The sequence below is a fragment of the Paenibacillus sp. RS8 genome, assembly GCF_041956825.1.
Classification (GTDB): Bacteria; Bacillota; Bacilli; order Paenibacillales; family Paenibacillaceae; genus Paenibacillus_AQ.
Genome location: NZ_CP168131.1, coordinates 1,550,205 through 2,011,577, shown reverse-complemented (window position 1 = coordinate 2,011,577; position 461,373 = coordinate 1,550,205). Strand labels below are relative to the sequence as shown.

Genomic DNA, 461,373 nt, shown 5'->3' with positions numbered 1-461,373 from the left:
CCAAGCTTTACAGCTTGAGAGTAAGGTCCAATTGCGCCTGGTGCATCCGTTGTTATTACAGTTTCTTTATGCATATTTGTCATTTTAAAAGACTCCTTTATCCAGCTTGTTCATTAGTGTTGCCGTCATATTCCTTTAGCATTTCTGCCTGTTGCTCTGGCGTTAACTTCGCGATACCGAATCCCGTGAAGCCCCATATCGTCGCAAAGATTATTCCTGTCCAACAGAGAACAGCCCAAGGTAAATAATCTAGCGTTGCAACACCCAGCGTACCCGCCATATAAGCACCTGCAGCTGTCCAAGGCAGAATAGGCTCGGTAATCGCCGCTGAATCCTCGATGGTACGTCCCAAGTTCTTCGGATGTAAGCCCCGACGGATATATGCTTCACGTAGCATTTCACCTGGCATTAAGATGGACACCTGACCATTACTTGTAACTCCGATCATCGTAAGACCTGTAACAATTGTTGCTACGATCATTGAACCTGTGGAATGGACGAACTTCAAAAGCTTATTAACAATCAATTCCAAGGACTTGGTCAGAGATATGGTTCCAGCGAACGTGATTGCACAGAAGCAAATGAGAAGTGTCCCCATCATGGAGTTCATTCCGCCACGATTTAGAAGACGGGGTACATCTTCAATAACGTTGGCAGAATCAAACCCAGCAACTTGAACCATAGAAATATTAAATCCATTAACAACAGAAGATACGACATCATTCAAAGTAAACCCCTGGAATACAAGTGCGTTAGCCATAGCGAACATAGAAGAGATCAGCATGACCGGTATTGTCGGTTTCTTCGTAATTGAACCATACAAGATGATTAATACGGGTACTATAAGCAGCAGATTAAAGTCATAAATTGTATTCAACGATCCCATGATTGTTCCAACCTTCTCCGGAACAATAGCGCCTGCGGCATCTGTGTTTAGGCCTGTAATAATAAAAACAACGCTTGCGACAATAAAGGAAGGAATTGTGGTATACAATAAATGTCCAATATGCTCATATAGATTGACACCTGTTGCTAACGCCGCAATATTAGTCGTGTCTGAAAGCGGTGACAATTTATCACCAAAATAAGCACCTGCAACTACTGCACCAGCCACTGCTGCTAGGTTTGCATCCATACCCGCGCCAACGCCCATAAAAGCAACCCCGATCGTTCCCGCTGACCCCCAAGATGTGCCCGTACAAAGCGAAACGGCAGCTGTCGCAATAAATGCGGTAATAAGCAGAAATTGTGGACTAATAATTTTCAATCCATAGTAAATCATCATTGGAATCGTTCCACCAACCATCCATGCCCCAATCATAAAACCAACCATGATCAGAATAAGAATGGCGGGCATCGTTTTCGCGATCTTACCAGCGATAGATTCTAGTATGTCGTTATAGCTATAACCAAGAATAATCGCGATAATACCAGCAACAACCGCTGAGGTAATAATAAGTGGTTCTGGTGGTAATTCAAACAACACATACCCTAAACTAAGTAGCACAATCATCGTAATAATCGGCAATAGCGCTAAGAACATCGTCGGCTGTTTCTTGACTCTTGGTGTTTCTGATTTGGACATGATTATTATCCCCCTTGATACGGATCTGAAAAAGGCTACTAACGAGGTCTTTCAAGGTCATTGATAAAGATTTTTTTATTATGAATTTTTTAATGGATAGGCCCGGTACAGCCGATGAAAAGCTTCTTGTAACATGGGCAGTGGCGTTGCAATATTTAAGCGAATAAAGCCTTCTCCTGATGCCCCAAAACCTGTTCCAAAGCTCACACTAACCTTCGCATCGGACTCAATCCACTGCTTTAGCTCTGCTTCGTTGGTGCTAATTGCCCTACAATCCACCCATAATAGATAGGTTCCTTCTGATTCGATCACGCGAAGCTCAGGCATATATTCAGCTATATAAACTTTCACCCAATCGATATTGGCCGTGATATAACCTCGTAATTCTTCCAGCCATTCATCGCATTCCGTATAAGCCACTTCTAATGCAGGTACTGCAAAAAAGGTTGGGTTATGACAGCCTGCTTGCTGTAAGCAATGTCTAAATCTCTCACGCAGCTGATCATTCGGAATCACGATGTTAGCAATTTCAAGGCTTGCAAGATTGAAGGTCTTCCCTGGGGAAGTACAGGTAAAGGATCGCTGCTCTGCCTCAGTCGATATCTTCCCGATTATCGTATGCTCATGGCCAGCATGGATAAAGTCGGCATGAATATCATCCGATACAATATAAGCATCATATTTTGTACACAAGCTAACGATTCGTTCTAGTTCGGCTCGTGTCCATACTCGTCCAACCGGATTATGCGGTGAGATGAGCAGTACAATTTTAACCCCTTCTTGCATTCGCAACTCCATATCAGCAAAATCTATCTCATAACGCCCGTTCACTTCACGAAGTGGACTTTCCACTAATACGCGGTTATTTAGTTCTACCGATTTAGCAACCGGCTGATAGGCTGGCGTATGGATTAACACTTGATCACCTGGTTGAGTGAAGTTCTGAATGATCAGAGAAACCGCTTGCACAATACGAGGGCAAAACACGATCCATTCTTGCGGAACCTCCCAATCGTAAGCTTTTTTAATCCATCCCTGAACTGCCTCATAATAAGGTGGAAAAGGATCGGTATATCCATATATGCCATGCTTCGCCATCTCCGTTACTCGCTCTATCACCTGTGGAGGGGCTTGAAGATCCATATCCGCGACGGAAAGCGCTATCATTTCTCTGCCCAAAACTTGCGCCATACCATCCCACTTAGCGCAATTGGTCCCATATCGGCTAACAACCTTATCAAAGTCTATTGTCATCTAGCCCACTTCCTCTCTCGAGAGTTCTGTTTATTCTCACTTAATTTTTTGCAAATAACGATAAACTGTTGGCTCAGATATCATCAAGGTCTTAGCGACTTGAGAAACTCCACCTTTAAGTAGAAACACGCCCTGCTCGTTAAGTACTTTCACAAGTTCAATCTTCTCTTTCGAGGACAATCGCTCTGCCGGGACATTAATTTTACCAAGCACCGAATCAATCATGTGCTGGAGTAGGTCATCTACGTTTCCTTGTAAATACTCTTCCGTCTGCTTCTCTACAACCTCTTGTTGTTGTGGTATTAACGGTACTGGTGGAAGTGTTGATCCTCCTTGCAAAATGTTTTGTATCCACTCAGCTGCAACCTCCATATGCGTGACATCAATGTTAATACACATCATACCGACCAATTCGCTGCTGCTGTTTTTAATATAATAAGTAGCGGAGCGAAATACCTGACCTTGCGAACCACGCGCTTTATAGTTAGCAATAAACGGTTGCTCACGGTAGGACTCATCTTTCAACAGCTTAAGCACGAGATCTGTTGAACTATCGCCTACTTTACGCCCACTAATGTATCCGTTCTCAATAAAAATAATTGAACGCTCTGGATTGCTTATATCATGAATAACAACCTCACATTTTGAACCTATAATTGAAGCAATAAAAGAAGCAATTGGAAAATAGGACTCCAGGCAGCTGCGATCTTCTAACATGTGAGCATCTCACTCCTTTCGTTTTACGTCTTTTCTATTTTGATAATAATTTATTATCTTGATAAGATTTTATTACAACATTCTTAAAAAAGCAATCAGTAATATATTGGAATTGTTCCAGCCAATATTCTCTCTTAAATACTTAGGGCATGTTTCCTGTAAAGCGATAACAAAAAAAAGTCTTTCACTATTTCTACAAATTGCAGAAATAGTGAAAGACTATATTTACTGCTGTACCTTATTTCCTAATCATAGCTCGATACACGAATTTAGGAAGAACTGCTTGCCTGCGCCAGCGCGACTTTTGTCCTTTGGCCACAGGTGCGAATAAGAGTCGATGCAGCCACTCCAAATTGAGTTTCTTCCATATCGCAGGGGCTGGAGTCACTTTTCCCGCTATAACATCCAAGCTTCCCCCCACGCCAAACACAACCTTAACCTGAGAAAGCGCCTGTTTATGCTTATAAACCCACTTGTCAGAGTATGGAGCCCCCATCGCGACAATCAGCAAATCTGGCTGTGCGTGCTGAATCTCTGCCACAATGGCCGGTTCCTCTTCTTTAGCAAGAAAACCATTATGTCTTCCGGCAATTTTAACATTCGGATAAAGCTCTGTAATCTTTTCAACCGCTTTACAGCTGGTATGCTCATCCGTGCCTAAGAAATAAAAGCTCCAACCCAGCTTATTCCCTTGTGCGAGCAGCTCAAGAAGTAGTTCATACCCCGTAACTCGTTCAGCTATAGGGTCACCTTTTCTTCTCGATGCCAGCACAATGCCAATCCCATCAGGAGTAATCAAATCTGCCTCATGGAGTATGGTTCGAAGCAGCTCGTCCGATTGGCTTGTTATCGTAATTTCCGGGTTCGCCGTAATCAAATGAAATAGCTTCGGTTCTCCGGATTGAATATGTTCTGTTAGATGAAGCGTTGTCTCATCAAGTGTTAGCTTTGAAAATGGAACGCCTAATATGGAGACTGTCCCAGCCATTTAATCACCTCTTACTGAAAAGTTCATTCCAGTATACCTTACCTTATTCTATAAGGATAGTCAGTGTCATCTTGCAACGATATATGTAGTACCCTTTTGCCCTTGCCCAAATATAATGAAGCATCTAGTCATTTGAAGAGGGGGTTATATCATGGCGTTACCCACCATCATAACCACAGTTCCCACATCCGTACCCGTCGGAGATATTGAGGTAAATCCCATAACCAATCGGGTATACTTCGTAAATCCTAATACTACAGCCGGAACTGTCGGTGTTTTGAGCACCCTAACCAATCGGATCATTGCAACCATCCCGGTAGGTAGATTTCCACTTAAGCTTGCAATAAACCCAAGAACAAACCGTGTGTATGTCACCAACTTCCGCGATGGGACAATATCTGTAATTAACGGACGGACAAACCGTGTAATTAAGACCCTCCAAGTAGGCAGCAACCCTGATAGTGTTAACGTTAATGTTCGAACGAACCTGATTTATGTGTCGAGTGCCTCTGGCATCGTAACCGTCATCGATGGCAGATCGAACAGCATTCGGACTACTATCCAGATCGGCGGTCGCCCTTCCGCGATCGTCATTAATAAACGTACCAATCGCATTTATGTAACAAATACGATAAACAACTCCGTATCTGTCATCAACGGCTGTACTCAAACTGTGATCGCAACTATAAAAGTCGGCAACAATCCAGTGATCACACCAGCGCTAAATCCGGTAACAAACCGTATTTATGTAGCGAACAACTTAAGCCGCTTTCTTTCCGTGATCAATGGCCGCACCAACAAGCTCCTCAAGAATGTACAGCTTGGACGGCTACAAAGCGAGGTCATCCTTAATCCGCTTACGAACCGTGTTTACGTCTCCAGCGCTCAACAGGTTAAACAAGGGAAGCTTTTTGTGCTTAATGGAAATACCAATAAGGTGATCGCAACTAGAGTGTTATCTTCCTCCTCCAGCACATTCATCAACCCGATTACAAATCATTTATTTGTCAGTAATTTCAATAAGAACAGAATGTCCGTATATAACGCCAGTACGTTTAAAAGAATTGCGGTATTCCCCTCCGTAACAGGCGTAAATATTGCACTTAATCCACTATCGAACAGGTTATATGTCGCGAACGACAAATCTATCACAGTTATTCAGGATGGTCCGAGATTAACACATCGTTTTAAGTAATCTTCATAAATTAACATTAGCAAAAAAAGGCGCATCACCTATAAGGTGAGCGCCTTTTTGAATATAGACTAATGCGTTGTAACCTGCTTAGCAGCTACTTTCTTTGCAGTCACTTTCTCTTCTGCCGTTTCCTTTGGCTGTACGCCTCTTTTAATAAAGAAGGCTAGAATAAATGCAATAATCGCTACGCCTACAGATACTAAGAATGCATCGTTAATTCCTTCAATAGTGGCTTTCGCAATGACTTGATTTTGTATACCAAACAATTGGTCTGCCGAAGGTTTAGTCGTTAATTTACTTACAGCATCAGCGACCATATCCTTCACATGTGAAGTGGTACTGTTAGACATAATGGTTACGAGCAGTGCTCCGCCAATCGCCCCTGATACTTGCTGAATCGTACTGTTCATGGCAGTACCATGCGGAGTATATTTGGCTGGGATCGAGTTCAGACCATTGGTCATAACTGGCATCATCACCATAGAGATCCCGAACATTCTCACAGAATACAGAATCATGAGTGTCGAATACTTAGTCGTTTCAGTCAAATCACTAAAGAAATACGTACTGATCACTACAATCGCTAAGCCGATTAGCGCTAACACCTTACCGCCGAATTTATCGAACAATTTACCTGTAATTGGTGACATTACACCCATAATTAGCGCACCAGGCAACATTAGAAGTCCCGAATCCAGCGGTGAAATTCCTCTAATATTTTGCAGGTAGATCGGCATTAGCATCATCGCAGAGAACATTGCCATATTCAGTGTAATCGAAATCGCTGAAGATAAAGCGAACATCGGATATTTGTACACTCTGAAGTTAAGCATAGGCTCCTTCATCTTCATTTGGCGCATAATGAAGATCACTAATCCAATCGCTCCGATAATAAGTGCAGAGTAGACCATTGGATCATCCCATCCTTTGTTCCCAGCGGAACTGAAGCCGTATAGAAGACCCCCGAACCCAATCGCTGATAGAACTACGGATAAGAAATCGATCTTAATCGCCACATCTTTTTTAGGATCATGCAATTTAAAAAAGGCCAGAATAAACACCAATACGGCGATTGGAGCAATCATAAAGAATAGAACAGGCCATTCATAGTGCTGAATAATCCAGCCGGATAATGTAGGTCCGATCGCTGGTGCAAAAATCATAACCAACCCGAACATCCCCATAGCTGAACCACGTTTCTCAGGAGGAAAGGTTGTGAACAATACGTTCATTAATAATGGCATCATGATCGCTGCCCCTGAAGCCTGAACCATTCTGGCGATCAACAACACAGGGAAACTTGAAGCAAAGCCTCCGATAAAGGTTCCTATCGCAAATAATCCAATGGCGATTAAGAATAACCGTCTCGCAGTATACTTTTGAATCAAAAAGGCTGTTGAAGGAATCATGATCCCGTTCACTAGCATATAACCTGTTGATAGCCACTGTACCGTTGAGGCACTGACATCAAAATCCTTCATAATCGATGGTAAAGCTATATTGAGTAGAGTATTACTCAGTAAAGCAACAAAAGCACCAATCATGAGGATTGCCAAAATCCCGTAAGACGCTTTACTTTCTTTTGCTTTCATTTTGGAATCCTCCATTCTATAATCATACTAACGGTTCAAATTTGAACTCTAGTTACAAACCAGTGTACAATATAATACTCTCTTATTTCCTGCTTGGCAAGACAAAATTCATTTAAAATTGAAATTGTATTAAGTGGAAATATAAGCTAGTCTATATTGAAACAAAGAGTCCAGCTTAAAGGGGCACCTCAGATGATAAATAAACGCAAAGAGCAAGTGATTCATAAAGCACATGAACTATTTATTGAAAAAGGCTACCACGCCACATCCATTCAGGATATTTTGAATCATAGTCGGATCTCCAAAGGATCTTTTTATAACTATTTTCCTTCCAAGGGGGATCTTTTTAAGGCTGTATTCACTTCTATTCACATTCAGCTGGAAGAAGGGCGAAATTCACTGCTCATTGGTCAAGATCCCTCTGACATTAAGATATTTGCCGAGCAGATTCAGTTGGTCATGAAAATTAATAAAAAAAATAAGTTGTTACAGCTTGTTGAGGATGCTCTGGTCTCCAATGATCCAGACTTAATAACGTTTATCAAAAAAACGAAGTTCAGCCTGCTAACCTGGGTATATGAACGTTTCCTTCATATCTTCCCTGAAGATAAGAAACCCTATTTACTGGATGGAGCCATCATTTTTAACGGGATTCTGCAAAATATGCTGCAAATCAACAGTGCTATGAATGAAGTCATCACTTCTGAGCAAATCATTAATTATTGCACTACTCTTATCCAAACTATTGTTGAAGAAGTAAGTCAAAGAGGCATTCAGCTCATCTCCCCGGATCACGTGGACAAGTTATTGCCCGCTTCGGAATACTCTGACTTTTTCAATAATGATTTATCCTTTGCCACCATAAGCTTGAAGAAAATTATAGAGAGATCCTTTGCGCCCGGTGATGCGAACCTCACTAATTATCTAAAGCTGTTATACTTTATCCAGGAAGAAATCATGAACAATAAGGAACCAAGACAGTTCTTAATCGAAAGCGCTCTGCTATCCTTAAGGACATGCCCTAATCTAAATGAAACCAAAGAGTTTAAGCATTATCAGGATGTATTATCTAAAATGCTGTAAACACTAACTAACAAAAAGTGTGGTGAAGCATTTGTTCAAGCTATTATTAATCGAAGACGACACGACACTGTTTAATGAGATTAAAGAGCGACTTACGCAGTGGTCTTATGATGTGTACGGCATTCAAGATTTCAGCAATGTCACGCAGGAATTTATAGAGATCAAACCTGATTTAGTTATCATCGACATCCAATTACCTAAATTCGATGGATTTCATTGGTGCCGAATGATTCGCTCCCACTCCAACCTTCCGATTATCTTCTTATCTTCCCGTGATCATCCTACGGATATGGTGATGTCGATGCAGCTTGGAGCCGATGACTATATACAAAAGCCCTTCCATTTCGATGTACTCATTGCCAAAGTACAAGCGATTCTTCGGCGTGTCTACAATTACAACACAGATAACATCGAACTCAAGACATGGTGTGGAGCAACCGTGGATTATGAGAGAAATCTATTGACCCATAACCTGGGATCGATTGAGCTTACGAAAAATGAGATTTTTATATTAAAATTGCTTATTGAGAAAAAGAATAAAATCGTCACCCGCGAGGAATTAATCAATAGCCTTTGGGATGATAAACGTTTTATTAGTGACAACACCCTTACCGTCAACGTAAATCGGCTTCGAAAGAAGCTGGATGAGCTTGGATTAGGTGTTTTCATTGAGACGAAGGTGGGACAAGGGTATATGGCCATCGAAGAGGAAGCACTATGATTAAAAAGTATCTCTTGGAAAGAATCAGCTGGATTATACTAGTTCTCTTTACCAATCTATTTATACTCTTTGTTACCTATATGGATCCATCCATCCCACTCTCTTCGGTTCTCTATGTGATCTCTTTATCGATGTTTTTTTTCCTGATGTTCTTAATCCTTCGCTATCCCAGAGAAACCAGGTTTTATAAAAGCTTAGCTGAGCGGGATGATGATCTGGATGTAACAAGTATCGCTACCCCCGAAAGCCCGTTTGAGAAAATTATTGAAGAGAGCATCACCAATCAAGCTAAATGTTTAAAACAAGCAGCTTCGAATAATCAGATAACGTTAGAGCAGGAAAAGGATGAACTGTTGTCTTGGATTCACGAGGTGAAAACCCCTCTGACAGCGATGCATCTAATGATTGAGCGTATGGAAGATGAAGGAATGAAGAAAAATCTGACCTATGAATGGCTGCGTATTCACCTTCTGCTGGACCAACAGCTTCATCAAAGGCGAATTCCTTTTATCGAGAATGATTTATATATAGAACATATCGATTTAGAAACGCTAATTTTCGGGGAGATCAAGACGCTGCAATCCTGGTGTATTCAGAAGGGCATTGGCTTTGAACTGAACTTGGAGGTAGCTGAAGTGCTTAGTGATGCCAAATGGCTAGCTTTTATCCTCCGACAACTCCTAACCAACGCTGTAAAATATAGCGAAGCATCAGATATTACAGTGAACAGCTATCAGCAAGATGAGCATATCGTTCTTGAGGTGAAGGATGGTGGGCGCGGAATAGATCCCAAAGATCTGCCTCGCATATTTGATAGAGGATTTACTTCCACAACGGTACATCGTGACAATGCCGCCACAGGCATGGGATTATATTTAGCTAAAAAAGCAGCCCAATCCTTGTTGATCGTTATCGGAGTTGAGTCGAGGCTCGGATTAGGAACGACATTCACTTTAACCTTCCCGCTCAAAAATGAATTCGTGAAGCTCTCAAGCGTGTGACAACAATGTCACATGCTTTTTTATTTTGTTCGGGCAATCGAAGGATAAGAACGGTAAAGCCTTTTATAATAAAGCTTATAGAAAAGGGGAGTGAATCATTATGGCAATTCTAGAAGCCACTAAAATTCATAAAAGCTACGGTAACAAATTAAACAAACAATCCGTGCTGAGCGGCTTAGATATTTCAATAGAGGAAGGCGAGTTTGTCGGTATTATGGGCTCTTCCGGTTCAGGAAAGACCACACTGCTTAACGTTCTTTCGTCAATTGACCAGATCAGCAACGGATCGATTACCATCGAGGGTAATGAAATTTCTAATATGAAAGAAAAGCAATTAGCTGAATTTCGGAAGAATCATTTAGGCTTTATTTTTCAAGAGTACAATCTCTTGGACACGCTGACGGTGAAGGAGAACATCCTCTTACCGCTATCCATTACCAAAACACCCAAGAAAATCGCCAATGAGAAATTTGAAAACGTCGCGCGGGAACTGGGGATTTTAGAGTTAAAGAATAAGTACCCGAATGAAATTTCCGGGGGTCAAAAACAACGTACCTCTGCAGCTCGGGCCTTCATTCATGATCCAAGCATTATTTTTGCTGACGAGCCTACGGGAGCTTTGGATTCTAAATCTGCTTCTGATTTGTTAAACAAGCTGAGTGAACTCAATCAAAGACGGAAAGCAACAATCGTTATGGTTACACATGATCCGGTGGCAGCGAGTTATTGCAGCAGAGTTATTTTTATAAAGGACGGTACGATCTATACGCAGTTGAATAAAGGGGAACAATCAAGACAAGTGTTCTTCAACGATATCATAAAAACACAAGGTGTATTAGGCGGTGTGCAGAATGAGCATTAATGTACTGATGCTTCGAAATCTGCGAAAAAACATCAGAAATTACTACCTGTATGTGTTTGCTCTCGTTTTTAGCGTGGCCTTATATTTCGCCTTTGTTACGTTGCAATACGATCCTTCAATGGATGCGGTAGAAGGCTCGGTCAAGGGTGGCGCAGCAATTAAGGCTGCCTCGGTCTTACTGGTCGCAATTGTATCCATTTTCCTGTTATATGCTAACACCATCTTCATCAAACGCCGGGGGAAAGAAATTGGCCTGTTCCAATTAATCGGGATGACCAAGGGTAAAATATTTCGAATTCTTTCGGCAGAGAACTTCATTCTATATTTCGGATCTTTAGTTCTAGGGATCGCCGTAGGCTTTTCTGTTTCAAAGTTAATTCTCATGATTCTTTTTAAAACGATAGGGGTCGATGCGATAGCCTCCCTTCGTTTTTCTGCTCCAGCCCTGATTCAAACGCTGATTGTATTCTTTGTAATCTATCTCTTAATCATGCTGATGAATTATAGCTTTATTAAAAGACAGAGCATTTTATCCTTATTCCGGGTGACCTCAACCACAGAAGGCAATGTGAAAAAGCTGTCTATCTTTGAAATGATTATAGGGATCGCTGGGATTGGATTGATTCTGCTTGGCTATTCGATTTCATCTCGATTGTTTAGCGGAGACTTAACATCAATGACTGAGCTATCTATAGCCATGATCACTATTCTGGCTTCAGTTATCATTGGGACTTATCTTTTTTATAAAGGCTCTGTAAGCTTTATCTTTCATCTCATTCGCAAAAAGAAAAACGGGTATCTGAATATTAAAGAGGTGTTGTCACTCTCCTCCATTATGTTCCGAATGAAATCAAATGCCGTATTACTGACCGTCATTACAACGGTATCAGCACTGGCGCTAGGTTTATTATCCTTGAGCTACATTTCGTTCTACTCTGCTGAGAAAAGTGCGAAGCTCTATGTTCCGTCAGATTTTATTCTTACGGATATCCAGGAGGCTGAACAATTTAAAGAGGCATTAACGGCTGAAAATTTGATGTTTACAGAAAAAATAACCGAAGTCATTCAGGTAGATGTAAATGTGGAGAAACTACTAGGTAACAATCCCCAGGCAATCGGTATGATGTCGAAGAATATGACTCTCCCTGTCATTAGTGAAAATTCTCTTGAGGGCATTGATCTATCCCCGGATGAGGCCTATTTTACGAAGACAAGTAGTGCAATGGAGAATCTAATTAGTATGAAAGACAAAGGTGATATTGAACTCAAGGGACAACATGAAGTCATTCCGCAGTTTTATAAAAGAATTGATATCGAAGCCCCCGTTTTATTCTATTTCACGGGTGGCGGCTTACCCCTTGCTATTGTAGACGACACGACCTTTGAACGCTTAAAGAAGGATCTAGATCCAGCCCTTCAAAAAAAGTCCTCTCTTAATATCAGCATCGATATGAAGGACCGGTCAAGCGTTGAACATGCTAATGAGCTTTTTCAGAACATGAAATTTAAAAAAGACAGCAAATACGACTCTCAACTGGAGACGAAAAACAATCAAAAGCAAAATATGGGACTTATCATGTTTATCGTTGCCTTTCTGGGGCTAACCTTCCTGATTACCTCCGGATGTATACTTTACTTTAAACAAATGGATGAAAGTGAGAATGAAAAGTCCAATTACACGATCCTGAGAAAGCTTGGTTTTACGCAGGGTGATCTGCTTAAAGGCATTCAGGCGAAACAATTATTTAATTTTGGGATTCCATTAGTTATTGGATTGCTTCACAGCTACTTCGCCGTAAAATCAGGATGGTTCTTCTTCGGTACAGAGCTTATGACGCCGATGATTCTGGTGATGCTGCTATACACCGCCTTATATTCGATTTTTGCAGTGCTATCCGTGTTCTATTATAAAAAAGTGATTAAAGAGTCGCTTTAAAACAAAGAGGGTATTCCAAAAGCCATTATGGCTTAGGAGCACCCTTTTTGTTTTATTTTAAGATGATTTCCTATCTTCATATTCCATTCTAGTTAACCCGTAGAAGACTAGATCCTCGAATTTATCCCATTTTAAAATATGCCGTTTAAATTCCCCTTCAAATCTCATTCCAGATTTTTTCATAACATTGGAGGACGCAGGATTTCTAGTCATTGCCGCTGCCCATATTTTATTTAATAGCAGGTCTTCAAATCCGAAATCAATCAGTTTCTTAGCTGCTTCAGTCGCATAACCATTTCCCCAAAAAGGTTCTCCTACCCAATAAGCAAGCTCACCTCTTTTATGCGATTTGTCTATATTTAGACTCATACAACCTATTAGGGTGTTGCTCTCTTTACCAATTAAAGCAAAAGGAAATCCATCCCCCTCGTCTGCTCTCTTCTTACAGGCACTAATCCAAGATTCAGCCGCTCCATCTGGATATGGATGGGGAATGGACAATGTTGTTCTAGCTACTTCCATATTCCCAGCAAGCTCTTGAACGTCACTTGCATCTGTGGATTGAAACGGTCTTAGCATTAACCTTTGTGTTTCAAATGTAGGTTGCATAGAAGGTACCTCTCACTATTGGATTTTCAATAGATTATATTACAATTACTGGATTTTGCAATGCATAACTCAGCTATTTACAATCCCTAATACGAATCCATCATACCCTTTACTTCCCACCGTCTGAATGGCAGTAGCCGATATCCTAGGTTCTTCTGCTAACAGATCATAAAATTGCCGTACACCTACTACACGAGGATCTTTGCTATTCTTGTTAATGACCTCGCCTTCACGTATTACATTATCCCCTATAATCACCGTTCCAGGGTGGGAGAAGTGAAGCGCCCATTGTAAATAGTTAGGATTATTCGGCTTATCTGCATCAATGAATATAAAGTCAAAGGGTTCCACACCCTCTTGTTTCATCTGAGACAATTGCCCCAAAGCATCACCTATACGAAGTTCTATCAGTTCATCTACTTGAGCAAGCTCGAAATTGGTCCCAGCCACCTGAGCATGCGATGGATCTAGCTCCAAAGTAACGATATGTCCGTCAGACGGGAGGGCTCTTGCCATCCAAATCGTGCTATACCCACCTAAGGTGCCAATCTCTAGAATCCGGCGCGCACCTTTCATTTGAACCAATAGGTTAAGAAATTTGCCCTGACTAGGTGAAACATCAAAAGGTGGTAGGCCTGCCTGCTGATTGGCGAACAATACTTCCTCCAGCACGGAGTCCTGTGGAATTAGACGCTCTGTAATATATTGATCAACTTTATCCCATGTAGTCGTTTGATTCATATTTATCACTTCTCCTTTGAATTAAAATTTTCATTTCCACAATTAGGGTTCGATCGTAACTACGAGGAGTGTTTGGACTTCCGGTCGCTGTTGTCTCCAGATTTCCTTTATATAACCAATACTAGAGGTTGAAATCCGGAGACAAAGGCGAACGCTACGCTCCTACAGTTCCAAACCCCCTCTTCGTTACTCCTTTCCCTAACTAATAATTCACATTCAACTTCAACTTCAACTTTATACCTGTATTGTAAATCAGTTATAATCATAAATATAATATATCTTTAAACCTAAATCATATTTTATATATATGAATTGAATGATGGAGGCTTAACCATGAATCTACACGCTTTGCGCTTATTCCATGTGATCGCATCAATGGGCAGTGTGACACGCGCCTCAGAAACTTTAAATATCAGTCAGCCTGCGATTACGGCTCAGATCAAAAAATTCGAAAAGGAACTATCCTTCGCCCTATTTAAGCCTCAAGGCAGAGGAATTGCTTTAACAGATGCGGGTGAAGAGCTTGCCCTACTCGCGAAAAGACTGTTCGCCGTTGAACAGCAGATCGAACAATTTGCTCAAGATTACGTAAACGGCACGAATGGAAGTATTCGTCTAGCCGCGACGTATTTGCCCGCTCACTTCCTTATCCCTACCTGGATTGCAAAGTTCAAACAACAATATGAGCAAGTGGAAATGGTGATTACTACCACCAATTCAAGCGATGCTCTGAAGCAGTTGTTAAATGTAGACGTGGATATGGCGATTTACGGGGGAATTGCTGAGGCCTATCCAGATACGATCCAGACTGAGGAGTTATTTCAGGATGAGCTATGGTTTGTAGTTGCGCCAGATCACCCTTATGCGAATCAGCAAATTTCTTTATCCGAAATGATGAAGGAGTCTTTTGTCATGCGTGAGGAAGGGAGTTCGACACGAGAGCGACTCTTATCCTTATGCCGTACATACAATACGCCCGCGCCCACAATCTCTTTACAATTTAATGGACTTCATGAAGCGATCAAAGCGGTTATTGCCGGATATGGCGCCAACTTCGTCTCTTCGCTCGTTGTACGCGAATATGTAGAACGTGGAGAATTATGCCGAGTTTATGTCGAAGGAATACATCTGAAGAATAGTATTGCGATCTGTACGCGGAAAAATGAACCCTTATCCGCTTCTGCGGACAATCTTATTCAGATGATCCGCCAAAATCCTTATACGATGTAGCAGTTTTTTTAAAAAAACTGCTCTCTAGGCTGAATATATTCAGCCCGGAAAGCAGTCTCTTTAATTCAGCCTTATGCTTGTTTCTTCTCTGTCAAATAGTACAGGAAGGCCAAGATCGGCAGCGCCAGACCGATCAAGCTGGTCAGACTCCAACCTCCGTACGCATATGCCCAGCCGCCCAGCGAGGAGCCGATGGCTCCGCCTACGAAAAATATCGCCATAAACAATCCGTTCAAACGCCCTCTCGCCTCATTGCCAAGAGAATAAATCGCCCTTTGTCCAAGCACTAGATTACCCGATACCCCCATATCCAGCATAATAGCTGCGGCAACCAGCAGTCCGAGCGTCACTCTTGAATCATTCTGAAACAGATAAGCCAGTAAAAAAGCCGCAGCCGCCAACACAAATGCAAGACCGGTCAACGGCCGGGTCCAGCCACGGTCAGCTAACCTCCCGGCGATAGGAGAGGCAATTGCTCCAGCCACTCCGGCCAGTGCAAACAAGGCGATGCCTTGCTGACTTAAATGATACGTATCGGCCAGATGCAAAGAGACCGTCGTCCAGAATAGGCTGAAGGCTCCGAACAGGCTAGCCTGATAAATCGCCCGACGACGCAGCACCGGTGTATTCTTCAGCAAAGTTCCCAGAGAACGTACCAGTTCACCATAATTCATTGTAGGCTCAGGTTGGCGCTGCGGCAGTACACGGGACAACAGAAGTGTCAACAAGGCGATCACTACCGCCGATATGGCATAAATCGCATGCCAGCCCCACAATCCAGAGACAAAGCTGGCCAGCGGCCGGGCGAACATAATACCGAGCAGCAAACCACTCATAACATTACCGACTACCCGGCCGCGCTGCTCTTCAGCAGCCAAAAAAGACGCATACGGCACAAGAATCTGCGCGGCTACAGAACCGAGTCCAATGAACAGGGACGCTCCCAGAAAGATCGCTGCATTAGGAGCTATCGTAGCCGCTATCAGCGACACCACCACCACAGCCAGAGACGCCACTGTCAGGCGGCGGTTTTCAATAATATCGCTAAGCGGTACTACGAACAAGAGACCAATTACATAACCTACCTGGGTCAAAGTCACAATCAGACCTGCTGCACCGGATGAAAGATGCGTAGCTTGGGCAATCTGTCCGATCAGGGTTTGGGCGTAATACAGATTGGCTACAATAAGTCCGCAGGAGGCCGCCAATAAAAATGTAATCCATCCAGGGATTGTCTTTCTTTCCGAATGTTCCTTTGCCGGTTTTACCGAATTTACTGAACCTACCGAACTTACCCGATTCATACTACTGCCTTGATGCATAAGATCTCCACCCTTCGATTTTAAATACTGAACGTACCGTTCATTAATTGATTTAAATATATACTGAACGTTCAGTTTTGTAAATAGGCGATTGGCTACTTCGTTTAACCTTTTGTATAATGAACGTATAGTTTCTTTTCAGATCGCAACTTAAATAAAGGATAGATTAATCGGGAGGGATCTCTGATGGATAAAAAAAGAGGACGGCCGCGCAATAGCGAAGCCGAGGCTTCTATTCTGGCAGCATCGTATGATCTACTACTAGAGACTGGATTTGGTGCGGTGACCGTAGAGAAAATCGCGGAACGGGCCAAGGTAAGTAAAGCGACCATTTATAAATGGTGGCCTAACAAAGCAGCTGTGGTCATGGACGGCTACCTCTCTGCAGCATCCGCAAGATTGCCAGTGCCAGACACCGGTTCGGTCATGGACGATATTATGATACATGCCACAAACCTGGCTAATTTTCTTCGCAGCCGAGAAGGAAAGATCATTACCGAGTTGATCGGCGAAGGTCAATTTGATGCCGGCCTTGCTGAGGCCTATCGTGCGAGGTTTTTCGCTCCCCGTCGCCAAGAGGCACGACAGTTGTTGGAGCGTGGGGTGACCCGGGGCCAATTAAAAGTGGGTCTGGATATTGGGATCACGATTGATCTGCTCTATGGACCGATATTTTATCGGCTTTTGATCACAGGGGATGAGCTGAACGAAGCTTTTGTGAAATATTTGATCACCTCTGCCTTTGAGGGCATCAAAGCATAACAAGCATAAACGTCTTTGGCGAAACTTATACTTTCTTATATTTTAAAAAGCCATCCTTTGCAGGATGGCTTATCACTTTTATTTTACACCGTTCGATCTAAATTAACTTCAAACATGTCTCCAGTTACATAATCCATATACCTCGTATTCCCATCGTAATCCAAATAAGCTTGATAGCGGGTACGAATAGCGGGTTGTGTAATCCAATCCAGCACTTTCTCTTTTGCCACCCACATTACTTCAGAGGTTTCCTCCGAGGTACATAATTCCCCACCCACGGGCTTGCAGATAAAATCAAACATGACCTTAGTAGGAACATCCGTCACACCGTCATACCATTTATGGATACCTGTATTCGAATACACACCAACCAATTGAGAAACCGTGACATCTATTCCACTTTCCTCTTTAATCTCTCGAACTAATGCATCGATTAGGTTCTCTCTGACCTCTACTTGTCCACCAGGAAATACCCAGCCACCATCATGAGTCTTTACTAAAAGGATATCTCCTTGCTCATTTTCTGCGAATCCACCTACCGCTACAATATGTGTTGGCCATGCCATAGATCGCACCTCTTTTTTTAGAAGATGTTAACAATTTAATCAGCATCTGTAAACGATATTTTTCTACTCCATAACGCTTTAAAAGCTTCACAATGCTCTATCAAATCATCAAACTTCCCTTCACCCACAACCGAACCGTGATCCACTACCAGTATCTTATCAACGTCTTTTATGAAATTTAATCGGTGGGCAACAATGATGATGGTTTTGTCCTTAAATTCCTCCAAAATCGTCTCCATGAGACTTTGCTCCGTGATATTATCAAGTGCCGACACCGGCTCATCCAGAATTAGAACATTTCTTTTTTGGGCGATGATTCTGGCAAAAGCTAATCGCTGTCTTTCCCCTCCTGATAATTTAACCCCTTTTTCACCTACCAAAGTATCTAAACGATCCGGCAATTGGCTTATTTTTTCCTGCAGATGAACTTTTCCCAAAATCTCATAGAGTTCTTCATCGGATAAGGTATGCTCATCAAATACAATATTGTCCCTGATTGTGGCATCAAAAATCGGTGTGTCCTGTGATAAGTAAGAGATATGATCATAGTAGCTATCCAGATGGATCTCATCGATATCCTTACCGTCCAATAAGAGTTCACCTTTGTCCTTTTTTAATAATCCTACGATCAATTTTATCAGGGTAGATTTCCCGCCCCCGCTTAACCCGACAATCGCAACAGACATTCCTCGCTCAATCGAAAAGGTTAGTTTATTTAAGATTTTCACTTGCCCATAATCAAAAGATACGTCCCTAAATTCAATATTACCGTGGATCTCTGTGACGACTTCTCCGGACTCCAAGTTTCTATCTTCTGGGGCCTCAATAAATTCCTCAAATCTTCTGTAGGTCACTCTGTTCAGTCTGAAATCTACAAATAGAACATTAAAGATGGCAATCGGCGAGTAAATCTTATCAATAAACATAAACAATGCGACCACAACACCAAGTGAGGTATCACCTGCAACAACGCTTTTTACACCGTAAATCAAGACGACGACCTTAATTACCGTAACAAACAGCTCGAATATCGCGAAAAAAGCTTCGTGGATCATTTGTAGCTGAGCATTCTTATGAATGATAGTGCGTGCGGTCTGGCTTAATTTATCAATCTCTTTCTCATATCGTTTATTCGTTCGGAAGACAACCAATTCCATGAATCCACGGATAGAGAATCTGGACATCTTTTCTTGTTCCTGGAGAATGGTAGCTTTCATCGCATACAGAAATTTCAACAGCAGATTCGTTATTAGAAAGACGACCACGTAGCCGGCTGCAATGACTAACATGATCCTTAAATCATAGAAGCTAATAAAGATTAAACTGAACAGAAGCGTGGGCAATAACTCATGTAATGTTTTAAGGAAAAAAGAATAGATCATGCTGTTTCCAGCCGCTGCCCCGTTCTCGATCACTTTAATCATCTGCCCTGTGCCGATATCCTGATAGGCTTGATAGTCGATTTTGGATATTTTGGATAGTGCAAGTATCTTTAATCTCTCCGTTATACTGTTCGATAAATAAACACTAGGATATTCGTCCACATAATTTAGGATCACGACGCCAGCCAGTAAAACTCCATACACCATGATTAAACTAGATATCTCACTGAAGCTGCTCATCACCGCGGCCTTGTCTAATATTTTTTGAAACACTACAATCCCTAAACTACTCAGCAGCTGAATAGTAAAACCCAATAAAATATAAGCGCATATCCACCACTTTAGGTTAGATAGACTCTTTTTCAACATATCGTTAATCCCCTATCTTTTAATTGAATGCAAAAAAGCCAGGCAAACCCCACCCTCCAACTGTTAAAAACCACCCATAAATAAACGGTTCTCTAAGTTAAATAGGTTAAGTGCCTGACTTTACAAAATGGCTGCCTGGGCACCGTTCAAAGCTCTAGTTCATGTAATCAAAAGGATAGACTACCCCCATGATAGCTGGTACGCGTTTGACCCAGCCCGATAACTAGTTACTTCGAACGATACGGAAAGACATCCATTTCACCTCAATTAAAAGAATTGCCCCTATTATAATTCTATAATCCATATTTTTCAAGAATTACGTTTAACGATACGTAGGCCTGCCACTTGTCCAACCTTATGTCCTTCATGCGAAGCGAACTTGATCGTAATGGCTGATTTGCCACTTGTGATCGACTGCGGAAGCTCGTAACGAATCGTTTCCAGCTTATTCATCTCTTCAGACTCCAGAACACCTAATCCAAGCTGTTTACCATCTGCCGTAATATCGAAGGCCACCGAAGTATCATTCGATTTCAAATAGGTTACTACCAGATCGACTTGTTCTTCTGGCAAGACCTCCATCGTGAAGGAGAACCAGCCATTGATCCAACTGTCGCGATACTTGCGATTGTAAATTTTGCCTAAGCCTACAAATTCGCCTGTGAAGTTATGGTCGCGTTCAGGCTGCATTTCAGCAGGTTGTAACGAATCGACGGTTAGCTGCTCAAGCAGCAGGTTATTCTCCACGGCTTCACGGTATTCAGCTTCTGCCAGCTTCCATTCCTCCGGCGTGAACAAATCCCAATAAACGGAATAACGATGATCATGCATAGGGTAGAATGGACGAAGCTCATGATCCGCCGTATATCCTAAACCCTTCATCCGGAACACATTTTCACTCACATTAGACTGAATGAGGTTGTCCGTTAGCGTCTCGCGATCACCGATTAATACGGAAGCTAGGGCGCGATCGCTGCCTAGCTCTGCATTTATAGCTCCAAAATCACCTGCGAGCACAAGCGGTCCGTAGAGGAAAGCAATTCGGTTCGGATTATCCGGCATAGATTCGATTCTTACCGACATTGGAATATCGTATTCGACAACGTCCCCATCCTGCCATACTCTATCCAGCGTAAGGTAGCTAGATTTGCCTGCCTTCACTTGAATGTCTTCACCGTTTACCCTAACGTTCATGCCTTGCTCAGCCCAGTAAGGGTATCTTAGCTTCAATGTGAATTTAGTCGGTTTCTCTGTGCTGATACGCAGGGTGCCTTGTCCCTCTTCAGGGAACTTGGTCTCTTGCTTCAAACGAATGCCTTGCTCTTTCCAAGTCACTGTTGAAGGTACGTATTGATTCACATACAGCTCATCTGCGCTATGGAAGTAAATCGCCGACCCATACATAGAATGGCTTTCCATGCCTGAACCCACACAGCATGTAAAGCTCTCAAACTGGGAGTTGAACGACTTATGTCCACCCATTTCGAGGGATACAAAATAACACACACGTCCATCTACCGGTTCCTGTGAAGCTAGGATATGGTTATACATTGCACGTTCGTAGTAATCCGCATATGCGGCATAAGCATCCCACTGGAACATATGCTTGGTCAGCTTCAGCATGTTGTAAGTGTTGCACGTCTCACAGGAGCCTTCGCCTAATCGATCATTTAGCTTATCCGGTTCACCGAAATGCTCATTGTAGCTGTTGCCGCCAATCACATAGGAATGATGATTCACAACCCGATCCCAGAAGAAGCGTGAGATACCTGCATAATGCTCCTGTCCTGTTACTTCATATTGTCTTGCTGCTCCAATAATCTTCGGAATCTGAGTATTGGCGTGTCTTCCGGCTAGGGTATCTTTTTCTACGGCTAGATCATTAAGGACTTCACCATGGTAAAAGCTTTCCGCTAAGGCAAGAAAACGATCATCACCGGAATCCTCTGCCAAATCCGTGAGTGCTTCATTCATACCGCCGAATTCACAGCGCAGTACCTCTTGGATCTGATCTTTACTCAGCTCTGCAAAAATATCTTCAAGCCACAGTCCCAGCTTCGTTTCAAGTACTAGCGCCTTCTGATTGTCAGCCAAACGATAAGCATCGCGGAGACCCGCAAATAGCTTATGCATCGTGTACAGCGGTACCCAGCCACCGTTGAGGTCAAAGCCTTGCGAGCGAATGTCGCCTGCCTTCACTTCCTCAAACAGTTCTTTGCTGCGGGGAATCCCGGAGATAAAACCATTGCCATGTGCATTCTGACACTGCTCTAATTCATCTACTACATAATTCACGCGTTGAAGCAGCTCTTCATTCCCTGTAGAAGCATACATCAACGCACATCCAGATAGATAATGTCCTAATGTATGACCGCTAATGCCCTGAGCTTCCCATCCCTCATAATGGGAAGCTTTGGGCGCTAAGCCAGCATACTCGCGAAAACGTGACAATAACCGGTCAGCCTCCAGCTTTAGTAAATAATCCGTATTTAACTCCATCGCATGGAGAAGTGGACCTGACTCTATGCGTACGTCCTTTAGATCAAAAGCTTGCGTCTTCAAAGAAATCTCTCCCTCGCAATCTTGTCAGCGTTATCCGACAAGTGTATATTTGTATCCATAAGATAACATCGGAACGTTGATTTGTCGGTAGATCAGCCATACAAATAGTGGACAAATCCGACTTATTGATTGCTGGGAGGCCCGCATGACCTATTTGAAAATAAATGCAGATGTACCTGTTCATTTTACAGCAGCAGGGGAATTCATCTCAGAAACGCCATGGAAACATGTAGAACGTGCAATGGGCAATTATGAGCTAATCATAGGCGTGAGTGAAACGGTTTATTTAAGTGAGGAGACCAAAAGCTTCGAAGTAGGCCTTGATGAAGCTCTTTTGCTTATGCCTAATCGCACGCATGTCGGCTATAGAGAATCACGACCCGGGGTTAAGTTTTATTGGTTTCATTTCGAGCTGAAAAGCGAGGGGGTATTGCTGAGTGAGGCGGAAATGAAACCGGAGGCAGAAGAAATCTTTTCGCGTACACAGCGCTTATGGTCCGTACATGATCTATATCTACCACAGTTCATAAAGATCGAGCACAGTGACCGGATTCATATCCTGGCGAATCAAATCCTCCATGTGGCCAACTCAGGGTATTTGACCTATTCCAGTGTTAATTATTTGTTGACTTCTCTCTTAATTGAGCTGTCTGAGCATGCGCTTCAGCCGTTCGCCAGTAAGCTAATCCGTGCGCAGCAAGATGTCACCTTTGTCAAAATAGCCGAGTGGACAAGAATACACGCAAGAGAACCTCTTACGGTGACAATCATTGCGGAGAAATTCAATTACAACAAGGATTATTTAGCTCGGCTATTTAAACAACATACCTCGATGGGGCCTTTGGAGTATATTCATTCAATACGTGTGACTAAAGCGAAGGAGCTGCTAACCAGAACCGCCCTCAGCGTGAGGGAAATCGCGACAGAGACGGGGTTCACCGACGATAAATATTTCATGCGCCTCTTCCGAAAATACGAAAACATGACACCGACCCAATATCGTAACGCCTATCATAAGACGTTTATGAATAATGATTGAAGTAAAAAACTGCGGCAGGTTTCACGTTTTGAAAAGAGTTTGTAACAACACTCCGTCAGCGGATCCCCCTCGCCATGGGTTGAAGAAGGGGAAAGCCGATCCTCCGATAGATAATCAGGGAATTCCTCCCTAAAATTCGACCGATTTGTTGAAAAGTATAGATATTACTCCGATTTTAGGGATAAATTCCCTAATTTCATTCTTTTGAAGCAAAAATCAGTATTTTTCAGGGATTTTTTCCGTAATTACTCTCAAGAAAAGAAGCTGAATCTAAGCAACATTAACTACTTTTGAGACAGCCCCTTCTCTAACTTACATTCTCTATATTATTGAATCGTTTGCGAAGACGAATTCCATCTCCAGCGCGGAGTTACGCCTTGCAGATGCACCCCGCCGTACCACTCATCAATCCCTTTCTTCTCGGCCCAATCCTCTTTACCAGACATTACGTTCTCTCCGAACGCTGTTAATACAACTTCACAATTTTGAAATGGCATCCCTGACTCGTTATAACCGGGAAATTCCTTCAAACCACGCATTTGCAGTAACGGGTATGGGTCTTGTGCCATCTGTCTTAGAATATGCCAATATTGCAAATCGCCCATGCCTAGTATATGAAGCTTATCTCCCACATTTTTGAACAACTCGTAAGGGGAGTTAATTCCAGCAAGAATCAGCTCCAAAGTCATCTGTTCCACAATCCCAAGTCCATTATAGGCCGAAGGGAATCGTGATAAATGCGCCACGAAGGCGTCATGTGCAAATGACAGTGCGGACGTATCTTTAGCTAGCAGTTGTTGCAATGATTCTGGATCCGGTGATACAAAAGCTTCCCAGAACGCTCGGCCTACCTCTAGCTCCTTCTCTCCAATTAACTTCCATGTTCCTGATAAAGTCTCCATTTGCTCTACAGATAGTTGTCCAAGTCCTCGAAACAGCTCAATGCCAGGATACTCTCCAATGCACAATAAGCTCAGCTTCGTGGATCCCTGTTTCTGCTTCGAGAACCAATGGAGCAAATAGCACAGCATCGTCTGGTCGAATAGATCATGCTCGAACCATAGCACCACTTCCTCATATTTATGAAAATCAGCTAATATTTTTTCCTGACTCTCACTGCCCTGTATAAATTCCGTCTGCGGAATCCCCATCGTTTGTTCCAAATATTCAGCCCGTATGAAGCGGTTATCCTGTTCCGCAGGCTCTAAAAATACCGGTCCATGAGAATAGACCTCTCTCCAAACTAATACATCACCCTTCACAATTCCCTGACGCAGCTTATCTCCCACTACATCTCCGTTTACAATATGAAGCAAACCTTTTCCTCCTTCGTACAAATGATTAAACACGGAGAGGACATCCGCAACAGGTAGCGCCCCCTTAAGCTTGCGGCGAGCATCAAAGAGTCGTTTCTTCAATACCGGGACAGAAATCCCCAGAAAGTCAGCAATTTCTTGAAGAGAGTATCCCTGAAAATAATATAATTGAACGGCGATCCGCATATTGGATGTCAATGCAGCTATAGACTCGTGAAGCAGTCGCCGTGCTTCTTTTTTCTCAATAATGTCTATCACATTAAATGAAGACTCTCTCGATTCCACTGCTTCATCGTAGGGTAGTGCAGGATGCTGCTTTCTTCGTAGGATACGATAGCATTGCCTTGCCACAATCGCTTTAAACCAGCCTGGAAATGCCTCTACTGCTCGTAATTTATTCAAATTCAGGAAGGCTTCTGTGAAGGCTTCTTGCACAGCATCCTCCGCTAATTGATAATCGTGGAGCTTTTCATATGCAACCGCATTCGCCATTGGTGTAAAATGCCTAACGATCTGTTCAAAAGCTTGACGATCTCCTCGTCTCGCTTCTTCTATATACTGAAGCATACCTTCCCTCGCTCCCTTCTTCCGTATTATATACAAGTGCCAATGAAGTTCCCAAAGGTTACGGATGAGATTAAAAAAGTCAGACGTTATTTATTTTTTCCTATTACATCCTTTGCAACCTCTAAAGCTGAAGAGGTTCGCGGCCAGCCTACATAATAAGCAAGGTGGGTAATGGCCTCCACGATTTCTTCAAGTTGTAATCCGTTCTCTAAAGCCAAGCGCAAATGATAGGGCAGTTGTTCCGTCATGCCCCCCATCACCAAAGCAGAAATCGTAATCATGCTACGATCCCGAAGTGATAATTGCTCCCGTCTCCATAAGTCCCCAAATAACACATTTTCCGAGTAGTCGACGAATGCTGGAGCGAACTCCCCTAACGATTCCCGTACATTTGTGACAATTCTCCGATGCGCCATATTACACCTCCCTAACCGGAGGTTGTAGCATTTGAGCAACACCGTTACCAAACGACCAATCTTCGAATTCCGTGTCGACGAGCACAATGAATATATCTTCTTTTCTGATGTTTAGCGTCATCGATAATTCCTCGGCTAGCCTTGCGTAAAAGCTTTTCTTCTGTTCTGTTGATCTTCCGGATTTTAGCGTAACTTGGATATATATCAGTCCGTCGCTTCGTTCAATATTTAAATAATCTTTACTGTAAAAAAATCCCCCCGCTTTATGCGCATGAAAAACCTGAAACAGATCATCCTCCGGTACATGGAAATGCTGAATTAACGCGCTCATAATCGCTCTACATATTCCTTCTAGCTGATGAATGTCGTATTGTTGCTCCAGATAACTGACTGTAATGAATGGCATTTTAATTCACTCCTTCTTTAGAATTCTTTTATTGTACTCTCAGTATTTTAATTTATATAATTGAATAAGATAATAATCTTAATCAATTATACCGATAGAGGTGACAATCGATGGATCTAAAAGAACTGATGGCTTTTAAGACCATCCTTCAAGAAGGCACTTTCTCACGCGCTGCCGAGAAGTTGAATTATGCGCAGTCTACCATTACCAACCAAATTCAACGACTTGAAAAAGAACTGGGCATACAACTCTTTCACAGAGGCTGGGAAGTAGAACTGACAAGTGCTGGGCAAGTTTTTGCAGCGGAAATCGATAACCTTATTCAACATTGGAACTATGTATCAGAACTCACCAAGGCTTTACAGCATGACGAAATTGGCACACTTCATATCGGAGGCATTGAATCCATGATGGAATCCGTCCTACCGAACGCCTTGCGAAAATTTCATGAGCAAAAACCAAAGATGGCATGTAACTTCATTCAGGGTAACACTGATTCCCTCTCACAACTTGTTCTACAAAGTGAACTGGATTTCGCCATCTGCGGTGAGCCGTCCGACCTGTCTTTCTTTTATTTCGAACCGCTCTATCACGAGAAAATCGCTTTTATAGCAGATGAAAATCATCCTTTAAGCGGACGAGACGATATTTCATTTCGAGAAATTCTTGAATATCCAATTATAGCTGGAGGACGCACTTGCTTATATTACCTTCGGTTAGCTAAGCAATTTTCGAGATTCGAATCAAAGCCCACTTTATCCACCATAAGCCAAATTTCTGCTATTCCTCATTTTGTAAGAAAGAACCCTGGGGTAGGGGTAGTGCTTGATTCGACAGCTTTAATGACAGATATCGTAAAAATAGATGTTGAACTAAGCGAACCGTTCATTCAAGTGGGTATATTGCAGCGGCGCAACCGAGAATATCTAGCAACATCATCTAAAAAACTAATCCTACAGATCATAAAAGAAGAAATTGAGAGGATCAGTAACGCTAATCCTACTCTCCACATTTGAACCACAAGCAACTTCCATATATGATAGCTATATCATTGTTCTCAGGGAGGATTCATAGAAGTGGCAGTATTAATCAACGAACAAATAAGAGCATCCGAAGTAGTCCTTACAGGACTTAGAGGCGAAAAGCTGGGCATCGTCTCCAGAGAAGAGGCGCTGGCCATGGCCAGATCGGCAGGTGCAGATCTGGTATGCACCTCACTGATGAGCAGCCCGCCACCTTGCAGCCTGACCGCAAAGGGCAAAGCAAAAGCTGCCGCGCAGAAGGAAGCCGCTGCAACACGCAAGTCGAATGGTAGTGCAGCATCTAAAGGGGGCAGCAAGGAAAAGGTCAAAGAGCTGCGCTTCACTGCTCATATTGAAGAGCATGATTATGATACGAAGCTTCGCCAAGCGGACAAGCATCTACGCTCCGGTAAGCCAGTGCAATTAGTCGTGAAGGCATCCGGCGCCAAAGAAGCCGCCGCTTCCAAGGCCGTATTGGAGCGACTAGTGACTGACTTGAAGGAAGTTGGAACGAAGGACACTGGTATCCAGACAGGTGGTAAAGGGTCGCAGGTGAAATTAAATCCACGTTGAAGATTGGCCTATACGCTCCAATCATATAGAGCTAGTAAAAAGGCCATCCTCTATGGGATGGCCTTTCACTTCATAGGCAATGTTCTTAATCTTTCAACTTAAACATGATTGCCCATTAATCCCCTCGGGCGATAGTTCATGCCGCCAGCATAAAGGTGTGAGACATCTCCTAGTCCAATACACCTAGGAACTGCAAAGTGCTCGCTGCGCTCTTCGAACAAAATTGTCGTTACCGAGCTTGGCGCTAACCAAAATACGGACCAAGCCAAGGCTAAAGGAATTTGTAATAAATGAGCTAGCCATGCGAGACCAAAGCCACCATGGCATACTACTCCAATCTTTTTGGTAGAAGGCTCAAGGATCCGATACAGGCCATCTTCTCTTTTATAGTGATGTCGCAGCAAGAATTGATCTGAAGCCGCTTGTAATTCGCTGAACCGTAATCTGTATTCCTCTTGCTTCAACCAATGATCTGTTTCATCAGACCATACTCTCTTTCCACTAGATAATTCGCTAATATGTTCTCCGGGACTATCCCATATAGACGCCATTTGTCCATCCAACATAATCTCTGTCCAATCCAGCTCACTAGTCCAAGGTTCTGTCTGAATAACAAGTCCCGTCTCTTTGGCCACATAACTGGCTGTTGTCTGTGCTCTACCCAGTGGTGAAGCATATAATTCATCCAGACCTATAGATGCCATGCGCTTTCCTAGTGCCGCTGCTTCCTGATGCCCAAATTCTGTTAGGCCATCTATGGAATAGTCCGGATCACCATGACGAATAAGAAATATTTGCATAATAATGCCCTGCTCCCCTCAAATCCAGCCTTTTTCCTCTGCTAGTCGTACCGCCTCAATTCGGCTTTTCACTTCCAGCTTATTGAGTATTTCAGAAATATAATTGCGAACTGTGCCATAAGAAAGATGTAGCGAAAAAGCGATCTCTGCCGCCGTTTGCCCTTCACCAGCCAGCTTTAAGATCTCTCGCTCACGTGCTGTAAGTGGATTCTCCTCCCGCAGGCTACCGAAGACTAACTCTGGAGAGACCTCTCGATGTCCAGCCATGACACGACGAATTGATTCGGCTAATTTATCTACTGGCTCGTCCTTTAACAAATACCCTTGTATCCCAGCCTTCACTCCACGCTCGAAATAGCCCGGTCGGGCAAAGGTTGTCAAGATGATAATCTTAGTCGGACAACCCTTCCCCCGCAATATTTCTGCAACCTCCAGCCCGCTCTTGAACGGCATTTCAATGTCCATGAGACATACATCCGGCTGAAGCCTGTCGATTAAAGCTAACGCCTCAGCTCCATCACAAGCCTCTCCGACGACTTCGATATCATCCTCAAGATCCAACAGGGAAGCCATCGCTCCCCGAAGCAGACGTTGATCCTCCGCTATAACGATAGTTATCATGCACTCTCACCTCCTGTTGCTTCCTTAACGATTAGAGGGATCATTACGATCAGCGTAGTTCCCTGACCTTCTTCTGAGCTTAGCGACAGAGAGCCATCAATCAGAGATAGACGCTCTGCCATCCCCTTCATACCATTTCCATCGCTAAGCTCACCACTACATCTCTCACCGTTCTGGAGGCCAATTCCATTGTCCTTAACAGTAATTCGAACTTCTCCGGTGGTCTTCGCCACCCCGATGAAGCATTTATCCGCTCTACTATGCTTCACAATGTTAGTCACCGCTTCTTTGATACAGAGACTGAGAATATTTTGCGTCAGGTCGGATACTCCCTCTAGCGAGATATCCCCTTCCACTTCCAAGGCAATCTCCGCCGTGCGCAGCATTTCCCCGGCTTCTGCCAGTTCTTCTGCTACTGAGATCGCCCGCATTTCCGACACTAGCTCACGCACCTGACGGAGCGCAGCCCGCGAAGTACGCTGAATTTCCCGCGCCTCCTCTTGGGCTCGCTCCGTATTTTTGGTCACCAGCTTCTCTACGAGTTGGCTTTTTAATGTAATCAAGGACAACGTATGCCCGAGCGTATCATGTAAATCACGAGCAATTCGCATCCGTTCCTCACGCTTCACCAGCTCTTTAATCACCTCATTGGCTTGATCCAGCTCTTTCTCCAGCTTCTGATTCCGATTCATGGATCTCACGCCGAACGGACTAATCAACATAATAATGATAAATGGAGCTAAAAATATCATGCTTTCCCACTCCATCTCACGACCCACTAAGACAAGCACAGAAAGTACCATGACTACAAAAGAAGTAAATGCAATTTTGAACCCTTTATTCTCCGTATAGTAAGCTATAAAATTCGCGGTGAAAAAGCCCATGTACAGATTAAAGGGCGTATAAAACAAACTAAGCACCACGATGATCACCATTTGAATCGTTAACCAAACATTAAATACTCCACCCCGAACCCAATACAGCTGGCGATAGCTGATGGCGAACACCGCTATCATCAACCCGCCTAAAATGAGCTTCAATCCAGTCTCCCCACGCAAATTCAGGATGGGCAAAACCAGATAAACAGCCCATACATAAGGGAAAAACCCTTGTTTTTGTGGAAATAACCGAAACTGCGCACGCTCAGCCATTCATTCACACCGCTTCCTGTTTTTTTCGAATATAAACCGATAGTAACATAAAAACTACCAAATATCCGAGCAAAATCAAGACATTACTCCACTGCGGGGCTGAGCCACGTACAATCTCCCACGCCCCATTTCCATAGTTATAAGAAGGTAACCAATGACCAATCTTCTGCATTAATCGTGGCAAAATCTCAATCGGCATCCACATGCCCCCCGCTACAGCAAGCGCCATATAAATCACGTTACTGACTCCACTAGCCGTATCCACCCGTTTCATAGCACCCACAAGCGTACCAATCGCCAAAAACGGAAGGGAACCAATCAGAATCCATAGCCCGCTAAGCACCCATTGACCCGCTGATAAGGAGACACCATTGATTAAATAGCCTGCGGCAAAAATACAAATGACCGAGAACAGGTGCATCATCGTTTGTCCGAACATTTTTCCGAAAAAATAAATTGAACCCGGTAGCGGGGTAATCCGAATAAAGGTGGTCCAGCCTTGTGTTCGCTCTTGCACCAAACGAATGCCAAGCGTCATAATCGCTGAGCCCATTACACTAAAGGTTGCCATCGACATCAAGTAGTGAGCGCGCCACGTCGGGTCATCGTTACCTGTATTGACCACTCGGGTGAAGATGAAGTAGAACATGATGGGCATGAGCAAAGACCAGAACACATAATAGGGATTACGGATGATCCGCAGCATCTCGGCTTTACATTGTACAGTAATTAGTCTCATCTTTAGATAGCCTCCTCTTGGTGCATGGTCAATTGTTCAAAAGCGTCATCCAAACGTCCCTGATCGATTCGGACATCCTTCACAGGAAGTCCAGTCACAAAAATCGCTCGCAGCGCTTCATCCGTATCGTCTGTCGTTACGTGAATTCGACCTTCTTTTTCATAACAATCTTCTATAGCGCTTAGGTCTAGCAAGTTTCTGCGCAATTGGGAGCGATCACCAACTGGCAGGAAAGACAACGAGCGCTTCACAATCCGCGATTTAATCTCATCTGGACTTCCGTCCGCAACTAAATGACCTTTGCTGAACAACAGAATACGATCGGCGATATCTTCGGCTTCCTGCAAATAATGCGTCGTGAACACAATTGTCTTGCCCTGCTCCGCAAGTCCGCGAACCGTATCCCAGAAACGCCGCCGGGAAGTAATATCAAGTCCAACCGTAGGTTCATCGAAAAAGATCAGCTCCGGATCACCCGCCAAGGCCAGCGCGAAGCCTAGACTACGCTTTTGACCGCCTGAAAGCTTCTCGGCATATCTATTCAGATCCGCTGGCGCAAGCCCTGTGGCTTTAATTAGAAATTCCATATCCATCGGCTGTGGATAATAGCTACGGATCAGAGCAATGATCTCCCGAACCTTCAGTCGATCCATTACACTTACCTCCTGCAGCATCGCGCCGGTCTTTTCACGTACCGCTTTATCTTTCGGATGTTGTCCGAAAATTTTCACTGTGCCTTCAGTGGGCTCTAATAGCCCTAATAACATTCCTAATGCCGTTGTTTTGCCTGCTCCGTTCGGTCCAAGAATAGCTGTAATCGAACCCTTGGCAATGTTGAAGCTAATGTGATCTACTGCTTTCTTATCCTTATATAATTTGCTGACGCCATTCATCTCTATAACACTGTCCATTACGTAACCCCTCCGATTCCGAATGCGTTTGATCTATTTCAATCATATGGAAAAAGGGGACCTGACATTAGTATGGACTGTCATTTCTTTAAGATGACAACTGTCACCTTCACAAAAAAAGAAGCTGCCCTATCCATAGTTTTAACTACGAATAGGGCAACCTCTTAAGGAAAAATGCTAATTTACCGCTTAAAGAATCCTTTTTCGATCAGGAATTCCTTCATATGCATTCGTGCTGGCTGTGCCAAGCGTTCTGCCATAATTACTGACCAAGGTGTATCCTTGGCACCATGGGTCCGCTCACGCATATAGTCTGAAGAGACTTGATCGTAAGTCTTGACCTGCTCCACCGTGGTTTCGGCATTGTAGCGATTGCGATGCAGAACAGCCTCTAACGGAAGACGCGGACGCAGGCTTGAGGCTCCATCAGGATATCCCACACACATTCCAAATATCGGGTAAACCAGTTCGGGCAGTCCCAGCAACTCAGAAACCTCCGCGATCCGGTTACGAATTCCACCGATATAAACAATCCCAAGTCCGAGTGATTCCGCAGCTACCGCAGCATTCTGAGCAGCAAGTGCAACATCAACGGTAGCTACAATAAGATTCTCCGCAGAATCTTCATAAGAAGTCTCTCCTTGTAAATGAGGTTTTGTCACCTCACGCAGCCGATACAGATCCGCACACCAGACCAAGAAGACTGGGCACTGTTCTATATAAGCCTGATTACCCGCTAATCCGGCAAACTCTGCTTTTAGAGCCGGGTCAGTCACTGCAATAACACTATAGGCTTGTACACTGCTGGAAGTCGAAGCCATTTGGCCTGCTTCAATAATCGCTGCAAGCTGCTCTTCACTTACTGGCTTATCCTGATACTTGCGGACAGATGCATGATTCATTAATAGAGATATTGTCTCGTTGTTTTCTTGCACAGCGGCCACTCCTTACATAGTTAGGTTTCTCTTACAGCTTTACCCGCTGCAAACGAAGTGCATTTAAGACGACGGACACAGAACTGAATGCCATCGCAGCTCCAGCTAGCCATGGAGCTAGAAATCCGAGTGCAGCAATCGGTATACCTATTGTATTGTATGCGAGTGCCCAGAACAAATTCTGCTTAATATTGCTCATTGTTTTACGGCTCATCATTATAGCATCGGGTATACTCTTCAGATCTCCCCGCATCAGCGTAATATCTGCTGCCTCCATAGCTACATCCGTACCTGTACCGATCGCCATGCCCGTGTCTGCAGTAGCGAGTGCAGGGGCATCATTAATCCCATCTCCAACCATGGCTACCTTCGTCCCATTTCGCTGCAGCTTACGAACTTCCTCCGCTTTACCCTCCGGTAGAACCTCTGCTAACACTTTTCGAATGCCCGCTTGTTTCGCAATAGCTTCGGCTGTGATTTTGTTGTCCCCTGTAATCATTACGACCTCTATACCCATCTCATGAAGCGCTGCTACAGCTGCTTTTGAGGTTGGCTTAATCGTATCCGCCACAGCGACAATCCCGGCAATCTCATCGTCCACTGCTACAAGCATAGCTGTCTTTCCTGCCTCTTCCAGTCTCTTCATGACTGGGGTCCACTCTGTGATTTCCATTTGATGATCTTCCATCATCCGCCGTGTGCCTACCATAACCTTCTGGTCTGAGACCACAGCCATAATTCCGCGTCCAGGGACATTATCAAACTGCGCAGCAGTTGGCAAGGTCAAGCCTCTTTCGGTAGCTCCTGCTACGATAGCTTCCGCAAGCGGATGCTCTGATAATTTCTCAGCTGCAGCAGTTAAAGCTAGTAGACGATTCTCGGCATTTTCTTTACCATAAGCAGCAATTCCAGTTGTAGTCACGATATCGGTCAGCACGGGTTTACCGTTTGTAACCGTACCTGTCTTATCCAAAACAACGATCTTAATCCCTTGTGCACCTTCTAAATGCTCACCGCCTTTGAACAGGATGCCAAGCTCCGCAGCGCGACCCGATCCCGCCATAATGGAGGTCGGGGTTGCTAGACCTAGTGCACATGGACAAGCGATTACGAGCACTGCAATGGCTTTTTCTAGAGCATCGGCGAACTGACCAGGTGCTGTCCAGAAATACCAGACCAAGAAAGTGATTACCGCAATCCCTACAACAATCGGTACAAAGATCCCTGAGATGACGTCCGCGATCCGCTGAATTGGCGCTTTGGAGCCTTGTGCCTCCTCCACCACTCTAATAATTTGAGCGAGTGCAGTGTCTCTTCCTACTTTGTTGGCTTTGATTCTTAAGATCCCATTCTTATTTAAAGTAGCACCGATAACAGTATCTCCAGGTTTTTTCTCTACAGGAATACTTTCTCCAGTCAGCATAGACTCGTCCACAGAAGAAGAGCCCTCTACTACCTCGCCATCCACCGGCACCTTTGTTCCGGGCTTCACCAATACAATATCGCCGGGAATCACTTCATCTGTCGGGATATTCATTTCTTTGCCATCACGGATCACGAGAGCCGTCTTGGCCTGAAGCCCCATTAAGCTCTTAATGGCGTCAGAGGAACGTCCTTTCGCTAGCGCTTCGAACCATTTACCGACGAGGATGAGCGTGATGAGTACAGCACTCGTCTCATAATACATTTCTACGGTATGATTCATTCCCTTCATACTTAATGAATCAATCGTCAGATAAAGACTGTAGAAATACGCTGCGGATGTTCCCAGTACGACCAGCACATCCATATTAGCACTCCCGTTACGAAGTGCTTTATACGCGCCTACGTAGAACTGCCAACCAATGATAAACTGTACGGGAGTCGCCAGAACAAGCTGAAACCAAGGATTCATAAATATCTCCGGTGTTGGAATCCAGCTTGTGAATGAGAAATGACCTGCCATCGCCCATAACAATGGGAAAGAAAGAATAGCAGAAATGACCCACTTCCACTTCTTATGCTGAATTTCCTGTATACGACGATCCACATGATCCTTGCGGTCTTCTTTAAGGGTAGCTTTATATCCGATATTGCTTACCTTCTCCATGATCTCTCTTGGACTAATATTACCGGGAGTATATTCTACATGTGCCGTTTCCAGCGCTAAATTTACGTTCACTGCTGCGATACCCGGCGTACGGCTCAACACTTTTTCGATCCGTGCCGAGCATGCGGCACAGGTCATGCCTGATATATCAAAATCCGCGGTCTCTTTGACGGTATCATAACCAAGAGCGCGGATTTTATCTTCGATTTGTGGTAACCCTGATACAGAAGGGTCGAATCCGACAGTGGCTTGTTCCAAGGCTAAATTTACATTTGCGCGAGAAACACCCTCCATCCGTGACAAACCTTTCTCAATTCGAGCTGCACAAGCAGAACAGGTCATACCTGTAATCTGTACGGTCGCTTGCTGTTCATTGGGTGATGCTGTTGTTTTTAACTTATCCATGATTCCAAAGCCTCCTCATACCCCTATAGAGTATGATAATTTCTATAAAAAGAAAAGGCATTGGAGCTTATGGCATCCCCATACAGCTCCAAGCCTTATTACTCTGCTTCAAATTAAACTACATCATACCCTTGATCTTCAATAGCTTCTTTAATAGCTCCAAGGCTTACCTTATTCTCGTCATACTCAACGGAAACTTTTTTAGCAGCAAGATCAACTTTTGCAGTAGCTCCAAGATTACCTACAGCCTTCTCTACAGAGCTGACACAGTGACCACACGACATTCCTTCAACGTTTAATGTAGCGTTCGACATTAATATTACCTCCAGTAAATGTTATGAAGCCATGCTCAAGGAGCAGTAGCTTATTATTTCATTAATTTGTTAACCGTAATTAGCAGCTCATCGATAACCTCATGTTCACCGGCTTCGATTCGTTCAATAATACAACTCTTCATGTGCCCTTCCAGCAGCATCTTACCAACACCGTTTAGTGCCGCTTGAACCGCTGCGAGCTGATTGAGCACATCATCACAATAAGTATCCCGCTCTATCATACCCTTTATCCCGCGGATCTGGCCTTCAATCCGGTTGAGGCGAGTATTCAAACCATTCTTGAAATCTGCTGAATGATGACTCATTCGTTCTCCAGATGCTGAAGAATGACAGCCAGCCTCACAGGATTTCTCAGTTTGTTCTTGCTTACTAGTAGACATAAGAATCAGCCTCCTTGCCATTAATATAATATACCCCCGTAGGGTATGTCAAGAGACATTCTTCATTGCCTGGCACTCCAATTCCCTTTTCTGAAAAAAACTATTGCTACCCTATTCAAATTTGAATATAATAAGTTTTGCTTCTAAAGTATGAACATTATTTGAACGGAATATCACTATTTAGAAAAAGGAGCCTGCGAAGCATGCATACTAAAGAAAGTAATCTTAAACTAGTAGTTGTCGGCCTGCTGCTCGGTATTCTGATGTCCGCGATGGACAATACCATTGTAGCTTCAGCTATGGGAACCATAGTCTCTGACCTTGGCGGTCTGGATAAAATCGTATGGGTCACCTCGGCCTATATGGTCATGGTAATGGCTGGAACCCCTATCTTCGGCAAGCTCTCAGATATGTACGGACGTAAACGTTTCTTCATGTTCGGTCTGATTGTATTCCTGGTTGGCTCAGCGCTGTGTGGTACTGCAACCAGTATTACGCAGCTCAGTATTTATCGGGCTGTTCAAGGGATCGGCGGCGGTGCACTAATGCCTATCGCCTTCACCATCGTCTTCGACATTTACCCTCCTGAAAAAAGAGGAAAGCTGACCGGCCTATTCGGTGCCGTCTTCGGAATCTCCAGTGTACTAGGACCGTTACTGGGTGCATATATCACCGACTATGTAGGCTGGCAGTGGGTATTCTACATTAACCTGCCGCTCGGAATTATTGCACTGTTTCTGATCGCAACTTCTTACAAAGAGTCGATCTCTCATGCAAAACAGCGCATCGACTGGGGCGGAGCCTTCACTCTCGTCGGCGCCATTATCTGCTTAATGTTCGCACTAGAGCTGGGAGGCAATCAATACGCTTGGGATTCTAGTGTTATCCTCGGCTTGTTCGCCGGTTTTGCTGTACTGTTGCTGGCATTCATCCTCATTGAGAGAGTGGCGGCTGAACCTGTTATCTCGTTCGCGATGTTCAGTAAACGGTTGTTTGCAACAAGTAGTGTGACAGCCTTGTTCTATGGCTCTGCCTTTATCGTAGCTACAATTTATATTCCTATCTTCGTACAGGGTGTATTTGGCGGCTCCGCAACGAACTCAGGATTGATCCTCATGCCGATGATGATCGGAACGGTCGTGGGCAGTCAGTCCGGGGGGCTGCTTACAACCAAAACCAGCTTCCGCAACATTATGATCCTGTCCGCAGTCTGCTTTGTCGCAGGTGTCTATAGTCTAAGTACTCTGTCACCAGATACCTCCCGTCTCATGCTGAATATATTTATGGCCTTGACCGGGTTCGGCGTAGGCTTCTCCTTCTCCGTACTAAGCATGGCGGCGATCCATAATTTCGACATGCGCCAACGCGGTTCGGCAACTTCAACAAGTACCTTTATGCGCTCTCTTGGAATGACGTTGGGAATTACAATCTTCGGGATTATTCAGCGTAATAGCTTCACGAGCAGCATTAGCGACGCTTTTGGCGGAAGTGAGCAATCAGCAGCCTTCGGCGATCCGCGGGCGGCCCTGACACCTGAAGCAAGAGCCAAGATTCCACCTGAAATTTTAGAGAAAATATCCAGCGCACTGTCCTCTTCTATCGCACATACCTTTATGTGGGCCTTGATTCCTGCGGTCCTTGGTTTAGTCTTTGTGCTGCTTATGCCAAAAGACCGCCTCACCATTCCTAGTAAAGCTGCTCAGGCGTCCGAGGGTAAAAGGTAACGATTATGTCGATGAAATTGGCCATTCTCGGTCTACTGCTGGAACGGAATATGCATCCCTATGAAATTACAATAGTTATGAAAGAACGCTCCATGGACCGGATTACAAAATTGCAGCTCGGGTCTCTTTATTACGCTGTCGATAAACTTGCACAAGATGGCTATATCGAAGCTTTAGAGGTGATTAGCAGCAGTGATCGCCCAGATAAAACCATTTACGGTATTACTGAGCAAGGCAAAAATTTATTCGAACAGTTAATTCTACAGCAAATTAAAAAGAACGAGCCTTTCTATCATCCGATGTATATGGCGCTAGCCATGTCGCGTCATGTCGATCAAAGCAAAGTGGAGAAACTGCTCGAAGAACGTATTCGGGAAACTGAACATCAGGTAAATCTGGCTTATCAGGTATATGAAGAACATATTCCCATTGTTCCTCGTTCCGCTCTTCATCTCATGTACGGCACCTATGAACATAACCTGACGGAGCTAAAATGGCTGAAACGCCTCTATAATGACGTTGTAGCACGTAAGTTAAATGATGTCGGAACACCACTCAATCTAGAGTAGAGGCCTAAAGGCCTCTTCTTTTTTTTGCTGCGCAGTTGCAATAAATACCATACAGGATTCTAAAAGTGTACAATATGTACGTGTACGCAATCATATTTTCCTAGGAGGAATCACATTGTTGAGAACGCTGCCTTTAAACAAGCGCGGTATACCAGCCAGCCGTATTGCTCTAGGTTGTATGGGATTTGGTGGGGGCTGGGATCATGAACCTATTACCGCCGAGAATGTTAAGCAAGGACATGAAGCCGTCGACGCTGCACTGTCTATTGGTATCAATATGTTTGATCATGCAGATATTTATACCCGTGGTAAAGCCGAGAAGGTGTTCGGTCAGATCTTCAAAGAACGCCCAGGACTCCGCGAACAAATCATTATTCAATCGAAATGCGGTATTAAGCTGATGGAGCCTGGAGACAGCTCTAATGTGTTCGATTTCTCAAGCCAGCATATTCTAAGCAGTGTAGATGGAATATTGCAGAGACTAGGAACTGAATATATAGATATTCTGCTGCTTCATCGGCCTGATCCACTAATGGATCCGGAGGAAGTAGCCTCTGCATTGCATCAATTAAAAGCAGCAGGCAAGGTTCGCCATTTCGGTGTATCCAATATGAGCGCAGCGCAAATCAAAATGCTCCAAGCCTCTTGCGATGAGCCTTTTATCGTAAACCAGCTACATATGAGCCTAGCCAAGCTGAGCTGGGTCGATGCTGGAATCAGTGTAAACCGTGAACCTTGGAAGGATATTACCTTTCCTGAGGGAACCCTTGAGCATTGTCGAATGGAGAATATTCAGCTTCAAGCTTGGGGCCCACTCGCACAAGGCTTATTTAGCGGACGTTCATTAGAGGATCAACCAGAGAATATCGTCCAGACCGCTGCCATGGTTAAACAACTTGCAGATGAAAAAGGAACAACACCCGAAGCCATAGTGCTATCCTGGCTAATGACACATCCGGCAGCTATTCAGCCTGTGATTGGGACTGTGAATCCGCAGCGCATTGCTGCCTGCGCCGATGCGGACAAGTTGGAGCTTACTCGTAAAGAGTGGTATGACTTATACGTTAGTTCGCGTGGTACTCGTCTTCCCTAACCCGCTCCACAAATTCAACTCCAAAACATTCTTAATAGCCTAATCGTGCCTCTCGCATGATTAGGCTATTTTTAATGCCTCCCCCTTTCTCACGTATCGTTCTTTATTGCGAATAAAAATAGATATCGAGCGAAAAAACGAGGTAAATAGAGATAAATTAACATTTTCGTTCTTTATAGAGCACAAACGAGGCTTATTGGCAGTTTTCTTTTCAATTTATTCCATGTATTATTCATTACAGAAGTTGTTCTTTATTGAGAACGACAATAACGAACCAAAGAAATTCAAGACATTGAGGGGAGGTATTCCTCTGAGACCCAGATCAGCAAAAAGAAGACCTAAAAGAAAGAGGCAAATCGGACTACGTGTTCTGCAATCAGGAATGGCTGTCTCCGTCTTGTTTCTGTATACCTCGCAGCAAGTGGGTAATACCTACGGTGGTTTTGGAGCTACTACGCAAGCGACCAGCACAATTAGCTTTTGCGAAGTCTTTCCAAACTCGATCAAAGGGCTTCTAACAGAACTCAAAGATCATATCGAAAAAGCTACTGCTTTAAAAGGATCGCTACAAAGCTATGCCCCTTCAGGCAGTCTCTCAGATGTTTCGGGAATAGAAGGCATGTCGCTGGATGAGCTTGATGTCGCAGCGCAAGAGATTTCCTCGCAAATCTCCGCGCTTCAATCTCAAATTGATGGCGTTAATGAGCAATTGGCCACCAACAGCCAAATTTGGAACGAAATCAATAGTGAGCTGAACGCAGCAGCAGCCGTATTATTCCAGATTGGAGGATATATGACCTCTCTAGATTCAAACTGTTTAGAAATCAAGGATGAACAATTCTTCAGTGAGCTGCAAAATAGCCTGAATCAAAGTGGTGTAATCTCTGAATCCCTGAATGCTTCCTTAAATGGAGTCATCCAATACCTAAATTCTATTCACGACATCGGTCTTCCGTTTGCTTCGGTAGTGACCAGTGATGTATATGGACAACCAGAGTTACGCAATGAGGCGTTTCAGCAGCCGTTCCCCTACCTGATTGCTTTTAGTCAACCGGCTGGCAATATCTCTAGCGAGCTTACCTCCACTTATGAAAATCTCAATACTGAAATGAATGATCTTAAAGAATCAGCTACTTCAGGCATCAGCACTCTTCAGAGTCAGCTCCAATTGATCAGTCAAACCCGCGAACAACAATTGGAAGCCCTTGAGAAAGCCCGATTAGAGGCGCTGGAACAAGCGAAGAAAGAAGAACGTTTGGCCCTGGAGAAAAAAGAAAAGCAAGAAGCAGAGGACAAAGCGAAAGCTGAAGCTGAAGAGAAAGCAAAAACGGAAGCGACTCCACCGACAGGTGAAGCTGCTCCAGAGAACATAAATAAAGAGCAACCTGAAGCCCCAGCTACTAACCCGGTCGATACGGAAGTTGGTGAAGAGCCAACGATTCCACAAGATATACCACAGCAAAAGGTTCCTCAGGAGACGCCAAAGGCGGAAGCTACAACCTCTTCCCCGCCGGCAGCAACACCAGCTCCTTCGGCCCCTCAACAAGACAAAGGTGGAGAATAATATGCGGATTAAAAAAATGATCAACAATACATTATCGAGCATCATGCTTGTGATCTTTATTCTGCTGGTGATAGCCGTAGTGTTATCCAAGGCCTCCGGCGGTGAACCTGCCTTCTTCGGATACCAGATCAAATCGGTACTCTCAGGTTCGATGGAGCCAGGGATTCAAACCGGATCGATTGTCGCTTTAAAACCCGGAGGAGATATGAATCGCTTCAAAAAAGGCGATGTTATCACCTTTAGAAATGAAGAAAACCTGCTCATTACTCACCGTGTTGTAGAAGCAACAATGAACAATGCTACTGGTGAAGCCATGTATCGCACGAAAGGCGATAACAATGATGCGCCTGATATGAACCCTACCAGTTCCACGAATGTTGTAGCTGAGTATGCAGGGGTCACCGTACCTTATGTAGGTTACGCTATGAATTTCGCAGTTTCCAAAGCTGGAAGTGTTGTGCTCATGATCGTACCAGGCTTGATGCTCCTGCTCTATGCCCTGTATTCATCATGGAAGGCTGTAGCTGCACTCGAAAAGAAAAATGCGGCTATACTGCCCACCTCTCCACCTCCAACTGAAATACAGTAATTCGTTGATTGTCCGCTTCCGCTTACGAACCGGAAGTTACAATATATAACTTTTATAAAAAAACCACAAAAACCGAGGAGGAATTTTAATTATGGGTATCAAAAAAACATTGGGTCTTGGCGTAGCATCTGCAGCACTGGGTTTATCATTGATTGGTGGAGGAACTTTCGCTTACTTTAGCGACACTGCACAAAGCACCGCTACATTCGCAGCAGGTACACTGGATTTGAACTCTGATCCTTCTGTTATCGTTGATTTGAAGGATCTGAAGCCAGGCGATACGATCAAAAGAGACTTCAAACTAAAAAATGACGGTACACTTGATATCGGTTCGATCCTCCTCAAAACAGCTACCTCTATTAATGATGTAGGTGGTAACAACGGCGCTAACGATTTGGCAAAATTCATCAAAGTTAAATTCCTGGTGAATAAAGATAAAAGCGGCATCTTACCTGGTAGTGAAGAGAAAGTAGTTTGGGAAACTACCCTGGCCGATTTGAAGACTCAGACACCGGATCTCGTAAAAAACACTGGACTTGATGCAATCTGGGGTACTAGCGAAGCATCTGGAATTAAGGCCGGCACAAATGATAGCTTTACCGTTCAATTCGAATTTGTTGATAACGGCCAAGAGCAAAACTACTTCCAAAAAGATTCATTAACTCTGACTTGGGATTTCGTAGGTAAGCAAACTGCTGGATCCGCTAAATAATCTAATAAGTCTTCCATTCGAAGAGCAGCAGATTCTTATTCCGGAAAGCGGATAAGTAGATGCTGCTTTTTTCTTTACAATAATCTTTGTCGAATTTATTGATATTTGCTATACTAATAACAAAAATTACGGAGGGGCGTCAGCATAGTGCCACAAAATATGGGCCAACGTATCCAGCATCTCCGCCTAGAAAAGGGATTGTCCCTATCTGAGCTTGCGGACAGAGCGGATGTTGCTAAGTCGTATCTTAGCAATGTGGAGAGAAACATCCAATCCAATCCTTCAATCCAATTTATCGAAAAGATCGCCGACGCGCTTCAGGTATCCATCCACGCTTTGCTCTATGGAGAACCTAATGATGCTGAGGAATCACCTTTAGATTCGGAATGGTTCCGATTGGTGCAGGAAGCTATGGCCTCAGGCATAAGCAAACGCGAATTCAAGGAGTTTCTGGACTACCAGAAATGGCGCCTGGATCAGAAGGATTAATCCTTCCATCTGATCTGATAAGATCCTCTTCTACTCATACTATCAAGCATAAGCGCCTTCGTTCTCCTATATGGACTGCGAAGGCGTTTTATATTCTACTAGAATATAAGGACAGTGTTCATCTGAAACTTATAACTTCTTATATAAAGAAAAAAAGCACAGCGAGTTATCGCTGTGCTCATTTGATATGTAATGCTCTGAATGTATTACTGCACGGCTTGCACAGTCTTCTCATGAAAGAAGCGACGAATTTCATCTGCCTTTATGCCAGCCTTCTTAGCTGCTAATAATAAATGGACCCACTCTACGTCTAGATCAATGACCTGCTGTTCTCTGTTGCTTCCCTGGTTGGACTTGTCCAAAAAATCTCCTCCTAAGATTTTACGTCCCCAGGCAATCCGGCTGTCATAGTATTTCTACCTTAGACCCGCGACTTTGTGCCCCTGCCTTTCGGCAAGTTTACCTTTTACTGGACCCTTTACGTGAAAGGATCTACTTTGAAATATATGAAAAACGCTAACTGCAATAACATTATACTATACTAAAGTGAAAAAGTGTGTCGATTTCTGATTAGTTTTTCCATTAAAAAACAAAAAATAGAAGTTCTTTTATAGAATTTCCTGTCCTATTATCGCGATACTCGTCTTATTCATAAAATTATATAAGCCAATATAACAATGTCCAATTCCCTATTTAGTTAAAATTAAGGATAATAGAATCATTTTAGTAGGCCTTTAGAATGGGTAATAAAAAAGAACAACTCTTTATTTAGTAGAACAAGCTAACCCATACCATTTTGCGAACGTATTAGACGAAAGAATGAATTGATTACATGTGTGGAAAGTAGCACAATAAGATGAGGAATGAAACCGCAATCATCACAGCTCCTACAAGCATTGACACAAAATGTCACGTATGGAGTTCATCCGTTGAGGAGGATGTATTCATGGCAGCCAAAGAGCCCTATAACGAATCCATTTGGAGTAAGTATTATGGACCCAATTTAGGCTACATTCAAGAAAGATACGAGCAATTTGTGAAAGACCCAACCACCGTAGAGAATAATTATCGCGAACTTTTTACAAATTCGGGTCCCCCACCATTAACACCGGATAGCGAACCGGCTCCACAGCCTCGCATTTCAGGAGACACCGAATGGCTTAGAAAAGCAGTAAGAGCTTCCAAGTTAATCGCTAATATTCGTATATATGGCCATATGGCCGCTGAAATTGATCCGCTTGAGCGGGACCACAATCCCATGGCTAAATATCTCGAACTTGAAACTTATGGGCTGACCCGTGAGGATCTGATCGCATTACCTGCCACACTCATTTGGGAGAATGCACCGAATGACGTGCATACCGGATGGGATGCTGTTCAGCGTATGCGTCAGGCATATACCAAAACTATCGCCTATGAATTCGGGCATGTGCATGAGGAAAAAGAATTGCAATGGCTGAATAGACAGGCAGAATCCACTAGCTCACCGGCACCTTTAAATAATTCAGAACGCAAAGAACTACTGAACCGCCTGATTCAAGTAGAGCAATTCGAAACCTTCCTCCACAAGACCTTTGTGGGTCAGAAACGTTTCAGCTTGGAAGGCAACGACGCTCTTGTGCCGATGCTCGATGAAATCGTACGCGCTGCTGCGCATGACGGCGCAGAGCATATTCTGATGGGTATGGCGCACCGCGGCCGTCTCAACGTTCTCGCACATATTTTAGGCAAACCTTATGATATTATATTTTCAGAGTTTCATCATTCTCCAAACAAGGAGCTCTTCCCTTCCGAAGGCTCTACAGGAATTAACTATGGCTGGACGGGTGATGTGAAATACCATCTCGGTGCAGACCGCGCTGTCCGTGAAGGAGAAACCGTACGCACAAGAATAACACTAGCGAACAATCCAAGTCACTTGGAATTCGTCAATCCTGTCGTGGAAGGTTTCACTCGTGCCGCTCAAGAGGATCGGAGCACTGCCGGGCTGCCTAAGATTGATACCAGTAAAGCTATAGCAGTGCTAATGCATGGCGATGCTGCTTTTCCGGGTGAAGGGATTGTTGCAGAAACACTTAATATCGGCAAACTTCAAGGTTATCAGAATGGTGGAACGATCCATATCATTGTTAATAACCGGATCGGCTTTACGACCGAAAGTGAAGACTCCCGTTCTACGCATTATGCCAGTGATATCGCCAAAGGGTATGAAATCCCGATTGTCCATGTCAACGCTGATGATCCGGAAGCCTGTGTAGCAGCTGTCCGTTTAGCTAGCGCATATCGCCACCAATTTAAAAAGGATTTCGTGATTGATCTCATCGGCTACCGCCGTCATGGTCATAACGAAATGGATGATCCTGATACTACACAGCCTATTGTTTACAGTAAGGTGCGTAAACATCCAACCGTCTACAAGGTTTATGCTGAGCGACTACAGCGTGAAAAGATTCTTACAGCTGACGATGTTAAAGAGATGAATGCTGCTGCAGAAAGCGTTTTGCAACGTGCGTATGATAGTATGAAGGAAGGCAATCACAAGAAAAAAGAACCAAAAGCCTTCATTCCTTTAGAAGCGGAACACGCTGCGCCAGGCTCAACAGCATTATCTATCTCCAGTCTGCAGGAGATCAATCGTGAACTGCTGACTGTGCCAGAAGGATTCCAAGTCTATCCGAAGCTGGAACGAATTCTGCAACGCCGTAAGGATGCACTGAATGAAGGTGAGAAGGTCGACTGGGCACTTGCTGAGTCTCTCGCCTTCGCTACCATTCTAAAAGATGGTACGCCAATTCGCCTGAGCGGCCAGGATGCTCAGCGCGGAACCTTCGCTCATCGACATCTAGTGCTGCACGACAGTAAGACTGGGGAATTGTTCTCTCCGCTTCATCAGCTGAGTAATTCCCGCGCTTCCTTTGGGGTATACAACAGTCCGCTGTCAGAAGCATCGGTATTAGGCTTTGAATATGGTTATAACGTGTTCGCACCGGAAACCTTCGTGATCTGGGAAGCACAATATGGCGATTTCGCTAATGCAGGTCAAGTTATATTTGACCAATTCATTGCCGCTGGACGCGCCAAATGGACGCAGCGCAGCAATCTTGTCATCATGCTGCCTCATGGTTACGAAGGACAGGGACCTGAGCATTCCAGCGGTAGATTGGAACGCTTCCTGCAATTATCCGCAGAAGAAAACTGGACCGTTGCCAACTTGACGAGCGCCTCCCAGTATTTCCATCTCTTGCGGCGCCAAGCGGCGTTATGCGGACAGGAAGATGCAAGACCGCTAGTCATCATGACGCCGAAGAGTCTCATTCGTAATACACGGAGCGCTTCTGCCGGAACTGAGCTCGCCTCAGGACAATTCCAGCCTGTGTTATCAGAGCCTCTGCTAGGCAAAAAACCAGGTGAGGTTAAGCGTCTTGTAGTCTGCAGCGGTAAAGTAGCTATCGACATCCAAACAGAACTCGAAGCTGCCTCAGACAAAGATTGGTCTTGGCTACATGTACTTCGCCTAGAGCAACTCTATCCGTTCCCAGAACGTGAACTGAATGCTCACCTAAGCTCGTTTCCAGCTCTTCAGGAAATTGTCTGGGTGCAAGAAGAGCCGAAAAATATGGGTGGCTGGAGCTACACCGAACCTCGGTTACGCTCCATTGCACCGCAAAACACCAGCGTGAGATATATCGGACGTCCTGAACGTTCCAGTCCAGCCAGTGGTTATGCAGATGTTCATAGCTTTGAACAGCGTAGAATTGTTTCAGAGGCCCTAAAATCAAATTCACAAGTACAAACGGCTGTACCGTCCTCCTAAGAGGACGGTATCACAATAGCGTAAACCATTATGTTTGGGGAGGTAACGGCCTGTGTCAGAAATCTTAGTACCCGATCTGGGAGAATCTATATCCGAAGGAACCATCTACAAATGGCTGGTTAAAGAAGGCGACACGGTAGGTCAAGGCGATGTGCTTGCTGAGTTAGAGACAGATAAAGTCAATCTGGAAATTAGTGCGGAGGTGGAGGGTGTCATCTCCTCCATCCTGCGTCAAGCGGGCGAGAACGTAGCCGTTGGCGAAGCCATCGGCATCATTGGAGCCGCTAGCGGCAGTAAGCCGCAGGCCGCTGAGAGCAAAGCGCCTGAAGCGGCACCGGCAAGCGGCAGCGCAGCAGCCGCACCTGTAGCAGCGCCCGAAGTCGCTGTAGCGGGTGGCGAAAGCCCCGCTGCACTGGCATCGCCGGGCGCACGCAAGCTGGCACGGGAGCGCGGCATCGACCTCGGCGATGTTAGCGCCCGTGATCCTATCGGCCGGATTGGTCAGGCCGATGTGTCGGGTCATGGTGCAGCAGCGCCACAGGCCGCTGCACCGGTAGCTCCGGCGCCGCAAGGCAAGCCGGAGCCAGCGAAGCCGGCAGCGAGCAAAGCCGCGCCGGAGGATGGCAAGAACGTGGAGCGCAAGCGCATGTCGCGCAGACGGCTCACGATTGCCAGCCGCTTGGTAGAAGCGCAGCAAACCGCAGCTATGCTGACTACCTTCAACGAGGTGGATATGACAGCGATCCTCGACATCCGTAAACGCCGCAAGGATGCCTTTAAAGAGAAGCATGAAGTTGGACTAGGCTTCATGTCCTTCTTCACCAAAGCCGTGATCGGTGCGCTGAAGACGTATCCACTGCTGAATGCTGAAATCGATGGTGAAGATCTGGTCGTTAAGAAATTCTACGACATCGGTATTGCCGTTGCAGCTAAGGAAGGTCTGGTGGTTCCAGTTGTCCGTGACGCGGATCGCCTCAGCTTCCCGGAAATCGAACGCCAGATTGGCGAACTCGCTTCCAAGGCACGTGCGAATACGCTAAGCCTCTCCGAGCTTCAAGGCGGAACGTTCACCATCACAAACGGCGGTGTATTCGGTTCACTGTTATCCACTCCGATTCTGAATACCCCTCAAGTAGGTATTCTTGGGATGCATAAGATTCAATTGCGTCCAATCGCGCTGGACGAAGAAAGAACCGTTAACCGTCCAATGATGTATATCGCCCTCTCCTACGATCACCGGATCGTTGACGGCTCCGAAGCGGTAAGCTTCCTCGTCAAAGTGAAGGAATTGCTGGAAGATCCAGAAGCGCTGCTGCTCGAAGGCTGATCCTGATCGATCTTTCAACTTAAGAATATAAAGAAGGTATCCCTAGAGCTTCACATTAGGGATACCTTCTTTTATATCTTACTCAACCTGCTACCTTATTTGCATACGATTCAACTGTATTTTATACACTATTTATTTCTGATCTGCTCATACCCTCTTCCCTAATTGCATTCTCTACAACTACCTTAGCGCATGCAAATACAAAACTACAAAACTACAAAAACGAAAGAATCTACTTCAACAGCTCCCCAGCCAACCGTAAAAATTGCTCCTTGGTCAGAATCTTATCTCCGTAGCTGGTGAGTGTATAATAAGCATCCTGCTTCTCGTTATACCAATTCAAATAATCGTAGCTGACCTCTTTCTTTACTACTTTGTTATAAATAACCTCTGTACCTGCCACTACAATCTTATCTGCTTGATTCTCAGGTTCTTGCTCCACAAACACTTTGCCGCCATGCATGATCGTGGCAGAGATACCTATAAAGGCATTGTCCTTCGAATAAATGGCACTGATCCAGCCTGGTTCCGACCATGGTATAGCTTTCATGAATAAATTACTGCTACCCTTCTCTTGGTTTGCCTGAGCAGTAAGATCGCGCAACGTCTCTTTATAAAGAGAGCTTTTCTTATCTGCATCCGTTGTAGGATGATTAGGATTAATAACCCCATATTTAAAAGCATACCCTGATGCCAATGCAGGGAGCATCGGCGCATCTGTCCGTTTGATTTCCTTCAGAAAATCAGAATATGCACCTATCCGCTGCTCTTTATACTTAAATTGCAATTCGGTCACCAAGCCTTCTGTACCCGCCTTATTGTTCACCAAATAAGCGATCAGCTCACCCGGTTTAGCTAATGTGTCAATCTGCGCAGCATATTTATCATAGGAGGCTACTCCTGCAGAATCATTCGGCGCAACATGCTGAACCTTTACTACGCCTTCACTATTACGAATCTGGATATATTCCGATGCAGCATAAGCTGTCACTGAGATCATCAGGAACAGGGCTAACATACTTGCAATTGCCGTTGTTTTATTCATCGTCTTCAGCGAGAGCGAGAACGATCGCTTTCGATCTGATATGCCACGGATATGTCCCATAACCTTCTCTTCTACATCGATCTCACCCAGAAGTTCATTCCCAGCTGAAGCATAAATTATATCTTGGTATTCATTGCTGATTGGGGTTCGTTCCATGTGATTTCCTCCTCTAAATTCATACCTTCCTGTACCTTCTGCTTGATCCGGTTCATTCTCTTCGTCAGTGCATTGGGACTGACCCCAAGAATTTCGCTGATCTCCGCATAAGTTTTTTCCTCAAACACTCGCAGAATAAGCATATTCCGCTCTTCCAGCGACAACTGCGCTAATGCGGCTGACAATGAGGGATTAAACAACCGATCATCCAGCTCTTGTTCAGGACTTGCAGACATAAACTCAGGTTTGAAAATACTCATGACTCGCTTTTGCAGACGCCGTCTGCGCAGCAGGTTTAAGCAATGATGATACGCGATACGATAGAGCCATGCCGAGAAATGCATCTGCGACTTGTATTGAAGGATAGATTGATAGCCTTTTACCAAAATATCCTGAACCGCGTCCTCCGCGTCCTGCTTGTTTTCTAACAAACGATAGCAATAGCGGTAGATCGGTGTTTGAAAAGCTCTGACGATAAGAGCATACCGATCGGTATTTCCTTTTCGGATACTATCAATTAACTCTTCCAGCTCCTTGGGGTCTCGCGAATCCTGTGGCGACAGAAGCACCTCCTTAACCTTTATAACTTCTATAACACTTGAGCGCGGCAAAAAGTGCCTATGCAAATCGAAATAGGAACAAAATTTGACTGTGGTTCGCGCTACATAGAATATGTATTGGACCGAGGAGAACCTATTTTCGATAAATAGATAGTTTTCACGTCCAATTATACACATTTAGGGACTAATAAGAGCTATGCAGTCCGTTAACTCGTCCAAAGGTACTTTTGGTTTAACACTTTCATTTTCTTAGCCGAACGCTAACGCTAACCGCCAACAAAAAAATGACGTACAACTGTTGTCAGTTGCACGCCATTATTCGAATTATCTAGTTGTCTTTGTTCCCTTTAAGCCGTCCGCTCTGTAGCTTTGAGGCGCAAGGCTTTCTTCTCATTCTCTTTCACTTTCTCCACCGGCGGTTTCAGTGAAATTGCGATGATGCAGGCCAGCAGACACAAGAGACCAAAGATCACGAAAGTAGGTTTAAACCCGCCTAGGAAGACGGCGATGAACGAACCGGAAAGGGCACCGATACCGAAACCTTGATACACGATTCCATAGTTCTTACTGTGGTTCTTAAGTCCAAAGAAGTCACTGACAATCGCCGGAAATACTGTAATGTTACCCCCGAAGCAGAACGCAATGGCTGCTACACAAGTGAAGAACAGTCCGAAATTCAGCGTTGCATAGCTAAGGGTCAACATAGCGGCTGCCGTTACAGCAAGTGAAGCACCTACCAGCTTCAACCGGCTCATTTTGTCAGACAAGGCACCCAAGATCAAACGTCCTGCTGTATTAAAGATTGCAATCATCGCTACCGCATTAGCTGCCGTCTGCACATCAAGTCCCGCCAACTGCACGCCGATGTCTTTTACAATACCGATCAAATACAGGCCACACATACAAGCGGTAAAGAAAATAATGAACAACAGATAAGCTTCTTTCGTACGTAGCATTTCTTTTACCGTGTAGTCTTTTGGTTTAGCGATAGTCGAAGTTGATGCTGCACCCAATGATGCCGCTTGTACTGGAGCTTCTCTAACGAGCAAGGAACCGATTACAATCATGACCATAACAATCATGCCCCAATACATAAACGTATTAGATACACCCACTGAGTCGATCAAGCTGCCATTAATATATTTAAAAATCAAGCTCCCCGTTCCGTAAGCACCCACGGACACACCGGAGATTAAGCCTTTATTATTTGGAAACCATTTAATTAAGTTAGATAATGAAGTGATATAAGCTGTTCCGTCCGCAAAACCAACGATCACGCCAGCCAATACATAGAACATTAGAAGCGAATTCGCCTGAGAGCTAAGAATCAATCCTAGACCAAGCACAATCCCTGCGGTGGCAGTCAACCGGCGAAGCCCGAAACGATCCTGCAATTTCCCTGCGAACAAAGTCGCAAAAGCGAGTGCAAAGCTCGTGATCGAAAACGTAATAGAAACAGAGTTAAGCTCCCATCCGAATTTCGTTACCAGATGTGCATTGAACAAACTCCATGTATAAATGGTACCTAGACCCATCTGCATAATTACTGTTCCTAATACGATAAGCCACCGTTTGGCGTTTTTGTTGTCCATCGTCGAAGTCATGGTCTATTCCTTCTTTCTCTCTCGTTGTCTGCTACAAGAGCTTCTATTGCCTCTTTATTGTAGCTAAATCAGCTGATGCTGAGAGAAATCTGGCATGAGATGACGAAAATGAAGAATGAACTGCATTTATAGGCGCATGATCTGCCTGAATTCTTTGACCTTGCTACGACTTACCGGCACCTCAAAGTCCAAATCATGCAGGCGCAGCAAGTATGTATTGTTGAACCAAGGGATGATTTCCTTGATCTTGGACAGGTTAACGATATAGGAACGATGGCAGCGAAAAAACCGATCCTCGGGCAGTCGATTATAGAAATCGCTGATGCTGAGCGCCATACTATACTCCTCACCTTTAGTCATTACGCTCGTACTCTTCTCCTGTGCGGAAGCATAATAAATATCGTCGGCATTCACTACGATAATCTTTTCATTTTTCCACAGATTCACCTTATCACTGACAGGATTTCGTTCCTCTTCCCCATGTCTTCCGCGAGCAGCAAATGCTCCCTCTAGCTTGTGCAGCATAGCCTTAATTCGAACCTCACTGTAAGGTTTAAGAATATAATCAAACGCCTCAATCTCAAAGGCCTCAGCAGCATGCTCCTTATAAGCCGTAATAAACACTATATATGGTTTCACCGAGAACCTGCTAATATTCTGAGCCAGCAGCACCCCATCAATTGAGGGAATATTTATATCCAGAAAAATCACATCTACCATATCACTCTGCAAATATTTTAATGCGTCCAGTCCATCTTCAAACTGTGCCGCAATATCGATCCCGCTGTGAGTTTCTATTAAATAAGCTAGCTCCTGTCTTGCCAGCTCTTCATCCTCCACGATGATTGCTCTCATAGGCCCTCCTTTTTGACATCAAAATAAATGTTCGTCCCTTTTTCGAGCCTCTGAATTGTAAGTCCAGTTCCATAGATTAGCTTGACTCGTTGATGTACATTAAACAATCCGATTTTATTCTCCGGCATATCACCGGTATAAACCTTCTCTATCGTTTCTTCGCTGATGCCAGCTCCAGTATCCCGAATGCCTACTCGTACATTATCACCTTGATCTTTTACAGAAATCGTTACGGTTCCCGTTCCTCTTACCTTCAGTATGCCATGTATGATCGCATTCTCTACAAGCGGTTGGATGATCAGACTCGGAATCCGAACTTGAACCTCATCAATATCATACACAACATTAAGCCGGCTTCCGAAACGCGCTTTTTCAATCTCCACATACTGCTGAACCTGCTGCAACTCGCGCTTGATATCAATGAATTCATCGGTCAGCTCCAGATTGTATCTCATGTAACCGGACAGGTTCACAATTAACTCCCGCGCCTTATCCGGGTTAATCCGAATCGAGGACGCAATCGCGTTCAGCGCATTGAACAGAAAGTGTGGGTTAATGCTTGTCTGCAGCGCCTTTAGCTCTGCTTTGTTCGCCATTTCTTTAATGCCCTCAACCCGCGATACTTCCATTAGCGTAGAGATCATTTGCGACAAACCTACAGCCATAGCTTGTAGAGAATAAGTGATCTTGTGGGCTCTGGTGTAATAGATTTTGAGCGCTCCCGTAACTTCGCCTTTTTCCTTCAACGGAATAATAATCAGCGATTTAATCTCCGGATTCACATAATCACTATCGTCGTTACGGATCGTAATTTCACCACTGGACAACGTCACTTTAGTTTCTTCACTTATAATTTCATTGGTCGTAGTATAGTCCTCTTCCCCAACACCAACGTAAGCGAGAATGAGTCTTGTATCCGAAATAGCTACAGCGTCTGCACCGATATCTTCTTTGATAATTTGGCAGATGGTACGAAGCGACTCGGGATTAATATTGCGAAAATAGGGCAAGGTCTTATTGGCAATATCCAGTGCCAGCTTGGACTGCTTCGCCGCAATCCGTTCCTTTTCACCTTCCACACTCTGCACTAGCATGACAATCAGACCGACACTAATCTGGCTCATAATCATCGGAAAAGCAATTTTGGACACGATATCCACACCCAGCGACGACGGTTCGGCCATCACTAGAATGAGCAGCATCGTCAGGGCTTCACAGGCCATCCCGGCCAAAATGCCGGCCATCCAGCGACGTTCACCAGAAGTGCGGCGGTATATTACCCCTGACACAATCCCTGCGGTAATACTCGTAATCAGACAAGGAAGAGAGGTTACCCCTCCGATATCAATTAGAAAACGGTGAACCCCTGAGATGATGCCTGTTATGAGTCCTACCCATGGCCCGAACAAAATCCCACCAGACACGATGGCGATAATTCGCACATTCACAAGCGAGCCTTCCACATTAATCCCACTGTAGGTACCAAAGATAGCGAATAAACTGAAGATCGTCGTCGCTATGGCAAGCTCCTGCGGGGCGTAGGTTCCTTTTTGAAAAATCTCTTTAAACCGCGGCAGACGAGTCAGCACGAACAGACACATCAGCAGTAGTGCAGCTCTTTCAAATAATTGCAGTAATATCGTAAACGTATATTGCACGGTCTCCGCCTCCAAAGGACTAGATGTCGACTTATTATAAAGATAGTTCATGCCTCTGTCCATTCAGCCTATCCTTTAATACCTCTATCGAAACTCTTGTTGTATGATATGAACAGAATAAAAGCATACATATACGGAGGTGGGCGGTTTGCAAAAATTAGAACACGAGGCAGATATCATACAGCTTGTACAAAATGATCCCTGGATGATGGATATATTAGAAAATGCTAGATCGTTGCAGTTACCTGACTGGTGGGTTTGCGCTGGCTTTGTGCGTGCAAAAATTTGGGACACCCTTCATGGCTTCGAAGAACGAACACCTTTGCCAGATGTTGATGTTATATATTATGACGACAGCAATCATCAAGAGGATGTGGAAAAGCAATGGGAGGCGAGACTACGAAGCCTGAATCCTGCTGTTCCCTGGTCTGTTAAAAATGAAGCAAGGATGCATACCGTCAATCAACTCCCGCCTTATACATCAGCTGTAGATGCCATCTCCAAGTTTCCGGAAACTGCTACAGCACTCGGGTTATCCTTAGATGAGAACGGTAAGGTTATCCTAGTCGCTCCACACGGAATTTCGGACGTAATTAATGTAGTATTACGACCTACCCCGCATTTTACAGAGAACCCTAGCTTGCTTCCTATTTATGAACAACGGGTTATTAAAAAGAATTGGCAAGCAACTTGGAATCAGCTGCATATTGGCTCTAATTAAAAGCTAGTCTACATTACATTCGGAATAACAAAAGCAAGCCCCCTGTATAAAAGGGCTTGCTTTTGTCGTTTTATTACACCGCTAAATCGATACCTACTACACCAACGACATCTCCCTGACGATTCTTAATCGCTCTGGATAATGTAACACAAGAACGCTTCGTAATCGCTGATACATAAGGCTTCGAAACATATTCACCTTCATTTATGGCCCCATTCCACCAATCCCGCCGCTTGGCATTCAGGAGGCCTGCCGCCGGCTCAGAGTAGATAAAGGTCCCATCCGTCCGATTGGACCAAATGGCTTGCACATCCGGAATTTTCTTAATATAAGAGGTTAGAACACCTTGATGAACTTCAGTATCCGGCGAGAACAGCTCTTCCTTCACTGAAATATTCTCCAAGAGACTCTGCATTTCCTGAAGCCGGGCTGCATATTGGCTCATCTCGATTTCTTTTCGGCCTGCTATGCTAGTAACCGATTGCTGCAACGATTGCGACTCCGCCAACAGATTGGCGCTGACTTCGTTCAGCTGACCGATCTGGTTCCGCTGCCGTGTCACCTGTTCCAGCGTAAGATCCACATTAGCAATCGTCTCATTCACGATAGCCACCGCCCCACTCAGCTCCGTTGTCACTTCTACAATCAGCTTGCCCTGCTTCGCGGCAGCATCGATGGTTTCCGTTACGGCGCTGCCAACTTCATCTACTCTCGACGCGATATCATCGAGTCGTAGCTTCACAGTGCCGACCTCGTTCACCCCGCGTTCCACTGAAGCTTGCTCTTTCGTAACGGATTCCAGCACTTGCTGTACTCCGTTATTAATGTCGAGCAAGATGCCAGAGGAACGGTCTACCGAGCTCTTGCTTTGATCTGCTAGCTGCCGGATCCGGCTAGCCACCACTGCAAATCCGCGGCCTTGTTCACCTGCGCGTGCCGCTTCAATGGAAGCATTCAGCGCGAGTAAAGAGGTTTCATCCACAATACTGTTAATAAGCGTATTAATCTCTTCCACCATCGCGATATGGTTACTCAAGGTAGTAAACTTAGCCAACATGTCTCCGCTCTGCATCTGCAGGTCCTTCATCACAGCATCTGCAATGCTCAAGGAATCAACCATGGTTGTCATGCCCTGACGGGCGTATTTCATATTTGATCCCAGTCTCTCCGTTAACTCTTCGATATGTGAAGTAACTGATGCTACTCCGTCCATTGTCTGATAAGCCCCTTCAATATTAGCTTTAGCCTCGTTACTGCGAATCCGCAAATCCATCTCATATTCGTGTGAATAATCAGCTGTCCGCTGCAACTCTTCTGTATGACGGCTAATTTCTTCGAGTGCACCATGCAGTCGGTCCGAAGTAACTACAATCTCATTACCAAGAAGCTCCACTTTACTCTTAGATTCCTTCAGCAGCAATTCTTTACGATAACCATAGCGGGACAAATCCAGTACGACCCAGCCTAGAGAAGCCATAAGCAGAATGATTACCAGCTTATGAATCCAGAACATGTCTATCAACAAACTGTAAACACTGACAAGGAGCAACAGGACGACTACAAAAATCTGGCTTCGACGAATCTGCATCATTATTCCCACTCCACTCGATTGATGTTATGTATTCTAACATTATATCAGCAGAGTTAATTAAAGGAAATACTTTCTATAGTATTCCTTTTCGAACAATTATCCCAAGAGCACTTCATTCATTCGCCGAGAGGGAATCCGTTACTATTGTCGAATATATAAGCATATTGCCACTGGAAAAGAGGAACATATTATGCATGCTACATTTCAAACTCCTCGTCAGACCCATTGGAATCGCGTGCTTCTCAATGCATTCTGGATCATCCTGATTGTGGATCTATGTATTCATTTTTTGGTTTCTCTATGCTTATGGGGCAAACACCCGGACACCACCCTAACCATGGGCAATTTTATAATACAGTCGGTGATTCCTAACTCCATCATAGTGACTTTGATCATTATTCTGGAATGTGTCTATAGATGGAGACCCCTATGGTCTGAGCTAACGATTACAGTGGCGAGCCATATATTTGCACTTCTGATTATCATCAATCTCAGCAATGAACTATATATGATTTCATTAATTATGCTAATGCCACTGCATATATCCATGATCTATATGAAGAAAAGCTATATGATAGCCACTTCTGCCATATGTCTACTGTACACGATCGTTTTATTTATCAAGACCTCGAGTCAAGGGTACATACCGATCACACAAACTATCATTATTGCACTTATTTTTGCAGGTACTGCTCTAGCAGGCTTCGCAGTCATCGGTCGCGGGCGTGATTTGATGCGATCCCTGGAGAACTCGGTAAAGTCAGAACAGGATTTACGCATTCAGAATATAATCATGGACCGACTATCTAAGATTGATCCTCTAACTGATCTTTATAATCATAAGACGTTTCATGAATACTTGGGATGGCTGATCGATCATCAGCAGAGTAATCCATTTCCCATGCAGCTAGCTGTTATGGATATCGACAATTTCAAAAAAGTAAATGACACCTATGGACACTCCGTTGGAGATATCGTATTGCAAAAGGTCGCCGCGATCCTACTCGAACATGTCGGTCCCGATGATTTCGCCGCCCGCTACGGCGGAGAAGAATTTGTCGTCATTCTGACTGCTAAAACCATTGATCATTCTCATGAGATTATGCAGCATATTCTAACAACCATCTCTGATAACCCTTTTGCGGAAATGGACGGAAAAAGCGTAACCGTCAGTATCGGTATGCATGATTTCACAGGTACTGATTCCAAGAATTCTACGTTTCAGAAGGCAGATGATGCACTTTACGAGGCTAAGAACACAGGGAAGAATAAAATCGTAATCAGCTAAAGACTGAACACAAGCAAAAACGCCTTCGACGTCCTTAATGGACGGTAAGCGTTTATGCGAGAAATGTAAGGATAATATATAGCGTAAGACTTATAAATTATTATATTTGAACAAATAAGCCCACTGATATTTTCATGGGCTTGTTTGTGTTCATCTATAAGTGTGAATCTAACAGCTATATTCCATAGTGCCTCTGTGTTTCCAAAAGCTCTACTACTGCCTGCTTTGGTACAGGTCTGCTAATCAGGTAGCCTTGAACTTTGTCGCAGCCTATCAACTTGAGGAAATCCATCTGGCTAACCTCTTCTACCCCCTCCGCTACGACCTGTAGTCCCATATTATGCCCCAGCTGTATAATCAACTGCACAAAAGACTTGCTGTTAGCTTCTTCTTCTGAGAGCGAATCAATAAAAGTTTTATCCATCTTGAGTGTTGAAATCGGCAATTGCTGCAAATAACTAAGGGACGAATACCCCGTTCCGAAATCATCCAAGGCGATACTAATGCCCTTAGATTTTAGAAACCGCAGATTACCCAAGATACTCTCATTAAATGATTTCATAAAAATAGACTCCGTAATTTCCAACTCAAGACAGCTTGGCTTTAAACCACTTACAGCCAGACTATCCTGTACCATCTCGATAAAATCGTTCTGGAATAGCTGAATAATCGAAATGTTAACCGATATTTTATAAGGAACACCTGTACGATCTTGAATGCCTTTCATAAAGACGCAAGATTCCCGAAGCACCCATTCACCAATATCGATGATCAGTCTGGAATCCTCAGCAATTTTTATAAATGAAAGCGGAGATACAGAACCAAGCGTTGGACTATTCCAACGAATTAGGGCTTCAAAGCCTGAAATGAATCCGGACTGAATATCCATCTGTGGCTGATAGTATACTTCAAACTCATTATTGTACATAGCACTGCGCAAATGCTTCTCTATATTCATTCGTTCATTAAACGCTGTATGCATCGATTTGTCATAGACTACATAAGTTCCCTTACCATCCTCTTTGGCACGATACATCGCCACATCTGCATTGCTCAGAATTTGTTCGGCCGTCTCCCCATCCTCTGGATAAAAAGAAATTCCGACGCTTAGCGAAACGTATAGATTACTCGCTCCTATCACAAAGGACTGTCTGAACGATCTCATAATACGCTCTGCTAGGTTCAATACATCCTCACGGTCTTCTGTATCCTTAATAAAAACAACAAATTCATCTCCACCTAGCCGTGAGAGCATATCTCCTTCCTGCATCAATGACTGCAATCTCTTACTAGCCTTCTGAATGAGTACATCCCCGGATTTATGACCCAATGTATCGTTGATGTATTTAAAATTATCTGAATCTAGAAATAATAGTGCAAATTTTCCGCCCGGACGCTGTAGGTATTTCTCCATCGACTCCAGAAGGCATAAACGGTTAGGCAAATTGCTAAGCTCATCCACATAAGCCAGGCGATGTATATATTTCTGATTGTCTAGAAGCATATTATATTGCACTTGAAGCTCCTGTTGAGTGGTCGCAAGCTGCTCATAGGTCGCTTCAAGTTCTTGGTAGCTGTTGCTTAGTTTAAGCTCAGCCTGCTTCCGCTCGCTGATATCAATCAAAGAGCCCATGAATAACAGAACTTTATCCCTTGGATTAAGGGTAGCCTTGCCTCTGACTTCAAACCACACAATTTGATTATCTTTGGTAAGCATCCGAAATTCCGTTTCGAAAATAGATGTAATACCTTTCAAGTGATCTCGTTTAATTTTAAGGGTTGAAGCAAGGTCATCGGGATGAACTATACTTAACGCTCCATCTTCAAACGAATTGATTTCATCCTTCGTGTAGCCCATGAGTTCATACCATCGATCTGATAAATTAAAACGTCTCGCCTCCAAATCAAACTCCCACATATATGCACCAGAACCTTCTGAGGTAAGCCGGAAACGTCGTTCACTGATTTGGAGCTTATTAAACTGTTCCTGCAGATCGACCTCTGTCGCTGACAACTCTTCATAAGTAGCTTCTAGTTCCTCATAACTTAGCTGCAGATTTAGCTCATTCTGTTTACGTTCATCGATATCCACACCAACAAGTACAAAGATATCGCCCGCCTGCTTATCTAGCCCTTTTAATAAAGTTGTCCGGAATGAGAAATAGCGCGCTTCAGGTGATTGATCTGGAAGTTTAATTTCTACGTTGCTAACATATTCGAGCCGTATTGCCCGTTCCAGTAGCTCCCGGAAAATAGCAGCACTACCCTTCAGACCATCAATATCCTCAAGATTTACGCCCAGTACCTCTTTCTCTCTTAAACCTGTCATCCGCTCAGCGAACTTGTTAAACCGGACTACTGTTTTATCTGCCTGTACCGCCCAGACCACCATGCCGCTATGCTCTATAACATCCTCAAAAAATTGATGTTCCGAATAAACAGCACGCCGTAAACGATTTATATACAATTTAAGCAGGATTAAACTAAGAATAAGCAGACAGAATAGAACGATTATTCCGTAAGCTATTCTCTTGTGGATCATACCTTTATAATAATCAGAATGAACGTAGAAATAGTTCTGGTACAATTCTTCATAAGCACCCGAATGCTGCAATTCGTTCAATCTCTCGTTAATATAAGAAACCAACTCCGGTGTGGATTTACTGACTGCAAATGCTACATCCCTGGGGTAGAGATCGCTCAATTCCTTTATAATATCCTTCGTTTCCCCCTGTTCATCGAGCAGATAATCGACCACCCCTTGATTCTCAAATAGAAGGTCGATCTCTCCTTTTTCAAGAGCCTTTAAAGCCTCAGGAACCGTTGCATATTCTACGTAATCATTAATCCCTAATTTCCCGTTTAGTACCGTCTCCGAATACTGCCCGTTTCCTAGACCTATCTTATATCGTTCTAGTGTTTTTAAATTAATCTCACCCTCAAGCCCTCGCCTTGCGTAGATGGAAATATAGCTTTTGAAAACAGTGTCTGAAAATAGCACCTCTTGCTTTCGTTTTTCTGTAATTGCCATTAGACCCGCAGTCTCGATATCTCCCTGAACCAGCCGACTATACACATTCTCCAACTTCCCTGTACTATAGTGGACGTCGTAATCCTGCTTCTCAAAGATCAAACTACTCAATTCAATATCAAAACCGGTCATGTACCCATCTTTCTCATATTTATAAGGTGGATATCCCAACTCTACTTGATATTCTATCTCCTTTCTTTCGGCGTGAATGGCAGTAGGAGGTAAGAGCATAAATAGAATGCTAATCAGAAGCAACAGTTTACCCTGCTTCATCGCTCATCCCCCTTTTTACTGATTTTACAGTAATAACCTAAATAATATTCGACAAAATATGGCAATATCCCTGCTATTCACGTCCACGTCACACAATATACGCAAATCCTATCGATGACCCTTCCCTTTGTAATTTATATAAAATTACGGATGCTACATTTTTATATTGCTTTTTAGATGGAAAATGTGGATAATAGCAATAACGAAACAAGTTGATAATGATTATCATTATTAAAGAAGCTATTGATTTCACTTTACTATATTTAAGTTAAAAAGGAGACTGATCACCCATGAACGTTACCTCTACCCGAACAACACTACAGGTTGACGATTATCTGGATCTGCTCAATCTTGCCGTTAAAGTTGGAGATTTAAAATGGCAAAAAGAAATTAAATCCAGATTGCAATACATCCTCTGTCTGCCGACAAGATAGCCCTTCTGAATATTCGCCGCATTCCTTTTAGGGAATGCGGCTTTTTTTGCTGGTATAACTCGCGGACATGTAAGAATAGGAAGATCCCCGGGTCCCTGATGGTTAATGATATAGTATAATTATTAGCATAATATATTGAATACAAAGTCCTTCAGATTGGAGCGTGTCAGCTTGAAAAAGTATATAGCTTTATTCTTATTAATCAGCGTGTTATGGGTACCCGGTGCATATGCCGCCGTAATTCCTACTCAGCAGGGATTAGTTACTGATAGCGCTGGAATGTTTAGCTCCGCAGAAGCGAAATCCATTTCTGCTGCCGCCACTGGGGATCTCGTTACTATGCATGTACTCACCGTAGATTCCTTAAACGGCACTCCAGCCGATAAGTACGCTGATGAAACTTATGCCTCATGGGGACTGTCCACACGCGATATTCTCTTGCTAATCTCCGCTGGCGATCAGTCCATTGAACTGAATTTTAACAACCCAGGCTTTCAAAATTCGTTAAATGCCTGGTCCCAGAATCAGGGGGGGAGCTCAGGAAGTGCTGCCATCACAGCGTTACTTGATACTTATTTCATACCTTATGCCAGAGAAGGCGACTTCGCTGGAGGGACAAAGGCCTTAATTAAAGCGGTCCATTCCATCGGGGATAGCACCGGAAATGCTGGAGGAAACGCAGGAAGTGGCAGTGCAATTGGCAGTACGGACGGCGGTTTAGAGAACGGCACCTCCAGCAATTCAGGAACCTCAGTCAGTTCCGAAAGCCGCTCCAGTAGCTCCATGTTCAAGATTGCTGCCATTGTAATCGGAACCGTACTAATCCTACTTGTGCTCTTTATAGTGATCACAGGTCTACGTCGACGTAAACAGCTAAGCGAGCAACAGGAACAGTTATCCAATTTGCTTGTACAAGCGAATCGAGCATTGGAATCATTAAAGCCATTTCAGGGGATCGTTCAGGGCAAAACCGAGGTGCTGGTAGAAGGCATTTCAAAACGACTGTCTGCAAAACTCGTTGAAATCTCTTCGCTGCAAAGTGATGGGCAAGGTACACAGCCACCCTTCTATCGTCTGAATGCCCTTAAAGCTGCCGTGGAACAATTGCAGCAGATAGAGGCATCCTTCCGCACAGCGCTTGAGGAGGAAGAGAAGAACATTGCAGTTATCAGTGAAGCAGATCGCAATGTTAAACAACGCATCACAGAGCTTAAAGAGGATACGCCAGAGCTTGAAGAGCAGCTGCAAGATACGGTTAAAGAAACTGGTTATGCACTTCAAGAAATTGTTGAAGAGCTTAAGGAGCTTGCCGAGGAGACCTCAAAAGCAGATCAATTAGAGCTCTTTGACCCTATTGCTGCACAAGAAATTACCGAGGATGCGCAAGAGCGCCAAGAAAAAATTGAACAAGACCTGAAGGATGTTGATCTCTATGATGATAAGCTAAACCATTTCCCTACGGTATTAGCTGCATCGCGTGCGAAAATCACAAGCATCATCGAACAGAATTCACTCCATAACATGAAGATAAAACCGTATGACCATCTGGAGCAGGCCCGGGTAGAGTCGCTGACTCTTGAAGCACCGCTACGCGCAGGAGATATGGATGAGGTGCGCAGGATTGGCGCCAATCTTGATCTTCTCCTGGATGAGGCTGTTGCTATGACAGAACAACAAGCACTTCTTCGGCAGAATAACCGCAGAGATTTAGAGACATTCCGCACCGAATGGAGCCAATTAAAGCAGCGGCGAGACGGACTGCAGAGCCGGATTACAGAAGCACGAATATATTTTGAAGAACAACATGTAGCAACTGTGGAGAACATTTTAACAGAGTGGAGCACTCGCCTTCGGGAGGGTGCAAGTGAAGTGGCGCAGATTGAGAATTGGACCAGCGATGAACGCGGGGAATATGACAAGGCCCACAATGCGCTTGAGCAGTTGCTATCCTTACTGGATGAGGCTGCAAGACAGTTCGATGGCGTCTCGGAGAGTCTAAATGCACTCCATGAAAGACTGGATAAGGTCACTCGCCTGTTCTCTGAAGGGCAAAGCCGGGTGGAAACCACCCAGCGAATGCTGCATAGCAGAGGGTTATCATCTAAAATTCGCTTCGAGCTATCCTTATTGCCAGAATTCAGTGCACTGGAGCATCGCCTGACGTCCCGGCCTTACAATCTTGAGGAACTGGAATCCCTAAGCCGTTCTTATGATTCGCAGATCACTTCCTTTGTAAATGAAGCGAACCGACTCGTTCGCCAGAAGGAAGAGGAAGAACGGCTAGCCCAATTAGCTATGATGAGAGAACAGCAACGTCGTGCACAAGCCCGCAAACGGATGTCCTCTGGTCCTCCTTCCTCGGGCGGATTTGGTGGAGGACGTTCCTCCGGTGGTTCTTCCTGGGGCGGAGGCGGCGGTGGTGGCAAATCCTCCGGCGGCTCTTCTTGGGGTGGCGGCGGAGGAAAGTCCGGCCGAAATTCATCAGGCGGATCCAAGTGGTAGTCCATCTCCATAATAAAAGACTCTTCCAGCCTGCTTGGGCGGAAGAGTCTTTTATTATGAATTAAGGCTTGTACGACGGAGTTATAGCCAAGATAAGCCCTTTATTTTATCGGCAGATAAATCGTAACAGTTGTACCTACACCCTCTTCACTAGCTATGACCACGCGGCCTCTATGTGCAGAAACTATTTTTTTTACAATCATGATTCCAAGTCCATTACCGTCACCTCTGGTCGTGTGGAAAGGCTGACCTAATTTATCCAACACTTCCTGGTTCATACCCTCTCCGTTGTCTGTGAAGGTAATCGTCTGGTATCCATTCTCCACATCTAGAGCTACTGTAATGCTTCCACCAAAAGGCAAGGCTTCCATTGAGTTTCTTAGGATGTTTAGGAAGATTTGTTTGATCTGATTGCGGTCACACAAGATTGTGGCATCATTATGGAATTGCGTGTTTAACGATATATTATTCATCTCCACTTGAATTGCAAAGATGCTAAGCACTTCCTCCAGAATCGCACTACATTGTTCTATCCTATAATGCGCAGCCTGCGGTCTACCCAGTATAAGGAACTCACTCACAATGAGGTTCATTCTTTCCACTTCTGACATAATAAGATCATAATGGAGCAGTTTCGAATCTTTATTGGCCAGTTGAAGCATCCCTTTAACTGTGGTCAGCGGATTTCGAATCTCATGCGCAATACTCATGGCCAGTTGTCCAGCGACCACTAGCTTCTCTGTATTGCGCAGCACTTCTTCCGTTTTTTTCATCTCTGTAATATTACGAAGACTCCCAATCACACGAGCCAAGCATGCATTCGAGTCGTAAACCGGAAGCACATCCAGCATATAATGCTCAAACAAACCGTTACTTTCTTGAATCACTTCCAGCCCAGCACATGCCTCTTGCTGAAGAATGACATGCTGAAAATAAGAGCCCACATTCCGAATTTCAAAAACACTGGCACCGATAACAGATTCTTGATGTTCACCATCCAAATGAAGCATATTTAAGCAGTTCTCATTTATATTGACGATCGTTCCGAGTTCATCCGTTATAATAACGCCTAAGTAATTAGTATCCAATAGGATTCGGTTTAAAAGCTGAAGCTCAGCATTTCCTCTACGCAGCAAAATTTCGCGTTCGATGGAGTCAGCCATGGTACAGAGCAAAGGTAATAGGTGGGGATGAGCCACATCTATATCCGCCATAAATGATATCGTCCCCAAAATCTCACGCCCATCCTCTTTATAAAAAGGAGCCGTACAGCACACTAAACGATGAAGAATATGATGATAATGGTCTTGCCCCTTCAACTGAAAAGGCCGCTGATATTCGAGACACAAAGCAATCGAATTCGTACCCACTTCTTTGTTTAGCTGCACACCTTCTTTGATACCAATCTGCCCTACGAGATCAATAATCGTCGGATCTCCTTTGAACGCCAATAGATAACCTGCATCATCCGATATCGTAACAAGGATCGGATTGCCTTTTACTGAAGAAAGAAACTTATTCACAAAAAAATCGATAACTTCAATCACTTCACTATATACATGGAGTTGTGACCCCAATTCATCTGCAGCATAACATTTTGGAAAAATAGGAGGCTGCTCAGGGTCTATTCCTTGATCAATGCAATGCTGATTGGAAGCCTTAATAATAGTCTCATCCGTCAGTATCCCTGTTGTCTTTTCCAAAGCCTTACCCCATTCTGTATGAATCTTCAATTTTGTAATACTAATATGTATTCTACTTCTTTCCCTCTAATCCTTTTGAACCCTAAAAAATCAAAAAATCCCAATGGCGAATAAATTTCTTGCAGCACAAAAAAACTCCGCCCTTTTAGAGAGCGAAGTTACGCGTTAACCGAGTTTCTTAGTGCTTTGTATCGTCCAGAAAAGGTTTGTTCACATAATAATACATAACCCCCATCAGAACTCCACCACCAATTAGATTGCCGATTGTAACAGGCACAAGATTATGTACCACACCGGCCCACGAAACCGTTCCAGGATGGTCAAGGACCAATGCAATCGCAAAGGTACACATATTAGCAATACTATGCTCATAACCGGAGATAAAAAAACAGAATACGAATAAGACCATTGCGAACATCCTAGCCCCATCGCCTTTAATATTCATCGGTATGAAAAAAGCCATACACACGAGCCAGTTACAGAGGATAGCACGGAAAAAAAGCTGACCTGCCGGAGCCCCCATTTTATGCTCAACCACATATAGCAAAAATCCATTTACATCAGAACTGTAAAACAGTCCTGTTAAAAAAATCAATAATGCAAATACAGCAGCACCAAGGATATTACCGATATAACTCATAACCCACATGCGTACAACCTCGGACCATTTCATTTTACGTCTCAAAGCTGTATACGTGTAATAAAAGGTATCTCCGGTAAATAAGTCCCCTCCACCGTATGAGATAAGGATAATCGCTGCTCCAAAAGTAATTGCAGCCATCGGATACGCAAATGGGGAATGCTCCATATAGAAATAGTTACCTGTCTTGAAGGCTACAATTACACCAAACCCGATAAACATACTGGCCAGCATGGCTCTGGCAATATAACGCATTATACTTTGCCGAAAGATTTTCTGTTTCTTGAGTGCCAATTGTTCAACCTGAAGCAGCGCCTCGTTCTCCATGTGACCTCCTTAGGGATTTTGGTATTTCCAGCTAGTTAAGGGCTAATCGTACAGCCTTGAGTTATTATACCCAATAACCCGCTGGAAATTACTTGAACCAAGTTGTGGTTGAAAATCCCCGAATTTCTTAGAGGAATTGATGTTAATTCCCGCTAACTGTCGTCATTCAATTTGGCTATCGCTTCTGCTTTTTCGCTGCTGGCTACGATGATAAGCACGAGTATCAAACACCCTAAGATCATATGCCTATCCCCACTTTCTACACATGTAGTCTTGTGACAACTTATGTATGAAGATAGGGCTTTATGATTGCTGTGAGTTCTTGTTCCCTTATTAGTCTTTCAGGACCCCTGTGTAATAGCTTATTGCCTTATAATCTTTATCATAAAAAATAACGATATATTCTTCTGTCTGTCCATTTAAAGCCGGATCAGAAGAATTGAAAACGGCCATTCCTTGATAGACCTGATTCAAATTCTTGACCACATTTTCGACCGTAAAAGCTTGTTCTTTTTCCAGCATCGATCTTGATGTGACTGTGAAATATACAGCCTCCCGGTGTGCGCGTACGTAGTTTTGGACATCAATAAAGTCTACACGTCCGCCGTTGCCATAATGACGTTCCATAGTCACTCCATCCAACACTTGAACCGCAGAATTGTCCCATGCTGGAGAAAGGGCTGAAAAGTTCATCTGCTTTGTCGTATAGCGCAGTGGCTTATCTGCCTTATCGTAATAAACTATCGTTACGTTATAATCACCTATCTTATCCCGAATAGGCAGTAGTATTTTATTAATCTCCGAAAAAGCATATTTACCGTAAATACTAGGAGCCTCTAAATCGTTCCCAGTGATCGGATTTTTAGTAATATAGTAAGAAAAGCTTCCAATCTCTCTTCTTAAAGTATCCGGGAAGTCTATAGTATACGCATTAACTAACGTACCGTTGAGGTGAAATTCTCTAATACCAATATAGGAAGAGACAAGCGCGAGGTTCTGTAACGGCCCTGATTTCTTAAGTTTTTCAAGAGTTTCTTGAGCATTCATAAGTTTCACTTTACGCCGTTCACTAATCCTCCCACGGAGTGATTCATTAAGTGCCTCATAGGCTCTAGTGGCCCTATTTATAGTATCCTCTTCCTTCAACCCTAGACTGATCGGAATATCGTCAATCCTCTTCTCGGCGGCTTCAACTGCCAATTCGTCACTTAATTGAACTTTTCCTTCGTAATAAGCGATAGCCTTCAAATTGGTGTCATAGAACACAATCATATATTCTGCTTCATTGTAGGTTTTATAGTTATAATAGGATTCGTAAACAATAGGAATATACCCTGGTGATGATGCCCCGCCGGAAGAATAAGTAGTTTCAACCACTCTAATTCGATTGCTTTTGTATAAAGTACGCGAGGCAGAAATACTATCATTAAGTTGAGGGTTCTGATCCAAATCCTTGTAATACTTAGGATAAATCGTATAAGAAACCGCATTACCATTTAACTGTGCAAAAGCATTTGTAACATCAATAATATCAGAATAGTATTCCCCTGGATTTATCCAACCGTCATAGATAAATTTTTCTTGTGTAATGGTTACTCCACTTTCTAACTTCACCATGTCACTGGCTTGCTCCGTTTGCGAGAACTTCAAGTTCATCTTTTGGGTGTAGTATCCTGTAATTTCTTCTTTATGGTTTCTAACAACAACCGATACATACTTTTCTCCATCTCCACCTCCATCTATATAACTAGAAGACACCGTGATTTCGGGCATAAGTCGAGCTGTATAACCGGACATAGTTATATATGAGTTAAGATTAGTAAGGCCCCAGCGGAGATCCCTGTCATTAATCGGCTCGGATGTAATATAGTAAGTGATCTGATCATTTTGATTCACTATTGTGTCAAAAACTTTACTAAAGTCAACTTTCAGATAAACGGAATTTGTGACTGACTCATTTGGAGTAGATGTAATATGAATATCTAAGGCGGGCAATTCTTTTATAGGCATTGTAGGTTCAGGGGTTGACGTTGGTGAAGCAGTGGGTGTGGGTGTAGCGGTTGGAGTAGAAGTTGCCTCAGATTGACCACCACCAGCACCACCAGCACCACCAGCACCACCACCTCCTCCGCCACCACTGCCTCCGCCAGCGGATGCTGCAGTTGCCGTTGCCGTTGGCGCAACACTAGGCAAAGAAGTTGTAACTGGAGAAGCTGTCGGCAACACTATATGTGTAAGAGCCTCAGCGGAATCAATCAGTGTCAAGGACTCTGCACGGGTTAATGCCTGTCCAGGCGCAAAAGTCCCATTAGGGTATCCTTTCAGAACACCGGCTTTAACTGCTGAAGCAACGCTTTCTTTGCTCCATGCAGCAATTTGTCCAGCATCGCTAAACACCTTCAGCTCATCAACACTCCCCCCTTCCAGTTTCAACAGTCTGCTAATAATGACTGCTGCTTCCTGGCGGTTAATTGGAGCATTCGGACGCATCTCGTTGTTAAATCCTTGGATATATCCGGCTTCAACTGCTCTCGCTATCTCATTATATGCCCAGTTAGTAGAAGGCACATCATCGTAACTAATCTTAGCTAGCTTCGTATAATTAAACGCACGGTTGACCAATGTCATAAACTCAGCTCTTGTTATGGTTTGATTTGGCTTTACAGAGCCATCTTCAAAACCCTTCAACTTGCCGCTGTCTAACCAGCTATCAATAGCTTTTTGAGCCCAATGGCCTTCGTAATCCTTGCTATTTTGTGCTGTTACTACCCCTAAAGAACTAAAAAGCATACTTACGCCCAGTGCACCAGCTAATATTCCCCTAAACTTTCTGCCCATCCATTTACCCCTCCCAATAGGTATGCCCGTTTCTCTTGAAACAGCGCATGATAAAGCCGATCCTTTCATCTTAGGTGCACCTGAGCATCAATAAATCCATCAGATCTTTACCATAATATCTCATGATAAAATTTTAGTAAATTGGAATATATTATAACTAATGTTGAAAAAAGAACAAAGAAAAAAGCCTGCTGAAAAATTCAACAGGCTTTACATCCTATACTGTGTATTCATGCGAATTTCAGAAACAATTAGTTCAAGAAGCTGCTAAGTTGACTCTCAGCCTCTCCTTGCTTCAGCGCCTGCGGCTTGTCCGCCTCATTCAATCCTAAACGATTGCCTAGTTGAGTATTGATTGCCGTCATTTTAGACGTATAATCCTGGCAGCTTTCAATAATACGACGGTTAGACTGTTCTGAAGTGTCTAAAGCGCTAAGCAAATCGCCGATCGCTTGGTTCACAGCTTCCATGGACATAGAAGGCTTAGATAGCAACTCGGTTGTTTTCTCCGTAGTGGTACGCAGTAGACGTGCATTTTCTTTAAATTGATCTTCAATCGTCTTATTCGTCGCTTCAACAGCGTTGATGACGTTCTCCTGATCCGCTAACGACATCGCAATCATTGCCGATACTGTAATTAAATTAGATGTCTTATCAATGGCGTTATTCACAGAATCAATCAACTTATCATTATTGTCGTTGATGATATCTGTAGCAGCAATCGCTTGATTGTACAGCAGAATCATCTCTGTCATCGACTGAATACGAACCATCACTTTACGCAGACCACGCTCAAGATACGCTTTACGGAACTCATTCTCTGGCTTCGCGATCTCCACCTCGAACAGCTCTTTCAGCTTATTGCCGAAGGCAATTTTGGTCTGTAGGTTATAAATTTCTTCCATGGAGGTACGTTTTAGCTGACGCATATTCACAATGCTCTCTTCGAGGGTATCTCTACCGTCGCGAAGCCCTGTAACAATGGCATCAATGTTCGTGCGGACCGACTGATATTTGTACACATAGTTCTTCATCGGACTCTTACGCAGCATCTTGCCGAAGAAGCTCACATTCTTACTCTGCTGCAGATTCTCACATTCGTTCCGCAGTTTCATAATCATGTTAGGCACTTCAACACGTTTGCCTGACATCAGGTCATTCACTGGACGATCCAGCAGCTTCAAGGTTTGTCCTGCTTTTTCCTGCGTCTTAACTCCAAGCTTACCGATATCATCCATCAAGGAATCTAGTGTAACAGTATCCGTTTGGGATACCTTTTCAATTAATTGTGCCGCTTCCTCGACTACCTTTTGTTCATCTTCTTTTTTTAATTGGATCAACTGCGTGGACATGGGATTCCCTCCTATAGTTCGGAACTGCTGTACCGCTGATGAATCAGTTCCGCCTTCGTCTGAAGTTCCATCAGGTCTTTATGTTCGATCGTGGACGCAATATCCGATATTTTGGAATCGACATCTCTTAGACCGTTCAGCAGCATTCTCCGATTCTTCGTCTTTGCTTCACCGCCTAGGCGTAAGAACGGATTGATTACACCATTTAAATCCTTCAGAATCAATCTGCGGACCGTATGATTAATCTCGCCGTTATTCAGCTCCTGCAGCAGTGGAATTACACGTTGAAGCCTCGCGAAGAGCGCCAATGATTTCTCGACAATTTCATTGTCCAGCGTATCCTTCTGCCCTTCTGAGATAATCATATCTTCCAGAATGCTAAGATACTCCACAACCGGAGCGAACTCCGGTCCAATCTTCACAGCGTCCTCCGTTTTACCGTCATAGCCGTGAATACCTGATGTAGTATCATTTGCTGCGTTGCTTAATTGTGGAGCGCTCGCAGCGGGCGGCGGAGCAATTGGTGCCGTCACGGGACCTGCTGGCAACACCTCCGCCGGTAGATTAGTTCTTGGACTTCTCGTGACTAGAGCACCTATCCCTGCACCCGCTAAAGGCAACAGCAAAGAGATGAACTCAGGCAGAAGAGAGCTCGTTAATACAGCGACAACATAACCGATACCGGCGTAAAGTAATACTTTTGATTTAAACTGAATTGTTCTCACCTCTTGTGAGCGACTTTATGAACGCTCAATTCACGGCGTCCGAAATGACGGATTGGCCGTTTATTTTCATAATCATCGGTTGCTCCAGGTGGCTGGCCAGTACATCTCCTTCAAAATTCATAGGCTGAACCTCGCCACCGAGGGCACTTTTGACGGCTAAATAAGGAAAGTTAATCCCTGACAAACATGACATATGCAGTCCACCGGACATTCGCGGGTTAATTTCCAACAGCTTTGGAGTATCTCCATTGTATTTCATTTGAATATTGAAATTGAAGGGGATCTTGTAAACTTCTGCAACTCTAGCTGCAATCTCCTCTAGTTCAGGAATATGTTCCATCAATCGCAGACGACCGCCCACTTTTCGACGTGGCACAGCTACTAACAGCTTACCATTCTCATCTGCCAGACAATCTATACTATACTCGTATCCCTCCAGTAATTCCATCACCATCAGATCAGGGAAGGTCTCTTTGCTTGCAAGAATACGATAGGCATCATCAAACGTAATCAATGGAGTTACATACCCAAAAAGCTCTTGAAGAGGATCGCGGGTATTGTCGATAATACGGAAGCCTAACCCACCTTCTGTTTCAGTTGGCTTAAAACAAACACGATGTCCCTTGGCAACAAGGTCCTCGTAAGCATTTTTAAACTGCTCCGCTGTACTAACTACATGATAATCCGGGATACTCATGATGCCCTGCTCACTAACATTCTCGTAAAATTTACCTTTGTCCATAATGGACTCCAGCAGGTCAAGATCTCTACATACCAGAACCTTTGTACCAATCGCATCAAACATTGCCGCATGGAGAGCAATATCAAGCATATGCAAGCGTGGAATAAAAACATCGATCTCATTACGCCGACAGAAATCAACGCAAAACTGAACATATTCTATTCCCTTCAGCGCCGGCTCGGTTTCAGCAAAGTCAGCACCTTGTAGCGACATATGGCGGATATCCGGGTGTGTCGCAAAGATTTGAACCGGTATACCATCCTCGTTATTGCGGAGGAGATTCATATAATGGTAAGCCACGGAAAACCAACGATTGAAATAAATATTTACCTTTTTCATAGTGGCCCCACTCCCAATGCAGTTAGATTATTATAGATCATATTTACATACTGCAAAATCTCATCTCCAGCAAATACACCTGATTCTTTCGTAAACGGATACCTTGATTTTACAAGACCACTCTGTTGCTCTGCAAATATTTCACCATGGCAGGGGGCAATAGCATAGTCAGCACTCTCAAGGAGACTCTTATCTAGCAAGGAATCTCCAGAAGCTACCATAGGCTCAGAGCGAACGGTGCGCCGCAGATGAAGTATAGCGTCGCTTTTGTTCACGGCTGCCGGCACAGCGTACAGCTTGCGGCCTTGTAAAGAAACTCTCCAGCCGAGATTATAGAGCCGATCTGATAGATTAGTGATTTCATCTAAAGGTAACTGATCCCGATAAACCATGAAGGAGTAGAATAGATCATCACAATAATTCTCACTAATGATCCAATCCTCACGTACAACTGCCTTGATATATGATCTAACCTCTTCAGCCCCAGCAGAGTGACGAGCTACCAACCTACCGATTGATTCTCTCCATTCCTTATCGACAACTCCACCGATTAGAATATTCCCCCCATTGCTTGTAACGGCATAGTCAGGTATGACCGTTTCTTGAAACAGATTAATACGCTTGTATTGTTGTACCGTACGCGTAGTAACCGGGACAAAAATAACCCGTATGGTAAGATCGAGTAGCTGATTTAATGCTTGCTGCGAAATGTAAGATCTCGTCTTCCCCTCGATAATTTCCGCCGGAATTAGACCCGGAGTATTCTCAGGAACACCAATTGCACCTAAAGAATAGATCAAAGTACGATCTAGATCACTGGCATATATCATTCCGTCTCCCCTTTCAGCGGTTTAATTATTCCGCAACAGGAGTACGTCATTCCAGGAAAGATCTCAACAGGAACGCCCCGGTCCTTCGCTAAGAGAAGAATATGCTTTAGATTCGGATTATCCATAGTATCGACAAGAATTTTCCAAGGTACTCTGCGCAGTAATACGCGTGTTGTTTCTCCGACTCCCGGCTTTATCAGATTGATGTTATCTATGCCGAAAGTTTCCTGAATACTCTGAATATCACGAAGACCCTGCCAAGTGATTTCGGGCGGATGCTCCAGCATCTGTTCGCAGGCGCTCTTCGCTTCTGCTACTACGGAAGAGAAATACGGACAGATTGTATCAATAAATACATTGGACTCGTCCGCATTCAGCCACTCCTTATAAAACTTTGAGCCGTGAAAATCCTCAGGACCAATGAGATCAGCGTGTAACACCGTTCGGCTCATCAATCCTGAAACAGTAGAGTTTAAGCAGGCGCTAGGAATGAGATAGTCCTCTCTAGTCCCAAACATGCCTGCGCAGTTTCCAGGGTCAGCCAATACGGCAAGATCATCATTTAAGCGAATACCATACTTCTCATAGAGGCTGTTGCAAGAATCAATCAGCACCCCACGGATAGCCCCTTTTCCTGTCCATCCATCGACAAACTGCAAATCAGAATCAAGTCCATGCTTCTGCAGAATATAGAGAATCGCATTCTCATCTATCCCTTTGCCCCGAATAATAGAAATACTATAATGCGGTAGATCTACTTCGTATCTCTCTGCGATATAACGCTTAATCAATATACCAATGGGTGTTCCTGCTCTAGCCAAAGAGACCAGCACACAACCTAGCCCTCTTCTTGCGACAATCATCTCAGAGACAATGGCAACAGCCAAAGCTACCCTCTTAGCCGATTGCTGCAGCGTCTCATGAAACAAGTCAATATACTGCTCGGTAGGCTGATATTCAACAGGCAGCATCTCAGAATAATGGACACCCGATTGAATAGCTTCCTCCCTTACTTCCGTCGCCAGCTCCAGCGATACATCACTAAGATCCTTGAGCAAAAACGTAACATCTGACGGTGGATAGCTCCCTAGCGGAACCGGTTCTGCTATTTGTTTATCCATGACTTTATGTTTACTTGTTCCCTTCATCCTGGGGACCTCCACTTCTTCCTTCAGGAGTCAGTACAATAAGATGCACTTTATGGCGGGCCAGTGCCTTCAGTATATCAAGCATCGGTTTCATTCGTTCATGCGGTACATCACGCTCAATCAGCACGAATATTTCATCATACTGACCAGGGGCTACATTATAAATAAAGTTTGTAATTTCCGGATCACCAGCTGAAGGGTATGCGAAAGCACTATGTACCCCGTAATCTGCCCGATGCTCAGGATGTATTGGACTGCGTGTGGAAGACTGATAGGAAACACCTTCCCCCATCTCAGCCGCTATCCGCATAGGAAGGTACATAAATTCCCCTACACCCATCACAAGAGTCCTAGAATCCACCTCTCGTAGTTCTCTAAGCTGTGCCGCAATCCGGGTGACGCCTTCATCCATCCCATCATTATTCAGCGAATCCAGACCGAATCGGCCGCTGTATTTCACATAAGGAGATGCGTTAGTGTCGCCATATGAATCTATAGATGTCACCTGCAGACGTTCTAAACCGTCCACCACATAAGTAGTCACCACTTCGGCTTCTTCTGAAGACGGACATAAATCTTTGTCATTCCCAGCATGAAGCAAAGGCGTGCCTTTCACTTCAATACTACCTTGCAGTAAACATAAGGACTTAATCCGAATCCCTAGTTCCTGTTCTAATTCGCTATAGGTGTGAAGATTATTACCGCTCCTCCAATCCAAAATAGAAACGACTACGTATTCCTCCCGAGGGAATTTGGACTGAATATCACGGATCGTATTAATTGCTGTATTCCCCGTTGTAATCTCATCATCCACCAGTATAATCGGCTCAGTCCCTGATAATAGTTCAGCATTCAAGGCGTAACATGAATGGTCGACCGCATGTGAATGCTCCTCTTCAAAGCTAACAATCGACTCCAAATCGAGGATATGTTCACGCGTAGTATGAATATATGATGCTGCATCGGCAAACATGTTGTACACACTGTGACCGAGTGCAGTTGCAGTCTCAGCAAAGCCAATAAAAACAACAGGCTTAGGAAGAACTAACCGTGCTCCTAGCAAATGTTGATAGGCTTCCTTGGCAGACTCAGGGTGAATCAGTCCATGCACAGCTTTATTCAATAAGTCATCCATCCTACCCTTATCTGTAGAATCATCGTTCATCTCCTGATATAACAGCAGCGCTAATGCAGCACCACTTAGTAGAGGAGTGTATGGATTAACAGGGATATGTTTGCCAAGCACCTTGCTGACGAACAAAAAGGAGCGCTTCTTATTAATCCGGGCTGCCATGGAGAATAAAGTATCCGCAGGCAAATGAAAGGGATTAGATGTTTCAGTAACCGTGACCTGTAGGTTCTCGACTATGTTATACGTGTGTAAATTCGTTCTCGGGTAATAATCTGACAAAATGCTGTTGTTCATGTAACACCCCGTATATTTGTGATCGTAGTAAAATCCGTTTTGCCCAGTTCAAATGCGGCTTAATCTCGTTCATCTTATTAGAATATTGACTCTTGAAGACTCCTAGGCTACCATCGTTACTCTCTACGATACTGCAGGCATCAACATATTCCTCGTGCATTACCGTGTACATGGCCTGAACAGGTCTGAGGTGTGAGGGATGTATAATTGTCTTGCCCAAGATCCCATTTTCTTTATCTAAAATCACTTCACGAATAAGCCCATCCACGCTGCTAGAAATGTAACTGTTTCGCATGTCGCGGCCGTTTTTACCATAGGTGTCTTCAAACGGAGTCTGTCTTAGCTGTGGCCGAAGCACCCGATGTCCTTTATTCGCAAAATACTCCCAGACCGGTCCGGAAATTACATATCCCTCTTCCACTCTACCAAAGATATTAATAATATCTGATATGCAGTCTCGAATAGGGGTAAGATCATAGATACTAATATCAGGACTTCGACGCAGTCCGAATAAACTAGAAAAATCTGTTGCTCCAATTCTAACGTTCAACACATACTCACGATAGTTCCCTAGCAAATTACGAATAGATAAAAGACTGTCTACCCGGCTCTCGCGGTAAATAATAGGCGCACTTTCCAGGATTGGCATGCCGTATAGCACTGGATCTGAATAGCTGCGCGTTCTATTGTAATCGGCAATCGCCTCAAAATATTGGATTCCATTGTCGACCGAAAACTTAGGAAAAACAAAACCCGTTAACATCGTAACCAAAGATCCTAATCGAAAAATCAGCTGCCGCAGCTGCTCTGGATTACGAACTCGGATGAAAAGAAGCGGAAGACTATCACTCCCGCTTGGCTCATTCTCCTCATATGCGGCGAGAAAAATAAGATGCTGAATGAGAGACTCCTCTGCATGGTCAACCTCGTTATCTCCGATCGCATCCTCCAGATCAATAATAACGGTTACAAGTCCTGCACTTTTAAGCTTCAAAATATCTTCTGGAACACTAGCACGAGTTGCTGGCATATAAAGAGCAGCACCAACAGCATATGCCAACAAATCCTTGCTCGTAGTATTATGGTTAAATGAAATCGGCCGATTATAAAATAAGGCTGTTTCTTGTTCAATCGTCAGGTAATCGAAGTATCTCAAGATGGTTCCCCCTTATAGTTTTGCGAAGCCAAGCAAAACAAGCGTAGGCCTCTCCTATAGAGAGTGGCAGAACCAGCTATACCTTATCCGGTTCTCTCATATATAAGTGAAGGCCTACGCTATAAACATATACGATTACCTGAAAGCAGCAGTGTTCAACTACCTTTGAAATCAAGCATTTCTATGGGCTTCTTTTTTCTTACGCAGTACGCTGTAAAGAATCGTACCACCGAATACAAGAATAATGATTGAAAAGAATAATACATGTGGCATTTCGTATCCAAAAGCGCCCGCGAGCATTTTACCGGCAATAATGGCAATAAGCGCAAAAGCAGCACGCTCAAGTTCCGGGATTTTATCAATAAGCTTCAAGAATAATTGCGCTACTCCCCGCATCATCAGAACACCTATGATTCCGCCCATAAAGAGCACCCAAACCTGGTTACTAACACCAAATGCAGCAATGACACTATCAATACTAAAAGCAATATCCATTAATTCAACAAGGAGAACCGTCTTCCAAAAAGAGAACCCCTTATTCTCGATCTTCTCGTCGCCGCCGCCCTTAAACAATCCGCCATAAGCGATATAAAAGAGATAGGCTGCACCGAGAACCTTAACCAACATGAATTTGATAAGAAAGGTCCCGAGACCGATAGCCAAAAATCTGAATACATAAGCACCTATGATTCCGTAGAAGAGCGCCTTTTTCTGTTGTTCTTTAGGTAAATGCTTCACCATAACAGCAAGCACGAGCGCATTATCTGCAGAGAGCAGCCCTTCCAATAGCACTAAGCTCCCTATAATCCCCCAGCTAACCGGGTCAGAGAGCGTACCTACGACATCGCTCCATGAGAAAAAATGCCCGTAGTTCTCACTAATATTCCTGAAAAAATCAGCGAACCAATCCATTACACTTGCGCCTCCGAAAAAATCGTCTATTTACTGCCAGCAACCCAGCGCAGTCCCCAACCATAAGCCTCATCAATCTCCCGATGACCACTGTAATATTGGACCAGCCGTTCAACACTGAATGTCTCGTTATTCACATTCCGAAATAACGCGATTGCACACATACCTTTACGGTTGTTGTGCTCGTCCAAATTGACAACAATATCGGGTCCACCGCTCTGAGTAATCGTGACAACACCGTCAGCTTCTGACCAATTGGTAACACCTTTATAAATAAAAGAAAAAATTAGAATTCGTTCAATCTCGGAAATTTTGCTACCATTAATCCGCAGATTCTCACCAGTTGTCACAGAGCCTGTCCGATCATCTCCGTCAAGCATGACATATGGAGGCTGGTTTAACGAACCAAACGCATTGCCCAGCGCCTGAACAACTCCCTTACTGCCATTCTTCAGCTCATATAGACAAGCAAGATCTAAATCCACACCGTTTTTACGATTAAAAAGCCCTCCGCCCTGCTTCTGATTCCAGTTGAGGTTAATCAGCAATTCACCTAAACCACCAGCTGATTTCTTCAGGTTGATCGAATCACCTTTTTTCTTCAGTTCGATCTTCTTCAGGTTGAGATTGATCGGTGGAGGTCCTACAGGTGAAGGTGCAGCTGCAGGAGGTGGCGGAATTTGAATCTTAGGCTCCGCGATCGGCGCTGATTGACGTTTAAGCTCTGGTTGCGGAGCTGCAGGCTTAGGTACTGGTGTCGGTGTCGGTGTTGGTGTAGGTTCATCGTTCGCCTCTATCCCAAAGTTCAGACACAGCTCCTTTAAACCGCCAGCAAATCCTGCAGCAATGGCGCTGAATTTCCATTCACCGTTATATCTATATAATTCTCCTACCACAACAGCCGTTTCCACGGAGAAATGATTTTCAAGATCACATCGGAGAAGCTCCGCACCTGTTACTTGATTCAGAATCCGAAAATAGGCCTGATTTACCTGCCTAAAACTTTGACCTCGCTTCTCGCCATCATAAATGGTGAGTGTAAACGCGAGTTTCATCACATCAGAAGGAACTTTATTTAGTTCCACGTCAAATTGCTTGAGACTGTTGGATGTAGGCATTTCCTTATATCTGATATAAGGCGTAGACGGATTATTATAAAATATCAAATCCTCATCTTTGCTTACTTTACCTTGTGCACCAAGCAGAAAAGCAGAAGTATCGATCTCTAATGCAGATGGCGATTGCCATCCAATCTCTACAATAAGAGAATCAAGTCCAGGATTTCCTTTCGTTAGGTCAACCTTTTGTCCTTTGACAACTGTAATACCCATTCTTACACCACCTTTATAAATGGAGCAAGCATAAACGCCTTCGGCGTCCTCATAAAGAGGGCAAGCGTTTAAGCGAGAAATATAAGACTCAAAGTATCGTGTGAACCTTATACTTTCTTACATTTTTAAATAACCCCACAAAATGGAGTTTATACTCCGCGACCTAATCCAGGTCCTTTGTGAGGGTGAAACTTATACTTTCTTAAATTCCAAAAAAAGGGCAGGATCGGTGATGACCCCGCCCGGAAGATGCTATTGCGCGTCCAGCCCATAATTTTTACACAATGCGCTAAGGCCGCCGCCAAAACCACTACCTACTGCCTGGAACTTCCAATCCGCACCATTGCGGTAGAATTCACAGAATACAACTGCCGTCTCTGTTGAGAAATCCTCACCCAGGTCGTAACGGAGCACTTCACGATCCGTCGAAGCATCCACCACACGTACGAAAGCATTGGAGACTTGTCCAAAGTTCTGTGCACGAGCTTCGTAATCATAAATCGTTACAGTTATACCAATCCGCTGAATATGTGCAGGCACTTTGCTGAAATCAACGATAATTTGCTCGTCATCTCCGTCGCCTTCACCTGTACGGTTATCCCCCGTATAGACTACGGAACCTGCACCACCATTAGGGTTGTTATAGAATACAAAATCATCTGTACCTTTAGCTTTGCCGTCTTCATGAAGCAGAAACGCTGAAGCATCGAGGTCAAAATCTTGACCTCCACTATACTTATTAGTGTCCCAGCCCAATCCAACAACTACCTTTGTTAGACCTGGATTAGTCTTGGTAAGATCAATCCGCTGTCCTTTGGAAAGACTGATCGTCACTGACATAACCTTCTTTCATGAGTAGATTCAGTTCATTGTGTAACCACAAGATCAATACTACAAGATTTATACCACAAGATTTATTGCAAGCCGTAATCGCGAGTCAAACCGCTCAAGCCGTCTTTGTAGCCGCTACCGATTGCATTGAACTTCCACTCTGCACCGTGACGGTATAGCTCACCGACAACAACGCCAGTTTCAATAGAAAAGTCTTCACCCAAATCGAAACGAATTAGTTCTTCATTGTTCAAATCATTTACGATACGTACATAAGAACGAGAAACTTGTCCGAAGTTTTGGCTTCTAGCTTCAGCTTCATAAATAGTAATAGTGAATGCTATCTTTTCTACATCCGCTGGGATACTCAGAAGGTCTACTTGAACCTGCTCATCATCGCCATCGCCGTCTCCAGTACGGTTATCGCCTGTATGAATAACAGAACCATTTTCGTTTTGCTTATTATTGAAGTAAATAAAGTTCGTTTCTTTTTCAACTTTGCTGTTCGCATTAGTCAAGAATACGGAAACGTCCAAATCGAAATCTTTACCGCCGTCATATTTATTAGTGTCCCAACCAAGACCTACTGTGATTTTGGACAGACCTGGATTTGTTTTTGTTAAATCGATCTTTTGACCCTTGGATAGATTAATTGCCATGATAACATTCCTCTTTTCTTTTATTTGGATTATACGTAACGTTCCGCCAGTTGATTAATATGCGCCGCGTGACTGCCCTCACCAATTGCGGCGAACTTCCATTCGCCACCTTGCCGGTAAAGCTCCCCACAAATAAGCGCTGTATAACCATTGTAATTTTCAGATAGGTTGAAGCGGATCAGCTCATTGTTGCCTACAGCATTTATCACACGGATATAAGCTGATTTGATCAGTCCGAAATCCTGTTTACGGTTCGTAGCATCATAAATATTCACGACTACAAGAACCTTGTGTACATCGGAAGGAATGGCATTCAAGTTGACCATGATTTGCTCATCGTCTCCGTCTCCATCACCCGTGAGATTGTCTCCGGAATGAATGACAGAGTTACAAGGGCTTTGCTTATTGTGGAAGCAAATCAGGTTCCCCTTCTTAACTAGCTTACCGTTCTCATTAAGCATCAGTGCTGAAGCATCACAGTCCACGTTGGCCTGTTTCTTCATCCCGAAGAATCCGCGAGACGGCTCAGCTGGATCCCAGCCCAAACCTACAATTACGTTAGATAAGCCTGCATTACCTTTTGTGAGGTCAATCTTCTGACCTTTTACCAGATTAATTCCAGCCAACTTTACGTACCTCCATTCCCTAAAAAGAATCACCATTTGTTAGTCTAGCTTTTGTATGTTCTATCAGTGATACGCTAAAGAACTAAATACGTTTCATCCGAACTCATGTATATGGTATTACATCGTTTATAAACTAAATTCACTAGGGTTTAATCCCAAGACACCGCAGATATGCCGTACAACCGCTTTTTCATGGTCATCAAAATCACCATCAGCAGAGCCGATAGCTGAGCATACACCCACAATTACGCGCCCCACATCCGGTTTGCCGGTAAACTTACCGATGGCTTTGAGTGCTTCCTGCTTACCGATTTCCGGGGAAAATTCAAAGTTACTTACATAAAAGTTGAACTGGGTAATGACGTCTCTCATGTCAAATACCTTTAGCTCATTGCTCATATTCATATAGCCGGCCATTTTATTCTTTTCAGCTTCTTCTATTTTACCGTCGGCAGCAGCAACTAAGGCGCAGCCCGCAACTACCGCATTCATGAAATCTTTATTTTTAAATTTCTTCACTTGATCTGTTAGTCCGTTTTTGGTGGTATTCAACCAGCTTTTAAATGTGCTCATCGTATTCTCCTTCTATCACCGCAAGATTATGATAACAAAAGATATCCCAGAGCCTCCTCTCCACGTATCCGACAGAATTTTCATAGTAGATCTCTGAATCACGGTTTACTCTTCTAATATACCTGATAAAATAGCAATATTCTACTTTTCCAAACTCTTACAGTACTTTTGATAGAAAAGATTGTGTCCGTTCTTGCATAGGATTTCCGAACAATTGCTCCGGACTGCCTTCTTCTACGATTTCGCCCTGTTCCATGAACAGCACACGATCCCCAACCTCACGTGCAAAGCCCATTTCATGGGTTACCACAATCATCGTCATCCCCTCACGGGCCAAATCCTTCATCACTGCCAGCACTTCACCGACCATTTCCGGATCCAGCGCAGAGGTGGGTTCGTCAAAAAGCATTATTTTGGGCTCCATCGCCAGCGCCCTAGCAATCGCAACCCGCTGAGCCTGACCTCCGGACAATGAAGCTGGATACATCTCTGCTTTTTCACTTAATCCTACCTTTTGCAGCAGTTCCAACGCTTTTTGCCGAGCTTTATCTGGAGACCATTTCCGCACCCGAATCGGCGCAAGCATAATGTTCTCAATCACCTTCATATGTGGAAATAGATTAAACTGCTGAAATACCATTCCTAGCTCTGTGCGGATAGCATTAATATTAGTACTCGCGTCCATCAATGAGGTACCCTCAATCACAATTTCACCACTCTGCGGCTGCTCCAGTAAATTCAGGCATCGCAAAAAGGTAGATTTACCTGATCCAGACGGGCCGATCACCACCACAACCTCCTGACTGAAAATATCAATGCATATGTCGGTCAATACTGCATTTGTTCCGAATGATTTATGTAAATTTCGCACTGAAATCATAAGCTCACTCATATTACAGCCTCCGTTCGACGTAGTTTAGCAGCTTGCTAAGAGTATAGGTGAGAATGAAATAAATAAGTGCCGCCGTCAAATAAGGCTCCCAGATCCGCAAATATTGCCCTTTCATTGTATTGCTCCAATACATAATTTCCGGTGCGGCTACGAGCGCAAGAAGTGAAGAGTCCTTTACTAATACAATAAATTCGTTGCCAAAAGCCGGAACCATCCGTTTGATCGCCTGCGGTAAAATAATAAAACGCATCGCCTGCCAATTTGTCATCCCAAGTGAAATAGCTGCCTCCCGCTGTCCGCGGTCGATAGATTGAATACCTGCCCGAAAAATCTCAGCGGAATAAGCTGCCGAATTAAGCGACAATGCAACAAACGCAGTGATCAGCGCATTGGTTTTACCGTAAATTGGGGGAATCACTCCAAAGTGAACAATCAGGATCTGCACATACAGCGGTGTCCCTCGAAAGAAATTGATATAAGAATGAAAAGGCCAGCGCAAATACCATTTTGGTGCCATTTTTCCGAATCCAATCCCCAGACCCAAAATAGAGCCAAATAAAATAGAGACCACAGAAATACCGATCGTCAGCAGGGTCCCTTTTAATAAGACAGGCAAATACTGAATGATGATGTCCAATCTAAAATCCATAGGACTCTTCCCTTCTCTTCTCTTCTTTAGGTCACAAATGATTAAAAAAGAAGCATGCGCAATAGCAATCATTACGCACGCCTATTAGCTTCTCCTCTTATTTTGCCTTCAACAGATTATCTAAGTTAGGCTCTTCGCCGAACCATGTTTTGTAGATCTCCGCATACTTTCCATTCTCCAATACCTTTTGGATGGCAGGATCCAGTTTCGCTCTTAAATCACTGCCTTTCGGGTATAGAATACCGTAATATTCAGCTCCGAAATTCTCTGTGTCCACGATTCCCACCAAATTCTGCTTCGGATTGTTCTTCATGTACTCACGCACTATGGCAATGTCTGCCACAACCGCGTCGGCTCCACCACCATTCAGTTCCATCAACGCTACCGCATTGCTGTCAAAACGCTTCAGATTTGCGTTATCAATCCCCATAATTCCACTCATTAGCTCATCGGCGGTAGTAGCAGCCTGCACAGCAACCTTTTTATCTTTAAGATCGAGGGCATTTTTGATATCACTGCCTTCTTTGACCATAATCATGTTGGTAGATTCAAAATAAGGAATGGAATAGTCATACGTTTCTTTACGTTCGTCCGTGATGGATACTGAAGATAGTCCCGCTTGATACTCCGTCCCTTGCTTTACACTCGTAAGCATCGTGTCCCAGCCTGTATTGGTGACCTCATAGCTAAGTCCGGCTTCTTCCATAACTGCCTTAATGAAATCAATATCAAATCCTTTGATCGTATCCGTGTCCATATATTCCATTGGCGCATAACTAGCATCACTGGCAAATTTGATCTTCTCTACTCCCGCACTTTTATTGCTATTTGCATTATTCGACCCACATCCCACTAATCCCACGATCATCAATGCAACAAAAGCTGACATAATCCAACCTTTTCCCATAGCACCATCTCCATTTAACCTATTTTTTGTAAATAACTTAAAGAGATTTTAACAGAATTAAGAATTGGTGACAATTAACTTTTCTATTAAATGTAATGTTATATAACATAATTATGTTTTATTGTGACTTTTATGCGTAGTGCTACTTGAAGAACCTTCGTATTTCTCTCTGAAATATCAAAAAAGGCACTGCCAGAGATTCTATCCTCTCTAGCAATGCCTTTAGCACATTTAACTGTGCATTCTATTAAAGTATGATATCCCCATCATAAGAACCAATCATTTTGTAAAGATCTGGCCGGCGATCACGGAAAACTCCCCACTCGATCCGTCCGACTTCCAAAGCATCCAGATCAAATTCGCTCACCAGCACGGTTTGCTCATCTCGGCCTGCTTCAACAATTTTATTACCTTGCGGTCCGGCAATGAAGGAAGAGCCGTAGAAATTAATGCTAGAATCTTCATCAATTTCTTCACCGATACGGTTAGAGGCAACGACTGGAATAAGGTTAGCTGCTGCATGCCCAAGCATACAGGTCTGCCAATGATCTTTAGAATCGATCGATCCATCCTGCGGTTCCGATCCGATAGCGGTTGGATAGAACAGAATCTCTGCTCCCATCAAACTCATTACTCTAGCCGCTTCTGGGTACCATTGATCCCAGCAAATCCCTACGCCAATTTTGGCATAGCGAGTGTTCCATACTTTAAAGCCGGTATCTCCCGGATTGAAATAGAATTTCTCTTCATACCCTGGACCATCTGGAATATGGCTCTTGCGGTATTTACCTAATATCGTTCCATCGGCATCTATTACAGCCAGTGAGTTGTAACGTGCGTAATTCTTTTTCTCATAAAAACTGATCGGCAGCACCACTTGCAGCTCCTTGGCTACTGCTGTGAAATGATTAATCGCTTTGTTATGCTCTAGCTCTGTTGCATATGCGTAATAATCAGCTTTCTCTTTCTGGCAGAAATATGGAGTCTCAAACAGCTCCTGCAGCAAAATAATTTGCGCTCCCTGTGCCGCTGCTTCTCTAACCAGGGCTTCGGCTTTGCGGATATTCTCATCAATATTACTGGAACAGCTCATTTGTGTCGCAGCTACTTTTACATTTCTCAAGAATCTGTCCTCCTTGTATATAAATGTCCCTTTGGACGTTTAGTTTCCTTCAATTATTGCTGAGCAGGCATTTGCTGCGTAGTGCAGTGAACATTCCCGCCTTCAGTGATGACTGCCATACCGTTAACTGTACGAATCTTACGTTCGGGGAACAAACCAGCCAGCACTTCCTCGGCAAGTTTATCTGTCTCCACCGCTGTACCGCCAAACACAGGCAATATAATTCCACCATTTACGAAATAGAAGTTTAAATAACTGAGCGTCAGACGGCTGCCGTCATGATCCACCCGTGGTGGCTGCTGAATCTTGATAATCTCCAGCTTACGCCCTTTCGCGTCTGTCGCATTCTCCAGAATACGAAGATTCTCCTGTGTAATCTCAAAATTCTCATCCTGCGGATCCTCACAGACCTGAATAATGACTTTTCCCGGAGCAGCAAAGCAGGCGATATTATCCACATGGCCATCGGTTTCATCACCACTTAAACCACGTTTAAGCCAGATAATAGTATCTGTACCCGTATAATTCCGCACATACTCTTCAATATCCTCGCGCTTCAGTTCTGGGTTACGGTTCGTATTGAGCAGACATTCTTCTGTAGTAATCAAAGTGCCTTCTCCATCCGTATGGAGCGAGCCGCCTTCCATCACCAGCGGTGCATCAAAGCGTGTAACTTGTGAGTGTTCGAGAATCTGTGGCGCCACTTCGTCATCCAGATCCCAAGGTGAATATTTACCGCCCCAGGCATTGAACTTCCAGTTCACACCTGCTAGAACACCGTCTTTATTAACAACAAAGGTAGGTCCGTTATCACGCAGCCAAGCATCGCTATGCGCTATAGGCAGCAGCGTTACATTCGGTCCACTAACCAGACGTTCTACTCTTTCCACGTCCTCCGGGTTAACGATGACCGTGATCGGTTCAAACTCAGCAATGGCTGTGATGATCTCCGTATAACCTTGACATACAGACTCATGGTTATCCGGGAAACACATGGATTCCTGCACCGGCCAGGAGATAAAAGTACGTTCATGTTTGCCCCATTCCGGTGGCATTGTATAGTTCAATTCTTTAGGATTCATGTGTTAACTACCTCTACTATTATATTTGGAGCTAGCCCTACCCTTAAAACTCCTTCCCCATCATACAATAATATGTTCTAGCGCTCAATTCCCTGAGACACTAATAATGTTGGAAGAAATCTTTTTGTTCGCCACAACCTTTTACAGTTAAACTTTTTAGGTTTAATCCGTTTCAACAAGTCTTTATTTAATTATTTTAGTTCAAAAGAGAATATCATTTAATATTTTTACTTATTATAGTGATTCTATTTTCATTTTTATTGCCTTTTGTATAATTAACTTAAAGGAGTGAAATATAATGGACGACATCGATCTGCAAATCTTGGAGCTGTTGAAGAGCAACGGACGCATGACTAGTTCCGAAATCAGTAAAATCGTTCATTTGTCCGTGCCTTCCATCACTGAAAGAATCCGCAAGCTGGAGAATAGCGGAGTGATTGATCAATTCACGGTCAAGGTGAACCGCAAAGCAATAGGGCAAAATCTAGTAGTTTATATATTTGTACAGCTGCACGGCTCGGTTGAAACAGAGCACTTCCGCAAAACTATTATTCAATCCCCACTAGTACTTGAATGTCATCATATCTCGGGGGAATACGACTATCTCTTAAAGGTGGGGCTGATGGATTTATCCCAATTGGAGGAATTTATAACGCATACGCTCAAAGCCAATCATGACATTGTAAGATCCAATACTGTATTTACTTTGTCCACGCTAAAAGAAGAATAAATAAAAGGAGTGATTCCTTATGGCATGGGAGTGGATCGCCAAAGGAATTCTGTTGGGGCTTTCTATTGCGGCTCCGTTAGGTCCTATCAGCATATTATGCATCAAGAAAACGTTAAACTCAGGATTCAAAACCGGTCTATGCTGCGGCTTGGGAGCAGCCACAGCTGACGCAGTTTATGGCAGTATCGCCGGATTCGGCTTATCCTCCCTAACCGCTCATCTGGTTGATCACAAAACGGTGCTACAAGCCTTAGGCGGATTATTTATTTGTTATCTGGGTATAAATTCGCTATTAGTTCCTCCGAGGAAGAGAACCGTTGAATCCGATACAAAAACAAACTCAGTGAAATCATACGCAGTAACGCTGCTGCTGACGTTATCCAATCCTATGACGATTATTTTTTTCCTCGGTGTCTTCAGTGCCTCAGGTGTTCTTCTGTCTCATAGCAGCTCCAATATGCCGTTTTTAGTTGGCGGTGTATTTCTAGGTTCCACGTTTTGGTGGATTTTTTTAACAGGGAGTACCGCCTTGTTCAGGAACAACATGATATTCGGAAGCTCGAAACAGAACTTATTCAACAAACTGTCTGGACTAGTAATGTTATCTTTCGGCGTTATCGCCCTTATTCAATCTCTCGATCTCCGGAGATTCTTTTAGACAGAATATCAAACTAAACGGTAATTCTTTTTACCACATTGCCTTCAAAATCCTTAACGATGAATTCTCCAGCCTCAAGGACACCATAAGAATTCGGATTATTCTCTTTAGGCAGCGAAATGGAGCCCGGATTCAGCACGAATACGCCCTCTTTTACGTCCGCAACCGGAATATGGGTATGCCCCTGAATAAAGATATCCTTCTCGGATAGTGCCGGTAAATTCTCAATACTAAAGCCATGACCATGTGTAACATAGATTCGTCTGCCTTCATGCAGGAGCATGACATAATCGCCCATCATCGGGAATTGCAACAGCATCTGGTCCACCTCAGCATCACAGTTACCGCGTACTGCCGTTATGGGCTTCTTTTGGTTATATTCATTCAATTTATTAGCAACTCCCTGTGGGTCGTAACCCTTCGGCAGTGGATTTCTGGGACCGTGATATAAAAAGTCTCCTACGATAACAAGACTGTCTGGCTGTTCTTCCTCTACCTTTTCCAATGCCCGTTCTAACCAGAATAAAGATCCGTGAATATCGGAAATAAACATTAGTTTCATCAATGTATTCTCCTTTTCGACTTAACTTAAATAAATCTTGTGCTCAGATCATAATTTTAACCTTGAATATACCCACAACGCAAAAGCGGACGTTCCCCTAAAAGGAACGCCCTGCTCTATATGCTTCTACCCTTACGGTAAATTCGATGATCCCATCAAGAATCGATCCACTTCGCGGGCCGTCTGACGACCCTCATCAATGGCCCAGACAACAAGGCTTTGTCCGCGGCGCATATCGCCTGCTGTGAATACACCTTCTACATTGGTCGCTTGTGCACCGAACTCCGCCTTGGCATTTCCGCGCTCATCACGTTCTACCCCAAGCTCGCCTAGTACAGTCTCTTCGGGGCCTGTGAATCCCAAAGCGAGCAGTACTAGCTGCGCCTCTAGCACTTCCTCACTGCCGGGTACTTCAACCGGAACCATCCGTCCCTGTTCATTACGAGTCCACTCAATTCGTACCGTATGCAGCTCCTGCACATGTCCACCGTCATCGCCGATAAAACGTTTTGTCGAAACAAGATATCGACGTGGATCTTCTTTATATAACTGCTCCGCTTCTTTTTGTCCATAATCAACTTTAAGAACCTTTGGCCATTCCGGCCACGGGTTGCTAGGCTGACGCGTCAGTGGGGCCTGTGGCATAATCTCAAGCTGGATCACACTACGACAGCCGTGGCGGATCGACGTAGCTACACAATCCGTGCCAGTATCTCCACCACCGATTACAACTACATCCTTATCTGCCGCAGACAGATATTCACCATCAGCAAGTTCTGAATCCAGCAAGCTCTTAGTATTCAACGTTAGAAACTCCATAGCCTGATGAATGCCGCGCAGCTCTCGACCCTCTATCGGAAGATCACGTGCCTGCGTGGACCCGCCACACAAGACTACTGCGTCATGCTCCACCTTAAGCTGTGCAGCCGAGATATCTCGCCCAATCTCTGTATGAGTCACGAATGTAATCCCTTCAGCCGCAAGCAAATCCACCCGGCGCTGCACCGTCTTTTTATCCAGCTTCATGTTCGGAATACCATAGGTCAACAAACCGCCAATCCGGTCTGCCCGTTCATACACAGTCACCGTATGCCCTGCCTTGTTAAGCTGAGCAGCACAAGCAAGGCCTGCTGGACCTGAACCCACTACAGCTACTTTTTTACCTGTGCGGGAAAGCGGCGGCTCTGGCACAATCCAACCTTCTTCAAAACCTCTATCTACAATCGCTTTTTCAATCGATTTAATCGTAACGGGCTTGCCATTCATCCCCACCGTACAAGAACCTTCACAAGGCGCCGGACACACACGTCCAGTAAATTCAGGAAAGTTATTGGTCTTGTGCAGACGTTTCAGCGCAATCTCCCAGTTTCCACGATAGACCATATCATTCCATTCCGGAATCAAGTTATGCAGAGGACAGCCGGAAGCCATACCAGACAACAGACGTCCTACATGACAAAACGGTGTGCCACAGTCCATACAACGCGCACCTTGCTCACGCAGCTTCTCTTCCTCCATAGGAATCGAGAATTCATCCCAATTCTTAATCCGCTCAAGCGCCTCACACTCCGCAGGCGTCTGCCGTTCAAATTCTAAAAATCCGGTTGCTTTCCCCATCTCTGTCATCCTCTCTAAAATATCCCCACAAAGTGAAGCTTTCTTCGCTGCGTACACAGGTACTTTGCAGGGACCCCAATATATACTTTCTAAACCGTTGAAAAAGATAAATACGCTCTATGTTTGTCTGAGGTCAAGCTTATGCCACTCTAAAGCGTCAAAGTAAATGCCTTCATATTAACATCCAATATCGTCATCGAAAATGAGTAATGTCACCTTTTTATGTAAAATGAAACAATCAAATTAAGAAAATAGAAAAACAAAAAAAGCACACAGTGTACTGTACCTGATTAAAGTACGTTACTCCGCATGCTTTTCAATATTGATCTTATAAAAGACTATCTATTTCACTGTCAGTACTACTGTCCCAATCCCATTTACAGTTAACTTATTCCCTGTCAGATCCAGCGCAAGTTCATCGCCAAAGATGGTCTTCCACTCTCCAAGCTGCGGCAGAACCACAGCGGTCTGTTCAGCATTCGCATTAAAAAGAACGTAGATATGCTTCGCTGCATCTCCTCCAGCATGGCCACGCAGTGTATAAGCTACTGCACTTGCCGGTGCTTTTTCAAAAACCAAATGCTTCCGAATGTCATCTGCGGTTCGCATACGGAAGGCCGGGTGAGCTTTACGCAGTGCAATTAGCTGCTTCATATACGCCACTTCTTCCTGATGCGCAGCGCACAATTCCCAGTCCATACGATTGATCTCAACCGAGGATTTGTAGCTGTTCTCCACTCCGTTCTTGGTGCGCATAAATTCCTGACCCGCATGGATAAAAGGAATCCCCTGACTCATGAACACTATCGCAGAAGCCAGCCTATGCATGGATCGGCGCTGAGCGACCGTCTCGCCCTCAGTGGACAATACGATTTTGTCCCATAAGGTATGATTATCATGACACTCCACATAATTAACGTTTTGCTGAGGCTCTTCGGCAAATTGCTTAATTCCTGGGCTGAAGTCAATTCCTCCCGCAATCCCCGCCTTGATCGCAGGCTCCAGACCCATCATTCCACTGATGAAGCCCGGCTGATCATACAAAAAGATATTTCCTTTAATCGCATCCCTGAAGTCATCATTAAAATGTCCGATTCCCGGCATAAGGGAGGCATTCTTCTGATGAGCGAGCCGTTCCATCGGCAGCTCTGTTCCCATCATCCAGCCTTCACCAATCGTCATGATGGATGGATCTATTCCATCCAGACGCCGCCGAGTTTCCCGCATCGTATCAACATCCATCAAGCCCATCAAATCAAACCGGAAGCCGTCGATATGGTATTCTTTAGCCCAATAGACCACGGACTCCACAATGAAGCGGGACATCATCAAGCGTTCTGTAGCGACGTCATTCCCACAGCCTGAGCCATTCGACAAGCTTCCATCTGGTTTATATCGCAAATAATAGCCTGGAACCAGTTTAGTAAAATTCACGCGATATCCATCGTACACATGGTTGTAAACAACATCCATAATGACACGGAGGCCACGATCATGAAGCGCTTGAATCATTGTTTTTAGCTCTTGAATACGTAGTCCGGGCATATAGGGATCCGTAGCATAGGAGCCTTCAGGAGCATTATAATTCTTCGGATCATAACCCCAGTTAAAATGAGGTTCATCCAGCTTCGTCTCATCTACACTCTCTGTAGAATAATCATAAATAGGCAATAGCTGCACATGGGTTACACCGAGATTTGCGATATGATCAAGTCCGGTTAGAATACCCTCAGGTCCGCGGGTTCCTTCTTCCGCCAAAGCGAGATATTGTCCCTTATGAGTCATCCCGCTCGCCGGGTGAATGGATAAGTCACGCAAATGAAGTTCATAAATAATGGCGTCCACAGGATCCTCAAACGGCGGCTTATCTTCCGTCCAACGTTCAGGGTCTGTCTTGCGCAAATCTAGAATAGCGCCTCTGTCACCGTTCACGCCAACAGCCCGTGCATAAGGATCAGCTGCTTCATTCCACTGTTCACCTAAACGCACTCGGTAAGTATAGAATTTGCCATCCAGATCACCGTCAACTGTAGCTCTCCACGTTCCCCGGATATCGCGAATCATAGCATATTTGCTCTCCGCCGCTCCCTGCCATGAATCATAGATTACTAGCTCTGCCTCCTGAGCCGTAGGAGCCCACAAGCAAAATGATGAGCAGGCCGGTGAATAGGTCAGTCCCAGATCATCGCCGTCGTAGCTGAACAACTGATCAAACTCCTGAGCAAAAACAGAAATACCCCTAGTAGTCGCAGGATCACCATAATAAATGGGTTCCTTCATTTCCTTTTGTACGGACAAAGCACCTATCCCCTTTTCCAGTTATTAACTGGATTATAGTATGATCCTCGCATTTGTGCAAACGTTTGGACTCAAAATAATTAGATCATTTTTCCAGAGGAATTCCCTTAGCAGATCGCGATTAACTAGGTGTTTCTAAGATATTCAAACCTACCATCGTAATGATGTCTTTATTCGAATAATATGGAATGCGCCGTTCTTTACAAAGAGCAATTCTTCCGTCCTTATACCTCACACCATTATCCTGAATGATGAGAATTGGACGATCACCGTTATCAGGCACCTCATATCCTATACCTAATACCCAGTGGTAGTCGTAAGCAAAGCTCCCTCTCCACCGAAAATTAAACCATTTATCAAATTTAACAGCGACTGGTCGACCTGCATCAATCTCCGCTTTATACACATCGAAATCGTTAAAAGTAGAGATAGATAGCTTATACTCCCCCTCTGGCGAGATTGAAGCGTTGATATAAGCTGTGATTCCCTTTACAAAACGACGTGTACTCATGCCTAAAGGGGTTCCTCCGTGATGACTGTATATGTAATTAATATGATCTGCTTTGGAGTGAAAATGACCTGTGCCACGAATAAAGTCCATTCCTAGCTGGGTATGCCAATACTCGGTTAAAGCTGCCATTGTCGCAGGTCCACAAGCAGAAGACGGGGATGAAACCCCAGCCTCCCACTGTGTGTATGGATCCGCCGGTAGTTTGTTGCTGAGACTGGAGTTTCTATGCTTCATCAGGACATTTCTCCTTTTGAAGAAATCGGCTTAGAAGCTGAAAGGGCATTGCCCTCCGGGAGTAGAATCACATTTTCACCAGCATCCATAGGTACCTCTAAATCAAATCCTGATTCCATTTCCTGAGCGGGTTTCTGCTCTGTCTGAGCAACTATTTCTTCATCACTCTCATCTCCGCTTTCAGGATTAATCTGTAGCGTGAAATAGAAATTAGAGCCCTCTCCTTCGCTACTCTCCACCGCAATGGCTCCGCCCATCAGCTCGACGAGCTTTTTGCAAATGGCTAGTCCTAAACCCGTCCCAGCATACTTACGATTAAACGAGGAGTGCAGCTGGTAGAATGATTGAAATAACTGATGCTGCTTTTCTAAAGGAATACCTATCCCCGTGTCTCTGACATTAAACTTCAAAGGCGATTTCTTTGAAACCACGGACAAATTCCGCTCCACGTAAATACAGACATTGCCTCGGTCAGTAAATTTAATCGCATTGCTAACCAGATTAACCAATACCTGACGTAATCGTCCTGCATCTCCCATAATGAACGTAGGAACTCCTGGTGCCATGCTGTAAGACAGCTCAAGATTTTTTTCCAAAGCCTTAGCCATAAATAGATCCGTTACACTGTCCAGTACCTCTCGAAGATGCACGGGCTCATGTACGATCATCATTTTTCCGGCCTCAATTTTACTGTAATCGAGAATTTCATTCAGAATATATAGAAGAGAGCTACTGCTCTCCTTAATAATATTTGTGTACTCACGTTGTTCTTCATCTAGTTCTGTCTCGGCAAGCAGATCAGTCATCCCCACAATGCCGTTCATAGGCGTGCGTATTTCATGGCTCATAATGGCCAGAAACTCTGATTTAGCCTGGTCCGCTTTTTCCGCAGATTCCTTGGCACGAATGATCTCCTTCTCATCTGTAATATCCCTGAACACGACTACAACACCCTTAGGTTCACCTTTATCAAAAAGAGGCGTTACCTGGTACTCTGCAAGAAAGCTCGTGCCATCTTTACGCCATAAGACTGCATCCTTGCTCTGGTAAGATCCCCCTGACCTAATGGCTTTGATTAATGGCGACTCCTCTGGCCGGTAATGGATCCCATCAAGCGCTGTCTGCTGAATATGATCTAGATAGGTATGACCCATAATCTCATCATGTTCATAGCCGAGCATATGCAAACCTGCTGGGTTGATGAAGGTCACCTTCTCCTCCATATCGAGTCCAAAAATACCCTCCGAAACCGCATTTAAAATAAGGGTGTATTCATTGCTTAGCTTTTCGATTTGTTCCGTATATCTTATACGTTCCGTAATGTCACGGGAAATACCGTATACGCCTACCACTTGATCGTCTACAATGATCGGAATATTAGTGGTATTAATCTCTATAAAATGGCCTTCTTTATGAATAAGTGTCAGATCATAGCTTTGAGGATAGCCCTTAGCGGCTAAGTTAAAATGATACAGCGTCTTCTCCATGTCCTTCTCATGCACAACGGGACCAAAGTACATTCCGATCAGTTCTTCCAGCGAATACCCTGTCAGTTTCTCCAGATTCGCATTGGCTGTTAAATAATCCCCTTGCAAATTCATGGAGTACACAGCAGAAGGATTATATTCAAATAAGGATTTATAGCGCTGTTCATTCTCTTGAAGCTTGAATTCGAACTGTTTGCGCTCTTCAACTGCATGACGCGAGATTAAATCCAGCGAATTCTCGGACATCAATCTATAATTACGTTCACTTTGATAAATCTGTTCCTCTAGATCTCGTTGATCTTCCATTTGTTGGTCTGCAATCTTTCGGTCTGTAATATCTTCGGCGTACACAATAATACACGAAGGGGCTTGTCCTGTTGTTCCAAATCCTGAGAATGTCAGGGAAAGCCATACCGGGTGATCCCCTTTGTAAAAGCATTCTTCCTTCTTCCAGCTCCCTGCTGGAGAATTCTGAAGCTCGTCCATCACCAATCTATAGGAAAGCTCTTTCGAAGACGTCTGTCTATTTTCCATTTCTGCAAAAATAGCCCCAGCAAGAAACTCAGCTTCAGTAAAGCCAAGTAAATTGCAAAAAGCCGGATTGACCTTTAGCCAGTTGCCCTTACCATCGTTCAAAGACAGTACGGCTATTCCCTCTGGCGACCTCATAAATGCATGTTCCAACATTGTGCTGTATTCTACCGCGTTATCCATCTACGCCAGACCTCCTTTGTTGCGAACGTTGCATCCTTTATTCCATCCTAAGTTCAGTATACGATAAGAGAAGTGAGTATAGAAATGCCCTGCGTATCATTTTGAATAGGGAATAGTTTAATTTTAAATATTGACTGGATGGCCTGGGGCAAACTATTATTAAACATAATAATATCGTTCGTGACCTATTACGCTGGAAGCACCCGTAATAAAGGCTTTTGCCTTTGCTACGGGTGCTTTTTTTGTTGCCATTAGGTTACGACAATAGGAGGAGAACAAATGAAAACATTAAAGTCGGTGCCCTTATTACTGCTGGCGATCCTGCTACTGCTAAGCACATCATCTGGAGCTATTGCTGCATCCACAACAGAATTAACCCCCTCTGTTAAAGCGGCTTTTGATCTGACAGCCGCGACAGCCGAGGGTCCTGCTAGGGTTAAGTTGACTGCTCTGTATAATGATTTATCCACCTTAAAGCTGCAGTATGATCAGCGCGAGGAGCAGATCCGAATCCTTCACTACAACAATGAGCAGTCGATAGTCGTTGTACGTCAACAAATGAAAGAGATTGATCTTGAAGTAGTGAACCGCTTGGAAGCCTCCGTTAAGAGCTGTAAGCAACGCTACCAGCCCTTATTTGATCAGTATAGTGCGCTTAACAAACGAATTAGTATCGCCAAGACTCTTAAGGATAAGACCTTGAATACCGTACTGCGTGCCCAAGGTGACGCTATGAAAATCTTGGTTCAGTTGGCACGCCAAGAGATCAGCGATAAGCAGAATCAGCTAAACGCTGCGAAAAAAACACGTACCCAAAAAATAGCTGAAGCTCGCAAAACCTTAGCTGGCATTGAAAGTCCTCAAATCACGATCAAATCTAACAAGAGCGTGATCACCTCGTTAAACAAACGTGTCTCAGCAGATTGGACGGACTTTAAAGCAGCGATTCGTAAACAAAATCTTACGCTAACCACCCAATCCCTATCTTCACTGGTCTCTGGTTATCGTCAGATCGCAACCCACAAACAAAAAATAATTGAGCTCGAACAAAAGGTTTCCCTTGTTATAGCGAATACAAAGAAACAAATCAGCTAACGGTCTTCTTCTTCTCATTTGCTCTGCGATAAGCCATCACTTTGCGGTACATGCTTTTATTAGAAAGATGTTTGAAAATATACGGATCCGGACTAGTATTCACTTCAATAATCCAAGGCGTCATGTGGTTATCTAATCCTACATCTACACCAATCTGTTTAAACCCAGGATATTTCTTATGGTAGAAACGTCCGGTATCCTCACCTAGCTTTCTCAATATCTTAAGCATCTGAGCTTGCTGAGCATCGTTCAAATAAGGCGACAGCAGCTTCTCCATAGACATTAGCGTACCACCGTTATGATAATTGGTAACAATCTTGCCTTTCTCAGCTACTCGGCCAATCAATCCGGTAGTTTCCCATTTGCCACGCGGACTGAGCTGGACCATCACACGGATGTCAAAGCGATGCTTACCATGCTTCAGTAAAACAATGCCTCTCTGAATCAAGTAACTACGTCCGCGTGTCGCTTTCTTAAGTGATGAATAAAAGGTGTCATAGACTCCAAACGTTTTTATCTTTGTTCCACTTTGGTATTTGTATTCTGTTCCATGAGAGTCCTTACTCTGTTCAACCTTCATCACACCATTACCGTAAGTACCGTGTTCCGGCTTAACGTAAATCATCCCATATTTCAGCAGCATCGTCTTTAAGTTGGCTTTACTAAACCTTACAGTCTCTGGAATCAGCGGTGAAATCTCGGAACTTTGCATGAGCACCTTGGTTTTAATCCATTTGCTGGTCAACGCCGACTTTGACTTCGTTCCCAATTGCCCTCTCCCCTATCACTCAAATAATGATCACAGCCTTGCTTAGCCTTAGTATTTTATGCATCGGCAATATGAATGGCATGGGTTGAACGCCCTCTCCGCTTTCAGATGTATCTCCAGATACTAAAGCTGCATATGGTGGGAAGAGGATAACCATTAGCGGATCAGAGGAGGCATGAACCATGCATATTTGTATTATTGCGCCGGAACGGCTCCCGGTTCCGGGAGACGGTTCAGTAGAAATTTGCATTTGGGCCATTGCCAGACGGCTGGCTGAGAAACATAAGGTTACCATTGTGAGCCGAAGAGCGCCGGGACTGCCCGATGCCTCAATATTAGAGCAGGTCAGAATCATTCGGTTGCCTGCAAGTACTCCCGTCCATTATCGTACTTCGGTATTAGACTACATTCAGAATGAGTCATTTGATATCGTTCAGATTGATAATCGCCCCCATCTTATGTCTGCTGTAAAGAAACGGCTCCCTCATCTTCCGGTATTTCTATTTCTGCATTCTCTTACATTCACACCGGACACAAATAAGACTGCTAGGGCCCTGGCAAGAGCAGATCTGATTATTGCGAATAGCCACTCTCTACAACGAAGATTAACTCACCGATTCCCTCAATTAGACAATGAAATCCGTATTGTCCTGCTAGGAGCAGATCTTGATCGATTCACTCCCGTAGGCACACAGGAAAAATACCATCTTCGCAGACTTTACAGACTCCCGAAGGCCTTTACCGTCTTATTCGTCGGTCGAGTCATTCCCCGCAAAGGGGTGCCCATATTGATACGCGCTATGTACCATTTAAATAAACATCTTCCCGTTCATCTTGTAATTGCAGGCAAAGGGAACCCTTCGTATTTACGTCAGCTGAAGCTGCTTGCAAGGCGGCTGGGAGTACCCGTCTCTTTCCTTGGAAATGTAGCTCATGAAGATATTCATACCCTTTATCAAGCCGCCGATTGCTTTGTATGTCCTTCTCAGAGTCATGAATCCTTTGGACTTGTTAATGTAGAGGCTATGGCCTCGGGACTGCCCGTCATCGCTTCTAGCAATGGAGGTATCCGTGAGATTATCGATTCCGGCCATAACGGCTATCTGGTGGAACGATATCGCGAGGCCTTGCCCTTCGCTAGATATTTGCTGCGACTAGGCCGGAATCCGGAGTTAGCAGCAACCATCGGGAAACAAGGAAGAGCAGATGCGCTTGAGGTCTTCAATTGGCACCGTACAGCAACTGATTTGGAACGCATTTATCAAAGATACATTAGTACAACAATAGAATCCTACAAGTATAAACGGGAAATATAAGACATAAAGTATGGTGCGAAACTTATACTTTCTTATATTTCAAAAAAAAGTAGTCCGCCTCCAATCACTGGAGACGGACTACTTTGAGTTAAATAAATTGAACAACTGTAAGAACAAGCCCTACAACAAAACCGCATAAGGCACCGTTCACACGAATCCACTGAAGATCTTTACCTACTTTATCCTCCAGCATATTCACTAGACTAGCATCGTCCATGCTATCCAGATTCTCTTTCACCAAAAGACCGATTCGGTAGTGGTTAGCCTCTACAAATGCAATTAATGAAGCGCGAATCCGCTCCTCCCAGCTGCCGATCCACTCTTGTTCCTTGCTAATACGGCGCACAAGCAGAGCATATAGTGCGAATAACTTGCGTCCACCAGCTGCCCGGTCCTCTTCCAACAAGGAGAGTGCCTTGCTACGTACGTTCTCCAATTGAGTATGCAGAAAAGCGGTTGCCGCTTCTCCCTCAAGCTCATTTAGTGCCCATTCTTTTACAGAAGCCATTCTAGCCTCGTCATTAACAATCTGGAACAGTGCCACCCGAATTTCTCGAATGATCTCTTCACGATATGGACTATCCTCTTCACGAAAATCGCGAATACCCGACTGTAGCATGCCTTGCAGCATTTCACCAAGCATATCCGCATCCATAAACCCAACGAAAGCCTGAAAAGCCATCCCCTTAAGTCCACCAAGCTTCACTTCAGCCAGTTTCTCACTGGCGATCTTACCCAGCATAGCTTTCGTTTCAGGACGACCGCTCCAGTTAGACACCCCTTCCAGCGCATAATCCAGAGCCGCTACATCTTTTCCATCGTTCATTAATTTAGTGACAATTTTATCGGCCGCAACCCCAAGCTCCGCTTCACGAATATAATCGGAAGCTGCCTTTTGAAGAAAAGGTACAGCTTTCTCTACCGGAAGTCGTGACACAAATTCGCTAAGCTGCTCTAGGATCTGGGCTCTCGCCTTCTTCTTACTAAAGAACTTCGTCAGCAGTTTGGAACCCATAGACATAATACCAAACTTGCGCAGCTTGTTCTCAATACTCTCTTTGTTCAGCAGCTCAGTCTCCATAGCAGTAATTAACGACTGGATAATCTTATCGCGATTCTTGAGCAGCAATGAGGTATGTGGAATACGTAACCCCATCGGATGACGGAATAACGCGGTTACTGCGAACCAGTCGGCAATCCCCCCGACCAGCCCGGCCTCAAATCCACCTCTTAGTAGAATCACAGCGAGATTTTCAGGTAGAAATAGTGTAATCAGAAACCCACATGCCATAAAAGCTAGTGACATGGTGGCCAAGTTTTTGGATCTCACGATTAGTCCCCCTTACATATACAGCTACCGATGTCCTTACGCAGGAAAAATATCGGCGGATCACGTCCCACGAACATGAACTGACGATAGACTCGGTTAGTCGATTAGTTTGACAACTATTGTACCACGACTGAACTATTTTCTAAAAATATACGATTATAAATGAATGAAAAGGTGTTTTTGGTTTTCAGAATATTAATGATAAGATACAAGTAACGTTTTCACTGGCCCGCGAAGGGGACAACTAAGACTGGATAAGGAGATCATACACTATGCTGATTGCTTTAGATATGGATGGAACATTGCTGAACGAAGAAGGACAAATTAGCCCAAAGAACCGCGAGGCGATTATAAAGGCTCAAAATTTAGGTCATATCGTAATTATTGCTACGGGACGCTCTTTTATGGATGCGGAACGACAGCTACGGCTAGCGGATCTGGAATGCCCTGTGGTCAGTCTGAATGGCGCAGTAGTCACACTGTCTGACCGCACGCTCGCAGCAAGTACACCGCTGAATAAGGAAGACATTATTCCTGCGTTACGCTGGATGAATGAAATTCCGGATTTGTATTACGAAGTATACACAGAGGACAACGTATATGTAGAACTAAATAAACGGGTTAGATTAGAGAAATTATCTGCATTAAGTGAAGAAGAAGTCCCAGAGGAAGTCAGCTGGCTGCTAAAAGCAATGATCGATCAGCAGTTTCAACAAGCAGCGGTAACTTACGTAGAGAGTATGGAAGAGATCTGGAGCAAAGAGGAAAACGTCATTTATAAAACGTTAGCTTTTTCTCTAAACCGTGAACTGCTCAAAGAAGCCTCCACCCGCTTTGCCGCGATCCCTGGCCTCATTATCACAGCCTCCCATGTCAACAATATCGAGATTAACCACGAAGATGCCAACAAAGGCTCCGGTGTAGCTATGCTCGCCGCCCATTATGGAATCCCACTAAAGGATGTAGCCGTAATGGGTGACAGCTATAATGATCAACCGATGTTCGAGGTGGCTGGCTACCGAATTGCCATGGCTAATGCAGCTCCGATACTCAAGGAAATGGCTGAATTCGTTACCGTCAGCAATGAGGAAGATGGAGTGGCGGTAGGACTTGAGCATCTTTTGAATTTGAGCAGAGAATCTCAAAAGTGATTCCTTTGTTACGTTGCGTGTACACAAATAGCACCGTGGGCAGTTATGCTCACGGTGCTGTTTGTACCTCTCTTCCACACCTATTTCACCTCAAATGATCAAGGGAGTTGTCCTCCCCCTCCCATTCAGCACAAACACGTACATAATCCCCCACGTCAGGAAATGCCACCAGTTCAATAATGATCAATTCTAGCGGGGTAAGCGCCCGCAAACCATGTCTCGATCCAGCAGGTACCATGACCGTGTCTCCGGCAGCAACCCCATGAAGAAAGCCGTTCATACGGTACTCTCCATTTCCAGAAAGAAAAGACCATATTTCTTTGGTATGCCTGTGAAAATGATAGCTAGTGTGCTTCCCTGCCAACATGGTAATTTTGGAGGTCGTGACCTCAACTCCTGCTGCTGTTCGTGAGAAATCCAGGATGCGAGAGCTTCCCCACCGCTTTTCTTCAATCATCGGCTTTGCAGCATGCCCCTCCAGCTTCTGCTTAATCCGTTTCGCCTGCTCGATCCCAGCAACCAAAATGCCATCTGGACCTGCCGCCACGATTAATCCCGGAGCTCCGATGATATGCACGGGACAAGAGAGCTCGTTCACCAAATGGGTTCCTTTTGAATCCTCAGAAATGCTCCCCCTGCCAATTACCTTTTCCTGCAAATGAGGGGTAAGCGCATCCCAACTGCCAATATCGGCCCAGACTCCGGTATAAGGGATAACTACCGCTCGCCGTGTATGTTCCAGCACCTCATAGTCAAAACTTCGTTCTGGCAATTCGTCATAACGCTTCAATAGCTCCATGTAATCAACCGGGAGGCTCCGTTCTATCATACTTGAGAGCAGGTAGCCTAGTGAGCAGGAAAACACCCCGCAGTTCCATAGTCCTCCATGGGAAATGAACCCTGCCGCCGTCTCTTCGTCTGGCTTCTCCGCAAACTGCTTAACATTTAAAAAGGACATATCGCTCGAACCTTCACCGGGTAAAATATACCCGAACTGTGTGGATGGGAATTCAGGCGTAACACCGATCAGGGCAATATCCGCTTGTGATTCGGACAGCACGCTGGGAAATTGTTGAAGCTGTTTAAAAAAAGAAGCCTCCACATATGAATCCACCGGAATGACCACTACGATCTCTTCCAAATCTATTTTCTTCACGGAGTGCAAATAGCTCGCCGCCAGAGCAACCGCAGTAAAGGTTCCCCGCTTTTGCGGCTCCGCCAATAAGGAAACCTGATCCCCCACAGATTTGCGAGTAATCTCCACCTGACTGCTATGGGTTACAATACAGCTTGAATCCAGCAATCCTGCCTCATCCAGCCCTCTGCATACTCGCTCAATCATCGACTCCATACCGCCATTTTCTGTTGGAAGAAGTTTCAAGAATGCCTTTGACCTGATTTCATTCGACAACGGCCACAGCCTCTTTCCCGATCCCCCTGAAAGGAGCACGATCTGCAAGCCTATCGCCCCCCTGTGCCGGACTTACTGCTCGTTGTTCTCACATACCCCTTTCGTTTATGAAAAGACAACGATCTATACTTTTCCGCCAGCTCGTTCAGCTTCTGTTTGGATAGCTGGCCTGCATTCATATGGAGACCTTTATTACGTGCTTTTTGGATCCTCATGCCCCCACGATTCTTCGAATACAAGTAGTTCGCATAGGTTTCGAATTCAGAGAAAGCAAATTGCTTAGTGCGGTCCATACTGTGTAAAATCGCCGAATACCAAGGCTTCTGATGCTTCACTTCAATCTCTCTTTTCATTTGAGCCAATTGGCTGCGCTCAAACAGCATATAATGCGTCACAAAAGATGAAGCAGATGCCGCCCTCCTACCCATTAGCTTCCTATAGGTTGTAAAGTACTGAGGCTGACTCCAATTACGGCTGTAAAAAATCGTCTTTCCCTTCTCACGGAAACGATGAGGAGCGATTAAGACCGTATCTGCATCGATGACTAAAAAATAGTCAGCCGTACACAGCTTGTCACCATTCAGCTTCAACAATTGCTGGAACAACCAACCGGATCTTTCCCATTTCCGTGAACGGTAATGGATATCTTTTTTAGTAATCGGAAGGACTGTATTCTCATCGACAAAGGTACAGCCCTTTTTTCGGCAGAAATCCAATATCCGTGTCTTTTTTGGTGCGACAATCAGTATTCGACCTATCGGATGCTTAACATGAGTTCGGACAGCGTCAATAACATAAGGGAGGGTAGCCAAATCCTTCTCGATAGCCGGAATAAGCACATCTATGGTAACGGCATGTCTTATGCGGACCTTATTGGGTGAGGGCATACGTACGGTCATCTCCATATCATGATTTTGCTTTAGGATATGAGGATGATAAGGAAAGGGAATGGGCTACACTGTAAACTTAAGAGAGGACAAGGGGGGATTTATACCCTTCTTTTCGCTCATGAAGCCCATTCCAGCTTTTCTACGGATTTATACCGCACATAGAGCCCCCAATTCCAGTATTTCTACACGATTTATACCGTACATTTTGCCCATTGGAGCCCCACTCCCACAGCCAAACTCCTCCTTTCACCCACACGATATCCAGCATTTTTTTCTGTGCAGCAAAAACGCTGGGATGGTATATTGTAGATTGGCTAAATTTATAGCATATTTTAAACGGCACATTTTAAGATGGACTCAACCATCCTCTAACTAGTTTTGTTGAGCTCACTCTATACAGAAATATATGAAGGTGAATCTATTGAATAAGCTCTTATTTCATAATATCCCGCTGGGTGCTACCGGCGAACGCATCCCGCAGGCAGCTGTAGCTTCAGCACAGACCAGCAAGGAGCTGGTGAAGCGGGAAGAGGGAGACTCCGCTTATTTCCGTAGGCTGGAGGAAGGCGGCATCCTGCTCAACCGCCCGCAGATTGCCGCAGTGCGGCATCATAAAGGGCCGCTGCTGACACTGGCCGGCGCAGGCTCCGGCAAAACCTCGGTTCTGATCTGCAGAACCGGTTATTTGTTGTCCGTGCGCGGCGTCTCGCCGAGTCAGCTGCTATTGCTGACTTTCTCGAGTAAAGCCGCGGCAGAAATGCGCGAACGAATCGCCCTGCTCCCCGGAGTCAGCACAGCTGACGTCGCGCGGCTACAGGCTCGTACGTTTCATTCTTTTTTCTTGTTTTTCTTGCGCAGACAGGGATTGCAGCAGGAGATTTTCAGTGAGACACGGCGCCAGCACATCCTATTGAAGCAGATCATGCGTGAGCTCGGACTGCCGAAGGATGCTTATCCACCGGAAACCCTACTCTCACTGCTCTCTTCCTGCAAAATGAACATGGGCACCGTGGAAGATCTGCCAGAAAGCACCACCGCCGAAAAAGAAATGAAATCCATTCTGGAAATATACGAACAATGGAAACTAGACAATTTCAAAATCGACTTCGATGATGTCCTCTTAATCGCTTATCGGATGCTGAAGGAGCGTCCGGTGCTTTTGCAAGAGTTGCAGATGAGATATCTGTACGTGATGGTCGATGAGTTCCAAGATACGAACGCCTTGCAGTACGAGCTTGTCAAAATGGTCGCTCACCCACAGCATAATCTAATGGTGGTTGGTGACGATGACCAGACGATTTATTCCTTCAACGGAGCGCGCAGTGAGTTCATTTTAGAGTTCGAAAAACTCTATCCGGGAGCAAAGGTTATTACTCTCGATATCAACTACCGCTCAGGCCCAGCTATTGTGGGACTTGGCAACGGCATTATCCGGCACAATACACGCCGACGCTCCAAAACCCTGCAAGCCGCAAAAGGTAGTGGAAGTCAGCCACGATATATGCGTCCGCAAACTGCAGATGAAGAAGCGGAGCAGATGATCGAGCATATTTTAAACGAGGTCTCTAGCGGCAAAAGAGAATATAGCGACTTCGCCATGTTGTACCGGGCGTCGAGCAGCAATCGGGCCGTTCTCGAACTACTCCTTTTACGCGACATTCCCTATATTGATTATGGTGAAGGGCAATTACTGTACGAGCACTGGCTGATCTCTCCGGTGCTGGATCATTTGCGACTCTCCGTGAATCGGCGGAATTTTGCAGCAATGGAGAACATCCTGCCGACGCTATATATGAATCGTGAAAAAGGCATGAATCACATCCGCCAGATGGAGGCTAGACAGCCCAAACAAGGACCATTAATCCACCTATTGTCTATGCCTGGCATGGAAGACTTCAAGGGAACTAAGCTAAGAGATCGGCTTGATCTAATCCGGAATATACGCGAACTGACCCCAATACAAGCAATTCGGCAGATTCGTACCCAATTCTACGATTATTTCATCGAAGCGAATGAACGGCATCAAGCAACCTTACATCGCGAGACGCTAAAAGAAATGCTAGATGAGCTAGAATCTTCCGCGGCACGTTTCGACAGCATCCCTGCCTTTCTTGATTTCATAGATAATGTCACGGAGCGTAACGAGCATAATCGCCAACCAGGTACTAAAGAGCAAGGCAACCGGATTGCACTAATGACCATTCATAAATCAAAAGGGCTAGAGTTCCCTGTTGTGTTTTTAATTGGAGCGTCTGAGGGGATTCTTCCGCATAGCTCTGCACTGGAGGGTGACCGGTTAAAAGATCGCAAGCTTGCTGCCGGAAGCAGCGGAGCTTCAAGCCTAGCCGCGCTGGAGGAGGAACGGAGACTGGCGTATGTGGCCGTTACGAGAGCCCGAGAGGAGCTGTTTATCAGCTCACCTGCACAGCATCGCGGTAAAAAAGCGGAGGTTTCCCGCTTCATGTTATCCGCCTTTCGTTCAGCTGTTTCTTCCACAGCAGCAACTACGGTGGGTAGAGCAGTAACAACAAGAACAGTGACGACAAGAGCCTTGCCGACCAGCCGAACAACCACAACAAAAACCCATGTCGTTCCGGTATGGAATTGCACGGGCAGCAGCTGTCCTGGTTGGACACGCATGAAAGCTGGCGGAGCCGAGGACCATCTAACCTCGAAGCCCTGCCCTCTATGTAGCTCGCCTATGGCAAAGGATCAGAGAGAAGTTCCAGTATGATTCTCACAAAAAAAAGCAAGTTTCCTCTTCCCTGGAAACTTGCTTTTTGATATATAACGCCATGTTTCGGCTTAAGTCCACGCCCACAAAAAACCATCGCGATCCCACGCAATTTTGCCGCCGTGCAGCTTTCGGAAAGCTTTCTTTACTTCCTTGGACAGTGAGGCATTGCCATTCTCATTCACAAATACAAATTGTTCCCCAAAATTCTCTTTTACATATTCAATCGCCGCGGTCTGATACAAGGTACCCGTAAACCGAATTTCCTTAACCATCCATTCCGCTACATCTTGTGCTGTTACTTCCATATGGATGTGCCTCCTTTCGTAAGTGCTTCATGCTAAAATGTGCCCTCATTATAACATGAATACAGCCCGACCGGACAAACGTCCGAATCGGGCTGTATTAGGCTGATTTTAATTATTGTGGATAGTTATGATTCGAAGGATAACGGGTCTTCTGTCCGCCACTTACCATCAACAAAATCCCTGTAATCAAGTGCAGTGCCCATCCCACAAGTGGAATCCAAGCCAATAAAGAAGTTACAATTCCGAGCACTGAACCATAGATAGATTCATTGTTCTTTAAAGATAAAATCAAAGTGATTAGATGAAGAATAAACATAAATCCCAGTACAGAGTACCCACTGAACACTACAATAGTAGCACCCAGAAATGGAATCGCCAAAATAATTTCAAACGAGCCTGTAATCCATTTCATACCTCTAGCAGCACTCAATAGACAACCTCCCAAATAGGTAAAATATACTATTTATTATACAAAAATCCAGATTCCTCGTATATGATTTTTATTGTGCTTGCCTATTATAATTTTTATCCCAGTGGCAAGGGCTCAGCACCTTCATGATGTAATTGCTTCTGTACAAAAGGAGACAAGCCTTCCTTGCTCATTGCAGCCGAAGGAGCAAGCCCCAAGCAATGGCACATTAGCGGCGCTAACCGCAACTGGGGAATTACTTGATCCTCTTTTTCGGAAGACAACACATCTACTCCAAACGTATATAACGGCACATCCCGCTCGGAAGAGGTGACCCCACCATGGTACCCGTTTGCGTTCATTCCATGATCGGCCGTAATCAGAATCTTATACCCCTGCTCCATCCAAATGGGCAAAACAGTGGCCAGCAGACCGTCGGCATTACGCACGGAAAGCTCATATTCCTTACTCTCCCCGCCATAACGATGCCCGGCATCATCTATATTCATGGAGTGAATGTATAGAAAATGCGGATCATAAGCACTCCGTAAATACACAGCGTCGGCAAACACATGGCTGTCAGGATAGTGATCTTCGAAATAAAAGCTCCCATGCTGTATCGGTTTCATCACATTATGCTGATGACGATCAGCCAGCGGATCAAAAGGGGCTGAATTATAAAGCTCACTGACCCAATGATAGGCAACAGCAGCTGTACGCAAATTAGCGCCCACTGCCAGATGAAATACACTTTCTTCATGGCTTGGTCTCACAATATGGTTGGCCGTAATTCCATTTTTGGACACGGGTGTACCCGTTAAGAGCACTTCATAAAGCGGGCGTGATAGACTGGGTAATTCTGACTGCACTCGATAACAAGATAAGGATCCTTGCTCCACAAGATGCTCCAGATACCCCATGTACTTGCGAGCAGCATCATATCTAAGTCCATCCAAGACAACCACAATGAGTTTATTGGTCATTTCCGACATTCTACTCACGCTCCTTCTCGCTCTAAATGTAAAAGCTCGGAAGGGTTCAGCGCCAATGTGACTTTGTCCCCTTCTCCAACCCGCAGCCAGCGTCCATCATTTAAAAGATCAACCGTTAAGCGGATTCCTTCAGCCTCAACCGTACATCGAATGATATTTCCAAGCACAGACACCGATTTAATCATTCCATTCACCAGTTGCGCTCCGGCAGCAGCCTCCTGTTGACCTGCTCCCTCATGCAGCAGCGTTACGGCTTCGGGACGAATGGCAAAGCTGTCCATCCCACTATCTATTCCATGGAACAGCGCCATCACTTCAGGCCGAGTCAATACGTTATAACTACCCATGAACCGGGCAACGAACTCTGTCCGCGGCGCCGTATACAGTCCTTCCGGTGTTCCATCCTGAACAATTCGCCCACCGTTCATAATACAGATACGGTCGGATAGGATCAGCGCCTCTTCCTGATCATGCGTAACGAATAGGGTCGTCATGTTAAAACGCTTCTGAATATCGCGAATTTCAGCACGTAGATTCTTGCGAATCTTGGCATCGAGTGCACTCAGGGGTTCATCCAGCAGTAATACTTTGGGCTGCACGGCTAGAGAACGGGCCAATGCTACACGCTGCTGCTGTCCACCGGAGAGTGACTGCGGATAGTCATCCCGCTTCTCCTCCAGATCAACTAAAGCAAGCAGTTCCTCGCAGCGGCTACGTCTGGCGGATTTGGATACTCCACGCATTTTCATTCCATACTCAATATTTTGGCTCACTGTCAAATTAGGGAATAGAGCATAAGACTGAAACACCATCCCCACCTCGCGTTTACGGGGCGGCAGATTTACCAGATCTTTATTTTCCAGAACAATTCTGCCGCCATCCAGTTCCGAAAGGCCAGCTATGCAGCGAAGTAACGTACTTTTGCCACAACCGGAGGGCCCCAGCAGCGTCACAAGCTCCCCTTCGCGAATCTCTAAATCTATATTGTCTAGCACACAGGTATCACCGAACATTTTACGTATACCTTGCAGCTTCAGATAATCGTTCATCCCTTAACGCCTCCCCCCATCTTTTTGCCAAGCTTCATCAGTACCATCGAAAGGACTAGAATAAACAGAAAATACGAGATCGCAATCGCGCTGGCTAAATGCCCGCTTTCGCCCATTCTTTGATATAGATATACCTGAATCGTCTGAATATGTCCGCCAACTAGCATGTTGGTAAGAACAAATTCGCCAAACAGAACAGAGAATGATAACAGGGTCGAAACGATAACCCCAGGCCAGATATTTGGCAAAATCACATTTACAAAAGCCGTTCTGCGGCGGGCTCCAAGCAATTCTGCAGCATGCAGCAGCTCTACGGCGTTAACGGTCAACAGACTATTGCAAATGCCCTGATACATATAGGGAAGAATGACTACAAAATATGCTCCCACCAATAAATAAGCTGTTCCAGCGATATCCAAGGGACCAGAGGAATAGGTACGAATAAGACCCACCGCAGCCACTACACCGGGCACCGCATAAGGCAGAACAACGATCACCTTCATAAAGTTCTCCCAACGCGGAAAATAAATGGTGATGACAAAAACAGCTGGCAGCATCACGGCCAGACTCAGTACTACACTGATCAGACATAAATACAGGGAGGTCCAAAGCGCCTCCAAAAAACGAATATCCTTAAACATTTCTCCGAACCAATTTAATGTCCATGCTTGAGGCAACAAGGTATTCTGCCAGTCCTGCGCGAAGGCATAAATACCGGTTGCCAGCAGTGGAAGTAATAAATACGCCATGAGCATTAGCATGAAGGTACGCGGAGCAAAGCCCGCTTTACGTATATTCATTGCCGAGCCTCCTCACTGGCTGCTGTCCATAAGCGCCGAGAAGATTTGGCTTTTACATTCGATTTACTGAGCGCTTTAGCTCCAAATCTTTCCGTGCGCCGAACCATCAGATGATTCAAATAAACTGCCAAAATCGTAGTCAGACCGAGTAATACAGCAAGCGTACTCCCCATTTCAGGCTGAGTAACCACATCCCCAGCAACCAGAGAACCGATACGTACCGCCAGCAGATTATAATTCCCGCCAACTAATGCGTAAGCCGTGGCATAAGCGCCCATTGCATTGGCAAAAAGAATTCCGAGCGTGCCAAATATCGCCGGGGTTAGAATCGGTAGCCCAATCGTCTTCCAGAACTGCCACGGTCCTGCCCCCAGCAAGGACGCCGCCTCTCTCCACTGCTCACGAATGCCATAAAAAGACGGATATAAGAGCAGTAAGGCTAACGGAACCTGAAAATAGACATACACCAGAATCAGACCAGACCAGCTATATAAATCAAAGTCGGCAAAAACACTCCAGCCCCACTGTTTGAATAAAAGCGTAAACACCCCGTTATTTCCGAGCAAAATAATATATGCAAAAGCTAACGGGACCCCCGCAAAGTTAGAGGTCATATTCGACAGCATTAAGAGTCTGTCCCTTACCTTTGGAGTGAACCGAGTAATACAATATGCACAAAAAAGTCCGACAATGATCCCTATCAGACTTGAAGTTAAAGAGATTAGCAAGCTGTTCTTGATCGCCTGCATGTAATAGGGACTTTGCAGTGCATGCAGATAATTGCCTAGCGTAAACCCAGTTCCGTCTGCCTTTTGGAAACTTCCCGTCAGCATGGACAATACAGGTACCAGCTGAAATGCCAACACCATCAGTGCAAACGGAATGAGTGCCAGAATCACACCGCGGCTTTTCTGTTTCAACTTCCTCACTCCTTGTCGCGGGAATAGAACAAGGGCACCTTACGGCATCGTGACGAAGGCGCCCTGCTTCTTTTTTTAGGGAAGAACAATTCTAGTTCAAATGCACAAGCACACGTTCCTGCCATAATTGCGGAATGGTCTTAGCTGTCTCTTCCCACACCTTGTAATCACCAACAGGCTTAGCATTGACATATTCCTCTTTTGGCAGCAGCTTAGCCGCAACATCATCCGGCAGCGTTACGCTGTCACGGATCGGACGAGCGTACCCTTTGGCAAGATTAATCTGTCCTTCATCACTAAGGATGTACTGACGAGTCAGCTTCGCAGCATTAGGATGCAGTGCATATTTGTTAATGATCGTTGCATAACCGCTCACCACACTGCCTTCCTTCGGAATGGCTACCGCGAAGCCATCTTTGTTGATTTGATCTCTATAGTTCAAAGCGTTGAAATCCCACAGCAGGGTAACTTCTACTTCCCCTTTTTCGATATTGGCAAGGGAAGCTTCTGCATTGGAGAGGCGTCCTTTTTTAGCCAAGTCCTCGAAGAAAGCGATCCCCGGCTCAATGTTCGACTCATCACCGCCAAAGGCAATTGCTGCCGCCAATACAGCCATCTGAGCTTGAGCAGCTTTGGTTACATCGCCAACGATGATTTTGTAGCTGCCGTTCTTCAGATCTTCCCAGCTCTTCGGTGGATTAGCCACAAGCTTGGTGTTCGTCAGAAAAGAAATTGTGCCTTGATAGCCGACAATCCAATTTCCGTCTTTATCCTTAGCCCAATCGGGGATTTCATCCCAGTAGGACGTTTTATAAGGCTGTGTTACTCCTTTATCTACGGCAACCGATCCAAAAGCGATCCCTACATCTCCAATGTCAGCCGTTGGCTTATCTTTTTCTGCATCAAACTTGGCAATTTCCTCCGCGCTCGACATATCCGTATCTGAATGTGTAAGACCATACTTACTACTCATATCACTCCATGTATCTTTCCAATTCGCCCAGGAATCCGGCATTCCCACACTGATAACACTGCCTTCTTCTTTAGCTTTATTCTCGATCTCGGTCAGACTTAACTCTTTGGTGCCAGCATTTCCATTCGTTGTTTCCTCAGCCTTGGCCGAATTTCCACAAGCAGCAAGCAACAGGACGAGCAAGGATAACATTAGACCCATCGATAATTGATTTTTGATCCCTTTTTTCATGATTTCCCCTTCACTCCTATTTCTTATTTGCGGGCTTCTCTATGCTCCAACTGTTAGGCACCCAATTGCAGTATAGGCGTGTACTATTTTCGTGACATTAAGGAGAATAGGAATATTTGTAAATAAAAAATAAGACATACCAAAAAACCACCTGATTTCCTCAGGCAGCTTTGGTGTTTACATTATTTTATTAAATAAAGTTACACTACCTTCTACGCGCCGCGACACTAACCACGCCGTATCTATAGAGCACTTTCTTACCGAACCACCCAAATAACCGATCCGTGAAAAAGCCCATAAAGCCAAGGCAGAATAACCCTACAAAAATCCAATCTGTACGAAAGAATAACCGTGAATTCCAAATCAGATAACCTACACCTTCGTTCGAAGCAATCATTTCCGCACCGATTATTGCCATATACGACGTTCCCATCGCTAACCGGATGCCTGTAAAAATATACGGTATCGTCGCCGGGACAATCACATGAATCAGGATTTGCCACTCACTGGCGCCCATACTGCGGGCTGAGCGGATTTTATCCTCCTCCACAGACATTACACCGGTTAAGGTATTCAGCACCACGATAAAAAAGGTAGCGTACATAATCAACGCAATCTTCGACTGCTCTCCAATGCCAAACCACACGAGAAACAATGTAATGAACGCAATCGGCGGGATAAAACGGATAAAGTTCAGAAAAGGCTCTGCAAAGATACGAATCACATTCACCTTTCCAATTACCAATCCTACAGGAATCGCCATTAAACTGCCGAGTACCCAGCCAATAAGCACCCGGTAAAAGCTAATGCCGATATATTGCATCAAGGTGCCGTCTTCAAGCAGTTCCCGGCCACCCTGGAGCGTACTCCACGGTCCAGGGATCACATCAGGACCGTAGATCACCGCCCCAAGCTGCCAGATGCAGAGTGCGGCAATCCATAGTATAGATACAGAAACCCATTTCTTTTCTACCCATTTCATCATCTGCCCCACCCTATCCTATTCTTCGAAATGGCTCTGAATTTGATTGTATAACGAGTAAAATTCCGGTGATGCGATGTCCCGCGGATAAGGCAACATGTTGTCATAAATGTCCGTGATATTAGAGGAAGGCCCTACAGACATAATGCCGATCCGTTCCCCCAGCAGCAAGGCTTCCTGAATATCATGGGTTACAAAAATCACTGTCTTATGCGTCTGTTGCCAGATATTGACCAGCTCCTTCTGCATTGTCCTCCGGGTCATCGCGTCAAGTGCACCAAAGGGCTCATCCATCAGCAGGATTACCGGATCATTGGCGAGCACCCGTGCCAGCTGAACACGCTGCTTCATCCCTCCTGATAGCTCCTTCGGGAACTTCTCCTCATGCCCGTTCAGACCTACAAGCCCGATGAACCTATCCGATATCGTGCGCCGTTCTGCCTTTGCAATTTTCTTCATTCGCAGTCCGAACTCCACATTCTCTCGAACTGTTAGCCAAGGGAATAAAGAGGAGTCCGCTTGTTGAAACACAACTGCCCGATCTCTGCCAGGCTTATTTACCTCTTCGTTATCCACCCGAAGGTTACCGCCAGATTTGGAAACAAATCCGGCGATCATATTCAGCAGCGTCGATTTTCCGCAGCCACTTGGACCAAGTAGAACGAAGAACTCTCCGCCTTTGATTATGAGATCCACATCTTTAATAATATAATGAACGTCTCCGGCGGTTGGCTCACTGTAGCTCTTGCGAAGCTGCTCAATATGAATGGTGTGTTGCTTAGCAGGCAATGACATTTTGAACCCTCCTATTTCTTATACGTGACTTCTTCCGGCAAAGCTTTGGTCAATGGTTCAAGATTCAGCTTGCTATCCAAATCGAAATCCTTCTCGATGATTCCAGTGTCGACCATATAATTCTTCTGCTTAGTCAGACTGTCATAAGCCGCCTGCGTGAATCCGAGGGCCCACGGATTGTTCGGAAGATCTTTAATCGTGGATTCCTTAGGCTGCTTCACTTCCTCGTACATTAAATCAGCAACCTCATCGGGATGAGCCTGTGCATAGACCCCAGCTTCATCCACTGCTGCGAGAAAGTTCGCAATCCCCTCAGGATTTTTTGTTATAAAATCATTTCCTGCTACAATGCCCATTCCTAATCGTACGGTTGTTTTAGACATATCCGTCAGCTCATGAACACCTGCAAGGGCACCCAGCTTATCATTAAGAACGGAACCATAGAACCATGCCCCATCCACAGCCCCTTGCTTCAAAGCGATATAAGACTCATCAAATGCTCCTTGTCCTATCAGCTCCACATCACTTAATGCAAGTTGATGCTCTTTCAAATATTCATCCCAAAGGTACGGAATGAAGGTTCCACGAATAAAGCTCAGCTTCTTGTCCTTCAATTCCTCAGCTGTCTTGATATCATCCTGTACGAACAGCTTCCATTCTGTAGAAGCTTCATCTGTCGCCAGACCCGCTGAAGCGATGATCGCGTAATCTCCTTTCGACACTGCGTTCAGCAGGGGAAAATCTGCCCCGAAAGCCACATCCACCTGCTTAATGAAGAGTGCATTTACACCTTCTGCCGGGGAACCAAAGTTGACTAGTTCAGCGTCTACCCCGTGTTTCGCAAAGATACCTTTATCTAATGCCACACGAAAAGTTGGATTCGTATTGATGTCAGCGATTTTAATCTTCAAGGTCTCTACTTTGCCGCTAACCGCTCCATCTTTAGCCGGCGACGCATCACCTTTGGAGCCGCAGCCTGATAAAAGGATAACAACGGATAAGGATAAGAGCAGGAAGCTTGAGCTGATCCATGAATTTTTCACAACGACACCCCCTTAAATTTGTTCATTGGCTTTGCGGCTGCTACCTTCATCTGTTGTCGCCACACAAGCAGCCCCTTCAACAAACGGCAGGGTGGTCGCCACACTTACTACAGAATCCGAACCTTTAGGCGCGGCCCCTGGCACTCTGAACTGCGTGACATCTATCCCCTCAATCGCTTGTTCTTCCGGCTGCTCCAGCTGTGGTACCCACGCATAAGGCACACGATAGGAACGGTAAACCATGTTTGTATTTCTGGAATCGTTATACGGTGAGATATATTCCCAGACCAGTTCATGCTCTGGCGTAACCTCGAAAAGTCTACCGTTAGATCCTTCTGTAATTAAGGTGTTGCCATTCGGAAGCCGCTGTGCTGAGCTGATATAAGGACTGTAGAATTTGTAAGAATCCGTCGGAACGGAGAAGCCTGCTTCTGCCGCGGTATACTGCCATTCAATTTCGAGTGTCACTGGATTAATCTCTAGAATTCGAGAGTAGTCGCGGAGTGCATTTTTTTGCCCAAAGGGTGAAGATGGATTGGGAAGACCATAACCGCCCCAACCTCCGTTATCAAATACGAGTAGGTTGCCTTCTCCCGGTAAGCCCTTCGGAATGATGTGTGCATGATGCTGGCCAATGATCCAATCGATATGCTTCAATTCCGGTAATGAGTAATCTGGACCGATTCTCCAAACGATAGCTCCAGTACGCTTATCTGTAATTGCGATAATATTCGCTTCCCGCGCATCCCAGATCACGTTATCCGGATGGAAACGCTCATCTCCTGCATCATAAAATTTATTAGGTCCTACATAGGAAGCTGAGTTGATATGCAACCAGTCACCTACACCCCCGCCCAGATTCCCGAAGGAGCGTGAGTTAGGATCACGGAATAGAACGTTTTTGGCCGCTTCATCAAAGCCAAGCTCTGCAAAATGTTCATTTGGAGCCCACTCCCAAACGATGTTCCCTTCCCAGTCCACTTCGATGATCGTGTCATCCAGCAACTGCTTGTCGGAGATTTGATGGTTGTAAATATTTTTGTGAGCGAGGATTAGGGTGTTTCCACCGTCTACCTTTGGCTCTAGCCCTGGTGCAAAATAACCCACTGGATTGCCTTCGCGCTGATAGTCATGATGCTGGCGGGCATACCAGAGGGGTTCATAACCCGGATCTTCTATATGCTCATAGCTGTTATATCTCCACACGATGTTACCGTCCCAATCGACCTGCACCAGATCTACATTATCCTGAATGCCAAATTTGGGATCTCTTCTACCTGTGCTGCCTAGCACATAACCACCAGGGAAGATTTTAGCCGGAAACCCGAGCAGTCCCTTCCACAAATGCACTTCTTTACCGTTCATATCTATCAGTACAACACCTTCTTCACCTGCTTGAAATACAGTATAGCCGCTCCATGCTTTGCCCGGATTATATACAGTTGCCCCAGTTGGATATATGGTTGAATGTCCCATCGTTCATCTCTCCTACATTTGATTTTTTAATAGCTAAGATAATTACTTTTCTTTGTGACTGCTCGTGGCTTCTGTTCAAGGTTCGGTGCAGACTCGGTCTCCGCATTCTCCTTCGCCAGCTTCAGCAAGGTTTCTGAGAATCCCTCCAGATTGCTGATGATCCGCTGATAGAATTGACTTTGCTGTGCCAATTCCTCTTCCGTAAACCCCTCAAACAGAAGCGAAATACATCGTTCCCCAATGTTGCTGTTAAGCTCCGCCATCTCCCGGCCTTTATCTGTAATGTCCAGCATCACCGTCCTGCGGTCTCCCTCCTTACGTCTCCGTACAGTAAATCCGCCTGTCTCAAGCTTATCGCTCAAAGCGGTGATCGCACCTGACGTAAAGTCCAGTTCATCCGCTAAATCCCCAAGCCGCTGTTCACCCTCGCGAATGATTTTGTGCAGAATCAGCATGCCTGGTAAGGAGATCCCTTCCACAGTGACCTTATCCCGCTCCTTTACGAATCTGCGAACCACCTTGCGAAATCCCCAATCCGTCTCCTCCAGCTGTCTCCAATACGTATCGCTCATGCCTACCTCATCTCTCTCCATAGCCAACAAAAAAGACTCCCAGCACAAGTCCCTGACAAGGGAAAGTACGGGAGCCTTTGGTGGTCCAATCAGCTCGGATGAATTATTTCACTGTTCATTTAATTACTGTTTAACTATTGGTGATATCATATAACCCTTTATTCCTACCTGTCAAGTATGTATTTTAAATACTAAAAAATCACATCCATAATGGCATAAATCGAGTGCTTGTTCCAACTCAAAATCACATAAAATTTAAGCTTTTTCATTGACAATTTGCCCATTGTTAAATATATTGTACCTAAGAATAAATGTTTACCTAGGGAAACAAATTAGATAATTAAAATAAATGTTTCCAACAGGAAACAAATCAATAAATTTCAAGACGAGGAGCTTTTTAATGATTGAAATTAGAAACCTAAACGTGGATTACTTCGGTAATTCAGCTCTAGAAAATGTAAATATTGATATTCCCTTTGGATATACGGTCGGAATTATCGGGCCAAATGGTGCAGGGAAATCCACATTCATTAAGTCGTTGTTAGAAGTAATTAAGAAAAGAAGCGGAACGGTGATGGTAGAGGGAAGAGACATTTCTGAGTATAAGCGTAAGATCGCATATGTACCGCAAAAAAATGACATTGATCTTACTTTTCCAATTACGGTGAAGGATACAGTGCTGACTGGAACATACCCAAACCTGAAGATCTTTCAGCGCCCCGGGAAACAAGAGCGGCAATGCGTCGAGGAATGTATGACCATGGTAGATATAAGTGATCTTGCAAATAAACAAATTAGTAATTTGTCTGGAGGGCAGCTTCAAAGAGTCTTTATTGCTAGAGCGCTTGCCCAAAAAGCAGATGTGTTTTTTTTAGACGAACCTTTTGTCGGCATAGATCTAGTCAGTGAGAAAATTATTGTAAAACTGCTTAAACAGCTTCGCGAAGAAGGGAAAACCATATTGATCGTTCATCATGATTTACATGAAGTCGAAGAATATTTTGACAAAGTCATCATTCTCAATAAAAAGCTGATTGCTTTTGGTGACGTTAAAGACACGTTTACTCCGGAGAATATCCTCAGTGCCTATGGTGCCTCCTTAGGTAATCTGGTGATCAAAGGGATGGGAGGCGCCGATAATGATTGATTATTTCTCATCGTTATTAAACATTCCCATCTATGCACTTAACGCCGGATTGTCTGCTATCATTCTTGGCATTGTTTCAGGGGTTTTAGGAAGTTTTATTGTACTCAGAAAAATGTCATTAATGGGAGATGCTTTGTCTCATGCTGTATTACCGGGTGTGGCGTTATCTTATATTTTAGGGATCAACATTCTTGTGGGAGCTTCATTGTTTGGACTTTTAGCAGCCATCCTCATTCAATTCATAACAAGTCGCAGCAATATCAAAAGTGATACCTCGATCGGAATTATTCTCAGCTCTTTTTTTGCACTGGGGATTGTCCTCATCACGTTTGCCAAAAGCGGGCTTGATCTAACTCACATTTTATTTGGTAACATTTTAGCCGTCCCGCAGTCCGAGTTAATGCAGTCATTTATTATCATGCTTGTTGTTATAGCTATCATTTCATTGTTGTATAAAGAGCTGTTAATTAGTTCGTTTGATCCTGTCGTCTCTAAGGCATTTGGTTTAAAAACGGGGTTCTATCATTATCTATTGATGATGCTGCTATCCGTGGTTACCGTATCCTCATTATCTCAAGTTGGAATAGTGCTTGTGATTGCAATGCTGGTTATTCCAGCAGCTACATCCTATCTTTGGACGAATAAGCTGATCCACATGATTATCCTGGCTTCTACCCTCGGCGCTGTATCTGGAATTATAGGTGTGATCATTAGCTTTAGATTCAATTTACCTACAAGTGCCACCATTGTTCTAGTAGGGGTAAGTTTGTTTGCTATATCATTTATTATCTCGCCTAAAAATAATTTTCTAAGAAAAGGGGTTAAACAAGGATGAAAAAAACAATAAAGATGCTCTCTTTGACAATATTCATCTTACTAGTTACCGCATGTTCAAACGTTAGTGAGGGAGAGGCAGACAATGACAAACTGAAGATTGTTGCAACCTACTCCATTATCGCGGATATGACCGAAAATATTGTAGGGGAAAAAGCTGAGGTCTATAGCATGGTTCCCATCGGAACAGATCCGCATATGTACGATCCGCTACCCAAGGATACAAGTAAAGTCTCTAGTGCAGATTTAGTTTTTTATAATGGGATGAACCTAGAAACAGGGAAAGGATGGTTCCAAGACCTTCTTGATGTCACTAATAAAAAGGACGTTGCTTTTGCAGTCTCGGATGAAGTAACTCCAATGTACCTAACGGAAAAAGGAAAAGAAACTCAGGAAGATCCTCATGCCTGGCTCGATATTCAGAATGCGATTAAATATGTAGATATCATCACTACACGTGTAATCGAAAAAGATCCGGACAACAAAGAGTTTTATCTTCATAACCAATCAGAATATGTTAAGAAACTTAATGAATTGGATCAATACGCCAAAGAAGCGGTAGAAAAAATCCCACAGGAGAAACGCATTTTGGTTACAAGCGAAGGGGCATTTAAATATTTTTCAAAAGCCTACGGATTTGAGTCCGCATTTATTTGGGAAATCAATACCGACAGTCAAGGAACGCCAGAACAAATGAAAAACATCATTATCATTATTGATAAAAATCAAGTGCCCGCTTTATTTCTCGAAACGAGCGTAAATCCAAAAACAATGGAAACCATCTCCAATGAAACGGGAGTACCGATACATTCTAAGATTTTTACCGATTCTTTAGCTAAGAAAGGCGAAGAAGGCGACACCTACATTAAGATGATTAAATGGAATATTGATAAAGTCGTTGAAGGATTATCCTTATAAAAATAGGCTGTCGAGACTTTTCTCGACAGCCTAAACTTATTTAAAGGATATACTGAATGATTATTGTCCACTTTCCAGCACAATTGCGTTACTGCCTTCATCGTATACCTGCATAAAAGATGAAATGGTCGGCAAATAATCGGCTGCCACATACAAAGTACCCTTTATGTTTTGCACATTAAGGCTTGCGTCTGGCTTTAGGGTGAGTGTCCAATCCCCTTTGCTAATCATCGTCTCTTTGCTTGCCGCATCCCAGCGAATGTCCGCTCCCCATGAGCTAAATAGCGCTCTAACTGGTAAATATATTTTTCCCGACTCTTTAAGAGGTTGAATAGCACTATTGAAATTCACCTGCGCTCCATCCAACCATACTTGCATGTTCTTACCGGCTGGCAGCAGTGGAACTGCATCAAGCAGATCAGCCTCGCTACGCAATGGCTTAAGGGCTTGCAGATCAAGATTCAATACCTTTAACTTGTTATTCAGCGTATCGGTCACATACAGCTTCCCGAAGGCAAGCGCAACACCGGAAGGCTGATCAAACATTACTTGATCCAATACTCCAACCTGATCTCCCGAGTTCGCCTGCCCTGCAACTGTTATAACTTCCCCATCCTTTTGGATAGCCCGAACGCGATGGTTCAGACTATCTGCAATCAGCAATACCCCATTGGCATAGGCTAGTCCACGAGGACGATTGAACAACGCCGATAGACGCTCTCCATTCTGGAACCCTCCAGCCATATAGCCAGTCACTGGATCAACAAGGGTTACTTTGCCTGCAAAGGTCTCCACCTTACCGCCTTTAACTAAGCGGATCATCTGATTCCCACTGTCAGCTACATAGAGATTGCCAGATTCATCGAATACAAGGCCCTGTGGTTCATTGAACTTGGCTGAAGCTACTGCTCCGTCCAAATAAGCACCATTATTGCCCTGCAGACCCGCAAACGTAGTCACAATACCTTTTGGTGTAACTCTGCGAATCACATGATTCAGTGTATCCGCTACATATATGTTGTCATTGCTGTCTATTGCCAATCCACCCGGCGCGTTAAATTGCGCCACATCAGGCGGTCCATCTTTATAGCCTGCTACTCCCGTTCCTGCGAGGGTATACACTTCTCCATCCTTAATTTTCCGAATGACATGGTTATCGGTATCACTAATATAGATATTGCCTTTACTGTCAGCAGCGGTGTACGTCGGATGATTAAACAAGGCCTTTGCACTCTTGCCATCGATATATCCTTCAGCACCTTGTCCAGCCACTGTCTGTAGCGCTCCATTACTCCACTTGCTGATCGTACCGCTTCCGGACTGTACGATGATGAGTTCATTACTGCCAGGTACAGCAGTTAGTCCCCATGGCTGTTTAAGAGAGAGTACGGCGTTAGAAGAGATGTTCTGATCTATACTCCCTTGAACGTTGCCGTTTGTGGGCTGCACTGCCTCTGCGGTAACGATACTAGATGGTACTGCGCTTACGAGCATTAATCCACAAACGATGGAGATAAGTTCCTTTTTCATTACGTTATATTCTCCTCTCGAAAGTTATTGCGCCTTTAAAATAACAAAGATAATCTAATCTGGAGGTTGTCTATTATTACCTCTACAGGGCCGTTTTCAGTATCTTCAACCCTCACCAGTGGAATGATAACAATATAAGGTTCGGGAGTTAGTCTATTCAAGAATGCCGGAGTAAGTTTAAGTACAAAGGTATTCTCATCGTTCCGATCCAGTACATAATCCGTATCTTCTAGTGGAAATGGATCTCCAAGATCATATTCATAATGATATCTGATCTCCCCTACATCATAACCTAGCGAATGAATGATAAATTCCGGCGCTTCATCTTCACCTATAGGACCCGTATGGTTAAAATAACTCGGAGTGATTTCTCCTTTAAAGTAAAACCCGCCGTCTGCTATCTGTTGAACCTCTTCCTGTACCTGCCCCCCGGTAAGGGTATTCTTTAACAAACCACCATTAACCTTGATTTGAACGAATGACTTATAAGGAAGTGATTCACGCAGCTGAATGTGAAGCTTATTCTCTCGAATGTATACCTCACCTAAATCGAGCGTGTCCTCACTCTGATTTAAGGTAACACTCACACCATCCCTGGCGGCATTAGGATTAGAGTCATCTGCAATATTAAAATCTAACGGTACTGTAAACGGCAAAACAATCTCATTATCACGGACGAGATAGTCATAGATATGTTCTCTAAGTTCCTGCTGGTCTATCTCAGGTGCACCGAGTGGATTTGGAGTTTCCGTCGGCGTTGCTGTCGGTTCCGGCGTTGGCGTTGCTGTCGGTTCCGGCGTCGGTGTTGCTGTCAGTTCCGGCGTCGGCGTTGCCGTTGGTTCAGGTGTCGGCGTTGGTGTCGGTTCCGGCGTCGGCGTTGCCGTTGGTTCAGGTGTCGGCGTTGGTGTTGCCGTTGGTGTAGGTCTCGTCGGCGGTGTTGGTCTCGTCATATCTAAGGGAGCCGAACTAGATAGATCATAGTTAATCTGGGGTGGAATGGTTGGAATAGGCGGACTAGAGTGAACGGGCATCGTGGCTTTTATTTGCTCGAGTAGTTGCTCGATTTTTTTCTTAACCGATTCGAATTCCAATATCTCTTCTTCGTTCAGATATTTCAAATGCTGCTCTAGCGCAAATTGCGGTAATGCATTCAGGGACAGCTGCCCCTGTGTCCATTGTTGATTCTCCATAATTAACTGTTGGGATGCTGTTATCATACGCTCAATTAGTGTGGGATCATTAGACGGAATTACGTGGACTGTTCCTTCCAGAACTCCCAGATAATCGCCGCTAATTCCTCCCCCAGCATTAAGGACTACATTGCCTTGGCTATTAACGCTAACAAAAAACTCTGTACCCATCACGCCCATGATCGCCGTCGGGGTCTCAATCTCAAAACGGGAGTCGCCATCCAGCTTCTTTTTCACCTTGATCAGGACTTGCCCGTTTTGCAGCTTCAGACTTGTCTTTCCGCCGAGCGCTTTTGCACTTTCGACTAATTGGCTAATGGTAAGGGTAGTGTTTGCTCCGATTGTAACTTCTTTGTTAGCATCGAGGTCGAGGGTAATTTGCCCGTCAGTGCCTGTTATAATCGTATCGCCTTGCGTAATCGCCATTCCTTTAAAAGCATTAAATTTCTTCGTTCCCCCGCTCTTTTTCACCTCAGACTTGCCTGAGACCGCGGTTATTTTCCCTACCTTGACGCTGTCCTTCGCCTGTGTGACAACCGCCGGCCAAAGAATACTGAACAATAGAATAAATGACAGTGTAAGCTTCAATGATTTCATTTCAACCCCTCCAATTCATAAACACTAATTCCCTGTTCTTTGCCCTTTACCTTGATCTCTCCTAATGAAACGGCTGATACTCTATCTTTTACAAAAGCGTAGGTAGCCTCACTGATGAGGATTTGTCCCGGCTTCGCATTGCTTTCCAGACGGGCTGCCGTATTGACGGTGTCTCCAATCGCTGTATAATCCATCCGTGTCTTAGAGCCGATGTTCCCAAATACAGCAGGGCCAGTATGTACCCCAATACCAAATTTAACTACTAGGCCAAAGCGTTCAAACAGCTTTTGTTCTACCGCCGCCGAACCCTCCTTCATCGCCCACGCGGCCTTCACCGCTTGCATCGGATGATCTTCTAGCAGCATTGGAGCATTAAATATCGCCATCGTAGCATCCCCGATAAACTTGTCCAGCGTGCCATCAAACTCAAAAATACAACCCGCGGTCAGATCCAGATACTCATTCAGAATCTCTACAATCTCCTCCGGTTCAGCAGCCTCTGACAACGGGGTGAAGCCTCGAATATCTACGAATAACAAGGTTAGCTCTCTGCGACTTCCTCCCAGCTTCAGACCTTCTTGACCGTTCTTGAGAATTTGATCCACAACCTGTGGAGCAACATATCGGCCAAAAATATCCGTAACTCTACGTTTTTCCATCAACTCCTCTAAATATTGAAAAGCTATCACGATAATACAACTAACGATTAGAAGGGGAATCACATAACCTAGTGAAATCACCGTACCCTGATCATAGAAATAACGACCCGCAAAAATTAGTAGCGCAATGATGACCACAATGGCCGCATAGGAATACAGCATCTTCACTTTACGGAATAGTAGATACGCCAGGAGCGCAACTAGCAAGAGCACTACTTCGTTCCACTTCCAGTCCAGCACTCGTTTATAATTATCGTCGAGCAGAGACTGGATGATATTCGCATGAATTTCCACACCGTATAACGTGTTTTTTCCGCTAATCGGTGTTAGGAAGTCATCCTTAAACCCTGTAGCATAAGGTCCGATAAGCACAATTCTATTCTCAAAATAAGAGGCTGGGACCTCTCCGCTAAGCACCGCCGAGTAAGGAATCTCTTCAAAGGCGCCTTTGCCACCTGAATAGGGGATATAAAAGCGTCCAAAGTCATCCAGCGGGAGCTTCTGCGGATCAGCAGTGCTTCCCATCGCCTCTCGATATTTCTGATAGACCGTCCATGACAAGCTGTGAATAGACTCCCCTTCATAATCAAAAGAATAAAGGGCCTTACGCACCACACGGTCTGTATCGGTAATGGTATTAATGTGCGCGGTTGCAGCCGCAGCCTCTCGCAAGGCTTCAAACGGCTGGGACAGCTCCAGCGCTTCAATTTTTCCTTGTTCAGTATTAGATGCAAAAGTACCATACACGGGCAGAACAACATTTCCCGCCCGAGCGACAGCCGCAGCGAATTCTGTATCTGCCTCGGGATCTTCTGAGCCCACCGGGAACGTCAGGTCAAAGCCGATCACAGCAGGATGTCCCTCAGAGAGCGTATCTAACAGCTGTGCATGAACATTTCTGCTCCACGGCCAGCTGCCAAAGTCCTTCAAGCTTTGATCGTCTATCCCGATAATAGCAATCGTAGTATCCACAGACCGCTCGTGCTGCATCACGCGATCTTGTAACAGATGATCAATAGAGTCCAGACTCCCTCTGTACAGAAGAACCGCAAAAATCATCGTAAGTAGAAGCAAAATATGTGCTAACTTTACTTTCAAGGTTTGTTTCTCCAATCTATGTATTATGGAATGAGTCTGAGCCAGCGCCAATAAGGAATACATAGGATCGCTAGTAATATAACGAAAAGTCCATAATCTAAGGCAATCTTTTGAGCATGCTTGTAGGTAAAGAATTTACCTTCAGCACTATAATAAGTGGTCAGATACGTTAGTGATGGATAAGCAAAGAAGAAGGGGTCAGTAGATAACAGAATAAGGAATACAAGCACCCATGGATGAATACCCATTCCTGCGCCAATTGGAAGAAGTGCCGTAACAAGGAGAATGACTGCCGGATAAAGTCTATTAAAAATTTATTCAAAAATATTATATATGAAAAATCATATGAATAGTAAGAATTTCCTACTTTACAAGAAAAAAAGCGGGGGTGAAATACATAAAACGACAAAAAGCAGACCAGAGTTACCTCTGCCTGCCTTTGCCATACTATTCTTATAAATTGATTATTCCATACAGCAGTTTTGCAATTTCAGCACGGGTTACTTTGCCACGTGGATCGAAGTTATTGTCGCCCTTGCCATCAAGGATTCCCTTAGCTTTCAATTCACTTACCGCTTGTTTCGCCCACTCTGATACGCTGCTCATATCCTTAAAGCTTGCAATAGCAGCAACGGAAGACTGTGTTCCAGCTTTGTACTGTATCAATTTCTGCAGGACAACCGCCGCTTCTTCACGTGTAATCGCATCCTTAGGACGGAACTTGCTATCACTGCCTTGGATGAGTCCGAGCTGAACAGCCTTGTCTATCGATGATGCATAATAAGCATCTTTTGATACATCTGCAAAAGCACCATTCCCCGTAGGTTCACTTGTCTCATTCAATCCGAGTGAACGAATGGCTAGTGTAACAAAATCTGCACGGGTTACATTCGCTTGTGGACCATAGTGCGTATCGTCGATACCCTTAATCACATGCTTAGCCGTCAGCTTGGAAATGTACGGCTCTGCCCAGTGACCAGAGGTATCACTAAACTGCTTAACATATTCCAGCACCGCGAAGGAAGAGAAATGATCGGTTGTAAAGGTAACGGTATTATCTTTGAACACCCCACCTAAATATTCCAGCGTACTGCCATTTACATAATAGACACCTGCAAAATCCGTATCGATCTTGGCAAGCTGTTCCTTAGTCAGCGTCAAGGTAATCGTAACAGCACCTTTAAGCTGGTGGATAGCCGTTTCTTTGCCTCCTGCTGATGTACTGAGGTTCAGCGTAACGGTAGCCTTGGATGGACTCATTCCAGCGACATTGCTTTGTACAGCTGTCGTATTTGTATCAACGCTCAGCAGCATGTCACTGCCGGCCGGGATCGCTGGTAAAGAGCTTGTTGGTACGCTTAATGTAACGTTAGATGAAACAATATTCAAATTCAACTTCTTATCGACAGCCTGTTGAACGGCCGCTGCATCAAGAGCAATTCTAATCTGACCTTGAGTCGAGGTTGCCCCGCCTACGCTAATCTTTAGGCTTCCCCCTGTAGCAGCTTCCTCTATCAGCTTCTTCAAGGCTGACGGATCAGCTGTATACGTTCCATTACTTCCTAATGCCAGTTCAATGTTTCCTTTTTCCGCTCCAGGTGTGGCTGTAGGCGTTGGAGTCACTGTTGGCACAGGTAAAACTACTGGAGGTGCCGATGTCACCTCAGGTGCTGGTGTCGGCGTCACTTCTGGCGATGGCGATACCTCTGGTGTTGGTGTCGGTGTTGGTGTCACCTCTGGTGTCGGTGTTGGTGTCACCTCTGGTGTCGGTGTTACATTCTCTTTCCCAGTGTAGAAGCCCCAAATGTCTGAAAGCACACTACCAGAGTTATCATCCTCGACTTTTGTATACCACTGGTAGTAGCTTTCTGGATTAAGCTTACTCCAAGTAACCTGAGTCTCCGCACCGCTCTCTACTTGCTGATTGGTCGCGATTGTCTGATCACTGTAAACCTTAACTCCGATGTAATCGGTAGCTACACGTTTGGTTACAGGCTGCAGATCGAGATCTAGTACGAACTCATCTTTGCCCGGGAACTCATTTTCATCATAATAATTATAATCATCTAAATAAGGCGAATAAGTCTTCACTCGGAGCTTATTGTTAGCTACATCGAACTGAAGGAGACGAATATAACCAAGTCCGCCCTCTTCGGCACCTTGATAGTCTGCCAGCATTTGATATACACTGCGGTCCGCAATGCCATCTCCGTTATCATCCAGCTCATCTACCTTAAGCTCTGCATCATGATAATGACCGGACAAAGCTGCGATTACGTTCTTGTTAGGTTTTACAACCTTTTCAAAGATTGTATCTGCAATCGGTGCGCGGTTATTAGATACGAGCAGGTATTCATGAAGACAAAGAATCGCTTTCCGCTCTCGATAACGAGCGACAATCTCATTCATCCATTCAATCTCTTCTTCAGCCAGTCCCCAGCCCATATATACGATAATGAAGTCATTTCCGTTCGCAGATACCAAATCATAATGGCCCCGGTTGTTGTCATAGGAACCGCCAAAGGTTGGCATGTCCTTGAATCTCCATTCACCAAAGTATTGCCAGAATTTCGTGTAATCTCCGGTTTGATGGCCTACATCATGATTACCCGCAAGAACACCATATGGAATACCTGCATCCTCGAGTACCTTCATGTCCCGATCGGCTTCTTCCCATTGATATTCTTGATAGGACTTATCCACTACATCTCCGGTATGAATAACATATTTCAAATTCAAATTATCCTTATTCTCAGCAATCCACTTCACATTTTTCTGGTAAATGTAAGGATAGCTTTGAGAATAATATTGCGTATCAGACATCCATACAAAGGAAAAATCATAAGTGTCTTGCGTTACTGTAGCTGCAGTCTTAGCCACGGACGCGATCTCATCCTGAACCATCACCGCAATGCTATTTCCATTTCTATAATCTCCAGCAGTCACCGTAGATTTCAGTTCAAAATCCTCAGTACCAGCGATTAAATGATCCAACTGTATCCATTTTTGTCCGGCAGGACTCCACGCGTAGAGACTTACTTTACGGCCTGGAAGTGAATTCCCCTTCCATTCAATATCCACACGATCTGAAGCCTTCACGGATTCATCCAGCTTAATTTCATAACGCTGATATGGGAATTGCTCAACAGCATCGTTAATTAGGTACTGTCCGTCAACTGCACTTATTTTGCTGTATTCGTCACTGCTAAGGGCTTCTTCGCCCGCAGGAACGGATTGCTTCGGCGGTTCTGTATCGGATGCGTTCTTAAATCCAGTAAATCCTTGCTCTGGATGGTTACCATCGTACTTGAAGCCTCTATAGAAGGTAACATCCATCTTATCCTGGTTAGGATCTTCAACCTTAACCTTCAAGGTCGGATTCGTACCCACACCAATCTCCCAGTTCTGAGGTGAGATCAGGAGTGGTGCAAATGGATTTTCATTCGGTACATGGAATGTAATTACCTTTTCCACCTGATTACCTATCTTATCTAATGCGGTGATAGAAAGCGCATGGTCTCCACCGGACAGCTTTCCGGATGAAGTAGCATAAGGCAGTTCAATAACATTGCCATCCAGCTTCACGCTAACTTTATCTACACCTGCGTAAGTATCCTTGATCTCAGCAGTAATTATGAAATTACCACGATAAGTTTTTCCTTCTTCAATCGAAGCTTTAATAGATGGCGGCGTATTGTCTACAATTACATTTGAAGATACCTTGGATCCACCTTCGGTCACTGTTACTTTATGTTCTCCGTCAGTTACTTCTTTAGTGTTCCAGTTATACGCCTTTGAACGGAATAAATCCGATTTCAGATCGAACCGGAAGCCGATGGATTCATGCTTACCTGCGCTGTCCCCCATCTTAATTTCTTTATCACGTTCTGCATAAGCAGGGTCCCAAATTTCTGTGCCGTCTGCAAGTAATAGGCGCACATTCTTCACTTCGAAATCATCTTTATTCTCCTCAGGACGAGGGTCAAAAGGCGATGATTTAGAGCCCGCCCGAATGTAAATCACATTATCCTTGCCTACTTGTAAAGCGGCAGAGGAGATCGGAAAGGTTAATGTCGTATACGTAGTAATCGGGTCCATAAAGGTGTACAGAATACTCGCATCCCCTAATTCTTCTGGTCCCATGGTGATACCGTTTTTGAAATAATAATCTACATTCTTCGCATCAAATACAAAGTAAGCATCATTCTCAAGCGCGGCATATACCTCGTTATTGCCGAGCACCTTATTGTCGATGGTCAGGTCCACTTCATCAGCTTTGGCAGTGGCAGAGGTTCCTTTTACCGTCATAGAGCCATTAATGAATTGTCCATCCTTCACATTCAAACGAAGCGCTGATTGATCGGGACCACCTGTGATTTTCACTTTCATTACCGGAGATTCGGTCTCATTCGTGCCGTCAGATACGACGAAATAATACTGTATTTCATTCCTACCAATCAGATCAGCAGATGACAATTTATAATGATACAGACTGTCATTGAAATCTTGAGAAAGATTATGACTGACAAAATCAGGCTGCTTATCCGAAGCTACTCTTACTTCTACGGATGTAACGGCTTTATTGTCATCCGCGAAAGCCTTCAAATCGAGACTCATCGACTGATCAATCTCCGTTATAGCAGTCAGATCATTTACCGTCGGATTCTCGGTATCCGGCTCCACATGAATCGGTGTGTTAGGTAGCAGCGCTGCATCCACCTGCCCTGGTGATGGAGCCGCTGATCCTGTGCTAATCTTGAGCATTTTGCTTTGCCCATTCACAGGATACTTGTATAGAAGGGCTTTATTTTCTTTGGTGTCGTCACCTTTAGCTCCACCATCATAAGTAAGGTCAGCATCATAATACGCGGAGGAAATTTCCTTCTCCGTATTACTCTTAATTACGACTGCCCGGCGGCCAGAGTTGGCCATCCCATCGCTTTTGATTAGAAAGAGGTTCGTGCCATCAATCAGATTAGTGTTGAATTCTGTATTAAAATCACTGGCAGTGTACGTACTATTAGCACTATTAATAATCCAGAACACTACGGATTGCTGTGCAGGGATTATAAAGTTCTCTTTCGTCGAAGGCCACTTCACATCGGAAGCATTGCCTTTATCAGGATAACGATAATAGATCTTGTAGTTCTTGAAACCAATCGGTGCGTCAGTATTGTTATACACCTCGATGAATTCAAAAGCGTCACTGCTCGTTCCCTTTACATTCGTCGAATTCGGCAGCAGCTCTGTAATTAGAAGCTTCGGCACATTGTTCGTGTCGAACGCGGGCAGGTTCACATGAACAGAATAGTTCTCCGTTACATTGTTTACGCGGATGCTGTAGTGCAGTTCTGGCTCTTCCAGCGCAGCCACAGGAATCAACGCTGTGTACTGGTCATCCCCCTTTGGTGTCATGGTGATTACCGTATCTTTTGCCTGAGAAGGAGAGCCGTATTGCAACTTCACTGCCGGTAGCGTTCCGTCTGGTCCACTCTCTAGGTTCGTAATTTTCGCGGTGATGGGAAGATCAGCTGGATCTACACTGCTCAGCGGGTGGTGTTCAATCACCGGCTGTTTGTCTCCAGGCACTGGCTTAGGAAGCTGTTCTGGCTCTACAGTTCCAGGTGTAGCCGCAACGGTTCCCGAATTTGGCATGAGACTCATTGTAGAGCTGTCTGCTTGAGAGAATTGATAGAATATGCCGTTATTCTCCTTCACCTGTTCTTTCCCATAAGAAGCAGAGACAATTAAAGCATCTCCTGCTTTACTCTTAATTTGTAAGTTACGCGGAGAAGTGTTAGCCATACCACCGCCACCGTTGATACGGAACAGGTTTACTCCTTCCTGAAGAGCTGCTGAAGGATTAAAGTTTTTGATGAAATCCTCGGCTGGAACATTCAGATTATTGCCGTTCATAATCCAGAAGACGATATTCCCATGCGCCGGTATGACCGCATCTCCATTTGGTGTCCAAGTATCATTGTCATTATAAAAGAAATAATAATCCTTAAAGTTAACTGGCTCGTCCGTATTATTATAGATTTCAACAAATTCATAACCATCTACAGAGGTTCCATTGGTGCCTTTTACATTTTTAGTATCCGGAACAACCTCTGTAATAAGTAAAGATCCCGGATGGGTAGGTGTCGCATACACAGCTGTTGTCACGTTTGTTTGACTCATAAGTGTAAGTAGCTGATCCTGTTCATCAACATGTAATCCTAATTCGGAAGATGTCTGCTCCGTATCCAGCTGCTCTTCAGCATATCCTGCTGGAACCATTATCCCCAACATCAGACTGCTTGCAATTACACCGGATAGAAAACGTTTAGCTTTTGCTGTTATTCTCAAAACTCCGAACACTCCCCATAAGTTTGATTGTGACCCAGTGCATAAATATACATTGGAGATCATCTGGAAAGTATACATCCGGTGTATTATCGCTATATTATTCCAATGTTAAATCTTTAGGTTATCTTAAATATTGTTTAAGCTTCAGCTCAGCTTTCCGGGTTATAATAGAAGCAAGTTAAACCACAACCATCACAGACACTTTCAACAGAAACCATAAAATGTTATTTGTAAAATAAGAAAAGAGGACTCTAATGGATATAAAAAGAGTGATTATAGTAGGAACCGTAGTTATAGTGATGTCTTTTGGAAATGCTTGGAGCAGCCTTACTGCTAACGCAAGTTCGCCTGCACAATGGTCCACCGTAAAAGCTGCGGATAAAGACGAATTATTGTTGAAAGCACTTAACAAGCCCACAGATGAAGATTTGTATGATGCCTTATATGACGGTAAGTCACTTCAAGATATTGCAATAGAACAAAACACGGATATTGAAGATGTGATCAATCTACAAGTAGCTCAGCTAACGGAACAGCTAGATTCACGGCTGGCTTCCGGAAGTATTACGGCTGAGCAGTATGCAGCACACAAGGCGGAGCTGAGGGACATCGTTACGGAGAGTGTTCTCACTTCTTTCGGCTAAGGAAGATACATACAGTGGCCGTACAACATTTCTCCGCGCCAAAATAAAGAGGGTGATCCGAAGCCATTGAATGGCTATCGGATCACCCTCTTTGTATTTTCGATGCTATTTAACTCAATTCCTAAGTCTCTATCTTGTTATCCCTAGTGATCTCCAGTATATCCAGGAAGAATACAAAAATTGGAATACCGAGAATTAGACCCCATACACCCATATAGTGCTCAGAGAAGAGAAGTACGATAAAGGTGTAGAACATAGGCAGATTCATTTTGGATGACATCAGTTTTGGATTTAAGAAGTAACCTTCGATAAAATGTAGTATGGCGATCATAACCAATACATATATCGTCATTGCTATGCCACCGATGTTGTAACCAATAATACAAAGCGGTATTAAGGAGATCACAAAGCCTACAACTGGAATCAAACTAAGCAGGAAGATCATAATCGATAAGGCGAATAGATACGGAAAGCCTAAGATCCAAAGTCCAATCACAGTAAAGCATGTATTAAACAGCGCGATCAGAATTTGCGCTTCAATCACTTTACCAAAAGATGAGATGAATTTTCTGCCGAAATACTCAAGCTCAACATAGAACCAGGAAATTTTGCTCTCTTTAAGACGGGCAGTGAAACTGACAATTCTGTTCTTCTCAAGGATAAAGACAAAGCTCAGAATGGTGGATAATACGAAGCTGGTGCCCCAATTACTTATTTTCAGGACGTACTCAAGACCATCTTTCACATAAGATTGATAGTTCAAATCCTTAAGCTGGGCAAATAAATACTGCGCAATTTCGTTTTGTGGAATGTTTGCAGGGGTTAAACTGGTCAGAAAATTGGTTAACTGCTTAATCTGAGTAAAGACCTTCGGTAAATAATTCACTAAAGTCACTACGATCAGAGCAATCAGAGCTAAATACAACATAATAATAATGACTTTACTGTTGACTGCAACATATTTATTGATCCGCTTCGTGAGCAGCACTTGAAAGCTGTTCATTACATAAGCAATCAAAAATGTTAACAGTACTAAATTAAGCATATCTCTAATACTGAATAGCAGCAGGGCAACCAGCCCCAAAATAAAAAAACGCCGGACCGTTAAATTCGCGTAATAACGCTTAAATACTTCCATCTGTTCTCTCCATTCACCTACCAATTAGTACTCTATTTATAGTCTACAGTAAGGAATTCACTTATAGCAACTAGTGATTCGCCCAAATTGGCGAAATTTCTCACTTTTTGTAAACCCCTAATGATCGTAGGGAAAGATGATATCCATTCCATACATTTCCTTATTCGTTTATGTACCTCCCGTTGTACGCATTAACTTAACGGTTCGACGCTTCTGATCGTAATTGAGATCAATATTTAGATCCTTGCATAATTGCATAAACGGAACCATTAAGGTCCCTTTCCTCATTTCGGGTGCACTTCCTATCAGTGCTACTTTTTGACTATTCAGGGTTAATTCCATAGGCGAATCTATATGTTTGATCTGCTCAAGGGTTTGGACTGCGGTTAGATTCTGGCTTCCCCCGTTGATTCGGGAGGCATTCCGGTCCGTTCTCGCATTTATTCCATCCTGGATTTTAAATGTCAGCGAAATTCCGAGTGAATCACATGCGGATAGCAACCGGTCATTGTAAGATCCGTAAGGAAAGGCAATCGCTGAATCGGTATTTCCCAGTTCTTCCTTCAGCCTTTGCTCCGCCTTGGCCAAATCACGAGTAACTCTGCTATAGTACTCCGTATTCATTTCATTCCTATTTTCATCGTCGATATATAACAAGGCACTAGCGGCAGGCCGTCCCCCACCTTCAGCATCCACGATACCATAATGGTGTAAATCGTACGTATGACTATAGAACCCCATCCCGTCACGCTTCATTTCACGCATCTGCTCCCAGTTGAGTTTCGGCACACTATTCGGATCTGGGTGGTCAATCGTAGAGACTATAACGAAATTCACTGCCGTATACCCGTATTTTTTCAGAATAGGAAAGGCCAGCTCATAAAAACTCTCATATCCATCATCAAAAGTCAGCAGCACCGCATTGTCTGGAACCGTACCGCCATTTAGCATAAATTCTCGATATTGTTCCATCGTAATCACATGAAACCCTTCCTGCTTCAGCAGGTTCATTTGATCATCAAACCGATCAGCCGATAAAATCCAAGGAAACTGCGGCATTGGCTTCTCTGACAGATGATGGTACATCAGCACAGCTACATGGTCTTTATAGTAGATACCTTTCGGAAGCGGCCCCTGCTTCTGCCAGTCAATATGCATGTTAAGGGCCCGTTCGGCAGCAGCCTTGGGAATCATTAGCTCATCAGGTGAGCCCGGATAAGTAGCTACTGTCTTAATGATTTGACCGTTTACATTAATGGTCAATATCGAAGGTTCACGTTGATTGTTGAAAATAGCAACAAGACTTATTAGCAGAACGATGACTAAAAGTATTATATATTTTTTCGTATGCAATCTCTAAATCTCCTTAATAAAGAAATCTTATTCACTATGTAACTACATATTTGGTGACAGTTCCACCTACTTTTGGTTACATTTTCTTCTTATTTTGTTTCTTATCATAAAAATAGGAGGCGATCCCTAAGTCTCAACTGGCTTAAGGAACACCTCCTTCAAATGGAGAGCTATATATTTAATTATGTACATTTATGTGTAATTGTAGACGGTCTAGGACCTTCTCTTATCTGCAAAGTAATTCTCTTCCCCAAGCTCGTCCACAACGATGTTTAATGCTGCTTCCGTCGCCTACCTTTGGACAAACGAAGATAAGCATAAGACGGGCAGCCAAGGCTTCTATGTGGAAGTCTATAGCGATAAAGTACTTATCCGGGGCAGAGATTTTAAAACAGGAACCTGGGTTGACGCTGCGCAATATGAGGTTGCTTATCCAGCGGTAAATGTATATTAAATTTTCACAGAAAAAAACGATTGTGCACTGGGAGTCCTCCCTCGCAACAATCGTTTTTTTATTGTAGTTATTCAGCTTAGTGTGCAATCGGGGAAATCCGGTAGACTGAAGTGTCTCCATCTGCTGACTTCGTCCCGCTTTCGATCTGCCAACCAAAAGATAATACAGATGCCAGACGTTCCTTCTCAGCCACAGTCAAAGCCGCTTCTACCGCTTCTTTACCCTCTTCAAGCTCCAGCTCTCCCTCTTTACCAAGAGCAACCCATATCCAGCTACGAATGCCGCGGATCGTGTTGTATTTAATCTGATAGCCAGTCTTCACCGCTTGCTCGAACAGTTCTGGCTGCTCCGCTTGCAAAGTGGTCAACTGCTTATAATCAAATTCGTATTCACTCTCGTCAACGGGCAAATCGCCCTCTGCCACTTTACGAAGAATATCCTCATTGGACCAGCCTAAAGAGCGAAGTGACTCTACCAATAACGCATCCCACTGGGATAACTTTACTCGGTTCAAATTCTCTGACATCCTGATTCCTCCCGTACCTGTATATAGATTCTACTTATTCCGTGAAATCATAGGCAACATAATGGCCCGGACTAACTTCCTGCAATGTAGAAGTCTCAGCTCTGCCGTACTCTGCCGAATATCCGTCTAAAATAATTCTTTGATTAGCCCGTCTAGGGTCCGTCTCCAAAATGGAAGACAGCAATGCCTTTGTATAAGGATGAATAGGATTCTCGTACAGTTCATCACTTTCGGCTACCTCTACTAGACGACCGCCATACATCACACCAATCCGGTCCGAAATATGACGTACCATCGACAGATCATGCGCAACAAAGAGGTAGGTCAACCCAAATTCGGACTGCAAATCCTCCAGCATATTCACTACCTGTGCCTGAACAGATACATCCAGCGCTGAAATCGGTTCATCACACACTACAAACTCAGGTTTCACAGATAACGCTCGAGCGATCGAAATCCGTTGACGCTGCCCACCGCTGAATTCATGAGGGAAGCGATAAAGATGCTCTCTTTTTAAACCCACCTTATCCAGTAGTGCCGCAACCGCTTCTACACGTTCGTCGCCTTCGTGGACCCCATGGATTTTCATAGGCTCGCTGATCAGATCAAGTACATTCAGGCTTGGATTAAGGGATGAATAGGGATCTTGAAAGATCGATTGAATGCGTCTGCGAAAAGGTTTTAGCTGCTTCTCTCCAAGCTTGCTCAGCGGCTGTCCGTCAAAAGACACTTCACCGTCGGTATAATCATATAATCGCAACAAGCAGCGCCCAACCGTGGACTTGCCGCTTCCTGACTCTCCAACCAGTCCAAAGGTCTCCCCTTGACGAATCTGAAAGCTTACACCATCTACCGCCTTAAGCACCGATGTATCGCGCCCCCATATATCCTTACCTTTAGAGAAATGTTTCTTGAGATTATTTACGTCCACTAGAATCTTATTATCACTCAACCGAACCGCTCCCTTCAACACCAGCTACGGCTGGAGTCTCTTGCGCACCGTCTGCCAGCCAGCACATCGAACGATGACCAGGTGATAATTCGATGACCGGAGGACGCTCACTACAGCGGGCAAAAGCATTAGGGCAACGTTCCATAAAAGGACATCCAGAAGGTGGATTCAGCAAATCCGGCGGTGTACCTTCAATAGGAACAAGTCGTTCACGCGACTTACCGTCACGTTTTGGAATCGAGCGAAGCAGACCTTTCGTATAAGGATGCTGCGGGCGGTAAAAAATATCCTCCACCGTGCCTTCCTCCATCACGAGTCCACCATACATTACGATAACCCGTGTACATACCTGAGCTACCACACCCAAGTCATGAGTAATGAGCGCTACAGCGGTACTAGTATTGTTTTTCAACTCTTTAAAAAGATCGAGAATTTGTGCCTGTATCGTTACATCGAGCGCAGTGGTTGGCTCATCTGCAATCAATAACTCTGGCTGGCAAGAAAGAGCCATGGCAATCATGACCCGCTGGCGCATCCCGCCGCTGAACTCATGCGGATATTGCTGCAGCCGCTGTTCAGGATTATTAATACCTACCTGACGCAGGATGCTTGCCGCCTCTTTAAGCGCTTCTTGCTTATTTAAACCGCGATGCCGACGGATGACCTCCGTAAGCTGCTGGCCGATTTTTTTTACAGGATTAAGAGAGGTCATGGGGTCCTGAAACACCATTGCTATGCGGTTACCGCGCAGCTTTCTCCACTCTTTTTCCGAAAGGTTCGATAAATTCTCACCACGGAAATTGATATTTCCACCAATAATTTTACCCGGAGGTGTAATCAACGACATAATCGCCTTGGCAGTCACACTCTTCCCACTACCAGATTCACCAACGATTCCTACCGTTTCACCAGCATCTATATGAAAGCTAACGCCGCGAACTGCTTGGTTCTCTCCGTCTCGAGTCTGGAAGGAAACCTTCAAATCCTCAACAGATAATAGCCGTTCCGTCATGATGTCTTCACACTCCTATCTTCGGATCAGCTTCGGTTCAAAGCCTACCCGCAAAATATCGCCTAAAACATTAAAGCTCAGTACCGTTAATAGTATCAGTAATCCAGGGAACAAAGCCAGATATGGCGCTTGAGCGATATATCCCTGCGCATTGTTAAGCATACTGCCCCAAGTGGCATTTGGAGGTTGTACCCCAAACCCAAGGAAACTTAGGGACGACTCCATCATAATTGCCGAAGCGATATTATTCGTCGCACCTACAATGACAACAGGCACTAGACCCGGAAGAATATGACGCCAAATAATTCCGAAGTTGCTCTGACCGGAGGCTTTTGCATAGAGTACATATTCCCGTTCTTTGATCGTCATCGTCTCCGCCCGAATGACACGGGCGATATTCATCCACATTAATAGTGCAATAATAATGATGATATTCCCTACACTCGGCTTCAAAAATACGCTAAGCAGCAGCAGAACTAAGAAAGATGGGATGGACAGTACTACATCAAGCATCCGCATGAGAAGATTATCAACCCATCCGCCAAAGAATCCGCTGATTACGCCCACCGTCACACCTATGCCTGTAGCAATGATCATTGAAGCAAAGCCAACTAGCAGGGATACCCGGCCGCCATATAATGCGCGGGCAAAATAATCCCGGCCATAGTCATCCGTGCCGAACCAGTGATCGGCTCCCGGCGATTTCAGACGTGCCAGAACATCCATCGCATTCGGATCATGTCCAGATAAAAAGGCAAATATAGAGCCTAGTGTGAAGATGATTAAAGTAATGAGGGCTGCGACGCCCAATTTATTCGTAAATAGCTCATCTCCAACACTTTTCCATTTACTGCGATTCATGAGGTCACCTCGTTAATTTAATTCGTGGGTCCACGAAGCTATATAGAATATCCGCGACCAGATTGCCGATGATCAGCATTAAAGAGGAGAATAGAGTAATTCCCATAATCACGGGGTAATCCATCCCTTTTACTGCAGTCATCCCCAAAGAGCCAATACCCGGCCATGAAAATACCGTTTCTGTTACAATTGCACCTGCCACCAGATCACCCATAGACATCCCGAGCAATGTAATTACAGGAAGCAACACATGCTTCATTACATGACGGAACAAAATCGTAGTCTTGTTAGATCCAAAAGCATATTGAATCTGCACGTACTCTTCTTTTAGCTGTCCAATGGTACTAGAGCGAATGTATCGCACATAACCTGCGAGGAACCCAAAAGCAAGCACAGTGCAAGGCAGGATACCATGCTTGAATACATCAAACGCCGATTCCACACCAATCGTTCGCATCCCCATAATAGGAAGCAGGTGCAGCTTAATCGCGAATAAGTACATCAGTAAAATGGCAAGCCAAAACAAAGGCACAGATATTCCAACATAGGATAAGAAATTAATCAGCTTATCCACCCAGCGGTTCCGGTTTGCCCCGGCAATAAGACCGAGTGGAATCGCCAGCAAAACAGCAAGACCGATTGCAGAACCCATTAAACCGGCGGTTGCAGGTAGGCGTTCAAGAATTTGATCCAATACTGGCTGATGATTCACTAGGGAATAACCGAAATTCCCTTGCAGTATTTCTTTAATCCAGATTAAATATTGAATGTAGGCTGGCTTATCCAGCCCAAGGTTATGCCGGATGCGCTCAATATCATCTGCGTGCATATTCGGCGTAACGAAGGATAAGACCGGATCCCCCGGAGCCAGCTTAATCATCGCAAAGCACACAACCGAAACAAAAAATAACATCGGCAGGGTTTGCAGTAATCTTCGGACGATAAGTTGTCTCATACGTTTTATTCTCCCAGTTCTGTATCGGTAAAAAAGTAAGCTGGATAACCCAGCTTACTTTTTCCCGTTTTTATTTAAGGTAGATTTTCGATAAATCTTCAAAAATAACGACAGGCTTCAAGACTGCTTCTTCAAGACCGCCGTAGTTCTTGGAGACAGCTACAATAGTCTTAGTATTAGCAATTGGATAAATTGGTGCATCGTCAGCAATGATCTCTTGGATCTTCTTGTAGATCTCACCACGTTTAGTCACATCTGCTTCTCCTGCACCTTCATTGAACAGCTTATCAACCTCAGCATTATTATAATGCGTGTAGTTGGAGTCAGCAGTAGAAGTATACAAAATTCTGTAAGCATCAGGATCGTAACCCATAATATAACCTGCAATCGCAAGTTCAAAATCTGTTGAGTTCATATCGCTGAACTTCTGACCATATGCCGAGGCATCCATATTTTGCAGTTCAACTTCAGCGCCAATGGCCTTTAGCTTTTGTTGCACGTATAGTGAAATGGCTTCCTGAGCTTTATTACCGCTCGATACAATCAATCTCAATTTCAGATCGCTAACCCCAGCCGATTGCAGAAGCTCTTTTGCTTTTTCCACATCATTATCGAAAGAAGGTACATCATTAGTATAGAACAATGCATCCGGAGTCAAGAATGACTTCGCCGGGTCTGCATACTCGTTAGAGGTATAAGCAGCCTGAATGATTTCATCACGACTTAGTGCTAGAGACAAGGCTTGACGAACTTCTTTTTTAGCAAGAGCGCCTCTATCGCTGTTCGCATTGAACAACAGGTAGGACAATCGACCTTCACTATAAGGAAGGATTTCGAAATTATTCGAGGCCTCAATCGTACCAACATCCTGTGGATCTAGATATTTAATATTGATCTCACCGTTCTGAAGTGCGAGATTTGCAGCATTCGTATCTTTAGCAATCCGGTATGTTACGGAATCAAGATGTGGCTTGCCGCCGAAATAGTTATCAAATCTCTCGAGTGTAACATATTCGCCTGGTTTGTATTCTTTAAATTTAAATGGGCCAGATCCGACCGGAGCAGCATTCTTGGTGCTTTTCTCTAGATCCGTCTCATTCTCAAAAATATGCTTTGGAATCGGGAATACTTGCACTAGTGTAGCTTCAAAAGCTGGGCTGACCTGCGGAAGCTTGAACTCTACGGTCAGATCATCCACCTTAACTGCCTTAACGGGTTTATCACCGATGAATAAGTTTGCTCTCAACATGCTGTTTTGTTTCTCATCGAGGATGCTATCAATCGTGAACACGACATCGTCAGCAGTAAGCTTTTCTCCGTCATGCCATGTAAGACCATCTTTAAGCTTCAAAGTATAAGTCAGGTTATCTTCTGACAGTGTCAGGCTGTCTGCCAAGTAGAAGGTCTTCTTACCATCATTTACTTGGAACAGTGGAGCATAGAGCGCTTGGTCAATCGTAAGACTGACACGGTCACCCGCATAGTTTGGATTGAGAATAACAGGATCAGCAGCGACCCCAATAATCAAGTTGCCTCCATCTTTTGGCTCAGTACTTGTTGTCGTTCCATCATTAGTAGCAGGTGTTTGATTTGTATTTGTGGAAGTGGCGGTGTTCCCTCCGGAGCACGCACTAATCAAAAATGTTAACAAAATCAAAGTAATAACTCCAGATAATCCTCTACGCATAAGTTTCTCCCCCGTAATCTGTATTCTGCGTTGCTTGTGTTTTTTATATTGTATATCGGAATACTAGGAATTACAATGGATAGCATTTCACATTAATGTAATATTGAGGAAATCGATAATTCTACCACCATTTGCATCATACCAGAACACATCCGCACTAGGATTCATGCCTAATATTCGATTGATTAACTCCTGTACTTTTAGCGGTGATTTACCCATTGCTCTCATCCTCTGCGGTTCATGTTGGCATCTGTATCTAATTATTCGGTTATTGTACAGCAGATTGTTACGAATTAATATATCTAACACTCATTTACTTTACAGAACTTTGAAAAATAAGGATTATTGCCGCTCCCCTGTAAATATATTGAGAACATACGGATACATCCAAGGAAAGAGGGGGCATCCCTCAAGGAGGCGGCAATGACGGAAACCAAGATTCGTGTATTGATCGGCAGTCCGATCCACCAGAAGCCTACGGTTTTAAAAGAATTTCTCAATTCCTTGCTTCGTCTGAATGTAGCCAATATTGAGCTGGATTTTCATCTGATAGATGATAATGATGATGAGGAATCAACCCGGCTACTCCAGGAATTCAAAAGCATGGGTGATCATATTTATCTTCAGAGCTCCGGCTTTCATGATGCGTATATTCGCAATGATACTACCCACTTCTGGAGTACCGATTTAGTCTGGAAAGTAGCCAACTTTAAGAATCTCATGATCAACCGTGCCCAGACCCTGAATTATGACTATTTATTTCTGATTGACTCCGATCTCATTCTCCATCCCGACACCCTCAGACATCTCATAGGTACGAACAAGGATATTATTTCAGAGGTATTCTGGACGCAGTGGCAGCCAGGAACTATGTTTCAGCCGCAGGTATGGATGCACGACGAATACAATCAATGGGAGTTACTGCCCGGCGAAAAACTGCAACCAGAGGAGATCAATCGCAGATTTCATGAATTCATAGCTAAGATGCGGAATCCCGGAATTTATGAAGTGGGTGGACTCGGGGCTTGTACATTGATTAGTCAGCATGCGATAAAAGCCGGGGTTAGCTACAATCAAATTCGCAACATTTCATATTGGGGAGAAGACCGCCATTTCTGCATTCGTGCCGCAGCCCTTGGCATTCCCCTGTTCGTCGACACCCATTATCCGGCGCTACACTTGTATAGAGACAGTGATTTGAGCAAAGTTGACGATTTTATCAAAGAAACAACGGAGACCAAAGCTGACTCCACTGATGCAGAGAGCAATTTATCTGCGGATGATGTGCCTATATCGACAGAGCCGACATCCACACCAGACAATCTAACCAATGCAGACAATACAGACATTACAGACAATACAGACAATGAAAGTTCCAAGGAAACAATCCCTCTAGCCAAAAAGCGGCCCAAGCTAACCCTCACTATGGTTGTGAAAAATGAAAGTGGACGCTTTCTGCGACAGGTTCTGGAGGAGCATCGCAAATACATCGATGAGGCCGTCATTATTGATGATGGCAGCACGGATAATTCAGCAGCTATCTGTTTGGAAGCCCTTGAAGGCATTCCCGTTCATCTCGTGCACAATACCATATCCAAATTCAGCAATGAAATTGAGCTGCGAAAGCAGCAGTGGGAAGAGGTTCTGAAGACGAATCCTGAGTGGATTCTGAGTCTGGATGCAGACGAAATCTTTGAACCCAGTTTTGCTGCAAATATTGAAACGTTACTGTACGCTGACGAGGTCGATCTATTCTGCTTCCGTCTCTACGATTTATGGAACGCCACCCATTACAGAGAAGATATTTACTGGCGCTCTCATTTGAATTACCGTCCTTTTTTGCTTCGCTATAAAGAAGACTTCAACTATGTATGGAATGAATCCCCACAGCACTGTGGGCGATTTCCGGAAAATATTTTCGAGCTTCCCCACCAGCTAAGCAACTTACGACTCAAGCATTTAGGTTGGTCGAAGGCAGAATTCCGTTTAGAAAAATATCTGCGTTACATGCTCCTTGATCCCGATGGCCAATACGGCTGGAAGGAGCAATACCTGTCCATTCTGGATGAACACCCCCATTTAATACCTTGGGTGGAGTGAGTGTACTAAAAAAAAGGGCGTCCACAAAACCTTAACGGCTTTGTGGATGCCTTATATTTTTACATCGTACGAACCTCTTATTCAGCACGCTGTGGTTCATCGCCTTCTGGCTTCATGATGGTAACTGTCAGGTCACCGCCAGATTCATCTACTTGAATCACTGAACCTTCTGCGGCTTCGCCAGCAATGATCGCACGGGCCACACGGGTCTCCAAACTACGCTGGATAAAGCGTTTCAGCGGTCTAGCACCATACACTGGATCAAAACCTTCCTTAGCGATAAAACGTACCGCCGGTTCAGTTAATTGAAGACCAATCTCCCGTTCAGCAAGGCGTAAACGCAATCCGTCTACCAGTTTGTCCACGATCTTCTCGATCTCGCCCAGGGTCAAAGGCTTGAACATCACAATATCATCAACCCGGTTCAGAAACTCCGGACGGAAATGTCCACTTAGTTCCTTCATTACTCTGTCCTTAGCCGCCTCCGTAAGCTGACCCTTCTCATCGGTGCCTTGAATCAGATGTGGTGAGCCGATATTTGAGGTCATGATAATGATCGTGTTCTTGAAGTCGACCATCCGGCCCTGCGAATCGGTCAGCCGCCCATCATCAAGCAGCTGCAGTAGAATATTAAATACATCAGGATGCGCCTTCTCCACTTCATCGAGCAGCACTACTGTATATGGCTGTCGCCGTACCGCTTCTGTTAGTTGGCCTCCCTCCTCATATCCAACATATCCCGGAGGTGCTCCGACCAGGCGAGAAACACTGTGCTTCTCCATATACTCCGACATATCAATACGGATCATGCCATCTTCGCGATCAAAGAGAGAGACCGCGAGTGATTTAGCCAACTCCGTCTTCCCTACGCCAGTCGGACCGAGGAACAGAAAGGAACCGATCGGCCGATTTGGATCTTTGATCCCAGCTCTTGCCCGAAGTACGGCGTCAGCCACCAAGCTGACAGCTTCATCTTGGCCCACAACACGTTCATGCAGCGTTTCTTCCAGACGCAGCAGCTTATCCCGTTCGCCTTCAACCAGTCGGCTAACTGGAACGCCCGTCCAGCGCGATACAATATCTGCGATTTCCTCCTCGGTTACAGCTTCACGCAATAATCTAGTATCCTGATCCTGCTGAGCCGCTTCTTCAGCCGCTTTCAATTGCCGCTCCAGATCAGGAATAATTCCATAGCTCAGTTCGGCAGATTTATTAAGATCATATTCCTCCTGCGCATCGACCAAATCCTTCCGGGCTTGCTCCAGCCGTTTTTTGAGGTCGCGGATGCCTTGAATCGCTGACTTCTCCTTCTCCCAACGCGCCGTCATCCCAAGCTGCTTCTCCTTAAGATCGGCGAGTTCACGTTGTAAGATTTCCAGACGGCGTTTGCTGGCGTCATCGGTTTCCTTTTTAAGTGCTGCTTCTTCAATCTCCATCTGCATCAGACGACGGGTTACTTCATCCATCTCACCCGGCATAGAGTCAATCTCTGTACGGATCATGGCGCAAGCTTCGTCCACTAAGTCGATCGCTTTATCCGGCAAAAAACGATCCGTAATGTAGCGGTTAGACAGAACTCCTGCAGCGACGAGGGCGCTGTCATGGATTTTGACTCCATGATGGACTTCGAACCGTTCCTTCAGACCGCGTAGAATGGAGATCGTATCTTCTACATCCGGTTCGCTGACCAGCACCTGTTGGAAACGGCGCTCCAGCGCAGGGTCCTTCTCAATATACTTGCGGTATTCATCGAGCGTTGTGGCACCGATACAGTGCAGCTCACCCCGAGCCAGCATCGGCTTCAGCATATTGCCAGCATCCATCGAGCCTTCAGTTTTACCTGCGCCTACAATCGTGTGCAGCTCATCAATAAAAAGAATAATTCGGCCGTTACTTTCACGAACTTCCCTAAGCACCGCCTGCAAGCGTTCCTCGAATTCACCACGGAACTTCGCGCCTGCTACGAGGGAACTCATATCCAGCGAGAAAATCGTCTTATCCTTCAGACCCTCCGGTACGTCTTTGCGTACAATCCGGTGAGCCAAGCCTTCTACAATTGCCGTTTTCCCTACACCTGGCTCACCGATGAGAACAGGGTTATTCTTCGTTTTACGGGACAGAATTCGGATCACGCGGCGTATTTCTGCGTCACGCCCGATGACTGGATCGATCTTGCCTGCACGAACCTCTGCTACCAGATCACGTCCGTATTTCTCCAGCACCTCATAAGTAGCCTCTGGCTCCCGACTCGTTACACGCTGATGCCCGCGAATCTCCGCAAGTATAGACATCAGCTTCTCGCGTGTTAGGCCACGACTGACAAAAAGATCACGCAGCTCACGATTGTCCCTGCTCGAATCCGACACCATGGCCAGCACAGCATGCTCCACAGAGACAAACTCATCCTGCATCTTCGCCGCTTCCTTCTCCGCCTGCTCCAGCAGATGGATCAGCGATTGCGAGGCATAACGCCGCACCGTGCTTGCTCCTGACCCGCTGATGCTCGGCTTACGCCCAAGCAGTTCATCCGTGCTGCGCAGCATCTCAGCTACGGGGACATTCATCTTTTGCAGCAGTCTTGGCAGCAAGCCTTCTTGCTGCTGGAGTAATGCTTTTAGCAGATGGAGATTATCGATCTCCTGATGTCCGCTGTCTGAAGCAAGCGACTGCGCCGCAGCCACTGCTTCCTGCAGCTTTTGAGTAAGTTTATTGAAATCCATAGCTCTCTCACCTTTCTATTTAAGAATGATATATAGGATCGGCCGTTTTAGCCGGTATAAGTTAATTTGGTGCGCCGCATTCAGCGCATTTTGGGGTATTTTTGTACCTCTTTTCACTCATTAAGCCGCATTTAGCACACTTCACCACACTTTAGCCTTCCTTTTTCCCGACACTCCTCACAGGTCTCTTCTATAGTTAGTTTCTAAATCAAGTTACTATCCTACAGCTAGCATTCCATTCACCATATTCACCAATTCTACCTCTACCTATCTATTAATTACCCACTTTAGACTTTTGGCGCTGCGCACCGGTGCTTTGGCGTTTAGCTCTGGCCTCGAATCGGCTGGATTCAGCCAGTTTACGGTACAAGTTCTTTTCCGCTTCGCTGGTTGTCTCAGGAATAATAATCTCAATACCAAATAAAATATCACCATTCGTACCATTTTCACGCTTCAAACCTTTGCCTGGGATGCGCAGCGTTTTGCCGCTCTGAATTCCTGCAGGAATCTTCAACTTCACAGCACCGCCGCCAGGTAGTGGAACCTTCACCTCTCCGCCCAATACCGCTTGCCATGGAGCAACTTCAACTACGCCGCATAAGTCGCCATTTCGAACCTCGTAAATATCATGAGGAAGAATATGAAGTGCCAGCAGTATATCGCCGCCTGGAGCTATGCCACTTTGAGCGTTCCCTGCGATTTTTAAAATCGTACCTTCACTAGATCTCGGCGGAACATGAACATCCACAGTTTTATCACCAATCTGTACTCGTACAGTTGCTCCTTTATAAGCCTGCTCCAACGTAATATCCAGCTGCGCCTGCGTCGTACTGTGCGCCTCACCCCATGGATTGCTGCTCGAACGGCCACTACCACTACTAGAAAAGAAATCAAAGCCAGCTCGATCCGCCGAGCCCCGATTCCCAAAAAACATTCCAAACAAATCTTCCTCCGAAATGCCAGAGCCCCCTGTAGAATAAGTTCCGCCGCTCCAGCTTCCACCAAAGTTCGAATCCCACGAAGAGGCCCCGCTCGAAGCACCTCCACCCGCTCTACCACGCTGAGCCCCATAAAGCAGCTCCTCATCATAAAGCTTTCGTCTCTCCTCATTACCAAGCACTTCATAGGCTTCAGCCGCTTCTTTGAATTTGGCCTCTGCCTCAGGAGCTTTGTTCACATCGGGATGCCACTTCTTGGCGAGCTTTTGATAAGCCTTTTTAATTTCCTGTTTGGTTGCTGTTTTGCTCACACCCAAAGCATCATAATAGTTGTTGTTAGCCACTCGGATTCCTCCTTTCATTGCTTTATTACCTGTAACTTAACTTATCATTCCATTCCGAGAAAAGACGCACCATAGCCGGAATCCTCCACTACAATGCGCCTTTTATTCATAACACTATATCAAAAGCCCGCTGCCAATCTCTAAGATGTTAAGCGGAAACTAATTCCGCCTAAATTATGCTTATTCAGACTGCGAACCGCTAGAATCTCCGTCTTGAATTTCAATGCGTTTTCCTTGCGGCTTTTGCCGTTTTGGAACTTCCAGCTTCAGTAATCCGTCTTTCAAAGACGCGCGGATCTCTTCTTCTGCAATGTCCTGAACATAGAATCTGCGAACATATTCACCATATCGACGTTCTCTGCGTACAATTTGATGATCCTTGTTCTCCTCGGCATTCTCTTCCTTCCGCACCGCTTTAATCGTCAAGTAGGGGCTGGCATAATCAATATCGATTTCTTCTTTTTTAAAGCCAGGAAGTTCAGCTTCAATCAGGTAAGCCTGGTCACTCTCGCGAATATCCGTTCTAAAGGACATCGTTGAGCTCTTGATCGGAGCAAAAAAATCATCGTTAAAAACATCATTCAAAGACTTAGCCAGCATACCAAAAGCATCATCTCTACGTTTACCAAAAGGAACCAAATCAAACATTATCCATTCTCCTCTCATTGACTTTGACTTTATTTGACCTATGACCTTATTATAGTCCCCTGCCAGAGGAATAACAAAATCGATTTAAGCCAATTTTCGGTCAAATTCAGGCAAATCAGCTGATTTAATGCTACAAATTTAAACATATTTAATGATTTGACCTTTTTTGACCTTTGTTTGATTTACATAAAATCAACCATTACCCCCTATCTAAAAAGAACCGCCTTCGGCGTCCTCTCAGAGATGATAATCGTTTCTGCCAAAATATAAGAATCATTGAAACTCTTACGTTCTTATATTTCAAAATGCAGTACGATTAGTATATGTTTAGAGCTTAGGTTCCATACAAGCCAGCAACTTCGCATTCATTACAACCCCAAAACATCCTACTCAAAAAGAAATGATATAATGAAATTCAAATAACGAACATTTTTATTACGGGAGACCAATTGTATGCAACCAACCTATACTATGGATGATACGCAGTGGAGTAAGCTCATCCAGAATGTCGCCTATTATTTCGATGACCTTACCCTCAAACGGGGGTTCCAATATTATAAGCAAAGCCGGATTCGTTCGTTCACTATGACGGAGCCATCTAAGATCAATGCACTTGTTGAAGGTAGAGAGGATTACCGCGTTACGATTGATCTGGACAGCTTCACTCGGTGTCATTGCAACTGCCCTGTTTCAGGTCATTGTAAGCATATGGCTGCCGTACTGCTTAGTTTTGCCGAACAACAGAATAGATCTGTACAAGTTCTAGCTAACGCCAAGGCTGCGTCCTTTCTCCCAAAAACATCGAGTAGCTCCCCTATCGGAGCAGATGGAAAGCACCAGCAACAGCTAAAAGAGCATGCCAGCCGGATCGCTGAGGGAGGCCTCACGGAGTGGCGAGAGTATTTTGCAATCTGCATTACCCCTCTGGCACATACCACTCGGAATCCTGAATATGTGGATCGTGCGTTATCTTCCATTACTAAATCCAAGCCGAAGTTATCTCCGGAATTGGACAAGCTATTCGCTCTGCATGCCCATCTTTTTCTTTTAGAAAAGCTAGCTAAGCCTTCCGCCAATCTACCGGGTCAGGTCGCCTTCACTGCATCACTCGGATATTACACGCAAGTAGCGGTCTCAGAACTACAGGAAGCCATCACCCGTTTGTTAAAAAGCACACTCCCGCTGTCTCCCGAGCAAGAGCAAGAATACGACCTATGGCCGCATATCATCAATACGCTCGCCTACTTACGGCGTGAGATGTTGACGGAGTCGCGTGATCGCTTACGGGATCAGCCCTCTTTTTCACTTTGCTATGACTTGCTGTGGAGAAACTGGATCTACCCGAATACGGGTGGAACTAAGCTTTATCTAGATGAAATCAAACAGCTTCAGCAAGCAGAAGGTGAATTAGGCGCTTCCCTGTCACGGCATGCCTGGCTGTTGGCCCAAAGCCGCATGTATTTTTATCTGAAGAAGGACCCACAAGCTTGGGAATTGCTGAATAAGGCTGCCGAGCGCCCGGGTCTCCATCCCGATGAGCTTATGAGCTTCACCTCCCCGCTTCTGGATGCAGGTGAGTGGTCACGCTTGGTGAGTTGGCTTGTTCAGATCGGTCCACTGCTAAGCAGCAGACTCTATAATTTGAATAACTATTCGAATAGCTGGGAAGAGGCTGTTCGCCACCTTCCTGAAGCTGAACCGAAGATGTGGAATACATTAGCCACTATGCTACCTATCTCTGGCGAAGTATACGAAGAGAAGCTAATTACCTATGAAAAATGGCATATATGGATGGATTATCAACTGTCCATCGGTAAACAGCCTTCTGAATTTCGTGTTACAGACCTCCAGCCTATGGAGAAAAATGCACCCGAGGTTCTACTCCCCTTCTATCATCAGGCCGCTGAAAGATTTGTGCTGGATAAAAATAGACATAGCTACAAAGCAGCTGTAAAACTTTTGAAGCGATTATCCAAGCTGTATAAAAAAATGAAACAAGAAGAACGGTGGGAAGAGTTCCTTATTGCCTTCACCACTAGGCACAGCAGACTTCGTGCGCTGCAAGAGGAGCTTCGGAAAGGAAAGCTAATACCATGAACATGCATTTGCGCACGCTGACCATCCAGCTTGCATTAAGCCAGTATGGCGACGCTTTACTATATGGAATGAATGAAAGAGAAGATCTGGTGCCCGGTTTGCAGCTTAAGCAGCGGCTATTCGCCTGGCATGAGGCGTCTTTTTATGGTACGGAGTTAACGGTTCAACCGGCCGGTGAAGGTGTAGAGCTAGTAATTCTTCCTGCGGAGCAGGTCATCCCCTTCTTTGCAGAGCAGAAGCTGCTGTCGCATATCGAATGGAACTGGGAGGGCGAGGCGGCTCATCTGACTGAACTTGCACCACTTTTGGCTATATGTTTGGAGAACAAACAGTATATTCCCGATATCTCCGCTTACCGCACCGGGAGGTTGCAATGGACTTGGGATGAGGGAGCTCTTGCGCAGGTGGCAGTGGAGAATGACACTGCCAAGGGTGCCCTTGAGGCGCTAAATGGCGGCAGCGAATTTAGCCGCGGGCTACGCGCGGCGTTCTCCGCCGCCGTATCGCAGAGGTACTACAGCACGGAGGCCGCAGCAGGCGACCTCCGGAGCGAGTTCCCGCTTCTATTCGATAGAAGCGGGGCCCTTGCAGCGGGCATGGATACCGCTGCATGGCTTATCGCCATTGGCTGGAAGGCGGATACCGCGCCTTTCCGGCCCGCACTTCAGCTGCTGGAGCCGGAGGGGGATGAATCCCCTTGGCGGCTACAGCTGATCCTCCAGGACAAGCGCGATGAATCCGCGCTTGTTCCCATCAGGCTCGCCGATGACGGCGAGCCGCACGGCTTGTGGCCGACAGCATGGTCGGCCCACGTGCACGAACGCGCCGCGGGATGGCTGGAGCGCCTCCGCGGCAGTCTGCCGCCCGAGCGCTTCGCGGCGGGCGGCGACGTACTGGCCGAACCGCTCAGCGATGCCATCGCTTGGCGGTTCTTGACGGTCGAGAGCCAGCGGCTGCTGGAAGCAGGCTGGCAGGTGCTGCTGCCGGCGTGGTGGGAAGCCGCCAGCCGGAAAAAACCACGCCTCCGCGCCAAGATCAGCTCCGGCGAGGACAAACGCAGCGGCGGCGAGTCGCTGTTCGGCCTCGATTCGATCATCGATTTCGATTGGCGAATCTCCATCGGCGACGTCGACCTCACCGAAGCTGAATTTGCCGAGCTAGTCGCAAGAGGTGAACGACTCGTGCGCTTCAAAGGCAAATGGGTCTCGCTCGATCCCGCGCTGCTGGCACAAATCCAAAGAGCCATGGCTGGAATGGATAAGTCACAAGGCTTGTCTTTCCAAGATGTGCTTCAGCTTCATTTGCTGCAAGCGAGTGAGGAAGCTGAGGCTGAGGCTACAGAAGAGCAGCTTCAAGAGGATGCGGCGCGCCTGCGGCTCGAGGTAGAGCTAAACGAGCATTTGATCAGCCTCATTGGTCAGCTGGGCCAACGCTCACAGTGGCCGAAGCCTCCAGTGCCCGCAGGACTCCAGGCAGAGCTACGCACCTATCAACACGAAGGATATGCTTGGCTGACTTTCCTGCGTCAATTCGGTTTGGGGGCTTGTCTAGCCGATGATATGGGGCTTGGCAAGACCGTCCAACTCATCGCATATTTACTTCATATCAAAGAAAATACCGATCCTAGCTCATCTCGTCGCCAGACCGACCCGCCTGGCTGGCCTGCTCTAATCATCTGCCCTACCTCTGTACTTGGTAACTGGCAGAAGGAATTGCAGCGCTTCGCGCCTTCTCTGAATGTGATGCTTCACTACGGAAGTCGCCGTCTGGATGCAGGATTCTTCTATGGCGCTGCTTCGCAAGCGGACGTGGTACTTACCTCTTATGCGACTGCGGCCCTTGATCAGGAATTGCTAAAGGAATTCACTTGGGCGGCGATTTGCCTCGATGAAGCACAGAACATCAAGAATGCTCAAACGAAGCAGTCGGTAGCTGTGCGCAGCTTCCCGGCTTTACACCGGATTGCGCTAACAGGAACACCTATAGAGAACAGATTATCGGAGCTCTGGTCCATTTATGATTTTATAACCCCAGGTTATCTGGGCACCGCCAAAGCCTTTAACGACCGGTTCAGTAATGCCATTGAGAAGGAACGTGACGAGAAGCGTACGGCGGACCTACAGAATCTCGTGAAGCCGTTCATGCTTCGCCGCAAGAAAAAGGATCCTAATATCCAGCTCGATCTACCCGATAAAAATGAGATGAAGACTTATGTTCATCTGACAGCTGAACAAGCTGCGCTCTATGATCAGACCGTAAACGGACTGCTCGACCGTATGCAGAAGCTGGAAGGTATCGAGCGCAAAGGTGCCATCCTTGGAGCTTTAACCGGACTTAAACAGCTGTGTGATCACCCGATGCTCGTGACCAAGGAAGCCCTCCCTGAAACTGATTCAGACAACAAGCTGGACACTAGTCAACTCATTAACCGTTCCTCTAAACTCGAAAGACTGCTGGATATGGTGAAGGAGCTACGTGAAGAGGATGAGCGCTGTCTCATCTTTACGCAATATGTAGGGATGGGGAAAATGCTTCAAGCTGTTCTACAGCAGGAGCTGGGAGAGCCTGTCCTTTATTTGAACGGAAGCACCTCCAAACAGGCGCGTGACCGAATGATTGAGCAATTTCAGACGCCCGCCCCTTCTGCGGACGAAAGGGCCAGACGTCCAGAGGTGTCACCGTCTGATCAGCCGAATGTGTTCATCCTTTCACTCAAAGCTGGAGGTGTCGGTCTGAACTTAACTGCAGCCAACCACGTATTCCATTTCGATCGCTGGTGGAATCCAGCCGTTGAGAATCAGGCGACAGACCGTGCTTATCGGATGGGCCAGACACGTGATGTGCAGGTGCATAAATTCATCGCCCTCGGGACGCTCGAAGAAAAGATTGATGAGATGCTGGAGAGTAAGCAGCAGCTAAGTGATAATGTCATCTCCAGCTCCGAAGGCTGGATTACCGAGCTGTCTACTGAAGCTTTGAAAGACCTATTTACATTGCGGCGAGGCTTAACAGATTAAACCTACCGCTTGCAACGCTATCAAAAGGAACATTCGCATCTACGCGGATGTTCCTTTTTTCAATCACCCGAATTTATCTTCAGCACTAGATTATTGAGCGCTCACCATTGCTCAGACATTTTAAAGGTGACTGCAAGATCATCATCACCTGAGAGTGAGTTAACTACCAAAGTCACTGGCTCATGTTGAAGCTCGTAAGAGAGTCGCTCATTAAGCAAATTAACGGCCAAATTCGCATACGCACCAGAGATCCCTGATCCTGTACCTTGCATAATAACCTTTCCACCAGTGACTGAAGTGCAGGTGTAATTCACTAGCAGTGCCGTATCCGTAACAGGAATATTCGTAGTTGGTGTAGGAAAATTCTCGAATGTCCCATCCAGTGTCCCGCCTGCAACGACTATATAACGCACAGGTCTTTTGGACAGAACATCTAAAGCTGCCGGTCTGATTTCAGCCGCAAGACCTTGTGGAAGAGTAAAGGCAGGGCTCCTCATAAAGCTGATCGCTGCAAAGTCAGTCGATGTAACGGATACGTTATCACGTATTTCCGAGGTTATACGGCTTACTTGAAACACTTCCAGATTAACATCCGTCCAGACACCGTTAACATCCACAAGAAAAATCTGAATCTTCATTTGTTCCTGTGAATATACAAAATTAAATTGAAATAATTCCTCTACAATAGCGTAGGTCCTGCTTAACGTTTCCCGATATTGCAGCTCAAATAATTCTTCAATAAAGACTGTCTGAGGACTTGCACTATTGGATAAACCCGTTAAATAACAAGCCGCGCCAGCTAATCCATTGTTAACTACTTTAATCACAACATGATCTATTGGACGAGTACCGTCGACAGGTAAATTAATGATGGTGTTTGTAGAGAGGACAGGCAATGTCTTCACACCTCCTATTCATATCAAATTATATATATATGGTATGCAATCTTTTTTTAGAATTCTTGGATGATATTAAAATAGAGAAGTGCTTCACCGAGCATAAAATACAGATTTGCCACCAAATAAAGGATATGGTAAACTCGACTTAACTTTTTATGAACGGAGGGTTACGTGTGATAGACTTTATCCGAGTTAGAACTTTGCGCGGCTAATTGAATAGCGCTAAAGCTCTGCCCATGTGCAGAGGACTCAGGATAGGTCTACCCATTTAACTCCATAGAAGCCAATAAACCAACTGCTGCTCGTAAGGGATTAAGTTATCATTTCCCTACGCCCCAGCCGTTGTTTAATTCGATATATCTATGGATGACCCGAATGTGGTAATGGAGATTTCTCCTTACACATTTGTTCTGACGTCCTCTAACGAACCGTAAGCACAGGCAGATGGCCTGTGTTTTTTTGCGTTTACTTTTTACTACTGGAGGATGATTAATATATGGAACAACTACGAGAAAAAGCTATTATAGTCGGTGTCCAGCTTCAAAACGAAACAAACTTTGCCTATTCCATGGAGGAGCTGCGCAATTTGGCTGCCGCCTGTGACCTGGAGGTTGTCGGAGAACTTAGTCAAAAGGCAAGCCGGATCAACCCTTCCCACTATATCGGCACAGGCAAAATCCAGGAATTATCAGCGCTTCTGGAAGCGCATGATGCTCCTATTGTTATTTTTAACGATGAGCTATCCCCATCACAGATTCGCAATTTAGAGTCTTCTTTGGATCGTCAGGTCATTGATCGGACGATTCTAATTCTGAATATTTTCGCAGAAAGAGCGAAGACCAAAGAAGCACAGCTGCAAGTAGAAGTAGCCAAGCTACAATATATGTTGCCTCGATTAACAGGACTCCGGGAGTCCCTTGGCAGACAAGGCGGTGGTGCTGGGCTGAAGAACAGAGGCGCTGGTGAAACGAAGCTGGAGCTGGATCGCAGAAGAATTGAAGAACGGATTACAGCGTTACAAGTTGAGCTTCAACAGCAAGTGGCAAGACGCCAAATTCAGCGGAAGCAGCGGCATAAGAATGAAGTTCCGGTTGTCTGTCTCGTTGGCTACACAAATACCGGCAAGTCCAGCTTAATGAATGTGATGGTGGAGACGTTTCATCCAGGCTCTAATAAGCAAGTGTTCGCCAAAGATATGTTATTTGCTACGCTGGAGACATCCGTTCGGAGCATTGAGCTACCGGATCACAAAACCTTTTTATTAACGGATACCGTTGGATTCGTCAGCCAGCTTCCCCATCATCTAGTCAAAGCCTTCCGCTCCACGCTCGAAGAGGTGACCGAAGCTGACTTATTGATTCACGTAGTCGATATTTCCGATCCACAGCATCAGCAGCATATGGCCGTCACGGATGAGACATTAAAAGCACTCGGCGCTGATCAGATTCCGACGATCTATGCCTATAATAAGGCTGACCTAACAGACTTGCCTTACCCGCATATTGAAGGGGACAACATCTATCTCTCCGCGAAACAAAATAGTGGAATGGCTGAGCTTACAGATCTGATTCGCAGCCATGTTTTTACGGATTATGTTCAGTGTGAAATTTTGATTCCGTTCGATCGCGGCAATGTGGTCTCTTATTTTAACGAGCATGCCCATGTTCAATCCACAAGCTATGAAGAAACAGGCACACGGCTTGCGCTGGAATGCAGAAAATCTGATTTTGAGAAATTCCGCAACGATTTTACAGAGCTTTAGGTTATCGAACACAGCAAATCCCGGACCTTATCGGAGGTCCGGGATTTTTTTGCAGGAAGATTGCTTTTCTTGGTGCTTTCTTAGATTCTAGATTTTATAAATGTAGCTTCGAACCCCTATTCTTGAAAAAACAGTGTATTGGGAGCCTCTGTTTTCCGCCATGGGTAAGACAGATTCTGTAGATAATCTCTGTAAATAATTAAAATCAGGATGTATCGATTCATTCGTAAGAAAAGCTGAAACATTACTTCCGGGCACTCTTTCCTCATTAAGAGAGTCTATGATAATTTCTGCAGTGGTTATCCCAATGCCGTGGCCATAAAACAGGTCTTCTTCAAGCTTAACAGCATTCTCACCCTGCCATTCCGGCTTGCTAGGGGCATGATCTGGATTCCTGAAATACACAACATCTCCCCGAAGCATCTGATCCTTATTATAATTCGTAACTAAGCGTAGATTCTCGTCGTAATTCCAATCCCATAAGAACAAATCCTTAAAATACCTATTAAAAGCTTCTTCACCTATAGCTTCAATTGTCGCCCTGTACATAACAATGACCATCGCTGTCGCGCATTCGAAGGCATATAAATGTCCGTTCCGAAAAATGTCTTTAACCCCAACCGTAGGTGCCACGCCAGCATTCAGCTGAAGTCCTCCGATATCTGTACGCGTCCAAAATTGCGGATTACCGCGTGACTCATCAAATGTTGCAAAATCCGCTCCACTATTATTTAAACCTTCGGCCGAATCCACGATGCTTTCTCTCATTTTCCGTTCAAAGTCAAGGGCATCGGGTGAACGAACTTCCTTCACCATGCTTAGTCCCTCCAATGTTATAGGTTCTAAATATAGGTTATTGTACGTGTTCACTGCCCAGTTGGTGCTTAATTCATTTTATTCCCGTGCCTCAATAAACCACTGATTGAGCTGCCTGGTCTCTTCCGTCAAAATATCCAAATAAATAGAAGTACGGTATCCAGTATCCTTCAAGCTTTTACCTGTAATCTCTGCTATGCGATTTAATCTATACAGCAATGTGTTGGTATGAATATGTAAAAAAGCAGCCGATTCCTTCAGGTTTCCATTCAGCGATAAATAAACGGCGATCGTTTTTAGAAAATCACTTTTATGCTCACGATCATGCTCTTTAAGTGGATAGAGCAGAGGACTTTTGCGGGTTCGACTGCGCTTTTGCTCCAGCATAGCCGGAATATACGCCCAAAATCCAATATCCTCATACAATAGTAACTCCCGGCCATGAAAAGGCAGCAGCTTCTTGATCTCCAGAATGGATCCCGCTTCCCAATACGCAATAGCCGCCGACATATATTCGGTGTAATCCAGACTACAGCCCGCAGCTAGCATACAGCTCTCACTTTTACGCATATCCTCGATAATTTTATGCATGAACGAAAACAGCCCACCCGTTCCTTCCATGCGAAAGCTGAATGAAAACAATATAATCAACCGATTGTGCTCCGCCGTCAGAAACAATAATTGCAGCCCCGGATAAGACGCCATAGTTTGCCGAAACCGAAGTATGAAATGATCATTGATAATTTTGTCACTCTCAAACACGCTAATATAATATTTTTCCGGCAAAAGAATCGACCAAACTTCTGCATCCTGCTTGATATTCGCTTCATTGTCATAGTGGGAGGTAAGCAGCTTCCAGAAAAAATCCTCCTGAGTCTTCTCCTGCTTCGTCTTCCAACCCCGTTGCTTCAATATATAACGACCAACGATGGCCGCCGCTTTCTCTACAATATTCTCCGCGTGCCCTTCAACTAGATTGCCTGCATCCACTACCCATATGTACCCGAGAATTTCCTTCTGATGTTTGATACAAATAGCGAGTCGGGGACCAAGTCCTACTTCCATGACCGCAGGAATCCGGATCGGACGTATAGCGTGCTCAAGCTGCTGCATAATCCCCTTCTTGCGCAAGCCAATAATGACAGCGTTAGGTACGCGCTTTCCGATAATAGTTGAAATTCTCGCAGAGTCACTCTCAAATTGATGGGAGCTGTATCCGATCACATGGTGATTGCTATCCTCAATCGTAACTTGAGATTGAAGAGATTCACTAATCGCATCCGCCAACGATTCCATACTATCGAAGAAACGATCAAACAATGGATCCTTATCCGTCACTAGCCCCACCCCTGCCTAAAAAAATAGCCGATCCTTGCATTCTAGAGTGATTTTATTATAGTATGCGTGCTCGTAGCTGACTATAAGATAATGGGATGGGGGCGAGATGGCAGGCCTTGAGATCGCCGGGTGGAGGAGTTACGAGGTTATAGATTTCCGTGAGAGCGGAGTTGCTGAGTTACGGATTACGTTGGTTACAGGGTTGCGGGTTTGCATGGTACGGAGTTGCCGGCTACGTTGATGCGGGTTACGGTGTGACGGAGTGGCGCGACAGCACATAAACCGCTACTTGAGAGAGCCCCTTTAGAGTTTTTAGGGAATTCCTCCCTAAAATTCTGTATTTTAGGCTTGGTTTACTACTAATCAGGGAAAAACTCCCTAATATTCAACCGATCAGGTTATTATTGGGCATATTCTTCGTATTTTTAGGGAGAAATTCCCTAATTATAGCGTTTTAAGCCATTTTCGCGTAATTTTTAGGGAGGATTTCCCTAAAAATCATCTTCAACAAATCTCTCACCGTAACAAAAAAACAAATACTAACTAATCAAGCTGTAACTTGCCAAATCAGGCTACGGCACAGCAGAAACTAGCTGTTTTGGATCGAATTCTAACCAACTTCTATGTAGTCTATCCACCTTTATCACCGCTTTAGCAACAACCACTGTACCTAGTCACAGACAATACAATCTAGTTACTTAACAGCTCACCAGCAAAAAACCACCCGGTCTAATCCACCTCTTTACGAGGTAAAACCAACTCCTAAATTGCATCAGCAAACTTCTACCAGATCTCCCCACTTCGAAACAGAAGCTAGCCAGGTGTATTCCCCCAGAACCGACAAACAGCAAACTCCCATAGCGGGAATTTGCTGTTTGTCGGTTTCCAAATATTATTACTCATTTGGAACGCATCTATTTAGCTCATCGTGAACGTCTGCTCCATCGCTTGTTCTACCGTAAAATTTTTCTCTCCAAGTGCTTCAGCTACGGCTTGGCAGGTAATTTTTCCATTAGCGATATTTACACCGCTTCTTAGGCCGGCATTTTCCTGAATCGCCTTGATCACGCCTTTATTGGCAATTTGCAGGGCGTATGGAACGGTAACATTGGTTAAAGCAATCGTCGAAGTTTTGGCAACAGCACCCGGCATATTAGCAACAGAATAATGCAGTACGCCGTGCTTGATAAATACAGGGTTATCATGTGTTGTCACTCTGTCAATCGTCTCTACGATACCACCTTGGTCAATGGCCACATCAACAATCACTGACCCCGGCTTCATAGTCTTGACCATTTCTTCTGTAACCAGCTTCGGTGCTTTTGCACCCGGAATCAACACCGCACCAACCAACAGATCTGCCTCAGCTACCACTTTGGCAATATTGTAAGGGTTCGAGATCAGTGTATTGATCTGTGCCCCAAAAATATCATCTAATTGACGTAATCTTTCTGCACTGAGGTCAACAATCGTAACATCAGCTCCCAATCCGATCGCCATTTTCGCAGCATTGGTACCTACTACGCCACCGCCGATAATGCTAACTTTCCCGCGACTAACCCCGGGAACACCGGAGAGAAGAATTCCTTGTCCGCCATAGTTTTTTTGCAAGAACTGAGCACCAAGTTGAACAGACATCCGGCCCGCTACTTCACTCATCGGTGTTAATAGCGGCAAGGTACGTTCATGAACAACCGTCTCATATCCGATAGCAAAGACACCATTGTCCTTAAGAGCAGCGGCCAGAGAAGGCTCAGGTGCAAGATGCAAATATGTGAACAAGATAAGGCCTGGACGGAAATAGGGGTACTCGCTTTCCAGCGGTTCTTTCACTTTCATCACCATTTCGGCAGAGTTCCAGACCGTAGCTGCATCCTGAACCAACCTTGCTCCGGCAGAAGCATACTCTTCATTCGGAAATCCGCTTCCCACACCAGCCCCGGCTTCCACTAACACTTGATGTCCTTCTTTAATAAGGCTAACTACACCCGCAGGCGTTATGGCTACACGATTCTCATTATTTTTAATTTCTTTAGGCACTCCGATAATCATCATTCATCTCTCCCGTCTAATGTAGATCCCTTATGTAAAGAATGATAACATACGTTTAGTATTCCCATTTTGGTAAAAAATTAAAATATTATCTATCATCATTGTGTTTTTACACAATGGATTCGTCTTAAACCGCCCATCAACTTCAGATTCATTTGGTACCCAACACAACCCTAATCATTATCTCATAAAAAAAGACACTGCTTAGAGTGTCTTTTTGACGATTTTGTATGAAATTAAAGCACTACTACCATAATGGAATGTTATGTTTAGTGACACATATTACTTTGACAGTAATAACAACACCGTTTCTAGGATTACATTTACCCCTTTTTCACAGTCTTCATAGGAGGTAAACTCCTCTTCACAATGACTTTTTCCCTTCACACTAGGTACAAACACCATCGCGGATGGCAGAAAGCTGGCTACGAACTGAGCATCATGCCCTGCGCCACTTGCGATCTTCCGATTAGAATAACCCAAGGCTTGTGTCGCTTGCTCCACTAAATCACATACCCCCCGGTCAAACCAGACGGTCTCTCTGCCCCAAAGCTTGGTCTTACTCACTTCGCAGTCCAGCAGCCTCTCCGGCAAACCATGGATAATCTCTTCCACCTCGCCAACAATCTCCATCTCTTTATGTCTAGCCTCAATGGTGAAGATCACTTTATTAGGAATAACGGTATGAATATTAGGTAGCACGTTCATTCTGCCCATGGTATACACCAACTCGGAGTCGAGCACACTCAGCTTGCTTCGCAGCGCCGTGATCAGATCCGTGGCAGCGAACAAGGCATCCTTGCGCATCGCCATAGGCGTTGTGCCCGCGTGGTCCGATTCACCCGTCACTTCAATCTCGTAACAAGCCATGCCAACTACACAGTCCACCAGACCAATCGACAGTTCTTCTTGTTCTAGCACGGGACCTTGCTCGATATGAAGCTCTAAATAAGCAGCAGCTTCGGTAATACGATTGCTCGTTTCTCCCTGATATCCGCTCTTCTCCAGTGCTTCGCCAAAGGTAATCCCCTTCGGATCTTTTTTATTCAACATTTCCACCTTATCGAACTTACCGGCCAGCACACCAGAGGCCATCATCGAAGGTTCAAAGCGAGCGCCTTCTTCATTTGTGAAATTCATAATGGTCACCGGTAGCTTCGGTTTTATCCCGTGATCTACGAGTGTGCGCACCACTTCTAATCCAGCGATCACGCCTAGTACGCCATCGAATCTGCCGCCTTTTTTCACCGTATCCATATGCGAACCTATCACAATAGGAGGACCAGACTCGACACCTGCAAGCGTCGCGTACATCGTGCCCATATCGTCCACCTTCACAGACATCCCCAATTCTTCACAACAGGATCGAAAATAATACCGAACCTTAAGATCCTCTTCAGTCAGCGATAACCGGGTCACGCCATTGTTATCTGTACGCCCATAATCCGCAAATGCTTCAATCGTATGCTTTAATCTCTCACCGTTTACGAATATTTTTTGCAGCTGCATTGTAGGTCCCTCCGCTTCGAGCGTTCATGATTTTATGGCTTTCTATATATGTTATACCAATCGATATGATTGTCATTTTACATACTGTAATAATTATTATTCACGTGATGTTACAACGAAATAGAGGTAGCAATAAGTAAACTAAAGTAGTATATACAATCTTTTGATACGAAGGGTAAGCTTAAGATAGCTATTTATCCAGTTCTACTAAGGAAAGGAGCCAGCACATGAATTTAAGCATTGTGGTCCCTGTATACAATATTGAGCATTATATAACCCCTATGTTTAATTCGCTCCTTACCCAAAGTGAACAACATTTCGAAGTCATTATCGTAGATGACGGATCAACGGATAACACCTACAACGTGATAGATAATATCCTCTCCCTTTACCCCGATTTTTCTTGCAAAGTCATTCGAACAGAAAATCAGGGGGTTAGCGCGGCTAGAAATAGAGGCTTAGCAGAAGCCACAGGGAAATATGTGTTGTTTCTGGATGGAGATGATTATATCTCTACTGACTTAGTCCGAACTATTCATACCCATACTCAAGTATCAGCCCCCGAGATTATTTGCTGGGGATATAGCCATGTTTCAGAGGATGGAGTCACTACTTTGAGTTACTCTTCCGATTATAGTGACATCACAGGCAGTGAAGGGCTGACTCATATTTTTGTGGACAAAAGCTTGCGGATATGGACAGGGAGCATTGCGTATAAACGGGATCTATTACTCCTTCATGGACTCAAATATACAGAACGCTGTGTAAATGGAGAAGATCAGGAATTTATCTACAAAGCCTTATCCAGAGCGGCTAGAGTCATTACGTTACCGGATATATTATCGTTTTATTTACAAAGAAACACTTCAATTTCCAATAGCTATAATGTGAAAAAATTTGATGTCGTCGGTGTATTCAAACGGGTCGATGCCTATTTCGAGGCCCATCCCTTTGAGAAGCTGGATATGATATCTCCTTATATAAGAAATCGCGAGTTGATCGAGAATTACTTTTTCAACCTCAAAACCTGTCTTAATGGGACAGAAGGCATAAGCATTCAGGAATTACTTCGCGACATTGATCATACCTATCCTGAACTAAATCAAGAGATGTATGAACTCATAAGACGTTATAGAGGTAATGATCGAAGATTAGCCCTTTATATCCGAGCATTCTTAATCTCCCCGCTTCTATATCACAGATTCATTTCTGTGGAGAGAAGCTTATCCAGGTTCAAGCGAAAGGAATCTAGAACATGAAAAAGATGCTGATCTATGCCTATACCGAATTTAATTTGGGCGATGATTTGTTCATTAAGGTGCTATGTGAGCGATATCCCGATACCCAATTCAGAATCTGTGCTCCAAGCTTATACAAGCAGTGTTTCAAAGAGATCAAGAATCTGAAAGTGTATCCTTCCGATTCCCTTTTCTTACGAGGCGTTGCCTTTATTTGCAGAAAGTTAAAGATACATAATCTGGCGCAAAAATATATGGCCGATCGCTCCGATGGCGTTGTTCATATCGGCGGCTCGATCTTTATGCAGGCAGAGCATTGGGAAGAGCATTTCAAGAACGCTGAAGCCATACGGAATAAGAATAAACCCTACTATTTATTAGGATCGAATTTCGGCCCTTATACAGATAAAGAATATTATGAGGAACACAGGCGGATTTTTAAGGACTATACCGATATCTGTTTTAGAGAAAAGTACTCTTATGATTTATTTGAGGATCTGGATCATGTCCGTTTAGCGCCAGATATTATTTTTCAGCTTAACCCGCCAGATCTTCAACCTGAACCCGAGGATTACATCGTCTTATCCGTTATTAAGCCTTCTTCTAAAGGTCTGAACGGTTTTGACAACCTCTATTATGAAAAAATGAAAGAACTCGCAATTTATTTCATTGAAAAAGGCTACGCTGTTCATTTTATGTCATTTTGCGAACATGAAGGCGATCAGCTAGCGATTGAGGAAATCCGGAATCTTATGGGCTCCTCCTATGAGGATGCCATCCAAGTGCATTTATATAAAACGAATATGGAAGAGATCTTGGCCGTTCTAGCCAACTCCAGCTTCATAGTAGCATCAAGATTCCATGCGATGATCCTGGGCTGGGTGTTGGGTAAACCAGTGTTTCCCGTGGCTTACAGCCAAAAAATGATCAATGTAATGGAAGATGCCCAGTACAAAGGGTTATATACCGATTTCACTACACTAGAGCAACTCCAGCCTGCACAGGTTTTTGATAGTATGACTACCCACTACATGGATGTTACGCCGCAAGCCAAACATGCCGAAAGGCATTTCGAACATCTGGATACGTATTTATCGCTTTACGAAAGGAGGATACGTTATGAGAGCCAAGCGGAGCATTCTTAACTTATCCTTTGGACTCGGAAGTCAGCTCATCACGATCATCCTTGGTTTTTTTATACCCAGACTGATTATGGTTAACTATGGCTCTGAAGCCAATGGTTTAATCGCTTCGATTGTACAGATCATTAGTTATTTGGCCCTGCTTGAAGCCGGTGTAGGCGCCGCTTCGATCCAAGCCCTATATAAGCCGGTAGCTTCGGATGATAAGACCCATATCAACTCTATTCTGGCCGCTACCTCCAGCTATTATAAAAAAACAGGGATTTATTATTTCTTCGCCGTCCTCCTAATCGCCGTTGTATATCCTTTAGTGATCACCTCTGACATCGATAAATTATCGATTATGCTCATTATTTTGCTCACAGGAATGGGCGGAGCGATTAATTATTATTTTCAAGGTAAATTCAAAGTTCTGCTCGCTGCAGAGGGAAAAAGCTATGTAGAAACTTCTATTGTCACTGTGGCTAATATTCTGAACAATGTGATTCGGATTCTGTTATTACTTCAAGGTGTTAACATCATCGCAGTGCAAGCATCCTATTTCATATTGACCATACTTCAAATCGTTGTCTTCTATATCTATATCAATAAGCATTACAAATGGATCGACCTAAATCTTAAACCAGACTATGCAGCCATTGGTCAAAAAAACTCCGTGTTAGTCCATGAGATCTCCTACTTGGTGTTTAGAAATACCGACGTGCTGATCCTGACTATATTTACGAACTTAAAAATCGTTAGCATCTATGTCATGTACAACATGATTTTTACGATTGTAGATAACATTGTTCAAACTATAAACGGAAGTGTAAAGGCAGCTCTTGGTCAGAGCTTTCATGAGAGTAAAGAAGCCTTTATTAAATTTTATGATGCTTACGAAGTCTACTTTATGGGGCTCATCTTCTCAATTCTGACTGTGGCTTACATTCTAATTCTTCCTTTTATGAAGTTGTATACCGCTGGAGTAAATGACGTGAATTACATCGATATGTGGCTACCGATCCTGTTCGTAGTCATCAAATTATTAACCAATGCCAGAGCTTCTTCCAATAATGTGATTACCATCGCCGGGCATTTCAAGAACACACAGAACCGTTCCATTCTGGAATCAGCTATAAATCTGGTAGCTTCCATTGTATTTGTAATCTTCATGGGAATTTACGGTGTACTGATGGGAACTATAGCCGCCCTCTTATACCGCTCCATAGATATCGTGATCTACGCTAGCAGACATCTGCTGAATCGGAGTCCTTGGGTCACCTTTAAAAGATGGCTAACGAATGCAGTGGTTTTTGTGGGCATTATTCTGATCTCTCGCGCTATCAATATCCCCATCCATTCCTATGCGGGACTTATGTTGTGGGGTGTACTGCTAGGACTTGTGATTTTGCCTGTATATTTCGTAATCGGCTCTTTAATGGAACGGGAAGTATTTCTCTATACATGGGAACATCTCAAAAAGTATCGATATAAACTCAAAAATAAAATTAATACTCAGCCTGAGGTAAGTGGTTTATCCAAATAACACAACAGGAGGACTCGAAATGGATCATAGCGAGGTTTTACAGCAAGCCTGTTACGTCTTTCTGAATGACCTAAATGATGAAATCAACCACTCATTCCCCCTTCATATGGATGATAAAGAAATCTTCCAAAGATGTCGTCTGATCATAGATAAAGAACAAAATCCCCAAGTCAAAGCCTTTTTAGAAACTTTATCAGAGGTGATCCAGGCTTATCTCACAGGGAGAGCTTCGGAGGATGCATTAAGGTTCTATTTAGCAGAGCAATTTAGTATCGTGCACGAAGAGATCGACGGGTTAATCCATGGGTTAGTTGCATTCAAATATCAGTCCTCAGATACGGCTAGTTCAGACCCAGTACTCGTTTCCTTTGCCGATTATCCCAAGGTCAGTGTCATTATCACTACTTACAATAGAAAGGCATTTCTATACCAAGCGATCCAAAGCATCTTAAAGCAAGACTATCCTCATAAAGAGATCACAGTGATCGACGATTGTTCTACAGATGGGACGGAAGAGTTAATGCAGCAAAGCTTCGGAGATGAGCCGCAGGTAATCTACATGCGAAACGAAAAGAATAGCGGACCCGGTAATAATCGCCGTTCAGCCTTTGCCGCTCATGGTGATGGCGAGTATGTTCTTTTCCTAGATGATGACGACTATCTGATTGACATGAACTATTTAAGTAAGGCTGTGGACTTTCACAATCTTCATCCCGAAATCTCATTTGTGGCTGCTAATGTGTTTCTTGAATATTCAAAGGCAAAACAACTGAAGATCAGCAGCCTACAGCTAAGTAAAATTATTAAGAAGCAAGATTATTTCATGAATTTCGAGAAAAAAGGATATCCGAAGCCCTCCTCCACACTAACAACTGTCTTTAAGCGCAAGGCCTTAATGGCTATGGATATCCTGAGTATGAATATGGTCAACGATGCTTCTATTTATCTGCGCTCTCTGTTGGTCGGTGATGCCGGCTTCATAGATACCCTTGCCGGCGTGTATAGATTACATGGTGACAACATTACCTTTCATCTGAGTCAGGGATTCTTAATTGAGAATCTGGAGGAGAAACTCTTGATTAAGAATATGGCCATTCAGAAATATGGCTATAGCGAGCAGGAAATGACAGAATGGTTTAGCCATAATGCGTATGATACGATCTCATACTATTTATTAAATTCTGCGAAAGACGCTACAGACTTTAAATTCATGTATCATTGGGCCCTTAACCATTGCCCGCCAATCTACAATCAATTAAGAAATGAATTTCGTACAAAGCTTATTAAAAAACAATTATTACGGATTTCGTTACTTCGAACGCTGCTCAGAAGATGATTCATGCATTAGCTTATCGAGCAGCAGTAAGAATCCGTTTACTTCTTCTTTAGGGATGTCGGCGTACTTGTCTCCAATACTGATCTCACAATAAGAACTATGTTCTCCCGTTGGTCTTATCGCTGCGCTTAAACCGATTCCTGTTGCCTCATATACAGAAGACAGGATTGGTTCCATGCGCTCCCTAGACATTTTAAAATGCATATGAAACATATTGGAGACAGGCTCAGTAGGTAACGTAGTCACCGCATGGCATTTATTAACTAAAGCAGCAAGCTCCTTAGCGTCTTCATAATACTGCTGCATCTTATTTACTCTTTGCTTGTAGTAATAGTCAGAGGAAATAATGTATGGATACAGACTGATTAGGTCGCCACCATGCCGCCTTTTCCATATCTTCGATTGCTTCGTAAACGCCTCACTGCCTGCAAGAATCGCGCCTGCAATTCCTCCGATTCCTTTATACAGTGAGATATAGACACTATCAAAGAGGGCACAGATCTCAGCAGCTGTCTTGCCATAATAGGGAAGTGTCTCGAGCAATCTTGCGCCATCCAAATGCAGCTTAATTCCCCGAGCACGGCAATGAGCAGAAATCGCTTCAAGCTCCTGATACTCTGGTAACTGCCCGCCAATCTCACGCTGCGGTAATTCAAGCAGCAGACAAGCAATATCCTCCTTCATTTGTAATACATCATCCAAGGTAATTAGTCGATCCTTATCCGCAAGTAGGACAGGCTTAATATGATGCAATTCCTTCAACCCATCCTGCTCATGGATCTCCAAATGACATAAAGGATGATAGGCGACGCTCTTGAGTCCTTTTTCATCACACCATATTCTTAAGGCGATTTGCTGTGCCATCGTTCCACTCGGAAAGAAGACTGCTGTTTCTTTTCCCAAAAGCTTCGCCATTTCCGACTGGAAATTCTCAATCACCTTGCCCGATCCATAAATATCAGATGGCGTATTATCTTCTACAGCTTCAAAGGCTTCCTTCAAGACTTGAACATCCCGATCCCCATGTCCTACGATTCGATAAGTCGTTTCATTAAAGGCTTCTTGCACTGATTTTTTTCCGTTCATTGGTAGAATTGCCCCTTCCGTATTTACCTTGTCCCTAATATAGACGAATTTCAAAAAATCCCATCTTAATTTTACCCGATCTAAGGTGAAAAAACATGAGCGCTGTGCTACAATATTGGAATTGCAACGGCAATCTTAGGGAGGGTTATTGAATCACATGCTCATCATTGGTATCGCCGGCGGCACCGGCTCGGGAAAGACAACCGTAGCCCGCTCCGTCATTGACCGTCTTGGAACGGGAAAGGTAACTTTCATATCTCAAGATAACTACTATAAGGATCATTCGCACCTCAGCTTTGCTGAACGTGAATCCATTAACTATGATCATCCTTTCGCTTTCGACAACGAGCTGCTTATCGAGCATCTTAAATGTCTGCGAGAAGATCAAACCGCATATGCACCAGTGTATGACTTCACAGTTCATGCTCGCTCCACTACGGAGACCGTAGAACTGAAACCAAACAATATTGTAATCATCGAAGGACTCCATGTTCTGTCCGACGAGAATCTCCGCGATATGCTTGATATCAAAGTATTTGTTGATGCTGACCCTGATGTGCGCATCCTCCGCCGGGTACTCCGGGATATCGAGGAACGCGGTCGGAGCATCCAGTCGATCCATCACCAATATTTAAGCACGGTTAAGCCGATGCATGAAGCTTTTATTGAGCCATCCAAAAAATACGCCGATTTGATCATCCCAGAAGGCGGCCATAATGAAGTCGGTATCCAGTTGCTCTCCATACTAACTGAGAAACACCTGACGAATGATTGGACATCCTCTAGTTCTTAAATATCAAGTTCTGCCTTAGCTGTCGAGAGAATCTCGACGGCTTTTTTGTGTGTTCATCCCCCAAGCCGCAGTAGATTATTCAAAGAATAATCCCACCGCATTATGGTAATAGCTATATTACAGCAGCTTGCGGAAGAGGGATAACAACTATGGGATTTCTGAACAGAACGATAACAAAGGCTTTTAAAAAGCCTTCATTAGGGCACCCCGACCCTATTAAAGAATTACCTAAGGAACCTATCAAGAAAAGCCTACAAGATAATATTCAATATATAAAAACAACTCTTGGCCATAGCACTGACCTTGTGATCAGAGATTTCGTTATTGGTTTAGAACATCAGATTAAAGCCGCTATTTTCTATACAGATGGACTAGCAGACAGTAAAGCTATTCAGGACTTCATTCTAGAGTCTCTTATCTTAGAAATTCCTGATTCAACCTTGGAAGCTGACGGTGACAACTATTCCTTTTTTAAAAAACACATGCTCACTGTAGGTGATATCAAGGATGTGACCGAATTTACGTCTTTATTTACCTCTCTACTATCCGGAGATGTAATTCTTTTAATCGATGGAGACACCAAAGGATTCACGATTGGAATGCGAGGTTGGAAAGACCGCGGTGTAACGGAAAGCTCCACTGAAACGGTGATTCGCGGACCTAAAGAAGCCTTCACAGAAAGCTTACGAACGAATACTGCATTAATTCGGCGAAAAATAAAGGACCCCAATCTCTGGTTAGAAACATAGCAAATTGGACGTGTAACCCAGACTGATGTAGCCATTATGTATATCAATGGCATTGTTAGTGAAGGAATTGTGAAAGAAGTACATTCACGTTTAGATCGAATCGATGTGGATGCCATTCTGGAAAGTGGTTATATCGAAGAATTAATCGAGGATGAAACCTACTCTCCGTTTCCAACGATCCATCATACAGAACGTCCTGATGTTATTGCAGCTGCGCTTATGGAGGGCAAAGTAGCCATATTAGTAGATGGAACGCCTATAGTAATGACGGTTCCTACCTTATTCGTATCCTTCATGCAGACGGCGGAGGATTATTATCAACGCGCCGATGTAAGTACCCTAGTTCGGCTGCTTCGCTATTTCAGTATATTTGTTTCACTACTAGCCCCATCTTTGTATGTAGCTATTACTACCTTCCATCAGGAAATGCTACCCACAACCCTGCTGATCAGTTTGGCTGCACAACGGGAAGGCGTGCCACTTCCCGCATTTATTGAAGCACTCTTAATGGAGCTTGCCTTTGAGATTCTGAGGGAAGCCAGTGTACGCATGCCTCAAACCATAGCCCAATCTGTTTCCATTGTAGGAACCCTGGTCATTGGAACAGCGGCAGTCGATGCTGGCATTGTTTCTGCCGCCATGCTCATTGTCGTTGCTGTTACAGCGATCTCCAGCTTTGTTCTGCCGGCTTTTGATCTTGCCCTAACCGTTAGAATGCTTCGTTTTCCGATGATGTTCCTTGCTGCATCCTTTGGGTTGTTCGGGATCATTATCGGGGTTATTGCGATAGTTCTGCATATGTGCAGCTTACGCTCCTTTGGAATTCCCTACATGAGCCCGTTAGCACCCTATAATCTTTCCGATCAAAAGGATGTCTTCTTCCGAATGCCCTTGTGGGCTATGTTTAACCGCCCTAGGCTAATCAATCAAAAAAATATCGTTCGGGAAAAAAGTACACCCCCGCAAAAACCGGGAGATTTGACGGAGGAATAAATCATGAAACGAAAATCGCTTTTGATTTGCGTTCTTATTCTCATGCAAATATTCCTAACAAGTTGCTGGAGCAGACAGGAGTTAAACAAAATTGCAATTGCTGTAGGCCTTGGTTTCGATAAACAAGGAGATCAATATCAAGTTTCTGCACAAGTTGTGTTACCCAGTCAAATCGCCGGTTCAAAAGGAGGCATTGCCCAAGCACCCGTTAACCTTTATAAAGCAACCGGTAGAACTATAACTGAAGCACTTAGGAAAATCACAACGAAAAGCCCACGTCAAATTTATATCTCTCATCTTCGAATATTAGTCCTTGGCGAAGATTTAGCTAAAGAGGGAATCAGTGATGTCCTAGATTCCCTGTCAAGAGATACTGAAACTCGAAATGATTATTTTATTGTGGTAGCAAAGAATGCCAAGGCAGAGGATGCTCTGAAAGTGTTAACCAATCTCGAAAAGATTCCCGCTGTACGCTTGTTTTCCAGCCTAGAGACCTCAAAGAAAACTTGGGCACCTACATCAACGGTGACCTTAGGAACACTCATTACAGAACTGGTAACTAGGGGGAAGAATCCTGTATTAACGGGCCTTGTCATCGAAGGAAGTGTAGCCGTAGGAGAATCCCTAAAAAATGTAGAATCCATAGATTCTCCAACACAATTAAATTACTCAGGGCTAGCGGTATTCAAGGATGACAAATTGATTGGTTGGCTAAACCAAGAGGAATCAAAGGTGTATAACTACTTAACCAATCAGGTGAAGGAATCGCTCGCCGTCAGAAAATGTCCCAATGGAAAAATGGCGTCTTATAAGGTATTTGATGCCCACGCCAAGATAAAGGGCGGCATGCGGAATGGCAAGCCAGAAATCAGTATTCAGCAACATATGGAAGCAGATTTAACAGAGGTACAATGTAAAGATCTAGACTTGACAAACCCAAAGACCATTACCGAATTAGAACAAAGCATCAACAAGGAAGTGTCAGAGCAATTCGAAAATACGATTAAGAAAGTGCAAAAAGAATACAAAAGCGATATTTTTGGATTTGGTGAAGTCATTCATCGCTCTAACCCGCAGGCTTGGAAGAAGCTGAGGAATAATTGGGATCAAACCTTTGTTGATATGCCGGTAAACATCGAGATGGATTGTAAGATTCGTCTGTTAGGAAAAGTAACTAATTCTTCTTTGCAAGAGATGAAGACAAATAAATAGGAGTGAACGAAGCCATGTTAGAAAAGGGAAAAATAAGTGCCCGTCAGCTAACCATATTGGTTATGCTCCTTACTATTGGGGATTCTATTCTTATAATCCCCTCTTCCGCTACTCATTACGCTAGACAAAACGCCTGGATTTCCACTTTAGTCGGGATGATCGCAGGTCTATTAGCCGTCTATACGTATAGCAAGTTCGCAAAGGCCTATCCCAATTTAACGCTTATAGAGGCCATTCAAAAGACTTTTGGAAAATGGATAGGAACGATTGTATCGCTTCTGGCTATCATGTTTTTTCTCATGGTTTCCGTTGGAAGCATGCGAGAAATCGCTGATTTTGTGACCTCAGAAATGTTACCTGGAACCCCTATTCCAGCCATTTTAATGTTATTTATACTGATCGCAATTATGGCATCCCGTCTGGGTATCGAGGTCATTGGAAGAGCCAGCGAGATCTTCATTCCCATGTTCATTTTCTTATTTCTAATTCAGACCTTTGCTATTATTCCTCAGATGGAAATAGTCAGAATGCTACCCATCTTGGAGGAAGGGATAAAGCCTGTTCTAAGAGGGGCTATCTCCATCACTACTTACACCTTTTTAGAAACAGTTGTCTTTCTGATGATCCTTCCTTATGTAAATCAACAAGAAAAAATAACAAAGAGCTTCTTAAAGGGTTCGATTCTAGGCGGTATTGTAATTTTCATTACGCTTCTCGTTTCTATACTGGTATTAGGTCCGGATCTGACAAACAGAGATATATATCCCAGTTATAACATCGCAAGGCGCATATCTGTTGGCGGATTCTTCGAACGGGTTGAAGCCATGATCGCTTTAGAGTGGATGTTAACTTTGTTCATAAAAGTAACCTTGTACTTATATGCTTTCGTTCTGGGGTTGTCCCAATTATTGAAATTAAAAGATTATCGGGTATTATCCTTACCCACAGGGATGATCTTAGTTGCACTTGCTCCCATCATTGCCCCGAACTTCACTTATTACAACGCAGTTTTTGATAATTATTGGGTGTACTATGTCATTACCTTCGGGATATTTCTACCCTTGGTGTTATTAAGTGTGGGCATGTTTCAAAAAGCACTTAGCAAAGACTTGGCATCTCGGAACTAAAGATTGGTTGGGAGGTTGTTAATATTGGGTATAGTAGGGATTCTCATCATTGTAGCCGTTATTATTGCTATTGAAGTACCTCTTATGTGGAGGAAAAAGCTAATCCGGGAGCTGTGGGTATTTTCATTTCTTCTATTGCTGGGAACTTGCTTTAGTCTTATTTACGTAATGAATATCTCGATCTCCAATCCGTTGGCTTGGATGGTGTTCATCTATAAGCCTGTAGCCGACATGGTAAATGCCTGGTTATCTTAACAATTAGTCGGACTAGCCCCGAGAGATCCAATGGAGGAATACACCATGAAACGAAGATCACTTCTGCTTTGCCTTCTTGTGCTCATGCAAATAGGCTTAACGGGTTGCTGGAGTCGAGAGGAAATGAATGATCTCGCGATTGCCGTAGGTATCGGTATAGATAAGGTCGGAGATGAGTTTCAAGTTTCTGCACAAGTGGTTTTACCCAGCCAGATCGCTGGATCAAAAGGGGGGAGCCCTCAATCACCCGTTAACCTTTATAAAACGACCGGAAAAACCGTATATGAAGCCCTTAGGAAAATCACAACCGTAAGTCCACGTAAAATCTATATCTCTCATCTGCGGATCTTAGTCCTCAGCGAGGATCTGGCTAGGGGGGGAATACGTGACGTTCTTGACTTCATGTCAAGGGATACCGCAACTCGAAATGATTATTTTATAGTGGTGTCAAAGGACGCCAAGGCAGAAGATGCTCTGAAAATATTAACTAGCCTCGAAAAGATCCCCGCTGTACGCTTGTTCTCCAGTTTGGAAACATCGGAGAAGCAATGGGCGCCTACATCTACTGTAACACTAGGAGATTTGATTACAGATCTTGTAGCTAAGGGTAAAAATCCAGTTTTAACAGGGGTTGTTATCCAAGGGAATATAGATGTGGGGGAGACCCCAAAGAATGTTGAAACGGTAGATTCACCAACACAATTGAAATACTCAGGGTTAGCCGTATTCAAAGATGACAAATTAATCGGTTGGCTAAATCAAGAGGAATCAAAGGTGTATAACTATTTAACGAACAAAGTGAATAACACGGTGTTCTACATCAACTGTCCTGAAGGGAAAAGGATATCTCTTGAGGTATTTGAAGCTCACTCCAAAGTTAAAGGCAGCGTGCAGGAAGGAAAACCTGCTATCAGTATTAATCAATATTTAGAAGCAGATATAGGCGAGGTACAATGCAGCAATCTAGAACTGACGAACCCAAAAACCATCACAGAATTAAATCAAATTGCCAACCAGAAAGTGATAAAATTATTCGAAACTACAATTAAGAAGGTACAACAAGAATATAAAAGTGATATTTTTGGATTTGGTGAAGCCATCCATCGCTCCAACCCGCAAGAATGGAAGAAACTGAGTGATAATTGGGATCAAACCTTTGTTAACTTGCCAGTAACCGTAAAGGTGAACATGGAGATTCGCCAGTTAGGAAAAGTGACTAACTCTTTCTTAGAAAAGATGAAGTAATACATTGGAGTGAATGAAGCCATGCTCGAAAAAGGAAAAATAAGTACTCGTCAGCTAACTATTCTTGTTATGCTCCTTACCATCGGGGATTCCATTCTAGTAATCCCTCCTTCCACTACACACTACGCCAAACAAAATGCCTGGATTTCTTCCTTAATTGGAATGGTCGTAGGTTTATTAGCCATCTATATGTATAGCAGAGTTGCAAAGTTATACCCCAAACTAACGCTTATCCAACTGATTCAAAAAGTTTTTGGAAAATGGTTTGGGACTATTGTATCCCTTTTGACCTTAATGTATTTTCTCATCGTTGCCGTAGGAAGTATGCGGGAAGTGGCTGATTTCGTGACCTCGGAAATGTTACCTGGAACTCCTATTCCGGCTATTCTAATCTTATTTATACTGATCGTCATTATGGCAACACGACTCGGTATTGAGGTCATCGGACGAACGGGTGAGATCTTTACTCCCATGGTTATAGTCCTATTTCTGGTCCTGACGGTTGCCATTATTCCTCAAATGGAAATCGTCAGAATGCTGCCCATATTAGAGGACGGAATAAAGCCAGTGCTAAGAGGGTCCATCTCCATTTCGTCTTATACCTTCTTAGAGCCTGTTGTCTTTCTAATGTTCCTTCCTTATGTAAATCAACAGCAAAAAATAACAAAAGCTTTACTACAGGGTTGTCTCCTAGGCGGGATTATCATTTTCCTGACCATCCTTGTTTCCATTTTAGTGCTAGGACCGGATCTGACGACCAGAGATATATATCCCAGCTATAACATCGCAAGGCGAATATCCGTTGGCGGGTTCTTCGAGCGGGTTGAAGCCTTGATAGCTCTATTGTGGATGTTAACCTTATTTATAGAAGTAACCTTGTACTTCTACGCTTTTGTTCTAGGAATGTCTCAATTATTAAACCTAAAAGAGTTTCGAGTGCTAACTCTACCTACAGGAATGATCCTTGTTGCACTAGCACCGCTTATTGCTCCAAATTACACTTATTACAACACATTATTTGATAATTACTGGGTGTACTATATTATAACCTTCGGTGTATTTCTACCCTTGGTATTATTAGGTGTGGGGATGTTTCGAAATGTACTCAACAAGGACCTTAAATCTCGAAACTAAATAGGACTAAGCCGATTTCTTAAGCTGGCTTAGTCCCCATAATGAAACGACGACGCCAAATCGGCAAGCGTCCTAAAATTCATTGTAACCCTCTCACGAGCCAACCAGTAATACACCTCCTGCCCCCTTTTCTTAAAGTCAACAATGCGAGCATCCCGTAAGATTTTGAGGTGGTGCGAGACCGCTGGTCTGCTTATTTCGAATTCTCCTGCAATTTCCCCAACGTTCAGGCGACCTTTATTGCCTAATAACGTAACAATCCGAATCCGAGTAGGGTCACCGAATGCGGTGAGAAACCGAGTGATGCTGTTGATATCATTAAGTTTAATCTCTTGCGGTTCTATCTCCCCACCCCGATTCGTAAATAAACTTAAACATATAAACCTTTTGACACTACAATATAGACCTCGTAGATTCTCTAACCATTAATTCTGCAGGGAAAATCTGATGCGCGTGATTTACCTTCTTATTAATGAGATCAAAAAGTATCTTAATTGTTGCTTCCGCAATTTCAACTACCGGCTGCTTAATGGTAGTAATGGAAGGATTATAATAGAAGGAAATATCCAGTCCGTCATAACCAGCTACAGAGTAGTCTTCCGGTACTCGCTTACCCGCTTCAAATATTGCTTTACAAGCGCCAATGGCCATACTATCTGATAAGGTGAAAATAGCAGTAAACTCTTCCCCTGACTCCAGCAGTTCTTTTGTAACCACATACCCGTTTTCCATACTGTAGCTATCAATATCTTCTTTCATCCGCCGTACTAGCCGTTCATTATAAGCTATTCCATGATTTGAAAGTGCCTTTTTATAGCCTTCATATCTCAGTTTACCAATACTCACATCATCTTCAGGGGCAGTAATGACTGCTATTTTCTGATGTCCCAAATTACATAAATAATCGACGATCTTAAGGCTTTCATTAAAGTCATCTACAGATACAGAAGAATAATCACTTAGATCAAACTCTTCCGTCATTCCGATCGTACTAAGAACAAATGGAACCGTTAATTGTTGTAATTTTTCTTGAGAGTGTGAGAATAATCCCCCCAGGAACACAATTCCCTTCAAACGTTTTTCTTTCTCCAGTTCAATCGCTACTTCGATCTCATCTTGATTCTCATCAACTCGTTGCAGAATGAAGGAGTATCTTTTTCGCTGAATCTCTTTTTCAAATACTTTGATCATCGGACTAAAAAAGGGGTTAGAAATCCCTTTAATCAATACTGCAATCGTTTTCGAATCTGAACGTTTTAAATTTCTCGCACTGTTATTCGGTACATAATGGTTCTCTTTGATGACTCTCATAACCATCGCTTTTGTTTCTTCATTAATGTCTGGATGATTATTTATCGCTCTGGATACTGTAGTCACGCCAACCCCACATAATTTGGCGATATCTATTATAGTCAATCTCTCCATTTCTACCTTTCCTTTGCACGTTAAATAAGAAAGCAGGGGATTCTTGAAGAGAAGACTCAACAAGAAAAGCACCCTACTTGCTTCTACAGACATATTCTATTTAACCCTTCACAGCTCCTGCAACAACACCCTCAATAATGTATTTTTGGCAGGTGAGGTAGAAAATGATAATCGGTACAATAGCTAATACAAGCATCGCCATCATAGCTCCCATATCAATCGATCCGTAACCGCCTTTTAGGTACTGTATCGCAATAGGAATTGTTTTGTATTCAGTACCGATCAGCAGATCCGGCAACAGGAAGTCATTCCATACCCACATTACATTTAGGATCGCTACGGTTACAGCTATAGGCTTAAGGATGGGCAGTACCACTCTAAAGAAGGCTTGCGGTGGATTACATCCATCAATCATAACTGCTTCTTCAACTTCAAGCGGTATGGACTTCACAAATCCACTAAACATAAAGACGGATAGCCCTGAGCCAAATCCTAAATAGATCAAGATAATTCCAATCGGATTATCGAGATGCAGCACATTGGCTGTCTTAGTCATTGTGAACATAACCATTTGGAAAGGTACGATCATTGAGAACACAAATGCGTAGTACATTAAGTTCGTGAATTTTGATTTCACCCGAGTAATATACCATGCGGTCATGGAAGTGAATAACACGATTACAGCAACCGAACACACGGTGATAAACAAGGACATTCCGAAAGCACTAAAGAAATCGATCTTCGCTACACCGCTAGTATAGTTCTTTAAACCAACAAATGTAGTTTCATTAGGGAATAAGAAAGGCGTATCACTAATGTAGAACTTACCTTTGAAGGAGTTCATTAGAACAATAAAGATCGGAGATAAGAACGCAATGGCCAAGACCAACAAAATAGTGAAAATGGAGTAGTCTTTTGCTCTAGTCTGTTGCATTAGTTCTCAACCTCCTTTCTTCTAGTAATGACAAGTTGTACTAAGGCGATTAAGGCTACTAAAGCAAAGAATACGACGGCCTTCGCTTGACCCACACCTTCCCACCCTGTTTTTGCGTAGAATGTATTGTAGATGTCCAGTGCCAACATGGATGTCTGCTTAGACGGAGCACCAGCGGTCAATGCTAAGTTTTGGTCAAACAATTTGAATGAATTCGATAAGGTTAAAAACAAACAAATGGTGATAGACGGCATTACGAGCGGGATGGTCACATTACGTAATATCTTAGAACGTGAAGCTCCATCAATTCTTGCGGCTTCTACTATATCCTTAGGCACATTTTGAATACCTGCAACATAGATAATCATCATGTACCCTATCAATTGCCAATTCATAAGGATGATTAATCCCCAAAATCCATAAGTAGCATCTGAGGTCAAAGTAACACCAAATTTATACAGGATTCCATTAAAGATCAACTGCCAAATGTATCCTAATACGATACCGCCTATCAAGTTAGGCATGAAAAAGATAGTTCTAAATACGTTAGTGCCTTTTAGTTTTCTAGTTAACAACATCGCCAGAATGAAAGCGAACACATTAATCGTAAGAACCGATAGAACTGTAAACTTAACCGTAAAGCCCAGCGCATTTAGGAATTCTTGATTTGAGAATGCCTTAACGTAATTGCCAAAACCTATCCATTTAGCATCATTGACTGTAGTAAACTCTGTAAAGGATAAATATATACCTAGCAGAAATGGTACAACAAAAGCGATTCCAAAGGCTATTATGGTCGGTAATGCAAAAAGAGCAAAATATTTTTTTATCGATTTTTCCATGGAGTCTTCTCCTATCTCAGAATGGAAAATGATTAAACAGATGTAATCAAATTCACTCGAATTGTTGCTTAGTGCCACTGAAGTCCCTAAGGAACCTAGTGGCACTAAGCTTGTATCTATATAACAACTGAGGGATATTCAATCATCTTTCCATGCCTTTATTATTTTGCTTTTTCAGCCTTCCAAGTGTCCTTGAAGATCGTTACAACTTCATCCCAAGTTTTGTTACCTTGAGCGTACTGCAAGAGCGCATCACCAAAGACATTTTTGAACTCTTCACTTGGGAATGCTGCAAATGTCCAAGCTACGGAAGTCAGATCTTTTTCCATCCAAGCGGACACTTCTTTAGCCAGTGGGTCTGCTGGTTTTTCGCTATCTTCGAAAGTGTTGAATGGAGCGATGAAACCTAAGTCATTCGTTACATAAGCTTTACCTTTTTCACTGGAGAACAACCATTCCAAGAATGCGATAGAAGCTTGTTGATTCTCAGCAGATGCTTTGCTGTTGATTGCCAAATAGTTTTCTGTACCTACAGCCAGACCTTGTTTTTCCTCGCCTTCCATACCTGTGTAGATAGGCAAGAATTTGATCTCTTCAGCTTTAACTACGTTACCGTCTACATCATTGATTTGTGACCAAGCCCAGTTACCGTTTTGAACCATAGCTGCATTACCCAGTGCGAACTCAGCCATGGAATCAGCTACAGATTTACTACCTAGAAGCGCTTCTTTAGTCACAGAGTTTTTGATGTAAAGATCGAAAATGTTTTTGAATTTATCGTTATATTTGAATTCAACTTCTTTAGAAGCTAAACCCGCAAGTACGGTGTTATCAAACTCAGTGTTGTCTTTGAATTCATAGTACAGCGGCAAGTTAGCCAAGTGAGTCTGCCATCTCCATTGCTCACCAGCAGCGAGGGAAGTGGAAGCAAATACACCCTTAATACCCAGTTGATCTTTTTTAGCAGTCATATCTTCTACTACTGCTTTCAAGGTCTCGAAATTATTGATTTCAGTCGTGGAAGAGATGGATACAGCTTTATCAGCCAAGGCAAAGTATTTCTTCATGATTGCATCGTTGTAGATGATACCGTAGCCTTCAACTACGTAAGGGATACCATATACGCCTTCACCTTCTGTTACAGCCAAGCTTTTATCGGACAGATAGCTGTACAGCTTAGTATCCTTCAAATCCAAGGTATAATCTTTCCAAGATTGATAACCAACAGGTCCGTTAATTTGGAAGATTGTAGGTGCATCTGACTTAGAAATCTCAGATTTCAATTTGGTTTCATAAGTACCTGCAGCAGCCGTTACCACTTTTACTTTAACGCCTGTCTCTGCTTCGTAATCCTTAGCGATTTTTTCATATATTTCTGCAATTTCAGGCTTGAAGTTTAAAAAGTAAACCGATCCTTTTTTACCAGATGAAGCGTTCCCATCGTTAGAGGCAGCATTGTTTTCTTTATTCCCGCACCCTGCTGCCAAGACTACTACCATAGACATAACCAACATGAGCCCTAGATATTTTTTAATGTTCTTCATTTTTCTTCCCCCTCGTACTTGTTATTAAATTACCTCGCTTAAAGACGTCTCCGAAATTACCCACCGAGAGTGTTGTCAGCGTTTCCATTTCACTTAAGTAACGATCGCTTTTTTTCGGTATCCTTATCGGTAACGTTTTCAATTGAAATATTAGCACACCGTTTCCAACATTTCAATAGCCACTTTATTAGAAAAAATCGCCATCACAAATCCTCAGACGTTATAATAGATTCAAAATAAATAGGAATAGGTGATATCATATCTTATCTCTGATCGAAAAGTATGAGTTACAATTCTCTAATAATAATTATTTTGGCGATATTGGGGTAGAGCCCTCTTACTCCATTGAAGTTGGCACCCTTCCCGTACTTGTATCTGCTCCGCATGCCATTAACCACTATAGAGAACATGCTGTAAAACCTGCAGACATGTATACAGGTTCGCTAGCGCTGCTGTTACACAAGCTCACAGATTGCCACTGTATTTATTCCAATAGCTTCTCCAAAGAAGACCCAAATTACATCCTTGGGGGAGAATATAAAGCTGCGCTTGGAACAATTGTCAAAGAGCATCAAATTAACTTTGTTATAGACTTGCATGGTGCTTCTAAAGACAGAGAATTCGATATTGATTTAGGCACATTACACGGAACATCCATACAGGAAAATAATATAAATGAAGTCGTACGTATTTTTTTCAATAATGGTATTACCAATGTTCATCAAAACCATACCTTTTCTGCATCTCATCCCGGAACGATCACTTCGTATTCGGCTAAAGAATTGTTAGTTCAAGGTTTTCAGATTGAAATTAATCGAAATTATCGTAACCCGAATTCATTTGATTTATTCCAAAAAACCATTCATTCCCTCGAACAAATCATCAATCGATTGGGAGGCGCCTAACATAAATATCGAGCAGACCTTCACTATACTGGAGAAACAGAGCTATACAGCTCGGGAAGAAATCACAATAAACCCCGATGAGTTAGTCGAATTAGGCTTAGTCCACCATATCTTTGTCGAGCTTAAAGCAGAGAATGGCGCTCAGGTTAGCTGTTTGCTTTTATCTAAAAGTGATATCCCTAGAGGCAGTATTCAATTGTCGAAAAGAGCAAAGGACAAGCTAGGAAACTGCCCACTAACAGGATTAACCATTACCAAACCTGAGTACAGCACGATCCTTCGGGGAATTCCTAAAGTGGACGAGATTGCCAAGCCTTATGTCAAAGCCTGTCCAACGCTTGTCCGTAAATATTCGAACCATGTCGAGCTTATTAATCCTAAAAATGGCTTTCGGGTAAACTTAACTTTAAAAGAAGATGACACAGCCAAGCCGAATGCCCTGTATTTCAACAGATATATCATGTTGCTGCTTGAGACTCATGCCACTGAGGATGATCAACTAATTATTACCCGTGCAAGAACAAGTCCTCAGTCCAAGCCAGGCATACATAAACTTATACATCTGGGAATCAAACGGCCTTTAACCGCATTAGGAAATCTTTTTATTGGCAAAAGAGAGCTTACACTAAGAGTAGGCCATCCCTACCCTTTTGATGAACACCAAAATCTATGCCGAATTCATCCCAATGTTAGAAAGCTGCTGGGTATGGAAGAGACCGACAAAATCGTCGTCACCTATAACAACAAAACAATCACCGTCCCCATCTTAGATATAGACACTGAGCATATAGCCCAACTGATCAAGCTAAATGAGGAGAATGAGCAGCTTAAATTTATCGACAGCCACTTATTTATCGGAATCACCGCTTTGTCACGGAATGAACTGGAAATCCCCAGTATCGGCACATCGGTTACCGTAAAGAGAAGCATGAACTCCCTATTCTTAAAACACTTAAACAAGTTGGTCTTGCCCGTAATCGCTTTATTGTTTACTGTAGTTCAGCTGTATAAGGATTTGAACTGGAGCATCGCTCTGACCATTGCTATTTCTCTGATACTGCTTCCGATAATCATCTACACGACGCTATCTGAAGAACGAGCAAAAATTAACTAAATGGAGCGATAATCGTGAAATTCACTTCACAATCCCAGGTAGAAGATATGATCTATAGCTCTTATCTAAGAGCCATTAACAACATCACAGAAACTTTGGATGAACAAGTTAGAAGACCGGAATTAACCAGAGCTTTGCTGGATCTAGTCGGAAGTCCGGATCGAGATCAACAATACATACTAGTCACAGGCAGTAAAGGTAAAGGCTCCACCTCCAGATTCATCTCTTCTTTGTTAAGTCACCTAGGCTATAAAGTGGGCTTGTTCACCTCCCCTCATCTGGTCGATTTCAACGAGAGAATTCGGATTAACGGGCGGGCCATATCCACAGAGGATTTTGTACGATTAGGAAATGTGGTTCACGAGGGATTCCAAACGATTGAAAATCAGCTTAGTGCTGATGAATATCAAGGTCCTGTTGGGATAGGTCTAGCTATAGCGGCGTTGTACTTCAAGGAGAATCATACCGATTTCAATGTAATTGAATGCGGAAGAGGCGGAAGGTTTGATGACACGAATGTCCTGAAGAATGATTGGGCGGTCATTACTCCGATTATGGAAGAACATGTAGCTAATTTGGGTCCTGACCTGAATAGTATTACGCTACATAAGCTGGGAATCGTCAAAAATAAGGCTACAAAAGCCTATATCAGCAGGCAGAATCCGAGCGTACTAGCGACTATAAAGGAGAACCTTACCTCCAATTCTGTACAGTACTATGAGGAGCAGTTTTGGGCTGACTCTATTACAATAACGCCCATTGGAACTACTTTTGATGTTCGGACAAATCAAGCGATTTACCCGTCCTTAACGATCCCGTTATTGGGGCAATTTCAAGCTCTAAATGCCGCCACTGCAGTCGCGCTATGTGAGGATATTACAGGCAGTCCCCTGGATAGGGAACTCTTAATCAATTGTTTTGCAAAACTGCAATGGCCGGGTCGTTGTGAGGTGATCTGCCATGATCCGTTAACGATTATTGACGGAGCGATTCATAAGGAATCGGCAGCCTATCTGGCTGAGCTTATTCAACTAGTCAATCCCGACCGCAGTCGAGATGTAACTTCAATCATCGGTGTTCCCGAAGATAAAGATTATCTAGGGGTTATCGAAGTGATGAGTACGGTCTCGGAGCAATTGATCGTCACAAAGCCTGACATCAGTCATCTTTCTTTTCCTACAGATGCACTCCGTGTTGCCGAGCGTTTTATCGAAAAAAGCTCCGAGTTTCCCTATTTGGAGGATGCTCTTACGCACATAAAAGCTCGATCGTCCTCCGAGATTATTGTAATTGTCGGCACGCAAACCTTCATCGGAAATGCCAAACGATTATTCGGGCAATCGCTGCTCGATATCGGCTTATAGCTTCTCAAAACGCTGGAGAATGACTTCCCTATAAAGATCAGATAGAGCTGGCACTTCGCTCGGGTTCTGCTTACAATACTCATCTAACATAACCTTATGATTAACTTCGATGACCTTGAGGCCTTGATTTGTCTCTAAGATATCTATGGAACAGAAATCAAGGCCCATCGCTTTAGAGGTCTGGGAAGCAAGCTCTGCCAGCGCCTCTCGTTTGGCCTGATCACTTACCTCAATCGTAACAGCTCCATTAATCAAATTGTGCTTCCAGGAATGAACTCTTTTTTTTCCAAGGAATACACGTGCCAGATGATTAAAAGTTACGATTCTATACTCTATCTCTGCTTCATAATAAGGGCCTATCGCCCCATTAAGCTGCAAGGAAAATAATAAATCCAGCTTCTCTTGCAGAGCTCCTATCTCATTAACCCTGTACACATGATTGCCCTGCGCCCCGTTGTCTTGCTTCACAACAGCCTCTCCATTGCACTTATGGAAATAATCCTTAGCTATTGGATAAGGGTCTAAATTGCTAAATTTGGAGTCCGGATGTGCTAAATAGACATGCTCTACAGCCGGAATATTCGCTTTGCGCAAGACATCATAAGTTAGAGATTTACTCATGGCAATAATCGTAGAAGCGCTGCTGTTTAGACCAATCTCCGCGTCTACCATTACAAACGAATGAACTCCATCCGTTGCTCTATATACGAAATTCGGCGTGATTTCCTCAAAGCTGATACCTCTGGATTTCACGGAATGCTGGATCATTTTTAGGTAGGGTCTAGTCGTCACTCAGTTTCCTCGATTCTAAAAAAATATAATCAAGCCTAATCATAGCACGAGAGCTCGCTCTCGAAAATCACAAATGAATGTCATCATATTTGACATACTTACACACAAATTAGTAAATAACGATATCGCTTTCATATCCAAAATAAGTATTGATTAATTAGAAGTCATCCTCTAAGATGAATTTAACAAGTTCACCCAAAAGTTAAAGCGCTTAAACTTTTGGATGCACACATACTACATTTAAACTTAAGAATAATCATAATCCGTACAAAAGTTAAAGCGCTTATATTTAAGCAAGGAGAACTTAAAATGAAGGTTAGTATTTTTGATGTTGCTAAGAAATCCGGATTATCCGTTGTAACCGTATCCCGGGTTCTAAACGGAGCCGAATCGGTACGAGAAAACAATCGTCAGAAGGTGTTAGATGCCATTAAAGAGCTGGATTATCGCCCTAATGCAGCGGCACGGAGCTTGGCCAGCGGCAAGACTGGAATCATCGGTCTAATCGTCACCACCTTGCAGGATTCCTTCTTTGATGCAGTGGTCAAAGAACTAAATGAGGTGTTGGCGCTACATGGTTATTATCTAGCCATATCCATCTCAAAAGGCATTGAATCGGATGATAGCCACTATCTGATTCAGGAGGATCGGGTAGATGGTTTGATTCTACTGTCACCAGTAGAAGAGGATAATTATATTGTGGAATTGAAACGACGAGGTATCCCTTATGTGTTGATAGATAATCAGAAGCCTGAAAATGACACCTACTCCATCACGATCGACAACTTCAAGGGTGGATATATGGCTACCAGTCATCTGTTATCACTCGGTCATACGTCAATTGCTCATCTCTGTGGACAGGAGATGTTCCGCAGTACGCGGGAGCGGCGCGCTGGATTCCTGCACGCGCTTGAAGAAAAAAATCTCACTCCATTTGAAATTGTGCATGGCGATTTCGATATTGGAATGGGATATGATACCTGCAAGCGTTGGCTAAACGAAGGACAATTACCTACTGCAGTATTCGCTGGTGATGACAATATCGCCCTTGGAGTTATTAACGCATTGATGGAAGCTGGCATTCGAGTACCCGAAGAGGTAGCTGTAATTGGCTATGATGATCATTACATTGCTTCACAGCTTCATCCATATCTTACAACGATACGTCAACCTTCGGATAAAATCGGGCTGGCTGCCGCAGATATGCTGCTCAGACGCATCTCCGGAAAGATGAAACGTGGAGCCGGCATTCGGATTGACCCCAAAATTATTGTACGCGAATCTACCGCAGTCAAGTAGATTCAATACCATACACTAGGAGTGATGACCTTTGACTTACTACTTAGGGATCGATGGTGGAGGTACTAAAACCTATGCTCTGCTATGCGACGAACTTGGTAATGTTCTCGGTAAAGGCAAGAGCGGTAACGGTAACCACCAGACTGGCGCCCAGGAGGCAGCCAACAGTATTCGAGAAGCCACATTCGGAGCACTCTCAGAAGCCGGACTCCGATTAAAAGACATCAAGCACACTTATCTAGGACTTGCTGGTGCCGATCGCGAGGCTGATTATGCCATTCTCCACCCAATGATACGCGAGATCGGATTTATCAATTACACAATCAACTGTGACACGATGATCGGATTACGCGCAGGGACGACTCGCACTTATGGAGTTGCACTAATCTGTGGCACGGGCACTAATTCGGCAGGCAGAAACCCGAAAGGAGAGCACTATCAGTGTGGCGGCTTCGACTACATGTACGGGGATTTCGGCGGAGGTGGTGCACTCAACATTGAAGTCTTTCGCTCTGTCATTAGAGCTTGGGATGGACGAGAACAACCTACACTCTTGACCGGCCTCCTGCTCAATTTGCTAGGTTATGAGGAAGTAGCGGATATGTTTAATGATTTCCTCGATCATTGGAAACAGGTGCCTGTACACGCTGCACGCTTGCTCTTTGAAGCAGCCGCTGAAGGAGATGCCGTAGCCTTAGAGATTCTAAATCGGCAAGGCGTTGAGTTAGGAAAATCCGCTGCTGCAGTCATACACAAGCTTGGCATGGAGCAGGATACCTTCGATGTGGTTCTGGCAGGAAGTCTGCTAACCCGTGGAGATCGCGGCTGGATTCGCGGACCAATTGAGAAGGCTGTACTAGCCGCAGCTCCACAAGCAACTGTGGTAACCCTTACCACAGAACCTGTAGTAGGTGCCGTATGGTCCGCGATGGACCAAGATGGTCTAGTCCTTAGTAATGAAGTCTTTAACAAAATGAGCGGATTCCAAGACTATGAATCTATTCAACAAACTAATAAGACAGGAGTGATTGATCTTGGCAACTAAACAAGGATTAAAGATCGCAGTTATCGGTGGGGGTTCTTCGTATACACCCGAATTGGTAGAGGGTTTTATTCTTCATTACAAGGAGCTTCCTGTTCGTGAACTCTGGCTTGTAGACATTGAACCTGGACTCCGCAAGCTGAATATCGTTGGAAATCTCGCTAAACGTATGGTTGAGAAATCCGGGCTTCCGATTGAAGTTCATCTTACAACAGACCGCCGCAAGGCTATCGAAGGCGCAGACTTCGTCAGCACTCAGATGCGTGTCGGTATGCTCGATGCCCGCGCACGTGATGAGTCTATTCCTCTTAAGTATGGTGTTATCGGTCAAGAAACGACGGGCCCTGGTGGAATGATGAAAGCACTGCGTACGATCCCTGTCATTCTGGATGTATGCCGTGACATCGAAGAGCTGGCTCCTAACGCCTGGCTGCTCAATTTCACCAACCCTGCAGGAATGGTCACTGAGGCTGTTCTGAAATACTCCAAAGTAAAGAGTATCGGTCTCTGTAACGCACCTATCGGTCTGATCAAGCAAGTATCCGCCAAATATAACGTAGCTGCGGACCGTGTTTATGCCGAATTTGTGGGTCTGAATCACTTGCACTGGATTACTCGGATCGATGTTGAAGGTGAAGATAAGCTGGATGACATGCTCACAGAAGGTTACAGTGCTAAGAACGTACCTGCCCGAGAGTGGAATCCTGAGTTCTTACAATCGCTTCGTGCCGTCCCTTCCTACTATTTGAAATATTTCTATATGACAGATGCCATGCTCGAAGAGCAGATGGAATCATTTAAGCAAGGCATCAATCGTGCTGAAGTCGTGAAGCGCGTAGAAGAAGAGCTATTTGAGCTATACGCCAATCTGGAGTTAAGCGAGAAGCCAAAACAGCTGGAGCAACGCGGCGGTGCTTTCTACTCAGAGGCGGCTGTTAATCTCATGAGATCGCTCCATAACGGATCAAACGACATCCAGACCCTGAATGTTGCTAACCGTGGCATACTGGACTTCCTTCCAGAAGATGCAAGTATCGAAGTCAACTGTGTTGTCACCAAGAACGGTCCACTGCCTCTACCACTAACCAAGATTCCACCGATGGCTAAGGGACTCATTCATGCGGTCAAAACTTATGAGCAACTAGCTATTGATGCCGCTGTAACCGGTGACCGTGCACTTGCTCTTCAGGCCATGGTACATCATCCACTCGTTCCATCTGTAGATGTAGCGGTACGAATGCTGGATGAAATGCTGGAGGCCAATAAAGAGTTCTTGCCGAACTTCTTTACCAAATAACCATAGAAAAGAGGCGTCAATATGTCAGCTAAAGCGGTTTGGAAAGGCGATATCAACCAAGCACTATGCGCATTTACATTTGATGATGGACCTTCCCAACTTCCCGTTGAATTGTGGCTTGATGTTTTGGAGGAGGAAGGGGCTGTAGGCACCTTTTTCTTCACTGGGGAATGGATGGATCAGCATCCAGATAAGGCGAGATTAATCCTCTCCCGTGGTCATGTACTTGCTCCGCATACGTATCATCACCGGCGAATGGCCCAAGTGCCAAAGGCCGTATTCTTAGAGCAGTTGAAGCTGACCGAGCTGGCATATCAGGAAGCAACAGGTCTTCCGTCTCCAAATTTCATGCGTTTTCCATACTGCTCATTCCGGGAAGAGAATCTGGATTGGCTGACAGAATGGGGCGGTTATCTGGATATTGAAGGCGTTGATTGCGGAGATTGGTCAGGTATTTCTGCAGACGAAATCGTTGCCAGAGTTGAACCTACACTTGAAAATGGAACCATTGTAGTCATGCATAGTAATGATGTTGCAAAGGGTTCACCGGATGCCTTGAGAGCACTTATTCGGATCGCCAAGCAAAGAGGCTTGGAAAGTGTCGGCGTACCTGAGATCCTAGGGTCCATTGGCGTAGAAGTAAACTACAGACCTTGGAAAATCGTTGTAGACGTTCCGGCAGCGTTAGATCATCCCGTGGAAAAATGGATTCCTTTAGAAAATAACAAGCAGCTTACCGACCTCGCGACCCAGACTACCGAGTGGAATATTCCGCAATATACACTGCATTTCACTTCTGAAAAAGAGTGGCTGGAGCATCTGGAAAGTCCGCTAGAAGAGGTTGGAGTTATAGAGGATCGCGAGTTGTTTACTATACAGCAATTTGATGGCAGCTACTGGGGATATGTACGCGCAGGTGTTGTGGACAATACCCTTGTACTATTAGATTATGCAGCTAAAGAAGCGCAGGCTGACACCTTGGTGTACTTACTTCGCTGGGCTGCGGATACTTCGATGAGACTGGGCTTAACCAAGATTGAAGCCCGACTCAATATTCGCAAAATGAGCGAGATGTGCAGACAGTTAGGCTGGCAGTCAGAGATAGTAGAAGATCAGTAAGAGAAATCATCCATATCCATTGCCAGAGAAAGATTAGAAGTTCATATAACGCATTCCCTTAAGTCTGCTACTTTAGCAGGCTTTTTTATTTTTCCTCCAAAGTTAGTCATAGCCTCTATTACCGCTACTTCATCTTATTTCTCGAATGACCTGTTCAATGCCAGAGGGAATGTCAGGCTCTTTTACACTAGACACGTTGAGCTTTAGGATTCTCTCTTTTTTAGCAAAATAGGGCAGGTAACCGCTATCCGCCATCTCCACTCGAATAGACTTTTTTTGCAGCCGTTTGATTATTTGCTCTGCTCTAAGGTTATCTGCCAATTTCAGATATGTATGCACACCTAACTGACTGGCAGGACGATAGGAATAATACTGTTCAGAGGCTGCATTTACCTCCCTCACGATCGAATCATGGAGGAGCATGGACCTTTTTCCGTAGCAGGAACGCATCTTTTTACGGTGGCGCTCAAACATCCCGCTTTTTAAATACAGCTCCAAAGCAGCTTGGGACAGCATAGAGCTGTCTATATCCATCAGTCTTTTGAATCGGTTAAAGGACTCACAGAGCACCTCGGGAAGTACGGCCACACCAACGCGCAGACCTGGGAATATGATCTTGGAGAAGCTTTTTAAATAGATAACATGTGAAGTATTGTCATAGGCATAGATCGGATCTTGCTTCGCATCCTGCTCTAAATCTGCCATGTAGTCATCCTCTACGATATACACATCGTATGTAGCTGCAAGCTGCGCAATCGCCTTCTTCTGATTACGGGTATAGGAAACACCGAGCGGGTTATGAAACCGCGGAACGGTATAGAAGAACTTGAACTCGCCTGTTTTAAATAAACGCTCTAATTCATTCAAATCCACCCCGTCATCCGAACGCTGTATCCCCTCGGTCTCGATGCCGTACGTCTTCAAATACTCCATAAATAACGGGTAACTCGGCTGTTCAATCAGCACACGCTCCCTGCCATTCGTAAAAGGAATCCGGGTCAAGAGCCCAAGCGCTTGCTGCACGCCAGAGGTGATGAAAATCTGCTTCGGATCAGCAAATACCTGGTAAGAGGCCAGTTGTCGCTGCATTTCACGGATAAGAGACGGCAGCCCCTGCGGCGTTCCATAGATAAACAAATCCTTACGGTACATATCAATCGCTTTATTAATACAATGTTGAAAATCCAGATACGGGAAAATATCCGGGTCCGGTGCAGATGCCGCAAAATCAATCAAGTAGGCACCTTCTTCTTTCCGCTCCCCACTTCGTTTCATAACATAATATCCACTCTTTGAAGCAGCGTAGATTAAATGTTTATCTTGAAGATCTTGGAGTGCACGAATAACTGTGCTCTTATTGCAATCATAACGAAGTGCCAGCTCCCGAATAGAGGGCAGCTTGTCACCCTCACGGTACGTGTCTTCTGCGATTTGTAATTCTAGATCGTTAATTAATTCCGAATACTTATATATCTTCTTCACCCTCCTCCGAGTTTTTTGTACCGGTACAGATGAACAATAATTTCATTGTAGCACAGCTATTCTAGCCTTAGAATAAAGAACATAACAGGACCGGTCCTAAATGCGCGCAACACTTTGGAGGTCTTACTGATGAATATATCTTCTACTCAAAAAGCGATAGTAGCTGCTGTCTTGAATGCTGTTATTGTCGGGTTTTCTTTTATATTTGTAAAAATGGCACTAACCGTCTCGGACCCATTCGATACATTGGCTCATCGTTTCACGTTATCTTTTCTCGCCGCTTCGTTATTTACTTTTCCAGGGTGGGGGCGGGTGAAGTTTGGAATATCCAAGGCAGCAGTGGTCATCCCACTTGCTCTACTTTACCCAGCGTTGTACTTTTCGCTCCAAGCCTTTGGACTTCTGCATACAACATCAGCTGTAGCGGGTATTATTCAGGCGACCATGCCCATCTTCACCATTATTTTGGCGGCGATGTTCTTAAAGGAAACTACAAGCGGCTTCCAAAAGATCTCCACCTTAATCTCGGTTGCAGGTATCATTCTTATCTTTGCCATACCGGGTGTGAGTATTTCTTCCTCTAGTCTCTGGGGCGTCTTACTCATCCTAATCTCAGCGCTATCCCTTGCCGGCTATAATGTTGCAGCCCGAAAGCTGACACGAACTTGGAGTCCTAAAGAGCTCACTTATATGATTACTTTATTCGGATTTATATTTTTCAATGGTCTATCAATCATTAAGCATGGTTCAGCAGGAACCTTGAATCAATATTTCACTCCTTTTCAGGAGCCTAAGTTCATATTCTCCATGATCTATCTCGGCGTACTCTCATCCCTCGTGACCTCCTTCCTCTCCAACTACGCTTTATCCCGAATGGAGGCTTCACGCGTGAGCATCTTCGGCAGTCTTTCGACGGTTGTCTCTATTCTTGGCGGCGTGCTTCTGCTGAATGAACAGCTGGAATGGTATCATTGGACCGGCACGGTGATGATCATCGCCGGGGTGATCGGAGTCAACTGGCGTAAGAAGGCAAAGCTTCAAGTAAAGGGTGAGATTGGGCTGGACTAGAGAAAACCTGCTAAAGTACACCTTCGATCGATCCTTACATTTACGTAAAAAAAGACACCCCTCGAGGTGTCTTTTGTTCTTCCCTTTTCACTCTCTCTGCTCTGTATCCAGCCGCGTTAATCGCTGTTACTTAGCTGTTTCAAATGCTTCGATTTTCTCTTTATATTGATCCAGCAGCTTAGCTAAAGCTTCCTTAATCACAGTGGCATCTTTGGTTTTAGCAGCACTATTCAGATCCTCTTGGGCTTTGAAAAAGGCTTTATCAGCCTCGCTAAACTCTTGAATTGAAATTGTAGCTTCACTCACTTCTACTGCTGCAATTGCAGCTACACCTTTAATAGAAGTAGAGACGACACTCCCCATCTTCTCATCATTAGGCAATACCTCAACATTGCGACCAGCTTCAATATAACTCACAGGCAGCGCTTCGGCTGATGCAATATTTTTCGAGAACACAACCCCTTCTGCCTGCTCAGAAGGTACTAGCTCGGAAACCGCGGTTACACTAAATCCAGCAGCCTTGTAATATTGATCCAAGGTCTTCTTCCAGTCTTCTAGAGTACTAGGTGCATATGTTTTAGCCAGTTCAAGGGGATCTACCCAATCAAAGATTGTTACTTGAGTAGCAATTGTTCCCTTAGTTGCTGGAGTAACCACCGCTGCAGCCGTTGTTTTTCCACTTTGATCCTGAGCTCCGCTAGCTGCGTTCGCTGCAGTCGGTGCAGCAACTGCGGATACCAGTAGGGCGGATAACGCTAACTTTTTAAATATCATCTGTTGATTCATAAATACAACACTCCTCGTCGATTCGAATGATCTTACAAGTCCAAGCTTACAAAATCGGTGTGGCATAACATTGGTTAATTTGTGGAAAAACGATGGCAGCCCCCTCTACTCCCCTCTGGATTGATATAATTGCAGAAGAATAATCTGGAGGTTAACTAAATGAATACCAACTATCTCATTGCCGTAGTAGATGATGATCAACATATACGTAATCTTGTAGAAGCTTATTTACAAAAAGAAAATTACCGCACGATTGCTCTTGGCAGCGCTGAAGAAGCATGGACCTTATGGCAGACAAGCCCACCGGATATGTGGGTACTCGACGTTATGCTGCCCGGCATGGACGGGTACGAATTTTGTCGGCGAATTCGCAATGAAGCCGAAGTGCCGATTATTAGATCTCCGCAAGGGATAATGAAGTGGATAAAATTTTAGGTTTAGAGCTAGGCAGTGATGATTATCTAGTCAAGCCATTTAGCCCTCGGGAGCTAGTTGCTCGCATTAAACGCCAGCTACAACGGTGGTATAAAATGAGTACCCAAATAGAACCTGCAAGTAGTAACCCCCTCACACCTACGCATATTGAGGTTACTCATCTACAGCTATTATTGGATGAAAGACGTGTGTTCTGGCATGGGAAAGAGATTGAACTCACCAGTAAAGAATTCACCCTCCTAAAAGTATTCGCAGCCTCTCCCAACCGCGCATTTACAAGAGATGAGCTGCTTACCCATGTGTGGGGAGATGACTATTTCGGAAGCGACCGTGCCGTAGACCATTTAATTAAACGGATGCGAAAAAAGCTAGATCTGCTGCCGATTGAAGCCGTATGGGGACATGGCTATCGTATGCGTATTGAGGAGGGAGTGGAGATCGATGAAGCTAGCGCATCAGATTAATTTAGCCTTTAGCGTTGTATTGGTACTGCTCCTGTCTATTACCGCTGTCGTGATCCATTTTGTGCTGCTTAATCATTTTGTCGGAACACAAAAGGCGGAACTGCGAACCATTAGCTCTGCCATGTCAGCCACTATAGTTGAGGGGAGCACATACAGTGGAGACTTTGAGACTGAACTCCGTGCGTTGCCCGTGATCATGCCTTCTTCTGTAGGCACTGCAAGCGTCGAGGCTATCCTTAGTGATGAGACAGGAAAAGTATTGTCCACCTCATCGAGTATGAGTTCCGTCGCAGTAAAATCCAATGCGCAGTTTGTCGCTGGTCAAGCCTCTGACCTCCAGAATATTTGGAATGGAACAGATGCAAGATATATAACAGAAGTGAAGGCTACGCCAATAGGCACGCTAACTCTGCTTACACCTATGAGCGCAGTAACAAGCATTGAACAAGCTCTGTTCAAAAGACTGCTAATCGTTTTCGGTGCTGCAGGGGCATTTATGCTCCTATTTGGCCTGTTTATCACGAAAAAACTAATCCAGCCTCTAATGAAGCTGCAGCAAGAACTGAAAAAAGTAAAAGAGCGCCACTTCTCAGAGGTTAAGCTGATCAAGGCTGGTGGAGAGATTGGTGCTGTTGCTAAGTCGGTATATGACATGGCTGGTGAATTGAATCGATTTAACCACGTACAGAAGCAATTTTTTCAGAATGCCTCTCACGAATTAAAGACCCCACTGATGTCCATCTCTGGTTATGCTGAAGGCATTAAGGATGGTGTCTTCGAGGGGGAAGCGATCGATAAGGGCCTGGATATCATTATGAACGAGAGTAGTCGTCTGAAGAAACTCGTTACGGAAATGACCCTGCTTGCGAAGCTGGATAGTGAGGAGAATATATTTAGAACTAGCGAGCTCTCACTGGACGATATAGTTGTAGAAACCATTGAACGCATGAACCCTCTTTTGATGAAAAAAGGGTTGACCCTGCATGTATCCTACGATGATTGCGAGCCGCTTACGGTCCGTGCCGATAGAGATAAGCTATTGCAGGCACTGCTTAATGTGGTTTCCAATGCAACTCGTTATGCTAATCAGCATATCTACATTCATGCTTCGGTTAAGGATGACCAGGTTCTACTCTCCGTTAGCGATGATGGCCCTGGCATTTCAGAAGACCTGCTTCCATACCTGTTCCACCGATTTGTTAAAGGGAAAGATGGCGAATCCGGACTAGGACTTGCCATATCCCGTGCGATCGTAGAGCGCTCCGGAGGTCTGATTACAGCGGGGAACCGTAAGGATGGCGGTGCAGTGATCACCATGGGATTCCCTGTACTCTCTCCTACCTAGACAGCTAACCGGATTCTATCCTACCTTCTATTTCATAGAAGCCGCATTACCTTATTTGAAAGAGCCATTCGCGGTATGATTCGATGGGCAGAAGCAAACCTAGAGTACTACCGAAGCATGATTTCCAAGATCTATTTAAGAAGACTGGGTGAGCTGGAAAGTGATATCGGCCGTGTTGCTGTTCTCCTAGCGAGCGAAGACTCCGACTATATTACGGGTCAAACAATCATGGCCGATGGCGGATCGATTAAATTACGCTAATTTATACGCCAGCCAGCCTATTGATCATTAAGAGATTTCCTTTAGAGGAGATCTTTTTTTGTCTGTATATCTCCTTATTATTCGTTTAATAGCCTTTGAATTAAGGGTAATAATAAAGATAACATGCTATTTACCGCATAATTTATAACATCCTGTGTAACCCGGAGGTATTCAAATGAACAAGTTCGACGCTATTATTATTGGTTTCGGTAAAGGAGGAAAGACCCTTGCCACAGAACTAGCTAATCGAAAATGGAAAGTAGCCGTTATTGAACGATCTAAGGAAATGTACGGTGGAACCTGCATTAACATCGCCTGCATCCCTACCAAATCCTTAGCTTACCAAGCACATCAAGGCAAAGATTATGAAGAAGCGATCCATAACAAGGATCAACTGATTTCATTTCTACGCCAGAAAAATTACGATAATCTGAATCAGAACGAGAATATAGAAGTTATTAATGGAGAAGCTTCCTTCTTATCAGCTCACGAAGTTCAAGTGAAGGAAGCCGGTGAGACGAAAATCTTAACCGCCGACAAAATCTTCATTAATACGGGTGCTGAGACCATCATTCCAACGATTGACGGGATACAAGATAGTAAGTTCGTTTATACCAGCACGTCCATTATGGATCTTAAGGAGCTCCCAACGAAACTAGCCATCATTGGTGGTGGTTATATTGGTTTGGAATTCGCTTCGATCTACAGTCAATTCGGCTCACAGGTTACGGTGCTGGAGGGTTCCTCAAAATTCATTCCTAAAGAAGACCGCGATGTCGCGGACGCCGTCCTCCAAACCTTTACCAAGAAGAACATTGAGGTCAAACTGAAGGCAAAGGTTATAGGACTGAAGGATGTTAAAGATGGAACAGTTATCTCCTTTTCGATAGATGGCGCTATTCAAGAATTGAAAGTCGATGCCGTACTGGTTGCGACAGGTAGAAAACCAAACATTGAGGGATTAAATTTAGAAGCAGCCGGTGTAGAAGTTACAGATCGGGGTGCTATTAAGGTGGGCCCTTCCCTAAAAACCACCGTTCCCCATATATGGGCTCTCGGCGATGTCAAAGGCGGATTACAGTTTACCTATATATCTTTAGACGATTATAGAATCGTACGAAATGATCTCTTCGGCGATCATTCCCATACCACAAATGACCGTGACGCTGTTCCGTACAGCGTATTTATAGATCCTCCACTATCCAGAGTAGGAATTAGTGAAGAAGCAGCTACCGAACAAGGACTTGAAATTAAAGTCGCGAAGTTGCCTTCAGCAGCTATTCCACGTGCCCGCTTAATTAACGAAACTGAAGGCTTCCTAAAAGCTATTGTGGATGCAAAAACCAATAAAATTCTCGGAGCTACATTGTTCTGTGCGGAATCCAGTGAAGTGATTAATATCGTGAGTATGGCTATTCAAACAGGGCAAGATTTCACCTTTTTGAGAGATCATATCTTTACTCACCCTACAATGAGCGAGGCTTTGAATGATTTGTTCTCACAGATCAAAGAATAACACTACATGCATGGCAAACAAAAAGACACCCTTTGGGGGTGTCTTTTACTTTTACTATATAACACGATGCTGAACCCACTTCTTACCCATGAAACGCCGTAGAAATATGAATCCTCTAATTCCCCACTCACAGTTCATAGCTAACCAAACCCCAAGTAGACCGAAATCCAGAACAATACCTAAGATATACCCGAGTACTACGCGGAACAACCACATACTCAGCATAGACACCATGGATGTAAACTTGGAATCTCCTGCTGCTCTAAGCGCTGATGGTGTTATGAAGCTAATAGACCACAGTGGTATTTGTACAATTGTATTGATAAGTACAATTATAAAGATATCTCTCACGATCTCCGCAGGTGGATGGAACATCGAAACTAGCGGATGGAAGAAAGGCATAACTAACAATCCCATCACCACAAAGGAAAGGGAAGAGGCTACGAGAAACGATTTAATAAATTTCCGGGCATCCTTAACATTATTGCTTCCCATACATTGTCCGACCACTGTAATAATCGTCAAAGACAGCGCATTGCCCGGAATTTGCATAATCCCCGCAAAGGAAGAGGCAATAGCGTTTGTAGCAAGCGCGTAAGTACCGAGACTGACGATAAAGACTTGCGTCAGAATCTTACCACCATTAAAGAACATCTGCTCCGCCGCAAACGGCATACCGATGAACATTATTTTTTTGAGCATGGAGAATTGAACCACCAGTAAGTCACGAATTCGAATATGCAGTTCATTGTCCATCCGGAACAGATAATACAGAGCGCATATCGCGCCCAAATATCGAGCTATATTTATAGAAATAGTCATCCCTAGAACACCCATATGCAAAAGGTTAATAAATACGAGATTCAAGAGGACGTAAACTAAATTCATAATGAGCGATAGTGCAAGCGAGGCTCTCGTCCTTCCGATTCCCCGAAGGGCACCACACACTGCCTCTACCACAGCTATTCCAAGATAGGAGATACAGCTCCCAATCAAATAGATTCGGGCGTTGTGCATTACCTCTGGCGAAGCCGCTCCAAATAGTAAGTTCAACAACGGATTGTGAAAAAGAATACCAAACATACCAATAGCAAAAGCCATAAGGGAAACCGACGAGGTGGCACCTGCGGTGGCTTTTGACACCATAAGACTATTACCGCTTCCTTTGTACTGCGCTACGACAACCGTACCACCTGTTGATACCGCGATAAACACACTAATGAGAAAAAGATTAAGGGAATCGATCATGTTCACCGCACTGATAGCTGCCACACCGGACGAGCTGATCATGGCTGTATTCACTAGATTAAGCCCCACTATAAAGGCCTGATCTACCAGAATAGGAATGAATAAAGCAATCATATGGCGATAATCTAACGATTCTCCTGAAAAATACTTTTCAAGAAACCGCACACTTCGCTTCGTATTGACATTTACATTAGGTTCCATCTTCGCTTCACTTCTTTTATATTAGAGTTATCCAAACTTGAAATATCCTTATAAATAGAAAAAGGCTCTTCAGGTTGAAGAGCAATTCAAAAGTACAGCTAGTTTATATGCACTTAGGTATGCGGTCGAGAGGACTCGAACCTCCACGGGGATTAACCCACACGGACCTGAACCGTGCGCGTCTGCCAATTCCGCCACGACCGCACAAAATATAAAAAGAAACATGCAGTGCAGAACTAAATTATCATATATTAGCACAAAGGGCAATACCTAATGTAAAAAGAAAAAGTGTACCGAGTCCCTATTTGGGATCATCGATACACTTTTTCAGAAGAACTATCGGGTTATGAAGCTTGTTCAAGCATACGGTAGATAATGACTGCCGCTTGAGCACGGTTAGCTATGCCCTTAGGTGCAAATTTGCCACCTTCAACACCGTTAACGATCCCCAATTGGGTCAGTTGTGCTATAGCGTCCTGAGCGTAAGGAGCAATACTGGACTTGTCTGCAAACTTGCCCAGCGCTGCATTCTTATCAATCGGCTGTAGTTTATCCTTCAATGCATTAGCAATCATAATAGCCATCTCTTCTCGGGTCACTTGACGACCCGGTTCGAACTTACCATCACCAGACCCTTGTACAATTCCGGCCTTCACCGCAATAGCGATAGAATCAGTGTACCAAACTCCTTGTTTAACATCGCTGAATGAACTGGTTGTTGCCGAACCCGTTAGATTCAGTGCGCGTACCAGCATTGTAATAAACTCTGCTCTAGTCACTGTTTTGGTTGGCGCAAAACTATTTGCGTCCAATCCTTTTATAATGCCCTTAGCAGCCAATGCTTGAACAGCTTCTTGCGCCCATACTACCTTACCCAGATCTTTAAAGTTTGCTGCTGGAGCAGTAGTTGGTGCTGGCGTTGCTGTTGGTGCTGTTGATGGTGCTGGTGTTGCTGTTGGTGCTGTTGATGGTGCTGGTGTTGCTGTTGGTGCTGTTGTTGGTGCTGTTGTTGGTGCCGTTGTTGGTGCTGTTGTTGGTGCTGTTGTTGGTGCCGTTGTTGGCGTTGGTGTTGGTGTTGCCGTTGGACTAGGTGTCGGCGTTGGAGTTACTTCCTTCAAATTGTTAACAATCCGACCTTCAATAGCTGCTTTAATCTCTTTTCTATCAAACGTGCTTACAATATAGTCGTAGAATACGTCCAAATCAATAGGTCCAGCCAATGAATCACTAGCTTGAGTCAGAATCTTGTAGTTATCTCCACCCGCAGCCATAAAGTTGTTTACTACCGCTGTATATTTCTGCGTAGGATTAATTGGTGTTCCATTAGTTAATGTAAGGTTTGCAATGCGATCTGCTACCGGAAGATACATATTCGCTGTATATTTCAGTCCAGAAATTTGCAGCGTTTTGATATCGGGTGTTCCATCAGCCTTTACATTCCATTGCTGTTGCAGCAACGTTTTGATTTGCGCTCCAGTCAGCGTCAGCTTCACAAGCGTATTGCCGAATGGCTGAATTTTCGCCAGATCGCCGAAGGTTACAGGGCCTTTTGGAAGATCCGCACGGATACCACCAGGATTCATAAAGGCGAAATCAGCAGCCTTAGCGCCATCGCCGAAATCAGCAGTACGCATAGCGTCAGCGATCAGGTTACCAAGTGCAGCCTCATTGTTGTAAGCATCGGTACGAGTGATAGTTCCGTCTGTTGTACCCACTGGTTGAGTAAGTTCAGGATGCTTCTCAAGGTAAGTATTAACCAGTGCCACACTTTCCGGATCCGGTGTTACGCCGTCATGGAAGGTGGAGGTCACTACAGCAGACTTCTCCTTCACATGACCTGTTTTAGGATCAATGATCAGCTTAATATCTTCAAATGCTGTACCGTAAGAGTAGGCTTGTACAATCAACTTACCGTTTACCGTTCCGTTTGCCAGCGCATGGTTATCACCAGCAACAATAACGTCAACAGGGGAATTTGCAGGAAGTGCGTTGGCTAGATCAGCTGCCTCACCTGTAGTTACCCCGTCTTTAGTAGAGGCTGGATCATGCGCAAGCACGATGATCGTCTCTACGCCTTTAGCTTGAAGCTCCTTCGCATATTTCTCAACAGCCGCTACTTCCTCCTCAGGTGTGAGGAAATATACGCCAGCTGTGCCGGAAGGTGAAACTTTGCCTGGTGTAGCCTTCGTTACCAGACCAATAAATCCGATCTTCACACCGCCCACTTCTTTAATTACATAAGGTTTAATAATCGGCTCGCGGGTTGTCGCATCTACCGCATTGGCATTAACATAGTCAAAATTGGTACCCTTGTGGGTAACATTGCCGTCCTTAGGATCCACACCGCCATAAAGCTGCGTCATCAGTGCATCGACACCTTGGTCAAATTCATGGTTACCCAGAGAACCTACATCAAATCCCATCATGTTCATCCACTCAATCGTCGGCTCATCGCGTTCAAGTGAGGATACCGGAGCAGATGCACCTACGGAATCTCCGTTATGAAAGAGCAGAGCATTGTCGTATTTAGCCCGTGCTTCTTTTAGGTAAGTTGCAAGAATAGCAGCCGTTCCCACATTCTTGTTACTTACTGTAGAAACTGTATCCAGTTGGCCGTGGAAATCATTGATTCCCAGAAGGTGAACTTCTACATCCTTAACCGGGAGAGCCAATTTATAAATACTAAATCCCTTAATATCTTTTGCACCAGTGTCCGTAATGTTGGCTGGCATAACTTTTGCCGCTTCTGGTGAAGAAGTAAAGGTAATATTCACATCGTCCGAGATAGGGGCCAAAGACCAGTTCCCATCCGCAGAAGGATCAATGGTACCTACTTCTCTGATGTAGTCCATGAGGATCTGGCGATTCTCATCTTGTGAATCCACCAACATCTCTGAACCTTTCACACCCGGGAAATTGCCCCCGCCACTTGCGCGGTAGTTGTTAGTCACAACAATGAAATCTTGGTTCTGATCCAAAGTTTTACCTTTATACGTAATTTGCTTCACACGACTGGATGAAGCATCCTTAATTGTACCGTTAGGATTATATTTTGCAGGCTTAGTTACATCAATAGTGTACTTAATACCATCAATAATATCGAAGTTATAAACCGCAAAATCTCCATTTAGCAAGCTTTGTGGAGCCGTGCTCTTTTCATCGATGGTATTAAACGCGCCCGCACTCATTTCAACCCATTCCTTAACAACAGAGCCTTTAACTTTAATAGCTTTTAGCGTGTTGTCATACAGGTACAAGTCACTTGCACTGCGGATAGTCAACGGACCTTTTTCAATACTCGTGTACTCCGATGGGCCGTTACGTCCAGCCTTAAAAGGAGCACCTACACTGAGAATCGGAAGATTTTTATACTGTGGAAGGTTGTTTTCAATATACTTCTCCACATACCACTTCTGGGCATTGGTCACAATTTGCACGGTAGGATCGTCCTGAACCATTGCAAAATAGCTGTTCATCGGAGCAGTAGTAACGCCTAGCTCTTGACCTGTATAGTCAATAGTAGCCTGGTGATCTGCTGCCACAGCAGCATCAACAACAGCATCCGGTTTAGCATTGGCTATGGAGCGGGTCGAAGCTTTAGAGTTCTTTTTATCGACTGTCCATTTGCCGCCTTCCTGCACCAGATTAAGATCAATTAGACCCAAGTAACCCCCGCCATAACCTGCTTGCACAGCTGGGGTACCATTAATGTGGCCATAAACATTATCAACAACAGATTGAGGACTATTATACGGCTGTCCTGTTAATGGATCCTTGAAAGAAGCATCAAGGGAAGCATTATCGCCTGTCGGAAACACCTTGTGAGTGTGCGAGAAGGTAATCGCATCAATACCATCAACTTTACTTAACAGATTGATAGCATTTTCTGCATCAGTACCCGCAACTGCAGTTGCATCGAAGCCGGTATGCGCCATTGCTACGATAACATCGGCTCCCTCGTTCTTCATGGCAGGAACAAATTTCGCTGCAGTTTCTGCAATATCCTTAGTAATAACTCGACCTTCCAGATTAACCTTGTCCCACTCCATAATTTGAGGGGTCACAAGGCCTAGTATACCAACCCTAACTACCTGAGGTTGGTTATCGCTGTCCATTATTGTTTTGTCGATAATGACATAAGGGTCGAAAGCATTTTCGTCATTGTCTGGATTACCATCTTTATCATCAATATATATATTGGCATTTACATAAGGGAAATCAGCACCAGTTAATGGATTATTACTATAACCTTTAATAGTACGATTTAAGAATTCCAGCCCATAGTTAAATTCATGATTACCAAAAGTGGCAACATCATATTCCATAATATTCATAGCCGCAATCATAGGGTGTAGCTTGGTCTCTGATTCCATCAGTTTACTTTCGTTTGCAATGTAAGTCCCGAGTGGTGTACCTTGAATCAGATCCCCGTTATCGAGTAGAAGATTATTAAGAGGATATTCGCTTCTAGCATAAGTAACTAATGTAGCTGTTCGATCGAGCCCTACAGTTGTTGAGGCCGCATTCTTGAAGTAGTCCCAGCCGTAGACATTGGTGTGCACGTCTGTGGTACTCATTAACCGGAGCTTGGCTGTAGCTGAGGATGCTGCTTCAGCTTTGTCTGTACCCCAAGTCGCACCCAAACCAATTCCTCCAAACACCTGCAAAGAAAGCACTGCAGTTGCCAGTACAGAAGCGAGTGGCTTGTTCCATCGTGTCTTCCATCCCATAAATTATAAGTCCTCCCTATCATTTTTACATAGTTTCTGTGATATTATATCACACAGATGTAACGAAAAAGCATAGTATTGTAAAATCAATTTAAAACTATGTTAAATTTATTAACGTGTGAAGAAAGACCTAAGTCATGTTTTAATTTAATAGATCAAGAGTCTCTAGACATACAAAAAAACACATCTTATACAGATGCGTCCTAAAATAATCACTAATTTAAAGTCTAGATGCGTCGAATCCTGGTCTCATGATATCTTTCTCAAGACCCACGCATGATAGCTGTAAGCCCAAAACAAATAGCAGTAACTAAAGATAAAGGTATCATCACAAGCCTTTCTTTTTTACTGTCCGATAATAAATTCATAACGGTATTGAGAATTAAATAGACTGCGAAAAAATAACATACGCCTCTATCAAACGGTAAACCAATTGAAATCACATGACCTGCCTGTAGCAAGTACAAGATTGCAAGTAGTTGTATGACTACTGAAATTGCACATGCCACCCTCATCTGTGAAGGCATGATTCTATGTTTGCCTCCCATCGCAAATTCACCATAAGGTAATCCCAATGTTAGTAGTATGTAAAAAACCGCTGCTCCCGCAAAAATAAAACTTCCAATCCATGCCGATAACATCCTTCCACCCCCATGCTAATTGGTATTCAGGTTTTATAAGCGGAAGAACACCTTTTTTTCCTTTTAATCTATCTATTGTCCTCTTTCTAGCCATTCTCTTAAATATAAGATCCCAAATGAAAATCGATGACCTTAGCATTGTCCCAGTCTGAGATGGATATTTATGTATAGCCTCTCTTCATCAATTTTTTGGACTTTCTTTTCCAATTTATGATGAACCAGCACAAGCAACACCAGAATATCTGAGTAATATAGAATTAAATAGACCAATGAGGTGATCCACGTATGTCAAACAGAGCAAAGATTCGCAAGCGAGCTGAACAGCTCAAGGGTAGACCCGTGTGTGTTACGCTTCATGATGGACGCACGTATGTAGGATGGATAACTGGCCTCGATAAGGATGGATTGACCCTGTCCAAACCACGTAAAAATAAAAGTAAAAATAGAAAGTCAAAAAGACACACTCACTCCCGCCAGAAGGCGAATGTATCTGGACTCATGCCGTTATTTGGCTCACTGTTCGGAATGGGAGGAGGAGCTGCGGGGGCTGCCGAGGCTGCAGGTTCAGGCGCTTCAGGATTCGGTAGAATTATGGGCTTCGTAGGGATGATCCAAAGAACAATGCCGGTTGTGAAAATGGGCTACAATATGATTAAATCGATTTCCCCATTCTTGAATGGACTGAAGGGTTTAATGGGATAGTCAAAAGACACCCCTCAAGGTGTCTTTTTATTTATCCTCATGAACTTATCAGATTCTTCAAAAGCCTTCCCGCAGATTTTACCCGTGGGCGCTTTAAATGCTCCTGTACATAGCGATAGTCCGTCAATTCAACATTAGCATCACGAATCGCATAGGTAAAATCATCATCAAAAGGTAGATGGTATTCCCAGACTCGCTTCTCCCAATGTGGTATATTTGCAAGCATCCACTGATCGTCTATTCCGGGATGAATATAGGTTTCACTAACACCATCAGGTAGCGAATACATCTTGGCGATAATGGATTGTTTGAAGCTATCGTACGTCTCACCCTCTTCCACACCAAAAGGATGCGACAACAAGTAATCAGGAATCGGGACTCCAAATGTATCGGCCAGCCCGGATCCAAGTGCAACAGGACGTTCAATATTTTTCAGCGATCCCAGAAGAGGATCTTCTGCATGGATGTATCGGAAGAATCTTGACGGCAACCCCCAGCGCGAAATTCTCCACAGCGTCTGCGGTAGCAAACTGCGTCCCGTTTCCATGCCATATAAGCTACCCATATGATTGTCTACATGACTAATCACTATTCCTGCTTGCTTCACTCGCTCGTACTGCGCAACAATCTCCTTCAGCACAGCTTTTGTCTGCGCCCCCTGCTCGAACTCTTTTACCGTCTTATACTGATGTCCACTCTCGTCGTGCAGAGAAGAATCCCCCGTCAGGCTACTCCAGCGTAAAGCCTCGAACTCACTAGTCAACGTCAAATGAAGGCCCACATTTTGTTGTTGCCTACGGCTACACCATGCAGCAGCCTCCTCGAATCCAGGAGCTACTGCCATAATCGTCGTTGAGGATACCTTCTGCTCTTCTAATAGATGCATAATTGCCTGATTCATGGCAGGGCTTTGCCCAAAATCATCACAATTGATGATTAATCTTCTGCTCATAGTCAGCATCACCTCTCATTTGCCCCGTAAATGTAAATTTAATTGTAAAAGATATGACAACAGATATAGCTAGCAGACATAACGGTACCACACTTATTAAATACCGGAACGTCGCTTCCGGATCAGACCCTGGATCATCGCCACCCTTATAACCAAAGATCATCCCTACAATAAAAAAGGCCAGTGCCGAGATTAATCCGCTTGAACGAGTGATGAATCCGCTTACTGCAGTATAGATACCCTCTCTTCTCAGCCCTGTCTTCTCTGCATCTTCATCAATGATTTTGCCACCTACGATCGCCGGGGTTACTAGAAACCCTGCTAGTCCGAAGCCGACAACAATGCCAGCGGCCACACCACTCACGAGATCATACCCGAACCATAGCGGAATGACAGATAAAGCATATAGGATAAGCGATAGCCGCCATGCCTTGACCCCATCCATCTTACGAATAATCCAATACCACACGAACACTAATGGAATGACTGAGACAAAGACAGCCGCGAGCATAATAGACACCTGTGCTTCTGAAATATGTAGAACATATTTTGCATAAAAGGGAATCATCGAGCTTACAAGTCCATTAACCGTTTGGGCAAAAGAGTTCGAAATATTAAACACCCAGAACTTCTTATTCCGTATCGTCTCCCGAAAAGCAGGAATGAGCTTCAAAGGTTCGGTCTTAGTAGTCTCTTTCTTCTCTTGGACATTCATCATACATAAGAACATAAACACACCGAAGACACAGGCATACACAATAGCCATATTAGAGAAGTTAATTGCTGCGAAAAGGATTGGCGTTAGAGCCGTACCGATTAACAGAGCAACCACTTGATAGCCTTGCTGAATCGCCGAGGCTTTTGCCCGAATACGATCTCCACGGAAGAGCTCCGGAAGCAGTGCGCCATAGTTCACCCACAAGACCGTAGCGACAGCCTCATAGAAAATAAGCGTCACTAGAAACCAAGTGAAGAGTCCATTCTCGGATAAACCGCCAGGAGGAGAGAATACCAGCACAAACGCCAGCATAAACAGCGGAATCGAGCCGAACACCCAGGGTCTACGCCGACCATAGCGGGTATTTGTGCGGTCTGACCAGTATCCAAACAGCGGATTATTCACCGCATCCCAGATCAGAAAGATTGTTCTGGCCAGTGTAGCAAGTCCAATGCCCAAGCCCAATTTCTCCACATAAAAATAACTGTAAAAAGAACTAAAAGCCTGACTGGGAACCATCATCGCAAACATCCCTAAAGCAAAGGTGTACGGCGAGTTCATCCATTTATGCTTCACTCACATACCTCCCATATAGTAATCATCTAGTTGTAATATATTACCACATATACTGGGAGTTTAGTGACAAATTTGCTTCAATCCAATGCGTTTCCTCATCACAAAAGGAGGGATAACCTCGGATGTTTACACCGATCAAAAAAGTGCTCAGTAGTATAAACTACCAAGCACTTTCCTTCTTCCACTATAAAACGTCTTTCAGCTTGTTCCGACTCTGAGCATCCAAAGTGGAATAATCACGAATTTCGCATCTTTTTCCGTTAACGTCAGTCAGAATGATTCGATGAAGGCTTGGGTATTGCATATGCTCATGCAGGTTACGCATCACGATACGGGTCTGACCCAGATTCGTCTGCAGCTCCCAAATCCACATATCTGCCTTCTGTTTGATGGAATCAATTCGGGTCACAACCGGTAAAAAGTATCGCAGCTGCAATTCTTTGTCCACTTCCCCGCGACTTTCCTCATCCAGCTGATCAATGTCACGAATGACACCGATCTCCTCACTCTTAGAGTTACGTACAGAAATATACTGGGTGTTGTATTGAAAAGGAAAGATACGAAAAAGAATTAGTTCTTCATAAACCTTACCTTCCACTACGCCTTGAAATACCCCGCCTTGACTACGACTAAAGGAGATCGCACCCGGTTCGAAAATATTAATTTCATAGGGATCTTTATCTTTATCTTTATCTTTATCTTTATCTTTAGCATTCGATTGACCACTGACGCTGATTGGATCACTCATGCACTTCTACCCCCTTGATCTGGGACATTTCTTTCTGTGCTTCGACCAGTTTGAAGTAAGCCCCTTCTACTGCTAGCAATTCTTCATGCGTACCCACCTCAATAATCTTGCCGCGTTCCAGCACGACGAGCCGATTGGCATTTCTTAAAGTGGACAAGCGATGAGCAATGGCGAATGTCGTTCTGCCTTTGACCAGACGCGAAATCGCTTCTTGAATTTGCCGCTCAGTCACTGTATCCACTGAAGCCGTTGCTTCGTCCAGAATTAGAATCCGCGGATCGTGAATTATTGCTCGGGCAATAGACACTCGCTGCTTCTCCCCTCCGGATAACTTATGCCCACGTTCTCCTACCCTTGTGTCATAGCCATCAGGTAGCTGAACGATGAAGTCATGTGCATTGGCAATTTTAGCAGCACGCATAATTTCTAGCTCTGTGGCGTCCGGTTTAGAATAAGCGATATTCTCAGCAATCGTGCCGTCAAACAGGAATGTCTCCTGCAGCACTACACCGATCTGGCTCCGCAGGTCAGACTGACTAATATTACGGATATCCACCCCATCGATGGTGATAGTCCCCTCGTCTGTGTCATAGAATCGGCAAATCATGTTGATGAAGGTCGACTTCCCAGCACCTGAATGCCCAACCAGACCGATCATTTCTCCTGCACCCACTTTTAAATCCACGTTCTTGAGCACAGGATGATGCTTTTCGTATCCATAAGTGACCTGTTTAAACTCTACCTCACCACTGACACGACCAATATCCGCTGGGTTCGTAGTATCAGGCACATCGGATGGTGTATCCATAATTTCGAATACCCGATCGGCTGCCGAAATCGCATGACTGGCCCAATTGATCATTTGACTTACCCACTGCAAAGGTCCGAGGAGCATTCCCAGGTAAGTAACCAAAGCGATTAGTGTACCAATGGATAATTGCCCATCAAGCACCGTTCTGCCGCCATAATACCAAATTAACAGCGTACCTACACCAGCAACTAATGCAAAGGCGGGAAACATTCCCTGCCACAAGCCTTCAATCCGGATGTTGTGCCGCACCAATTCCTTATTAGCGACAGTATAACGTGACATTTCTGTAGTTTCCTGTCCAAATGCTTTAACTACACGAATGCCCTGCAAAGAATCGCCTACCAAAGCATTTAGTCTGAAAATAGATCTCCACTGCTGATACCAACGTCTACCAATCATTGGCCATAATACAGTCGATAGTACGACCATGAGCGGCATAGGCAGCATGGCTAGCAGTGTTAGCTTCCAATCCATACTAAACATAATCGCGAAGATTGCGATTACCCTCAAGGATTCGCCAGAGACCCATATCACACCATCTGTCATGAATTGCCGCATCGCCTCAGAGTCATTATTGACCCGTCCAATGAATTGCGAAGACTGTCTTCGATCGAAGAAAGATAACGACAATTTCATCAAGGAATGATACACATCATGACGCAGATCACCCATAATTTTGGAACCAATCCATACCCCGATAAGCCCACGTACAGTCTGCATTAGCGTAACCACCAGAGATGTGGCAGCAAGCCCAATGACTATCCATAGAAGCGTTGAGCCCATGTCCTTTTTTGTTAACACGTTATCAACAATCATCTTCGTCAAAAAAGGTGGAACAAGCTCTACCAATGTAGTGAAAATCAACATAATCGCTGCTGCGATCATTTGGATTTTATACGGCTTAGCGTAACTTAGCATCCGAAACAGAACCTTGCCATTACTTTTACATACCGGACAAGCTTGAGAATCGTCCGGAAGCGGATTGCGGCACTTTGGGCAATGTCTTGGAAATTCTTTTTCAGAAGCCGTTGGCCGCTCCTCCCCTTTAGCTACAGCAGCAATTAATTTAGACGCAAATCCAAATATAGAAGTAAGTGATGCGGTATAACGTATAAGAATCATTGGACCCTCTTTAGTATCGACAAGCAACGAACCGCCGCCTACCCCGCCTACAACTCGGGAATCGGTTATGCTCGAAACAAATAGCTTCGACACCAATTTCCCATCCGTCCCCCAAACGGAAAGCTCCTTCTCAGTCAATACAAGCCACTGCTCACCGAATTGTCCATCTTTCATTAAATCAGATACAAAGTGAAATAACGGTTGTTCCGTAAGCTGCATTTCTATAGACTTGGGAAGTTTATCAATATGTGGCATACATTTCTCCCCTTTCATTATCCATCCTATTTACTCACATATATTTACAGTGGTAAAGATGAAAGAATGACTATAATTGTTTTATATAGTTACTTGGACAACACAAAAAAGACACCCCTAAGGGTGTCTTTTTCATTACTTCCTATGGTACTGGCTATGCTTATTTCAATGGCTTCCATACCCAGTTCTCTACTTCTGGCAGATCAATACCTTCTTCACGAATGAACTGGTGATGCTTCTTCACGATAGCGTCCATTTCATCTGCGATGGCTTTATGCTTATCCCCATCAGGCAAGCTCAGCACAACTTCCTTCGCTAGATCAAAACGGTCCATTTGATTCAAGACACGCATATCGAAAGGTGTTGTGATATCACCATTCTCACGGTACCCGTGTACGTGAAGGTTATGGTTATGACGATCAAAGAACAAGTCTTTAATCAGACCTTCATACCCGTGGAAGGCGAAAATAACCGGTTTGTCCTTTGTGAAAAATTGATCAAACTCTTCGTCAGATAAACCACGAGGATCTAATTTTTGACTTCTCAGTCTCAATAAGTCCACCACATTGATATATCTAATCTTAAGTGCTGGAAGTTTCTCATGCAGGATAGAGATTGCCGCTAAGCTTTCAATAGTTGGTTCTGTACCAGCAGAAGCAACAACAACATCCGGCTCTCCACCTTGATCGGTGCTTGCCCAGTCAATGATCTTCAAGCCTTTTTCAACCAGCTCCTGTGCTTCATCTGCATTAAACCATTGCGGACGCGGATGTTTGGATGAAACGATCAGGTTGATTTTTTGACGGTCATTTAAGACGGTGTCAAAGACAGCCAGCAAGGAGTTCGCATCGGCAGGTAAATACTCACGGATAAATTCAGGCTTCTTATCAGCCAAGTGACCTAACAGACCTGGATCTTGGTGAGTATAACCATTGTGGTCTTGTTGGAATACAGTTGAAGTTGCCACCACATTTAAGGATGGGATATCTGCACGCCAGCTTTGATCTGTTGCTTTACGCAGCCATTTAAAATGCTGAGTAATCATAGAATCAACTACACGCAAGAAAGCTTCATAACTCGCAAAGAAACCGTGACGTCCAGTCAAAACATATCCTTCAAGTAAGCCTTCTGCTTGATGTTCAGACAATTGAGAATCAATTACACGTCCATAAGATGAGAGGAACTCATCATTTGGTTCTTTAATTTGATCCAGCCATTGTCGTTTAGTTACTTCAAAGACAGGTCCCAGACGGTTGGACATCGTTTCATCCGGTCCGAAAATTCTAAAGTTACGGTTCTCTTCATTAAGGGAGATTACATCTTTCATGTATTTACCCAGCACAGCCATATCTTGTGCAATAACTTGGCCTGGCACAGCATTATCAAGTGCAAAGTTACGATAATCTGGCAATTTCAAATCTTTAATGAGGTTACCGGCGTTGGTAACAGGATTCATTCCCATACGTCGGTTGCCTGTAGGCAGAATTTCAGCAATTTCAGCTTTCAAACGGCCATTGTCGTCAAATAATTCTTCCGGTCTATAGCTATTCAACCACTCCAGTAACGCTGGTGCGTGTTTCATATTTTTTTGGTCCACTGGAATTGGCACCTGATGGGCGCGGAATGAATTTTCATTTGGTACACCGTCCCATTGCTTTGGACCTGTCCATCCCTTAGGAGAGCGGAAGACCAGCATTGGCCAAACCGGACGAGTAAGATCATTGTTCTCACGTGCATTCTTTTGAATCGCTTCAATTCTTTCTACGATAGTATCCAGCACCTTTGCCATTTCTGGATGCATAAGATCAGGATTTTCACCTTCAACAAAGAACGGTTCCCAACCCATCCCTTTAAAGTATGCGGTAATTTCTTCTTTTGATTGACGGGATAGGATCGTTGGATTACTGATTTTGAAACCATTCAAGTGTAAGATCGGCAGAACCGCACCATCAGTAACCGGATTGATGAATCTGTTGGAGAACCATGAAGCAGCTAGTGGTCCAGTTTCAGCCTCGCCATCACCAATCACAACAGCCGAAATCAGATCCGGGTTATCCAATATGGCACCGACACCGTGAGAAAGAGAATAACCCAACTCGCCGCCTTCATGGATAGAACCAGGTGTTTCTGGGGCGGCATGAGAAGCAATGCCCCCTGGGAATGAGAATTGTTTGAACAATTTTTTCATCCCTGGAATATCTTGCGTGATTTCCGGATAAATTTCCGTGTAACTACCGTCCAGATAAGAATTTGAAACCATAACCTGACCACCATGACCAGGCCCCTCAATATAGAACATGTTCAAGTCATATTTAGTAATGACCCTATTCAAATGGGCATAAATAAAATTTTGGCCAGGAATGGTTCCCCAGTGTCCGATAGGCTTAATTTTTACATCTGCATCCTTCAACGGTTCCTTTAACAACGGATTATCTTTTAAGTACAGTTGACCTACGGATATGTAGTTCGTCGCACGCCAATAGGCATCCAGCTTTTCTAAATAAGTTTTTGATGAGTAATCAACATCCATGGATAATACCATTTCTTCCACTCCCCAAAATTTTTTATGTTTTTTTCAGTACCGTATTACTTCCACAAGTACATCATACCGCCGCGCAAAATTAATTCAACCTTTTAAACAAATGATACGGTCCAATTATGTGAAAATATGAACATAGTATGAAAAACGGAGTAAATTCACTGTAAAAAAGCTTGTATATTTTAATATTTGTAAAATATAGGAACTATTTTCGAAGAGCTCATGCTGGAGGACTTAATTCTATTTTGTTCAAAACAAAAAAAATAAGACCGAGAAAAATTCCCCAGTCTTACTTTTAGTCAACCGATACAAAGGTATTAAATTTTAAGAATTTGTAGTGGAATCGCATGTGCGAAAATTCAAAAGGCGTGCCATTATCCAAGAAGAAAATCCCCTCCATAATACTAACAGGCTCATTCTTCTCTAAATTCAGCAGTTCTTGATCATTGGAATCCGACGGCTCTGCAGATATGGATAAAAAGGATTTGGTAACCGCTAAATTGCGCGAATCCTCCAAATAATTAAAAATAGATCCTTCGATAATCGTCTGATTCAAATTTTGTACGATTTTTATGGGGATATACCCTGTTTCAATCATAAAGGGTTCATCTTCAAAGAGACGAAGTCGAACGATTTTGTAAACAAAGTCATGAGGCCCTAAAAACAAATCCCGCTGTAACTCTTCTGTTGGTGGGATAACCTCAAATTTCAATACTTTGATTTTAGGTTTCTTGCCATGCATATGAAAATTGTCGGTGACCCCTAAATTAGAGCCTTCGTAATTAAAAATAGATTCATTTTTTATGTATAACGGGTTAATAAAGGTTCCTGAACCACGTTTTTTAAAAATAATGCCGGCATTCGCCATTTTAGTCAGAGCACTTTTAATGGAACTCCGACTCACTTGATAAGTCTCACTGAGACTCCGTTCATCCGGTAATTTCATATCAGGAAACTGCCCAGCAAAGATTTTCATTTTTAGATCATCAATAATTTGCTTGTAGACAAACTGTGTCATGAAGTACTCCTTTTAAGGTTAATACATGTTTATTTCACTCTTTACTATAACATAATAACTAAGCAGTTTATACGATTGCACTCATGACTTATTAATCAACCGGATGGATCGGATTGTTGGAATCTGTTCGTTATTTTCGGCGGCGGATGTTCATGCGATTATACATCACTAAACCGGCGATAACCATGCCCAGCGTACCTATACTACTCGCTACATCAGTCTGAAGACCAAACAAAATACATACGTTAGTAACCAAGCTTCTCGTAAGCAGGGCGACAATAATTAGCATGATCGGACGCCAAAAGTTATATCTTCTCATTTCAGTAACACTCCCTAACCCATTTTTCTCAAGCGCTTAACCTTATTAATCTATAAGTATTATAGCATAAGTAAGTAACCGCATACATTTTACGCAAAGATAACGTGAATTCATATGTTTCGATCTAATTAGAACATAATTCAGTATTCAAGGCTCGTCTTTGTTCGACTTTAGGTATAGACTTATCATTTTTTACGGATTATAATAACAAACGAACACCAAAAGACGAACATTAAGGCGGAAATCATGACAGAATATATGCAAATATTCCTAGGTACTTCATTTTCAAGCAAATCACCGAAGGAAATTCAAATTTTAAAAGACCACCTCTACTGCATTAATACAGATGGGATGATAGAAAAGATCGTTTCACCAGAGGAACCCGACTATCAACTTTTACTAGATTCTTATCAAGATCAAGATAACTTCCATCGATTAGCTGAAGGTCAGTATTTTTTGCCTGGCTTTATCGACTTGCATGTTCATGCCCCGCAGTGGGCTCAATCCGGTACTGCGTTAGACATTCCACTCTATGATTGGTTAAATACGTACACCTTCCCATTGGAGTCTAAATTTTCAGACCTGGATTTTGCAAAAAAGATCTACGATGACGTGGTTGATACTCTACTCGCGAACGGAACCACTACAGCTCTTTATTTTGCAACGGTGCATAAAGAAGCCAGCTTATTATTAGCCCAAATCTGTGCAGAAAAAGGACAGCGGGGACTCATTGGAAAAGTGGTAATGGACGATCCTCAAGGGAATCCAGAAAACTATCGCGACACTGACACCGACACCGCACTTAAAGATACAGAAGAATTTATTCTAGCGGTAAAAGAACTAGCCAAATCTACTAAGCAAGGCGTTTATCCAGTAGTGACACCTAGGTTCATCCCAAGCTGCACAAATGAGGCTTTGCAAGGTTTAGGGGACTTAGCCGCAAAATACGATACTCATATTCAATCGCATTGTAGTGAAAGTGATTGGGCGCACGGTTATGTACAAGAACGATTCCAGAAGAACGATGCTTTTGCCTTGCATGATTTCGGTCTGCTCCGTGATAAATCTGTCATGGCACATTGCAATTTTTTAGATGAAGACGATGTAGATTTATTTGCGGAGACAGGAACAGCTATTGCGCATTGTCCAATATCAAACGCTTATTTTGCCAATAGTGTCATCCCTATCGCTCACTTTCATTCCAAGGGTGTGGAGATTGGTTTAGGGTCTGATATTTCCGGAGGTTTTTCACCTAGTCTCTTCGATAACATAAGACAAGCTGTAATGTCTTCACGAATGCTAGAGGATGGCGTTAATCCTTCTCTTCCTGCACAAGAGCGTGGTTTACTAGGATCTCGGATTAAGATTGATGAATCTTTCTATCTTGCTACCGCTGGCGGTGGTAAAAGTTTAAGCTTACCTATCGGTCGGATACTAGAAGGCTATACATGGGATGTTCAAATTATCGATACGAAAATACCATCGGCTAGATTGCCTATCTTTGATGGGAATGAAGATTTACACGACGTGTTTCAAAAAATGATGTATCTAGCTCGACCTGAGAATATCCGTGAAGTCTGGGTACAGGGTAACAAGGTTCATTCACGTTAAGGATCGATAAAACTAGAAAATATAAGGTGGGCATCTGAGTGGAAACACAAGCAAACGTGCAAGATCAAGCACCATTAAAGTCACAACTATTAACCGTTCTACCCGATGAAAAGGTTTCATTCAGTAAATCCATCATCCTAGGCTTCCAACATGTATTGGCAATGGACGTTTATGTGGTTCCTTTCCTAGTTGCAATGTTAATCGGCTTACAACCCAATCAGTCAAGCGCGTTGATTCAATCCACCTTTATTGCTGCTGGACTTGCAACGATTGTGCAGACTTATTTCTGTATGAAGCTTCCGATCGCTCAAGGGCCTTCTTATGTTCCACTTGGTGCGATCGTCAGTATTTATGCAGCTAGTGGTGGCGGAGAGTTAGGTTGGAGTTCCGTGTTAGGTGCCAGTTTAATCGGTGCGATCCTGGTTATTATTCTGGGCTATGTCGGTATCTTTAATAAAATCGTTAAAAACTTTATCCCACCTATTGTAGGTGGTACGATCATATTCATAGTTGGTCTTTCTTTACTACCAGTTGCTATAAGAGACAATATCTATGGAGCCTCAGGCGCTTCCATCAACCAGAATGTATTATTAGCCCTTATTTCAGCGGGTACACTCCTTTTATTTGTAATTCTAGGTTCTATGTTCCGCAATAAAGGATCGATCTTCCGAATTATTTCCGTCATGATGGCGTTAGTAGTTGGATGTGTTGCTGCTAATATGATGGGTGTGTTAGACTTCTCAGCGATTAGCCAAGCGAATTGGTTTAGTATGCCGCGGATCGCTTTTGTGGATTTCGGATTTTCTTTCAACTTTTCTGCTATTATCACCATGGTCATTATTTATCTCGTGCTGCTTGCTGAAACAACTGGTACCTGGTTTGCTGTCAGCAACGTAATCAATAAACCTTTAACAGACGAGCATATTAACAAAGGTGTTATCGGTGAAGGAATTGGCTGTCTTATTGCTTCTGCTCTCGGATCAACACCTGTTACAGGCTATTCAACCAATGCAGGCATTATCTCCATCACGGGAGTTGCCTCCCGCCGGGTCTTTCTTGCAGTAGGAGGATGGTTTGTCCTCTTCGGTTGTTCTGGTAAATTAGCTGCTCTGATCTCTTCAATTCCATCCGCTGTAATCGGCGGCGTCTTCGCTATCGTCTGCGGGATTATCGCGATTAACGGTGTGCAGGTGATGAAGAACGTAACGATTGGCGAAAAAGAAATGTACATTATCGCAATACCGATGATTATAACGTTAGCTTTGGTACTCATTCCTAGCGATTACTTGCATTCCTTACCTTCATTCGTGCAATATTTGCTGGGCTCACCTATCCTAGCGGCTTCATTGGCTGCGATCTTATTGAATAAATTGTTGCCAAGTGGAAAATAGAAGAAACAAACGGACAAACGGACATCAATGATGTCCGTTTTTTCTGTTTTTTATCAACTTAAATCCTGACATTGCCTGCAAAATCCTTTATGATGATGTTTCTTCCAAAGATTTTAATTTCAAAAGTTTATATAAGGCTGTAACGTTTATAGCATTTTACGGATATATAACTTGAGGAGGTGAACGGATGCAGGACAACGGGGAATTATACAGGGAATATTCAACCCAAGTATATAAATTCGTTTTCAGTTTTTGTCATAATCATTTACTGGCTGAAGAAATCACCCAAGAAACCTTTTATAGAGCTATAAAGTCCATACACAAATATGATGGAACCTGCAAAGTATACGTATGGCTTTGTCAGATTGCTAAGCATGTGTGGTATCAGGAGCTGGACAAGCAGCACAAAAGGAAGACTCAAGAATTAGAAGACTCTGCTTTTTCAAACGAAAATTCAACAGAAACTCAATTCATTTTAGCTCAAGATAAAATGGAGTTATTTAAACAGCTTCATTTACTTGATCCCAATACCAAGGAAGTATTGTATCTGCGTTTGACCGGAGAATTCAGCTTTCGGGAAATTGGTGAAATTCTCGGAAGGGATGAGACTTGGGCAAGAGTTACCTTTTACCGCGGAAAACAAAAATTGATGAAAGGAAGATCTTCATGAAATGCGAGATCATTCAGGATTTATTGCCCTCCTATATTGAAAAGCTAACCTCTGTACATAGCAACGAAGAGATTGAAAAACATCTGCAAACCTGTGAAAGCTGCCTTCAGTCCTATAACGAAATGACCGCAACAGCAGATCTAATTGTGCCTATTGTTGATAAAGAAGAAGTTAACAAACTTAATTATTTTAAAAAGGTCAAATCAAAAAATATAAAGACGCTCGCCTTTTCCATTTTAACGGTAATCCTACTGGCTGCTGCTCTTATTGGACTTTTTGTAATTGGTTTCCCTGTATCCTCTAAAGATGTGACCATCGATTATCAGAAGACAAAGACTCATCTGGAGGTTCATCTAACTTTGCAAAATGGTAAAGACTTGGTGTTCTCAGGAAAAACTAAATTTATCCGCGATGAAAATAATAATGTGATTGGTTCCGTAACTAGGTATACCCCTAGGGGCTTGATTCACAATCCCTTTGATGATGTAGGGAAAAAAGTTATGTTGGGGACGGAGATTCAAACCGATCTGGATTTCCCAAACAAGTTTATTCTTGAATTCAAAGATAAAACTATGACGTTCATTAATGGTGTTTTGGTGGAGTAGACATCGCAGTTAAACGAAAAAAGACACCCTTTAAGGTGTCTTTTCTCTTCGAATCATTCAGAATTAGTTGCTATATGATCAGCAAGCCCTTTTGCTGCAGCATAACCTGAACTCCAAGCCCACTGCAGGTTGTATCCACCACAGTCTCCATCTACATCCATGACCTCACCCGCAAAATAGAGCCCGGGAACAAGCCTGGATTCCATCGTTTCTTGGTTGATGTCCATTGTATCGATGCCTCCGGCTGTAGTTTGCGCGAAAGTAAAGTTATTGGTACCTATGACTGTGAATTCCCAATGCTTCATGATTCGATAAATTATTTTTTTCGTATTCCACATTAAATCCTGACAAAGCAGGTTAGGCTGCTGATTGATGCCTGCTTCCTTCATTAATACAGGAATTAGCTTCTTGTTGATAATGCCGATAAAGGATTCCGCAACAGTCCGATGCCCGAATGTACCCCAGTGCATTTCCAGAAAATCAATTACTTCTTCGCCACTGCGGTTCGGCATTAAATCGACCGATATCACCACAGACTTCTCTTCAGCTAAGTTATAAGAGGCAACTCGACTAAGCTGGAGAATGGCTGGACCGGAAATACCATAGTCGGTGAAAAGAATCTCGCCATATTCGCTGCGGATCGTTTGACCGTCCACCATGATATGGGCCATTCCCTCGAACTTGACACCTGACAATGCCTTTAGATGCGGATAATCCAGCTTCAATTGAACAATGGCCGGCAAAGGCTCAATAAGCGTGTGCCCTAAACGTTGAGCCAGGGTGTACCCGGAACCGTCTGTTCCCGTTTTCGGAGCGGTAAGACCGCCTGTACATAGAAAAAGATAATTACTGGTTAATACAACCTGCTCCTCCGACTCTGTCTGGCAAACAATCCTAAAACGTGGATGATCCATCGACACAGTAACATCCAATACCTTATGATTAAAATACACAGGCACATTCCGATCCTTCAAAGCAAGCTGGAAAATATCCAACACAGAGCCAGCCTGCAGTGACATCGGATACATCCGACCATCCTCCAAGCTTGTTAGCGGAAGTCCGAGCATGTTAAAAAAGTCGATGGTTTGTTGGATACCAAATTGCTGCAACGCAGACAATGGGAAGTCAGGCTGAGTACTGTGATACTTATATAATAAAGCAATCGTCTCCTCCGGCTCCATCGTTGTAGAATTATTCGTAATGTTACAGCGACCGTTTCCTGTCGTTAATATCTTTTTGCCAATCCGGCCGTTGCCCTCCAATATAGCTGCATCAATACCAAAGTCACTCGCAGTAATGGCAGCCATTAACCCTGCAGCGCCCCATAAACAGCTTGTGATGATTACTTTGAAACTCTCTCATGATGTTAGATTCACCCTATTTGAAATAGTGAATAAATATTATAACATAGTGACTAGTAAATCCTCCAATCAATACTCCGATCCCGCTTAGCCTCCCTCCAATCTATAGAAACTATCAGTAAAATTACTTACTTTAATATAAAAAGACACCCTTTAGGGTGTCTTCTCTGGAAGATATATTGACTGTAGTAAGTGAGATTAAAAAAATACAATACCTTACATCTAGGAAGAGCGAAGGACTTGTCTTCTCATCCACATCGTTGCAACCCACTTTTCGCCTTTGATTACTGGCATACCTGCATGTAAGGTGGACTCGTTTAATTCATGATTATCATAAAAATATTCGAAGTAGACCGCCATACCTTTGTTAGGGCTCACAGATAAATTAAGCATAGGGAAATCTGTTTCTCCACCTTCCTCCACATCATTCAAATACATCACGAGCGTACTTATTCGATTATTGCTACTTGCTCGACTCGTTTGTGCGAAGAAATCATGATGGGGTAGATACTCTTGACCAGGGATATACAAAAGGACTTGCAAGCCATCACCGTGCTCGATAGGGATATTCATAATTTGTGAGAATCGTTTCTCGATTCTTGTAACTGTCTCATTCTCCTCACAGAACACACCGCTGCTCGTTCTAATTGGATTGACCGCATGGTCTTCGCCTATTTTCGAACGTTGCAATCGTTCTCTAGAATACTCAATTAACTCATTACATTCCTCATCGCTAAGCACGTTTCCTAACAGGACAACCAGCGGCTCTTCATACTTGGCAAGAATTCGAATTTCTCTGTCTTCTGTCTTGATCGTATTTCCAGCATGATCGAATATCGTCCGTTCTTTGTCTGTCGTATTCCCTATCATCCTTATACAGCTCCCAAGTTATAACATCAATCACCAAAAAACATACCATAAAATGGTTTTATTTGCTTGATTAACTTCAGAACATCAAAAGATTCAGGATATCAGCCCGTTCTTTATCCCCTGAAAAAAAATAAAAAAGCCCCAAACATATTGGTTGGGGCTTCGAGCTCTATATTAGAGTTTTACGACATTCTCAGCTTGTGCTCCGCGATTGCCTTGTACGATATTAAATTCAACACGTTGACCTTCGTCCAAAGATTTAAAACCGTCTCCAGTGATTGCGCTGAAATGTACGAATACATCACTACCGCCCTCAACTTCGATAAATCCAAATCCTTTTTCTGCGTTAAACCATTTCACTGTGCCTGTTTCCATACTAATTACCACCTAATTTTAATTTACATGACATTCTTATCTCTAAAAATAAAAAATACACATATGGTACAAGGTTATTAATTCAAGAACAACCCTCTACACTATGTGTATTTATTAGGACGCTACTTCAATAAATTTATTATAACATATCTAAGTCTATTAAGATACTAATTCACAAGTATATGAATAAATTGGTGAAAATAAGGGCTGTAACCCGGAGAATTAATGAGTCTCCGAGTCTCTCCCCCTCAGGCTATTCCACCGGGTTTAATATCGCACTTTTTCGTTGATACGTAGATAACATAACTCCTGTCAGAATGAACAATGACCCTAACACTTCCACACCTGTGATGGGTTTGTACAGTAATATTAATCCCATAATCATGGCTACAAAAGGCTCTAAATTAGATAATACAGACGCTTTTGAAGCATTAACATGTCGAATATTGTTATTCCAAATCAGAGTGGCTATGCCATGTACAACAATGGCGGTTCCAATCAGCAGAGCCCAATCCGTAATATTCGAGCTCATTCGTATAGGTGTATCTAGCGAGAAGGCAAAAGGGATCGATACTATAAAACCCACCAGATTTGAATATAAAGTAATCGTGAGTGGATCTATTCTTTGCGAGAGTACCCTAGTCATAATAATCATAATTGCGAATGTTATCATCGTCACAACAATCCACAGTAGTCCTTTGTCAAAATGTAACGAGGATGATCCACCTTTTACAACGACAAAATAAATGCCTATGATCGCTAGAATGGACCCTATGAGCATACGAATCATTAATTTTTCTTTTAAAAAAACAGCGGCTAACAAGCCCGTTAAAATAGGAGTCATAGCTAAAATAATTGCAGATGTCGTTGGATCAGCCGTTTGCAGCCCTTTAAAAAAGGACCATTGATTAATAAACACACCAATAACACCTAAAGATAAAATTAGTAGGACATCCGATTTACCCACCAGCTTAAAACTCTTTTTGTAAGCTGTTATTCCAACTAGACATAACACTATAAATAAAAGTCTCAGTGATGTTAACAGACTGGGGGAGAAGTCCTGAACTAAGATCTTTCCAAACACAAAGTTGCTACCCCATACGACTACACAAAAAGTGAGCCAACCATAAGCTTTCAGCATTTAAATCACCTTTCAATAATACCGACTACACAGCTTTCATAACAGCCTTACGCCAAAAAAAATAGACCCCACCCATCGTAAGATACGGGGTCTATTGTACTGTTGGTTAGTAAGCATCGGTTCTTCTTTGTGTCTATTATAACCTCCATGGGTTATTCATGCGCTTAATTTATAAAGGGAATAATATCCACATGACATTGTGAGCCACTGTTCATTCTTGCAATGAGCTGTCCTCTCGTTTAACACATAATCCAGAAAACATTTCATCTCCCGCGAAACATAGTAAAGAATCTTCGAAACGCCCATTCACTTATCTCCGCTTCTACATACAATGTTTTAGCCCATCCATTAAGGAGTGACAAGATTATGTCATTTTTACCACCTCCAAGTTTCCCAGGATTCCCAGGGCAGCCGGGACAGGCGGGACAGCCAGGCCCCGGGCAACCAGGACTCACAGCACCCAGCTCACCTCCCCCAGAATTCATCCCTCAGCAATCTGCGGTTTCGCCCCTTGCTGTCGACCCGGGAGCAATTGCTGGCTGTTTGTTTCGGAATACGTACATTTGGCTTGTCAATAGAAATCAATTCTGGTTTTACCCGGTTTTCGTAGGACGTACCTCGGTTGCTGGATTTCAGTGGAACGGAAGGTTCTGGGTGTATACAGGATTGAGCTTGGAGTCCATCCAATCCTTTACATGTTTCTAAATGAGCACACAAAAAGCTCCGTTCCACTAGGAACGGAGCTTTTGGCTCTACATCAAAGTTAATTATCATTTCACCCTTAATGCCTGGCCACAGCGTGCACAGTAGCGAGTACCTTGAGGAGACATTGACCCGCAGCCTTCACAAAAAAGCTCCTGCGTCTTAGGCTTCACTTGATCGTCATGCCTTATCGCCTCATGCGCGGTTGGATTTAACATATTCAATGCATGGAACTCCTCTCTTCTTCCCCTACGAATGAGTGAGAACAATAAATAGAGACCCACAAACCCGACTACGGCCATAGCACCCGCCTTAATCAGACCCGATTCAAAGTGATAATTCCATAATGCATGCATCACGACTGCTGCCAAAAACATCTCCATTGCACGTCGCCCTTTCGTCCACGGCTTACTGCCACCCAAGTTCGAGTTCTTATGCATGCTGCTTGCATACCAGATACCCACAGTTGCGATCGCAGTCCATGTTCCATGACCGAAGGGAGATAATAATGCTCTCATCCATAGGACGGCGAGCATTCCAAGTGAAGAGGCATCATCAATATGTACCCATCCATAAATAATACTTTCCACTGCAGCAAATCCCATTCCTGCTGCGGCACCAAACACCACTGCATCCATCAGAAAATGGATTTTTCGCGTCCGAACGAGCATCACACAGACTAATAATTTTGCAGTTTCTTCAATTAGAGCTACAGACAACGGTACGTAAAGCTGCGAAAAGTCGGAGGAATTTGCTTTTACTTCAAAAAGCCAAATCCGCTCTAAATACCAAGCCAGAGGGATAGCAACAATCGCCGTGGACACAAAAACTAAACCAAGCCTCCTCTGGCGAAAGCCTATTAACTGCTGACTTCTCATAAAAGCTACGAATGCTACAGGACCCACAACACCTCCAACAATTAAAGCGGCGATCTTCCACCATTGGCTATGAAGGAATAGTGCCAAGAAGGATAAGACAAGGAATCCACCTACCAGCCAGAGTAATTGCTCCATCCACTTGTCTTTGGCCTTAGGTAGCGATTTATTATCCTCTACAATAGACTCCCCGCCGAAGGCGATAGTAACTTTCTCCAACATATGGGGTGTTCGTATATTTAGAACCTCTATGAGTTGTTGACGAACCGGAGCATAATAGTCAAGTATAGTTAAGAATTCTAACTTACCCATGATCAGTAATTCACTATCTTCTACCGCGATCAACGTGTGCGAGGAAACCGTGTCCGTTAGTAACTCTGTCTCTCCATAAAAATCCCCTTCTCGAAGAATAGTCTTACGCCGCTTTCGGCTGCAAAGCTCGATGCTTCCGCTGCTTATCATGAGAAATTGATCAACATCCGTACCTTCCGCGATAATCTCTTCGCCCTTCGTTACTTTCTTAATCGTTGTAATCTCTGCAAGACCCCGAAGTTCAGCATCAGGTATGACCGACCAGATTGTCGCTTTGCGAAGCATACTATGGATCATTCGAATCCGTATGTTCACAAGCACACTCTCATAAAATAGCGGACTCAGGCTCGCCAAATATTCGAACGAGGAACGGTCCAGACGCAACGCCTTTACTGGTCCGATTGCCGTAACACTAGCTGATCTTTGTACGTTCCGAATAAGACCGATCTCTCCTACTAACTCTCCCGGTCCAAGTTCAGCTAAGAGCAGCGCCTTTCCAACTAAGTTCACCGAGGTGACTTGCACTTTCCCTTGCCATATAATGAAACAGTCCTTAGAGGTGGACTCTTCCATAAGAAGTCGTTGTCCATCCTCTAAAGACATAAGTTTTATAGCGTTAATTACATTTCGTAGCTCATCATCAGGAATACCTCGTAATAACGGATGATTACATAGAAAATCGACTGCAGCACTTGGTATCATAGTTTTAATTCATCACCGCATATTTCCTATAATACTATTTCTGGAATCTTCCATTTTCTTAACAAAATTCGTCATTACATCGAAAGCTTCGTTCCGCTTATTGGATAAACTTTGCAGGCGCAGCATGTCCATTTGCTGACTATTACTTGCACTATCAATCTGTGACTTGATTTGTCCCAACAGACTCTCAAGCTCGCCTTTTGTTTGCGGTATAGCCATACTCATGGCAGTAAACATGGCACCCTTGTCATCTGCCAGATTCACAGCAGCGTTGGCCTCAGTACCTGAAGGAAGCTTCCCTAGCTCTTCATTGATAATTCCCAACAATTGATTCAGTTTTGAGATTGTTTCATTCTTGGCTTGTACGGATTCGATTTGGTCTTTCAACTGATTTTCTAACATACTTGCACGGCTAGACTGTACAGCCATCAATGCTGTTTCAAGATCCATACCCTGAATATTAACCTGTGTCACACCACCCACTCCATTAACGCTGCCTACCGAATTTTGCGTGGCATTTCCATTCAGGGCATCCTTAACGGAGTTATAGACCGCATCGTTATATAACAAGACCCCGCCTACAATGATTCCCAGTACAAAAGTACCTGACATAGATAAAACCAATTTTTTAACACTCATTCCAGTTCCTCTTTTCATTTATTAATAGTCGTTCGTGTTCTTTGTTAATACTGTTATATCATTTAGGTTAATTAATGTTCTGTAACCCCAATTACAATTTTCAAATATCCAAATTTAAATTACGTCAAGTATATTTCTAAGTCTATCTATGTTACACACGAGTATCTTTCTCTGATCAATACGTATCAACTGCTCATCCTGTAATCCAAGCAATGATTTTGTCACGGTCTCACGCGCCGTTCCTGTCATATCTGCCAGGTGTTGATGCGTTAGCTTCAAATCGATTAGAACACCTTCATCACTGGGCACGCCATGCTGTTCTGTTAGACGCAACAACACGCGAGCAATGCGCGTACGCACGTCAATAACGGTCAAGTCTGTTATTAATTTATTGGCATCACGTAGACGATCTAAGGCTGTTTCCAAAATGCCGATTAGTATTTCCGGGTTACTTTTTAATAGGGGAATGAAATCGCGTTTTTTCAGAATACATAAGGTGGACTTCTCAATGGTCCTCGCAGAAGCAGAGCGTGTTCTTTCATTTTGCAGCAAAGCCATCTCTCCAAAGAAGTCACCTTCTCTAAAAATAGAAAGGATCACATCCCTAGAGTGGTTATCTTGATAGATTTGAACAACTCCAGAGATCACCAGATAGAGTTCCTCTCCCTCTTCACCTTCAAAAAAGATGGACTCTCCTTTTATATAAGTACGCTCACTACATAGCTTGGCAATTTCAGCTAAATATTCATCATCAAGATGTTCGAAGAACGGGAAATCCCGTAACAGTTGTGGGTTCATCTTCAAGAGCTGCCTCCAGTGTAAATAGTTAATTCTTTTAGGATTGAATAAGCCTCAACTCTAGCAATAGTTAAAGCTTTAGGACCATCCTTTATTGTAATACTTTTAAATTAAGATAAATAGTGACAGCAGTCATCAAATTATTATGACATTTTTACATTTTATGGATGATAAAATAAAAAAAGAATCAAACGCGTGGATCATCGAAGAGATGCTCACGGCTTGATTCATTTTTTCTACTTAAAAGCTCCTCGTAAAGCCTCAATTCTTCGTGTTACACTCTGCTGTACAATTTCACTTTTTTCGGCTATATCGTACCCATGAACGGTTCCCTTGGTGTGATACAATTCAACCTGAACCCCACTTTTTTGTAAAGCCTCTGCGCATTGAATTCCTTCGTCCCGCAAACAATCAAACTCTGTAATTTCAACATAGGCGTCAGGTAAGCCTGTTAATGAAGTTGCTTCCATAGGAGATGCATATTCTCTCTTGCTAGCGGCTACTCCATTCTTGAGATACAATTCCCACATTTTCTTATTAAGTTTGGAGTTCCACAGTGGTGTGTCTGTAAACTTTTTAATGGATTCCGTAGTCTGTCTTGCATCTGTTACTGGATAAAGTAGCATTTGATAACAAATAGGAGGAGCTTGCCTATCGCGTGCCATTAAAGTCACTGCAGCAGCAAGTGCGCCACCCGCGCTATCTCCCCCAATTGCTATTCTACTCTTATCAATGCCTAAGGCGTCCGCATGATTGCAGACCCACTCGAATGCTGCATAACAATCCTCCAAAACCGCAAAGTAGCCGCAGGAACAAAAAGCGGAACCTCTTACACTTTGTCTGCTCCTTCAGGTAGCTATGTCGCAAGTTTCTTAGGTCGCGGTGGAGATAACTTAGACAAGCTGGGCCTGCTTTTCAAGACATTACAGTAAGATAACATCCAAAATAATGGCATATAGAATGAAAATACATTACGAATAGCCTCACGGTAGCCAGCACATAATAAAATTCACAACCATTAGGTAATCAAGGAGGAATTTTCAATTGAGTGCAAATCAACCAGACAAGAATCTGATCAACACCGTAAAAGAATTGGAAGCCACTCCCGTAAACAGCCTGGAAGCCCAACAACAGCAACAAGCCCGTAATGATCGCCGCAAACAAGCTCAGCATGACAGCAATGGCAAATTCACGGAAAATGAAACCGGGAACTTTCATTAGACTCGTCAGTAATATTCTCTTTTCAAGATGAAAATAAAAAAGACACCTGAAAGGGTGTCTTTTTTATTACTCATATCTACAGCAGCTTGCTTAATATAGACGCAAGATCTGCGCGAGTCATTGTACCCGTAAGAGTATTTGGAAAAAGCTCGTCTACCGCAATATTTAATCCATTCAGTTCCACATATCTCGATATAACAGCTTTTATTTGCTCAGCAGTCAGGTTAGCATTGGGCATGAAATTCCCTTTTCCATCGCCTATAACAAGTCCATTTTCAACTGCCCAACCAACATACCCACCATACCAGCTATTTTTCACAACATCATTAAAGGCGTTGGATTCAGTCTGCTCTATATTAAGAAGTCTACCAAGAGTTGTAATCGCAGTTGCACGTGTTACTGGTGAATTTGGTGAAAATTGAGTAGAGCTCGTTCCAATCATAATTCCTTTTTCATACAAAGTCTTAATGGCATTATAAGACGCATCGTCTGACTTCACATCCGTGAAGGGTAGCATACCGATTGAAAATTGCCATTGTGATACCCCTGTGTAGGTTTCGTTAGAAGACACAACCGCAATGGTAAGACGGTATTGCCCATCCTCCTTAGGCATAATCTTAGAGTAATCATCCTTTAACTCAGAAAGAAGATACGTTTCAGAATAGTTCTCAGAAGGTACGTCCGTTACTGTTAGCTGAATATCACTTTCAGGAACATTTGCACTTGCTGTAACTCCCTTCAATACAACACTTTTACCAGAAGCTACACTTTGAATGCCGGCTCCGTCATTGACGGTAAAGGTAACTTTTGTTTTACCGCTATTATCAGTTGCCTCGGAAATACCTGAAAAGCTATGAATAGAGTCCGTTATTTTAAATGCTGTAGAACCTTCACCGCTTACTGCTGTGTTTTGTCCGTCTGGATTAAAGCCACCTTCTGGTTTTCCCTGCATCCCATCAGGAATTGCTGGAGGTGTACCTTCTGGTTTTTCTCCGGTAGTAGGACGCTCTCCTGTTGGAGGAGTAGCTTGGCCGTTGTCACCGCTAGGACGATTACCACCAAAGCCTCCGCCACCCATCATGCCAAATGAATTTCCTGTATATTGTTGCTGTACTCCATTAATGTACAGATGATATTCAGTATTGAGCTTAAGCTCAGCCGATGAGAAGGTTACGCTTTGAAAGTTCTTTTCCGCAGTATGACTTAGTAATTCATTTCCTGCCGAATCTTTTAATGAAATTATACTTCCCTTCGCTTGTGTCGTAGCAAAAGAAAACTCCATAAACGGTTGCTTGGATGTAGAAGAGGTCGCATCATTACGCGTTCCTAGTGCAAGCACCGTACCACCATTAATGGTAATATCCTTATCTGCATCGATACCGCCGTCAGGACTACGGTCGTTAGCCATAGTAACAATAGTTCCTCCGTTAATCGTTAAGTAGCCATTGGAGTCAATCCCATCACCTTCTGCTCCTAGACCTGCATTCACATAAAGATATCCACCATTGATACTTGTAACCGATATTCCATCCTCATTCGTATTGATTCCATCATCCTGGGATTGAATATAAACCTTTCCACCATTGAGAGCCAAATGCAGCTCAGAATCGAGCCCTTCGTTAGCAGCAGTAATATGTAGCTCTCCTGTTCCTTTAGCTTCTCCAGAAATGTTCATGGACATTTTAGAATAGAAGGCTCCATCATACTTATGCAGTTTTTTCGTTGTGCCCTCTTTATAAATTCGTGCGACATAAGAGCCATTTACAGTGTTTACAGAGCCATCTGCTAAAATAACCTGTGCACCTGCATGACTAAGATCGACAATTCCTTTGGTGTCCTCTGTATTGGAGTACGGCTCATATACATTGTAGAAAATAACTGCCGGAGCCACTGTACTCGTAATATCTGCTCCATCTAGAATAAGTGTTACTACCGCTGTAGGGTCAGAAGCAGCATCCTCCCCAAGATCAATTGCAAGCTGTCCTTTTGATAACTTGCCTGTTACACGATAAACGCCCGGTTTTGTAATGGTCACAACTGTATGCTTAGCTGCTTCCTCCGCACTGTGTGTATCTGAATCTGTACCTTCTCCATAGCTACTGTCATGTCCGTCCTCATAATACACAATGCTAGCTCCCGTATATACAGCGGCCGATGAACTCGTTGACGCCTTCTGTCCATCAACGATTACTGCTGAATCCGAAAGATTAATAACCGTTTCCTTCGTAGTTGTACTAGCAGAAGCAACCCCCACTACACTAGTCATTGTCAAGATTAAGACAAGCATAAGAGACATTGTACGCTTCAGCATACTATATCACTTCCTTTCGATAGATTTTATACACGATTAGTTTACATTTCTATTCTTAAACAAAGCTTATATTGAACTGAGAGTTAGCTGAAAATACAGTGATTGCATTGCTAGCAAATACAAAATACACCATCCTCATAAGGATGGTGTTCATAATGTTGGAGGCCAAGGGGATTCGCTCTCCTTACAATCACTCAGTTTATCTCCGCTCCATCTCAATATTGCCGAGAAAATTGCGCGCTCTCTTTGAGATGGACAATATCATGGCCGGTTGGATTTTGGAAAGCACGAAGTCCAAATGTCGGCATAACCGCAAAAATGTGGTCGAAGATATCCGCTTGAACCGATTCATATACTCCCCAGTTAATATCATTACTGAAAGCATAAATTTCCAATGGCAGACCGTTATCTCCCGGTGCTAACTGTCTGACGATCAGTGTCATATCCTTATGAATTTTCGGATGATTTCTCAAATATTGATGGATATATTCTCTGAATACACCCACATTCGTAAGTTGTCTACCGTTGACCATACTATCTGTATTAATCTGATGCTCCAGGTTGTACGTGTTAATTTCATTCAGTCTTGTCGTGACATAATCGGTAAGGTAGTGAATCTTCATAAATTCATCAATCAGCTCTTGGGAACAAAAGCTTATGCTGCTTGTATCAATATAAATGCTTCGCTTAATTCTTCTGCCACCAGATGCTTGCATACCTCTCCAATTCCTGAATGAGTCCGAGATAAGAGCGTAGCTCGGAATCATCGTGATTGTCTTATCGAAATTCATAACCTTTACCGTGTTTAATGTAATGTCGATCACATCGCCATCCGCATTGTATTTAGGCATTTCAATCCAGTCACCGACACGCACCATATCATTCGATGATAATTGAACACCTGCAACCAGGCCTAATATGGAATCTTTAAAGATTAGCATTAGAACAGCCGATAAGGCACCAAGACCACTGAGAATAATTAAAGGATTCTGACCGATGAGGTTCGAGATCACCACGATACCACCGATGATGAATAGAACGATTTTTCCTACCTGAATGTATCCCTTAATGGGTCTAATCTTGGAAACCTCGAACGAACGATATATCGCATCCAGGGCATTGAGCAATGCATCAAACACCATGATAGTTACGATAATCATATACGTTAAAGCAAATTTTTCAATTATAGATTGGTAGGATGGGAAGATAGATGCTGAAAAATAGATAATGATTGCTGGCATGAGATGCGACAGCTTATGGAATACTTTCTTCTCCAGAATGACATTGTCCCACGTATAACTATTGTTATTGATGATATGAATAATTGTCTTTAATACGATTTTTTTGGCTATAAAATTAACCATTATGGAGACCACAGCTATAAAAACAACCATGATCAAATTTGAGAGATACCCAATCATTTGTTCACTTATGCCATATCCGTCTAGATGATTTTTGATAAATTCCATTGTTTCCTCCTAAAGCAGTTTAGATCAGTCTATTATTATAAATTAGATTCTAGTACTACGCAAAATTCAAGTTACCATCAATAGGGTGATTTGGGGGAAGAGGGCTGAGCTATCTTTTCTCATATAGGGCTTCATGCGTCAGAGGCTCGGTTCATTTAACTGGGTTGGCTGAAAAAAACTATAGCTGGGCAAAAAGAGAGCCGAGTATATAAGAGAGACTGGAAGAGTTTGGACTAAAGCAAAAGACACCCCTAAGGGTGTCTTTACTTCATATGGAGCCGATGGAAATCGAATCCGTCTGAATAATATCGAAATATATATTAGTAAGGAATTAAAGCATCTTATTCTACATGCATGTAATACAGGTTCGTAGGACTATCCTTGGTAATGGTATGGGCACCGGGTGCAAGGAGTAAGCTGACAATACCATTAGTCATCGGGTAGCTTGTTCCATCGACCTTGATTTGAGTTCCGTCAGCTGTATTAAACACTAATGTTAGGGTTGAATCCTTAGTTGTCGTAAACCCAATGCTGGTTGGACTCTCAATTTTTAGACTTTGAGTGAGTGTTAGACCATTATATAGCACAGTCCCCTTATTAATTGAGAGATTCCCTTGAATATTGAAGAAGTCGCTAATTGTTCCATCGGTCGTAAAGTTATGAACATATGCTCTAGTTGTTGGAACCTGATCTAGTTGCATGTAATAAAGATTGGCAGGACTATCTTTCGTAATGGTATGTGCGCCTGCTGCTAGCGCTACGCTAACAATGCCATCTGTCATGGAATAACTTGTTCCATCAATCTTGATTTTGTTACCATCTGCTGAATTAAATACTAATGTCAATGTTCCTTCATTAGAGGTGAACTCAATGTTAGTTGAACTCTCGATTTTTAAGCTTTGAGTTAGTGTCAATCCATTGTAGATCACAGTTCCTTTATTTGCTGAAAGGTTTCCTTGAATATTGAAAAAGTCGCTTGTAATCCCATCAGTCGTAAAGTTATGGGCATACGCTCCCGTTGGCGGCACCGGAGTTGCTGTTGGTGTAGGTGTTACCGTCGGCTTCGGCGTTACTGTTACTGTTGGTGTTGGCGTTGCTGTTGGAGTCGGTGTTGCTGTCGGCTTCGGCGTTGCTGTTGGTGTTGGCGTTGGTGTCGGCTCTGTTGAGTTAGAGTTACCGCCTACAGATACAAGCCCAGTGGTGTAACTTCTTATTTTGGACATCAGAGCTGTATTAAGTGCAGACGATGTGTCATCCACTGAATTATTAAACTGCCATGTGAAGTCTCCACCATTCAATCGTCCAGCCTCTGCCGTAACAATCTGTTCAACTGCGTTCACGTCATCAATGTCAGATACCTTCGCTCCCGTATCAACGATCGTATCGAAATTGCTATACGTTGTGCCGCCTTTTAGTGTTTTGTATGAACTTGGGACAGTTTCATTTCTCGACGATGCTAAGTAGGCATCAAATGAGGTTGCTTTTGCCGGAGCAGTTCCAGCATCAGAGTTCGCATAAATAAGACTCGCAGCATCAACAATACTATTGTTGTATGCTTTGATCATACCTCCATTTTCACCTGAGAATGTACCTTCTCCTAAAGCGTCAGTACCCTGTAAAGAACTCATCATTGGATATTTAGCATGTCTAAAAGCATTTGATTCTACAAAAGCTGAACCTCCTGTGGTTACACCGACACCATATTTGGAAACTCCGTCATAAAGGTTATTATAGATATGAACAGAGGCCACTCTGATACGCGGATGACGGGAATCCGAATGATCGAACCAGTTATGGTGGAAGCTAACAAAGAATTCAGTAGACTCGCTCAGACCCACTAGAGCAACTTTTCCGGAATCCCAATAGTGGTTGTAAGAGATGGTAACATATGTTGACCCCTTTTTAACGTCCGTGGAACCATCACCTTTAACTTGGTCCGCATCACTTCCTGCAGATCCATAGAAAATATCATTATTGTGCACCCACACATTCGCATTGCCTGTATCCATTGAAATGCCATCGTCAGGGAATAACATCACCCCTAGGTTTCTTACTTCCACATTACCGACATATCTAAGAAGTATTCCCCAACCGTATGCATAAGCATCGTTCCCGATACCTTCAATCGTAATATTCATTTCCGAATAATTATTTTTACCTTTGACTTCAAGATATCCACTGCTGTTAAGTTGTCCACTCAGATCAGCAGCTGTAACTTTTCCAATCATTCGAATCGCTAGTGGCATTTTATCATAACCTTTTTGTCTAAGTTTCAATATTTCTCCAAGACCTACGCCAGTTTGTATAGCACCTGAGCTGTTAGTTTTCACACCAAGGGTTACGGTTTTAGCATTCTGAGAGGTTATGTACAGCACTTGTGCACCATTCTTGAGCGTTCCATCTTCATTATAAGCACCCGAACCAGTTCCATAGGGTGAGTTGGCCGAAAAAGAAAATCCAGATCGGTCAAATGACGTAACAGATAGCGGACTCGAAACCTCACTTACCACCCCACCGCCTGGCAGTGTAGCTTCAATCTTCATTACATAAGCTCCAGCAGCAAGTCCCACAGCATCCGCTCTCCAATAGGAAGCGTATTGTCGAATTAATTCATCATTAATTTGTTGATACTGGGAATCCGCTGCAGTTGCCGGTTTAACATATACCGTATAACCCGTCGCTTGACTTACAGGTGACCATTCCACATACGCAGTTTCATTCCAGCCCCCACTACCCGTAATCGAAAGACCCGCAGCATGTGCTATCGTATTTCCTAATCCACCTGTAATTAAAGACACTACAAGTGAAAACAACAAAACTACACTAGAAAGCTTTCCAATTTTATTCTTCATTTTTCCCTCCAAAATATTAATTTGTCTTAGATACCGAGTGTTTAATAAAAATTTTAATTCATTCTATATTCGATCTCGTTATTCTATCGGTAATTATTGGAATTGAATTTATATAGTTAATAAGAGTTGCATATATCTTCGTGTATATTTTATTTACAATGATGACAAATCCCTATTTCTCTAAGTTTACATGCTATTTTCCAATAGGTATGATTTCCCAGTCAATAAAAAAAGACACCTATTAAGGTGTCTTCTACTTGTAATCCATATGGAGCAGAGCCATAGCAAATCCACAATTAGCCGCTGTGTGTTCAATGCATGCAAGTATTTCACTGCAACGTGCCAAGAGTCCGTAAACCATCTGTCTCCTTACGTGTTGCCATTACGTCGATCAGCAAGTGCCATCGCTGCGGCATAGCCGGAGCTCCAGGCCCATTGCAGGTTATAGCCGCCGCAATCTCCATCGACATCCATCACTTCACCTGCCAAATACAGTCCAGGGACTAACTTAGATTCCAACGTTCCTTCGGTTAGCTCCGTCGTATCGATGCCACCGGCTGTTGTTTGTGCATTAGTAAAGCTATTGGTATCGGTCACTTTAAATTCCCAACGCTTCAATAATTTATAAAATATTTTTTTTGTTTTCCACGAAAGATCCTGACAAAGCAGGTGCAACTGTTGATCAATTCCAGCCTCCTTCAGCAGAACTGGAATCAGTTTCTTGCTGACGATACCTATAAGGGAATCGGCAACCGTCCGGTGTCCGAAGATCCCCCAGTGGATCTCCAGAAAATCAATTAACTCTTCCTCCGTGCGCTCCGGCATTAAATCAACCGACAATGTCACCGATTCTCCTATTCCGAGATTATACGCAGCCTTTCTGCTGAGCTGAAGTATGGGCGGGCCCGAGATACCATAGTCCGTAAAAAGAATCTCACCAGACTCAGTGCGGATGACTTCATTGTTTACGATAACCTGGGCCTCTCCCTCAAATTTGATGCCCGATAGTTCCTTTAAATACGGATAATCCAGCTTCAATTGTACAATGCCTGGCACCGGGTTGATCAGGGTGTGCCCCAGACGTTGGACAAGCGTATAACCGGAGCCGTCCGTTCCCGTTTTGGGAGCGGTAAGGCCGCCTGCACATAGAAAAAGATAGTCGCTGGTATACACAACCTGTTCCTCTGTCTCCGTCTGGCAGGTTATCGCGAACCGCGGATGTCCCTCCGAAACGGTAACATCCAACACTTTATGTTTATAATATACGGGAACATTCCGATCCTCCAGCGCCAGCTTAAATACACCCGGCACCGAAGCCGCCTGCAGCGACATCGGATACATCCGGCCATTCTCCAAGCTTATAAAGGGAAGCCCGAGCGAGGAGAAAAATTCGATCGTTTGGCGGACACCGAATTGCCGCAATACATGTATTGGGAATCCTTCCTGATTACTGTGATACTTGCGTGATAAAGCGGCCGCTTCATCCTTACCGGTGGCGGTGGATTGGTTCGTAATGTTGCAACGTCCGTTACCCGTCGTTATTATTTTCTTCCCAAGCCGGTCATTGCTTTCAATAATTGCTGTATCAATACCTTGATCCCTCGCTGTAACTGCAGCCATTAGACCTGCAGCACCCCCACCGATAATGAACAGCTCGTGGTGCTTAGAAGTCTGATCCTTATACATGTTAATTGATGCATCCCTTTTCCTAATAAATTTATTGAATTGACTTAGCTAGCGCCATGGCGGCCACATATCCGGAACTCCAGGCCCATTGCAGGTTATAGCCGCCGAAATCTCCGTCCACATCCATTACTTCGCCAGCCAAATACAGCCCAGGCACCAGCTTGGATTCCAGCGTTCCTTCGATGAGTTCCGACGTATCAATGCCGCCTGCTGTCACTTGCGCATTCGTAAAGCCATTGGTATCCGTCACTTTAAATTCCCAACGCTTCAAGATTCGATAAAATTTCCCCTTGGTTTTCATCGATAGATCCTGGCAAAGCAACTCTGGCTGTTGATCTAAGCCAGTCTCTTTTAGTAGGACAGAAACAAGCTTCTTATTGAAGATGCCAACAAGGCAATCCGCCACAGTCCGGTGTCCAAAGGTCTCCCAGAGCCTTTCTAAAAACTCAACTAACTCTTCCTCCGTGCGGCCCGGCATCAGATCAACCGACAATGTTACCTGTTCTCCTCTTGCAAGATTATACGCAGCCTTCCTGCTTAGCTGAAGAATTGGCGGGCCGGTAATACCATAATCCGTGAAGGCAATTTCACCCTGTTCACTGCAGATGACTTTACCGTTCACAATGATATGAGCTTGTCCCTGAGATTTGATAGTGGACAGTGCCCTCATATTCGGATATTGCAGCTTCAATTGCACAATGGCCGGTAAAGGCTTAATCAGGGTGTGTCCCAGACGTTCGGCAAGTGTATACCCAGGAGGTTCTTTTCCCGCATTTGGACCGGCAAGGCCACCCGCAGATAGAAGTAGATAGTCGCTAGTATAAACAACCTCCTCCTCTGTCTCCGTTTGGCATTTTATCGTGAAGCGCGGATGATTCTTCGAAACAGTAACATCCAACACTTTGTTATTGAGGTACACCGGAACATTCCGATCCTCCAGCGCAAGCTGGAAAATATCCAGCACCGCTGCTGCCTGCAGCGACATCGGATACATCAAGCCCTCCTTCAATCTTGTAAGCGGAAGCCCGAGAAAGGAGAAAAAATCTATGGTCTGACGGATGCCAAATTGCTGCAATACCGCAAGTGGAAATCCGGCCTGATTACTGTGATACTTGCGCGATAAAGCGATTGCTTCATCTATACCCGTTGCAGTGGATTCATTTGTAATGTTACAGCGGCCATCACCTGTCATTAATATCTTCTTTCCAATCCGGTCGTTACTCTCCAGAATGGCAGTATCGATACCCATATCACACGCAGTAACAGCGGCCATTAGTCCGGCAGCACCTGCGCCGATAATAAACAGCTTGTGGTGCATAGAAGTCTGATTCTCATACATGGTTGGTCATTGCATCCTTTATCCGATTTTCTAAAAGCACAGAAACACTTTATTAAATTATAGCATAAGTGTACTGGTTTTCATTTATATCTACTTATTAACTCATCCCATCCTATGTTTGCCTTTTTTATCCCTATATAGAACCTTAATTTTTTTTTGGTCTTCACAACTTTCACAATTCTAAGACTGAATGAATAGCAATTCCAGAGCTTATCATCTTTAATTACGGGATAAGCACTTCTTCTACACTGCAATTTTAGTTCCATATACGAAAGATACTGGACCTAGCAAGATACTCAGTTTCTTTAAACCGTCATGCATAGTCCAGATCATACTCTGATAATATAAAAAAAGACACCCTTTAAGGTGTCTTCACTAATACTCCATATGGAGCCGAGAGAGTTGAACCCCTGTCCAAAGAGAACGCCACATAAGCTTTTACGAGTGTAGTCACAGTTTTGAAGTCACCCTAGAAGCATTCTAACCAGCCAGAAGGTTTACATAAAGGTTTTTAATTTTTAAGAAGTTGCTAATTGCCTGCGGAATCAAGATACGCTTCAGCTTCTTCTATCGATTCGTACAAGTTTGCAATATCTTTAAACATACGATGCATTTGCGTTTTGTAGAACGCGGTAGGCGCAACATACACCCATTTGTGTTTTGTAGAGATCCCGGCTTTCACAGCATCTTCACCAGTTGGAGCAAGAATTGCCATCACTTCTTGCTTAAATACCAAGCCTCCAGTAATTACAGTCATACCTGTAAACCCTCGCTTAGTTTTCTTCAGTACTCTCGGAAATTGTTCCGCGTACGCAAGGGCATCCTCAACTTCCATACCATCCGATGTTACAATAATTCTGTTTTTATTTTTAACATAATCAATAGTAAAACTCATGATAGTAATTCCTCCGAATGTTTTGCTTTTGATGCTTAATGCCATAATCTTATATCAGTTCGAGCTCTTATAGATGTAATTTCGGAAAATGTGCCACTAATTATTAACTTCAAAGTGAATGATCTAATTTTAGATATAAACAGCATGTCTACAATAATGAACACATTTAGTTCCCCATAATTCCTTGTCTACATTCAGTATACAATTCAACCACTAAACAGCAAAAAACCCGCTATTTAGCGGGTTTTTCTTATGGAGCCGAGCCGTTCATGTTGGTATGTACAAATTCAATAGCAGACTATCGAAATCGAACCATTTTATCCTAATATGCAATCTCCATACTATTTCAATTATTCTATGGTTATACGTTAATATACCTCTTCAATTAATGAAGTTGAAGGTATCATTGTAGAACCATCAACATTGGATGATGATCCCAATGAGCTTATATTATGGCTCTTTTGTTTTTCACTGTTGATTTTCAGGCACATAATAATCGCCTCATAAAAAGCGGTGACTTCAACATATTTCTCCGTTAGCGAAACCGTTATTATTATACGGTTCAACGTAACGTTAAATAAGATAACCTAATACTGTTTGATTTATGAAAGTGTTAGTTGGTATAATTATGTAATTAGGGAGGTGAAAATCTATGGCTACAACATTCACAGACAGATCTGGTAACGTAGTTGATATTGTTCCCAGAGAAACAATTCTAAGCACTGATACTGATGTCGTTACTGGTGGAGTTTCAAGGTATATTATCGAGGTTGAGGATACACCTTATGAGGTCGATTCTCAAACATATGCAGCTGTTGAAAAATATCTGGATAAGTAGTAAAAGATAAACCGCTACATAGAAAAAGGGCCCATGATCATATCCTAGGCCCCCTTTTTCTATAATTTAACTAAAGTTTCTGCTTGCTGAATTTGCTTGGTCAAACTAGCTATCTCTGTTTCCCTATCCCACATCACACTTGATCGTCCTGCTATAATCATTTCTGATTTCAGCAATACCTCATCTTTGTTATACATATATCTGAATTGTAGCGGCTCGCCTGTTTCGTCATCTTTACAGTACATGTCAACGATAATCATTTGATCACGTTTGTAAAGGGAAACCTCATCGTAATTTGCTTCACTAATATTGTTTGCCAACACAAAAGGAGCAACCCCCTTATTGGCAAGAACATGTGCTAACTTCACTTTTAATTCCTGCACATTAAGCAATTGTTACCCTCCTTTCGGTTAATAAACTCATTCTAAAGTCTTTCTGCTAAATATGCCACATATTTTTCAGCCTGCGGTCTTGCTTGCTTGAAGTCAGCAATCGACCATTGTTTTCTTGGATACCCAATCGCCTTCAGCAATTGTTCATTAATTATTTTGACACATAGGCCGTCTAAGGCCAGTTGTGTATCACGGTAATAACCTAACTTTGTAGCAGTATCTTCTGCTTTCCCTTTGGGGTTTAGACCCTTTGCAGTTAATATTTCTGCGATTCCATTTTCAATGTATGATTTTAATTCCTGTCGACGCTCTTTTAATTCAAGGTCAGGTCTTTTCGATTTCGCAATATCTTCAAACGTAGACCCTTCGATCAGTTTAATCATCTCGTCAGTAATCGGAATACCTTTAGACCTTAATGCATCTAATGCTTCTTCAGTCTTACTTCTGCTCTGTCGAATTGCCTCTTCATACGCTTCCAATATGGTTTCATCACCAACAAATGTCTTCAGTTCTTCTCTGAAAGTTTCCGATTGTCTAGCTTCTCCAACATCAAGCTCCGATCCGCCATTACCTTCAGAAGAGCCTCCACCTTCATTCTCTTCGAAAAATCTTTCTAACCTGTCGATGATCTCAGCCTTTTGTTGTTCTTTACTGTAGTACTCCCACAATTCCTCTAGACCGAGTGCATTGTGATATACAAGATGAGCAACGTTATCTATTGAAGGGTCTTTTGCATCTGGAATTGAGCGTAATGCTCTCCCTGCAAATTGAGCGTATGCCGATAAGCTCTTAAACGGTCGGAATATAGATGCAATAGAGATGTAAGGATGGTCGTATCCTTCACCAAGCATACCGACGTTTACAATTACATGAGTTCGATCATTATGAAAATCTACTCTTTCGCGATCCTGATCAGCGGGTTCCATGTCGCTGTGTATAATTGATGCAGGACATCCAGCTGCTTCATATAACTGCTTAATCTCCCTAGCATGTTCGATGGAACAAGCAACAGCAATGATCTTATGAGGAACTCCTGTTGCCTCCCTTTTCTCAGTCATGATTCGAAGACTTCTTTGTACGACAGCTTCACTGCACTGTGTTGAGTAAGCTACAGTTCTTTCCACCCAGTCGCTGTCTTTTAATTTCAATACTTCTTCCAAGGTCACATCTTCATCAAATCCTTGTACCTTGAAAGTCAACTGATCTGGAATGTACTCTTTTTTTACAAGTTGCTTCACATAGCCTTTTATCATTGCTCGACTTAGCGGATATGAATAAATGTCCTCAGCGTAGATTTCTTTCTTGTCTGATCTAAAAGGTGTGCCTGTTATTTTAATAATTTTTGCCGAATTGAAATACTCTTCCATCTCTACCCATGATGCTGCTGGAGAATGATGAGCTTCATCGATAATAATCATGTCGAAAAAATCCCGAGGTACCTTATGCAATAGTGAACTTGCATTGTGGGATTGGAGTCGATGAATATTAGTAATCACTATTTTAGCTTGTTCCAGCGTTCTAGGATCACCTTCATATTCAATGACCTCAGGTAAATTCGTTGGTATATTTATGACTTTACGATTCCACCAAAAGTTATGTTCATATCTTGGATCAAGGCTATCGGTAACCGTATTGCGAATTGTCCGATTCGGAGTAACAATTAGCACCCTGTGCTTGGCTATGCCATAAGGCAGAATAGCCATCAAACCCGTTTTACCAACCCCTGTCGGTAAAGTGACTAATGCTGGTTTATGATCAACAGGAGATTCAAAATATTCTTTCACTCTCAAATATCCTTGCACTTGTGGTTCTCTTAGATTGGGATTTCCCTCAATGTGAGCAAATGTAGATTCGAAGTACATATAAACCCCCCGATAGTTTGTTGTATTACATACTTCCACATTATGCCTCAAATTCCTGCCAACCAAGAGTACTATGTACAATTAAAAGCCGAAGATCAAATGAATGACCCCCGGCTTTGTACTAGTTATTACCCTTTTACAATCTCCATTAACTTCTCATAGCTGTTAACAACATCATACTTCAATTGATCCGAGTTCAACTTAGCAAAATGCCTCCGTGCACATTCAATCTTCGCCTTCTCGACTTCACGCAACTCCATTGAGTCCAAAGAACCTTTCGTCTCGGCAATAAAGTAGATGTGCTTCACGTCACCTTCTTTGAATACAATCGCCCAGTCCGGGTTGTAGTCGCCGACTGGAGTCGGGATGTAGAAGCCCCTTGGCAGCTTCGCATATACGCTTACTTCCTTGCTCGTATCCAGCTCTTTCGCAAAAGCTCGCTCGATCTTGGAATCCGTCACCACATAGTCGTAAATGTGCTTCTCTACTGCTATCGCATTTTGACCAAGCTGTCCCTTCAGCGTGTTCTTCGTGAACACATCAGTATCGAATGTATCATTGATCACATCATAAGTGATGGATTCAATGATAGTCGTCGCTTTCTGCTCATTGATCAATCTGGATGCCCGAAGTATAAATTCTTCAGGATTCTTCTGAAACAGCATAAATTTAGCCTGTGTGATGCCTTTCAAGATAGCAGCAATCGTTTTCCTAGTGAGCTTTGTTTCATCCATCATCTTACCGATCAAGTCGTACTTAATCTTCGATGTCGCAGGACTGTGAACGTATTCTGTCTGCGTCTCCCGCTGTATGAATGCTCCACCTTGCTTCAGTTGATCACGGGATTCGATCTCGTTCATTTCCCCGTGCTTGATGGAATAACGTATGGAAGGTACGTCTAAGCTCATATCAATCGCCATGACACACTTCCGTACCAACTCTTCTGAGTCGAACTGAACCGTGTATACCGATCTCTTATTGATCCGGTTCCATAATTCCTTGAACTCTTTCTTGTAAAAGTTGCTGTTCACTGTGATGGATGGAATCGTATTCTTCCGATCGTCACTCGTCATATCCGATTTGCCTTCAACGTAGATCGATTTGACAAGTTCGATAAGCTGCTCCTGGTACCCATTGAGTTCATCGGGCAGTTTGACGGATTGTTCTTCTACGGCAGCAAAGTAGACATCCGTCAGATTGTAGTCATCATCGGTATAGCAGTTACGAATGAATGCATTTTGCAGCTTGGTCGCGAGTCTATCGTCAATCTTCAATTGTTCACCGCGGGCATTCACAAGGACTTTTTCCAAGAAAAAGCCATTATCCGCTTTGCGTGGTCGATCCGACAACGTAGCGGCAATTTCACTTTGAAGTTGCTTGGCAAATTGCTCATAGGATTCACTGGCTACAACAGTCAATGCATTGATCTCATGAACATCAATACCCGGAATACTAGAGTCGATCCGTTCACCATACTGATTCACGCATAGTCGCAGTCCACGTCCAACTTCCTGACGCTTCTTGATCGTGGAGTCACTATGCTTAAGCGTGCAAATCTGGAATACGTTCGGGTTGTCCCAGCCTTCTTTCAACGCCGAGTGAGAGAAAATAAACCTCGTCGGTTCCTCGAAGCTGAGAAGTTGCTCTTTATGCCGCATGATCAAGTCGTATGCATCTACATCATCAGAATCCGTTTCTCTGGCTGATACTTTAGAGTCAATAAACCGACTGCTCTTTTTATCGATCGAAAAGTATCCTTTATGCGTATCCTTCACTTGGATTGCATTCAAATATTGAATATAAGGATCATCCACAAACAGTGACAATTGTTCGTTCAGGAGCTTCATGTATTCTTCTTCAAAGATATCCGCATAATCACCGTTCTGTTCATTGCCGTCTTTATCATACTGCCGATACTTGGCAACCTCATCGATGAAAAAGAGCGATAGTACTTTAATCCCCTGGTGGAACAATACTCGCTCCTTCCCGAAGTGAGATTTCAGCGTCTCTCGAATCTGGATTCGACGGAAATGAAGTTCACTGACATCACCCTGCACGTCTCCAGCGTACAATGTGACACCATTAGTGAAGCTGATGCTGTTTTTCTGTCCGTTGATTTCTGATACTTGGTAACCTTTATACTGCTCTAAATTGTCGGATAAATCGTAGAGTCTATCGCCAATTTTAATCTTCCTTGATACTTGGGTCAATCCGGTCTTGGTACGTTTTTCATATTCAAGTCGAGCTACAGGAGCATGCTTGTCACTAATATCAATACCTTCTAGGTACACGTAACTGTTCGTTCCGCTAGTACCTTTAACTGATATACCTTTTACGTTAATCTTTTTGACGAGCTTCATATTATACGCATCCAGAGCATCAAGACGATAGACTTTGTTGTAATCGTCCCGATGAGTTGCCGAATATCGCAGCGTAAACAACGGTTTGAAATCTTTCAAAGCCTCTTTTGTTTTCAAACCTTCCACAGATTGAGGCTCGTCGATGATCAGGATCGGATTGGTGCTCGCAATAACATCAATTGGACGCCGGGAGTTAAAGTCATCCAGTTCCATTGATATTCTTCTTGCATCCTTACCCCTCGCATTAAACGCCTGAGAGTTAATAATCATGACGTTGATCCCAGCATCGCTGGCAAACTTCTCAATGTGATGCAATTGCTTCGAGTTGTAAACGAAATATCGAGCTTTCGACCCATACTCCGCCATGAAGTGATCTTCGGTAATCTGAAACGTCTTCAGTATCCCTTCGCGAATAGCGATAGAAGGCACGACGATTATGAATTTGCTCCAACCGTACTTCTTATATAACTCGAACATGGTACGGATATAGGTGTATGTCTTCCCCGTACCGGTCTCCATTTCGATCGTTAGATTGTACTTACCCTCAAGTTTCTCAGACAATTTCAATCCATTGTTACGTTGTGTCAACTGAATATTATTCAAAACTTCCTGATCAATCAACTTGATTGGATTGTTTTTGAAACCATATTCGGATTCATTGCTTTTCGCTTGTTGAAATAGATCTCCGATTTCCACACTTTTCTGCCGCCGACCTTTATCAAGCGTAAAACGAGAGGATTCGTTGGGTTGTCCTTGAAATACGTCAACAATACTCTTAACCGCATCCATTTGGAACTGCTGATGTTTAAATTTAATTTTCATCGCTGTTCATCCTCCTTACAACACTTGTATTTCTGTGCTTGGAGATAGTAGCTTGAACAGTTCTTCTACATTGATACGTGTGGAATCGTCTTGGAAAGAACTATCGCGGAATACAACGCGAAGTGGTTGATCCTCAGCGATTTTCTTGATGACCGAATCTGATACTTCATCATCAAAGCAAGCAATCAAGGAGTTGCCTGCTACGTAGTGAACGGTTTTTCCTTCAATCTCTCTGGACTCCATAGGCAGTGAAAGCTCCAGTCCACACTCCAGCATCACTTGGATAAGCAAATCTTCGCCAGTACGGTCTTCCTTGATGTTTGATGCCACATCATCTAGATTCAATTGGCCCAGCTTGTCCGGCGTGTAGTAGACATCTTTCATGTTGCTGGAGTCTACCCGGTATACACGGAAGCCGTAATCGATGTCTTCTCCTGTTTCTTCTTTTATTTTCTTAGCAGCACGGCGGATACGTTCTTTGCCGATTTCACAAATATTTTTGTATCCTGCTTTGTAAGCTTCTGAATCAACGGGTGTCTCTTCAGGGAGTTGCACCATAATATACTTACGCTCTTTATTATCTTCAGCGTTTGAATTCATAACTGCATGAGCTGTAGTTGATGAACCAGAGAAAAAATCTAGTACTATGTCCCCTGGTTTAGTCTCCACTGATTTAATGATAAGATTTATAATCGATGTCGGTTTGGGATATGCGAAAAAGCTTTTACCCTCAAAAATCCCTTCTACTTCCATACCGCCATCGCTTTTATAACTAAGGACCGAACGTAACAACAACGTGTCTACATCTTCTAGATATTTAATTAGACTAGGTTGAGTGTTTTCATCTTCAGCAAACCATATTTGACCACACATATAACTTCCATTTTCTAACTTAATTAAGTTATCATAGTTAAGGTAATCGTCGAAGGTGCTCTTTTTCCATCTCCAACCTCTATCTGGTACTTTTGTTGGCTTTCCAGTAACAGGGTGTAAGACATCGTATCTTGGACCAAAGGTATTGCCATTGGGCCAACTAAGATTAATCTTTCCCCAAAGTTTATAGTTTTTATCAAGTGAATTATATAAAGTTATTCCCCGGTCATAACCCTTTTTTTCATATAATTTTCTAAGTTCTTTTTCAGCTTCTTTGATGGGGGTATTATTTTTTTTGAGGGATTTCAGCAATTCATTTATCTCGTCCAACCCCTCCTTGGCCATCGTAAATTTATAGTTATAACTATTCGATTTTACATAGATGAGAATATACTCATGAATGCTCCCAATACCTTTGTCATTCTTCGGTATTCGCTTATTCCAAACAATGGACTCAACAAAATTATCAGACCCCATTATTTCATCGCATATTTTTCTTAAGTTATCCACTTCCTCATTACCAATACTGATAAATAACACTCCGTCTTCCCTTAACAGATTTCTCGCAATTTTAATTCGAGAATACATCATTGTTAACCAATCACTGTGAAAGCGACCATTTGATTCGGTATTCTGGAAAAGTCGATTTCCATCTTCATCAATTTGACCTGATTCTTCTAAGTATTCATCACAAGTTTCATTAAAATTATCTTTATATATAAAATCTTTTCCTGTATTGTATGGAGGATCAATATAAATGATTTTTATTTTGTTTAAATACGATTCTTGCAACAACTTCAACACCTCGAGGTTATCACCTTCGATATACAAGTTTCGTGTATTTTCCCAATCATCACTATCCTCTTTTGCTGGCCTTAATGTTTTGTCAATAGAACTATTAGCTTGAAGTATGGCTTCTTTTTTCCCAGGCCACGTCAATTGATACCGCTCTTTTTCCCCTTCAACAAGATAGTCGGACAGTTCCTGCCTCAACAGATCAAAATTAACCGTCCGTTTCACTTTTCCTTGTTCATCCCTTGCCTCGGTGATTACGTTAGGAAACAGTTCGGCAATCTTATCGAAATTGACCTGAGTCATATCAGCAGATTTCATTGTCAGTTTATTCATTTTACTAGTAGACCTCCAGTTACTTAGTCGAGAAGTTGATTCAGTTCTTTACGTTTACGTTGCAATTCCATATTCAATTCGACCTTGCGATTGAACTGCTTTTCCCCGCCAATCTTAAACTCCAGCCTCTTACATTCTAGCTTCAGCTCATCTATGCTTGCTTGTAGCTCCAAAACGGCTGATAGCTCGATTTCCGGCTTTGTGCTGATTGGTAGCAGTTGACGGATGATATTCTCATAGACGGTTTTTAGATTAAGTCCTTGAACGATGTTTAGCTTTAAATCTTCTACGGATTGCCATTCCGATTCATGATAAGAACGTACAACAGATCGATTATCGTCGGTTTGATTTCGTTCCTTGTAGGCGATAGCGAGTTTTACCTGATCCTCATACAAAATGACATGCAATATAGGATAAGGGATGGCCTTGTCGATGCTCCGCAACAGATCCAGTGAGTAGGCTTGCTCCTTCAAATGAACCTCAAACACCTGAACTTCCTCAATGTCATCTTTCGGTTCCAAATGGATCGTTTCTTTGGATAGTTTGTGCTTCCAAATGATCGATTCGACTTGCTCAGTAAACAGTTCCTTCAGATGTTTGTTCGCATGGAGTTTCTCATGAAATTTGTTCTTCGGTATTTTGCGATTCACAAGTGTGCTTGATGGCAGTTGTAACATCATGCATTCACCTGTCGGATGACAACAAAAGTAATGAGTTCAAAGTCTTCAAGCCCTTTGAGCGAATCAATTAAAGCCGTAGTGCCTCCTGAGCTAAACAGGCTATCCAGATCGCCTTCTTCCTTTACCTGAACAATGGAGCGAATCGCTTCCTCCAACAGCATCGAGTAGGCATCCATCTTCCTGCCGTCTTTGGTTGCTTGATTGAAGCTGCGGCAAGCATCCAGAACGGGTTCTGCTTGTCCTCTACACAGTGCACGTAGAACATCGAGTGTCTTCTTGACATCCATATGATTAATTACGACTTCACCATCATCACTCATGTAGACCAGATAGAAGGGGTGCAGACGATTCTGCTTGTCCGGGTTCAATTCTTCATTCACATTCCGAAGAACGATTATGATCCCAGGTATTAATCCCTTATCTTCATCAGCAGAAACAACGGTATGCAAACCGCTTGGCACGGTATCGAGTTCACCATTCTCTTTGACGTAGTTTACCAAATCCATACGGAAGTCATTAAGACCTAAGTCCGTTATGGATACCCCGGTATTCATGTCATCTAAGTCGACAACTTCCTTCTGTAAGCGATTAAGCTGCTGCTTCCGGTACTCCAGATCGCTAGACTGATTAAACAGGACATTGTCATCACCGGTTGCTGTCATATCCATAATCACCATGCGATTCTCAACCCGTTCTTTCAATTGAATGTATTCATCCAGTGTCATGTTAGGCCAGAAGTTCACCAACTGAATGGATTTGTTTTGGGAGCCTATCCGATCAATTCGCCCAAACCGCTGGATAATCCGTACCGGATTCCAGTGAATATCATAATTGACGAGAAAATCGCAATCCTGTAAATTTTGCCCCTCGGATATGCAATCGGAGGCAATAAGCAGATCGATCTCGCCTTTTTCATCAGGCATTGTAAGCTTCTTTTCTTTGGATCGTGGCGAGAAGCAGGTCAGCAATGTACTGATGTCATTCCGCAAACCAGCAGTATTCTTATTTTCATCACTTCCGACAATTTTGGCGGTATCAATATTGTATTTTGTTTTCATGTACTCGGATAAATGGGCGTACAAGTATGCCACTGTATCGGTGAAAGCACTAAATACGATGACCTTCCGATTGTCCGAATTAATTGGCTCGCTAATTTTCTTATCGATGACTTGTTTCAAGGCATTTAATTTCTCATCATGTTCAGGCGTTATTTTCTGCATTTCTTCGTGAAGGGTAGATAGAATATTATAGTCGCTCGCCAAGTCTTCTTTCCATCGAAGCACATCCATATCGGAAAGATTAATCTTAATCGTATCTCCGATGGAATAGTCATCATCAAGCCAGTCATCATCATCAAGACTAGCATCTTCTATTTCTGTGTATCCAACTGGATCTGATTTTCCACTTTGCTCATATGCCTCAATTTTCTCCAGTGTCTGCTCCAGCTTGGAAATAATCTTGGACAGCGTCAACCTAAACGATTCTACTGAACTCTCTAACCGTTTAAGCAAGTTGATCCTCATCAGAATCTGCAGGCTGCCTTCCCGATCCAACTGCTTGAAGCTCCCGCTTCCACCCTTAACACTTGTATCGTACAGTACCTCATACTTTCGCAAGCGACTTGGTTGAATATACTTGAAAGGAGCATAGATGCCGAGATTAATTCTGGACAACTCCATAAAGATATCATTATACCCAATGACATCCGTTCTGTCTGTCAGATCACAGAACTTGGATATAGGCGTTAATCGCTTAGGGAATTCACCGATTTCCTCCGCATTGTAATACTTCTGAATGTGCTTACGAGAACGAGCGATAGTCAGGCTATCCAAGAGCTCGAAGAAATCAAAGTCCAGCATACCAAGCAGGGTCTCTGTCGTACGTTCAGCGGCATCGAGCTTGGACCATTGGTTAAAGGCCGACTGGGCTCGCTTAAAGATATCGTTGATGCCTCGCTCAGTGCCTAGCTTATTATTGATTTCTTCAGGGTTTCCTTCATACGCCAAAGCAAGCTGGTTGCGAAGATCCATAAATTTGTTGTTCACCGGGGTTGCCGACAACATCAATACTTTAGTCTTTACGCCGCTCTTCAGTACTTTCCGCATCAGCTTCTGATACCGACTTTCTTTGTCTTTCTTCGCTTCATTATTACGGAAATTGTGTGATTCGTCGATCACGAGCAGGTCATAATTGCCCCAATTGAGCCGATCAAGAGGGATGTCGTTAGACTTTCCCCTCTCACGGGAAATGTCAGTATGATAAAGTACATCGTATCTTAATCGATCAGCGTACAGAATATTATTGGTCACGTTCTGTTTATAAGTGAGCCAGTTATCGGCAAGCTTCTTGGGACACAGTAATAAGACAGATTTGTTACGAAGTTCATAGTATTTGATGATCCCGAGAGCCGAGAATGTTTTACCTAAACCTACGCTGTCGGCAAGAATGCATCCATTATATTTTTCCAGTTTATTGATCGCACCTAGTACAGCGTCTTTCTGGAAGTGGTAGAGACGATTCCATATTTCCGTTTCCTTGAAGCCGGTTGCTTCGTTTGGCAGTATATCTTCTGTAATGTCTGACAAAAATTCATTAAAGATATTATATAGAATGACATAATAAATGAACTCAGGAGAGCTCTCTCTATACACAGATGAAATGTGCTCTGCTACCTGGTCGGTAACGTCTTCAAGCTTGCTCTTATCGTTCCAAAGCTGATCGAATAATTCAAAGTACATTTTTGTAAATGGAGCCTCATTTACCTTATTGACCATCTTTGAAAGAGCGTTACCTTTCTCATAGCCCAGGTCAACCGTAGTAAAGCCGTCTAACGGCATGTAAGTTATTGATTCGTCTCCAGCTTGTAGATTTACCATCCCTTGCATGGTACCCGAAGTACGGTTTGATTTGAATGTAACTCTCTTCCGAATCCAGTCTCCACACTCTTTGGCAATTGATTTCAATGTCATTTCATTCCTAAGCCGTATTTCAAACTCTGTGCCGTATAAACTCTTTTCCCGGCTTCGCTTGGGAATGTAGAACTCCCGTTTTTCCTTTTTGAAGCTATCAGCAACAAAAGCAGGCGAAGTGAAAATAAACCGCACTTCGTCTACTTGGTTCAACTCTTTCAGTAACGCCTCATAGACATATATTGAAAAGCATGATGCCGCAATGGACAGCTTTGACCCTTTTTTAATGGAGTGTTTGAGATCGTCACCAAGGAGCTTGTCAATATTGTTAATTACTTCCATAACTTTCACCTCTTGTCTTTGCAACGGCTACATTATTCTTAGTTCGACATTGTAATCTAGGATTCCTGTATATCTAGGGCTATGAGCCTAACTTAACATTCTTAAGAATTCTCGCTGCGATTCTGCCATCTTCCAACTCAGAGTTTCTAAATAATGCTTAAAACCAATGACTCATTTAAGTGTACATTAGGAAGGAAGCATTCGAGAAATAATCAAATTCACCGTCTCCAATTTCCTGTTACCTCATCATATAAAGGTAACTCCCCTTCGGGGCATCATTAGACTCTATACCCACCCTGCGTTCAGATTTCAATCAGCTTAGACACCTACTCTATCATTTCACCACATCAATAAAACTCCATATTTTATTAATTTAATCAAAACACTTATATTACCTACTACTTCAGTTTAAATGCACACATTCGCCTAGCATTTACATATCAGTAACAGCATGTCTATTCTTTAATCCCTGTAATATCTTTATTCTTGAAAAAAATATATTATTTGATACTCACAAACTATCGTTTTTCCGTTTTGGAGAAACGGCTTTTTTTGAGCTGTTTTTTCTAAATATTCCTAAATAAAAATACCTATTACGAAATCAAAAATACTAAATATTTCCTGACCCTTCCAGGTTAATTATAAAGAAGGGTCTATGAAGAATTACTGCCCGGGGGGTGTCATTTGAAATCTGTGTTTATTCACTTATTGATGCAGGCCATTTGAGATGTTCTTTTTGCATTGGATAAGAGAAAGGTGAATTATGTGACTTTAGAGTTCGGGGCAACCGAAGAGGAGAGTGTCTAGGCTTTATACCAAAAATGGTAAAAACCTCTTCTGGTGTTCTGCTTCACAGCTTTCTCCCATTTTTGGGAGAAAGGTTACGAGTCTAAGAGTAGCAGGAAGAAGCTAACCTACATGAAAGGAGGTGAACTACGGGTTGAAGAAGGTTTATCAAACTATACAGTTTGCTATACCTCTACAGCAGTTAGTCATGGTCAAATCACATTCACCAAAAACGGCGAGGGTGCATCCATGAGAGGAGGTGATAGCGATGATCAAAAAACAAGGTCTTCCAGAAGACGTAACCGTGTTAATGCGGCAGCTAGTCATGAATGGCCACATACGCATGGCTGGCACTGTGCTATACACGTACTTTATTCGATGTTGGAAACTGGATGATGAACGTGCAGCTTACTACATGCGGCGTTACTTTGAAAAGTACTTCGCTCCGCAGTTGCAGAGACATCTTCAAAAGCTTAACAAAGTGTGATCTTTCATAAATGTGAAAGGAGAACGTCCATGTATCAATCAACATCAGGTAAAATCTGTACACAGAGTACACATTTTCGTGATTCTCCTGAAGGCCGTAAGTACATGCAATTGCTCGTTGTATCTGTCCTGCATCAAATGAAAAACAACCAAACAAAAAAAGGTGGCTCGCACAAGGAGCACACCAAGTAATTCAACTTATCATCAGCTTACCAAAAATATAGATCGCCCACAAGCAGGAGAGGCCACTACGGTCTCTTCTGTTTGCATTTCAACCTTATGGAGGTCAATCGACATGCAATCATATCAAATGAACACTCTGAAAGTCCTACTGGCTAATACGCTCTATGAAAACTCGGAGGGTTATGTAATGGAAGAACTATTCAATCGTTACTCGACGTTATCTGAGCTCTTTGATGTTACTGAGCATGAACTGCTAACTATAAGAGGAATAGGAAAGGCTAAATCCCGTCAAATCCTATCTGCTCTACAATTGGCCCGTGCTCTGAATGCACCAACTCAACAGGTATACACCATACGCTCTCCTAAGGATGCAGCAGACCTCATGATGCCGGAGCTCGCCTACTTGCAACGTGAGCACTTTGTAGTGCTGTTTCTGAATACAAAGAACAGAGTGATAGGCAAAGAGACAATTGCTATTGGATCACTCGATAGTTGCATAGTATCCCCAATGCAGGTCTACAAAGCTGCTGTTAAAAGAAGCTCTGCTGCGATCATAGCCATTCACAACCATCCTTCAGGTGACCCTACGCCTTCACGAGAAGATATTGCTCTTACTGAACGTCTGGTGAACGCAGGAGAGATTATGGGGGTACAGCTTTTGGATCATCTAATTATCGCTAATGAGAACTATTGCTCACTAAAAGAGCGTGGCCTGATGTAGCTCCTTCACTGTTACGTTCGAGCCGCCCTTGACACGGAGCCTCTGCCGCCATGATACGAGGCGATAAGGCGATGCCATGAACCAGCATCGCCACGGCATCAGCCTATCATGGCGGCCCCTCCGTATAAAGGGCTTTAATGTTGGTTTTTATTCGTTGTTGTGCTGCTCCTGTTTGAAATGTGGCAACATAGCCTTGACAACATCTAAGACCATTTGCTTCTGCGGATCATCCAACCCATTTGTTAGTAATGCGAATTGAAGGGAAAATGTATCTCTTTCCACACTGTCCAGTGTTGCCTTAAGCAAGGTATCGGTAGAAACATTAAGAGCAATGGACAACCTTACTAAGGTCTCGACAGAGAGAATCCGCTCGCCACGTTCAAGCAGTCCCATGTATGAAGCAGATATCCCTACGCTTTCTGCAAGCTTTTCCTGAGTCAGGTTGTATTTTAGTCGCTCTTCGCGTACGCAATTTCCAATGAGTTTGTAGTCAATTTTTTCATCCATGCTACCATTCCTTTCCTCCCACGAATTTAGAGGAAAGTGATCGAAACAGTAACACACTGAAAGAATCATTATTATATAACCATAAGCATTGACGTATATTGGTACATTTTGTATGCTTGTGAAAAAAGCTGCCTGATTTTGTCGTAGCCTAACTCAAGGAGGAGAGAAAGCCAATAACGCTATTAAATTGATGACATTTTGCTCTCAAACCAATCAAACTGAAAAAGAGGTATCAGAAATGCAGAAACGATCAATCTTGTGTGCAACAATCTTATTAATGGCGGGTGTAATCGCTGGCTGCCAGTCTAAGGAAGCTGAAAGCCCCTCTTCTCAGCCCACTTCGCTGTCGGTTGCTAATAAAGAAACCGAAACTCCACAAACAAACAAATCCGACTTAAGTATTAATGAGTTCTGGGATGCAGTGCAAAGCGGCAATATTGATTCGGTGACCGCTTACATCGATCAAGGGGTTGATGTCAACGTTCAAGATCAGGATGGCGTTACAGCGATTATCATCGCAGCGATAAACAACGACTATAAAATTATTGAACTACTCTTGGATCATGGTGCCGATGTCAATATCAAAACAAATGATGGGGCTACAGCACTCAGTTTCGCTGCAATGGAAGGTAGCGAATTAGCCGCAGAAAAGCTTATAGAACATGGTGCCAATTTAAATGAACAAGAGAACAGCAAGGGAGATACCCCAATAATGCTTGCTATAAAGGAAAGCCAGTCTGAAATTGTAAAGCTCCTTTATAAGCAAGATATTGACCTCCAAATCAGAAACAATGAAGGCAATACAGCTATTGAGATGGCGATAGCATTGAATAATCCCGAAATAAATGAATTTCTTCGATTAGGCGAAGTTAACGGGGAACCTACATATTACACGTTGGAATCCTTAGAAAGTGGTCCGAGTGGTATATTTAGCTCTGATATTCCTCTACTAGATTATGACGTGGACTCGGGCGAGTTTGTCCCTCTTACAGACTCAAGTCATTCAGAAGCAGGACCTGATCAGTATTATGAATGGATGATAGGAAAATGGAAGGGTACGAATGGGATGGGCGAAGAAATTACTTTTGAATTCCTTCCCGACAAATCTTTTTTATCGCGATCCGTTACCGATAATGTGCAGGTAGTCGGCTACTATTTCTTGAGTGAGTCTGACCCAGGACTTACGGAGATGTACACAGGGGAACATGAAAAAATGTTCTTAGGGGTACGAAAGATAATGATGCCTGATGCTGATACGCTCTGCCTTACAGATCTTTTAGGAAACACCAAACGCTTAATGAGAGTAAAGTAGCAATTTTAAATACCACAGACAGGAGTGACTAAAATGAAAAAAGTTATAGGTTGGGTATCATTGCTGCTTGGAGCATGGATTACTATTGCAGGAATATTAGGAACCAAATCGGATCAATACAAAGAGGAAGCGTACTTTAACGGCATGTATGGCAATGAAACTCATTCAACAGTCATCATGGCGATTGTTGCTGGTATCGTCCTCCTTATTGTCGGAGTTGTACTTATTATGAAAAAAGCAGATGCTTCCGGCAATCAGCCTACTAAGGTCAATACAAGCCAATCCGAAGAAGGTACCCAGTTTGACGAGTTGTTTTCCAGCGTGAAAGAAAACTTTTCTGATGACCAGAAGTAAGGTTGTCGTTACAGTAGTCTGTATCGTTCTGGGGGCGTTTATTGGCGGACTGATCAGTACACAAGAAAGCGATAAGAAGCAAAAGGCCATTGCTATGATGTCTCAGGTCGCAGAGAATACCGGATCAATGAAGTTCAGAGCAGGAGCTGAGATTGGCCGTCAGGAGATGCAGAGCGATAGAATTGCTGGTTACGGCATTGGCGGTATCGTTGGCGGCGTTGTTGGGTTGATATTCATTACTGTGACCCGTAAAGCTTCATAGTGAATAGATAGCGTGGGGGAAGCATTTGAACAATTTTCTAAAAGGATATGTTGTAATTGATACTGTGCTTTATATTGGCGTCTGTATCGCAATGATTGCGTTTGGCGGTCTATACTTCATCGCTGAACTAGTGATGTTAGGGATTGGATAATGCTGCATAAAAAGCGTGCTCATCGCAAAGATTCAGGTTTTTGGACGAACTGGATTTGTGGCACCACAGTCGGTCATATTGCAGGGGCTTTTCCGGGCCCTGGGGTTATTGTTGCCGCACCGCTTGTCCAATTTGGTTTTATGTATTGGTTTTGATAATTCTCTAATTAAGTATAGTAAAGTGGATCTCACCTCAAATGGGTAAGGTCCACTTTTACTTTGACTGAAATAGGCCCACAGAGTCACCAGTTTGATCCGTAAGAAGCCTTTGCCACTATAACTGATAATTAGGAGACATAACTGAACAAGCAGCCTCTCACGATGCATTCAGTGTGTTTCTTCTAATTCTGATTGCATCCTTGAGAGTATGAGCTCACGTGGATTTGGTAAAAAGGTAATATCCCAGTTACGGGGGATCGTAACTGGATTAATTCCCAACAAACGGATTTTCTTTATATTATCGTTGAAAGCTTTTCTACTTCCTTTAACAATAGTCCCCCCACCAATGTCTACTCCTTCTATAAACTGTACTCTTGCCTTTTCTATACTTCTTGTTTTTGCTATTAACTTCAAAGTATTCAAGATTGTCTGCTTCGTTCGGAACTGAAGATTCGCTCGGTCTACGATTGCTCTTGCCCCATGAAGACTGTAAAAGTCACCAGTACCTATGCTTTTATCGTAGTAATCCAGTATCAACTTGTTAGAGAGAGATGAATCAAGAAAGTGTTCAATGCTTTTACTATCAAATCCCTCTCTTCGCTTGATATAGTCTGTTTTACCTCGTTGACATTGTATCTCGAATCGCAGCATATTGGTTGCCTCGTTCTGCTCTTTATTTGTCATTGTCTTATCCAGTGCTAAGAGATGTTTTTCAAGCTGATCAAATTTATCGTAGAAGTTCAGCGTCACAGAGTTGGATTTCATGTAGGAGCTCCCTTTCTTCTTAATATTAATATTGTAATGATGGCTTGGAAGCTTACAGCGTTGAAACAGGGCTACATACGCACTGACATGTTCCGTAATGACATCCATACAGTAATCTATCCTTCTACACGTCCACTGATCAAAATCAGGTAAATCATTTGTAAAGTCCCCAAAGATAGTGGACTTACGTTCATTAAAAGCCGCAGCAATCCGATGCGTCTCTGAGGCCTGAGTGGATAGGATTGTTTCCTGATTATCTAACAAGACCTTTGTATTCAACCTGATTACTGCAAGCCTGATAATCATGCCGTTGATATCAATGCTGTTCAACTGGACCTCACGAAATCCATAGTTCCTGAATTCTTCCGTCTTCTGGCTGGCAGAGATAACTTGCATACCGAACTCTCTTCTTAAAGCATAAAAAATGCTAACCTCTACTCTGGTTGTCAATTCAATAGTGTGTAGCATAGACGTACATCCTTTCTGATATAATGTGCTTTGGTAAATGCAACAACGACTGTCATCCCTTCTACAGTAAGCAGTTTGCCTACTTATAGGAGAAAGAAACAGTCGTTGTCCTGAAGATATTTTCTTTTCTTTAATAGCCTCTGATCTGTTTGTATGACAATATAAATGTGTCAGTTTTGTGAATCCCCCCTCGTTGTCTCTATCGCTCATAGTTCTTCCTCTTTTGTATGTAAATCTATCTCATTATTAATCCTCATTAGTGTATGAAAAGTGTTCAGTCACCCGAAGTTGCATTAGACGTGCTGTTCAGAAAGCCCTGTAGCAAACTTTCAATTACAATCGACTCATTATAATCGTCCGATAACAGCATCTCACCTATCTCCTGATGGGTCTGAGTTCCACTTTCCCTTTGATAGGTAGTTGCGATGATTCTTTTCCTACTCAAATGGAGTCCTCCCATACATTCAATTTACACACGACAGTCTATCATCATTATCCAGATAACAAAAATAAACTTTTCTTTCTTTACATAATAGAATATTATATTTGCTCATTAATTCTAACTATATCTAATGTATACTACCAATTTCAATTATTGATATATACGTATTTTTTAGTTATTGTAATCTAACAGATATCAATTAGAGGAGCGATTTTATGAGCTTTATGAGTTTTGGAGTTATTCTACAAGCATTAAGGAACAAGCGAGAGATTGGTGTAAACGAGCTTGCACGAATTTCCGGAGTGCCAGGCAGCTACATAAGTAATTTAGAAAGGGGAAAGAAAGAAAATCCTTCTACCGCTGTTACCAGTAAACTCATAAGAGCACTAGGATACACGGAGGAAGACCTGACGAAGATCATGGCCGAGCTAGTAACAAGCGGCGAGAACTCACTTGATGTTGATGATCAACTTGAACGAGTACTCACTGATATGAAGAGGGAAAGCCCTATTGTGTTGGACGAAGATAAAGGGGAATTACTCGAAAAACTATGTTTTACTCCAATTACACGAACACTGTTACAATATTCGCAATATTTATCACGAGAAGATTTCATTTTTATTAGCAGAAGCGTCGAGGACCTAGTGAAGCACTTGTCCAACCGTAACAAAACTGATCAAGCTAATCCAATATCTCGAGAGGAAGATTAATTATGAGAGCTGTAGCTTATACAAGTAACTTTATGTACAACACTGTTAGCCAAATATCTACCAGAGAACAACTATCAGCCATTGAGCAATATGCCCAAGTGAACTGAGTTGAGATATTAATGGTCTATACTGATTTGTTCCGCGATCGTATCCATGATCAAAAACCCGGATTACTCTCAATGATGGAAGATATCAACACTCAAAAGTTTGATGCAGTGCTGATTTATGATACAACATGCCTAATAAGAGACCCTCATGAGCTTCTTTATATGGAACAAGAACTCTCAGTTAACAATGTCGAATTGATTTCAATAAAAAACGAAGTACCGTTGGACTCTGATAAACAACAGCCTGAATTCGCAATAATCTAAAGCCTATTGAAGGCATATCTGAATTCTATTCACGAAACTTAACAGTAAAATAATGCAGGAGCTAATATAAACTATATTTGTATATTATGCTTTTAGCTCACACGCACCAAATCACTACGGCATGCCTAGCGGTATGCCTTTTTCTAATTAATTATTGGAGGCCAATCAAATGATAAACGCTGTAATATACGCTCGCTATAGTTCTGATAACCAACGTGAAGAATCTATAGATGCCCAAGTAAGAGCTATCAATGACTACGCAAGTCGGAACGGTTATCAAATCATCAGAGAATATCGAGACGAAGCCCGGAGTGCAACTACCGACAATCGCCCACAGTTTTTACAAATGGTTAAAGATGCAGCCAGCATGGACTTTCAGGCTATAATTGTGCACAAGCTAGATCGTTTTTCACGTGATAGATATGATAGTGCCGTATATAGACATCAGTTGAAAAAGTACGGAGTTATATTAAAATCAGTACTGGAGAACCTCGATGGAAGTCCTGAGTCAATAATTCTGGAAAGTGTCCTTGAAGGCATGGCAGAATACTACTCACAAAATTTGAGCCGTGAAGTAAAGAAAGGCTTAAACGAGACGGCACTGAAATGCCAGCATACAGGTGGTAAACCCTCTCTCGGTTATGATGTAGGGCCCGATAAAAAGTACATTCTCAATGAATCTGAAGCCGAGACCGTACGATTTATCTTTCAAAGATTTGCTGAAGGCTATGGTTATAAGCGATTAATAGGTATGCTGAATGAACGTGGTTTAAAAGCCAAGACTGGTAAACCATTTAGTCAATCTACATTACGAAGTATCCTCACAAATGAAAAATATACCGGCATGTACATCTTCAATCGGTCCAAGGGCAGGAAAAAGTGGAGTCAAATAAAAACCGAGGAGGATATTATCAGAATCCCTGGAGGAATGCCCCAGATCATCGATACAGATTTATTCAAAACAATCCAAGAGAAGTTAAGGAGGAGTCAAATGAACGCATCAAATAAAGCAAAGGTGAATTATTTGCTCAGCGGTAAGATCTACTGTTCACAGTGTGGAGCCTTGCTATCGGGCCATACCGCAAAAGATGGCCGAAACAAGCATGAGTACTCAAGATATCATTGTGGAACAAGACGGAGAGCCGGAGATTGTGATCTGAAAGCCATCAATAAAGATTTCATAGAGAATCTAGTAATTGAAGATTTGCAGAAAAACTTGTTGAATCCTTCATCAATCCAAAGTCTGGCCGATCAAGTCATTGAATTTTATGAGAATATGAAGAAGACGGATACCATTGATGTTAAAGCCTTTCGGGGTAGATCCAATGATATTCAAAAAAAGATTGATAACATCATTGATCATATCGCCAATGGTACGGCCAGCACAGCCCTGACGGATAGATTATCTAAACTGGAGCAAGAGAAAGCGGAGATAGAAGCTATAATTCGTGATGCCACACGTAAGTCCTTGAAGCTTAACATAAGCCGTGATATGGTCATTCAATACTTGGAAAAAGATATTGTCGCAATAAAAAACAAAAATCCGGAAGATCTTAAAAAGATCATCCAGACTTATGTTAAAAAGGTCGTCGTCTCTCAGGAAACCGTTGAAGTATTCCTAATTGTACATACGATAGATGGAGCCGAGGCACAATTATTTAAGGCCACAATAACCCGAAAATTGCTACTTAATAACAGTGAGCATCGTCTTTAAACACATCATTTAGGTATAAATAAAAAGATATTTCTAAGTGACCTCATTAACTATAATTCAATGCAAATCCTACTCCTTTAACATAAATGTCTTAACCAAAGGGAAATAATAATTGTAGAGTAAATTTTAATATTTCTCTATAATCAATATTAGCTACAAAAGTGAGGTGAGGAATTATATGTTTAAATCCGAAGAACTTCTTGTAAATGCATTTGTTAATCACTTGGAGGTAGAGAATCGATCTCTAAATAGTTGGATACTTAGAGAAGTGGACTGTTGGCAAGGGAGAGCTGACGTTGTAAAAGTCAACTCTCATGAGAAAGTAATACACATAACCGATAATCAACGTAAGCTTTTGAAACAACTAACCTGCGCAAATATAATATCAGTTCTTCATTATGGATCTCCAAGAACTAAAGAATTCCTATATAACCATCTAGGTACAAAGAATATTGATAAGTGGTTAAAAGAATTATTATTTGAAGACATTATAACGGAAATTGCACATGATAAGTTTGTAATAAACTCAAATTTCAAACTACCACATTTCGATTTATGCGCTTATGAAATTAAGCTTTATGATTGGAGAAGAGCATTATACCAAGCAATTCAATATAAAGGGTTCTCAAATTTATCATATGTTGTTATGCCAAAAAGGAATGTAGGTCCTGCTATTAAAAACATTGAAGCTTTTGCTGCAAATAACATTGGCTTAATTCATGTTGATGATGAAGGGAATTGTGAAGTTGTCCTTAAGTCTATAAAAAGCAAACCACGGAGAAAATCATTTAACATCATCGGAACAGGAATAGCTTTAGAAACACTAAATTCTAAATTGATGCATCCAGTCTAAATTCTCTAATTGCATTGACCCATCCTTCTAAATGATTAGAATTTGATTTCGAGTCAAATTGGACATAGGCTTTATCAAGAATAGTATATAGTCCTATTGCATTAGAAATTGCACTTTCCATTGAATCGAATCGTTCTGTTACGTCATCTTCTTTACCTGAGAATAGCCTTTGTGCTGTGTTTTCCAATGCCATCCAATGGTGGAGAGTGCTTGTAGCCTCATCCCAAGCTGGATTAAGTGGATTATTTCTGATCAAATGATCATAAGTAGTTTGTGATAAGAATTGATCAAACTGATTTTTTAATCTAGATGTTAAAATTGAATCTAGTTCAGATGTCAGAATTGAGTTAAAAAGAGGGCCGGAGGAGTAGCGAGGTCTCGGACGTCTCCCTCCTGTTATCTCAGGGGCAATACGATCAAGTGTAAATCTTCTAAGTCCTTGAGACCATCCAGTAGCAATATGCGTAGCACCAGCTGCTAAGTATAGCATCCCGCAGAAATCGGCAAAACCAACAATCACTTCAAACTGATTAATTTCTGATAAAGAATAGATAAATGCCAATATATTTGCCAATTTACTTGGGTCATCATATTTCTGATGATACCCTGTAGGATTTCTAGAAATAATTAAATATATGCCATGCGCTTCTATCATGCTCAATTCATCAAGAAAATTTTCCATTAATCTCTTATCTAAAAATGCATTTTCGTGGATTGTAAATGAAATTAGTAAAGGTTTAATAAATTCGTTTTCATCCCTAACGTCCACTGATTCTTGCGCAAAATCAAGAGTTATTTGTGCTTCTCTTGAACTGAACGAGCTTATGTGTATCGTTGGAGATGTAATATAGTTAAAATCTCTTTCTTCTTGATATAAGAGTACATCTTTAACAAATCCTCGTGTGTTCTTCGATCCTCGAAAAGCTGATATGTTATGATATCCAGGATAATACGGATAATCTCCAAGATTTCCATCTTTAGAGTTCTGAAAGGGGACGTGATAAAATTGGGGATCCATTAAGATTTTTGCTTCTTCAAATTTAGGATGAAATTCACTAACGAAAGTCTCAAATTTATCAATTCTTTCATCTTTAGGACTCATCACTACGCCGACTAAGCTCTTATCTCTAATTCCTCTTTCAATTTTATCCGACTTCCCCCAACCATGTTGAGCCAATATATACACTTTATTCCAACTCCTCTTTTATTGAATTTATTTCGCTAATAATTAAATCACAATTTTTATATCGTAAGTGTGGTCTCTTAGCAAGAAATCTATTTACCAGATTAGTCAATTTTTTTGGGGCATGTGGAACATAGAAATCTATAGGCTTATGAGCAGACTGAAGTATAGCTGCAATTACCTGAGTTTCATTTAATCCTGGGGTGATGAATGGATGCATACGTGTTAGAGTCATATATAAAACAACTCCAAGTGAAAATAAATCTGACCTAAAGTCAATTTCTCTTCCAGTCTCAACTAACTGCTCCGGAGACATAAATAAATCTGTCCCAGGCTGTCTAAACCCTTTAGTAATTGATGAAACATCACTTTGGTCATATGCCACTCCTGCATCCAACAAAATAAAGCTATCTTTCAACATCATGATATTATTAGGCTTTATATCTCTGTGTATGTAGTGATTTTCTGTGAACTCCTTGATTACAGATACTATTTGTTGAGCGAGGGTAGTAGCTTCCAGATTATCAAGAGATCTTCTCTTTATAACCTCATTAAGTGGTTCTCCATCAATTAGTTGCTCAATGTAACAATAATATTTTTTATCATTGAATTTATATATTCCTGGCTCTGTGGGTCCTAATTTTACGAAAAAAGGTGATGTAATTTTTTCCATTATATTAATTTCTCTTTCCGCTCGCCTAATTATCATATTTTCTATTCTTTCATCACCTAGATCTTCTCTTAAGGGAACAAGTTTAAGCGCATAGCTAACCTCTTGATATGTGCATGTATAAACAAGTTTTTGCCCACCCTTTGTTAAATATTTGATGTCCCCCAGATAAGAAAGTTCCTTTGAAATAACATCCTCTTCTATTATGTTAGCAAACATCACTTCTCTCCTTTCCTAAACTTGATTTTCAATCTATTGATACAAAATAATTACACAATAATACATTATATCCCATAAAAAACAGTACACTAGTCCTAGGCTTTTAGTCAATGCTGTTTGTTCTAACATCTATACCAATAGGGCTAATTCCTCTTTCCACGAAAACAGACCACTCTTACATACATGGTCCCCACAGGCTGCTACCGGCTTTAGCCGGAACATTTCTCTCTCTCACTCCCTTCCAATCTTCATATTCCACCATTCATACCACACCCCCATATACACAAAAAACAGCTTTCCAAACAAACACTACAACCACGCCTTACCAACCCCACTCTAAGCCTAATCCACCACCTCATCCTAACCAACAAATTCACCTCTACATCCCTCCCACTTCTCATCTCTCATCTCCTCAAATCTCCAAACTTTAGCTCACCCAATCCTTCACCTCCCGACAAACACAAACAACCAACCCAACTACAAACCATATAAACACTCCTCAACTCTAAAACACCATCATCTGTCCTACCTACATACCAACCCACTGCTTCCGCTCAACACCAACACCTACACACCCCTTCACCTATACACAATCAATGGAGCAAAGTATGCCAAGCCAATCTCATTCCAACGACATTCCACAACACTCCATAACCGAACTCCGATAATGCTTTCCAGATACTTTACTAATGGTTTTACTCTTATAATTGCGCTGCAATAGCAGTGAGCATTCCCCTATGAGTTAATGCCCTTTCTTAAAGTGAGAGTTACTACTCTGAGTTACAGGATAGAAAGTTATTTAACGATCATCTATCATTGCGTTTCTTACTTTATTGGATCAGTCCCTATTTTAATACTAATTCATATACTATTTTCTGGCATATCTTTAGATCTAAACGATGCCACCTCGTTTTCCCAAGGCCTTCTCACACATCGAATAACGCTTCTTTCCTTTCTTGTACTGCAAACCCAATGCACTCTTCTTTAAGGTCATTGTTCATCTGAATAATTCTATAGTGGATCACATTCGCAACAACTATTTTCAATAACTAAAGATATACAAATAGACGCCAAGGAATTATCCAGAACCTTGGCGTCTTTCTTCTATAGAGATGAAATTATTGGATCAATCTAGTTGCCAGCTCCCAACACACTAAATGCTGACCACATCTGTTTAAAATTAATCGGTGTTTTACTATTTTCACCAGATAGCGTCTTTCCATCCTTAGACGAAAGAGTGTAACGATCGCTCCACACGGTTATGCGGAGATCTTTATACTCATCCAAGATAATGTTTTTCACTGCACTATAACCTTTGTCCAGCAATAACTGTAGCGATGAACTCTCATATTCTGTTGGAATGTAGTACCTGAATTTGACTGGACTCGGATTCCTACTATCACTACCACGACAAGTTGCTGTCGATACCGTTGTAACTTTTAAAATTGCCGTATCATTGTTCCAGCCAGCTGTTGCCTTAAGCGTTTTACCTATTGGGTTGGTTGTGATATCTGTCCAACCGTTCGGTCCTACAGCTGCATAATCAATGGTGCAAGAGTCCGTCGCGGTATCTGTGACTGTGGTATATCCTCCACTACAAGTCAATTTCTTAGTAGTTGGATTGTAATTCGAAGACTTGCAAGAATCATAGACGGAACGAGTATAGCTAAATTGCCAATAGTGGGTGACTTGTCTCGTATCTGGTTTTGTCCAAACGCCGATTTTTTCTCCAAAGAATGGACTGTACTTGTTGGCATTGGTTTTCACTTCATCCTTGGCGTACTTAGACAAATCCATACCAGTAGTTGGAATACTCTTTTGACTTTGCTTGATATTGTAAACTTGTCGGATAATCCCACGGTCCTTCCAATATCCGTCACCAGATGGGCCTACTACGTCTTTCGTCGTAAAGGAACCTGTTGTTATTCCTCCACTATTGCCACTCAGGTCAAAGGCTTCCAATTTACATGCATATTTTGTGGCTGGAGTAAGACCAATTAGTTGATATGTTGCGATTGATCCTTTGTAATTCGTATTGTATTTAGGACTGCACTTAAGGGTGTAATGCGAAAAGTTCGACTCTTTATTTGCAGTCCAGTAGGTCGTCGTGTCATACACTCCGATATTTTTAAACTGAATTGGCGGAGTGACGATCTTTTTTACTGGTTTAGGAGTCGATGTTGGGCTTGGCTTAGGTGTTGTAGTTGGAGTAGGCGTAGAACTTGGCGGAGGCGTAATAATCTTCGAAATATCAAAATCCAGATAATCCATTCGGCCGTAGCCATCATCAAGTGACAGTGAAACCTTTTGTTTATCCATACCAGCTAATCGCAAAATTTGTTCATTGGAAACAAATACTTCTCCGTTATACTTAGAATTTTCTCCAGGATTCCACTTACCTTGCGTCATTTCAAAACCGGACGGCTGAATCCACTTGGCTCCACCAAGTATAGCTTGCTCTGAATTTAAGGGATCTAGCGTCAAATCACTTGCAGACTTCTTCGTTCCAACTTTAACCGTAACATACCGACCACTATACCCGTACGCTTGGTAAGTAATCTTAAATCCAGCTGTTTTCTTACCACTCAAATTGTAGTCTGTTACTGCCGTTGCTTTGAGAAAGGCAGGAAACGGAGTCATTTGGTATGTGGTGAACCCCCGATAAGCATCTTTATCTGTTGTAAAACCCGGAAGCCCATTGAAGTTGCTAACCTCTACCATGGTACCGCCAATGGATTGAACGAATTCGTTCATATATAAGAAGTAGCTTGGAAATCCTGTTTCCTTGCTCGTTACTTTATATAAACCAGTCGTTCCTGTCTTGCCCTGAAGGTCTGGAGCCCAGATATCCTGGGTTTCAAACTTCTTCTGTAGTAACGCTGTTCGGAAGGCTGAAATCTTAGCGGCATCCTGTGTAAAACCGCCCGAAGCTTGGAACTCAATGTCGCTTGCCGGATTGAGCGCACCAATCAATTTGGATTGTTGCAGAGCCTCTTGGGGAAACATCGTGTATCCCGTACTTGCAACTGCTCCATTTGTTAAGTAGGTAGAGTCGATATTAAAATTGAGCAAATCAGTCACGACTGCTCTTCCCGAGCCTGCAGTGACCCCGGAGAAATCATTAAGAAAGACACCAGTCCAACGAGAAACAGAGGCTGGGATAATCAGGTTTTGAGTTGTCCCCTTGATGAGGTTATGAAATTGCCCATCACTCCACCCGCCAACATTCCGGAAGGCTTGAGCAACGGTGTAGTCTTTCGTTGTAGTGAAAGGAAACTTAGCGATTGCTGTGGTCATGATGAGGTTGGCGGTATGGTTGGCTTCTGAAATCGGATTATACTGAACCCCTGCTCTCGTTTTCAGCCAGCTTTGTAATGTTGTCTTGTCAGATGCCGCCTCAGCATTTTTACCTTTTGCCGTTGTTATAAGAATCGATATAGTGAAAATGGCTGCTATAATAGCAACCAGCTTCCGGTTGACTTTCATGTCTATTCCCCCTCTTTTAATTGGTGATGCCGAGGGCTTTGTATACTGTCTCCAAAGTCACCATGTTCTTGTGAGAATCATACACGAGGAGGCCATCGTCGATAGAACCTTTATAACCGTAATATTTTGATGCGTATGATTTCGACATGACGAAATAGCAATCTATTTCAGCATATCGAGGAAGGTAATTAATGTTGATTGCAACCATAAATTCTTCGCTAAGACCGACGAGTTTTTGCCTAACTCCGGTTTCCAGTTTCCGATCTCCGTTACTTCCATCCCTGAGAGCGGAGCTAACTTGCCAAACTTCACCACCGTTCGTAATTGTAGAAGGAAGCTGGAAGCTCAGCGTTTTTGTTGAAGCATCCCAAGTTAACGGCTTGAAGACAATAAGCCCTGTAACCTTTTGATCAGAAGTAGGAGTCCAAGTCGTGTACTTACTGTCCTTCGTATCCTTGACTGGCGTGGCCGTTGTACTAGGAGACGGCGTTTGTGCTGGAGTCTTCCAAGGCGTAGTTATAAGAACCGTTCCCCCACCACTTGTATTTGGAATAAAACCGACTGACGCACCGAGCCCTTCACTTATGGCGCGAATTGGAACCATTACACGATTGTTCTGAACAGTTGCTGCGGCACCCACAGAAGTAATTATTGTTTCATTGATTACGATATCTTTTTGATTAAGTGCGATTTGGACTTTGTTTGCCTTCGGCTCGGTAATTTCTACAATAGCTAACTTCAAACTATTATCCCAAGTGACCTTTGCCCCTAACGCCTCTGATACAAATCTCAGCGGTACGAATGTGTAATTGTCTTTAAGGTACGCCGGGGCTTCATTGATCTCAATTGCGGTCCCATTCACTTTTACTACAACCTTTTGTATCTTTGCTGCCGAAGCTCCTCCAGTTGTAATAGTAAACAGTGACACTGCAGCAGCAAAAGCTAAAAATGATTTCTTCACAACGTCCTTTGTTGATTTCACATTCATTTTAATCATCCCTTCTTTGGTTTTGTTGATCTTTCCGTGTGCGAATTGCTCCTACTTTCCAGCCATCTATTTACCTCGTCTTCATAAAATACATACTCCCAAACTGTTTTGTTTTTGTAGATATCCCTCTTGTGATATGGTAATGAATTATTACTTAAGTGACTCCAATTAACGATTGTACGCGGCGTCACCCTCAGCTTTTTGGCAAGTTCCTTCTTTGAACAAGAAAACATTAATCTCACCACCCGACAAGTTACTTGAATTTCAAACATTCGGATTTTAACATCCCTATCTTTATTTTTGCAATATATGTATCTACAATTTTAAATAAAATAATATTTCCGAAAACATAAAGAGCCCGATCCATAGCGAAGATCGGGCTTAGCTTTAGTCAGTATAGAATGAAATGGTATGGCTATAATAGACGGTTTCAAGCCTTTTTCTGTTTGGTTGGGTAGTTTTCGGGTATTTAATGATATTATTGAGGTTATTTTGTCAGTAGTGGATTAAAGATCACTACACCAGCATTACCCGAAGTTCCCTCTACATATATATCAAGTTTTAAAACTCCATTCATAGAGATTGATGCTGATTGACTTGGAACTCCTTTTACTGCACTGCTACTCCAGACTTCCTGACCATCAGCAAATACACTTATTTTCGCAGACGCTCCAGATTGAGATTTATCTCTAATTCCGTAATTAAAACTCAAGATTTTATACTGAGCATTTAAATTGTAGCTTTGAGTTGTCTTTGTTGTATCACTTGTAAAAGTAGTATAAAAATAACTCGGGATATATAAAGTTTTTTCATAAGTTTGTCCATCGACAGTTTGTAGTGAATTAACTTCTGAATTATCCGCTATTTTTGCTGGAGGTATATTGGTCAAGTACTCACCAACTACTACTGATTCACCAAAAAGAACAGATTTAGTTTTTGCATCCCATGCTACAGGTTTCCCCAACATATTCCCCACTAATCTCAATGGTAAATAGGTTGTTCCATTGTACATTATAGACGCTGGCACTGTTGTTCCATTGTTATTAAATTTGTTGCTAGCAGGTGTTTTGTCAACTTTATCAATAATAAATTTAATTGGATCAAAGCTCACCTCAATTTTGGAAGTAGCTGCGAAACCAATACTTCCAAAGAACAAACCTCCTACTATAAATCCACTAACTGCGTACTTCATTTTGCTCATCCTACTCATTATCATTACCTCCGCTACCATTTTTATATATTACCGATTCGATTCCACGGAACTTACTACAGGGTAATTTATTAACAAATATACACCCTCACATTTTACTTATATCCCATATAGAGCGCTTTTTAGGGTACTTTACAATTAAATCAGCTATTCTATACTCCTTATCGCTTACTAATACATATTTGCCACTTTCGCTCATACCTTCAATCATTCCAAATGATTTAATTGTTTTAATTATTTTTCCTGTTTGTGGGTTGATAACTGAGGTAGTATATTCTTTATCCCCCCGCATAGTTGCAAATAGCTTTTTCCCATCTTTTGATAATTTAATTAGATCAATATTATCCTTATAAAAAAAGGTAGAAATTAACTGACCAGTCTTTATGTTATAGACCCTCATAGATTTATCCCCATAAGAACCAATAAATAGTCCGGAAGGGGTCATATCAGTACCAAACTGAGTAAATTTAGTACCATTTTTCATAGGCAACTTAATTGCTGACAACAATTTATTGTTCTTTATATCATAAAACAAATTACCATGTTCTTTTAAATCCTTAGTTGCATAAGGAAGCATGGCGAAATTTCCGAAAACTGTTATGTAGTAGGGATTGCTGTCTGAATTAACGATATATTGCAAATTATGATTAGAATTAAGAACACTCTGATATATCTTTCCCGTTTTATAATCTATAGTTCCGACATGTTTGGTGGTTGCAAATAGGATATTCCCATTAGCTAGCATTTGGATAGTTCGATAATGTTCCAGTGGTAGCATTAAATTGTATTCATAATCTCCACTCCTGTTGTAGTATCTGATCTCCACACGATTTTCGTCACCGGATAACGAGACAGCATAAACCTGATCTTCATCTTCCAATACACCTAGAAGTTTCTCGCTAGATTCCGTAGAAAACTGACTCGATAAGCCTGTTTGAGTATCATAAATCTTAATGAACGGTGGTTCACCAAATTGATTTTGAAAATTCTTGTTTGCATATTTTTTTTCCGAGGACACTATATATCTTCCTGAAACACTTAAAATCGGTTCAAAGCCTACTTCTTCTTCTTTAATTTTTTTACCGGTGGAAACATCAAAAACAAACATTTTTTTGCTGGACGTGTATATTCCAGTGTCCGTCTCTGTCTCATTGATATACATTAACTGGGTGTCCTTTTCAATAAACTTAACCACTCCATAATTTTCACTTATCTTAGTAGTAATTAATTGAGTTACTTTTCTTTCCCCTGAATTAGAAGCATTGAGACTTAGTGGATTGGTAATAAATGAGCACATTATTATTATCAAAAAAATTCCAAGTGTTTTACTGTACTTCAATGGTTAACCTCCTCGGATTCGAGTATATTTTTTAGCAAGCTAATCATTACTCCTAATATGAACACTGTGCTGTATTGCATTCCATTGTACAGTGGCTCCAAATGACTCACTTACAAATCTTAGTGGAACAAACGTAATATTATTTATAATCTTTGGGGATTCGTTTAATTGAATTGTTTTTCCATTGAGAGTAGCTTGTAGGGAACCAATCTTTAAAGTAAAACTATTAGTATTGGCATCAACCTTAATAGTCTGTTTCTCCTTATCCCATAATAACTCCGCCCCAAAATATTCAAAGATAGGACGCATTGGTATTATCACCGATCCATTTCTAAACTTCGGTGCTGGATCAAGGTGGATTTCCTCGTTATCAATAAATACCTTTATTCTTTCAGTTTTTCGCTCTAATATTACTATTCTTTTTTCACTACCATTCATATATACCATTTCTAATTTATCCTTTAAGAAACTAAGCGTCCCTTGTTTTTTTGCAGGATTCTCTTCGGGAAATGCATACTTAAAAGTAGCCTTGGATTTTGACTCGATATCAAGTACCGAATTGAAAAGTTCATCTCCTTGATCTGGCGCTTGAAACCCTGCAAAAATCGTATAGTTGCCTGAAGTGTCTTGTTTAATTGTTACAAAGTAATAGGTGTTAGGTGACACTGATTGCCATTCCCCCAGATATTGCTTGACTACGATATTTTCTGCATATACCGCAGGTGTAGGGAATTTAATAATTAGCACCATAATACAAATAAAAGTCAAAATCCCTTTTTTCCACATTAATAAAACCCCTATTCATTAAAATTGAAAACTATTAACGTTAGCATTCTTAGCACTAGAATAACTACCTTAGAAAATCCATGAGACATTTATTTTAAAGTGTTGTATCATACATAGATACTTATAAGTATTAATTTTAATTTTAATACCTTTATACCTATTACCTGCCTTTCTTTGTTTATCTACACTCCTTTTATAAGGAGTGAACGTTATGGCTGAAATAATCTTAAAATTAGTTGGTAGCAAAATAAGAGAAATTCGGAAATCTCAAGGTTTATCTCAAGAACAATTAGGAGAAAAGGCTGGTTTCCACTTTTCTTATATAGGTGGACTTGAAAGAGGAGAGCGCAATGTTACTCTTTCTAATCTGCCCAGATAGCAGATACCTTACAGATTGAGATTTCAGAGTTCTTTGGATATACAGCGCAATACCAAAAAGAGATTAATAAGAGAGACTCGTTACTTGAAGAGGCATTTATTCTTTTACTAAATCGCGATGAAAAAGAAATAAGAATGGCTATTAATATTTTGTCTGAAGTTTTTAATACATATGCTCCAAAGTAGCATAAGACTGATTTGAAAGTAGGGGACATATTGTTTAACTCAGTTTTAGACACTCCACTATTTAAAGATATTGATATACATGATGTTGAATTTGTTTTGTCTAAGTTCACTGAACGCCGATATCCTAAAGATCACATCTTATTTCTTCAGGGTAGTCCAGGTATGGAGATGTTCCTAATCGCTTCAGGAGCCTTACGGATTTATACTGAGAGTGATGATAAGGAGCTAATTCTTGGACATCAGTTCCCTGGAGAATCGATTGGTGAGTTGGAGGTTCTGCACCATAATAACCTCCGATTAGCTTCTGTAGCAACGTTAGAGCCCTCAGTCTTATGGATGATTCGAAAGCCAGACCTAGAAACACTAATTGACCTCTATCCTCAAATTCTTCGTAAGCTCTTTTACGTCGTGAGCGAAAGATTAGACCAGGCAGACCGTAAGCTTGAATACTTAGCCTTTCTTTCGAGCAAAATCCGGGTTGCCAATTTGCTTCTCGATCTGCATTCCAACTTTGGAGTAGAAGTATCTGAGGGATACCTGATCAACTGGAAGACTACCCACCAACACATGGCATACATGATTGGAGTAAGTCGTGAATCTGTAACGATAGGTTTGCAGGAACTGCAGGTAGCACAAATCATCTCCATACGAAACAAATACATAACGATTACCAATCTATCTGCACTGAAACTATTGGCGAATGATGAGGAAACTTCTACAAACGACCGTGAATGGCACTCCTCTTTGTCCTACAAGTACAATACCATTTAATGGAGTTAACTTCTGTGTTGCAGCTAACAAAGCACATGCAACATCAGTCACAGCACAACCCCTAAGTTAAGATTTTCGCTCCTCCTCAGGGTATGCTTCAAGTTGTCGCCGAATGGTCAGCGGCTTCTTTGCTTTTTACAAAATGCTCTACTTGCCCAGGCACCAAAGAACTATTGGGCTTGCCGGAGAAATACGCTGAATGCACAACAATCGTAGACAAAGAAGCCGAAGCCTTTGAGCCGCTGGACCCTTTTCGCTAAGCGTTGAAAACAATTTTGATCCTAAAGCTATCAACGGACCTTTTACATTAAATAGCATTGACCCCCTACCTTGAAATTGTAGAACTCCAGAAGACATAGATTCCTATAAACAGTGGAATTGAATGCACTAATAGTCCTCAGCCAATAGTACAGTAGTCACACTGCGGTCCCTTTCGGTTACCACAAAGATTGGTTTTTCCCAAATTCCAGAATATGTGCTCAAAATTCGTTCGCCATTATCGATCGCCCATTGATTAAGTTTGTAATCCACCTCAGATACATTCCCATAATTACCAATTACATGACAGTTAAGTACAAACAGGACTCCAAATTGGGTGATCATCTCCAAAGCGGCTGGGGTAACTTTAATTTCTCCTAACTCAAATAACTCTTCGCTCATTGTAATCCTCCTTTAATTGCTAACATTAACATATTTTAACATTGTAATATTTATGTACACAACCCCTGTGTTTATTCGAACCTATGTCTTTTGAGGCTCTGAAACATCAAAATAGGGGATAGAAACTCCTTAGAGAAAACTCCTCATCACCACCGTTTGTTTCAGGAAGGCTTCCTGAACTTTACTAAAAGTGGTCGTACAAACTGTTACATTTTATCTTTTAGCTAAGCGTGTTTCTGTTACAAGGCACTTCTGCGGCAGCTAAAGAATCTGTCTACTGCCTCAAACTGTGTTCTACTTTGAGAAAGCACTAAAATTAAAGTCGTCGAACCCTCCACTATGTAGTAGTACCCCCTATGGGTGTGGAACCGATGAGGCAAGGAGCTTAATGGGGCTGGCTAAGTTGTTATAGACTGCCACTGGGAGAAGACGGTGTGACGGAGAGAACGAGCGAAGCGTAACGGCTGTGCTGCTGAGAGAAAAGTTCTAAAACCGGAACCTAGCAGCAGAGGAACAGATCCTAAAATAGAATAAGTACAACCGTTATTAACAAAAGACAAATCTGTACGTTTTTGGGTTTAAGCCTTTTGGACGAAACCTTGACAGAACCTGGGCAGGTTCCGTACTCCGTCACGTAGACGAGGGGCTTCAAGGAACAACGGAACCTCAACCGGCATACCATGTCGCCCCGCTCACTATTTTGCTTGTTTTTCGTGTTTTGGTCTTAGTTGTTTTAGTGGATATAATATTTTTTAGGTTCCGTTGGTGTTTTGCAGCCCTTGTCTAGGGTTAGGATTGCGGAACCTGCATAGGTTCCATGTAAGTTCCGTCGTTGCCTCTTCTATTCCCCGTCCCCCTTAACTAGGCAACAGAATGCGGAACCTTACTCAAGTTCCGTCATACTTTTCTGGGCAGCAAAAAGAGGAGGCTTTGTGTGCCTCCTCTCGCTGTTATCCTAATTCTAGCTCAACAGTTATCTCTTCTGCCTGCTCAACCATCAACAACGCGTTTTTCGACCACGCCTCAGCAGGAAACATCCCTTCAGTTTCTTCTTCCAGTTTCTGGGCGTTTATTGTAAAACACTTGGCCTTGCCCCCATTAAGTGATTCCGATGTGTTCAATTCTATGGACTCATATTTCTTCAAACCACTCAAGATAATCTTTCTGTCAAAATCAATTGTGGATTTGTTTTGTGTATATTCTTCAAACTTATCCAGCCACCATGCCTGTTGGAACTTGAAGCCTTTCTGACTGCTCCATCCACTCATCTGTTTTTGCTGGTATGAAGGATCTATATGATAAGTTTGAACAAACTGCAGAAACTCAACATATATTGGTTGAATTTGGTTCTCCTTTCTCTGACTGCTAACAAGTTCCATCATTTCTCGGAACACCTCGTCTGTGTAAGGCTCCATACCTACCAGTACTTGAAGATCTCTCATCATAACAAACCCCATAGCAAGTGCGAGCATGATTTCAGCTTCTCGGGGAATAGAAGCCATTTTCGCATAAGTCTTGGCTGATGCATGCCAATCAGCCCAGCATTCTTGTTGTTTGATTAAATATTGTAAATAACCAGCAATAAACCTACCATTATCTTTCTTGTTACCAATAATGTCTATTATTAATTCTCTGTTTCCGCTTTGATCTGAAGGCTTAAACTCCAGTTGAATCATTCGATCCTGAACGGCTTCATTACTAATTCTTTTGTTGGCTGCCATTGCCCAGGGAGCCTGAAGTACATAGGTCTCATTACCGAAAAGGTTACCTCTCATATAATCGGATCGATCAAAGAGTATCTTCAACATATTTGCTATATCATCACTATCTTTCTTGTTGGGACTTTCAGTCGTAGTGATGGGAAAAGCGTTTGTGCAAGCCATTGCATCTCGAATGGGCTGTTTGGTTGAACTCATTGCTAATTCCTTCATTTTTGTATTCCCAAAGTAGGTTGATAGAATTTTTAAACAGGTTGATTTCCCAGCCCCCTTCTCCCCATATAGATAGAGAATTGGCAAATTCGTGACATATTCCTCCATCATCCAATCGCTCAGTAGGGCCGCCAAATACCAGGCTAATGGCACTAAGGCTTTTTTGTCCGCAAACAATTTCGGCAAACTTTCAAGCATAGTTTTCGCCGTATCGTGCCAATTATTTTCAATATATTCATTTCTAATTCTTGTCTGACTGTTTAGGTGCCTTCTTCCTAAAACCTGTACTAGTTCCCCATCTGATTCTTTCATTTTCGATGGCTTAAGATAATGAATTTGCTCCTCCTCATCCAAAATGACAAAATAATAATTTCTACTAGGGCTATGATAGAACATTCCTACATAATCAGCCTGATCGACTGTTATCTTGGCTTGTTTTGCTACATACACCATGAGTTGCTCAAAGTCAGTATTGCTACGACAAGTAAGTAATACGGTACTCAAGTTATTTTTCAAGGCAATCAATAACTTCTTCTTATCAGCTTGCATTTCACCGGTTATGATAATATTGGTTCGTAGTTGATTGCCTTCACTAATATCAACCAGCAGAGCCTCCTCTTTAGCTCCCAATTTGATTTTCCTCACATTCTGGAATAGGAAATTGCTAAGGGATTCCTTGTATAGTTTTCCTTCTTTGTCATACTTGAGAATATAGTACCTATTATTATTCTCAAATAGCCCAGGCTTCTTGGGAGTATCGTCTAGTTGTTTCAAATCTGGCCGTTCTTCTTCAATTTCTTTTAAAGCTTCTTCGAGCGAATTATTTTTCATTATATGCAGTACTCCTTCCATTTTCCGAAATAGGGAGCAACCCGATATGGGTCCATAAAAATGAGTGGGTCATCCCAATACGCACTTAGTTGAATCCCAGCTGTTAGAGCAACTTTCTTGATTAATTTTTTTGCTGTATCTCCATTGAATGCCTGAGCGTCTTGAAGGAGCCAGAAAGCTAAATCAGTTCGCTCAAACGGAATTTCCATGTGTATGGTTTGTTGTTCGAAGAGATTGGCATCCTCTTCTGTGCTCCACTCAAACCAGATTGACTTAACTTGGTTATCCCAATTCGGGAACTTAACGTAGAGGGGGGTGTCGCCAAGCAAGTGTTTCAGTATCCAATACTCCTTACGTTTGATGCCTCTAATTCCCGATTCATTTCGAACGCCAAAGTTCGAACGATTGGGAAATAATTGTAAGTAGGCGTTATACCCTCCGCTCTGTTCCCAACTGTATAGTTGCTTCCGATCTTCAGCTGTTAGTGGAACCTCTGGATTGTAGTAGTTGTAGCTTTCTGGAGCATCGTAAAGTGCAATGAAATTAAAACGGCATTCTTTTAGTTTAGGACAAGTCCACCCGTTTTTATCTAGCCCTGCACAGCTGAAAGGATACCCTCCTTTTTGAAGTTCATCCAGTTTTCTATAGTATTTCCGTTGTGTTTCGTCTTCATCGTAAGTTGAATATCCTCGACTAACCTTATATGCGAGTTCTTCGCCTTCATTGCCAAATATAGCGATATTACTGAGTACTGCTTGCCAGGCCGGTTCTCTGAAATTGTTTGGATCACTAATGCTTTGCTTGATAGCTTCGCATCCCAATACTCGGTTTTGCTGGCCCTCTAACTGACCGAGTTCGAGCCATCGACCGCCCTCCGTTACACACTCAGGTCTATCGTTATCTATAGGTGGTGCAACTGTAGTTCTTGTTTCCTTCAGCTTAGGGTGATCGGCAGAAATCCGATTAGCATAAGCCTCTTCAAGCTTGGCCCATTGGTCGGCGTATGGTTGTTGGTCAGCGTCAATAAAGACGCAGTTTCCCTGAATCACAGCTTCTCCATTTAGGGGTAGTCCAATGATATTTCCATATGTGTTCGTTTTATCCTGTGCAGGGAACAACCGATCCAGCGATCGTTTCGTGTTACTCCCTTTCTTTAAGGGACCCTTAAAGGGTATACCATATTTCTCAAGTGCATTAAACATCAGTGTTCGAGCTTCTTGACCCTTCACAGGTGCGTCAAAAAAGATCCAGACATGATACCCGTTACCTGAAGAACTACGCTCAACTAACGAATAAATTTTATCTTCTTTAAAGTTTTCGTGTAATTTCCAACTTTGTTCAAATGCATTTTCATTTTCATCAAAGTCGGCTGCAACAAAGATACAAGTATCAAACTTAAGGGGAAAGACCCCCAAATGACAAAATCCCTCTAGATGGGTACGAGCCTGCCCTTCTCCAAATGGACGATCACACCCAGCATCTCGTACTGGTTTCCATCCACAATCATTCTTACGCATATGGGCATCTGCACGGTGGACAAAGAGTTTTCGAAATAAAGTTGTCTGTGAAACAGTGATCATTTTACTTGTCCCCTTTCGCTAATTTCTTGATGTTTGCATTACACGAGATAACCCCTTCGCTTGTCAAGCCCCCTGCTTTTAGGCCACTTTAGGTTGTTTTTTTTTGCAGTAGTTTCTCTTTCGATCATCAGCGTTTTGCTTGTGTGTGCCGATGCTTATGTTATCTCTGCTAAAGTCATTCTTTACATCGTTGAGATGCCTCACGATAATCCCTTTTCTAAACATCTTAACCCCGTACTTTTCGAAGGCAACTAACCGATGAACGGGGATGTGGAACGCTTTACCATTCTCCTGCTTAAGAATGAAAAAAGGGTAGCCTGCACTATTTAGATATATCTTCACTTCGTTTCCTTTATGGTCTAACACTTGATGTCCAACAACGCGATATCCTTCTTCGTGTACAGTAACTAACATCCGCTGGCGAGATTTCATTTGCTTTCTTTTAGCCATGTTATTAACCTCCAGTTCTCTTTGATGTATCAGTACGACAGGCCAGTTCGTTCTGTTGGATCAATATTACGTGATCTGGAATTAACTTACGAACTCGATTGAACAACTTTCGTTTTTAGAAGATGTCCTGATCAATGCCCTCTGCGCTCACCAATTCCACTTGACAAGGTAGGGCTGCATTATCCTCCCAAAACCTTCTATATACTCGTTCTATCGTAGAATTCATTAAAATTTATAAGCATATGCTTTTGTGCGTTCATCGTTCTGTTTCCGGAACCATTTCCGAGCTTTCTCCAGATCAATCCACACCGTTCCATCGATTAGCTTCTCAGCTTCTAACCCCTTTTGTCTCCAAACCAACACCATTCGGGAGCTAACTTCTAATACTCGTGCGAACTGACTCATCTGCATAGCATTGTCTGGAGCTTGGTTGCTCGACTTTTCACTACGATTTTCACTCCACCATTTTTTGCACTTGCCCACATCAAAAGCGTAGGTATTGATGTCTGGAAGCTTTTTGACAGGGAAATCGGCGTGTTTCTTCATCATCCTACCAATGGTATTTTGGCTGCATCCTAATTCTTTTGCGATTGCCTTTAGCCCGTAAGCCATCATAATGACCCCTCCATAATAAAGAATTCCTAAAATTTGATAAGGAATCCTATCACAGAGGAATGATTGTACACAAGTTATCTAGGGGTACGTTTTTACGAAATTTTGCTCTGCCAAAGAAGAGGGGGGCTTCCCCCCACACACAATTATTGAATTAGTACTCTCTTGGTAGAAGGAAGTTGATGATGATACCTTCAGGCGAATTTAGACCGTAGTTATCAACTATAATCCAGAAGTCTTCATTAAGATCTTGCTTCAGCGAGATAGGACTGTAATCTACTTCTTCATAATTTCCGTCTGTTACAATCAGCTTGTCCTTGTTACCTTTTCTCACGATTGTGAAGTAATTACTACTGTCATAATCAAAACGTTCTAATGCCGCCTTGCCTAGTTCGCTGATCTCCTTGGGTTGTAGCCCTTTTGCTAAAAACCCATCTGTTTCATTAAAAGTAACTCTTATCATAAAAAAACCACCTCTCAATAGGATCGCAGAAAGAGTCTCTGTCTCCCTATTACAACACACGATTTTATGAAAACGCTTCCAAATAAAATGCCGGGAGCGGCGCCACCATCTCTCGCTGCCCCTTGACAACATTTTAACTCTATTAAAAATTTCACCTATTTTGTATTTTCATATCCTTGAATAAAGTTCTGTTTCACCATTTCAGGACCATTAGCGGCTACCATAAGTCCTAGCCAAGTTATCATTATTAGTAAAAGCTTTATCATACTAGTCATCCCTCTCTTCCCTGGTACAAAAGCAAAATAAACTGGGATTAAAGCAACCGGTATAAACAGCCTTAGTGAAGTGACTGTGAAACAAAGGTAAAGCAATATCAGCGAAATAACAATAAGAGCTACTTTCTTTATTGCAATAAATATTAGCTTAACCTTCACGGTCTTTCTCCTCCTTCTTTTTACGACGATTCCAAAGTATTATCCATATAAATCCAGAAGCCAGAGCAGAGACAACTCCAATAGTTAAACTTACTTTTCCTAATAAGAGTTTCTTATTGTGTGGAGAAAGTTCATGATCTTGTGGTGTTTGTGCTATATTTTGCTGTTTTGTCGGAACTTCTGGAATTGATGTGGATGTGGTATGTTTTTCAGTTGTGTGTTGGGTCATTGATCCGTTGCTTCTCGTTGATTCAATTGCCTTATCTTCATTGTTATTCGAAGTAATTACGGTGACAATTTCCATCTCAGCTATCCTTGTTAACACGTCTCTAACTATTAACGGCGGAGCAAGTTTAGGTGGGATTGTTGATTCCTCAATTGCCTTTACTGGTTCACCAGATTCTGGACCTGATATTTCTTCACCACCTACTACTATAGAAGGCGCTGTTGTTGGTTCCTCAGTAGGAGTAACAATCACTTGTGGTGGTGCAATAGTTGTTTCAGTTGGTGGTGTGGCAATTGGTTCAGTTACTGGTTGCGGTTCTTCTGAGGGTGTAATTGATGGTGCCGGTGTCTCAGTTGTTATTGGCTCTGGTGTAGTAATAGCTGTTGGTTCAATACTCGGTTCCGGCACTGGGGGTGGACTAGTGATTGGCGGCGGTTCTATCGTCGGGGTCGGGGTCGGAGTCGGAGTCGGATGAACATCAGCTAATACTGATAGGTTTGCAAACCCACTTACATTATTCCATATTGCCCAGATACTTGTATTCCCTTCTGTAAGTCCTTTGGCAACCCCACGACTATCGATACTCGCTTTCTCACCGTAAGCGACCGACCAAAAAGCTTGGTTTGTCACATCGACCGAGGTACCATTGGAATACTGAGCCTTTGCTTGGAACTGCTGAGTCTGACCTAAACCTATCGTGGAATTTTCAGGAGTAATCGTTAGGCTCAACACTGAAAGATTCTTCACCAATAAACCCGCTACGCCTGATTTCCCGCCCCATGTCGCAATGACGCCACCACTTCCAAACTTTTTACCAGTTAAAAACCCTTTATCTATATCAGCCATAGTTGGGTTATCGAGACTCCAGATTGCAGATTCTGTAATATCTTGGCTAGAACCATCTTCGTAGATAGCCTCTGCTTTATACTGTAATGTTTCGCTAACGTGAATTTCAGAATGACTCGGAGTCACCTTAATCCAAGTCAATGGGTTTGGTGCTTCCACAGGAGGTGTGGCTGCAGGAGTTGGTAACGGTGTTGTAGTCGGTTCAGATGTTGGTTGCGGTGCTAGTGTTGGAGGCGCACTTACTTCCGGAGTCAAGCTAGGCGTCAGGGATTTCTCCACCACCACATTAAACTTATACTCTGTATAATCAGAAGACCATCCAAAAAGAAGTCCAGTAATTTGGGTAGTTCCCGGTGCTACCCCCGTAATACTACCGTTCAAATCCACGGAAGCAATACTTGGATCTTCAGAGATAAAAATTGAAGGTGTAGACGCATAATAGTTGCGGAATGCTTGATGCCAAGACACGTTAGAAGACCATGTAGTACCGTCACTTGTCTGTAAAAATCCGTAATTCGGATTGATTGACTGTCCAGTCTCAAGCTGAACCGAAGGGCTGAAAGTTGTACTAGAGATAACTCCATATTTCATCACTGGAGTGGTTTTCTTCATGCTAGACACTAATATATTGTTAACTGCTACTTGCCCTGTACCACTAAACGGATTCACAAATGTACAGCTCAAATTCAGAGAACTCAGTTTGTTCAGTGCCGACAAAGGAGACACATCCGTAATCGGATTATATTGAAGATTCAAGTTAGTTAAATTTGTGAGTCCGGCTAACGGAGAAAGATTGTGAATCAGGTTCTGTGATGCTTGGATATTGTGCAATTCCGATAGATCAGCTATCGGAGATAAATCTTGAACTCTGTTAGCATTCATAATGAGTTGAGTTAATCCCGTCATGCTGCTTAATGCTGATAAGTTGGCAACTGAATTGCTACCGATATTCAAATCTGTTATACCAGCTAAAGTACTCAATGGAGTTAGGTCCACAACGTTATTTGAACCTAAGTAGAGTGTTTTGAGTTTTAACAAGCCATCTATGGGGGAGAGATCAGATATATTATTCTGAGTTCCTAAAAGACTGGTTAGATTGGTTAAATTCTGTAGTGGTTTAATATCAATGATGTTATTTCCTGTAAAGTTCAAACTAACCAAATTCACCAATCCCGCTAAGGGAGTTAGGTCAGCGGTTTTATTATTGGCAATATCTAAGCTGGTCAAATTTATTAATGAATTTATTGGAGAGATATCTGTGATTTGATTAGAATTGACACTTAAAATTTTTATACTTGTAAGGTTACGGACAGGGTTAAGATCAGACACCTGATTACTCTCAATGTTTAACTGCTTTAGAGAGGATATGTTCCCCAGCGGTGTAAGTTCAGTAATATTGTTCCGACCAAGATCTAAATATGTCACTCCAGTACCTTCAAATATTTCAATTCCTGTCAGATCAGAGATACCTTTAGAATTTGCGGAGAATGTATAACCCGAACTCGGCAGTTTAGTAACAATATCCGATTTATACACCGTATCCGATACTGACTTTCCCAGCCAATTAGTAATCGCTTGTTTGAGATTTGGATCGGAGATATTGGCGATCTCATTCGCTGATTCTGCACTAACCACTGATGTTTCCAAGGATAGTGGAGCCATAGGTACAACGGGGCCAAATAGTAATAAACTAATTAGTATCTTGAAGATTTGTTGTCTCATTACATCCCCTTCTTTCTATTATTAAAATAACAACTTATGAATACTTCAGAAGTAATAGCTACCATCGTGATCAGCATGATAAAAGGAAGAATCAACTCCTTCAATGCCTCTGGATCATATACCAACTTTTCTATAAAACTAATAATCCAATCTGACATCTCAATCCCCCCCCTTTTGTGCTTCCCGATGTTTGTTTATTTATCCAATCTTCCAGTCCTTGTTTCGAGATCATGTAACTGGTCTTCTCAGGAATTACTACTTTCTCTCGAAAGTGCATATTTGTTCTCAACCAATACCGGATTGTATTTCGATGTACCCCAGAAACATTTGCTGCCTGCTGTATCGATAAGCAATCAGGTGACTGTTTCTTCTTCCGTTGCAACATCCAGCCCTCCGCCTTTTCTAGATCAATCAAGCATTTACCTTGCTTCATCACCTTAATACGAGGTAAACCTTGTCGTACCCATCTTCTAGCTGTTCTTAGACTAATCCCTTGTTTCTCTGCGAACTGTTTCATATTCACAATTTCCAATTGACATCCACCCCTTTAATGTTTTCGGGGGATTTTATTATATTGATATTCATTTTTGCAATATATCTATGTAGGACTTTTAAGGAGGGACCTTTGACTTTGATACTTTAGCAACCAAGGATTCATCCAAGAACCCTCTGAACGTAGATGACGAGGGGATTGCGCAGGAAAAAATCATTGAGTTAAAATCCAGATAAGATTAGGAGAATTAGTAAAATCAACGCGGGAATCGAATCAGCCTACGAGGAGGAATACAGATGGGTATTGCAAATACGCAGATTAAAATCTCAAGAGCAAAACTAAAGAACAATGAACACTGCCCTGATGAGATAAATACTCACAAGATAAATGAGTCGAGAGATTATCCCGAATTGTGGAAACCTGCGGGGGAACTGTTGGTTAAATGTTTTAATCTAGAAAAAAATTCATAGCAGTCAACGTGTTTGAAGAACGTAGACTGCTATTTCACATAGATACCTAAATTAAAGGAGGCAATCTTGATGAGCTTAAAAGCCGCTGTTTACGCACGTTATAGTTCAGACAACCAAAGAGACGAGTCAATTGATGCTCAGGTGAGAGCCATAGACGAATACGCAAAAAAGAATGGATATACTATTGTAGAGGTTTATGCAGACAAGGCCCACACCGCTACTACAGATCGCCGACCGGAGTTCCAACGACTCATTTCAGATTGCAATAAAGGTATCTTCGATGCTGTTATCGTACATAAGCTGGATCGCTTCAGCCGTGATAAGTATCATTCGGTTATCTACAAAAGAAAGTTAGAAGTCGCTGGGATACGTCTTATAAGCGTCCTTGAAAATCTTGACGATTCTCCTGAGAGTATTATTTTGGTATCTGTCTTGGAGGGAATGGCTGAGTATTACTCCAAGAATTTGGCTCGCGAGACTATGAAGGGCTTAAAGGAAACTGCTTTGCAGGGCAAGCATACGGGAGGGCGTCCCCCTATCGGTTATATGGTTGATAAGGCAACCCAGACCTTAATTCTTAACGAAGAAGAGTCTCCAATTGTAGAACTCATCTTCTCACAATATTTAAACGGTCATGGTTACAAACAGATTGCGCAACTTCTGGATCAAAAAGGATTTCGTTCACGGCTCGGGAGGCCTATCAGTAAAGCGACTATTCACGATGTTCTACGTTGTGAGAAGTATACTGGAACCTACCTCTATAATGTCACAGACAGCAAAGACGCCTTAGGAAAGCGTAATGGCAATCGAAAAAAGGATGAATCCGAAATCATTCGGATTGAGAATGGCATTCCATCTATTATCAGCAAGACTGATTTCGAGGCTGTTCAGAAACTTATTGCCGATAATCAACGTACAAGACGCTCAGGTTCCTATACAGCAAAAGAACAGTATCTGCTTAGTGGTTTGATCTTTTGTGGGGAGTGCCAAAGGTTACACAACACAAAATCTGGCATGACCGGAAACGTTAAATATTCAGGTAGAAGCAAGTTAAAATACGTAACCTATAGGTGCAATAGAAAGGACAATTCACGAAGTTGTTCTAACAAGGAGATTCGACGTGAGCACATCGAGGGGTATATTCTAAATTATTTGCAGGACCACATCTTCAGTAAGGAAAACATTCCAAGGTTAGTTGAACAGGTCAACAATCAGATTCTGAAAGCAGAAGCCAAGGATATTGGCGAGAAAACAAATTTAGAGCAACGTCTTCGTGCTGCTACTGATCAAATCACAAACATCGTCAATGCAGTGGCACAAGGCTTCACACAAGCTTCTTTTGGAGAGAAAGTGAATCTGTTGGAGGCCGAAAAAGCAAATTTGGAAGTCGAATTAGCAAAATTGATAACAAAAGAAAAAAGAGCCGGAATCACAGAGGATACTCTGCATTCACTGCTCTTTTCCTTAAAGGATTCCATTGCCCATGAGAACTTTCCGGAGCTTAAAAAATTTGTCCAGACCTACGTTCAGCGAGTCCTTGTCTACGCCGAACATGTAGAGGTGGAGTTTAAACTGCCAGTTGTCACTCATGTTAGTGTGCATAATGGAGCCGAGGGGAGTCGAACCCCTGTCCGAAGATAACGGCACATAAGCTTCTACGAGTGTAGTCACAGTTTTGATGTCACCCGAGTATCGCCCCGTAACCGGCTATACGTTGGGTCAGCCTGATTATCTTCTTCCGTTGACCCCAGGCGGAGACCAGACGGCGTATCCCACTACTTGTTAGCCCCTATCCCTGTCACATGGGCGATGCAGGGTAGAAGCACGCGCGCAGTTTCTTAGGCTGCGAAAGCGTAGTTGTTTTGTTGTTTGCCGTTTAATAGGCTTTAGCGTTGATGAAGCGGACGCGTCCCCACTACTCGCTACTCATGCTCGAACTACCCCCGTCGAATCCAAGAACGGCCCCTCATTATAAAGGGCGCTTCGGATCAAGCGGATCCTCCAAGCAAGAGAGATCCAATCCACAGCTTCTTCTTCAAGAAGTCTGTAACGAAGCAATAATCTTACTTACTCAGTATATCACATTTATCAATACTTTAACACGTGGGTTAAAGGAATTGAAGGTGGAAACTGGTACTCATTTGAATCGTTCATTCTTCCTAGATTATCTGGCGATCTTTTGCTTCTCACGCAATACACGCTGGATATCACGCTGAGCATCACGCTTAGCAGCAGAGTCACGTTTATCGTACTCTTTCTTACCTTTACCAAGACCAATCAACAGCTTCGCATAACCATTTCGCACATAAACCTTAAGTGGCACAATCGTAAATCCATCTCGCTTGGACAAGCCCAACAGTTTATGAATTTGCTCTTTATGCATCAGCAATTTACGAGTACGCGTCGGGTCAGTAGGGTTAGAACGATTACCTTGTTCAAAAGGGCTGATATGCATGTTGTGAATGTGAATCTCACCGTTACGGATCGTAGCAAAAGCATCTCCAATATTAGCGCGGCCATTACGCAGCGACTTGATCTCTGTACCTGTCAGCACCAAGCCAGCTTCATAAGTATCCTCGATAAAATAATCATGGGAAGCTTTTTTGTTCTGGGCAAGTACTTTCCCGTCTGCTTTTTTACCCATGAGAATCACTCCTTGAATCATATTCATAAGTTAAAGTAACCATGTCTCACTAATCTTAAACGACATAGTTATCGAACGTCTGATCTATATTGTAACAAATGGAATCGATTGTGCGCAAGGAAGGATCAGGTAATCCTTTCTCAGTCATTTTGACAACTAGTTGTCAGTAAGTTTACCCATTAATTAACTTTAATTACATTTGTTTATAAAAAAGATGTTTATGTTTCTATATTCACACATCCCAATTAACTCATACCCTTTTTTTCACTCTCTCCCTCGAACACTAAAGCTAACTAAGCTACATAAATGCACTTTATACCTCTATTTAATATATTTAGACGCTTGATGGTTGTTTAGTTGTACTTTCTGCAGTTAAAAACTCGAAGTCATGCCGTTTTGAGGCAGCGTCAAGAAGTTTGTGTAAGAGAGTAGAAGGTAACTTCTCGGGTGTTCGTTAGTTAGTGCAGATGTTCCTTGGGGCGGGGGCCCCGCCCCAAGGGAAAAGGGAATTCGAGCTACTTGTTTTACTCTGCCTGCGGTGGATATCGTGCTTCAAACATCTCATTTAGTTTCTTCTTTACTTCTAGATCGCCGAAACCGCGAATGACCCGTTCGCTAAAGCGTTCGTTGTAGTCCATCACGTCGAGGTAAACAATTTTCTCTGCTGCATCCATATTCGTGAGGCTATTCATGGGTTTCAGACGCTTTCGGATTTCCTTGTTCATTCGTTCAATTGGATTGGACGTGTAGATGGCTTCCTTTATGAGCGCAGGATACTTGTAAAAGGTCAGCAGCGTTGGCAACTGTTCTTCCCAAGACCGCATTTCTTTCGGGTAGAGCTTGCCCCATTTGGCCTTCACCGTGTCAAACGCAGCCCGAGCCAGATCGTGGTCTGCAGCCGTGTAGATCGTCTTCAGATCTTCAATGACTTCCGTTTTGTGCTGAATCCGAATTTTCGGGAAGGTCGAACGCACTTTGTGGACGATACAATGCTGCACATCCGCCTTCGGATAAGTTTCACGGAACGCTGCATCGAGTCCCGGAAGCCCATCAAACACGCCCAGCAAGACTTCCTGGACACCACGGTCGTAGAGGTCTTTGAGCACCTCGCGCCAGCCGTTTGCGCTCTCCTGGCCGCCTACGTAAAAGCCAAGGATCTGGCGGTGACCGTCTTCGTCGATCCCCATGGCGAAATAAACGACTTCTCCGCTAACGGTGCTGCGCTTGAGTTTCACATATAGGCCATCCAGGTAGATAACGGAGTAGCGTTTGTTTAACGGGCGCTTCTGCCACTGATGAATGTCGTCAAGTACCGTAGCTGTAATGTTGCTAACGGTCGTGGGTGAATAGTGGCTGCCGAACATACTTTCAATGAACCGGGCCACATCTCGCGTTCCCATACCACTTTTGTACATCTGGATGACAGCCTCCTCTAGCCATCCATCTCGCCGCTGGTAGGGCTCGAACAACTGCGTTTGGAAGGCTCCTTGACGGTCCCTAGGAACGGCCAGATCCTCTACATTTCCGTATTTCGTGTGTAGATCCCGGGTGTAGTATCCGTTGCGGCTGTTGTGGTTCCCGGCTTCTTCACTGGTCATGAATTGCTGGATTTCCGCTTTCATAATGGACTCTAGATTATCTTTTACAAATTGGGTGACAAGATTTTCAAATAGATTATTTAACATGTTTTCGGGTAGAATAGTCATCGAGTAGGGTTCCTTTCTTAGTGGACTTCGACAATCCCGAGAATACCCTACTTTTTTGTTGCCTGACTAGGCTCCAAATCTTGGTACACAACTTACTTTACGCCATCCGTTTTGAAGGTACTGATCCAATTTAGATGTACAAAGTGCAATTAACCTCATTATTTACTGAAACGCCAGAATTTTAACTGCACACTATGCAATTAAAAATAAGCATCGTGATAACACTAGTTACTTTGCTCCAATCCAAGTGTCATAGTTGCAAAAACGACGTTAGTACAAAGCTTCTTCTGACTATTACTCAACAAACTTGTGGCAACCAATATTCTCGTTCAGAAACGATAATTTCACACTTGAACCGAGCTGCAGAAAACAATTAAAAAAGCACCGCCCCCAGCAAAGGGGCGGTGCTTAGTCTTGCGTCATAGAGCTACGAAACGTAGCCCATAACGTTATTTATTTCTTCTTTCTCTTACGAGGAGCTCCGTCTGGAGTGCTGCCCGTAGTGTCACTACGTTTAGAAGTGGCTTGTTCAGACGTCTGAACGTTGCCCGGTGTCACGGACTGACCGATGAACACACCGCTTTTGTTCTTCTTTTTCCGGCGACCTTTACCTGTTGGAGCGCCGTTACGACCTTCTCCACCGCCAAAGTTACCGCCGCGGTCCTCGCGGCTGCGGAACTTCGTGTTGCCATCCAGGCCGCGAACTTCGCCGCCGGAAGACTCGGACGCAGGAACGCCGTATCCGCCTTTGCCGGAGCCAAAGCCGAAGCTGATGCCGCGTCCACCACCGGCACCGCCGTTGTCCCCACCGCGGCCTCGACCGCCGCTGCGCTCACGCGGTGCGCCTGCGTTGCCGCCGGCTTCGCCCCCGCGCTCTGCGCCGGTGCTTCCGCCCGGCGCCGCAACACCCCGGCTCGCATCCTCGCCGGCATCACGCCCGCGCTTCCGCTTACCGCGTCCGCCCGGTGCAACAGCACCGGCCGCTTCGCGCGGCCCTTCGCCGGCGCGCACACCTGCGCCCGGCTTGCCCTTGCCCGCGCCTACAGCAACGCCGGGCTTGCCTTTACCGCCGCGGCCCTTGCCGCCGCCGGCTTTACCCCCAGCGGCTGGCTTGCCGAAGCCGCCGCCACCTGAACGGCCGCCTTTGCCACCGCGGCTGCCTCCAAAACCACCGCTGCGATGCTCGCCTGGCGCGCGCGGTTTCATGTCGACCAACTCGAAATCGATCGTGTGGTCATCCATATTTACCTTGGCGACTCGAATCTTCACCTCGTCGCCAATACGGAACACCCGTGATGTGCGCTCGCCAATGAGCGCCATATGCGCCTCGTCGAAGTGATAATAATCGTCGCTCATTGCACTCAGACGAATGAGTCCTTCGACGGTGTTGTCCAGCTCGATGAACATTCCGAAGCTGGTCACACTGCTGACCATAGCCTCGAATTCCTCGCCTACTTTATCTTGCATGTATTCAGCTTTCTTCAGCTGCTCTGTATCACGTTCAGCCTCTACCGCCACACGCTCACGTTCCGAGGACTGCTGAGCAATGTCAGGCATCCGGCCGGCCAAATAATCATGTCGTTTCTGGCTCAGCGCCCCTCCATTCTCAATCACTTCACGCATTACGCGGTGAATAACCAGATCGGGGTACCGGCGAATTGGAGAAGTAAAGTGAGAATAGTATTCTGCAGCGAGTCCGAAATGACCTGTGCTCTCTGCATCATATTTCGCCTGCTTCATGGAACGCAGCATCATTGTGCTAATAACGGTCTGTTCTTTAGTTCCTTGGATTTGCTCCAACAGATCCTGCAAAGCACGTGGATGAACCGAATTGCCGCGGCCTTTCACGTGATATCCGAAATTAGCCGCAAAAGCCATAAAATTCTGTAGCTTCTCTGGATCTGGATCTTCGTGAATCCGGTAAAGGAACGGAACCTTCAGCCAGTGGAAATGCTCAGCGACCGTTTCATTCGCTGCGAGCATGAATTCCTCGATAATCTGCTCCGCTACAGAACGCTCACGCTTCACAATATCTACAGCCTTGCCGTTCTCATCCACAATGATTTTGCTCTCTTCGAAATCAAAATCAACCGCGCCCCGCCGCATCCGCGCATCGCGTAGCTTCATCGCCAGTTCTTTCATGAGACGGAAATCATCAATTAATGGACTATAACGCTCCAGCAATTCTGGATCTTCATCTTCCAAAATTTTACGAACATTAGAATAAGTCATTCTTTCTTTGGTGCGAATCACACTGGTAAAGACATCGTGCTTCACAACCTTCATGTGTTCGTTAAATTCCATCTCGCAGGACATCGTTAAGCGGTCAACCTGTGGGTTTAAGCTACAAATCCCGTTAGACAAACGGTGAGGAAGCATCGGAATAACCCGATCCACCAAATACACGCTACAGCCCCGATCGTACGCTTCTTTATCAAGTTCAGAGCTCTCACGCACGTAATAACCTACATCCGCAATATGCACGCCTAGCTTGTAATTTCCGTTCTCCAATCGCTGAACATTAACGGCATCATCCAAGTCCTTAGCATCTTCGCCATCAATCGTAACAATGTTTAGTCCGCGCAAGTCGCGTCGTCCCTGCTCAGCAATTTCCTCTTCTGTGATTGAATCCGGAGCATTGTCCGCTTCGTACATCACTTCAGCCGGAAATGCCTCTGGTAGCTGATGCTTACGGATGATAGATAGAATATCGACTCCCGGATCATCCTTATGTCCGAGAATTTCAATAATTTCACCTTCTGCTGCTGATCGACCTTCTGGATAATTCACGATGCGCACAACGACCTTTTGCCCGTCTACCGCCCCCATGAAGGATTGCTTAGGAATAAAAATATCACGGTTAATCCGTTTATCATCAGGCAGCACAAAACCATAGGTCTCTAGATTTTGAAATACGCCGACCGTTTGCAATACGCCACGTTTTACAATACGTTCAACTTCGCCTTCCATACGTCCGCCGGACGGACTTTTAGAGGTAATACGGATCAAGACGATATCGCCATTCATAGCTCCCTTTAGATCATTCGCATGGATGTACACGTCAGGATGATCACGATCATCCGGGATCAAAAAAGCGAAGCCTTTCGCATGAGCTTGTAACCGGCCCCGCAGTAAATCCATTCGTTCCGGCACGCCATAACGTGCATTACGAGTTAATACAATTCTTCCGTCCTGCTCTAATTCAATTAGTAGTTCCTCGAACTTTTTAAACCCTGTGCTATCTTCTAGAGCAAAATGGCTCACCAGCTCTTCATAAGTCATTGGTTTATATGCAGTTTCCCGCATGAAATCGAGTAATATTTCCTGTGTTATCATGTTCGTCACCCCAGCCCTCCGCGGCTCCAAGCCGCTGGCAAATATGTATGTCTTGTCCTGCTCTGTAGTAATGCCAAGTAAAATTTACCTTTACCTACTTCATACCCTAGTATACACGAAATCAATCCTGCGCATCCCTGTTACTGTCATCCAAAGGTAAACGCAGTACAAAATTTCAGTCACAACGAAGAAGATAGTCTATTTATTAGGGCTCTATTGTACCGAATCTTATTCTTTCTTTATGCAAAGAAAAGCACCTACAGGTGCTTATCCCCTTTTAATTATAACAAAAAAGCCTTCGCTCCATTCCATTCAGAACAGAGCGAGGGCTTACTGTAGGTACTTTAGTCAATGAAAACAGCAGCTAGAATCGCCATAATGAAGAATCCTGCAGCAAGTCCAACAGTTACACGTTGTAGTACGAGTTCCATACCACGAGCTTTTGTTTTACCAAAGAGATGCTCAGCACCGCCGGAGATGGCACCGGAAAGACCCGCGCTTTTCCCCTTTTGCAGAAGAACGACCGCAATAAGACCGACGGAAAAAATCAGGAGCACAACTTTCAAAAAGATATCCATTCACTTCCACCTCCTACGCCTAAGCATCACTATCTATGGTAATTGAGGTTATCACGATACATAAACAGTATTCTTATTTTATCATAGCGTTGTCGGTAATACAACCGCCTAGACTGTTAAGTCGTAGCTTTTCTTGTAAGATAAGGAATTACATAGCGTCTGCGTCTCTTTGAGTACAAAAAAGACCCGCCATAAAGGCGGGTCTTCGTACTCTGCTATAAAAGCAGATTATCTTTTAAGGTTGTAGAAGGATTTCAGGCCGTTGTATTGAGCCAATTCACCCAACTCGTCTTCGATGCGAAGCAATTGGTTGTATTTAGCAACACGGTCTGTACGGGAAGGAGCACCAGTTTTGATTTGACCAGCATTAGTCGCAACAGCGATGTCAGCGATTGTGCTATCTTCGGATTCACCGGAACGGTGAGAGATAACTGCTGTGTAACCAGCACGTTTAGCCATTTCGATAGCATCGAAAGTTTCAGTCAATGTACCAATTTGGTTAACCTTAACCAAGATGGAGTTACCGATACCTTTTTCGATACCTGTTGCAAGACGCTCAGTGTTTGTAACGAACAAGTCGTCACCAACCAATTGAACTTTGTCTCCCAATTTTTCAGTAAGCAATTTCCAACCATCCCAGTCGTCTTCGGACATACCGTCTTCGATTGTGATGATAGGATATTTTTCAACCCATGAAGCAAGAAGGTCAACATACTCAGCGGAAGTGTAAGATTTACCTTCGCCAGCAAGGGTGTATTTACCGTCTTTGTAGAACTCAGTGGAAGCAACGTCCATACCCAAGAATACGTCAACACCTGGTTTGTAACCAGCTTTTTCGATAGCTTCGATAATTGTAGTGATTGCTTCTTCATTCGAACCAAGGTTCGGTGCGAAACCACCTTCGTCACCTACAGCTGTGTTCAGGCCTTTGGATTGAAGTACGGATTTCAAGTTGTGGAAGATTTCAGCACCTGTACGAAGAGCTTCTTTAAAGCTTGGAGCTCCTACAGGAAGAACCATGAACTCTTGAACATCGATGTTGTTGTCCGCATGCTCACCACCATTGATGATGTTCATCATTGGTACTGGAAGAGTCTTAGCGTTGAATCCGCCCAGGTATACGTACAAAGGAATATCCAAAGCTGCTGCAGCTGCGCGAGCTACGGCCATGGATACAGCTAGGATCGCGTTAGCGCCCAATTTACCTTTGTTATGAGTTCCGTCCAAAGTGATCATCAATTTGTCGATGCCCACTTGGTCAAGAGCGTCCATACCGATAACTTCTGGAGCGATGATTTCATTTACGTTCTCAACAGCTTTCAGAACGCCTTTACCCATGTAACGGGATTTGTCGCCATCGCGAAGCTCAACAGCTTCATGAGCACCAGTGGAAGCGCCGGAAGGAACGATAGCGCGGCCTTTAGCACCGGATTCAAGATAAACGTCAACCTCTACAGTAGGGTTACCACGGGAGTCAAGGACTTCGCGAGCATAAACATCAGAAATAATAGTCATTTTAGTTAATCTCCTTTAAACAATGTTTTGGTTTTAATTGTTGAAGCTTAATCTCAGGTATTGTTTCCTTATTTGCGACTAGCGATCATGGATTGACCAGTCATTTCCGCAGGTTGCGGAATTCCCATCAGATCCAGAATGGTTGGTGCTACATCAGCAAGGATACCGCGATCGCGCAATACAACATTTTCATCCGTAAGGATGAACGGAACCGGGTTAGTGGTATGAGCTGTGAACGGACGACCGTTCTCATCAAATACCATGTCTGCATTACCGTGATCGGCGATAATGATCGCAACGCCACCCTTGGCAACTACTGCGTCCACTACTTTACCTACACACTCATCCGTTACCTCTACAGCCTTGATTGTTGGCTCCAGCATACCGGAGTGTCCAACCATATCAGGGTTTGCAAAGTTAAGGATAATAGCATCCTGTCTTTCCGCTTCGATTTCTGCTACGCAGGCTGCAGCCACTTCGTAAGCACTCATCTCAGGTTGAAGATCATAGGTTGCTACTTTAGGAGAGTTGATCAAGATACGAGTTTCTCCTGGAAGTTCCTCATCACGTCCACCACTGAAGAAGAACGTTACGTGCGGATACTTCTCAGTTTCCGCGATGCGCAGTTGCTTCTTGTTGTGTTGCACAAGTACTTCACCCAATGTGTTATCCAGGTTCTTCGGTGAATAGGCTACATAACCTTGTACCGTTTCGCTGAAAGTAGTCAGGCATACGAAGTGCAAGTCTTGTGGGAACAAAGGACCCCGGTCGAAACCGCGGAAATCTTGATTCGTGAACACTTGTGACAACTGAATAGCACGGTCAGGGCGGAAGTTGAGGAACACGACGGAATCGCCGCTCTCTACTGCCGTTACCGGCTTGCCTTCACTGTCTACAATCACGCTAGGTTCAACGAATTCGTCGAACACGGAATTTGAATAAGAAGCAGTGATAGCTTGCAGAGCATCCGTGTATTTAGGGCCTTCGCCATAAACCATAGCACGATAGGCTTTTTCTACACGATCCCAACGTTTGTCACGGTCCATGGCGTAATAACGTCCGGATACCGTTGCAATTGTACCTACTCCAACTTCTTCAATCTTAGCCACCAGATCTTGGACAAACTTCTTACCACTATCTGGAGGTACATCACGGCCATCCATGAAAGCATGGATATACACTTCGTGCATATCTTCTTTCTTAGCCAGGTCAAGCATAGCAAACAGGTGGTTAATGTGGCTATGTACCCCTCCGTCGGATACAAGCGCGTAAAGATGAAGCTTTTTACCTGTGTTCTTAGCATTTCTAACTGCGGCTACCAGTGTTTCATTATCGAAGAATTCGCCCTCACGGATCGATTTATCAATACGAGTCAAATCCTGGTATACAATCCGTCCTGCACCAATATTTAAGTGCCCTACTTCAGAGTTGCCCATTTGGCCTTCTGGAAGACCAACAGCTTCACCACAAGCAGTAAGGGTAGTATTAGGATATTGTTTCAAGTAACGGTCATAGTTAGGTTTGTTAGCTTGAGCAACGGCATTACCTTCAGATGTTCCACGCAAACCGAAACCATCCATGATGATCAAAGCTACAGGTCTTGGAGCTGACATCTTACTTCGCCCCCTCAACCAATTGAACGAAGGAAGCAGGCTGCAAGCTGGCACCGCCAACAAGCGCACCATCGATGTCGCTTTGGCCCATGTACTCAGTTACATTCTCAGGCTTCACGCTGCCGCCGTATTGAATACGAACAGCTTCAGCTGTTGCAACATCATACAGATCTTTTACAAGACTGCGGATGTACGCAATAACTTCGTTAGCATCTTGGGAAGTGGAAGATTTACCTGTGCCAATAGCCCAGATAGGTTCGTATGCAATGACAACTTTTGCTGCTTGCTCAGCACTAAGGCCTTGGAATGCAGCTTCAGTTTGTACTTTACATACAGCTTTCGTTTGATCAGCTTCACGCTCTTCGAGCTTTTCGCCAACACATACGATTGGAGTGATACCGTGACGGAATGCAGCATGCATTTTCTTATTCACGATTTCATCTGTTTCGCCAAAATAAGCACGACGCTCTGAGTGACCAATGATTACATAGTCTACGCCAAGATCGCTAAGCATTACACCACTGATTTCTCCTGTGTAAGCACCGTTATCTTCAAAGTGCAGGTTCTGTGCGCCAATCTTGATGTCTGTACCTTTTGCAGCTGCTACAAGTGCAGGCAGGTTAGTAAATGGAGCGCAGATTACAGTCTCAACGCCTTCTACTTCTGCTTTGCCTTTGATGTCAGCAATAAAGCTTTCTGCTTCAGGAACTGTTTTGAACATCTTCCAGTTACCCGCAATAATTGGTGTTCTCATGAATTAAATTGCCTCCTTCTATACGTCTTACTTGTCGTTCAGTGCTTCTACGCCAGGAAGCGCCTTGCCTTCCATGAACTCAAGGGATGCACCGCCACCAGTGGAGATGTGATCCATTTGGTCAGCCAGGTGGAATTTTTCTGCTGCTGCTGCGGAATCTCCGCCGCCAATAACAGTGTAACCTTCAGTTGTTGCACAAGCTTTTGCTACTGCAAGTGTACCTTCAGCGAATTTATCGATTTCGAATACGCCCATAGGTCCATTCCAGACAACCAGCTTGGAGTTCTTGATAATATCGGCATAAAGTTCACGAGTCTTAGGTCCGATATCAAGTCCTTCCCAACCTTCTGGGATTTCATTGTAATTAACGATCTTAGTGTTAGCATCAGCACCGAATTTATCAGCAACAACAACATCAACAGGAAGCATGAAGTTTTTGCCAAGTGCTTTAGCTTTTTCGATGAATCCAAGAGCAACGTCAAGTTTGTCGTTGTCTACAAGTGACTTACCAATTTCGAAGCCTTGAGCTTTAGTGAATGTATAAGACAATCCACCGCCGATCAGAACGTTATCAGCCAAAGACAACAAGTTATCAATAACATCAATCTTGTCTTTAACTTTCGAACCACCGATGATCGCAGTGAAAGGACGTTCTGGGTTAGTAAGAGCTTTACCAAGAACGGTCAATTCTTTCTCCATCAAAAGACCGGATACAGCTGGTAGGAAATGAGCGATACCTTCTGTCGATGCATGTGCACGGTGAGCCGCACCAAACGCATCATTGACGAACAAATCAGCCAGTTCAGCGAATTGTTTAGCCAATTCAGGATCATTCTTTTCTTCGCCTGGGTAGAAACGAACGTTCTCAAGTACAAGTACGTCGCCTTCGCCTAGCTCAGCGATTTTTGCTTTTACAGCTTCGCCAACAGCTTCATCAGCTTTAGCTACTGGTTTGCCGAGAAGCTCGGACAGACGTTCAGCAGCAGTAGTCAAACGCATGGAATCTACGAATTGGCCTTTAGGACGGCCCATGTGACTTGCAAGAATAATCTTTGCACCGTTCTCGATCAAATATTTAATGGTTGGAAGTGTTTCGCGAATACGAGTATCATCAGTAATTTTACCGTCTTCTACAGGTACGTTGAAATCCACGCGTACAAATACGCGTTTACCCTTTACTTCTACATCACGGACGCTCTTTTTGTTCATGATTAATTCCTCCACACCCAAAATTGTTTCTAGCAGGAAACAAGAAATACATTTAGAAAGAGCGGAAACAAGGAACTTCTGTTTCCGCTCTATAGATGTTGCTTATATCAAGTCAATTACTTAGCGATTTTAGCGAATTTCTCCAAAGTACGAACCAATTGTGCAGTGTAGGACATTTCATTGTCATACCAAGCAACAGTCTTAACCAGTTGTTTGTCGCCAACAGTCAATACTTTAGTTTGTGTAGCATCGAACAAGGATCCGAAAGTCATACCTTTGATGTCGGAAGATACGATTTCATCTTCAGTGTAACCATAAGTGTCTGGATCGGAAGCTGCTTTCATTGCTGCGTTGATTTCTTCAACAGTAACGCTCTTATCAAGAACAGTTACAAGCTCAGTCAGGGAACCAGTTGCAACTGGAACACGTTGAGCTGCACCATCCAATTTACCTTTAAGTTCTGGAATAACAAGACCGATTGCTTTAGCAGCACCAGTAGTGTTAGGGATGATGTTCTCAGCTGCTGCACGAGCACGTCTGAAGTCACCTTTAGCATGTGGAGCATCCAAAGTGTTTTGGTCGCCAGTGTAAGCGTGAATTGTAGTCATCAAGCCTTCAACGATACCGAACTTGTCGTTCAATACTTTTGCCATTGGAGCTAGGCAGTTCGTTGTGCAAGATGCGCCGGAAATAACAGTCTCAGTACCATCAAGAATGTCATCGTTAACGTTGTAAACGACAGTTTTCATGTCGCCAGTAGCTGGAGCGGAGATAACTACTTTCTTAGCTCCACCTTTCAAGTGTTTTTCAGCTGCTTCTTTAGTTGTGAAGAAACCTGTGCACTCAAGTACGATATCAACGCCTAGGTCGCCCCATGGCAATTCTTCAGGGTTGCGGTTAGCAAGAACCTTAACTTCTTTGCCATTGACTTTGAAGAAGCCATCATGCACTTCAACATCACCTTGGAATTTACCTTGAGTTGTATCATATTTAAGCAAATGAGCAAGCATCTTAGCGTCAGTCAAGTCATTGATTGCTACCACTTCGATACCTTCTACATTTTGAATACGGCGGAAAGCAAGGCGTCCAATACGTCCAAATCCGTTAATTCCAACTTTTACACTCATTGAATAGTTCCTCCTAGAATTCGTTTTATTTATTCAAAACAGACCGTGAAGCCTGTCATGACAACAATGTTAAGTATAATGCAAGGTATATGTTCTAGTGTATTACGAGGATATCTGCAACTGATTGTCGATTTCCTTGCCGATTTCTACAGCAGCAGCCTCGTCCGTGACGAGAATATTCTCCTGCCCGAAACGCAGCATGGCATGAATAGCTTTGGCTTTTGGTTTGCCTCCGGCAATACCAATGACTGTCTCCGTCCGAACAATATCTTCAAGACGTAGCCCCATCGTAAGCATAGTATGGACAACCTTACCATCTTCGTTAAAGTAATACCCAAAGGATTCAGCCACTGCTCCCTCACCCTGGATCTCTGAGACCGTAGCCTCATCCAGCTTGCGGCGGCGAGTCATTTCAATGGCATCCCCAATCCCATGTACAATAATACGCGAACTGCGGATGATTTGTACAATCTCTCCAATATTAGAGTCAAGTGCTAGTGACTGGTAGGCATCCCCACTAAGTAAATCAGGTACATGCAGCAACCGGTAATTCGCTCCAACTCGTTTTGCCATTGTTGAGGCAATTGTGTTGGCTTGAATCTCCATACTCTCTCCTAATCCACCACGCGCCGGAACAAACCAAGCGTTCTTATAGGAAAGGGATAACGGCGGTGTCAGTTGATCAGCCATATCGGCAAGCGTTGATCCACCAGTGACAGCAACAATATCATCTGTACGAAGTACACTGAGCAGCGCTTTTGCACCTGCTCGGCCGAGTTCACGTTTGGTGAATGGCGATGACTCACAATCACCCGGCACCACAATAACTTTATCCAGACCATACGTTGCCCGAATTTTCTCTTCCAGCTCATCCAGACCAAACAGGCTCTTAACGACCGGCTCTAGCAAATCAAGCAGCCTACGCCCAGCAGCGCTAATGCGCATACCAACGCTCTCGATCTCAATGAGCCCTTGCGATTTCAGAAGATCCGTCTCGGCACGCAGTACCCGCTCAGTCATATCAAGCGAAGCGGCAAGCGTTCTGCGCCCAATTATATCGGACAGCATGATCTGATGAAGAATCGTGTACCGTCTCTTAAGGGTTTCCATGAGATCAGGCAGAAGCTGCTTTTGGATATCTAATAAATTACGCATACTTTCACTCCTGCAACTTCGTCTTCCTCTATTCCCTTGTTCATGGTCTCAAAATGTCCCGGGTAAACTTTTTAAGTCCCACTCATATTCTAACCAAATATTGCTCGAAGTGCAAGTCTTCCGAGAGTAGAATTCTCAAGCGCTTGTCTTCTTATACATTTATAAGATCGGGAAAGAGGTACGGCTCCTAAAACCTGTCATTAACAATCCAGATTCTATCGCTGAGTGAAAGACAATATACGCTTGTCCATCTTGAAGACAAGGGGTAGAGCCCGTGCACAGCATTATTAAAAATATAAGAAATTATAAGTTTCACGTTATATATTATCCTTATATTTCTACGAGAAACGGTTGTCGTCAATAAAGGACGATAACGTCGTTTCTTCCTGTCCATTGCAATTGCACAGAAATTGTATTATAATCATTTTTGTTGCGCCCGTGGTCCAATGGATATGACGTAGGCCTCCGAAGCCTGAGATCCAAGTTCGATTCTTGGCGGGCGCGCCATTAATTTCACTTTTGTACATAATTTAGTAGTGCCTATACTACTACTTAACCAAAGAGCCGCATGTCGGCTCTTTTTTTTGAATATAAGTTTGACTTTCTTTGACTTTTTGTTTGAATTTGTTTATCATGTGGGTAATACGGCAAGAGTAAAAATGAATACATTTGAAGAACCAATATCAAGGAGGTTTTCCACGTGAGTTATATTCCTATGGTAGTAGAACAGAGCAACCGCGGTGAGCGCGCTTATGACATCTATTCCCGCCTGCTGAAGGACCGCATCATTTTCCTTGGAACGGAGGTTAATGACGTGGTAGCCAATTCTATCATCGCACAAATGCTGTTCTTGGCTGCCGAAGATCCGGAGAAGGACATTCACCTTTATGTGAATAGCCCCGGCGGTTCCATTACTGCAGGTATGGCTATTTTTGATACAATGCAGTACATTAAACCGGACGTTTCCACCATCTGCGTGGGTATGGCAGCTTCCATGGGAGCTTTCCTACTTAACGCTGGCGCTAAAGGCAAACGCTTTGCACTGCCAAACAGTGAGATCATGATTCACCAACCTCTGGGTGGTGCTCAAGGTCAAGCAACGGATATCGAAATCCGTGCGCGCCGTATCCTCAAATTGCGCGATAAGTTGAATCGTATTCTTGCAGAACGTACGGGTCAACCCCTGGAGCGTATTGAGAAGGATACAGACCGTGATTACTTCATGACTGCTGCAGACGCGGCAGCTTATGGTATCGTTGATAAAGTCATCGAGAAAACACTGCCTAGCGGTGTGTAAGCTATACAACAACACAAAGAGGCTGTGCTCTATCCACTTGATGGTTAGCGCACAGCCTCTTTACTTTTCAGAACAAAACTACACTTGAACCTCAATTAAATCAAACCGCCATAACCAAGTGAATCGAGTTTGTCAGCAATCACACGGTAGCCTCGGCCATTGGGATGTAAGTGATCAATCGATAATAGCCCTCTTTCATTTCCGGCAAATTGATTATAAATAGAAGCAAATCCACATACTCGGCTACTGTACTGCGAGGCATAACCGTTAAACTGCCGCACCCACTCTGTAGCGCCTACTACCTGAGGATAGGGATTGTACAATCCCACTATTCGAATGATAAAAGGTCTACGTGTTCCCGCCTTCAATTGAAAGAGAATACTCATAATTGCAGCAAAATTTTGTTTGCATTCCTGTAGTGATCTTCGTAGCTCTTTTGATAAATTTTCAGGTTGTCTAGCTGCAGCTTTCGCAGCATGGATTAAATCATTGCCACCAATGGATAAAGTGATGATGTCGGCTGCTCGTATAGCCTCGCGAGTCATAGAACTCCCACGTAACCGCTGTTCCAGTTCAGAAGTAGTCAATCCATTCACGCCTAAATTCGTAGAGACTACATTAGAACGCAGTCTCCCTTCTGCCATTCTACGGTATACCGGTACAAAACCGTTACCTGGCAGAGCGCCAAATCCAGTCGTCAAGGAATCGCCAATTGCAGTATATTGATAGCTCATAGCTCTCCCCCGTTCATAAACTAGTTACTCCCTTTAGCATATGAATTAGCGATGATTCTGGTAAGGGGGAGATGTCCAGTGCTGGCAGCAGCGGTCAAGACTTCTCTTATTACTTTATAGCAGCAAATGGGCTATCGCCTTCGGGCAACAGTTCTTTGAATGTAAAGGTATATTCCGGGAACCCTGCAGCGTAAGCTGTGTATTCGTACAATTGGAAGAATAGAACAACCTTATCATCCTTCAGATAAAAATACTTCTCCGTATTCAATCCGTTGAATCCTCCCAAATAACTTTCTTCCGCTTTTACCAGCTTGTTCAGCTTGGCATTTAACTGTTTTTTGTAGTTGGGGTTAGCGCCAAACAAATCACCCAGCAATAGACGTTTGCCATCCTTAAGTGAAAAAGTAAATGCCTCACGATTTGTCATGCCATGAGCGCCGCCCGTATCGCTATACTGTGACATCACTAAACTGATCACACCATTCTGATTGTAGGTCACCACATAATCTATATCATAGGTATACTTAGGCTCTGACCCGGTCCGATCGGAGATATCCTGTTCTGCACCAGCCGCAAATTTCATAACACTTTCCTTCAAGGTATTATTAATTGCCTGCTGCGCATTGGAATTGCTTAATCCACTGATCTTCGGATAATCAAGCTGGATAAAAGCCTCTTGCCGATCCTTAGCATAGGTTTCAGTGGTTACTGTCAGCACGTTCAGTGGTCTGTTCACCACGTTCAGCCTACCAGAGTCCCGACTCCAATCTACTTTATAACCCAAATAATCATTCAACAGGCCTGATGGAACATAAAGCCGATTGTTAATTAGCTTTCCTTCATATTCTCGAATGTAATAATTGTTCACCCAAATAGAATTTCCATAGCTAGATAACATGAACTTAGTTTTTATCGTTCCCTTTCCAATCGTATATGCATTTTCTTTTTTATCATAAGTAAGTGGTAATCGCAGCACATCACGCATAAAGGTGATCGGCACCCATGCCTTCCCTTCCTGCAAAATACCTGTCTGCTGAGAAATCATCCCGTTTGCCTTCAAAACTATACGTGAAGCAATAGCCTCACTCTTTGTCTGATCCGATGCTGCATAACCAGTCTCAACGGGCAGTAATCCACCACCAAGCAATAACCCCGCCGACATCAAGCCTATGCCCCATTTGCGTACTATTTCTTTTGAGATATTCATCATCATATTTTTCCTCCCCTTTCCAGTTTATTAAACATAATCTTAGCGATTTTACACAAAAAAAGAGGCGCCCCGCATTATTACTAGCGGAAGAGCACCTCTCCTCTCTACACACATCTTGTTCTGCTACTATTTCAATTCATACATTACGCTCAGCTGTGTTGTAACTTTAACTACTCCCGGTTGAACGGATGTGCTTGCACCAGCATCTGCTGCAGCCATTTCCATTTTTAGATTCTGCTCAAAATAAACCGGAGTAACATTACCATCATTTTGGCTGACTGTGATTACTTGACCCAAGCTACGTCTAGCTGCCTTAGCAATAGCTCCTGCTTTAACATCTGCGTTCGCCATCGCCTTTTCAATCACCTGAGCTTCAAAGGCAGAAGTATCTTCCACTGAAAAACGTGCATTTCCGATATTATTTGCCCCTGCCGCAGATGCAGCATCCAGCAATTCACCAACCTTGGTCAGATCTCTATAAGACACTAACAGCGTATGATTCGCGTTGTATCCCTTCACTTGCTGTCCATCTTTTTCGCTATAACTATAGTTGGGTTGCACATAAAATTGGGTACTTTGAATATCCTTGTCTGCGATTTTCCAAGTCCCTTTCAGTAGTGTAGTGATCTTTTGGATTTTAGCAGCATTTGTTTTTTGCGCTTCTTGTGCAGTTGCAGCCGTAGTATCTACACCGATGGACAAGTATACAATATCCGGCTTGATGGACAATTCACCTTTACCTACTACACTAACGACATTTTTCTGCACTTCATCTGCGTAAGCCTTTGCAGGACCTTGGAAGGCACCACTCATGCTAATCCCTCCAATTAACAAACTCCCTACGATCAACACTGAACCAATCTTTTTAACCAAACCTTTCATATTTGCCAGCCCCTTTCATCTTTTGTGATTTGTTATTATCCTCTAGACGAGTCTTTTTGGTAAATGTTGCACACGTAAATCTATTTTTTGGTATTAAAAAAAGCCCCTAGGGGCTTTTTAGTCATGCGATAAAAAGTCATCTCAAAATATTATTGGTTTTCAAGCTCTTCTTTGCTGACGAGACTCGTCAAAGCGTTTACAGCTTGATCCGCGTCTGCACCATCCGCGCTGATATAGATCTCCGTGCCGGAACTGATCGCTAGGCTCATAATACCCATAATACTTTTGGCGTTTACTTTTTTATCGTCTTTTTCCACGAAAATCTCCGACGAAAACTTGTTAGCTTCTTGCACAAACAATGCTGCCGGTCGAGCGTGTAGCCCTGTCTTCAACCGAACAACTACCGGGTGCTTTGTCATGAAACGCTTACCCCCTAATTGAGTTCTCCCCAAAAATTTCACATTAATTTTATATTATTATATCATTATAACGTAAACCACACTAGAAAAAAAGTGACTAGCCGCCGCGAACCTTGTCCGCCAGTTCATCAATCTTACGAAGCCGATGATTTACTCCGGACTTACTAACTGTACCTTTCAGCATTTCACCAACCTCTTTAAGGTTGATATCTGGATGTGCCATTCGAATTTCTGCAACTTCTCGCAATTTATCCGGCAAGCTCTCCAGTCCTACTTCTCGCTGCAGCAGTTTGATATTTTCAATCTGCCGCACCGCGGCACTTATCGTTTTATTGAGATTCGCGGTCTCGCAGTTCACGATCCGATTCACGGAATTACGCATATCCCGCATAATTCTTACATCCTCAAATTTGAACAACGCTTGATGCGCCCCGATCAAACTTAAGAATTCGATAATCTTCTCGCCTTCTTTAATGTATAGAATGAACCCTTTTTTACGTTCAATGCAGCGTGCGTTTAGGTGAAATTCACCAGCTAGATCGACAAGCGCCTTACAATGCTCCTCATACATCGAGGAAATCTCCAAATGGTAAGAGGAACCCTCCGGATTATTAACCGATCCGCCCGCCAAAAAGGCACCGCGTAAATAAGCACGCTTACAGCAGTTATTCCCAACAATCTCTTTATCAATACCGTCGGTAAAAATAAATCCTTCGGACACAATTCTGAGGTCATTTAGGATCTCCTGTACGCGACTAGGAATTCTAACGATATAAACGTTATTTTTCTTCAAACGCATTTTTTTACGCACGAGTAGCTCAATATGGACCTGGTAATATTTCTTAAGCAAAGAATATACCCGCCTTGCAATCGCGGCGTTCTCCGTCGAAATGTCGAGAATAACCTTTTTGCTTGAAAGCTGCACAGATCCATTCATACGGATAAGTGCTGACATTTCCGCCTTCTCACAACAGGGCTCACTCTCCACCATCGTCAGCTCTTTTTTGGTAAGGGCCGCAAAAGACAAGGGTCTCACCTCTTTCTGAAATAAGTACGTCATTCATATATACAAGCATAAACGCCTTAGGCGTCCTTTTAAAGACGGTAAGCGTTTATGCGAGAAATATAAGAAAGTATAGGTGTAAAACTTATATTTTCTTATATTTTTAAGTTATACTCTAGGGTTCCTGTTTATCCAGTCTTGCACAAGCTGGTAGATATGATGACTAAGTTTATCGGTATCATGCCTTAAGTAAGTTCGGAATAACACTAGCTTATCCGCGATGACTTTATACCCACTGCCATCTAGTACATCCTTGTCGAGTTGTACCGGACGTGCACCTTTCTCTGCGTACTTCGTCTGAACCTGCTCTGGAATTTCACCGTCATTGACAATAACATAATCGAATAAATGAATTCCAATATGATCATAAACAGCTTGTAGATGATCATTTACGGTATAATTATCCGTTTCGCCAGGCTGAGTCATTACATTGCAGACAAAGATTTTGATTGCATCCGAAGATACAACAGCTTCTGCTAGCTTTGGAACAAGTAGGTTCGGAAGAATGCTCGTATAGAGACTTCCTGGTCCCAAAAGAATCGCATCAGCGTTTCGAATCGCTTCAAGTGCTTCAGGCAACGGTTCCACGTCAGCAGGCTCCAAAGATACCCGTTTGATGATCCCGCCGGCTTCCGGTATCTTAGACTCACCTGTGATAATCGTACCGTCCGACATTTCTGCACGTAACACAACGGCATCTCCCGCAGCGGGCAATACCCGTCCACGAACAGCAAATAATCGGCTAAGCTCGCGAACAGCTGTGACAAAATCGCCAGATATATCTGTAAGCGCAGCGAGGATTAAATTACCAAGACTATGACCCGCCAAGCCTTCACCCGTGTTGAAACGATATCTCATAATATCCGCCATGAGCGGTTCCACATCAGCCATAGCTGTTAATACGTTACGGATGTCCCCAGGAGGTGGCATTTGCAGTTCACTGCGCAAAATGCCCGAGCTTCCTCCATCATCCGCTACCGTAACTATAGCTGTAATATCTAGCGGCTTTTCTTTTAAGCCGCGAAGCATGACAGATAACCCCGTACCACCGCCCATAACGACGATACGTGGACGCTGTCTTTGTTCTTCAGCCACTATGGACCCCTTCTCTCATTAGTGCCGATCACGCTCGGAATCCCGATGACTAACCGCTACGGATTCCGTTTCGCTGACGCCCAGCATTTTACCCAAATATTCCGAAATGGCTACTGAACGGTGTTTTCCGCCTGTACAGCCAATGCCGATAATAATCTGGGATTTACCTTCCCTACGATATTGCGGAATTAAGAAATGAAGCATATCGAGCAGTTTGGTCAGGAACACCTGTGTTTCAGGCCACTTCATTACATAGTCATAAACATCGCTGTCCTGACCTGTTTTTGGCCGCAGGTGATCCACATAATGCGGGTTAGGCAAAAAGCGAACATCGAAGACGAGGTCTGCATCAATAGGAATACCATACTTAAATCCGAACGATGTAATATTGACGGAAAGTGTGCTTTTTCCTAAATGCGAGAACCGAGATACAATCTTCTCTTTAAGCTGCACTGGTTTCATACTGCTAGTATCCAGACATAATGTGGCTGAATTCTTTAATTCCTCAAGCATTTTACGTTCCAGCTTGATACCGTCAAGCGGAAGTCCCTTGGGTGCTAGAGGATGATGACGCCGGCTTTCCTTGTAACGCTGCACAAGTACCGAATCCGTAGCATCCAAGAACAAGATTTCACAGCCAATGGTTGACTCATCTTTGATATAGGCTAGAGACTCGGACAAAGCAGTGAAGAATTCCCGGCCACGCAGGTCAATCACAAGTGCTACCTTAGCGATCTTACCCTTCGACTGCTCAATCAGTTCTGCAAACTTAGGGATCAGCACCGGCGGTAAATTATCGACACAGAAGAACCCTAGGTCTTCCAGACTCTGCACAGCAATTGTCTTACCCGCACCTGACATTCCGGTAATAATGATCAGGGTGGCTCCAGCCGTTGGAGTATTGTCCAATTCGGTCATTAAAGCGTCCCCTCCCTAAATTAGTATATGAATACTCCCTATCTTTTAAGAACGAAGCAGAAGGCCTGCAGCACCAACAATACCTGCATCATTGCCAAGCTCCGCAGGGATAATCGAAACACCCGTCTGAAGCGGAGCTGGTGCGAGCTTAGCGAACACGCGACGGACTTCATCAAATAGAATATCTCCAGCTTTAGACACACCACCACCAATGATAAAGACCTCAGGGTTAAGCACGGCCGCAACAGAAGCCATAGATTTACCCAGATAGTAAGCTGCACGGTTTACTATACGAATCGCTACTTCATCACCAGCTTTAGCCGCATCAAATACTTCCTTCGCTGCAATCTTCTCTACCTGAGAAAGGGAAGTACGATCACCACGAGCGACTGCATCATTAGCCATACGAATAATACCTGTAGCAGAGGAAACGGTTTCCAGACATCCCATATTGCCACAACCACATTGAATAGCTTCCAGATCCGGCACTACAGTGATATGGCCAAGCTCGCCCGCTAGACCCGCGAAACCTTGATAAATCTTTCCATTAATAATGATTCCGCCACCCACACCTGTTCCAAGGGTATAGCAGACACAGTTCTCAATCCCGCGTCCTGCACCACTCCAAGCTTCACCCAGCGCAGCCACGTTCGCATCATTGTCTATTTTGACAGGCTTGTTCCAGCGATCTTCCAAAATGGAGCGAATCGGCACATCTTTAAATCCTATGTTGGGCGCAAGAATGATGATTCCTTCACGAATATTTGTGAACCCTGCTACGCCCGCGCCTACACCTGCAAGCTGATCCCAAGAGTACGGGGAGTCCTCCACAATTTGGCGTACATACTTCTCGATATTATCGATAACAGTATCGACACCTTCTGCAGTTCCTGTTGGTCCCTCATAAGTATGTAGTAGAGTTCCCTCAGCATTGCAGATTCCAACCTTAATTGCAGTTCCACCCAAATCCACGCCAACGTAGATATTCTCAGACATGTAACAAGCCACCTTTTTTTATACTAAAATAGTTAATCCTAAGTACCAACTATAATAGAAGCCCCCTCTGTGGTCAAGGAAAGACAACACACCCGGGAATTCCTTATTTCAATAGTATACTCTATTATATTCTAAAAAGACCCTCTTGCGCCAAAGCAAGAGAGTCTTCTTCCCATATTATTATCTGGAAATTTTCCATTAGCACCCATTATTCTGATAGAATACGCTTCTGCCCCTCCAGTGCACGGATGGGTGCGATATTCTGTGTAAACTCTAGCGTTCCCATATACCGGCCTGTCTCGTCGCGGACAGCGAAATAACGGATATAAATAAACTTATCCTTGATGTTGATCCAGAAGTCCTCAGCGTCCTTATGTCCTGCCTTAAAGTCTTCCAGAAGCTTCTCCACCACATGAACACTTTGAGGCGGATGACAGTTCTGTACCGTACGGCCGATAACTGCCTTAGTTCGGGCAAAGATACGTTCCTTGCCGTGTGAAAAATACCGCACAACATCATTTTCATCAATGAATGTCAGATCTACCGGCAGATGATTGAGTACGGTCTCCAGCTGATGCAGTGACAACAGCCCTGTCTCAAAGCGTATGAACCCTTCTTGCGGAGTTACTCCGTCTGCTTCTCCCAGCACTGCACCTTCCGGCTCTGCGGCGCGCTCTGGGACCCATTCCTGCTCCGGTGCGGTTAGACAGAAACCAATCTCATCGCTCTCCCGAGCGATTTTGACCCATTCGTCTTCAGTCAGTTTGTCCAGCGCCATAGGCAGTAGAATATTCTCTTCTTTAAAGATCATTTCATTCACTTCCTGGATAATCTCCGTAACTTGAGCCCCAATTTCTGCAGCGTTTCCGTTATACGCGCTAAGTGCTGCTTTGGCCTCTTTTATCATACGGCGGATATTATCATCGACTCCCCACATGACCTTGGTCGGTCCATAAATCCCATACTTTTCAAGGTAAGGAAATAGCAGATTCTCTTTACGACTGTAGTGTTTATCAAGATCTAGCAATAAGCTTAAATCTTCCAATAACTTGAAGATAAGCTCTTCACTGTCGTTCTTCTGAAATTTGGTTGCGTGTAAATCTAAACGGAAGTTCACAAGTCTTTCTATCTCGCGGTTTTCCAGCTTGAAGGTGTGTACTGGATGCCCTGGCTGCTCCTCAGGCTTAGATGAACGGTGAATTTGCTCAATAGAACCTTTAAAAATCGCTGTATGGACCGAACAAAGCCGTTGTACCTCGGATACCGGAATCCCCTCTTCGGTCATTAATGAATGCTCCATAGCTGAGATTTCCGCTACGGTAACATCGCCTACAGCTTCCTCGAAGCGTGCCTTAACCTCTTCAACGCTTTTGCCTGCATGCAGTTCTTTAATAATCTCCTTGAGCATGGCTTGGCGACGAGTTTGCTCCGGTACATCAACCTCGCGGTTATTTATCAGTTCACTCATTATTGATCTCTCCTTAATGATATTTTGATGATAGATGTCTTTATTTCATAATCTCGAAGCCATGTCGTTCAAATGCTAACCTCACGGTTTCGAGATCCATTTTCTTCAATTTGATTCCTTTGGATAAGGTCATGAAACGGCCAGCGGTCTGCAGCATGCCTGGCTTAGCAATGTCCTTAAAGCCCAGCTCTACCATAATCTCAACGACCTCCGGATGCCTTGATACCATCTCGAAGATAGACTCATCCATTCGCAGCACTTTTTCCATTGGACTATTCTCCTTTATATGAGAACTATTCTCAACAACAGATTAGCACAGGCCGTATGGGGTGATTGTGATTGCAGTCACTAAATTAGAAGAATGCAATTATCGTTCTTTTTAAAGATGGATTATGTATAGTCCGAAACTAAAAAACTGCCCCCTACGCTTAAAAAGCATAAGGGACAGCTTGATTGGTAAATGTTCATTTATTATAGCGTTACTCCTGTTTTAAATATGGAAATCTCACGAAAGTTATTCTTCTCATTATTTACCCATTCCCCACTAGCCACGCTGATAATGTAGTTGATAAAATCACGCAGGACCTCATCTGGAGAACCGTCTTCGACCAACACACCTGCATTAAAATCAATCCAGTGACGTTTGCCTTCATACAATGGGGTATTGGTAGACACCTTCATTGTTGGCACGAATGTACCAAAAGGTGTCCCCCGTCCAGTCGTAAAGATCACCAATTGGCAGCCAGCAGCAGCCAGAGCCGACGAAGCCACTAGGTCATTGCCCGGCGCGTTAAGAAGATTTAAGCCTTTGTTAGTGATAAGCTCTCCGTACTTGAGTACATCCATTACCGTAGAATTACCGGATTTTTGAGTGCAACCCAGCGATTTATCCTCAAGCGTAGTAATCCCTCCGGCTTTATTGCCTGGTGAAGGATTTTCATATACCGGCTGTTTATAGTCCATGAAATACTGCTTAAAGTCATTGATGAGATCAACAATTTTGTGGAAAATAGCTTCGTCTGCCGCACGCTCCATCAGAATCTTTTCGGCGCCAAACATTTCGGGCACTTCAGTCAGTACAGTTGTACCGCCCTGAGCAGCCATATAATCAGACAAACGTCCTAGCAGAGGATTCGCAGTAATACCGGACAAACCGTCGGAGCCTCCACATTTCAGACCGATTTTCAGCTCAGAGAGCGGGACTTCTTCCCGATGATCGCCTTGTACGTTATTGTAGAGTTCCTTCAGCAGCTTTACGCCTTCTTCAATCTCATTCCCAACCTCTTGAGAGACAAGAAAACGCACACGATCCTCATCGTAACTACCCAGCATGTCTTTAAAAATATGCAGATTGTTGTTCTCACAACCTAGTCCGAGCACAAGTACGGCGCCCGCATTTGGATGCTTAACCGCATTAGCCAAAATCGTACGAGTATTGTCATGATCATCACCAAGCTGGGAGCAACCATAGTTATGCTTCAGTACGAGCACGTTATCGAACGGAGCGATATCGCCAACCTCTGCCTTGAAAATATTGATGATCTGTTCCGCCACTCCATTCACACAACCAACTGTAGGCACGATCCACAGCTCATTGCGAATACCTACAGTTCCATCAAAGCGACGGTACCCCTTAAAGGTCAAATTCTCAGCGGCAAAAGGATTCGGTATCAGCTTCTGCTCAAACGTATATTCCTCTACCCCTGTTAGGTTGGTCTTCGTATTATGGGTATGCACCCATTCACCAGGCGCAATAGGCGCTTTGGCATGACCGATCGGATAACCATATTTCAACACATTCTCGCCTTCGCTAATGCTGGTTAATGCAATTTTATGACCTCTGGCGATATCTTCTGTAATCTTGATCTCTTTTGAACCAATTACGATGCTGTCGCCTGCCTTATAGTCTTTCAATGCAACCGCTACGTTATCAGCATCATTGATTTGTAGTACCTCTTTCATGGTCTTGATCATATCGTTATCCACCTCCTGTGTATTAATTGTGCGCAGGTCTCTTCACGAACGTTTGCAGCGCTTGCTTCATCCCTACTCGCTCAATTGCAATTAGCCCTTCTGCTGTCTTGTCAGTCAGCCCCGCAACTTCATTTAAATCACAACCCCAGCGATTTGTTGCCGCTAATACCTGAGCAGTCAGTGCGCGTAACCCAGAGTCTGTGCCATCCCATCCTCCCCACAAGGAAGCGAACCATTCCAAAATATCCGCATCATCCGCAAGCTTAATTTCTTCATCCCCTCTACGTCCTTTATAGAAGGCAATTAATGCGCTCAATGAGAAAACAAGCTTCTCAGGCAATTGTTCCTTGGACTCTACATATTGCAATAAAGAAGGCAGATCTCTTGTCTTAAATTTCGAGATAGCGTTAAGGGAGATGCTCATCAAGTAATGCTGCACATAAGGGTTCAAGAACCGTTCCAATACCGCGTCTGCAAAAGAATTCAATTCCTCTGCCGGCAGATCCAGTGTCGGAATGATCTCATCATAGATTAAAGACTTCACGTAGGCCCCAACCTCTTCGTGCTCAATGGCCTCGGCAACCGTATCAATGCCGTACAAATAGGCTACTGGTGTCATAGCTGTGTGTGCTCCATTTAAAATTCTAACTTTACGAGTCCGGTAAGGCGCCATATCATCGACTACCAGTACATTAAGACCTGCTAATTCAGCAGGGAACTCCTCTTTAATCCACTGTGGCCCTTCAATCACCCAAAGATGGAATTGCTCGCCGACAACGACCAGCTTATCCTCATAACCGAGTTCTTCTGTTATCTCGGCGATAGTGTCTCTTGGATATCCGGGAACAATGCGATCCACCAGACTGCAGCAGAAGGTGTTGGCTTCGTTCAACCAGTCTACAAAGCCCTCTCCAAGATTCCAAAGGTCCGCATATTTTAAAATAACCTTCTTAAGCTCATCACCATTTCGGTCAATCAGCTCGCATGGAATGATGATAAAACCTTTAGAAGCATCCCCATTAAAAAATTCAAAACGTTTATATAATAAGGCTGTCAGCTTGCCCGGGAAACTGCTCTGCGGAGCATCGGTTAACTTGTCGCCTGCTTCAAAAGCAATTCCCGCCTCAGTGGTGTTGGATACGATAAAGCGCAGCTCTGGATTCTCGGCAAGCTTCATATACTCCTCATGCTGGGCAAAAGGATTAAGCGTTCTCGTAATACAGTTGATGACCTCATGTTCTTTTACCGCTACTCCGTCTTTGATTCCTTGGAGATAAAGCGTATATAGACCGTCCTGGGCATTTAGCATATCTGCAAGTCCGTTGCCCAGCGGTTGTACAACCACCACTCCACCATTGAAATCCGTTTTTTGATTCATCGTATGAATCTGCCAATCTACAAAAGCACGCATGAAATTGCCTTCACCAAATTGCAGGACCTTTTCGGGGTATTGCTTGTAGGCTTTCCAACTATCGCTATTCAATTTTTCCAATGTAAACGCCTCCTATTCATTAATGCACACGATAAACTAATTAAACAAACTATATAATATATTATCTATATTGATATTTTTATGAATTTATGCACACGTGAAAATTTTATCTAAAACCCTTTACCATTGTAAAGGATTGGGGGCCATATGCGTCCACCTACTATTTTGACAGCTTCCTAACCGATTCTCTCTCAATCAGCTCTGTCTCGATCGAGATTCGTCCATCTTGTTCTGTAGGTTCCTTGATTAAGCTTAACAACTGGCGTGCACCTTGCTCACTGATCTTCTCAATCGGACGTTTTACCGTGGTAAGCGATGGATTCGCAAAAAGCGAAAAACCAATATCATCAAAACCAACAATAGAGACATCCTTCGGCACCTGCAGCCCTCGCTCGAACACAGATTTCATAGCTCCGATCGCCATATCGTCATTGGAACAAAACACTGCCGTTGGTGGTTTTTCTAAATCCAGCAGCTTGCCCATCGCCTCATATCCGCTTTGCATATCGTAATTACCACTTTTCATATAGTCGTTACGCACAGGGATATTATGGTCAATCAATGCTTTTATAAAACCGTCTCTGCGTTCCTGCGTGGATTTAAAGCCCTCAACACCTTCAATGATCGCAATGTCTTGATGCCCGGACTCAATTAGATGTTTGCCTGCATGATAAGCGCCTTCCCGGTCATTCGAGATGATATTAATAATGGAGCGATCGTCTATCTGCCGATTCAGCACAACGATTGGAATGCCTTGCTGGACCACATGGTAAATGAATTTATTATCTGCTTCACTCTGGCTCATTAGAATAATTCCATCAAAGCGTTTGTGATGAATAGAGGAATATTCCGCATAATCATCGATCCCACGGATGAACAGATTATACTCTACATCTATGACACTATTTACACCACGAATCGTGTCAGAGAAGAAACCAGACGTTGTGCCGTTGGCGATACTCGTGAAGAACAAGCCAATGGTGTATGATCGCTGCATCACAAGGCTTTTAGCATTGTAATTGGGGACATAACCCACTTGCGCAGCGATCTCGGCGATTTTTTTACGTGTAACTTCTTTAATTAGGGGACTGTTGTTAAGTGCTCTTGATACAGTTGTATGTGAAACATTCGCCAGCTTGGCGATATCCTTGATTGTAGGTGCCATGGGTCAACCTTCCTTATCAAACGGGTTTGGCTCTTCCATGTAAGGATATCATAACGATTACCTAGTCACCAATGCCTGTTTCGAGAAATTAAAATAATGATCAGCGTTATTGTAACAGATGTTCTCAACCATACCGCCCAGCAGTTCCATATCATCTGGGGCTTCTCCAGTCTCTACCCAGGAGCCTATAAGATCACATAGAATCCTTCTAAAGTACTCATGTCTGGTATACGATAAAAAGCTTCTGGAGTCTGTTAGCATCCCGACAAATTGGCTCAGTACACCAAGGTTGGCGAGCGTCTTCATTTGTTCCAGCATGCCATCCTTATTGTCATTGAACCACCATGCCGTTCCGAATTGAATCTTTCCTGGAATTCCGCCTCCTTGAAAGCAGCCCATTAACCCGGCAATGACATGATTATCATTTGGATTCAGTGAGTACAAAATTGTTTTAGGCAGCGCGTTCTCACGATCCAGCGCATCCAGTAGACCTGCCAGCGGCTTAGCAATCACACCATCATTGATGGAATCATAACCCGTGTCAGGACCGAGACGTCCGAACATTACGCTGTTATTATTGCGCAGCGCATGAATATGGAATTGCATTGCCCAATCCAGCTCGCTATATAATTTACCTAGGAACACAAGTGTGAAACCCTTATATTTCTTTTCTTCACTCTCGCTTACAGTGCCTTCACGAAGCGCCTTAGCAAATATTGCCGCAGCTTCCTCCAAAGTAGCTGGCTCAAACATTACTGCATCCAAAGCATGGTTGGATACACGGCCCGCTCTGGCATGGAAGAATCTCACTCTACTCTCCAATGCTTCTAGAAACTGACCATAATTTTCAACATCCATTCCTGAGACTTCGCTTAGCTGAGCTACCCAAGGCTTGAAGGTAGGACGATTGATTTCAAGGGCTTTATCTGGACGGAACCCCGGAACTATGCTGACATTGAATCCGCTCAAGTGACTGATTTTTTCATGATATTTCAGAGTATCTACAGGGTCATCTGTGGTGCATACAACAGTGACTTTCGATCTAACAATTAGATCTCTTGCTCCATACCCTTCCCCTTGCAGCTGATTATTCACTTCATCCCAAATCTTCGGCGCATTAGCCTCATTTAGCAGATCATATACACCAAAGAAACGTTGCAGCTCTAAATGTGTCCAATGATAAAGCGGGTTCCCGATAATCTTAGGAACCGTTCTGGACCAGGCTAGAAATTTATCATAGTCACTGGCGTCACCGGTAATGTATTTCTCTTCTACACCATTTGCCCGCATCACTCTCCATTTGTAATGGTCACCATACAGCCACGCTTCGGTAATATTATTAAACGTCTTGTTCTCATAAATCTCTTGTGGACTGAGGTGGCAATGATAGTCGATAATCGGCATGTCTTTCGCATAGGTATGAAACAGCTGAATTGCTGTCTCACTGGACAATAAGAAGTTCTCATCCATGAATTTTCTGCTCATGAGATTTGCTGCTCTCCTTTATAATCATAATGGGAGTTGCATTTAGTTTAACGTAAACATTTATTGGTTTTAGAATTTCTTATCAATAACAAAATAAACTATAATTAATTCTAAAGATAATTGCTTTTTAATATAATGTTCACGTTAACATTACAATCTTATTGTAAACCTATTTTAAGAATGCGCAAGTCCTTTTTGAAGGATATTGTTACAGTTATTTTAACCATCACAAAAAAGCAGGCGACCCTTTAAGATAAGGTCACCTGCTTGAAATCATTCCGATTAAACTTTGCTATTAACTACCCAGGTTTTCGCTCCAGTCATGCACCATTGTACCTTCAAGATATTTCTCAGCGTCCATTGCTGCCATACAGCCAGTGCCTGCTGCAGAAATCGCTTGGCGATAACGGGTATCCTGTACGTCACCACAAGCAAATACGCCTGGAATGTTCGTTTCAGTAGTACCTGGATTCACCACGATATAACCGTTAGTATCCGTGGTAATCTGACCACCCAAGAAACCCGTATTCGGCGTATGTCCAATCGCGACAAATACTCCGTCCGCTTCGATGAGTTCCTCAAGACCTGTCTCATTGTTCCGAACCTTTAGCCCTTTAACACCGGACTCATCCGTTGTAACCTCAAGCGGTGTGCGATTAAGCGCCCACGCAACCTTACTGTTGTCACGTGCGCGATCCTGCATAATCTTCGAAGCCCTAAGCTCATCACGACGATGAACCACGGTTACACTGGAAGCAAATCTTGTTAGGAAGCTGGCTTCCTCCATCGCGGAGTCTCCACCACCGATCACGATGATCTTCTTATTGCGGAAGAAGAAACCGTCACAAGTAGCACAAGTGCTGACCCCACGGCCTACATTCTCCTGCTCCCCTGGTATTCCTAAATATCTGGCAGAAGCACCGGTAGAGATAATCACCGACTCTGCCTCTAATACACCCAATCCATCTACTGTAACTTTAAATGGACGCTGTGAAAAATCCACGGAGTCCACCCAACCATTCTTGAATTCAGCACCAAAACGTTCAGCCTGCTTCCGCATGTTGTCCATTAAATCCGGGCCGAGAATCCCCTCTGGAAAACCTGGAAAGTTCTCCACTTCCGTTGTCGTTGTCAGTTGTCCACCAGGCTGCATACCTTCAATTACAAGTGGGTTAAGGTTGGCACGTGCCAAATAAATAGCAGCAGTAAGCCCGGCCGGGCCTGTTCCGATTACAATCGTTTTGTACATAACAGTGGCCTCCTCACAATAGGATTTATTTCAAGCCTAAACGCCTTCGGTGTACTTATAAGAACGATAAGCGTTTAAGTGAGAAATATAAGACATAAAGTAAAGGTGTAGAACTTGTACTTCCTTATATTTTGAAGAAAACGGGCCCTCATTAGAAAGAAGGCTCCGTCTCTACGAAATACTGCATTGATAATTTAGATATTCTCAGTAAATGGGGGAAGACTGTCGCTCACACTTCCCTGAAAACTGCATTCATCATCGATACGCCGGGCATAGCGACTGACCATCGATACAGAAACGTTGTAACGCTGAGCTACCTCACGGTAGGTGACTGGAAGGTTATGCATTTTTGCGATCAGATACTCTAAGGCCGCACACCAGCCTTCCGTTTGTCGGATAAAAGGAACATCCGGATATATGCTGCTCACGAATTGCTTCCAGAGTAATTCAGCATCCTTTTTCTGGACGGCATCGAATCTCCGGTCCATCATACTTACTGTCTGATCAATGACTTTTTGCCAATCTTCTCTCCATTCCGGCAATCCCTTCAGACGTGCAGTAGGCGTTTCTTTGGCTTCCTGAAGTACATTTTCCTCCGGAACACTACCAATCAGCCGTTGCAGACTGAGAAGTGCGGCTTCTTGAAGCTTTTCTTCCTGTAAAGGCTGTTGCTTCAAAAGTCCTTGCAGAATCTCGGACATTTCTTCATCTTCGATCCAGCGCAGAGCTTCCGTCACCTGAAGCTTCGTATTGGCATCGCCGTAGCGAAGCGCCCAGAAGAAAGAAGATCGAAGCAGTGGATTGTTCCGCACCTCTTCGGCAAAGCTGCCCTTATTGTCTTTCCACAGCTTCAGCTGCTCTTGAAAGGGGAGCTGATAGTTGTAGCTTATAGGAGAGAGCACTTTACCTTCTCCCTGCGCTTGCTGCAGCTGAGCCAGAAAAAACCTCGGCACAGCCGATTCCGGATCCAGCTTAGCAGCTTTTTGCCAGCAACGCTGAGCTTCTGTGTACAGACCACTATTGCTAGCTGCCGCTGCACAATAATGGTACAAGCTGGCGTCACCGCCGACTTCTTCATCCTTCAGCAGGCGTCGAAAATGACCGTAGGCGGTTCTATGCCGTCCCAGAATGCCCATAGTAGTGGCCATTTTGAACAAATGCTCCTGGTGAAAAGGAATAGTTGTCTCTAACAGACGTAACAATCCAGCTAGCTGCCCGCGGTCACCTTCATACTGCAGAAAGATCGCCAAGTTACAGAGTGCATGTAAATTCCCTGAGTCCTGTTCAAGCACCCGCATGATGCATTCTTTGGCTTTGGTGAAACGCCCCATATAGAAATACGCAAGGGCTAGGTTGTTATGCGCCGCCAAGAAGTCTGGCGTATTGCTCACAATCTCTTCAAGCAAAGTTACGGCTTGTGTAAACTTGCCTTCTTCCAACAGCGCTCGGGCCCGCTCATGCTCTATTACCCCTTCCCGGCTTCTAATCCGGATAAGCGGTGCAGGACGATCCAGCTCATATTGCAGAAGTTCCATCAATTCTTCTGATTCGGCCAGAAATTCACCGTTCACATCTTCTTCGAGATAAGTAACGAGTGAACGTTCGGCCTCCTCATAGCTTTCCATATTGGCGAAGTTGTTAGCCATATAGAAATAACATTCCGTCATTCCAGGATCAATATTCTCTAGGACATGGGTCAAAATGTCATTAGACGCCTCATAATTACCCATCTCTGATAATACGCCTGCTACGTTGCAATGATTTACCGGGTTCTCCGGTTCGTACTCTACAGCTTTGCGAAAATTCTTTAATGCCTTATCATATTGAAAGCGATCCAAGGACCGAACGGCTCTTTCAAAGAAAAAATTGGCATTCAGAGTGACAGGAATAACATTACCATTCTCCGCATCATACTCTGAAGTTCTCTCCATCATGGAAGCAAGGCACCCCCTTATAAGAAGCTTCCTTATACTAACGAAAAAATAGGAGAACGGCGCCCAATAGGGTATACCGGAGCTCCAAACTTAATCGCTATTCCGTTCCCTTTATGGGTGCGGCTATCTTCACACAGTATACCACATGTGACCGTGAGATTCTCAAGTTGAGAAAGACTCTACCACTCCATTAACAGCAACTTTCTCAAGTAAAAAATAAAAAAGACGGGGAATTAAATTCCCGCGTCTCTGAAAAGCTTGTCGATCGAACCGCCCTCAAGAATAATGCGTGTTGCTTGCGCAAGCATCGGTGCAACCGATAAGACCGTAAACCGACTTGAATGATCATCTGGCAGCGCGATAGAATCGGTAATGACCACTTCCTGAACAGAGGGATGGTCAAGCCGCTGCAACGCAGGTCCTGAGAACAATCCATGCGTCGCACAGACGATACTGTCCTTCGCACCTCTCTCTTTCAAACCCTCTACGACATTCACAATAGTAGTTCCTGTATCAATCAGGTCTTCGATAATGATCGGTGTACGTCCCTCGACATCGCCAATGACATGAGTGATTACCGATTCATTATGGGCAGGACGCTTCTTAATCATAATGGCAAAAGGGGAATCCAGCTTATTCGCCAGCTTCTCAGCCATAGATGCACGTCCGGCATCCGGGGAGACAATGACCAGATCAGACATAGCCTTGGCTTTCAAATGACTGCTGATCAAATCAAGTGCAGTCAGATGATCGACCGGAATGTTGAAAAAGCCTTGAATTGCCGCTGCATGCAAATCGATAGTGATCACACGGGTTGCGCCTGCAGTCGTAAGTACATCTGCTACCATCTTAGCCGAGATCGGTTCACGAGGTGCAGACTTACGTTCCTGCCGAGCGTATCCATAATACGGTACAATAATGTTAACTGTACGCGCCGATGCCCGTTTGGCGGCATCTATCATCACGAGCAGTTCCACGAACATCTCATTAATGGGATGGGATAGGGATTGCACCAAAAATACGTCGCAGTTCCGGATGCTCTCTTCGTAATGCACGTAAATCTCGCCGCTCATGAAACGGGTCAGCTTAATCTGCCCCAATTCAACACCAAGTCGCTCTGCAATATCTGCCGCCAGCTTTGGATTCGACGAACCGGAAAAAATACGTAATTGTTGATGATGCATAATACCCTCCTGCGGATTATAAATTATAGTTTGAACGGAACAGCGGTACGGCGGCGTCCCTCAAATACAGCCAGTTCACGGAAACCTGTGTGCCACAGCATGCTGCGTGCCTCTTGCAAGCCGTCACCAAGCTTGGCAGGGTCATGTGCATCCGAGCCGAGCGTAAGCGGTATACCGAGCTTAAAAGCCTCCTGTAGCAGGTGTTCCGCCGGGAACATCTCAGCACATGGTTTGGAAAGTCCTGAAGCATTCAGCTCCATGGCGATGCCGCTATCCGCTATAACCTTTAAGGTATCCAGCTCCAGCGCTTTCACCTCTGCTTTTCCTTCTGGTGTCTGTGGACCATAACCGAACCGTTTAATAACATCCATATGTCCTATAATATCATATAATCCTGATAACGCCGACTTCTTTACAGCATCATAATAAAGACGATATACCTCTAGTTCATCCTTGCCTTCCCAGCCATGAACCTGTCGATGGTCTGTGATATCCCATTCCCCAAGAAAATGCACGGAACCTATCAGATAATCCCATGGGTAAGGAGATAAAATCTCACGAATTTGATCTTCGTATCCTTCAATATAATCCGCTTCCAGCCCCACCCGCAGATCTATGACTCCTCGGTAGCGTTCCTTCAGCGTCAGGCATTCCTCCACATAACGAGGCAGTTCGGCCATTGGCATAGCCATTTCAGGGTAATAGCTAGCGGGATCGACATGGATGAGCGGCAAGTGGTCCGACAACCCTAACTGCTGCAGTCCAAGCGCTATCCCACGCTGCACATATTCCTCAAGCTTGCCCACGGCATGACCGCAGCGCTCATGATGCGTGTGGTAATCGATATGCATCCGTCAGTTCCCTCCCTAGTACTGGTCCCGGCGTGGGCGCTCGTGGCGGGTACTCAGTTCTTCCATGATCTCATCCAGCGGAAGCTTGCGCTCCTGCAGCAGTACTAGTAAGTGGTAGATCAGATCACTAACCTCAAGACGCAGCTCGGCGTTATCTTTATTTTTGGCGGCAATAATGGTCTCGGAGGCTTCCTCGCCTACCTTTTTGAGGATCTTATCCACGCCTTTATCAAACAAATAAGTGGTATACGCACCTTCCGGACGCTCTACTTCCCGCTCAGCAATCACGCGCTCCAGCTCACCAAGAACAGCAAAACGCTCGCCATCCGTATTACCAGGAGACGATTTTTGAGCTTCCTTGGTTTGGTTATTCAAAGGAATCTCACGGAAAAAACACGACGTAGCTCCAGTATGGCAAGCCGGTCCTTCAGGGACAACCTTCACGAGCAAGGTATCGCTATCACAATCATAGGATATGGATGTGATCGCTTGTGTGTTGCCTGAGGTTCCACCTTTGTGCCAAAGCTCACTGCGTGAGCGGCTCCAGAACCATGTCTGACCACTTTCCAGCGAGAGCTGTAATGATTCCGAATTCATATAAGCAACCATCAAAACTTCTAGTGTGTTAGCATCCTGCACAACGGTAGGCACCAACCCTGCTTCATTCCAACGAATGCCAGCCAGCGCTTCTTTTTGGCTGGATGTATTCTTTTCTGTTTCGCTCATCGGATCTCTACCCCTTTTTGCTTCAAGTCTGCCTTTAAGTCATTAATAGCAATCTCTTTATAGTGAAAAATGGTCGCCGCCAGTCCCGCATCGGCTTTCCCTTCCGTAAATACATCGTAAAAATGCTCCTTCTTCCCAGCGCCGCCGGAAGCAATCACAGGAATACTGAGCAAGTCGCTTACAGCTGAGGTCAGCTTCAAATCGAAGCCATCTTTTGTACCATCTGCATCCATACTAGTGAGTAGAATCTCACCTGCACCCAGCTTCTCAGCTTCCTTGGCCCAGGTCAAAGCACGGATACCAGTGGGCTTGCGACCACCATGCGTGTACACTTCCCATTCACCAAAGGCCTCGTTATATTTAGCATCTATTGCTACCACAATACATTGAGAGCCAAAACGACGTGCACCTTCTAGAATTAACTGTGGATTAGTAATTGCTGCCGTATTAATACCGATTTTGTCTGCACCTGCACGAAGGATCCGCTTCATATCATCAGGTGTAGAGATCCCTCCACCCACTGTGAAAGGAATGGCGATTTCACCTGCGGTCTGCCGCACTACTTCAATCATAGTCGCCCGACCTTCTACAGAAGCAGAAATGTCGAGAAACACCAGTTCATCCGCGCCTTCACGGTCATACAGCGCCGCCAATTCTACCGGATCTCCGGCATCACGCAAATTCACAAAGTTAACGCCTTTGACTACCCGTCCATCCTTAACGTCAAGACAGGGGATGATACGTTTTGCTAACATTAGATGTTCCTCCTTTCCATGTGTTTCCTAAATCATTTCGATCCACCTTAGCCAAGGGGGCACCAAAGTCTACGGCCCTCTGGACATCCGGATTGTTGGCATAAGCGAGACCAACTTCAATACTCACCCTATAATCACTATGTTTCCACGACTCTTGCTCCTAGCAGGTCGACGGACTCGCGACAATTGCAAGACCACAACCTTAGAGGCAGCCTGTGGGCTCGCGCTCATGAAATAATCGACTCATTTAGTTGCACAACGTGCAGTTATTTCATCGTCCGTACAGCAAACCAGGCGTTTAACTGCATTTCGTACAATTAAATCCGGGAATGAGCTTAGATATAAGCTCAACTCTCATTTATAGCTGCACGAAATACAATTAAATTAGCAAACACGCTCTTAACTGGAATAATAGTTGTATGAAGTACACTTATATCATCCATCTGAGGAGTACTGTCCCGTTCTACCAACTTAGTCACTCGGTAGCTGGTGACTATAAGCCTAGTTCAACGTTCTATTGCATTCTGTACAATAGAATCGACCTCAAACAATCTAATTGTGCCGTCTGTTGCATTTCGTGCAATAGATTCCCGAGAAATCCACAAAAATAAGAGCTTTGAACTGTTTGGATTGTACAAAGTGCAGTCAGATAAGCTTTCAGCTTCTTTAAGCAGCTTTCTATTGCACAAAATGCAACCAGCACCCCTAAATGAGACTTTTCACAGAGTAAGAACGGAGTTAATTAGTCAGGTTCGTCATCTAACGTCACACATCCAGTACTACTTCTGCCCGAGCGCCTGCAAAGCTTTGGAAAGATCGATATTGCCCGTGTACAACGCCTTGCCAACTATAGCTCCACCCACACCGCTACCGCTATGCACGTTTAGACGTAACAGATCATCAAGACTGGTGACTCCGCCGGAAGCGATCACCGTTTTACCGCTGACCTTCGCCATGGACACAATGCCCTCCACGTTCGGACCCTGCATCATCCCATCGCGGGAGATATCGGTGTAAATGAACGTTTCCGCTCCTTTTGCAGCCAGTTCCTTAGCAAGATCCTCGGCCCGTACTTCAGAGGTGTTCAACCAGCCGTGTGTCGCAACAAACCCGTTGCGCGCATCAATGCCGATAGCTACTTTATCACCGTATTTGGCCAATACCGCTTCGGTAAAAGCATGGTCATTAATTGCAGCAGTGCCGATAATAACGCGGCTAACGCCAAGTCCGAGCAATTTTTCCACGTCCGCAAGATTACGAAGGCCACCGCCCACTTGAACAGGCACATTAGCATTAGCAGCAATAGCGCCGATAATCGCATCATTCACAGGATGACCTGCTTTCGCACCGTCCAAGTCCACCAAATGAATGAACTTTCCGCCTTGCTCTTCCCATGATTTTGCCACCTCCAGTGGACTATCATTGTATATCGTTTCCTGACTGTAATCCCCTTGTTGCAGCCTGACACATTTTCCATCCCGGATATCAATCGCCGGATATACAATAAAAGAAGACATTTAGCGCTCCCCACTTTCGTTACATTATATTTATAGCGCAGCTTACGCCCGCTCTCCCTTAAGCTTCAAGTATAAACGCCTTCGCCGTCCTAATAAGGATAAAGTGTATTGTGAAACTTATACTTTCTTATATTTCAAAAAATTACCCAGCAGCTTGATGCCCAGCTCCCCGCTTTTCTCCGGATGGAACTGCATGCCGAACACATTATCTTGCCCCACTATAGCTGTGACTGGGTAACCATAATCGGTGACAGCCAGCAAATCGCTCTCTTTCGCTACAATCGCGTGATAAGAGTGAACGAAATACACATGCCCCTCATCAAGACCATCAAACAACTGGCTTTGAGGTTGTGTAAAACTCAGCTTGTTCCATCCCATATGCGGTACTTTATAGCCATCTCTAGGAGCGAACCTCACCACCGAACCTGAGAGAATATCAAGTCCCTCATGGCTGCCATGCTCTTCACCGCTGCTAAATAGCAGCTGCATGCCAAGACAAATGCCAAGCAGCGGCTGGGTTCCGGCTGCTACCTGTTTGACCACTAGATCCAAACCGCTTTCCCGCAGCTGCTCCATCGCATCGCCAAATGCACCGACACCTGGCAGAATGACACTATCAGCAGCGAGAATTTGCTCGGCATCCCCTGTCACAACACACCCATAACCGAGACGTTCTACCGCCTTGCTCACACTGTGCAGGTTGCCCATGCCATAATCGACGATTGCAACAGTCATGCTACAGCACTCCCTTCGTAGAAGGCACACCCTTCACACGCGGGTCAATCAGTGTCGCTTCATCGAGCGCACGTCCGAGAGCCTTGAATACAGCCTCAATCATGTGATGTGTGTTAGAACCGTAGTGTACGATCACATGCAGCGTAATCCGAGCTTCCAGTGCGAACTTCCATAAGAACTCCTGAACAAGCTCCGTCGAAAAGCTGCCCACCTGCTGTGAAGGATACGTTGCGCGATATTCAAAGTGCGGCCGATTGCTAATATCGATTACAACCTGTGCCAACGCCTCATCCATCGGTACAAAAACACTCGCATAACGTTTGATTCCTTTTTTATCACCTAGTGCTTCGTACAATGCTTGACCTAGGCAGATCCCAATGTCTTCAACCGTGTGGTGATCATCAATTTCGATATCTCCACGGGCCTGTACAGATAGATCAAACTGACCGTGCTTCGTAAACAAATCCAGCATATGATTCAAAAAAGGAACATCCGTCTCCAGCTCGGAAACTCCACTTCCATCTACGTTAAGAGACAGCTTGATATCCGTCTCGTTTGTTTTACGGCTTAGCCCCGACTGGCGCAAGGCCTGTTCATTATTGTTCTCCATATCCGTCTCCACCTTTTCCTTCATTCTCTAATCGAATCTCAATAGCTCGTGCGTGACCTTCTAAGCCTTCGCGACGTGCCAGCTCTATAATGGTCTTCCCATCTCGAAGGAGGGCTTCCTTACTGTAATAGATCAGACTTGATTTCTTTATAAAATCATCCACGTCCACTGGTGACGAGAACCGTGCTGTACCATTGGTCGGAATAATATGATTTGGTCCGGCAAAATAATCGCCCACGGGCTCGGAGCTATATGCTCCCAAGAAGATCGCTCCAGCATTCTCGATGCTGCCCACAAGACCCATCGGATCCTCGACAACAATCTCTAGATGCTCTGGCGCCAAACGATTCACTACGGAGATTCCCTCCTCCATAGATTCCACAACAATGATCGCGCCGTAGTTCTCTACTGATGAACGGGCGATCGCCTGACGGGGCAGCTCCTGTAGCTGACGCTCCACTTCGGCTGCCACACTATCCGCCAAGCTCTGCGATGGCGTAACCAGAATCGCTGAGGCCATCTCGTCATGCTCGGCCTGCGAGAGCAGATCCGCTGCGACATAGGCCGGCTCAGCGGTCTCATCTGCGAGCACGACAATCTCGCTTGGTCCCGCGATACTGTCGATGTCCACGGCGCCATATACCTCGCGTTTCGCCAGCGCAACGTATATATTGCCGGGTCCACATATCTTATCTACCGGTGCTATGCTCTCCGTCCCAAAAGCCAAAGCAGCTACCGCCTGCGCTCCGCCCACACGGTAGATTTCATTCACACCTGCTTCTGCGGCAGCGACCAGGATGTAAGGATCAATTCCTTCTTTGCCGCCGGTGGATGGCGGGGTTACCATAACGATCTCCGGCACGCCCGCGATCTGCGCAGGGATCACGTTCATCAGCACCGAGGAAGGATAAGCTGCCTTGCCGCCAGGAACATATACCCCTACCCGCTTCAGCGGACGAATAATCTGCCCCAGAATCGTACCATCAGGCTGCAAGTCCATCCACGAATTCCGTTTCTGTCTAGCATGAAAAGCCCGGATATTTGCTGCGGCCGCTTGAATAGCGGATACGAAAGATTCTTCTACTCGACCATATGCCGCCTGAAGCTCTTCCGGGGTTACCCGTAGCTGATTAGGCGTAAGCGCAACACCGTCAAATTGCTCCGTGTAGCGAAGAAGCGCCGTGTCTCCTTCTTTTTTAATAGCGGCCACAATTTCCTTTACCGCCTTATTTTGCTCCGGTGTTCCATACTCTACTTCTCGCTCTAGCTTAAAATCCTTGCTCGATACAACCTTCATCGCTGGTTCCTCCCTTTACCCCTTAACGTCTCTTGCCACCTACCGCAAATTAGGTTCCCCTATAACCGCCTGCAGTCGATCACACAGCTGCTGTATCTCTTCATTTTTCATCCGATAGCTCACACGATTCGCCACAAGGCGGCTCGTAATTTCGAATATGCTCTTCATTTCAATTAACCCATTATCCCGCAGCGTTTGCCCGGTTTCTACCATATCCACGATACGATCAGCGAGACCAATCAGCGGCGCAAGCTCAATTGAACCATTTAGTTTCACAACCTCGACCTGTTGTCCCTGTTCCCGGAAATACTTTGATGCTACATTCGGATATTTCGTCGCCACACGCTGCTGAATTCCCGGCTGCCAGTTCGGCAATCCAATGATCGACATCCGGCATCGAGCAATGCCAAGATCAAGCAGCTCATATACATCACGATCTTCCTCCAGCAATACGTCCTTGCCCACGATTCCAATATCCGCCACACCATATTCTACATATGTAGGTACATCTACTGGTTTCGCTAATATAAACTCCATCCCTGCCTCAGGCAGTGGAATAACAAGCTTGCGGGATGCCTCACCATCTGGTGGAATCGGGAGACCTGCCTGGCGGAACAGCTCAGCAGCCTTTTCATAAATCCGACCTTTGGGCATAGCGACCTTCAAAATCTGTGCCATCGTTAAGTTGCCTCCTTTTCCATCTCCATGCAAAATTTATCTTAATCGCTCATTCTTACTAGCGATATCTCAGCCATGCTCACTTATAAAAGACACAAAGGTATAAATTTCTCCGTACCGCACACCCTCTGCTTCGACTGTGTCCGTATCCAAACGCTTCACCGTTTCAAGCTCTTCTGGTCCTGCTGCCAATCTAGTCACTACTGCGTGACCTTCCGACCGCAAGCGTGTTGCCTCTTCCAGACCTTCTTTTCTGCGAGTAGCATCATATTGGATTAAGATGGGTAGCTCTTCCTCTTCGTTTGAGCCGGTCACACCATCGAGAATTCGATTTGTTTTTAAAGAAAACCCTGTGGATGGGATCGGACGGCCAAACTGCTGCAGCAGATTGTCATATCTACCTCCACTGCATACCGGAAATCCTAATTCTGCTGCATACCCTTCAAATGTCATACCTGTATAATAGGAAAAGTCCCCGATCATCGTCAGATCAATCAGTACATGCTGTGATACCCCGTAAGAGACTAGTACCTCCCATACCTTACACAAATGGTCTATCGAATGACGGGCAAGCGGATGACTGCTAAGCTCTAGTGCCTGTCCACAGATCTCCTTACCCCCACGTAAACGCAGCAATCCATCCAGTTCATTCTTCTGAGCTTCCGTCAGATCCAGTCTCCGTAAGGTCTCACGGAAAGAGACATAGTCACGGCCCAGCAAATGACTCTTCAGCTCCTCTTGAACCTCCGGTAATTCTGGAAGTGCCTCTTGAAATAAACCATTCAGAAAACCGACATGCCCCATAGCGATTTTAAAAGACTTCACACCCGCAGCCTGCAACGATGAAATCGCGAGCGCTACTACTTCAGCATCAGCCTCAGGTGAGTCATCACCTACCAGCTCGACCCCTGTCTGGAAGAACTCCGCTTCCCGCCCTGCTTCTTCCTCTATGGCACGGAAGACATTAGCGTGATAGGATAACCGCAATGGTAATGGCTCATCCTTCAATAAAGATGCAACAACACGGGCAACTGGAGCAGTCATTTCAGAACGAAGCACTAGCGCCTGACCACGATTGTTGAGCAATTTATAAAGCTTTTGGTCGGACGTTGAGCTAGCCACGCCAACCGTATCGTAATATTCTAGCGTCGGAGTCATCATTTGCTGATAACCCCAGCGACTCATACAATGCAGGACATCATTCTCAATTTTGCGTAATTTTGTTACGGCCCGGGGCAGATAGTCCCGAACGCCAGACGGCTTCTCAAATCCCTTTGGTTTGGACATCTTCATTGTTCACCTCGTCAGTTATCATTAGATACTGTTTATTTTTACTTTACTATGGTAAAGTGGTAGCAAATTAAAGTATTTTCAATATCGTATCATGTTCACTGCTTTTTCGTCAATCAAACGAGGTAAAGCCTATAACTTCATTTCAAATGCTTGTATGCTTAAGCTTGTCTAAATTAAACACTTATGTACTTCGAACCAAAACTTGGGAATCCCTTTATTTTGCCTCCACGTTTATCCAATACTATAATGAGCTAATATGATTGTACTTCATAATTCTGTAATTTGTGTTCTAAAAATCTACCCACAACTAGAAAGAAGGGCTAATGCGTGACTAAATCCTATATGATTGGCGTTGATATCGGAACTACGAGTACCAAGGCAGTTCTCTTCGAGGAAAAAGGAGCCATAGTTGCACAAGCTAATGTAGGATATCCTTTACATCAGCCCTTACCCTCAATAGCGGAGCAAGACCCAGAGCAAATCCTGAATGCAGTTTTCCATACTATCTCTGCTGTTATGCGGCAAAGCGGTGTCTCTGCGGATGCAATCCTATTCGTCTCCTTCAGCTCAGCCATGCACAGTGTCATTGCAGTTGATAAACTGGGTAAAGCCCTAACTGCCTGCATCACATGGGCCGATAATCGCAGCGCCGGATGCGCACTTCGTTTAAAGGAGGAGCTAAACGGCCATGAATTGTATCTGCGTACAGGAACACCTATACACCCCATGTCTCCGATCACCAAGCTAATGTGGCTTCGCGAAGAGCAGCCTGACGTATTCCACCAAACCTATAAATTTATTTCCATAAAAGAATACATATTCGCAAGACTGTTTGGCGAATACATCATTGATCATTCCATTGCCTCTTGCACAGGCATGCTCAATCTGGAGAATCTAGAATGGGATAAAGAAGCTTTAGAGATTGCCCATATCACAGCGGATCAGCTCTCGCGGCTTGTTCCCACCACGCAGATTATGCATGGACTGCTTCCCGGTCTGGCAGAGCAGCTTTTACTGCTCCCTACAACCCCATTTGTTGTTGGAGCCAGTGACGGCGTCTTATCCAACCTCGGCGTAGGTGCCATTGAACCAGGTGTAGTGGCCGCTACGATTGGAACCAGCGGAGCAATACGTACCGTAGTGGATCACCCGCTCACCGATCCCAAAGGACGGACCTTCTGTTATAATCTTACTCCAAATCATTGGGTGGTCGGAGGACCGGTTAATAATGGCGGTATGCTGTTCCGTTGGGTACGGGATGAGTTCGCCGCCTCCGAAGTCGAAACCGCCAAACGTCTTGGCATTGACCCTTATGAGGTGCTGACCCGCATCGCGGAACAGGTTCCACCAGGCAGCGGTGGGCTTCTGTTCCATCCCTACTTAACTGGTGAACGGGCACCACTGTGGAATCCGGATGCCCGCGGCTCCTTCTTTGGCCTATCTATGAATCACCATAAAGAACATATGATTCGGTCAGTACTTGAGGGCGTAATCTTCAATATGTATATGGTGCTTCTTGCTATGGAAGAGCAAATCGGACGCCCAAGCAGAATCCTAGCCACAGGCGGCTTCGCCCGCTCCTCGGTGTGGCGGCAGATGATGGCTGATATCTTTGATCAGGAGGTTGTCATTCCGGAGAGTATCGAGAGCTCCTGCCTCGGGGCGGTTGTACTTGGCCTTTATGCAACAGGTCGAGTCGATTCTTTTGATGTGGTGTTTGACATGATCGGTTCAACCTATAAGCATGATCCAATAGATGAACATACCAAAATATACAAACAGCTGCTACCGATTTATATTTCTGTTTACCGTAGTCTTGAAAGCCAGTATCAAGCCATTGCAGAATTTCAGCGGCAAATATAATAAATTAAAAAGCGCCGGTCAATCCACCCAATGGTGGAATACCGACGCTTTCTTTATTACCATTAATGCATAACTTAGTTACGCACCTTTGGAATTCGTTTTCGCTTTTTGTGGACCCGATCCGAAAATGATCCAAGCTGATTTAAGATATCGGAAGGCTACAGCCACTACCAGCCATGAACCTAACAATGCAAAGAGCCAACCCCCAGCAATTGCTGCGGTATAGGCAAGAGAACCCCCGTGAAACGGTATTTTTCTATAGAAAAATAGCAGTAAAGGGTGAAGCAGATAGATTCCGAAAGAGCAGGCTCCGGCAGATAACAACAATCTTGTAAGCAAGCTTCGGCCCGCTCCGTACAGTAAGAAGGATACTTGCAGCAGCACCAAGCAAGAGAGCAGCGCATGGAGGTTAGAGAATCCCTCATACCATAAACTATTAATGACTGTTTTCTTCGTATAGTTGTTAAACCATAGCTCAACATGAACAACCCCTGCTACGATCCATAACAACCACAATGTAATCCATACCGGACCTTTACCAGTGCGCCAGCCTTCACGTGAAGGCACCAGCCATTTTTTCAGAGAAGAATAATATACTGCAATCCCAGCACCCAGCAAGAAATACGAGAAATAAGTGATTGCCAGACTGCCTTTGGACAACTGCCAATACCCGTTATTAGTCATGTATTTATTCAGTAGTACGAAACCCCATTGTAGAATTAATCCGATTAGCGGCGCCCAAGCCGCCAGACGGCGAACCTTTTGCAGACACCACAGAATAAGCGGAAATAATACGTAGAACTGAATAATGATAATAATGTAATACAAATGCGTATATGCCGTTCCTGTCCATAAATACTTCCAAAGCTTAGAAGTCATCTCCCCTGGAGGTAAGCTCCATGTATGACCGGCCGTCATTTTTAAAGCGAAATATAGCAGCGAGAATAGCACATAGGGCACAATAATATAAAGCAGCCTTCTACTGTAGAACTTCCCCAGCGTCTTTCCGCCCAGTGGACGATCAATATAGTTATAGAACAGCACGAACCCACTTAAAAATATGAATGAAGGTACGGCGAACTGGCTGAATTTATTAATAAATAAGAACGGATGAAACATGTTTGTACCTAATGTCTCCGCCAACGTTCGCGAAGTCGCATGAATAGCTAGCACTGCAAAAATAGCAATCGCGCGGAAAATATCCAGCTGCGGAATTCTTTCTTTTTGTTTCATGATCTTTCCTCCTGTTAAGCTCCGCATCCAAATGATGCCTTAATCAAGTATTAACCTTCCTCATCTCATCAGAGGCATGTCCTGACTTTACCTTGGAACTAGACTCTAAAGACCGAGGAACACTCCCTAAGAAGATCCATAACTTAGGAATTCGGCGAAAAGCAAACTGCACCATGAACCAGCTTCCTCCCAGCGCAAACGCAAGTCCTCCATAGATAAAGAAAACATAAGTTAGCGACTCTAGGGGAATATGATATCGGAACCTGCGATATATCGCCAGCAATAGCGGATGAATCAAATAAATTGCAAATGACAGCTCACCCAGACGAGTCAAAAAAGCGACCATCCTGCGTGGAGCCCTACGGTGGATCAAAAATGCAGCATACAGCAGCACCAACGCTGACAATATCGTATGGACATTCCATAACAGCTCGTACCACAGCGAATCCGTCCACACCCCAAAATGGCGGGCCACATACCATAGCTGCACATGGATAAAGGCTGCAATTAACCACAAGCTCACTAATAGGGCAGTCCATCCCTTTTGCTTAGCAGGCAGCTCTGTCCATGGCTTTATCAGCCATTGCTTCACCTTCTCAAAGTGAATGGCAATATAAGCACCCATCATATAATAAGCTAAATAGGAGATCGCCAAGCTCCCTTTTTCAACAATGTGCAGTTCGTACTTATTCCAGAAAATAAACCCCCACTGAAGAGCAAACCCGAGCGGAACCGCCCATCGTACTAAGAATCGGGAGCTCTGCAACAGCTTAAGCAGCACTGGAAAAAGCACATAAAACTGAATACTAATAAACACAAAATACAGATGAGCATAGGCTGAACCCGAGAATAACGCTCTAGAAAAGCTTAACAAGTTGTCTCCGAGGTTCTGCGTCAATCGTCCGTTCACATATAAGGTTAGTGCATAGTACCCTACAGAAGCTAGAAAATAGGGCAGTAAAATATACTTTAATCGACGACGATAGAAATTAATGATCAAGCTGCGTGTCACAGGACGACCATAATAATTATAAAACAATACGAAGCTGCTAAGGAAAATAAATGAAGGCGTGCCGAATTTAAAGAAAATGTTCATCCAGTTCAGCCAGTAATAATAAGGAGAATGCAGTGCCTGCTCTCCAGCAGCAAAAGATGAGGAATGCACATGCAATACACCTAATATAGCTAATGCTCTGAAAATATCCAGTTGGGGCAGTCTTTCCTGTCTCGCAGTGTTCATGTTCTATTCCTCTTCTCTACTATGATGGTTGTTCATAGAGACGCTAAGCGGAATGTTGAAACTGAAATATCAGGAAGCCTGCACCTGCTGATTTTACATTCTGATATTAGAAGCTGAATGCCTAGCGTGGGATTCGCCTTATCACTAACGATTATTATATCGAATGCATCTGTTTGAAAAACTTAAGAAGATCTTAAAGTTTCCTTAATAAGTTTCTCCAAGACGCAAGAAACCCTGCAGATCCTGCGCTAAAAAAACGCAATATGAAACTGCAGGGTTTACGAAGCATCTTTTACACTTGTTCCGAGGAATCTTCCGATGAAGATGGGCGCAGCTCTCGCAGCGGATTGCCTCCGACAAAAGAGCCGGCTGCCACATCCTTGTGTACTACTGATCCTGCGGCAATAACTGCCCAATCACCGATGGTCACACCGGGAAGAATCGTTGTATTCGCGCCGATCAATACATTTTCACCAATCACTACTTCGCCTAGCCGATATTCCTTGATTAGATACTCATGCGCCAGAATCGTCGTGTTATAACCGATAATAGAGTTCTCACCCACCGTTATTTTTTCCGGAAAAAACACATCCACCATCGCCATCAGACCGAAGGAGGTATGCTTCCCAACCTTCATACCGAGAATCCGACGATAGATCCAATTCTTTAACGGTAGAATTGGGCAATAACGTGCGATTTGAATAAAAATAAAGTTGCGGACACCCTTCCATGGGCTGACCGTACGGTAAATGTACCAAAGTGAGTTATGACCTTCTACAGGATATCGGGTTACGTTTCTCACGATTCACTCGTTCCTCGTTCCACAATTTCTATAATATCCTTCATGTTATGGATGATATAGTCGGGATCATACTTGCGGAGAGTCTCTTCGCCTTTTAATGACCACGATACGCCAGCCGCATATACACCAGCAGCTTTTGCTGACTGAATATCAACCGTACTGTCACCCACCATAAGCGTTTTACGAGGATCAACACCAAGGTTATTGACTGCTGTCAGAACAGGCTCTGGATGTGGCTTTGGTTCAGTAACATCGTTCACCGTCACAATCGTATCCATGTACTTTAGCAAATCAAACATCTCAAGCGATTTAATCGTTGTTGGACGAATTTTTGTGGTTACAATTCCCATTTTAATCCCACGACGTAAGAGCTCCTCCATCGTCTCATTCACCTGAGGAAAGGGACGTACTAACTCATCGTGATGTTCATAATTATAAGAACGGTAGGATCTTTCTAGCGCACCACTTACATCCTCAAGTCCAGAGAAGACTCTCATCTGTTGCTGAAGGGTCGTGCCCATATGCGGAATAATCTCTTCCCTGGTGAGTGGAGCCAGACCATTGTCCTTCAGCGCGTACATAAACGAACTAATAATTAGTTCATTCGTATCGACAATCGTTCCATCCAGATCAAAAAGAACGCATTCTATCATAAGCTTTACTGCTCCTTCTTATCTCCATCCGCAGGCTGTCCTTGTTCAGGTTGTGCCCCATGACGAGCTTTCTGCGGTGTATTTACTGCACTTTCTGGCACTACGGTATCTGCTTTGATCGGTTTAGTACATACGATAGGATCAGAATAATGTGCTTTAGGCTCTCCGGTGACCCTACGAATAATGATAAGCAGTATAGCTGCAACGATGATCAGTAGAGCAAGTAGCTGAGAAATACGGATATTTCCATAGCTTGGGTCCAAGTATCCTTGTTCAAAACCTAGCCATTCCATCGGTTTCCACAATCCGTTCATAAAGGATGCCAAGCCTGCACTTCCATTAAACGCCAAGCTGTCCGTACGTATGGCTTCTATGAAGAAACGACCGATGGAATACCATATAAAGTAAGACATGAAGATCTCACCGGCACGCACAAATTTTTGTCGACGGAGGACCATGAGAAGTGCGATGCCCAGTAAGCTCCAAAGAGATTCATATAGGAAGGTTGGATGATGAAAAGCATCCCCTATGTACATTTGGTTCACAATGAAGTCAGGTAAATGCAGTTTATCCCGTAAAAAAGACTCTTCAACCACGCTGCCGTATGCCTCTTGGTTGACAAAGTTCCCCCAGCGTCCAATCATTTGACCCGCAAGTAGTCCGGGTGCACATATGTCAACGATACGCCAGAAGGGGTAGCCTTTATAGCGGAAATATATAATTCCACAAATAATGGCTCCAATTAATGCACCGTAAATGGCAATGCCACCGTTCCAGATCTTAAAGACATCTATTAAATTATCCTTATAATCCTCCCATTTAAATGCTACAAAATAAATTCGTGCCCCGATAATGGCTGAGGGCACACCTAGCAGCAGCATATCCATAAAGAATTCTTGTGGGATACCAAACCGTTTGCCCTCGCGGATCGCAAGATATAACCCCGCGAGTGCACCGAAACCTAGTATTAATCCATACCAGTGTACTTGCAGTGATCCAATTGAGAAGACAATAGGATTTAGTGCTAATGGGAACATTCTCTCACACTCCTAATCGAGATCATCCATATCTTCAGATATGGTCGCAGTTAACTTATTCGTAAACTGCAGGGCTGCATTAAAGCCCATTTGTTTCAGGCGATAGTTCATCGCTGCAACCTCAATAATAACAGCAAGGTTACGTCCTGGGCGTACAGGAATCGTTACAAGTGGAACATCGGTGTCGATAATCCGTGTCGTTTCCTCGTCGAGTCCAAGCCGGTCATATTGCTTGTCTTGCTGCCAAGCTTCCAATCTAACAACAAGTGTAATCCGTTTATGATTACGAATGGCACCCGCACCAAAAAGTGTCATTACATTAATGATACCTACTCCACGGATCTCCAGTAAATGACGGATTAACTCAGGTGCTGTACCATGCAGCTGGTTATCTGAAGTCTGACGGATTTCTACGGCATCATCAGCAATCAAGCGATGTCCGCGTTTTACAAGTTCAAGTGCTGTTTCACTTTTACCAATCCCACTACTACCCGTGATTAGCATACCTACACCATATACATCACAAAGTACGCCATGGATCGTTGCTGTAGGGGCTAATTTTCCCTCTAAGAAGCTCGTCAATCGGCTGGAGAAAATAGTCGTAGCCATGGAGCTCCGAAGCACAGGAAGGGCCTTTTCATTACTTATGTCAATTAACTCCTGAGGCACATCCAAACCACGTGTAATTACAATACAAGGTGTGTTGTCATTACAAATTCCACGAAGTCGACTTTTCCGCTCAGCTTCAGGCAGCATGGAGAAAAAAGCGAGTTCTGTTTTGCCTAGCAATTGAACACGTTCTTCTGGATAATATTCAAAATAACCAGCAATCTCTAGTCCAGGGCGATTCAGGTCATCGACCGTAATGGGTCTCTTTAGACCTTCCTGGCCGGAAATAACCTCTAATTGAAAATGCTGTACCAATTCAGATACTTTTACTTTCTTAGCCATGTAAGTTCGTCCTTTCGTCACCTGCGGTATTTGTCCGCTTACTGCGTCCGGTTGGCAGCGATCTCATTACATTCCGGAGGTAATTCTCCTGCTATCTTAATTGATAACGCCTATGAATGCAATCTTAGCGCCTAACCAAATAGGGTCCATCTAAACAATAAAGCCACCCTTTCGGGTGGCTTTATCAAGAGAGAAAAGATCTTTACAATCTTATCCCAACAAAATGTTAGCTTCGGATTCTTTATCAAAGAAGTGAATTTTGTTCATGTCGATAGCCAATTTTGGCTTGCTGCCTTCGCGAGTAGTGGAACGTCCATCTACACGAGCGATTACAGTAGATTTACCAAGGCCGCTCAAGTAAAGGAGCATTTCATGACCAAGGTTTTCAGTAACATCAACCAATGAAGTAAAGATTGTGTTCGGGGAAGCTTCCAAGAATACTGGCTCTTCATGGATATCTTCTGGACGAACGCCCATGATTACTTCTTTACCGATGTAACCTTTGTTGCGGATGATTTGTGCTTTTCCGCCTGGTACTTCAACATCAAGGTTCTCAGCACGGAAACGGATAGAACCGCTTACTTCAGACAAAGTACCATTGATAAAGTTCATTGTAGGGGATCCGATAAATCCAGCTACGAACAAGTTTGTAGGTTCATTGTACAACTCTTCAGGGGAAGCTGCTTGTTGAATGATACCATCATACATAACTACGATGCGATCACCCATTGTCATAGCTTCTGTTTGGTCATGCGTTACGTAGATACAAGTGGTTTCAAGGCGTTTAACCAGTTTAGTGATTTCAGCACGCATTTGACCACGAAGTTTAGCATCCAAGTTGGAAAGAGGCTCATCCATCAAGAAGACTTGTGGATCACGTACGATAGCGCGTCCCAAAGCGACACGTTGGCGTTGACCACCGGAAAGCGCTTTTGGTTTACGATCTAGCAAATGCTCGATATCGAGAATTTTAGCAGCTTCGCGAACTTTCTTGTCGATTTCATCCTTCTTCACTTTACGAAGTTTCAAACCGAAAGCCATGTTTTGGTATACGCTCATATGCGGATACAGGGCGTAGGATTGGAATACCATCGCGATATCGCGGTCTTTAGGTGCAACGTCGTTAACTACACGATCGCCAATGTACATTTTACCTTCAGAGATTTCTTCCAAACCAGCGATCATACGCAAAGTTGTGGATTTACCGCAACCGGAAGGTCCAACCAATACTAGAAATTCCTTATCTTTAATATCAAGATTGATATCGATTACTGTCGCTTTATCTGAACCCGGGTATTTTTTGAAAATATGCTCTAAACGTACGCCTGCCATTGTATTTCCCCCTCGAGTTAATTATTAATTAGTTAAAATAAAAATTCTGTTTCCTTGTACATTTATATTACCCCAGTCAGGACACGATGGCTATTTGTAAGGTTCACAAAAAACCTATTTCCTTTTCGTCACTTTATACAAAAGCATAGTAAGCTTCACAATAGCAGCGTCCCCAAAGCTTCTTACATCTGCCCCAGTCTCTTGTTTTATCTTATCCAGACGGTATAGCAGCGTATTACGATGGATATATAGCTTCTTGGCGGTTTCACTTACATTACAGTCCATCTCGAAGAAAGTCTCTAAGGTCAGCAGCATTTCTTTATCTGATAGTACAGAGGAATAATCACCAATTTGTCCAAGCAGCTGTTTACGGCGTACGTCAGGTATGCTGTTAACCAAACGTTCCAAATGCAGCTCCCAAGGTAAATGAATATACTTTCCTACTTGAAAAATACGCCCAAGTACAATCGTCTCCCTGAGCAAAGCCACAGATCCTGTTAATCCCTTAACAGGGACAATAGCCGGAGCCACCGCCAAATGGAATACACCTACCCATTCACTAGCTATCAGCTCATGTAAACCCATACTAGTCTGTGCTAGAAGATCATCTACACTCTCTTCTTCATCATCCTTATCATCCCCGCCCATAAGCAATTCTTTACGGGCTAAAATTAACCATTCCTTTTCTTGAAGAGGAATAAGCAGGATTTCGTTCTCAAAATAGCTGCGCAGCAATTTCATCAGTGAACGATAAGTTATCTGTGGGCTGTGTGCAATCTCACTACTAAGGAGGAATGGAATCATGTCACCGAACAGACGCCCCTTTAAGGTCATCTCATCCGGAATCTCAGTGTCATTCTTCTCTTGCTCTAGCTCTGTGTTTAACCAGGCGCCAAGCTGCCGCGCCTCCACTTCGCCTTCTTCTCTAAGCCCTGTAGCTTTAAGTGCAATAGCAAAATTCCGAACTGCATAATTGACCAATTGTACTTCCAGAGAGCTTAGTCCTTCCATTTCTACCCAAACAGCGGTTATACGTCCGTCACTCTCATACAAAGGTGCCCAGAGATGGCCCTCATGGATTACCAGCTGATCCTGCGCTTCTAATCCCATGCTAAAAAGAGAAGCTGAATGCTGCCTCCCTAACTGCTTGATTCCGGTTCTCTTTCCGGTGAGCTGCTCTAATTTTTTCCGCAATGTCTCACTATCCATAGTCACCATGCTCCACCACTTTTGCTCTTTTCGCCTATTTTAGCATATTCTCTTATATTATGTTAATCGCTACATTAGCGCGCTACTATAATACAACTTCAAAACACAAAAAAAGCCATCACCATAAGGTGATGACTTTCTGTTTGGGATGAGCCATGAAGGACTCGAACCTTCGACACCCTGATTAAAAGTCAGGTGCTCTACCAACTGAGCTAATGGCTCATAAATGGTGGGGGATGATGGATTCGAACCACCGAACACGTACGTGAGCAGATTTACAGTCTGATGCGTTTGGCCACTTCGCTAATCCCCCAGGGAAAAGTGGCTCGAGACGGATTCGAACCGCCGACACGAGGATTTTCAGTCCTCTGCTCTACCGACTGAGCTATCGAGCCATATTAAATTGACATAAAAATAAAGTGGTAGTATTAAACTTCCCACCCTAATCTTGTGGAAAAAATGGCGGAACCGACGAGATTCGAACTCGCGATCTCCTGCGTGACAGGCAGGCATGTTAGGCCAACTACACCACGGTTCCGCATTAGTAATAATGGTGCCGGCGAGAGGACTTGAACCCCCAACCTACTGATTACAAGTCAGTTGCTCTACCAGTTGAGCTACACCGGCACGGTGTAAAAAGTGTTTCTAAAAAAGTAATAATGGTGGAGGCTGAGGGGATCGAACCCCCGACCCTCTGCTTGTAAGGCAGATGCTCTCCCAGCTGAGCTAAGCCTCCAGGTATTATGGTAGCGGCGAAGGGGATCGAACCCCCGACCTCACGGGTATGAACCGTACGCTCTAGCCAGCTGAGCTACACCGCCACAATAATTAGAAATGCTATGGATTGAAAATGGCGGAGAGAGTGGGATTCGAACCCACGCACCGCTTACGCAGTCTAACCCCTTAGCAGAGGGTCCCCTTATAGCCACTTGGGTATCTCTCCAAACGATATCAGTACCACAGCAATCCAAACAGGAATTTGACTCCCTGAAAACTGAATCCGAATTGAATTTGCATTTTAAGTATAGGATAAGCCCTCGACCGATTAGTATTGGTCAGCTCCATGCATTACTGCACTTCCACCTCCAACCTATCTACCTCGTCGTCTTCAAGGGGTCTTACTAATTGGGAAATCTCATCTTGAGGGGGGCTTCACGCTTAGATGCTTTCAGCGCTTATCCCGTCCGTACGTAGCTACCCAGCCATGCTCCTGGCGGAACAACTGGTGCACCAGCGGTACGTCCATCCCGGTCCTCTCGTACTAAGGACAGCTCCTCTCAAATTTCCTGCGCCCACGACAGATAGGGACCGAACTGTCTCACGACGTTCTGAACCCAGCTCGCGTACCGCTTTAATGGGCGAACAGCCCAACCCTTGGGACCTACTTCAGCCCCAGGATGCGATGAGCCGACATCGAGGTGCCAAACCTCCCCGTCGATGTGGACTCTTGGGGGAGATAAGCCTGTTATCCCCAGGGTAGCTTTTATCCGTTGAGCGATGGCCCTTCCATGCGGTACCACCGGATCACTAAGTCCGACTTTCGTCCCTGCTCGACTTGTAGGTCTCGCAGTCAAGCTCCCTTATGCCTTTGCACTCTTCGAATGATTTCCAACCATTCTGAGGGAACCTTGGAACGCCTCCGTTACTCTTTAGGAGGCGACCGCCCCAGTCAAACTGCCCGCCTGACACGGTCCCCGTACCCGATTAGGGCACTAGGTTAGAACCTAGATACGATCAGGGTGGTATCCCAACGGCGCCTCCACCGAAGCTTGCGCTCCGATTTCTACGGCTCCCACCTATCCTGTACAGATCGTACCCAAATTCAATATCAAGCTGCAGTAAAGCTCCATGGGGTCTTTCCGTCTTGTCGCGGGTAACCTGCATCTTCACAGGTATTAAAATTTCACCGGATCTCTCGTTGAGACAGCGCCCAAGTCGTTACGCCATTCGTGCGGGTCAGAATTTACCTGACAAGGAATTTCGCTACCTTAGGACCGTTATAGTTACGGCCGCCGTTTACTGGGGCTTCGGTTCATAGCTTCGGGTTACCCCTAACCACTCCCCTTAACCTTCCAGCACCGGGCAGGCGTCAGCCCGTATACTTCGCCTTGCGGCTTCGCACAGACCTGTGTTTTTGCTAAACAGTCGCTTGGGCCTTTTCACTGCGGCCCCCTCGTGCTATTCACACTACCGGGGCACCCCTTCTCCCGAAGTTACGGGGTCATTTTGCCGAGTTCCTTAACGAGAGTTCTTCCGCGCGCCTTAGAATTCTCTTCTCGCCTACCTGTGTCGGTTTGCGGTACGGGCACCTTCTCCTGGCTAGAGGCTTTTCTTGGCAGTGTGAGATCATGACCTTCGCTACTACAATTTTCGCTCCCCATCACAGCCCAGCCTTAATGATGTGCGGATTTGCCTACACATCAGCCTCACTGCTTAGACGGACATATCCATCAGTCCGCGTCACTACCCTCCTGCGTCACCCCATCGCTCGTAGCGGATTACGGTGGTACAGTAATTTCAAACTGTTGTCCTTCGACTACGCCTTTCGGCCTCGCCTTAGGTCCCGACTTACCCTGAGCGGACGAGCCTTCCTCAGGAAACCTTGGGCTTTCGGCGGATCAGATTCTCACTGATCTTTTCGTTACTCATACCGGCATTCTCACTTGTATGCTGTCCAGCGCTCCTTACGGTACACCTTCAACCCACATACAACGCTCCCCTACCCCAGATACATACGTATCTAGCCATAGCTTCGGTGGTGTGTTTAGCCCCGTTACATTTTCGGCGCAGAGTCACTCGACCAGTGAGCTATTACGCACTCTTTCAATGGTGGCTGCTTCTAAGCCAACATCCTGGTTGTCTGTGCAACTCCACATCCTTTCCCACTTAACACACACTTGGGGACCTTAGCTGATGGTCTGGGCTGTTTCCCTTTTGACAATGGATCTTAGCACTCACTGTCTGACTCCCGGCAATAAGTATATGGCATTCGGAGTTTGACTGAGCTTGGTAATCCTTGCGGACCCCGCACCCAATCAGTGCTCTACCTCCACTACTCTTATACCGAGGCTAGCCCTAAAGCTATTTCGGGGAGAACCAGCTATCTCCGAGTTCGATTGGAATTTCTCCGCTACCCCCACCTCATCCCCGCACTTTTCAACGTGCGTGGGTTCGGGCCTCCAGTGCGTGTTACCGCACCTTCACCCTGGACAGGGGTAGATCACACGGTTTCGGGTCTACGTCCACATACTCAATCGCCCTATTCAGACTCGCTTTCGCTGCGGCTCCGTCTTCTCGACTTAACCTTGCATGTTAAACGTAACTCGCCGGTTCATTCTACAAAAGGCACGCCATCACCCATGAATAGGGCTCTGACTTTTTGTAAGCACACGGTTTCAGGTTCTATTTCACTCCCCTTCCGGGGTGCTTTTCACCTTTCCCTCACGGTACTGTTTCACTATCGGTCGCCAGGTAGTATTTAGCCTTAGCAGATGGTCCTGCTGGATTCATACGGGGTTTCACGTGCCCCGCACTACTCGGGATCCGTCTCGGAGAGAACACAGTTTAGGTTACAGGGCTTTTACCTCTATCGCGGGCCTTTCCAGACCTCTTCGCCTACCATATTCCTTTGTAACTCCATGTGAGACGTCCCACAACCCCTAAGAGCAAGCTCTTAGGTTTAGGCTGTTCCGCGTTCGCTCGCCGCTACTGACGGAATCACTATTGTTTTCTCTTCCTCAGGGTACTTAGATGTTTCAGTTCCCCTGGTCTGCCTCTACACACCCTATGTATTCAGATGTGAGTAACTGCGAATTACCACAGCTGGGTTTCCCCATTCGGACACCCCCGGATCAAAGCTTGCTTACAGCTCCCCGAGGCAGTTTCGTTGTTCGCCACGTCCTTCGTCGGCTCCTGGCGCCTAGGCATCCTCCGTGTGCTCTTATTAGCTTAACCTTGATTTTTCCGCAGGAAAATATCATACGATATCTCTTTTGGAATCATCTCACTAATAACATTTACTTGTTTGCACAAGTTGCTAAAAGATGTTCTAAAACGCAAATTCGTTTCGGTATCCAGTTTTCAAGGATCAATGTTAAAGAAAGTATTGAATTTAAAAATTATGGTGGAGCCAAGCGGGATCGAACCGCTGACCTCCTGCTTGCAAGGCAGGCGCTCTCCCAGCTGAGCTATGGCCCCATAAAGGGATATAAGTTATATGGTGGGCCTTGGTGGACTCGAACCACCGACCTCACCCTTATCAGAGGTGCGCTCTAACCAACTGAGCTAAAAGCCCATATAACATATATAATATTATGAATCAACCAAAGTGGTTGTTCGCTTGGCGGCGTCCTACTCTCCCAGGACCCTTCGGTCCAAGTACCATCGGCGCTGGAGGGCTTAACGGTCGTGTTCGGGATGGGTACGTGTGGAACCCCTCCGCTATCGCCACCAAACGCATACGAAAGAGACTTGCTCTTTCAAAACTGAACACGAGTGAGTGTTCGAACCCGAAGGTTCTATTGTGGAAGTTTAACTTCCGATTTGAATGTCTTCATTGCAGAAGACGATTCTCCATAGAAAGGAGGTGATCCAGCCGCACCTTCCGATACGGCTACCTTGTTACGACTTCACCCCAATCATCTACCCCACCTTCGGCGGCTGGCTCCCTTGCGGGTTACCCCACCGACTTCGGGTGTTGTAAACTCTCGTGGTGTGACGGGCGGTGTGTACAAGACCCGGGAACGTATTCACCGCGGCATGCTGATCCGCGATTACTAGCAATTCCGACTTCATGCAGGCGAGTTGCAGCCTGCAATCCGAACTGAGACCGGCTTTGATGGGATTGGCTCCACCTCGCGGCTTCGCTTCCCGTTGTACCGGCCATTGTAGTACGTGTGTAGCCCAGGTCATAAGGGGCATGATGATTTGACGTCATCCCCACCTTCCTCCGGTTTGTCACCGGCAGTCACTCTAGAGTGCCCAACATTACTTGCTGGCAACTAAAGTTAAGGGTTGCGCTCGTTGCGGGACTTAACCCAACATCTCACGACACGAGCTGACGACAACCATGCACCACCTGTCTCCTCTGTCCCGAAGGCCGCTGCTATCTCTAGCAGATTCAGAGGGATGTCAAGACCTGGTAAGGTTCTTCGCGTTGCTTCGAATTAAACCACATACTCCACTGCTTGTGCGGGTCCCCGTCAATTCCTTTGAGTTTCAGTCTTGCGACCGTACTCCCCAGGCGGAGTGCTTACTGTGTTAACTTCGGCACCAAGGGTATCGAAACCCCTAACACCTAGCACTCATCGTTTACGGCGTGGACTACCAGGGTATCTAATCCTGTTTGCTCCCCACGCTTTCGCGCCTCAGCGTCAGTTACAGCCCAGAAAGTCGCCTTCGCCACTGGTGTTCCTCCACATATCTACGCATTTCACCGCTACACGTGGAATTCCACTTTCCTCTTCTGTACTCAAGTCACCCAGTTTCCAGTGCGACCTTAGGTTGAGCCCAAGGTTTAAACACCAGACTTAAATGACCGCCTGCGCGCGCTTTACGCCCAATAATTCCGGACAACGCTTGCCCCCTACGTATTACCGCGGCTGCTGGCACGTAGTTAGCCGGGGCTTTCTTCTCAGGTACCGTCACTCCGATAGCAGTTACTCTACCGGACGTTCTTCCCTGGCAACAGAGCTTTACGATCCGAAAACCTTCATCACTCACGCGGCGTTGCTCCGTCAGACTTTCGTCCATTGCGGAAGATTCCCTACTGCTGCCTCCCGTAGGAGTCTGGGCCGTGTCTCAGTCCCAGTGTGGCCGTTCACCCTCTCAGGTCGGCTACGCATCGTCGCCTTGGTGGGCCGTTACCCCACCAACTAGCTAATGCGCCGCAGGCCCATCCCTCAGTGACAGATTGCTCCGTCTTTCATTCTTCCTTCAGGAGAAAAAAGAAATTATCCGGTATTAGCTACCGTTTCCGGTAGTTATCCCAGTCTAAGGGGCAGGTTGCCTACGTGTTACTCACCCGTCCGCCGCTAAGTCATTTTGAAAGCAAGCTTTCAAAATGACTCCGCTCGACTTGCATGTATTAGGCACGCCGCCAGCGTTCGTCCTGAGCCAGGATCAAACTCTCCAATTAGTATTGAAAAGAGCGATATGCTCATTTTGAAACATCTGACGAGAAAATTAATTCTCTAATTTGGATTTCACTTTCGTGATTTCCCACTCACTCGTTGTTCAGTTTTCAAAGATCAATGTCTCATCTTTCGTTGTCGTTGCTTGTCAGCAGCGACCTTTATAATATATCACAGCACCTTTGTTTTCGTCAAGCGTTTTTTTTAATTTCTTTTTTTCGCTTACCGTTTCAGCAAGTTGTTAATCAACATCTTGTCCAAAGGGGCGAGAATTAATGTATCATATTTTTCAAACCCACGTCAAGCTTTAAAACAAAATTATTCTTAATCCCATTAACATTACTACTCCTGGAAGGCCAAGAATCGTTACTGCGCCTATGGTTGCGGGGTTTAATGGAATATGAACCTGTGTGATCAACCCCGAGAAATTCACTACATATATCGCTAGCGCAGCTAGCACCAAATGAGCGCCGAATAAACTAAGCCATCCAAATCCAAGTTTTTTTCGGAACACAATTACACTCAACAACACAACCGATAAGACCAGTACTCCTATAGCTAACATTCTTAGCATAATAATCCTCCTTATATTTTTTTGACTAGTGCCTACATCTGACTGCTATTTAACCCCATGCTTTTTGCATGCTTGAGATGTATCTGATATTTACGCTCTGCCGCCTCCAGAATATAAATAGCGTAATCTATTTGATCTTGACCCAACGCTTCATCAAACATTAGGTACGCTCTCTCCCACTCTGAATGCGCCTTGCGAACCTCCAATAACGTTTCCCAACCCTCAGACTCTCTTCTTCCCTGTTCTTTATCTACGCCCCGCCACAACACGCTCCACCATCCCATTACCAATTCCTCCTCAGAATAATTTCGATGCAAAATTACATCTCGTTATTCTCATTCATATCGGGATAGGGACAAACTTAGAACAAAAAAAAGGAAGCCCAAGGGGCCTCCTTTTGAAAAACACAACTTTAGAGCTACTAGAATAGCTCACGACGGCCTTCTAACGCCTTGGACAAGGTAACCTCATCGGCGTATTCAAGATCGCCACCAACAGGCAAGCCATGGGCTATTCTGGTGATTTTAATCTCAAACGGCCGAACTAGACGAGAAATATACATCGCCGTTGCCTCACCCTCAATGTTGGGGTTGGTCGCCATGATAAGCTCACTTACTCTTTCATCACTCAAACGAGTCAATAATTCCTTCAAGCGAATATCATCAGGACCTATACCTTCCATAGGTGAAATCGCACCCTGAAGAACGTGATAATACCCATTAAACTCTTTGGTTCGTTCTATTGCCACCAAATCCTTGGAGTCTTGGATCACACAGATTACTGAAGGATCTCTAGTTTTGTCCTGACATATCTTACACGGGTCAGTATCCGTAATATTACAGCAGACAGAGCAATAATGAAGATTACGTTTGACGCTTACTAGCGCTTTAGCAAAATCAATGACGTCATCCTCTTTCATGTTAAGCACATGAAAGGCTAACCGGGCGGCTGTCTTAGGCCCAATCCCGGGCAAGCGCGTAAAAGCATCGATCAGCTTGGCTAGCGGTTCGGGATAATACAAATTTATTATTCTCCTTTAAACGAAAGTGGAGTGAGTGATTAGAACAAACCTGGGATCTTCATTCCACCAGTAAATTTACCCATATCATTGTTTGCAAGCTCTTCAGCTTGAGTCAAAGCATCATTAACCGCAGTAATTACTAAATCTTGCAGCATTTCAACATCTTCCGGATCAACAGCTTCCGGCTTAATTTGAATAGAAAGCAATTTTTTGTGACCATTCACTTGAACTGTAACTACACCGCCACCAGATGAGCCCTCAATTACTTTGCCACCTAGCTCTTCTTGAGCTTTAAGCATTTGCTCCTGCATTTTCTTAACTTGCTTCATCATTTGGTTCATATTATTCATACATCATCTCTCCTTTGGGATGCGCTATCTGCGCTAGTATGCTTACATTACTCTTTTATGACAACAAGGTCTTCTCCAAAAAGCTGGATAGCCTCATCAATCCAAGGTTCAGATTTCGCTTCTGCAGTGTCATGTTCATGTTCTAGCCGTAATTCTTCTTTGCCAGGCTGTCCCACTGACTTCTGAGCAGCTTCGTTCCAGTCGCGTTGCATAATAGTTACCAGTTTATAAGGTTTACCAAGACGTGCTGCAAACACATTCTCAATGACCTGTCTGTTGGCCGGCTTCTCCGTTGTATCGCGATGAATCGTGTTCTTGAATGCAACAAGCACTGCATCGTCCATTACTGATACAGGCTCACCGTCTACAAACCACGCATGAACCGTTACTTTCTCCTCTTTTACCCCTTGCAAGACAAGACTCCACTGTTTGTAGATAGCTGCAAAATCAGGACTATCTTTACCAGCAATGAACTTATCTACATTTGGAGGCATTTTGGAGCTTGCAGATATTCTCGGCGCAGAACTTGGAGCCAGATGCGATTTCGCAGAAGAGGCACCATCTCGCCCACCTCCAGAAACGCCGCCGGACTGCAACGCCTGTTCCAGCTTTTTCTCCAGCGCAGCAATCTGTTTCTTGAGCAGATCCAATTCGCCAGAGTGCACCACAGGTGCATTTGCCCCTGATCCAGGCTGCAATGCACCTAACGGAGCAGCTGTTACAGTCTCACCTTCATCTTGCTGCAAGCTACAAAGCTTCATCAACGCAACTTCAAACAACGTCTGCGGATGTGTAGCATACTTCATTTCACCTAGGTACTTATTAAGTGTATCAACGATCTGAAACAGACGATCCCGAGAAAATGCGGTGGCCATATCTTTAAATTCAGCGGGATTAAGCACTCGCTCAGTCAGTTGGTCGGCCCCGGGTACCATCTTAATCATCAATAAATCACGGAAATAATACATAAGATTCTCTAGACATTTATCAGCACTCTTACCTTCATGCATAAGCTGTTCAACAAGCTCCAGAAGAAGACCCATATCACCCTCCAGGATAGCAGTTGCAAGACGTGCAAATTGCTCAGAGGGTATCCCTCCGGTCATCCCAAGCACTTGTTCGTACGTAACTTTGCCATCTGTAAAAGATGAAATCTGATCCAGCAAACTCACTGCATCACGCATACCTCCATCAGAAAGACGGGCAATATACTGCAATGCGTTAACATCGGCTGTAATCCCTTCCTTCTCACAGATAGCGCTTAGATGAGCTGTCTGTTCTTCCAAAGCTACTCTACGGAAATCAAAGCGCTGACAACGAGAGATGATCGTCGCTGGTAATTTATGAGGTTCCGTAGTCGCAAGGATAAACATTGCATGTGACGGCGGTTCCTCCAATGTCTTTAATAGCGCATTAAATGCTTCTGTTGTCAGCATATGCACTTCATCAATAATATACACTTTACGGCGCACCTCGGTAGGTGCATATTTCACCTTATCCCGGAGATCACGAATTTCTTCTACACCCCGGTTCGATGCCGCATCTATTTCCTGCACATCCATCACATTGCCCGCAGTGATTCGCAAGCAGGAAGGACACTCGTTGCAAGGCTCCGGACCTGGCCCTCGTTCACAATTGACCGCTTTCGCTAAGACTTTAGCAGCACTTGTCTTACCCGTTCCGCGCGGACCACTGAACAGATAGGCATGCGAAACCCGCTGTTCACGAATTGCGTTCTGCAGCGTTTGGATAATGTGCTGTTGTCCAACCATGTCTTGAAACGACTGCGGCCGCCAAGCACGGTACAGCGCGATATGTTCCACTATGCATTACCCTCTCTTAGGCTGCCTCTTTCCCGGCATTTGTCGCAAATTTATTATACTATATTCATCGGCTATTGACCAAAAACAAAAAGCATCTTTGCTTGTGGCAAAGATGCTGTTATAAACAGAAATATAAACCGTGCACCTGTTATTGATGACTACGATCCAAGCGGCAACCCTACATGACTGCTCGGGCTAGGCCACCCTCCGGCACAAGAGTAAACTTACTTATGGCTGCTTCCTTCCGGACCTGACCAGGTTCATAAGCACTCATTGCGGAGGACCCAACCGTCAACACAGCCCGTAGGAACCAAGGCCTCACATCGATAGCACCTCTAACAGGAATTCAACCTCGCTACAGCGGATTGCGAGTTACAGGGCACCGCTACCTCCCCGTCTAGCACGGCGAAGATAAGTATAGCTCACGATCAGACAAAAATCAACTCCAAGACATAAAATGAGCCCCTCAGCGAGAAAGCTGGGGGCTCGATCTAACCATTAAGCCGCTAAGCGGCTATTCCAATTAGATACCGTATTTCTTCTTGAATTTATCAACGCGACCGCCGGCATCCAGGAACTTCTGCTTGCCAGTGAAGAAAGGATGGCAGCTGGAGCAAATTTCAACACGAAGCTCTTGTTTAACAGAGCCAGCTTCGAAAGAGTTGCCACACGCGCAGGTTACCTTAGTTAAGTTATACTTTGGTTGAATTGCTGCTTGCATTTTGAATTTCACCTCTCATGCCCTAAGCCTCATGCGGACCCAGAGTTATATGATTACACTGTGGTATTTTAGCACGAAAAATTCAATTGATCAATATGTTTCATTGGTAATTCATTGGTACATTCACTCTATTAGATGTTGGGTTGCCGTTGCTTTACTCGAGCCATATTTGCCGGTGGTACATGTGTGTAGGAACCAATAACAACATCCGGCAATTCATCCCGGAAAATTTCCAGCATCGTCTTCATGCCAAGAATTTCACCCTTAGCAGGGGGGATTAACTCCAAATAACTCTCAGGATCAATATTCAGATTACGCATTTGAATAAGCTTCAGATCCGTTCGTCTTACAAACTCTACCATCGCTTCAATCTCTTCCTCGCGATCAGTCACTCCAGGGAATATCAGATAGTTGATCGATGTGTATACACCTTGCGAGGCTGCATATTTTAAAGACTTCTCTACATTAGCCAATGTGTAGCCACGCGGTTTGTAATAAGCATTGTAATGATCATCTAGGGCACTGATCGTGCTGACACGCATCAAATCCAGCCCAGCATCGACGATTCCACGAATATGATCGCTTAAGCCAGCATTGGTATTGATATTGATGTAGCCCATGTCAGTAATTGAGCGCACTTCACGAATTGCTTCTATAATAAGTTTTGCCTGCGTAGAAGGTTCCCCTTCACAGCCTTGTCCAAAACTGATTATCGATTCAGGCGTCGTCAAATGCTCCAGCATAACTTGTGAAATTTCATTGACGGTTGGTCGGAAATTCATCCGAGTCTGCGGAGATACAAAACCACTATCATCAGGTTGCTCAGAAATACAGCCAAAACATCCAGCATTACATGAATAAGAGACAGGCACGCCGCCCTCCCAACGCCCTAAAAAGGTATTGGAGGAAGTGAGGCATTCATAACCAAGCGCACAGTTAGAAAGATGCTCATAAAGACGGTTATCAGGATATTTGGCAGTTAATTCACCAACACTTACCTCAAGGTCCTGTTTATCACAGTTCAGTGGATTCCACTTTTCCGGATTATCAGTTGGGTCCGCCGCAACATAGAACCCGCCATCCTTCCACACTACAGCCGAATACCCAAACAGAGGAAGCTTGTAAGACTTGTCTGTCTTCACATAGCCAGGAAGACACAAGCGAGTATAGCCCTGAGGCAACAAAGCCCCTACAGCCTGCGAACCTTCTGGCAGCGACATCATTTCACCGGTTTCAGGATCCATACCCACCGCCCGTGTACTAGGCAAGCCCACAAGAGTAGCGCCTTCAGGCAGCGGAATCAACTCTTCCTCCAGTATTTCAACGATCATATCCCCACTACGGGCTAGCCCGTACAGTTCAGGATGATCATATACGTTTCCTTGCCCGTCGGCATATACCAAATACATGTTAGTCTCCTCTTATTATCAATTCTCAAGTTGTAGGTACTGAAGAAGTCTTCGCCCGTGTTGTGCGACGAGCAGCTGTACCACTGTTGGAAGTTCCTCCGCTGCTTGCAGTTCCATTTGGTGATTGTTTAGCTCCCGCAACGTCAAAGGAGGCTAAGAATTCAGCATTAGTCTTTGTATCACGCAGCTTTTTGATGAATCCCTCCACAAAATCGTAGGATTCATTCATGTTTTTGCGAATCGCCCAGATCGTATCAAGCTCTTCTTTGCTCAAGAGTACTTCTTCCCGGCGTGTACCTGAACGGCGAATATCAATAGCAGGGAAAATACGGCGTTCTGCCAATTTGCGGTCCAAATGAAGCTCCATGTTACCGGTACCCTTAAACTCTTCATAAATAATGTCATCCATACGTGACCCGGTATCAATTAAGGCCGTTGCTAAAATAGTCAGTGAACCGCCCTCTTCCACATTCCGTGCAGAGCCAAAAAACCGCTTCGGTCGATGAAACGCTGCTGGGTCAATCCCTCCGCTAAGTGTGCGTCCAGATGGCGGAACCACAAGATTATACGCACGCGCCAGACGGGTAATGCTATCTAAAAGAATAACTACGTCCTTCTTGTGCTCAACTAAACGAAGAGCCCTTTGCAACACAAGTTCGGCCACTTTAATATGATTCTCTGGAAGCTCATCAAACGTCGATGCAACCACTTCGCCTTTTACAGAACGTTGCATATCGGTTACTTCTTCAGGACGTTCATCTATTAGCAATACAAAGAGCTCAATCTCAGGATTATTAGTGGAAATACTATTGGCAATTTCTTTCAAGAGGAGCGTTTTTCCTGCTTTAGGAGGTGCTACAATCAAACCCCGCTGCCCCAAACCTACAGGAGCGAGCAAATCCATTATTCGGGTAGACAAATGAGTAGGGGATGTTTCAAGCGGTAGCTTGTCTTGCGGATAAAGTGGTGTTAATGCTGGAAAATGAAGTCGCTCCGCTGCGCTAGCAGGGTTCTCACCATTAACGGCATTGACTTGAAGCAGGCCAAAATATCGTTCATTTTCTTTCGGCGTCCGGCATTTCCCAGATACAAGATCTCCGCTTCTGAGATCAAACTTCCGAATTTGTGAGGCTGAGATATAAATATCTTCAGCGCTGGGCAAATAGTTAATCGGCCTTAGAAATCCATAGCCCTCGGGTAGAATTTCCAGTACGCCTTCCATAAACATAAGACCGCTTTGCTCTGCCTGTGCCCGAAGGATCGCAAAGATCAGTTCCCGTTTCTTCAGCTGTCCGTAATAAGGAATCTGGTATTTCTTGGCCAGCTTATACAACTCGGTCAGCTTCATTTCTTCCAAATCGGAAATTTGAAGATCCATGTAATAACCACCTATTCAATTTTTAAATGAGTTCGCCCTAGTCTATCTACTAGGCAAAATGATGAGTCTATTAAAATGCCCGTTAGGATATTAATACCCAATTTGGAAGGATATATGCGGTAAATCAGCAAATAAACCTCCCTCCAAACGGGATATCCTAATTTTATTCGTTCTCACGCCAAACATGAGCACCTAGTTGTCGAAGGTTACTCACTAAATTATCATAACCACGGTCAATATATTCTACACCGGTCACCTCGGTGATTCCATCCTCTACCGTCAACCCAGCAATAACAAGAGCAGCACCTGCCCGTAGATCGGTCGCTTTTACTTTTGCAGCATTAAGCTTACCACCCTCAATAATAGCAGAACGGCCTTCTACGCGAATCTTTGCGCCCATTCGTACCAATTCTGGCACATGCTTAAAACGGTTGCTGTAGACGAAATCACTAAGAACACTAACACCTTCTGCCTGCGTCAACATACTTGTCATAGGAGATTGTAAATCTGTAGGAAAGCCAGGATAGGTCAGCGCTTTGACATCTGCATGTTCATATTTAGCTCTACCTATAACACGAATACTTTCATCAAGCTCTTCAATATCAACGCCCATCTCTAAAAGCTTGGCCGTTAATGCTTCCAAGTGCTTAGGAATAACGTTATCTATCAACACATTACCACGCGTAGCCGCAGCGGCAATCATATAAGTTCCTGCTTGAATCCGATCGGGAATAATGGAGTGACGGCAGCCGTGCATTTCCGAGACCCCTTCGATTCGGATGGTTTCTGTACCAGCGCCTTTAATAACAGCGCCCATAGAGTTCAATAGGGTTGCTACATCTATAATCTCAGGCTCTTTAGCCGCATTTTCAATAATTGTGGAGCCTTTGGCACGTGAAGCCGCCAGCATGATGTTAATAGTGGCACCTACGCTTGATACGTCTAAATAAATCTTCGCGCCGCGTAGCTCTTCAGCATATAAGTGGATAGAACCATGTTCGTTTGTAACTGTTGCTCCCAGTGCCTCGAATCCCTTGATATGCTGATCGATTGGACGAGGTTCGAAATTACAACCACCAGGAAGACCTATTGTCGCTTCTTTGAATCTTCCAAGCAGAGCTCCCATCATATAATATGAGGCTCGAAGTTTCTTAACCGAACCATTAGGCATAGGTATAGATACAATACGCGAAGGATCAATTTTCATCTGGTTGCCTGACCAAGATACACTTGCGCCAAGCTCTTGCAAGATTTCAGAGTAAACGGCTACATCACTAAGGGACGGTAAATTATCAAGAACAACTTCAGATTCGGCCAAAATCGCCGCAGGAATAAGTGCAATAGCACTATTCTTTGCTCCACTGATGGTTACAACGCCCTCTAGCGGACGTCCACCGCCAATCATTAATTTTTCCATAGATTTATCAATTTCCCCCTACGTGTATTGCAGCTGTGCGGGCAATACGTGCTGTGGACTTTTAGTGATGAAAATGGAAAGACACCGGCTAAGCGGTGTGCTTTCCTCATCAAACTATTCAACTGGGCAGAGCTAAACCCTGCCCTTTACAAATTGCTTGTCCACCTATGGCGGAAGCTAACAATGATTAGGCTTTGTTGTTGGATCCAAATTCGCGAATTTTACCGATAACAGTTTCTTTGATTGCGTCGCGACCTGGTGCGATGAATGTACGTGGATCATAAGCATCCGGTTTAGCAGCTAGAACTTCGCGAACAACTTTTGCAAACACGATTTGGTTCTCAGTGTTTACGTTAATTTTGGAAGTACCCAGGGAGATAGCTTTCTTGATGTCATGTTCAGGAATACCTGTACCACCATGAAGAACCATTGGGATGTTAGTAGCGTCACGGATTTCTTCCATTTCTTTGAATCCGAGGTTAGGCTCACCATGGTAAGGACCATGAACAGAACCTAGAGCAGGAGCCAAAGTGTCGATACCTGTTTCTTTAACAATACGAACGCACTCATCCAGCTTAGCATACATGATGCCGCCGATAACGTCGTCTTCTTGTCCACCAACAGTACCTACTTCTGCTTCTACGGAAACACCTTTAGCATGAGCATATTCAACGACTTTTTTAGTCATATCAATATTCTCATCGATTGGGTGGTGGGAACCGTCGATCATTACGGATGTAAATCCAGCATCAATTGCTGCCTTACATTTATCAAAGCTTGATCCATGGTCAAGGTGGATAGCTACAGGAACTGTGATATTCATATCGATAATTAGACCTTCTACCATCTTAACAACAGTAGTGAAGCCGCCCATGTGACGTGCTGCGCCTTCGGATACACCAAGAATTACTGGTGATTTTTCTTGTTCAGCGGCACCAAGAATAGCTTGAGTCCACTCCAAGTTGTTAATGTTGTACTGACCTACTGCGTATTTTCCTTCAAGTGCTTTGTTCAACATGTCTGTCATAGATACTAATGGCATGGTTTCATCCTCCTAAGAATGTTGGTTGGCTATGTTTTTAAACCGACATCACATACAGGCTTATTATAACACATCCTGAGTCAAATACTAAATAGGATAAACAAAAAAATGTCCCGGTGGGACGATTTTTATCCAGCCCGTATAGCAATTAGACTCAACCTGGTTATAATCACCATAACCAAATAGGATCAATACAGGAAATGTCACTTTAACTGCATTGATCTACTGACTTATTATGAAGATGCATATTGACCGCTACCCGCATTTCGTCTATGTCAAATGGCTTTGTAAAATGCATCAATGCGCCTAGCTTGGTAGCCTCCTTAATCATGTCCAGTTCTCCGTAAGCCGTCATCATAATGACCTTAATGGACGGATTCAGCTCTTTCAGATGCTTCAAAATCTCGAGTCCATCCATTCCCGGTATTTTCATATCGAGCAGAACCAAGTCAGGAGACTCGCTGCGAACAATGTCTAAGGCCAGTTTTCCGTTAGCTGCTTGAAATGTCGTATATCCTTCGCTATTAAATACTTCCATAAGAAGAATCCGAATCCCATTCTGATCATCGACAATTAACACTTTCTTTTTTTCCATATAACACCCTCCCAGAGATTAAGCCAGATTGACTATACCGCGCTCTCCACAGCTAACGGCCCCTTCAGAAATTAACTCCATACGAAACCTATTATTCGTGCTTCAATGCCCAAATCCTTCTAATTGGATAAAATGGGTAAATAAAGAGCCTGAATTGCAGTGATGTTATTTTCGGAACTCTCCAAAATGGGTAAACAAGCATAAATGCCTTCGGCGTCCTTATAAGGATAGTAAGCGTTTAAGCGAGAAATATTGGACATAAAAGATCGGTGAACAACTTATACATTCTAATAATTAAAAAAAGAGCCTCCAATAGGAGGCTCTTCAGATTTAATTAAAAACTCGCACGTAAGTTACGATTATGTTTACAACCTATTGCTGTTCGGAATGAGTTAAAGAAGCTTTGACAAATTCACGGAACAATGGTTGTGGACGGTTCGGACGTGAAGTGAATTCCGGATGGAATTGAACCGACAAGAACCATGGATGTCCAGGAAGTTCTACAATTTCGACCAAACGACCATCTGGTGAGGTTCCGGAAATAACCAGACCTGCTTTTTCAATCTCATCACGGTACGTGTTATTGAACTCATACCGGTGACGGTGACGCTCGTATACCAGTTCATCATCGTAGCAAGACATTGCCAGGGAACCCTCAGCAATCTTACAAGGATACAAACCAAGACGCATAGTACCGCCCATATCTTCAATATCCTTTTGCTCAGGAAGCAAATCGATCAGTGGATACGGTGTGTTCGGATCGATTTCGGAGCTATTCGCACCTTTTAGACCTAGAACAGAACGGCCATATTCGATTACGGAAACTTGCATACCTAGGCAAATTCCGAAGAAAGGTATCAATTTCTCACGGGCATAACGAATCGCGGAGATTTTGCCTTCAATTCCCCGATCACCGAAACCACCAGGAACTAGAATACCGCCAACACCGCGCAGCATTTCGTCCACGTTCTCATCTGTGATTTCTTCTGCATTGACCCAGCGAAGTTTAACTTCTGCATTGGAAGCAAAACCTGCGTGTGAAAGTGACTCAACAACACTCAAATAAGCGTCATGCAAAGCTACATACTTACCAACAATCGCAATTTCCACTGTTTTCTCTAGCTTCTGAATCCGCTCAAGCATACTTTCCCATTCACGCATATCTGGCGCAGGTGTTGTAAGCTTCAGATGGTTAACAACAATCTCGTCCAATCCTTCATCACGAAGATTCAATGGAACTTCATACAATGTTGAAGCATCGCGGCATTCCACGACAGCATTAGCATCAATATCGCAAAAGAGTGCGATCTTTGCTTTCATATCTGCGGAAAGTTCATATTCCGTACGGCACACGATGACATTCGGTTGAATACCGATACTGCGCAGCTCTTTTACACTGTGTTGTGTCGGTTTTGTCTTCACTTCTCCAGCAGCCTTGATATAAGGGATCAAGGTTACGTGGATATACATCACATTTTCCCGTCCGATATCACTCTTGATTTGACGAATGGCTTCTAGGAACGGAAGACTTTCAATATCACCTACGGTTCCACCAATCTCTGTGATTACAACATCAGAGTTGGTCTCGCGGCCTGCGCGGAACACGCGTTCTTTGATCTCATTCGTAATGTGTGGGATAACTTGTACAGTTCCGCCCAAATACTCTCCACGACGTTCCTTGCTGATTACGGATGAATAGATCTTGCCTGTCGTTACATTGCTGTTCTTTGACAGATTAATATCAATAAACCGTTCATAGTGTCCAAGGTCAAGGTCAGTCTCCGCACCGTCATCTGTTACGAATACTTCACCGTGCTGATAAGGACTCATTGTTCCAGGGTCTACGTTAAGATACGGATCAAATTTCTGAATCGTTACCTTTAGACCTCTGTTTTTGAGCAGCCTGCCCAGCGAAGCGGCTGTAATGCCCTTGCCCAGGGAAGACACAACGCCACCCGTTACAAAAATATACTTTGTCACTGTAAAACCCTCCTAAATAAAGTCCAGACATAAAAGCGGCGCATGGTGTTTATCGTAACCCGTTTTACTATCATCAAAACAGGGGAAATCAAAAGTTTAATACACCGGGGAAAACATAAGGCGTCGTCCCGCGAATTACATAAAACTACAGCTACTTTGCATCTAAAAAAACAAAAAAGTGACACCCGTAGAACCGGGGCACTTTTTATTTTAAAAAACGCGTTTATTAACTTACATGATAAGCCCATGCAATAGTTTACTCTGACGATCCCCCACTGTCAAGGGAGGAATTATACCATCAGCGAGACTCTTTGAAATTATTTATCTTACTCGTCAGCTTCGGCATCCTCATCTGAGTCATCTTCTGCATCGTCTTCATCTGTGTCATCTTCGTCTATGTCATCTTCATCGATCACGACATCTTCGTCGACTTCTTCTTCGCTGTCGTCGTCGGAATAGAGGTCGTCGCGATCTTCGTCGATAGCGTCAAAATCCTCTTCTTCTGCAGCGTAGTTTTCTTCTTCTTCAGCAAAGTCGTCGTCTTCCAAATCGTCGTCTTCATCGTTGATGATACGTACGCGTTTGGTGTTACCAACCGGATCATCAGAACGCTCTAGAGGATACCAGCGTTTCAATCCCCAAAGGTTGGTTCCAACACAGGCAAAACGCCCATCAATGTTAATCTCGGTATATAACTGGGCAATAGTATCTTGGCTTTGTTGATCGGTCATGCCGCGCAGCTTGGCTACCTCGACCATCAGATCACGGTAATAATAGGGTGTATTGGCGGCCTTAAGGACTAGAAAAGCCAAATCCACCATCGGCATTTCTTTAACTTTCTCAGGGTCTAGCTTTAAATTGAGTGGCGTACTCACTAAAGGACACTTCCTCTCACGCATTGTTCACATTACGGTTTATTTCAATAATATCCATTAACAAAACTAAGTAAAACCTATTTGACAACAAATTGCAAGTCAAAAGCGGTATCAGCTAACAGAAAGAGCCCTCCAGCACTTATCCGTAGCAGAAACCTGTCTCTATCTTGAAGAATAATAAATCTAAAACATATGTACCCATACTCCCTTTTATTATTAAAAAAGGCGGAGGAAACCCTCCGCGCATGACTGTATCCACGCCAAGGATCGGCTCCTTACGTGATGTTACAAAGAGAGTGTTAATCTCTTCTGTCTATTTTATGTAAAGCGCCGTCTTTTGACACGATGGGCAGCCCATTTCGTTAAAAAAGGGCAAGTTCCCATTCGGACCCCCTCTTCCACTCATACAATATGGCAGCAGGGCACCGAGGAGGGGACAGCAAATCCTATGGACTATCACAAATTTTGGCACATGCTTCTTGAAGAAATATCGGTTGCCCCCAACAATGGTGAGCGGCGTATTCTTACCTTCAATGATCCCCGCCAGTATGCCGGAGCATTTACACAATGGAAGGCTCTGAAAGCGAAGCAGCCTGAGCTGCGGCAAGTGCAGGTATCTCCGCTGATTCGGGCCTTCTTTGTGCCTGCTGCCGGAGCTGGAAAACTAATAAGCCGATTTGCAGACCTTCTAAATGTTGAAGAAGATCTACAAATACAAATCCATTCTATAGCTAACGAAAAGAGCGGAACCGCCACACTCCCATGGGGAGTGAAAGCCATTCATGCCCCTCAGGCATGGTCTAAATCAACTGGAGTTCACGTTAAAATCGGCGTAATCGACACAGGTGCTGATTACCGCCATCCCGATCTGAAGCATTCATTAGCCTCTGGGGTCAACTTACTACACCGCGGGATGTTGCCGCTAGATGATAATGGACACGGGACTCACATCGCCGGCACGCTTGCCGCGGCAGGCGGAACACGCGGGATGATGGGCGTAGCTCCACGAGCGTTGCTATATCCAGTCAAGGCCTTTGATCATAGCGGCTCCGCCTATGTGTCGGACATAGTACTGGGCATTGATTGGTGTGTGCAGAACAGAATCGATATCATCAATATGAGCTTCGGAATGAAAACTAGAAGCAAAGCACTTCATAATGTGGTTATAAAAGCGTACCGAGCCGGAATCGCTATCATTGCCTCCTCCGGGAATGATGGCAAGCGTGGCGGAGACTACCCCGCACGTTATCCTGAGACGATTGCCGTGGGTGCCATCGATAAAAGACATCGTGTTGCCGGCTTCAGCAACCGCGGTTCTTACATCGATGTATACGGCCCCGGCGAAGGCGTGCCCTCCTGTTGGCTGAAGGAGGGCTACAAAGAGATGAGCGGCACCTCCATGGCGACCTCGCATGTTACGGGAGCCGCTGCACTGCTGCTCGCGGTGCGACCGGGGCTCTCGCCAAGGGAGCTGAAGCTGCTCTTGCGGCGCACCGCATCCCCGGTGCGGCTGCGCAAGGGGCAGCGACGCGCATCCCTTGGCGGCGGCGCTGCCGATGCCCTACGCCTGCTGAAAGCAGGAGTTAGGGCCAAGCGGGCGGTCTCCGCGAACGTATAGACCCTACCCGGGCACCGGGTGGGTCACTCTGACGTGAGCGCAGCTTGTGCCGATGCGAAGAACGGCACAAAATAAAATCCGCCTCCGGGGGAACCGGAAGGCGGATTTTTTGTCGTTTGATGTTGAATTACATGCGATCCGGTGCAGAAACACCGACAAGACGCAGGACATTAGCAATGGTAGTGCGCGCAGCGCCAAGCAGGGCAAGACGGGCTACTGTTTGAGCGGCATCCTCTGTAATTACACGTTCAGCTTTATAATAACTGTGGAACATCGCAGCCAGCTCATATACATAACGGATGAGGCGATGTGGAGCATAACCTTCCGCAGCAACAGCAATTTCTGCTGGGAGCTCACCAATTTTGCGCAGCAAGTCATATTCATGCACTGCTGTCAGCTTGGAGAAGTCAATCTCAGCGTAATCAGGAATGGAGATCCCTTGCTCTTCTGCCTGACGGAAGATACTGCAGATACGTGCATGCGCATATTGAACGTAGAATACAGGGTTCTCATTAGAAGTAGAGATCGCCAAATCCATATCGAAATCGAGATGGGAATCCATGCTACGCATGGTGAAGAAATATCGAATCGCGTCGATTCCTACTTCCTCCATCAAATCTTCCATCGTAACCGCTTTGCCGGTACGCTTCGACATTTTAACCTTTTCACCATTCTGGAACAGACTGACCATCTGAGCAATCAGAACCACTAGCTTCTCAGGATCATTGCCAAGTGCTGCCATCGCTGCTTTCATCCGCGGAATATAGCCATGATGATCCGCACCCCAAATGTTAATCATTTTATCGTAACCGCGGCCATACTTATCGCTGTGATAAGCAATGTCCGGTGTAAGGTAGGTATATGTGCCATCGTTCTTAATCAGAACGCGGTCTTTATCATCGCCATACTTAGTCGTTTGCAGCCAGGTTGCCCCATCCTGCTCATATACTTCTCCACGATCACGAAGCTCGTCTAGCGAGCGTAACACTTCTCCGTTCTCGTACAGCGAAGTCTCACTGAACCAAATATCGAAGTTTACGCGGAATAGCCCCAGATCGCGTTTGATTTTATCGAGCTCTTTATTAAGTCCATAGGTCCGGAAAAAAGCTGCGCGGTCACTTGGGCTCATTTCGAGCAGTGTATCACCCTTTTCAGCCACAAGCTCTTTAGCAAATCCCTTAATGTCCTCGCCATGGTAACCGTCTTCAGGCATTTCTGCTTCTTGGCCCAGCTCCTGCAGGTAACGAGTTTCAATGGATTTACACAGGTTGACTACTTGGTTACCGGCATCATTAATATAATATTCCCTTGTCACCTGATAGCCTGCATAATCGAGTACATTGCAAAGCGCATCGCCGACAGCAGCACCACGAGCATGTCCTAAATGAAGGCTACCCGTTGGATTGGCACTGACGAATTCCATTTCAACCTTCTGACCTTGACCGATGTTAATACGGCCATAATCATCACCCTGCTCAGCAACAAGGCTGATAATTGGGTACAAATAATTCTTGGACAACGTAAAGTTAATAAAGCCTGGTCCGGCAATCTCAGCCTTTTCAATAGAAGCGCTGCTTGTATCCAAATGTTCTATAATTGCCTCAGCAATCTGGCGCGGATTACGTTTTGCGATTTTGGTCAACTGCATAGCAGCGTTCGTAGCCAAATCACCATGTGCCTTATCTCTTGGTACTTCCAGTACGATATCCGGAACCTCTTCCGGTGCAACAATTCCTGCATTCACAATTGCATCGGCAATGGCTTCTTTTACCCGTTCATTTACAAGCTCCAACGGATTCTTTCTCTGTGTCATAATTTCGGTTCCTCCTGTATATGCAAACTAATAGCAAACTTTCCTGACAATTCATCGTAAACGTACAAATCATATTCCCATTCGACCGTTAAGGAACGCCCTTCGCGAACCACGTCCAGCTTGTTCGTTTCTGTAGAAAGATTAAACTGTGTATATGGCGAACGATAAAATCCCGGTAGACGCCGTCCAGATTGAAAGCTCTGTTCCGACTGTATCCCACCGTGGCGGATTAGCTTTAGCTGATTGCCTGCAATCTTTATTGTTGTACGAACAGAAACTTCTTCTCCTCGAGGGCCCTGCTCTAACTCTTCATATTGAATATATAGATGCGGTCCTTTGGATACTACCTCTCCATTCGCTTTCATAACATTCCGTTGACCCTCTTGAAGGCTTACGAGCGTAATAGAGACGTCATATTTGTCAGACTGTAATTCGGGCATCACACGTTCCTCCATTCTGCAAGCCTCTGCATTCTGCATAAGAAAAACGTCTATCGTGAAACTTAAACATTTTTATATTTTATCAAAGGCCTATTCGCTTTCCCATTGTACACTATATCCAGTTCAAAGAAGCATTTCAATCTTTGAATCCAATAGATCTAGCTTAGCTCATAAAATTTTACCATATTGATGGATAAAAGCACACTTGGAACATGTAGTAAAACTGCACATGAGTGCACCCGGCTTCATAATCACAAAAAAACGGTCCCCTCAGGAACCGTCTAGTTAACTATAACGCTCTGTTAACTCGCTTACTACCTTTACAAATCACCGATTACAAGGACAGAATTTTTAACGAAAACCTAAGCTGCCAAGAAGCGCCACCATCTTTCGTTACATATAACGATGCATAATCGCGCTCGCGAACGGCCAGCCAGCCTTCTTTATTACTAGTGAAAGAGATTACCCCATCATACCCAGCAATCGCCGGAAGTTTGGTCCACTGCTTACCACCGTTATACGTGCGTCCTACCGCTACTTTTTCTGCTGCGTCGGAATAACCCACCAAGAAGGTCGTACTGTTCCCTATCAGCTCCAAATTTCCCGGTCTGCCAGACGCAGGCCCTTTATTTACTACAGCTTCTCCACTACCCGGAGCAGGCCCACCCCCAGCAGTTTCCTGAGCGATCACTCTATTCCAGCTTTTTCCCTTACTCGTACTTGTATATAGGGAGTATGAGGTTTGACTCATCCCTGAGCCGCCAAAGAGAACCACATCAACTTGATCTCCCTTTGAAGTGATTTGCCCATACTCTGGATCGGTAAAGGCTACCTTTAACGATAAACTCCAAGTTTTGCCACCATCTGTAGTCTTCATTACCCGGTAGCCGGTTCCAGGCACAGTTACAACGGCCCAGCCGGTATTACGATCACTGAAATAAGCACCGCGTGTATTGGATGGGGTTGAAATCTTACTCCAGCTAAGTCCCCCGTCCTTGGTGTAATACGTTGATGCCCTGTTATACCCGAAACCAATCTTACTGTCGATAAAATCGATTCTTTCAAAGCTAACCGCTTTATTCGAAAGTCTTTTCCATTCTGAGCCGCCATTAGAGGTACTGATTAAATATCGAGCTTGACCGTCTTCTACAGAAGCAAGGGCAAAACCATGCACGTTATCGGGAAAATCAATCTGTTTAAGGCTCCATTGGCCTTCATAAATCGCTTGAAAATTGCAGCCTCCATCAGAAGTGCCAATCATAAATCCATTACCTGCTGCCCGTCCGATATCTCCATTCAAAAACTGAACATCAGAAAAGGTAAGCGGTGTGGATACGTCTCCTGAATGCTTATTTTGCAGAGACTGTAGTAGCCCATGGTCTCCAGTGCCGCAAGCCGCAGGCGTGGCTGATGCCGCAGCATGTACAGAAGAAGCTGATGCACCCCAGCCTGAAGCCATTATTAACGTCGCCGAAAGGGCGGTTATTGTCGTTCTGTGAATCTTTTTCGTCCAGTTCATAGTGACACCTCCTATTGTATATATACCCTCGCTTTCAATCTCTACTCTTTTATACCTCCTGAAGCACGCATGATCCACCATTGAATAGTCACAAAATGGAAACAGTTTGTCATCTCCTATTTAAATCGCCTCTGGCAATAGTCCCTTTAACAGATCGCCTAGTTATACAATGAATATCCTTCCAGTTCCTATCCCATAATACAAGGAGAAGGGAGTCTGGTGCCATGACACGTGAATCAACAAATCCACCTAAACGAAAAAGCCGCTTCCGCCGTTTATTCCGGCTGCTGCTAGCCATGATTATATTGTTTCTACTGACCACGGGAGCTCTGCTCGGTTACCTATATCAAAAGGATCTTCCTCCCATTGGCGACGATGTGCGCTCCAAGCTACTCGACTCCAGAGGCAATATTCTTGCCACCTTTACCTCAGACGGGCGTAGCCGTGAACCGGTCAAATTAAGTCAAATTTCTCCCCTGCTTATTGAAGCCACACTAGCCGTCGAGGACCGTAAGTTTTACGAGCATTCCGGATTCGATATGAAGGGGATGGCGCGGGCCGTACTCGTCAATCTGGAAGAGGGAAATCGAACACAAGGGGCTAGTACGCTAACTCAACAGCTCGCGAGAAATCTCTATCTATCCCACGAAAAGACATGGACGCGCAAGGCCAAAGAAGCCTTGTATACGATGCAGCTTGAGATGAAATACAGCAAAGATGAAATCTTGAACATGTATTTAAATAACATCTACTATGGTCATGGTGCCTATGGCATTGAAGCAGCCTCTCAGATGTATTTTGGCAAATCTGCAGCAGATTTAGACTTAGCAGAGAGTACCATGCTAGCTGGGATTCCAAAAGGACCGACCTACTATTCGCCATACAATCATTTAGACAACGCTAAAAAACGCCAAAAAATTATTTTGACCGTCATGACTAATTTAGGAGAAATTACGCAAGAAGAAGCGGGGCAGGCAGTGCAGGAAGACTTGAACTTAAAACCACAAGGCCAGAAGGATACCACTGTGGCTGCACCTTATTTCAGAGATTATATCCGCAATCTCGCCACAGAATCTCTTCACATCAGCAGTGATGAGCTGGAACAAGGGGGACTAAATGTTTACACTACCCTTGACCCTGACATGCAGCATGCCGCAGAACAAGCAGTCGACAAAGAGATGGATCAAAAGAGTGATCTGGAGACGGCTCTTGTTTCCATTGATCCTCGAACTGGCTACATTAAAGCAATGGTCGGCGGAAAAAATTATCGTACCAACCAATACAATCATGCTCTAGCCACAACTCGTCAGCCTGGCTCGTCCTTTAAGCCGATCATGTATTTAGCAGCACTCTCTTCCAAAGAGATGACGGGTCTTTCCGTTTTCAAAAGCCAGCCAACGATGTTCCATTATGATAACAATCGCAAAACCTACCAGCCTCGGAACTTCGGGGATAAGTATCTGGGGGAAATCAACATGCGACAAGCTATTGCAGCATCCGACAATATTTATGCTGTGAATACGATCATGAAGATCGGTGCGGATAAAGTGAGCGAGATGGCAGCCAAGATGGGCATTGACAGTCCGCTTCAAAGTGTTCCCTCACTGGCACTTGGCACCTCACCAATCAGTCCGCTAGAAATGGCTGCAGCTTTTGCTGTTATAGGAAACAGTGGTCAGAAAATGCCCACCACAGCCATTCTAAAAATAACGGATTCAAAGGGTGTGGTCCTGTATGAAGCTCCACAGCCAAAGGGTGAAGCCGTTGTAGAACCTTCTGCCGCCTATGTGTTAACCCGTTTAATGGAAGGAGTGTTTGAGACTGGAGGAACTGGGAACCGTGTAGCTTCTATAATCAAACGTCCGGTAGCCGGCAAGACTGGAACTACGGATACAGACGGCTGGATGGTAGGCTTCACCCCCGAGCTATCCACTGCTGTTTGGGTTGGATATGACAAGGGGCGCGACATTACAACTACCGACGGTCGACGGGCAGCTCCAATTTTCGCGGAGTTCACTGAAAAAGCTCTGGAAAATATCCCGCCTAAGATTTTCCCCATTCCAGATGGCGTGGTTAGTGTATACATCAATCCACAGTCCGGCAAGCTAGCGACAGCAGCCTGTCCCGAAAAAGAACTAGAGACTTTCATTAGTGGAACTGAGCCCACCGAATACTGTGATCAGCACGGCAAAGGTCCCGCTGTCGATGATGCACAAAGCAAAGTAGATCCGGCTGAAGAAAATCGTTCCCTGTGGAACAATATTAAGCGCTGGTGGTTGAATTAGCCCTCTTCATTTATTGAAGAGGTTTTTCTTTTTTATAACTTATTTATTGCAGAATTGATAGGATGGGAAAATTCAGTTTTCACTTCTCCCGCAAAGGATGTAACCGCTTTATTTTATGTATTCACCCCATTCTCTTAACTCACAATTACTGCTATAATAGTTATTAGCAACCAAAATATAAAGATGTAAATGAGGGACATGGGATGAAGGATACAGGCATGATCCGGAGTTTAGACAGTCTTGGGAGAATTGTGGTTCCCGCAGAAATCCGTATGACTCGTAATATCGACATTGGTGATCCTATCGAATTTTTTATATTAAACGATAACACCATCATACTCAGGAAGTACACCTCGACAGAATGTACGTTTTGCAGAAGCCACGACCATGTCACCTACTATAAAGAGCAATTTATTTGCAGTAGCTGTCTAAAAGAAATTGCCGATCCTGAACGCATGTCTCAAGCGCCGGAGACGCGCCAAGATTTTGCTAGCGAAGTGTCAGAGCACAGCAGCACGATCCGGAAGACGAAAACAGAGGATATGTGCCAACGCCTGGAGCGGGCCATAGATGATCATCCATATGCCAATCAGAAAGAGCTTGCTGAAATCCTGGGGATCAGTCAAGCCAGAGTAAGTCAACTCAAACGCAAACTTAGTACGGGAAGCAAATCGTAAACTAAATTAATGTATAGCAAAAAAGGCTTCGACTCTCCTATTTCAGGGTGTCGAAGCCTTTTTACTGTATCCTTTAATTTTGACCGGGTGATTGTTCCTACTCGGTCAGAGCAGCCTTGAGTTCATCGGAGGATGCGGTCCACCATGCCTCATTATGAGAGATCAAGAGGGATTTTAGAGCCGCCTTTTCAACTGCGCCAAGCCCTCCCACATCGATTTTGCGTTTTAGAGCCCCATCCAGCTTATTGACATGCTCGGCGAGGATTTTCCAGCCACGACGCGCTTCCGTATCAATCCACATTTCACAAGCTGTTATTCCACCGTAGAATTGACTATCCTGAGTACGGTCCACTGCTACCCATACCACCCAAACCTGTCTTCCATTAGGTACATCTTCACGGTTCATGGAGAATTTAATACCCTTTTCAACCTTACTCTTGGCATGCATGGCACCGATATCAATGACTGCTTCACCGCCATCAATAATGACAGGCGATACGTTATTGAGCTCAATAGAGCCTGCTCCAAAGCCTTTATGTTTACTTTTGGCATTCACAATATTTAAGGCAATCTGTTTCTTGCCCTCCGGTTGTATGTTGTCCACGAGTGCACACCCTTCCTCTTACGAATAATTTAATTTTAGCTAATAATGCGGCGATTGCAAACATATACATCCCGTAGATGCTTGTCACGGGAGGAATCACAGTATGAAGTCACTGTCATTAAGGTACATTATCATCTTTGCGACCCTGGCCACCCTCGTGCTACTAGGAGGAATATGGGTCTATTCGGGGGATAACTCCACAACTTCTGTTACTAGCTTTGTTTCAAAAGAGGCCAAGTCCTCCAGTGGCACAGCTCCTGCTGCTGCACCACAGCAAAATCTTCCTGATAGCGCCCCCGTTCCGGCAGAGGAAGCATTAAGTCATCGGGTTGTCGAGTACCACATCGATGTTCAGCTTGTTCCAGATACAGAAACCTTAATCGCTTCTGAGACGGTAACCTGGACACACCCCGGTGTAAAACCTGTAAGTGATCTATATTTTCATATGTACCCAAATGCTTTTGCCTCACCAGATACTACCTTTATGAAGGAATCCGGAGGAACGCTCAGAGGTGACACCATGCCAGAGAACGGCTTCGGAAGTATGACTCTAACCGATCTGCGCACGACAGAAGGAACATCGCTAATGCAACGAGTACAATTTGTACAACCTGACGATGGTAACGTTAACGATAAGACACTCCTAAAGGTGCATCTCCCACAACCGGTTAATGGTGGAGAAAGTGTCACGCTTAAACTAAAGTACGAGGTCCAGCTTCCCAAAATATTTGCCCGTATGGGTACATCAGGGAATTTCGTGATGGCTGGGCAATGGTTCCCTAAGCTTAGTGTATACGAGCCTATGGGCACACGCGGGGTTAAGGAAGAAGGCTGGGATTTACATCAATATCACGGCACCTCTGAATTTTACAGCAATTTTGGCATCTTTAATGTAACGATTGCAGTTCCTTCTAACTATACGGTAGCTGCGACCGGATTTCCTGTAAAGAATGCCAAACTGAAACAAGATCAAAAAATATATCAGTTCTACGCTGATGATGTCCATGACTTCGCTTGGGCGGCTTCCCCTGATTTCACAGTAGCTGAAGAAGCCTTCTCTACACCAGAAGTACCTGGTGTACGGATCAAGGTCTATCTCGATCCATTGCACAAAGACTTAAAGGAACGATACCTTCAGGCCGCTAAGGCTGCCCTGACCTACTTCAGTAAATGGTATGGTCCTTATCCCTACTCCACTCTGTCTATTATCGTTCCACCTAAGGAGGGCAATGGTGCAGGAGGAATGGAGTATCCTACGCTCATTACAGCCTTTGGAGCCACGGACTCTTCACCTGATACTTCACTTGAGAGAACCGTCGTTCATGAAATTGGCCATCAATACTTCTACGGTATGGTCGCCAGCAATGAATTCGAAGAGGCTTGGTTAGACGAAAGCTTCACTTCTTACGCTGAAGACAAACTCATGGAGCAGGAATATGGTGTCAAAGCTAATCTCCCTCTGCAATCTAGCCTGGTGACCAAATCAGAGCCGCTGAACTTAGAGACATGGAAATATGACGGGGCAGAATCGTATAGCCGAAATGTATATATTCGCGGAAAGCTAGTACTTAAGGATATTGAACGCCAAGTAGGCGCTAAAGCAATGAACAGTATCATGTCTACTTACGCACGTAAATTCCGTTTCCAGCATCCCACTACATCTGATTTTCAAAAAGTCGTTGAGAAGGTAACCAAAAAATCGTGGCAGCCTTATTTCGAGGATTATGTTTATGGTGGCGGTGCTCCTGATTTCTCAGTAGATACGATTACGATTAAAAAGAATGGCAGCAGCGAGGCTCAGAGCTACGAATCCATAGTGAAAATTACAAACAAAGGGAGTCATTACGTTGACGTTCCCATTAAATTCACATTCGCTGACGGTTCTGCGGCAGAGCGGGTCTGGAACGGTGAAGGAGCAGAGACTACGTTTCAGCTGTTAAGCGATAAACTTCTCCTCTCTGCTGAGATTGATCCAGAGCATACCGTTCTTTTAGAAAACAAACATCTTAATAACTTCAGACTGGCGGAAATAGAGCCCAAAACACTCTCCCGCTGGACGTTAAGTGTAACTAAATTAGTTGAAACCGTGCTCGGAACTCTTGTCTGGTGAGGTGAATGATTATGAGAACATCGATAACCCGCGGCTGGCAAAGCATGAAGGAGCAATTTTATATTCTGATTCTGCTCTTCATCTATCGACTGCTCTGGGGCTACTTTATGTACGGCTTCATCCGGTCTGCTATCGTTCCAATTCTACTGCGCTACCCAGATAAAGACGCTGGAGGCAGTGGAATGGGTAGACTACTCTATTATGTCGAAGGGCAGTTCAGCTTGAACACAGATCCTGAGATACGTAATTGGTTATGGATGTTCCTAGGGCTTGTTCTCTTACGACTGCTGCTCTCCCCCTTCATAAGAGCAGGATTACTGCATGAACTCCATCAAGAGAGAAAAGGAGAGCGAGGCCTGTTCTTTTTTCCCGGCATGAAGCTTTATGGATTTCCAGTGTTTATCTTTAGTTTAATCGAATGGGTGCTGGCTCTATTGCCGTTATACTGGCTCGCTCCAAAAATGTACGGGCTGTTCTTATCTTCCTTTCTGAACTCCTCTTTGTTACTTCATCTAGTTCCATACGTATTGGCATGGCTTATATACATCTTTATCGTTCGCCTGTTCCTTCTATATATGCAGTTTGGTTATACCAGCGGTACGGGGATGTTCTCCTCCCTATTCATCTGTATAAAGTCACTGATTCCTGCACTAGGCATTTCAATCATACTTGGTGCAGCGGGCCTTATCCTTCTGCTGGTGTGCGGACTATCCGGTATCTTCTGTCCTGGCCTGCCGGCACTTCTTATTCGTCAACTCTCATCACTGCCCTCGACACTTTTCAAAATGTGGGGAATTTCCGCTCAATATCATCTATGGCGCAGTAAAGCATTTCCACAATAATTTATGGCATTACAACACATAATATAAGAGTCCCGGTTCCTAAATCAGGAGCCGGGACTCTTTCGCGTTACAGACAAATTATGGCGATTTGCAAATTCGTAAAGACTTTGTTACAATAAGTCCTGTTCCATTAGTAACAAGTTTGTAATCATTTGAAACGATTTCTACATAACTTCATGTATTCATCGTAGTCTTGTCGATAAGTCACTATCTGGTGCATAAAACGCCGAATTCCTTGCACCGGGAAGTGGGGGAACCATATTTTGGGTGAATTGATCTCGCTTTGCAGTGATCATAGGGGAACCTTCTACCGAATCCTTAAGCTAACCTCACAGGCATTGGAAGGGGTACAATTTTTTTGAAGAATTTAAGAAAAGCATGCGTCGCTGCGGCGCTGGGACTTGTGATGGCGTTCTCTATTGGTGGAGGAAGTGCCTTTGCAGATTCTAAGATGGATAGTGTTATTTCAAAGACAATTGGAGTTGCCTATAAAACCGGAGGCACTAGCACTGCCGGGTTTGACTGTTCTGGATTCACTACGTATGTATTCAAGAAGGTGGGTCTTTCTTTGCCCCGCACTTCAAAAGCTCAATATAATGTTGGAACTCCTGTAGCCAAAAGCAAATTGCGTTCAGGTGACCTAGTTTTCTTTAACACATTGGGCAACGGCGTATCCCATGTCGGCATTTATGTTGGAAACGGAAAATTCGCACAATCATCATCTTCATATGGCGTGACCATCACTTCACTTAGCCAGTCCTACTGGGCCAATCGCTACGTTGGCGCTAAAAGAGTAATGAGTACTTCCTCATATCAAGCTGTAGCCTACGATTAATACTTCCCCACAACTATAACCTCACAATTACAACTATATAGACCTGGATTTGATTATCACCTTAATCGAATCCAGGTTTTCTTTTGCCTTATTATAATCTTTACACCTCTAGAACAGACTTTAAACACTTTTATTTGATAAAAATTTCAATAAATATAAAAATAAGTTTAATATTATCGCTTACATATGCATTTTGTCTTTAAATATATGAATTTTTCTGCATGATTAGGTTAAAAACGATTGCCAAGCGGCACTCTGTTTGTTACAATAACTGCAGTAAGATTTTAGTAACATTTTTGTAATCATTAAGTTGTTATTTACAAAGGTTTTGTCATGTATTGATTACAAGCTATTCCTAATCAACAGTCTGAGCCGAGTTTCCTAACTATTAGGGAAACGGGGGAACCAACTTTGGGTGAATTGACCTCCATTTTTAGAGGGGTCATAGGGGACCTTCAACCGAACCCTTAAGCTAACCTCGTAGGCATCTGGAAGGGGTATAAACTTTTGAAGAAGAAGTTAGCAGCAGCTGTACTCAGCTTTTCCATTATCTTCACCATCGGAGCAGGAAGCGCTTTCGCGGATTCCAAAATGGATAAAGTGATCGACAAGACCATCGGAACTAAATACGTATCCGGCGGGATCTCCACAAATGGATTTGATTGCTCCGGATTTACAATGTATGTTTTTGATAAAATCGGTATCAACCTACCACACCAATCAGGTTCCCAGTATCAAATGGGTACTGCTATCTCCCGAGATGATTTAAGATCAGGAGATCTTGTATTCTTCAATACAAGTGGTAAGGGTGTTTCCCACGTCGGCATTTATGTCGGTGAAGGCAAGTTTGCACACGCATCTTCCTCACGCGGTGTAACGATTAGCTCCCTGAGTGATAGCTACTACGTAAAACGCTATATCGGTGCTAAACGGATTATGAGCACTGATGCTTATCATTCTGTTGCTTCTGAGACAGAAGATAATGATGATGTTCAATAAGTAGAACGTACATAGGCTCTTTTCCAAGATGTTAATTCTTGGGGAAGAGCTTGTTTTTTTGTCTTATTTAATATTTACCCCTCTCAAAATTTGTAAAACAGTATTCCTTATAAATTTTCTGAGTTGATGACCCCTCTTTTTGTATATAATTAGTTACAAGTATAGACGCCTTCGGCACTCGTAAGGACGGCAAGCGTTATAACCCTCGTGAAAGGAGGTCTTTGACCTTATGATAAATCCCTCGGTTACTTTTCATGTAACTCCTATGGAGACTAGTCACGCGGAAGAGATATGCAATTGGAATTACACCCCCCCTTATAATATTTACGGCTGGATGCCGTGGGAACAAATGCAGGCTCTAGGCATCGAGTTCGGTGATCCTCAGCTACGGAATGAGCAATATGTCTCCATATTAAATGGGCAAGAAGCTTTGTGTGGATTCGCGCAGTTGTTCCCGATGGAAGGTGTTGTACGTTTGGGGATTGGCATGCAACCTGATCTGTGCGGCAAAGGGCTAGGGAAATTATTCATGGATGCAATCGTGCAAGAAGCCTTGCTTCGTTATCCTGAGCGTGAGATTGATCTAGAGGTATTGACCTGGAACCAGCGTGCGATCCGAACTTACCAAAAGTGTGGATTTACGATTACAGATACGTATGAGCGCCTAACCCCATCAGGAAACAAACCTTTTTATTGCATGGTCTATGAGAAATGATATTAAAATCCATATTTTTCAATCAATTGATGGTATTATCGTTCATTTTTTTGTCACAAACCCTATGATAACGCTTCACCTTGAGCTATAATGTAGGGAGCAGCTTACATAGAAGGGACGAACTGGGATGCAGAAATGGATCATGAGCGGTTTGTTTTTTGCCGCCTGTGCCTTTGCGGTAGTACTTATGTTTACACTTCCAGGTAAAGAAGAGGTAGCTGAACAGAATAAACCCACAATGCCGGTAGTTCAGTTGGATGCGGCAAAGGCAGAAGCAACCGTGAAAGCCAGCTGTATCACCTGTCACGGCGATCAGCTTCAAGGTGGAGTTGGCCCTAGTCTTCAAAATGAAGGCGGTCAGCATGATGCTGAAGAAATCTACAGCATCGTCACTAAGGGACGCGGTCAAATGCCTTCCTTTAAAGAAAAGCTAGCCCCTGAGGAGATCGCAAACGTCGCCCTCTGGCTCTCAGAGAAAAAGTAACAGTAACTACTACCTAAGCAACTAAAAACGCCCGTGCCAGAAGATAGTTCACTATCTGCGCACGGGCGTTTATTTATGAGTTTGGGTGACACTAACGATTTTTCTCAAAGGCTTCATTAAATTCATGTGCCTCTCGAATATCTAGAGCTGTAATACCGTCTTCCTCATTTGATTTCAGTCGTAAAGTCACTGTCTTATAATCAATCGTAATATGTGGATGGTGATCAAAGGCTTCTGAAATGGTGGCTACTTCATCAACGAAAGCAATACCCTTCATATATTGGCTGAACATATATTTTCGCACCATGGTATTCTCTTCGAGCTTCCAGCCTTCCAGCTTGCTGATCTGCTCACGCAGTTCTTCTTCGGTAAATAACAATTCGTTTCCTCCCTTACTAAAAATTGCAGTAAAATCCGCAGGTCCCTTTACTCGTCTTATTCGTTAAACAAAACATCCCTTAGCTTCTGAGGTCCAAGGGATGTGCCAGGATAAAGGCAATATTTTTGATTAAATGTATTCAAGAATCCCAGCGATTATAACTCGGCTACACCAATTTTAACACGGGCTACTAACTACGGGCAAATTACGCCCCGCCGCCCCTCTTCTTAAATCAAAACAACAGAGGCTAAATCCTCTTCTCCGACTAAAATATTAATGCGGTGCGTGTCCTTATCGTAGATGATAACGCCGCTCCCCACCTCAATCATAGGTTCATTACCCAGCGCGAAGAAAAGATCCTCAGCCAGCGCCTCCCATACCTCCATCTTGGATTCCTGGGGCAATTCTTGCCACTCTTCCGGATCCATTTCAAAAAATAAGTACCCATCGGAAATTCTTCCGACAGCCTCAGTCAAATCCGTTAGGATTTCACCGTAATCTCTACCATGCTTTACACCCACATGTATCACTCCGTTTTCTCCACAGATGAATAATTACTTACCTTATCCATTATAGCCGAAAAAATGACTTCACAAAAAACGGAATGATGTCGATAAATAAGAATATACGTTATTCGGTTTCGCACAGAGTGCCTTGCCGCTATTTCAAGGATGATATACGCGGCTTTGTCGGAACACATCTTATAATCTCATGGACGAGGTGCATAATGGAAATTTCAACAATACTCGGTTTAATTTTTGGTCTAGTTGCAGTAATTTGGGGTATGATCCTCAAGCACGCTCCTCTTCACGCTTTAGCCACACCCGCTGCTTACGTTATTATCTTAGTGGGGACGGCGGCCTCCATCTTTATGGCCTTTCCAATCTCGGAGGTCAAAAAGATTCCAAGTCTGTTTAAAATAATTTTTGTCAAAAAGAAATTAATCAGTAAATCCGAATTAATTACTATGTTCATGGAATGGGCTTCTATTACACGGCGTGAAGGTCTACTGGCTCTTGAGTCTAAAGTCGATGAAATAGAAGATAACTTCCTCAGAAACGGCATGCGGATGATTATTGATGGGAATGATCAGGACTTTGTCCGCGATGTTCTCATGGAGGACATCCACGCCACAGAGGATAGACATAAAGCAGGTGCACTCATTTTCACACAAGCAGGTATGTATGCTCCTACACTTGGCGTGCTCGGGGCTGTTATCGGACTTATCGCCGCTCTGGCTGATATGAGTGATATGAACAAATTGGCTGCAGCAATCGGGGCGGCCTTCATCGCAACACTACTCGGTATCTTTACAGGTTACGTATTATGGCATCCTATTGCCAATAAGCTAAAACGACTTTCCAAACGTGAAATTGAAGTTCGAATGATGATGGTCGAAGGTCTATTGTCCATACAATCCGGTGTATCCACTATTGCCATCAATCAGAAGCTTGCTGTCTTCCTAACACCTTCGGAACGAGCTAAGTTAAATGATGAGAAGGAGAGTGGATCGGGTGAGCAAAAAGACTAGACACGAAGAGCATGAAGAACACGCCGATGAATCGTGGCTACTGCCTTATTCTGATCTTATGACCCTTCTGGTAGCCTTGTTCATCGTAATGTATTCTATGAGTGCAACGGATGCCAAAAAATTCGAAGAGATGAGTCAAGCCTTCAGCTCCGCTCTTAATGGCGGTACAGGTGTTCTTGAAGAGCGGGCGGCAATGCCATCTAAGAGTCAAGAGGATTTAGGAAAAAATGATCAAATGGATAAATCAGTAGCCAAGAAAAATGAACAAACAGAAATGGCTAAGCTGCGACAAAAGGAACAAGAAGATTTAGAGAAGCTTAAAAAGCAGTTTGATCAATATATCAGCAAGAACGGTCTTACCGATCTTCTCAGTACTAAGCTCAATCAGTCTCAGCTTATGATTACGATAAGTGATAACGCGCTGTTCGCTTCCGGACAGGCTGTAGTTAAGGATGATTCTCGGCAATTAGCAAAGTCCATCTCAACCATGCTACAGCAATTCCCGGATTATGATGTAGTTGTGCAAGGACACACCGATAATATCCCTATCTCTAATAGCGACTATTCTTCCAACTGGGACCTGAGCGCGGATCGTGCTCTTCAGTTCATGAAGATCTTGCTAACGAATACGAACCTGAATCCACGCAAGTTTAGTGCAATTGGATACGGGGAGTACCACCCAATTTCTGAAAATACTACAGCTGTTGGACGAAGTAAGAACCGCCGGGTTGAAGTGTCCATTATTCGTAAATATCAAGAAACCAAAGAGTTCTCAGGTATTGCCCCTTCCGATGAATAATAGTTGTCCTAATACAAAGCATAAAGAGCTGTCCCAAGGTCTTAGACCGATGGAACAGCTCTTTTTTTGATAAATTGTATTCGCACTTAGGTCACTATTACTTCTAGACTATAGAAGTTTGTAGTTCAGTGTAGCTCCAAGCTCTTGCTTTTCTTCAGCAGACAGCTCACGCCATTCCCCTGTTTGTAATGCCCCCAGACGAATATTCATAATCCGAATGCGTTGCAGCTTTCTAACCTCGTAGCCAAAGGCGCTACACATACGGCGAATCTGACGATTCTTGCCCTCAGTCAAAATAATACGAAATACACGCTCTGTAATACGAGTGACCTCACAAGGTAGCGTCTTCTCACCTAATATCTTTACGCCGCTAGACATGCCTGTAATAAATGATGGCGTAATCGGTCTGTCTACAGTAACCACATACTCTTTTTCATGCCGACCTTCAGCCCGTAAAATCTTGTTAACAATGTCCCCATCGTTGGTAAGCAGAATCAATCCTTCAGAATCCTTATCGAGTCGCCCAATAGGGAAGATTCGCTCATGATGACCTACAAAATCAACAATATTCCCCTTAATATGCTGCTCTGTAGTTGAAGTAATACCCACTGGCTTGTTTAACGCAATGTAAACCGTCTGGCTTGATGTTTCAAGCGCAACACCATCTATTCGTACATCATCACCCGGAACGGCCTGACTGCCAAGCACAGCAGGTTCTCCGTTGATCGTAACTCTACCGCCTTCCACCAGCTTATCTGCTTCACGGCGTGAACAGTACCCTGTCTCACTGATGAATTTATTAATTCTCACGTTGTCCTTCACTCCGTTCATCCTTAATATTAAGCCAAGGGGTATCCGTACCAGCTGCAGGCAGCTTGATCATAACAGTTGTCCCTTGACCTACTTCACTTTGTATATCCAAATGACCCTTATGAGCCTGAATAATACGTTGGCTAATCATTAGCCCAAGGCCTGTTCCCGACTCTTTATTAGTAAAGAAGGGTTCACCCAGCTTAGGCAACATATCCTTAGGAATTCCTTCACCTTGATCTGAAATAAGAATGAAGACAGAGTCCAAGGTGTTTCTTAGCTCCATTGAAATCACACCACCATCTGGCATAGCTTCAATTGCATTTTTGACGATGTTTATAAACACCTGCTTTAGCTGGTTCACTTCACAGTGTACGGTAGATGGATGTTCAGAGAATATGGCACTAAACTGAATCCCAAACAAATGAGCTTGACTGTCTAATAGAGAAACTACATCACCAAGGATGTCCCGCACATCTTTTTCCTGGAAATGAACAGCTTGAGGCTTGGCCAAAATCAAAAATTCACTTACGATCAAATTAATCCGCTCCAGCTCGGATAACATCAGTTCAATATGGAGTGGAACCAGAATCTGCTTCTCTTGTTGAAGCTGTAAAAATCCTTTTAGCGTTGTAAGCGGATTACGAATCTCATGGGCTACACCAGCAGCTAATTGGCCTACTGTAGTCAGCTTCTCAGAGCGTCTAAGCAGTTCCTCCATTCGGTTACGTTCCGTCATATCACGTGAAACGTGAATAAAGGAATGCGGATACCCGTCTTCATCACGAATTACCGAGGTACTAACACTAACTTCAACTATTGTTCCATCACGTTTAAGTCTTACAGTTTCAATGGGTGGTAGAACAGCACCATTCTTTAACGCATTAAGCCGCTCTTCCTCCTGCTTAAGCGCTGTCGCAGGTACAAGGTATGGCATATTTCCCAATACCTCTTTGGCACTCCATCCATATAGCTCTTCGAAGGCTCTGTTCGTACTAGTAATTCGGCCATCCATATCGATCGTATGAATCGCATCAGAAGTTCCGTTAATGACGGACTCCAAATGCTCCTTAACCGCTCGGTTCTCTTCCAGTGTCTGTTTGAGTCGATTGGTGCGCTGCATGAGGTGAGCCGTCATAGCATTGATTCGCAGAGCCAACTGTCCTAGCTCATCCCGGCTTGTTACCTTTAGAGGAGGCTCAAATTTTCCTTTAGCTACATCGTTCACTTTTGCAAGTATCGCCTGAATCGGACGAGTAACAAATCCAGACAGTATGTAACTACATAACAAGAATAAGGTAAGCAATAACAGTGACGTTGTCAGACTATTAATTAATTGATCATGAACCACAGATGAAATCACAGAGTAATCCAAAACTACTCCTATCACATAAGCTTTCAGTCCAGGCGATTGGATAGGAATGTAGCTTTTGAGCACTCTTTTTCCATGTACTTTCATTTCGAGCGTAACCGGCTTCTGCTTCCCTTGAGCTAACAGAATCGCCTCTCTATCCCGCTCCACATTACCATAAGTATAGGTGCCGTACTTAATAGGGCGGTTCCCCAGCTTCTTATTCAGCGTGTCGCTTCCGTCCGCCTTCATACTTGCAGAAGCAAAGGTTGCCGGGTTAAATCCTGTCAATTCTAAAATCCCTGGATTAGCTTCTTTAGTTCTCGATGCAATTTGGTCGGGATTAGTGATTTTGACGTAATCGCTGGCCTCCGTATTGAGAATAACGGGATTGATGATGTAGTTGCTCTCTTCATCACGATAATAACCCCACTTCTCAATGAAATCGGGATTGTAGGTTGAATATTCAAATGGGCCTGACCAAAAATGGTCCAAGGCCTGACCCTGACCCACGGATACCTCCTGATTATCGAACAACTCCAAAAAGGCCAGGTACCAGTACCCCCAATCTTTTGTGGACATCCCAATATCACCAGGTACCGAAGACCTTGCTACTACGACATCGTTATCAGTCTTTACCAGAATTGAAATATTAGACACGCCCACTTTGGATGTTAGGGCTTTAAGTTCTTCATTCGTCACGTTCTTATAGTCTGGGTCCAATTCCTCGGAGGCAAAGATAGCCGCCATCCTTAAATTATGCGCAATTTGATATTCTACATAGTTAGAGCTATAGTTACTTTGTTCTACAGAAACGGCCATTTGCATAGCAGTTAGTTGCATATTATTAATGCTTTCATTCCGTAGATTATTTTGGGCGGCATAAAGGTTAAATGTCAGGTTCAGTGCTAAAATTAGCAACACCGCCCCAAAAATAATAGCAGATAGTTTTGTCTTTATGGACAAACTGTTTGTTCACCTCTTATCCACTGGTAAATCCTTGCGGGGCCAACAATAAACATCATACCTTTTGCCCCCACATTTGAAAAGACATTTCAATGAAGCATTCAATTCAAGGAATATTGAAATTCAATGGGTCTTTATCTACAATATACAAGTATAAACGCCTTCGGTGCCCTTATAAGGACGGTAAGCGTTTTAGCAAGAAATATAAGATTAAAGGATAGCGAGAAATATATAATTTCTTATATTTTAAGAAACCATCCACATCTTATGCACATATAAACATTTTATTATAGAACGATGTGCACAAAAATGTGCATAAGTAGGCGGTTATCCACAGAGTTATGCACATTTTGTTAAGAACGAATATTTGTTCGTTGTACAATGGATATAAAGAAAGGGAAGATGATCTTGAATATTAGAGCGGGTGAATCGCTAGATGATATGGAGGCGGTTCATGAACATTGGATGAGGCAGGCGATAGCAGAAGCCCATAAAGCTGAAGCATTAGGAGAGGTTCCTATAGGGGCGATCGTCGTACGGCATGGTGAAATTATCGGACGCGGATACAATTTAAGAGAAACAACAATGGATTCTACAGCTCATGCAGAAATGGTAGCCATTCGTGAGGCCAGCAAATTCATGAATTCGTGGCGACTGCTGGATTGCCAGCTTTATGTTACTTTAGAGCCTTGTCCGATGTGTGCTGGAGCGATTGTACAATCAAGGGTACCTCTCACTGTATATGGCACTCCCGATCCTAAGGCTGGGTGTGCTGGAACCCTCATGAATTTACTTGAAGAGCCGCGGTTTAATCATCGTACCGAAGTCATTCAGGGGGTTTTACAAGAGGAATGTGCAGAGCTACTGACCTCATTCTTTCGCCGTTTACGTCAAAAACCACCGAAACAAGCATAAACACCATCGGCGTCCATATTTTAAAAAAAGGAGAACCCTGAAATGACCCTTACTTTATATCATACCTCACAAAACATCTATATTTCTCCACTAGAGCTAAAGGATGCAGAGAAATTACTGGAGCTGCGCTTGAATAATCGGTTGACACACGAACCATTTGAACCTAAACGCGATGAGCAATTCTACACGATGGAGAGTCAACAAAGGATCATCAATCAGCGCCTGGAGGATGCTCTGGAGGACAGAGCCTATATGTTCGGTGTCTATCTGCTTGATGGACAACTAATAGGTCAAATCACGCTATCTAATGTCTCAAGAGGTGTAGCTCAGTATGCGGATTTAGGTTATTTGATGGACCATAGGATGCAAGGACAAGGCTATATGACTGCTGCGGTCGGATTGATTCTAGGCTACGCTTTTCGAGCCTTAGGTCTTCATAGGGTTCAGGCAGCCATCTTATTGCATAATGAGGCTTCCCGGAAGGTGCTGGAGAAGAGCGGATTTAAACCTGAAGGCATCGCCCGCCAATTTCTCAAAATAAATGGCCAGTGGCAGGATCACCAAACCTACGCAATATTGGCCGAAGATGTGTTACTGGTTGAACCTAAATAACTTTTTACTGACTCGTTCAGGATTCATCTATTAATAAGACCCGCATGGGCGTATATCATACGCGACATGCGGGTCTTTCTCTCATGACTTCTTATTAATAAGTCCCCAAGCTACCGAATTGCTCCTCTAGTTGATCCATTGTAATTACATCATCGCCTTGAGGAATTCCAATCTTGAACTCTGGCTTCTCATTGATCTTGTCATATTGACCTGTTCCGTTTACAGAGAAGGCTACGTTCGTACCATCTTCTGGATCATTAACTTTAATGTCCATCAATAAATCTTGGTACACAGGGAATCCGTCTTTATTGATCGCTGTATTGTAGTGGAACTGATTAATCGTAAGATACTTATCAAGATCTGCCAAGCTCTTATCGAATTCAGTTCTAGTTTCACTTGATGTGATCTCTTCTTTAGCCTTAGCTAGATCCGCATCATTAATTTGCAGCATATCCTTGTATTCTTCCTTGCTCACAATATCAATGATTTTAGGCAGGGCATTATTCACAAAGATGGTGATTGCTTCTTTAACATTATCGTTCGTCACTTTGAACTGAACGACTTGCTTAGCTTCAACACCCTCTGGCAAATTTGCTTCCTTTGGACTAAGCTCATTAAAATATTTTCCTTCATCATATTCGGCTAATACAGTGTCCATGACTTCATTAGAGAACTTTTGCATTTTCTGCGTATCCAGAGAGTTTGGATTAAATTCAGCACCCTCTTGCTCAGCCAACGCCTTGAGATCCACCTCTACAAACTTGTTAACGATTGTCTCCGGAATCGGGAAGAACGGAATCGATGGAATCTTAACATACAGCTTCTCAGTGGTCATCACCATAGGGACATTGAAGCTCATGCTCATATCGCCCTTGAGATTCAGAACCATAGTTAGCTCTGTCTGCATTGGATCAGCCTGATAAACCCCATCAACGGTTATATCAGCGTTCTTAAGCATGCTGAGTACCTGTGTTGTCATTGCAGCAGATTCAGCATCAGCGGTCTCGATGGTTAGATCATTGATCGAGAACTTACTCTTCATCTCATATGAAGACATCGTGGTCGCTTTTGTAGCGGCTGATTTTAAGGCCTCTTTTGGCGCCTCCTGTTTACTTCCACATCCCGGCAGAATTACTGCTGCTGTTAGCAACAGCGCCGCGGCCGATAAACCCCATTTTTTGTTCATTATTTTTCTCCTCTCCCATGTAAAAAAAATCTCCCCCCTCTAATGATAAACTATTTGTAAAAATCAAGAAACACTTCTTTATAATTCTTATTGTTTTTATTTGTTATCCCTGCGGATTATGATGGTCTACATGATTAGCCTGTTTCACCTTTTTTGATCCGGAAAGTGGCTTTGGTGCTGAAGAATGATGCTCCTTTCTAGGTTGACCATCGTTGGGCTGTGCCCCGGGAACTGGAATACTCTTTGGCTTTGACATTGTTCATTCCTCCTAAGGATTAGTCATATTCTGAAGAGCCTGAGCACATTCGTGTATTTGCCGTGTGTACTGCTGTGCTAATAGCTGCACTGCATCGCTATGCTCATCAATATGAATTCCACTCTGCTCCACATCAAGCAGATCAACAGCAACCTCCCTGCTATCTACATACTTACATCGGAAATCAAGGGAGTAACCTTGACGTCCCGCTGCATTAAAATGAATCAGCAGACTATTCGGGTCACCTTCATCCGCCAGTACATTAAAACTGTCCCCATCCTCCATTAACGCAGGCAGGCGTTCTTGCCAGGCCGAGACAAGATTATGCTGATCTACTTCCAATTGTCTGTCCATAATTATGATCATCCTCCTTCTCTAATACATTGCGGAGAAATCAATCTTTTTATTCTCATTGAACTTAGGCACATTAAACAATAACTAAAATTGAACTAGTTCAAGCACAACAAAAAAACCGCCCCCAGAGGAGACGGTTTCTATCTACTTATTTCTTAAAGTTCTTAAAGGAATGGCGGAGAGGATGGGATTCGAACCCATGTGGGCTTGCACCCTAACGGTTTTCAAGACCGCCCCGTTATGACCGCTTCGGTACCTCTCCAAATGCATATAAATTTCACATGCATTAGTAATTGTACCATATGGTGTAGAGAAAAAGCAACCCTTTTATTAAATAGATTTAGGTTGGATCAATTTCACATTGCGCATATACGGTTGTAGACATTCCGGAATCAGCACACTTCCATCTTCTTGCTGATAATTCTCAAGGATTGCTGCAACAGTACGTCCAACAGCCAAAGCAGATCCATTCAGTGTATGAACAAATTCGGGCTTGGACTTTGGATCTTTACGGAAACGAATATTTGCCCGACGCGCTTGGAAGTCCTCCGTATTCGAGCAGGAAGAGATTTCACGGTACATTCCACTCTCAGGCAGCCATACTTCCAAATCGTACGTCTTAGCCGAAGTAAAGCCCATATCAGCTGTACATAGCCCAAGTACACGATAAGGCAGTCCCAGAAGCTGCAGCACACGTTCAGCATCTGCTGTCATTTTTTCTAACTCCTCATAAGAGGATTCAGGTGTAGTAAGCTTCACCAGCTCTACTTTGTTGAACTGATGCTGACGAATCAAACCGCGAGTATCACGGCCCGCTGAACCCGCCTCAGAACGGAAACAAGAGCTGTATGCTACATGGTACTTAGGCAGGTCTGCTGCTGTCAAAATCTCTTCGCGATAGTAGTTCGTTACAGGTACTTCCGCTGTAGGAATCAAATAGTATTCAGTGTCACGTAGCTTAAACAGATCTTCCTCAAACTTAGGAAGTTGTCCTGTTCCGTATAAGCTGTCTTTATTTACAATGTAAGGTGGCAGCATTTCTTCATAATTATGCTCACCACTGTGAAGATCCATCATAAAGTTAATTAGCGCCCGCTCTAAACGTGCTCCCAATCCTTTATAGAAAACAAACCGGGATCCCGTAACCTTGGCCGCAGCTTCAAAATCAATAATATCGAGCTGCTGTGCAAGCTCCCAGTGTGATTTTGGAGTAAATCCGAACTCTTTCGGCTCTGACCAGCGACGCAATTCAACGTTATCGTCCTCGGACTTCCCTACTGGAACTGAATCATGAGGAATATTCGGAATGCTCATAGTAAGATCAGCAATCTGAGCTTCCAATTCGCGTACTTCGTCATCGAGCTCTTTAATTCGATCAGATACCGTACGCATTTCTGCGATTAAGTCATCTGCTGGCTCACCATTCTTTTTCTTCTTCGCTACGTCACCCGATACCGTATTACGACGGTTCTTAAGACCTTCTGTTTCTTGCAGTAATTCACGTCTGCGTAGATCAAGTTGTGGAAAATCAGCAATCAAATCCAGTGATTTACCCCGTTTCTCTAAGGCTTGTTCAACTCGAGCGTAATCACTGCGCAATACTTTTACGTCTAACACAAAGTTTCCCTCCTGAAAACAGCCTAAACTCTTTCAAATTGCTGATTACAGCTTTGAAAGAGTCAGGATGTTCTTATATGCGATTCTGTTGTTGCACTTGCCTAGTAGTCTCTACCATATCGGCAAAATATTGATGCAGTCTAAAATCATCGGTCAGTTCTGGATGAAAAGAAGACACCAGCAGGTTACCCTCCCGCGCAGTTACAATCTCATCATTATAGACTGTAAGCACATCGACTCCCGGACCTACCTCGTTGATAAGCGGTGCACGTATAAACACAGCACGGACCGGCTCATCGATGCCTTTAACCTCCAGATCACATTCAAAGCTTTCCCGTTGACGACCAAATGCATTCCGGGCTACTGTTATATCCATTAGCTCCAAATGCCCTGGTTCGCCGCCGGCAATCCTTTTGGCCAGAACAATCATTCCCGCGCAAGTTCCAAAAATCGGCTTCCCCTGATTGGAGAAATCACGTATGGCTTCGATGAAGCCGTATTTCCGCATCAGCTTACCGATTGTTGTACTTTCACCACCAGGAATAATTAGCCCATCAACCTCATCAAGCTGCTCTACCCGCTTGATAGGTACACCCTCTGCACCGGTCTTCTCTATACTAACAATATGCTCCGTAACAGCGCCTTGAAGCGCCAGCACTCCTATTTTCATCCGGGCAACCTTCTCTCTATTAACGGCCACGCTCTGACATACGTTCAGCCGGGGTTAGAGTTGCAATATCAATCCCCTTCATTGGTGCACCAAGGTTCTTGGATACTTCTGCAATCAGCTTGTAATCAGTATAGTGTGTAGTAGCTTCAACAATCGCGCGTGCAAATTTCTCAGGGTTGTCCGATTTAAAAATACCCGAGCCTACGAACACACCATCCGCACCTAGATGCATCATCAGGGCAGCATCGGCAGGAGTTGCCACACCGCCAGCCGCAAAGTTAACAACCGGCAACTTGCCAAGCTCATGTACTTCAAGCAGCAACTCGTAAGGCACTCCCAGGTTCTTAGCTTCATTATATAGCTCATCCTTGGACAAATTGGTTACTTTGCGGATTTGGCTGTTGATAAAGCGCATATGACGCACTGCTTCAACAATGTTGCCTGTTCCTGGTTCACCTTTCGTACGAATCATGGATGCACCTTCATTAATACGTCTCAGGGCTTCTCCAAGATCCTTAGCTCCACATACGAATGGAACAGTGAACTCACGTTTATTAATATGGAACACTTCATCAGCAGGAGTAAGAACTTCACTCTCATCCAAATAGTCAACACCCAAGGATTCCAGGACCTTTGCTTCTACGTAATGGCCAATACGAGCCTTAGCCATAACAGGAATACTTACCACTTTAATAACCTCTTCTACAATTGTAGGATCGGCCATTCGTGCTACACCGCCAGCTGCGCGAATGTCAGAAGGTACGCGTTCCAAAGCCATAACTGCTACTGCACCCGCAGCCTCAGCAATTTTTGCTTGTTCTGCATTCATGACGTCCATAATGACGCCGCCTTTTTGCATTTCTGCCATGCCTCTTTTAACTCGCGATGTTCCAGTTTCCATGTCCTAGCCCCCCGAATGATCTATCGTAATCTAACTTGTAATTTTACCCCAATGAAGGGAAATATACAATCCACTTACTCGGAATTAATACATTTTTCGACGCTAAATTCATTAGAACAAGTTCTTGATCCCTGTAAATAAATCGCCGAAGAAATCTCCAATGGCTCTAAGGAATAAACTGAACCAACCGGCTTTCTCCGCCTCTTCAGCAGTAATCAGATTAACTGTCTTCTGCTGAACATCCGACATGCCTTCAACTTGGTAGGAATAAGTGACCTTACCCACTTTAGCAGATTGTTCTATAGGAGCAACTAAGGTTGCCGGATCATTTATTTCAACGGTTGTTTTAATTTCAGGGGAGGTTGTTCCCTTAGGGACAATAAATGAAACAGCTTCATCCGTAACTACAGACACCTCTTTACTTTTCCCTTTAAGAACTGGCACGGTTTCATTGCCGGCTATCACTGCTTTAGGCGCTACAACTTGTTTGATTTCAAAATTATTAAATCCGAAATCAAGTACTTTTTTCGTCTCTGTAAAACGGTGTGGCTCTGTATCAGCCCCCATTACTACACTTATCAGACGCATGCCATCACGTACAGCTGTACCTGCAAAACAATATTTAGCTCTAGCGGTATGGCCTGTCTTCAAGCCATCCAATCCCTCATATGCATAAGCCTTAAAATTCTGGATATTCTTATTAGCTTCCAACATCCAGTTAAAGTTAATCATTGGCGCGGTATCGCGTTCACGGAACTTATAAGACTGAACCGTAGTAAATCTATTAAAATCAGGATGATCCGTAACGATATGTTTGGCAAGGATAGCAGCATCCATCGCTGACATTACGTTTTCTTTCTTATCAGTTGAGCGGTACTTCTTAGGCATGTCAGCTTTGTCTAATCCAGTAGAATTAACAAAATAAGCAGTTTTCATCCCCATCTTCTGGGCAGTCTGATTCATTAGCTCTACGAATTCCAATTCTGATCCAGAAACTAGTTCTGCCAAAGCTACTGTAGCATCATTTGCAGATCCGACAGCCATTGCTATGTACAGCTCTTCAACCGTATGCTCGTCATTTTCCGCTAGAAAAATCCGTGATCCGACTTGTTTAGACGCATTTTCACCTACTATGACTTTTTGATCCCAGGAAAGCTGTCCTGTCTTCACTGCTTCTGCTACAAGATACTCTGTCATCATCTTAGTCATACTAGCTGGAGGCAAAGCCTCATCTGCATTCATTGATAGAAGAACTTCACCTGTTGTTGGTTCTATTAGAACCGCTGATTTCAAATTTAGACCCAGTGATTCCACAGAAGGGATCTTTACCGCTTTCTGAGTGGTCTGAGCTGCAGTACCAGCTTGTATTGTCGTAGTCGTACCTTCCTCAGCGAATGCCGGAAGTGGAGTGGAAACTAACATATTTAAAAGTAGACCTACTGTGACTGTCTTAATCATAAATTGCTTACCGTTAAACTTCTGCTTGTGCTTCAATGATTACTACTCTCCTTTAAACCTCATATCAATAGCTTGTTCTATTCTAACACAGGGGTACACGCAAAAAAAGACAGACAGGACGAAATAGTCCTGTCTGTCCAAAAAATAGTCTTTCTAGTCCATTACACGGAATAGTTTGGCGCTTCTTTCGTGATTTGCACATCATGTGGATGGCTTTCGCGAAGTCCAGCACTTGTGATACGAATGAACGAAGTGTCATTCCGGAGCTCTTCGAGCGACTTGGTACCACAGTAGCCCATACCCGAACGCAGCCCGCCAATCAATTGATGAACGGTATCCGAAAGAGGTCCTTTAAAAGCGATACGGCCTTCAATTCCTTCAGGAACAAGCTTCTTATCGTCATCCTGGAAATAACGATCCTTACTACCTTGTTTCATGGCACTCATACTGCCCATACCACGATATACTTTAAATTTACGGCCTTGATAAAGCTCCGATTCTCCTGGGCTTTCTTCTGTACCCGCAAACATACTTCCCATCATTACTGCATGAGCACCAGCGGCAATAGCCTTAGTGATTTCACCGGAGTACTTGATTCCACCGTCAGCGATGATAGGAACTCCGTACTCACGAGCAACCGTTGCACAATCATAAATGGCTGTAACCTGCGGAACACCGATACCAGCGATAACGCGTGTTGTACAGATAGATCCAGGTCCAATACCTACTTTAACTACAGAAGCTCCAGCTTCAATAAGTTCACGGGTTGCTTCACCTGTAGCCACGTTACCAGCAACAATCGTAAGATCAGGATACAACTCACGAATTTGGCGAACAGCTTCAATAATATTAATATGATGACCATGTGCAGAATCAACGACAATCAGATCTACACCTGATTTAACTAACGCTGCAGTACGTTCGAATGTATCTTTAGAGATACCGACAGCTGCTCCAACTAGTAAGCGACCGTGTGCATCTTTCGCTCCGTTAGGGAACTGAATGGCTTTCTCGATATCTTTAATCGTGATCAAGCCCTTAAGAACGTTATTCTCGTCCACCAGCGGCAATTTCTCAATTTTATGACGTTGTAAGATGCCTTCTGCTTCTTGAAGTGTCGTACCTACAGCAGCAGTCACGAGATTCTCATGCGTCATAACTTCTTTAATTGGAATACTATAGTCATGAATAAAGCGTAAATCTCTATTAGTTAGAATACCGACCAGTTTGTTGTCACTGTCTACGATCGGTACTCCTGAAATGCGATATTTACCCATCAATAGTTCAGCATCAGAAACCAGATGTTCTGCTGAAAGTGAGAAAGGGTTAGTAATAACTCCGCTCTCGGAACGCTTCACACGATCCACTTCTTCCGCTTGCTGCTCTACAGGCATATTCTTGTGAATAATGCCGATACCACCCTCACGAGCAATAGCAATGGCCATAGCCGCTTCTGTGACTGTGTCCATACCTGCACTCATAAGCGGGATGTTCAACTTCACATTCTTACTTAGAACTGTAGTCAAATCTACTTCCTTCGGCAGTACCTCAGATTTACGCGGAACCAGCAGCACATCATCAAAAGTTAGACCTTCTTTACCAAACTTATCTTTCCACACCTGGGTCATTCCTCCTCGGTTGTTTTTAAATTATACCCGCCTACAAACTTTATAAAGAAGAACCTTCGCCTTTAAGTCCATTCACGACAGACAACTCTGTACATCTGGAAGTAGAACAAGTTCATATCTTCAATTTAGGTTTGTGATGCTCATCCAAAAATATATTATTGCCATCTTAGCAAAGGGCATTTGGACTGTCAAGAACATTACATCATCAGAGTAGGTATTCAAAAAACGACTCTCGAGTAAGCGAATTATTGGACTATTGTCCACGCACAGTGGACGTTTTGTAGTGGAATTATAAAATTCACCACAGCCACCACCAATCCTTACGCCTATCTCTACTGTAGTATCTCAAATTAAACCCTAATGAATTCTTCAATAATACAACAAAAAGACCACTGTCGATTTCTCAACAGTGGTCTTGCGTGCTTGGCAACGTCCTACTCTCCCAGGACCCTTCGGTCCAAGTACCATCGGCGCTGGAGGGCTTAACGGTCGTGTTCGGGATGGGTACGCGTGGAACCCCTCCGCTATCGCCACCAAACATGCGTCTGTGAAACAGACGCTGCCGCGTGAAATTTGCTTCATCACCAGAAGTGAGAATAAATTTCTAAGCGTGTTACAGGCTTGATGCCTGAAAACTGAATCCGAATTGAATTTGCGTTTTAAGTATAGGATAAGCCCTCGACCGATTAGTATTGGTCAGCTCCATGCATTACTGCACTTCCACCTCCAACCTATCTACCTCGTCGTCTTCAAGGGGTCTTACTAATTGGGAAATCTCATCTTGAGGGGGGCTTCACGCTTAGATGCTTTCAGCGCTTATCCCGTCCGTACGTAGCTACCCAGCCATGCTCCTGGCGGAACAACTGGTGCACCAGCGGTACGTCCATCCCGGTCCTCTCGTACTAAGGACAGCTCCTCTCAAATTTCCTGCGCCCACGACAGATAGGGACCGAACTGTCTCACGACGTTCTGAACCCAGCTCGCGTACCGCTTTAATGGGCGAACAGCCCAACCCTTGGGACCTACTTCAGCCCCAGGATGCGATGAGCCGACATCGAGGTGCCAAACCTCCCCGTCGATGTGGACTCTTGGGGGAGATAAGCCTGTTATCCCCAGGGTAGCTTTTATCCGTTGAGCGATGGCCCTTCCATGCGGTACCACCGGATCACTAAGTCCGACTTTCGTCCCTGCTCGACTTGTAGGTCTCGCAGTCAAGCTCCCTTATGCCTTTGCACTCTTCGAATGATTTCCAACCATTCTGAGGGAACCTTGGAACGCCTCCGTTACTCTTTAGGAGGCGACCGCCCCAGTCAAACTGCCCGCCTGACACGGTCCCCGTACCCGATTAGGGCACTAGGTTAGAACCTAGATACGATCAGGGTGGTATCCCAACGGCGCCTCCACCGAAGCTTGCGCTCCGATTTCTACGGCTCCCACCTATCCTGTACAGATCGTACCCAAATTCAATATCAAGCTGCAGTAAAGCTCCATGGGGTCTTTCCGTCTTGTCGCGGGTAACCTGCATCTTCACAGGTATTAAAATTTCACCGGATCTCTCGTTGAGACAGCGCCCAAGTCGTTACGCCATTCGTGCGGGTCAGAATTTACCTGACAAGGAATTTCGCTACCTTAGGACCGTTATAGTTACGGCCGCCGTTTACTGGGGCTTCGGTTCATAGCTTCGGGTTACCCCTAACCACTCCCCTTAACCTTCCAGCACCGGGCAGGCGTCAGCCCGTATACTTCGCCTTGCGGCTTCGCACAGACCTGTGTTTTTGCTAAACAGTCGCTTGGGCCTTTTCACTGCGGCCCCCTCGTGCTATTCACACTACCGGGGCACCCCTTCTCCCGAAGTTACGGGGTCATTTTGCCGAGTTCCTTAACGAGAGTTCTTCCGCGCGCCTTAGAATTCTCTTCTCGCCTACCTGTGTCGGTTTGCGGTACGGGCACCTTCTCCTGGCTAGAGGCTTTTCTTGGCAGTGTGAGATCATGACCTTCGCTACTACAATTTTCGCTCCCCATCACAGCCCAGCCTTAATGATGTGCGGATTTTCCTACACATCAGCCTCACTGCTTAGACGGACATATCCATCAGTCCGCGTCACTACCCTCCTGCGTCACCCCATCGCTCATAGCGGATTACGGTGGTACAGTAATTTCAAACTGTTGTCCTTCGACTACGCCTTTCGGCCTCGCCTTAGGTCCCGACTTACCCTGAGCGGACGAGCCTTCCTCAGGAAACCTTGGGCTTTCGGCGGATCAGATTCTCACTGATCTTTTCGTTACTCATACCGGCATTCTCACTTGTATGCTGTCCAGCGCTCCTTACGGTACACCTTCAACCCACATACAACGCTCCCCTACCCCAGATACATACGTATCTAGCCATAGCTTCGGTGGTGTGTTTAGCCCCGTTACATTTTCGGCGCAGAGTCACTCGACCAGTGAGCTATTACGCACTCTTTCAATGGTGGCTGCTTCTAAGCCAACATCCTGGTTGTCTGTGCAACTCCACATCCTTTCCCACTTAACACACACTTGGGGACCTTAGCTGATGGTCTGGGCTGTTTCCCTTTTGACAATGGATCTTAGCACTCACTGTCTGACTCCCGGCAATAAGTATATGGCATTCGGAGTTTGACTGAGCTTGGTAATCCTTGCGGACCCCGCACCCAATCAGTGCTCTACCTCCACTACTCTTATACCGAGGCTAGCCCTAAAGCTATTTCGGGGAGAACCAGCTATCTCCGAGTTCGATTGGAATTTCTCCGCTACCCCCACCTCATCCCCGCACTTTTCAACGTGCGTGGGTTCGGGCCTCCAGTGCGTGTTACCGCACCTTCACCCTGGACAGGGGTAGATCACACGGTTTCGGGTCTACGTCCACATACTGAGTCGCCCTATTCAGACTCGCTTTCGCTGCGGCTCCGTCTTCTCGACTTAACCTTGCATGTTAAACGTAACTCGCCGGTTCATTCTACAAAAGGCACGCCATCACCCATAGATAGGGCTCTGACTTTTTGTAAGCACACGGTTTCAGGTTCTATTTCACTCCCCTTCCGGGGTGCTTTTCACCTTTCCCTCACGGTACTGTTTCACTATCGGTCGCCAGGTAGTATTTAGCCTTAGCAGATGGTCCTGCTGGATTCATACGGGGTTTCACGTGCCCCGCACTACTCGGGATCCGTCTCGGAGAGAACACAGTTTAGGTTACAGGGCTTTTACCTCTATCGCGGGCCTTTCCAGACCTCTTCGCCTACCATATTCCTTTGTAACTCCATGTGAGACGTCCCACAACCCCTAAGAGCAAGCTCTTAGGTTTAGGCTGTTCCGCGTTCGCTCGCCGCTACTGACGGAATCACTATTGTTTTCTCTTCCTCAGGGTACTTAGATGTTTCAGTTCCCCTGGTCTGCCTCTACACACCCTATGTATTCAGATGTGAGTAACTGCGAATTACCACAGCTGGGTTTCCCCATTCGGACACCCCCGGATCAAAGCTTGCTTACAGCTCCCCGAGGCAGTTTCGTTGTTCGCCACGTCCTTCGTCGGCTCCTGGCGCCTAGGCATCCTCCGTGTGCTCTTATTAGCTTAACCTTGATTTTTCCGCAGGAAAATATCATACGATATCTCTCTTGGAATCATCTCACTAATAACATTTACTTGTTTGCACAAGTTGCTAAAAGATGTTCTAAAACGCAAATTCGTTTCGGTATCCAGTTTTCAAGGATCAAGTCTTACTTGAGAGCTTAAACTCTCAAAACTGAGCAACGAGTGAGTAACAGGCCTAAACCTGAGATTGTGGAAGTTTAACTTCCGATTTGAATGTCTTCATTGCAGAAGACGATTCTCCATAGAAAGGAGGTGATCCAGCCGCACCTTCCGATACGGCTACCTTGTTACGACTTCACCCCAATCATCTACCCCACCTTCGGCGGCTGGCTCCCTTGCGGGTTACCCCACCGACTTCGGGTGTTGTAAACTCTCGTGGTGTGACGGGCGGTGTGTACAAGACCCGGGAACGTATTCACCGCGGCATGCTGATCCGCGATTACTAGCAATTCCGACTTCATGCAGGCGAGTTGCAGCCTGCAATCCGAACTGAGACCGGCTTTGATGGGATTGGCTCCACCTCGCGGCTTCGCTTCCCGTTGTACCGGCCATTGTAGTACGTGTGTAGCCCAGGTCATAAGGGGCATGATGATTTGACGTCATCCCCACCTTCCTCCGGTTTGTCACCGGCAGTCACTCTAGAGTGCCCAACATTACTTGCTGGCAACTAAAGTTAAGGGTTGCGCTCGTTGCGGGACTTAACCCAACATCTCACGACACGAGCTGACGACAACCATGCACCACCTGTCTCCTCTGTCCCGAAGGCCGCTGCTATCTCTAGCAGATTCAGAGGGATGTCAAGACCTGGTAAGGTTCTTCGCGTTGCTTCGAATTAAACCACATACTCCACTGCTTGTGCGGGTCCCCGTCAATTCCTTTGAGTTTCAGTCTTGCGACCGTACTCCCCAGGCGGAGTGCTTACTGTGTTAACTTCGGCACCAAGGGTATCGAAACCCCTAACACCTAGCACTCATCGTTTACGGCGTGGACTACCAGGGTATCTAATCCTGTTTGCTCCCCACGCTTTCGCGCCTCAGCGTCAGTTACAGCCCAGAAAGTCGCCTTCGCCACTGGTGTTCCTCCACATATCTACGCATTTCACCGCTACACGTGGAATTCCACTTTCCTCTTCTGTACTCAAGTCACCCAGTTTCCAGTGCGACCTCAGGTTGAGCCCAAGGTTTAAACACCAGACTTAAATGACCGCCTGCGCGCGCTTTACGCCCAATAATTCCGGACAACGCTTGCCCCCTACGTATTACCGCGGCTGCTGGCACGTAGTTAGCCGGGGCTTTCTTCTCAGGTACCGTCACTCCGATAGCAGTTACTCTACCGGACGTTCTTCCCTGGCAACAGAGCTTTACGATCCGAAAACCTTCATCACTCACGCGGCGTTGCTCCGTCAGACTTTCGTCCATTGCGGAAGATTCCCTACTGCTGCCTCCCGTAGGAGTCTGGGCCGTGTCTCAGTCCCAGTGTGGCCGTTCACCCTCTCAGGTCGGCTACGCATCGTCGCCTTGGTGGGCCGTTACCCCACCAACTAGCTAATGCGCCGCAGGCCCATCCCTCAGTGACAGATTGCTCCGTCTTTCATTCTTCCTTCAGGAGAAAAAAGAAATTATCCGGTATTAGCTACCGTTTCCGGTAGTTATCCCAGTCTAAGGGGCAGGTTGCCTACGTGTTACTCACCCGTCCGCCGCTAAGTTATTTTGAAAGCAAGCTTTCAAAATAACTCCGCTCGACTTGCATGTATTAGGCACGCCGCCAGCGTTCGTCCTGAGCCAGGATCAAACTCTCCAATTAGTATTGAAAAGAGCGATATGCTCATTTTGAAACATCTGACGAGAAAATTAATTCTCACGATGAAATTTCAAAAGCGTAAAGTACGCTGTGAAACTCATCAGTTTTGGATTTCACTTTCGTGATTTCCTACTCACTCGTTGTTCAGTTTTCAAAGATCAAGTTCTCGTTGGCGCCGTTTAATGTCTCAGCAGCAACTCTTATACTATATCATGTCCGGCTATTTAATGTCAAGCTCTTTTTTCAACTTCTTTTTCGAGCTCGGCATGTGTATTTCTTGGCCGGACTTAGAATATATCATGTATAGAGATTGATTGCAACACTTTTTTTCAAACAAATTAGCATTAAGCTATATATCCTCAAAACAATACTGAAACCCTTACCTTCTGATCAACAGTAGCCAAGGAGAACCGCCGTTAGACAGCTCCCCCGTGCTCATTGTTGTATAAATACTATTCGTTTGTACGGTTACGCATATGCGGGAACAGCAGTACATCACGAATAGATGCAGAATTCGTAAGCAACATAATCAAACGGTCAACACCGATTCCTAGTCCACCAGTAGGAGGCATACCATATTCCAAAGCACGGATGAAGTCATCATCCATCTCATGAGCTTCGTCATTTCCTTGCTCTTTCTCCTGGATTTGCGCTTCAAAGCGTTGACGTTGGTCGATCGGATCATTCAATTCACTAAATGCATTCGCATGCTCACGACCCACAATAAACAATTCAAAACGATCGGTGAAGCGTGGATCCTCATCGTTTTTCTTAGCAAGTGGTGAGATTTCAACCGGATGTCCCATTACAAAGGTAGGCTGAATCAGAGTTTCCTCTACAAATTGCTCGAAGAAAGCATTTAGGATATGACCGAAAGACATGTGCTTCTCTACAGGTACACGGTGCTCTTTTGCGAGAGCCTGTGCTTCCTCATCTGTCATATGAACACTGAAATCAACACCGGTTACTTCTTTAACGGCATCAACCATAGTTACACGACGCCATCCTGGTGACAGATCTACCGGCTTGCCCTGATAGTCGACCTGTTGAGTTCCTAATACCTCTTGGGCAATATGAGCGATCATATTCTCCGTAAGGTTCATGATGTCCTTGTAATCAGCATAAGCTTCATACAGCTCAATCATAGTAAACTCAGGATTGTGGCGAGTCGAAATTCCTTCATTACGGTAGACACGACCGATTTCGTACACTTTTTCCAGTCCACCAACAATAAGACGTTTTAAGTGAAGCTCAATCGCAATACGCATATACAGCTGCATTTCAAGCGTATTGTGGTAAGTGATGAACGGACGCGCAGCAGCTCCACCGGCAATCGCATGAAGTGTAGGTGTTTCGACTTCAAGATAACCAAGTGAATCCAAATAACGACGCATCGATTGAATGATTCTTGAACGAGCAATAAATGTCTGTTGAACTTCTGGATTAATAATCAAATCAACATAACGCTGACGGTAACGCAGTTCTACATCTTTAAGGCCATGATATTTCTCAGGAAGTGGCAACAAGGACTTGGACAAGACTTCGAGATTATGCACTTTGATGGAGGTCTCGCCTGTTTTAGTTTTGAATACTGTTCCACGAACGCCGATGATATCTCCTAGATCGAGAACATTGAACGCTGCGTATTGCGTTTCAGGAATGCTGTCTTGACGAACATAAAGCTGGATTCTTCCACTGAGGTCTTGGATATGCGCAAAACTGGCTTTACCCATCACACGTTTTGCCATAATACGGCCTGCTATGCTGACTTCAACGGATAGCTCGTCCAATTCTTCTTTAGAAAGTCCATCATACTTCGATACTAAGTCGCCAGCGTTAGCTGTACGCTCATACTTTTTGCCGAAAGGATCGATACCAAGTCCTCTTAGCTCGTCCAATTTGGCACGGCGGATTTGCAAAAGCTCACTAAGTTCGTTCTCTGCATTTTCCACATTATTGATTTCCTCGGTCATGCTATTCATCCCCTTGCAGATATAAATCCCTTATATTTTGAAAAAAAGCTTCCCTAAGGAAGCTTTCCCAAACAATGTTCCCTTATCTGCCTGCATACAACAAAACTACTTATACATTCGGCAGCACATCTATTTACAGACTATAAGATCTGTACACTACTTCATTCTGATATCGAGAATTTTATATTGAATAACGCCTGCAGGTGTATTAACGTCAACAATCGTGCCTATTTTCTTGCCGATGATGGCTTTGCCTACTGGACTTTCATTGGAGATCTTATTATTCAGTGGATCGGACTCCGCTGTACCTACGATCGTGTATTCCATAGTGTCACCATATTCCAAATCTTCTACACTTACAGTAACACCGATACTTACCACATCAGTAACGATCTCGTCGCTATTAATGATGCGCGCGTTGCGAAGCATCTTCTCCAAGGTGATAACGCGTCCTTCGATAAAAGCCTGCTCATTCTTCGCGTCTTCATACTCCGAGTTCTCACTGATATCTCCGTAGCCAATCGCTACCTTAATCCGTTCAGCAACCTCACGGCGTTTCACAGATTTGAGGGTCTCCAGCTCATCTTCCAGACGCTTTAGCCCGTCCGGCGTAAGGATGACTTCTTTATCGCTCATCTCAACCGATTCTCCTGTCGTATACAATTATTGAAAACACCATACTATATGCTAATCTAGGAGGATAAGAACACTCCCTGCTGCATTGCTCTTACTGTAACGGCGATTTTATACTGTGAAATTATATTGGAACCGCTACAAAATGTCAATGACACCACATATAAAGTGGGATGTGTTCAAAAAGCGTTAGGAAAATAACGTTTATACTGCGGATGAAGACATTTCATTCCCCTTATTCGCTTCTTCATGCTGAAGTTGAACGACAAAATCATTCAAAATCTTCACCATTCCATCACGTTTGGTCTCTAACATGAGTACATCCTTCACACGTGCAGCAGACTTTAGGCCTTTTAAATACCAAGCCATATGCTTACGCATATCACGAACAGCAATGACTTCTCCCTTAAGAGCAACCAGTCGATCCATATGAAGAATGGCAACCTTAATTTTCTCATCTAGCCCCGGCTCAGGCATCAGTTCCCCGGTGCTTAAATACTGAATCGTACGATACAGCATCCATGGGTTACCTAGCGCACCACGCCCGATCATCACACCATCACAACCCGTCTGATCAAGCATAGCCCGAGCATCTTCAGGTGTATTGACATCCCCATTGCCGATAACCGGAATGGAGACCGCTTCCTTTGCCATCTTGATATAATTCCAATCCGCACGACCCGTGTAGAGTTGCTCCCGTGTTCGTCCGTGTACACTGACAGCCTTGCCACCCGCACGTTCTACTGCACGCGCATTATCTTCGACAAAAATATGCTCACTATCCCAGCCAATCCGCATCTTCACAGTTACAGGTTTATCGACAACATCGACAACCGCGGATACCATTTCATAGATTTTGTCGGGATTCAGAAGCCAACGGGCTCCCGCATCACATTTTGTTACTTTAGGCACCGGGCATCCCATATTGATATCGATAATATCAGCATTGGTCTCTTTATCAACTACTTTTGCCGCTTGTACCAGTGACTCTCTATCTCCACCAAAAATCTGCAAACTAAGCGGTTTCTCCCGTTCATCTACGAACAACATTTCGCGAGTACGCGTATTTCCGTGAATAATAGCCTTGTCGCTCACCATTTCTGCACAAACTAAACCTGTACCAAACTCTTTAGCGATTAGACGAAAAGCTGGATTGCAAACGCCAGCCATAGGTGCCAGAACAACTTGATTCTTCATCTCAATGTCGCCAATCTTCAGCATTCGTATCACTTCCTCTATTCCTATTTGTATCCCTTAAAAATTATGAGTTAGGATTTGCCAATTCTTCGGTTGTAACCCCTAGGACATTCGCAATTTTATCTAAAATTTGATCTTCCAAATGTCTGTTGCCTCTCTCAACTGCGCCAAGCACAGCCAATGAAATCCCCGCGAGATCCGCAAGCTCCTGTTGAGTGTAGCCTTTTAGCTTGCGGAATGCCCTGATCCTCCGTCCCATACGCTTGTTGTCCACAACCGAATTCCTTCCTTCCCGTCTATGTCTTGAAGCGCTGCTGTAATCAACTTGCGGAGTCCGGAAGACTGTTCGTCCTGTGGAACGATATCACTGAGCGGAAGCATTACAAATGCACGCTCAAACATACGCGGATGCGGTAACGTTAAATGCGGGGTATCCAGTGTCTGCCCCTCTACCCACAATAGATCTAGATCTACCGTTCTCGGCCCATATCGGATATCCCGGATACGACCCAGCTGCGTCTCAATCCCCAGCATTACTTCCAGCAAGGCCTCTGGCGCAAGCGTCGTGCGCAAAGCTGCTGCCATATTGAGAAACTGTGGCTGATCTAAATAACCTACAGGCTCTGTCTCGTAAACTTTGGAGCAGCGAACCACCGTTATTTCATCATGATTATTCAGTCTGTTCAAAGCCTCTGACAGCGTACCCTCACGGTCACCCAAATTAGCCCCTAAAGCAATATAAGCCTCTGATTCTTCAGAGGTGGAATGTATATTCATGGACATTGTTCTCACTTTCTAGTTCTGCGCAGCTCTACAGTCACTCCCTGAAAATGAATGTCGAATGGCGGATGCGGTTTAGTTACTTTTACCGTTACTGCATTGATAACAGTATAAGTGTCCAGTACGGAGGATGCAATGTATTCTGCCAAAGCTTCAATCAACTTAAAAGACTTTATTTCGACAATATTTTTGACCAGCTCATGCACTTCAGCATAGTTCACCGTCTGGCTCAAGTCATCATTCTGACCCGCTCCCTGCAGATCAAGCTCCAGCTCCAAATCAATGTAAAAACGTTGACCCAGCTTACGCTCCTCTTCAAATACACCATGATATCCGTAGTATTCCATTCGATGCAGCGTCATTTTATCCATCTTTAAACCCGCCCTTTTTCTAAAATATCTTTATTGACGCACCACTGGAGGTGCAGCATACAACATCGCATCACACATCTTGACCGTTCTTTTAATCAGGGATACATCATGCACACGTACGATCTGGCAGCCCTGAGCAATACCGAAAGCTACAGTAGCTGCGGTACCTTCGACAACATCGTCAGAGGGTAAATCAAGTACCGTCCGGATGAATTTTTTGCGTGAAGTCGCAAGTAACAGTGGATAGCCAAGCTCAGTTAATCCGTCCAAAAGCATCATTGCCTGCAAATTTTCATTAAAATCCTTAGCAAAGCCGATCCCTGGATCCAAGATAATATTGGCCGGCTTCACGCCTGCGGCTAAAGCAAGGTCAATACTTTCCTTAAGGTCTGCCGACATATCTGCACTTAGATTTGTATACTCACGATCCTGACGGTTATGCATCAAAATAATAGGACAGTCCGCTGCCGCTGCCACTGCCGCCATTTCCGGATCTGCCTTACAGCCCCATATGTCATTAATGATATGAGCACCAGCGGCAATAGCTTGGCGTGCCACTTCAGCTTTGTAGGTATCAATAGATAATGGAATATGCGGTGCCGCTCGATGAATACTCTCGATGACGGGCAATACACGCGCTAGTTCCTCTTCAAGCCCCACCGGTTTATGACCTGGACGGGTAGACTCCCCACCAATATCTATGATGTCAGCACCGTCGGCAGCCATGCGCAGCGCATGTTCTACTGCTTTGTCCGGATGATCCCAAAGTCCTCCATCTGAAAAAGAATCCGGGGTTACATTCAGGATGCCCATAATCAGCGTTCGATCTCCCAATTGTAAATCTGTACTTCCACAGCGGTACGTCCGCTTAAATATGACTGGTCTCAATTCGATACTCCCGTCCTTTCTCTATAGGCTGAAATCATTACCGAAGTAATCTTGCCGCAAAGGCCATCGCCTACGGTAAATCTTTTATCTTTTTCCCAAAGCGTTGTGACAGGAACAATTTCTTGCACGGAATTAGTAAGAAATACTTCGTCGGCTATTTTCAACTGCTCCCAGTGATATGCGCCCTCTTCTACCCTAATTCCAGCACTACGAGCCAGCTTCATTACCATTTCCCGGGTAATTCCCGGCAGAATACCAGTTGAGATATCCGGCGTATGGAGAATATTGTTTTTTATAAAAAAGATGTTGCTGACAATGCCCTCTGCTATGATCTCTTGTTCGGTCAACATCAGTCCTTCAGAACCATTCGAAGCAGAGGCATACCCCCTAAGCTCACGCTTGGCCAAAATATTATTCATATAATGCAGCGACTTGAACCGCACTGCTCCCTCAGGAGTGTTACGTCGTAAGGACAACAGTTGCAGCTCTTTGCCTTCGGTATATAGTTTATCAGGAGCTTTCGGGAGTGCTTTAATGTACAGCAAATGATTAGGTTTACGGTAATCGTCCGCCGGTAATCCGAGAATATCCTCGCCAGCGGTCACGGTATAGCGTATATAAGCTTCCTTTAATTCATTTTTGTCCATAACACGTTGAATCCACTCCTGCAGATGTTCAGCATCCTGCTCAAAGGGAATACCAAGCTCCTTACACCCCTCCGCCATACGCTTCAAATGACGCTCCAGCAAAAAAGGCAGTCCACCATACGTCCGAAAAGTCTCGAATAACCCTATGCCGTATAAAAAGCCGTGATCCAGGGCGGAAACCACGGCTTGTCGTGCATCTATGACATCATTGTTAAATCCTATATATTTCATGCCGTTTCTCCGGCTCTCCGTTTCAAGAAATTACGCAGCATCGTATGACCATGATCCGTAATAATAGATTCCGGGTGGAACTGCACACCTTCGATAGGGTATTCTTTATGGCGCAGTGCCATAATCTCCCCTTCTTCAGTCTCCGCTGTAATCTCCAGACAATCCGGCAGACTCTCACGTTCAACAATCAAAGAATGATATCTAGTTGCTGTAAAAGGAGACTCCAGACCTTCAAAAACCGACGTGCCTTTATGATGAATCGGAGATGTCTTTCCATGCATCAAACGCTCTGCACGAATAACATTGCCACCAAATGCTTGGCCAATCGCCTGATGTCCAAGGCATACGCCGAAGATCGGAATAATACCTTTGAAATGATGCAATAATTCCAAACTGATCCCCGCTTCATTAGGTGTACATGGTCCTGGAGAAATTAGAATATGATCGGGAGCCATTTTTTCAATCTCTTCAATGGTAATTTCATCGTTGCGGTGTACTTTAACCTCTTCCCCTAGTTCCCCCAAATACTGCACGAGGTTATACGTAAAGGAATCATAATTATCGATGACCAAGATCACAGTGTTTCTCCCCCTTCGGCGCCGCCGGTAGTTTGGGATTCCTGCTGCAATTCACTACAGAGGACTGCCTTCACTACCGCTTTGGCTTTATTATGGCATTCACGGTATTCACGATATGGATCAGAGTCGATCACGATGCCTGCACCTGTCTGAATATATCCGACTCCATCCTTTACAGCCAGTGTTCTAATAATAATATTTAATTCCATATTTCCGTTATAGTCAATAAAGCCCATGGATCCTGTATACGGTCCGCGCCGAACCGGCTCCAGTTCTTCAATGATTTCCATTGTTCTTACTTTAGGCGCACCTGTAATCGTTCCCCCCGGGAACAAAGCTGCGATAACAGCGTAAGCGTCCTTATCAGGCGCGACCTGGCCCTCAACCTGCGAAACGAGATGCATCACATGAGAGTAGCGCTCCACCGTCATCAGCTCAGGCACGCTGACGGACCCGTATGCAGCGACACGTCCAATGTCGTTGCGCTCTAGATCGACAAGCATGATATGCTCGGCGATCTCTTTTTCGCTCCCGCGAAGCTCCGCCTCCATGGCGGCATCCTCCGCGGGAGTCAGGCCTCGGCGCCGGGTGCCGGCGATTGGCCGTGCGATCACTTTGTCCCCGTCCAGCTTGACGAGAAGCTCCGGTGAAGCGCTGGACAGCGCGAAGCGGGGCGACCGCAAGAGCCCCATGTACGGGGACGGATTGAGCTTACGCAGCCACTCGTAAACATCCTCCGGCGAGGACTTCAGCTGCGCCTCCTGGCGCAGCGAGAGGTTCACTTGGAATACATCGCCTTGGCGGATGTATTCCTGAACGTCCAGAACAGCCTGCTGGAACTTCTCTGGTGAAAAGGCCGAGGTCATGCCCGGCCACTCTCCTGATGAAGCCGTAATGGATTCAATGCTATCTACGGTTTCTTTGTTCAAGCCAGAGGTTGAAGAAATCAACTGCCATTGCTCAACCATTCGCCCGGCCTGCTCTATCCCCCCGAGGTAAAGGTTCTGCAATTCCTCCATCCCGCATTCTGCTGGAACCGGGACGTGAACTGCACAATAAAGCACATGCTCTTCATGATCATAAATCCATACCTCATCCATCCTCATAAAAAGATAATCAGGAAAACCAGGATCATCTTGTGCAAGAGACGGCAAACGCTCCAATGAGCGGACCACATCGTACCCTAGAAATCCAATGCATCCACCTGTAAATGGAGGAATGCCCTGAACATTTAGACTTGGCGAGGTGAAGCCAGACATCCATTGCTGTAGCAGTTCCAGCGGCTGTCCTTGCAACGTTGTTACCTCATGTATTTCCTCATCGTCCGCTGATTCCAGAGATTCAGTAGAAAAGTTAAATACTTCGGCCTTGTCCTCTTTGCCCTTCAATATGGAGACAGGATTTAAGCCTAAGTACGTAAAGCGCCCGCCCTTGCCACTTTCTAAGACTACAGAATACTGGGAAGCTAATTCCCAGGCCTTCTCCCACGATGCAGGCAACTCGTTTGTGCACCGGGGGGATTTTATTATTAAAGGGAACATGCTCCAGTCCTCAGCTGCCCATTGTTCCCACTCATGCCATGTCGTTATGATTTCCAAAGCCATCCTCCTAAAAGTTTTGTCTAGCATAATCCTACAATTTAATCTTCGGGACAAAACTCGCTTCGTAAGCATTCCATTAGTTTTGTCCAGCCCTCGCCTATTTTAAATCGTCAGTAGTATGTTGCCTGTCAGTATAATGTACTTAAGGCATTATTGAAAAGCCCCCAGCGATAGGAAATTATTATGGTTTTTGCGTTTTCAGTAAAAAGCAAAGTGTTTTTCAACAATAATGATGTTACCGCGTCAAGCCTGCCGTATATGTACAGAACCTTTTGCCTTATTAATCAACGAAAAGAGTCTCCATCACCACCAAAAGGGTGGTATGAAGACTCTTATAGATTTACGTTATTGCAAGCAATTACGCTTCGAAATTGTAAAGTGGTGTGCTCAGGTAACGTTCACCGTTACTTGGAATAATGACAACTACCTTTTTGCCAGGACCCAAGTCTTTAGCTACCTTAAGCGCCGCAAACACAGCAGCACCTGAAGAAATACCGGAAAGAACGCCTTCTTCTTTAGCTACACGGCGTGCAGTTTCGAATGCTTCATCGTTCTCTACATGGATAATCTCATCATAAATATCCTGGTTCAGAATCTCAGGAATGAAGTTAGCTCCGATACCCTGGATTTTGTGAGGGCCTGGTTTGCCTCCTGCCAAGATTGGAGAAGCAGCAGGTTCCACAGCATAGATCTTCACGTCAGGATATTTGCTCTTCAGCACTTCACCTGCACCCGTGATCGTTCCACCTGTTCCGATACCTGCAATAAAAGCATCCAGTGGGCCACCGATGGACTCAATCGCTTCAACGATTTCAGGTCCAGTGGTCTCACGGTGGATCTTCACGTTCGCTTTATTCTTGAATTGCTCGGATGGGAAATAGCTTGGGTTCTCTTTCAGAATTTCTTCCGCTTTCTTAACCGCACCATTCATGCCTTCCGATCCTGGAGTTAGTACCAATTCTGCTCCGTATGCACGAAGTAGATTGCGACGCTCCAAGCTCATGGTTTCAGGCATTACGATAACTGCCTTATAACCTTTAGCCGCAGCTACAAGTGCCAAGCCGATACCAGTATTACCACTAGTTGCTTCTACAATTGTACCTCCTGGCTTCAGTAGACCTTCGCGCTCAGCTTCTTCCACGATGCTGATTGCGATACGGTCTTTTACGCTTGATCCCGGGTTCTGATATTCCAATTTCAAATAAATATCTGCGGAGCCTTCCTGTGCCAGACGATTCAAACGAACGAGCGGAGTACCGCCGATCAATTCTGTTACGTTGTTAACGACTTTAGCCATGAGCAAAAACCTCCTTAGAATGATAAGTGCAATATAAGAACGTAAATTATGACTTTACTCTTCTGTATGTGGGTGCCTTTTACGCAGTAATAACTGCTATAAAGAGGTGTAGATATTTGACCACCGTTAGTTATTTCCGACTAAAACGGTAGGTTTTACGTTAATATCATATTATCAATCTTGCAGGCTGTTGTCAATATTTATTGCCACATCATATTTTGTACGCAAATCACTCTCTACTTGTTGTAGAGGAGGTGCTTGCTCCAAAGCCAGTTCTTGACGTATCAGCGCCCGTATCTCCTTCTGGTCCGGAACTGCTGGAGAGTGAATACTCTCTAGTCGAATGATAGCGAAGTCGTCCTCCGCCTGAATCGGTCCCGCTATATCACCCGCATCCAAACTAGCCGCAGTCTTAAGCAGTCCTTCAGGCCAAAAAGGATCGTCTTCCTCCACCTTCCCCAAGCTGCCTCCTTGCTGCCGACTCGCTTCATCAATGGACACTTCCCTAGCCAAATCAGCAAAGTTCTCACCCTGCTCCAAACGATCCATTACCTGCTCGCCTTCTTCATAAGATGAAACCTTGATCATGGAGAGCTCTAGTTCTCTTTTCGGAGTAAACCGCTCAGCATTTTGATCTAAATAAGTATCGATATCCGCTTCATTAATCGTAATACCCACGGTGGCTATCGCTTGTAAGGTTAGACGATAAGCTGTCTCTGCGAACACTTCCTGACGGGATAAACCCAGCTGAGACTGCATTTGCGCATAATACTGTTCTTCGGATCCGTATCCAACCATAGTTCGTGCAAGCTCCTGCTCAACCTCATCATCCGTCACAGTAATCCCCAGAGCCTTAGCTTCCATCTCCACAACAATATGATTGATTATTCCAACTAGCACTTCGTAACCATGCTTTTTTTTCAGCTCATCCATCCACTGCTTATCTGTTATCGGTTGCCCGCCTGCAGTCGCTATCTCCGATATTTCACTCTCTGTTGTATCTCCTTTTAGAAGGGCCATGGCGCGTAAACTCCAGAATAACAGACCCCCGAGCATTAAAGATGCAACAGCTAGAATAACAACCGTATTGCGAAGTGCGCGTTCCTGTCTCGTCATCATCCCATGACCTACGAGTTCGCTTGTTCTAAAATGACCTGTAATTCGTCCTTATTAAAAACATAAGCCTCGTTGCAAAAATGACATACAACTTCAGCCTGTTCATCTTCTGCAATTATTCTCTCCAGTTCAGCTTGCCCAAGGCTAATCAATGTCTGCTCTACCCGCTCACGCGAACATTGACAAGCAAAGTTAATATCCAGTTCATCCATAACCACGGCATCCGGCAAAAGAAAACGCAGCATTTCTTCTGGCTCTAAGCCCTGATCAAGGAGTGTTGTCACGGAAGGCATAGCCCCTAGAGCTTTTTCGATCTCCGTAATCTCCGCATCCGTCAGTCCTGGAAGAAGCTGCACGATAAATCCTCCGGCTACAATTACTGACTCATCAGTATCTACTAGTACACCCAAGCCAACGGCAGCTGGGGTTTGCTCAGATACAGCGAAATAATAAGTGAAATCTTCTGCAAGCTCTCCAGAGATGATTGGAATACTACCTCGATAAGGTTCCTTTAAACCCAAATCCTTAATAATATCAATGAACCCTTCCGTCCCTACAGCTCCAGCTACATCTAATTTGCCCATGCTATTGCTAGGTAAGTGAACGTGAGGATGGTGTACATATCCGCACACTTCTCCCAACGCATTGGACTCCGCAACAATTTGTCCAATCGGTCCATCCCCTTTGACCATGATGCATAGCTTCTCTCTACCTTTGAGCATAGCGCCCATCATGGCTGCAGCGGTAACCGTACGTCCTAACGCGGCTGTTGCCGTCGGATACGTATCATGTCTACGCCGCAATTCCTCGACCAATTCTGTTGTGCGGACAGCAAACGCTCTCACTTTACCATTCATAGCCGTTCCACGGATAAGTCGATCCTTCTTTTTTTCCATTGGGTGCTTAGCCCTCCTATCTCTTCGCCCTTTAGGCTTCTTTATCTTTATTGGTTACGATCATAAATAATTCGTAATCCTTCTAGTGTTAACATGGGGTTTACTTCGTCGATACAATCCGTCTCACCTGCAATTAGCGAAGCGAGACCTCCGGTAGAAATAACCTTTAGCCCCGGAGCATTCATCTCGATTTTGATACGCTTAACGATTCCCTCAACCTGACCCGCGTACCCAAAAATAATACCAGCCTGCATAGCATGCACTGTATTACGTCCGATAACTTTTTTAGGCTTCTCTAACTCAATTCGTGGCAGTTTGGATGCTCGCTGATATAAGGCCTCTGTAGAAATGCCAAGCCCCGGAACAATCGCTCCTCCGAGATAATTAGCTCCCGCATCGATACAATCAAAGGTCGTAGCCGTACCAAAATCAACAACAACAAGCGGACATTTATATTGTTCAATCGCAGCCACAGCATTAACAATCCGGTCTGCGCCAATCTCACGTGGATTCTCATAGCGAAGATTAAGGCCCGTTTTTATCCCTGGTCCCACGAGTAACGGATCTTTGCCTATATACTTTATACACATATCCACGATAGTCTTAACCAGGGGTGGAACTACCGAGGATATAATTACACCTTCCACCTCTTTGACAGAAATTCCTGACATCTGAAAAAGATTGTGTATCAGCACTCCATATTCATCCACGGTCGATTGGCGCGCAGTACTTAGACGGAAATGATGCAACAATTCACGCTTTCTGTATACGCCGAGAACAATATTGGTATTACCGATATCAACAGCAAGCATCATGATGAAGGCCCTTCCTTCTTGGCATTAAGGTCTAGACTAATATCCAGACTGGAGAAGGAGTACGTAAGGCGCCCTACAGAGATCACATCCACGCCTGTTTCTGCAATCCCACGAACCGTTTCTAACGATACATTGCCGGAGGCCTCTGTCTTGACATGTGGCGCTTTAGCTTTAATCCTAGCCACCGCTTGCTTCATCATCTCGTTAGACATATTATCCAGCATAATAATATCAGCACCTGCTGCCAGCGCCTCTTCGACTTGCTCTAAGTTCTCAGTCTCTACTTCAATGCTCATCGTATGCGGGATGTTCTTTCGAGCACGACCTACAGCTTGCCGAATACCCCCCGCACCTTTGATATGATTGTCCTTGATCATAACCGCATCATATAAGCCAAAGCGATGATTAAAGCCTCCACCAACACGAACTGCATATTTCTCAAGCATACGATGGCCTGGTGTAGTCTTCCGTGTATCTACTAGACGAGTCGATAATCCATCAAGCACCTGTACGAAAGATGCCGTACGTGAGGCAACACCCGAAAGACGCTGCATCAAATTGAGCGCAAGCCGTTCACCTGTAAGAATTGCGTGTGTGCTGCCTTCCACCTCAATAATTACAGTCCCTTTGGTCACTGCTTGACCTTCTTCTACAAGGGCTGTAAAGCTAAGCGTAGGATCAACAATTTCAAAAACCAACTCTGCAATTGGGATACCACAAATTACGCCATCTTCTTTAGCATGAATAATCCCTTTAGATTGATGGCCAACAGGTATCGTCATCTGTGTTGTTACATCCCCGGAACCAACATCTTCCCGCAGCCAAGCCTTGATGGATTGTACTAGTTCTTCATTGTAACCATTAAACATCATCGCTTAATTCCTCCACTATTCCCAGATCGCGAATTTGAAGCAGGTGCTTGCGCCACTGAACATCACTTCGCTGCGGATAATCCTCACGGTAATGTGCCCCCCGACTCTCTTCCCGTGCTAGAGCAGACTCTGTCACGAGCAAACAGCAGGTCAGCATATTAGCGAACTCGTATTCCTCGCGTTTAGTCAATACGGATCCAAAGATGGGTAGCTGCCGTTTCAATTCTTCTATTCCCTTAGACAAGGTCTCTTCATTACGTCGTAATCCAGCATATCGAACCATTACCTTTTGCAGCTTCAAACGGCGTTCCACAATAGCTTGAGTTGGCGAATCAACACGCCCATCGTTGCTGCTAACTGATACAACATCACGTCCAAGCGGGGATAATTTGCGAATCCGCTCAATAATACGATGCCCAAAAACAACTGCTTCTGATAATGAATTGCTTGCTAATCGATTAGCCCCATGTACGCCTGTGCAAGAAACCTCTCCGCAAGCAAACAAGCGGGGAATCGTACTCTCCCCATTCAGATCGGTCTTAATGCCCCCCATCATATAATGCGCAGCTGGAGCCACTGGAATCCAATCACTTGTAATATCCAATCCATAGCCCATACATGTCTCATGTATTGTAGGGAACCGATGCTTCACCATTTCTGGAGATTCATGCGTAATATCCAAATAGACAAACGTTGACTTTGTAAGCTCCATTTCACTTACAATTGCCCGAGCTACAATATCTCGTGGGGCTAGCTCAAGCAACTCATGATAACGCTCCATGAACCGCTCTCCATTAATATTGCGCAATACTGCGCCTTCCCCACGAACTGCTTCGGAGATTAGGAATCTAGGAGCTCCAGGATAACTCAATGCTGTAGGATGAAATTGAATAAATTCCATATCTCTTATATGAGCGCCGGCTCGATAGGCAATGGCTACCCCATCGCCTGTAGCTACTTCAGGGTTGGTAGTGTATCTAAATAATTGTCCTGCTCCACCAGAGCACAAAATAGTCGCATCCCCTTGCAGGAATAACCGTCCGCCCCCGGGACGCTGCAACAATGCGCCTACACATTCTCCGCCTTCAGTGATGAGATCAATGACGTAATGATCATCCCACACCTCAATATTCTTATGTTCTGCTACCTGTTCAGCCAAAGCACGAACAATCTCATAACCTGTAGCATCTCCATTAGCATGCAAAATACGACGGTGGCTATGCGCTCCTTCCTGCGTCAAAGCCAGTACCCCATCTTCCTTATCAAAAAGAGTGCCTAAACGAATTAGCTCATGAACTCGATCTGGTCCTTCATTAACAAGTGCATCGACAGCTGTGGAGGAGCAAAGACCTGCTCCAGCCATTAAGGTATCCTGCCGGTGGTAAGCAGGAGAATCGTCCTCAGCTATTACAGCTGCGATCCCCCCTTGTGCATAGCGAGTATTACTCTCCATTACTGATTTCTTTGTGATCATAATGACACGCCGATCTTCACTAGCTTTAATAGCCGTGAACAATCCGGCAATCCCTGAACCGATAACAATACAATCTGTCTTTACTTTAGGAATATCCCGAAGATCAAAATCAACCAAATATTGTGGAATCATGACCGCGTTTCACCTGTTTCAACGAAAGAGTAGCGCATACTACCGGACTTGTAGCATGCGCTCTAGGGAAGTTCTGGCTTTGTCGGCGACAGCAGGCGGTACATAGATTTGTGGCTTCATTGTCTCCAGGCATTTCACCAGTTTTTTTAGATTGTTAACTTTCATATTGGGACAAACAAGAAATTTTGTAGCAAAATGGAATTCTTTATCCGGACTATCTTTACGAAGCTGATATCCTGTACCATCCTCAGTTCCAACGATAAATTGCTTACGGTCGGATTTCCGGCAATACTCGAGAATGGATGTAGTACTACCTACATAATCACCCATGGCCACTACTTCCGGACGACATTCTGGATGAACTACAAATTCTGCTTCTGGGTATTTTGCTCTCATTTCTACTACATCTTTAACAGTCAACATATCGTGAGTGTTGCAATAGCCTTCCCAAATAATCAGTTTTTTGCCGGTCTGATCCTGTACGTATTGACCAAGATTCTTATCGGGTACCCAGATAATTTCTTCAGCATCGAGGGATTCGATTACTTTCACGGCATTGGCAGAGGTACAACAGATATCAGTTTCCGCTTTAATCTCTGCAGACGAGTTGATATAAGTCACCACTTTAGCATTTGGATGTTGCGCTTTAAGCTTACGCAAACCATCTACATTGACCATATCAGCCATTGGGCAGCCTGCACGTTCATCAGGAATAAGGACGGTTTTGTTTGGTGCTAATATTTTAGCGCTTTCCCCCATGAAATGAACACCGCAGAATACGATAACCTCTGCATCTGTCTCCGCAGCCTTCTGAGCGAGTAAAAAAGAGTCCCCCCGGAAATCGGCAACTTCCTGAATTTCATCACGTTGATAATAATGAGCTAAAATGATTGCGTTTCTTTCCTTTTTAAGCTGTTCAAGACGTATACGAAGTTCACGATTCTGTTCCTGCTTGCGCTCAAGTGCCAGAGCTTCCACCGATTGTTCTCCCCCTTAAATCTTCGCGGCTTTACGCCGGCGCGATGTTATCAAATGGCATGAGCCATCATCTGAAAAAATGAATAAGCTGATGATAATAGTAAGTAATATTAATCACTAATGTACACAACGTTCCAGCCCCTGTCAATGTGACTAGACAGGCTTCCAAGCATGAAATTACCTAAAAATTAAAATAAAAAATCCGGAGAACAATTACGCTCTCCGGATAATTTTACATCATATGAATAGTAAGCCTGCTTAGGTAAGGCTAGTTCCGCCGCCTTTATTGTCATCATCAGATCCGTCATTTCCCTCAGACTCAGGTTTGTTCGGGATTTCCTTAGATAGGTTCGGAGGCGTGGACTCCGTATCTTCAGACTTGCCTTGAATGCGAACACGCACATCACCGATATTATCAATGACTGGTTCACCAACTTCAAGTGCAACGCCTTCGCCACCTTCAGCCTTACCATCTTCAGAAAGGAATCCTTGTTCAATCAGCTCTTTAATCTGATCAAGCTCAAGTGTTTCCTTCTCAAGTAACGTGTTGGCAATCAGATGCATTTCTTTAGAGTGTTTGAGCAACAGCTCTTTACAACGTTCGTAGCTCGAAGTAATAAAGTTCTGCATTTCTTGATCAATCTCATAAGCAATGGAATCACTATAATTCTGTTCATGCCCAATATCACGACCTAAGAATACTTGGCCTTGAGAAGAGCCGAACTGCATAGGTCCAAGCTTATCGCTCATACCGTATTCCATGATCATGGCACGCACGATACGCGTAGCCTGTTGGAAGTCACTGTATGCGCCCGTACCGATCTCACCAATAAACAATTCTTCGGCAACACGTCCACCAAGTAATCCAGTAACCTTATCCAAAAGCTCCTGCTTGGTAACGATCATCCGATCTTCCTTCGGAAGCATAATTACATATCCGCCTGCACGTCCGCGTGGGATAATTGTAACTTTATGCACCATATCAGCATGCTCAAGGAAATAACCAGCGATAGTATGGCCTGCTTCATGGTAAGCTACAATGCGTTTCTCACGGTCGCTGATAACACGACTACGTTTCTCAGTACCTACGATAACACGGTCAATGGCTTCATCCACTTCAATCATGGAGATATCCTTGCGGTTACGACGTGCAGCTAGCAGCGCTGCCTCATTTAGCAGATTCTCTAGATCAGCACCCGTGAATCCAGTTGTACGTTTAGCGACAACATCCAGTCTTACATCTTTCGTAAGCGGCTTGTTACGAGCGTGAACCTTAAGTACAGCTTCACGACCTTTTACGTCAGGGCGGTCAACCGTAATTTGACGGTCAAAACGTCCTGGACGAAGTAATGCAGGATCAAGTATATCAGCGCGGTTAGTTGCCGCAACAATAATAATGCCTTCGTTACCACCGAATCCATCCATCTCAACCAGCAATTGGTTAAGTGTCTGTTCGCGTTCGTCATGTCCGCCGCCGAGTCCGGCGCCACGTTGACGACCCACAGCATCAATTTCATCAATGAAGATAATACATGGTGCGTTTTTCTTGGCGTTCTCGAACAAATCACGTACCCGAGAAGCACCGACACCCACGAACATTTCCACAAAATCAGAACCGGAAATACTGAAGAAAGGAACGCCGGCTTCACCTGCTACTGCACGTGCAAGCAATGTTTTACCTGTTCCCGGAGGACCTACAAGCAGTACGCCTTTAGGGATACGTGCACCGACAGCTGCAAATTTACGCGGATCTTTCAAGAACTCAACAACTTCGACAAGCTCTTGCTTCTCTTCATCAGCCCCTGCAACATCCTCAAAGCTGATTTTCTTCTTCTCTTCATTATATAACCGAGCCTTGCTCTTGCCGAAATTCATAACTTTACCGCCGCCACCTTGCGCCTGGTTAAACAGGAAGAAGAACAAGATGAACATAATGACCAGCGGGATAATGGAAGAAAGGAATGTCAGCCAAATGCTGGTACCTTCCATTTTCTTCTGAGTTAATTCAATGCCATTTACATCACTGGCCTGAATCAGTTCATTAATAGCAGCATCTGTTGGAGGAATATATGTGGAGAAGCTTTTCGATTTAGTATCGGCAGGCAGCTCTCTATATTCGCCTGTAACTAAAAAGGCATTACCCTCAAACTGAACCGTCAAATCCTTCACATTGTTGTTCTTGATCTCCTGCCGTAACTCGTCGTATCTAGGGAAATCGGCGGCTTCATTTCCATTGCTCACAAACTGGACAATACCCACCACGACTAAAAATAAAATCAAATAAAAACCAGAATTCCGGATGAACCGATTCATCCCCTACCTCCTCTCGCAACACTCAAGTTATTGTACCATAGCCTCTTGGGACACCTCAAATATAGGAAGCCAAGGGTGCCTGATCCGTATGATCAAGGCAATCAATAGTTTAATTGGAATAAATCTCAGGCTTCAGTACTCCAACATATGGGAGGTTCCGATACCGCTCGGCATAATCCAATCCGTAGCCTACTACAAATTCGTCTGGCAACACGAAGCCTGTATAGCTGGCTTCAAGATTAACCGTACGACCTGATGGCTTATCAAATAAGGTAACCACCGAGATAGAAGCAGCATTGCGGTTGCGGAGCAGCTCAATCAAATAGCTGAGCGTAAGGCCACTGTCAATAATATCTTCAACGATCAAGATATCGCGGCCTTCTACCGATACATCCAAATCCTTAATAATTTTGACAACACCAGAGGACTTGGTGGATGCTCCATAGCTGGACACTGCCATGAAATCCATCTCAACAGGTACTGTAATGGCTTTAACCAAATCTGCCATAAATATAAACGCGCCTTTTAGTACACAAATGACTAAAGGGGTACGGCCTGCGTATTCTTCGCTCAGTGTTCGACCGAGCTCCTTAATTTTCTGCTGAAGTTCCTCTTCGGTGATCAAGACTTCTTGAATATCATTTTGCAACTTGCGAAACCTCCTAAGTTATACTATGAAAGACTTACTTCGACCATTACGTTTCTTCAGGGTCATCCAGCTCTGCTAGAGACAACAGAAGTACCGAGGTCGTGTGCCGCCCTACTGCGGCATGCATCGAGCGTCTTACGCCCGGAATCCAGACGATATTGCCCAAACCATCACAAACGAGGGGGATCATAGAACGTTTAGCAGCAGGTATTTTATCATCAATATAAATATCTTTTACCTTTTTGCTTCCGTTTAATCCCATGACTCTTATGGTATCTCCAGGCAATCGGGAACGTATCGTTAGTGGAAAGACCAGTTCATCACGGTCAAACCAAGCCGACATCTTCCCACAATCCTCCCCCTGTACAAAAAAGTTTTCTCTCTCCAGCACCGCCATTGACATCACCTTACCTATTTCCTCCAGTTTAAGCTCGGAGTCCGGTAAAAACAGACGATATGTATAGCTTGCCTGTTGCTGCGCGGGCTTGGACGAGAACAAGATGATATCATATTGCCGCACACAAGTCAGGCCTCCACCTAAATCTAAACTCCAGGTGGTGGGATAGCTCTGCAGCGTTCCCCGACGTACAGATTCAATCTTGGAGAAATCAAGGGCAGATAGATCCGCCGACAGATAATTTAATATTAGTTTAATCAAACGCCGTTGTAAAGCGGAGGGTATGGCCGCAAATAAAGCTCTGTTAAAGGTATATTTCCCTTCCCCTTCCGAAACGAGCTCCTCAAAGCATTTTACCGCAGATGCCTCCATATATTCATCCTCAGCCCCTGCAATTTCCGCAAGCTGTACGAGGGACTGCCGCACTCTTCCATTATACTTTTCCAGAAAAGGAAGAACTTCCAAACGAATGGCATTCCGCTTGTATTTCGTTAGCAGATTGGTGGCATCCTCAGCATAAGTGAAACCTTCATTTTGGCATAAACCCAAAAGTGCTGTTTTGTTAATACGTAGGAATGGGCGAATGAGTTCCACCTTTTTTTCTGTTCTTTTCCACTTGATACCCGACAGTCCCGATAATCCACTTCCGCGTAATAAACGCATAATGACAGTTTCTGCCTGATCATCCGCGTGATGAGCCAGAGCAACAGAACGCGCCCCATATCGGTGTGCCGTATCAATCAGAAATTCATACCGCTTCTCACGTGCAGTTCCCTCAGGACCAAGTCCACTCTCTTTAGCCAAGGAGGGAATATCGAATTCCGCAAACTCAAAGGGCAATCCCAGTTCTTCAGCCATACCACGTACGAGCTCTGCCTCTTCCTTCGACTCCGGTCTAAATCCGTGATTCACATGAGCACATATTAAGGTAAGTGGCATAACGTTTAAAGATATTTCATGCAAAACATGCAAAAGAGCCACAGAATCCGGGCCGCCGGAAACTGCGACTACAATGGTGTCATGGGGTGCCCACAGCTCATGCTCGGCTGCTGACTCCAATACTGACTCCATCAGTCCATTCATTTGCTCCATATGCGGCCCCCCTTTTCTCAACTATATGTATAAGTTCAAAACCGAAATACCCAATAAATCGTAAAGGCAAGCACGAACAAGGATAATGCAAAAGCATTTTTAAGCCAGCGAGGTGTGTCCATACTATCAGGTCGCTTTCTACGCGAATTGTAAATATGGTTGCGCCAGACCTCTGTAGCATCTGCAGAACCGGAGAAACCTCCTTTTAACGCCAAACAAATCCAAGAGGATAGTTTCTTGTCGGGTAGATTTCTGGCCAACTTAAACAGTTCATCTACACTTCTTGTCTGCGGCAACTGTAGCGCGGCTTTCTTGAGCCCCTCTTCATTTAAAAGACGGAGGCACAGCACAGCAAAAGCGAATAAATCATACCCCTCATCACTCGTGCGGCTACCTGCATTCCAAAAGCCACGGTCATGCCACTCCGTAAATTGCTTCACACTACGACCTTTAGGGCTTGCGCCTCCAAAATCGATCAGCTCCACTTCACCGTAATTGGACACCATTACATTCTCCGGCTTCAAATCTCCAAACACAAAACCGCATTCATGTAATGTGCGCAGCTTATCGAGCAACCCAAGCCCTACCAAACCTAACCATTCCGGTCCATTCTTCGATAAAAAATGATGCAAAGGCTTGCCTTCAACATACCGCATGACATAAAAAGGTACGTTGTTTCCATTCGCAAAATCATCCGATTCCAAGAAATAAGAAGATAATGGAGATTCACGGCGAGCACGGTGTTCATTGCGCTTTCGACGCGATTGCAGCGACGTCAGTACATTGATCTCCGATTGCAGCTCAAGTGTATCGTATCCGATTTTTAGCGCGTACCATTCCCGTCTGCCTTCTCTTTGCACAAGATATACGGTTCCGTTCGCGCCCCTTCCCAGCATCCGTTCCACGACATAACGGTTTCCCCGCCATTTGCCGGTAATTAAGGTGCCAGTAGGATAGGACGGATTAGACGACATACCCACCAATCATCCCTTCTCTTTCGTCGTGGTCATCCATTCGCCGTCCACGATGTTCATCCAGTGTATCATAACGATAATGTTCAAGCACCTTGAAAATAGCTGGACCCGTCGGTGTTGCGCCTCTCATGTGTAATTTGGAGAATAGCGTACGAATACCTGACATATCCTTGGTCCAATCTAAATCAAGTCTGGCATCCTCGCTGCTGTTATTTCCAGGAAAATGAAACACAGCGATCTCACTCTTTCCTTCTCTAGCTTCCAGACTGAGCGCCAAATCCCGAATCGCATCTTCCACAGCACCCAGTTTAGGCTTCATACTAGCACTGGCATCGATAAGGAGCGCAATGCGCAGTGGCGATGTTTCTGTTAGTTCATCTACAACTGTAACAACCTGCGAGCGTTGAACAGGTGGTAGCTGCTCCAGCGACCCTTCACCTAGTATCTTTTTTACTTCCTTATTAACCGCCTGCTGGATCGTCTGAACCACAGTTTTCCGTGTCATCATCTGAATTGTCTGCGCCAGTTGTGGCGTTCCGACTATTCGGCTAAGGCCTCCCCCGGCCTTGGCAATGTCGGCTATTTCCCGGCTTCCGAGTTCGCCGATCGTACCATAATCAACTACACCGACCACATTTACGGTGATTCCCTCCTGCAAGGCATGCGCCGCTGCCATCACCGGACTTTCCCCTACGTTTGAACAACCGTCAGTAATGAGCAAAATCTGCTTCATAACTCTCCACTCCCCCTTGTTTGAAACCTCTGTTTCTAGCATATCCAGAAATGAGAGATTTCAAACGGTCGCTATTGTTGGGGACATTTGTGATCTGAACTGTGGGATAGTGAATAGGGGAACTGCGAGAAATGTTTGGGCTTTCGATCGCTGTTGTCCTCAGATTCCCTGATTAGAACCGCCTGTTGCGGTTGGAATCCGAGGACAAAGGCGAACGCTCCGCTTCTACAGCTCCAAAATTTCTCTCCGTTCCATACCTTCACTAGTAAACAGTTAAGATCTGAAAAAATTATGCGCCAAAGTCAGTCAACCTTTGAAACGTAAATAGTAGACGTCGGCGAGTTACACATCACAGACTCGCCTCGACCTATACCAATAACAGTGTACACGACGCTTCGCGCGTGCTTAAACATACAGGCATTACGACACTTCGCGCGTGCCCAACCATCTAGCTCACCGTACGCGGACGCTCCATTCGGCCGACACCAGGCATATGCAGGCTGGACCATTCCGGATGAAAATGATCAACACGACTGACGACAATCGTCATGTCATCATGGATCTCATTGCCCTGATAACGAATCACCTTATCTAACAGGCTATCCGCCAAATCTTGAGGATCATCCCCTTCAAGCTCTTGGATCAACCGTTTCATCCATATCTCCTTATTAACGGCATATCCAGGCGCATCATAAATACCATCCGTCATCATAATCAAAATATCACCCGCCCGAAGCTGCATGCTGATCAAATCCACGTCGATATCTTTAATGATTCCTATAGGCAGATTACTAGAGGTTATTGGAATGACCTCACTGCCCCTCCGGATAAAGCTCGGTGCGGAAGCAATCTTCATAAAGGTGGTCTGTGCAGAGTACTGATCGATTAAAGCCATATCGACGGTAGCATAGAACTCGTCGGGAGAACGTAATAAGAGAATAGAGTTTACCGACTTTACAGCCAGCTTCTCGTCCATACCCGATTGCAGTAGCTTCTCTAACATGCCAAGTGCAGCACTGCTCTCCATTCTCGCCCGCTCACCATTTCCCATCCCATCGCTAATGGATACCGCAAAGGTACCATTTCCAAGCTCTACGGTGCTAAAGCTGTCACCCGACAGCATATCTCCACTTTTAGAAACGACAGCCACCCCTGTGTTTACCTCAAAAGCTTTAGCTGAACCGAAGGTAACCATCGACAAGCCTTCCCTAGGATGGACTGCCGTCTCACTCATGACAGCAATATTCTCATCCAAAATGTCAGATAAGAGCGGGGCGATCATTTTACGGCACTCATCAAATCCACGAGTATAGGCATGAACCACCTCAATTTCTACACGCCCAGGGTCCAGACTTAAGATCTCAATGCCATGGATAGACAAGCCCAATTTCTCCAACGTCTCACGGATTTGAGCTTCCTGGCGATACATGGCCTGTCCTTCACGTTTAATTTCTCGCGCCAAGTCCTCCATAACCTGCGACACGCCGGATAACTGCTCGGCAACAAATTGACGACTATCGTATATTTGTCTTTTCCATCGCATATCATGTTGGTAAAGATCATATTGCCCTTTCATGACTTCAAGCACTTCGCCAGTTTTACCGCAAATCCGGCTCCATTCCGGTGGTAACTGAGCTGCCGTAATATCAGGGCATTCCTCGACAGTGGTCATCATATCTGTCATGTATCTATATGTCTGATAGAATTTCGCATCCCAGCAGTGGGAACGCCGAATGCATCCCGCACAGGCCCCCTCTGTTACCGTATTCATGAAATCCTCCATCTCACGGTCTGATTTCCCTACTTCTCCTGCGCGTGGAATCTGCCCAAAGCTGCTCGACAGCTGCTGGAATACCTGTGAGAATTGCGTCACCCGTTCTGCCGTTAGATCCCTTACCCTTCGTGCATACTCATGTTGAGATCGGCTATGGTCTGATGTGCCCGGAACATATTTAGCAATAGCAGATATCATCGCCTTAGGCGTTATAAGAAATAGCACCACCGCTACGCAGGTCTCCCATGTTGAGGCCATCATATCACCCGGACCCGTAAAATAGACGGAAAGGATCGTGGATCCTAGCAACATCCCGATAGATACTGCACCTTTTCGGCCGCCCTGCATCATTCCCGCCAGCATTCCGGAAAAAGCAAGCAGGCTCATCTGGTAGATTGCACTGATATCCGCCAAACTGAGAATCAACCCGGTCACCACCCCGACAGCAGCACCAAGAGGAGCCCCTCCTGCCATGGCGAAGAGAAGAATTAAATAACGTGACAATATATGCTCCAAAGACAAACCGTTAAGGGTCCAACCCACTAGGCCTGTCATTACTGAGGCGAGCAAGATAATAAGGCATAGAATCTCCTCATTCCTGAGCGCTCTACTCTTTTGCTTATAGGTTAGTAGAGGCAGCGCTTGAATAAACACCAATGTAAGTACAAAGCCTAGTAGAGCATCTAGTGTTGTCATCATAAGCGGATACCAAGAAAGAGAAGGGCCAATAACGATCTGGAACAAGCCAACCATAAACGAAGACACGAATACCATCAGTGGTGCATAGGACAAGTCTATTCGCTCATAACTTTCCAGTCCTTTATAAACTAGAAAGAAAATAATCAGTTCAGCCGTAATAACCAAAGCTCCAGGGAATGGAGTAAAGAGACTTCCAGCTATAATGGCTGCAGCTACAGGTAGAATAGAGTCGCGACGCATAAACACAATGACGGCAAAGTATGCGGCGGCAAAAGGAGATAGTTCGTCCAAAATCATGGCTCTACCCAGCAGAAATCCCATGAAACTAAGCAAAAGCATCCATTTCTTCGCTGCTATAAGCTGAATGTACCGCTGCTTCTGACCCCAAGCTGCAATACGCGTGCGTAAGGCTTGTCTTTGCTTCTTATCTTCACTTCCCACTCTTGTCCACTCTGGCAAATTTACCACGTTGCTTTTACTCATTCCCCTACACCACCCGTTTAAGAATTTATGGTACTCATTATATAGCCGGCGATTTGAGAAAGTTTGTCAGAAATGGAGGGACACACACAAGAAATTTCCGACAAAAAAGCCTTCGACCGCGATCTTTAAAAAAGCTGTTCTATCCCATGCGGGGCGGTAGGTTGATTAGTTTCAAGATTATTTCCAACGCAGTTTCACGCGCTGACGCGGCGGTCATTCGTCAGCGATTGCCCTAGAGTTATGTGAGAATGGCATGGATGCTGTCGGCAATTTTATATGACATGACAAAAAAACCGCAAGGGCGAAATGCCCCTGCGGTTATTTATGATGTACAGGTTATTGGATTATACGCGTTTGGCTCCACGGCCTCCACGCTTTCCTTCTGTGTTCTTCTTGATCGAAGATATACGTTCTTCGCTGTCTTTCAGGAATCGCGACATTTTATCCTCGAATGAAGGTTTACCGGCTGCAGGCTTAAATGGACGCCCACCCCGTTCACGATTGAATCCACCGCCGCCTCCACCACTGCCGCCGCCACCGCCGAAACGGTCTCCGCCGCTAGGACGTTCTGGTCTTGGAGCTCTAGGCGGACGTACTTCCGATGCCGGCTTGTCAACAGCCTGCTTAATGGAAAGTCCGATCTTGCCGTCCTTATCGACGTTGATCACCTTGACTGTTACTACATCACTAATCTTCAGATGATCGTTAACATCCTTGACATAATTATCGGCGATTTCCGAGATGTGAACGAGACCTGTGACACCTCCTGACAGATCCACAAATGCTCCGAAATGCGTGATGCCTGTCACTTTGCCTTCTAACTTGGTGCCCACTTCAATTGCCATAGAATAAAATGATCCTCCCTTAAAAATATACAGACGAATATTAAGGTCATCCTGTCTGCGGTGATTTGATTATACAGTAAAGAGCAAATCAAGGCAACAGAGTAAAAGCCTCTTTTAACCTCTATTATTGCTCCGATTGCTCTGTTCGAATAGGAGTTTCCCCTTGAGGATAGATATTGTACCATTTACGTGCTAATTGGCCAATATACTCGTCATCATTAAGTCTGGATAATTCATATTTTAATTGAGTTAAAGATGCCATGACATCCTTACTAGTTTCCTGTTTTTTCGCAAGTTCCTTGCCCTTGTCCGCAATGACTGCACTCTGATCGAAGTAAGTATAACCCGCCCAGCCAAAAAATAGTGCCACAAAGACAATCCACATAAATCTTCTTCTCTTCGCGCCTGCGGCCGAATTTTTACTATGATTACTTTTCTCTTCCGCAGTAAATCTGTTCATGCAACGTACCCCCTAATTCAAGGTCAGCGTTTCCGCCATTTGGTAATCCATCCAGTGATCTTCACAATCCAGGCGCTTTGTGCCAGCCGCGATAACCGTGGAGAGATCCACCTTACAGGTAATACCCAAATTGGTTTGGTCAGACGCAGCAGAAGCTTAAGAATAAACCATAGAATACGACCTGTTAGCTTTAGCAGTCCTAAAATAAAACGCCAAAGCCAGCGAAGAGGTGTACCTATCAGGATCTCCACAAGTCTCCATAGCAACCTGAACATATACTGAACCGATTGAATTAACATTAACACAAAACGCCGTACCGTAACACTGAAGATTAAAAAATAGATCCATACTCCTAGAAACAAACCTAAAAAGACATAAAATCGCAGTTGGCCTTGATTTCCGGCATATAGCATACGAAATACTAGCAAAGCGGCCCATAGCCAATATAGTAGATCTAGCATAGCATTCAGCCATTTGGGAAAATTGAACTTCAGCGACAGCACCCGGTAGCTGTCATAGGCCAGTCCCATTGCCAACCCAGCCATGATCATGTAGAACAGCGTCACCCACTGAACTGCAGGATTCATTTAAATAGCTTACCGAGTAGACCTTTGTTTTTGCCCTGCGATCCGGGATCGAGATAAATCAGGGAATGTACATTGCCCTCTAATGACAACATTCCGTTCTCCAGACTTAAATTTTTAATATGTAAATGATTCCCGCGAATGGTGAGATGGCCGAGTTCTGTACGAAGCAAAAATTCCTCACTGTCGAAGCTCTCCACATTTTGCACGCCCGTCAACTCTAACTGCTTACGACTGCGCATGTGCAGATCATGCTGTTTGTTTACCTTTCCTGGCTCGATCATAGCATGTACCCCTCCTTCTTACCTCTAATCTATGGCAGAAGTAGAAGTTATAGAACATCCCGTCCCTCTAAAAAAATAAGAGAAACAAAAAGAAAAAAGAAGGCACCACTCTACAGAATGTAAAGTTATGCCTTCTTCTTTATTTACTATTACTCTTACCAGTCCAGTCCGCTGCTCTTAGCAACAGGCTCTTCCCGAACTAGAGTATACATCCCAGCGGCCTCGTCCTTGCGAGTCGTTTCGACCAGCTTTTCTACTTTGACCGTTACAAGCTTTTGCCCAAATTGTACAGTAATCTCGTCACCGATCTTAACTGCACTACTAGGTTTAGATTCCCGCCCGTTAATCAGTACCCGGCCTTGTTCGGACACATCCTTGGCCACTGTACGGCGCTTAATTAAACGGGACACTTTCAGGAATTTGTCAAGACGCATTAGTTAACGGCTTCTTTAAGCTTGTTACCAGCTTTGAAAGCCGGTACAGTCGATTCTGGAATTTCAATCGTTGTGCCCGTTTGCGGGTTGCGACCAGTGCGTCCTGCACGTTTGCGAGTTTCAAAAGTTCCGAAACCGATCAGTTGGACTTTATCACCTTTTGCCAAAGCTTCTGTAATCTCACCCAAGAACCCGTTCAATACTGCTTCTACATCTTTTTTTGCCAATCCGTTTTTCTCGGAAATGTTGTTTACCAAATCTGTCTTGTTCATAATTTAAAGTTCCTCCTAGGATACGAAAAAATAAATGAAACGAGAATCACCACCATAGGATGGGGCGAATCGCATTTCGTCTTTATGTTATTCTTGATGTCACCTTAAAATCCTGCCACGATTCGTCGTTTTTTTAAAAAAGAAGCAGTTATTTCTCACAAATCGTCGCAGAATCTATTCTATAGCACTATTAAACTACTGGCCACATTCTAAATCAGAAAATAAAAGCTACATCCACAGCATTGCCCCATTTTAGAGTCCATATACCGTAAGGAGGCTGTGAAAGGCTAGACTTTTCGCTCCTCCGCCTTAGCTTCTTGCCACAATTCTTCCATCTCTTCCAAACTACTATCCTTTACACTCTTTCCCTTGCGCTGCAAGCTTTGCTCAATATATTGAAACCGGCGCACAAATTTGCGGTTAGTTCGGGTTAATGCCTCTTCCGGATCTGCACCGATAAAACGAGCGACATTCGTAACTGCAAACAACAAATCCCCAAGTTCCAGAATTTGATCATCTGTCGCCGCATCTGTGTCAATCGCCTCCTGCAGCTCATCGATCTCTTCACGAATTTTGGCTATGCAATCCGTAGCGTTGTCCCAGTCAAAGCCCACCTTGGATGCTTTTTTCTGAAGCTTGTATGCCTTCATAAGGGCAGGCAGGTCACGCGGAACACCACTAAGAACGGATAATTCCTCTGGCTTCACACCTTTCCGCCGCTTCTCTTCTGCCTTCATGCCCTCCCAGTTCTTCAACGCTTCTTCGGCATCATTCGCATTGGTATCTCCAAAGACGTGAGGGTGACGGAAGATAAGCTTATCATTCAGCCCTTCAATGACGTCATACACGTTAAACGTGCCCAGCTCCTCCTCTATTTGAGAGTGAAGCATTATTTGCAGCAAAAGGTCGCCCAGCTCCTCTTTCATATGATCGGGGTCATCCTCATCAATGGTTTCAAGGACTTCATAGGTTTCTTCGATTAAATTTTTGCGCAGGGATTCATGTGTCTGCTCCCGATCCCATGGACAACCCTCCGGGCTTCGAAGAATATCGACAATCTCATGCAAACGAGCAAAGGTACGATTTCTTAGATTCTCGTCACGATTCGCAGGTACATAGACCAACGACAAATTTCCATAACCGTTAAGACGATCCAGCTCGTATAGAGGGACTCTTACAATACTTTCTTCGTTCTCCACACCGAGTGCATGACCCACAACCACTTCATATTCAGGCGGATACAGCTCCATCAGACATAACTTTGTCTCCGAGGCTGTAAAGCTATCGTATACCTGGCCAATCAGGGTATGCAGTTCAGGCTGAAGCTGAGCGCTGCGAATACCAGAAGCATCTAATAGTTGAAATCCTTCGATGGGGTCAAACCCCAGTCGAACAAACGCTTCGTCGAGGAAGCTCTCTCCGCCTAAAATTTGCAGTTCAATGCCTTCCTCAGGACACCGCTCACGCAGCTGTGAAACCGCTGATTCCGCCACCATAGGATGACCCGGAACCGCATAGACAATATCTGTACCCTCAGGTGCGGACAGAGCCTCTTCAATCAGCTTTGAAGTAATCGCTGCATAAACCTCAGGAAACGAAGATAAGGATTCATACAATCCATCGAAAGACTGTGAAGCAATTTCAAGCTCGGAGAGTGCAGCCATGACTGGATGCTCTTTTGTCCGTACGTAAACAACAGATGCTGCCTTCAATTTCTTTATAATCCCTAACGTCAGTCGATCAGGGTTACCTGAACCAAGACCAACGACCGTTAATGTTGCACTCATGTCTGTTCCTCCTCATCAGCGGCTGTCTCAGCAGACCGCATTTTTATATTGTGATGTAAACGTTGATTAAGGGAATAAGCGCAGCTTCTTCAGCTTGTCCGCCAGGGATGGGCCGAAGCCCGGAAGCTGGCGCAGCTCGCTCTCGCTAAGGAGCCGCAGGGCTATTGCCCCTACGGCAAAGACAGCGCAGCCTGCGAGCACTCCGAGCAGGCTCTGCGCCAAGCTGGCGGTGCGTCCGCCGCCAATGCCAGCGGCCGTAGCCGCAGCGCCCACGCCCCAGCTGGCGGCTGCGGCGGCAAGAGCCAGGCCCGCTGTGAGCAGCGCGGGCCGTGCCAGGGCATCTGCTAGGCGAAGCCGCAGATGGCCCTGGCGGTAGAGCAGCAGCACGTTGAGCGCTGCTCCGAACGAATGCGCGGCCACGCCAGCGATGGCCGCGCCGGTAATGCCCTGCTGCGGAACCAGCAGCAGGTTCAGGGCCCCCTTGAGCAGCGCGGCGGCCAAAAGGTGCAGGGCCGGGGCGCGCACGTAGCCGAGGCCCTGCAGGAGTGCAGCCGAGATGATGCTGACCGTACCGCCAACAGCGGTTAAGGCCAGCCAAGTCATAGTGCTGCTACCGGCGGTGTCGCCGTAAAGAGCCATATTAATCGGCTCAGCAAGCACTGCAAGGCCCGCTGACGCTGCCAGCCCTAGCAGCCAGAACCAACGCAGCGACAAGCTGCAACGGTTCTCGATCAGCTTCATGTCTCCCTTGTACTTCGCCTCTGCTAAGGCTGGTATGAACACGACAGACAAAGAAGTGGCAATCATCGTTACAATCTGCACTAGTGGCAAACCACGATTGTATACACCAAACTGTGTCATTGCCTCTACTTCGCTTCCTACAGAGGATAGCAAGCGAGGTACAGTGAATACATCTACAAGACCGATAAGAGGCATTGCGAGCGCGCCAAGCATCACGGGAATTCCATAAGCCAGCAAGGCCCCTGCTTTAACGCCCATAATCCGTTGATTTGAACGCCCCTCATTATCTGCATTGGGCAGCTTTAAATCCTGACTTTCGACAGAAGCGGAAGCATCTAAAGGGGCCCCTTGTCTTAACACCCGCCGATGACGTCGCAAAAATAGCAGCATGATCACAAGCCCCGCTGCCCCTCCCCCGGCTGATCCGAGTAATGCGCCAGCAGCAATGCTCTCAGCGCCTGCACCCAGTGAGGTCAGGTATAAGAGCAGTACAATCATTACAGTAACACGTACGGACTGCTCTACAATTTGTGACACAGCCGTCGGAACCATATTATGAAGACCCTGAAAGTAACCCCGAAGAGCTGACATGATTGGAACAACCGCAAGCCCCCACGCACTTGCCCGCAAAGCGGGCATCACATGCGAGTTGCCGACCCACCCAGCTATAATCGGTGCACCTGCATAGGTGATTGCTCCGATAACCAAACCGCTTATGGCTGTTATAACCGCAGATAACCGCAGAATCCGCTGACCCTCGTCATCCTGCCTTCCTGCAGAGGCTTCAGCGACAAATTTGGATATGGCCGCTGGCAGACCCAGCATCGCTACCGTCAACAGCATCGTGTATAAAGGATAAACCGTGTTGTATATACCAAATACCGCATCTCCGCCTAGATTTTGCAGCGGGATTTTTTGGAGTGTACCTATAAGCTTTGAAATAATCGCCGCTGCACTTAGAATAAATGCCCCTTGCAGCAACCGTGATGTTTGTGTGTTAGATTTCATAAAGTACCTGCTTCTACAACTTTAATGGGATGAATTTCTATATTATAACGTATGTATACCCACAAGTAGAAACGGTTTTGTAAGAACGACAAAACCCCGTTTGCCCTTTGTATATCTTACCAAAAGGAAAGCGGGGTCTACATTACGGTTATTGCTCCATTTGCTTGCCAAGGAATGCGGCGGCGGTTTCGGCCATTTTCACTTCCATTGACGACATTTTCACTGAATCATCCTTACTTACCATCACTACACAACCTATAGGATCTCCACCGGAAATGATCGGTGAGGCTACATATGAGGACACCAAATCCGGATGATCTTTAGCGATTTCATAACTGCCTTCGTTGGTTTCCAGTACAGTCTTACGACTATCCATGACCTTCTCCAAAAGAATTCCTACTTGTTTTTCCAAATAGTCTTTCTTGGAGCCACCAGCCAGTGCAATAAAGGTATCACGATCAGCAATCATCGTAATATGCCCAGTACCTTCGAACAAGGACTCCGCGTACTCTTTTGCAAAGTCACCAAGCTCGCCAATCGGGGAATATTTCTTGAGTATGACTTCACCGTCCCGATCGACGAAAATTTCCAGTGGGTCGCCTTCTCTAATCCGTAGAGTACGTCTAATTTCTTTGGGAATAACCACTCGTCCGAGATCATCAATACGCCGAACAATTCCAGTAGCTTTCATTTCACATGTGCCCCGCTTTCTTAAGAAGTATGGTCTTACTACTGTCCATTATGGGAAAGGATAATCCCAGTGATTTATCGTAATATCTGACCATAGTATTCATCTCTTCCCAGATCCTTATACATAAGCTGACATGTATTAATATCTGCATCAAGATAAAGGCCGTTCTGAAGATGTTTCTTCGAAATAAAAAGCCATCTTCACATTAAGTGAGGATGGCTTTTCTAAGGTAAGCTTGTCCATTTTTACCGATGTTTATTCAGCAGCTTTTGTAGCACTTGGGGATGCGCTTGGCGCAGTAGTGGCTTCTGTTCCGCTATTTTTTGTTCCGGATTCATCTGCGGCAGCAGAGCTCTTCGGCAGATTGATGCTCTCAATAATGCCTTCCAGATCTTTCTCCATGAACGCTTCTAGGTTCTTGGATACAATGGAGCTCTTAATGCCTTCTTTTTGTTCATCCGTTAACTGATCAAAGGTTTTGTCGGTACGGGACTCCACCTTGATGATGTGGTAACCATAAGAAGTCTCCACAGGATCACTAATGGTATTCAAAGGCAAGGTTTGAGCAGCCTTCTTAAACTCGTCTACATACGTTCCTACAGCTTTATCTTTATATTCTCCGCCTGTTTCCTTAGAGGCTGTATCGTCAGTGTATTCCTTAGCGATTGCTGCAAAATCAGCTCCGCCGTCCAGCTTTGCCTTAACTTCCTTCGCGATTTTCAGTGCTTCTTCGCTGGTGCGCTCTTTGTTGTCAGCATCGGTCAGACCGATCAGCACATGACGCAAAGTCGCTACCGTAAAGTCACCTTTTGTAGCTTCAAATTCTTTAACAACCTGATCGTCGGTCACTTTAAGCAGCATATCCTGATAAACCGTCAGCACACGCTCCATATAACTATGGATGTCGCCCTCAGTAACGTCAGCGTCTTTTAGCGTTTTCTTATAGTTGTCGCCCAGAGCTTTCTTCAAATCTGCGATTTGGCTATCTGCCTCTTTCTTCGCCTGCTTCTTCGCTTCATCCGTTGCTTGAGAAGCCAAGTATTCGAAGCCCACTTCCTGTTTCAAAATAGACTCCTTAAAAGCATCAATCTCTAAATATTGCGCTTGCTGTGGGGAGAGGAATTTCATGATTTTTTGATCCATCGCAAATTCCTTCTCTGTAATCGTTCCACCTTTATAAGTCGCTACTGCCTTGCTATCATCAGCACTGCTACCGCATGCTGCGAGCATAGAAAAGGAAACCGCTGCTACCAATGAAACGAGCAGCACTTTCCATGATTTTTTTTTATTTAACGACATTGTGTAGTTCTCCCTTCGATTTAAAAGACTGTTTAGCTTCCTTAAGAAACTGTTCAAGCAAGTCAAGCAGCTGTTTATCACTTAAATCTTTCGATTTAACTCGGATACTGGCTTTAGCATCTCTATCGAATTGTACACGTCTTTCGAAGCTATTTCCAACTTTAGCGAGTTTTGCTGTATCCAGAGCGCCAAGACTCCCCTCGTAGAAATTCAGGGTAACATCATCACCACGTCTGATCATGGAATCAATGCCGTACATTTTTCCATACACTTTCAGACGAGCCACAGTTAGTAGATTAACAACTGCTTCAGGCAGTTCTCCGAACCGATCCAAGAGCTCATCCTCAAGCTCAGAAGCATCATCGAAGGATGTCACTGCCGCAACTTTTTTGTAGATTTCAATTTTCTGGATACTGTCGTAAATATACTCGGATGGCAGATACGCGTCAATCGACAAATCAATGACAGTATTGCCTTCTTTAAGGGACGTATCCTCCTCACCAAGTACAGTAACCTTACGCTTGCGAATTTCCTCCGCCAGCATTTGTGAGTATAGATCAAATCCTACGGACGCAATAAAACCATGCTGTTCTGCGCCAAGTAAGTTGCCGGCACCGCGAATAGATAAATCTCGCATCGCTATTTTGAAACCAGAACCGAGTTCCGTAAATTCCTTAATAGACTGCAGCCGCTTCTCTGCCACTTCCGTCAGAACCTTGTCCCGTTGATACGTGAAATAGGCGTACGCAATCCGGTTGGACCGGCCTACACGTCCACGCAACTGATACAGCTGAGACAAGCCCATCTTATCCGCATCATGCACAATAAGTGTATTTACGTTAGGAATATCTACACCCGTCTCAATAATACTTGTGCTGACCAGCACATCGTATTCTCCATCAAGAAAATCAAGGATCGTCTTCTCGAGCTCAGCTTCCGACATTTGACCATGTCCGATGCCTACCCTAGCCTCAGGAACTAGCATGGAAATTTGAGCGGCCATTTCTTGAATGCCCTGCACTCGATTATAGAGATAGTAAACTTGACCGCCACGAGCTAATTCGCGCTCTACAGCTTCCCGCGTAAGTGTCTGACTATGCTCAACCACATAGGTCTGCACGGGGAAACGGTTCTCTGGTGGCGTCTCAATGACAGACAAATCACGCACTCCCAGCATCGACATATGCAGTGTACGAGGAATTGGAGTTGCTGTTAGGGTAAGAACATCTACATTCGTCTTTAACTTTTTCAGCTTCTCTTTATGAGTCACACCAAACCGCTGTTCTTCATCCACAATCAATAAACCGAGGTCCTTGAATACAAGATCCTGAGACAATAAACGGTGGGTACCGATAACCACATCAACCGTTCCCGCCCGAACGCCTTTAATCGTCTCATTCTGCTCCTTACGGCTGCGGAAACGACTAAGAACTTGAATATTCAACGGATAATTAGCGAAGCGTTCCCGGAAGGTCTCATAATGCTGCTGAGCCAAAATCGTTGTCGGTACCAGCACAGCTACCTGTTTACCTTCAATCGCTGATTTAAAAGCTGCTCGGATAGCTACCTCCGTCTTCCCATAGCCAACGTCTCCACAAAGGAGCCGGTCCATCGGACGATTCTGCTCCATATCCTTCTTAATCTCTTCAATCGCTCTAAGCTGATCCCGAGTCTCCTCATATGGGAACATCTCTTCAAATTCACGCTGCTCCTGCGTATCCTTCTCAAAACCATATCCTGCAGCACTTTGGCGTTCAGCATACAATTTTATTAGATCATCAGCAATATCCTGAACGGAAGAGCGGACCTTATTAGTCACCCGTGTCCATTCATTACCGCCTAGTTTATATACTTTCGGCTCTTTATCTTCTGAACCGACATATTTCTGAATCAGGTCAATTTGCTCAATCGGCACGGAGAGCTTATCGCCGCCCGCATATAAAATATGCATGTAGTCGCGATGAATCCCGCTGACCTCCAGCGTACCGATCCCCATATACTTACCGATACCGTGGTTCTGGTGAACGACATAATCGCCGATTTTCAGCTCAGTATAACTCTTAATCCGTTCAGCATTATCTATTCCCTTGGAGATCTTACGTGCCTTCCGCTGCTTCTGAGAGAACAGCTCTCCTTCCGTGATAACGGCTAAATGAATAGAAGGCAGTTCAAAGCCAGAACCCAGATTTCCTTGTACGATCGTTGGCTCATCAATACCGTAGTCATAGAGGACTCTGCGCACACGTTCAATCCGTTCTTCACTGCTCGCAAGCATCATTACCTTTACACCGGACTTCTGCCAACGCTCCATTTCTGATTTAAGCACGTTCATCTGACCATGGAAATCCTGCATCCCACGGCTAATAAACCCAAGAATGTTTTGTGGTTGAATATGCGGGACCTGACGCAAAAAGATCGACATAAACAGGCTTTGAAACGGACGTTTGTACATCACAACATCTGTTTCGACAGAGAGATCCAGATCCGGCAATGTTTTGCCATTTTGCATCAAATGCAGGTTCCATTCCGACTCATCTCGTTCGAGTTGTTTCGCTGTTTCAAGCAGTCTTGTCGGCTCATCGAGAATAAGGATCGTATCCTCCACCATGTAATCAAATAAATGAGAACGTTCAGGATATAAAAGACTGATATATTTATAGATTTCAGGGAAATAAGTCCCTTCACGCAACATCTCCAGCTCACGGCCTATTTCTTCCTTAAGTCGCAGCTTAGCCTGCCGATCCGCCATCTTCTCGAGCTGTCGCTCCAGCCTAACTGATGCTTCAGCGGAAGCAGCTTCTTGGCGAAACCTACTCGCTATGATCTCTTTAGCCGGTGTAATCTTCACACTACGTACCTTATCAATAGAACGCTGGTCCACTGGATCAAAATTTCTTATGGAATCAACCTCATCATCAAATAACTCAACCCGATAAGCCAAGGGAGAAGTCATTGGATAAAAATCAATAATTCCGCCACGTACGCTTAGCTCACCACGGTTCTCAACCCGCTCTACTCTTTCATAACCCATCTCGATCATGGACATCAAGAATTCATCCAGAGCGAGCGTTCCATCCTGGGAAACCGTAACCTGCGCTTCTGCCATAACCTCTGGAGCAGGAAGCAGTCTGCGCACTCCTGAGTAAGGAACTACAACAATACCACGGAAGCCCTGAGCACATTTGGTCAGTACATCAATACGCTGAGCCAGAGTCTCGGGGCTTGATACAGCTGCTTCCGCAGCCACAAGTTCATTAGCTGGATAGAGCAGAACTCGTTCCGGCGAAAGCGCTTCCTGTAAATCATCGGCCATTTTCTGAGCCGAAAACATATTATGAGTCACCACAAGCAAAGGACGAGCCGTCTCTTCATGCAGTGCTGCAAGCATAATCTGTCTAGCAGAACCTGTAAGCCCCGATATGAGCTGCTCTTTCATACCTGCAGCGACACCTTGGGTGATAGACTGGAAATCGGGATCCTTGGAAAAAGCTTCTATAATACCTTGTAACAACAGGCGCACCTCTCTTACTAAACAGGCTAACGGAAGCCAAAGCCGCCGTCACCTATTATGATTGGAATCGAAAAGAAGCCTCAGCTGTAACGCCAAGGCTTGCGGATGACGATAGAGACAGGCGCTTCCACCTACTGAAGCGGACTTGTCAGCAGGCTAAGCTCCGGATTGTGCTCTAAAGCCTCCTTGCAATAGTCGCAAGTCACCTTTACCGTGATCTCACCTTCTGAATTATACGCTATTATATCTCTGCGCTCCGCAGGGGTCAAGGAATGAAGGCCCAACTGCACTTCTGTAACATCACTTCTATTAATGCTGCCTAGAGATGTCTTGCAGTGCCTACAAACATAGTTTATTGCCATCTATATGCCTCCTGAAGGTACTATATACCTTCAGTATGTCCGGCGAACATCATCTTTAGCCTTAAAATAACCCCACAAAGTGGGGACTTTGCTTCGATGCTGATTCAGGTACTTTGCGGGGAGCCCCGAAAACTTATACAGATCAACCATTGAATTTAGCCATCGTCTGTTCGAATGAATTATGCAAGCTGAACTCCAGTGCATCACAAGTATTAAGGATCATTTGCTTCAGTGGATCGCCTTCTTTTTTAGGAAAAGACGAGAGAACATAATCCACTATGGCAAAACCCGGTTCAGGACGAGAAATACCCATTCGTACCCGATTAAAGCTTTGTGTACCTACATGCTGAATGATCGATTTAATTCCGTTATGTCCACCAGCACTTCCTTGATAGCGCAATCGGATTTTTCCAATTTCGGTATCCAGATCATCGTAAACAACGATCATATCTTCAAGTTTAACTTTGTAATAATCCATATAAGCACGAACGGCCTCACCGGATAAATTCATAAAGGTCATCGGTTTAATCAATACCGTTTTGACTCCACCAATCACGCCTTCACCGATTACGGATTTACATTTGCTTTGGTTGAAAGAAATTCCGTTTTGGGCCGCAAGCTCATCCAATGCCATAAAGCCAACATTATGCCTTGTTTTCGCATATTGTGTTCCCGGATTTCCCAATCCGACAATCCATTTCATTATCGAACCTTTCCTTTCCATTCGGGCTCCCAGCAAGAGAAGTCCGTTTTTGGTACAATAGATCTTATCTACATATCTCTGTGCAACCAGAGCGAAATTATACTCCGAAGACAGGTGATAACCAATGTTACAACCAGGTGGAATCTTAACACATCAACGTGATTTCCAGTACCATATCCAATATGCTGTGCCTGTGGAAATATACAGAGGCGACGTGCACATTGACATCGGTGTATTGACAGCAGTGGACGAAGGATTTGTGGAGCTGCAAGGGACTCTCTATAACCGCAGCATATTCACCTTTGTCTCCCGCGCCGGATATTGAAACCAGCGCTTCCACCTGCATCACGCCGATAAGGGTTACATCTCCGACTACGGAGGTGTAACCCTTTTGTACTATATCATTGATTTATATTTATTCAATCTCAAACAATTTACTAATCGACAACTCTTCATGGACGCGGATAATTGCCTCACCCATAAGTGGAGCCACGGACAACACTTTGAGCTTAGAGGTTGGGTTCGCGCTGCGAATTGGAATGGTATCCGTCACGATAATTTCTTTAATCGGAGAATTCTCCAGACGTTCATGAGCAGGACCAGACAATACTGGGTGTGTACAGCAAGCGTATACTTCCTTCACGCCGCCTTCCATCAAAGCATTAGCACCAAGTACGATGGTTCCGGCAGTATCGATAATATCATCAATCAAAATGGCTGTTTTGCCTTCAATATTACCGATAATGTTCATGACTTCGCTGACATTCGGCTCTGGACGACGCTTGTCTATAATTGCAAGCGGAGCGTTCAGGAAATCAGCAAGCTTTCTTGCACGTACTACACCGCCGTGATCTGGTGATACGACAACTGGGTTCTCAATTTGTTTGGAACGGAAATATTGAGCCAGAATTGGTACTCCCAGCAAGTGATCCACTGGAATATCAAAGAATCCCTGAATCTGCATAGCATGGAGGTCCATCGTAATTACACGGTGAGCGCCGGCTTTTTCAATCAAATTTGCTACCAGCTTGGCCGTAATAGGGTCACGGGAACGAGCTTTACGATCTTGGCGAGCGTAACCATAGTAAGGGATAACCACATTGATGCTTTTTGCGGAGGCGCGTTTGAGTGCATCTACCATAACTAAAAGCTCCATTAGGTTGTCATTAACTGGGCCGCAGGTGGATTGAACAATATACACATGACAACCCCGAACGCTTTCTGACAGCTTGACCTGAATTTCCCCATCGCTAAAGCTTGTAGTATGCGATTCACCCATCGGAATTCCGATGTAATCAGCAATTTGACTAGCTAGCTTAGGATTGGAGTTACAAGTGAAAATCTTTAATTTGGAATCACAATAAGTCATAAAATTTAAACCCTCCGTGACGGAATTTAGCTTTCCAAAGGCGCCGGCGCGGAAATATAAGTCCGTCCGGCGCTTCTTAGCAACGCTTTACGATGGACTCGAGTGGTCTTTCTTCGCTTTTGCACGGGAACGTATCTTCTCAGCATATCCCGGTTTGTTCTCTTGTCTTACTCTAGCAACAGCAAGATCGTTCTCTGAAACGGAACGCGTAATTGTCGAACCAGCTACAACAAAAGCCCCTTTGCCCACAGTAACTGGTGCAATAAGGTTAACGTTACTGCCGATAAAGGCATCGTCTTCAATTGTTGTCGTAGATTTATTATACCCGTCATAGTTAACAGTAATCGCACCGCAACCGACGTTTACATTCTTACCCACAGATGCATCGCCAATATAGCTAAGATGTGACACCTTAGAGCCGTCACCAATCGTAGCATTTTTGATCTCGACGAAATCTCCAACTTTCACTTCTTCTCCAAGTATAGAACCTGGACGCAAATAGGCAAAAGGCCCAACGGTAGTCCGTGCGCCGACTTGTGCTTGATTCAATACAGACTGCTTAATCGTTGCGTCGTCCATGATCTGACAATCCTCGATTTCGCTTGCCGGTCCGATCACACAGTTCTCACCGATTACAGTTTTCCCCTTCAAGATGGTTCCTGGATAGATCGTTGTATCAGAACCAATGACCACATCTGCTCCGATATAAGTGGAGGCAGGATCGATTATGGTTACGCCACCCAGCATATGTTTGCGGTTGATACGTTGACGCATAATTGCTTCCGCATCTGACAAAGCTAGACGGTCATTAACACCAATAGACTCGTTAGCATCCTCAGTCTGAAAAGCTAGAACAAGATCACCTTGCTCACGCAGAATACTGATAACATCTGTTAAATAATATTCTTGTTGATTATTGCTGTTAGTAACCTTCTCTAACGCTGAAAATAACTTAATGTTATCAAAGCAATAAATTCCTGTATTAATTTCATGAATAGCAGCCTGTTCGGCATTACAATCTTTCTGTTCTACAATCTTCAATAAACCGCCATCTTCACTACGAATAATCCGTCCTAACCCGGATGGATCATCCATTACTGCAGTTAATACAGTCGCTGCTGCCTGACGTTCCTCATGCAGAGCCATTAATCCTATCAGCGTCTCCGATGTAATAAGCGGAGTGTCGCCATAGGCAACAATCGTTGTTCCCTCTTCACTACCGAGCAAATCCTTAGCCTGTTTGACAGCGTGACCAGTACCGAGCTGAGTTTCCTGCAGCACGTATTCCGCACCTTGCCCTACAAAGGCCTTAACTTTCTCTGCGCCATGCCCAACAACAACAACGGTGCGCTGGCATCCGGTAGCTTTTACTGTATCAAGCACGTGCCCTACCATTGGCTTACCGCAAACGGGGTGCAGCACCTTATATAATTTAGATTTCATTCGCTTGCCTTGACCTGCGGCAAGAACTATAGCCATTCTTTTCAAGAATGCCAACCTCCTACTCTTGAACTCACTACTGAATATATCTCATTCCGGGCAAAAAGAAAAGAGAACCATGAAGTCATGGTTCCCTTTTCTATAAACCCCATGTTAGAAAAGCATTTATCGCTGCCTTTCGAAGATGTCGTCAAATCCTTCACTAGCGGTAGCTTTTCTTGCAAGATCAAGCTGCTTAAGTCCTGAAGTGTATTCGGTATGATCTTATCAAAAACGGCGGATCCTACGCCACCCAAAAGGTAGCCGTCTTCCGAGGCAGCCTAAGCTCCCTCTTCAATAACTTCTTCTTCTTCTTCAGTAGCGGCGCGATCGTACTCGGCTAAAACCGCGGATTGAATCTTCTCGCGTGTTCCCGAAGAGATCGGGTGAGCGATATCGCGGAATTCGCCATCCGGTGTACGCTTGCTGGGCATTGCAACAAACATCCCGTTATTACCATCGATGACGCGAATGTCATGAACAACAAACTCGTTATCGATTGTAATGGATGCGATTGCTTTCATTCTCCCCTCAGAGTTAACGCGGCGGAGTCTGACATCCGTAATTTGCATGTGTGTGTTCACCACCTTTTTCCATCAGAGACTTGGTGTATAATTCCACACAGCAAAGCGAATTCCTTCTTTTTGATTCCATAAAATACCTAAAAAAGAAATATATTTTTTAGGATCTGTTGTTTTCGACATGCATCGGGTGATTTTCTTAATATTCCTTACGTTTTCGACAATTTCCACGCTTTTTGAAAACGTAGAAACGTCAAACCATCAAGAGGAAAAATAGTTACCCGGATGCGCTGAAATCCGCCGCTCTTTCGAATCGACCTCGCTCAGCTTTACTAAAGACACATAGTCATGCAACAGGCGTTCTTCCGACTCTACTGCGCCTGACTCAACTAATACACCCACTCCAGCAACCTCGGCATTAAACTCTCCCAGTAAGTCGACCATCCCTCGAACGGTTCCGCCTGCCTTCATGAAGTCATCTACGATGAGTACCCGCGATTTCTCCTTGAGTGCACGTCTGGAGAGAGACATGGTGTGTATGCTCTTATGTGATCCAGATACATAGTTAATACTTACTGCCGAGCCTTCTGTAACCTGATGGTCACGTCGTACCAGTACTACTGGCAAGCCGAGCTGTGCTGCCGTTGCATAGGCTAACGGAATCCCCTTAGTTTCTACTGTCATCACCACATCGATTTCCGATCCATAAAAGGCCGTTGCGATGATCTTCCCCGCCTGCTCCATCAAAGATGGCAGTCCAAGCAGATCCGACATATACAAATAACCACCGGGCAGTATCCGATCTGTCTGTTCTAGCTGCACACATAAACGTTTAACAAAAGAGAGCGCCATTTCTTTAGGCATAACAGGAATATAACGTACTCCACCTGCTGCGCCGGCTAAGGTCTGAAGCTCACCGATGCCTTCACCTTCAAATACTTCTTTTATGATTGCCAAATCTTCACTGATGGAGGACTTAGCCGCTCCATACCGATCGGCAAATATAGACAGCGGCAGTAGGTCATGTGGCCGCTCAAGTAAAAACTGAGTCATGTCTACCAAACGTTGGCTTCTTTTTAATTTCTTCACGGAATGCTCCTCGCCAAAACCGAATATTTTATGAAAAATATATCACTTTTGTACGGGTTTACACAAGAGAAGCATACTAATTGAGTGATCTCACTGCATAGACTTCCTTGCAGAACCCTCGCAGTCCATTATAAATTCTTGCTACTTTAGACTGCTTGGACACTAAACCGAACACTGTAGGACCGCTGCCGGACATTAAGACTCCGTCTGCTCCGAGCTTAACCATCGCCTCTTTGAGCTGCTGTACCTCTGGATGCAGCTTTAAAGTAACATCCTCAAGCACATTACCCAGATGATTACACACGCCCCCAAAATCTCCAGCTTCGATCGCGTCCTGCATCTTTCTAGCCGAAGGATGAACAGCAATATTATTGCTCCGAACGCGTCCGTATACTTCCGCAGTCGATACATTGATAGGTGGCTTAGCCAATACTACCCAGCATTGCGGAGGGTTCTTAATCGGCGTCAGCTTTTCGCCACGACCTGTTGCCAAGGCAGTACCGCCTGTAACGCAGAACGGCACATCTGAACCAAGCTCAGCACCAAGCTCCTGTAGCTCCTGTGAAGGTATGCCTAGACGCCACAGCCGATTAAGGCCGCGTAGCGTAGCTGCTGCATCGCTGCTTCCGCCAGCCAGGCCAGCAGCGACCGGTATTCTTTTGTCCAGATGGATATGTACACCACTCTTCACGTTATAACGCTCTTTAATAAGCCTAGCCGCCTGAAAGGCCAGGTTCTTCTCATCTAGAGGAATATAACCCGCTTGACTTGATATTATAATAGTATCCCTTGGCAGCTCAGACAGCTCTAAGCGGTCTGCTAGATCCACCATGGTCATAATCATTTCCACCTCATGAAAACCGTCAGCACGCTTGTGCAGCACATCCAGCATCAAATTAATTTTCGCTGGTGCCTTTTCATACATTTTCAAGGCGTTCACCCACCTTCAGCTTTTCCCGTAAAAACAACTTAACATATTATATGAAAAACTTCTAATGAAGTCCAATAATAAAAGGGTGTCGCCAGTTGGACGCACCCTTATTCGTTAAATAAATGTTCACACCCTAAAGATTAAGATTTCCGGGCAGCTTGTTCAGCGAGCTGAATTGCTCTTTTTACCATATTGCCGGCATCCTTTGCCCGGATTCCTCCCCAGCCTTCACGTTCTACAGTTTCGTAAAAACCAAGCTCCTTGGCTAACTCCGTCTTTAGTTCTTCCGACATCGTGCCTCGTTTTCTTCGGCTCATTACGGAATTCCTCCCTTATGAAAGTAAATGATAAACCCATTGCTCAATTAGTATGCTTGCTAAGAACAAGGATCATTCACCGGACATGTTAACCGCCAAAAAGAACCGGCCGTCCTTTATCAAGGACAACCGGTTCTCGTAGAAATAAAAAACAGCCTCCAAAGGAAGCTGCCTGTGAGACATTAAGCTTTAATATACATAATCCGCATCTGCCCATCGTCTTCACAAACTGTGATTTCCACAGATTCAGTAAGGATATCGGCATAGCTATAGGAGACTCGCTTGAATGTTTGCTGCTCCTGATCCAGTTTGACAATAAATACAGAAGGGTACGTTTCTTCCAGGACACCGGTGCGTTCAACGGTTTTACGACGACCTCCGTTTGCACGCAACGTGATCTTATGACCGACGTGAGCTTCGAGACTGCGTTTAATTTCCAACAGCGCGTTATTAGCCATTGCCTGACGACCACCTCTTTTCTTGTCCATTATACAACTTTCTCAGGCGTTTGTCAAAGCAAATAAATAATTATAGATGATGAATATTTGGTTGTCAACGGAATTTTTTTGTGGGCAATCAGAGGCGAACTAATATCCTTGTTATCTGTAATGCGATTGCTACTAAGCAACAAAACATATCCTTGTAGTTCTTTAAAGATAGCAGCTATTTCACGTAATAAATCCCCCAAAGTGGGGGGCTTCGATCCGTGCCCAGGTACTATGCGGGTGCCCCAATATATATGCTCTGAACATAAAAAAAGGGTCAAGCATATCGCTCACCCTCTCTTCACATTATTCTATTCGGCCACTCCAAATTACCTATTAGCCTTAGAAAATAGACCTACCCTGTCGATTAAATCGCAGAAGGTGTCACTTTTAGTGCCGACAGGTTCTGCAGACGCGGCATCCCAATACGGAAGCTGCCACGGGTCTCAATACCGCCGATTCCCTGATTACCACTAATGGTGTTGTTCAAAACATCACTCAGATTCACCGTATCCCTAATGGGCGTGAACGACGATTTTGCCGCTACGTATACTGGGTCTAAGGCATGGATCAATATCCGTCCAGGGGAACTGGCAAAGTTCGCCCCTGCCCCCAGCAGCGCTTCAAAATGTGACTGGCAAGCACCTGCAACAATCGTCAACGCATCAAAATTTCGCTCATAATCCCTAGCTACCCTAATAGCAGCTACGAAGTTTTGCGAATTTTTATAGCTGCTCAGACTGTGAAGATCGTAAGTATGCTGTTGCTTCAGCACCCCGTCATGACCGGTAATCACCACAATATCTGGACGCACGCGGGGCAGCAGCCGGTATAAAGTGTCAGCCATTGCGGACTCATGAACATGATGACCTTCAGCAGGGATCCGCAATTGCTCATATAAGCTCAGACTCTTATTCAAGTACGCCGGATCGCCATCCAGATGTAGTACTTTCCCCGGCACTTCAAAATAAGCAGCTTCCTTGGGCGATGGAGCCCATGCCCCCTCTGATAGAGCGCTCCCGCTCCGCTGACTTTGCTCCTGTCGGTCTTTCCGCAGCTGTGTCAGTGATTCATTCGCTTTAATCTGTGCTTGTTGTCCTCGTTCCGTAATTCGGGTAGGAGGCACTTGAACCAAGTCATTCAGAGGAGAATCCGCCAACAGACGGAAATCTGTGCCTTTAATGACGGCTCTGTCCTGCACAATATGATCTACACGAAAAGTCAAATCACCGCCATATGATTTACGAACGACCAAGTCTCCTAAATTCATTACAACCACCACCTCTACCCCATCGTATGGGCAAAGGCCTCAGTTGGTTCATAACTAGCCGTGTTTTTAGCTTATACGATTCCAGCAGCCAACAGAACACCGCTCAATCGGGCGTATTCTTCTAAACTTAACGTTTCTCCGCGACGGGTTGGTTCAATACCAGCTTCTGCAAGTAAAGCCTCCAGACGTTCACGTCCCTCTTCAGGGAAGTAACGAGCCTTGAGATTGTTAGCAATCGTTTTGCGACGCTGTGTGAAAGAAGCTTGAACGACCTCAAAGAAATGCTTCTCACTCTCAACTTCTACCGGTGGGCGCTCTCTTACCTTTAGACGGATTACAGCTGACTCCACATTAGGCTGAGGAATGAATACTGTACGCGGCACAATGCAGACGAGCTCAGGCTCGCTGTAATACTGCACGGCAATGCTAAGGCTTCCGTATTCCTTCCCTCCCGGAGAAGCAGCCATACGCTCCGCAACCTCTTTCTGAATCATTACAACGATGTTATCAAGCGGAAGCTTCTCTTCGAGCAGTTTCATCAGGATCGGTGTAGTCACATAATACGGCAAATTGGCAACTACGCTTACCTTGTTCACGGATGAAAAGTCTTCCTTGAACAGCTCCTGCAGGTTTACATTCAGAACATCATCATTACGAACCTTAACATGCGGGTAAGGGGAAAGTACGTCCCTTAAAATAGGGATCAACCTACGGTCGATCTCCACAGCGGTTACCGCACCGGCTGTTAGCGCCAAACGCTCCGTAAGTGCTCCAATCCCAGGACCGATCTCTAGAGCCCCTGAGTCGCTATCTAGCCCAGCAGCGTCTACAATCTTGTCCAATATATTTTGATCAATCAAAAAATTCTGTCCTAAGCTCTTCTTGAACTTAAATCCATAACGTTGAATAATCTCTTTTGTCCGTTTTGGAGTTGAAATTTCCTCTCTACCACTCATGAAGTAATGCCCCCCTGATCAATTTGGGCGAGAGCTCCGGCAAATTCCTCCCGCGTAATTCCAAACATCGCCAGCCGCTTGTACAGCTGCTTGCCATTACAATATCCGATTCCAAGCAAATTACCAAGTGCCATACGTCTTTCAGCTGCCCGAGGGTGTACAAGCATTCCAGCGGCCATTAGATCGTCAATTCCAATTATTGCAGGTGCTCCTTCAAAAGAGGTATGTACGTTTCGTAGCGCATGACGAATCGCCTCTGGAGAGGCGTTCTCCACACCGATATCTCCCTTACGGGTTGCGTCCTTCTCCGGAATGAAAGCATGCTTGCAGCCCGGCACCTTTGCGGACACAATCTTACGAATTCGTTCACCCGCGTGATCCGGATCTGTAAGAATAATCACCCCTCTACGCTCCATAGCAAGCGCGATCTTCGCAATTACGGTCCGGTCTACCGCCGAGCCCCCTGTTTCGATCGTATCTGCTTCTACAGCGCGTTTAACAGCGACGGTATCACTCTTACCTTCAACGACAATTAATTCCTTAATCATATCTATTGACTCCTTCCAAAAAAAGCAAAAAAGAAGAGGTTTCGCTCCTCTTCTTTTGGTTAAAGAATTTATAAGTGATGAGCGGTTGCTCTGCGATCAACGAAATGATCATCTGGCGTTCCTTAACGGTTATCATCACTATAGCTTATCAAAGAATAATTTGCAAAAGCTTCCGAACTAATTTAACTCCGGCTTCACAGGTCCAATCACATAAACGGTACGTGATTTACGACCGAAATTACGCACATGGCTCAGTGAATCGTAATAGACATCTACTTTATTGCCTTTAATGGCACCGCCAGTATCTTCAGCTCGGCGGAATCCAAGCCCCTCAATATATACCCACCAGCCAATAGGGATTACATTCGGGTCTACTGCAATTGTACGACCTTCCGTTACGCGTGTTCCGGAGGCAGTTTTGGTACCTATACCTGGCTCTTCTGATGAATAAGCTGTCATGGAGACGTTCTTAATCATCTTCTTGTACTCAAAGTCTACGCCAGCCTTGCTTGTGACGTTATTAGTCTTGGCGCTAACCTTAGCCGTTTTGGAAGTAGTGTTTGATTTGGAAGTTGTTGTAGTCTTAGCTACAGCCGGCTTAGGAAGTGGTTTGGTACCAACGGCAATAACTTTATCTTTCGTTACCGTTTGTACTTCCTTACCAATCATGCGCATAGAGGCCAGTTCTCCGTCTTGGTAGATCTTTTCAATATGCTGAATCATGACGCCTGGTTTGCCTGCCTGTGCCACTCTAACTGTTCCCACAGTAAGGGAGGGGTCTGCTGTCTTGATGACTCTGAAGGGTAAGTTAGTTGTCCGCTGTACAGTCTGTTTGTTGATGCGAACAATCTTAATCCCCATGTTGGCAGAAATGGCGGTGTCTAACGAAGGGAAAATCTTATCATGACCTTCTAGGGTGATGCCCATTTTGTCAATTGCTTTACCGATTGTATCCTCGGTTGTATATAACGTTTTTGTTGCTCCGTCCGCAGTAAGGCTAATTTTCTGCGCACGATTGATAACGACACGGTCACCGTCTTTTATTTCATCACTCAGACCTAAAGATAGTTCATCATGCGGCTGCAGCGAAATTTGCTCTTTCTCCAGCACATCACCAAGAAGCGCTTCTCGCGTTTCAAGCGTCTGTGTCTGCCCGTCTATTACTAAAAATAATTGTTTGTTACTTTGACCGTGTACGTACAGCAGAATAAGTAGCGCGATAGCGACTGAAATCACGCCTGCAAGTAAAAGTACGCGAGTATTTACTTGCTCCCACCGTAGTGCGAAAGACCTGCTGGATGACTGCGAATCATGGGATACTTCTGGTTGGAATACGCCCATTCTCTCCATCCTCCTTACATAGCCCCGTCGTCAATTGTATATCATGAGGACTGAATTCCTTTGACGAAACTATTTGAGATTGTCACAGGACACGCACTTAATAACTTAGCGTCTCCTGCTCATGGATCGCCTGCTCGGCACAGCTACTCCCACCCCTGTTATATAACAGTATGTGGGCAACATTCTATTTATTCAAAAATAAAAAAGCCTAAAAAGAGTTCAATTGAGGACTCTTTCGTGGCTTCTCCAAATTCAGAATAGAGAATGCTTGTGCACGAGGTTGCCTCTCTTACTTGCGCTTACGGGGTTAGCTGTCGGGTTCGGACGAAAGAGAGACGCCCTATTTCAGGTCACCCGCTCATGGCGGTTGCCCTTAAATTCACCCCAAAGACCACGTGAAGAAATCAAATACTGTCCTGTGGCACGTCGAAGCCGTATTCAAAATACAGGCATGCGACAGGTCAATATTGGTTCCCCCGTTCTCCATACGGAGACTCAGCGAGACGATCCATGAATCAGTGGCTGTCACTATAACACAGCTCACATCACTGAAAAGATGATATCCTGTTTTGATGCATGTTGTAAAGGACGATTCAACCACGTTTAAGCAAAAATTTGGTTAAAATATTGTAATATTCAGCCGTTTTTATATTAAAAAAGTTTAATATATCGGCCATTCTCTATTTTTCGCCTATTTTACTCCCGTTTTCACTCAATCCCAAATCGTTCCAGTGCGTTCGCATACGTTATTTTAGCCAATTCTTCCCATGTTAGCCCTTTAATTTCAGCTGCCGCCTCTGCTACCAACTTCACATGAGCACTCTCATTTCGCTTCCCGCGGAAGGGATGAGGAGTCAAATATGGGGCATCCGTTTCGATCAATAATCGGTCTAACGGGGTCTGCGCAAGCACTTCTTTTGGCACTCGTGCATTTTTGAACGTAATGGGTCCTCCAAACGATAAATGAAAACCAAGATTCAAGCACATTTTTGCTGTTTCCCAGCTTCCTGAGAATGAGTGCATTACGCCTCCAACCTCATTTGCCTTTTCTTCCCGCAAAATCCGTACAACATCTTCATGGGCATCACGGTCATGAATACAAATCGGCATCTTTAGTTCACGGGCTAGTCCGATTTGCTTGCGAAAAACCTCATGTTGCACATCCTTGGGAGAGGTATCCCAGTAATAATCCAGTCCAATTTCCCCAATAGCCACCACTTTTTTATGACTGCACAGAGAAGCGATCCAATCGAGATCTCCTTCTTTCATATCTATCGCATCCTGTGGATGCCAGCCCACTGCAGCATAAATATAATCATAAGATTCTGCCAGCTTCATCGTAGAGGGAATCGTCTCCCGATTAAATCCGATATTAATCATCTTACTAACGCCAGCCTCTACAGCACGAGCGATAACTTCTTCGCGATCCTCGTCGAATTGAGGTGCATCCAGATGCGTATGTGTGTCAAACAGAAACATTTTTGCCGTCACTCCTTGTTGTTTTTTAACATAAGACAGTGTGAATTTCACGCCATCTATTGTATCGTCTATTTCTACGAGAAGCAGTTATTGATTTCAAAAGACGAAAACATCGTTTCTTCTTGTCAAAAATCCCATATTTTCTTGTATTATTTTGCAAAAATCTCTGCTATTGAAGATGGCAATCGTGTAAGCGCTTGTCTCAACTTATCTTGAGGAAAATACAAATGATACCTGCCACGATGAATGCCGCTAATAGAGCGTACAATATCCGACACCTCTGAAATTTCCCTCAGCTGATCATGTCGATCAAGCAGCAAGATTTGCTTATTGTCAAAGGCTTCTCCCGGACGGAACACATCATAGGGTAAATCTGTCGGAAAATCAATCTCCAAGTCATATTCCGGGTGAAGTCCCGCTGCCGCAAAACTGCTGCGAATGTCAGTAATCATATCTGTATCAAGATTCTCCATCTCAACATATTTATACAGTTTACGATGAATAAAACGGGTACACAAGTCGCTTAATAGCTCATCTTTTTCAAGCGTCCACTGCATAAAAGCCGTCTGTACCAGCGCCTCATCTAACATTAAATATTGCTTCACTGTCACCTCTCCACGGAACAAATCCTCCAGCGGATTAATCATAAAACTAAAATGGTACCCCTCTTGGAAAAGCTCCTTAGCTCTACGGAAAATTTGTCGCAAAATAATCTCAGAGCTGCGTGTCACCGGATGAAAATATACTTGCCAGTACATTTGATAACGCGACATTAAATAATCCTCAATCGCATGCATTCCCGATTCTTTTACCACAACCCGACCATTATAAGGACGCAGCATTCTCAAAATCCGATCAATATCGATCGTTCCATAGTTTACACCTGTATAGTACGCATCACGCAACAAATAATCCATGCGATCAGCATCTAGCGGACTGGAAACCAGATTAACAACGATTTCATGCTCATAAGTTTTGGAGATCACTGAAGCTACTTTACGAGGAAAATCCTCCTCCACATCACGCAAGATTTCAGTTATTTCTGTGTCCTCCAGAATAATACGACAAGTCCAATCCTCATGGTTCATTTCAAAAGCTTCTTCTATAGAATGAGAAAATGGACCATGCCCCAGATCATGAAGCAAAGCCGCACACAAGGTTAGCAGACTTTCTTCAGGAATCCAATCCTTATACCCGCTTCGTTCAAATTGCGAAATGATTCTACGTGTAATTTCGTATACCCCAAGGGAATGAGAAAACCGACTATGCTCTGCACCATGAAAAGTCAGATACGAGGTACCCAGCTGGCGGATTCGGCGTAGACGCTGAAACTCCTTTGTATTTATTAGTCGCCAAATAATAGTATCCTGCACGTGGATATAGTTGTGAACCGGATCTTTGAAAACCTTTTCTTCTGTAAGCGGCTGCTTCATGAGATCAACTCCTTTTTTAAATTTAATATGATTTTAACCAATTTAAGTATATAATAAGTAATTATGTCGTACTTTGTCGAATGATGACGATTTTAGTCTTGGTAAATCGACAAAGTTTATTTTTACACTTTTTTTAGAATTCGTGATTATGATAGGCAATTCAAAGTTTTTGTGAAAAAGTTCTTAATTAGCATATGAAAAAAGGTTGACTGTTTTGGGAATCGTTGGTATTATGAATATCATAAAACAGTGAACAATGTCGAATAATGGCGTTTTTGGGACATTGAGAGGAGTAACGATTGTTATGATGAAATCAACAGGAATTGTAAGAAAAGTAGACGAACTTGGTCGGGTAGTTATTCCCATTGAATTGCGCCGTACTCTTGGTATTGGTGAAAAAGACGCACTTGAAATTTACGTTGATGGTGAGCGCATTATGCTTAAGAAATATGAGCCTGCCTGCATTTTCTGCGGCAACGCTGAGAACGTAACTTACTTTAAAGGAAAAATAGTTTGTCATGAATGCATTTCTACTATTCCTACCCCTGTGACAAACTAAAATAAATAGTATATAATAGAACTAATCAAATTGTTAATTCTAACCTTTTCATATCTCCTTGACCTCCCGTGACCGCGGGAGGTATTTTTTTTCTGCTTTTACTTCAGTTTCCCGCCTCAAAAGGGTGTCTAAAAGGACTTATTCCCCTCTTTGTACAAAGTACATTAACCTACATGTAAATCTCTTAAGCACAATTAAACTTTGTATTCTTAGCCTCTCAGCATAAGAACCGGTCTATAACACTTACTGCTCAGCTTTATCAAGAAGCGCGTTATAAATATCCCGCTTTGCAACACCACGATCAGAAGCTGCTTTTTTCATAGCTTCTTTACGTGGTAAATCTGCCGCTTCGTAATGTGCAACATGCTCCTCAATACTTAACTGGCGCCACCAAGCCGATTCTGCCAATTCGGCATCTTCCTTACTCTCACCTTCAACAACGATTACATACTCGCCAAGCGGTGGATGTTCAGCAAGCCAATCCGCACATTCCTCAATCGTCCCACGTAAAAACTCTTCATATCTCTTCGTCAATTCACGAGCCAGTACAATTCGTCGATTGCCGAATGCTTCTTGGAGATGAGCCAGCGTCTTCACCACTCGATGTGGAGACTCATAGAAAAGTATGGTCCCTTGTGCCGAACGAAGAGGACTTAATACCGCACGGATATCTTTACGTTCACGTGGTAAGAAACCGATAAAAGTGAACGTAGTCGTAGGCAAACCAGAAGCAATTAAAGCTGACAAAGCTGCGTTAGCTCCAGGTATAGGAATCACTGGTATACCGTGACTTATGGCAAGGGCTACAAGGTCTGCACCAGGATCAGAAATGGCTGGTAATCCGGCATCGCTGACGAGAGCCAAATTTTTTCCTTCTATTATATAGCGGATAAGTTCAGGTCCACTGGCAGCCTTATTATGCTCATGGTAACTGAACAGCATAGAAGGTGTAATTTCAAAATGGCTTAACAATTTTCGAGTTTGTCTTGTATCCTCAGCAGCTATAATATCGCATTCCTGCAATGTGCGAACAGCGCGATAGGTCATATCCTCTAAATTACCGATGGGTGTTGCCACCAAAAAGAGTGAACCTGTTGATTCCTGCTTATGTGTATTGTTATTGTTTTGGAAACTGCTTTGGCATGATATCGTCATGATTTACCCTCTTTAGCACCGTAGTAGATGTCCATAATTTCTGGACAGTATTGATTGTCCTCATTATATACAATGAGTGGTGGCTGTAAACGAACCTCTGGTTTGCCGTCACGCATCGCTTCAATTAATACCATGTTGGCTTCCAGATGCGCACGTGGATGTACAAAGCGAATAATCTTAGGCTCTAGCCTATATTTTCTCATAAGACTAATAATATCCACCAACCGTTGTGGCTTGTGAACCATACTTACCTTTCCTCCGGTCCGAACTAGTCGCACACAGGCTTGAATGACCTCCTCCAGTGTACACCCTATTTCGTGACGAGCCATAGCTTGATGCGTGTTCAGCTTTAGGTCACTACCGTTAAGCGGCATATAAGGAGGATTAACAGTTATCGCATCATATACGCCATGCCCTGCTACTTTATATAACTCACGTAAATCACCTTCATGGATCACAACCTGATCCTGAAGTCCATTCAAAGCCACACTACGCCGAGCCATATCCGCTAAACGGGGCTGAATTTCAATCCCTTCTATAGAAGCTTTTGTTCGGGTTGTCATCAGAATAGGTATTACACCGTTTCCAGTACAAAGATCCAGGACTCTCCCGCGTGGCGGGACGCTGGCGAAACGGGCAAGAAGTACAGCATCCATAGAAAAGCTAAATACTTCATCGCTTTGAATAATTCGTAAATCATGCGTTAGTAAATCATCCACCCGCTCCGTTGGTAACAAAGGAACAGGTATATCGTTATAAGAATTAGTCATGTAATAATCTCCTAAAAGTTTTGTTGAGCTAAGCTTCATTGAATATATCACTGAGATAAAACTTGCTTGGGAAGCATATGCTTTGTTTTGTTGAGTCAAGCTCCATTGAATTCGTTAACCTCATTTAGCCTAAATTCAAAAAAAACCGTAGGATCAATCTCCTACGGCTGGATATCCTCATTTATTAAGAAAAGAAAGACAGAACAGACAATCACCTTCCGTGCGTAAATGTCCAAAATAAACATTACAGATGTGAAAGCCTTCATGGTAAAGCCGGGCCAAGTTGTCATAACCTTCCCCGACAACCTCTTCTGTTCCCTCTCCGGCAGCTAAAAGAGCTTCCGCCTCCGCAGAATCTACGGTAGGATCCAAAGGTGCATCCCGCTTTAAAATTTTGCGAAGCTGTTCATTCTCCAGAGTTAACCTCTGATTAGCTTCCATCAGCTCTTTTACCGTCTGTTTCCATTCTCCAAGATTGGCGCGCATCGTTTCCATCTGTGCTTCCATATCCTGCATGTGTGCAAATATATTTTTCTTCTCCAAGTTTCCACCCCGAAAGTAACCTTATAATGGTTTACTTGACGACAACATCATCCATTGGAAGTTCCTTAACTTTGCCCACTTCAAACAACTGTACATGAACCGTACGGCTTCCGGCATTAAGTCCTACTACTTTGCCATCACCCAATGAGGTCACGACAATCTTGCCGACCGCTGGCATTTCTTCCTTTACACTCTCATAATTGTCATGCTCAAACTTCAAACAACACATCAGACGTCCACAAAGTCCTGAAATCTTCGTCGGATTAAGTGATAGGTTCTGATCCTTGGCCATTTTTATGGATACGGGTTCAAAATCCCCTAACCAAGATGAACAACAAAGCACTCGTCCACAAGGTCCAAGTCCACCAAGCATTTTGGCCTCATCACGCACCCCAATTTGCCGTAGCTCAATGCGGGTCCGGAAGATACTTGCTAGATCTTTAACCAATTCTCTAAAGTCGACCCGTCCTTCGGCCGTAAAGTAAAATATAATCTTATTACGGTCAAAAGTAAACTCTACATCGACGAGCTTCATTTTGAGACCATGGTCGCGTATTTTATTTAAACAGGTGGTAAACGCCTCTTTAGCGGCCCCTTTGTTCTCTTCAACCACGCGTGCGTCGGTTTCTCCGGCAATACGCATCACTTTTTTGAGGGGCAACACTACGTCGGATTCTTCCACCTCTTTTTTGCCTACGACAACTTTACCGTATTCAACCCCACGTGCTGTCTCCACAATAACATATTGATCCCGTTCAATCGGAAAATCAAGTGGATCGAAATAATATATTTTACCCGCTTTTTTAAAACGGACACCTACTACGCTGTACAAAAATTAACCCCCTTGTTTGCCGGTAAAAGGAACCTATGGGCATGTCCGCTCCCTGATGATTCATGCTTGTCCTTCCTCGTCGGTTAAAACGATACTTCCAGGTAAAGCGACATCCGGAGGATATATCATAACTAATCCTTTAACTTTCCAGTCGGATTAAAAACTGCTCCAGACACAACTGGGCATTGGCATTGGATCGCAGCTTCTTAGTACTCTCTGCGGCAAATCCCATATAAGCCACCCATTGTTCCGCACTCCGCTCACGGGCATGCCTGGAAATAAAGTCTAACTGATCTATGAAAACGATACTCTCATGCTTACGGTACAGGAAGTAGAGCATATCTTTAAACCACAGATGGAACATGCTGAAGAAGATATCCAAATGTTCAGCGAGCCCGGTCTTGAACAGCTTCTGCCCAGCAGTTGCTACCGCGGAGCTGCCCTTGCCTAAGGACTCCTTAGCTAATTGTAACATTACATTTCTCATTTCTGCAAACCAATTCTGTTCCAAAAGTTTCCTGCAACCATCAAGTCCTGAACTAAGTGATACTGCACATCGAGCTAAGGGTATAGGAACGCCCTCACTTGCCAGAGCTTGCAGCATAATATCCGGATTTAACGGACTAAATGGAATCCGCTGAGTCCGCGACTGAATCGTTGGCAATAAGGAACGGCTATTATCAGAAATTAAGATTCCAACGGCCGGAGCCGGTGGCTCCTCCAGAAATTTCAGCAGACTATTGGCAGCTTGTACTGTCATTTTGTCTGCTCCATCTATAATATATACTTTCGGATTCACACCCTCTGACCGATAGGAAAAGACGCGCTGCAGCTCACGGATTTGATCTATTTTAATACTTGCTCCATCTGGCTGCAGCAGTGACAAATCAGGGTGGTTTCCATGCTCTACTTTCCGGCACTCCAGGCATTCCCCACAGGCATCGTCCTTGCTCTGGGTACAAAATATTGCTTGGGCAAACATCAGCGCCGTTTTCATTTGTCCACTGCCTGCCGGTCCTGTAAATAAATAAGCATGACTCACAGCTTCTTTGCGCAAGGCATTTTGGAGAAGCCGCTTAGCGTTCTCCTGGCCTACTATATCATGAAAAGGCATAATTTCCTCCCAAAACTTTAAAAAGAAAGGTTGATTAACAACCCGCGAATTTCTCCAACACGTCCCAACAGATCTATCCGGCCTTGCTCACTATTCAGCAAATCATCTGCCATAGATAGCAAAGCCGAATCAATTTCCTCAAGCAGCTTGTAACGCTTGCCACGGCCACGTCGATCCCAACCGCGTGTTTCTTTCAGAGTAACGCCTCTTCGTGCCGTTTCTTCCAGAAACCTTTTGATCATCATCCGGTAAATGGTAAGTTCACGAATCGTCATAGACTTAGATAAACGATCCCCTTGAGACTGTATTTCTTTGATCTGGCGGTTTAGTTCATCTTTGGTTTTCTGCTCACTTTGCTGCTGAAAAACGTCAGAGAACGTTTTTTGCTGAACGGGTTTGTTAGCCCCTTCTGTATTTGTCATCTCACTCTTTAAGGGCCTATACCCCGGATTGATCTTCAAAGGTTATCTACCGCCCTTTTTGTAAATGACTTGCTAATTTATATTATACTTAATAATGTTCAAAACGATCTACAGGAAGTACGAATACAGTAGCTCCACCGACTTGCACCTCGACAGGAAGCGGCAAATACGAATCCGTTGTACCACTCATCGGTGTTACCGGAGTGACCAACTGCTCACGCACTTTACAGCTGTTACGGATTACGGTCAATACGGATTCAATCTGACCGTCTTCTACCCCGATCATAAATGTCGTATTACCCGCCCGTAAAAAGCCACCAGTACTTGCAAGTTTAGTAGCACGGAAATTGGCTTTGACTAGCTCGCTGGACAACCGGTTACTGTCCTTATCCTGGATAATTGCAATGATCAACTTCATCTTCGCATTCCCTCCCAATACTTTTATGGTGTATTACTACATAGAGTTTCTCGTAGTAACCCTTGCTTGATAAACAAACGCCTAGTTATATGTCACTTCTCTTAGTATATTAGACAAAACACCCTAAAAACCCTTTAATACTCTCTCTTCAAGTGTTCTCACGATATCTTGTTCTACCATATGAATAGGGCGATTAGCATCTAGAACTACTATTCTGTCCGGATTTGCTTCAACTAATAATTGATAGCCTTCGCGAACCTTCTGATGAAAGGAAAGACTCTCCAGATCCAGACGATTTACTTCCCGTTCTTGATTCGCTGCAATCCGTGACAGCCCTATCTCTGGATCTACATCCAGATAAAAGGTTAGATCCGGCATACGGTTTCCAATCGCAAAGCGATTAATACTCCATACTTCTTCAATTCCAAGCCCTCTCGCATGTCCTTGATAAACAAGGCTGCTGTCCACAAAGCGGTCACAGAGCACTGTTAGCCCTTCTCTAAGAGCCGGCTCAACGACTTCGGCGAGATGTTGGCTTCTTGATGCAGCGTATAGTAATGCCTCTGTGCGCGCATCCATTGCTGTATGGGCAGGATCTAGAATAATAGAGCGAATCTTCTCGGCAATTTCAACGCCACCGGGTTCACGTGTTATTCGATAAGGCATGGACCGATTCTGTAAATAGGCTGCTACTCTACCTAATACCGTTGTTTTGCCGGAGCCATCGCCCCCTTCTAATGTAATGAAGAAACCTTCTTTTCCCACTTATGCTTCTCCGCCCTTCTGAATGTTGTATACCTCAATACGCTGTAAGACCGGATCAGCACAAGCCTGAAATTTGGCGCCTCCTTTGGCTAAACCAGCCAGCCTTCTTTGTATCTGATTTGTGATCACTTCACCCGGATATAATATCGGGATCCCCGGCGGATATGGAATAACCATCTCCGCCGCCACTCTCCCCACGCTACATTCAAGATCAATGCTTTCAATCTCACTAGCTAACACTGGCTTCAATGAAAAGGAGACAGGCTCCGAGATTTGTAAAGAATCGAAATTGTTCCACGTGGAAATATTACGAGCGTCTGGTTTGCTAAGCGTATGCGGTGATTCGGGAGGTTGCTCCGAATCTATTTCCCGCAGCGCCAGCAGCAATTGCTCTGCATCTTCAGCCCTTGATCCAAGGCTGAACAGCAGCACTACGTGCCGGTCATCACTCATCTCCGGCACACAGCCCTTAGCCTCGAGCTTGCGCTGCAGCTCGAAGCCGCTCAGGACCCCGGTGGCGTCATAAATGACGACTTTGAAGGGGTCCTGTGTCACGTACGCCGCCATAGAATCAGGCGGCGTATTTGGGTGCAGCAGCTCTGCCGGCTGCACCTGCCCATAGCGCGGCAGCTCCGCGAGCCCGCGCCGTAGGACGTCCACGGCGGCCAGCCCCGCCGTGAAGGCATCCTTGCCCCGGCTGTGCAGCAGCCGCCGGGCAAGATCCAGCGACGCCATCATAGGATATGATGGGCTGGAGCTCTGCACCATGGCGAGCCGCTGCCGGAGCAGGGCGCGGTCAAGCCGCGGCCCTTGAACATGCAGCATAGCGCCCATGGTCATCGCTGTGAGCATCTTGTGCGTGGACTGCACGACACCGTCCGCGCCACAAGCAAGTGCACCGGCCGGCAGCGCCGGGTGCTGCCCGTAATGCGCCCCATGCGCCTCATCCACAAGCAGCGGTACACCGCTGTCGTGACAGATACGCGCGAGGGGCGTAAGGTCACTCCCCATGCCGTAATAATTCGGCATGGTTACAAGTACGGCTGCGGCTTCAGGGTAGGCTGCAAGTGCAGCCTTAACAGCTTCTGCCGCCGGCGCCACTGCTAAGCCGCTAAGAGGGTCAATCAGCGGCTCCAGAAAAACAGCACGCACTCCAGCCAACATCAGCCCATGAATGACTGACTTATGCACATTGCGTTGAAGGATCATAAGCATTCCAGGCTCGGGACAAGCGGTTAGAATAAGAGCCAGATTGCCGGCTGTACTCCCACCCACTAGAAAAAAACTTTCCTCTGCTCCAAAGCAATCTGCTGCCAGCTCTTGCGCTTCCTTGATAACTCCCTCAGGATGATGAAGATCATCCGTTCCGGAAATTTCCGTAACATCATACTTCATTACCTCATCTAAAAAGCCAGCGCCTTCAACGCCATCATATGCCTTTCCATTTTTATGACCTGGCACATGATATGATCTATTACCCATAATTCTATATTGTTCCAGCATTTCGTATATAGGCGCCCTACAACGTTGTAATTTATTCATATTAAATTCCTTCCCATAGGGTTCCTTCTATTTTAACGTAAATATTCATAAACGCCTATGCTTCAGTACAAAAGCAACCCCACGGACAACAAAACGGCTTCTCCCGCCTGAAGAACGAGGAAGCCGTATACTAAATATCACTAATGCAGCCATCGTATCTTTCATCCAGACTGCTCTCTTAACCGCATCATTTAACAGAGTTACTCTACTTAAGCGTTCTTTTGCAATCCGATCTTCTTCATCCGGCCGATAAAAAAACGGTACTTGGCATCCTCAGCCTCGGTACGTATCATCTCAGCCTCACATTCCTCACAAATAAAATGCGAGACAATCACAATACCTTCCTCTTTTACCTGTCCACAAATGATACAAGCTTGCCCGGTTTGCTGTTCCATAACCATCCCACCTTGACTCTTTTAAGAACAGTATGATACACCTTCTATCATTTTAAACCTTTTCATAGTTTTTTCATATCCTTTGTATCGTGCATTATATATATTCCGTTGCCGTTATATCGGTGAATTTCCGCCCCAGTTTAATAAAATACAGCTAATCGCCGATATTAAGAACATACGAATTCACGAGGAGGTTAGACTATTATCTATGGAACCCACTACCAAAGGTGCAGCTACATTCTATCAATATAAACTAATTAAAAAAATCAATCTAACGGCACGCCTGCTGCCTATTTATATTATGCTTCCCCTATTAGTCCTTGTGCTTGAAACCGTATTTCTTTCCTGGTGGAGCATTCTCTACATCGTCATAGCAGCGCCTGTAGCCTTTTGGGTTCAATATGTCATTTCACGCTCGGTTCTTTTAATCTCAGGGCATCCCATTTCAAAAAGGTGGTCTGTCTCATTTAAACTGCCTTGGCTGGGGTTCATGCCTGATCAGCACATTAGTTACCGTATATTCCGAAAAGTACAACTACATAACTTCTATATCGGCCTTTGTATTGCAGCACTCTTTATTTTTTGGTCACCACCAGCATTTACAGTATCTCTGATCACTTGCCACTTATGGCTCTTACTGCCCCGTCTTTATACACTACTAAGATTGAATAAACAGGGTCAGGGAGGCATGCTGAAATTCAATCCAACCGATGTATCCTATTACTCTCAGTAAAGGGCAGTCCCTAATATAACTCATGCCATTTTCATATTAAAAAATAAATCGCCATCCTTAAAGGATGGCGATTGTTTATTTGGTCTTAAGGCCTTTAATAGAGGTCTTCTTTTCTTTAGGAATCATCACTACAAAATAATCATCATGCACTGTTAAATGAACCGTTAACCCATCCTTTAAAAAGACACCTGAAGAATCACTATCATCATCTTCCTCTTCGGTCCAGCCCCAAGCTTTAATAGCCTCCATATAAGGATCCGGAATACCATTCTTCTCCTTTAGGCCAGGTAAAGAATAACGTACATAATCCATAGCAACATTAGTAGTAGTCTGGTCGGGCGAATTGGCCTCATGGGGCACAGGGAAGCTTTTCTCATTCAGTGCACCCTCAAAAGTATCCCACGTAGGTTCTTTGGTCCCGCAACTTGCTAGTATTAAAGTTAAAATACAAGAAATCATTATTAAACTAAATATTTTAAATTGTTTCATGCCTTAAATCCTCCTTACCTCTACAATGCATCTAAAGACACAAGAAAATTCAAAGTTAGAATTTATGAGTAGTTCCTTCGTATTAAAGATTTGCTAACTATTAGCACTTTTCTATTATACTTGTATCCAACGCGGCGTCGGTAACAAAAATGTCATTCCACAGTAACCTATTCTAATACTATTACTAGCCTTAAACAGTCGCATAATAAAAAAATAAAAAAGCCACTGCTGATATTATCAACAATGGCTTAATCTGCTTGGCAACGTCCTACTCTCCCAGGACCCTTCGGTCCAAGTACCATCGGCGCTGGAGGGCTTAACGGTCGTGTTCGGGATGGGTACGCGTGGAACCCCTCCGCTATCGCCACCAAACATGCGTCTGTGAAACAGACGCTGCCGCGTGAAATTTGCTTCATCACCAGAAGTGAGAATAAATTTCTAAGCGTGTTACAGGCTTAATCGCCTGAAAACTGAATCCGAATTGAATTTGCGTTTTAAGTATAGGATAAGCCCTCGACCGATTAGTATTGGTCAGCTCCATGCATTACTGCACTTCCACCTCCAACCTATCTACCTCGTCGTCTTCAAGGGGTCTTACTAATTGGGAAATCTCATCTTGAGGGGGGCTTCACGCTTAGATGCTTTCAGCGCTTATCCCGTCCGTACGTAGCTACCCAGCCATGCTTCTGGCGAAACAACTGGTGCACCAGCGGTACGTCCATCCCGGTCCTCTCGTACTAAGGACAGCTCCTCTCAAATTTCCTGCGCCCACGACAGATAGGGACCGAACTGTCTCACGACGTTCTGAACCCAGCTCGCGTACCGCTTTAATGGGCGAACAGCCCAACCCTTGGGACCTACTTCAGCCCCAGGATGCGATGAGCCGACATCGAGGTGCCAAACCTCCCCGTCGATGTGGACTCTTGGGGGAGATAAGCCTGTTATCCCCAGGGTAGCTTTTATCCGTTGAGCGATGGCCCTTCCATGCGGTACCACCGGATCACTAAGTCCGACTTTCGTCCCTGCTCGACTTGTAGGTCTCGCAGTCAAGCTCCCTTATGCCTTTGCACTCTTCGAATGATTTCCAACCATTCTGAGGGAACCTTGGAACGCCTCCGTTACTCTTTAGGAGGCGACCGCCCCAGTCAAACTGCCCGCCTGACACGGTCCCCGTACCCGATTAGGGCACTAGGTTAGAACCTAGATACGATCAGGGTGGTATCCCAACGGCGCCTCCACCGAAGCTTGCGCTCCGATTTCTACGGCTCCCACCTATCCTGTACAGATCGTACCCAAATTCAATATCAAGCTGCAGTAAAGCTCCATGGGGTCTTTCCGTCTTGTCGCGGGTAACCTGCATCTTCACAGGTATTAAAATTTCACCGGATCTCTCGTTGAGACAGCGCCCAAGTCGTTACGCCATTCGTGCGGGTCAGAATTTACCTGACAAGGAATTTCGCTACCTTAGGACCGTTATAGTTACGGCCGCCGTTTACTGGGGCTTCGGTTCATAGCTTCGGGTTACCCCTAACCACTCCCCTTAACCTTCCAGCACCGGGCAGGCGTCAGCCCGTATACTTCGCCTTGCGGCTTCGCACAGACCTGTGTTTTTGCTAAACAGTCGCTTGGGCCTTTTCACTGCGGCCCCCTCGTGCTATTCACACTACCGGGGCACCCCTTCTCCCGAAGTTACGGGGTCATTTTGCCGAGTTCCTTAACGAGAGTTCTTCCGCGCGCCTTAGAATTCTCTTCTCGCCTACCTGTGTCGGTTTGCGGTACGGGCACCTTCTCCTGGCTAGAGGCTTTTCTTGGCAGTGTGAGATCATGACCTTCGCTACTACAATTTTCGCTCCCCATCACAGCCCAGCCTTAATGATGTGCGGATTTGCCTACACATCAGCCTCACTGCTTAGACGGACATATCCATCAGTCCGCGTCACTACCCTCCTGCGTCACCCCATCGCTCGTAGCGGATTACGGTGGTACAGTAATTTCAAACTGTTGTCCTTCGACTACGCCTTTCGGCCTCGCCTTAGGTCCCGACTTACCCTGAGCGGACGAGCCTTCCTCAGGAAACCTTGGGCTTTCGGCGGATCAGATTCTCACTGATCTTTTCGTTACTCATACCGGCATTCTCACTTGTATGCTGTCCAGCGCTCCTTACGGTACACCTTCAACCCACATACAACGCTCCCCTACCCCAGATACATTCGTATCTAGCCATAGCTTCGGTGGTGTGTTTAGCCCCGTTACATTTTCGGCGCAGAGTCACTCGACCAGTGAGCTATTACGCACTCTTTCAATGGTGGCTGCTTCTAAGCCAACATCCTGGTTGTCTGTGCAACTCCACATCCTTTCCCACTTAACACACACTTGGGGACCTTAGCTGATGGTCTGGGCTGTTTCCCTTTTGACAATGGATCTTAGCACTCACTGTCTGACTCCCGGCAATAAGTATATGGCATTCGGAGTTTGACTGAGCTTGGTAATCCTTGCGGACCCCGCACCCAATCAGTGCTCTACCTCCACTACTCTTATACCGAGGCTAGCCCTAAAGCTATTTCGGGGAGAACCAGCTATCTCCGAGTTCGATTGGAATTTCTCCGCTACCCCCACCTCATCCCCGCACTTTTCAACGTGCGTGGGTTCGGGCCTCCAGTGCGTGTTACCGCACCTTCACCCTGGACAGGGGTAGATCACACGGTTTCGGGTCTACGTCCACATACTCAATCGCCCTATTCAGACTCGCTTTCGCTGCGGCTCCGTCTTCTCGACTTAACCTTGCATGTTAAACGTAACTCGCCGGTTCATTCTACAAAAGGCACGCCATCACCCATGAATAGGGCTCTGACTTTTTGTAAGCACACGGTTTCAGGTTCTATTTCACTCCCCTTCCGGGGTGCTTTTCACCTTTCCCTCACGGTACTGTTTCACTATCGGTCGCCAGGTAGTATTTAGCCTTAGCAGATGGTCCTGCTGGATTCATACGGGGTTTCACGTGCCCCGCACTACTCGGGATCCGTCTCGGAGAGAACACAGTTTAGGCTACAGGGCTTTTACCTCTATCGCGGGCCTTTCCAGACCTCTTCACCTACCATATTCCTTTGTAACTCCATGTGAGACGTCCCACAACCCCTAAGAGCAAGCTCTTAGGTTTAGGCTGTTCCGCGTTCGCTCGCCGCTACTGACGGAATCACTATTGTTTTCTCTTCCTCAGGGTACTTAGATGTTTCAGTTCCCCTGGTCTGCCTCTACATACCCTATGTATTCAGGTATGAGTAACTGCGAATTACCACAGCTGGGTTTCCCCATTCGGACACCCCCGGATCAAAGCTTGCTTACAGCTCCCCGAGGCAGTTTCGTTGTTCGCCACGTCCTTCGTCGGCTCCTGGCGCCTAGGCATCCTCCGTGTGCTCTTATTAGCTTAACCTTGATTTTTCCTAAGAAAAATCTCACTAATAACATTCACTTGTTTACACAAGTTGCTAAAAGATGTTCTAAAACGCAAATTCGTTTCGGTATCCAGTTTTCAAGGATCAAGTCTTACTGAGAGCTTAAACTCTCAAAACTGAGCAACGAGTGAGTAACAGGCCTAAACCTGAGATTGTGGAAGTTTAACTTCCGATTTGAATGTCTTCATTGCAGAAGACGATTCTCCATAGAAAGGAGGTGATCCAGCCGCACCTTCCGATACGGCTACCTTGTTACGACTTCACCCCAATCATCTACCCCACCTTCGGCGGCTGGCTCCCTTGCGGGTTACCCCACCGACTTCGGGTGTTGTAAACTCTCGTGGTGTGACGGGCGGTGTGTACAAGACCCGGGAACGTATTCACCGCGGCATGCTGATCCGCGATTACTAGCAATTCCGACTTCATGCAGGCGAGTTGCAGCCTGCAATCCGAACTGAGACCGGCTTTGATGGGATTGGCTCCACCTCGCGGCTTCGCTTCCCGTTGTACCGGCCATTGTAGTACGTGTGTAGCCCAGGTCATAAGGGGCATGATGATTTGACGTCATCCCCACCTTCCTCCGGTTTGTCACCGGCAGTCACTCTAGAGTGCCCAACATTACTTGCTGGCAACTAAAGTTAAGGGTTGCGCTCGTTGCGGGACTTAACCCAACATCTCACGACACGAGCTGACGACAACCATGCACCACCTGTCTCCTCTGTCCCGAAGGCCGCTGCTATCTCTAGCAGATTCAGAGGGATGTCAAGACCTGGTAAGGTTCTTCGCGTTGCTTCGAATTAAACCACATACTCCACTGCTTGTGCGGGTCCCCGTCAATTCCTTTGAGTTTCAGTCTTGCGACCGTACTCCCCAGGCGGAGTGCTTACTGTGTTAACTTCGGCACCAAGGGTATCGAAACCCCTAACACCTAGCACTCATCGTTTACGGCGTGGACTACCAGGGTATCTAATCCTGTTTGCTCCCCACGCTTTCGCGCCTCAGCGTCAGTTACAGCCCAGAAAGTCGCCTTCGCCACTGGTGTTCCTCCACATATCTACGCATTTCACCGCTACACGTGGAATTCCACTTTCCTCTTCTGTACTCAAGTCACCCAGTTTCCAGTGCGACCTTAGGTTGAGCCCAAGGTTTAAACACCAGACTTAAATGACCGCCTGCGCGCGCTTTACGCCCAATAATTCCGGACAACGCTTGCCCCCTACGTATTACCGCGGCTGCTGGCACGTAGTTAGCCGGGGCTTTCTTCTCAGGTACCGTCACTCCGATAGCAGTTACTCTACCGGACGTTCTTCCCTGGCAACAGAGCTTTACGATCCGAAAACCTTCATCACTCACGCGGCGTTGCTCCGTCAGACTTTCGTCCATTGCGGAAGATTCCCTACTGCTGCCTCCCGTAGGAGTCTGGGCCGTGTCTCAGTCCCAGTGTGGCCGTTCACCCTCTCAGGTCGGCTACGCATCGTCGCCTTGGTGGGCCGTTACCCCACCAACTAGCTAATGCGCCGCAGGCCCATCCCTCAGTGACAGATTGCTCCGTCTTTCATTCTTTCTTCAGGAGAAAAAAGAAATTATCCGGTATTAGCTACCGTTTCCGGTAGTTATCCCAGTCTAAGGGGCAGGTTGCCTACGTGTTACTCACCCGTCCGCCGCTAAGTTATTTTGAAAGCAAGCTTTCAAAATAACTCCGCTCGACTTGCATGTATTAGGCACGCCGCCAGCGTTCGTCCTGAGCCAGGATCAAACTCTCCAATTAGTATTGAAAAGAGCGATATGCTCATTTTGAAACATCTGACGAGAAAATTAATTCTCTAATTTTGGATTTCACTTTCGTGATTTCCTACTCACTCGTTGTTCAGTTTTCAAAGATCAAGTTCTCGTTGGCGCTGTTTAATGTCTCAGCAGCAACTCTTATACTATATCATGTTCGGCTATTTAATGTCAAGCTCTTTTTTTAACTTCTTTTTCGAGCTCGGCATGTGTACTTCTTGGCCGGACTTAGAATATATCATGTATAGAGATTGATTGCAACACTTTTTTTATAAAACTTTTACAGGTACATCATGTATTAAAGAATCCACTCACCCTTCTATTCTGCCGCCTTACATACATTCCTTACTTAGCGGCATAAGAAAGAATGTATACCCTATATATGAAATATGAAAAGGCAATTATATTTTTCTATAAACTACAAAGAAAAACAACTGCAAGGTTATCAGTTGTTTTAGAAAATAGCTTAGACGAATCTAGATTAAATCTGCTTCCTTCGCTCCAGTAACCACGGAAACGATACTCTTTCGAAGTACCTCTGCATTGTGAGCCTCGTACGGATTCACTTTGAAAATAACAGCATCTGCAATAAACCCCTCTGCAATTTGCCCCAGCTCGTTGCCACTACCTAGAATGTCAGCAGCGGTTTTTGTTGCAGACTGCCACGCTTCTCTTCGAGATAAACCATAATCAATCAACGTATCCAGTTCTTGAAGATTATAACCATGTAGTGCAGGTGTGGCATAATCTGTGCCGAATCCAATGCTTACACCTTCTCTTTTGGCATAATTAATAGCTTTGGAATGTGATTCGGCAGCACGGGCAGCTCGTTCGCAAATGATAGGGTTCAATGCTAGAACACCTTTCGGATCTGCAGCAATACGATAGATGGATGTTGTAGGTACAAAAGCTACCCCCGAGTTAGCAAGTCTTCCCGCCTGATCCTCTGTTAGAAACATCCCGTGCTCTATAGATTCCACGCCAGACTGGATGGACCAGTCTATCGTCACCCCTCCCCAGGTATGGACCAACACCTTTTTATCATGGGCATGTGCATTACGAACAATAAATGAGAACTCTTCTTCGGAAAAGATCGGATCAACGACTTTCTCAGTAGGTGCTCCAAGACCGCCTGTAGCCATGATTTTTATCCAGCCCGCTCCTGTTGCGAAGATTTCCGCCATCCGTTGTTCCAAATGCTTAAGACCAAGGGCATCTGCTGCTCCAAGCATTTCGCTGCTGGTTTCCACTCTTAAAGGCTGTTGATACTGATGAACAAGATGCTGCACTGTGCTTGGCAGAATTCCACCTGCATCCCGTACAGTCGTTACACCCGTCCTAAGAGTAGCTTCAAAAGCCTGCGCCTGCATGGTTTCAATCTCGCGGGTATCGCGTTTCAATTGGTCCGCATGATCAAAGTCTGTCCAAGCAAGATGCGTATGAAGATCAATAATACCTGGACTTATCCATAGATCTGTATCTTTAAGCGTTGAATTACCTTTATGTGGATCCGCATCAGTTATAGATGAAAAACGCCCATCTTTGATTACAACATCAAAACGTCTGCCTTCGATACCTGCTATATAAATATCCTTAAATGTCTGTAACTCTGGATGCTTATGAATCATCTTCATCCCCCCCAAGCCTGCCTAACAACCTGTAATGCCTGATCAGGGTCTTCTTTCAACAACTCAGCAAGCGTTGATATAGCTTCCTCCACACTTTGCCGAGCAGCATTTGTTCCAAAATGATTAATTCGTAAAAGAAGGCCAAATAATTCTCCGTCTCCGGGAGCCACAATCCCTATGGGCTGTTCGATCTGCAAATCTTGCTTTCCAGAAATCCGTACCGTTGTAGTCAGTGTAGAATAATGTCTGCTATCCTTCTGCCAAGGTTCAAGCCCCAAGGATTGGATACCAGCTACAGCAGCTGCAGCAGCTCTCTCATGGCGTTTGATTACTTGATCCAATCCTTCTTCTTCAATTCGCATCAAAGCTTGAATCAAGGCTCTAGCCTCCAGTGTAGGAATATTTGGAGCAACTCGTATTGGCGCGGCCCCATCCAACGAAGGTTTGAGATCCAGCAAGGACAGAATGGAGTTACGCGGTGCATTTTTATTAGACTCAAGAAATTCCCAGCCACGTGGTGAAATACTGACGGCGCTAACACCGTTAGGTCCAGCCAAAGCTTTTTGCGCGCCTATCACAGCAAAATCAACTCCCCATTCATCGACCAGTAACGCCTCTCCCCCAACCGCAGAAACCGAGTCCGTTACAGTAATGAGATTGAACTCCTTTGCAATCTTAAATATTTCTTTAGCCGGATTAGATCCACCTGTAACCACTTCAGCCTGAACAAAGGAAAGGGCACAAGGGCTAAACTCTTTAATTGCGGAAGCAACCTGGTTGCCAGTGACCACTTCATCAAAAGGAACCTTTACTTCAACAACCGATGCTCCTCCCCGTTCAAGCCATTTTCCAAATAAACTTCCATAGGGACCTGTTACTATATTTACAATGGTTCGACCAGGTGCGGCTATTCCGGCAGCCACGGCCTCGATCCCCAAAATTGCCTCAGCTGGGATAATAACCGGTGGATGATCAGTAAACAAGATGTCGGAAATCAAATGTGTAAGCTTATTGTACTCAGCCATTGAAAGTGGCACATATCCTTTATGTTCTTGTTCTGGGCTCATAAGAAACCTCCTGATGTACTTGATTTTGGCATTTTGGGAACCGCCGACAACAGCTCGTAACTGTATTCATGTTTAGGTCGGATGAAGAATTGATCTTTCGGACTCTGCTCCACAAGCTTCCCATGCCGCATGACTGCAACTGTATCACTAATTGCATTGATTACTCCTAAGTCATGAGAAATAAAAAGCATGGTGAGATCAAGTTCAGCTTTTAGTGCATTGAACAGTTCGAGCATACTTAGCTGCACAGATACATCCAACGCGCTTGTAGGTTCATCTGCGATCAGGATGTTGGGCTCAACGCTTAATGCGCGGGCGATCGCTATCCGTTGACGCTGCCCCCCAGAAAATTCGTGTGGGAATTTGTCTAATGCCTTTTGCTCCAAATGAACTTGGTTCAGTAACTCTTTACATCTCTGCTCGACACCCGTACGTCCCACAATTTTATGAAACAATAAGGGCTCAGAAAGAATCTCTCTAATTGAATGTTTGGGATTCAGCGACGCATCCGGATTTTGAAAGATCATTTGGATTATTTTTCGCTGCTCACGGCTTCTTTTCTTTTTTAACTCTTGGGTACCTAACAGGATTTTTCCCTCATGCGGGGCAATCAGTCCAGCAATTACTCGTGCCAGCGTAGATTTTCCTGATCCAGATTCTCCAACAAGCCCAAGAGTGGTATGCTGCTCAAGATTCAGATTAATACAATCCAGCGCAGTAAAGCCGCCATAATGAACAGTTAAATCTTTGATTTGCAAGGCTAGTTCCATGAGTCTCTACTCCCTTCAAGCTCTGGCAAAGGAAGCACCGAATTAATCAGCATCTGTGTGTAAGGGTCGGATGGATTTTGCAAAATATCAAGGGTAGCGCCATGCTCAACAATCTGCCCTTGTTTCATTACACATAGGCGTGAGCACAAGTTGGCTGCAATCGCGAGATTATGCGTAACAAAAACCATGGCAAATCCCAGCTCCTGCTGGAGGTTGGTGATCGTTTCAATAATTTGTCGTTGAACCGTGACATCCAGCGCCGTCGTCGGCTCATCACAGAGAAGAATACCTGGCTTACATGCCAGTGCCAAAGCGATGACTACCCGTTGACATTGACCGCCTGACAGCTGGCTCGGATACCGGTCCTTTTTCTTTAAAGATTCGGGGAGACCAAGCCTTTCGAGCAGTTCCAGCGCAATCATTCGGGAAGCCTTTCGGCTTACTCTCTGTCTGTAATACACGACTTCAGCCAGCTGATTAACAACCATACAGAGCGGATCAAGCGCACCTCTTGGATCTTGAAAAACCATCGCACTGCTTACATCACTCTTAATGGTGCCGCCTATCTGCTCAACACCGTTTGGAAGTAGTCCCAGAATTGCACGCAGC

Annotated in this window: 393 protein-coding genes, 13 tRNA genes, 9 rRNA genes, 2 other RNA genes, 4 pseudogenes and 4 riboswitches (2 of these 425 running past the window's edge); of the genes and pseudogenes, 106 read left to right on the top strand and 315 right to left on the bottom strand. The window is 44.3% G+C overall.

Annotated features, from left to right (window positions below; all coding sequences use genetic code 11):
- The 5 genes from ACDZ28_RS10275 to ACDZ28_RS10255 all read right to left on the bottom strand — a co-directional run.
- On the bottom strand, positions 1-83 hold the 5' end (the start) of the coding sequence (locus ACDZ28_RS10275) for a RidA family protein (RefSeq protein WP_375104590.1). The gene continues 307 nt to the left of window position 1, outside the view; 83 of the gene's 390 nt are visible here — the first part of the coding sequence; the start codon lies at positions 81-83; its stop codon lies beyond the left edge, outside the window.
- Between the two features lie 14 nt (positions 84-97).
- Positions 98-1,585: a Na+/H+ antiporter NhaC gene (gene nhaC / locus ACDZ28_RS10270; protein WP_042123633.1), complete on the bottom strand. Its 1,488-nt coding sequence runs from the start codon at positions 1,583-1,585 to the stop codon at positions 98-100.
- 78 nt (positions 1,586-1,663) lie between these two features.
- Positions 1,664-2,839: a MalY/PatB family protein gene (locus ACDZ28_RS10265; protein WP_375104589.1), complete on the bottom strand. Its 1,176-nt coding sequence runs from the start codon at positions 2,837-2,839 to the stop codon at positions 1,664-1,666.
- Positions 2,840-2,875: 36 nt separating this feature from the next.
- Positions 2,876-3,556 (bottom strand): transcriptional regulator, encoded by a 681-nt coding sequence (locus ACDZ28_RS10260; protein WP_076116579.1) that lies wholly within the window; start codon positions 3,554-3,556, stop codon positions 2,876-2,878.
- Positions 3,557-3,794: 238 nt separating this feature from the next.
- Entirely contained in the window at positions 3,795-4,544 is a 750-nt protein-coding gene (locus tag ACDZ28_RS10255; protein WP_375104588.1) for a WecB/TagA/CpsF family glycosyltransferase, read from the bottom strand.
- Between the two features lie 151 nt (positions 4,545-4,695).
- Between ACDZ28_RS10255 and ACDZ28_RS10250 the strand changes: the two genes are divergently transcribed.
- Positions 4,696-5,739 carry a YncE family protein gene (locus ACDZ28_RS10250; protein ID WP_052414431.1) on the top strand — a complete coding sequence of 348 codons (1,044 nt, stop codon included), beginning with the start codon at positions 4,696-4,698 and terminating at the stop codon, positions 5,737-5,739.
- A gap of 68 nt (positions 5,740-5,807) precedes the next feature.
- On the opposite strand, the gene ACDZ28_RS10245 is transcribed toward ACDZ28_RS10250, so the two are convergent.
- Positions 5,808-7,331: a DHA2 family efflux MFS transporter permease subunit gene (locus tag ACDZ28_RS10245; RefSeq protein WP_375104587.1), complete on the bottom strand. Its 1,524-nt coding sequence runs from the start codon at positions 7,329-7,331 to the stop codon at positions 5,808-5,810.
- 192 nt (positions 7,332-7,523) lie between these two features.
- Between ACDZ28_RS10245 and ACDZ28_RS10240 the strand changes: the two genes are divergently transcribed.
- The 5 genes from ACDZ28_RS10240 (at position 7,524) to ACDZ28_RS10220 (ending at position 12,934) form a co-directional block, all read left to right on the top strand.
- Positions 7,524-8,414 carry a TetR/AcrR family transcriptional regulator gene (locus ACDZ28_RS10240; protein ID WP_375104586.1) on the top strand — a complete coding sequence of 297 codons (891 nt, stop codon included), beginning with the start codon at positions 7,524-7,526 and terminating at the stop codon, positions 8,412-8,414.
- Positions 8,415-8,445: 31 nt separating this feature from the next.
- A complete protein-coding gene (locus ACDZ28_RS10235; RefSeq protein ID WP_042123624.1) occupies positions 8,446-9,135 on the top strand; it encodes a response regulator transcription factor in 690 nt (229 codons plus the stop codon).
- The gene (locus ACDZ28_RS10230; protein ID WP_042123621.1) at positions 9,132-10,136 is read left to right on the top strand and encodes a sensor histidine kinase; all 1,005 of its coding nucleotides are present in this window, start codon (positions 9,132-9,134) and stop codon (positions 10,134-10,136) included. The genes ACDZ28_RS10235 and ACDZ28_RS10230 overlap by 4 nt, the downstream gene beginning before the upstream one ends.
- Before the next feature lie 100 nt (positions 10,137-10,236).
- Positions 10,237-10,998, top strand: coding sequence for an ABC transporter ATP-binding protein (locus tag ACDZ28_RS10225; protein ID WP_042123619.1), 762 nt, complete (start codon positions 10,237-10,239; stop codon positions 10,996-10,998).
- Positions 10,988-12,934 carry an FtsX-like permease family protein gene (locus ACDZ28_RS10220; RefSeq protein ID WP_375104585.1) on the top strand — a complete coding sequence of 649 codons (1,947 nt, stop codon included), beginning with the start codon at positions 10,988-10,990 and terminating at the stop codon, positions 12,932-12,934. The genes ACDZ28_RS10225 and ACDZ28_RS10220 overlap by 11 nt, the downstream gene beginning before the upstream one ends.
- 57 nt (positions 12,935-12,991) lie before the next feature.
- On the opposite strand, the gene ACDZ28_RS10215 is transcribed toward ACDZ28_RS10220, so the two are convergent.
- Positions 12,992-13,543: a GNAT family N-acetyltransferase gene (locus ACDZ28_RS10215; protein ID WP_042123615.1), complete on the bottom strand. Its 552-nt coding sequence runs from the start codon at positions 13,541-13,543 to the stop codon at positions 12,992-12,994.
- Between the two features lie 69 nt (positions 13,544-13,612).
- Positions 13,613-14,284 (bottom strand): O-methyltransferase, encoded by a 672-nt coding sequence (locus tag ACDZ28_RS10210; protein WP_375104584.1) that lies wholly within the window; start codon positions 14,282-14,284, stop codon positions 13,613-13,615.
- Between the two features lie 333 nt (positions 14,285-14,617).
- On the opposite strand from ACDZ28_RS10210, the gene ACDZ28_RS10205 reads away from it, so the two are divergent.
- Positions 14,618-15,514 (top strand): LysR family transcriptional regulator, encoded by an 897-nt coding sequence (locus tag ACDZ28_RS10205; RefSeq protein ID WP_042123611.1) that lies wholly within the window; start codon positions 14,618-14,620, stop codon positions 15,512-15,514.
- Positions 15,515-15,585: 71 nt separating this feature from the next.
- Here ACDZ28_RS10205 and ACDZ28_RS10200 read toward each other — a convergent pair whose 3' ends face one another.
- Positions 15,586-16,836, bottom strand: coding sequence for an MFS transporter (locus ACDZ28_RS10200; protein WP_375104583.1), 1,251 nt, complete (start codon positions 16,834-16,836; stop codon positions 15,586-15,588).
- A gap of 186 nt (positions 16,837-17,022) precedes the next feature.
- On the opposite strand from ACDZ28_RS10200, the gene ACDZ28_RS10195 reads away from it, so the two are divergent.
- A complete protein-coding gene (locus ACDZ28_RS10195) occupies positions 17,023-17,598 on the top strand; it encodes a TetR/AcrR family transcriptional regulator (RefSeq protein ID WP_042123609.1) in 576 nt (191 codons plus the stop codon).
- An 83-nt stretch (positions 17,599-17,681) separates the two neighbouring features.
- Here ACDZ28_RS10195 and ACDZ28_RS10190 read toward each other — a convergent pair whose 3' ends face one another.
- From ACDZ28_RS10190 to ACDZ28_RS10180, 3 genes are all read right to left on the bottom strand, one after another.
- Positions 17,682-18,164 carry an NUDIX hydrolase gene (locus ACDZ28_RS10190; protein WP_042123607.1) on the bottom strand — a complete coding sequence of 161 codons (483 nt, stop codon included), beginning with the start codon at positions 18,162-18,164 and terminating at the stop codon, positions 17,682-17,684.
- Positions 18,165-18,199: 35 nt separating this feature from the next.
- Positions 18,200-19,915 (bottom strand): ABC transporter ATP-binding protein, encoded by a 1,716-nt coding sequence (locus ACDZ28_RS10185; RefSeq protein WP_375104582.1) that lies wholly within the window; start codon positions 19,913-19,915, stop codon positions 18,200-18,202.
- 309 nt (positions 19,916-20,224) lie between these two features.
- Positions 20,225-22,477, bottom strand: a complete 2,253-nt coding sequence (locus ACDZ28_RS10180) for a beta-L-arabinofuranosidase domain-containing protein (protein WP_375104581.1) — start codon at positions 22,475-22,477, stop codon at positions 20,225-20,227.
- A 145-nt stretch (positions 22,478-22,622) separates the two neighbouring features.
- Between ACDZ28_RS10180 and ACDZ28_RS10175 the strand changes: the two genes are divergently transcribed.
- A complete protein-coding gene (locus ACDZ28_RS10175) occupies positions 22,623-23,516 on the top strand; it encodes a helix-turn-helix transcriptional regulator (RefSeq protein ID WP_375104580.1) in 894 nt (297 codons plus the stop codon).
- Positions 23,517-23,842: 326 nt separating this feature from the next.
- On the opposite strand, the gene ACDZ28_RS10170 is transcribed toward ACDZ28_RS10175, so the two are convergent.
- From ACDZ28_RS10170 to ACDZ28_RS10160, 3 genes are all read right to left on the bottom strand, one after another.
- A complete protein-coding gene (locus tag ACDZ28_RS10170) occupies positions 23,843-25,399 on the bottom strand; it encodes a sigma-70 family RNA polymerase sigma factor (RefSeq protein WP_375104579.1) in 1,557 nt (518 codons plus the stop codon).
- A gap of 86 nt (positions 25,400-25,485) precedes the next feature.
- On the bottom strand, positions 25,486-25,815 hold the full coding sequence (locus ACDZ28_RS10165) for a carboxymuconolactone decarboxylase family protein (RefSeq protein ID WP_375104578.1): 330 nt from the start codon (positions 25,813-25,815) through the stop codon (positions 25,486-25,488).
- 1 nt (position 25,816) lies between these two features.
- Positions 25,817-26,221, bottom strand: a complete 405-nt coding sequence (locus tag ACDZ28_RS10160) for a tautomerase family protein (RefSeq protein WP_375104577.1) — start codon at positions 26,219-26,221, stop codon at positions 25,817-25,819.
- 110 nt (positions 26,222-26,331) lie between these two features.
- On the opposite strand from ACDZ28_RS10160, the gene ACDZ28_RS10155 reads away from it, so the two are divergent.
- Complete coding sequence (locus ACDZ28_RS10155; protein ID WP_375104576.1) at positions 26,332-27,237, top strand: LysR substrate-binding domain-containing protein; 906 nt, start codon at positions 26,332-26,334, stop codon at positions 27,235-27,237.
- Positions 27,238-27,297: 60 nt separating this feature from the next.
- On the top strand, positions 27,298-27,816 hold the full coding sequence (gene infC / locus ACDZ28_RS10150; RefSeq protein WP_375104575.1) for a translation initiation factor IF-3: 519 nt from the start codon (positions 27,298-27,300) through the stop codon (positions 27,814-27,816).
- 98 nt (positions 27,817-27,914) lie between these two features.
- Here infC and ACDZ28_RS10145 read toward each other — a convergent pair whose 3' ends face one another.
- The 9 genes from ACDZ28_RS10145 to ACDZ28_RS10105 form a co-directional block, all read right to left on the bottom strand.
- Entirely contained in the window at positions 27,915-28,616 is a 702-nt protein-coding gene (locus tag ACDZ28_RS10145; protein ID WP_375104574.1) for a histidine phosphatase family protein, read from the bottom strand.
- Positions 28,617-28,634: 18 nt separating this feature from the next.
- Positions 28,635-29,237: a response regulator transcription factor gene (locus tag ACDZ28_RS10140; protein ID WP_042123586.1), complete on the bottom strand. Its 603-nt coding sequence runs from the start codon at positions 29,235-29,237 to the stop codon at positions 28,635-28,637.
- Positions 29,234-30,388 carry a sensor histidine kinase gene (locus tag ACDZ28_RS10135; protein WP_375104573.1) on the bottom strand — a complete coding sequence of 385 codons (1,155 nt, stop codon included), beginning with the start codon at positions 30,386-30,388 and terminating at the stop codon, positions 29,234-29,236. The genes ACDZ28_RS10140 and ACDZ28_RS10135 overlap by 4 nt, the downstream gene beginning before the upstream one ends.
- Positions 30,389-30,392: 4 nt before the next feature.
- Positions 30,393-31,127, bottom strand: coding sequence for an ABC transporter permease (locus ACDZ28_RS10130; RefSeq protein ID WP_076116547.1), 735 nt, complete (start codon positions 31,125-31,127; stop codon positions 30,393-30,395).
- A 2-nt stretch (positions 31,128-31,129) separates the two neighbouring features.
- Positions 31,130-32,038, bottom strand: coding sequence for an ABC transporter ATP-binding protein (locus ACDZ28_RS10125; protein WP_375104572.1), 909 nt, complete (start codon positions 32,036-32,038; stop codon positions 31,130-31,132).
- Between the two features lie 182 nt (positions 32,039-32,220).
- Positions 32,221-32,973, bottom strand: coding sequence for an oxygen-insensitive NADPH nitroreductase (gene nfsA, locus ACDZ28_RS10120; protein ID WP_375104571.1), 753 nt, complete (start codon positions 32,971-32,973; stop codon positions 32,221-32,223).
- Positions 32,974-33,004: 31 nt separating this feature from the next.
- A complete protein-coding gene (locus ACDZ28_RS10115; RefSeq protein ID WP_375104570.1) occupies positions 33,005-35,467 on the bottom strand; it encodes a heavy metal translocating P-type ATPase in 2,463 nt (820 codons plus the stop codon).
- A 113-nt stretch (positions 35,468-35,580) separates the two neighbouring features.
- A complete protein-coding gene (gene copZ, locus ACDZ28_RS10110; RefSeq protein WP_042123576.1) occupies positions 35,581-35,781 on the bottom strand; it encodes a copper chaperone CopZ in 201 nt (66 codons plus the stop codon).
- A gap of 53 nt (positions 35,782-35,834) precedes the next feature.
- Positions 35,835-36,182 carry a metal-sensitive transcriptional regulator gene (locus ACDZ28_RS10105; RefSeq protein ID WP_375104569.1) on the bottom strand — a complete coding sequence of 116 codons (348 nt, stop codon included), beginning with the start codon at positions 36,180-36,182 and terminating at the stop codon, positions 35,835-35,837.
- Between the two features lie 203 nt (positions 36,183-36,385).
- Here ACDZ28_RS10105 and ACDZ28_RS10100 point away from each other — a divergent pair, with 203 nt between their 5' ends.
- The 7 genes from ACDZ28_RS10100 (at position 36,386) to ACDZ28_RS10070 (ending at position 42,922) form a co-directional block, all read left to right on the top strand.
- The gene (locus ACDZ28_RS10100; RefSeq protein ID WP_042123572.1) at positions 36,386-37,906 is read left to right on the top strand and encodes an MDR family MFS transporter; all 1,521 of its coding nucleotides are present in this window, start codon (positions 36,386-36,388) and stop codon (positions 37,904-37,906) included.
- A gap of 5 nt (positions 37,907-37,911) precedes the next feature.
- Positions 37,912-38,475, top strand: a complete 564-nt coding sequence (locus ACDZ28_RS10095; RefSeq protein ID WP_375104568.1) for a PadR family transcriptional regulator — start codon at positions 37,912-37,914, stop codon at positions 38,473-38,475.
- A 115-nt stretch (positions 38,476-38,590) separates the two neighbouring features.
- Complete coding sequence (locus tag ACDZ28_RS10090; RefSeq protein ID WP_375104567.1) at positions 38,591-39,568, top strand: aldo/keto reductase family oxidoreductase; 978 nt, start codon at positions 38,591-38,593, stop codon at positions 39,566-39,568.
- A 223-nt stretch (positions 39,569-39,791) separates the two neighbouring features.
- Positions 39,792-41,132, top strand: coding sequence for a hypothetical protein (locus ACDZ28_RS10085; RefSeq protein ID WP_375104566.1), 1,341 nt, complete (start codon positions 39,792-39,794; stop codon positions 41,130-41,132).
- 1 nt (position 41,133) lies between these two features.
- Positions 41,134-41,721 carry a signal peptidase I SipW gene (gene sipW, locus ACDZ28_RS10080; RefSeq protein ID WP_042123565.1) on the top strand — a complete coding sequence of 196 codons (588 nt, stop codon included), beginning with the start codon at positions 41,134-41,136 and terminating at the stop codon, positions 41,719-41,721.
- Positions 41,722-41,812: 91 nt separating this feature from the next.
- On the top strand, positions 41,813-42,433 hold the full coding sequence (locus ACDZ28_RS10075) for a TasA family protein (protein WP_042123563.1): 621 nt from the start codon (positions 41,813-41,815) through the stop codon (positions 42,431-42,433).
- Between the two features lie 159 nt (positions 42,434-42,592).
- A complete protein-coding gene (locus ACDZ28_RS10070) occupies positions 42,593-42,922 on the top strand; it encodes a helix-turn-helix domain-containing protein (protein WP_042131791.1) in 330 nt (109 codons plus the stop codon).
- Between the two features lie 206 nt (positions 42,923-43,128).
- Here ACDZ28_RS10070 and ACDZ28_RS10065 read toward each other — a convergent pair whose 3' ends face one another.
- Positions 43,129-43,284, bottom strand: coding sequence for an anti-repressor SinI family protein (locus ACDZ28_RS10065; RefSeq protein WP_231573373.1), 156 nt, complete (start codon positions 43,282-43,284; stop codon positions 43,129-43,131).
- Positions 43,285-43,311: 27 nt separating this feature from the next.
- Positions 43,312-43,396: riboswitch (cyclic di-GMP riboswitch) on the bottom strand.
- Between the two features lie 472 nt (positions 43,397-43,868).
- Between ACDZ28_RS10065 and ACDZ28_RS10060 the strand changes: the two genes are divergently transcribed.
- Both ACDZ28_RS10060 and odhB read left to right on the top strand, forming a co-directional pair.
- Positions 43,869-46,736 carry a 2-oxoglutarate dehydrogenase E1 component gene (locus ACDZ28_RS10060; protein WP_042123561.1) on the top strand — a complete coding sequence of 956 codons (2,868 nt, stop codon included), beginning with the start codon at positions 43,869-43,871 and terminating at the stop codon, positions 46,734-46,736.
- A gap of 52 nt (positions 46,737-46,788) precedes the next feature.
- Positions 46,789-48,063, top strand: a complete 1,275-nt coding sequence (odhB, locus tag ACDZ28_RS10055; RefSeq protein ID WP_375104565.1) for a 2-oxoglutarate dehydrogenase complex dihydrolipoyllysine-residue succinyltransferase — start codon at positions 46,789-46,791, stop codon at positions 48,061-48,063.
- Between the two features lie 232 nt (positions 48,064-48,295).
- Here the strand turns inward: odhB and ACDZ28_RS10050 are convergent, their stop codons facing one another.
- The 5 genes from ACDZ28_RS10050 to ACDZ28_RS10030 all read right to left on the bottom strand — a co-directional run bounded on the left by ACDZ28_RS10050 (position 48,296) and on the right by ACDZ28_RS10030 (position 53,884).
- Positions 48,296-49,264 (bottom strand): hypothetical protein, encoded by a 969-nt coding sequence (locus ACDZ28_RS10050; RefSeq protein ID WP_375104564.1) that lies wholly within the window; start codon positions 49,262-49,264, stop codon positions 48,296-48,298.
- Positions 49,225-49,890: an RNA polymerase sigma factor gene (locus ACDZ28_RS10045; RefSeq protein WP_375104563.1), complete on the bottom strand. Its 666-nt coding sequence runs from the start codon at positions 49,888-49,890 to the stop codon at positions 49,225-49,227. Before ACDZ28_RS10045 ends, ACDZ28_RS10050 begins: the two co-directional genes overlap by 40 nt.
- Positions 49,891-50,171: 281 nt before the next feature.
- Entirely contained in the window at positions 50,172-51,428 is a 1,257-nt protein-coding gene (locus tag ACDZ28_RS10040) for an OFA family MFS transporter (RefSeq protein ID WP_375104562.1), read from the bottom strand.
- A 126-nt stretch (positions 51,429-51,554) separates the two neighbouring features.
- Entirely contained in the window at positions 51,555-52,283 is a 729-nt protein-coding gene (locus ACDZ28_RS10035; RefSeq protein WP_375104561.1) for a LytR/AlgR family response regulator transcription factor, read from the bottom strand.
- Positions 52,280-53,884: a sensor histidine kinase gene (locus ACDZ28_RS10030; protein WP_269321988.1), complete on the bottom strand. Its 1,605-nt coding sequence runs from the start codon at positions 53,882-53,884 to the stop codon at positions 52,280-52,282. The genes ACDZ28_RS10035 and ACDZ28_RS10030 overlap by 4 nt, the downstream gene beginning before the upstream one ends.
- Before the next feature lie 262 nt (positions 53,885-54,146).
- Here ACDZ28_RS10030 and ACDZ28_RS10025 point away from each other — a divergent pair, with 262 nt between their 5' ends.
- A complete protein-coding gene (locus ACDZ28_RS10025) occupies positions 54,147-54,662 on the top strand; it encodes a nucleotidyltransferase family protein (protein ID WP_042131787.1) in 516 nt (171 codons plus the stop codon).
- Between the two features lie 73 nt (positions 54,663-54,735).
- On the opposite strand, the gene ACDZ28_RS10020 is transcribed toward ACDZ28_RS10025, so the two are convergent.
- Entirely contained in the window at positions 54,736-56,253 is a 1,518-nt protein-coding gene (locus ACDZ28_RS10020) for a methyl-accepting chemotaxis protein (protein WP_375104560.1), read from the bottom strand.
- Positions 56,254-56,443: 190 nt separating this feature from the next.
- Between ACDZ28_RS10020 and ACDZ28_RS10015 the strand changes: the two genes are divergently transcribed.
- Positions 56,444-57,541, top strand: coding sequence for a GGDEF domain-containing protein (locus tag ACDZ28_RS10015; RefSeq protein ID WP_042123552.1), 1,098 nt, complete (start codon positions 56,444-56,446; stop codon positions 57,539-57,541).
- A 175-nt stretch (positions 57,542-57,716) separates the two neighbouring features.
- Here the strand turns inward: ACDZ28_RS10015 and ACDZ28_RS10010 are convergent, their stop codons facing one another.
- A complete protein-coding gene (locus ACDZ28_RS10010; RefSeq protein ID WP_375104559.1) occupies positions 57,717-60,845 on the bottom strand; it encodes an EAL domain-containing protein in 3,129 nt (1,042 codons plus the stop codon).
- Between the two features lie 290 nt (positions 60,846-61,135).
- Between ACDZ28_RS10010 and ACDZ28_RS10005 the strand changes: the two genes are divergently transcribed.
- Both ACDZ28_RS10005 and ACDZ28_RS10000 read left to right on the top strand, forming a co-directional pair.
- Positions 61,136-61,279 (top strand): hypothetical protein, encoded by a 144-nt coding sequence (locus ACDZ28_RS10005; protein ID WP_167348483.1) that lies wholly within the window; start codon positions 61,136-61,138, stop codon positions 61,277-61,279.
- A 171-nt stretch (positions 61,280-61,450) separates the two neighbouring features.
- A complete protein-coding gene (locus tag ACDZ28_RS10000; RefSeq protein ID WP_375104558.1) occupies positions 61,451-63,781 on the top strand; it encodes a septation ring formation regulator EzrA in 2,331 nt (776 codons plus the stop codon).
- 101 nt (positions 63,782-63,882) lie between these two features.
- On the opposite strand, the gene ACDZ28_RS09995 is transcribed toward ACDZ28_RS10000, so the two are convergent.
- The 21 genes from ACDZ28_RS09995 to ACDZ28_RS09895 all read right to left on the bottom strand — a co-directional run bounded on the left by ACDZ28_RS09995 (position 63,883) and on the right by ACDZ28_RS09895 (position 86,592).
- On the bottom strand, positions 63,883-65,514 hold the full coding sequence (locus ACDZ28_RS09995; protein ID WP_249923445.1) for an ATP-binding protein: 1,632 nt from the start codon (positions 65,512-65,514) through the stop codon (positions 63,883-63,885).
- A 148-nt stretch (positions 65,515-65,662) separates the two neighbouring features.
- Complete coding sequence (locus ACDZ28_RS09990; RefSeq protein ID WP_042123548.1) at positions 65,663-66,451, bottom strand: formate/nitrite transporter family protein; 789 nt, start codon at positions 66,449-66,451, stop codon at positions 65,663-65,665.
- A gap of 333 nt (positions 66,452-66,784) precedes the next feature.
- A complete protein-coding gene (locus ACDZ28_RS09985) occupies positions 66,785-69,289 on the bottom strand; it encodes an S-layer homology domain-containing protein (RefSeq protein WP_375104557.1) in 2,505 nt (834 codons plus the stop codon).
- Between the two features lie 251 nt (positions 69,290-69,540).
- Positions 69,541-70,641, bottom strand: a complete 1,101-nt coding sequence (locus ACDZ28_RS09980) for a toxic anion resistance protein (RefSeq protein ID WP_042123546.1) — start codon at positions 70,639-70,641, stop codon at positions 69,541-69,543.
- An 11-nt stretch (positions 70,642-70,652) separates the two neighbouring features.
- Complete coding sequence (locus tag ACDZ28_RS09975; RefSeq protein WP_375104556.1) at positions 70,653-71,366, bottom strand: hypothetical protein; 714 nt, start codon at positions 71,364-71,366, stop codon at positions 70,653-70,655.
- Between the two features lie 25 nt (positions 71,367-71,391).
- Positions 71,392-72,447, bottom strand: coding sequence for an ATP-grasp domain-containing protein (locus ACDZ28_RS09970; RefSeq protein ID WP_042123544.1), 1,056 nt, complete (start codon positions 72,445-72,447; stop codon positions 71,392-71,394).
- The gene (locus ACDZ28_RS09965) at positions 72,444-73,277 is read right to left on the bottom strand and encodes an HAD family hydrolase (protein WP_375104555.1); all 834 of its coding nucleotides are present in this window, start codon (positions 73,275-73,277) and stop codon (positions 72,444-72,446) included. The genes ACDZ28_RS09970 and ACDZ28_RS09965 overlap by 4 nt, the downstream gene beginning before the upstream one ends.
- A complete protein-coding gene (locus tag ACDZ28_RS09960) occupies positions 73,274-74,425 on the bottom strand; it encodes a cysteine protease StiP family protein (protein ID WP_042123541.1) in 1,152 nt (383 codons plus the stop codon). The genes ACDZ28_RS09965 and ACDZ28_RS09960 overlap by 4 nt, the downstream gene beginning before the upstream one ends.
- Positions 74,409-75,719, bottom strand: coding sequence for a phosphoribosyltransferase family protein (locus tag ACDZ28_RS09955; protein WP_042131780.1), 1,311 nt, complete (start codon positions 75,717-75,719; stop codon positions 74,409-74,411). Before ACDZ28_RS09955 ends, ACDZ28_RS09960 begins: the two co-directional genes overlap by 17 nt.
- 76 nt (positions 75,720-75,795) lie before the next feature.
- Complete coding sequence (locus tag ACDZ28_RS09950; RefSeq protein WP_231574007.1) at positions 75,796-77,007, bottom strand: HpcH/HpaI aldolase/citrate lyase family protein; 1,212 nt, start codon at positions 77,005-77,007, stop codon at positions 75,796-75,798.
- A 171-nt stretch (positions 77,008-77,178) separates the two neighbouring features.
- Entirely contained in the window at positions 77,179-77,919 is a 741-nt protein-coding gene (locus ACDZ28_RS09945) for a DUF475 domain-containing protein (protein WP_042123539.1), read from the bottom strand.
- Between the two features lie 26 nt (positions 77,920-77,945).
- Positions 77,946-79,250, bottom strand: coding sequence for a TerD family protein (locus ACDZ28_RS09940; protein ID WP_375104554.1), 1,305 nt, complete (start codon positions 79,248-79,250; stop codon positions 77,946-77,948).
- 252 nt (positions 79,251-79,502) lie between these two features.
- Positions 79,503-80,084 carry a TerD family protein gene (locus ACDZ28_RS09935; protein WP_042123537.1) on the bottom strand — a complete coding sequence of 194 codons (582 nt, stop codon included), beginning with the start codon at positions 80,082-80,084 and terminating at the stop codon, positions 79,503-79,505.
- An 80-nt stretch (positions 80,085-80,164) separates the two neighbouring features.
- A complete protein-coding gene (locus ACDZ28_RS09930) occupies positions 80,165-80,740 on the bottom strand; it encodes a TerD family protein (protein WP_042123535.1) in 576 nt (191 codons plus the stop codon).
- Between the two features lie 29 nt (positions 80,741-80,769).
- Positions 80,770-81,366 (bottom strand): TerD family protein, encoded by a 597-nt coding sequence (locus ACDZ28_RS09925; RefSeq protein WP_375104553.1) that lies wholly within the window; start codon positions 81,364-81,366, stop codon positions 80,770-80,772.
- Between the two features lie 126 nt (positions 81,367-81,492).
- The gene (locus ACDZ28_RS09920; RefSeq protein ID WP_042123532.1) at positions 81,493-81,939 is read right to left on the bottom strand and encodes a tellurite resistance TerB family protein; all 447 of its coding nucleotides are present in this window, start codon (positions 81,937-81,939) and stop codon (positions 81,493-81,495) included.
- A 157-nt stretch (positions 81,940-82,096) separates the two neighbouring features.
- Positions 82,097-82,819: an amino acid ABC transporter ATP-binding protein gene (locus ACDZ28_RS09915; protein WP_042131778.1), complete on the bottom strand. Its 723-nt coding sequence runs from the start codon at positions 82,817-82,819 to the stop codon at positions 82,097-82,099.
- 13 nt (positions 82,820-82,832) lie between these two features.
- Positions 82,833-83,480 carry an amino acid ABC transporter permease gene (locus ACDZ28_RS09910; RefSeq protein WP_042131777.1) on the bottom strand — a complete coding sequence of 216 codons (648 nt, stop codon included), beginning with the start codon at positions 83,478-83,480 and terminating at the stop codon, positions 82,833-82,835.
- Positions 83,481-83,577: 97 nt separating this feature from the next.
- Positions 83,578-84,387: a basic amino acid ABC transporter substrate-binding protein gene (locus ACDZ28_RS09905; RefSeq protein WP_042123530.1), complete on the bottom strand. Its 810-nt coding sequence runs from the start codon at positions 84,385-84,387 to the stop codon at positions 83,578-83,580.
- Between the two features lie 247 nt (positions 84,388-84,634).
- Positions 84,635-85,510, bottom strand: coding sequence for an N-carbamoylputrescine amidase (gene aguB / locus ACDZ28_RS09900; RefSeq protein WP_375104552.1), 876 nt, complete (start codon positions 85,508-85,510; stop codon positions 84,635-84,637).
- A gap of 53 nt (positions 85,511-85,563) precedes the next feature.
- The gene (locus ACDZ28_RS09895; protein WP_375104551.1) at positions 85,564-86,592 is read right to left on the bottom strand and encodes an agmatine/peptidylarginine deiminase; all 1,029 of its coding nucleotides are present in this window, start codon (positions 86,590-86,592) and stop codon (positions 85,564-85,566) included.
- Positions 86,593-86,890: 298 nt separating this feature from the next.
- On the opposite strand from ACDZ28_RS09895, the gene ACDZ28_RS09890 reads away from it, so the two are divergent.
- Together ACDZ28_RS09890 and ACDZ28_RS09885 are read left to right on the top strand one after the other, a co-directional pair.
- The gene (locus ACDZ28_RS09890) at positions 86,891-87,322 is read left to right on the top strand and encodes an Lrp/AsnC family transcriptional regulator (protein ID WP_076116494.1); all 432 of its coding nucleotides are present in this window, start codon (positions 86,891-86,893) and stop codon (positions 87,320-87,322) included.
- Between the two features lie 19 nt (positions 87,323-87,341).
- Positions 87,342-87,980 (top strand): LysE family translocator, encoded by a 639-nt coding sequence (locus ACDZ28_RS09885; RefSeq protein ID WP_375104550.1) that lies wholly within the window; start codon positions 87,342-87,344, stop codon positions 87,978-87,980.
- A gap of 13 nt (positions 87,981-87,993) precedes the next feature.
- On the opposite strand, the gene yfcE is transcribed toward ACDZ28_RS09885, so the two are convergent.
- The 5 genes from yfcE to ACDZ28_RS09860 form a co-directional block, all read right to left on the bottom strand.
- Positions 87,994-88,542: a phosphodiesterase gene (gene yfcE / locus ACDZ28_RS09880; protein ID WP_042123522.1), complete on the bottom strand. Its 549-nt coding sequence runs from the start codon at positions 88,540-88,542 to the stop codon at positions 87,994-87,996.
- 132 nt (positions 88,543-88,674) lie between these two features.
- Entirely contained in the window at positions 88,675-90,159 is a 1,485-nt protein-coding gene (locus ACDZ28_RS09875) for a glutamate synthase subunit beta (protein ID WP_375105332.1), read from the bottom strand.
- A 342-nt stretch (positions 90,160-90,501) separates the two neighbouring features.
- Complete coding sequence (gene pulA, locus ACDZ28_RS09870) at positions 90,502-92,457, bottom strand: type I pullulanase (protein WP_375104549.1); 1,956 nt, start codon at positions 92,455-92,457, stop codon at positions 90,502-90,504.
- Positions 92,458-92,578: 121 nt separating this feature from the next.
- Entirely contained in the window at positions 92,579-93,202 is a 624-nt protein-coding gene (locus tag ACDZ28_RS09865) for a C39 family peptidase (protein ID WP_375104548.1), read from the bottom strand.
- A complete protein-coding gene (locus ACDZ28_RS09860) occupies positions 93,202-95,403 on the bottom strand; it encodes a PAS domain S-box protein (RefSeq protein ID WP_375104547.1) in 2,202 nt (733 codons plus the stop codon). The genes ACDZ28_RS09865 and ACDZ28_RS09860 overlap by 1 nt, the downstream gene beginning before the upstream one ends.
- 279 nt (positions 95,404-95,682) lie before the next feature.
- On the opposite strand from ACDZ28_RS09860, the gene ACDZ28_RS09855 reads away from it, so the two are divergent.
- Entirely contained in the window at positions 95,683-96,498 is an 816-nt protein-coding gene (locus ACDZ28_RS09855) for a hypothetical protein (protein WP_375104546.1), read from the top strand.
- On the opposite strand, the gene ACDZ28_RS09850 is transcribed toward ACDZ28_RS09855, so the two are convergent.
- Positions 96,491-97,267: a YheC/YheD family protein gene (locus tag ACDZ28_RS09850; RefSeq protein WP_231574005.1), complete on the bottom strand. Its 777-nt coding sequence runs from the start codon at positions 97,265-97,267 to the stop codon at positions 96,491-96,493. The genes ACDZ28_RS09855 and ACDZ28_RS09850 overlap by 8 nt on opposite strands.
- A gap of 182 nt (positions 97,268-97,449) precedes the next feature.
- Here ACDZ28_RS09850 and ACDZ28_RS09845 point away from each other — a divergent pair, with 182 nt between their 5' ends.
- A complete protein-coding gene (locus ACDZ28_RS09845) occupies positions 97,450-98,583 on the top strand; it encodes a glycosyltransferase family 4 protein (RefSeq protein ID WP_375104545.1) in 1,134 nt (377 codons plus the stop codon).
- Positions 98,584-98,671: 88 nt separating this feature from the next.
- On the opposite strand, the gene ACDZ28_RS09840 is transcribed toward ACDZ28_RS09845, so the two are convergent.
- The gene (locus tag ACDZ28_RS09840) at positions 98,672-99,913 is read right to left on the bottom strand and encodes a DUF445 domain-containing protein (protein WP_042123511.1); all 1,242 of its coding nucleotides are present in this window, start codon (positions 99,911-99,913) and stop codon (positions 98,672-98,674) included.
- Positions 99,914-100,185: 272 nt separating this feature from the next.
- On the opposite strand from ACDZ28_RS09840, the gene ACDZ28_RS09835 reads away from it, so the two are divergent.
- Positions 100,186-101,064, top strand: a complete 879-nt coding sequence (locus ACDZ28_RS09835; RefSeq protein ID WP_042123509.1) for a Cof-type HAD-IIB family hydrolase — start codon at positions 100,186-100,188, stop codon at positions 101,062-101,064.
- An 85-nt stretch (positions 101,065-101,149) separates the two neighbouring features.
- Here ACDZ28_RS09835 and ACDZ28_RS09830 read toward each other — a convergent pair whose 3' ends face one another.
- Both ACDZ28_RS09830 and ACDZ28_RS09825 read right to left on the bottom strand, forming a co-directional pair.
- Positions 101,150-102,514: a sugar phosphate nucleotidyltransferase gene (locus ACDZ28_RS09830; protein WP_375105331.1), complete on the bottom strand. Its 1,365-nt coding sequence runs from the start codon at positions 102,512-102,514 to the stop codon at positions 101,150-101,152.
- 11 nt (positions 102,515-102,525) lie between these two features.
- Positions 102,526-103,362, bottom strand: coding sequence for a DUF6492 family protein (locus tag ACDZ28_RS09825; protein ID WP_042123503.1), 837 nt, complete (start codon positions 103,360-103,362; stop codon positions 102,526-102,528).
- Positions 103,363-103,786: 424 nt separating this feature from the next.
- Between ACDZ28_RS09825 and ACDZ28_RS09820 the strand changes: the two genes are divergently transcribed.
- On the top strand, positions 103,787-106,099 hold the full coding sequence (locus ACDZ28_RS09820) for a UvrD-helicase domain-containing protein (protein ID WP_042123501.1): 2,313 nt from the start codon (positions 103,787-103,789) through the stop codon (positions 106,097-106,099).
- 71 nt (positions 106,100-106,170) lie between these two features.
- Here ACDZ28_RS09820 and ACDZ28_RS09815 read toward each other — a convergent pair whose 3' ends face one another.
- From ACDZ28_RS09815 to ACDZ28_RS09760, 12 genes are all read right to left on the bottom strand, one after another.
- Positions 106,171-106,407, bottom strand: coding sequence for a DUF6953 family protein (locus tag ACDZ28_RS09815; protein ID WP_042123499.1), 237 nt, complete (start codon positions 106,405-106,407; stop codon positions 106,171-106,173).
- A gap of 112 nt (positions 106,408-106,519) precedes the next feature.
- The gene (locus tag ACDZ28_RS09810; RefSeq protein WP_339288866.1) at positions 106,520-106,837 is read right to left on the bottom strand and encodes a hypothetical protein; all 318 of its coding nucleotides are present in this window, start codon (positions 106,835-106,837) and stop codon (positions 106,520-106,522) included.
- Between the two features lie 95 nt (positions 106,838-106,932).
- The gene (locus ACDZ28_RS09805; RefSeq protein WP_375104544.1) at positions 106,933-107,808 is read right to left on the bottom strand and encodes an alkaline phosphatase family protein; all 876 of its coding nucleotides are present in this window, start codon (positions 107,806-107,808) and stop codon (positions 106,933-106,935) included.
- A 5-nt stretch (positions 107,809-107,813) separates the two neighbouring features.
- Positions 107,814-108,857, bottom strand: coding sequence for an ABC transporter ATP-binding protein (locus ACDZ28_RS09800; protein ID WP_042123492.1), 1,044 nt, complete (start codon positions 108,855-108,857; stop codon positions 107,814-107,816).
- Positions 108,854-109,657, bottom strand: a complete 804-nt coding sequence (locus ACDZ28_RS09795) for an ABC transporter permease (RefSeq protein ID WP_375104543.1) — start codon at positions 109,655-109,657, stop codon at positions 108,854-108,856. The genes ACDZ28_RS09800 and ACDZ28_RS09795 overlap by 4 nt, the downstream gene beginning before the upstream one ends.
- Positions 109,654-110,577, bottom strand: a complete 924-nt coding sequence (locus tag ACDZ28_RS09790; RefSeq protein ID WP_375104542.1) for an ABC transporter permease — start codon at positions 110,575-110,577, stop codon at positions 109,654-109,656. The genes ACDZ28_RS09795 and ACDZ28_RS09790 overlap by 4 nt, the downstream gene beginning before the upstream one ends.
- Positions 110,578-110,668: 91 nt before the next feature.
- Entirely contained in the window at positions 110,669-111,781 is a 1,113-nt protein-coding gene (locus tag ACDZ28_RS09785; RefSeq protein WP_375104541.1) for an ABC transporter substrate-binding protein, read from the bottom strand.
- Between the two features lie 205 nt (positions 111,782-111,986).
- Positions 111,987-112,763, bottom strand: coding sequence for an ABC transporter permease (locus ACDZ28_RS09780; RefSeq protein WP_042123488.1), 777 nt, complete (start codon positions 112,761-112,763; stop codon positions 111,987-111,989).
- Between the two features lie 18 nt (positions 112,764-112,781).
- Positions 112,782-113,558 carry an ABC transporter ATP-binding protein gene (locus ACDZ28_RS09775; RefSeq protein ID WP_375104540.1) on the bottom strand — a complete coding sequence of 259 codons (777 nt, stop codon included), beginning with the start codon at positions 113,556-113,558 and terminating at the stop codon, positions 112,782-112,784.
- Positions 113,559-113,569: 11 nt separating this feature from the next.
- Positions 113,570-114,601 (bottom strand): ABC transporter substrate-binding protein, encoded by a 1,032-nt coding sequence (locus ACDZ28_RS09770; RefSeq protein WP_042123486.1) that lies wholly within the window; start codon positions 114,599-114,601, stop codon positions 113,570-113,572.
- A gap of 12 nt (positions 114,602-114,613) precedes the next feature.
- Positions 114,614-116,077 (bottom strand): aryl-sulfate sulfotransferase, encoded by a 1,464-nt coding sequence (locus tag ACDZ28_RS09765; protein ID WP_042123485.1) that lies wholly within the window; start codon positions 116,075-116,077, stop codon positions 114,614-114,616.
- A 26-nt stretch (positions 116,078-116,103) separates the two neighbouring features.
- Positions 116,104-116,649, bottom strand: coding sequence for a MarR family winged helix-turn-helix transcriptional regulator (locus ACDZ28_RS09760; RefSeq protein WP_042131772.1), 546 nt, complete (start codon positions 116,647-116,649; stop codon positions 116,104-116,106).
- A gap of 403 nt (positions 116,650-117,052) precedes the next feature.
- On the opposite strand from ACDZ28_RS09760, the gene ACDZ28_RS09755 reads away from it, so the two are divergent.
- From ACDZ28_RS09755 to ACDZ28_RS09745, 3 genes are read left to right on the top strand one after another with little or no spacing between them, the layout of a single operon-like run.
- Positions 117,053-117,796, top strand: a complete 744-nt coding sequence (locus ACDZ28_RS09755) for a metal ABC transporter ATP-binding protein (protein ID WP_331281369.1) — start codon at positions 117,053-117,055, stop codon at positions 117,794-117,796.
- A complete protein-coding gene (locus ACDZ28_RS09750; protein ID WP_042123483.1) occupies positions 117,789-118,631 on the top strand; it encodes a metal ABC transporter permease in 843 nt (280 codons plus the stop codon). The genes ACDZ28_RS09755 and ACDZ28_RS09750 overlap by 8 nt, the downstream gene beginning before the upstream one ends.
- On the top strand, positions 118,628-119,548 hold the full coding sequence (locus tag ACDZ28_RS09745; protein ID WP_375104539.1) for a metal ABC transporter substrate-binding protein: 921 nt from the start codon (positions 118,628-118,630) through the stop codon (positions 119,546-119,548). The genes ACDZ28_RS09750 and ACDZ28_RS09745 overlap by 4 nt, the downstream gene beginning before the upstream one ends.
- Before the next feature lie 60 nt (positions 119,549-119,608).
- Here the strand turns inward: ACDZ28_RS09745 and ACDZ28_RS09740 are convergent, their stop codons facing one another.
- The 5 genes from ACDZ28_RS09740 to ACDZ28_RS09720 form a co-directional block, all read right to left on the bottom strand.
- Positions 119,609-121,078 (bottom strand): stalk domain-containing protein, encoded by a 1,470-nt coding sequence (locus ACDZ28_RS09740; protein WP_375104538.1) that lies wholly within the window; start codon positions 121,076-121,078, stop codon positions 119,609-119,611.
- Between the two features lie 35 nt (positions 121,079-121,113).
- The gene (locus tag ACDZ28_RS09735; RefSeq protein WP_375104537.1) at positions 121,114-122,865 is read right to left on the bottom strand and encodes a FecR domain-containing protein; all 1,752 of its coding nucleotides are present in this window, start codon (positions 122,863-122,865) and stop codon (positions 121,114-121,116) included.
- A complete protein-coding gene (locus ACDZ28_RS09730) occupies positions 122,862-124,622 on the bottom strand; it encodes a CHASE2 domain-containing protein (RefSeq protein ID WP_375104536.1) in 1,761 nt (586 codons plus the stop codon). Before ACDZ28_RS09730 ends, ACDZ28_RS09735 begins: the two co-directional genes overlap by 4 nt.
- Positions 124,623-124,645: 23 nt before the next feature.
- Positions 124,646-124,870, bottom strand: coding sequence for a hypothetical protein (locus ACDZ28_RS09725; RefSeq protein ID WP_139328429.1), 225 nt, complete (start codon positions 124,868-124,870; stop codon positions 124,646-124,648).
- Between the two features lie 205 nt (positions 124,871-125,075).
- Complete coding sequence (locus ACDZ28_RS09720; protein ID WP_375104535.1) at positions 125,076-130,973, bottom strand: S-layer homology domain-containing protein; 5,898 nt, start codon at positions 130,971-130,973, stop codon at positions 125,076-125,078.
- Between the two features lie 254 nt (positions 130,974-131,227).
- On the opposite strand from ACDZ28_RS09720, the gene ACDZ28_RS09715 reads away from it, so the two are divergent.
- A complete protein-coding gene (locus ACDZ28_RS09715; protein ID WP_375104534.1) occupies positions 131,228-131,617 on the top strand; it encodes a hypothetical protein in 390 nt (129 codons plus the stop codon).
- Positions 131,618-131,738: 121 nt separating this feature from the next.
- On the opposite strand, the gene ACDZ28_RS09710 is transcribed toward ACDZ28_RS09715, so the two are convergent.
- Complete coding sequence (locus tag ACDZ28_RS09710) at positions 131,739-132,755, bottom strand: AI-2E family transporter (RefSeq protein WP_042123478.1); 1,017 nt, start codon at positions 132,753-132,755, stop codon at positions 131,739-131,741.
- A 168-nt stretch (positions 132,756-132,923) separates the two neighbouring features.
- Complete coding sequence (locus ACDZ28_RS09705) at positions 132,924-134,108, bottom strand: polysaccharide deacetylase family protein (RefSeq protein WP_052414421.1); 1,185 nt, start codon at positions 134,106-134,108, stop codon at positions 132,924-132,926.
- A 268-nt stretch (positions 134,109-134,376) separates the two neighbouring features.
- Between ACDZ28_RS09705 and ACDZ28_RS09700 the strand changes: the two genes are divergently transcribed.
- Positions 134,377-134,562 carry a hypothetical protein gene (locus ACDZ28_RS09700; protein WP_339288843.1) on the top strand — a complete coding sequence of 62 codons (186 nt, stop codon included), beginning with the start codon at positions 134,377-134,379 and terminating at the stop codon, positions 134,560-134,562.
- Between the two features lie 76 nt (positions 134,563-134,638).
- Here ACDZ28_RS09700 and ACDZ28_RS09695 read toward each other — a convergent pair whose 3' ends face one another.
- The 7 genes from ACDZ28_RS09695 to ACDZ28_RS09665 all read right to left on the bottom strand — a co-directional run bounded on the left by ACDZ28_RS09695 (position 134,639) and on the right by ACDZ28_RS09665 (position 140,774).
- Complete coding sequence (locus ACDZ28_RS09695; protein WP_076116450.1) at positions 134,639-135,088, bottom strand: hypothetical protein; 450 nt, start codon at positions 135,086-135,088, stop codon at positions 134,639-134,641.
- 34 nt (positions 135,089-135,122) lie between these two features.
- Positions 135,123-136,040: an ABC transporter ATP-binding protein gene (locus ACDZ28_RS09690; protein ID WP_375104533.1), complete on the bottom strand. Its 918-nt coding sequence runs from the start codon at positions 136,038-136,040 to the stop codon at positions 135,123-135,125.
- Positions 136,033-137,052: an ABC transporter ATP-binding protein gene (locus ACDZ28_RS09685; RefSeq protein ID WP_042123470.1), complete on the bottom strand. Its 1,020-nt coding sequence runs from the start codon at positions 137,050-137,052 to the stop codon at positions 136,033-136,035. The genes ACDZ28_RS09690 and ACDZ28_RS09685 overlap by 8 nt, the downstream gene beginning before the upstream one ends.
- A 15-nt stretch (positions 137,053-137,067) precedes the next feature.
- Positions 137,068-137,913 (bottom strand): ABC transporter permease, encoded by an 846-nt coding sequence (locus tag ACDZ28_RS09680; RefSeq protein WP_313636531.1) that lies wholly within the window; start codon positions 137,911-137,913, stop codon positions 137,068-137,070.
- Positions 137,914-137,917: 4 nt separating this feature from the next.
- The gene (locus ACDZ28_RS09675) at positions 137,918-138,868 is read right to left on the bottom strand and encodes an ABC transporter permease (protein ID WP_042123467.1); all 951 of its coding nucleotides are present in this window, start codon (positions 138,866-138,868) and stop codon (positions 137,918-137,920) included.
- Between the two features lie 70 nt (positions 138,869-138,938).
- Positions 138,939-140,555 (bottom strand): ABC transporter substrate-binding protein, encoded by a 1,617-nt coding sequence (locus tag ACDZ28_RS09670; protein ID WP_042123463.1) that lies wholly within the window; start codon positions 140,553-140,555, stop codon positions 138,939-138,941.
- A gap of 87 nt (positions 140,556-140,642) precedes the next feature.
- Positions 140,643-140,774 (bottom strand): hypothetical protein, encoded by a 132-nt coding sequence (locus ACDZ28_RS09665; RefSeq protein ID WP_283936234.1) that lies wholly within the window; start codon positions 140,772-140,774, stop codon positions 140,643-140,645.
- Positions 140,775-140,978: 204 nt separating this feature from the next.
- On the opposite strand from ACDZ28_RS09665, the gene ACDZ28_RS09660 reads away from it, so the two are divergent.
- Positions 140,979-142,655 (top strand): glycosyltransferase family 2 protein, encoded by a 1,677-nt coding sequence (locus ACDZ28_RS09660; RefSeq protein ID WP_375104532.1) that lies wholly within the window; start codon positions 140,979-140,981, stop codon positions 142,653-142,655.
- A gap of 77 nt (positions 142,656-142,732) precedes the next feature.
- Here the strand turns inward: ACDZ28_RS09660 and clpB are convergent, their stop codons facing one another.
- From clpB to ACDZ28_RS09645, 3 genes are all read right to left on the bottom strand, one after another.
- Positions 142,733-145,375, bottom strand: coding sequence for an ATP-dependent chaperone ClpB (gene clpB, locus ACDZ28_RS09655; RefSeq protein WP_375104531.1), 2,643 nt, complete (start codon positions 145,373-145,375; stop codon positions 142,733-142,735).
- A gap of 274 nt (positions 145,376-145,649) precedes the next feature.
- Positions 145,650-146,657: a DnaJ C-terminal domain-containing protein gene (locus ACDZ28_RS09650; protein WP_375104530.1), complete on the bottom strand. Its 1,008-nt coding sequence runs from the start codon at positions 146,655-146,657 to the stop codon at positions 145,650-145,652.
- Between the two features lie 180 nt (positions 146,658-146,837).
- Complete coding sequence (locus ACDZ28_RS09645; RefSeq protein ID WP_042123453.1) at positions 146,838-147,305, bottom strand: Hsp20/alpha crystallin family protein; 468 nt, start codon at positions 147,303-147,305, stop codon at positions 146,838-146,840.
- Between the two features lie 453 nt (positions 147,306-147,758).
- Between ACDZ28_RS09645 and ACDZ28_RS09640 the strand changes: the two genes are divergently transcribed.
- Positions 147,759-149,402 carry an SWIM zinc finger domain-containing protein gene (locus ACDZ28_RS09640; RefSeq protein WP_375104529.1) on the top strand — a complete coding sequence of 548 codons (1,644 nt, stop codon included), beginning with the start codon at positions 147,759-147,761 and terminating at the stop codon, positions 149,400-149,402.
- A complete protein-coding gene (locus ACDZ28_RS09635; protein WP_375104528.1) occupies positions 149,399-152,419 on the top strand; it encodes a DEAD/DEAH box helicase in 3,021 nt (1,006 codons plus the stop codon). Before ACDZ28_RS09640 ends, ACDZ28_RS09635 begins: the two co-directional genes overlap by 4 nt.
- Before the next feature lie 101 nt (positions 152,420-152,520).
- Here the strand turns inward: ACDZ28_RS09635 and ACDZ28_RS09630 are convergent, their stop codons facing one another.
- A complete protein-coding gene (locus ACDZ28_RS09630; RefSeq protein WP_375104527.1) occupies positions 152,521-153,324 on the bottom strand; it encodes a hypothetical protein in 804 nt (267 codons plus the stop codon).
- Positions 153,325-153,814: 490 nt separating this feature from the next.
- Between ACDZ28_RS09630 and hflX the strand changes: the two genes are divergently transcribed.
- A complete protein-coding gene (gene hflX / locus ACDZ28_RS09625; protein WP_076116436.1) occupies positions 153,815-155,080 on the top strand; it encodes a GTPase HflX in 1,266 nt (421 codons plus the stop codon).
- 87 nt (positions 155,081-155,167) lie between these two features.
- Here hflX and ACDZ28_RS09620 read toward each other — a convergent pair whose 3' ends face one another.
- A complete protein-coding gene (locus ACDZ28_RS09620) occupies positions 155,168-155,896 on the bottom strand; it encodes a protein-glutamine gamma-glutamyltransferase (RefSeq protein WP_375104526.1) in 729 nt (242 codons plus the stop codon).
- A 78-nt stretch (positions 155,897-155,974) separates the two neighbouring features.
- Positions 155,975-157,234: a PucR family transcriptional regulator gene (locus ACDZ28_RS09615; protein ID WP_375104525.1), complete on the bottom strand. Its 1,260-nt coding sequence runs from the start codon at positions 157,232-157,234 to the stop codon at positions 155,975-155,977.
- 158 nt (positions 157,235-157,392) lie between these two features.
- Between ACDZ28_RS09615 and ACDZ28_RS09610 the strand changes: the two genes are divergently transcribed.
- Positions 157,393-157,515, top strand: coding sequence for a hypothetical protein (locus ACDZ28_RS09610; protein ID WP_375104524.1), 123 nt, complete (start codon positions 157,393-157,395; stop codon positions 157,513-157,515).
- A gap of 637 nt (positions 157,516-158,152) precedes the next feature.
- Here ACDZ28_RS09610 and ald read toward each other — a convergent pair.
- Positions 158,153-159,286 (bottom strand): alanine dehydrogenase, encoded by a 1,134-nt coding sequence (gene ald / locus ACDZ28_RS09605; protein WP_076116432.1) that lies wholly within the window; start codon positions 159,284-159,286, stop codon positions 158,153-158,155.
- A gap of 282 nt (positions 159,287-159,568) precedes the next feature.
- Positions 159,569-160,795 (bottom strand): Zn-dependent hydrolase, encoded by a 1,227-nt coding sequence (locus ACDZ28_RS09600; protein ID WP_375104523.1) that lies wholly within the window; start codon positions 160,793-160,795, stop codon positions 159,569-159,571.
- Between the two features lie 227 nt (positions 160,796-161,022).
- Here ACDZ28_RS09600 and ACDZ28_RS09595 point away from each other — a divergent pair, with 227 nt between their 5' ends.
- The 4 genes from ACDZ28_RS09595 to ACDZ28_RS09580 are packed head-to-tail and all read left to right on the top strand — an operon-like array spanning position 161,023 to position 166,036.
- Entirely contained in the window at positions 161,023-162,054 is a 1,032-nt protein-coding gene (locus ACDZ28_RS09595) for a glycosyltransferase family 2 protein (protein ID WP_375104522.1), read from the top strand.
- Positions 162,051-163,178, top strand: a complete 1,128-nt coding sequence (locus tag ACDZ28_RS09590) for a polysaccharide pyruvyl transferase family protein (RefSeq protein WP_375104521.1) — start codon at positions 162,051-162,053, stop codon at positions 163,176-163,178. Before ACDZ28_RS09595 ends, ACDZ28_RS09590 begins: the two co-directional genes overlap by 4 nt.
- Complete coding sequence (locus tag ACDZ28_RS09585; protein WP_375104520.1) at positions 163,153-164,700, top strand: lipopolysaccharide biosynthesis protein; 1,548 nt, start codon at positions 163,153-163,155, stop codon at positions 164,698-164,700. The genes ACDZ28_RS09590 and ACDZ28_RS09585 overlap by 26 nt, the downstream gene beginning before the upstream one ends.
- 19 nt (positions 164,701-164,719) lie before the next feature.
- Positions 164,720-166,036, top strand: a complete 1,317-nt coding sequence (locus tag ACDZ28_RS09580; RefSeq protein ID WP_375104519.1) for a glycosyltransferase family 2 protein — start codon at positions 164,720-164,722, stop codon at positions 166,034-166,036.
- Here ACDZ28_RS09580 and ACDZ28_RS09575 read toward each other — a convergent pair.
- Complete coding sequence (locus ACDZ28_RS09575; RefSeq protein WP_375104518.1) at positions 166,010-167,122, bottom strand: threonine aldolase family protein; 1,113 nt, start codon at positions 167,120-167,122, stop codon at positions 166,010-166,012. The genes ACDZ28_RS09580 and ACDZ28_RS09575 overlap by 27 nt on opposite strands.
- Before the next feature lie 157 nt (positions 167,123-167,279).
- Between ACDZ28_RS09575 and udk the strand changes: the two genes are divergently transcribed.
- The 7 genes and pseudogenes from udk (at position 167,280) to ACDZ28_RS09540 (ending at position 174,630) form a co-directional block, all read left to right on the top strand.
- Entirely contained in the window at positions 167,280-167,915 is a 636-nt protein-coding gene (gene udk, locus ACDZ28_RS09570; protein ID WP_076116417.1) for a uridine kinase, read from the top strand.
- Positions 167,916-168,064: 149 nt separating this feature from the next.
- Positions 168,065-169,657 (top strand): annotated as a pseudogene (locus ACDZ28_RS09565) (spore germination protein).
- Between the two features lie 3 nt (positions 169,658-169,660).
- A complete protein-coding gene (locus ACDZ28_RS09560; protein ID WP_375104517.1) occupies positions 169,661-170,869 on the top strand; it encodes a Ger(x)C family spore germination protein in 1,209 nt (402 codons plus the stop codon).
- A 14-nt stretch (positions 170,870-170,883) separates the two neighbouring features.
- Positions 170,884-171,996 (top strand): endospore germination permease, encoded by a 1,113-nt coding sequence (locus ACDZ28_RS09555; protein WP_375104516.1) that lies wholly within the window; start codon positions 170,884-170,886, stop codon positions 171,994-171,996.
- A gap of 24 nt (positions 171,997-172,020) precedes the next feature.
- Positions 172,021-172,251: a hypothetical protein gene (locus ACDZ28_RS09550; protein ID WP_339288821.1), complete on the top strand. Its 231-nt coding sequence runs from the start codon at positions 172,021-172,023 to the stop codon at positions 172,249-172,251.
- A gap of 45 nt (positions 172,252-172,296) precedes the next feature.
- On the top strand, positions 172,297-173,496 hold the full coding sequence (locus ACDZ28_RS09545; RefSeq protein WP_375104515.1) for a Ger(x)C family spore germination protein: 1,200 nt from the start codon (positions 172,297-172,299) through the stop codon (positions 173,494-173,496).
- Between the two features lie 21 nt (positions 173,497-173,517).
- Positions 173,518-174,630 carry an endospore germination permease gene (locus ACDZ28_RS09540; RefSeq protein WP_375104514.1) on the top strand — a complete coding sequence of 371 codons (1,113 nt, stop codon included), beginning with the start codon at positions 173,518-173,520 and terminating at the stop codon, positions 174,628-174,630.
- Positions 174,631-174,659: 29 nt separating this feature from the next.
- On the opposite strand, the gene ACDZ28_RS09535 is transcribed toward ACDZ28_RS09540, so the two are convergent.
- The 5 genes from ACDZ28_RS09535 to ACDZ28_RS09515 all read right to left on the bottom strand — a co-directional run bounded on the left by ACDZ28_RS09535 (position 174,660) and on the right by ACDZ28_RS09515 (position 179,375).
- Positions 174,660-174,935 carry an ArsR/SmtB family transcription factor gene (locus ACDZ28_RS09535; RefSeq protein WP_375105330.1) on the bottom strand — a complete coding sequence of 92 codons (276 nt, stop codon included), beginning with the start codon at positions 174,933-174,935 and terminating at the stop codon, positions 174,660-174,662.
- Between the two features lie 88 nt (positions 174,936-175,023).
- On the bottom strand, positions 175,024-176,055 hold the full coding sequence (locus tag ACDZ28_RS09530; protein ID WP_375104513.1) for a LacI family DNA-binding transcriptional regulator: 1,032 nt from the start codon (positions 176,053-176,055) through the stop codon (positions 175,024-175,026).
- 100 nt (positions 176,056-176,155) lie between these two features.
- Complete coding sequence (locus ACDZ28_RS09525; RefSeq protein ID WP_042123418.1) at positions 176,156-176,989, bottom strand: carbohydrate ABC transporter permease; 834 nt, start codon at positions 176,987-176,989, stop codon at positions 176,156-176,158.
- Positions 176,989-177,831, bottom strand: coding sequence for a carbohydrate ABC transporter permease (locus ACDZ28_RS09520; RefSeq protein ID WP_042123416.1), 843 nt, complete (start codon positions 177,829-177,831; stop codon positions 176,989-176,991). Before ACDZ28_RS09520 ends, ACDZ28_RS09525 begins: the two co-directional genes overlap by 1 nt.
- 161 nt (positions 177,832-177,992) lie before the next feature.
- Positions 177,993-179,375: an ABC transporter substrate-binding protein gene (locus tag ACDZ28_RS09515; protein WP_341110065.1), complete on the bottom strand. Its 1,383-nt coding sequence runs from the start codon at positions 179,373-179,375 to the stop codon at positions 177,993-177,995.
- Between the two features lie 428 nt (positions 179,376-179,803).
- Between ACDZ28_RS09515 and ACDZ28_RS09510 the strand changes: the two genes are divergently transcribed.
- From ACDZ28_RS09510 to ACDZ28_RS09500, 3 genes are read left to right on the top strand one after another with little or no spacing between them, the layout of a single operon-like run.
- Positions 179,804-180,280, top strand: coding sequence for a hypothetical protein (locus tag ACDZ28_RS09510; RefSeq protein WP_052414414.1), 477 nt, complete (start codon positions 179,804-179,806; stop codon positions 180,278-180,280).
- A complete protein-coding gene (locus ACDZ28_RS09505) occupies positions 180,180-181,394 on the top strand; it encodes a hypothetical protein (protein ID WP_339288817.1) in 1,215 nt (404 codons plus the stop codon). Before ACDZ28_RS09510 ends, ACDZ28_RS09505 begins: the two co-directional genes overlap by 101 nt.
- A gap of 14 nt (positions 181,395-181,408) precedes the next feature.
- A complete protein-coding gene (locus ACDZ28_RS09500) occupies positions 181,409-182,758 on the top strand; it encodes a folylpolyglutamate synthase/dihydrofolate synthase family protein (RefSeq protein WP_052414413.1) in 1,350 nt (449 codons plus the stop codon).
- On the opposite strand, the gene ACDZ28_RS09495 is transcribed toward ACDZ28_RS09500, so the two are convergent.
- Positions 182,753-183,526, bottom strand: coding sequence for a RimK family alpha-L-glutamate ligase (locus tag ACDZ28_RS09495; RefSeq protein WP_375104512.1), 774 nt, complete (start codon positions 183,524-183,526; stop codon positions 182,753-182,755). The two genes, ACDZ28_RS09500 and ACDZ28_RS09495, sit on opposite strands and share 6 nt — an antisense overlap.
- A 333-nt stretch (positions 183,527-183,859) precedes the next feature.
- Between ACDZ28_RS09495 and ACDZ28_RS09490 the strand changes: the two genes are divergently transcribed.
- The 4 genes from ACDZ28_RS09490 to ACDZ28_RS09475 are packed head-to-tail and all read left to right on the top strand — an operon-like array spanning position 183,860 to position 188,307.
- A complete protein-coding gene (locus ACDZ28_RS09490; RefSeq protein ID WP_375104511.1) occupies positions 183,860-184,849 on the top strand; it encodes a LacI family DNA-binding transcriptional regulator in 990 nt (329 codons plus the stop codon).
- Positions 184,850-184,880: 31 nt separating this feature from the next.
- A complete protein-coding gene (locus tag ACDZ28_RS09485) occupies positions 184,881-185,894 on the top strand; it encodes an N-acetylglucosamine kinase (RefSeq protein ID WP_375104510.1) in 1,014 nt (337 codons plus the stop codon).
- Positions 185,884-187,188: a 6-phospho-beta-glucosidase gene (locus ACDZ28_RS09480; RefSeq protein WP_339288812.1), complete on the top strand. Its 1,305-nt coding sequence runs from the start codon at positions 185,884-185,886 to the stop codon at positions 187,186-187,188. Before ACDZ28_RS09485 ends, ACDZ28_RS09480 begins: the two co-directional genes overlap by 11 nt.
- A 21-nt stretch (positions 187,189-187,209) precedes the next feature.
- Entirely contained in the window at positions 187,210-188,307 is a 1,098-nt protein-coding gene (locus tag ACDZ28_RS09475; protein WP_375104509.1) for a polysaccharide deacetylase family protein, read from the top strand.
- Between the two features lie 129 nt (positions 188,308-188,436).
- On the opposite strand, the gene ACDZ28_RS09470 is transcribed toward ACDZ28_RS09475, so the two are convergent.
- Positions 188,437-189,780 carry a PLP-dependent aminotransferase family protein gene (locus ACDZ28_RS09470; protein WP_375105329.1) on the bottom strand — a complete coding sequence of 448 codons (1,344 nt, stop codon included), beginning with the start codon at positions 189,778-189,780 and terminating at the stop codon, positions 188,437-188,439.
- Between the two features lie 138 nt (positions 189,781-189,918).
- Between ACDZ28_RS09470 and ACDZ28_RS09465 the strand changes: the two genes are divergently transcribed.
- The gene (locus ACDZ28_RS09465; RefSeq protein ID WP_375104508.1) at positions 189,919-190,857 is read left to right on the top strand and encodes a DMT family transporter; all 939 of its coding nucleotides are present in this window, start codon (positions 189,919-189,921) and stop codon (positions 190,855-190,857) included.
- 126 nt (positions 190,858-190,983) lie between these two features.
- Here ACDZ28_RS09465 and ACDZ28_RS09460 read toward each other — a convergent pair whose 3' ends face one another.
- Positions 190,984-191,643 carry a hypothetical protein gene (locus tag ACDZ28_RS09460; protein ID WP_042123397.1) on the bottom strand — a complete coding sequence of 220 codons (660 nt, stop codon included), beginning with the start codon at positions 191,641-191,643 and terminating at the stop codon, positions 190,984-190,986.
- 159 nt (positions 191,644-191,802) lie between these two features.
- Between ACDZ28_RS09460 and ACDZ28_RS09455 the strand changes: the two are divergent.
- The 4 genes and pseudogenes from ACDZ28_RS09455 to ACDZ28_RS09440 all read left to right on the top strand — a co-directional run bounded on the left by ACDZ28_RS09455 (position 191,803) and on the right by ACDZ28_RS09440 (position 195,664).
- Positions 191,803-192,542 (top strand): annotated as a pseudogene (locus ACDZ28_RS09455) (response regulator transcription factor).
- Positions 192,520-193,887, top strand: a complete 1,368-nt coding sequence (locus tag ACDZ28_RS09450) for a sensor histidine kinase (RefSeq protein WP_375104507.1) — start codon at positions 192,520-192,522, stop codon at positions 193,885-193,887. The pseudogene ACDZ28_RS09455 and the gene ACDZ28_RS09450 overlap by 23 nt, the downstream one beginning before the upstream one ends.
- 7 nt (positions 193,888-193,894) lie before the next feature.
- Positions 193,895-194,148: pseudogene (locus ACDZ28_RS09445) on the top strand (SDR family oxidoreductase); the annotation flags it as partial.
- A 175-nt stretch (positions 194,149-194,323) separates the two neighbouring features.
- On the top strand, positions 194,324-195,664 hold the full coding sequence (locus ACDZ28_RS09440; protein ID WP_375104506.1) for an FAD-dependent oxidoreductase: 1,341 nt from the start codon (positions 194,324-194,326) through the stop codon (positions 195,662-195,664).
- 54 nt (positions 195,665-195,718) lie between these two features.
- Here the strand turns inward: ACDZ28_RS09440 and ACDZ28_RS09435 are convergent, their stop codons facing one another.
- The 4 genes from ACDZ28_RS09435 to ACDZ28_RS09420 form a co-directional block, all read right to left on the bottom strand.
- Positions 195,719-197,113, bottom strand: a complete 1,395-nt coding sequence (locus tag ACDZ28_RS09435; RefSeq protein ID WP_375104505.1) for an MATE family efflux transporter — start codon at positions 197,111-197,113, stop codon at positions 195,719-195,721.
- Positions 197,114-197,233: 120 nt separating this feature from the next.
- A tRNA-Leu gene (locus ACDZ28_RS09430) sits at positions 197,234-197,317 on the bottom strand.
- 140 nt (positions 197,318-197,457) lie between these two features.
- Complete coding sequence (locus ACDZ28_RS09425; RefSeq protein ID WP_375104504.1) at positions 197,458-201,843, bottom strand: bifunctional 2',3'-cyclic-nucleotide 2'-phosphodiesterase/3'-nucleotidase; 4,386 nt, start codon at positions 201,841-201,843, stop codon at positions 197,458-197,460.
- Between the two features lie 263 nt (positions 201,844-202,106).
- Positions 202,107-202,484 (bottom strand): hypothetical protein, encoded by a 378-nt coding sequence (locus ACDZ28_RS09420; protein WP_375104503.1) that lies wholly within the window; start codon positions 202,482-202,484, stop codon positions 202,107-202,109.
- Positions 202,485-202,769: 285 nt separating this feature from the next.
- On the opposite strand from ACDZ28_RS09420, the gene ACDZ28_RS09415 reads away from it, so the two are divergent.
- On the top strand, positions 202,770-203,186 hold the full coding sequence (locus ACDZ28_RS09415) for a hypothetical protein (RefSeq protein WP_042123381.1): 417 nt from the start codon (positions 202,770-202,772) through the stop codon (positions 203,184-203,186).
- 37 nt (positions 203,187-203,223) lie between these two features.
- Here the strand turns inward: ACDZ28_RS09415 and ACDZ28_RS09410 are convergent, their stop codons facing one another.
- The 7 genes from ACDZ28_RS09410 to ACDZ28_RS09380 form a co-directional block, all read right to left on the bottom strand.
- Positions 203,224-204,138: a polysaccharide deacetylase family protein gene (locus tag ACDZ28_RS09410; RefSeq protein ID WP_042123379.1), complete on the bottom strand. Its 915-nt coding sequence runs from the start codon at positions 204,136-204,138 to the stop codon at positions 203,224-203,226.
- Positions 204,110-205,432, bottom strand: coding sequence for an MFS transporter (locus ACDZ28_RS09405; protein ID WP_042123377.1), 1,323 nt, complete (start codon positions 205,430-205,432; stop codon positions 204,110-204,112). The genes ACDZ28_RS09410 and ACDZ28_RS09405 overlap by 29 nt, the downstream gene beginning before the upstream one ends.
- A 184-nt stretch (positions 205,433-205,616) precedes the next feature.
- Positions 205,617-206,180 (bottom strand): DUF1854 domain-containing protein, encoded by a 564-nt coding sequence (locus ACDZ28_RS09400; protein WP_375104502.1) that lies wholly within the window; start codon positions 206,178-206,180, stop codon positions 205,617-205,619.
- Positions 206,173-208,368, bottom strand: a complete 2,196-nt coding sequence (locus ACDZ28_RS09395) for an ABC transporter ATP-binding protein (protein ID WP_156114703.1) — start codon at positions 208,366-208,368, stop codon at positions 206,173-206,175. The genes ACDZ28_RS09400 and ACDZ28_RS09395 overlap by 8 nt, the downstream gene beginning before the upstream one ends.
- Before the next feature lie 160 nt (positions 208,369-208,528).
- Complete coding sequence (locus ACDZ28_RS09390) at positions 208,529-210,910, bottom strand: phosphoketolase (protein WP_375104501.1); 2,382 nt, start codon at positions 210,908-210,910, stop codon at positions 208,529-208,531.
- Between the two features lie 292 nt (positions 210,911-211,202).
- Complete coding sequence (locus ACDZ28_RS09385; RefSeq protein ID WP_042123374.1) at positions 211,203-211,925, bottom strand: GntR family transcriptional regulator; 723 nt, start codon at positions 211,923-211,925, stop codon at positions 211,203-211,205.
- 130 nt (positions 211,926-212,055) lie between these two features.
- Positions 212,056-212,244 (bottom strand): hypothetical protein, encoded by a 189-nt coding sequence (locus tag ACDZ28_RS09380; RefSeq protein WP_042123373.1) that lies wholly within the window; start codon positions 212,242-212,244, stop codon positions 212,056-212,058.
- A gap of 246 nt (positions 212,245-212,490) precedes the next feature.
- Between ACDZ28_RS09380 and guaD the strand changes: the two genes are divergently transcribed.
- From guaD to ACDZ28_RS09360, 4 genes are all read left to right on the top strand, one after another.
- On the top strand, positions 212,491-213,855 hold the full coding sequence (guaD, locus tag ACDZ28_RS09375; RefSeq protein WP_375104500.1) for a guanine deaminase: 1,365 nt from the start codon (positions 212,491-212,493) through the stop codon (positions 213,853-213,855).
- Between the two features lie 38 nt (positions 213,856-213,893).
- A complete protein-coding gene (locus ACDZ28_RS09370; RefSeq protein WP_042123370.1) occupies positions 213,894-215,246 on the top strand; it encodes a uracil-xanthine permease family protein in 1,353 nt (450 codons plus the stop codon).
- A gap of 187 nt (positions 215,247-215,433) precedes the next feature.
- Positions 215,434-215,916, top strand: coding sequence for an RNA polymerase sigma factor (locus ACDZ28_RS09365; RefSeq protein WP_375104499.1), 483 nt, complete (start codon positions 215,434-215,436; stop codon positions 215,914-215,916).
- A complete protein-coding gene (locus tag ACDZ28_RS09360) occupies positions 215,913-216,521 on the top strand; it encodes a zf-HC2 domain-containing protein (protein ID WP_375104498.1) in 609 nt (202 codons plus the stop codon). The genes ACDZ28_RS09365 and ACDZ28_RS09360 overlap by 4 nt, the downstream gene beginning before the upstream one ends.
- A 53-nt stretch (positions 216,522-216,574) precedes the next feature.
- Here the strand turns inward: ACDZ28_RS09360 and ACDZ28_RS09355 are convergent, their stop codons facing one another.
- The 4 genes from ACDZ28_RS09355 to ACDZ28_RS09340 form a co-directional block, all read right to left on the bottom strand.
- On the bottom strand, positions 216,575-217,861 hold the full coding sequence (locus tag ACDZ28_RS09355; protein ID WP_375105328.1) for an NAD(P)/FAD-dependent oxidoreductase: 1,287 nt from the start codon (positions 217,859-217,861) through the stop codon (positions 216,575-216,577).
- Between the two features lie 243 nt (positions 217,862-218,104).
- Entirely contained in the window at positions 218,105-218,752 is a 648-nt protein-coding gene (locus tag ACDZ28_RS09350) for a 2OG-Fe(II) oxygenase (protein ID WP_076116370.1), read from the bottom strand.
- A 174-nt stretch (positions 218,753-218,926) separates the two neighbouring features.
- The gene (locus ACDZ28_RS09345) at positions 218,927-219,127 is read right to left on the bottom strand and encodes a cold-shock protein (RefSeq protein ID WP_042123360.1); all 201 of its coding nucleotides are present in this window, start codon (positions 219,125-219,127) and stop codon (positions 218,927-218,929) included.
- Between the two features lie 253 nt (positions 219,128-219,380).
- Positions 219,381-220,268: a DMT family transporter gene (locus tag ACDZ28_RS09340; protein WP_375104497.1), complete on the bottom strand. Its 888-nt coding sequence runs from the start codon at positions 220,266-220,268 to the stop codon at positions 219,381-219,383.
- Between the two features lie 378 nt (positions 220,269-220,646).
- Between ACDZ28_RS09340 and ACDZ28_RS09335 the strand changes: the two are divergent.
- Positions 220,647-220,973 (top strand): annotated as a pseudogene (locus ACDZ28_RS09335) (collagen-like protein); the annotation flags it as partial.
- 65 nt (positions 220,974-221,038) lie between these two features.
- Here ACDZ28_RS09335 and ACDZ28_RS09330 read toward each other — a convergent pair.
- From ACDZ28_RS09330 to ACDZ28_RS09315, 4 genes are all read right to left on the bottom strand, one after another.
- Complete coding sequence (locus ACDZ28_RS09330) at positions 221,039-222,859, bottom strand: cyclic nucleotide-binding domain-containing protein (RefSeq protein WP_375104496.1); 1,821 nt, start codon at positions 222,857-222,859, stop codon at positions 221,039-221,041.
- A 12-nt stretch (positions 222,860-222,871) separates the two neighbouring features.
- Positions 222,872-223,498: a hypothetical protein gene (locus ACDZ28_RS09325; protein WP_339288786.1), complete on the bottom strand. Its 627-nt coding sequence runs from the start codon at positions 223,496-223,498 to the stop codon at positions 222,872-222,874.
- Positions 223,499-223,612: 114 nt separating this feature from the next.
- Complete coding sequence (locus tag ACDZ28_RS09320) at positions 223,613-224,296, bottom strand: Crp/Fnr family transcriptional regulator (protein WP_042123352.1); 684 nt, start codon at positions 224,294-224,296, stop codon at positions 223,613-223,615.
- Positions 224,297-224,532: 236 nt separating this feature from the next.
- Entirely contained in the window at positions 224,533-225,087 is a 555-nt protein-coding gene (locus tag ACDZ28_RS09315; protein WP_375104495.1) for an alpha/beta hydrolase, read from the bottom strand.
- Positions 225,088-225,340: 253 nt separating this feature from the next.
- On the opposite strand from ACDZ28_RS09315, the gene ACDZ28_RS09310 reads away from it, so the two are divergent.
- The gene (locus ACDZ28_RS09310) at positions 225,341-225,517 is read left to right on the top strand and encodes a hypothetical protein (protein WP_170880194.1); all 177 of its coding nucleotides are present in this window, start codon (positions 225,341-225,343) and stop codon (positions 225,515-225,517) included.
- A gap of 76 nt (positions 225,518-225,593) precedes the next feature.
- Here the strand turns inward: ACDZ28_RS09310 and ACDZ28_RS09305 are convergent, their stop codons facing one another.
- From ACDZ28_RS09305 to ACDZ28_RS09280, 6 genes are all read right to left on the bottom strand, one after another.
- Positions 225,594-227,828, bottom strand: coding sequence for a carbohydrate-binding domain-containing protein (locus ACDZ28_RS09305; RefSeq protein WP_375104494.1), 2,235 nt, complete (start codon positions 227,826-227,828; stop codon positions 225,594-225,596).
- Positions 227,829-228,043: 215 nt separating this feature from the next.
- Positions 228,044-229,297, bottom strand: a complete 1,254-nt coding sequence (locus ACDZ28_RS09300) for a mechanosensitive ion channel family protein (RefSeq protein ID WP_375104493.1) — start codon at positions 229,295-229,297, stop codon at positions 228,044-228,046.
- 341 nt (positions 229,298-229,638) lie between these two features.
- A complete protein-coding gene (locus ACDZ28_RS09295) occupies positions 229,639-232,149 on the bottom strand; it encodes a pectate lyase (protein WP_375104492.1) in 2,511 nt (836 codons plus the stop codon).
- A gap of 369 nt (positions 232,150-232,518) precedes the next feature.
- Positions 232,519-233,835 carry an NAD(P)/FAD-dependent oxidoreductase gene (locus tag ACDZ28_RS09290; RefSeq protein ID WP_375104491.1) on the bottom strand — a complete coding sequence of 439 codons (1,317 nt, stop codon included), beginning with the start codon at positions 233,833-233,835 and terminating at the stop codon, positions 232,519-232,521.
- 31 nt (positions 233,836-233,866) lie between these two features.
- On the bottom strand, positions 233,867-235,174 hold the full coding sequence (locus tag ACDZ28_RS09285; RefSeq protein ID WP_375104490.1) for an aminoacetone oxidase family FAD-binding enzyme: 1,308 nt from the start codon (positions 235,172-235,174) through the stop codon (positions 233,867-233,869).
- Between the two features lie 529 nt (positions 235,175-235,703).
- Positions 235,704-236,069 carry a hypothetical protein gene (locus ACDZ28_RS09280; protein WP_042123340.1) on the bottom strand — a complete coding sequence of 122 codons (366 nt, stop codon included), beginning with the start codon at positions 236,067-236,069 and terminating at the stop codon, positions 235,704-235,706.
- A 652-nt stretch (positions 236,070-236,721) separates the two neighbouring features.
- Between ACDZ28_RS09280 and ACDZ28_RS09275 the strand changes: the two genes are divergently transcribed.
- Positions 236,722-236,907 (top strand): hypothetical protein, encoded by a 186-nt coding sequence (locus ACDZ28_RS09275; RefSeq protein ID WP_375104489.1) that lies wholly within the window; start codon positions 236,722-236,724, stop codon positions 236,905-236,907.
- A 59-nt stretch (positions 236,908-236,966) separates the two neighbouring features.
- On the opposite strand, the gene ACDZ28_RS09270 is transcribed toward ACDZ28_RS09275, so the two are convergent.
- The 6 genes from ACDZ28_RS09270 to ACDZ28_RS09245 form a co-directional block, all read right to left on the bottom strand.
- Positions 236,967-237,299, bottom strand: coding sequence for a hypothetical protein (locus ACDZ28_RS09270; RefSeq protein ID WP_375104488.1), 333 nt, complete (start codon positions 237,297-237,299; stop codon positions 236,967-236,969).
- 32 nt (positions 237,300-237,331) lie between these two features.
- On the bottom strand, positions 237,332-239,161 hold the full coding sequence (locus tag ACDZ28_RS09265; RefSeq protein ID WP_375105327.1) for a DEAD/DEAH box helicase: 1,830 nt from the start codon (positions 239,159-239,161) through the stop codon (positions 237,332-237,334).
- A 128-nt stretch (positions 239,162-239,289) separates the two neighbouring features.
- Positions 239,290-242,343, bottom strand: coding sequence for a type III restriction-modification system endonuclease (locus ACDZ28_RS09260; protein ID WP_375104487.1), 3,054 nt, complete (start codon positions 242,341-242,343; stop codon positions 239,290-239,292).
- A gap of 15 nt (positions 242,344-242,358) precedes the next feature.
- A complete protein-coding gene (locus ACDZ28_RS09255) occupies positions 242,359-244,344 on the bottom strand; it encodes a site-specific DNA-methyltransferase (RefSeq protein WP_375104486.1) in 1,986 nt (661 codons plus the stop codon).
- 23 nt (positions 244,345-244,367) lie between these two features.
- Positions 244,368-245,024 (bottom strand): DUF4391 domain-containing protein, encoded by a 657-nt coding sequence (locus tag ACDZ28_RS09250; RefSeq protein ID WP_375104485.1) that lies wholly within the window; start codon positions 245,022-245,024, stop codon positions 244,368-244,370.
- Complete coding sequence (locus ACDZ28_RS09245; protein ID WP_375104484.1) at positions 245,021-248,275, bottom strand: helicase-related protein; 3,255 nt, start codon at positions 248,273-248,275, stop codon at positions 245,021-245,023. Before ACDZ28_RS09245 ends, ACDZ28_RS09250 begins: the two co-directional genes overlap by 4 nt.
- A gap of 1,054 nt (positions 248,276-249,329) precedes the next feature.
- Here ACDZ28_RS09245 and ACDZ28_RS09240 point away from each other — a divergent pair.
- From ACDZ28_RS09240 to radC, 3 genes are all read left to right on the top strand, one after another.
- Positions 249,330-249,548, top strand: a complete 219-nt coding sequence (locus tag ACDZ28_RS09240) for a hypothetical protein (protein ID WP_375104483.1) — start codon at positions 249,330-249,332, stop codon at positions 249,546-249,548.
- A 29-nt stretch (positions 249,549-249,577) separates the two neighbouring features.
- Positions 249,578-249,739: a hypothetical protein gene (locus tag ACDZ28_RS09235; RefSeq protein WP_339245691.1), complete on the top strand. Its 162-nt coding sequence runs from the start codon at positions 249,578-249,580 to the stop codon at positions 249,737-249,739.
- A 103-nt stretch (positions 249,740-249,842) separates the two neighbouring features.
- On the top strand, positions 249,843-250,451 hold the full coding sequence (gene radC, locus ACDZ28_RS09230) for a DNA repair protein RadC (RefSeq protein WP_375104482.1): 609 nt from the start codon (positions 249,843-249,845) through the stop codon (positions 250,449-250,451).
- A 147-nt stretch (positions 250,452-250,598) separates the two neighbouring features.
- Here radC and ACDZ28_RS09225 read toward each other — a convergent pair whose 3' ends face one another.
- Positions 250,599-250,958 carry a helix-turn-helix domain-containing protein gene (locus ACDZ28_RS09225; RefSeq protein WP_375104481.1) on the bottom strand — a complete coding sequence of 120 codons (360 nt, stop codon included), beginning with the start codon at positions 250,956-250,958 and terminating at the stop codon, positions 250,599-250,601.
- 238 nt (positions 250,959-251,196) lie between these two features.
- On the opposite strand from ACDZ28_RS09225, the gene ACDZ28_RS09220 reads away from it, so the two are divergent.
- The 4 genes from ACDZ28_RS09220 to ACDZ28_RS09205 are packed head-to-tail and all read left to right on the top strand — an operon-like array spanning position 251,197 to position 253,037.
- A complete protein-coding gene (locus ACDZ28_RS09220; protein ID WP_375104480.1) occupies positions 251,197-252,270 on the top strand; it encodes an ankyrin repeat domain-containing protein in 1,074 nt (357 codons plus the stop codon).
- 33 nt (positions 252,271-252,303) lie between these two features.
- Positions 252,304-252,624 carry a hypothetical protein gene (locus tag ACDZ28_RS09215; RefSeq protein ID WP_375104479.1) on the top strand — a complete coding sequence of 107 codons (321 nt, stop codon included), beginning with the start codon at positions 252,304-252,306 and terminating at the stop codon, positions 252,622-252,624.
- Positions 252,611-252,886: a hypothetical protein gene (locus tag ACDZ28_RS09210; protein ID WP_375104478.1), complete on the top strand. Its 276-nt coding sequence runs from the start codon at positions 252,611-252,613 to the stop codon at positions 252,884-252,886. The genes ACDZ28_RS09215 and ACDZ28_RS09210 overlap by 14 nt, the downstream gene beginning before the upstream one ends.
- A 25-nt stretch (positions 252,887-252,911) precedes the next feature.
- A complete protein-coding gene (locus ACDZ28_RS09205) occupies positions 252,912-253,037 on the top strand; it encodes a hypothetical protein (RefSeq protein ID WP_375104477.1) in 126 nt (41 codons plus the stop codon).
- A gap of 326 nt (positions 253,038-253,363) precedes the next feature.
- On the opposite strand, the gene ACDZ28_RS09200 is transcribed toward ACDZ28_RS09205, so the two are convergent.
- Both ACDZ28_RS09200 and ACDZ28_RS09195 read right to left on the bottom strand, forming a co-directional pair.
- The gene (locus ACDZ28_RS09200; protein WP_339245674.1) at positions 253,364-254,428 is read right to left on the bottom strand and encodes a hypothetical protein; all 1,065 of its coding nucleotides are present in this window, start codon (positions 254,426-254,428) and stop codon (positions 253,364-253,366) included.
- Positions 254,429-254,702: 274 nt separating this feature from the next.
- Positions 254,703-254,873 carry a hypothetical protein gene (locus ACDZ28_RS09195; RefSeq protein ID WP_339245671.1) on the bottom strand — a complete coding sequence of 57 codons (171 nt, stop codon included), beginning with the start codon at positions 254,871-254,873 and terminating at the stop codon, positions 254,703-254,705.
- Between the two features lie 212 nt (positions 254,874-255,085).
- On the opposite strand from ACDZ28_RS09195, the gene ACDZ28_RS09190 reads away from it, so the two are divergent.
- The 4 genes from ACDZ28_RS09190 (at position 255,086) to ACDZ28_RS09175 (ending at position 258,518) form a co-directional block, all read left to right on the top strand.
- Positions 255,086-255,580: a helix-turn-helix domain-containing protein gene (locus ACDZ28_RS09190; protein ID WP_375104476.1), complete on the top strand. Its 495-nt coding sequence runs from the start codon at positions 255,086-255,088 to the stop codon at positions 255,578-255,580.
- A gap of 119 nt (positions 255,581-255,699) precedes the next feature.
- The gene (locus ACDZ28_RS09185; RefSeq protein ID WP_375104475.1) at positions 255,700-255,951 is read left to right on the top strand and encodes a recombinase family protein; all 252 of its coding nucleotides are present in this window, start codon (positions 255,700-255,702) and stop codon (positions 255,949-255,951) included.
- Positions 255,952-256,120: 169 nt separating this feature from the next.
- Positions 256,121-257,665 carry a recombinase family protein gene (locus ACDZ28_RS09180; protein ID WP_375104474.1) on the top strand — a complete coding sequence of 515 codons (1,545 nt, stop codon included), beginning with the start codon at positions 256,121-256,123 and terminating at the stop codon, positions 257,663-257,665.
- Between the two features lie 178 nt (positions 257,666-257,843).
- Entirely contained in the window at positions 257,844-258,518 is a 675-nt protein-coding gene (locus ACDZ28_RS09175) for a hypothetical protein (RefSeq protein ID WP_375104473.1), read from the top strand.
- Here the strand turns inward: ACDZ28_RS09175 and ACDZ28_RS09170 are convergent.
- The 7 genes from ACDZ28_RS09170 to ACDZ28_RS09140 all read right to left on the bottom strand — a co-directional run bounded on the left by ACDZ28_RS09170 (position 258,496) and on the right by ACDZ28_RS09140 (position 268,399).
- Positions 258,496-259,704: a hypothetical protein gene (locus tag ACDZ28_RS09170; protein ID WP_375104472.1), complete on the bottom strand. Its 1,209-nt coding sequence runs from the start codon at positions 259,702-259,704 to the stop codon at positions 258,496-258,498. The two genes, ACDZ28_RS09175 and ACDZ28_RS09170, sit on opposite strands and share 23 nt — an antisense overlap.
- A gap of 1 nt (position 259,705) precedes the next feature.
- Positions 259,706-260,590, bottom strand: a complete 885-nt coding sequence (locus ACDZ28_RS09165) for a serine/threonine-protein kinase (protein WP_375104471.1) — start codon at positions 260,588-260,590, stop codon at positions 259,706-259,708.
- Between the two features lie 1,131 nt (positions 260,591-261,721).
- Entirely contained in the window at positions 261,722-264,076 is a 2,355-nt protein-coding gene (locus ACDZ28_RS09160) for a hypothetical protein (protein ID WP_375104470.1), read from the bottom strand.
- A 16-nt stretch (positions 264,077-264,092) separates the two neighbouring features.
- Positions 264,093-265,073 (bottom strand): copper amine oxidase N-terminal domain-containing protein, encoded by a 981-nt coding sequence (locus tag ACDZ28_RS09155; RefSeq protein WP_375104469.1) that lies wholly within the window; start codon positions 265,071-265,073, stop codon positions 264,093-264,095.
- 478 nt (positions 265,074-265,551) lie between these two features.
- The gene (locus ACDZ28_RS09150) at positions 265,552-266,265 is read right to left on the bottom strand and encodes a stalk domain-containing protein (RefSeq protein ID WP_375104468.1); all 714 of its coding nucleotides are present in this window, start codon (positions 266,263-266,265) and stop codon (positions 265,552-265,554) included.
- Between the two features lie 97 nt (positions 266,266-266,362).
- Complete coding sequence (locus ACDZ28_RS09145; protein WP_375104467.1) at positions 266,363-267,613, bottom strand: YncE family protein; 1,251 nt, start codon at positions 267,611-267,613, stop codon at positions 266,363-266,365.
- Between the two features lie 39 nt (positions 267,614-267,652).
- A complete protein-coding gene (locus tag ACDZ28_RS09140) occupies positions 267,653-268,399 on the bottom strand; it encodes a stalk domain-containing protein (RefSeq protein ID WP_076116291.1) in 747 nt (248 codons plus the stop codon).
- Positions 268,400-268,610: 211 nt separating this feature from the next.
- Here ACDZ28_RS09140 and ACDZ28_RS09135 point away from each other — a divergent pair, with 211 nt between their 5' ends.
- From ACDZ28_RS09135 to ACDZ28_RS09125, 3 genes are all read left to right on the top strand, one after another.
- Entirely contained in the window at positions 268,611-268,778 is a 168-nt protein-coding gene (locus tag ACDZ28_RS09135) for a helix-turn-helix domain-containing protein (RefSeq protein WP_249923436.1), read from the top strand.
- 215 nt (positions 268,779-268,993) lie between these two features.
- Complete coding sequence (locus tag ACDZ28_RS09130; RefSeq protein ID WP_076116289.1) at positions 268,994-269,734, top strand: Crp/Fnr family transcriptional regulator; 741 nt, start codon at positions 268,994-268,996, stop codon at positions 269,732-269,734.
- A gap of 92 nt (positions 269,735-269,826) precedes the next feature.
- Positions 269,827-269,994 carry a hypothetical protein gene (locus ACDZ28_RS09125; protein WP_170880192.1) on the top strand — a complete coding sequence of 56 codons (168 nt, stop codon included), beginning with the start codon at positions 269,827-269,829 and terminating at the stop codon, positions 269,992-269,994.
- A 127-nt stretch (positions 269,995-270,121) separates the two neighbouring features.
- Here the strand turns inward: ACDZ28_RS09125 and ACDZ28_RS09120 are convergent, their stop codons facing one another.
- The 10 genes from ACDZ28_RS09120 to ACDZ28_RS09075 all read right to left on the bottom strand — a co-directional run bounded on the left by ACDZ28_RS09120 (position 270,122) and on the right by ACDZ28_RS09075 (position 280,021).
- Positions 270,122-270,394, bottom strand: a complete 273-nt coding sequence (locus ACDZ28_RS09120; RefSeq protein WP_076116287.1) for a hypothetical protein — start codon at positions 270,392-270,394, stop codon at positions 270,122-270,124.
- Between the two features lie 950 nt (positions 270,395-271,344).
- Entirely contained in the window at positions 271,345-273,156 is a 1,812-nt protein-coding gene (locus ACDZ28_RS09115) for a hypothetical protein (protein WP_076116285.1), read from the bottom strand.
- Positions 273,156-274,736, bottom strand: a complete 1,581-nt coding sequence (locus tag ACDZ28_RS09110; RefSeq protein WP_076116283.1) for a hypothetical protein — start codon at positions 274,734-274,736, stop codon at positions 273,156-273,158. The genes ACDZ28_RS09115 and ACDZ28_RS09110 overlap by 1 nt, the downstream gene beginning before the upstream one ends.
- Before the next feature lie 78 nt (positions 274,737-274,814).
- Entirely contained in the window at positions 274,815-275,186 is a 372-nt protein-coding gene (locus ACDZ28_RS09105; RefSeq protein WP_076116281.1) for an HNH endonuclease, read from the bottom strand.
- A 225-nt stretch (positions 275,187-275,411) separates the two neighbouring features.
- Positions 275,412-275,801, bottom strand: a complete 390-nt coding sequence (locus tag ACDZ28_RS09100; RefSeq protein WP_076116279.1) for a hypothetical protein — start codon at positions 275,799-275,801, stop codon at positions 275,412-275,414.
- 151 nt (positions 275,802-275,952) lie between these two features.
- On the bottom strand, positions 275,953-276,261 hold the full coding sequence (locus ACDZ28_RS09095; RefSeq protein ID WP_076116277.1) for a hypothetical protein: 309 nt from the start codon (positions 276,259-276,261) through the stop codon (positions 275,953-275,955).
- Positions 276,262-276,416: 155 nt separating this feature from the next.
- Positions 276,417-276,695, bottom strand: a complete 279-nt coding sequence (locus ACDZ28_RS09090; RefSeq protein ID WP_076116276.1) for a hypothetical protein — start codon at positions 276,693-276,695, stop codon at positions 276,417-276,419.
- Positions 276,685-279,489 (bottom strand): leucine-rich repeat domain-containing protein, encoded by a 2,805-nt coding sequence (locus tag ACDZ28_RS09085; protein ID WP_375104466.1) that lies wholly within the window; start codon positions 279,487-279,489, stop codon positions 276,685-276,687. Before ACDZ28_RS09085 ends, ACDZ28_RS09090 begins: the two co-directional genes overlap by 11 nt.
- Entirely contained in the window at positions 279,489-279,647 is a 159-nt protein-coding gene (locus ACDZ28_RS09080) for a hypothetical protein (protein WP_170880191.1), read from the bottom strand. The genes ACDZ28_RS09085 and ACDZ28_RS09080 overlap by 1 nt, the downstream gene beginning before the upstream one ends.
- Positions 279,620-280,021 (bottom strand): hypothetical protein, encoded by a 402-nt coding sequence (locus tag ACDZ28_RS09075; protein ID WP_375104465.1) that lies wholly within the window; start codon positions 280,019-280,021, stop codon positions 279,620-279,622. Before ACDZ28_RS09075 ends, ACDZ28_RS09080 begins: the two co-directional genes overlap by 28 nt.
- Positions 280,022-280,278: 257 nt before the next feature.
- Between ACDZ28_RS09075 and ACDZ28_RS09070 the strand changes: the two genes are divergently transcribed.
- Complete coding sequence (locus ACDZ28_RS09070) at positions 280,279-280,452, top strand: hypothetical protein (RefSeq protein ID WP_170880190.1); 174 nt, start codon at positions 280,279-280,281, stop codon at positions 280,450-280,452.
- 69 nt (positions 280,453-280,521) lie between these two features.
- Positions 280,522-282,093, top strand: a complete 1,572-nt coding sequence (locus ACDZ28_RS09065) for a recombinase family protein (RefSeq protein ID WP_170880189.1) — start codon at positions 280,522-280,524, stop codon at positions 282,091-282,093.
- Here the strand turns inward: ACDZ28_RS09065 and ssrA are convergent.
- From ssrA to ACDZ28_RS09010, 11 genes are all read right to left on the bottom strand, one after another.
- Positions 282,054-282,418, bottom strand: a transfer-messenger RNA (tmRNA) gene (gene ssrA / locus ACDZ28_RS09060). The two genes, ACDZ28_RS09065 and ssrA, sit on opposite strands and share 40 nt — an antisense overlap.
- Before the next feature lie 198 nt (positions 282,419-282,616).
- Complete coding sequence (gene smpB / locus ACDZ28_RS09055; protein ID WP_375104464.1) at positions 282,617-283,096, bottom strand: SsrA-binding protein SmpB; 480 nt, start codon at positions 283,094-283,096, stop codon at positions 282,617-282,619.
- 524 nt (positions 283,097-283,620) lie between these two features.
- Positions 283,621-284,802 carry an IS256 family transposase gene (locus tag ACDZ28_RS09050; RefSeq protein WP_375102427.1) on the bottom strand — a complete coding sequence of 394 codons (1,182 nt, stop codon included), beginning with the start codon at positions 284,800-284,802 and terminating at the stop codon, positions 283,621-283,623.
- A 453-nt stretch (positions 284,803-285,255) separates the two neighbouring features.
- Positions 285,256-288,138, bottom strand: coding sequence for a ribonuclease R (gene rnr, locus ACDZ28_RS09045; protein WP_375105326.1), 2,883 nt, complete (start codon positions 288,136-288,138; stop codon positions 285,256-285,258).
- Positions 288,139-288,482: 344 nt separating this feature from the next.
- Positions 288,483-288,716, bottom strand: coding sequence for a preprotein translocase subunit SecG (gene secG, locus ACDZ28_RS09040; RefSeq protein WP_042123332.1), 234 nt, complete (start codon positions 288,714-288,716; stop codon positions 288,483-288,485).
- Positions 288,717-288,944: 228 nt separating this feature from the next.
- The gene (gene eno / locus ACDZ28_RS09035; protein ID WP_042123330.1) at positions 288,945-290,231 is read right to left on the bottom strand and encodes a phosphopyruvate hydratase; all 1,287 of its coding nucleotides are present in this window, start codon (positions 290,229-290,231) and stop codon (positions 288,945-288,947) included.
- A gap of 68 nt (positions 290,232-290,299) precedes the next feature.
- Entirely contained in the window at positions 290,300-291,844 is a 1,545-nt protein-coding gene (gene gpmI / locus ACDZ28_RS09030; RefSeq protein ID WP_042123328.1) for a 2,3-bisphosphoglycerate-independent phosphoglycerate mutase, read from the bottom strand.
- 1 nt (position 291,845) lies between these two features.
- A complete protein-coding gene (gene tpiA, locus ACDZ28_RS09025) occupies positions 291,846-292,598 on the bottom strand; it encodes a triose-phosphate isomerase (RefSeq protein ID WP_042123325.1) in 753 nt (250 codons plus the stop codon).
- A gap of 27 nt (positions 292,599-292,625) precedes the next feature.
- On the bottom strand, positions 292,626-293,807 hold the full coding sequence (locus ACDZ28_RS09020) for a phosphoglycerate kinase (RefSeq protein WP_042184036.1): 1,182 nt from the start codon (positions 293,805-293,807) through the stop codon (positions 292,626-292,628).
- A gap of 116 nt (positions 293,808-293,923) precedes the next feature.
- Positions 293,924-294,934 carry a type I glyceraldehyde-3-phosphate dehydrogenase gene (gene gap, locus ACDZ28_RS09015; RefSeq protein ID WP_036687120.1) on the bottom strand — a complete coding sequence of 337 codons (1,011 nt, stop codon included), beginning with the start codon at positions 294,932-294,934 and terminating at the stop codon, positions 293,924-293,926.
- 102 nt (positions 294,935-295,036) lie between these two features.
- Positions 295,037-296,089: a sugar-binding transcriptional regulator gene (locus ACDZ28_RS09010; RefSeq protein WP_076116268.1), complete on the bottom strand. Its 1,053-nt coding sequence runs from the start codon at positions 296,087-296,089 to the stop codon at positions 295,037-295,039.
- 432 nt (positions 296,090-296,521) lie between these two features.
- Between ACDZ28_RS09010 and ACDZ28_RS09005 the strand changes: the two genes are divergently transcribed.
- Positions 296,522-296,596: transfer RNA gene (locus ACDZ28_RS09005), tRNA-Arg, on the top strand.
- Positions 296,597-296,789: 193 nt separating this feature from the next.
- Positions 296,790-297,386, top strand: coding sequence for an ATP-dependent Clp endopeptidase proteolytic subunit ClpP (gene clpP / locus ACDZ28_RS09000; RefSeq protein WP_042184034.1), 597 nt, complete (start codon positions 296,790-296,792; stop codon positions 297,384-297,386).
- A gap of 95 nt (positions 297,387-297,481) precedes the next feature.
- Here the strand turns inward: clpP and ACDZ28_RS08995 are convergent, their stop codons facing one another.
- From ACDZ28_RS08995 to ACDZ28_RS08870, 26 genes are all read right to left on the bottom strand, one after another.
- Complete coding sequence (locus ACDZ28_RS08995) at positions 297,482-298,120, bottom strand: GDSL-type esterase/lipase family protein (protein ID WP_076116266.1); 639 nt, start codon at positions 298,118-298,120, stop codon at positions 297,482-297,484.
- 109 nt (positions 298,121-298,229) lie between these two features.
- Complete coding sequence (locus ACDZ28_RS08990) at positions 298,230-299,333, bottom strand: PdaC/SigV domain-containing protein (protein ID WP_375104463.1); 1,104 nt, start codon at positions 299,331-299,333, stop codon at positions 298,230-298,232.
- Between the two features lie 123 nt (positions 299,334-299,456).
- Positions 299,457-300,212, bottom strand: a complete 756-nt coding sequence (locus ACDZ28_RS08985) for an SIMPL domain-containing protein (protein ID WP_042123312.1) — start codon at positions 300,210-300,212, stop codon at positions 299,457-299,459.
- A gap of 149 nt (positions 300,213-300,361) precedes the next feature.
- Positions 300,362-300,631, bottom strand: a complete 270-nt coding sequence (locus tag ACDZ28_RS08980; protein WP_036687106.1) for an HPr family phosphocarrier protein — start codon at positions 300,629-300,631, stop codon at positions 300,362-300,364.
- Positions 300,632-300,728: 97 nt separating this feature from the next.
- On the bottom strand, positions 300,729-301,658 hold the full coding sequence (whiA, locus tag ACDZ28_RS08975; RefSeq protein WP_042123310.1) for a DNA-binding protein WhiA: 930 nt from the start codon (positions 301,656-301,658) through the stop codon (positions 300,729-300,731).
- A gap of 144 nt (positions 301,659-301,802) precedes the next feature.
- The gene (gene yvcK / locus ACDZ28_RS08970; RefSeq protein WP_170880206.1) at positions 301,803-302,750 is read right to left on the bottom strand and encodes a YvcK family protein; all 948 of its coding nucleotides are present in this window, start codon (positions 302,748-302,750) and stop codon (positions 301,803-301,805) included.
- Positions 302,751-302,807: 57 nt separating this feature from the next.
- Positions 302,808-303,707, bottom strand: coding sequence for an RNase adapter RapZ (rapZ, locus tag ACDZ28_RS08965; protein WP_042123306.1), 900 nt, complete (start codon positions 303,705-303,707; stop codon positions 302,808-302,810).
- Between the two features lie 45 nt (positions 303,708-303,752).
- The gene (locus ACDZ28_RS08960; protein ID WP_042123305.1) at positions 303,753-304,703 is read right to left on the bottom strand and encodes an ROK family glucokinase; all 951 of its coding nucleotides are present in this window, start codon (positions 304,701-304,703) and stop codon (positions 303,753-303,755) included.
- A gap of 208 nt (positions 304,704-304,911) precedes the next feature.
- Complete coding sequence (locus ACDZ28_RS08955; protein WP_375104462.1) at positions 304,912-306,171, bottom strand: DUF438 domain-containing protein; 1,260 nt, start codon at positions 306,169-306,171, stop codon at positions 304,912-304,914.
- Between the two features lie 40 nt (positions 306,172-306,211).
- On the bottom strand, positions 306,212-306,439 hold the full coding sequence (locus ACDZ28_RS08950) for a DUF1858 domain-containing protein (RefSeq protein ID WP_042123301.1): 228 nt from the start codon (positions 306,437-306,439) through the stop codon (positions 306,212-306,214).
- Between the two features lie 203 nt (positions 306,440-306,642).
- A complete protein-coding gene (locus ACDZ28_RS08945) occupies positions 306,643-308,133 on the bottom strand; it encodes a UxaA family hydrolase (protein WP_375105325.1) in 1,491 nt (496 codons plus the stop codon).
- A gap of 34 nt (positions 308,134-308,167) precedes the next feature.
- Complete coding sequence (locus ACDZ28_RS08940) at positions 308,168-309,637, bottom strand: tagaturonate reductase (protein ID WP_375104461.1); 1,470 nt, start codon at positions 309,635-309,637, stop codon at positions 308,168-308,170.
- A 160-nt stretch (positions 309,638-309,797) separates the two neighbouring features.
- Entirely contained in the window at positions 309,798-310,802 is a 1,005-nt protein-coding gene (locus tag ACDZ28_RS08935) for a LacI family DNA-binding transcriptional regulator (protein ID WP_375104460.1), read from the bottom strand.
- A 57-nt stretch (positions 310,803-310,859) separates the two neighbouring features.
- The gene (uxaC, locus tag ACDZ28_RS08930; RefSeq protein WP_375104459.1) at positions 310,860-312,287 is read right to left on the bottom strand and encodes a glucuronate isomerase; all 1,428 of its coding nucleotides are present in this window, start codon (positions 312,285-312,287) and stop codon (positions 310,860-310,862) included.
- Between the two features lie 295 nt (positions 312,288-312,582).
- Positions 312,583-313,536 carry a thioredoxin-disulfide reductase gene (trxB, locus tag ACDZ28_RS08925; protein ID WP_341110012.1) on the bottom strand — a complete coding sequence of 318 codons (954 nt, stop codon included), beginning with the start codon at positions 313,534-313,536 and terminating at the stop codon, positions 312,583-312,585.
- A 194-nt stretch (positions 313,537-313,730) separates the two neighbouring features.
- Positions 313,731-315,470: a tetratricopeptide repeat protein gene (locus tag ACDZ28_RS08920; RefSeq protein WP_375104458.1), complete on the bottom strand. Its 1,740-nt coding sequence runs from the start codon at positions 315,468-315,470 to the stop codon at positions 313,731-313,733.
- Between the two features lie 233 nt (positions 315,471-315,703).
- A complete protein-coding gene (locus tag ACDZ28_RS08915) occupies positions 315,704-316,654 on the bottom strand; it encodes a ribose-phosphate pyrophosphokinase (RefSeq protein WP_042123288.1) in 951 nt (316 codons plus the stop codon).
- Positions 316,655-316,677: 23 nt separating this feature from the next.
- Positions 316,678-317,505 (bottom strand): histidinol-phosphatase HisJ, encoded by an 828-nt coding sequence (hisJ, locus tag ACDZ28_RS08910; protein ID WP_076116249.1) that lies wholly within the window; start codon positions 317,503-317,505, stop codon positions 316,678-316,680.
- Between the two features lie 15 nt (positions 317,506-317,520).
- Positions 317,521-318,231, bottom strand: a complete 711-nt coding sequence (gene hisIE / locus ACDZ28_RS08905; protein ID WP_042123284.1) for a bifunctional phosphoribosyl-AMP cyclohydrolase/phosphoribosyl-ATP diphosphatase HisIE — start codon at positions 318,229-318,231, stop codon at positions 317,521-317,523.
- Entirely contained in the window at positions 318,228-318,986 is a 759-nt protein-coding gene (gene hisF, locus ACDZ28_RS08900) for an imidazole glycerol phosphate synthase subunit HisF (RefSeq protein WP_042123282.1), read from the bottom strand. The genes hisIE and hisF overlap by 4 nt, the downstream gene beginning before the upstream one ends.
- Positions 318,987-319,765: 779 nt before the next feature.
- Positions 319,766-320,503 (bottom strand): 1-(5-phosphoribosyl)-5-[(5-phosphoribosylamino)methylideneamino]imidazole-4-carboxamide isomerase, encoded by a 738-nt coding sequence (gene hisA / locus ACDZ28_RS08895; protein ID WP_339288765.1) that lies wholly within the window; start codon positions 320,501-320,503, stop codon positions 319,766-319,768.
- A 117-nt stretch (positions 320,504-320,620) separates the two neighbouring features.
- Positions 320,621-321,238 carry an imidazole glycerol phosphate synthase subunit HisH gene (gene hisH / locus ACDZ28_RS08890; protein WP_375104457.1) on the bottom strand — a complete coding sequence of 206 codons (618 nt, stop codon included), beginning with the start codon at positions 321,236-321,238 and terminating at the stop codon, positions 320,621-320,623.
- Between the two features lies 1 nt (position 321,239).
- Positions 321,240-321,848, bottom strand: a complete 609-nt coding sequence (gene hisB, locus ACDZ28_RS08885) for an imidazoleglycerol-phosphate dehydratase HisB (RefSeq protein ID WP_042123275.1) — start codon at positions 321,846-321,848, stop codon at positions 321,240-321,242.
- A complete protein-coding gene (gene hisD / locus ACDZ28_RS08880; RefSeq protein ID WP_042123273.1) occupies positions 321,835-323,145 on the bottom strand; it encodes a histidinol dehydrogenase in 1,311 nt (436 codons plus the stop codon). The genes hisB and hisD overlap by 14 nt, the downstream gene beginning before the upstream one ends.
- 39 nt (positions 323,146-323,184) lie before the next feature.
- Positions 323,185-323,823 (bottom strand): ATP phosphoribosyltransferase, encoded by a 639-nt coding sequence (gene hisG, locus ACDZ28_RS08875; RefSeq protein ID WP_042123270.1) that lies wholly within the window; start codon positions 323,821-323,823, stop codon positions 323,185-323,187.
- 69 nt (positions 323,824-323,892) lie between these two features.
- A complete protein-coding gene (locus tag ACDZ28_RS08870) occupies positions 323,893-325,110 on the bottom strand; it encodes an ATP phosphoribosyltransferase regulatory subunit (protein ID WP_042131750.1) in 1,218 nt (405 codons plus the stop codon).
- Between the two features lie 348 nt (positions 325,111-325,458).
- Between ACDZ28_RS08870 and gntK the strand changes: the two genes are divergently transcribed.
- On the top strand, positions 325,459-326,979 hold the full coding sequence (gntK, locus tag ACDZ28_RS08865; RefSeq protein ID WP_375105324.1) for a gluconokinase: 1,521 nt from the start codon (positions 325,459-325,461) through the stop codon (positions 326,977-326,979).
- A gap of 78 nt (positions 326,980-327,057) precedes the next feature.
- On the opposite strand, the gene ACDZ28_RS08860 is transcribed toward gntK, so the two are convergent.
- From ACDZ28_RS08860 to rpoE, 35 genes are all read right to left on the bottom strand, one after another.
- Positions 327,058-328,212: an acyltransferase gene (locus ACDZ28_RS08860; RefSeq protein WP_375104456.1), complete on the bottom strand. Its 1,155-nt coding sequence runs from the start codon at positions 328,210-328,212 to the stop codon at positions 327,058-327,060.
- Positions 328,213-328,255: 43 nt separating this feature from the next.
- Positions 328,256-329,452: an acyltransferase gene (locus ACDZ28_RS08855; RefSeq protein ID WP_042123266.1), complete on the bottom strand. Its 1,197-nt coding sequence runs from the start codon at positions 329,450-329,452 to the stop codon at positions 328,256-328,258.
- A 292-nt stretch (positions 329,453-329,744) separates the two neighbouring features.
- Positions 329,745-330,254 (bottom strand): acyltransferase, encoded by a 510-nt coding sequence (locus tag ACDZ28_RS08850; RefSeq protein ID WP_375104455.1) that lies wholly within the window; start codon positions 330,252-330,254, stop codon positions 329,745-329,747.
- Positions 330,251-330,907, bottom strand: coding sequence for a pyrophosphatase PpaX (gene ppaX / locus ACDZ28_RS08845; RefSeq protein ID WP_076116241.1), 657 nt, complete (start codon positions 330,905-330,907; stop codon positions 330,251-330,253). The genes ACDZ28_RS08850 and ppaX overlap by 4 nt, the downstream gene beginning before the upstream one ends.
- A 5-nt stretch (positions 330,908-330,912) precedes the next feature.
- Positions 330,913-331,944, bottom strand: coding sequence for a prolipoprotein diacylglyceryl transferase (gene lgt, locus ACDZ28_RS08840; RefSeq protein ID WP_339288751.1), 1,032 nt, complete (start codon positions 331,942-331,944; stop codon positions 330,913-330,915).
- A 12-nt stretch (positions 331,945-331,956) separates the two neighbouring features.
- Positions 331,957-332,895 (bottom strand): HPr(Ser) kinase/phosphatase, encoded by a 939-nt coding sequence (gene hprK / locus ACDZ28_RS08835; protein ID WP_042123257.1) that lies wholly within the window; start codon positions 332,893-332,895, stop codon positions 331,957-331,959.
- 210 nt (positions 332,896-333,105) lie between these two features.
- Positions 333,106-334,227 carry an ABC transporter ATP-binding protein gene (locus ACDZ28_RS08830; protein WP_042123255.1) on the bottom strand — a complete coding sequence of 374 codons (1,122 nt, stop codon included), beginning with the start codon at positions 334,225-334,227 and terminating at the stop codon, positions 333,106-333,108.
- A 114-nt stretch (positions 334,228-334,341) separates the two neighbouring features.
- Positions 334,342-335,436, bottom strand: a complete 1,095-nt coding sequence (locus ACDZ28_RS08825; protein ID WP_375104454.1) for a PucR family transcriptional regulator — start codon at positions 335,434-335,436, stop codon at positions 334,342-334,344.
- A 149-nt stretch (positions 335,437-335,585) separates the two neighbouring features.
- Positions 335,586-335,658, bottom strand: a tRNA-Lys gene (locus ACDZ28_RS08820).
- Between the two features lie 5 nt (positions 335,659-335,663).
- Positions 335,664-335,749, bottom strand: a tRNA-Tyr gene (locus ACDZ28_RS08815).
- Positions 335,750-335,758: 9 nt separating this feature from the next.
- Positions 335,759-335,831: transfer RNA gene (locus ACDZ28_RS08810), tRNA-Phe, on the bottom strand.
- A gap of 65 nt (positions 335,832-335,896) precedes the next feature.
- Positions 335,897-335,974 (bottom strand) — tRNA-Asp (locus ACDZ28_RS08805).
- Between the two features lie 13 nt (positions 335,975-335,987).
- Positions 335,988-336,063 (bottom strand) — tRNA-Thr (locus ACDZ28_RS08800).
- Positions 336,064-336,096: 33 nt separating this feature from the next.
- Positions 336,097-336,172, bottom strand: a tRNA-Val gene (locus tag ACDZ28_RS08795).
- 8 nt (positions 336,173-336,180) lie between these two features.
- Positions 336,181-336,257 (bottom strand) — tRNA-Met (locus ACDZ28_RS08790).
- A 30-nt stretch (positions 336,258-336,287) separates the two neighbouring features.
- Positions 336,288-336,379: transfer RNA gene (locus tag ACDZ28_RS08785), tRNA-Ser, on the bottom strand.
- Positions 336,380-336,461: 82 nt separating this feature from the next.
- A 23S ribosomal RNA gene (locus tag ACDZ28_RS08780) occupies positions 336,462-339,390 on the bottom strand.
- A gap of 167 nt (positions 339,391-339,557) precedes the next feature.
- Positions 339,558-339,633: transfer RNA gene (locus ACDZ28_RS08775), tRNA-Ala, on the bottom strand.
- Between the two features lie 20 nt (positions 339,634-339,653).
- Positions 339,654-339,730, bottom strand: a tRNA-Ile gene (locus ACDZ28_RS08770).
- Positions 339,731-339,773: 43 nt separating this feature from the next.
- Positions 339,774-339,890 (bottom strand): 5S ribosomal RNA (rrf, locus tag ACDZ28_RS08765).
- 124 nt (positions 339,891-340,014) lie between these two features.
- A 16S ribosomal RNA gene (locus ACDZ28_RS08760) occupies positions 340,015-341,572 on the bottom strand.
- The 16S, 23S and 5S rRNA genes sit together here with 10 tRNA genes alongside, the layout of an rRNA operon.
- Before the next feature lie 302 nt (positions 341,573-341,874).
- Positions 341,875-342,132: a pro-sigmaK processing inhibitor BofA family protein gene (locus ACDZ28_RS08755; protein ID WP_375105323.1), complete on the bottom strand. Its 258-nt coding sequence runs from the start codon at positions 342,130-342,132 to the stop codon at positions 341,875-341,877.
- 41 nt (positions 342,133-342,173) lie between these two features.
- Positions 342,174-342,425: a DUF2508 family protein gene (locus ACDZ28_RS08750; RefSeq protein ID WP_042123251.1), complete on the bottom strand. Its 252-nt coding sequence runs from the start codon at positions 342,423-342,425 to the stop codon at positions 342,174-342,176.
- A 137-nt stretch (positions 342,426-342,562) separates the two neighbouring features.
- Positions 342,563-343,162: a recombination mediator RecR gene (gene recR / locus ACDZ28_RS08745; RefSeq protein ID WP_042123249.1), complete on the bottom strand. Its 600-nt coding sequence runs from the start codon at positions 343,160-343,162 to the stop codon at positions 342,563-342,565.
- Positions 343,163-343,200: 38 nt separating this feature from the next.
- Positions 343,201-343,512: a YbaB/EbfC family nucleoid-associated protein gene (locus ACDZ28_RS08740; protein WP_036679924.1), complete on the bottom strand. Its 312-nt coding sequence runs from the start codon at positions 343,510-343,512 to the stop codon at positions 343,201-343,203.
- Positions 343,513-343,559: 47 nt separating this feature from the next.
- Positions 343,560-345,335, bottom strand: coding sequence for a DNA polymerase III subunit gamma/tau (gene dnaX, locus ACDZ28_RS08735; RefSeq protein ID WP_375104453.1), 1,776 nt, complete (start codon positions 345,333-345,335; stop codon positions 343,560-343,562).
- Between the two features lie 137 nt (positions 345,336-345,472).
- An RNA gene (gene ffs, locus ACDZ28_RS08730) (signal recognition particle sRNA large type) lies at positions 345,473-345,741 on the bottom strand.
- Positions 345,742-345,858: 117 nt separating this feature from the next.
- Positions 345,859-346,056, bottom strand: a complete 198-nt coding sequence (gene rpmE, locus ACDZ28_RS08725; protein WP_042123239.1) for a 50S ribosomal protein L31 — start codon at positions 346,054-346,056, stop codon at positions 345,859-345,861.
- Positions 346,057-346,187: 131 nt separating this feature from the next.
- Positions 346,188-347,465, bottom strand: a complete 1,278-nt coding sequence (locus ACDZ28_RS08720; protein WP_375104452.1) for a radical SAM protein — start codon at positions 347,463-347,465, stop codon at positions 346,188-346,190.
- Between the two features lie 25 nt (positions 347,466-347,490).
- Positions 347,491-348,843: a transcription termination factor Rho gene (gene rho, locus ACDZ28_RS08715; RefSeq protein ID WP_042123234.1), complete on the bottom strand. Its 1,353-nt coding sequence runs from the start codon at positions 348,841-348,843 to the stop codon at positions 347,491-347,493.
- A 163-nt stretch (positions 348,844-349,006) separates the two neighbouring features.
- The gene (locus tag ACDZ28_RS08710; RefSeq protein WP_375104451.1) at positions 349,007-350,260 is read right to left on the bottom strand and encodes a UDP-N-acetylglucosamine 1-carboxyvinyltransferase; all 1,254 of its coding nucleotides are present in this window, start codon (positions 350,258-350,260) and stop codon (positions 349,007-349,009) included.
- 187 nt (positions 350,261-350,447) lie between these two features.
- On the bottom strand, positions 350,448-351,302 hold the full coding sequence (fba, locus tag ACDZ28_RS08705; protein ID WP_036679934.1) for a class II fructose-1,6-bisphosphate aldolase: 855 nt from the start codon (positions 351,300-351,302) through the stop codon (positions 350,448-350,450).
- 208 nt (positions 351,303-351,510) lie between these two features.
- Positions 351,511-351,897 (bottom strand): response regulator, encoded by a 387-nt coding sequence (locus ACDZ28_RS08700; protein WP_042123230.1) that lies wholly within the window; start codon positions 351,895-351,897, stop codon positions 351,511-351,513.
- Positions 351,898-352,269: 372 nt separating this feature from the next.
- On the bottom strand, positions 352,270-353,877 hold the full coding sequence (locus ACDZ28_RS08695; RefSeq protein ID WP_042123227.1) for a CTP synthase: 1,608 nt from the start codon (positions 353,875-353,877) through the stop codon (positions 352,270-352,272).
- 326 nt (positions 353,878-354,203) lie between these two features.
- Complete coding sequence (rpoE, locus tag ACDZ28_RS08690) at positions 354,204-354,752, bottom strand: DNA-directed RNA polymerase subunit delta (RefSeq protein WP_042123225.1); 549 nt, start codon at positions 354,750-354,752, stop codon at positions 354,204-354,206.
- A 448-nt stretch (positions 354,753-355,200) separates the two neighbouring features.
- Between rpoE and ACDZ28_RS08685 the strand changes: the two genes are divergently transcribed.
- On the top strand, positions 355,201-356,370 hold the full coding sequence (locus ACDZ28_RS08685; protein WP_375105322.1) for a S8 family peptidase: 1,170 nt from the start codon (positions 355,201-355,203) through the stop codon (positions 356,368-356,370).
- A 127-nt stretch (positions 356,371-356,497) separates the two neighbouring features.
- On the opposite strand, the gene argS is transcribed toward ACDZ28_RS08685, so the two are convergent.
- From argS to ACDZ28_RS08670, 3 genes are all read right to left on the bottom strand, one after another.
- Positions 356,498-358,183, bottom strand: a complete 1,686-nt coding sequence (gene argS / locus ACDZ28_RS08680; RefSeq protein WP_042123222.1) for an arginine--tRNA ligase — start codon at positions 358,181-358,183, stop codon at positions 356,498-356,500.
- Positions 358,180-358,623 (bottom strand): DUF1934 domain-containing protein, encoded by a 444-nt coding sequence (locus ACDZ28_RS08675; protein ID WP_042123221.1) that lies wholly within the window; start codon positions 358,621-358,623, stop codon positions 358,180-358,182. The genes argS and ACDZ28_RS08675 overlap by 4 nt, the downstream gene beginning before the upstream one ends.
- 334 nt (positions 358,624-358,957) lie before the next feature.
- Complete coding sequence (locus ACDZ28_RS08670; RefSeq protein ID WP_375104450.1) at positions 358,958-360,142, bottom strand: hypothetical protein; 1,185 nt, start codon at positions 360,140-360,142, stop codon at positions 358,958-358,960.
- 224 nt (positions 360,143-360,366) lie between these two features.
- On the opposite strand from ACDZ28_RS08670, the gene ACDZ28_RS08665 reads away from it, so the two are divergent.
- A complete protein-coding gene (locus tag ACDZ28_RS08665; RefSeq protein ID WP_375104449.1) occupies positions 360,367-362,427 on the top strand; it encodes a transglycosylase domain-containing protein in 2,061 nt (686 codons plus the stop codon).
- Positions 362,428-362,630: 203 nt separating this feature from the next.
- Positions 362,631-363,104: an AbrB/MazE/SpoVT family DNA-binding domain-containing protein gene (locus tag ACDZ28_RS08660; protein ID WP_042123219.1), complete on the top strand. Its 474-nt coding sequence runs from the start codon at positions 362,631-362,633 to the stop codon at positions 363,102-363,104.
- A gap of 97 nt (positions 363,105-363,201) precedes the next feature.
- On the opposite strand, the gene ACDZ28_RS08655 is transcribed toward ACDZ28_RS08660, so the two are convergent.
- Positions 363,202-363,708: a YwhD family protein gene (locus ACDZ28_RS08655; RefSeq protein ID WP_042123218.1), complete on the bottom strand. Its 507-nt coding sequence runs from the start codon at positions 363,706-363,708 to the stop codon at positions 363,202-363,204.
- Positions 363,709-363,811: 103 nt separating this feature from the next.
- On the opposite strand from ACDZ28_RS08655, the gene ACDZ28_RS08650 reads away from it, so the two are divergent.
- The 6 genes from ACDZ28_RS08650 to ACDZ28_RS08625 all read left to right on the top strand — a co-directional run bounded on the left by ACDZ28_RS08650 (position 363,812) and on the right by ACDZ28_RS08625 (position 369,693).
- Entirely contained in the window at positions 363,812-365,818 is a 2,007-nt protein-coding gene (locus ACDZ28_RS08650; RefSeq protein WP_375104448.1) for a M1 family metallopeptidase, read from the top strand.
- An 11-nt stretch (positions 365,819-365,829) separates the two neighbouring features.
- On the top strand, positions 365,830-366,660 hold the full coding sequence (locus ACDZ28_RS08645; protein ID WP_375104447.1) for a hypothetical protein: 831 nt from the start codon (positions 365,830-365,832) through the stop codon (positions 366,658-366,660).
- Between the two features lie 214 nt (positions 366,661-366,874).
- Positions 366,875-367,013, top strand: a riboswitch (cyclic di-AMP (ydaO/yuaA leader).
- A 53-nt stretch (positions 367,014-367,066) separates the two neighbouring features.
- Entirely contained in the window at positions 367,067-367,495 is a 429-nt protein-coding gene (locus ACDZ28_RS08640; protein WP_042131746.1) for a C40 family peptidase, read from the top strand.
- 360 nt (positions 367,496-367,855) lie between these two features.
- Positions 367,856-367,997, top strand: a riboswitch (cyclic di-AMP (ydaO/yuaA leader).
- A gap of 5 nt (positions 367,998-368,002) precedes the next feature.
- Complete coding sequence (locus ACDZ28_RS08635; RefSeq protein WP_042123215.1) at positions 368,003-368,494, top strand: C40 family peptidase; 492 nt, start codon at positions 368,003-368,005, stop codon at positions 368,492-368,494.
- Positions 368,495-368,723: 229 nt separating this feature from the next.
- Entirely contained in the window at positions 368,724-369,209 is a 486-nt protein-coding gene (locus ACDZ28_RS08630) for a GNAT family protein (protein ID WP_341109987.1), read from the top strand.
- A 127-nt stretch (positions 369,210-369,336) separates the two neighbouring features.
- The gene (locus tag ACDZ28_RS08625) at positions 369,337-369,693 is read left to right on the top strand and encodes a cytochrome c (protein WP_042123211.1); all 357 of its coding nucleotides are present in this window, start codon (positions 369,337-369,339) and stop codon (positions 369,691-369,693) included.
- Between the two features lie 91 nt (positions 369,694-369,784).
- On the opposite strand, the gene ACDZ28_RS08620 is transcribed toward ACDZ28_RS08625, so the two are convergent.
- Together ACDZ28_RS08620 and ACDZ28_RS08615 are read right to left on the bottom strand one after the other, a co-directional pair.
- On the bottom strand, positions 369,785-370,072 hold the full coding sequence (locus ACDZ28_RS08620) for a 4a-hydroxytetrahydrobiopterin dehydratase (RefSeq protein ID WP_042123209.1): 288 nt from the start codon (positions 370,070-370,072) through the stop codon (positions 369,785-369,787).
- A 227-nt stretch (positions 370,073-370,299) separates the two neighbouring features.
- The gene (locus ACDZ28_RS08615; RefSeq protein ID WP_042131745.1) at positions 370,300-370,593 is read right to left on the bottom strand and encodes a hypothetical protein; all 294 of its coding nucleotides are present in this window, start codon (positions 370,591-370,593) and stop codon (positions 370,300-370,302) included.
- Between the two features lie 206 nt (positions 370,594-370,799).
- On the opposite strand from ACDZ28_RS08615, the gene motA reads away from it, so the two are divergent.
- Entirely contained in the window at positions 370,800-371,603 is an 804-nt protein-coding gene (motA, locus tag ACDZ28_RS08610; protein ID WP_042123206.1) for a flagellar motor stator protein MotA, read from the top strand.
- Positions 371,587-372,402, top strand: a complete 816-nt coding sequence (motB, locus tag ACDZ28_RS08605; protein ID WP_339288734.1) for a flagellar motor protein MotB — start codon at positions 371,587-371,589, stop codon at positions 372,400-372,402. Before motA ends, motB begins: the two co-directional genes overlap by 17 nt.
- A gap of 108 nt (positions 372,403-372,510) precedes the next feature.
- Here motB and rluF read toward each other — a convergent pair whose 3' ends face one another.
- Positions 372,511-373,212, bottom strand: coding sequence for a 23S rRNA pseudouridine(2604) synthase RluF (rluF, locus tag ACDZ28_RS08600; RefSeq protein ID WP_076121365.1), 702 nt, complete (start codon positions 373,210-373,212; stop codon positions 372,511-372,513).
- Positions 373,202-375,529: an ATP-binding protein gene (locus ACDZ28_RS08595; RefSeq protein ID WP_375104446.1), complete on the bottom strand. Its 2,328-nt coding sequence runs from the start codon at positions 375,527-375,529 to the stop codon at positions 373,202-373,204. Before ACDZ28_RS08595 ends, rluF begins: the two co-directional genes overlap by 11 nt.
- A gap of 441 nt (positions 375,530-375,970) precedes the next feature.
- Between ACDZ28_RS08595 and tadA the strand changes: the two genes are divergently transcribed.
- A complete protein-coding gene (gene tadA, locus ACDZ28_RS08590) occupies positions 375,971-376,444 on the top strand; it encodes a tRNA adenosine(34) deaminase TadA (protein WP_375105321.1) in 474 nt (157 codons plus the stop codon).
- A 42-nt stretch (positions 376,445-376,486) separates the two neighbouring features.
- Positions 376,487-377,056 carry a GNAT family N-acetyltransferase gene (locus ACDZ28_RS08585; RefSeq protein ID WP_076121355.1) on the top strand — a complete coding sequence of 190 codons (570 nt, stop codon included), beginning with the start codon at positions 376,487-376,489 and terminating at the stop codon, positions 377,054-377,056.
- 94 nt (positions 377,057-377,150) lie between these two features.
- Here the strand turns inward: ACDZ28_RS08585 and ACDZ28_RS08580 are convergent, their stop codons facing one another.
- The 48 genes from ACDZ28_RS08580 to pth all read right to left on the bottom strand — a co-directional run bounded on the left by ACDZ28_RS08580 (position 377,151) and on the right by pth (position 429,110).
- On the bottom strand, positions 377,151-378,242 hold the full coding sequence (locus tag ACDZ28_RS08580; RefSeq protein WP_076121357.1) for a hypothetical protein: 1,092 nt from the start codon (positions 378,240-378,242) through the stop codon (positions 377,151-377,153).
- A gap of 103 nt (positions 378,243-378,345) precedes the next feature.
- Entirely contained in the window at positions 378,346-378,498 is a 153-nt protein-coding gene (locus ACDZ28_RS08575; protein ID WP_076121359.1) for a small acid-soluble spore protein P, read from the bottom strand.
- A gap of 12 nt (positions 378,499-378,510) precedes the next feature.
- Positions 378,511-378,852: a hypothetical protein gene (locus ACDZ28_RS08570; RefSeq protein WP_042123192.1), complete on the bottom strand. Its 342-nt coding sequence runs from the start codon at positions 378,850-378,852 to the stop codon at positions 378,511-378,513.
- A 173-nt stretch (positions 378,853-379,025) separates the two neighbouring features.
- Positions 379,026-379,114, bottom strand: a tRNA-Ser gene (locus tag ACDZ28_RS08565).
- A 68-nt stretch (positions 379,115-379,182) separates the two neighbouring features.
- Positions 379,183-380,469 carry a serine--tRNA ligase gene (gene serS, locus ACDZ28_RS08560; protein ID WP_375104445.1) on the bottom strand — a complete coding sequence of 429 codons (1,287 nt, stop codon included), beginning with the start codon at positions 380,467-380,469 and terminating at the stop codon, positions 379,183-379,185.
- Positions 380,470-380,542: 73 nt separating this feature from the next.
- Positions 380,543-381,139, bottom strand: coding sequence for a pyridoxal 5'-phosphate synthase glutaminase subunit PdxT (pdxT, locus tag ACDZ28_RS08555; protein WP_375104444.1), 597 nt, complete (start codon positions 381,137-381,139; stop codon positions 380,543-380,545).
- Positions 381,140-381,158: 19 nt separating this feature from the next.
- Positions 381,159-382,040 (bottom strand): pyridoxal 5'-phosphate synthase lyase subunit PdxS, encoded by an 882-nt coding sequence (gene pdxS / locus ACDZ28_RS08550; RefSeq protein WP_042123186.1) that lies wholly within the window; start codon positions 382,038-382,040, stop codon positions 381,159-381,161.
- Positions 382,041-382,151: 111 nt separating this feature from the next.
- Positions 382,152-383,498 (bottom strand): D-alanyl-D-alanine carboxypeptidase family protein, encoded by a 1,347-nt coding sequence (locus ACDZ28_RS08545; protein ID WP_042131743.1) that lies wholly within the window; start codon positions 383,496-383,498, stop codon positions 382,152-382,154.
- 161 nt (positions 383,499-383,659) lie between these two features.
- The gene (guaB, locus tag ACDZ28_RS08540; RefSeq protein ID WP_042123184.1) at positions 383,660-385,117 is read right to left on the bottom strand and encodes an IMP dehydrogenase; all 1,458 of its coding nucleotides are present in this window, start codon (positions 385,115-385,117) and stop codon (positions 383,660-383,662) included.
- A gap of 430 nt (positions 385,118-385,547) precedes the next feature.
- A 5S ribosomal RNA gene (gene rrf, locus ACDZ28_RS08535) occupies positions 385,548-385,664 on the bottom strand.
- Positions 385,665-385,792: 128 nt separating this feature from the next.
- Positions 385,793-388,721: ribosomal RNA gene (locus ACDZ28_RS08530) — 23S ribosomal RNA — on the bottom strand.
- A 260-nt stretch (positions 388,722-388,981) separates the two neighbouring features.
- Positions 388,982-390,539, bottom strand: a 16S ribosomal RNA gene (locus ACDZ28_RS08525).
- A 449-nt stretch (positions 390,540-390,988) separates the two neighbouring features.
- Positions 390,989-392,509 carry a lysine--tRNA ligase gene (gene lysS, locus ACDZ28_RS08520; RefSeq protein ID WP_170880371.1) on the bottom strand — a complete coding sequence of 507 codons (1,521 nt, stop codon included), beginning with the start codon at positions 392,507-392,509 and terminating at the stop codon, positions 390,989-390,991.
- 156 nt (positions 392,510-392,665) lie between these two features.
- The gene (gene greA, locus ACDZ28_RS08515) at positions 392,666-393,145 is read right to left on the bottom strand and encodes a transcription elongation factor GreA (RefSeq protein ID WP_042123182.1); all 480 of its coding nucleotides are present in this window, start codon (positions 393,143-393,145) and stop codon (positions 392,666-392,668) included.
- A 201-nt stretch (positions 393,146-393,346) separates the two neighbouring features.
- Complete coding sequence (gene dusB / locus ACDZ28_RS08510) at positions 393,347-394,363, bottom strand: tRNA dihydrouridine synthase DusB (RefSeq protein WP_076121179.1); 1,017 nt, start codon at positions 394,361-394,363, stop codon at positions 393,347-393,349.
- A 40-nt stretch (positions 394,364-394,403) separates the two neighbouring features.
- Positions 394,404-394,598: a helix-turn-helix domain-containing protein gene (locus tag ACDZ28_RS08505; protein WP_375104443.1), complete on the bottom strand. Its 195-nt coding sequence runs from the start codon at positions 394,596-394,598 to the stop codon at positions 394,404-394,406.
- Positions 394,565-395,116, bottom strand: coding sequence for a 2-amino-4-hydroxy-6-hydroxymethyldihydropteridine diphosphokinase (gene folK, locus ACDZ28_RS08500; protein ID WP_076121199.1), 552 nt, complete (start codon positions 395,114-395,116; stop codon positions 394,565-394,567). The genes ACDZ28_RS08505 and folK overlap by 34 nt, the downstream gene beginning before the upstream one ends.
- A gap of 11 nt (positions 395,117-395,127) precedes the next feature.
- Entirely contained in the window at positions 395,128-395,490 is a 363-nt protein-coding gene (folB, locus tag ACDZ28_RS08495) for a dihydroneopterin aldolase (protein WP_375104442.1), read from the bottom strand.
- A 30-nt stretch (positions 395,491-395,520) separates the two neighbouring features.
- Entirely contained in the window at positions 395,521-396,378 is an 858-nt protein-coding gene (folP, locus tag ACDZ28_RS08490) for a dihydropteroate synthase (RefSeq protein ID WP_375104441.1), read from the bottom strand.
- Positions 396,375-397,256 (bottom strand): aminodeoxychorismate lyase, encoded by an 882-nt coding sequence (gene pabC, locus ACDZ28_RS08485; RefSeq protein WP_375104440.1) that lies wholly within the window; start codon positions 397,254-397,256, stop codon positions 396,375-396,377. The genes folP and pabC overlap by 4 nt, the downstream gene beginning before the upstream one ends.
- On the bottom strand, positions 397,253-397,834 hold the full coding sequence (gene pabA / locus ACDZ28_RS08480; RefSeq protein ID WP_042123170.1) for an aminodeoxychorismate/anthranilate synthase component II: 582 nt from the start codon (positions 397,832-397,834) through the stop codon (positions 397,253-397,255). Before pabA ends, pabC begins: the two co-directional genes overlap by 4 nt.
- Positions 397,831-399,438 carry an anthranilate synthase component I family protein gene (locus ACDZ28_RS08475; RefSeq protein ID WP_375104439.1) on the bottom strand — a complete coding sequence of 536 codons (1,608 nt, stop codon included), beginning with the start codon at positions 399,436-399,438 and terminating at the stop codon, positions 397,831-397,833. Before ACDZ28_RS08475 ends, pabA begins: the two co-directional genes overlap by 4 nt.
- A gap of 355 nt (positions 399,439-399,793) precedes the next feature.
- A complete protein-coding gene (gene cysK / locus ACDZ28_RS08470; RefSeq protein WP_042123166.1) occupies positions 399,794-400,732 on the bottom strand; it encodes a cysteine synthase A in 939 nt (312 codons plus the stop codon).
- A gap of 174 nt (positions 400,733-400,906) precedes the next feature.
- On the bottom strand, positions 400,907-401,851 hold the full coding sequence (locus ACDZ28_RS08465; RefSeq protein ID WP_375104438.1) for a peptidylprolyl isomerase: 945 nt from the start codon (positions 401,849-401,851) through the stop codon (positions 400,907-400,909).
- A gap of 8 nt (positions 401,852-401,859) precedes the next feature.
- The gene (hslO, locus tag ACDZ28_RS08460) at positions 401,860-402,744 is read right to left on the bottom strand and encodes an Hsp33 family molecular chaperone HslO (protein WP_042123163.1); all 885 of its coding nucleotides are present in this window, start codon (positions 402,742-402,744) and stop codon (positions 401,860-401,862) included.
- A gap of 47 nt (positions 402,745-402,791) precedes the next feature.
- Positions 402,792-403,559, bottom strand: a complete 768-nt coding sequence (locus tag ACDZ28_RS08455; RefSeq protein ID WP_042123162.1) for a type III pantothenate kinase — start codon at positions 403,557-403,559, stop codon at positions 402,792-402,794.
- Positions 403,556-404,431 (bottom strand): carboxylating nicotinate-nucleotide diphosphorylase, encoded by an 876-nt coding sequence (nadC, locus tag ACDZ28_RS08450; protein ID WP_042123160.1) that lies wholly within the window; start codon positions 404,429-404,431, stop codon positions 403,556-403,558. The genes ACDZ28_RS08455 and nadC overlap by 4 nt, the downstream gene beginning before the upstream one ends.
- Positions 404,421-406,037 carry an L-aspartate oxidase gene (gene nadB / locus ACDZ28_RS08445; protein ID WP_375104437.1) on the bottom strand — a complete coding sequence of 539 codons (1,617 nt, stop codon included), beginning with the start codon at positions 406,035-406,037 and terminating at the stop codon, positions 404,421-404,423. Before nadB ends, nadC begins: the two co-directional genes overlap by 11 nt.
- A gap of 39 nt (positions 406,038-406,076) precedes the next feature.
- Complete coding sequence (gene nadA, locus ACDZ28_RS08440; RefSeq protein WP_042183878.1) at positions 406,077-407,015, bottom strand: quinolinate synthase NadA; 939 nt, start codon at positions 407,013-407,015, stop codon at positions 406,077-406,079.
- Positions 407,016-407,273: 258 nt separating this feature from the next.
- Positions 407,274-409,328 carry an ATP-dependent zinc metalloprotease FtsH gene (gene ftsH, locus ACDZ28_RS08435; RefSeq protein WP_042123154.1) on the bottom strand — a complete coding sequence of 685 codons (2,055 nt, stop codon included), beginning with the start codon at positions 409,326-409,328 and terminating at the stop codon, positions 407,274-407,276.
- 109 nt (positions 409,329-409,437) lie between these two features.
- Positions 409,438-409,977, bottom strand: coding sequence for a hypoxanthine phosphoribosyltransferase (gene hpt, locus ACDZ28_RS08430; protein WP_042123153.1), 540 nt, complete (start codon positions 409,975-409,977; stop codon positions 409,438-409,440).
- Between the two features lie 46 nt (positions 409,978-410,023).
- Positions 410,024-411,466 (bottom strand): tRNA lysidine(34) synthetase TilS, encoded by a 1,443-nt coding sequence (gene tilS / locus ACDZ28_RS08425; protein ID WP_375104436.1) that lies wholly within the window; start codon positions 411,464-411,466, stop codon positions 410,024-410,026.
- Between the two features lie 35 nt (positions 411,467-411,501).
- Positions 411,502-412,440 carry a serine/threonine protein kinase gene (locus tag ACDZ28_RS08420; RefSeq protein ID WP_042131739.1) on the bottom strand — a complete coding sequence of 313 codons (939 nt, stop codon included), beginning with the start codon at positions 412,438-412,440 and terminating at the stop codon, positions 411,502-411,504.
- Complete coding sequence (locus ACDZ28_RS08415; protein ID WP_042123149.1) at positions 412,430-413,173, bottom strand: vWA domain-containing protein; 744 nt, start codon at positions 413,171-413,173, stop codon at positions 412,430-412,432. Before ACDZ28_RS08415 ends, ACDZ28_RS08420 begins: the two co-directional genes overlap by 11 nt.
- Before the next feature lie 448 nt (positions 413,174-413,621).
- On the bottom strand, positions 413,622-416,129 hold the full coding sequence (gene spoIIE, locus ACDZ28_RS08410; RefSeq protein WP_076121185.1) for a stage II sporulation protein E: 2,508 nt from the start codon (positions 416,127-416,129) through the stop codon (positions 413,622-413,624).
- Positions 416,130-416,473: 344 nt separating this feature from the next.
- The gene (locus ACDZ28_RS08405; protein ID WP_036678766.1) at positions 416,474-416,974 is read right to left on the bottom strand and encodes a S1 domain-containing RNA-binding protein; all 501 of its coding nucleotides are present in this window, start codon (positions 416,972-416,974) and stop codon (positions 416,474-416,476) included.
- Between the two features lie 124 nt (positions 416,975-417,098).
- Positions 417,099-417,434, bottom strand: coding sequence for a septum formation initiator family protein (locus ACDZ28_RS08400; RefSeq protein ID WP_042123145.1), 336 nt, complete (start codon positions 417,432-417,434; stop codon positions 417,099-417,101).
- Between the two features lie 23 nt (positions 417,435-417,457).
- Positions 417,458-418,021, bottom strand: a complete 564-nt coding sequence (gene yabQ / locus ACDZ28_RS08395; protein WP_076121186.1) for a spore cortex biosynthesis protein YabQ — start codon at positions 418,019-418,021, stop codon at positions 417,458-417,460.
- Positions 418,018-418,302, bottom strand: coding sequence for a sporulation protein YabP (yabP, locus tag ACDZ28_RS08390; protein ID WP_042123140.1), 285 nt, complete (start codon positions 418,300-418,302; stop codon positions 418,018-418,020). The genes yabQ and yabP overlap by 4 nt, the downstream gene beginning before the upstream one ends.
- Positions 418,303-418,457: 155 nt before the next feature.
- A complete protein-coding gene (locus tag ACDZ28_RS08385; protein WP_042183857.1) occupies positions 418,458-418,736 on the bottom strand; it encodes an RNA-binding S4 domain-containing protein in 279 nt (92 codons plus the stop codon).
- Positions 418,736-419,008 (bottom strand): HU family DNA-binding protein, encoded by a 273-nt coding sequence (locus ACDZ28_RS08380; RefSeq protein ID WP_036678778.1) that lies wholly within the window; start codon positions 419,006-419,008, stop codon positions 418,736-418,738. Before ACDZ28_RS08380 ends, ACDZ28_RS08385 begins: the two co-directional genes overlap by 1 nt.
- A gap of 287 nt (positions 419,009-419,295) precedes the next feature.
- Complete coding sequence (gene mazG / locus ACDZ28_RS08375) at positions 419,296-420,795, bottom strand: nucleoside triphosphate pyrophosphohydrolase (protein ID WP_375104435.1); 1,500 nt, start codon at positions 420,793-420,795, stop codon at positions 419,296-419,298.
- A gap of 66 nt (positions 420,796-420,861) precedes the next feature.
- Positions 420,862-422,544, bottom strand: a complete 1,683-nt coding sequence (locus ACDZ28_RS08370) for an oligosaccharide flippase family protein (protein WP_375104434.1) — start codon at positions 422,542-422,544, stop codon at positions 420,862-420,864.
- A gap of 148 nt (positions 422,545-422,692) precedes the next feature.
- Positions 422,693-423,235, bottom strand: a complete 543-nt coding sequence (gene spoVT, locus ACDZ28_RS08365) for a stage V sporulation protein T (protein WP_076286877.1) — start codon at positions 423,233-423,235, stop codon at positions 422,693-422,695.
- Positions 423,236-423,490: 255 nt separating this feature from the next.
- The gene (locus tag ACDZ28_RS08360) at positions 423,491-424,534 is read right to left on the bottom strand and encodes a peptidylprolyl isomerase (protein ID WP_375104433.1); all 1,044 of its coding nucleotides are present in this window, start codon (positions 424,532-424,534) and stop codon (positions 423,491-423,493) included.
- Complete coding sequence (gene mfd, locus ACDZ28_RS08355) at positions 424,521-428,045, bottom strand: transcription-repair coupling factor (protein ID WP_375104432.1); 3,525 nt, start codon at positions 428,043-428,045, stop codon at positions 424,521-424,523. Before mfd ends, ACDZ28_RS08360 begins: the two co-directional genes overlap by 14 nt.
- 131 nt (positions 428,046-428,176) lie before the next feature.
- A complete protein-coding gene (locus ACDZ28_RS08350; RefSeq protein WP_076121189.1) occupies positions 428,177-428,407 on the bottom strand; it encodes an anti-sigma-F factor Fin family protein in 231 nt (76 codons plus the stop codon).
- 142 nt (positions 428,408-428,549) lie between these two features.
- Positions 428,550-429,110 carry an aminoacyl-tRNA hydrolase gene (gene pth, locus ACDZ28_RS08345; protein ID WP_060621480.1) on the bottom strand — a complete coding sequence of 187 codons (561 nt, stop codon included), beginning with the start codon at positions 429,108-429,110 and terminating at the stop codon, positions 428,550-428,552.
- A gap of 124 nt (positions 429,111-429,234) precedes the next feature.
- On the opposite strand from pth, the gene ACDZ28_RS08340 reads away from it, so the two are divergent.
- The gene (locus ACDZ28_RS08340; RefSeq protein WP_076121190.1) at positions 429,235-429,435 is read left to right on the top strand and encodes a hypothetical protein; all 201 of its coding nucleotides are present in this window, start codon (positions 429,235-429,237) and stop codon (positions 429,433-429,435) included.
- 90 nt (positions 429,436-429,525) lie between these two features.
- Here the strand turns inward: ACDZ28_RS08340 and ACDZ28_RS08335 are convergent, their stop codons facing one another.
- The 13 genes from ACDZ28_RS08335 to ACDZ28_RS08275 form a co-directional block, all read right to left on the bottom strand.
- A complete protein-coding gene (locus tag ACDZ28_RS08335) occupies positions 429,526-430,479 on the bottom strand; it encodes a ribose-phosphate diphosphokinase (protein WP_036678796.1) in 954 nt (317 codons plus the stop codon).
- Positions 430,480-430,566: 87 nt separating this feature from the next.
- Positions 430,567-431,958 carry a bifunctional UDP-N-acetylglucosamine diphosphorylase/glucosamine-1-phosphate N-acetyltransferase GlmU gene (gene glmU, locus ACDZ28_RS08330; protein WP_375105320.1) on the bottom strand — a complete coding sequence of 464 codons (1,392 nt, stop codon included), beginning with the start codon at positions 431,956-431,958 and terminating at the stop codon, positions 430,567-430,569.
- 281 nt (positions 431,959-432,239) lie between these two features.
- Positions 432,240-432,530 (bottom strand): septation regulator SpoVG, encoded by a 291-nt coding sequence (gene spoVG / locus ACDZ28_RS08325; RefSeq protein ID WP_042123119.1) that lies wholly within the window; start codon positions 432,528-432,530, stop codon positions 432,240-432,242.
- A gap of 210 nt (positions 432,531-432,740) precedes the next feature.
- Positions 432,741-433,568, bottom strand: coding sequence for a pur operon repressor (gene purR, locus ACDZ28_RS08320; protein ID WP_042123117.1), 828 nt, complete (start codon positions 433,566-433,568; stop codon positions 432,741-432,743).
- Between the two features lie 76 nt (positions 433,569-433,644).
- Positions 433,645-434,499: a 4-(cytidine 5'-diphospho)-2-C-methyl-D-erythritol kinase gene (ispE, locus tag ACDZ28_RS08315; RefSeq protein WP_339288713.1), complete on the bottom strand. Its 855-nt coding sequence runs from the start codon at positions 434,497-434,499 to the stop codon at positions 433,645-433,647.
- A gap of 140 nt (positions 434,500-434,639) precedes the next feature.
- On the bottom strand, positions 434,640-434,816 hold the full coding sequence (locus ACDZ28_RS08310; RefSeq protein ID WP_042123112.1) for a small, acid-soluble spore protein, alpha/beta type: 177 nt from the start codon (positions 434,814-434,816) through the stop codon (positions 434,640-434,642).
- Positions 434,817-434,998: 182 nt separating this feature from the next.
- Positions 434,999-435,274: a biofilm formation stimulator Veg gene (gene veg, locus ACDZ28_RS08305; RefSeq protein ID WP_019914493.1), complete on the bottom strand. Its 276-nt coding sequence runs from the start codon at positions 435,272-435,274 to the stop codon at positions 434,999-435,001.
- A gap of 394 nt (positions 435,275-435,668) precedes the next feature.
- Positions 435,669-436,571 (bottom strand): sporulation peptidase YabG, encoded by a 903-nt coding sequence (gene yabG, locus ACDZ28_RS08300; RefSeq protein WP_076121194.1) that lies wholly within the window; start codon positions 436,569-436,571, stop codon positions 435,669-435,671.
- Positions 436,572-436,642: 71 nt separating this feature from the next.
- The gene (gene rsmA / locus ACDZ28_RS08295; RefSeq protein WP_042123104.1) at positions 436,643-437,527 is read right to left on the bottom strand and encodes a 16S rRNA (adenine(1518)-N(6)/adenine(1519)-N(6))-dimethyltransferase RsmA; all 885 of its coding nucleotides are present in this window, start codon (positions 437,525-437,527) and stop codon (positions 436,643-436,645) included.
- Positions 437,524-438,075, bottom strand: coding sequence for a ribonuclease M5 (gene rnmV / locus ACDZ28_RS08290; RefSeq protein ID WP_042123102.1), 552 nt, complete (start codon positions 438,073-438,075; stop codon positions 437,524-437,526). Before rnmV ends, rsmA begins: the two co-directional genes overlap by 4 nt.
- 177 nt (positions 438,076-438,252) lie before the next feature.
- Complete coding sequence (locus ACDZ28_RS08285) at positions 438,253-439,416, bottom strand: ubiquitin-like domain-containing protein (RefSeq protein ID WP_375104431.1); 1,164 nt, start codon at positions 439,414-439,416, stop codon at positions 438,253-438,255.
- A gap of 281 nt (positions 439,417-439,697) precedes the next feature.
- Positions 439,698-439,927: riboswitch (cyclic di-AMP (ydaO/yuaA leader) on the bottom strand.
- Positions 439,928-440,124: 197 nt separating this feature from the next.
- Positions 440,125-440,895, bottom strand: coding sequence for a TatD family hydrolase (locus tag ACDZ28_RS08280; RefSeq protein WP_042123099.1), 771 nt, complete (start codon positions 440,893-440,895; stop codon positions 440,125-440,127).
- A gap of 149 nt (positions 440,896-441,044) precedes the next feature.
- On the bottom strand, positions 441,045-442,328 hold the full coding sequence (locus ACDZ28_RS08275) for an HD domain-containing protein (protein ID WP_375104430.1): 1,284 nt from the start codon (positions 442,326-442,328) through the stop codon (positions 441,045-441,047).
- 304 nt (positions 442,329-442,632) lie between these two features.
- On the opposite strand from ACDZ28_RS08275, the gene ACDZ28_RS08270 reads away from it, so the two are divergent.
- Positions 442,633-442,887, top strand: coding sequence for an AbrB/MazE/SpoVT family DNA-binding domain-containing protein (locus tag ACDZ28_RS08270; protein ID WP_042123095.1), 255 nt, complete (start codon positions 442,633-442,635; stop codon positions 442,885-442,887).
- 243 nt (positions 442,888-443,130) lie between these two features.
- Here ACDZ28_RS08270 and rsmI read toward each other — a convergent pair whose 3' ends face one another.
- From rsmI to ACDZ28_RS08220, 10 genes are all read right to left on the bottom strand, one after another.
- On the bottom strand, positions 443,131-444,042 hold the full coding sequence (gene rsmI / locus ACDZ28_RS08265; RefSeq protein WP_042123093.1) for a 16S rRNA (cytidine(1402)-2'-O)-methyltransferase: 912 nt from the start codon (positions 444,040-444,042) through the stop codon (positions 443,131-443,133).
- Complete coding sequence (locus ACDZ28_RS08260) at positions 444,039-444,812, bottom strand: tRNA1(Val) (adenine(37)-N6)-methyltransferase (protein ID WP_042123091.1); 774 nt, start codon at positions 444,810-444,812, stop codon at positions 444,039-444,041. The genes rsmI and ACDZ28_RS08260 overlap by 4 nt, the downstream gene beginning before the upstream one ends.
- A gap of 177 nt (positions 444,813-444,989) precedes the next feature.
- Positions 444,990-445,355 carry a DNA replication initiation control protein YabA gene (gene yabA / locus ACDZ28_RS08255; protein WP_042123089.1) on the bottom strand — a complete coding sequence of 122 codons (366 nt, stop codon included), beginning with the start codon at positions 445,353-445,355 and terminating at the stop codon, positions 444,990-444,992.
- A 31-nt stretch (positions 445,356-445,386) separates the two neighbouring features.
- Complete coding sequence (locus ACDZ28_RS08250; RefSeq protein ID WP_042123087.1) at positions 445,387-446,187, bottom strand: stage 0 sporulation family protein; 801 nt, start codon at positions 446,185-446,187, stop codon at positions 445,387-445,389.
- Positions 446,188-446,326: 139 nt separating this feature from the next.
- Positions 446,327-447,301, bottom strand: a complete 975-nt coding sequence (gene holB / locus ACDZ28_RS08245; RefSeq protein ID WP_042123085.1) for a DNA polymerase III subunit delta' — start codon at positions 447,299-447,301, stop codon at positions 446,327-446,329.
- A gap of 17 nt (positions 447,302-447,318) precedes the next feature.
- Positions 447,319-447,762: a YaaR family protein gene (locus tag ACDZ28_RS08240; protein WP_042123083.1), complete on the bottom strand. Its 444-nt coding sequence runs from the start codon at positions 447,760-447,762 to the stop codon at positions 447,319-447,321.
- A 49-nt stretch (positions 447,763-447,811) separates the two neighbouring features.
- On the bottom strand, positions 447,812-448,141 hold the full coding sequence (locus tag ACDZ28_RS08235; protein ID WP_042123080.1) for a cyclic-di-AMP receptor: 330 nt from the start codon (positions 448,139-448,141) through the stop codon (positions 447,812-447,814).
- Between the two features lie 123 nt (positions 448,142-448,264).
- Positions 448,265-448,906, bottom strand: a complete 642-nt coding sequence (gene tmk, locus ACDZ28_RS08230) for a dTMP kinase (RefSeq protein ID WP_042123078.1) — start codon at positions 448,904-448,906, stop codon at positions 448,265-448,267.
- Complete coding sequence (locus ACDZ28_RS08225) at positions 448,907-450,448, bottom strand: aminotransferase class I/II-fold pyridoxal phosphate-dependent enzyme (RefSeq protein WP_375104429.1); 1,542 nt, start codon at positions 450,446-450,448, stop codon at positions 448,907-448,909. It abuts the gene before it with no gap.
- A 209-nt stretch (positions 450,449-450,657) separates the two neighbouring features.
- A complete protein-coding gene (locus ACDZ28_RS08220) occupies positions 450,658-450,843 on the bottom strand; it encodes a sigma factor G inhibitor Gin (RefSeq protein ID WP_042123074.1) in 186 nt (61 codons plus the stop codon).
- Between the two features lie 208 nt (positions 450,844-451,051).
- Between ACDZ28_RS08220 and ACDZ28_RS08215 the strand changes: the two genes are divergently transcribed.
- Positions 451,052-451,576: a hypothetical protein gene (locus tag ACDZ28_RS08215; RefSeq protein WP_042123072.1), complete on the top strand. Its 525-nt coding sequence runs from the start codon at positions 451,052-451,054 to the stop codon at positions 451,574-451,576.
- Between the two features lie 75 nt (positions 451,577-451,651).
- Here ACDZ28_RS08215 and ACDZ28_RS08210 read toward each other — a convergent pair whose 3' ends face one another.
- The 8 genes from ACDZ28_RS08210 to ACDZ28_RS08175 all read right to left on the bottom strand — a co-directional run.
- Positions 451,652-452,065, bottom strand: a complete 414-nt coding sequence (locus ACDZ28_RS08210) for a hypothetical protein (protein ID WP_042123070.1) — start codon at positions 452,063-452,065, stop codon at positions 451,652-451,654.
- Positions 452,066-452,320: 255 nt separating this feature from the next.
- A 5S ribosomal RNA gene (gene rrf, locus ACDZ28_RS08205) occupies positions 452,321-452,437 on the bottom strand.
- A 129-nt stretch (positions 452,438-452,566) separates the two neighbouring features.
- Positions 452,567-455,495 (bottom strand): 23S ribosomal RNA (locus ACDZ28_RS08200).
- A 232-nt stretch (positions 455,496-455,727) separates the two neighbouring features.
- Positions 455,728-457,285 (bottom strand): 16S ribosomal RNA (locus ACDZ28_RS08195).
- A gap of 490 nt (positions 457,286-457,775) precedes the next feature.
- Entirely contained in the window at positions 457,776-458,927 is a 1,152-nt protein-coding gene (locus ACDZ28_RS08190) for an amidohydrolase family protein (protein ID WP_375104428.1), read from the bottom strand.
- A 2-nt stretch (positions 458,928-458,929) separates the two neighbouring features.
- Positions 458,930-459,994 (bottom strand): aminotransferase class V-fold PLP-dependent enzyme, encoded by a 1,065-nt coding sequence (locus ACDZ28_RS08185; protein WP_375104427.1) that lies wholly within the window; start codon positions 459,992-459,994, stop codon positions 458,930-458,932.
- Positions 459,991-460,764: an ABC transporter ATP-binding protein gene (locus ACDZ28_RS08180; RefSeq protein ID WP_042123065.1), complete on the bottom strand. Its 774-nt coding sequence runs from the start codon at positions 460,762-460,764 to the stop codon at positions 459,991-459,993. The genes ACDZ28_RS08185 and ACDZ28_RS08180 overlap by 4 nt, the downstream gene beginning before the upstream one ends.
- Positions 460,755-461,373, bottom strand: the 3' portion of a protein-coding gene (locus tag ACDZ28_RS08175; protein WP_249923679.1) for an ABC transporter ATP-binding protein. The gene runs 149 nt beyond the window's last position; only the last 619 of its 768 coding nucleotides appear in the window; the start codon falls outside the window, past its right edge — the gene reads right to left on this strand; its stop codon occupies positions 460,755-460,757. The genes ACDZ28_RS08180 and ACDZ28_RS08175 overlap by 10 nt, the downstream gene beginning before the upstream one ends.

Excerpts from the sequence above, each read along its gene's own strand:
- ACDZ28_RS09110 (WP_076116283.1), bottom strand. The coding sequence starts at position 274,736 with ATGATCACTGTTTCACAGACAACTTTATTTCGAAAACTCTTTGTCCAC.
- ACDZ28_RS09940 (WP_375104554.1), bottom strand. The coding sequence starts at position 79,250 with ATGGGTATTACAGTTGTCAAAGGACAAAAGGTTGACCTAACGAAAGGA.
- ACDZ28_RS09725 (WP_139328429.1), bottom strand. The coding sequence starts at position 124,870 with ATGGGTATTCATCCATGGGTGCTTGTATTCCTTATTCTGTTATCTACT.
- ACDZ28_RS09715 (WP_375104534.1), top strand. The coding sequence starts at position 131,228 with ATGGATATAAAAAGAGTGATTATAGTAGGAACCGTAGTTATAGTGATG.
- tilS (WP_375104436.1), bottom strand. The coding sequence starts at position 411,466 with ATGGAGCAAATGAATGGACTGATGGAGTCAGTATTGGAGTCAGCAGCC.
- ACDZ28_RS09175 (WP_375104473.1), top strand. The coding sequence starts at position 257,844 with ATGTTTAAATCCGAAGAACTTCTTGTAAATGCATTTGTTAATCACTTG.
- ACDZ28_RS10145 (WP_375104574.1), bottom strand. The coding sequence starts at position 28,616 with ATGCAAATATTTCTTATTCGTCATGGTGATCCGGACTATTCCATAGAT.
- ACDZ28_RS10205 (WP_042123611.1), top strand. The coding sequence starts at position 14,618 with ATGAATCTACACGCTTTGCGCTTATTCCATGTGATCGCATCAATGGGC.
- ACDZ28_RS09345 (WP_042123360.1), bottom strand. The coding sequence starts at position 219,127 with ATGGAAACAGGCACAGTGAAATGGTTTAACGCAGAAAAAGGATTTGGA.
- nhaC (WP_042123633.1), bottom strand. The coding sequence starts at position 1,585 with ATGTCCAAATCAGAAACACCAAGAGTCAAGAAACAGCCGACGATGTTC.
- folK (WP_076121199.1), bottom strand. The coding sequence starts at position 395,116 with ATGAATATACATTCCACCTCTGAAGAATCAGAGGCTTATATTGCTTTA.
- ACDZ28_RS08920 (WP_375104458.1), bottom strand. The coding sequence starts at position 315,470 with ATGATGGAGAGAACTTCAGAGTATGATGCGGAGAATGGTAATGTTATT.
- ACDZ28_RS09360 (WP_375104498.1), top strand. The coding sequence starts at position 215,913 with ATGAAATGCGAGATCATTCAGGATTTATTGCCCTCCTATATTGAAAAG.
- ACDZ28_RS09775 (WP_375104540.1), bottom strand. The coding sequence starts at position 113,558 with ATGTCATTGCCTGCTAAGCAACACACCATTCATATTGAGCAGCTTCGC.
- nadB (WP_375104437.1), bottom strand. The coding sequence starts at position 406,037 with ATGATTCCACAATATTTGGTTGATTTTGATCTTCGGGATATTCCTAAA.
- pabC (WP_375104440.1), bottom strand. The coding sequence starts at position 397,256 with ATGAAATATATAGGATTTAACAATGATGTCATAGATGCACGACAAGCC.
- ACDZ28_RS09540 (WP_375104514.1), top strand. The coding sequence starts at position 173,518 with ATGCTCGAAAAAGGAAAAATAAGTACTCGTCAGCTAACTATTCTTGTT.
- ACDZ28_RS09400 (WP_375104502.1), bottom strand. The coding sequence starts at position 206,180 with ATGAGTGATCCAATCAGCGTCAGTGGTCAATCGAATGCTAAAGATAAA.
- ACDZ28_RS10100 (WP_042123572.1), top strand. The coding sequence starts at position 36,386 with ATGCATACTAAAGAAAGTAATCTTAAACTAGTAGTTGTCGGCCTGCTG.
- ACDZ28_RS08310 (WP_042123112.1), bottom strand. The coding sequence starts at position 434,816 with ATGAGCCGAAGAAAACGAGGCACGATGTCGGAAGAACTAAAGACGGAG.
- ACDZ28_RS09890 (WP_076116494.1), top strand. The coding sequence starts at position 86,891 with ATGGACGACATCGATCTGCAAATCTTGGAGCTGTTGAAGAGCAACGGA.
- motA (WP_042123206.1), top strand. The coding sequence starts at position 370,800 with ATGGAAATTTCAACAATACTCGGTTTAATTTTTGGTCTAGTTGCAGTA.
- ACDZ28_RS09740 (WP_375104538.1), bottom strand. The coding sequence starts at position 121,078 with ATGAAAAAGGAACTTATCTCCATCGTTTGTGGATTAATGCTCGTAAGC.
- ACDZ28_RS09250 (WP_375104485.1), bottom strand. The coding sequence starts at position 245,024 with ATGATGTTACAACTGCCATCAAGCACACTTGTGAATCGCAAAATACCG.
- dusB (WP_076121179.1), bottom strand. The coding sequence starts at position 394,363 with ATGCTGAAGATTGGCGACATTGAGATGAAGAATCAAGTTGTTCTGGCA.
- uxaC (WP_375104459.1), bottom strand. The coding sequence starts at position 312,287 with ATGAGCAGAAAATTCATGGATGAGAACTTCTTATTGTCCAGTGAGACA.
- rho (WP_042123234.1), bottom strand. The coding sequence starts at position 348,843 with ATGGATCTTCAAATTTCCGATTTGGAAGAAATGAAGCTGACCGAGTTG.
- trxB (WP_341110012.1), bottom strand. The coding sequence starts at position 313,536 with ATGTACAAAACGATTGTAATCGGAACAGGCCCGGCCGGGCTTACTGCT.
- ACDZ28_RS09895 (WP_375104551.1), bottom strand. The coding sequence starts at position 86,592 with ATGAATCCTAAAGAATTGAACTATACAATGCCACCGGAATGGGGCAAA.
- ACDZ28_RS09435 (WP_375104505.1), bottom strand. The coding sequence starts at position 197,113 with ATGGAACCTAATGTAAATGTCAATACGAAGCGAAGTGTGCGGTTTCTT.
- ACDZ28_RS09290 (WP_375104491.1), bottom strand. The coding sequence starts at position 233,835 with ATGTATAAGGATCAGACTTCTAAGCACCACGAGCTGTTCATTATCGGT.
- ACDZ28_RS09100 (WP_076116279.1), bottom strand. The coding sequence starts at position 275,801 with ATGATGGCTTACGGGCTAAAGGCAATCGCAAAAGAATTAGGATGCAGC.
- ACDZ28_RS09910 (WP_042131777.1), bottom strand. The coding sequence starts at position 83,480 with ATGGATTTTAGATTGGACATCATCATTCAGTATTTGCCTGTCTTATTA.
- ACDZ28_RS10195 (WP_042123609.1), top strand. The coding sequence starts at position 17,023 with ATGGATAAAAAAAGAGGACGGCCGCGCAATAGCGAAGCCGAGGCTTCT.
- ACDZ28_RS09670 (WP_042123463.1), bottom strand. The coding sequence starts at position 140,555 with ATGCGTAGAGGATTATCTGGAGTTATTACTTTGATTTTGTTAACATTT.
- ACDZ28_RS09220 (WP_375104480.1), top strand. The coding sequence starts at position 251,197 with ATGCAGAAACGATCAATCTTGTGTGCAACAATCTTATTAATGGCGGGT.
- spoIIE (WP_076121185.1), bottom strand. The coding sequence starts at position 416,129 with ATGAGTAAAAGCAACGTGGTAAATTTGCCAGAGTGGACAAGAGTGGGA.
- ACDZ28_RS08340 (WP_076121190.1), top strand. The coding sequence starts at position 429,235 with ATGTTACAACCAGGTGGAATCTTAACACATCAACGTGATTTCCAGTAC.
- ACDZ28_RS09795 (WP_375104543.1), bottom strand. The coding sequence starts at position 109,657 with ATGAATATACGTAAAGCGGGCTTTGCTCCGCGTACCTTCATGCTAATG.
- ACDZ28_RS09165 (WP_375104471.1), bottom strand. The coding sequence starts at position 260,590 with ATGTTTGCTAACATAATAGAAGAGGATGTTATTTCAAAGGAACTTTCT.
- spoVG (WP_042123119.1), bottom strand. The coding sequence starts at position 432,530 with ATGCAAATTACGGATGTCAGACTCCGCCGCGTTAACTCTGAGGGGAGA.
- ACDZ28_RS10105 (WP_375104569.1), bottom strand. The coding sequence starts at position 36,182 with ATGTCTACTAGTAAGCAAGAACAAACTGAGAAATCCTGTGAGGCTGGC.
- ACDZ28_RS10220 (WP_375104585.1), top strand. The coding sequence starts at position 10,988 with ATGAGCATTAATGTACTGATGCTTCGAAATCTGCGAAAAAACATCAGA.
- ftsH (WP_042123154.1), bottom strand. The coding sequence starts at position 409,328 with ATGAATCGGTTCATCCGGAATTCTGGTTTTTATTTGATTTTATTTTTA.
- tadA (WP_375105321.1), top strand. The coding sequence starts at position 375,971 with ATGGAGGCGGTTCATGAACATTGGATGAGGCAGGCGATAGCAGAAGCC.
- cysK (WP_042123166.1), bottom strand. The coding sequence starts at position 400,732 with ATGGCTAAAGTCGTTAACAACGTAACAGAATTGATCGGCGGTACTCCG.
- ACDZ28_RS08825 (WP_375104454.1), bottom strand. The coding sequence starts at position 335,436 with ATGGATAGTGAGACATTGCGGAAAAAATTAGAGCAGCTCACCGGAAAG.
- ACDZ28_RS09760 (WP_042131772.1), bottom strand. The coding sequence starts at position 116,649 with ATGAGCGATACGTATTGGAGACAGCTGGAGGAGACGGATTGGGGATTT.
- ACDZ28_RS08915 (WP_042123288.1), bottom strand. The coding sequence starts at position 316,654 with ATGCATCATCAACAATTACGTATTTTTTCCGGTTCGTCGAATCCAAAG.
- ACDZ28_RS09325 (WP_339288786.1), bottom strand. The coding sequence starts at position 223,498 with ATGAGTGTTAAAAAATTGGTTTTATCTATGTCAGGTACTTTTGTACTG.
- ACDZ28_RS08640 (WP_042131746.1), top strand. The coding sequence starts at position 367,067 with ATGGCGTTCTCTATTGGTGGAGGAAGTGCCTTTGCAGATTCTAAGATG.
- ACDZ28_RS09710 (WP_042123478.1), bottom strand. The coding sequence starts at position 132,755 with ATGGAAGTATTTAAGCGTTATTACGCGAATTTAACGGTCCGGCGTTTT.
- udk (WP_076116417.1), top strand. The coding sequence starts at position 167,280 with ATGCTCATCATTGGTATCGCCGGCGGCACCGGCTCGGGAAAGACAACC.
- ACDZ28_RS09415 (WP_042123381.1), top strand. The coding sequence starts at position 202,770 with ATGTCAAACAGAGCAAAGATTCGCAAGCGAGCTGAACAGCTCAAGGGT.
- ACDZ28_RS09050 (WP_375102427.1), bottom strand. The coding sequence starts at position 284,802 with ATGACTATTCTACCCGAAAACATGTTAAATAATCTATTTGAAAATCTT.
- ACDZ28_RS08370 (WP_375104434.1), bottom strand. The coding sequence starts at position 422,544 with ATGAAATCTAACACACAAACATCACGGTTGCTGCAAGGGGCATTTATT.
- ACDZ28_RS10010 (WP_375104559.1), bottom strand. The coding sequence starts at position 60,845 with ATGAAGCAGGGTAAACTGTTGCTTCTGATTAGCATTCTATTTATGCTC.
- ACDZ28_RS09330 (WP_375104496.1), bottom strand. The coding sequence starts at position 222,859 with ATGATACCAAGTGCTGCAGTCGATTTTCTATGTAATCATCCGTTATTA.
- ACDZ28_RS08225 (WP_375104429.1), bottom strand. The coding sequence starts at position 450,448 with ATGAATAAATTACAACGTTGTAGGGCGCCTATATACGAAATGCTGGAA.
- ACDZ28_RS09200 (WP_339245674.1), bottom strand. The coding sequence starts at position 254,428 with ATGCTACACACTATTGAATTGACAACCAGAGTAGAGGTTAGCATTTTT.
- holB (WP_042123085.1), bottom strand. The coding sequence starts at position 447,301 with ATGCCTTTTCATGATATAGTAGGCCAGGAGAACGCTAAGCGGCTTCTC.
- ACDZ28_RS10015 (WP_042123552.1), top strand. The coding sequence starts at position 56,444 with ATGCATGCTACATTTCAAACTCCTCGTCAGACCCATTGGAATCGCGTG.
- hisF (WP_042123282.1), bottom strand. The coding sequence starts at position 318,986 with ATGTTAGCAAAACGTATCATCCCCTGTCTTGACGTTAAGGATGGACGG.
- ACDZ28_RS08350 (WP_076121189.1), bottom strand. The coding sequence starts at position 428,407 with ATGGCAATAAACTATGTTTGTAGGCACTGCAAGACATCTCTAGGCAGC.
- ald (WP_076116432.1), bottom strand. The coding sequence starts at position 159,286 with ATGATTATCGGAGTGCCTAAAGAAATTAAAAATAATGAGAATCGTGTA.
- ACDZ28_RS09225 (WP_375104481.1), bottom strand. The coding sequence starts at position 250,958 with ATGGATGAAAAAATTGACTACAAACTCATTGGAAATTGCGTACGCGAA.
- ACDZ28_RS10265 (WP_375104589.1), bottom strand. The coding sequence starts at position 2,839 with ATGACAATAGACTTTGATAAGGTTGTTAGCCGATATGGGACCAATTGC.
- ACDZ28_RS08855 (WP_042123266.1), bottom strand. The coding sequence starts at position 329,452 with ATGAACACTGCGAGACAGGAAAGACTGCCCCAACTGGATATTTTCAGA.
- ACDZ28_RS09595 (WP_375104522.1), top strand. The coding sequence starts at position 161,023 with ATGAATTTAAGCATTGTGGTCCCTGTATACAATATTGAGCATTATATA.
- ACDZ28_RS10165 (WP_375104578.1), bottom strand. The coding sequence starts at position 25,815 with ATGGCGCATCGGAGAATTGTCACAAATGTACGGGAATCGTTAGGGGAG.
- ACDZ28_RS09340 (WP_375104497.1), bottom strand. The coding sequence starts at position 220,268 with ATGCTGAAAGCTTATGGTTGGCTCACTTTTTGTGTAGTCGTATGGGGT.
- ACDZ28_RS09520 (WP_042123416.1), bottom strand. The coding sequence starts at position 177,831 with ATGGAAAAATCGATAAAAAAATATTTTGCTCTTTTTGCATTACCGACC.
- ACDZ28_RS09080 (WP_170880191.1), bottom strand. The coding sequence starts at position 279,647 with ATGTCAGATTGGATTATTAGTTTTATAGAAAAGTTGGTATATGATCCA.
- ACDZ28_RS08870 (WP_042131750.1), bottom strand. The coding sequence starts at position 325,110 with ATGTCCAAACCAAAGGGATTTGAGAAGCCGTCTGGCGTTCGGGACTAT.
- pdxT (WP_375104444.1), bottom strand. The coding sequence starts at position 381,139 with ATGAAAATAGGAGTGCTGGCGCTTCAAGGCGCTGTTACGGAGCATATT.
- ACDZ28_RS08980 (WP_036687106.1), bottom strand. The coding sequence starts at position 300,631 with ATGACAAAGCACCCGGTAGTTGTTCGGTTGAAGACAGGGCTACACGCT.
- ACDZ28_RS08465 (WP_375104438.1), bottom strand. The coding sequence starts at position 401,851 with ATGATGACGAGACAGGAACGCGCACTTCGCAATACGGTTGTTATTCTA.
- ACDZ28_RS09875 (WP_375105332.1), bottom strand. The coding sequence starts at position 90,159 with ATGGGGAAAGCAACCGGATTTTTAGAATTTGAACGGCAGACGCCTGCG.
- ACDZ28_RS08575 (WP_076121359.1), bottom strand. The coding sequence starts at position 378,498 with ATGTCAAAGCCAAAGAGTATTCCAGTTCCCGGGGCACAGCCCAACGAT.
- ACDZ28_RS09575 (WP_375104518.1), bottom strand. The coding sequence starts at position 167,122 with ATGAACGGAAAAAAATCAGTGCAAGAAGCCTTTAATGAAACGACTTAT.
- sipW (WP_042123565.1), top strand. The coding sequence starts at position 41,134 with ATGCGGATTAAAAAAATGATCAACAATACATTATCGAGCATCATGCTT.
- ACDZ28_RS09385 (WP_042123374.1), bottom strand. The coding sequence starts at position 211,925 with ATGACACAGTTTGTCTACAAGCAAATTATTGATGATCTAAAAATGAAA.
- ACDZ28_RS09300 (WP_375104493.1), bottom strand. The coding sequence starts at position 229,297 with ATGGAATTTATCAAAAATCATCTAGACGGATATGGCATAAGTGAACAA.
- ACDZ28_RS10245 (WP_375104587.1), bottom strand. The coding sequence starts at position 7,331 with ATGAAAGCAAAAGAAAGTAAAGCGTCTTACGGGATTTTGGCAATCCTC.
- ACDZ28_RS09985 (WP_375104557.1), bottom strand. The coding sequence starts at position 69,289 with ATGGGCAGAAAGTTTAGGGGAATATTAGCTGGTGCACTGGGCGTAAGT.
- ACDZ28_RS09680 (WP_313636531.1), bottom strand. The coding sequence starts at position 137,913 with ATGAATCGCAGTAAATGGAAAAGTGTTGGAGATGAGCTATTTACGAAT.
- ACDZ28_RS08335 (WP_036678796.1), bottom strand. The coding sequence starts at position 430,479 with ATGACTTATTGTGATTCCAAATTAAAGATTTTCACTTGTAACTCCAAT.
- ACDZ28_RS09945 (WP_042123539.1), bottom strand. The coding sequence starts at position 77,919 with ATGGATTGGTTCGCTGATTTTTTCAGGAATATTAGTGAGAACTACGGG.
- ACDZ28_RS09410 (WP_042123379.1), bottom strand. The coding sequence starts at position 204,138 with ATGAGCAGAAGATTAATCATCAATTGTGATGATTTTGGGCAAAGCCCT.
- ACDZ28_RS08830 (WP_042123255.1), bottom strand. The coding sequence starts at position 334,227 with ATGGCAGGCGTACGTTTAGAGCATATTTTCAAAAAATACCCGGGTTCA.
- ACDZ28_RS08270 (WP_042123095.1), top strand. The coding sequence starts at position 442,633 with ATGATGAAATCAACAGGAATTGTAAGAAAAGTAGACGAACTTGGTCGG.
- ACDZ28_RS10170 (WP_375104579.1), bottom strand. The coding sequence starts at position 25,399 with ATGCTTCAGTATATAGAAGAAGCGAGACGAGGAGATCGTCAAGCTTTT.
- ACDZ28_RS09125 (WP_170880192.1), top strand. The coding sequence starts at position 269,827 with ATGCTTCAAGTTGTCGCCGAATGGTCAGCGGCTTCTTTGCTTTTTACA.
- hisG (WP_042123270.1), bottom strand. The coding sequence starts at position 323,823 with ATGGCACAGATTTTGAAGGTCGCTATGCCCAAAGGTCGGATTTATGAA.
- ACDZ28_RS08710 (WP_375104451.1), bottom strand. The coding sequence starts at position 350,260 with ATGGAAAAATTAATGATTGGCGGTGGACGTCCGCTAGAGGGCGTTGTA.
- yabQ (WP_076121186.1), bottom strand. The coding sequence starts at position 418,021 with ATGAATCCTGCAGTTCAGTGGGTGACGCTGTTCTACATGATCATGGCT.
- ACDZ28_RS10190 (WP_042123607.1), bottom strand. The coding sequence starts at position 18,164 with ATGGCATGGCCAACACATATTGTAGCGGTAGGTGGATTCGCAGAAAAT.
- ACDZ28_RS09425 (WP_375104504.1), bottom strand. The coding sequence starts at position 201,843 with ATGGGATGGAAGACACGATGGAACAAGCCACTCGCTTCTGTACTGGCA.
- ACDZ28_RS10140 (WP_042123586.1), bottom strand. The coding sequence starts at position 29,237 with ATGATAACTATCGTTATAGCGGAGGATCAACGTCTGCTTCGGGGAGCG.
- ACDZ28_RS08625 (WP_042123211.1), top strand. The coding sequence starts at position 369,337 with ATGCAGAAATGGATCATGAGCGGTTTGTTTTTTGCCGCCTGTGCCTTT.
- gpmI (WP_042123328.1), bottom strand. The coding sequence starts at position 291,844 with ATGTCAGCTCCAAGACCTGTAGCTTTGATCATCATGGATGGTTTCGGT.
- ACDZ28_RS08545 (WP_042131743.1), bottom strand. The coding sequence starts at position 383,498 with ATGATTAAGACAGTCACAGTAGGTCTACTTTTAAATATGTTAGTTTCC.
- ACDZ28_RS09555 (WP_375104516.1), top strand. The coding sequence starts at position 170,884 with ATGTTAGAAAAGGGAAAAATAAGTGCCCGTCAGCTAACCATATTGGTT.
- ACDZ28_RS09845 (WP_375104545.1), top strand. The coding sequence starts at position 97,450 with ATGCATATTTGTATTATTGCGCCGGAACGGCTCCCGGTTCCGGGAGAC.
- tpiA (WP_042123325.1), bottom strand. The coding sequence starts at position 292,598 with ATGAGAACACCAATTATTGCGGGTAACTGGAAGATGTTCAAAACAGTT.
- ACDZ28_RS08415 (WP_042123149.1), bottom strand. The coding sequence starts at position 413,173 with ATGAAGCAGATTTTGCTCATTACTGACGGTTGTTCAAACGTAGGGGAA.
- ACDZ28_RS09590 (WP_375104521.1), top strand. The coding sequence starts at position 162,051 with ATGAAAAAGATGCTGATCTATGCCTATACCGAATTTAATTTGGGCGAT.
- ACDZ28_RS08665 (WP_375104449.1), top strand. The coding sequence starts at position 360,367 with ATGACACGTGAATCAACAAATCCACCTAAACGAAAAAGCCGCTTCCGC.
- ACDZ28_RS08675 (WP_042123221.1), bottom strand. The coding sequence starts at position 358,623 with ATGCCCGAATTACAGTCTGACAAATATGACGTCTCTATTACGCTCGTA.
- ACDZ28_RS10255 (WP_375104588.1), bottom strand. The coding sequence starts at position 4,544 with ATGGCTGGGACAGTCTCCATATTAGGCGTTCCATTTTCAAAGCTAACA.
- ACDZ28_RS08935 (WP_375104460.1), bottom strand. The coding sequence starts at position 310,802 with ATGGCACCTACAATCAAGGATATCGCCAAGCTGGCGAATGTTTCACAT.
- ACDZ28_RS09320 (WP_042123352.1), bottom strand. The coding sequence starts at position 224,296 with ATGAACCCACAACTGTTACGGGATTTCCCGTTCTTCGAACATCTTGAT.
- copZ (WP_042123576.1), bottom strand. The coding sequence starts at position 35,781 with ATGTCGAACGCTACATTAAACGTTGAAGGAATGTCGTGTGGTCACTGT.
- ACDZ28_RS09185 (WP_375104475.1), top strand. The coding sequence starts at position 255,700 with ATGGTCTATACTGATTTGTTCCGCGATCGTATCCATGATCAAAAACCC.
- ACDZ28_RS10125 (WP_375104572.1), bottom strand. The coding sequence starts at position 32,038 with ATGGACAGTGTTATAGAGATGAATGGCGTCAGCAAATTATATAAGGAT.
- ACDZ28_RS09285 (WP_375104490.1), bottom strand. The coding sequence starts at position 235,174 with ATGTATGAGAATCAGACTTCTATGCACCACAAGCTGTTTATTATCGGC.
- hprK (WP_042123257.1), bottom strand. The coding sequence starts at position 332,895 with ATGGCTAAGAAAGTAAAAGTATCTGAATTGGTACAGCATTTTCAATTA.
- ACDZ28_RS08660 (WP_042123219.1), top strand. The coding sequence starts at position 362,631 with ATGAAGGATACAGGCATGATCCGGAGTTTAGACAGTCTTGGGAGAATT.
- pdxS (WP_042123186.1), bottom strand. The coding sequence starts at position 382,040 with ATGGAAACTGGAACATCGCGAGTTAAAAGAGGCATGGCAGAAATGCAA.
- ACDZ28_RS09885 (WP_375104550.1), top strand. The coding sequence starts at position 87,342 with ATGGCATGGGAGTGGATCGCCAAAGGAATTCTGTTGGGGCTTTCTATT.
- ACDZ28_RS08720 (WP_375104452.1), bottom strand. The coding sequence starts at position 347,465 with ATGTATTTGGTATATGCCGACGGGCAAGGAAACGTATATGATCATCCT.
- secG (WP_042123332.1), bottom strand. The coding sequence starts at position 288,716 with ATGGATATCTTTTTGAAAGTTGTGCTCCTGATTTTTTCCGTCGGTCTT.
- greA (WP_042123182.1), bottom strand. The coding sequence starts at position 393,145 with ATGAGCGATAAAGAAGTCATCCTTACGCCGGACGGGCTAAAGCGTCTG.
- ACDZ28_RS09070 (WP_170880190.1), top strand. The coding sequence starts at position 280,279 with ATGGGTATTGCAAATACGCAGATTAAAATCTCAAGAGCAAAACTAAAG.
- ACDZ28_RS09905 (WP_042123530.1), bottom strand. The coding sequence starts at position 84,387 with ATGGGAAAAGGTTGGATTATGTCAGCTTTTGTTGCATTGATGATCGTG.
- ACDZ28_RS08570 (WP_042123192.1), bottom strand. The coding sequence starts at position 378,852 with ATGGACAGACAATTGGAAGTAGATCAGCATAATCTTGTCTCGGCCTGG.
- ACDZ28_RS09365 (WP_375104499.1), top strand. The coding sequence starts at position 215,434 with ATGCAGGACAACGGGGAATTATACAGGGAATATTCAACCCAAGTATAT.
- rsmA (WP_042123104.1), bottom strand. The coding sequence starts at position 437,527 with ATGAGTGGTAGAGAGGAAATTTCAACTCCAAAACGGACAAAAGAGATT.
- ACDZ28_RS09095 (WP_076116277.1), bottom strand. The coding sequence starts at position 276,261 with ATGATAAGAGTTACTTTTAATGAAACAGATGGGTTTTTAGCAAAAGGG.
- ACDZ28_RS09105 (WP_076116281.1), bottom strand. The coding sequence starts at position 275,186 with ATGGCTAAAAGAAAGCAAATGAAATCTCGCCAGCGGATGTTAGTTACT.
- ACDZ28_RS09010 (WP_076116268.1), bottom strand. The coding sequence starts at position 296,089 with ATGCGTAATTTATTAGATATCCAAAAGCAGCTTCTGCCTGATCTCATG.
- ACDZ28_RS10250 (WP_052414431.1), top strand. The coding sequence starts at position 4,696 with ATGGCGTTACCCACCATCATAACCACAGTTCCCACATCCGTACCCGTC.
- ACDZ28_RS08645 (WP_375104447.1), top strand. The coding sequence starts at position 365,830 with ATGAGAACATCGATAACCCGCGGCTGGCAAAGCATGAAGGAGCAATTT.
- ACDZ28_RS08455 (WP_042123162.1), bottom strand. The coding sequence starts at position 403,559 with ATGATGCTTGCTGTTGATATCGGTAATACCAATATTGTTCTCGGCGTA.
- ACDZ28_RS10040 (WP_375104562.1), bottom strand. The coding sequence starts at position 51,428 with ATGACTTCGACGATGGACAACAAAAACGCCAAACGGTGGCTTATCGTA.
- ACDZ28_RS09700 (WP_339288843.1), top strand. The coding sequence starts at position 134,377 with ATGTTTAATGCTGCTTCCGTCGCCTACCTTTGGACAAACGAAGATAAG.
- ACDZ28_RS09420 (WP_375104503.1), bottom strand. The coding sequence starts at position 202,484 with ATGTTATCGGCATGGATTGGAAGTTTTATTTTTGCGGGAGCAGCGGTT.
- ACDZ28_RS09865 (WP_375104548.1), bottom strand. The coding sequence starts at position 93,202 with ATGAAGCATAGAAACTCCAGTCTCAGCAACAAACTACCGGCGGATCCA.
- ACDZ28_RS09665 (WP_283936234.1), bottom strand. The coding sequence starts at position 140,774 with ATGGGTAAATCACCGCTAAAAGTACAGGAGTTAATCAATCGAATATTA.
- yabG (WP_076121194.1), bottom strand. The coding sequence starts at position 436,571 with ATGAATTTAGGAGACTTGGTCGTTCGTAAATCATATGGCGGTGATTTG.
- ACDZ28_RS08220 (WP_042123074.1), bottom strand. The coding sequence starts at position 450,843 with ATGGAACAGCAAACCGGGCAAGCTTGTATCATTTGTGGACAGGTAAAA.
- yvcK (WP_170880206.1), bottom strand. The coding sequence starts at position 302,750 with ATGGGCGGTGGTACGGGGTTATCTGTCATGCTTCGCGGCTTAAAAGAA.
- gntK (WP_375105324.1), top strand. The coding sequence starts at position 325,459 with ATGATTGGCGTTGATATCGGAACTACGAGTACCAAGGCAGTTCTCTTC.
- ACDZ28_RS09990 (WP_042123548.1), bottom strand. The coding sequence starts at position 66,451 with ATGGAGAACGAGGCGCTGCTTCAGGTTGAACAATTGGCACTCAAGAAA.
- ACDZ28_RS09835 (WP_042123509.1), top strand. The coding sequence starts at position 100,186 with ATGCTGATTGCTTTAGATATGGATGGAACATTGCTGAACGAAGAAGGA.
- ACDZ28_RS08585 (WP_076121355.1), top strand. The coding sequence starts at position 376,487 with ATGACCCTTACTTTATATCATACCTCACAAAACATCTATATTTCTCCA.
- ACDZ28_RS09245 (WP_375104484.1), bottom strand. The coding sequence starts at position 248,275 with ATGGAAGTAATTAACAATATTGACAAGCTCCTTGGTGACGATCTCAAA.
- ACDZ28_RS10095 (WP_375104568.1), top strand. The coding sequence starts at position 37,912 with ATGTCGATGAAATTGGCCATTCTCGGTCTACTGCTGGAACGGAATATG.
- ACDZ28_RS09395 (WP_156114703.1), bottom strand. The coding sequence starts at position 208,368 with ATGCCACATATTGATAAACTTCCCAAGTCTATAGAAATGCAGCTTACG.
- ACDZ28_RS09020 (WP_042184036.1), bottom strand. The coding sequence starts at position 293,807 with ATGAACAAAAAGAGCGTCCGTGATGTAGAAGTAAAGGGTAAACGCGTA.
- hisD (WP_042123273.1), bottom strand. The coding sequence starts at position 323,145 with ATGAAGGTTGTATCGAGCAAGGATTTTAAGCTAGAGCGAGAAGTAGAG.
- rpmE (WP_042123239.1), bottom strand. The coding sequence starts at position 346,056 with ATGCAAGCAGCAATTCAACCAAAGTATAACTTAACTAAGGTAACCTGC.
- ACDZ28_RS10175 (WP_375104580.1), top strand. The coding sequence starts at position 22,623 with ATGACCTATTTGAAAATAAATGCAGATGTACCTGTTCATTTTACAGCA.
- gap (WP_036687120.1), bottom strand. The coding sequence starts at position 294,934 with ATGAGTGTAAAAGTTGGAATTAACGGATTTGGACGTATTGGACGCCTT.
- ACDZ28_RS09645 (WP_042123453.1), bottom strand. The coding sequence starts at position 147,305 with ATGTTTGATTTGGTTCCTTTTGGTAAACGTAGAGATGATGCTTTTGGT.
- ACDZ28_RS09490 (WP_375104511.1), top strand. The coding sequence starts at position 183,860 with ATGAAGGTTAGTATTTTTGATGTTGCTAAGAAATCCGGATTATCCGTT.
- veg (WP_019914493.1), bottom strand. The coding sequence starts at position 435,274 with ATGGCTAATAACGCGCTGTTGGAAATTAAACGCAGTCTCGAAGCTCAC.
- mazG (WP_375104435.1), bottom strand. The coding sequence starts at position 420,795 with ATGAGTGCAACATTAACGGTCGTTGGTCTTGGTTCAGGTAACCCTGAT.
- ACDZ28_RS09275 (WP_375104489.1), top strand. The coding sequence starts at position 236,722 with ATGGCTACAACATTCACAGACAGATCTGGTAACGTAGTTGATATTGTT.
- clpB (WP_375104531.1), bottom strand. The coding sequence starts at position 145,375 with ATGGATTTCAATAAACTTACTCAAAAGCTGCAGGAAGCAGTGGCTGCG.
- ACDZ28_RS08955 (WP_375104462.1), bottom strand. The coding sequence starts at position 306,171 with ATGAGTGAACTGATAAATAACCGCGAGGTTGATGTACCGGAGCAAACT.
- ACDZ28_RS09255 (WP_375104486.1), bottom strand. The coding sequence starts at position 244,344 with ATGAATAAACTGACAATGAAATCTGCTGATATGACTCAGGTCAATTTC.
- ACDZ28_RS09155 (WP_375104469.1), bottom strand. The coding sequence starts at position 265,073 with ATGATTAAAATGAATGTGAAATCAACAAAGGACGTTGTGAAGAAATCA.
- pth (WP_060621480.1), bottom strand. The coding sequence starts at position 429,110 with ATGAAATGGATTGTCGGATTGGGAAATCCGGGAACACAATATGCGAAA.
- ACDZ28_RS09390 (WP_375104501.1), bottom strand. The coding sequence starts at position 210,910 with ATGGTATTATCCATGGATGTTGATTACTCATCAAAAACTTATTTAGAA.
- ACDZ28_RS09695 (WP_076116450.1), bottom strand. The coding sequence starts at position 135,088 with ATGTCAGAGAATTTGAACCGAGTAAAGTTATCCCAGTGGGATGCGTTA.
- ACDZ28_RS08185 (WP_375104427.1), bottom strand. The coding sequence starts at position 459,994 with ATGAGCCCAGAACAAGAACATAAAGGATATGTGCCACTTTCAATGGCT.
- ACDZ28_RS10075 (WP_042123563.1), top strand. The coding sequence starts at position 41,813 with ATGGGTATCAAAAAAACATTGGGTCTTGGCGTAGCATCTGCAGCACTG.
- ACDZ28_RS10210 (WP_375104584.1), bottom strand. The coding sequence starts at position 14,284 with ATGAATCAAACGACTACATGGGATAAAGTTGATCAATATATTACAGAG.
- ACDZ28_RS08985 (WP_042123312.1), bottom strand. The coding sequence starts at position 300,212 with ATGAAAGGTTTGGTTAAAAAGATTGGTTCAGTGTTGATCGTAGGGAGT.
- ACDZ28_RS10115 (WP_375104570.1), bottom strand. The coding sequence starts at position 35,467 with ATGGATAAGTTAAAAACAACAGCATCACCCAATGAACAGCAAGCGACC.
- ACDZ28_RS09380 (WP_042123373.1), bottom strand. The coding sequence starts at position 212,244 with ATGAGAAGATATAACTTTTGGCGTCCGATCATGCTAATTATTGTCGCC.
- ACDZ28_RS10005 (WP_167348483.1), top strand. The coding sequence starts at position 61,136 with ATGAACGTTACCTCTACCCGAACAACACTACAGGTTGACGATTATCTG.
- ACDZ28_RS09745 (WP_375104539.1), top strand. The coding sequence starts at position 118,628 with ATGAAAAAAACAATAAAGATGCTCTCTTTGACAATATTCATCTTACTA.
- ACDZ28_RS08380 (WP_036678778.1), bottom strand. The coding sequence starts at position 419,008 with ATGAACAAGACAGATTTGGTAAACAACATTTCCGAGAAAAACGGATTG.
- ACDZ28_RS09915 (WP_042131778.1), bottom strand. The coding sequence starts at position 82,819 with ATGATTTCAGTGCGAAATTTACATAAATCATTCGGAACAAATGCAGTA.
- ACDZ28_RS09765 (WP_042123485.1), bottom strand. The coding sequence starts at position 116,077 with ATGGGACATTCAACCATATATCCAACTGGGGCAACTGTATATAATCCG.
- ACDZ28_RS09585 (WP_375104520.1), top strand. The coding sequence starts at position 163,153 with ATGAGAGCCAAGCGGAGCATTCTTAACTTATCCTTTGGACTCGGAAGT.
- ACDZ28_RS10085 (WP_375104566.1), top strand. The coding sequence starts at position 39,792 with ATGTATTATTCATTACAGAAGTTGTTCTTTATTGAGAACGACAATAAC.
- ACDZ28_RS08650 (WP_375104448.1), top strand. The coding sequence starts at position 363,812 with ATGAAGTCACTGTCATTAAGGTACATTATCATCTTTGCGACCCTGGCC.
- ACDZ28_RS08360 (WP_375104433.1), bottom strand. The coding sequence starts at position 424,534 with ATGTCGTTAAATAAAAAAAAATCATGGAAAGTGCTGCTCGTTTCATTG.
- hisIE (WP_042123284.1), bottom strand. The coding sequence starts at position 318,231 with ATGAGCGAAACAGAAAAGAATACATCCAGCCAAAAAGAAGCGCTGGCT.
- ACDZ28_RS09970 (WP_042123544.1), bottom strand. The coding sequence starts at position 72,447 with ATGAAAAAGGTAAATATTTATTTCAATCGTTGGTTTTCCGTGGCTTAC.
- ACDZ28_RS09960 (WP_042123541.1), bottom strand. The coding sequence starts at position 74,425 with ATGAAGGGAACAAGTAAACATAAAGTCATGGATAAACAAATAGCAGAA.
- ACDZ28_RS08275 (WP_375104430.1), bottom strand. The coding sequence starts at position 442,328 with ATGAAGCAGCCGCTTACAGAAGAAAAGGTTTTCAAAGATCCGGTTCAC.
- ACDZ28_RS08400 (WP_042123145.1), bottom strand. The coding sequence starts at position 417,434 with ATGAACAGATTTACTGCGGAAGAGAAAAGTAATCATAGTAAAAATTCG.
- ACDZ28_RS10240 (WP_375104586.1), top strand. The coding sequence starts at position 7,524 with ATGATAAATAAACGCAAAGAGCAAGTGATTCATAAAGCACATGAACTA.
- eno (WP_042123330.1), bottom strand. The coding sequence starts at position 290,231 with ATGACTATTATTTCTGATGTTTATGCTCGCGAAGTCCTTGACTCCCGT.
- ACDZ28_RS08285 (WP_375104431.1), bottom strand. The coding sequence starts at position 439,416 with ATGGGCGTATTCCAACCAGAAGTATCCCATGATTCGCAGTCATCCAGC.
- nadC (WP_042123160.1), bottom strand. The coding sequence starts at position 404,431 with ATGATGTTTAATGGTTACAATGAAGAACTAGTACAATCCATCAAGGCT.
- spoVT (WP_076286877.1), bottom strand. The coding sequence starts at position 423,235 with ATGAAAGCTACTGGAATTGTTCGGCGTATTGATGATCTCGGACGAGTG.
- ACDZ28_RS09955 (WP_042131780.1), bottom strand. The coding sequence starts at position 75,719 with ATGGCAGCCCGGATTAATAAGAAGCGCTCCTTTTTGTTCGTCAGCAAG.
- ACDZ28_RS08630 (WP_341109987.1), top strand. The coding sequence starts at position 368,724 with ATGATAAATCCCTCGGTTACTTTTCATGTAACTCCTATGGAGACTAGT.
- yabP (WP_042123140.1), bottom strand. The coding sequence starts at position 418,302 with ATGATCGAGCCAGGAAAGGTAAACAAACAGCATGATCTGCACATGCGC.
- ACDZ28_RS09265 (WP_375105327.1), bottom strand. The coding sequence starts at position 239,161 with ATGTACTTCGAATCTACATTTGCTCACATTGAGGGAAATCCCAATCTA.
- ACDZ28_RS09530 (WP_375104513.1), bottom strand. The coding sequence starts at position 176,055 with ATGGAGAGATTGACTATAATAGATATCGCCAAATTATGTGGGGTTGGC.
- ACDZ28_RS10030 (WP_269321988.1), bottom strand. The coding sequence starts at position 53,884 with ATGTGTCTGTTCGTGCTGACTCGTCTGCCGCGGTTTAAAGAGATTTTT.
- ACDZ28_RS09825 (WP_042123503.1), bottom strand. The coding sequence starts at position 103,362 with ATGCCCTCACCCAATAAGGTCCGCATAAGACATGCCGTTACCATAGAT.
- ACDZ28_RS09120 (WP_076116287.1), bottom strand. The coding sequence starts at position 270,394 with ATGAGCGAAGAGTTATTTGAGTTAGGAGAAATTAAAGTTACCCCAGCC.
- ACDZ28_RS10155 (WP_375104576.1), top strand. The coding sequence starts at position 26,332 with ATGGATCTAAAAGAACTGATGGCTTTTAAGACCATCCTTCAAGAAGGC.
- ACDZ28_RS09660 (WP_375104532.1), top strand. The coding sequence starts at position 140,979 with ATGACGGAAACCAAGATTCGTGTATTGATCGGCAGTCCGATCCACCAG.
- ACDZ28_RS09190 (WP_375104476.1), top strand. The coding sequence starts at position 255,086 with ATGAGCTTTATGAGTTTTGGAGTTATTCTACAAGCATTAAGGAACAAG.
- lysS (WP_170880371.1), bottom strand. The coding sequence starts at position 392,509 with ATGACCGAGGAAATCAATAATGTGGAAAATGCAGAGAACGAACTTAGT.
- ACDZ28_RS10060 (WP_042123561.1), top strand. The coding sequence starts at position 43,869 with ATGGCAGCCAAAGAGCCCTATAACGAATCCATTTGGAGTAAGTATTAT.
- ACDZ28_RS09735 (WP_375104537.1), bottom strand. The coding sequence starts at position 122,865 with ATGAAATCATTGAAGCTTACACTGTCATTTATTCTATTGTTCAGTATT.
- ACDZ28_RS08960 (WP_042123305.1), bottom strand. The coding sequence starts at position 304,703 with ATGTCTGAGAATATCTACGTTGGCGTGGATTTGGGTGGAACTGCAATT.
- ACDZ28_RS09085 (WP_375104466.1), bottom strand. The coding sequence starts at position 279,489 with ATGAGACAACAAATCTTCAAGATACTAATTAGTTTATTACTATTTGGC.
- ACDZ28_RS09295 (WP_375104492.1), bottom strand. The coding sequence starts at position 232,149 with ATGAAGAATAAAATTGGAAAGCTTTCTAGTGTAGTTTTGTTGTTTTCA.
- ACDZ28_RS09260 (WP_375104487.1), bottom strand. The coding sequence starts at position 242,343 with ATGAAAATTAAATTTAAACATCAGCAGTTCCAAATGGATGCGGTTAAG.
- ACDZ28_RS10130 (WP_076116547.1), bottom strand. The coding sequence starts at position 31,127 with ATGAGACTAATTACTGTACAATGTAAAGCCGAGATGCTGCGGATCATC.
- ACDZ28_RS09115 (WP_076116285.1), bottom strand. The coding sequence starts at position 273,156 with ATGAAAAATAATTCGCTCGAAGAAGCTTTAAAAGAAATTGAAGAAGAA.
- ACDZ28_RS09210 (WP_375104478.1), top strand. The coding sequence starts at position 252,611 with ATGACCAGAAGTAAGGTTGTCGTTACAGTAGTCTGTATCGTTCTGGGG.
- ACDZ28_RS08405 (WP_036678766.1), bottom strand. The coding sequence starts at position 416,974 with ATGGCAATTGAAGTGGGCACCAAGTTAGAAGGCAAAGTGACAGGCATC.
- ACDZ28_RS09495 (WP_375104512.1), bottom strand. The coding sequence starts at position 183,526 with ATGATCCAGCATTCCGTGAAATCCAGAGGTATCAGCTTTGAGGAAATC.
- ACDZ28_RS09065 (WP_170880189.1), top strand. The coding sequence starts at position 280,522 with ATGAGCTTAAAAGCCGCTGTTTACGCACGTTATAGTTCAGACAACCAA.
- ACDZ28_RS09510 (WP_052414414.1), top strand. The coding sequence starts at position 179,804 with ATGTATACAGGTTCGCTAGCGCTGCTGTTACACAAGCTCACAGATTGC.
- ACDZ28_RS10050 (WP_375104564.1), bottom strand. The coding sequence starts at position 49,264 with ATGGAACGAACCCCAATCAGCAATGAATACCAAGATATAATTTATGCT.
- ACDZ28_RS10025 (WP_042131787.1), top strand. The coding sequence starts at position 54,147 with ATGATGGATATATTAGAAAATGCTAGATCGTTGCAGTTACCTGACTGG.
- ACDZ28_RS10020 (WP_375104560.1), bottom strand. The coding sequence starts at position 56,253 with ATGATGCAGATTCGTCGAAGCCAGATTTTTGTAGTCGTCCTGTTGCTC.
- hisH (WP_375104457.1), bottom strand. The coding sequence starts at position 321,238 with ATGACTGTTGCAATCGTCGATTATGGCATGGGCAACCTGCACAGTGTG.
- ACDZ28_RS08420 (WP_042131739.1), bottom strand. The coding sequence starts at position 412,440 with ATGTCGTCTAATCCGTCCTATCCTACTGGCACCTTAATTACCGGCAAA.
- ACDZ28_RS08740 (WP_036679924.1), bottom strand. The coding sequence starts at position 343,512 with ATGAATAATATGAACCAAATGATGAAGCAAGTTAAGAAAATGCAGGAG.
- ACDZ28_RS08755 (WP_375105323.1), bottom strand. The coding sequence starts at position 342,132 with ATGTTAGCTATAGGAGTACTGGTCTTATCGGTTGTGTTGTTGAGTGTA.
- ACDZ28_RS08860 (WP_375104456.1), bottom strand. The coding sequence starts at position 328,212 with ATGAAACAAAAAGAAAGAATTCCGCAGCTGGATATTTTCCGCGCGATT.
- ACDZ28_RS09460 (WP_042123397.1), bottom strand. The coding sequence starts at position 191,643 with ATGAATCAACAGATGATATTTAAAAAGTTAGCGTTATCCGCCCTACTG.
- radC (WP_375104482.1), top strand. The coding sequence starts at position 249,843 with ATGCAATCATATCAAATGAACACTCTGAAAGTCCTACTGGCTAATACG.
- ACDZ28_RS08280 (WP_042123099.1), bottom strand. The coding sequence starts at position 440,895 with ATGTTTCTGTTTGACACACATACGCATCTGGATGCACCTCAATTCGAC.
- ACDZ28_RS10230 (WP_042123621.1), top strand. The coding sequence starts at position 9,132 with ATGATTAAAAAGTATCTCTTGGAAAGAATCAGCTGGATTATACTAGTT.
- ACDZ28_RS09135 (WP_249923436.1), top strand. The coding sequence starts at position 268,611 with ATGGCTGAAATAATCTTAAAATTAGTTGGTAGCAAAATAAGAGAAATT.
- folB (WP_375104442.1), bottom strand. The coding sequence starts at position 395,490 with ATGGATAAAATGACGCTGCATCGAATGGAATACTACGGATATCATGGT.
- ACDZ28_RS10160 (WP_375104577.1), bottom strand. The coding sequence starts at position 26,221 with ATGCCATTCATTACAGTCAGTTATCTGGAGCAACAATACGACATTCAT.
- ACDZ28_RS10215 (WP_042123615.1), bottom strand. The coding sequence starts at position 13,543 with ATGCAACCTACATTTGAAACACAAAGGTTAATGCTAAGACCGTTTCAA.
- lgt (WP_339288751.1), bottom strand. The coding sequence starts at position 331,944 with ATGTTCCCATTAGCACTAAATCCTATTGTCTTCTCAATTGGATCACTG.
- ACDZ28_RS09635 (WP_375104528.1), top strand. The coding sequence starts at position 149,399 with ATGAACATGCATTTGCGCACGCTGACCATCCAGCTTGCATTAAGCCAG.
- ACDZ28_RS09465 (WP_375104508.1), top strand. The coding sequence starts at position 189,919 with ATGAATATATCTTCTACTCAAAAAGCGATAGTAGCTGCTGTCTTGAAT.
- rapZ (WP_042123306.1), bottom strand. The coding sequence starts at position 303,707 with ATGACCGAATTGGACAATACTCCAACGGCTGGAGCCACCCTGATCATT.
- yfcE (WP_042123522.1), bottom strand. The coding sequence starts at position 88,542 with ATGAAACTAATGTTTATTTCCGATATTCACGGATCTTTATTCTGGTTA.
- ACDZ28_RS09525 (WP_042123418.1), bottom strand. The coding sequence starts at position 176,989 with ATGCAACAGACTAGAGCAAAAGACTACTCCATTTTCACTATTTTGTTG.
- ACDZ28_RS09235 (WP_339245691.1), top strand. The coding sequence starts at position 249,578 with ATGTATCAATCAACATCAGGTAAAATCTGTACACAGAGTACACATTTT.
- ACDZ28_RS09515 (WP_341110065.1), bottom strand. The coding sequence starts at position 179,375 with ATGAAGAACATTAAAAAATATCTAGGGCTCATGTTGGTTATGTCTATG.
- ACDZ28_RS08190 (WP_375104428.1), bottom strand. The coding sequence starts at position 458,927 with ATGATTCATAAGCATCCAGAGTTACAGACATTTAAGGATATTTATATA.
- ppaX (WP_076116241.1), bottom strand. The coding sequence starts at position 330,907 with ATGATAGAATGCGTTCTTTTTGATCTGGATGGAACGATTGTCGATACG.
- ACDZ28_RS08215 (WP_042123072.1), top strand. The coding sequence starts at position 451,052 with ATGGAACCCACTACCAAAGGTGCAGCTACATTCTATCAATATAAACTA.
- argS (WP_042123222.1), bottom strand. The coding sequence starts at position 358,183 with ATGACACAGAGAAAGAATCCGTTGGAGCTTGTAAATGAACGGGTAAAA.
- ACDZ28_RS09280 (WP_042123340.1), bottom strand. The coding sequence starts at position 236,069 with ATGAGTTTTACTATTGATTATGTTAAAAATAAAAACAGAATTATTGTA.
- ACDZ28_RS09305 (WP_375104494.1), bottom strand. The coding sequence starts at position 227,828 with ATGCTGAAGCGTACAATGTCTCTTATGCTTGTCTTAATCTTGACAATG.
- ACDZ28_RS10225 (WP_042123619.1), top strand. The coding sequence starts at position 10,237 with ATGGCAATTCTAGAAGCCACTAAAATTCATAAAAGCTACGGTAACAAA.
- hisJ (WP_076116249.1), bottom strand. The coding sequence starts at position 317,505 with ATGCATATCGATTACCACACGCATCATGAGCGCTGCGGTCATGCCGTG.
- ACDZ28_RS08670 (WP_375104450.1), bottom strand. The coding sequence starts at position 360,142 with ATGAACTGGACGAAAAAGATTCACAGAACGACAATAACCGCCCTTTCG.
- glmU (WP_375105320.1), bottom strand. The coding sequence starts at position 431,958 with ATGGCTATAGTTCTTGCCGCAGGTCAAGGCAAGCGAATGAAATCTAAA.
- ACDZ28_RS09920 (WP_042123532.1), bottom strand. The coding sequence starts at position 81,939 with ATGAGCACATTTAAAAGCTGGTTGAATACCACCAAAAACGGACTAACA.
- ACDZ28_RS09675 (WP_042123467.1), bottom strand. The coding sequence starts at position 138,868 with ATGAGACAACTTATCGTCCGAAGATTACTGCAAACCCTGCCGATGTTA.
- rnr (WP_375105326.1), bottom strand. The coding sequence starts at position 288,138 with ATGATAACACAGGAAATATTACTCGATTTCATGCGGGAAACTGCATAT.
- ACDZ28_RS08210 (WP_042123070.1), bottom strand. The coding sequence starts at position 452,065 with ATGAAACAATTTAAAATATTTAGTTTAATAATGATTTCTTGTATTTTA.
- ACDZ28_RS09620 (WP_375104526.1), bottom strand. The coding sequence starts at position 155,896 with ATGGTGAAGGAAGTTCGTTCACCCGATGCCCTTGACTTTGAACGGAAA.
- ACDZ28_RS10070 (WP_042131791.1), top strand. The coding sequence starts at position 42,593 with ATGGGCCAACGTATCCAGCATCTCCGCCTAGAAAAGGGATTGTCCCTA.
- ACDZ28_RS09580 (WP_375104519.1), top strand. The coding sequence starts at position 164,720 with ATGGATCATAGCGAGGTTTTACAGCAAGCCTGTTACGTCTTTCTGAAT.
- ACDZ28_RS09805 (WP_375104544.1), bottom strand. The coding sequence starts at position 107,808 with ATGTCGGAAATGACCAATAAACTCATTGTGGTTGTCTTGGATGGACTT.
- rsmI (WP_042123093.1), bottom strand. The coding sequence starts at position 444,042 with ATGACGATATCATGCCAAAGCAGTTTCCAAAACAATAACAATACACAT.
- ACDZ28_RS08685 (WP_375105322.1), top strand. The coding sequence starts at position 355,201 with ATGGACTATCACAAATTTTGGCACATGCTTCTTGAAGAAATATCGGTT.
- ACDZ28_RS09750 (WP_042123483.1), top strand. The coding sequence starts at position 117,789 with ATGATTGATTATTTCTCATCGTTATTAAACATTCCCATCTATGCACTT.
- ACDZ28_RS08475 (WP_375104439.1), bottom strand. The coding sequence starts at position 399,438 with ATGGCTTTGGAAATCATAACGACATGGCATGAGTGGGAACAATGGGCA.
- ACDZ28_RS08235 (WP_042123080.1), bottom strand. The coding sequence starts at position 448,141 with ATGAAGTTGATCATTGCAATTATCCAGGATAAGGACAGTAACCGGTTG.
- ACDZ28_RS09815 (WP_042123499.1), bottom strand. The coding sequence starts at position 106,407 with ATGGAAGTAACAGCACAAGATGTAGCGGAATGGATGGTTAAGGAAATT.
- ACDZ28_RS09440 (WP_375104506.1), top strand. The coding sequence starts at position 194,324 with ATGAACAAGTTCGACGCTATTATTATTGGTTTCGGTAAAGGAGGAAAG.
- ACDZ28_RS08750 (WP_042123251.1), bottom strand. The coding sequence starts at position 342,425 with ATGGGATGGTGGAGCGTGTTGTGGCGGGGCGTAGATAAAGAACAGGGA.
- ACDZ28_RS09980 (WP_042123546.1), bottom strand. The coding sequence starts at position 70,641 with ATGTCCACGCAGTTGATCCAATTAAAAAAAGAAGATGAACAAAAGGTA.
- ACDZ28_RS08260 (WP_042123091.1), bottom strand. The coding sequence starts at position 444,812 with ATGACTAATTCTTATAACGATATACCTGTTCCTTTGTTACCAACGGAG.
- rnmV (WP_042123102.1), bottom strand. The coding sequence starts at position 438,075 with ATGATTAAGGAATTAATTGTCGTTGAAGGTAAGAGTGATACCGTCGCT.
- ACDZ28_RS09780 (WP_042123488.1), bottom strand. The coding sequence starts at position 112,763 with ATGAAATGGGTAGAAAAGAAATGGGTTTCTGTATCTATACTATGGATT.
- ACDZ28_RS09215 (WP_375104479.1), top strand. The coding sequence starts at position 252,304 with ATGAAAAAAGTTATAGGTTGGGTATCATTGCTGCTTGGAGCATGGATT.
- ACDZ28_RS09450 (WP_375104507.1), top strand. The coding sequence starts at position 192,520 with ATGAAGCTAGCGCATCAGATTAATTTAGCCTTTAGCGTTGTATTGGTA.
- ACDZ28_RS10200 (WP_375104583.1), bottom strand. The coding sequence starts at position 16,836 with ATGCATCAAGGCAGTAGTATGAATCGGGTAAGTTCGGTAGGTTCAGTA.
- fba (WP_036679934.1), bottom strand. The coding sequence starts at position 351,302 with ATGCCATTAGTATCTATGACAGACATGTTGAACAAAGCACTTGAAGGA.
- hflX (WP_076116436.1), top strand. The coding sequence starts at position 153,815 with ATGGAACAACTACGAGAAAAAGCTATTATAGTCGGTGTCCAGCTTCAA.
- ACDZ28_RS10135 (WP_375104573.1), bottom strand. The coding sequence starts at position 30,388 with ATGGCTGAGCGTGCGCAGTTTCGGTTATTTCCACAAAAACAAGGGTTT.
- ACDZ28_RS09685 (WP_042123470.1), bottom strand. The coding sequence starts at position 137,052 with ATGACGGAACGGCTATTATCTGTTGAGGATTTGAAGGTTTCCTTCCAG.
- ACDZ28_RS09600 (WP_375104523.1), bottom strand. The coding sequence starts at position 160,795 with ATGCAGCTGCAAAAAATATTCGTAAACGGTGAGAGATTAAAGCATACG.
- ACDZ28_RS10260 (WP_076116579.1), bottom strand. The coding sequence starts at position 3,556 with ATGTTAGAAGATCGCAGCTGCCTGGAGTCCTATTTTCCAATTGCTTCT.
- ACDZ28_RS09150 (WP_375104468.1), bottom strand. The coding sequence starts at position 266,265 with ATGAGCAAAATGAAGTACGCAGTTAGTGGATTTATAGTAGGAGGTTTG.
- ACDZ28_RS08945 (WP_375105325.1), bottom strand. The coding sequence starts at position 308,133 with ATGAAAGAGGTACTACAAATCAATGATGCTGATAACGTAGCGGTTGCA.
- ACDZ28_RS08950 (WP_042123301.1), bottom strand. The coding sequence starts at position 306,439 with ATGGAAAAAGTGCTGCGAATGGATGAGTCTATCTTCGAGATGGTATCA.
- ACDZ28_RS09140 (WP_076116291.1), bottom strand. The coding sequence starts at position 268,399 with ATGTGGAAAAAAGGGATTTTGACTTTTATTTGTATTATGGTGCTAATT.
- ACDZ28_RS09180 (WP_375104474.1), top strand. The coding sequence starts at position 256,121 with ATGATAAACGCTGTAATATACGCTCGCTATAGTTCTGATAACCAACGT.
- hisA (WP_339288765.1), bottom strand. The coding sequence starts at position 320,503 with ATGTCTTCTTTTATTGTATATCCGGCGATTGATATCCGGGATGGAAAA.
- ACDZ28_RS09160 (WP_375104470.1), bottom strand. The coding sequence starts at position 264,076 with ATGAAAGTCAACCGGAAGCTGGTTGCTATTATAGCAGCCATTTTCACT.
- ACDZ28_RS10035 (WP_375104561.1), bottom strand. The coding sequence starts at position 52,283 with ATGAGAGCAATCATCGTGGAGGATGAAGAGCTGGCAAGACAGGAGCTA.
- ACDZ28_RS08700 (WP_042123230.1), bottom strand. The coding sequence starts at position 351,897 with ATGGAAAAAAAGAAAGTGTTAATTGTCGATGATCAGAATGGGATTCGG.
- ACDZ28_RS09240 (WP_375104483.1), top strand. The coding sequence starts at position 249,330 with ATGATCAAAAAACAAGGTCTTCCAGAAGACGTAACCGTGTTAATGCGG.
- hisB (WP_042123275.1), bottom strand. The coding sequence starts at position 321,848 with ATGGAGAACAATAATGAACAGGCCTTGCGCCAGTCGGGGCTAAGCCGT.
- ACDZ28_RS09860 (WP_375104547.1), bottom strand. The coding sequence starts at position 95,403 with ATGGATAACGCGGTAGAATACAGCACAATGTTGGAACATGCATTTATG.
- ACDZ28_RS08385 (WP_042183857.1), bottom strand. The coding sequence starts at position 418,736 with ATGCGTCTTGACAAATTCCTGAAAGTGTCCCGTTTAATTAAGCGCCGT.
- guaD (WP_375104500.1), top strand. The coding sequence starts at position 212,491 with ATGACAGAATATATGCAAATATTCCTAGGTACTTCATTTTCAAGCAAA.
- ACDZ28_RS09965 (WP_375104555.1), bottom strand. The coding sequence starts at position 73,277 with ATGATATATGCCAGTGATCTAGATCGTACTTTGATCTATTCTTTAGGT.
- ACDZ28_RS09640 (WP_375104529.1), top strand. The coding sequence starts at position 147,759 with ATGCAACCAACCTATACTATGGATGATACGCAGTGGAGTAAGCTCATC.
- smpB (WP_375104464.1), bottom strand. The coding sequence starts at position 283,096 with ATGGGTAAAAAAGCAGACGGGAAAGTACTTGCCCAGAACAAAAAAGCT.
- ACDZ28_RS09855 (WP_375104546.1), top strand. The coding sequence starts at position 95,683 with ATGAAAACATTAAAGTCGGTGCCCTTATTACTGCTGGCGATCCTGCTA.
- ACDZ28_RS09350 (WP_076116370.1), bottom strand. The coding sequence starts at position 218,752 with ATGATAGGGAATACGACAGACAAAGAACGGACGATATTCGATCATGCT.
- hslO (WP_042123163.1), bottom strand. The coding sequence starts at position 402,744 with ATGGAAAAAAAGAAGGATCGACTTATCCGTGGAACGGCTATGAATGGT.
- ACDZ28_RS09785 (WP_375104541.1), bottom strand. The coding sequence starts at position 111,781 with ATGAAAAAAGGGATCAAAAATCAATTATCGATGGGTCTAATGTTATCC.
- ACDZ28_RS08990 (WP_375104463.1), bottom strand. The coding sequence starts at position 299,333 with ATGATGATGAATATCTCAAAAGAAATAGTACGCAAATGGGGCATAGGC.
- ACDZ28_RS08580 (WP_076121357.1), bottom strand. The coding sequence starts at position 378,242 with ATGAACAAAAAATGGGGTTTATCGGCCGCGGCGCTGTTGCTAACAGCA.
- ACDZ28_RS08180 (WP_042123065.1), bottom strand. The coding sequence starts at position 460,764 with ATGGAACTAGCCTTGCAAATCAAAGATTTAACTGTTCATTATGGCGGC.
- ACDZ28_RS10185 (WP_375104582.1), bottom strand. The coding sequence starts at position 19,915 with ATGTTGAAAAAGAGTCTATCTAACCTAAAGTGGTGGATATGCGCTTAT.
- ACDZ28_RS09560 (WP_375104517.1), top strand. The coding sequence starts at position 169,661 with ATGAAACGAAAATCGCTTTTGATTTGCGTTCTTATTCTCATGCAAATA.
- ACDZ28_RS08505 (WP_375104443.1), bottom strand. The coding sequence starts at position 394,598 with ATGGGACGGAGGATCAGGGCATTCCGCAAGCTAAAAGGCTACACTCAA.
- ACDZ28_RS09930 (WP_042123535.1), bottom strand. The coding sequence starts at position 80,740 with ATGGCAATTAATCTATCCAAGGGTCAAAAGATCGATTTAACAAAAACA.
- ACDZ28_RS09475 (WP_375104509.1), top strand. The coding sequence starts at position 187,210 with ATGTCAGCTAAAGCGGTTTGGAAAGGCGATATCAACCAAGCACTATGC.
- ACDZ28_RS09800 (WP_042123492.1), bottom strand. The coding sequence starts at position 108,857 with ATGAACGATTATCTGAAGCTGCAAGGTATACGTAAAATGTTCGGTGAT.
- ACDZ28_RS08995 (WP_076116266.1), bottom strand. The coding sequence starts at position 298,120 with ATGAGCTATCAATATACTGCAATTGGCGATTCCTTGACGACTGGATTT.
- ACDZ28_RS09545 (WP_375104515.1), top strand. The coding sequence starts at position 172,297 with ATGAAACGAAGATCACTTCTGCTTTGCCTTCTTGTGCTCATGCAAATA.